Raw genomic sequence first — 461,373 nt, 5'->3', positions numbered from 1 at the left:
GATTTTTTCGCCTCTATACCTTGTGGATTTTGTGCGGCAGGAAGGCGGCAAGTCCTGAAATCTCCAGGAGCATAGTCAACTATGTGACTGGCGTTGAGGGACGCAGCCAACGCAACGGCAGCGCAAAAGACGCAGGTATAGCATCGCATAACAAATATGGAGCACAAAAATGGCGTGGAATCAGCCCGGTAATAACGGACAAGACCGCGACCCCTGGGGAAGCAGCAAACCTGGCGGCAACCCTGAGGGAAATGGAAACAAAGGTGGTCGCGAGCAGGGACCTCCCGATCTGGACGATATCTTCCGCAAACTGAGTAAAAAGCTCGGTGGTCTGGGTGGCGGTAAAGGTACTGGCTCTGGCGGCGGTAGTTCATCGCAAGGCCCGCGTCCGCAACTGGGCGGTCGAGTCTTTACTATCGCAGCGGCCGCTATCGTCATTATCTGGGCGGCCAGCGGTTTCTATACCATTAAAGAAGCGGAACGCGGCGTGGTGACACGCTTCGGTAAATTCAGCCATTTGGTTGAACCGGGTCTGAACTGGAAACCGACCTTTGTCGACGAAGTGACACCGGTCAACGTTGAAGCCGTGCGTGAACTTGCCGCATCCGGCGTCATGCTGACCTCTGACGAAAACGTCGTGCGCGTCGAAATGAACGTACAGTACCGCGTGACCGATCCGCAGCGTTACCTGTTTAGCGTAACCAGCGCGGATGACAGTCTGCGTCAGGCTACCGACAGTGCCCTGCGTGGGGTTATCGGTAAATACACCATGGACCGTATCCTGACCGAAGGTCGTACCGTTATTCGTAGCGATACCCAACGTGAACTGGAAGAAACGATCCGTCCGTACAACATGGGTATCACTCTGTTGGACGTCAACTTCCAGGCTGCACGTCCGCCGGAAGAAGTAAAAGCCGCGTTTGACGATGCTATCGCAGCACGTGAAAACGAACAGCAGTACATCCGTGAAGCGGAAGCGTACACCAACGAAGTTCAGCCGCGTGCAAACGGTCAGGCGCAGCGTATTCTGGAAGAAGCGCGTGCGTATAAGACTCAGACAATCCTGGAAGCACAGGGTGAAGTGGCTCGCTTCGCAAAAATTCTGCCGGAATATAAAGCCGCACCGCAAATTACCCGCGAGCGTCTGTATATCGAAACCATGGAAAAAGTGCTGAGCAATACCCGCAAAGTCCTGGTTAACGATAAAGGCAGCAATTTGATGGTTCTGCCGCTGGATCAAATGCTGAAAGGTGGTAGTGCGCCAGCAGCAAAGACTGACAGCAGTTCAAACCTGCTGCGTCTGCCGCCAGCAACGACTTCCAGCACTGGAGCAAGCAACACATCGTCCACCAGTCAGGGCGATATTATGGACCAACGCCGCGCGAATGCGCAGCGTAACGACTACCAGCGTCAGGGGGAATAACGATGCGTAAGTCAGTTATTGCGATTATCATCATCGTTCTGGTAGTTCTGTTCATGTCTGTCTTTGTGGTCAAAGAAGGCGAGCGCGGTATTACTCTGCGCTTTGGTAAAGTTCTGCGTGACGATGAAAACAAGCCGCTGGTCGTTGCACCAGGCCTGCACTTCAAGATTCCGTTTATTGAATCTGTGAAGATGCTGGATGCGCGTATTCAGACCATGGACAACCAGGCCGATCGCTTTGTTACCAAAGAGAAGAAAGACCTGATCGTTGACTCCTACATCAAGTGGCGCATCAGTGACTTTAGCCGTTACTACCTGGCAACGGGCGGTGGCGATGTTTCTCAGGCGGAAGTCCTGCTGAAACGTAAGTTCTCTGACCGTCTGCGTTCTGAAATTGGTCGTCTGGACGTGAAGGACATCGTTACCGATTCCCGCGGTCGTCTGACCCTGGAAGTTCGTGACGCGCTGAACTCCGGTTCTGCTGGCACGGAAGATGAAGTGGCGACTCCGGCAGCAGATAGCGCGATTGCCGAAGCGGCTGAACGTGTTCAGGCTGAAACGAACGGTAAAGTACCGGTCATCAACCCGAACAGTATGGCGGCATTGGGCATCGAAGTAGTTGACGTGCGTATTAAGCAAATCAACCTGCCTGCTGAAGTGTCCGAGGCTATCTACAACCGTATGCGCGCTGAGCGTGAAGCGGTAGCGCGTCGCCATCGTTCACAAGGCCAGGAAGAGGCGGAAAAACTGCGTGCAACGGCTGACTATGAAGTCACTAAAACGCTGGCAGAATCTGAGCGTCAGGGCCGTATTATGCGCGGTGAAGGTGATGCAGAAGCCGCTAAGCTGTTTGCCGATGCGTTCAGTCAGGATCCGGACTTCTACGCCTTCATCCGTAGCCTGCGTGCTTACGAGAAGAGCTTTGAAGGGAATCAGGACGTAATGGTCATGAGCCCGGACAGCGATTTCTTCCGCTACATGAAGACACCAAATACCGCGACACGCTAATCGCGTTCCAGCGGTTTTAAAGCAGCAAAACCACCGGCATCTCCAGGGATGCGGTGGTTTTCTTTTTATATAAGGGCGATGGATGAATTCAACAATTTTGCTGGCGCTCGCGCTGGTTTTGGTGCTGGAAGGGCTGGGTCCGATGCTTTATCCCAGCGCATGGAAGAAAATGATCTCTGCAATGGCGCAACTTCCCGAAAATATTTTGCGTCGTTTTGGTGGAGGTCTTGTGGTTGCGGGCGTTGTGGTCTACTACATGTTGAGGAAAACGATTGGCTGAACAATAAGTAGACTAATTTGCGGATTTTCGCATGCAAAAAGTGCTGTATATCTGAAAAAGCGGTGGTAGAATCCATTTTTAAGCAAACGGTGATTTTGAAAAATGGGTAACAACGTCGTCGTACTGGGCACCCAATGGGGTGACGAAGGTAAAGGGAAGATCGTCGATCTTCTGACTGAACGGGCTAAATATGTTGTGCGCTACCAGGGTGGTCACAACGCAGGCCATACTCTCGTAATCAACGGTGAAAAAACCGTCCTCCATCTTATTCCATCAGGCATTCTTCGCGAAAACGTAATCAGCATCATCGGTAACGGTGTTGTTCTGTCTCCGTCCGCGCTGATGAAAGAAATGAAAGGACTGGAAGATCGTGGTATCCCGGTTCGCGAGCGCCTGCTGCTGTCTGAAGCTTGTCCGCTGATCCTTGATTATCACGTTGCGTTGGATAACGCTCGTGAGAAAGCGCGTGGCGAGAAAGCGATCGGTACTACCGGTCGTGGTATCGGTCCGGCTTATGAAGACAAAGTAGCTCGTCGCGGTCTGCGTGTTGGCGATCTGTTTGATAAAGCAACTTTCGCTGAAAAACTGAAAGAAGTGATGGAATATCACAACTTCCAGCTGGTGAATTTCTATAAAGTTGAAGCAGTTGACTACCAGAAAGTGCTGGATGATGTGATGGCTATCGCCGACATCCTGACCTCAATGGTTGTTGATGTTTCCGATCTGCTGGACCAGGCGCGGAAGCGTGGCGATTTCGTCATGTTTGAAGGTGCGCAGGGTACGCTGCTGGATATCGACCACGGTACCTATCCGTACGTAACGTCCTCCAACACCACCGCAGGTGGCGTGGCAACCGGCTCCGGCCTGGGCCCACGTTATGTGGACTACGTTCTGGGTATCATCAAAGCTTACTCTACTCGTGTAGGTGCGGGTCCGTTCCCGACAGAGCTGTTTGATGACGTTGGCGAGTTCCTGTGCAAACAAGGTAACGAGTATGGCGCGACCACCGGTCGTCGTCGTCGTACCGGTTGGCTGGATTCCGTTGCTGTACGCCGTGCAGTACAGATTAACTCCCTGTCTGGCTTCTGCCTGACCAAACTGGACGTACTGGACGGTTTGAAAGAGGTGAAAATCTGTGTTGCTTACCGTATGCCGGATGGCCGCGAAGTAACGACTACTCCGCTGGCAGCTGACGACTGGAAAGGTATCGAGCCGATTTACGAAACCATGCCGGGTTGGTCTGAATCCACCTTCGGCGTGAAGGAACGTAGCGGTCTGCCGCAGGCAGCGCTGAACTACATCAAGCGTATTGAAGAACTGACCGGTGTGCCGATTGATATTATCTCAACTGGCCCAGACCGTACTGAAACCATGATCCTGCGCGACCCGTTCGACGCATAATTCTGGTTATAGCGTAGCGTCAAACGGCGCTGCGCTTGCACTAATTTAGGCCGGATAAGGTGCTTTGCATCAGAATCCGGCTTAAAATCACGTAAGTTCCTCGCTTTTTTCCTTCCCGAACTGAAATAAATTAGCGACCTGGCTGGTGGCTGGTTTATCATCAATGTAATTAATACTACCAGGTTTATCCGTTTTATCCCTTTTCCTGAGGTTGATGTGCAGTTAACAAGTTTCACCGATTACGGATTACGTGCGCTAATCTACATGGCGTCACTTCCCGAAGGACGTATGACCAGTATTTCTGAGGTGACAGAAGTCTACGGCGTGTCCCGTAATCATATGGTCAAAATAATCAATCAACTTAGCCGGGCGGGCTTTGTTACTGCTATTCGAGGAAAAAATGGCGGTATCCGCCTGGGTAAACCCGCTAAGGATATTGGTATTGGTGATGTGGTTCGCGAGCTGGAACCCTTATCGTTGGTCAACTGTAGCAGCGAGTTTTGCCACATTACCCCGGCCTGTAGACTCAAACAGGCGCTTTCTAAAGCAGTGCAAAGTTTTCTCACGGAACTGGACAACTACACACTTGCTGATTTGGTTGAAAAGAATCAACCGCTTTATAAATTATTGCTGGTGGAGTAACGACTCCCGCCAGCAGCGATGATGACGGAGGAACCGACATGTCACAAGATCCTTTCCAGGAACGCGAAGCAGAAAAATACGCGAATCCTATCCCGAGCCGGGAATTTATCCTCGAACATTTAACTAAACGTGAAAAGCCGGCCAACCGCGATGAGCTGGCCGCTGAACTCAATATTGAAGGTGAAGAGCAGCAAGAAGCGCTGCGTCGTCGCCTGCGCGCGATGGAGCGTGACGGACAACTGGTCTTCACCCGTCGTCAATGCTATGCGCTGCCGGAGCGTCTCGACCTGCTGAAAGGTACCGTTATTGGCCACCGTGATGGCTACGGCTTTCTGCGCGTTGAAGGCCGCAAAGATGACCTGTATCTGTCCAGCGAGCAGATGAAAACCTGTATTCATGGCGATCAGGTGTTGGCACAACCGCTGGGCGCGGACCGTAAAGGTCGCCGCGAAGCGCGAATTGTGCGCGTACTGGTGCCGAAAACCAGCCAGATTGTCGGTCGCTACTTCACCGACGCTGGTGTTGGGTTTGTCGTGCCTGACGACAGCCGCCTGAGCTTCGATATCCTGATCCCGCCGGAAGAGGTAATGGGCGCTCGTATGGGCTTTGTGGTCGTCGTTGAACTGACCCAGCGTCCGACTCGCCGCACCAAAGCGGTGGGCAAAATTGTTGAAGTGCTGGGCGATAACATGGGAACCAGCATGGCCGTGGATATGGCCCTGCGTACTCATGAAATCCCATATATCTGGCCTCAGGCGGTTGAGAAACAGGTCGCCGGACTGAAAGAAGAAGTGCCGGAAGAGGCGAAAGTAGGACGTGTCGATCTGCGCGATCTGCCGCTGGTGACTATCGATGGCGAAGATGCGCGCGACTTCGATGATGCGGTTTATTGCGAGAAGAAACGCGGCGGTGGTTGGCGTTTATGGGTGGCGATTGCTGACGTAAGCTATTACGTTCGCCCGCCGACTCCGCTGGACCAGGAAGCTCGTAGCCGTGGCACATCCGTTTACTTCCCGTCGCAGGTTGTTCCGATGCTGCCGGAAGTGCTGTCCAACGGATTGTGTTCACTCAATCCGCAGGTGGACAGGTTGTGTATGGTCTGTGAAATGACCATTTCGTCGAAAGGCCGTTTAACCGGCTTTAAATTCTACGAAGCGGTCATGAGTTCCCACGCACGTCTGACCTACACCAAGGTCTGGCACATGCTGCAGGGCGACCAGGAGCTGCGTGAGCAGTACGCACCGCTGGTTAAACACATTGAAGAGTTGCATAACCTCTACAAAGTGCTGGATAAAGCCCGTGAAGAGCGTGGCGGTATCTCGTTTGAAAGTGAAGAGGCGAAGTTTATCTTCAATGCTGAACGCCGTATTGAGCGTATCGAGCAGACTCAGCGTAACGACGCACACAAGCTGATTGAAGAGTGCATGATCATGGCGAACATCTCAGCGGCGCGATTCGTTGAGAAAGCCAAAGAGCCAGCGCTGTTCCGTATTCACGATAAGCCGACGACCGAAGCGATTAACTCGTTCCGTTCCGTCCTGGCAGAGCTGGGGCTGGAGCTACCTGGTGGCAACAAACCTGAGCCGCGTGATTACGCTGAACTGCTGGAGTCGATTGCTGACCGTCCTGACGCAGAAATGCTGCAAACCATGCTGCTGCGTTCGATGAAGCAGGCGATTTACGATCCGGAAAACCGTGGCCACTTTGGCCTGGCGCTGCAATCTTATGCACACTTTACTTCACCGATCCGTCGTTACCCGGATCTCTCCTTGCACCGGGCGATTAAGTATCTGCTGGCGCAGGAGCAGGGCCATAAGGGCAACACCACGGAAACCGGTGGCTACCATTATTCGATGGAAGAGATGCTGCAACTGGGTCAGCACTGTTCGATGGCCGAGCGCCGTGCTGATGAAGCCACGCGCGATGTCTCTGACTGGCTGAAGTGCGACTTCATGCTGGACCAGGTGGGTAATGTCTTCAAAGGCGTGATTGCCAGCGTGACCGGATTTGGTTTCTTTGTCCGTCTCGATGAACTGTTTATCGATGGTCTGGTGCATGTCTCCTCTCTGGATAACGACTACTATCGTTTCGACCAGGTTGGGCAGCGCCTGACGGGGGAATCCAGCGGCCAGATGTATCGCCTGGGCGATCGCGTGGAAGTTCGCGTGGAAGCAGTCAACATGGACGAGCGTAAGATCGACTTCAGCTTGATCTCCAGCGAACGTGCGCCGCGTAATGAAGGTAAAACCGCCCGCGAAAAAGCCAAAAAAGGCGATGCGGGTAAAAATACCGGTAAACGTCGTCAGATGGGCAAAAAGGTGAATTTCGAGCCGGACAGCGCTTTCCGCGGCGAGAAGAAAGGCAGAGCCAAACCTCAGGCGGATAAGAATGCGGCTGAGAAGAAAGGCGATAAAAAAGCGAAAAAGCCCTCGGCAAAAACGCTTAAAATTGCTGCCGCCACTAAAGCTAAACGTGCGGCGAAAAAGAAAGTCGCACAATAACAGCCATAGACTGTAAGTCGGGCAACCTTCGCGTTGCCCGGCGTTACGCATAAACTATTAACGAGTACATTCATGAGTGAAATGATTTACGGCATCCATGCGGTGCAGGCCCTGCTGGAACGTGCGCCTGAGCGCTTCCAGGACGTCTTTATTCTCAAAGGTCGTGAAGATAAACGCCTGCTGCCGCTGATCCACGCACTGGAAGCACAGGGTGTTGTCATTCAACTGGCTAACCGTCAGTTTCTGGATGAGAAAAGCGAGGGTGCGGTACATCAGGGGATTATTGCTCGCGTGAAGCCGGGCCGTCAGTATCAGGAAAACGATCTGCCGGATCTGATTGCTACGCTCGATCAGCCGTTCTTTTTGATCCTCGATGGCGTCACCGATCCGCATAACCTGGGCGCATGCCTGCGTAGCGCCGATGCCGCTGGCGTACATGCTGTAATCGTACCGAAGGATCGTTCCGCACAGTTGAATGCGACGGCGAAAAAAGTGGCCTGTGGTGCGGCAGAAAGCGTACCGCTGATCCGCGTCACCAACCTGGCGCGCACCATGCGTATGCTGCAGGAAGAGAATATCTGGATCGTCGGAACCGCAGGTGAAGCCGACCATACTCTCTATCAGAGCAAAATGACCGGTCGTCTGGCGCTGGTGATGGGCGCAGAGGGTGAAGGTATGCGCCGTCTGACCCGCGAACACTGTGACGAACTGATCAGCATCCCGATGGCAGGGAGCGTTTCGTCATTGAACGTTTCAGTTGCGACGGGTATCTGCCTGTTTGAAGCCGTCCGCCAGCGCGGCTAATTCATTCTCTATGTCTCTTAAGCCATCCCCCGGGATGGCTTTTTTGTGACCTGAATCCCAGGCACTCTCTTGTCTGGCTGACCATACTTAAAGCGACGGCCATTGAAGGAGGGAGACACAATGCACTGGCAAACGCATACCGTTTTTAACCAACCTGTACCGCTCAATAACAGTAACTTATATTTGTCCGATGGCGCGCTGTGCGAAGCGGTTATCCGCGAAGGCGCTGGCTGGGACAGCGATCTTCTCGCCAGTATTGGTCAGCAGCTAGGGACTGCCGAGTCGCTCGAACTGGGCCGTCTGGCCAATGCATTCCCGCCTGAACTGTTGCGCTACGACCCGCAGGGGCAGCGGCTGGATGATGTGCGTTTTCATCCTGCCTGGCATTTACTGATGCAGGGGTTGTGCGCCAACCGCGTACATAATCTGGCCTGGGAAGAAGATGCGAGGCAGGGAACATTTGTTGCCCGGGCGGCCCGTTTCATGCTGCATGCGCAGGTGGAAGCTGGCACGTTGTGTCCGGTGACCATGACTTTTGCCGCCACGCCGCTGTTACTTCAAATGTTACCCGTCCCCTTTCATGACTGGATAACGCCGCTGCTAAGCGACCGTTATGACTCGCATTTACTGCCAGGTGGGCAAAAGCGTGGGCTGCTTATCGGTATGGGCATGACCGAGAAGCAGGGTGGTTCAGATGTGCTGAGCAATACCACTCAGGCAGAACGTCTTGCTGATGGCTCGTATCGGCTGGTGGGACATAAGTGGTTTTTCTCCGTGCCGCAAAGCGATGCCCATTTAGTGCTGGCCCAGGCTAAGGGAGGATTATCCTGCTTTTTTGTGCCGCGATTTTTACCTGACGGGCAGCGTAATGCTATCCGTCTTGAGAGATTGAAAGATAAGTTAGGCAACCGCTCCAACGCCAGCTGCGAGGTTGAATTCCATGAAGCGATTGGCTGGCTATTGGGTGAAGAAGGGGAAGGTATACGCCATATCCTGAAAATGGGGGGGATGACGCGTTTTGACTGTGCGCTCGGCAGTCACGGTATGATGCGGCGTGCTTTTTCCGTCGCGATTTACCATGCGCACCAGCGGCAGGTCTTTGGCAAGCCATTGATTGAACAGCCGATGATGCGTCAAGTGTTAGGTCGGATGGCGCTCCAACTGGAAGGTCAAACGGCGTTACTGTTTCGACTGGCGCGGGCCTGGGGCCGCTGTGCTGATGCTAAAGAAGCGCTGTGGGCCAGGTTGTTCACGCCAGCGGCGAAATTCTCCGTTTGCAAAAGCGGTATACCATTTGTGGCAGAAGCGATGGAAGTGCTGGGTGGGATTGGCTATTGCGAGGAGAGCGAGCTGCCGCGTTTGTATCGTGAAATGCCGGTAAACAGTATCTGGGAAGGCTCTGGCAACATTATGTGCCTTGATGTATTGCGGGTACTGACCAAACAACCCGGCATGTACGATATGCTCAGCGAAGCCTTTGCGGAAGTCAAAGGGCAAGATCGACATTACGATCGAATGGTACGTCAGCTCCAGCAGCGTTTACGTAAACCCAGCGAGGAGATGGGAAGGGAGATTACACAGCAGCTTTTCCTGCTCGGTTGCGGGGCGCAGATGTTGCGTTATTCTTCTCCGCCAGTGGCGCAGGCCTGGTGCCAAATGATGCTTGATACGCGGGGGGGACTACGATTGTCTGAGCAGGTGCTGAACGATTTGCTTCTGCGGGCAACGGGGGGATTACGGTAATAATATGCCAGATGGCGACGCTTTCGCGTCTTATCATGTCTACAGTTCACTGTAGGTCAGATAAGTTTACGCCATCCGGCAATGTGTTAAGCATAGAGTATGGCCTGTACGCGCCAGTTGTCGGGCTGCTGATCTTCGTACATTTGAATGATCCGATACCATGAGGCACCTTGTTCATCCGCTTTTAACGCGACTATACGTTCTACATCCTGCGGATTTCCTGCAATGTTACTGACAGATATCTGGCCAATTTCGTTCAGGCCAGTAACACAGTCAGCACTGGCGAATTCGGCAGACTGTGCCGTAGTACCTACCAGTCCGGCAGAAAGCAGCAGTGAGGATAAGGCAAGTGATTGTTTCATCGTCAGCTCCATTATTCGTACCCCTACACACGGCAGGGCATTCCATCGCGATAATAAACCTCAAGCTTCCTGCTGTTGGTTTATTGTGCACAGGTAAACGCATAGGGGCGCAAAGCAATGTAAAGCTGACTAAATTTCAACCCAATGTTATTTACGATACAAAATAGCCTGTGAATACCATTGGCCTGTCACGATGGTTTCATCCACTAATAAAACCACGTAGTAATCAGCTTTAGCCGCGGCGGCTTTGGCACGGATCTCTGCCAGCGCATCATCCGGAGAGCCTCTTACCAGTGCGCTAACCGTCCCTAATCGCTGTAACCCATTACTTTGGTCACGGCGGATCTCCTGCGGGTGGTCGGCAACGGGCGGTGCGGGTTGTGGCGTTCCCTGTAGCACGCTACAGGCGCTTAAAAACATAACCAACAACAAAGAGGCAAACCGACGCATAACTCTATCTCGTTTCCTGATAGCCATAGTGTAGTGCCTTATTAATTTCCCTTTAGGGGAATGTTCCCGAATTGTTATCTCTCACGCGATTTTCGAATGAAAATGTTGCGAAAGCGTAACCCAGTTCTCAACATTATGAATCATTGCCGAACACATTCGCTTGCGTTAAGTATTGCTGCATGGCATACCAGAAAGAAAGAGGCGACAAATGATTGAAATTGAAACACGACGGCTAGCTGGTATCCCTGTCCTGCACGCCGTTCCGGCTGGCAAACGCGAATGTTCACTCCCTTGTATTATCTTCTATCACGGGTTTACCTCTTCAAGCCTGGTTTACAGCTATTTTGCCGTTGCGCTGGCTCAGGCCGGGTTCCGCGTCGTCATGCCAGATGCGCCTGACCACGGTGCCCGCTTCAAAGGTGATGCTCAGGGGCGAATGTTCCGCTTCTGGCATATTTTGCAGCAAAATATGCAGGAGTTTGCGACGTTACGTGCGGCGCTGGTGGCGGAAAATTGGCTTTCAGATGAGCGGCTTGCCGTCGGTGGGGCGTCGATGGGGGGAATGACAGCACTGGGCATAATGGCGCGCCATCCTGAGGTTAAATGTGTAGCCAGCCTGATGGGTTCTGGCTATTTTACCCGGCTTGCGCAGACGCTTTTTCCCCCTCTACTGATTCAGACCCCAGAGCAGCAGGCGGAATTTGATGCCGTTATCGCCCCGCTTGCCGAATGGGATGTTACGCATCAGTTACCACGCCTCGCTGACAGGCCGTTGCTGCTGTGGCATGGACAGGATGATGATGTTGTACCCGCTGTTGAAACCTTCCGCTTACAGCAAGCGCTGACTCAGGCAGGTTTGGACAACAATCTGACCTGCCTGTGGGAAGCGGGCGTACGACATCGCATCACGCCAGAAGCGTTGGCCGCAACAGTGACGTTTTTCCGCCAGCACCTTTAAACGCGCATAATGCTCACGCCCTGGGCTTCAAGCTGTTGCAGAATCTCAGGGTTTGCATTTTTGCCAGTAATCAGCATGTCGATTTGGTCGGCGCGACTGAACAGCATTCCCGCACGTTCACCGACTTTACTGCTATCGACCAGTACCACCAGTTTGCCCACCACGTTAAGCATCTTCTGCTCGGCCATCGCGGTCAGCATATCGGTTTTATACAGTCCGTCCGCGGTCAACCCTTTGCCACTGGTGAACATCCAGTGCCCGGCATACAGGCTATTTTCACTGCCTTGCGGGCTAAGCGTGATGGATTGGCTTTTGTTATATTGCCCTCCCATGATAATCACGCTGTCATGCTCCTGGTCGATCAGATAGTTCGCCAGCGGCAGATAATTAGTGATGATCTGCACCGGCTTGCCGCACATTTCGCGACCCAGTAGAAAGGCGGTCGATCCGCAGTTGATCACCACGCTTTCACCCGCATTCACAAGCTGGGATGCCGCCTTGGCAATACGAACTTTTTCATCGTGGTTCTGTGCCTGGTGCAGATTCATTGGCGTCCAGCGCGGTCGCTGCTGGGTAATAGCTTCTGCGCCGTTGCGGACTTTCTTGAGTTTGCCGCTTTCGTCGAGTTTGTTGATGTCCCGGCGTGCTGTGGCGGGTGAAATCCCCAGACGCTCAATCACGTTCTCAACGGTAACAAAGCCCAACTGCGCCAGCATATCCAGCAATATTTGATGTCTTTGTGCTTCAGTCATGAGCTATTCCGATACAAATTGATTTGAAAAGATGATATTTGAAATAGCCTGGAAATACTAAAGTAAATGGGAAAAAATGCCGGGATGGCCCGGCATTTTGTGTGGATCACAAGAACGATTTAAACGGTAAATCCGGTTCAATCGTGAAGCAGTCGTCAAAGCCGCGCGGATAGTGATATTCAAAGTTATCTTTGTCCAGCGGCCAGGTGAACTTGCCACCCACCTGCCAGATAAAAGGCTTAAAGCCATACTTCAGCCGATCTTTTTTCATCTCCCAAAGTACGCGGATCTCCTGAGGATCGGCCTGGAAGTTTGACCAGATATCGTGATGGAAAGGGATCACCACTTTTGTATTCAGGGCCTCCGCCATACGCAGCATGTCGGAACTGGTCATTTTGTCCGTAATTCCCCGTGGGTTCTCGCCGTAGGATCCGAGCGCGACGTCGATCTGGTGCTCATTGCCATGCTTTGCATAGTAGTTGGAGTAGTGTGAATCACCGCTGTGATAAAGCGTACCGCCCGGCGTTTTGAACAGATAGTTTACGGCGCGGGCATCCATACCATCCGGCAGCACGCCTGCCGCTTTTTGATCGGCAGGAAGCGTGATCAATGCCGTACGATCAAACGCATCAAGCGCATGAATTTCAATATCTTTCACTTTCACCACATCGCCAGGTTTTACCACGATGCAGCGCTCTTTTGGTACACCCCAACCGATCCACAGATCCACACAAGTCTGCGGTCCAATAAACGGCACGTCGTCGGCACAGTTCTGCATGACGGCTGCTGCAACATTTACGTCGATGTGATCGTTATGATCGTGCGTGGCCAGCACCGCATCGATCTGACGAATGGCAAACGGATCAAGAACAAACGGCGTGGTGCGCAGGTTTGGCTGCAGCTTCTTCACGCCCGCCATGCGTTGCATCTGGTGACCGGTTTTCATCAGCGGGTTACCGTGACTCTGTTTACCCGTACCGCACCAGAAATCGACGCAGACGTTAGTTCCGCCTTCAGACTTTAGCCAAATTCCAGTACAGCCAAGCCACCACATAGCGAAAGTGCCAGGTGCGACCTGTTCCTGCTCGATCTCTTCATTGAGCCAGCTTCCCCACTCCGGGAATGTGCTCAGAATCCATGATTCACGCGTGATGCTTTTTACTTTACTCATCGCAATTACCTTCATGTTTGTTCAAGTTGAATCAAATGATGATTTATTTTGATTGATACTGACATCATTTTATCAAGAAGGCAATGCGCTGATTTTTGGTGTTGAATGGGAAAATGTGAACAAATTACAACGTGACAAGAGGGTTTATATGAAATGTATTTTTGTATTTTATTGTTTTAAATGAATTTATTTTGACGTGTATGAATTTGAAGTAAATCCACTCTGCAAGTAAGAGAATTATTTGCGTACTTCATCACATTTAATCAAATTCAATCTTGTTGTGATTACTTTTGAAAATTAGAGTGAGGGCACAACATCCTGGGCATCTGTAATGAATGTTCAGCAACTTCGTCTACTGGAGATCGTTATGGAGATCCTCTACAACATCTTTACCGTCTTTTTTAATCAGGTCATGACCAATGCACCGTTGCTGTTGGGTATTGTGACCTGCCTCGGCTACATCCTGTTGCGTAAAAGTGTCAGCGTCATTATCAAAGGCACGATCAAAACGATTATCGGTTTTATGTTATTGCAGGCAGGGTCGGGCATTCTGACCAGCACGTTTAAACCGGTGGTGGCGAAGATGTCTGAGGTTTACGGTATCAATGGCGCGATCTCCGATACCTATGCCTCCATGATGGCAACCATCGAACGAATGGGTGATGCCTACAGTTGGGTAGGGTACGCCGTACTGTTAGCGCTGGCGCTGAACATTTGTTACGTACTGCTACGGCGTATTACCGGCATTCGAACCATCATGCTGACTGGGCACATCATGTTCCAGCAGGCGGGGCTGATTGCTGTCTCTTTATACATCTTTGGTTACCCGATGTGGACCACCATCATCTGTACCGCGGTGCTGGTGTCGCTCTACTGGGGCATTACCTCCAATATGATGTACAAACCGACGCAGGAAGTAACTGACGGCTGTGGTTTTTCCATCGGTCACCAGCAGCAGTTCGCCTCCTGGATTGCTTACAAAGTCGCGCCGTATCTGGGTAAGAAAGAGGAGAGCGTAGAAGATCTCAAGCTGCCAGGCTGGCTGAATATCTTCCATGACAACATCGTTTCCACCGCGATTGTGATGACCATCTTTTTCGGGGCGATCCTGCTCTCTTTCGGCATAGATGTGGTTCAGGCGATGGCGGGCAAAACCCACTGGACGGTCTATATCCTGCAAACCGGTTTTTCGTTTGCTGTCGCTATCTTCATCATCACCCAGGGCGTACGTATGTTCGTTGCTGAACTTTCAGAAGCGTTCAACGGTATCTCTCAACGTCTGATCCCCGGCGCGGTGTTGGCTATCGACTGCGCAGCGATTTACAGCTTTGCCCCCAACGCGGTGGTCTGGGGCTTTATGTGGGGCACCATCGGCCAACTGATTGCGGTAGGTATTCTGGTTGCCTGCGGCTCTTCCATCCTGATTATCCCAGGCTTTATCCCGATGTTCTTCTCGAACGCCACTATCGGCGTATTTGCTAACCACTTTGGCGGCTGGCGCGCGGCGCTCAAGATTTGCCTGGTGATGGGGATGATCGAAATCTTCGGCTGCGTCTGGGCGGTTAAGCTCACCGGTATGAGCGCCTGGATGGGCATGGCGGACTGGTCAATTCTGGCACCGCCGATGATGCAAGGCTTTGCCTCCATCGGCATCGTGTTTATGGCCGTCATTATTCTGATTGCACTGGCTTATATGTTTTTCGCAGGACGCACGTTGCGCGCTGAGGAAGACGCAGAAAAACAACTGGCAGAACACTCTGCTTAATAAGGAGTTCCGATTATGACCGTACGTATTCTGGCTGTGTGTGGCAATGGGCAGGGCAGTTCCATGATCATGAAAATGAAAGTGGACCAGTTTTTAACCCAGTCAAATATTGACCATACGGTGAACAGCTGCGCAGTGGGTGAGTACAAAAGTGAACTGAGCGGTGCGGATATCATCATCGCTTCTACGCATATCGCCGGTGAGATTACCGTTTCTGGCAATAAATATGTTGTTGGCGTACGCAACATGCTGTCGCCTGCCGATTTTGGGCCAAAACTGCTGGAAGTGATCAAAGCGCATTTCCCGCAGGACGTGAAGTAAGGGGCGGCATATGAAATTACGTGACTCGCTGGCAGACAATAATTCCATCCTTTTGCAAGCCGAGGCCAGTACCTGGCAGGAAGCGGTAAAGCTTGGTGTGGATCTGTTGGTTAAGGCCGATGTGGTTGAACCACGCTACTACCAGGCCATCCTTGATGGCGTTGAGCAGTTTGGCCCGTACTTTGTGATTGCGCCAGGCCTGGCAATGCCGCACGGCCGTCCGGAGGAAGGGGTTAAGAAAACCGGTTTTGCGCTGGTGACGCTGAAAACGCCGCTGGTGTTTAACCACGAAGATAACGACCCGGTCGATATTCTGATAACGATGGCGGCAGTTGACGCCAACACGCATCAGGAAGTGGGCATCATGCAGATCGTGAATCTCTTTGATGACGAAGCCAATTTTGACCGTTTACGCGCCTGCCGCACCGCGCAGGAAGTGTTGGATTTAATTGATAACGCCACTGCGGCGGCTGTTTAAAAGGATACCAAAATGTCATTACCTATGTTGCAGGTTGCGCTGGATAACCAATCAATGTCTTCCGCGTATGAAACGACGCGTTTGATTGCCGAAGAGGTCGATATCATTGAGGTGGGCACTATTCTTTGCGTGGCAGAGGGCGTGCGCGCCGTACGCGATCTGAAGGCGCTTTACCCGCATAAAATTGTGCTGGCGGACGCCAAAATTGCCGATGCGGGAAAAATCCTCTCCCGAATGTGTTTCGAAGCCAACGCTGACTGGGTCACCGTCATCTGCTGTGCGGATATCAACACCACCAAGGGGGCACTGGAGGTGGCGAAAGAATTTAACGGTGATGTACAGATTGAACTGACGGGTTACTGGACCTGGGAGCAGGCGCAAGAGTGGCGTGACGCGGGCATTGGGCAAGTTGTGTATCACCGCAGCCGTGATGCGCAGGCAGCGGGTGTGGCATGGGGAGAGGCGGATATCAGCGCGATCAAACGCCTGTCCGAGATGGGCTTTAAAGTCACAGTCACCGGCGGTCTGGCGTTGGAAGATCTGCCGCTGTTCCAGGGAATACCGATTCACGTCTTTATTGCCGGTCGCAGCATTCGCGATGCCGCCTCTCCGGTGGAAGCGGCCCGTCAGTTCAAACGTTCTATCGCCCAGCTGTGGGGATAAGGAGCGACTATGTTGTCGAAACAGGTCCCGCTCGGTATTTATGAAAAGGCACTCCCCGGCGGGGAGTGCTGGCTGGAGCGCTTGCAGTTGGCGAAGGAACTGGGCTTTGACTTTGTCGAAATGTCGGTTGATGAAACCGACGCTCGCCTGGCGCGTCTTGACTGGAACCGCGAGCAGCGACTGGCGCTGGTGGCCGCTATCGCCGAGACAGGGATACGGGTACCGTCCATGTGCCTGAGCGCTCATCGTCGTTTCCCGCTTGGCAGTGAAGATGATGCGGTGCGCGAACAGGGGCTGGAGATCATGCGTAAAGCCATTCAGTTTGCGCAGGATATCGGTATTCGCGTTATTCAACTGGCGGGTTACGACGTTTATTACCAGCAGGCCAATAACGAAACGCGTCGTCGGTTTCGCGATGGGCTGAAAGAAAGCGTAGAGATGGCGAGCCGTGCACAGGTGACGCTGGCGATGGAAATCATGGATTATCCACTGATGAATTCGATCAGTAAGGCGCTGGGATACGCTCACTATCTCAACAATCCGTGGTTCCAGTTGTATCCCGATATCGGCAATTTGTCGGCGTGGGACAACGATGTGCAGATGGAGCTGCAGGCGGGAATGGGCCATATCGTTGCCGTACACGTGAAAGATACCAAACCCGGCGTATTCAAAAATGTGCCGTTTGGTGAAGGGGTTGTCGATTTCGAACGTTGTTTTGCGACGCTCAAACAGAGTGGGTATTGCGGGCCATACCTGATTGAGATGTGGAGTGAAACGTCGGACGATCCGGCTCGTGAAGTGGCGAAGGCGCGCGACTGGGTGAAAGCGCGTATGGCCAGCGCCGGTCTGGTGGAGGCGGTGTAATGCAAAAACTCAAACAGCAGGTTTTTGAGGCTAATATGGATCTGCCGCGCTACGGGCTGGTGACGTTTACCTGGGGTAATGTCAGCGCCATCGACCGCGAACGCGGGATGGTGGTGATTAAGCCCAGCGGCGTCGACTACCAGACAATGACAGTGGACGACATGGTGGTTGTGGATCTGCACGGCAACGTGGTGGAAGGACGCTATCGTCCTTCTTCCGATACCGCCACCCATCTGGCGCTGTATCGTCGCTATTCCTCTCTTGGCGGCGTGGTGCATACCCACTCAACCCACGCGACGGCATGGGCGCAGGCAGGTCTGGCAATTCCTGCGCTAGGCACGACGCATGCGGACTACTTCTTTGGTGATATCCCCTGCACCCGGGCGTTAACTGAAGCGGAAGTTCAGGATGAGTATGAGCTGAACACGGGTAAAGTGATTGTTGAAACGCTGGGGGAGGTGGAACCTTTGCATACGCCAGGCGTAGTGGTGTACCAACATGGCCCGTTTGCCTGGGGCAAAGACGCTCATGACGCGGTACATAACGCGGTGGTGATGGAAGAGGTGGCAAAAATGGCATGGATTGCGCGTGGCATTAATCCGGCACTCAGCGCTATCGACAGTTATCTGATGAATAAGCACTTCATGCGTAAGCACGGCCCAAATGCCTATTACGGGCAGAAGTAGGAAAAAACGTTCCGGAGCCAACTCTTCATGGGGATGAGATCGGTCTGGCTTCGGGATTGTTTTGCAAAAAAAGCCCCCAGTGAAGGGGGCAAGTCAAACTGTGGCAATGTTCTCGTTGGTTATTTCTGGTGTTAACGATAAATATCTGCACTGGCGTGCATATTTCCGTTACTACCGGGTTCCCTGGTGAGGATCACGTGGTAGTAGGTTGCGCCTTGCGCATCGGTCTCTTCATTCAGGGCCTGAGTGGCTTCACTTTCAGTGGCGAAGTTATGATTTATGTAAATGACGCCTAAGCTCTGCACATCATCCATGTTCCTGGCCTGATGGTTATCAATTTTGATGGCTGCCGTTGCATTTGCACTGAGCAAAAGCACAGCCAGAAGGGTCAAAACACGGGCTCGCATATGTACCTCCTCGACTGCGGTCTCTGGTTGCCTCTCTCCTGTGAGTGATTAACTTCTGATGTAATTTTAACCGCTACCAGCGCAGTCGATAGCGACCATTTCTGATGCAGTTGTTCAAAAAATTACCGCATAACCATCTTTTCTTTAATTAACAGTCTGCTGGTGGATACCGCTGCGGTGAAAAAATACCTGCCTTTCGCGCATAAGCTCTTACCAAATAGTCAATTTAATCGGGTGAGTACGCCGTTTATAGTGAGCCGGATAATTAATATAACTTTATGATAATAAGGCAAAAACTTATGGATACTTCATTCATGGATTTCAGCTATTTCGTGGTTATGTTTATGGTCGCGCTGGTGGCTGGCTTTATTAACGTGGTGTCGGGTGGTGGTGGATTTCTCTCTATTGGCGCACTCTTAATTTCTGGTTTACCCCCGGCTAATGCGCTGGCAACCAATAAAATTCAGGCTCTGGGTAGCTCGCTGACCTCCGGAATTTACTTTTTACGCCGAGGACATATCAACGTGCAGGAGCACAAGTATGTGTTTTTATCTGCCTTTATCGGTTCTGCGCTGGGAACGACGCTTATCCAGTTCATTGAACCGGAACTGCTGAAGAAACTGCTCCCAATCCTGATTATCGCAGTCGCCATTTACTTTATTTTTGCGCCAAACCTTAGCGAACCGAAAAGAAAGCAGCAGGTATCCCTGTTTCTCTTCTCGTTGATCGGTGGGGGATGTATTGGTTTTTATGATGGCTTTCTCGGTGCTGGGGCAGGTTCCTTTTATACCCTCAGCTATATTCTGCTGTGGGGATACAGTATTGATAAAGCGCAAATCCACTCGAATTTTATTAACCTGGCGTCGAACATCGCCTCGATTTTGTTCTTCATTTTCGGCGGTAAAATGATCTGGTCGCTGGGTTTGGTGATGTTTGCAGGGCAATCCCTTGGCGCACGTCTTGGTGCGACAGTCGTACTGACGCGCGGTAAGAAAGTCATCCGACCCATGATTGTCATTGTCTCCATTTGTATCAGCATCAAAATGCTGCTGGATATGTATTAATGGCGACATGATAAATAATCGTACAAGCACCTTGAGTTTACCTGCTGACCCCAGTATTATGACGCGTCATTTTTCAGCCGACCTTTAACACGTTCCTTGCCTCCATGGGCCTCGGCTGACCCAGACAGGAGGCTGAATAATCCGTAAGGAGCAATTCGATGCGTCATTACGAAATCGTTTTTATGGTCCATCCTGACCAGAGCGAACAGGTTCCGGGTATGATCGAACGCTACACTGCTGCCATCACTGGTGCAGAAGGCACGATCCACCGTCTGGAAGACTGGGGCCGCCGTCAGCTGGCTTACCCGATCAACAAACTGCACAAAGCTCACTACGTTCTGATGAACGTTGAAGCGCCGCAGGAAGTGATCGATGAGCTGGAAACTACCTTCCGCTTCAACGATGCCGTTATCCGCAGCATGGTTATGCGTACTAAACACGCTGTTACCGAAGCATCTCCGATGGTTAAAGCGAAAGACGAGCGTCGTGAACGTCGCGATGATTTCGCTAACGAAACCGCAGATGATGCTGAAGCTGGGGATTCTGAAGAGTAATTTCTGATGACCAACCGTCTGGCGTTGTCCGGCACTGTGTGCAGGGCCCCCCTTCGAAAGGTCAGTCCATCAGGAATTCCTCATTGCCAGTTCGTGCTTGAGCATCGTTCTGTGCAGGAGGAAGCCGGGTTTCACCGGCAGGCGTGGTGCCAAATGCCCGTTATTATTAGCGGACACGAAAACCAGGCCATTACTCACAGTATAACGGTCGGTAGCGCAGTGACCGTTCAGGGGTTCATCTCTTGCCACAAGGCAAAGAACGGCCTGAGCAAAATGGTTCTGCATGCCGAGCAGATTGAATTGATAGATTCTGGAGACTAGCCATATGGCACGTTATTTCCGTCGTCGCAAGTTCTGCCGTTTCACCGCGGAAGGCGTTCAAGAGATCGACTATAAAGATATCGCTACGCTGAAAAACTACATCACCGAAAGCGGTAAGATTGTCCCAAGCCGTATCACCGGTACCCGTGCAAAATACCAGCGTCAGCTGGCTCGCGCTATCAAACGCGCTCGCTACCTGTCCCTGCTGCCGTACACTGATCGTCATCAGTAATCGGTCACGGTCCATTAATACGACTTTGAGAGGATAAGGTAATGCAAGTTATTCTGCTTGATAAAGTAGCAAACCTGGGTAGCCTGGGTGATCAGGTTAACGTTAAAGCGGGCTATGCTCGTAACTTCCTGGTACCACAGGGTAAAGCTGTTCCTGCTACCAAGAAAAACGTTGAATTTTTCGAAGCGCGTCGCGCTGAGCTGGAAGCTAAACTGGCTGACGTTCTGTCCGCTGCTGAAGCTCGTGCTGAGAAAATCAACGCACTGGAAACCGTAACCATCGCGTCTAAAGCTGGCGACGAAGGTAAACTGTTCGGTTCCATCGGTACTCGCGACATCGCTGACGCTGTAACTGCAGCTGGCGTTGAAGTAGCTAAGAGCGAAGTTCGTCTGCCGAACGGTGTTCTGCGTACCACTGGCGAGCACGAAGTGAGCTTCCAGGTTCACAGCGAAGTGTTTGCTAAGCTGACTGTAAACGTAGTTGCAGAATAAGTTTTTATTCTGATGACCGCGTAAAAGCGCCGGCCCTGTGCCGGCGTTTTGCTTTTCTGTTCCCCCGCTTTTCTCTCTGGCTATTCTTTATCCTTTTCGGGATAATCACAAAAATAAAACATTATTTCAAAGTGGTGATGGAATGGAACCAACGCACCAACCTCTGTTTGCGCGTAAAAATGTTGTCTACCTGAGCGCAGCGTTCTGCTGTCTGTTGTGGGGGAGCGCCTATCCGGCGATCAAAAGCGGATATGAGATCTTCCAGATTGCCACGGATGACATTCCCTCAAAGATTGTCTTTGCCGGATATCGCTTTCTGTTTGCGGGATTATTGCTGCTACTGCTGGCGGTAGCGCAGCGTAAACCGATTGGCCGGTTAAGTCCGCGTCAGTACGGCCAACTCACGCTGTTGGGGCTAACGCAAACCTCGCTGCAATACATCTTCTTCTACATTGGCCTGGCGTTCACGACGGGAGTGAAAGGGTCCATCATGAATGCGACCGGGACCTTCTTCAGCGTGCTGCTGGCCCATTTTATCTACCATAATGACAAACTGAGCTACAACAAAGCGCTGGGCTGTATTCTCGGCTTTGCCGGGGTGATGGTAGTGAACTTTAGCAGCGGACTGGATTTTAGCTTCAGCCTGTTAGGAGACGGCTCAGTAGTGATGGCGGCCTTTATTCTCTCTGCTGCCACGCTATATGGAAAACGTATTTCTCAGACGGTGGACCCGACGGTAATGACAGGGTACCAGTTGGGCGGTGGCGGCCTGGCGTTGGTTATCGGCGGCTACGCTTTTGGCGGCACGCTAACCGTACACGGTGCGTCTTCGGTGGCGATTCTCGGCTACCTGACGTTACTCTCTTCGGTCGCTTTCGCCTTGTGGAGTATTCTGCTCAAGCATAATCGCGTGGGGATGATTGCGCCGTTTAACTTCCTGATCCCGGTTTCGGGTGCAGTGCTGTCGGCAATATTCCTCGGTGAAAACATTCTCGAATGGAAATATGCGGTAGCGCTGGTGCTGGTGTGTTCGGGGATCTGGTGGGTGAACAAGGTGAAACGCTGACGTTTCACCTTGATGCCTGATGGCGCTATCTCTTATCAGGCTTGGAATCGCGGGGTCACAGTGCTTAACGGGCGCGGATAAAACTGCCGTTAGGCTGGCGGGTAAACAGTACCTGCTGACCATTCCCGGTATCAATGGTTAATCCCGTCACCACGCCATTGGCATTCTGCCTGATCTGTATCATCTGACCGTCTTTCAGATTGCTCAGTGGTTTTCCGGCGCCTTCAACCTGTGCCATCGCATACACATCGGTTGGCGGGAGGTTATGGTCACGGAATACCTGCGCCAGCGTTTTACCTGAGTCTACGCGGTAGGAGCGCCACTGCTGGTCAATTCCGCTATCCTGTTGGAAAGGTTGTGTCTGCGGCTGAGATTGCTGGACCTGAGGTTGTGCATCAGGTTCTCCTTCCTGGATTGGCTCTGGCGCAACCGGAGCGACCTGGCCGGGATCATTTTGCGGCGGGACAAGCTGTGCCTGCAGCTGAGCCTCGGTCGGTGGCTGCGACTGTGACTGTAAATCCAGCTGGGCAGTACGCGTCACCACAGGGGTATCGCTGGTGTCACTGGAAGGGAGCAGGAAACCTATCACCAACACAATAGCAGCAATAATAATGCCGCGGCGGTGCATAGGCGGTAGCGGGTCCATAATGCGAAAATTGTCCGGTGCATGCCAGATTTTCGCCAGGGTTGGTTTTAATTCAAAGCGCCCGGGCATGGCTTTCCTCCTGCTCCGCGTCTCGTTCCTCGATCATAGAGTATAGATGGCTAACGCTATGATGTTCGTCATATTACCCGCTTTCGTGACGTCAACGCGGGATATTCCTATTGTTTATGTTTCCTCGCGATTTGTCATCTGTTCCCGAGACAAAGTTTTACCGGATGCGGCATGGCTGATATGCTGCCCGCTACTTTACATCCGATGAAAGGAAATATGATGGCTAACCCGACTTTTGACACTATCGAAGCGCAAGCAAGCTACGGCATTGGTTTGCAGGTAGGACAACAGCTGAGCGAATCCGGACTGGAAGGACTGTTGCCTGAAGCGCTGGTAGCGGGTATCGCTGACGCGCTGGAAGGTAAGCACCCGGCAGTGCCGGTTGATGTTGTGCATCGCGCACTGCGTGAAATCCACGAACGTGCTGATGCAGTTCGTCGCGAGCGTTTCCAGGCTATGGCGGCTGATGGCGTCAAATATCTGGAAGAAAACCGTGAGAAAGACGGTGTGAACAGCACTGAATCTGGTTTGCAGTTCCGTGTTCTGACCCAGGGTGAAGGTGCTATTCCGGCACGTACTGACCGCGTTCGCGTGCACTACACCGGTAAGCTGATCGACGGTACCGTGTTTGACAGCTCTGTCGCACGTGGCGAACCGGCTGAATTCCCGGTTAACGGCGTAATCCCAGGCTGGATTGAAGCGCTGACCCTGATGCCGGTAGGTTCCAAATGGGAACTGACTATTCCTCAGGAACTGGCTTACGGCGAGCGTGGCGCTGGCGCGTCCATTCCTCCGTTCAGCACGCTGGTGTTCGAAGTTGAGCTGCTTGAGATCCTGTAAGCAGTGACTTCTGTTCCCCCCGAGGCCGGGGGGAGCAAAAAAATAGCGTGAAAAGCTATAGTTACGTCGTTGTCGATATTTTATCTTGCAAATGCCCCATCAGCATGTATTTTTGTGAGCTGATTCGCGCTATCAGAGTGATATGACACTCACTTTAAACATTAAATTAACATTATATCTAAATCTTAGTATTCATCCCGCCAATTCTTACCTAATATCGATGAGTCCTGATAACAGGATCGTCGTATCATAGACACACTAAAGGCCGTAGAGCCTGAACAACACAGACAGGTACAGGAAGAAAAAACATGGTAGATCAGGTAAAAGTCGACACCGCTGAAGAGGCGTCGTCTGAACAGTCGCTACGGCGCAATCTCACAAACCGTCATATTCAACTTATTGCTATTGGTGGCGCTATCGGTACTGGCCTGTTTATGGGCTCCGGTAAAACCATCAGTCTCGCCGGACCGTCGATCATCTTTGTGTATATGATCATCGGTTTTATGCTGTTTTTCGTGATGCGCGCAATGGGTGAATTGCTGCTCTCGAATCTGGAGTACAAATCGTTTAGTGATTTCGCCTCCGACCTGCTCGGGCCATGGGCCGGGTATTTTACCGGCTGGACCTACTGGTTCTGCTGGGTTGTTACCGGGATGGCAGACGTGGTCGCGATTACCGCGTATGCGCAATTCTGGTTCCCCGAACTGTCAGACTGGGTCGCCTCGCTGGCGGTGATTGTGCTGCTGCTGAGCCTCAACCTCGCCACCGTAAAAATGTTCGGTGAGATGGAGTTCTGGTTTGCGATGATCAAAATCGTTGCCATCATCGGCCTGATTGTCGTCGGTCTGGTGATGGTGCTGACGCACTTCCAGTCGCCAACCGGCGTTCAGGCATCGTTCACGCACTTGTGGAATGACGGTGGCTGGTTCCCGAAAGGTCTGAGTGGCTTCTTTGCCGGTTTCCAGATAGCCGTGTTTGCGTTTGTGGGTATTGAGCTGGTGGGTACGACCGCAGCGGAAACCAAGGATCCGGAGAAATCTCTGCCGCGCGCCATTAACTCGATTCCAATCCGTATCATCATGTTCTACGTGTTCGCGCTGATCGTGATTATGTCCGTTACGCCGTGGAGCTCGGTAGTGCCAACCAAGAGCCCATTCGTTGAACTGTTTGTGTTGGTTGGTCTGCCTGCTGCGGCGAGCCTGATCAACTTTGTGGTGCTGACTTCAGCTGCCTCTTCTGCAAACAGCGGCGTGTTCTCTACCAGCCGTATGCTGTTCGGTCTGGCGCAGGAAGGCGTTGCGCCTAAAGCGTTTGCCAAGCTGTCTAAACGCGCAGTTCCGGCGAAGGGTTTAACCTTCTCCTGTATCTGTCTGCTGGGCGGCGTGGTGATGCTGTACGTGAACCCGAGCGTGATTGGCGCCTTCACCATGATCACCACCGTATCGGCGATTCTGTTCATGTTCGTCTGGACCATCATTCTTTGCTCGTACCTGGTGTACCGCAAGCAGCGTCCTCACCTGCATGAAAAATCAATCTACAAGATGCCGTTAGGCAAGCTGATGTGCTGGGTATGTATGGCGTTTTTCGTCTTCGTACTGGTACTGCTGACGCTGGAAGATGATACCCGTCAGGCGCTGATCGTCACGCCGCTGTGGTTCATCGCGCTGGGTCTGGGCTGGTTGTTTATCGGTAAGAAACGTATGGCAGGCGTGCGTTAATCGCTAAGCAGTGAGATGTTGGCCGGATAAGGCGTTTACGCCGCATCCGGCACTATGCTGGCGGGATTGCCTGATGCGGCTTCACCTTATCAGGCCTACGTTCGAAGTCGTTGTAGGCCCGGTAAGCGCTAGCGCCACCGGGCTTTTTTATTCACCTGCGAGGGCACGCGGGAACAACACATTGTTTTCCAGGCTGATGTGTTCCATCAGGTCGTCAATCATCTCGTTAATGCCGTTATACATGGCTTTCCAGGTGGTGCAGGCCTCTGGTGGCGGCGTTACGTTATGGGTGATGTGTTTGATCACTTCTACCAGTTCACCCGCATCGTCATGTTCGCTTTCCATCACGCTGATTGGCCCCATCGCCTGGCTACCCATGCCCTGTTTAATCATCGGGAACAGGATCTGCTCTTCCTTCATCATGTGGCTGGACAGCTCTTCATGCAGCATGGTCAGGTTTTTCGCCAGACCGCGCGGTACGTTCGGTTTGTCTGCGTGAACGCGTTCAACTTTAGTAGCCTGCAGGATCAGCTCCGGCAGCTGTTCGCGGTGTCTGTCGTGATAACGCACGATGATATGGTCGATGATTTCAGCCAGAGCCACGGTACGCCAGTCTTTCTCCAGCGGCTGTTCAGCCAGCTGCGCGAGCTGCGCCTCAATAACGTCTAAATCCAGCTCTTTACGCGCGGCAGCGCGTGCCAGCGTTTGCTTACCGCCGCAGCAGTAATCCATATCGTATTTACGAAACAGGGCCGAAGCGCGAGGAATAGAGAGCGCCAGTTCACCTAAAGGTTGATCGCGATAAGACATTGCCGTTACCTCATTCTCAATAATATAAGATGTATTTTAAATGCAACTTATGGCGAAGGATATAACCCTTTCGGGGTGGGGTGTTTTGTGATGGGCGTCACGAAAATTTCTTATCTCGTTAAGATGCTGAATCTTATTGGAAAGGAGAAGTACGGCGAAAAAAGCCGCACGACAGGATTAAATAAGCGCACGCCGCTGCCGATAGTTAGACCTCAGACAATACCTGCATAATAAAAGGCTACAGATGTTCAAACGAATCAAAGTGATAACCTTACTTATCACCGTGTTACTCGCGCTGGGCGCAATGCAGCTCATCTCCGCGGGCGTCTTTATTGGCGCACTCAATAACGATAAGCAGAACTTTAACGTGTCTCAACTTTCCAGCCAGAACGTGGCCGAGTTTACCGATGCGTGGATTAGCCTGAACCAGGCTCGCGTCACGCTCAACCGGGGCATGCTGCGTTTACAGGGAACGATGGCCAGCGAGATTAACGGCGGTCAATTGAAGGAGCTGGTGAACACGGCAAATCGCCTGTTGGCCGAATCGAAAGAGCATTACGATAAATACTACGCTCTGCCGGAAACGCCGGGGCTGGATGAGCATCTGGCCGATCGACTGGAAGAGCAGTACGGCATCTATTCTGCGACGCTGGCAAAAATGAACGCGCTGCTGGCTGAAGGAAAGCTGGAAGAGATGTTCAAGCAGAATGCCGAGCAAAAGCAAACGGCCATGCAGGACGTTTATCGGGAATGGCGTAGCGCGCAAACGGCGCTGGCCGCTGCCGGAGTGCAGGACAATGAGAGTGATTACCAGAAGATAATCTGGCTGCTGTCCGCGGTGATGCTGATTGTCGTCACCGTGATTATCGCCAGTTGGCTGGCGATGCAGCGAGTGCTGCTCAAGCCGCTCCACGAGGTGATGGGACATATTCGCTACATTGCCGCAGGCGATTTGACGCACCCCATCAGCGCCGATGGCAGCAATGAAATGGCGCTGCTGGCAAGTAACGTCCGTGACATGCAGCAGGCGCTGGCGAATACGGTCAGCGTGGTGCGTGACGGGGCCGATACCATCTATACCGGTGCGGGTGAAATCGCCGCAGGCAGTAACGATCTCTCTTCACGTACCGAGCAGCAGGCCGCCTCTCTGGAAGAGACCGCAGCCAGCATGGAACAACTTACCGCAACCGTGAGACAGAACGCAGATAACGCGCGTCAGGCGACCAGTCTGGCAAAAAATGCTTCACAGACGGCGCAAAAAGGCGGAACCGTGGTTGATGGTGTGGTGCGTACGATGGATGAAATCGCCACCAGTTCCAGCAAAATCGCGCAAATTACCAATGTTATCGACGGCATTGCCTTCCAGACCAATATTCTGGCACTGAACGCGGCGGTTGAAGCGGCGCGTGCGGGCGAGCAGGGGCGCGGATTTGCCGTGGTCGCAGGCGAGGTTCGGACGCTGGCGCAGCGTAGCGCTCAGGCGGCGAAGGAGATCAAAGCGCTGATAGATGACTCAGGGAATCGGGTCAATGCCGGTACGGCGCTGGTGCATGAAGCGGGCGAAACGATGGCGGAAATAGTTAGCGCTGTGACCCGCGTGACCGACATCATGGGGGAGATTGCCTCAGCTTCTGATGAACAAAGTCGGGGTATCGATCAGGTAGGCCAGGCGGTTGCCGAAATGGATCGCGTCACGCAGCAAAACGCCTCGCTGGTAGAAGAGTCCGCTTCCGCCGCTGCCGCGCTTGAAGAGCAGGCCGCGCGGTTGAACCAGACGGTAGCGGTGTTTAAAGTGTCTCGCCGGATGGCAGCGTAAACGCCTTATCCGGCCTACATGAGATCGTACAGTCCTTGTAGGCCGGATAAGCAGTGCCATCCGGCACATTATGATTGTGAAACCACCACGACGCTCGGTTTCTGCGGCTTGGCTCTGACTGCTATCACCACCCCAACCATCAGTAGCGCAATACCGCTAACCGTCAGCAGAGGTGGAAATTCCTGACGCAGAATAAAGGTGTACAACAAACCGGCCAGCGTTTCGAAGACAATCAACGGGCCGAGGATCACCGTCGGCAATTTTTGGCTGGCGACGTTCCAGCACAGTGCGCCAACCCACGAACACAATACCGCAATGGCTATCATCAGACCGATAAACACGCCCGGACGCGGACCGAAGGGTAGAGCGAAGTCCGGTGTTTGCCCGTTCAGCCACAGGCAGGCGGCAATGTAACCGAGCAGAGAAACGGGCAACGTTACCAGAGCCTGGGCCGTCGCCCACATCATCGGGTGCTTATCGGGATTCTCGCGCAGCCAGCGGGCATTACGCAGCGCGTACCATGCCCAACACACCACCGAGACAAGCGCCAGCGCGATGCCGGAACCATAACGCCAGCCACTAAAGTCTGGTAACCCCTGATTCAGCTCCGAGATATTCACGCACAGCAGTCCTATACCAATCAATACCAGCGCAGGCGACAGACGCCACCATGATAATTTGCCGTCACGCTGGCTGTAGAGCAGGTTAGCGAAGACCGGGATCACCACCGGCAATGTACCAATAATCATCGTGGAGACCGGTGCGCCGGTGCGCTGGATGGCGCTTGCCAGGCAAACGTAATAAATCAGATTCCCCATCATTGTTAGCGTCAGCGCAGTTACCCAGTCTTTCCGCACGAGTTGACGCAGGCGCGCACGTCCCAGCCAGGCAATCGGCAATGCGATCAGCCCCAGCGCCAGATAACGCCCCATCGACTGCAATACCGCCGGGTATTCCGGTACGATCAGCGGTCCAACAAAAATTAATCCCCACATCAGCCCGGCCAACAGGGCATACAACACACCGCTAATCATTTTTGACATCCACATCGTTTAACAATGAGTCGAGTGTAAGCAGGAAAAATGCTGCCGTATTGTATGAGATTGCTGATCAACGCCGGACGACTTGTTTCTGATAACGCACCGGCGTAATGCCGTAGCGATGGGTAAACGCGCGGGTGAGATGCGACTGGTCGGTGAGGCCGGTTGCGGCGGCGACCTCTGCGGCGGGCATACCGTAAGTGAGAAAACCTTTGGCTCGCCACAGCCGGATCGCCATCAGCATCTGGTGCGGCGTGACGTGGAAATGAGACTTAAACTGGCGCTGAAAATGCCAGGGACTCAGCGATGCAACCCGCGCCAGCTCGTCGAGCGTGACCGGATGCATATAATTATCGTGCAGATACTCACGTACCCGTTCAAAGCGATGCGCCCCCTCCGTTAATACTGGCGCATGGCGGGCCAGCGGCTGGAACGTGTCGATCAGATCGAGTAGGAGTCCTTTTTGCGCCAGCGGATCCTCCGTGTTCCACAGGCCGTGGATCAGCGAGCAGATCTGGCGCGAGCGCAGCGGATCGTGACGCGTTACGTCATGAAACCACCAGTGGCGGATCCCGGTGACCTCTTCCAGAAGGTCGGGTTCAAGGTAAATCATCCGATAGCGCCAGCCGTCGGCGGTTTCGGCTTCGCCGGTATGCAGCTCATCGGGATTCATGGTGACGACGGAATGGGCGGGGGCAACATACTGCGTGCCGCGATAACGAAAACGTTCGGCTCCGGCTTCTATCGCGCCAATGCCAAACGCTTCATGGGTGTGCGGCTCGAAAGCGTAACGCGAGATGTGTGCATGATACAGCTCAACGCCCGGCACCTGCGCCAGATGGCGAAAGCGGGCGCTGTCTTTCTCATCAATAAACTGCTCAGGTACACCTTGCACGTTTTCTCTCCCCACGCATCATCCTGTCATTATCAGAGAGGATGCGCGGGGATGCCACCACAATTAACTAATTTTTAACACTTACACGATGCCTTTGACGCTGTCAGCCAACGAGGTGGTCGGGCGACCAATCAGTTTGCTCAGCGTATGGCTGTCGTCGAACAGACCACCTTTGGAGGCGCCAGTGTCTGAGTCAGCCAGCATGTCCGCCAGCCCGGCAGGCAGGCCTACACCTTTTAGCGCGGCGGCAAAATCTGCTTCGCTCAGGTTCTGATACACCACTTTTTTACCACTCTGTTTTGCCAGCTCGGCAGCCAACTGGCTCAGGGTCCAGCCTGCGTCGCCCGCCAGTTCATAAGTTTTACCGGCGTGACCGTCTTCACTGATGACGCGCGCGGCGGCAGCGGCATAGTCGGCGCGGGTCGCTGAGGCAATTTTGCCTTCACCTGCAGCCCCGATAAACACGCCGTGTTCCAGTGCAGCCGGTGCGCTGGCGAGATAGTTTTCGGTGTACCAGCCGTTACGCAGCAGCGCGTAGGCGATACCGGATTCAGCCAGCATCTTCTCGGTTGCCACATGCTCATCAGCCAGCCCCAGCGGGGAGGTGTCGGCGTGCAGCAGGCTGGTGTAGGCGATGAATTTCACGTGCGCGGCTTTCGCTGCGTTGATCACGTTGCGATGCTGCGGGGCGCGTTGTCCCACTTCGCTGGAGGAGATTAGCAGTAGCTTGTCGATACCCTGTAAGGCAGTTGTAAAGGCGGCTTCATCGCTGTAATCCGCCTGACGAACGGTAATGCCCTGCTGGCTAAGCGCCGTCGCTTTAGCGGGATTACGCACAATTGCCACAATCTGGCTGGCAGGAACGGTTTTCAGCAGAGATTCAATAACGTGTTGGCCCAGTTGGCCGGTGGCGCCGGTAATTGCGATCATGGAGTGACTCCTTGGTATTGGTCTTGTGTTTAATCACGCTAACACCTAAACTTACTTTTAGTAAGTACGCACAAAAAGGTTAGTATGAAAATGACAGCTTCGACGCTCTCTCAGCAGTTACGCGATGGCAACTTATTTGCCGAACAGTGTCCCTCCCGTGAGGTGTTAAAACACGTCACCAGCCGCTGGGGCGTGTTGATTCTGGTGGCGCTGCGCGACGGTACGCACCGTTTCAGCGATTTGCGCCGTAAGATGGGCGGGGTCAGTGAAAAGATGCTGGCGCAATCCCTGCAAGCGTTAGAGCATGACGGGTTTATCAATCGGGTGTCGTATCCGGTGGTGCCGCCGCACGTGGAGTATAGCCTGACGCCGCTGGGTGAGCAGGTGAGCGATAAAGTCGCCGCGCTGGCGGACTGGATAGAACTGAATTTGCCGCAGGTTTTAGCGCAGCGGGACGAACGGGCTGCGTAGTTTTGTAGGCCGGATAAGACGCTATTGCGCCGCATCCGGCACGAAAATTACTTACTTAAATCCAGCTGATAAATAGCAAAACCGATGTCATCGGTCGCGACTTTCTTCAGCGGATACTGGCCTTTCTCTTTAATAAATGCCGCGGCTTTATCAGACGGTGATGTTTCAAAGCGAATATCCAGTGGTGTATCGCTATGAATTGGCGCCAGACGCCAGTTGTTATCTGCCGCCGGGTGAATTTCACCGGCACGCTTCGTCTCAGCACCAATCCAGGCCGCCAGCACCGAGCGGTTTTCATCCGGAGAAGCAAACGCGATGTGGCTGTCGCCGGTTCCGGCAAACTTACCGCCGTAGGCGCGGTAGTTGTTGGTCGCGACGAGGAAGGTGGCATTCGGATCGATTGGTTTGCCGTTAAAGGTCAGATTTTTAATACGTTCCGCTTTCGGGTTAATGGTCTGACATTCACCGTCGTAGCGAGCAGGTTGTGAAACATCAATCTGATAATTCACGCCGTCAATCACGTCGAAATTATAGGTACGGAAGCCATCCCAGTTAATCAACGACTGTGGTTTGCTACTGTGGATATCAATCTGATTGAACTGCCCGGCGGAACATTCCAGCCACTCTTTCACCTCTTTGCCACTGGCTTTCACTACCACCAGAGTGTTGGGATAGAGATACAAATCAGCGGCGTTACGGAAGGTTAACTGACCTTTTTCGACTTCTACGAAGCTTGCCGGATCGTTCTTGCGTCCACCGACCTTAAACGGCGCGGCGGCGGAAAGTACCGGCAGTTTTGCCAGATCCGGATCGCCCTGAATAAAGTGTTCCACATAGGCTTTCTGCGCGTTGTTCACCACCTGTACGGTCGGGTCATCCTGTACCAGCGCCAGATAGCTGTACATGTTGTCGGCGGATTTACCGATCGGTTTGCTGACAAACTCACGCGTGGCGTCGTGATCGGCTTTCAGGATCTCAACGATTTTTTTGTCTTCTGCTGCCAGTGATTTTTTGGCTGCGGCGTCATAGATCGGGCGAGCCTCGGCTTTCGCCTGAGTGACCTGCCATTTACCGCTGTCGTTATTCAGCACTAAATCCACCACGCCCAGGTGATCGCCCCACATACCCGGCATCACCGCAGGAACCCCATTCAGCGTACCTTTTGTGATATCTGCGCCTTTTATATTGGCAAAGTCTTTACCTGGGAAGACGGCGTGAGCGTGACCAAACATAATGGCATCCACGCCCGGTACTTCGCTGAGGTAATAAACGGAGTTTTCCGCCATCGTTTGATATGGGTCGGCAGAAAGCCCGGAGTGAGCAACCACCACCACGACATCGGCGCCTTTTTCTCTCATTTCCGGAACGTATTTGCGTGCAGTTTCCGTAATGTCGTTCACCGTGACTTTGCCGCTGAGGTTGGCTTTATCCCAGGTCATAATCTGCGGTGGCACAAAGCCGATATAGCCAATCTTCAGCGTCTGCTTGTTCCCTTCCTTGTCGACCACCTCAGTGTCTTTGATCAAGTAAGGCGTAAACAGCGGCTTTTTGGTCTTCACGTCGATGATATTAGCGTTAACGTAAGGGAACTTCGCTCCGGCCAGCGCGTTGTGCAGATACTCCAGACCGTAGTTGAATTCATGGTTGCCGAGGTTACCCACCGCGTAATCTAGGGTATTCAGCGCCTTATATACCGGGTGAGTTTCGCCCGCTTTCAGCCCCTTGGCCGCCATGTAATCCCCGAGCGGGCTGCCCTGAATCAGATCGCCATTATCAACCAGCACGCTGTTTTTGACTTCACCACGCGCAGCGTTGATCAGACTTGCCGTACGTACCAGACCGAATTTTTCAGTCGGTGTATCTTTGTAATAATCGAAATCCATCATATTGCTATGCAAATCAGTGGTTTCCATTATACGCAGATCGACGGTCGCGGCATTGACGCTGGCTGCAATCAGCGTTGCCAGAAGCGTTGCACTAAACTTAATCATCAGGGGGCATCCTTTTAAGATCTAAGCCACAAAAGAAAATGTATATAAATCTTCTTGCTTACAGAACTGTGAATCATGACATGAATATAGCGTTTAAAACCGCAGACGCTATCACAGTTGGCGGATCCCCTGACGATCGGGTATAAGTAAAACAACGAGTTAACACCACTGACAGAAACGAGGTGGAGAATGCTAGAACATGTATGCCAGCTTGCACGGAACGCGGGCGATGCCATTATGCAGGTCTACAATGGAATCAAACCGATGGAGATTACCAGCAAGCAGGATGATTCTCCGGTCACGGCGGCAGATATCGCCGCGCATACGGTGATCCTCGAAGGATTACTGGCGCTGACGCCGGATATTCCGGTTCTGTCTGAAGAGGCGCCTCCTGGCTGGGATGTTCGCCAGCATTGGCAGCGCTACTGGCTGGTAGACCCGCTGGACGGGACCAAAGAGTTCATTAAGCGTAACGGTGAATTTACCGTCAATATTGCGCTGATCGAGAAAGGAAAGCCGGTTCTGGGCGTGGTTTACGCGCCGGTAATGAAAGTGATGTACAGCGCAGCAGAAGGTAAAGCGTGGAAAGAAGAGTGCGGCGTACGCAAACAAATTCAGGTTCGTGACGCGCGTCCGCCGCTGGTGGTCATTAGCCGCTCGCATGCCGACAATGAGTTAAAAGAATATCTGCAACAGTTGGGTGAGCACCAGACCACGTCGATTGGCTCATCGCTGAAGTTCTGCCTGGTGGCGGAAGGGCACGCACAGCTGTATCCGCGTTTTGGGCCAACCAACGTGTGGGACACCGCCGCTGGCCATGCCGTTGCCGCCGCAGCCGGAGCGCACGTTCACGACTGGCAGGGGAAACCTCTGGATTACACCCCACGTGAATCGTTCCTCAACCCCGGCTTCCGCGTCTCTATTTACTGAGTAATTTGTGCAGCAGGGCAATTACCTGCTGCACCTCTTCCTGCGTTAATGCGCCATCTTTTGCCCACTGCACGCGTCCGTCCTTGTCGAGTACGACGATAGCGGAGCTCTCTTCATCCAGTTGCCAGGCTTTACGCGCAATGCCATTGCTGTCGACAATGAATTGCGACCACGGGTAGAGCTTCTTATTGCTCTCCAGACTGCTGCGCACAAACATACCGGAGCCGGGAATGGCGTCATCCGTGTTGACAATAGTGGTGGTCTGGTATTTGTCGTGCGGCAGGTTGGCGGCTTTGATTGCCTCGATCAGCGTCGCATTTTTCTCTTTGGCGGAGGTGCGTCCGGCAATGTGTTGCACAATTCGCACTTTGCCTGGCAACTGCGCGCTATTCCAGCTTTTGTAGCTAAACTTATCGTTATCGAGAATCAGTTCGCCGCGATCGGCGATCCCCACCGGCGGTACGCGCTGGTCAGTCTCAAACTTATGTGCGGAGGCAATCATCGGCAGTAGCAGGCACGACAGCGCCAGCAGTTTTCGTAAGGTCATAGGTTTTCCTTCTTTCTTTTATTTTGCAGGTGATCCGACCACTTGGGTCTGGAATTTAATCATATGTGCGAATGATGCTTTTTCCCGCAAGCGCGATGCCAGTTTGCGGACGGGCGCACAAATCCTGCGAAAAATGAAGGCTTATACTGAAGACAGCGAAGCGTTGAAAAGATAATTCTGAATAATTGTAACTTGAAGGTAAATAAACTTATACACGCTGGAAACATCAACGAGATAGTCTATAGTCATAGGGCATTAAAATTTGCGCCTGAGGATTGTCGGACCGATTGTGGTACCGCAAAGGCGTAATGCTCAGCAGGAGACAACAATGAAAATTTTCCAACGATACAACCCGCTGCAGGTGGCGAAGTACGTGAAGATCCTGTTTCGTGGACGGTTATATATCAAGGATGTAGGCGCTTTTGAATTTGATAAGGGTAAGATTCTTATCCCAAAAGTGAAGGACAAACTGCATTTTTCCGTGATGTCCGAAGTTAACCGTCAGGTCTTGCGTCTGCAAACTGAGATGGCTTGATCAAAGTGCTATGCAGTAGTTAAAAAAACGGCTCCTGATGGGAGCCGTTGATGTTTCTGTAAGGCGTTAAGACGCCTTTGCCTCTTCTTTTGCATCTGGCAGTTTTGGTACCAGAACGGTAGGTTTACTGTCCAGACGCGTCACCAGCAGCTGATCGATCTTGTAGTTATCGATATCCACCACTTCAAATTTATAACCTGAATACTTCACCGAGTCGGTGCGTTTCGGGATTTTACGCAGCATGAACATCATAAAGCCGCCGATGGTTTCATAGTTGCCGGACTGCGGGAACTCGTCGATATCCAGGACGCGCATTACGTCATCAATCGGTGTACCGCCGTCGACTAACCATGAGTTTTCATCACGTGCCACAATCTGCTCTTCCAGACCCTGACCTACCAGATCGCCCATCAGCGTCGTCATAACGTCGTTGAGGGTGATAATCCCCACCACCAGCGCGTACTCGTTCATGATGACGGCAAAGTCTTCGCCTGCGGTTTTGAAGCTTTCCAGCGCTTCAGAGAGCGTCAGCGTGTCCGGGACGATCAGCGTATTGCGGATCTGTACGCCGCTGTTCAGCGCCATGCTTTGGTTCGCCAGTACGCGGTTGAGGAGATCCTTTGAATCGACATAGCCAATGATGTGGTCGATATCTTCGTTACACACCAGGAATTTGGAGTGCGGATGTTCCGCCACCTTGTTCTTCAGGCTTTGCTCATCTTCATGGAGATCGAACCAGATAATATTCTCGCGCGAGGTCATTGAAGACGGGACGGTACGGGATTCCAGTTCGAACACATTTTCAATCAGCTCATGCTCCTGCTTGCGCAGAACACCCGCCAGCGCACCCGCTTCGACCACGGCGTAAATGTCGTCCGAGGTGATGTCGTCTTTACGCACCATTGGGATCTTAAACAGACGGAAAATGTTGTTTGCCAGACCGTTAAAGAACCACACCAGCGGGCGGAAGACCAGCAGGCAGAAGCGCATCGGGTTGATGATACGCAAAGCCACAGCTTCTGGCGCAATCATACCGATGCGTTTCGGGGTTAAATCCGCGAACAGGATGAACAGGCCAGTAACCAGCGAGAACGACAGAATAAAGCTTAACTGTTCGGACAGCTCTGGAGTGAAGTACTTCGAGAAAAGGCTGTAAAACGCCGGGGAGAATGCTGCATCACCGACGATACCGCCGAGAATGGCGACCGCGTTAAGGCCAATTTGCACGACGGTAAAAAACATGCCGGGGTTTTCCTGCATCTTCAAAACACGTTGTGCGTTTACGTTGCCTTCATCGGCAAGCAGTTTAAGTTTTATTTTGCGTGATGCAGCAAGCGAGATCTCAGATATCGAGAAAAACGCACTCACGGCGATCAGGCAGAGAATGACTAAAATACTGTTTAACATATCTTATCCGACCGTTCGGGTCAGATCCTCGGAAGGGAGAAGTTGATACTCGTCGTCTTTCAAGCTGCAGGTGCGTTAGCTGCACTCATTCACCCCAGTCACATAGTTCTCTATGCTCCTGGGGATTCACGAGTTTGCCGCCTGCCTGCAACTCGAAATCCTTAGAGTATAAATCCAATGGAATATTCATTGAAAACCGGCTCGTGGAAGTGAGCCGGTAAATTCAGAAGCTAGTATAGCGTAAGGTACTGTAAAGTCGCCAGAGGGGGAAATTATCCTTGTGGCGGCAGGCAAACACCAATACCACCAATGCCACAATATCCGTAAGGATTTTTGTGCAGATACTGCTGGTGATCGTCCTCGGCATAATAGAACGGGGTTGCCGTAGTGATTTCCGTGGTAATGGTGCGCTCGTCGCCTGCGGCGGTCATTGCTGCCTGAAAACGTTCAAGGCTGGCCTGTGCGGCGGCGGTTTGTTCCGGCGTTAACGGGTAAATGGCGGAGCGATACTGCGTGCCCTGGTCGTTCCCCTGACGCATGCCTTGAGCCGGGTCGTGATTTTCCCAGAACACCTGCAGCAGTTGTTCGTAGCTGATAACATGCGGGTCATAGACGATGCGTACCGCTTCGGCATGCCCGGTATCGCCAGAACACACTTCACGATAGGTTGGGTTTGGGGTGTAGCCGCCGGTGTACCCGGCCGCCGTGCTGTAGACCCCTGGCAATGACCAAAATAAACGCTCAACGCCCCAGAAGCATCCCATGGCGAAATAAGCTATCTCCATACCGTCGGGCACGTTGGTCATCGAATGTTGGTTAACCGCATGCAGCGTTGCCACTGGCATCGGGGTGTTGCGTCCAGGTAGCGCATCTGCTTGAGTAACAAGATGCTTTCTATCAAATAAACTCATGGCCGTTCTCCCGAAATCAGTCATTTGGGTTAAGGTTGTAACGAGACGCGTCTTTGCCCACAATAAACGGCGTGAATACGTCTAGAGTTAAACATAAGAAATATTTGGGTTGTCGTCTGTTTTTCAACTCTTATTGTTGATTTTTTGTTAAGCCGAGGAACGGCATAGTATTTTTTTCCAGGGGTGGGAAAAAAGGATATTCAGGAGAAAATGTGCCACATATCCGTCAGTTATGTTGGGTGGGATTACTGTGCTTAAGTGGCTCCGCCGCCGCCGCGAATGTTCGCTTACAGGTCGAAGGATTATCAGGACCGCTGGAGAAAAACGTCCGTGCGCAGCTGTCCACGATTCAAAGTGATGAAGTCACTCCAGACCGACGCTTTCGTGCGCGCGTTGATGATGCCATCCGCGAAGGGCTAAAAGCGCTGGGCTACTTTGAGCCGACCATTGATTTTGAACTGCGTCCACCGCCGGCAAAAGGCCGCCAGGTGCTGATTGCCAAAGTGACCCCCGGCGAGCCGGTGCTGATTGGTGGCACTGAGGTGATTTTGCGCGGTGGCGCGCGTACGGATAAAGATTATCTGGATCTGCTGAAAACACGCCCGGCAATCGGCACCGTGCTGAATCAGGGGGACTATGACAACTTCAAAAAGTCACTCACCAGCGTGGCGCTGCGCAAAGGCTACTTCGATAGTGAATTTAATAAAAGCCAGCTCGGGATAGCGCTTGAGCGTCGCCAGGCGTTCTGGGATATCGATTACAACAGCGGCGAACGCTATCGCTTTGGGCATGTCACTTTTGAAGGCTCGCAAATTCGCGATGAGTATCTGCAAAATCTGGTGCCCTTTAAAGAAGGTGAAGAGTACGAGTCGAAAGATCTGGGCGAACTGAACCGTCGTCTGTCGGCGACCGGATGGTTTAATTCCGTGGTCGTCGCACCGGAGTTTGATAAAGCCCGCAAAACCAAGGTGCTACCCCTGAAAGGCGTGGTCTCACCGCGAACCGAAAACACCATCGAAACCGGGGTCGGTTATTCAACTGATGTCGGGCCACGGGTGAAGACCTCGTGGAAAAAGCCGTGGATGAACTCCTACGGTCACAGCTTGACGACCAGCGCCAGTATCTCGGCGCCAGAGCAGGTGCTTGATTTCAGCTATAAAATGCCGCTGTTAAAGAACCCGCTTGAGCAGTATTACCTGGTACAGGGCGGCTTTAAGCGTACCGATTTAAACGACACCGAGCAGGATTCCACAACGCTTGCGGTTTCCCGCTACTGGGACCTCTCCAGCGGCTGGCAGCGCGCGATTAACCTGCGCTGGAGCCTCGACCACTTTACCCAGGGTAACGTCACCAACACCACTATGCTGCTCTATCCGGGCGTGATGATCAGCCGGACGCGTTCACGCGGCGGCCTGATGCCTGTCTGGGGCGATTCCCAGCGCTACTCTATTGATTACTCGAACACCGCCTGGGGTTCAGATGTTGATTTCTCCGTCTTCCAGGCGCAAAACGTCTGGATCCGCACGCTGTACGACAGGCATCGTTTTGTGATGCGCGGTAATCTCGGCTGGATTGAAACCGGCGACTTCGACAAAGTGCCGCCGGACCTGCGTTTCTTTGCCGGGGGCGATCGCAGTATTCGCGGCTATAAATACAAATCTATTTCGCCGGAAGGCAGCGACGGCAAGCTGAAAGGGGCCTCCAAGCTGGCAACCGGCTCGCTGGAATACCAGTACAACGTGACCGGTAAATGGTGGGGGGCGATGTTTGTCGATAGCGGTGAAGCGGTCAGCGACATTCGCCGAAGCGATTTCAAAACCGGTGCCGGGGTCGGCGTACGCTGGCAATCGCCGGTTGGACCTATCAAGCTCGACTTTGCCGTCCCGGTCGGCGACAAAGATGAACATGGTTTACAGTTTTACATCGGTCTGGGGCCTGAATTATGAGTTTATGGAAGAAGATAAGCCTCGGCGTGCTGGTATTTATCCTGCTGTTGTTAGGCACGGTGGCGTTCCTCGTCGGTACCACCTCGGGCCTGCATCTGATCTTCAAAGCCGCTAATCGGTGGGTTCCGGGTCTGGAAATTGGTCAGGTCACCGGCGGCTGGCGGGATCTATCACTGAAAAATATTCGCTACGACCAGCCTGGCGTGGCGGTGAATGCTGGTGAAGTGCATTTGGCCGTGGGGCTTAACTGTCTGTGGGACAGCAGCCTGTGCGTCAACGATCTGGCGCTGAAAAACATCAACGTGGCGATCGACAGCAAAAAGATGCCGCCATCCGCGCCGGTAGAGGAAGAAGAGAGCGGTCCGCTTAATCTTTCCACGCCTTACCCCATCACGCTTTCGCGCGTGGCGCTGAACAACATCAATATCAAAATCGATGACACCACGGTTTCAGTGCTGGATTTTACCTCCGGCCTGAACTGGCAGGAAAAAACGCTGACGCTGAAGCCAACGTCATTACAGGGGCTGCTGATTGCTCTGCCTAAAGTGGCGGAAGTGGCACAGGAAGAGGTTGTCGAACCGAAGATTCAAAACCCGCAGCCGGATGAAAAGCCGCTCGGGGAAACGCTAAAAGATCTGTTCTCAAAGCCGGTACTGCCGGAAATGACCGATGTCCATCTGCCGCTCAATCTCAATATTGAAGAGTTTCGCGGCGAGCAGCTGCGCGTGACCGGGGATACGGATTTAACAGTACATAGTATGCTGCTGAAAGTGAGCAGCATAGACGGCAACATGAAGCTCGACGCGCTGGATATCGACTCGAATCAGGGAACGGTAAAAGCCAGCGGCACGGCGCAACTGACCGACACGTGGCCGGTTGATATTACGTTAAACAGCACGCTAAACATCCACCCGTTAAAAGGCGAAAAGGTGAAGCTGAAGGTCGGCGGTGCGCTGCGCGAACAGCTGGAAGTCGGCGTCAATCTGTCTGGTCCGGTAGATATGGACCTGCGTGCACAGACGCGCCTGGCAGAAGCCGGATTGCCGCTCAACATTGAGGTGGTAAGTAAGCAGGTTTACTGGCCGTTTACCGGTGAGAAACAGTTCCAGGCCGATGACATCAAGCTCAAACTGACCGGCAAGATGACCGACTATACGCTGTCGATGCGTACCGCCGTGAAAGGTCAGGATATTCCTCCGGCTACTATCACGCTGGACGCCAAAGGCAACGAGCAGCAGATCAATCTCGACAAACTCAGCGTTGCGGCGCTGGAAGGGAAAACCGAGCTGAAAGCGCTGGTGGACTGGCAGCAGGCGATCAGCTGGCGCGGGGAGCTAACGCTGGATGGTATCAATACCGCGAAAGCGATCCCGGACTGGCCGTCAAAACTGAATGGCCTGGTGAAAACGCGCGGCAGTCTGTACGGCGGAAGCTGGCAGATGGAGGTTCCGGAGCTGAAGCTGACCGGCAACGTGAAGCAGAACAAGGTCAATGTGAACGGTTCGCTGAAGGGGAACAGCTACCTGCAGTGGACGATTCCGGGCCTTCATCTGGAGCTGGGACGCAACAGTGCGGACGTAAAAGGCGAACTGGGGGTTAAAGACCTCAACCTCGACGCGACGATTGATGCCCCAAGCCTGGATAACGCGCTGCCGGGGCTGGGCGGTACGGCGAAAGGGCTGGTAAAAGTTCGCGGTACGGTTGAAGCACCACAGCTGCTGGCGGATATTACCGCCCGTGGTCTGCGCTGGCAGGAACTTTCCGTTGCTCAGGTGCGCGTCGAAGGCGATGTGAAATCGGCCGAGCAAATCGCCGGTAATCTCAACGTTCGCGTAGAGCGGATTGTACAACCTGACGTGAATATTGGTCTGGTGACGCTCAACGCCAAAGGCAGTGAAAAGCAGCATGAACTGCAGTTACGCATTCAGGGTGAGCCGGTTTCAGGGCAACTGGATCTTGCCGGGAGCTTTGATCGCAAAGAACAGCGCTGGAAAGGGGAGTTAAGCAATACCCGCTTCCAGACGCCGGTCGGTCCGTGGTCGCTCAACCGGGCTATCGCGCTGGATTATCGTAATCAAGAACAGAAAATTAGTATCGGGCCGCACTGCTGGAACAACCCGAATGCGGAGCTGTGCGTACCACAAACCATTGATGCCGGTGCAGAAGGTCGCGCGGTGGTGAATCTTAACCGCTTCGACCTGGCGATGCTAAAACCGTTTATGCCGGAGACAACCCAGGCCAGCGGTGTGTTCACTGGCAAAGCTGATGTGAGCTGGGATACCACCAAAGAGGGGCTGCCACAGGGGCAGGTCACCCTGAGCGGACGTAACGTGAAGGTCACGCAAAGCGTGAATGATGCCCCGCTCCCCGTGGCGTTTGAAACGCTGAATCTGACCGCCGACCTGCACAATAACCGTGCCGAGTTGGGCTGGCTAATTCGTCTGACCAACAACGGGCAGTTTGACGGACAGGTGCAGGTAACGGACCCGCAAGGGCGTCGTAATCTGGGCGGTAACGTCAATATTCGCAACTTCAATCTGGCGATGGTGAACCCTATCTTCTCGCGCGGTGAAAAAGCGGCAGGGATGATCAACGCCAACCTGCGGCTGGGCGGCGATGTGCAAAGCCCGCAGTTGCTCGGACAGCTGCAACTGAGTGGTCTGGATATTGACGGTAACTTCATGCCGTTTGACATGCAGCCAAGCCAGTTAGCCGTTAACTTCAATGGAACACGCTCAACGCTGGCGGGCGTGGTGCGTACGCAGCAGGGAGAAATTAACCTGAGCGGCGATGCCGACTGGAGTCAGATAGACAACTGGCGGGCGCGTGTTGCGGCTAAAGGCAGCAGGGTGCGTATTACCGTACCGCCGATGGTCCGCCTGGACGTATCGCCGGACGTGGTCTTTGAAGCCACGCCAAGCCTGTTTACCCTCGATGGCAACGTGGATGTGCCGTGGGCGCGTATCGTGGTACATGACCTGCCGGAAAGCGCGGTTGGGGTTTCCAGCGATATGGTCATGCTTAACAACAATCTGCAGCCGGAGAAACCGCAGACCGCCGGTATTCCGATCAACAGCAACCTGAATATCCACGTCGGTAACAACGTGCGTCTTGACGCCTTTGGTCTGAAAGCGCGTCTGACGGGCGATCTGAAAGTGGTGCAGGATAAGCAAGGTCTGGGACTTAACGGGCAAATTAATATCCCGAGCGGTCGCTTCCACGCCTATGGTCAGGATCTGATTGTGCGTAAGGGCGAGCTGTTGTTCTCCGGTCCGCCGGATCAGCCGTTGCTCAACATCGAAGCGATTCGTAACCCAGATGCCACCGAAGACGACGTGATCGCTGGCGTTCGCGTCACCGGTACCGCCGATGAACCGAAGGCGGAGATCTTCTCCGACCCGGCAATGTCGCAGCAAATGGCGCTTTCCTACCTGCTACGTGGACAAGGGCTGGATAGCGAACAGAGCGATAGCGCAGCGATGACTTCAATGCTTATTGGTCTGGGGGTTGCACAAAGTGGTCAGGTTGTGGGTAAAATCGGGGAGACATTTGGCGTAAGCAATCTGGCACTGGACACGCAAGGGGTGGGCGACTCATCTCAGGTGGTTGTCAGCGGATACGTACTGCCAGGTCTGCAGGTGAAATATGGTGTGGGTATATTTGACTCCTTAGCGACACTCACGCTACGTTATCGTCTGATGCCTAAGCTATATCTGGAAGCAGTGTCTGGCGTAGATCAGGCACTTGATTTGCTCTATCAGTTCGAGTTTTAGCAATGCGAATATTTGTCTACGGCAGTTTACGAACCAAACAAGGCAACAGCCACTGGATGACCAATGCCCTGTTGCTGGGAAATTTCAGTATCGATAACTACCAGTTGTACAGCCTGGGCCACTATCCAGGCGCGGTTCCGGGAAATGGAACAGTACACGGGGAAGTTTATCGTATTGATAACGCCACGCTGGCAGAGCTTGACGCTCTGCGTACCCGCGGCGGTGAATACGCACGCCAGTTAATTCAAACGCCGTACGGAAGTGCATGGATGTACGTGTACCAACGTCCGGTTGATGGCTTAACGCTGATTGAAAGCGGTAACTGGTTAGACAGAGACCAGTACTGATATATCGCCTACCAGAATAAACAACGCCGCCTTCGGGTGGCGTTGTTTATTAAAGGCTTAAAACTCCACGCGCGCGCCGAGGTTATAGCGGCGGCCTTCCACCTGCGCGGATTCATTCCATGCAGTCGTCAGTTTCGGATCTTCATCCAGCACGTTGTAGATCCCTGCCATCAGGTGCGTGTGCTTATTGAGCTTATAACGTACGCCTACGTCGACCATCGTGTAGTCATCGTACTTATAGTTATTGCCGCTGTTGCGGTTACTGCTGCGGTAATTCACCGTACTCCATACGTCCAGACTCTGCGTTGCCGCCCAGTTCAGCGACAGGTTCGCCATATGGCGCGGGTAATCGTTGAGCGCGTAGCCTTTATTTACGCCGCTTTTCTGTTCGCTATGGTTCCAGGTGTAGTTAGCGTTGGCTTTTACATCGGCGCTAATCTGCCAGTCGGCATTCAGTTCTATGCCGTACACGTCCGCCTTGCTGACGTTGAAGTATTTACTGACGGAGTCCGCCTTGTAGCCATTCACGGAGCACTGATTCGTCGATGTAGTTTCGCAAATGGTTTGTTCAGCAATTTTGTCTTTGAACTGCGTATAGAAGACGGTGCTATCCAGTGACAGCGCATTCCCCGTCCAGTAGAGGCCCAGCTCAGAGTTAACGCTTTGTTCTGGTTTCAGATCGTCGTTACCGACGGTCAGGAAGGGATAAGGTACGGTCGAGCCGTATGGGGTAACAAAGTCGCTGGATGTCGCACGCAGCTCAGGTTTTTTATAACCTGCGGAAACGCCGCCCTTCAGCGCCCAGTCATTGCTGAAGGCCCAGTTACCGTACATTTTCGGCGTAATATGTGTGCCAAAGTTATCATCCTGGTCCATACGCGCTGATGTGGTCAGGATGAAGTCGTCAATGCTCCAGCCGTCTTCAGCAAACAATGCCCAACCGTTACGGCTGATTTTTGTCACTGGCTCAGATCCGGGCAGTGTTTTGTTGGCCACATCAAAGCGGTCATTCAGCTCTTCGCGGGTGAAATTCGCCCCAACGGTCAGTTTATGGTTGTCGAGCGTGAAGGTGGTTTGCGAATTAGCGACGTAGTTCTCCATCTGCACATACTGCGGCGACTGGCCGTCATAAACGTACTTCGAACGGCCTTTTTCATAGTTTATGTAGTTGGTCGTTGCAATGGTGTCGTCGGCATACCAGCCGGTATGCGTCAGGGTGGCGGCGTTACGATCGAACAGCCATGACCACGGCGCGCCGCGCTTCTGGGTACGGTTTTTCTCCTGCTCACCGGTGACCACATTGAGGTCGAACAGGTTATTTTCGCTAGCGGCCAGGCCCAGCGTCATATCAACGGATTTACGGTTGTGTTTGCCGAAATAGTTATTGCGATCGTCATCGCGACGGTCGAGCCAGTCGGCCGCTACGCTAAGGCCGAGAACATCGGGCACAATCGGCCCCATGGAAAACAGATTCATCTGGCTGGTATTACCCAAATACTGGTGTTCCTGAAGCCAGGTATTGGCGGCAATTGCCGTCGTCCACTCTTTTGCGCCATACGGTTTTTTGGTAATCACGTTGACCACACCGCCGATGGCATCTGAGCCGTACAGCGAGGACATGGGCCCGCGGATAACTTCGATACGCTCAATGGCCTCCATCGGCGGTAAGAAGTTGGCTTCAGTACCGATGTCATGTCCGTAAGGGCGAGATTCACCGGTATTTTGTTTGACGCTGTTGACCATAAACGCGGTATAGGACGGGTCCATGCCGCGAATCATAATGCTGCCAGCGTTCATACCGCTGCTGTTGGTGACCGAGACGCCAGGAAGGTTTTTAATCGCTTCACCAATGCTACGGTCCGGCTGAATATCCAGCGTTTTACGATCGATAACGGAAATGGTGGCCGGCGCTTCGCGCTTTTGCTGCGAGAACCCGGATGCGGTGATCACCATTTCATCTTCGCTATTGCGTGAGGTTTCGGTGAGTTCTTCTGCCTGAGTGGGGAAAATAACACCGCCTGAGAATGCAACGATCCCTGTCAGCGTAATAAGTTGACGCGTTTTCATAATATAGACACCTGAAAAGTAAAAAATAAAAGCATCACCTTGCAGCCCAGAAAAGCTGCAAGGTGTCAGAAGCGTTTTTAATTATTAATATTTGGAGAGGTCGATTTTCAGCACGTAGTCGAGCTTCACACCGGTCATTTTTTCCGGCTGTTTGACGCTGACATACAGGGTGTTGGCATCAGACGAGAGCGCCAGGCTGTTAGGTAACGCATTGGTTTCAATGCTTTGTTTTACCTGATAAGTCTTGCTGTCCACAATGCTGATGCGCTTTGCATTACGGTGGGTGATATACACTTCCTGGCGCTTTTCGTTATATATCACTGCCAGCGAGTTGATAACCTTAATGGGGGCAATAACCTTACCGGTATTAATATCAACAACCAGTACATCCGCTAAATCAGGATCGGTCAGGAATGCGCGATTATTTTTTGCATCCAAAGCAATATTCAGGAAAAAATGTTTTTTGCCTGGCTCAATACTAAAGCGGTTAATAATTTGATGGTTAGTGGTATCCAGCGTAATAAGTTCGTTGCGGCCATTTACGACATACAGGCGGTTCTTATTGGCATCTACGGCCATGCCGGTCGGATACTGGCCCATGTTTTCAAGGGTGGCGATTTTCTCGCGCTTTTGCGTATCCACCACCCAGACAATACCCTTTTCAGCTACGCCGGAAACGTACAGGCGGTGATGCTGTTTATCGAGCACCATTTCGCGGGTATGGACAATTTCTTTCGGGTTTTTGGCTTCGCTCAGTTGCAGTATCGCCAGCTCTTTACCGCTGCGGGTATCAATGAGCGTGACCGAACCCTCCAGCGTGTTGCCGACATACAGCACCTGGTTTTCTGCATCCAGGGCAGTGGCAAAGGCACGACGGCTGGTTTCGATAACTTCAGTCGTGGTGAGTTTCTCCAGATCGAGTTTATAGATAAGCCCGCTGGTTTTATCTTTATCAAACGACGGCGACGAGGCAGCAAAAAGCGCATTCTGCTGGCTATCAACCGCCAGTTCATACACGCCGTTGCCAACGTCGCGGGTCAGAAAATCTTGCTCAGGTAGCGTCTGCGCCACGCTGGACAGGCTGGTAAATAACAGTGCTGTGGCGAGAGCCACGCAGGAATAGCGTTTCAGGGACTTCACATTGTGGAGGTTCATTGACTTTTATTCACATTTATTTACATGCTGAGAATGATAATGAGATCTAATCTCATTCGCAATTAAGATAAATGAAATGTGACTACCCAATCTGGTAGGTCAAAAAGAAAACAGCGAAGGGGAGGGGGAAAAGAAAGTAGAAATTAAAAAACCCTTACTAACCAGGGGCTGGCGTTCAGGGCTTTACGCTAACGCGAACTTACTTCTTCGCGCGCTCGAAGGAAGCAACGATTTCAGCTTTAGCAGCTTCAGCGTTGTCCCAACCGTCAACTTTCACCCATTTGCCCGCTTCGAGATCTTTGTAGTGTTCGAAGAAGTGGGTGATCTGCGCTTTCAGCAGTTCCGGCAGGTCGGTCACATCTTTGATGTGATCGTATTCTTTGCTCAGCTTGGTGTGCGGTACCGCAACCAGTTTCGCATCTTCACCGGATTCGTCGGTCATTTTCAGTACGCCAACCGGACGGCAGCGGATCACTGAACCTGGCTCCAGTGGGTACGGAGTCGGGACCAGAACGTCTACCGGGTCACCGTCCAGAGACAGGGTGTGGTTGATGTAACCGTAGTTGCACGGATAGAACATCGCGGTGGACATGAAGCGGTCAACGAACAGGGCGCCGCTCTCTTTGTCAACTTCGTATTTGATCGGATCTGCGTTCGCAGGGATCTCGATAACAACGTAGATATCTTCCGGCAGGTCTTTACCGGCAGGGACGTTGAGTAAGCTCATGTCTGTTTCCTTTAAATAAGCTATGGCAAACAAGTGGCGGGTATTATAGCCAACTCGCGCGGAATGTCTCCGCTTGTTTTCGCTTTCTCTGCGTGCATTTTCTTCTTTTTACCTCTCTCTCGTGACAGAAAAATCCATATCTTCAGCCACATTTTTCATAGCGAGATGAAAGCGATTACAAAGTTGTGATTAACGTTTTATTTACTTTTTTGAAGTGTGATGTAACGCAATCCGTTACATGCTCAATTGTCTATAGTTTTTTCGCAACGGTTAATTAACCAACAATAATCACCCTACGAGGACGCACTTATGTGGAAGCGCTTACTTTTAGTCACAGCAGTTTCGGCAGCCATGTCGTCTATGGCAATGGCAGCCCCTTTAACCGTAGGATTTTCGCAGGTTGGCTCTGAATCCGGCTGGCGCGCCGCAGAAACCAACGTCGCGAAAAGCGAGGCCGAAAAGCGGGGAATTACGCTGAAAATCGCTGATGGCCAGCAAAAGCAGGAAAACCAGATTAAAGCAGTCCGCTCATTTGTTGCGCAGGGCGTCGACGCCATCTTTATTGCGCCGGTCGTGGCAACGGGTTGGGAGCCGGTTTTAAAAGAAGCTAAAGATGCCGACATTCCAGTCTTTTTGCTCGATCGTTCCATCGATGTAAAAGACAAATCTCTCTATATGACCACCGTCACCGCCGACAACGTGTTGGAAGGTAAATTGATCGGCGACTGGCTGATTAAACAAGTGGACGGCAAGCCGTGTAACGTCGTTGAGCTGCAAGGGACCGTTGGGGCCAGCGTGGCGATCGATCGTAAGAAAGGCTTTGCTGAAGCTATCGCTAATGCGCCAAACATCAAAATTATTCGCTCTCAGTCCGGTGACTTCACCCGCAGTAAAGGGAAAGAAGTGATGGAGAGCTTTATCAAAGCGGAAAACAACGGCAAGAACATCTGCATGGTTTACGCCCACAACGATGACATGGTGATCGGTGCGATTCAGGCGATCAAAGAAGCGGGCCTGAAACCTGGCAAAGATATTCTCACCGGTTCTATCGATGGCGTACCGGATATCTACAAAGCGATGATTGATGGTGAAGCCAACGCCAGCGTCGAACTGACGCCGAATATGGCCGGCCCGGCATTCGACGCGCTGGAGAAATTCAAAAAAGACGGCACGATGCCTGAGAAGCTGACCATTACCAAGTCGATCCTCTATCTGCCGGATACGGCAAAAGAAGAGTTAGAGAAGAAGAAAAACATGGGCTACTAAGCCTTCATGAAAATGCCGGGGGCGCTGCGCTTGCCCGGCCTACATTACGCTCTTTTGTAGGCCGGATAAGCGTAGCGCCATCCGGCGTGATGCAGGGGGAACCATGACCACCGACCAACATCAGGAAATCCTCCGCACCGAAGGATTAAGCAAATTCTTTCCCGGCGTCAAAGCGTTGGATAACGTGGATTTCAGCTTGCGTCGTGGCGAGATTATGGCGCTGCTGGGAGAAAACGGAGCCGGCAAATCGACGCTCATCAAAGCGCTGACCGGCGTTTACCATGCCGATCGCGGCACTATCTGGCTCGAAGGCCAACCGATTTCCCCCAAAAACACCGCCCATGCCCAGCAACTGGGGATTGGCACCGTGTACCAGGAAGTGAACCTGCTGCCCAATATGTCGGTTGCCGATAACTTATTTATTGGCCGTGAGCCGCGGCGCTTTGGCCTGCTCCGGCGCAAGCAGATGGAAAAACGTGCGACGGAGCTGATGGCGTCATACGGTTTTTCCCTCGACGTGCGCGAGCCGCTGAACCGCTTTTCCGTGGCGATGCAACAAATCGTCGCCATCTGTCGGGCGATCGATCTCTCCGCGAAAGTGCTGATCCTCGATGAGCCGACCGCCAGCCTTGATACCCAGGAAGTTGAAATGCTGTTTGGCCTGATGCGACATCTGCGCGATCGGGGCGTCAGTCTGATCTTCGTCACCCACTTTCTCGATCAGGTTTATCAGGTCAGCGATCGCATTACCGTTCTGCGTAACGGCGGCTTCGTTGGCTGCCGTGAAACCCGAGAACTGCCACAGATCGAACTGGTCAAAATGATGCTGGGCCGTGAACTGGATACCCATGCGCTACAGCGTGCGGGCCGCACGTTGCTGAGTGATAAACCGGTGGCGGCATTCAGCGGCTTTGGCAAAAAAGGCACCATCGCGCCATTTGATCTACAGGTGCGTCCCGGTGAGATCGTCGGTCTCGCCGGACTACTGGGATCCGGGCGAACGGAAACGGCGGAGGTGATCTTCGGTATTAAACCCGCCGACAGCGGAAGTGCGCTGATCAAAGGCAAACCGCAGACTTTGCGCTCGCCACATCAGGCTTCGTGTCTGGGGATCGGTTTCTGTCCGGAGGATCGCAAAACGGATGGCATTATTGCCGCCGCTTCGGTGCGGGAAAACATCATTCTGGCAATGCAGGCACAGCGCGGCTGGCTGCGGCCTATCCCACGGAAAGAACAAAACGAGATTGCCGAGCGGTTTATCCGCCAGCTTGGTATTCGTACTCCGAACGCTGAGCAGCCGATCGAATTTCTCTCCGGCGGCAATCAGCAAAAAGTATTGCTCTCGCGTTGGTTACTGACCAAACCGCAGTTCCTGATCCTCGATGAACCCACGCGTGGGATCGACGTTGGCGCGCATGCGGAGATCATCCGTCTGATCGAAACGCTGTGCGCGGATGGTCTGGCGCTGCTGGTCATTTCATCCGAACTGGAAGAGTTAGTGGGCTATGCCGATCGGGTCATTATTATGCGCGATCGCAAACAGGTGGCCGAGATCCCCCTGGCTGAACTGTCCGTACCGGCGATCATGAACGCCATTGCGGCCTAAGGAGACTATGGTGATGCCTCAATCTCTCCCTCAATCCAATCCGTCTAAACGGCGGTTCCGTTGGCCAAAGGGGATGCCACAGCTGGTGGCGTTACTGCTGGTGCTGCTGGTGGATAGCCTGGTCGCTCCGCATTTCTACCAGGTGATTTTGCAGGATGGTCGGCTGTTCGGTAGCCCGATTGATATTCTCAACCGTGCCGCGCCCGTGGCGCTGTTGGCGATTGGTATGACGCTGGTGATTGCTACCGGCGGCATCGACCTTTCCGTGGGGGCCGTCATGGCTATTGCTGGCGCCACTACCGCGGCGATGACGGTAGCCGGGCACAGTCTGCCGGTAGTGCTGCTTGCCGCCTTAGGCTCCGGCATTCTGGCTGGGCTGTGGAATGGGATTCTGGTGGCCATCCTCAAGATCCAACCGTTTGTCGCCACGCTAATCCTGATGGTGGCCGGGCGCGGGGTGGCGCAGCTTATCACCTCCGGGCAGATCGTCACCTTTAACTCGCCAGAACTTTCATGGTTTGGCAGCGGCTCGCTCCTACTATTCCCCACGCCGGTAATTATTGCACTGCTCACGCTGGTGGTGTTCTGGCTGCTGACGCGGAAAACGGCGCTGGGTATGTTTATCGAAGCGGTGGGCATCAACATTCGTGCGGCAAAAAACGCCGGGGTGAACACCCGCATTATCGTGATGCTCACCTATGTGCTGAGCGGCCTGTGCGCGGCTATCGCTGGCATTATCGTCACAGCGGATATTCGCGGGGCAGATGCCAATAACGCCGGATTATGGCTGGAGCTGGATGCCATCCTGGCGGTGGTTATCGGCGGCGGGTCGCTGATGGGCGGGCGCTTTAACCTGCTGCTGTCGGTGGTAGGCGCATTGATTATTCAGGGCATGAACACCGGGATTCTGCTGTCGGGCTTCCAGCCGGAACTGAATCAGGTGGTCAAAGCCGTGGTGGTGTTGTGTGTGCTGGTCGTGCAGTCGCAACGCTTTATCAGCCTGATAAAAGGAGTGCGTGGTCATGATAAAACGTAATTTACCGCTGATGATCACCCTCGGCGTGTTTGTGCTGGGTTATCTCTACTGCCTGACGCAGTTTCCCGCTTTTGCTTCCACCCGGGTCATTTGCAATATCCTGACCGATAACGCCTTTCTGGGCATCATTGCCGTAGGCATGACCTTCGTAATCCTTTCTGGCGGGATCGACCTTTCCGTTGGCTCGGTGATCGCCTTTACCGGCGTATTTCTGGCAAAGGCCATTGGCTATTGGGGCATTTCCCCGCTGCTGGCGTTCCCTTTGGTTTTGCTGATGGGCTGCGCGTTTGGTGCGTTTATGGGGTTACTGATTGATGCGCTGAAGATCCCGGCATTTATTATCACCCTGGCGGGAATGTTCTTCCTGCGCGGCGTCAGCTATCTGATCTCAGAAGAATCCATCCCAATTAACCATCCGGTTTATGACACGCTCTCAAGCCTGGCATGGAAAATTCCCGGCGGTGGTCGCCTGAGCGCGATGGGATTGCTGATGCTGGCGGTTGTCGTCATCGGCATATTCCTGGCGCACCGTACGCGCTTTGGTAATCAGGTTTACGCGATTGGCGGCAACGCCACCTCTGCCAACCTGATGGGCATCTCAACCCGCAGCACCACCATCCGCATTTATATGCTGTCTACCGGGCTTGCGACGCTTGCCGGCATTGTCTTTTCCATTTACACCCAGGCGGGCTATGCGCTGGCGGGCGTTGGCGTCGAACTGGATGCGATAGCCTCAGTTGTGATTGGCGGAACGCTGCTCAGCGGTGGGGTCGGTACAGTGTTGGGGACGTTGTTTGGCGTCGCTATTCAGGGGCTGATCCAGACCTACATTAATTTTGACGGCACATTAAGTTCCTGGTGGACGAAGATCGCGATTGGCATTTTATTGTTTATTTTTATAGCGTTACAACGCGGTCTGACGGTGCTTTGGGAAAATCGTCAAAGCTCGCCGGTTACCCGAGTGGGTACGGCGGCAACACCAAAGTAACATCCTGATTTTGCACAAAACATTTAAATACCTAAACTTTTTCCGGTTGTAGTCGATAGGTTCTGTACAGGTCTGTTTTAACCCTACAACCGGAAATATAACGATGCCAAAATCCCTTTCAATTCGATCAAGTTTGTTGGTGTTATTGTCTCTGCTGACGTTCCTTCTGTTACTGACCGGTGGTATGGGGCTATATGCTTCTACCCGTGTCATTACCTCGTTGATTTATCACGGTATTATGAGCGCTGCGATGTTGGCTGCTATCGCATTGCTGGCGGCCATTTGGTTTATGCTGCGAAATAAGTTTCTCAAACCGTTGGATAACATGGTTGAGCAACTGGAACGTCTGGCAACGGGGGATTTGTCGCCGGTTACCGCGTTGTCGGCCAGCGCCGAATTCAACCGCCTGAATGCGGCAATGGATGACATGCGCCATGCGCTGGGCGACTCGGTACAGCGCGTACGCGATGCCAGCTCGCAAATTGATATTGGCAGTCGTGAACTGACGGCCGGTAACCAGCATCTGGCGCAACGCACTGAATCGACAGCCACTTCGCTGGAGCAGACCGCCGCCAGCATGGAAGAACTCACGGCTACGGTAAAACAGAATGCGCAGAACGCGGAACAGGCGCACCAGCTGGCAAAATCGGTGTCGGATACCGCCGATCGCGGTAGCGAAATGGTGTGCTATGTGATCGAGAAAATGCGCGATATTTCAGGTAGTTCCAGCCGAATCGCCGACATCCTCAGCGTGATTGATGGCATTGCTTTCCAGACCAATATTCTGGCGCTCAATGCTTCCGTTGAAGCGGCGCGAGCTGGTGAGCAGGGGCGGGGCTTTGCGGTTGTGGCAGGTGAAGTGCGTAATCTGGCCAGCCGCAGCGCCGAGGCGGCCAAAGAGATCCGTACGCTAATCAGCGATTCGCACACCCATGTGGGGGAAGGCAGTGAACTGGCGCAGCAGGCGGGCGAAACCATGGATGAAATCGCGACCGAGGTTATGCGTATGACCAAACTGATGCGTGAAATTGCCAGTGCGTCCCAGGAACAGAGTCGCGGCATAGAGCAGGTGAATATCGCGGTGATTCAGATGGATGAAACGGCGCAGCAAAACGCGGCGCTGGTACAGCAGTCTTCAGCGGCTACCCGCTCGCTGGAAGAGCAGTCTTCAGCGCTAATCGAAGCAATGGCCGTATTTAAGCTACAGAAAGCGTAACCGGACGATGGATTTTGTAGGCCGGATGGCAACGCTACGCGTTTTATCCGGCCTACGTCCGTGCGATGAATAATAATTACGCGTCCGGGAACTCGCGGATAAAGCGTTCTACATCTTCAACCATATGGTCGTTACCCACGAAGAAGGAGCGGCGCTGGTGCAGGCTTTCTGGGGTGATATCCAGAATGCGTTCTTTACCATCGCTGGCTTTGCCGCCCGCCTGCTCGGCCAGGAAGGCCATCGGGTTGCATTCATACAGCAGACGCAGTTTCCCTTGCGGGTGGCTGGCGGTGCTTGGGTACAGGTAGATCCCGCCTTTCAGCAGATTGCGATGGAAATCCGCAACCAGAGAGCCAATGTAGCGCGAGGTATACGGGCGCTGGGTTGGCTTATCTTCTTCCTGGCAGAATTTAATGTACTTCTTCACGCCGTTCGGGAATTTGATGTAGTTACCTTCGTTAATGGAGTACGTGCTGCCTTTCGCCGGGAAGCGCATACGTTCCTGGCTGAGGCAGAATACGCCCAGAGAAGGATCGTAGGTGAAGGCATGTACGCCACAGCCGGTGGTGTACACCAGCATGGTGGAAGAACCATAAACAACGTAACCTGCAGCAACCTGCTTGTTGCCCGGTTGCAGGAAATCCTCTTCCGTGACCGGTGTGCCGACTGGGGTTACGCGGCGGTAAATAGAGAAAATCGTACCGACAGAGACGTTAACATCGATGTTGGATGAGCCATCCAGCGGATCCATTAGCACAACGTATTTAGCGTGTTCACAGCCTTCAAAGACGACGATTTCATCTTCTTCTTCTGAGGCAATGCCCGCCACAATGTCGCGCGCCTTCAGTGCAGCTTTCAGTTTTTCGTTCGCGAACAGATCGAGTTTTTGCTGAACCTCTCCCTGCACGTTCTCAGCACCGCTGGCACCCAGGATATCGACCAGACCGGCCTTATTGATATCGCGGTGGATGATCTTGGCGCCCAGCTTTATTGCCGACAACAAAGCAGTGAGCTCACCGGTAGCATGAGAAAACTCGTGCTGCTTTTCGACAATAAATTCACCTAACGTTTTCATAACACTTTCCCTGCAATTTATGTGGAGTAAAGCGACCGCAACAATATTAACAAATATTTCCTTTGTTGCGCTTAGGTGAATCGCGCCAGCAAACTGCGGAATATCCTGAAATGCGTTTCTCACTTGCCGGACATGTGCGTAAAATGGCCCCCAGATTAAAAAAGGATAGTGACGTATGCGCATTCATATTTTGGGAATTTGTGGCACTTTCATGGGCGGTCTGGCGATGCTGGCGCGCTCGCTCGGTCATGAAGTAACCGGTTCGGACGCCAATGTGTATCCGCCGATGAGTACCTTACTTGAGAAGCAAGGCATTGATCTGATTCAGGGTTACGATGCCAGCCAGCTCGACCCACAGCCGGACCTGGTGATCATTGGCAATGCCATGACCCGTGGTAATCCGTGCGTGGAAGCGGTGCTGGAAAAGAACATTCCGTACATGTCAGGCCCGCAGTGGCTGCATGACTTTGTCTTGCGCGATCGCTGGGTACTGGCGGTTGCGGGTACGCACGGCAAAACCACTACCGCCGGAATGGCGACCTGGATCCTCGAAGCCTGCGGCTATAAACCTGGCTTTGTGATCGGCGGCGTTCCGGGCAACTTTGAGGTTTCCGCGCGCCTCGGCGAGAGCGACTTCTTCGTGATTGAAGCGGATGAGTACGACTGCGCGTTCTTCGACAAGCGTTCTAAATTCGTGCATTACTGCCCGCGCACGCTGATCCTCAATAACCTTGAGTTCGATCACGCGGACATCTTTGACGATCTGAAAGCTATTCAGAAACAGTTCCACCATCTGGTACGTATCGTGCCGGGCCAGGGACGCATCATCTACCCGGAAAATGACATCAATCTGAAACAGACGATGGCGATGGGCTGCTGGAGCGAACAAGAGCTGGTGGGCGAACAAGGTCACTGGCAGGCGAAAAAGCTGACCACCGATGCCTCCGAGTGGGAAGTGTGGCTGGACGGTGAAAAAGTCGGCGAAGTGAAGTGGGGCCTGGTGGGCGAGCACAACATGCACAACGGCCTGATGGCGATTGCAGCCGCGCGTCATGTTGGCGTCGTGCCTGCGGATGCGGCCAATGCATTGGGCTCGTTCATCAACGCCCGTCGCCGTCTTGAGCTGCGCGGTGAAGCCAATGGCGTGACGGTGTATGACGATTTTGCCCATCACCCGACGGCCATTCTGGCAACGCTTGCGGCACTGCGCGGTAAAGTGGGCGGCACGGCGCGCATCATCGCGGTGCTGGAACCTCGCTCGAACACCATGAAAATGGGCCTGTGCAAAGATGACCTGGCGCCGTCGTTAGGGCGTGCAGACGAAGTGTTCCTGCTGCAACCCCCGCACATTCCGTGGCAGGTAGCAGAAGTCGCTGAAGCCTGCGTTCAGCCGGCACACTGGAGCGGCGATGTGGATGCACTGGCAGATATGGTGGTGAAAACCGCACAGCCTGGCGATCACATTCTGGTGATGAGCAACGGCGGGTTTGGCGGTATTCATCAAAAACTGCTGGATGGTCTGGCGAAGAAAGCTCAGGCAGAAGAAGAGTAAAAAAATGCCCGGTGGCGCTACGCTTACCGGGCCTACAACGGATCGTAGGCCGGATAAGGTATTTGCACCGCCATCCGGCACTTTCGGCGGACGAAGAGGTTAGGCCTCGTTTTCCGCCAGTTCACGCAGATACTGGAAGATCTGGCGGGAAGATTTTGGCGGCTTGTTGCCCGCTTTTTCTTTCCTGGCGTTACGCACCAGCGAACGCAGTTGCTGACGGTCGGCGTCAGGCCACAGGTTCATCACTTCTTCGATAGCTTCATCGCTACCGTCAACCATACGGTCACGCAGTTGCTCCAGCTTATGGAAGACAACGACCTGTTGGTTGTGACGGTTTTTCAGCTTGTCCAGCGCCTGACGGATAGGATCAACATCGCGCTGGCGCAACATTTTGCCAATCAGCTGCAGCTGACGACGGCGACCTTCCATCTTAATACGCTGGGCCAGCTCAATCGCGGCACGTAAATCCGCATCGAGCGGGATTTTATCCAGCGCGTTTTTCCCCAGTTTTACCAGTTCCACACCCAGGTGTTTTAACTCCTCGGCGTCACGTTTTATTTCACTTTTACTGACCCAGATAATTTCATCGTCTTCGTCTTCGATGTCATCACCGGGAACGTCGTCGAGCCAGTCTTCGGGCTGCTTAGTCATGTCAGGCTCCTTAAAAAAAGAGGCTAATGTTACCAGTTAAGATGCGCACTGAAAAACGGTTCTCTGTTAGACTTCAGAGAAACTCTCTCTACATTATGGCATTTGCGATGAAAGTAATCTCACAAGTTGAAGCGCAGCGTAAGATTCTGGAAGAAGCAGTCTCGACGGCACTGGAATTAGCGTCAGGTAAGTCGGATGGCGCGGAAGTCGCTGTAAGCAAGACCACGGGTATTAGCGTCAGCACCCGTTATGGTGAAGTGGAGAACGTCGAATTCAATAGCGATGGTGCACTGGGGATTACGGTTTACCACCAGAACCGTAAGGGCAGCGCATCGTCCACCGATTTAAGCCCGCAGGCGATTGCACGCACCGTGCAGGCCGCGCTGGACATTGCACGTTACACTTCGCCGGACCCGTGCGCGGGCGTGGCAGATAAAGAACTGCTGGCCTTTGATGCGCCCGATCTGGACCTGTTCCACCCGGCGGAAGTTACCCCTGACGAAGCTATCGAACTGGCTGCCCGCGCTGAACAGGCGGCGTTGCAGGCCGACAAACGCATCACCAATACCGAAGGCGGCAGCTTTAACAGCCACTATGGCATCAAAGTGTTTGGCAACAGCTACGGTATGCTGCAGGGCTACTGCTCCACGCGCCATTCTCTTTCCAGCTGCGTAATCGCAGAAGAAAATGGTGATATGGAGCGTGATTACGCCTACACCATTGGTCGGGCGATGGGCGATCTGCAAACGCCGGAGTGGGTGGGGGCTGACTGTGCTCGCCGTACCTTATCACGCCTGTCTCCGCGTAAGCTTTCCACCATGAAAGCGCCGGTGATTTTCGCCAATGAAGTGGCGACCGGACTGTTCGGACACCTGGTTGGCGCCATTGCAGGCGGCTCGGTGTACCGCAAATCCACCTTCCTGCTCGACTCGCTGGGTAAGCAAATTCTGCCGGAATGGCTGACCATTGAAGAACATCCGCACCTGCTGAAAGGGCTGGCGTCTTCACCGTTCGACAGCGAAGGCGTACGGACCGAACGCCGCGACATTATTAAAGACGGTGTGCTGACTCAGTGGCTGCTGACCAATTATTCTGCACGTAAGCTGGGGCTTAAGAGCACCGGTCATGCAGGCGGGATCCACAACTGGCGAATTCCGGGACAGGGTCTAAGCTTCGAGCAGTTGCTCAAAGAGATGGGCACAGGTCTTGTGGTTACCGAGCTGATGGGACAGGGCGTAAGCGGCATTACCGGCGATTACTCGCGCGGCGCGGCGGGCTTCTGGGTCGAAAACGGCGAAATTCAGTACCCGGTGAGTGAAATTACCATCGCCGGTAACTTAAAAGAGATGTGGCGGAATATCGTCACCGTCGGCAACGATATTGAAACGCGCAGTAATATTCAGTGTGGTTCGGTCCTGTTGCCGGAGATGAAGATCGCCGGGCAATAATATCCGTCATACTTCAAGCTGTGGCGTGAATTATTGAGGGTATCTGGCGTTTGTTTATTTTTGAATAATAAAAAAGGAAGTGAGCAATGCGTAAACACCTGTTAGCGATCGTCGCAGCTTCAACGCTGGTTCTTGGTTCTTCTGCGTTTGCAGCCGATCTTGAAGACGATATGGGGATCCTCAACGACAACCTGAAAATCGTCGAAAAAACGGATAATGCGACTGAACTGAAAGATGCGTTAACCAAAATGCGTGCAGCTGCGCTGGACGCGCAAAAGGGAACGCCGCCGAAGCTGGAAAACAAATCCCCGGACAGCCCGGAGATGAAGGATTTCCGTCACGGTTTTGACACGCTGATCGGTCAGATCGACGGCGCGCTGAAGCTGGCGAACGAAGGTAAAGTTAAAGAGGCGAAAGCTGTTGCGGAAGAGCTGAAAACTACGCGCAACGAAAACCACAAGAAGTTCCGCTAATCTGCGCTATCCGGCCTGCATACCCGTAGGTCGGATAAAACCCCCCGCTACTGCACGTCCCATAAGTAAACGCTATCCCCATCACATTTTTTCATTTTTATCGCCCGTTCATTGTTCGCACTTCCTTCCATTTTTCTGCTCGCTATTGCGATCTCAATCACATTCTTCCAGTGATAAATCGTGGTTCCAGCTCTTTTTGCGGCACAGATCACTATCGCTGCACACCTTTCCACTTCGAAGTGGAAAACAACTCGCTACAAACTCATAACCTCCGTCGCTAATTTACCCTCAGAGACATTAACGGGGTAAGACGAGTGAATAACGGAGCTGTAATGAATGACATGGGGGAATCGGTGGAACTGGCCGACCGCATGCTGGCGCAGGTGTATGCCTTGCTGCGTGAACGCAACATTATTCCCAACGCCGTACAGGAACAGATGCTGACGTCGCATGTTCGCGCCATGGCGCACCGCTCGGTAACGGGTGAACCCTTACCAGAGGTCGATGCCAGCTTGTTTGATGAAATATCTGCCGAATCAATGGCGCTTGCCCGCGACGTGGTCGCCGAGTTTGGCAATCTTCCTGAGGAAGAGGCCTGGCTGCTGTCGGTGCACTTCGAAGTCGCGAAAGACAACCTTTAAGGAGCAAAAGATGGAACAGATTACCGTAGTGATTGGCGATCGTCTGGGTAAAGGCCAGAAAGTGGCGGCAGGCGTAGAGAAAGCGGGTGGCCGTGCCGTTGTGGTGCCGGGCGTTGCAGCAGATATGAAGCTGGGTGACGTGATGAAAGCGGAAAACGCCACCTTTGGTATCTCGTTTTGCGGCAGCGGTGGTGCGGGAGCGATTACAGCGCAGACCAAATACGGCTACAAGGCGAAATACGGCATGCGCTCGGTCGATGAAGGGGTAACCGCCATCAACGAAGGGTGCAACGTACTGGGATTCGGCTTTATGGACAAAGAAGAGCTCGGCGAGCGCCTGGTGCAGGCGTGGCAAAAGAAACACGGCGCTTAAGCATGAAAGAGCAATTCACCACCACGGTGAGAGTCACGGGTAAGGGCGAGACCAAAGCTCGCGCCTTTGCCGATGCCCTGAACCACGTTCAGGCTGCGGTGATGAAAGCGTCGCCGCATATCTTACTGCGTATTGAGCCACAGGATGTGCAGGTTGTTCAAGCGCGTGAATCGGTGCGTAAAGAGGCGTTTTTATTCCTCTTTTTGCGCCGGAAAAGACGCACTTTCAGCGTGGAGCTGGACGTGACCGTCAACGTGACTGCCATCAATCTCGACAAGGTGGATTTCGTTACGCAACGCTGATTTTTCTATTAAAAGGCATAATTATGTTCCTGATAATATTAATAAAATCGCTCATCATCGGCGCGTTGGTTGGCGTTGGTGTCGGCGCTGGGGCTGCACGCATGTTTCATGCGCCTACCACTCAAGGGATGGGCGCGTTTCGTACTCTGGGAGAACTGAATTCCTGCGAAGGGGATCCGGCTTCTCACTTCTCGTTCGGCCTGGGTTTCTTCTTTAACGCCTGGGCTTCCTCTGTTGCGGCGGGGGCGTTCACGCAGGACGTCGACCATCGCATCATCCCCAACTGGGGCGCCGCCGCGCTGATGATTAAAAATCGCAACGTCGGTGAAACGCTGCACGACCCCAAACGCATGGCAATTGCCTGCGGCGTTATCGGGATGATCGTGGTGACCTTCCTGAACCTCACCGCATCATCCGTACCGGAAGCGTTGCAGGTTACCGCCGTCAAGGTGCTGGTGCCCGCGGCTAACCTGCTGGTTAACACCGTGATGCCAGTAATCTTCTGGCTGGCGGCGATCGACGCCGGTAAGAAATCTGGCTTCTGGGCCACCGTTTTTGGCGGCGCGGCGCAGCTGATCATGGGTAACGCCGTTCCGGGTCTGGTTCTCGGCATTTTGATCGGCAAAGGTGTTGAAGAGAGCGGCTGGAACCACGTCACTAAAGTGATGATGGTGGCTATCGTCGCGCTGTTTGTCCTGAGCGGCTTCTTCCGTGGCTTCGACATGAAGATGATCGAATCCTTCCATCTGACCGTGCCTAACTGGCTCGAACTTATCCACAACTCGCTCAGCGGCAAATAACGGAGGTCATCATGGAACAGAATAAAGGTTTTTGGTTCGCTGACTGGTCGTTCCCGATCTTTGTGGGCCTGCTCTCCTCTGGCGTGTTTGCCGGAACACACATGTACTACCTGTACGGTATTGGCGCATTTAACGAAGTGGCTTTTGTGGCGATGCTGAAGGCGGGAATGGACACCGGCTCCTACGGGGCGGTGGCGGCATTTGGCGCAAGCTTCCTGTTTGCCCGCATCATTGAAGGTTCGCTGGTGGGGATTTTGGATATCGGCGGGGCGATTCAGACCGGGGTTGGGTTAGGTGTTCCGGCGCTGCTGCTGGGCGCGGGCATTATCTTCCCGGTCGCCAACTTCGCCGCCTCGCTGGTCACCGGTCTGGTGATTGGTCTGGCGATTGGCTACATCATCATTCTGGCGCGTAAGTTCACCATCAACCAGAGTGACTCGACCTACGGTGCGGACGTCATGATGGGGGCCGGTAACGCCTCCGGACGCTTCCTCGGACCGTTGATTATCCTCAGCGCGATGACGGCTTCTATTCCTATCGGAATCGGTTCTCTGGCAGGCGCGCTGCTGTTTTACCTGTGGCAAAAACCGATTACCGGCGGGGCGATCCTCGGCGCAATGATCCTCGGGTCTATTTTCCCGATTGCCATTAGTTGATGGTGTGTCGTTGTAGGCCGGATAAGGCGCAGCCGCCATCCGACAATGACGCCTGATGGCGCTGCGCTTATCAGGCCTACACGACCGCCCCCATTTCAACAGGAGAGAGACATGTTTGATTTACTCCTGCGCCGTGCGCGCCTCGTTGACGATACGGTGAGCGATATTGCGCTCAAAGACGGCAAGATCGCGGCGTTGGGTGACGTTGATGGCCCGGCGCTGAAAACCATCGAGCTGGGCGGTGAGTGCTACGTCAGCGCAGGCTGGATTGACTCCCACGTTCATTGCTACCCGAAATCCCCGATTTATCACGACCAGCCGGATAGCGTTGGTATTGCGACCGGCGTCACTACCGTAGTGGATGCGGGCAGCACCGGAGCGGATGACATCGACGATTTTTACACCCTGACCCGGGAAGCTGCCACCGAAGTGTACGCGTTGCTGAATATCTCCCGCGTTGGGCTTATTGCCCAGAACGAGCTGGCCAACATGGTCAATATTGACGCTGATGCGGTGCGAGAGGCGGTGAAACGCCACCCTGATTTTATCGTCGGTCTGAAGGCACGTATGAGCAGCAGCGTAGTCGGTGAAAATGGCATCACGCCGCTGGATCGCGCCAAAGCGATGCAAGCGCAGAACGGTGATCTGCCGCTGATGGTGCACATCGGCAACAACCCGCCGGACCTGGATGAGATCGCCGAGCGCCTGAGCGCAGGTGACATCATTACCCACTGTTACAACGGTAAGCCGAATCGCATTCTGACGCCGCAAGGCGAGCTGCGGGCGTCAGTGACGCGGGCGATTTCACGCGGCGTGCGTCTGGACGTTGGGCATGGCACCGCCAGCCTGAGCTTTGCGGTGGCAAAACGCGCTATCGAACTGGGTATTTTGCCGCACACCATCAGCTCCGATATTTACTGTCGTAACCGTATCAGCGGCCCGGTGCATTCCCTGGCGAATGTGATGTCGAAATTCCTCGCCATTGGGATGTCGCTTCCGCAGGTCATTGAATGCGTTACCGCCAATGCCGCCGATGGTCTGCGCCTGAAACAGAAGGGGAGGCTGCAGATCGGTCTGGATGCCGATTTAACCCTCTTTACGCTTAAGCGCCAGCCAACCGTGCTGGTAGATGCAGAAAACGACAGCCTGCAGGCTGAACAACTGCTGGTGCCGCTTGCCGCAATACGTGCGGGCAAGGGTTATATGACCGAACAAGGGAGCGCGGAACATGCCTTCGATTTTTGAGAAATACGATTTAAAACAGGTGATTAATACCTCCGGCCGCATGACGGCGCTCGGCGTTTCCACGCCGCGACCAGAAGTGGTTGAAGCCGCGATGGCGGGGATGAACCAATATTTCGAGATGAAAGACCTGGTCAATAAAACCGGCGACTACATCGCGAAATTACTGGAAGTGGAGGGGGCAACGGTTGTCTCTTGCGCATCGGCCGGGATCGCCCTGTCGGTGGCTGGCGTATTGGTTAAAGACAGCGACTGGCTGCTGGAGAACCTGCACGTCACGCCCATCGAGAACAACGAAATCGTGCTGCCCAGAGGTCACAACGTCAACTTTGGCGCACCGGTGGGCACCATGGTAGCGCTTGGCGGCGGCAAGTTAGTGGAAGCCGGTTATGCCAACGAATGTTCCGCGGCACAGCTGGCGGCGGCCATTACACCGCGTACGGCGGCCATTCTGTATATCAAATCTCACCACTGCGTCCAGAAAAGTATGCTCAGCGTGGAGCAGGCTGCGGTGGTGGCGCGTACGCATAATCTGCCGCTGATAGTGGACGCGGCGGCGGAAGAGGATTTGCAGTGCTACTACCGGGTTGGTGCAGATCTGGTGATTTATAGCGGCGCCAAGGCGATAGAAGGACCAACCAGCGGTCTGGTGATTGGTAAAACCCAATATGTTGAGTGGGTGAAGCGCCAGACGGCGGGGATTGGCCGGGCGATGAAGGTGGGCAAAGAGGGAATTCTTGGACTGACCTGCGCCATCGAACTGTATCTGAACGCGCAGAAAGAGAGCGGCGTGGAGATGGTCGAGAAAATGACGCCGTTCATTAATGCGTTGAACCAGCTTAACGGCGTGAGCGCCCGCGTGGTGTGGGATAGTGCAGGGCGCGACATCGCACGCACGGAAATTAAGTTTGATGAAGCGGTAACCGGGATCGCCACGGGGGAACTGGTCGACGCGCTGAAACAGGGGGAGTACGCGATTTACTTCCGTGGTTACAAAGCCAATGAAGGCATTATCGAAGCCGATGTGCGCAGCGTCGATCGCGCGCAGCTGGAGATTGTGGCCCGTCGAATTGGTGAAGTGATTTCGCAGGAGAAAAACGCATGAAACTGACCCCTAACTTTTATCGCGACCGCGTCTGCCTGAACGTACTGGCAGGCTCCAAAGAAAATGCCCGGGATATTTATGCGGCGGCGGAAGGACACGTGCTGGTTGGCGTGTTGTCAAAAAATTACCCGGATGTCGCAAGCGCGGTAGCGGATATGCGTGAATACGCGGCCCTTATCGACAATGCGCTCTCCGTGGGGCTGGGGGCGGGCGATCCTAACCAGTCGGCGATGGTCAGTGAAATCTCCCGTCAGGTGCAGCCACAGCATGTCAATCAGGTCTTTACCGGCGTGGCCACCAGTCGCGCGCTGCTGGGCCAGCAGGAGACAGTGGTCAATGGTCTGGTCTCGCCAACCGGCACGCCGGGCAGGGTGAAAATCTCCACTGGTCCGCTAAGCAGCCAGTCGCCGGACGGTATTGTGCCGGTAGAAACCGCGATTGCGCTGCTCAAAGACATGGGCGGTAGCTCAATTAAATACTTCCCGATGGGCGGCCTGAAATGCCGTGACGAGTACATTGCGGTCGCGCAGGCCTGCGCCCGTCATGACTTCTGGCTGGAGCCAACCGGCGGTATCGATCTGGATAATTTCACTGAAATCCTGCAAATTGCCCTCGATGCCGGAGTGAGTAAAATCATTCCTCACATCTATAGTTCGATTATTGATAAGGTGAGTGGTAACACTCGTCCGGACGACGTACGCCAGCTGATGGCGATGACCCGGGCCTGCGTAGGCTAACTGACTGATGAGGAAACTGACGTGCGATTCCCCAACCAACGTTTAGCACAGCTGTTTGACATGTTGCAAAACGAAGCGCTTCCACAGGACGAGCTGGCGCAGCGGTTGTCGGTTTCCACACGCACCGTACGGGCGGATATCACCGCGCTAAACACGCTGCTCACCCAGTACGGCGCACAGTTTGTCCTCAGCCGGGGTAATGGTTATCAGCTCAAAATTGACGACCCGGCAAGCTTTCACACCCTGCAAACGCAGCAGCCCAATACGTTGCTGCGCATCCCACGCACCAGCCAGGAACGGATACACTGGCTGGTGGTGCGTTTTCTGACGTCGGCTTTCTCGCTGAAGCTGGAAGATTTGGCTGATGAATGGTTTATCAGCCGCGCGACGCTGCAAAACGATATGGCTGAGGTGCGCGAGCATCTGCAACGTTATCATCTGACGCTGGAAACGCGTCCCCGTCACGGCATGAAGCTGTTCGGCAGCGAAATGGCGATCCGCGCCTGTTTGACCGATCTGATGTGGACGCTGGCGCAGCAGGATCCGCAGCATCCGTTAGTGACGCAAGAAGCGCTGAATGCGGGGCTTCCTGAACAGTTGCAACCCGTTTTGCAGGACATTTTTGCCCGTTTCCATATTCGTCTGACCGATGAGGGCGAGCTGTTTTTACGCTTGTACTGCGCGGTGGCGGTACGGCGGATTAGCGAAGGATATCCACTCCCGGATTTTGCCGCAGAAGAGGCCGATCAATCGGTGTGCCTGGCCACGCGGGAAATCGCGGCGGTACTGCACCGCCTGGCAGACAAACCGCTTTCCGTTTCCGAAGAAAACTGGCTACAGGTGCATATTGCTGCCCGCCAGGTTCAGGAGATCGCGCCCAGTGCTATCAATGCGGATGATGACGAAGCGTTGGTCAATTACATCCTGCGTTTTATCAACACCCAGTACAACTACAACCTGTTGAATGATAAACAGTTGCATGCTGACCTGCTGACGCATATTAAGACGATGATCACCCGGGTGCGTTACCAGATAATGATCCCCAATCCGCTGTTGGAAAATATTAAACAGCACTACCCCATGGCGTGGGACATGACGCTGGCCGCCGTCTCGGGATGGGGAAAATATACGCCGTACACCATCAGTGAAAATGAGATTGGCTTCCTCGTGCTGCATATTGGCGTCGGGCTGGAGCGTAGTTACAACATCGGTTACCAGAGACAGCCGAAGGTTCTGCTGGTATGCGATGCCGGAAATGCGATGGCGCGGATGATTGAAGCGGTACTGGCGCGTAAGTATCCGCAGATAGAGATCGTCGATACCGTAACGCTTCGCGACTACGAACAGCGGGAAAGCATCAGCGAAGATTTTGTCATCTCAACCGCGCGGATTGGTGAAAAAGATAAGCCGGTGGTGATGATTGCGCCGTTCCCTACCGATTATCAGCTGGAGCAGATTGGCAAACTGGTGCTGGTCGACAGAACCCGTCCGTGGATGTTGAACAAATTCTTCGATGCCGCCCATTTTCGTGTGATTGACGAGTCAATGGATCAACAAACGTTGTTCAAAACCTTATGCCGTCAGTTGCAGGATGAAGGTTTTGTCGACGCGGAGTTTCTTGATTCGGTGGTTGAGCGCGAGGCCATCGTCAGCACCATGCTGGGTGACAGCATTGCCTTGCCGCACGCCCTTGGTCTGCTGGCAAAGAAAACGGTGGTCTACACCATCCTCGCCCCGCAGGGTATCGCCTGGGGCGATGAAACGGCCCACGTGATCTTCTTGCTCGCCATCAGCAAGAGTGAATACGAAGAGGCGATGGCTATCTACGATATCTTCGTCACCTTCCTGCGCGAACGCGCGATGACGCGACTCTGCGCGTGCCGTCATTTCACCGAGTTCAAAGCGGTTGCGATGGAGTGTGTGAGCCGTTTTTGAGAGGCGTTATCCAGAATTCGATGTAATGCGAATGTAATGCTAAACTGCATTACACATTCGATTTTACTGGAGGCATAATGGCCACGCTGAACGTCCGTCTGGATGACAAACTCAAAAATGAGGCTTATGCCGTGCTGGAAAAACTGAATATTACTCCAACGGAAGCTGTGCGATTACTGTTTCAGTACGTCGCGGAAACGGGGCGCATGCCGGTGAAAACCGTCACCCTTAGCGACAGTGAAGATGCACTCATTCAGACAGTCCGGGAAAGGCTTGCCAGCCCGCAAAAGGGAATCAAGGTTAGTCTGGATGACTTATGAACTGGAATTCGACCCGAGAGCCTTAAAAGAGTGGCATAAACTGGGTGATACGGTGAAGACTCAGTTTAAGAAGAAGTTGGCCGACGTGTTGTTGAACCCCAGAATTGACTCTGCCCGTTTAAATGGTCTTCCTGACTGCTATAAAATTAAGCTTAAATCGTCCGGGTACCGTCTGGTGTACCAGGTTCGGGATGAGGTTGTGGTCGTGTTTGTTGTCGCGGTAGGTAAGCGAGAACATTCAGCCGTTTATCACGATGCAAACAAACGGCTTTAGCGATTAACGCAAATGATGTACAACCTGGTTGCTGCTACCGCGCCAGATCAGCGCCGGGTCTTTAAGATCCTGCACAAATTTACCATCGACCAGCACGTTGATGAGATCCACCACCTGCATTTGTGCGGCGTTGAGTTCATCAAGCTTGTAGCCGGTCCACACCCAGATATCTTTCCCCGGACACTCAGCGTGAATACGCTGTACCAGTTGCAGGATATCCGGCACGTTTTGCGGATGCAGCGGATCGCCGCCGGACAGCGAAATACCCTGGCGAGGGATTCGCGTGTCGTTCAGATCGGCAATGATCTTGTCTTCCATCTCTTTGGTAAACGGCTGGCCGGAATTGAGTCGCCAGGTGCTTTTGTTATAGCAGCCAGGGCATTCATGCACGCATCCCGACACAAACAGGGTGCAGCGAGTGCCGGGGCCGTTAACGATATCGACGGGATAGTATTGATGGTAGCGCATAGCGGGTGTCCAGAAAGCATGTAGGCCGGATAAGGTGCTTGCACCGCATCCGGCAACATTGTGATGCCTGATGGCGACGCGATTGCGTCTTATCAGGCCTACGGCCTTTGCAAACGGAAATTAACCTATCTGCCCATTACCTAAATGCTTAACGCGGCGCTTCACTTCTTCCTGCTTACCGGCGTTAAACGGACGAGCGTCCGGGCTGCCTAAATAACCGCATACGCGGCGGGTGACCGACACGCGCGCGGCGTCGTGGTTACCACATTTCGGGCAGGTAAAGCCTTTGCTGGTGCACTCGAACTCACCGGTAAAGCCGCACTCGTAGCATTCATCGATTGGCGTGTTGGTCCCGTAATACGGCACGTGCTGATAGCTGTAATCCCAGACGTCTTCCAGTGCTTTCAGGTTGTGCTGAATGTTCGGGTACTCGCCGTAGCAAATGAAGCCTCCGTTCGCCAGCGGCGGGTACGGCGCTTCGAAATCGATCTTGTCGTACGGGTTAACCTTTTTCTCCACGTCGAGGTGGAAGCTGTTGGTGTAGTAACCTTTGTCGGTAACACCCGGCACCACGCCAAACTCGGCGGTATCCAGACGGCAGAAACGATCGCACAGGTTTTCGCTTGGTGTACTGTACAGACTAAAGCCGTAGCCGGTTTCGTCTTTCCACTGATCGACTGCCTGACGCAGACGTTCCACAATGGCGATAGCTTTAGCGCGAAGCTGCTCGCTGTCGTACAAGTGTTTGTCGCCAAACAGCGCGTTGATGGTTTCGTGAATACCAATGTAACCCAGAGAAATCGACGCGCGGCCGTTTTTAAAGATTTCAGACACGTCATCATCTGCTTTCAGACGCACGCCGCAGGCCCCTTCCATATACAGGATCGGTGCAACGCGGGCCTTCACGCCTTCCAGACGCGCAATGCGGGTCATCAGCGCTTTACGCGCCAGGATCAGACGGTCGTCGAGCAGTTTCCAGAAGGTGGCTTCATCGCCATGAGCTTCCAGCGCGATACGCGGCAGGTTAAGGCTGATAACGCCGAGGTTGTTACGGCCATCGTGAACCTGTTCGCCGTTCTCGTTTTCCCATACGCCCAGGAAACTGCGGCAGCCCATCGGCGTTTTGAAGGAGCCGGTCACTTTAACCACCTGATCGTAGTTCAGGATATCCGGATACATACGCTTGCTCGCGCACTCCAGTGCCAGCTGCTTGATGTCATAGTTCGGATCGCCAAACTTGTGGTTCAGACCGTCACGAATCGCAAACACCAGTTTCGGGAACACGGCGGTTTTACGATTTTTACCCAGGCCGGCAATGCGGTTACGCAGAATGGACTGCTGGATCAAACGCGATTCCCAGCTGGTTCCCAGGCCGAAACCGAAGGTGACGAACGGCGTCTGACCGTTGGCGGTATGTAGGGTATTCACTTCATACTCAAGGGACTGGAATGCGTCGTAGCACTCTTTCTCGGTACGGGAATGCGCATAACCGTCGGCATCTGGGATCTGCCACTCTTCAGCGGTTTTGCGATGCTTATTAAAGCTCTCGGTCACGAACGGTGCGAGAACTTCGTCAATACGGTTAATGGTGGTACCGCCATAAATATGGCTGGCAACCTGCGCGATAATTTGCGCGGTGACGGCCGTCGCGGTTGAGATTGATTTTGGCGGCTCAATCTCCGCGTTACCCATCTTAAAGCCCTGCGTCAGCATACCTTTCAGGTCGATCAGCATGCAGTTAAACATTGGGAAGAACGGAGAGTAGTCGAGATCGTGATAGTGAATATCACCACGCTCGTGCGCCTGGACGACATCACGCGGCAGCAGGTGTTGACGCGCATAGTGTTTGGCGACGATACCGGCCAGCAGATCGCGCTGGGTCGGGATCACTTTGCTGTCTTTGTTGGCGTTTTCGTTCAGCAGAGCAGAGTTGGTTTGCTCAACCAGACCACGAATTTCCTGGTTCAGACGGCCACGTTTTTCACGCTGTATATCACGGTCGTGGCGATATTCGATGTACGCACGGGCGAGTTGCTTGTACGGACCAGACATCAGCTGGTTTTCTACCGCTGTCTGGATCTCGTTGATATCGACCTGGCTGCGCTCATTCATCTGGCTACTAACGACTTCTGCGACGGTGGCACAGTAATCTGCGTCATCGACTCCCGCTGCTTTAGCTGCACGCAGAATGGCTTCTTTGATGCGCTCTGATTTAAACGGCACTTTACAGCCATCTCGTTTCATCACATGCGGTGTCATGATCACTCCATATTTATAAGAACAGGTTATCCACAGAGGTTGGGGAAGCGGTCATGGCTTTATTCATCTCTATTGCCAATGACTTCCCGCAATCCTGACCCACTTTATCCACAATTCCACCGTTAAACGGTGCACTGTAGTTGTAGCAATTGTAGTCGATTAATACAACATATTGGGTCGGCGTGCATTTTAAGTTCTATATGTAGTGATTTGCATCAAGGATGTTTACGATTTATTTGATGTAGCGCAAAGTAAAAATCGGAGCGTACAGATGACGGGCAGTACAGCCGATTGTAAATTGTAGGCAGAAAATTCTGATTAATTATTCAGCAAAAACAGAAGGGTAAGCTAAGCGTATGTAGCAACGCCCGGTAGCGCTATGCGTACCGGGCCTGAACATAATTGCAAGCTATTTTTGCACCCACCAGACGGCCTCAAAAGGACGCAGTGTCATGTCCCCTGGTTGGCTGGCAACCTCGGCATAGTTGTGCATCAGCACCTGCCAGTTTCCGTCGGTCTGGGCTGGCTGCCAGCTCTGAAAGGTACCGCTCAGATTGGCAATGACCAGCAGCCGCTGCCCTTGCCACTCTCGTTGATAGCACCACAGATGCGGGCTGTCCGGTAGCAAATCCTGGTAGTCGCCCCAGGTGATAACCGGCTCCGCTTTGCGCAAGGCGATCAGCTTCTGATAGGTGTAGAACACCGAGTCGGTATCGTTCAGTGCTGCCGCCACGTTGATGTCTGCTGCGTTGTCACACAGATTGATCCATGGCTCGCCGCGGGTGAAGCCCGCGTGTTTGCTGCTATCCCATTGCATCGGTGTGCGGCTGTTATCGCGTGATTTACTGGCGAGGATCGCCAGCAGTTCTTGCGCATCGCGTCCCTGGCCGTTCAACTCGGCAAACATATTATGGCTTTCCACATCGCGATAATCGGTAATCTGGCGGAAATGCGGGTTGGTCATGCCAATCTCTTCACCCTGGTAGATGTAGGGGGTGCCCTGCATGCCATGCAGCACCATCGCCAGCATTTTGGCCGACGGAACGCGGTATTTACCTTCATCGCCAAAACGCGACACGATGCGCGGCTGATCGTGGTTACACCAGAACAGCGCGTTCCAGGCCTGATTGTGCATGCCCTGTTGCCAGTGGCGGAACAGGGTTTTTAGCGCCACATAATCGGGTTTTGCTAACGTCCACTTCTCACCGTTGGGGTAATCCACTTTCAGGTGGTGGAAGTTAAAGGTCATCGACAGTTCACTACCATCTTGTGCGGCGTACTGCTGGCAATGTTCCAGCGTAGTGGAAGACATTTCGCCGACCGTCATCAGGTTGCGTGGGGTAAAAACATCGCGGTTCATCTCACGCAAAAATTCATGCGCGTGCGGGCCGTCGGTATAAAAACGGCGTCCATCGCCGTCGGGATCGTTCGGGAAGTCCTGATCTTTAGAGATAAGATTCACCACGTCGAGGCGCAGTCCGTCCACGCCGCGATCGGCCCAGAACTCGCACACTTTCTTTAGCTCGGCGCGTACCGCCGGGTTTTCCCAGTTCAGGTCGGCTTGTTCCGGAGCAAAGAGGTGTAGATAGTACTGCTCGCTTTCGGCGTGCCAGCCCCAGGCGTTGCCGCCAAACTTGGAGCGCCAGTTATTTGGCGGGCAGTCTGGCGTGCCGTCGCGCCAGAAATAAAACTGACGATACGGGCTGTCTTTATCCAGCGCTTCACGAAACCAGGCGTGCTGGGTTGAGGTGTGGTTAAACACCATGTCGAGAATAATACGGATGCCGCGCGCTTTCGCCTGCGCCACCATTTCGTCAAAGTCTGCCAGAGTGCCGTAGGCCGGATCGACAGACGTGTAGTCTGCGACGTCGTAACCGTTATCAACCTGCGGTGAAATATAGAACGGCGTCAGCCAGATGGCATCAACGCCCAGCTTTTGCAGATAGTCAAGGCGCTGCGTCACGCCGCGTAAATCTCCGGTGCCGCTGCCGGTGGTGTCCTGAAAACTCTTGGGGTAAACCTGATAGATAACGCCGTTTTGCCACCAGTGGGGAATATTCATGGTTGTTTCCTGGAAATACGCTGGGGCGCAACTGCGCCCCGAAGAAAAGTTAGACAATCTGTAATGTGCCCAGACGGTGTTTACGCTGGTAAACGAATGAGGTCAGTACCATTGGGATGACAATCGCAATGACCATTGCCATGCCAAAGACCTGCCAGTAAGTCGGCTGGATGGAGAGGATGCCCGGCAAACCGCCGACGCCAATCCCGTTCGCCAGCACACCGTTCAGGCCGCACAGCAGTCCGGCGAGACCGGAGCCGATCATCGCGCACAGCATTGGGAAGCGGTATTTCAGGTTGATCCCGTACATCGCTGGTTCAGTTACCCCGAGATAGGCGGAGATCGCGGCAGGAACGGAAATTTCACGTTCGTTGTGTTTGCGACTGGAGATAATGATCCCGACCACCGCAGAGGCCTGAGCGATATTCGACAGTGCGATCAGTGGCCATACCGGCGTGCCGCCCATGCTCTGAATCATCTGCATGTCGATAGCCAGCGTGGTCTGATGCACACCGGTGATCACCAGCGGGGCGTACAGGAAGCCGAACAGCGCCGCGCCAATCGGAGCAAAACTGCCGGTCAGCAGATGACGGACCGCAAACGCGACACCGTCGCCAATCATGCGGCCAAATGGACCGATAAAGGCATGCGCAAGGAATACCGCAAGGATCAGCGAGCACACCGGGACGATCACCAGATACAGGTAATCCGGGACGATGCGCTTCATGCGTGTTTCAATAAACCCGAGCGCCAGCCCGGCCAACAGTGCCGGAATGACCTGCGCCTGGTAGCCCACTTTCTCAATACTGAACAGGCCGAAGTTCCACACGTCCGGCACCTGCTGACCGAGCAAATAGGCGTTCATCAGTTGCGGAGAAACCAGGGTCACGCCCAGCACAATACCGAGGATCGGCGTACCGCCCATTTTCTTCACCGCCGACCAACAAATCCCGACCGGCAAATAGAAGAAGATCGCTTCGCCAATCAGCCACAGGAAGTCATAGAGGGTTTTCAGCGAAGGATGCATCTGCGCCAGCGTCTGCCCGTTACTCATGGGCAGATCGCCGATCACGTTACGGAAACCTAAGATCAGGCCGCCGCTAATCAGCGCTGGCAGCAGCGGGAAGAAGATCTCCGCGAAGTGAGAAATCAGCTGCTCGTGCCACTTCATGTTCTGCCGCGCCGCTTTCTTTGCCTGCTCTTTGTCGGCACTGGCTTGTCCGGTGGTCGCCAACAGCGCTTTGTAGTAATCGCCCACCTCGGTGCCAATTACCACCTGAAACTGCCCGGCGTTGGTGAAGCAGCCTTTGACCATTGGCAACAATTCGATCTCTTTCGGTCTGGCGTTTGCAGGCTGATTCAGCACAAAACGCAGGCGAGTAATGCAGTGACTCACCGTAGCGATATTGTCGCGCCCGCCAACCAGCTCAATCAGCCGGTCGATGTCTGCTTGTTTTATTTTGCTCATGATGGTGTGTGTTCCCCGTAGACCGGAAAAGACGCTGTTGCGTCGTCATTCGGCAACTCTCTCGTTGTTGGCGCCAGAGTATATCTTCGATGAATATTTAAAAATGGGAACGTTCCCGAAACGCAGCGAAGATCACAAATTAATGCTCAGAAAGCGATCAGGAGAGGGTGGAAGGAATAACGATTTGTCGTGGTTCGCTGCGGCCGTTGATCTGTTCGATCAGCTGCGAGGCCGCTTGTCGCCCGGCTTCGGCGTATCCAGGATCGACGGTGATAATTTCCGGATGGAGGAATTTCATCAGCGGCGTGCTGCCCACGCTCGCCAGCTGCAGGTTCTCAATCCGCTGCTCCTGCAGGTATTTGCTGACGCCAAGGGCAAGGGTATCCGTCGCACAGACTAAAGCGGTGGTTTCCGGGGTGATGACGTTGGCGGCCTGCTCATAGCCCTGCTTCATGGCCAGACCCGGCAGCGCGGCCACAGGATGCAGTTTATGTTTTTTACAGAATGCCAGGTAAGCCTCATGGCGGCGTTTACCAGTGGTCACATCGCTATGCGGAACACCAAGAAAGCTAATATGGCGATGCTCGCGTTCGTATAAACGCTGCATCAGGGTACGAATGGCACCCTCATCGTCATAGCAGACGGAGGCAAAGCCTTTTGCATCTCTTGCCAGCAGCACCAGAGAATCTTGCCAGGAGGCGAGCATGGCTTCAGTAATGCCGGTAAAACCAAACAGCACCACGCCATCAATGTTGCGGCGTCTGAGCATGCCGAGATGTTCTTCAACCAGCTCGGGCGAGAACTGGCTTTCCATCATGATCGGATCGTAGCCCTGTTCATAAAAGGCGGGCAGCATGGTCTGCACGGCGAGATTTTCCGAAAGCGAGTCCAGACGCGTGACGATAATCGCCACCACCTTGTCGCTTTGTCCGCGCATGGCGCGTGCGGAGCGGGAAGGGGAAAAACCGTGCTGATTCATCACCGCCTCAACGCGTTCGCGGGTGCGTTCACTCACGCCGCTTTCATTGTTGAGCACACGGGAAACGGTTGATTTTCCCACACCGCTTAAGCGGGCGATGTCTTTAATGGTCAGCCGATTTTGCATCCTGTTTTCCCGTGTTGCGTGTGAAGTTATGCCAAATAGAGAATAACTTTACTCAAGCGCGGCGCAATGGGCAAAGTCTGGTATACGTTTGGTTTAGTTTCTATGGTTTATCATACCGCCATAAGTGCCACAAACCTTATGGTTTTCTGCGTATAATCCGCGGCGCAAATCATTCACTTACCGGAGGCTATATGGATCCCGATCCCACCCCTCTCCCGAGATGGAGAAACAACCCTTTCCGGTAAGCCTGTCTTTCACTGTCTTACCGGAACAGTAAGACAGTGACGTTCTGACGTCCCTGTTGTGATTTTAATATTGCCACCAGGCAAGGCTTTGCCACGCCTGAAGGATTTACTGCGCCTGTTTATACTGGTGCAGAGGGACTGCCTATGTTCAAAAATATGACTCGCCAGCTGTTTGCCCGGCTAAGCCGCCATTTACCACATCGTCTGGTGCATCGCGATCCGTTGCCGAATGCTCAGACCGTTGCCAGCACACCGATCCCGCCATCGCTGAGCGAACATTGCCTGAAAATGGCGCTGATGGACGAAGACGCGCTGTGGAAAACGTTCGGCGCTCATCCGGAAGGCTTAAACGCCGCAGAAGTCGAGAACGCCCGCGAAATACATGGCGAGAACCAGTTGCCGACGCAGAAGCCGTCACCCTGGTGGGTGCATCTGTGGGTCTGCTATCGCAACCCGTTTAATATACTGCTGACCATTCTCGGGGCGATTTCCTATGCCACCGAAGATCTGTTTGCCGCTGGTGTCATCGCCCTGATGGTCGTCATCTCTACGCTGCTGAATTTTGTGCAGGAGGCGCGCTCCACCAAAGCGGCTGATGCGCTGAAAGCGATGGTCAGCAACACCGCCACGGTGCTGCGCGTTATCAACGAGAAAGGGGAGAACGGCTGGGTTGAACTGCCGATCGACCAGTTGGTGCCCGGCGATGTCATCAAGCTGGCGGCAGGGGATATGATCCCAGCCGATCTGCGCGTGGTGCAGGCTCGTGACCTGTTCGTAGCCCAGGCTTCGCTGACCGGTGAATCGCTGCCGGTGGAGAAAGTGGCAACCAGTCGCGATCCGCAGCAAAGCAACCCTCTGGAATGCGATACCCTGTGCTTTATGGGCACCAACGTGGTGAGCGGCACGGCGCAGGCCATCGTGATTTCAACCGGAGCCAATACCTGGTTCGGGCAACTGGCCGGTCGCGTCAGCGAGCAGGAAAGCGAGCAGAATGCCTTCCAGAAAGGGATCAGCCGCGTCAGCATGCTGCTGATCCGCTTTATGCTGGTGATGGCGCCCATCGTGCTTATCATCAACGGCTACACCAAAGGAGACTGGTGGGAAGCGGCGCTGTTTGCCCTGTCTGTGGCGGTGGGACTGACACCGGAAATGCTGCCGATGATCGTCACCTCAACGCTGGCGCGTGGGGCGGTGAAGCTGTCAAAACAAAAGGTTATCGTTAAACACCTCGACGCTATCCAGAACTTTGGCGCAATGGATATTCTGTGCACCGATAAAACCGGCACCCTGACTCAGGATAAAATTGTACTTGAGAATCATACGGATATCTCTGGTAAACCCAGCGAACATGTCCTGCATTCTGCGTGGCTGAACAGCCATTATCAGACCGGGCTGAAGAATCTGCTGGATACGGCGGTGCTGGAAGGTGTGGACGAAGAATCAGCCCGCCAGCTCTCGACTCGCTGGCAGAAAATCGATGAGATCCCGTTTGATTTTGAACGTCGCCGCATGTCGGTAGTGGTGGCAGAAGAAACCGATGTGCACCAGCTGGTCTGTAAAGGGGCGCTACAGGAGATCCTCAGCGTATGTACCCAGGTGCGTCACAACGGTGAGATAGTCCCGTTAGATGACAACATGCTGCGTCGGGTGAAACGCGTTACGGACACGCTGAACCGCCAGGGGCTGCGTGTGGTGGCGGTGGCGACGAAATACCTGCCAGCGCGTGAAGGTGATTACCAGCGTATTGATGAATCAGATCTGATCCTCGAAGGCTATATTGCGTTCCTCGATCCGCCGAAAGAGACCACCGCACCTGCGCTTAAAGCGCTGAAAGCCAGCGGCATTACGGTGAAAATCCTCACTGGCGATAGCGAATTGGTGGCGGCAAAAGTGTGTCATGAAGTGGGCCTGGATGCGGGCGATGTGGTTATCGGTAGCAGCATTGAAGGGTTAAGCGATGATGAGCTGGCTCGGCTTGCTCAGCGCACCACGCTGTTTGCCCGTCTGACGCCAATGCACAAAGAGCGCATTGTCACGCTGCTCAAGCGCGAAGGCCATGTGGTCGGCTTTATGGGCGATGGTATAAACGATGCCCCGGCGCTGCGTGCGGCGGACATTGGTATCTCCGTTGACGGCGCGGTTGATATTGCGCGTGAAGCTGCGGATATCATCCTGCTGGAAAAGAGCCTGATGGTGCTGGAAGAAGGGGTGATTGAAGGACGCCGTACCTTCTCTAACATGCTGAAGTACATCAAAATGACGGCCAGTTCAAACTTTGGTAACGTATTTAGCGTGCTGGTGGCGAGCGCCTTCTTACCGTTCCTGCCGATGTTACCGCTGCACTTACTGATTCAGAACCTGCTGTACGATGTATCCCAGGTGGCGATTCCGTTTGATAACGTCGACGAAGAGCAGATCAAAAAGCCGCAGCGCTGGAATCCCAGCGAATTGGGCCGCTTTATGATCTTCTTTGGACCGATCAGCTCGATCTTCGACATTCTGACCTTTTGCCTGATGTGGTTCGTCTTCCATGCCAATACACCTGAACATCAGACGTTGTTCCAGTCTGGCTGGTTCGTGGTGGGCCTACTGTCGCAAACGTTGATTGTGCATATGATCCGTACCCGTCGTGTGCCGTTCATCCAGAGCCGCGCCGCGTGGCCGCTGATGTTGATGACGCTGGTGGTGATGGTCGTCGGCATTGCATTACCGTTCTCGCCTCTGGCCAGCTATCTGCAATTGCAGGCATTGCCGCTGAGCTACTTCCCGTGGCTGATTGCGATTCTGGCGGGTTACATGACATTGACTCAATTAGTGAAAGGTTTTTATAGCCGTCGCTACGGCTGGCAGTAAACATCAAACGCCTCAGCAGGATGGTGTTAATACCATCCTGCATTCCTCATTTTCATTCGAAGATATTACCTCACAACATTAGTGTTTTATTTTTATTGAAATGCTAACGGGTGTTATTAGTATCAAATCGCCTTCCTTGCGTTGTTTTTTTATCAATAAAACGATCTGCATTGCAAAAATGAAACAGTGTGCTAAAAATTTTAAGCATCTACGATTTTTTGTGAACGCAGTCATCGAAATAAATTGTTACACCAGTTAGTCTGCGCAGGTAACGTCGTTAAGAAAGTTTCTCGCTGCCCGTTTTTAATTCCGGCAGTCATTTGCTCTGCAAGCTATTCCTGTTAATGGATATTATGAACTTCTGGAGAAGGACAAATGAAACTGACAAAAAACCTGTTAAGTCTATGTATTGGCGCGTCTGTATTACTGATGAGTCATGCAACGCTGGCACAAACTTTTCGCGCCGCAGATGTGCATCCGGCTGATTACCCGAACGTTGTTGCTGTCAAACATATGGGGGAAAAACTTAGCGCCGCGACCGACGGTCGTCTGGAGATTAAAACATTTCCTGGTGGCGTGTTAGGCGATGAAAAACAGATGATTGAACAGGCGCAATTAGGCGCTATCGATATTATTCGTGTCTCAATGACGCCTGTTGCCGCCATTCTCCCTGAAATTAACGTGTTTACCCTGCCATATATTTTCCGCGATGAGGACCATCTGCATAAGGTTCTCGACGGCATGATTGGCCAGGAAATTGGCGACCGTCTGACGGCTAATACCAAATCGCGGCTGGTGTTTCTCGGCTGGATGGATGCCGGCACGCGTAACTTGATCACCAAAAATCCGGTGGTGAAACCGGAAGATTTACACGGTATGAAAATCCGCGTTCAAGGAAGTCCGATAGCGCTGGATACCCTGAAAGCGATGGGCGCTAACTCCGTTGTCATGGGCGTCAGTGAAGTATTTAGCGGCATGCAGACCGGCGTTATTGATGGCACGGAAAATAACCCGCCAACGTTTGTTGCGCATAACTATTTGCCGGTCGTGAAAAACTATACCTGGAGCAAACACTTTATTATTCCTGAGCTTTTTCTGTTTTCGAAAGCTAAATGGGATAAGTTGAAAAAAGAAGATCAGGATCTCATTATTAAACTCGCCAAGGAAGCACAGATAGAGCAACGAAAACTTTGGCAGGATTATAATGCGAAATCACTGGAGACCATGAAAGCCAACGGCGTTCAGTTCCACGATATTGATACGGACTATTTCTATAAAGCCACGCAGTCAGTGCGGGATAATTACGGTAAAGACCACCAGGATCTGATCAAACGTATTCAGGATGTGAAGTAATTCATCAGGTGGAGGATATCAACCCTCCGCCTGAATCTTTTGATTAATTCGAGGTGATAATTATGGGTGAATGCTATTCATCGGTAATGGATTTTCTTTATCGGGTGTCAATGTGGATTGCCGGTATCGCATTATTGGTCATGGTCGCCATTATCCCCATTGGTATATTCGCGCGTTATGTTCTGAATAACGCCCTGTCATGGCCTGAACCCGTCGCTATTCTCTGTATGGTGACATTCACCTTTATTGGCGCGGCGGTGAGCTATCGTGCAGGCTCGCATATCGCGGTGAGCATGGTGACTGACCGTCTGGGGGATGCTTCCCGCCGTTATTGCTCGGTAATCGCAGACGTTATGTTGGTGGCGATAAGCCTGTTTATCCTCTGGTACGGAACCAATCTCTGTCTTGAACTGTGGGACCAGCCCGTGGCGGAATTCCCGCTTTTAAGCGCCGGGCAAAACTATCTTCCGTTGCCGATTGGCTCTGCCATAACGCTGCTGTTTATCGCTGAAAAGATTTTCCGTGGTCCGCAGTACCAACGTCCCGTTGTCATGCTGGGATCGACCAGCTAGTTACCGCCCCCATTTTAGAAAGGAAAGCAGATGGATGCATTTATTCTCGTCTTTACGCTCGGCATTATGCTGGCGATTGGGGTACCGGTAGCGTACGCGGTTGGCATTAGCGCCATCATTGGGGCCTGGTATATTGATATTCCGCTGGAAGCGGTAATGATCCAACTGACCAGCGGGGTGAACAAATTCTCTCTGTTAGCGATCCCATTCTTTATTCTGGCCGGGGCTATTATGGCCGAAGGGGGAATTGCGCGGCGACTGGTGAACTTTGCCTATATTTTTGTTGGTTTTATCCGCGGCGGACTGTCGCTGGTAAACATTGTGGCATCAACCTTTTTTGGCGCCATTTCCGGATCGTCGGTGGCTGATACCGCGTCCATTGGTTCGGTAATGATCCCGGAGATGGATAAAAAAGGTTATCCGCGTGACTTTGCCGCAGCGGTAACGGCCAGCGGTTCGGTGCAAGCGATTCTTACGCCGCCCAGCCATAACTCGGTTATCTACTCGCTGGCAACCGGTGGCACGGTGTCGATTGCCGCGCTGTTCATCGCCGGGATCCTGCCGGGGCTGCTGTTAAGCTTCAGCCTGATGGTGATGTGCGTGGCTTTTGCGCACAAGCGCGGTTATCCAAAAGGAGAACGTGTACCGTTTCGCCAGGCGCTGAAGATTTTCGTTGATACGCTGTGGGGCCTGATGACCGTTGTGATCATCATGGGCGGTATCCTGTCAGGTATCTTTACCGCAACGGAGTCTGCGGCAATTGCCTGCCTGTGGGCCTTCTTTGTCACCATGTTTATCTATCGTGACTATAAATGGTCTGAGCTGCCGAAGCTGATGTTCCGCACGGTGAAAACGGTCACTATCGTCATGATCCTGATAGGCTTTGCCGCCGCGTTCGGTGCTGTCATGACTTATATGCAGTTGCCGATGCGTATCACTGAAGCCTTCACCAGCATCTCGGACAACAAATACGTCATCCTGATGTGTATTAACATCATGCTGCTGCTGATCGGTACGCTGATGGATATGGCACCGCTGATCCTTATTCTGACGCCGGTTCTGCTGCCGGTGACCAACGCGCTCGGCATTGATCCGGTTCATTTTGGCATGATCATGCTGGTGAACTTAGGGATCGGCCTGATTACGCCGCCGGTAGGGTCGGTGCTGTTTGTGGCCAGTGCGGTGAGTAAACAGAAAATAGAGCAGGTGGTGAAGGCGATGTTGCCATTCTACCTTGTGCTATTCCTGGTGCTGATGCTCGTGACGTACATTCCGGCGATTTCGCTGTTCCTGCCGAAACTGTTTGGTGTGATGTGATAAATGCCCGGTGGCGCTTACGCTTACCGGGCCTGTAAACGACCCGTGCATTGGCCGGACGAGGCGAAGCCGCCATCCGGCACAAGGAGACTTAGCGACGAACGGCGATCGCTTCAATCTCGATTTTCACGTCTTTCGGCAGACGGGCAACTTCTACGCAAGAACGCGCAGGGAAGGTCGCGTTGTGTTCGGTGAAGAACGCTTCGTAGGTCGCGTTTACGGTTGCGAAATCGTTCAGGTCTTTAACGAAAACGGTCGTTTTTACGATGTCGCCCACTTTCAGGCCTGCTGCTTCAACGATAGCTTTTACGTTTTCCAGCGACTGACGTGCCTGAGCGGACACGTCTTCCGCTACGGCACCGGTTTTCGGATCGACCGGGATCTGACCGGAAGTGATTACCATGCTACCCAGGTCAACGCCCTGAACGTATGGGCCGATTGCTGCTGGTGCATTTTCCGTCGCGATAGTCTTGCTCATGATTTCTCCTGAATTACAGCGGTAGTAGAATGTTCCCGCTCATTATAGGGAGCCGGGATCTCATAACCAACCCCAATTAGTTGGCCAGCACCACATAATGCGAAAACTCTTTTTCACAGTATTTGCATTTGAGTGCGATGTCATCGGCACGCTTTTTCACTGCAAAACTGGAGGAAACCGGCTCAGCATGGCTGATACAGTTGCTGTTCGGGCAAACCAGTACGTTGTCGATACGCTCTGGCAGGCTCGGACGTGATTTACCCACCACGTCGTAATCGTCAATGCGGTTTACCGTTGCCTGCGGGGCGTACAGGGATAGCTGGTTTACCTGCTCATCGGTCAGGAACGTGTTTTCAATTTTAATCAGGTCCTTACGGCCCATCTCGCCTGACGGCAGGTTCAGACCGATGGTGATACGCTGGTCGGTTTCCGTCAGTTTGAACAGCGTCAGCAGCTTAAAACCAACCTGTGCGGGAATATGGTCAATCACGGTGCCACGTTTGATGGCTTCAACCTGCAGTTTGTTATCGTGTGTCATCTCTTTTTCTCCCTTACAGTGCCAGTTCGCTATTCAGTACCAGTGCCAGTAACGCCTGGCGGGCGAAGATGCCGTTGCCAGCCTGCTGGAAATACCAGGCGTGCGGCGTCTTGTCGACGTCGGTGGTGATCTCATCGATACGCGGCAGCGGATGCAGTACCTTCATGTTTGCTCTGGCGCCGTTCAGATCGCTGGCGCGCAGAACAAACTGCGCTTTCACGTTGGCGTATTCGGACGGGTCCAGACGCTCTTTTTGTACGCGGGTCATATAGAGGATATCGACCTCCGCCATCACCTCTTCAATAGTGCCGTGCAGGCTCCAGGCGATACCTTTTTCATTCAACATATCCAGAATGTATTGCGGCATCGCCAACGCGTCCGGGGCGATGAAGTAGAAACGGTTACCTTCGAACTTCGCCAGCGCCTGGGTCAGGGAATGGACGGTGCGGCCATATTTCAGGTCACCCACCATGGCGATGTGCAGATTGTCCAGGCGACCCTGAGTTTCCTGAATGGTGAACAGATCCAGCAGCGTTTGGGTGGGATGTTGGTTGGAGCCGTCGCCTGCGTTCAGTACCGGAACGTTACCGGAGAACTCCGTAGCCAGACGCGCGGCGCCTTCCTGCGGATGGCGCATTACGATGGCGTCGACATAGGTGCTGATGACGGAAATAGTGTCGGCCAACGTTTCACCTTTTTTGCCCAGAGAGGTATTGCTGCTGTCAGAGAAACCCACCACGCTGGCGCCCAGGCGGTGCATGGAGGTTTCAAAGGATAAACGGGTGCGGGTTGAGGCTTCAAAGAAGCAGCTGGCGATAACCTTATGCTTTAACAGCTCCGGCTGTGGGTTAGCTTTTAATTTCGCCGCTGTTGCGAGGACCAGATTGAGGTCATCGCGGCTGAGGTCGTTTATGGAAATGATGTGTTTTTGATAGAGCGGGTTAGCCATGTTTATCTCCTGACGCCTGGGCAAAAAAAAAGCCCCTCAATTGAGGGGCTCGGAATGGGTGATCAACGGAAAGAAAAACGGCAGGCCAGCGTCCTTTTTCAGACGCGGTAAGACAAAATGTCGTACACACTGAACCATACATCCTCCCGGCAAATTGTCCGCGATTATACTCAGCTCCGTTATGGGATCAAGCGAAAAATGCACAAATTATTCATCGCAAACGATTCTCATGAATATTCATTCACCCTGAATGCCAAACAGCAACAATGAGATAAACATGCGTTGACGCAAAATATCGGCAAATAGCAGTAGTATGGCAGACCGTTTTTTCGTATAACAACTAAAATGAAACGATGTTTTAATTAAGGGGTTTGAGATGATTGTCGGCAATATTCACAACCTGGATGCCTGGCTGCCGGAAGAGCTGCGTCAGGCGATTGAACACATTAAAGCGCATGTGACGGATGAGACGGAAAAAGGTAAGCACGACATCGACGGCGATCGTCTGTTTTATCTGATTGCTGAAGATATGACGGAGCCGTTTGCACAGCGCCGCGCTGAGTATCACGCGCGCTATCTGGATATTCAGATCCTGCTCAAAGGTCAGGAAGGCATGACCTTCAGCACGCAGCCTGCGGGCGCGCCGGAAACTGACTGGCTGGCGGATAAAGATATCGCCTTCCTACCGGAAGGGGTACAGGAAAAAACGGTGGTGCTGAACGAAGGTGATTTCGTGGTGTTCTATCCGGGCGAAGTGCATAAACCGCTGTGCGCGGTCGGTGCACCAGCGCTGGTACGCAAAGCCGTGGTGAAAATGCGGGTGGCATAAGAGTATTTGCCGGGGGCGGCTTCGCCTTACCCGGCTTACGGGAGCGCGGTTGTAGGCCGGATAAGATGCTTAGCATCGCTATCCGGCATTCTTTTCATCCATGCTCTTACTTCGCCAGCGTCGCCACCATCACCGCTTTGATGGTGTGCATCCGGTTTTCTGCCTGATCAAATACAATACTGGCGGGGGATTCAAAGACCTCATCGGTCACTTCCATTCCACCGTGCAGACCATATTCCTGTGCCATTTGTTTGCCAAGCGTGGTTTGATCGTCATGAAACGCGGGCAGGCAGTGCAGGAATTTCACCTGCGGATTGCCGGTCAACGCCATCATCGCGCTATTAACCTGGTACTTACGCAGCAGCGCAATACGTTCGGCCCACTTCTCTTTTGCCTCGCCCATTGATACCCAGACGTCGGTATAGATGAAGTCCGCGCCTTTCACGCCCGTGGCGACATCTTCGGTCAGCGTAATATTGCCGCCGTTTTTCTGTGCCAGCGCTTTGCACTCCGCAACCAGACTTTCTTCCGGCCAGCAGGCCTGCGGTGCGATCAGACGCAGATCCAGCCCGGTTAACGCGGCGGCTTCCAGCATGGAATTACCCATATTGTTGCGGGCATCACCGGTGTAGACCAGCGTCATCTCATTAAACGCTTTACCCGGCAGGTGTTCCTGCATAGTTAACAGATCCGCCAGCAGTTGGGTGGGATGAAACTCGTTGGTTAATCCGTTCCACACCGGAACTCCGGCATATTCCGCCAGCGTCTCGACAATCTCCTGACCGTGGCCCCGATACTGAATACCGTCGTACATGCGGCCGAGCACGCGGGCGGTGTCTTTGATCGACTCTTTATGGCCAATCTGGCTGCCGCTTGGCCCGAGGTATGTCACGCGCGCGCCCTGATCGTATGCGGCAACTTCGAAAGAGCAACGGGTACGGGTTGAGTCTTTTTCGAAGATGAGCGCGATGTTTTTACCGGTGAGCTTTGCGACTTCAGTGCCGTTTTTCTTTTCTGCCTTCAGCTGTGCGGCGAGCTGAAGCAGTGACGTGAGTTCAGCAGAGGTGAAATCAAGCAGTTTCAAAAAATGTTTCTGATAAAACGCAGACATGGTTCCCTCACATGGCTTAGGCCATTTATTGAATTAAAATTCAATTTATATGGATGTTTATTCATTTGCAACCTTGTTTAACAAATCTTTCCTGGAAAGGTGGAGGCAATGACAGCGGTATGTGACAATAAGAGTATCGGCAGGACATTATGAGGAACGAGCCATGGCAAACCCGGAACTACTGGAAGAACAGCGTGAAGAAACACGCTTGATTATTGAAGAGTTACTCGAAGATGGCAGCGATCCAGACGCGCTGTACACCATCGAGCATCACCTTTCCGCGGATGACTTCGAAACCCTGGAAAAAGCGGCAGTAGAAGCCTTCAAGCTGGGTTATGAAGTGACTGAGCCGGAAGAGCTGGAAGTGGAAGAAGGCGACACGGTTATTTGCTGTGACATTCTGAGCGAATGTGCACTGAATGCGGAGTTGATCGATGCTCAGGTTGAGCAGCTGATGAACCTGGCTGAAAAATACGATGTGGAATACGACGGTTGGGGCACCTATTTTGAAGACCCGAACGGCGAAGAAGGTGAAGACGGCGACGATGAAGACCTCGTCGACGAAGATGATGACGGCGTGCGTCACTAAGTCATCAACTGACCTGCGGTAGCCCAGGCTGCCGCAGGCCAAGGACAACGTATGGATTACCTGCAAATACTCTCCCCGATCCACAACTTCCTGCACTGTAAAACGCCCCAGGCCTGGCTTGATAAAGCGCGAGACCCGGCGAATCTCCCACTGTTATTGACCGATCACCTCGTCTGTGAGCTGAAAGCGGCGCAAACGGCGATGCTGCTGGTGCGTAAGTATGTCGCAGATAAACAGGGATCGCAGGCGCTGCTGGACTGGCTGAAACCCTATGAAGCGTTTGCTTTCAGAGAAGGGGATGAGCCGGATTTTATCGCGCTGAATAAACAGATAAGCAAAAGCGTGATGCCGCAAACCGACGACCCGTGGGGACGCAAGCTTATCGACAGCATGGTTTTGCTGATCAAAGAAGAGCTGCATCACTTCTGGCAGGTGCGTGAGGCGATGATGAGCCGCAACATTCCCTATATTAAGATTACCGCCAGCCGTTACGCTAAAGGCATGCTCAAAGAGGTACGCACCCACGAGCCGCTGACGTTAATCGATAAACTGATTTGCGGGGCTTATATTGAGGCGCGTTCCTGTGAACGGTTCGCCGCGCTGGCACCGTATCTGGATGACGATTTGCAGGCGTTTTATCTGTCGCTGCTGCGATCCGAGGCGCGGCACTATCAGGATTACCTGGCGCTGGCGCAGCAGGTTTCAGCCGATGATATCAGTAGTCGGGTGCAGTTTTTTGGCGAAGTAGAAGCCGCGTTGATCACCTCTCCTGACAATGAATTCCGCTTCCACAGCGGTGTGCCAGCTTAATTCCTTTGTTTGACGCGTGGTATCCATCGCCGCGCGGATTAATCCTTCCTGTTTCTGATAGCAAAATCTGGTGGCTGGAAATCGCTCGCTGCTGCCGTAATAATCAAAACACGCGAAGGGGAAATATATCCCCGTAACAGAGATGATTTGGCATAAGGATGGTTAATGAACTGGGCACACGTTTTGTTGGCAGGTTATATCGGGGCGGTGATTGCTATCGTCGTCGGCATGTTTCGCAAAAAAGGCTGGCTGGGCAAGATCTCCGGCGCGGTGGTTTTTGTGGTGGCGATTATCGCGTGGAATCTGTTTGATGTGCACTACCTGATCCCACGCGAAAGCCCGGATTATGGTCTGACCGAAGAGCAGCAGTTTGAAAAGGCGATGCTCTCCAATCCGGCGTTTCAGGTGATTAAGGAGCAGGAACCTGAGCTGACACAAAATATTATCAGCCAGGCTGCGCAGATGAAGAAAGCAGGGAGTAGCGAACAGCAGGTTATCGACGCGATACAGCCGCAAATTCTTCAGTTGCAAATGGCGAGATTGCAGCAGGCGCCAGATGCCAATGTCATTGAATATATGAAAATTAACCTTGAGCAGATCGCTGCTGTGGCCAAAATCGGTGATGACGAATGCTTCCGCTTTCTGTTTCCGGCAGTGAAAGGGGGGATTAACCCGGCACGTCTGGTTCCGCATGAGATCATGAACCGTCGTATGGCGAGTGATATGAGTATGATGCGTGCTGCCTATGGTCCGAACAAACATACGGTCACGGCAGAAGAGAAACAGCTGGCGTTGCAGGATCTGCAAGCAATAAGCCCTGGGTTAGTACAGCGCTATGGGCCGGATATTCAGATCATGGCCGATCCGACTAAAGCGATCGGCAAAGAGAAGATTGCCTGTGAGATAGTGCAGGATCTCTGGTCACAGGTGCTGAAGCTGCCAACCGCCCGCGCGGCTGGCGTTATTCGACTGATGCTCTCAGCCGAGATGCAGTAACGCGGCTAAAGCCTCTCGGCGTAAGGTCAGAGGGGCTTTAACATCCGCACTTCACAATCTACGTGCCCGGTACAGCCCAGCGCTTCGCTGATATGCTCAAAGCCTAAATGCTCATACAGGCGGATTGCCTCAGTCAGAAACGCTGTGGTCTCCAGATAGCACTGTTTAAAACCCTGCTCGCGGGCATGTTCGAGCGCCATCAGCGCCAGTTTTTTCGCCAGCCCCTGACCGCGCGCGCTCGACAGGAAGTACATCTTTTGCAGCTCGCAAATGTCTGGTTCACTACATCCTAACGGTGCAACACCGCCGCCGCCCACGACTTCACCGTTTTGCTCAACCACCCAGTAGGCCGCGCCCGGCTGGCTGTAAACCTGGAACAGTTCGTCCAGATTAGGGTCGGCAACGGTATAGCCTTTATCGGCGGTAAGCCCGTATTCAGCGGAAACTTTGCGGATAACGCGGGCAATGGCGGCGTTATCATCGGCAGAAATTCGGCGCAGCGTTGCCGCGACGGAGGTAATGGCACTCATAGCGAACTCATGACATAAAAGTGAGACATATACAGTTAATACCACTGCGGCGAGGGGAAGCGCAAGCGAGGATAATTCAATAAAAAGCCTCTGAGCATATGCGTCAGAGGCTTTATCGTCTGTGGTGTCGGATGCGCTACACTTATCCGACCTACGATGACGGTGCCCGTTTGCCGGATAAGCGTAGCGCTATCCGGCATAGGCAATTACAGCGCGGCGATGACCGCCTGCTGTTCAATCAGCTTCGCTTTGGCTTCTGCGTAACCGTCCAGCTTCTCACGCTCTTTGGCGATAACTGCTTCCGGTGCGCGGGCAACGAAACCTTCGTTGGAAAGTTTGCCTTCGATACGGGCAATCTCGCCTTCGATTTTCGCCACTTCTTTCGCCAGACGTGCCAGCTCATCTTCTTTGTTGATGAGGCCAGCCATCGGGATCAGCAGCTCGGCGCCGTCGATGATTTTGGTCACGGAGACCGGACCTTTGTCATCGGCTGGCAGCACGGTAATGCTTTCCAGACGTGCCAGGTTCAGCAGGAAGCTGCGGTTGTCGTTCACACGACGCATCGCATCAGCGCTGCAACCACGCAGCAGCAGCTCCAGCGGTTTGCCCGGGGCGATGTTCATTTCCGCACGGATGTTACGTACGGCGACGATCGCCTGCTTCAGCCATTCGGTATCGGCCAGCGCCGCTTCATCAACCTGTGCGGCGTTATATTCCGGGAACGGCTGCAGCATGATGGTATCTGCAGTGTTGCCACAAATCACTTTCACTCGCTGCCAGATGGTTTCGGTGATGAACGGAATGATTGGGTGCGCCAGGCGCAGCAGACCTTCCAGCACGGTAACCAGCGTATTGCGAGTGCCGCGCAGTTCAGATTCGGAACCACCGTTCATGACCGGCTTGGTCAGCTCCAGATACCAGTCGCAGAACTGGTTCCAGGTGAACTCGTACAGAATGCCCGCGGCGATATCGAAGCGGAAGTTATCCAGCGCTTCGCGGTACGCTTTGATGGTCTGGTTGAATTCAGCGAGGATCCAGCGGTCCGCCAGAGACAGGGTCATTTCGCCGCCGTTGAAGCCGCAATCCTGATCTTCGGTGTTCATCAGCACGAAGCGGCTGGCGTTCCACAGCTTGTTACAGAAGTTACGGTAACCTTCCAGACGCTTCATGTCCCAGTTGATATCGCGACCGGTAGAGGCCAGCGCTGCCAGGGTGAAACGCAGGGCGTCGGTGCCGTGCGGCTCGATGCCGTCCGGGAACTGCTTCTCGGTACGTTTGGCAATTTTCTCAGCCAGCTGCGGCTGCATCATGTTGCCGGTACGTTTCTCCAGCAGTTCTGCCAGAGAGATACCATCGACCATATCCAGCGGGTCAATCACGTTACCCTTGGATTTGGACATCTTCTGGCCTTCGTCGTCACGAATCAGACCGGTCATGTAGACGGTCTTGAACGGAACCTGCGGCTTGCCGTTTTCATCTTTGATGAAGTGCATGGTCATCATGATCATGCGGGCAATCCAGAAGAAGATAATGTCGAAGCCGGAAACCATCACGCTGGTTGGGTGGAACTGACGCAGCGCGTCGGTATTTTCCGGCCAGCCCAGCGTAGAGAAGGTCCACAGTGCAGAAGAGAACCAGGTATCGAGAACGTCTTCGTCCTGACGCAGCGCAACGTCGGCGCCGAGGTTGTTTTCCTGACGCACTTCGTCTTCGGTGCGGCCAACGTAGACATTGCCGTCGTTGTCATACCATGCCGGGATACGGTGACCCCACCACAGCTGACGGGAAATACACCAGTCCTGAATATCACGCATCCAGGAGAAGTACATGTTTTCGTACTGCTTCGGTACGAACTGGATGTCGCCGTTCTCAACCGCTTCAACCGCCGGTTTTGCCAGCACGTCGGCACGGACGTACCACTGGTCGGTCAGCATCGGTTCGATAACCACGCCGCCACGGTCGCCGTAAGGTACGGTCAGGTCGTGCGGTTTAATTTCTTCCAGCAGGCCCTGCGCATCAACGGCGGCAACCACCGCTTTACGCGCAGCAAAACGTTCCAGCTTCTGGAACTCAGCCGGGATTTCATTGGAGTAAACGTCGGACTCTTCGCCTTTGGTGTCGTACACTTCCGCGGTTTCGCGGATGTCGCCGTCAAAGGTCAGAATGTTGATCATCGGCAGGCCGTGACGTTTCCCGACTTCGTAGTCGTTAAAGTCGTGCGCCGGGGTGATCTTCACGCAGCCGGTGCCTTTTTCCATGTCGGCGTGTTCATCACCGACGATCGGAATGCGGCGGTTAACCAGCGGCAGAACAACGAATTTGCCGATCAGATCTTTGTAGCGCGGATCTTCCGGGTTAACGGCTACGCCGGTATCACCCAGTACGGTTTCCGGACGGGTGGTGGCGACGACCAGGTAATCTTTACCGTCTGCGGTTTTCGCGCCGTCAGCCAGCGGATAGCGGATGTGCCACATGGAGCCTTTAGACTCGCGGTTTTCCACTTCCAGATCAGAAATAGCGGTGCGCAGTTTCGGGTCCCAGTTGACCAGACGCTTGCCACGGTAGATCAGATCTTCTTTGTACAGGCGAACAAAGACTTCTTTCACGGCATTGGAAAGACCTTCGTCCATAGTGAAGCGCTCGCGCTCCCAGTCAACGGAGTTGCCGAGACGGCGCATCTGACGGGTAATGGTGCCGCCGGATTCCGCTTTCCACTGCCAAATTTTGTCGATAAACGCTTCGCGACCGTAGTCGTGACGGGTTTTACCTTCTTCAGCGGCAATCTTACGCTCAACCACCATCTGGGTAGCGATACCCGCGTGGTCGGTACCGGCCTGCCACAGGGTGTTTTTACCCTGCATGCGCTGGTAGCGAATCATGGTATCCATGATGGTTTGCTGGAAAGCATGACCCATATGCAAACTGCCGGTGACGTTCGGCGGCGGGATCATGATGCAGAAGGACTCTTTGCTTTCATCGCCGTTAGGTTTGAAATAGCCCTGCTTTTCCCAGTGCTCGTAAAGCGGCTGTTCGATATCTTGTGGGTTGTATGTCTTTTCCATTATTTCCAGGTTGCCGTATTCAGGTTAAAACCAGCCACGCGGTAAGCTTTGTAGCGATCGCGTGCCGATTGTTTCAAAGAATCTTCGTAAGGAACGAAGTCTATCACTTCTGTGAAAGCGGTGGCAAAATCTGCAAAGCCAACGCGCAAACTGATGAGCAGGTCGCGCGGGCTGCTATTGCGTTTCTCCGGCCAGGCAATCTCTACCGGCGCGCCACCTCTGGGGCCTTCTCCCGCCAGATTATGCGGAACAAAACTTTCTGCCGGTCTCGCCCACAGAGCTTCATCCAGTCGAAGAGCCTGCTTTTCGTTTTCACAGGCGATCAGCACGCGCTTGCCAGCACGCCAACGTTCTGCGGCAATTTCACACACCAGTTGTTCAACGGCGCTTAAGCCATCGACGGTGTTGTCATTGTCCAGAATATAGAACGTTGCGTTTCTCATTATATGGGGCTTCTTGTTGTGGATTTAAATGCAAAGCCGGGTGGTGCTACGCTTACCCGGCCTACGGTTGAGTGATGTTGTAGGCCGGGTAAGGCGAAGCCGCCACCCGGCGTTTTACATCACTCTTCGCCGTTAAAACCGGCACGATTGAGCAGGAACTGCGACAGCAACGCGACCGGACGACCGGTTGCGCCTTTAGCTTTCCCTGAACGCCATGCAGTACCGGCGATATCCAGGTGCGCCCAGTTGTACTTACGGGTAAAGCGTGACAGGAAGCAGCCCGCGGTAATGGCACCGCCAGGACGTCCGCCGATGTTCGCCATATCCGCAAAGTTGGACTCTAACTGCTCCTGGTATTCATCACCCAGCGGCAAACGCCATGCGCGGTCACCAGCCTGCTCGGACGCACCGATCAGCTCATGCGCCAGCGGGTTGTGGTTCGACATCAGGCCGGTGATGTGATGGCCCAGCGCAATCACGCACGCGCCGGTCAGGGTCGCGACGTCAATCACCGCTTCTGGCTCAAAGCGCTCGACGTAGGTTAACACGTCGCACAGCACCAGACGGCCTTCGGCATCCGTATTGAGCACTTCAACGGTCTGTCCAGACATCGTGGTCAGCACGTCGCCTGGGCGATACGCACGGCCACCCGGCATGTTTTCACAGCCCGCCAGCACGCCGACAACGTTGATGGGGAGCTGAAGCTCGGCCACCATGCGCATCACGCCGTATACCGCTGCCGCGCCGCACATGTCGTATTTCATCTCATCCATGCCTTCGGCTGGTTTGATGGAGATACCGCCGGAGTCAAAGGTTAACCCTTTACCGACCAGCACGATCGGACGCGCGTCTTCGGACGGATTGCCTTTGTACTCGATGACCGACATCAGCGACTCGTTCTGCGAGCCGTGACCGACGGCCAGATAAGAGTGCATGCCCAGCTCTTTCATTTGCTGCTCGCCGATTACACGGGTCACAACATTTTTGCTGTAGCTGTCTGCCAGCTGGCGCGCCTGAGAGGCCAGGTAGGCGGCGTTACAGATGTTCGGCGGCATGTTGCCAAGATCTTTTGCCGCTTTAATGCCGGCGGCGATCGCCAGACCGTGTTGGATCGCACGCTCACCGCTGGTCAGTTCGCGGCGGGTCGGCACGTTGAAGACCATTTTACGCAGCGGGCGACGTGGCTCGCTTTTGTTGGTCTTCAGTTGATCAAAGCTGTACAGCGTTTCCTGTGCCGTCTCAACGGCCTGGCGCACTTTCCAGTAGTTATTGCGCCCTTTGACGTGCAGCTCAGTCAGAAAGCAGACGGCTTCCATTGAGCCTGTATCATTCAGGGTATTGATGGTTTTCTGAATGACCTGCTTGTACTGGCGCTCATCAAGTTCGCGCTCTTTGCCACAACCAATAAGGAGAATTCGCTCAGACAGAACGTTAGGAACATGGTGCAGCAACAGGGTTTGACCCGGTTTGCCTTCCAGTTCGCCGCGACGCAGCAGTGCGCTGATGTACCCGTCGCTGATCTTGTCGAGCTGCTCTGCAATCGGAGAGAGGCGGCGTGGTTCAAAGACACCCACGACGATGCACGCACTCCGCTGTTTCTCCGGGCTACCGCTTTTTACACTGAACTCCATGCACTACGCTCCTGAATCTTAAAGACAACGGCGGTGGCTACGGATAGAATTGCAAGCTTTCGTAACTCATACCCGCTGTTGCGGTGACTTCGTGTTAATCTTAACGTTATTACGGCATTGGCACGTCAGAACAATTTCTGAGAGGTGGATCCGTTGAGTATAATGATCTTAGCGACGATTTCGACGACTCAAGAGAATAAATGACGTTTAAGCCATGAAACAAGCTAAATTCCGGCAAAAGACGGGTTTTTACGGGCGTATTTAAAGTGATAATCATAAGATATCTGGTTCGGGAAACGCTCAAAAGCCAACTTGCGATCCTATTCATCCTGCTTTTGATCTTCTTTTGTCAAAAGTTGGTCAGGATCCTTGGTGCGGCGGTTGACGGTGATATCCCGGCAAATCTGGTGCTCTCGCTGCTGGGGCTGGGCGTGCCAGAAATGGCGCAACTTATCTTGCCCTTAAGCCTGTTCCTCGGGCTGTTGATGACGCTGGGCAAACTGTATACCGAAAGTGAAATTACGGTCATGCACGCCTGCGGGCTGAGCAAGGCAGTGCTCGTGAAAGCGGCGATGGTGCTGGCGCTGTTTACCAGTATTATTGCGGCAGTCAACGTGATGTGGGCCGGGCCGTGGTCCTCCAGACATCAGGACGAAGTCCTGGCGGAGGCGAAAGCGAACCCCGGTATGGCGGCGCTTGCTCAGGGGCAATTCCAGCAGGCGACCAACGGCAGTTCGGTGCTGTTTATCGAAAGCGTTGACGGCAGCAACTTCAAAGACGTGTTCCTCGCGCAAATCCGCCCGAAAGGCAACGCTCGTCCTTCGGTCGTCGTAGCCGATTCCGGACATCTTACCCAGATGCGTGATGGCTCTCAGGTCGTGACGCTGAACCAGGGGACGCGCTTTGAAGGTACCGCGCTGCTGCGCGATTTCCGCATTACCGACTTCCAGGATTATCAGGCGATTATCGGTCATCAGGCCGTGGCACTGGATCCAAACGATACCGACCAGATGAACATGCGTACGCTGTGGACGACCGACACCGATCGTGCCCGCGCGGAGCTGACCTGGCGTATCACGTTAGTATTCACCGTATTTATGATGGCGCTGATGGTTGTACCGCTGAGCGTGGTGAACCCGCGTCAGGGGCGCGTGCTGTCGATGCTGCCAGCAATGCTGCTCTATTTGCTGTTCTTCCTGGTTCAGACGTCGCTGAAGTCGAACGGCGGTAAAGGTAAGCTGGATCCGGTGTTCTGGATGTGGACGGTGAACCTGGCGTATCTGGCGCTGGCGATTGTGCTTAACCTCTGGGATACGGTGCCGATGCGCCGCTTGCGTGCCCGTTTTATGCGTAAAGGAGCGGTATAATGCAGCCTTTTGGTGTACTTGACCGCTATATCGGTAAAACCATTTTCACCACCATCATGATGACGCTGTTCATGCTGGTGTCGCTCTCCGGGATCATCAAGTTCGTTGACCAGCTGAAAAAAGCCGGGCAGGGGAGCTACGATGCGATGGGCGCCGGGCTGTATACCCTGCTCAGTGCGCCGAAAGATATCCAGATCTTCTTCCCGATGGCGGCACTGCTGGGGGCATTGCTGGGGCTGGGCATGCTGGCCCAGCGCAGTGAACTGGTGGTGATGCAGGCTTCCGGCTTTACCCGTATGCAGGTGGCGTTGTCGGTGATGAAAACCGCGATTCCGCTGGTGCTGCTGACGATGGCTATCGGCGAATGGGTTGCGCCACAAGGCGAACAGATGGCACGTAACTACCGTGCGCAGCAGATGTACGGCGGCTCGCTGCTCTCTACCCAGCAGGGTTTGTGGGCGAAAGACGGTGACAGCTTTGTCTACATCGAGCGGGTGAAAGGCGACGCCGAGTTAGGCGGGATTAGCATCTACTCGTTTAACGACAAGCGCCGTCTGCAGTCTGTACGCTACGCTGCGAGCGCGACGTTTGACCCGGAGCAGAAGGTCTGGCGTTTGTCGCAGGTGGATGAATCCAACCTGACCGATCCGAAGCAAATCACCGGCTCGCAAACGGTAAGCGGCACCTGGAAAACCAACCTGACACCCGACAAGCTCGGCGTTGTGGCGTTGGATCCTGATGCGCTGTCGATTAGCGGTCTGCATAACTACGTGAAGTACCTGAAGTCGAGCGGCCAGGATGCCGGACGCTATCAGCTCAATATGTGGAGCAAAGTCTTCCAGCCGCTGTCTGTAGCGGTCATGATGCTGATGGCGCTGTCGTTTATCTTTGGTCCGCTTCGTAGCGTCCCGATGGGCGTGCGCGTGGTGACAGGGATTAGCTTTGGCTTTGTGTTCTATGTGCTGGACCAAATCTTTGGCCCACTGACGTTGGTGTACGGCATTCCGCCGATTATCGGTGCGCTGCTGCCAAGCGCCAGCTTCTTCCTGATAAGCCTGTGGCTAATGCTACGTAAGTCGTAATCACAGTAATCGTAGGCCTGATAGCGTTGTGCTTTTCAGGCCTACTCCGGACCCGTAGGCCGGATAAGGCGTTTACGCCGCCATCCGGCAACGTAACACGGGGCTAGCGTTTTCTCCCGCCCATCAAACTCCCCAACATGCCGCGAATTATCTGATTGGTAACCTGTCGCGCCGCGCTTTTCGCCACGCTCTGCACTACGCCATCGCGCTTACCGCCGCGGGGGCCGGTGCTGCCAAACAGAATATCCTTCAACCCACCGAGAATACCGCCATCCACATCGACAGCTTTACCGTTGGCGGGAGGTGTATTTTGCTGCTCGGTACTGGCCTGCACGCCTTGCTGTAAACGTTCATAGGCGGACTCGCGGTCGATCTCTTCTTCATATTTGCCGTACAACGAAGAGTGATTAATCAGCCCGTTACGCTCGTCGTCCGTCACCGGTCCCATCCGTGAGCATGGCGCAATCACCATCGCCCGTTCAACCACGGACGGGCTGCCTTTGGCGTCCAGAAACGACACCAGCGCCTCACCGGTTCCCAGCTCCTGAATGGCTTTTTCGGTATCAAATGCCGGGTTGGCGCGCATGGTTTGCGCCGCGCTTTTCACCGCTTTCTGGTCTTTCGGGGTGAACGCGCGCAGGGCATGTTGCACACGGTTTCCCAACTGACCAAGCACGTTGTCCGGAATATCCGACGGGTTTTGCGAGACGAACCACACGCCGACCCCTTTCGAGCGGATCAGGCGGATCACCTGTTCGATTTTATCCAGCAGCACCTGCGGAGCATCGTTGAACAGCAGGTGCGCTTCATCGAAGAAGAACACCAGTTTTGGTTTTTCCAGATCGCCCGCTTCCGGCAGCTGTTCGTACAGCTCGGAGAGCATCCACAGCAGGCTGGCGGCGTACAGTTTGGGCATCTGGTAGAGCTTCTCGGCGCTGAGGATATTAATCATCCCTTTGCCGCTGGCGTCAGTACGCATCCAGTCTTTGATGTCCAGCATCGGTTCGCCAAAGAAGTGTGCCGCGCCCTGTTGCTCCAGCGACAGCAGCCCGCGCTGGATCGCCCCGACCGAGGCGCTACTGATATTGCCGTACTGATTCTGGAAGGATTTAGCGTTATCGCCAATGTACTGGGTGATGGCCCGCAGGTCTTTGAAATCGAGCAGCAACAGACCCTGGTCATCGGCAATACGGAAGATAATATCCAGCACGCCGGACTGCACGTCGTTGAGGTTCAGCAGACGGGCCAGCAGCAGCGGACCGAGGTCAGATACCGTGGCCCGCACGGGATGACCTTTTTCGCCGAAGATATCCCACACCGTGACCGGATTAGCATGCGGTTGCCAGTCGGTAATGCCGATATTTTTCAGGCGGGCGAGCAGCTTTTCAGAGGCTTGTCCTTCCTCGGCCACGCCGGTTAAGTCACCTTTCACATCGGCCATAAATACCGGCACGCCAATCTCGGACAGCGATTCGGCCAGCTTCTGTAGCGTGACGGTTTTACCGGTCCCGGTCGCGCCGGTAATCAGCCCGTGACGGTTGGCCATGCCTGGCAGTAAAAACAGTTCGGTGTCCGGCGTGCGGGCAATTAGCAGGGGTGCGCTCATTGAGATTTCCTCCATTTATCCTGCCTGGAGTATAGGCAACCGTGACGCACTCTTCACCGCTAAATTGCGGAGATTGTGAGGAGAATTTAACCTGTCTGGAATAGCGGGGAGAATAGCCGGGAAGCTTACGCCACCCGGCAAAGACGATCAGAAGTCGGCTTTAAGTACTACGCGGTAGCGGGCCTTACCGTCACGCACGTGCTGGATTGCTTCATTAATTTGCGACATCGGGTACAGTTCGGTGGTGGGCGACACCTTGCTGCGCCCGGCAAATTTCATCAGCTTGCGCAGCTCGAACGGCGTACCTGTTGCCGAACCGGAGATGCTGCGATCGCCGGCTATTAAGGTGAACGCCGGAACCGGCAGCGGCTTCAGCACCGCGCCGACGGTATGGAAGTTACCGCCGTAGGCCAGCGCTTCAAAATAGGGCTGCCAGTCGAGATCGACGTTAACCGTATTAATAATGAGATCGAACTGGCCCGCCAGCGCTTTTAGCGCATCCGGATCGCGGCTGTTGACGACTTTATCCGCCCCCATTGCCAGCACTTCCTGCTCTTTCGCCGGATTGGAGCTGAACGCGGTCACTTCGCAACCCATCGCGTGTAACAGCTTAATGGCGATATGCCCCAGGCCGCCGATGCCGATCACCCCGACGCGGCTGGTGGCGGTGATATGGTGCATCAGCAGCGGTTTGAACACCGTGATGCCGCCGCACAGTAATGGGCCAGCGGCCGCCAGATCGATACTCTCCGGAAGCGGGATCACCCACTGCCAGTCGGCCCGCAGCTTCTCAGCAAAACCACCGCGATTAAGAATTGTGGGAACAGACCCTTCAAGGCAGTTGATCTGATTACCGCTGATACAGGCATCGCAGTGCCCGCAACTGCGCGCCGTCCAGCCAACGCCGACACGCTGACCAACCTTCAGACCTTTATCCTGCGCCGCGCTGCCGAGCGCCGCCACGCGACCAATCACCTCATGCCCGGCAACCAGCGGATACTGAGAGAATCCCCATTCGTTGTCTATCATCGACAAATCAGAATGGCAGATACCGCAGTAATCGACCTGGACTTCGACATCTTCCGGCTTAAGCTCGCCCGCATCATATTCATAGAGTTCGAGTTCGCTGCCCGCCGCTTTTGCAGCGTAGCTTTTTATCATCGACATCGTATTTCCCTCAGTATGGTGTTGAACTGGAAGTGTAGAGCATGGGGAAACGGGACGCTTCGCAGAAGGGGGGATTAAGGAGGGGGCAAACTGTGATGAGGGTTACAGCTAAGAAAGGTAATGCTGAAATTTTCAACACTTAGCGAGCCAGACACACGCTGGCGCTTGCATGGTGGCGCATGACAGGTATAATCCACAACGTTTTCCGCATCCCTTCCGTGCCGGAGTGGCGAAATCGGTAGACGCAGTTGATTCAAAATCAACCGTAGAAATACGTGCCGGTTCGAGTCCGGCCTTCGGCACCAAAAACGATTGTGATAATCGGAAAATCTACAACAATCAGTACGTTGTACAATGAAGCTGGACGTTGACGGCAACTACAAAATGGCCGCATCTCCGGCTTTTTTTGTTTATAAAGCCTCGGGCCGGATCTTTTCACTCACTCCCTGTTTTGTCAATCTCTCTCCACGCAACTTCTGAGCATCTCGACATTGTGTTCAATATAGCTGAGCGTCACCTTAATATCGCGGTGGCCGAGTAGTTTCTGCGTGACATACAAATTTTGCTCCGGTTTCTGCATTAATTCTGTGGCAACGGTATGACGGTAGCGATGTGATGAAAAGCGGCTGTGGCAGGCATCGCTGAGTTTGGCAAAGAAATAACTCACCTGATTTTCTGTCATCGGTTTACCCTGGTGCAGCGTCCGCCGACTGAAACGATTGATGTTGAACAACTGATCGTCAGCCCGTACTCCCTTTGTTTTAGCTTCTTCAAGCAAATGCACCAGATAGGGCCGCAGCCGGGAGGCGATGGGAACGATATGTTCATCATGACTTTTGTTGCCTTCGCTCTGAATAAACAGCGTGTCATGGACCAGATCGATATCCCTGACCCGTAGGTGAATAAGCTGATTCAGGCGAATTGCGGTGTAGTTGAAGGTTTCAACCACGGTCAGCCAGAACCAGGCCGGATACAGCGGCGAACGATAGTTTTGTTGAGTACTTTCCAGTTCAATAAAATGGCCCAGCACTTTGCGTGACGCGAGGATCTGCTCGCGGGTCAGGGTTTTCTTTTTCTTACGAGATTCCCGCAGCGATGTTTTCTGGAATGGATTGATGAACTGCTCCAGTAATCCCTGTTCAATCGCGAAATTATACAAAGCCCGCATATGGCGCATATAGTGGTTCCAGCTTACTGGTTTGATACACCGCACATTTAACAGGTAATGACGCCACTCCAGCACCATATGCGGTGTGACTTCGGCGGGTAGTACGTTGCGCCAGTGGGTAAACTGATTTACCGCCGTGCAATAGCAGCTCTGAGTATCAGGGCGCAGCAGACGGGCAAAAAAATACTCTTCCAGGAGCTGTTCAAAATTCATGGGTGTCTTCTCCTTCACTGAGCAAGAGATGAGGGTTATTAAAGGGAACGTCATCTCCAAAAAGCGGCGTGGGATCGTCAAGCAGATATCCCTTCAGACGTGAACAACGGCGTGGGCCGACAACGGCGCAGTGCCAGATGTTGAGGCCGTTTTTTTGTTTTCGGTGAAGATTCAGGTTCTGGAACTTCTTCTGTACCTCCCGCCAGTATTCTTCTGGGACATTCTGACCGCAGGCGCTAAGCCAGAGTTTGAAAATACCGGGCGTTACCAGAAACACCGACCCGGCGACGGTATGGATCCGGGCGTTAGGTTCATTGACTTCCAGATGTTGAGCCTGAACATTACGAACCAGCCACTGCCAGAATGCTTCGCCTGAAAGTAGGGCATCGTTTTGTTCGGGTTGAGGGGATAGTTGTTCTACTACCGCGTCCGTTGCAATCACTGCTTCTGTCTTATTCAGGACACCCGCAATCGGCGTGACGGTTCCACTAAAGGTTGTGGGCCGCTGTTGTGGATCTTCCCAAATCAGCGAAGGAGAAAAGCGCAGTAACGTAAGTTCACTGCTCCAGCCGCCGCTGGCTTCAATCCGGCAATGCCAGATGGCTTTGTCCTCACAGGGGATGAGTAACTGGTGTGCTTGCATCTCGTCGAACAGCCGCACGTTATGTTGCGGCACGGCGTCAATTCCCTGGCGCAGCAGCCAGCCACGCACTGCATCAGCAGCGTTCTTACTGACTAACCAAAGTGCTTCTTCCGTTAACCAGCCGTCAGAACCACCGTTCGGGTTGTTGAGTCGGAACTCATGTGCCAGCAGGTCGCGCAGGGCGGCGATGATTTGCTGCGGTAGCGAGGATTGTGGGCGGTGGATAGCCTTGACCGGATCGCCGCCGAGATTAAACGCCACCGACGCCCGGTCGGCTTTCTGCACCAGTTCACCCGCCAGCCCGGCATACTGATATTGCCCGTTCAGGCAGTGAAGCAGGGTGGATAAGGCAACTGAATCAGCAGCGAGCCAGTCTAGGCTTTCCGGTGGGAGAAGTTGGGTAAGCAGAAGGGCTGCCGCAGCCGGATGGCGCAGATAATCACGTTGCGGCAGATAGCGAAACCGATAAGGCTGGGTTAGCGGGCCATGCCATGGAAACCAGCGTTGCCCGCTGGCATCTTCCACCTCAATATCGGTGATGAGTTTGCCTAGATCGTGCAGCAGCGCGGCGTAGATGATAACGGTGGTCCAGCGTTCGGACTGAGCAGCCTGATCTTCCGGCGCTGCATCAGGCGGAAAAAGATAACTCTGCCGCAGTCGTGCGGCATAGCAGGCGGCTTCGAGACTATGATCGAGCAGGCCACCTGCGTGGGAATGGTGGTGGTTTTCCGAGGCTGGGAACAACTGCGCCAGTTCTGCGAAGCGGTGGATTGGTATCAGCCAGAAGCGTTCAAACAGTGAGGCAGGGAGTGCGGTGCTCTGGCGAATAAACTGGATAAGCTGTTGGCGGGTCGTTTCAGCCAGTAGCGTTTGCGCGGATTCAGGATGCAGCCATCCCTCCGTGGCGCTCGGCTTGCCGTCGGATGGTGTGATTTCTGGTTTTTTGCGCGTCAGCCATATCCGCATAATGGCCCTTTCCCCTTTTTCGGGTAAGCCCGTTACCCCTTCACTCTCTTCCCCTTCACCCTTTGGATTTTGCCTTTTGGTGCCGTCAGATTTGGGGCTAAATTGTTTATTGGGTTGCGCAAATTTATTGGAGTGGAGAAAAACGGCAGAGCAGGATGTTCCGCCGTTGATATGAAGGTTATGCGCTCAGCGCTAACGGCTGCTGCGCCCGTTCAAGCAGATATTCACAGGCATTACGCGCTAATCCACTGGCGCGGAAAATCGCTTTTTTGTCTTGCTGTAACACCTTCAGCCACGATGCGATGTAACTGTCATGCTGTAGCTTCGACTGGATGCCGACATGAGCGCACAGGAAGGCGGCTCCCATTTCGGCGATGAGTTCCTCAAAACTGTACGTCGGATCGCCGAAGGTGTGGTTTCCTGCGGTGATGCCGTCCCGGTTCAGCCGTGAAGCGTGTCCGGTAGCGTGCGTCAGTTCATGCAATAGCGTGCCGTAATAGTCCTCACGCGAAGTGAACTGCTCAGGATGCGGCATGATGATGCAGTCGCGCCCCGGCGAGTAATACGCCCGATTCTGGCGTCGGTGAGTGATCACTACCGAGCTTTGCCGGGCAACCTGCTCGGCAGCGGCGATAGGGTCATCGACCATCACGACAGGTTGTGAAAACGCCTCCGGCAGATCTTCGCATTGCTGAATGTTGAACAGCCGGAACTCACGTACTACGGCGTAGGACGTCAATTTAGGGTTGCCGTCAGCATCAAGAACCGTGTTCCCGTTGCTGTCCACTACCTCGCGCTGCTGGGGCAGATAAAACACGGCCAGTGTAGATTTTTCGCCTTTGCGGATATTACCGCCCGCATTGCGAATTTGCGTGAAGGTCAGCCAGCGATCGCTTTCATATCCCTGTCGCTCTGCGCTGTTCCAGAGCAGAGGAATGTTGATGCCATGATAAAACCGCCCGGATAAGGCATTCATCGGCACCACCGGTTCCCCTTCCCGCCACGGGCGGACCCAGGGGATCACGCCTTTCTCCAGCGCGGCGATAATTTCATCGGTGACTTTCTGGTAAAGATCGTTGCTTCTGTTCATAAGCGTAACCTCATGATAAAGAAGCCGGGTACAGCGCTCCCGGTCGGGAGTCGCCCGGCACGGGGAGTGAAGGATGCTGAGGCAATCAGCAGGTGTGAAGGGCAGTAACCAACAGGTGGTTATCTTCAAGCGTTAAGCGCAGCGGCGTCATCAGCGGCACATTGCTGCTGCCGTCAGAAGGCAAACAGTACAGACCGAAATTAATACTCTTACGGTCCGGGCCAGCGCTTTTGAATGTCAGCACGGTGGCGACAATCAGGTTTTCGAGACGGTCGTCTTCCTGAGAGGGGTTGGGTGGAAAACGGACTACCTTTTCCCAGGCCTCAGATGAGACAGACAGCGATAAGGATTTTGCTTCAGGGCAAGATGAAGTTGGCATAGTGTTTCTCCTGTGATGAAAGCAGAGAAACACCGCCCGGCAGGGAGGGATTCCCTGCATGTTGGGGTAGAGGATGTATCAGGCGCTAAGCGCTGTCCGCGAGGATGATACGGAGCGGACGAAAAGGCGAGCCTCACCGGGTAGGGTGGCAACCTTAAGGCTCTGGTTGCGGGTTGAACTTCGTACAGATTAATACGGTATAAATAATAATCAAGAGCTTGGTTTCTCAGGGCGAGAGTTTGGACTCGTTATCCTGGAAGCCAGTCTATTGCGCAGGATTTATCTGCTATAGGGGTTAAAAGAAATTTATCCTCTAAAGGGGATAAAACAGATTGGGCAATGGATGATACCTGCGAGGCTCACGGTCTCAGGCTTTGAAGATCTGCTTACGATGCCAGCCGACGTATTGTTCAGTGGGTCACAGGTTTTCCAGTGCTTCAATACCAACCAGACCAACCAGCGCACCATGGAGATGGAGGTTGTAACATCAGAATGTACATTGGGAGTGGTAGAAAGTTGCTCGGAAAGGGGAGAGTCTAAAAACTGAGTCAAGTAATTGGATTTAAGAAAGAGGAATAGAATTATAAAACATCCAAGTAGCAGGGGAGGATATAACGATGGCTGAATTTAAATGATGGATATAATAATTCATGAATAAATTAAAAGCAGTTTTTATATTTAATATGTATTGCACTGTTATAAAATTAACTATCGGTAATATTTACGATATGATTTTCTTTGCATGGGAGTGATGATATCTTATTGAAATATTTGTACTGATAGGTTAGACTACGAAGTTAGGTCTTGTTTTTGGTGCGTTTATATGAATATAGTTCTGAACGATGAAGAATTAAGAATGGCGTTACGTCAATACCTTGCTCGGTTAGCTACGCCACCGCAAAAGATAGTTGAAGAGTTACATGTACATCATGGACAGGCTATAGCGGATGTCGTTGCTATTTATAATGAAGCTCACTGTTATGAAATTAAAGGTGATAACGATAATATAAGCAGGTTGAAAGTGCAGGGAAAATTCTATGATAAGGTCTTCAGGAAGACTACGCTCGTTACTACTACAAAGCATCGAGCGAATGCATTACGTACTGCTCCTGCTCATTGGGGAATATTGATCATAGAGTTTAGTAACGATAAACCTAAAATAAAATCTCTTAGAGGGGCTTCATCAAGTCCTTGTTTTGATAAAGAAAAAGCCGTGCAAACACTTTGGCGTAATGAAATGCTTGAGCTTATTAGTAAATATGATCTACCTGTCTCGACAAAGCTGAATAAAAGAGATTTGGCTACATCTATTGCATCTTCATTATCGATACCTGTCATTAGTAAAGATGTAGCCAAATTACTGACACTTCGAACATCTCCTATAGGTTGTTAATAATATAAGTAATGTGGGCATTTATAAGTGGTTTCAATATCGTGCTCGGGGAAGCATCTTTTCCTAGATTATTAGCTTTATCATCAATATATTGATCTCCCCATGAGTATGGTGCTCCACGATAAAATCTTTTTGATATAAGAACCTTGCATATGTCATTATATTGCTTGCTACCTCGAGGATGTCGGTCTATTGCACTTCCCCTTGCAACATAAATTTGGTCGGATAATGTATATACAATTTTGGGAGCCATGATACTTCGAAGTATCTCTTTTGGTAGGTCTACATCTGAATAAAGAGGACTTACTATGGTATAATCTCCGTAAATAATATTATCGAAGTGCTCCTTGATTAGATCATAAATAGCCTTTTCATTTCTGATGAAAATTCCTGATTTTCCTGGTTCAACAAGATCACGAATTGATGATGGGATAGTAGAACCAGTGTGAATAATAAAATCGAAACTAAAATATTTATGGATATTATTAAGCAAAGTCTCTATTTTCGAGCATCTTTCATTAGGATCAATATCATTACATACTCTATTGTCTAGAATAAGGTGGAATTTGTGAAAGCATTTTGAGCATTCAAACATTAGGTCATTGAAATCATTTTTAATAAGTGCCCACGATAGAAGATCTCCCTCGGAAAGCCTGATGGCAACAGTATCAGATTTTAAAATTCCATTATTATGAGAGTCTATGACTGTTTGAATACGCTCAGGGCTACGGTCTATCCCGACAACAGGAATGAATTTTGAGTTGGTGAATTTTTTTATTATATATTTATAATTATCGCTTCCGTCTATTTTTATACAATCATCAATATCAAAATTATCTAAATAAAAATGTTTAAGTGATGTAAGGTGCAGCTCATATTTTCTATATGCAGCATCTATCCTTTTTTTTAATTTTTGTTCGGTAAGGTCTTCTTGTCTAGGGATGTCAAAAAAAGGTGTGAGCGATGACTTAATAGCATCATCTAGCGTTTTAATAGCAGACACTTCATTGGTTTTGAACTTCAAAAAAGGTACGTATTTCATACGCCAAAGTACTCCCTAACATTAAACTTATAAATTAATTCATTGAATAAATGATAATTGCTGCTTTCTTTCCTGTATCTTCCAGCTACAATTGACGGATGAATCCCTAAATCCTTTGCATACTTTATGACTGTATTGTCATCTCTGTTATATTTCAATGGAGATGTTCTCCATTTGTGTTTTGGAATCATTAAATTGCTGGCGAGTGAGTCTGCTTCTATTTCAATCTCATGATCAGTATCCTCTTCAAGGTCATCAATTATAGGCGTTGACAATAAATGGCTATGCAGATGTAAGTGTGCTAGCTCATGGATAAGCGTAAACCAAAAGTTATCTAGCCGATTATGTCGCAGACTCATAGCAAGTACAGCTACTCCATTTTGAAGTTTAAATACGGCTCCATCTAATTTAAGGCCTGGAATTGATGGCCGAATTATAAATATAATTCCTTTGTTCCTTAATTTATAATCCAATTCTCTGAGATTTGCAGTATCAATGCTTGATGAAATTATATCCGATATAAACTCAGTCGATATCATTTCGAATTCTGGTACTTTTGCTAGACTACAATACGTGTAACTCATTGCTCTTACCTCTGAAAGCCAATGAGTTATTAATGGGTTCTCATTATCACCGGTTTTCCGATACAGCATAGTATTATTTTTTTGCCTAAAATACTCACGGAAAAACTCAACTTCATTAACATGATGAATTTTTTTTCTAACTTTATCTAAAGCAAGTTTGTATTCATCAAAGTGCGCCAAATAGCAATTTAAAGAGTTACCTTCATTATGCACGACATGAAATTCGTCCTGTTCATATTTATTATATTTCATCATGCCCCCAAGAAATCAATTGCAACACTTTCTGGCATTTCAAAAAAAGCCAAGTTTGGTTTGTCGTAAGCAGGAATAGGTAGCATTCCTATCTTCTTATAAAATTTTTGTGCTTTATTTAGAGAGTGCAATGAACATCCTGGTTTAAGTTTCAAAATATTATGACTGTAGCACATAACATCTGAAATCATCTGAGTCCCAACTCCGAGGAATATTCTGTCAGCTATAGGGTTCATTCTGTTCCAAGGGGCAACAGCTAAATATTCAATGTAGAAAATATCATCACCAGATAATAAGCTTTCTTTTGGGAAATAAATTAAGCACGCAGCTTGAGGCTTTTTATCTGCATATAAAAAGAACCATTTATATTCATCAGTATTGTATTTGGCGCTTTTAAAAAGCCAGTTCCAATGGTCATCATCAAGCTGAACCATTTCATTTATGGCGATTAGCTCATCTTTTGAATAATTCCGCTTAGAAATTTTATCAATGAGATCTATATTAAACTTCCCCCATTGGATGTCACACTCATTAGCTCTGGCAATGTTCCAGCCGATGTATGTTTGATATGTCACCGATGAACCATCAGGACGATTGAGTTTCCCTTCACAATCGGCAGTTCCAGTAGCTAACATATGACTAAATTTTTGAGTGATATCCTGCCGTAACGCATCAATGTCTGCGGGCGTCATTTCAATGCTCTCTCCCTCAAGTTTCAGATTCAAGTTTTAGTATATGAACACTAGAGTCAAACAGTCTCCATGAATTATTTTACGTAATGATAACTCGGTAGCAAAATTTATTTAATTATTTGAAAAATAAACATTTTACAAAATTTATGTTGTAGAATGCAATATGGCATTTACCGTATCAGCACCTGACCAATTGGCCTATTCCGGTATCCGAGATACGCTTCGCATTGGATATCCTTCAGATGACAGCTGAGCCGGATGATGTAAAGCAAGAAAGGCTAAGATTGTAATGTATATGTTTCAACAAATGACGTTTAAACGGTGTATGGTCTTCCCTGCATGTTGGACCTTTTATCTAAGGAATAAGATATTTTCTGGTTTTCTCCAACAGGACTATACATCCTTATTTATGAAAGATAACCATTTTGTAAATTAGCTTCCAATCATCCTCCCAGCCTTCCCCCCACTATCCTGCGCCACCTTAACCCCTCCTACCAGCGCGCCATTCACCGCCACGCCAACCCTCACTCCAGCCCACGTCATCGCTCCCAGCCAGAAAGTCGGCAGTACCAGAAACATCGACCCCATCACCAGATTAATAATCACGTCATCCTGCGTATTCTGGATCCCGGCCAGATTCCAGCTACTGTGGGTATCGCTGTTGTAGAGCACATCCAGCAGCCAGCTATCTAGCCACCGCGCCAGTTCCCACCAGAAGGTAAGGAAGAACAGCGCAAACTGCACAAAAGTCAGCGTCATCACCACCTTCACATCCCATGCCGAGCAAATTGTTATCAGCGGAATACAGATCACCAGTGCCATTTGCAGCAACGCCTGCACCATTGGTAGCGCCTGACGAAGGCTGTCGAATGCCGGGAACGCCGCTATGCTGCCGAGAATATTTCCGGTACTGGATGCCAGCCGGGTGGCGGCATTGGCTATGGTGCCATCGACATTACCGCCATAGCCTGGATAAACGCGCCCGTTCTGCGATACCTGCATATTGCGTTCACTCACCAGCGAGCGCAGCACGGCCTCTTCATATACCGCCTGCGACTGGCCGATTTTCTGAAATGCTGTCCAGATATCCGGGGCCGGGAGTTGCAGTAGCCGGGCCTTCAGACCAACAGTATCGTCGGCCCACCACTGTTTACAGGTGGGATAGCCGCCCGCGCCGGTATCGGCCAGCCCGGCATCGCGTGGTGCGCTGTACGGCCAGGCGCTGTGTGGTGAAAGCGCGTGGTCGGTATCGTAGTAACCAGCCGTGTTGAGAAAATACGATGATCCCACCCAGGCCGTATCGTCACTGGTGTCATCGTCCAGTTCTCCGGCGCGGAATTTCAGACGGGCGCGAGAAGGGGCATAACACTCCTCGACAAAATCCCGCAGTTCCTGAACCAGTGCTGGATCCTTAATGCGGGTGTGCTGCACCTCAAAGCGGATCTGACGCAGATCCGGCTGGCAGGGGAGGGTAGCAACCGTTGCGCTGGTGATACCTTTGCTGATCACGTGAACAAAGTACCACCAGACCGGGACGGCGGCGGTTTTGCCGCCCAGCGAGTTAATAATTGGCTGATAGCCGGTATCGGCGGGTTGTGGTACCGACATCCCACATTGCTTTGAACGTGTGGTGTCATATTTGATGGTATCGAGATCGATGTTCAACATTGGCACACAGGTGAACATAATGACCAGCAACGAGGTGTACATCAGGTGCTCGACCCATACCAGAGACAGCGCGGCTTTGTTGCCTTCATCGGCCCCCTGACTTCTGGCCTGTAGCCACAGCGCCAGCAGCTTAATCAGCAGCGGCAGGGCGAATAACCCGGTGGCGCTGATCGCATTCCACAACCCGTTATTGATCACCCAGCCGAGCAGCGTCAGAAAGTATTCCAGATAGCTGTTGGTTGTCACCGGAACATCTCCGGCATGATTTCGTTGAGCACCATCAGTACGATAAACCACAGCGCGATGCGGCGGATGGTCGGGCGATACGGTGGGAAGCGATCGTACAGACGCCAGCCCACACCGGACATTGCAGCGTACAGCGTTATGCGCCAGAGCAGCAGATCGCTGCGGTTAATCTGCGGTGCGTTACCTGATGATAGATAAAACATCACTGCTATGCAGATTAGCAGCAGGGTGCCGGAGAGCATCAGCCGCTTCATTGCGTCTCTCCACCTGTAGGTTTGCTGAGATCGTCCACCCGTTTGTCAGTGTCGTCTTCTACGCCGACAGCCTGGCCTTTGGTCTTCGCCCGCATTGTCTGGCGCTCAAGAATGGTGAGTGCGGCGTTATCTGCCAGCGCCTGGCGCATATCCAGTTCCAGCTTGAGCTGCGACAATTCCTGGTCGAGCTGGGCGGTGGTCTGAGTCAGCGCGGTTTGCGCCTCTTTCTCACCGGAGATATTGGGTTCGCGCATTCCCGCCAGCAGCGTGCGCCGGGCCATCAGCGCCTGTTCCATCACGCGGGAGAGCGCCAGCTCGCCGGAGAGCCGCTGGATAAGTACCGCTGCATCAGGATCGTCGCGTAGCGCCTCGATAACGCCGCGCGTCAGATGCAGCTCGCCACCGCTGGCCTGCGCCAGTGTGTTATCGTTAACGGGCTGGCTGTGGTTCACCATATCGATAATCAGCGGCTGGATCTTATCCTGCTCTTCCTGAATCAGCGGCGTCAGCCCGACGCCGGACTGTGCGCCGCTTTGCTGGCTCGTTTCGCTGGATTGATCGTTATCCGGGGCGACGTTAATGGTCTGTTCGCCAACTACACGCGTCAGCCATTGTGCGGCGTCATCGGGTTTGCTCCATACCTGGCAAAGTTCACCCTGACAGTCGTTGCTGGATACCGAACTGGTGCTGGCCGCGCTGCGATTATTGAGGATGTTGTAGCCTGCAACCGTCGTATCGCGAACCAGTTTGATGGGCGGTTGACCTTTGCCGCCGCGATGCTCGCCGCCCACCCAGCGCTTGCCTTTCTCCGCCGCTTCTTCGGCAGCTCTCTGGTCAGCGCGAACGGCGTCTTTTTCGCTGGCCGCAATGCCCTGATAGTTCTCGGCCTGGGCGCTCTGCGTCCATGCCGGACCGAGCGCATAATCGGTCATCTTGCCTGCCATCTTCTGGCAGCTTAACAATGACTTATCGAAGTCGAGCCGTCCCTGAAGCACGCCGTTGGTCAGCAGATCGTAGAGCTGGGGATTGGCACGTTGGATCACCATTGCGGGCAGGCTGGCGACCGCGCTGGTCGCGCTTTCGATAACCTCTCCCATCAGTTGCTGGAAGCCGTCCGTCACACCGTTGAGCTGGTTGCGCACCGTGGTATCAATATCGAAATTGCCGCACATCATGTCGCTGTTCCAGCTTACACCTGCCGTCAGCGGGAAGGTGTTACGCCGGGTTGGCGGTGGAGAGATGGCCGCGCCGCCCCCGATGCGATAATACATCCAGTCGCTGATCGCCCCTTGTTGCTTGTATTGATATTTGTCGGCAGCCGGGGTGAGAAAGGCGACGAACAGAAAACACCAGGCTGAGCGCATAGTTAACCTCCGCTGCTGCCAAGAAAGGTCTGCCCACGACGCGGGCAGCATTTATAGGGCCGCCACAGCGTCCAGACATATGCGCCATCCTCCGCCAGTTTATCGGCGTAAGAATCGGTGGAGGAGCCATCCGGGAAGATGGCGCAGGAGGCGGATTTTTTCGGAACTAGCATTTGCCACCGGTGGTTATTGCTGTCGCCTTCCGTAACAGGGTCTGGAGGCCAGTAGCCGTCATGTGAACTGGCAGCCAGCGGAATATAAACATGCGGCTGACCATTGCGCGTTACCAGATCGGCAGCGCGTTGGGCGATGACCGCCCCGGCCTTATAGTCATGCGTCTGGCTGAGTGCCCCGGCTCGTGGGTAGACATTGCCCCACGTATCGCCGTCTTTACTCACCTCACGCAGTCCTGGCGTTAATGCCTCCGGGTAAAACATTTCCGGTACGCCGCTGCGCCAGGCGAGCGCATCCAGGGTGCTGAGAAAGTAGGGGAGAAGAGGCTGTGACGATGGAGCGCAGACGTAGCCAAACTGGGCGAAGAAGTTCGCCAGCGCATCACCGGCAGGGAAGCCAATCGCATCAGCGTTTTTAAACCGGATTTTGCTGTGCTGCCCGACAGCGCGGGGATTGGTATCGCCACCGGCTTCGGCGATACCGGGCAACGGAGAGCTTAACGGCGACATCTCAGCCCACGGGTTTTGCTCGGTCACGCTGTAGGCTGATACCACCAGATCCGGGCGGAAATGGAGTACTTTTACCGAGGTACGCACTGAGCAGCCAAACGGCGAACAGAACAGCCAGTAGCAGACGCCCACGATCTGGTATTGCACACATTCCGGCGACAATGCGGAGGCGGCGATTTCCGGCGTGGTGATAGCCTGTGCGGCAGGCACAGCTAGTGAGATTAATGAAGACAGGACAACGTGACGAACAGGCATATGGCTCTCCGGGTGAGACGGATGCCGTGGGTTTATCGCACTCTCTGAAGATTTTCCCGAAGAAACTGAATATCAGGATATGAAGATTAACGGCGGCAGGGGGTGCCGCCGTGGAGAATTATTTAAAGCGGGTGGTGGCGTTAATCTGTGTGCCGATTTCAATTTCGCTCAACGCGTAACTTTCCGGCGCGGTATTGATGACGATGCGGGCGTGTTGATTCTGCTGCAATGGTGTATCCAGCGTGATTTTCAGCCCTTCGGCAATGCCCGGATCATCTGTCTGCCAATCAAGATCGAAATCAGGCTTCACAACCGTCCAGTCGCCGTAGCCGTCGGCGGAAACCTCAATACGGATATTCTGCGGGGCGGTTGACTGCGCCTGTGTGGCATAAAGGACCAGTGTGTCGAAATCCACTGGCTGTTGCCACTCTATGTAGATATAGCGGAACTGGTCGTTGTACCAGCGCTCATTTTCCTCCTCGGTGCCGCTGCCTTTAGGATAGGTATCTGCCACGCTGAAGTGATCGCCGTCGTTCAGCTTGCCTTCCCGCGAGGTGGAGTTATCGCCGTCATAGCCATAGATATTAATAAAGGCGCGCTCGGCGATGTTATAGCCGGGCAACAGCGGGTTTTGATAATTCGGCCACGGGTCGGCGGGCGTATCCGCTTTTTTAAATACCCGGTAATAGTCGATGGTAAATGTCTCATCGTTCGGCAGCGGTGGATCGTTATCGTAGATATTGCCCACTTCGGCGTTATTAGTTTCATGGTGATTAAGGGAGATCAGCGGGAACATGCGGTAATCAATCGCCGCATCAATGGTTGAAACCAGTTGCCCGTCGATATAGAGCTTCAGATATTCCGGATCCCATTCCATGCCGTAAATATGATAGCCGTCTTCCAGATCCGGGAGTTCAGTACCCTCGCCATAAGGCGTCGGAATGGAGACTTGTTGCATTCCCTGTCGCGGCAGCAGATTAAATTTTACGACGTTTTCGAGAGTGAAGACTTCCGGTGAATCGACCTCCATATTTTCGGTGTACGCCGCATCCTGCATTCCCAGGAACCAGAAGGCCGGGGCCAGCCCGCTGCCGCTCAGAAAGCGGGTGCGGATTTCAAAATAGCCGTAGCGGGTGGCAAAGGCATCGTAATATGGCATATGGTTGGTGATAGGAAAACCGCCGCTCGGCCACTGATTCATATAGTCCCGCGTGCCGCCGGTGATGCCCGCGACCTTGTAGGTGTTGTTGCTGGCCCGCCACGGCTGCCAGTATCCCTGCCCGGCATTATCGACATACAGTTCCAGGCTGACGGTGCCATTGGATTCGGTAATAAAGCGGTAGCGGGCGCGGGAAGCATCCAGATCGCCCCAGCTTGCCTGATAATACGGGCACCAGCGCGGGTCAAGGTCCGGACCGTTAAATTCGTCGCTGAGATCGGGTTGATAGATCCAATCTGCGTTATCGGGCAGGAACGGTAATTTTGGTGTACTCATGATGGTAATCCTCTTCAGAAGCTATAGATAAAACCGAGGCCGGTTTTGTGGAACTTCACAACAGGCTTATCGCCGGGAGATAAATCGTGCCGGGCCTGCACTTCATAGGCGTAATCCAGCGTCATGGAGAGATGCGGCGACAGCTTTTGCTCGATAAAGATGCCGGTACGGGTTTCCGTGGTGTGCATCCGTTGGTTACGCGACTTATTTTGCGACCAGACATCCAGCGTCCAGCGCCCGTAAGGCGTGATAGTGGTGGGACCTGCGTCAAACAGTGAGAAGGTGATTGGGATATACGGGCGCAACTGCGAGCGACAGAACTCACCGGTCTGGTCGTCGCTGTTGGTATTCCAGCCCCGGTCGATAAAGTAATTCAGTCGCACCGCAATGGTCGGGTTGAAGCGATATTCGAAGCCGCCTTCACCTTTTAATTCCCGGTTCGCCAGACCGTTTTCATGCAGATTGTTGTACCAGTTGTAGACCGTCACCCAGCCGGTGGATTTGAATTTATCGGTGAAATTAATTCGCCAGTCGGGCTGGAACGACCAGCGCTGGGAGTTATAGCCGCCGGACTGCGTTTTTTCCGGGTTATCCTGATAGATGAAGGTGTAATTTCGGAAGTGGAAGGTCATGCCCAGCGCCAGATCTTTTTGGTCTACCATCAGATAGCGGGCGTCAAATTCGTATTGGTTAAACCAGTTGTCGCGGCTGAATCCATCGCTGTAATTGGTGCCGTGCGTTTCCTGATAATAGGAACCGTAAAACGTCCAGCGATCGCGGGAGAAATCCATCCACAATGTGGGTTCGAAAAAGCCGTCTTTATCGAACGACTGACCTTCTTTGTTTTCGGTCTCAATCAGCAGGCCCGCGCGAACTTTCCAGGGCTTTGATGCCGGAGTCTGGTCGAGGCCGGTATCTACTTTTTGCTGAATATCATCGGTATCAATATCCGCCGCCATCACGGGCAGGCCGATGCCGGAAGCCAGTAGCGGCAGGGCGCAGAGCAGGGTATTTCTGTTCATAAGCTTTCTCGCAGAAAGGGAGAATGCCGCAGAACAGGCATTCTCTTAGGGTTCAGGATGGGGTTATTGCGCTGCCGCCAGCACGCGGACTTCCGCCAGTTGTGGCTTCAGATCTGGGCGCAGTTTGAAATCGGCACCGGTCAGCGTGACCCTGACTTTCTGCGCTTCGCCCTTGTACGGCACTGCATTGACGACCTGCTTTTGCGAGAAGTCTTTTGATTTATCCTGAATGGTGCGCCAGTTACCCTGTGCGTCCTGAATTTCTACCGTCCAGCCGGAGACCACCGGGTTACGCATATCCTCCGCTGTCTGCTCAAACTCCAGCTCGATACCGTCTACCTTCTGCACGCCCTGAAGGTCGATAATCAGATCCGCAGGCCAGGTTTTATTGCCCCAAAGCGTTGAGGGCTGTCCGTCCACCACACGCTCGATCGAGAATTCGGCGTTGATAATATCGCCGTGGGTAAAGACCGGCTTGTTCAGCGCCAGATTGCGCTTATCCTTACTTTCCCGGTACGGGCGTAAGTCTTCGCTGGTAACGGAGAACTCCGCCAGCGCCTGCTGCGCCAGTTGGCGGATATCCCGCCCGGAAGGCTGAGTTGGATAGCCGTTACCGGTCTGATTAACCCAGCGGTATTCCTGCGGGAACCAGTTAACCTTGATGGCATCCTGCTTTTGTCCGCTCGCCGCTGCGCTTTTCAGCGCCTGAATCCAGGTTGCCCAGCGCTGGTAGTAAAAATCACCGGTGAGGCCCTGCCACTGGCGGTTGGAGTAATCGCGCAGCCCGGCATCAGCGGCCTGTTCGGTTCCCCAGGTGGTGACCATCGCCCGGGCGTTAAACTCGAACTGGTCGCGAGTCCAGTCGTCCATACCATCCAGCATCGTGCGGGCGCTGTTGAGCCAGGTGCCGAGCATAAATTCCGGGCGGGTACTCAGTACTTTGTCCTGAAGTTTGATAAGACGCAGGAACTTGCCGGAAAGCTGATTGAAGGCGTTGTAATCCTTCGACATCCACGCATCTTCAAAGGCGCGGTAATATTCATAGGAAGCGTTAGCCAACACCTGACGGGTGATATCCACCAGATCGTGCTGATACGCCGGGTTATCCCTGAAGCGGTCGTAAACGCTCAGGTAGAGCGGCAGGATTTTTTCAAACTCGGCCTTGTCGTAGTCGATAAGCGCGGTGTAGTAGGTGCAGGCGCGAGTGACGCCAAAGCCGGGCTTGGCGTCGATGATAGAGTCTTCCGCCCGCTGGCGGTCTTTGCGGCGGTGATACGCGGTTTTCACCATAATATCCCACGCCTGCTCAATCTCCGGCGACTGCGCACCGTAGCGGCTGGTTAGCCAGCTGTGGATATACGCCGTCGAAGAGATCGGCGATTTTTCCCACGCCATGTCGTAGAGCATTTCGTATAGCATCGGGTTGGTGCCGAGCGATTCAGCGGTGACGCCCACGCCTTTCATGTACTTCGATTCCGCCAGCAATTGCGGGATCTCTTGTGCCAGCACTTCCGGCATCCCGGAGAAGCCCATGCGGCCACCGAAGGCGTGAAGCATGTTCCAGATCCACGGCGTGTTGCTGAACTCGTGGCGAATAGCATGGTTGGGCTTGTTATCGGCGTAGAGATCGAGGATCAGCGCGTGATCCTTTTTCAGGCCGTTAAGGAAGGCGTCGGTGGGGTTCTCCTGCCAGTTCTGGATAATCCATACCGCGTCTTTATCGTGCTCCAGCATCTTGTTTTGCACAGTTTTCGCCACTTTCACCATATCCAGATCGGCGCGGTTGCCGCCTTCATGGAACGGATCGACGGCGTAATAGTGGCTGATATCGCCGAAGGTGGTTTTCAGCGTCTGGTAATAAACGTCGGCGACTTTGCTGAAATAGTCCTCGCCCTGCTTAACGTAGGTGCGCAGCATCGGCGGACGAACAAAGCCAACCCAGTCGCCCTGATCGATAACCTGCGCCTGCGGGTTTTTGGCGGTGAAAGTGTCCGGCACCTGCCCGGCAAAGCCGGGGAAGACCGGCGTGATGCCGTACACTTCCATTCTGTCGTGTATTTTACGCGCCAGCTCGGTACGCTGAGCAAACCAGCTCTGCGGCAGCGGGCCGCCGAAGCTCTGCATATTCGCCATGTAGAACCAGCCGAAGTAAGCTGGGCCGGGCAGATACTGGCGCACATCATTATCGCTGTAGCCGAACTGGTGCAGTATCCGCCGCTGAACCTCTTCCTGACCGACAACATCCAGCATCAGGTTGACGCCGTTCATTGCTGCCCAGTCGAGGAATTTCTCGTAATCGTGCCAGCGCCAGAACGCCATGGTGTAGGACGGCGTGCAGAAGTTCAGGGCGTATTTGTACTGATATGGCGTCGTTTTTTCTGTTACTTCTTTCGGCATCGGCCAGTTTGTCGGTAGGGTCAGATTGGACACATTCAGCGGATCATAATTGACGTGCAGATAATTTTTCAGATACCAGTTCAGCCCGGAGGCCAGTGAAATACCGTTTGGTCCGCTGATGCTGATTTTGCCGTCGGCTTCCTTCACGGTGAAGCTGTCTTTGCCAGTGGTGGAGGGCGCAACTGCGAAGATAAAGCGATTCTGGTGCTGTGCGCCGAGCACCCGCTCAACCAGTGCCTGTGCTTCGCTGATGACTTCCTGCTGGCGATACGCTGAGTTCTGGCGGCGCTCATGGCGTTTTGCCCACTCGGTGGTTGCGTAATCGGCGACCTGAATCATGGGCGGCGTCGGCGCGGTATCACTGATTTTATCCCCCGTCAGGGAGACATCGTTAACCACGCCCTTTGTACCCGCCGAATAGTCGGTAATATTGATGCGCAGACGGCTGGTGCGAACGTTAAGCGGCAGTCGCTCGTTCGATTTACTGGTCTTTGCGGAGGCGACTTTGCGGTAAGTCACGCCATCCTCGCTACTGTAGACGTCGAAGCGCGTTAGCGTGTTGAGTGGGGTAGTGAGCTGTAGCTCGCTAAGCTGGTACGTGCCTTTTAAGTCCATCTCCAGCCAGCGGTTGTAATCCAGCTTCGACTGCCATTGGGTTGCCGGATTATTGTCCAGCAGAGGCTGACTGACGTTGTTGCCTTGTGCATCCATCACGCGAATTGCCGACGCAGATAAGCGGCTGCTTGCTGCCGCCTGGTGGCAGACCAGAGAAATTGACAGCGCCAGTAAAGAGAGCCATCCGGTTGTTTTTTTCATACTTGCCATCCTGTTTGTTGAAATTAAAAAAACGATGACAGGAAGCCAATGGGTAGTTTATGACCATCATCATAAGTGACCGCCCATTATTTATGATCCGCTTCACTTCATTTGTTCCATGCGGAAAAAGAGTTTGCCGCTGCGAATAAATAAATCAGCCATAAACTGTGTATCCGTTCACGCTAATTTCCTGTGGCGTTATGACAACGGTTATAAGCAGGTTTTTAGGTGCTCTTTATTCTGAATCTGATGAAATTCCGACTCTGAGGGCATTATGGCTATTCAACGCGATACAAAATGGAATGTGATCCTCTGGGGATTCTTTTTCCTGTTCTATTACTACAACTGGTCTTCCTGTTTTTTGTTTTTACCCATGTGGCTGACCCGGATGGTGGGGCTGGATAAAACACATATTGGTATGGTGTTCTCCTCCTTTGCCGTGGCGGCTATCTGCCTGCAACCGCTGCTGGGTTGGGTAACGGATAAGCTGGGGCCGAGAAAACACCTGCTGTGGCTGATCGTTATCCTGATGGTGCTCTTCGCGCCGTTCTTTATCTACGTGTATACCCCGCTGCTGCAAAGCCATTTTGCGATTGGGCTGGTGGTGGGTGGGCTGTATCTGGGATTTATCTTCCACGCGGGCTATGGCGCGGTGGAGGCGTTTGTCGAGAAAGTCAGCCGTAACCGGGGCTTTGAGTACGGACGTCCACGGCTGTTTGGCTGTTTTGGATCGGCAGCCTGCGCAACTATTTCTGGCATTCTGTATGGTTTCGATCCGACATGGATTTACTGGATTGGTTCGGCGCTGGCTTTGCTGCTGGTGGTGATCCTGCTGGTTGCACGTTCTGAGCCATTGCCGGGCATTGAAGCGGAACAAGTCCGCCAGCAGAAGGTCAGCGTGTGGGAGTTGTTTAAACTCCGCCAGTTCTGGTATTTCACATTATATGTATTAGGCGTGGCCTGTATTTATGATGTCTTCGACCAGCAGTTTATTAATTTCTTCACTCGTTTCTTTGACCATCAGGAACAGGCGGCGAGAGCGTTCGGATATATCACTACAGCTGGGAATCTCGGCGATGCCGCCGTAATGTTTTTTATTCCCCTGCTGATTAATAAATATATTGGTAGCAAGAATGCATTATTAATTACCGGTACTATTATGACGATTCGGATCGTTGGTTCATCCTTTGCCACCGGACCGATCGAAGTGCTCTTTTTACGGATGCTGCATAATTTTGAAGTCCCTTTCCTGCTGATTGGTATTTTCAAATATATTGCTGACGTTTTTGATACTCGCCTGTCAGGGACTATCTATCTGGTGGGCGTGATGTTTATCAAGCAATCCGCCGCCATTGTTTTATCTACCGTCGCAGGCCATCTGTACGACACCATCGGCTTCCATAGCACCTATCTGATCCTTGGCAGTATCACTGCCGCGTTCACTCTGTTGTCCGCTTTCCTGCTGACTTCGACCCCACGCCAGAAAACGGCAGATGTCTGTGCACCTGCCACACTCTAATGGAGATAACATGATGCAACCGAATATTCTGGTCTTTTTCACCGATCAACAGCGCTGGGACACGGTGGGCTGCTACAACCCAGCCGTCAGTACCACACCTGTTCTGGACCAGCTTGCCAGCGAGGGCGTGAAGTTCGAAAACACCTTTACCGTCCAGCCGGTCTGCGGCCCGGCACGTTCCTGCCTGCAAACCGGGCGTTATCCTACGCAGAACGGCTGTTACCGCAATAATATCGCCATGCGGCAGGATGAGGTGACGCTGGCGAAGCTGTTCAATCAGGCGGGGTACGACACGGCCTATATCGGTAAGTGGCACCTGGCGGATCTCGATGAAAAACCGGTGCCGGAAGCACTGCGCGGCGGCTGGCAATACTGGCTGGCGGCAGATGCGCTGGAACATACATCGCACCCTTACGGCGGTCACTTTTTTGATAACGATAACCAGCCTGTGCATTTCGATGGCTACCGGGTGGATGACCAGACCTCGTTCGCGCTCGATTACCTGCAAAATCGCCAGCGGGATAATCCATTCCTGCTGTTTCTCTCCTATCTGGAGCCGCACTTCCAGAACGATATGGCGCGTTTTGTCGCTCCGGATGGCTACGCCGAACGCTTCCAGACCGCATCGGTGCCGCCGGACCTGATTAACCGCCCCGGCGACTGGCCGCAGAACCTGCCGGATTATTACGGCATGTGCCAGAACCTGGATGAAAATCTCGGGCGGATTGTCGATTACCTTAAATCCAGCGGTGAGTACGACAACACCATTATCCTGTTCTTTAGCGATCACGGCTGTCACTTCCGCACCCGTAACGATGAATACAAACGCTCTTGCCATGAGTCCAGTATTCGTATTCCCTGCGTGGCGCGGGGCGGGCCGTTCAGCGGCGGCAGGACGGTGGAGCATCTGGTGACGCTGCTGGATATTCCGGTCACGATGTTAAGCGCCGCAGGCATCAAGGTACCGGATGCCATAGTAGGACGTGATTTGCAAACTGCACTGGATGCTGAGCATTGGGACGAGGAAGTGCTGATCCAGATTAGCGAGTCGGAGGTCGGGCGGGCGCTGCGCACCACTCGCTGGAAATATGAGATTGTCGCGCCCGGCAGCGATCCGTGGAATGAGTCTGCCGCGAAGATTTACGTGGAGAGCCAGCTTTATGATCTGCTGAATGACCCATGGGAGCGCCAGAACCTGATTGCCAGCCCGGAACATGCGAGGATCCGCGATAAATTACGTCAGGATATTGGCCGCAAAATGACGGCAATTGGTGAAGAGCTGCCCGTCATTGTTCCGGTGGAGTAAGTGATGACGGCATGGATGATTGCCGCACTCTGCGGCTGTGGTATGGCAACCAGTTTGCTCTCGGCGCTGTTTGGCGTCGGGGGCAGTATCCTGCTCGTACCTGTGCTGCATCTGTTATTTCCACAATGCGCTGTGCAGGTGCTGGCCGCGACGTCCCTGATGGTGGTGATGCTGAGTGCGTTGATTAACGTCTGCGCCTTCTGGCGTCAGGGTATCCGGTTAAATACGCGGCTGCTGGTGCTCTGGTCGCTGGGGATGGCGGCGGGAATGCAGGCGGGTGTGTACGCCAGCTTTTTGTTGTCGGATAAGGTGCTGCTGATGTTGTTTGCGCTGGTTCTCGTGGGGCTGGCATTACGCTCTGGATTTTCGCCCCCGACAACTCAGCAAAACGTACAACCAGATAACCGGACGCGCAGCGCCGGGATGTTGTTGTGCACCGCTGGTGGTGCAGTGGCCGGGTTAACCGGGCTGGGCGGTGGTTCCGTGCTCGCGCCGCTGATGTCGCAGCTCTCCGGGATCCCGCGCCAGCATATCGCTGTGTACTGCAACTGGATGATGCTGTTCGGCAGCGCCGGAACGGTGGTCAGCTATCTGTATCGCACGGCACCGTATATCGGCGCATTGCCACCGGCGATGCAGTTTGGTTACGTCAATATGGCTATTGTGGCCGTGATTTTTCTCTGCACGCTGGTGTTCCAGCCGGTCAGCATGAGGCTGCGCACTCTGCTGCCGGAATGCTGGTTACAGCGCGTTTTCTCTGGGGTATTGCTGATGATTGCCGCTTTGATTCTGGTGACGCTATGAAACACGCTTTTCATCTGATGGCGAAGCCTGCGGGCTGGCACTGTAATCTGGCCTGTGATTACTGTTTTTACCTGGCAAAAGGGCAGCGTGTGCTGCGTGATACTTGTGGGCAGCGACATATGTCCGATAAGGTGCTGGAAGCGTATGTTCGTCAGTACATCGCTGCATCACCAGACCCGGAGGTGAACTTTACCTGGCAGGGCGGCGAACCGACGCTGGCCGGACTGGATTTTTATCGCCGGGCCGTGGCGCTTCAGCAGCGCTATGCCGGGGATAAACGTATTACCAACAGCCTCCAGACCAACGGCGTACTGATTAACGACGAATGGGCGGCATTTCTGGCACAGCATCGGTTTCTGGTGGGCATATCGCTGGATGGCCCGGCGCATCTGCATAATCATTACCGCAGGACGGGCAGCGGTAAGCCCGTGTTTGATCAGGTGATGGCGGCGCTGGACATCCTGAAAAATCATCGTGTGGACGTGAATATTTTGACCGTGGTGAACAATGTGACGGCGCAGGCCCCGCTGGATATTTACCGCTTCCTGACGCGCGAGGTGGGGGCTGAATTTCTCCAGTTTATTCCGGTGGTGGAGTATGACGCCGAATGCGGGTTGTTGCCCTGGTCAGTGACGGGGGAAGATTATGGGCGATTTATGATCGCCATCTTCGATGAGTGGGTGCGCCATGATGTCGGGCGGGTATTCGTTCAGCTTTTTGATAACACACTGGCGGCGTGGCTGGGCGAACGCCCTTCGCTATGCGTGATGCAACCCACCTGTGGACGTGGGCTGGTGGTTGAGCAGAATGGTGATATCTACAGTTGCGACCACTATGTGGATGCGGAACACCGACTCGGTAATCTGTTACAGCAGCCGCTGGAAAAACTAGTGGTGGGTAAAGCACAACGGCGGTTCGGCCAGCAGAAAGCGCAGCTACCGGATGATTGCCATCGCTGCCCGTGGCGCTTTGCCTGCCAGGGCGGTTGTCCGAAGCATCGACTACACGAGAGGTTGAATCATCTTTGTGCCGGGTATCGCATGATCTTCAGCCATATGGATCCGTATATGACCTATATGGCGCAGCAGATTCGTGTGCAGCAGTCTCCGGCTGGGGTGATGTCGGTGGTGGATAGTCTGAAGCAGTAATATCTTATTTTTTAACACAAAACTGCATATTCAGAGAGGCGGAGCTGTGGCAGGATAACCCTGTATAAATCGGCGATATTTTTACAGCGAGGAAGTGATGATGTCGGGGCTACATTCATGGCTTTTAGATAAGTCAACCAGTGACACCTATATGTTCATCAAGCGCCTGTCAGCCAACGATACCGGTGCGACGGGCGGGCATCAGGTTGGCATTTACATACCTTCTGGCATTGTTGAGCATCTTTTCCCTTCCATTAATCATACAAGGGATCTTAACCCGTCTGTGACGTTGAATGCGCATACCTCCTCGCACAGTTGCCCGGACACCGAGGCCAGGGCCGTTTATTACAATGGTCGTTTCTTTGGTAAGACCAGAAATGAAAAGCGTATTACCCGATGGGGCGGAGGAAAAAATCCTCTGCAAGACCCTGAGAACACGGGGGCACTGGCGTTACTGGCGTTTGACCATCGGCAGGGGGCAGATAGTCATTTTGTCGATATCTGGGTGTGTTATGACGCTGAAGAAGAAGATATTGTTGAGTCTTCACTCGGAGAGATTGTTCCCGGTTCGTTAGTCTATGGCCCCGCAAATGAGATTCTGGGCGGCCTGGCTTTAAAAGAACCGGTCTCCAGTGGATATCGTCTTCCGGAAGAGTGGAGAACAAATTTCCCTTCTGGTAAGGAGATTATCGAGTATGCAGCAGCTCATTATTCCCCAAATGTCGTTGGCCCGGATAAGCAACTGATTGAACGTCGTCGTGTTGAGTACGAAATTTTCCTGCTGGTGGAAGAAATGCACGTTCTGGGTATGGTTCAGTCCGGGTTTGGTTCAGTAAATGAATTTATTGCACTGGCGAACTCCGTGAGTAACAGACGAAAATCACGAGCCGGGAAATCACTAGAGCTGCATCTTGAACAGCTTTTTAATGAGCATGGACTGGCAACCTTTGAGACTCAGGCCGTCACGGAAGGAAATAAGAAGCCAGATTTTTTATTCCCCTCTGCACAAGCTTATCACGATGAAACTTTCCCTGAGCAGAAGCTTCGTATGTTAGCAGTGAAAACGACCTGTAAAGATCGCTGGCGGCAAATATTAAATGAGGCAGACAGGATTCAGGACATTTACCTCTTTACCCTTCAGGAAGGTGTTTCCGTTGCGCAATTTCAGGAGATGCAGCAGGAAAGGGTCAGGTTGGTTGTGCCCAGTAGTCTTCATGATAAGTACCCGAAAACTATCCGGGAATATCTTATTTCGTTAGAAACGTTTATCGATGAAACTAAAGCATTGTATGTCGATTAAATAATTTCATTCTGTTATCCCCCGGATAAATTCCGGGGGATCTGTTTATTTTATTTTTTGGTCGCTTTGGTTGCAGCGGCTTTCATAATATAAGGCTGAAGCAGTTTTGCCACGGCTTCAAAAACGGGAACGACCACTGAGTTCCCAAACTGGCGATAGGCCTGGGTATCGGAAACGGGGATCCGGAATGGTTTGCCACCTGGTTGCTCAAAACCCATCAGTCTGGCGCATTCATGAGGCGTGAGTCTTCTTGGCCTCTGTTCCTGATTTTCTGGGTTAGAGAAATCGATTTCGCCGAGTTCTTTATCCCATCCTCTGTCGATGAGAATTTCAGAACCATCTTTATGATAACGAGCGGATAATGTTCTCGCGACGCTGTTTTCATTATTCGGATCAACCAGACCAAAACCGAACCCATTACCTTTAGCAGCATGCTTTTTAGCATAGTTATAGAGATATTCCCATAACTTAGGACTCAGGATATATTTACTGTCAACCGCAGGGTCCAGAAGCTGACCAAATGTTGGCCTTTTCTCTGGGTAGAATTTATGAATATTCTTTAATGTGAATCCCTGATGGATATTAAGGTCACGGCGGAATCCGACCAGAACAATACGCTCACGATGCTGTGGCAGGAAATTTTTACCATCAATAATTTTAGGATCATCTTTCCCTGTGATACTGGCATCAGCAACTTCATAGCCCAATTCATCAAGGGTATCCATAATGACTTTAAACGTTTTACCCTTATCATGACTCTTAAGGTTCTTAACGTTTTCCAGCACAAAAATGGCTGGCTGCTTAGCCTTGATTATGCGGGCAACATCGAAAAATAGAGTCCCCTGCGCTTCACATTCGAACCCATGTGCGCGTCCAAGCGAGTTTTTCTTACTCACCCCAGCCAGACTGAATGGCTGGCAGGGAAAACCGGCCAGCAGGACATCATGATCCGGGATATGTTGATCGATATGAGCGTAGGCCTTCTCTTCAGAGATGCCTTCTTCTCCACTCAGTGTGACTTCCCTGATATCCAGATTGAATGTGTGTGCGTCTTCATCGTTGTACCAGTTTGCTTTGTAGGTACGTACCGCTTCTTTATTCCATTCGCTGGTAAAAACGCATTGTCCGCCGATGGCCTCGAATCCTTTACGGATACCACCAATACCGGCAAACAGGTCAATAAAGCGGAAATCATAGTCAGGATGATGAGCGGGTTGCTCCGGCAGCATTTTCCGTAACAGCGCTTCTTCAGCCATGGTAAGTGATTTTGGCTCACACTTGCCATTTATCCAGCGGTTAAGGGTTTCGCGGCTCCACTCATTTTTACCTATTTTTCTTAGCAGTTCTGCGACATACTTCTGGTCGTAAATTTCAAGTACCCGATCAATCAGCTTCCTGTCGCGCTCTTGTTGTTGTTTTTCTTCAGCTTCTGCTTTTTCGAGCAGTTCCTGCGCAAATAAATCGAATTCAGACATAACGCCTCCTCGGGGTTTATGGGTGAAAATATATCACTCATTTGACCCAGATGAAACGATTTGTTCTGGATATTTGATCAGTATATGGAGCCAACAAGATGTACTAACTATGGGTATTAGCCAATAACGTTGCCAGTTTTTCTGGATGAGGAACATGCAGACGGCGCTGTGAGTCATCCAGTATTCCGGCCTGTCTTAATTCCTTACTGAACCGCAACGCAGTTTCTGTCTCACACCCGGCAAACTCTGCCACTTCACGCCACGTCCAGTCATAACCGGGAAAATAACTCGTTAGATACCAGAGGCTGCTCAGTACCCGGTGGCGGGTGCGGTAACGAGCGATCCAGGTCATGCGATGCTCTGAATCAGACAGACTTGCCACCACCTGATTTAACAGAAATTGGGCGAACTGCGGGTGATGATGCAGGAAATCGCTGTTGGAGTGAGGAATGACGTGGCACAGCGATGCTGTCTGCAAAACGCAGGCATGACAGTGATAGAACCCCGAGCCAAATAACCCCAGATAGCCAAACCAGTCGCCCTGTTGGCAGGCGCGGACCAGTAGCTCTTTGCCATTTTCCAGCGTGTGGTGTAAACCGACGACGCCATGGTTGAGATACCAAAAACCGCAGATGGGTTCTTCCTGTAGATAGATTTTGCTTCCTGTTTCACGAGCGATAGGGCGTAGCAGGGCGTGGCGGGAAAAGTGGGCGTAGTGGAAAGGGGTATGGTTGCGCTCCGGGGCTGTGAGAAACGGCATTTCCGCTGGCGGTGGTATGGCGGCCTGCTGAACCTGAGCTGGCGTAGAGATACTGTGGGGGCTGGCGTCGGAAATCATCATAACCTGCACCTGACGGGGAGCGGATTTTTTGGTTGCCGCAGTTCGCCTTCTTCCTCATAACGGCCAGGCCAGATTTCCGCAGGGTGAACGTTGAGTGCGCGAGCAATCAACCACTCGCCTTTCGGCCAGGGGCGTGAAAGCGCATTCGCCAGCGTGGAGGAGGCCAGCCCCGCTTCCCGCGAAACCGCTGCCATACTGGTGCCGCGCTTATGCAGTGCGGCGATAATGTCGGCTGGGTGCCAGTCTTGCTTAGTCATTCCTGTTACCTCACAAACTTGCGTATTTAACAAATTATCCCGTTTTGGGATTATTTTGTAAATCACTGATATTCGATTTTGGGATTAAAATCGAGTATCACAAATGTCATCTATTTATTCTGAACAGTATCAGCAGGTTATAAGACTGTTGCGTTCGGCGAGACAGGATAGAGGTCTGACGCAAGCACAACTTGCAAAAGCATTAGGTCGTCCGCAGTCATTTGTTGCCAAAGTTGAAAATGGTGAGCGTCGTCTGGACATCATCGAATTTGCCCATATTGCTCATTTGCTATCTTTGGATCCTGCTGCCGTACTGAAAATGGTTTTGCCTCAGAAGTGACGTTTTCTCAGCTCATTGTTGTTGGGTTTGATCGTAAATATCCCACTTTGGGATATTTAGGTGGTGACATGATAGTCGGGCCTTAACTTATTGTTGAGGCTGACGAAATGACTTCTGTCTACTCCATTGAATACCAGATGGTTATAAAGGCATTACGTGAAGCGCGGGTTGCTGGCCACATCACCCAAGAAGAGCTAGGCAAGGCGCTGGGAAGACCACAATCTTTCATCGCAAAAGTAGAAAACGGAGAGCGGCGGTTAGATATCGTCGAGTTTGTTCATCTATGCCGATTAGTTGGTATTGATCCTGCCAGTATCATTAATAAGCTATAGTACTAATATTCACTTCGAGAACATGAGGTTACTAAGTAAAGGATGTTCACAATATAGCCCTCAAAAAGTGATTTCGTTCAATCTATTACCCGTTAGATTCTTTGATAATATTTCCCGCAAAGGGAGAATGCCATGTCAGAGAGCCTGCAATCTAATACAACTCAAACGTTACCTGACGACAGGGAAAAGCTTTACCAGCTTGTCTGGCGAGAGCCTGCGGAGCGAATCACTTCCCTCTATAGCATCAGCAAAGAGCAACTGGAAAAACGATGCGCTGAATTACGGATACCGAGACCGCTTACTGGTTACTGGAAAGCGCTGGCGAAAGGGACTGCACCTGCGGTGCCACCTTTGCCTGATTTGAAAAAAGGCAAAACAACAAAAACCCCCAAGGAAGCTGGCGTAACTGCATCTCCACCCACAGTCGCATCAACAAAGCCATTACCTTCAGCAGCGCGAAAGCAAGCTACTATTACAGGTAACGGCTATGCGTTAATCAATGACCTCAAAACGTATCTCCCGAAATCCAGTGTGACTGAAGATGGTTACTACAAGCCTGCGAAAAAGAAGCTACTGGATCTCAACGTTTCGGATACGGGGTTTGATAGCGCAATAGATTTTCTTAGTCGGTTCTTTGATGCCCTGGGGAAACAGGGCTATCGGGTAACACTGGATGTTCCGGGAGAAAGGCTATCTCGTGCGGAAATTGATATTAAGGAAGATCCCAAAGGAGAAGGGTATCGCTGGGATAATTTATGGCGGCCTTATACTCCAAGCATCATTTGCATTGGCAATATGCATTTTGCGTTCAATCTTGCCGAAATGACGGAATATGTCCCTGCAAAGAAAGTCAAAAATCGCTATGTACGTGACGAGCAAATGGGGCGGTGGATTCGCGGAAAAAACAGTATGCCTTTTCATCATATCTCGAAGCATACGTTGCCTACCGGACGGTTCCTTTTACAGCTCTATTCGCCTTATGAGTCAGCGGATTGGCGAGTGCAGTTCCGGCAGACAAAACAATGTGGTTTGATTAGCCAGATCCCGAAGATGATTGCAGTGATGCTGGAAGCCATTCCTATCATTACCAGACAACTAGAAGAAGCTCGAATCAAAGCCGAGGAACGGCGAATTAAATACGAGCGGGAACATGCTATCTGGCTCGAAAAGGAACGAATCCGCCGAGAAGAAGAAGCACACAAAGCCAGTATTACTGAGCTAAAATCGATTATGGCCCAGTGGGCCGAAGACAAACGCGTGGAGCAGTTTTTCCGTGATGCTGAGTTAGATGCCGCTGGTCTTGATGAGCAGCAAAAAGTACAGATTATGGAACGCCTACAACTAGCCCGACAGTTCTTGTCAGAGGATACAGCGGTTGAGCGGTTGCTTAAGTGGAAAACGCCGCAGGAACGGTTAGGTAATGCCTAATGCTAATAATCTGTAGGTGTAAAGAAATAATATTTTCTTTTCCACCTACTGTAGTTCTATAAATTATGTGTTGAATTCTATTTTGGGTTGTGCTGAGTTTATCAATCTAATGTCATTTATATATTCTGATTTGTCTACGCCTGACATTATTAATCCTGGCTTAATATATGACACTGAAAATAAACCCATATCTGTAACTGTACCAATTCTGTGTATTGGGATAGTGTGTTGTGTTTTATTTTCTATTGATGATGCACTACCAAGTATACGTACAACACCAGGTTTTACTTGACCTATGTATTTTGTTTTATGAATCTTGTGACATGCGAGATTTTTTGGTGAAGTTTTAATGTCAGATTCATCTGGTGAAGTATTGTCAGAGGTAATGTAGAAATCTACAGCAGAACTGAAAAAACCTTCCATCATTTTTGAGAAACCAATATAGGTTATGATTCCCCCTCCTGTTGGTATGTTTAAATAAGACCCTGCTATTTGTCGCCAGATACGAACTAGTTCAGCGTAGGCCTGTTGAACATCTTGAAATGATAGCTTGGCGTGAGGAAGTTGAGCATTTGGAAACTTGGCGTGTTGTAATTTGCACCGTATATTTTTATATTGCGATGTAATAATATAAGAAATAGGATCCTCATCTCCATTTGGCGTTGATGAAATAAGTGACACCTTTTTATTTACAAGTGTTAATGCTCGTTTTAACCAATTACCTTCACCCTCATTATTTTTCTTTTTACAAATGAAATTTAACAATGCTTCAAATGATAAAAATAAGTTTCTGTATGCCTCGAATAAATCATGTGAGGACTGCGAAAGTCGATAGTATCTAAAACATTCATTCCATACAGGTTCAGATGGATTTTGTAAGGCTATTTTATTTCCAAATGAATCTGCTGTTGTAATTTCTAGTTTTAAATTCATCGGAAAATCAAGTAGATTATAATGTGATGAAATTATACTTTCCCCTCTTGTGAAAACACTTGTGTGTGCTTTAGTTGGATCATCTAAACATATGGAGCCATAACCTTTAATAGATAATATATCCAGAGCTTCCTGTATGACAGTAAAACCATTTTCTAGAACATCTTCATAACCCAAGCTATTAGTGGTTCTGGCTACCACAAAAGATTGTCCTTTTAAAAGCTCGACTTGCCAGTCTTGTAGAGTAGCTTTATAGGTAAATGAGACAGGGGATTCATTCGATAGCTCAAAAGAGATCCCACACTTATAGATTCCATTGTATTGTTCTTTACCTGCAATAAATAAATCACCTATGCAAACCATACAATATCACCCTCAGTTAGTTTAAAGGTAAATATAATAAAGCATTTTATACTGTTTGCAATGTTATTAAGATAGCTGTTGATGTCTAATGTTTTAATTCTCTATAGAAATTATATAATGTTTTTTTACTTGATATATTGTTTTAAAACTGGAACATTTTTGCTATACATATCGCCGCCTCCAGCTCACTACACCCAAACTCCCGCATAATTCGCATCCGCTCAGCCTTCTCATGCTTCTCCGTCATCCCCAACGCCAAACACAGGGCAGGGGAGACCACGCGGAACAGCGCTTCCACACGCGGTGAAAGCACCACGCCTTCGGTATATTTCCCCGGCGCTTTAGTCGCGCTGAGCAGGAGCTGGCGCTGTTCCGGTGTCAGAGATTTGAAGCGACTGACCTGTTCCACCTCCTCGGGCGGCATCACCAGTAGCTCCCACCACTCAATCATATTGAGCAGCTTCTTCGCATCGTCTGGGAAGTCGCTCAGGTTCTGCGTTGCCAGCCACAGCCAGATCCCCAGCTTGCGCCACATCTTCGAACCTTTGGTCAGAAACCGCGCCAGCAGCGGGTTGACGGTGATGATATGTGCCTCGTCGGTAATATTGACGATGGGCCGGGCCAGATGCTGGTCGCGTTCGCCGAGGTTGTTGATATGGTTAATCAGAGAGATATAGGCGATCGCCAGTTGTGCTTCGTAGCCTTCGCGGGCAAACATCGCCAGATCCACCAGGGTGATATCCGCCTCCGGCCATGCTTCGCCTTCGAGGTTAAACAGCTCCCCCTCAAACCCGGAGCAGAACATATTCATCGCTTCGCCCATCTCCCATAGCCGGTTATGGCGGGATTCCGGTAGCGCCGCATCCTGTGCCAGTGTGAACAGGGCATCGCGGATATCCTGCGTCAGCGTCTGTCTTTTCTCGCGAGCGGTGAGCCGGGCAGCGTGCAGAATCGCTTCGCGAATTAATGCCCGGTCAGAGCGTGTCAGGCGGGCGTCTTCTTTCAGCTCGCCGCCGGTGATCATCAGGCGGGCTGTGATCTCCATTTCGCCCAGCAGATCGCGCTGTTCGTTATCGGCGTCTTCGGGATCGTCATCATCCGGTTCTGTTGAAGGCGCGTCGCTTTCCGCCAGTTTCCACGCATCGGCAAACAGCGGCAGCGTGATGCCGGAGCCGGGTTTCAGGCTGATTTTATTCACCGTCAGGCCATGTTCGCGGGCATAGTCAGCCATCAGCCCGAACGAGTTGCCCGCCTCGACGATAAACAGACGCGGACGGTGCAGCGCCATCAGTTGCGCGATTTTGGCGTTCAGGGTGGCGGATTTGCCCGCGCCGGTCGGGCCGAGCAGCAACAGGTGGCCGTTCTGGGCGCGGTCCTCGCGGTTAAGCGGGTCCCAGCACAGCATCCCGCCGCCACGGTTAAAGTAGCTGACGCCCGGATGCCCGGTGCCGCTCTCGCGGCCAAACAGCGGCAGCAGGTTGGCGAGATGCTGCACAAAGCTGAAGCGGGTATAGAGCTGGCGCTTATCCCGCGCCGGGTCGAAGCACATCGGCAGCCAGCGTAGCCATGAGCTGAGTGGAGCGAGTTCGTCATTCTCCTGTACCGGAACCATACCCGCATTCAGCAGCAGGCTGTTCAGGCTGCGCACGCGCTTGGTCAGTTCGCTGTTATCCGGGGCGGAGAGGTAAAACGCCAGCGCGCTGCGGTAGAGTTTGTGGCCGTCCTTCAGCCAGTGGCGCACCTCCTGACAGTCTTTTTTGGTGTACTCCGATTCGACGTTCTCGCCGATGGCGCGGTCATTGAGGCGGCTTAAGTGTTCTTCCAGCCGGTCCTGCGGCCAGACGACGATGGTCAGCGCCATAATCACCTCCTCCGGCAGCAGATCGAACAGCGCGTTAATGCCGTCGCCGCGTGCGGATTCTCCGGTCATATGGCCGACGGTGGGCGGTTTACGCAGCCGGTCCAGCACAATGACTTTATGCGGACGCTGATCGAACAGCCATGTGCCCTGCGCGGCCTGTGAGCGGGGTTCGCTACACAGCAGGCTCTCGGCAAAGTCGTACAGCTCCGGCGTGTCATCCTGCTGCGCCATCTGTTGCCAGAACTGCCGGGGTGAGTCGGCTATCAGTGGGGCGGGATTAAACCAGCGCAGTAGCCAGTGGCGAATGGCCTCACACTCCAGCCTGCGGGCGTGAATACCCGCGCCCGCCAGCGCGGAGACCATCCGTTCACAAACTGTGTTCAGCGCCTCTTCCGGCGAGTCTTCCAGCGGATCGTGGGATTTATTGGGTAGCCAGCGGTAGATCACCATCCGGGTGTGACGCTGCTGAGCTCGCCAGCGGGTATGACTGACGGCATCGTCCAGGAAGTAGCCCTCCGGGCGGGAAACTGCGTGCAGGTGGCGCTCCATCTCGTTCAGCCAGACGCGGGTGAAATCAGAGTTCTGTGCTTCCGGTACGGCGTAGTCGTGCAGTGCGGCCAGCCAGCCTGCGGTGTCGTCTTCGTCCTGGCAGTAAAACTGCACCACCCACGGATGGCGGTCGTATTCCGTGAAGCTGTCCTGAAGCGCATCCTTCAGAATATCGCGTAATTCTTCCAGCCGTGCCGGAGAACGCCCTTCGGTGCCGAACGGCGTGATGTCATACACCGCGCCGACCGAGCGCCCGTCATCCAGCAGCAGCGTTTTGCTTTCCGGCTGATACTCCACCCACGGCAGAAAATCGACGAACGACGTGCCTTTCTGGTACAGGCTGTCCACCGTCTGTTCGGTCAGGGTGCCACTGCGCATCATCACAGCGGATCGGTCCGCTCGCCGGGCAGGGCGTACTGCACCCGGTTATAAAAGGGGAAGACGGTGGTATAGCCCGGCACCGGGACGCCTTCGCTGCCCGCCAGATGGGGAAAAATATACATCTCCAGATCCGGATTAGGCAGTCGCCGGAACAGCGCCTGCGTGGCATTGTCGTCGCTGCGTGTGGTCTGCTGTTGTTGCGCGGTCATCGTGGTGTCATCCAGCGGGCGACGCAGCACCGATCGTGCGTCGTACAGCGCCTGCGCATCGTTATTCTGTCTGCCCCAGATGTTCAGCATGGTGGTGTTTTCATCTACTGGCAGCAGCGTTTTCTGGTCGGTGCTACAGGCGCTTAGAAGCAGCGATAACAGCAAAATCAGGGTACGCATCAGTCCAGATCTCCAGTGCGATCGCCCGCTGTGCGGTAGTTCACCCGCCGTCCGTTGGGATCGTAGTCAATGGCGAGTTGGCGGGTGATGTGTATGGCAACAGCCTGACCGGGTGGCACGTAGATGGCGTCGAACATCTGACCGTAGCGTTGTTTGAACCAGTCGGCGCTTTCCTTCAGGCCGCCGCCCAGCGCCTGGCCGAGTACATACTGTCCGCTGTTGCCCGTTAGCGCGGTGGTGATGGAGCCGTCCTCCACGGTGGAAGTGGTCTGGTTGTTCGCCAGCGCCTGCGCGGCAGCGGAGGATCCGGCCAGCAGGAATTGCGAGCCGATATATTCGGCGGCGTTGGATTTACGCTCGCCGGGGATGCAGGGCAGGCCGTGAGGGTCGGACAGCCAGCCGATATTGCCTTCCGCGCCGCTTCCGGTTTTGTCGCCTTCGGCGGGGAGCGTGCGCACCGTGCCGTCACGGAAGACAAAGGTGATTGACGTTAAGCTGCCGCGCACGCAGGAGAGCGTCCAGTCGCCAGTGGCACTACCGGAGATCACTGCGCCTTCAATGTCGGGCAACTCGATGCCGTTGGCGGTGAGGTTATCGCGGCCAATCAGCACTTTGAACGGGTAGGGATCGGTGACGCTGCCGTTAAGCGGAATACGTCCCAACAATGCGGTCATCGCCACCGAGCCGATTAACGTGCTGTTCTGCGGCAGAGTGTAGACCGGTTTGACGGCGGCAGGTGGCGGTGTTTCTGGTTGTGGCGCGGTGTTCTGCATCATGGAGGGAAAGGCCAGTGCAGGTTGCAGCGGGCGACCGTTTTTATCGGTTGGCAGGGCGTCGGCGGGCGCTATCCAGCGCAGTTGCTCGCCGGAGGCTGCTTCCGGTTCATCAATCCCCAGCCCGGCCAGCGAGTCATCCGTTGTTCTGTTGCCCTTAAGCTGCTGGATCTGCGTTTGTAGCGAGCTGAGCAATTCGTTTTGCTGCTGTGAGGTGCTGGTTTGCTGGCGGTTAATGGCCTCACTAATGCGGCTGTCGGTATTCTGCTCGCGCTCACGCAGGCGCTGATTTTCCTGCACCAGTGCGGCATTACTGGCCTTTACCGTTTCCAGTTCCTTGCGCCAGAGTTTCATCTGGCCGACCAGCGTGGCAACGGTATCGGCGGGCGTGTCGCCCTCAATCCCCAGCGCTTTCAGCTCGTCGTGGCTGAGGGGCGTTGCAGGCGCAGAGGATTTTGACGGGGTGGCTTTGCGATCCTGACAGGCATGAAACAGCAGGACGCTACCCGCCAACAGGATGAGCGGCGTCAGAACCCGCAGCAGGATATTGGCCTGGAGCTTCATTTTTTCTTCTCCGGCGCAGGCTCCGGCAGGATCGCCTGCTCAGGACGCTGATTGCGGGTGATGAGATAGAGCATGGTGGTGTCTTCGGCGCTGCCCGCAGGCCCCAGCCAGCGGTGCTGGAAGGAGGCGGCGTAAAACTGCCCCTGAAGCTGGCGCGGATCGAGTTCCAGACGGGTGGCGCTTTTATTCTGTAGTCGGATCGCCGCCAGGTGATAAGGATCGAGCCGCCAGCCGCCGATCGGTATGGCGCTGACCGGTCGCGCGGGTAGCAGGGTGGTGATGGCTTTTGCCAGCCGCACGCCTTCAGGCTGAACGCCCGGCAAAGGCTCTACGGTGCGTAACGGGGCATACAGCATTTGCGCGGCGTAGCGGGTGAGCGCGACCGGAAGCGGCGTGGAGGGTAAGGGTTCTGGAACTGCATCAGGCTTCGCGTCAGTCGCTTTTTTCTCTTCGCGGACAATGCGTATCGGCTCCCGGATGTGCTCGCCCCTGCTGGCGGAGACGTCCAGCAAAATCAGCTCGCCGTTTTCTGTGTCCTGAAGCTGTAGCCGGGTGGCGGCGAACGGCTGGCTGGCGAGTAAATATAGCGTACCGTTGCTGCTCTGGATGCGCAGCTTACCTTCCAGTGCGGCGGGATAACCCACCCGGACATTGCGATCGACAAAGACGATCCGCTCCTGCCCGATGTTCAGCACTACCGGCAGCGGGATGCGTTCCCATTTCACCTGCTCGACGGCGTGCAGGGGCAGGGCAACCAGCAGGATCGGCAGCGGGCGGATATTCATGGTTTAGCCGCCTCCAGCTTTTGCGGTGGCGATGAGAAGCAGTCCAGCGCCAGCCCCCACGGATTTTTCTGCTGATCGATGTTGTAGCGCAGCACTTTGATGGGGTAACGGACCATCGCCCGCTTGACGGGTTCGGAGTGGAAATACTCATCGACGGTCAGATCCAGCATCACAATCCAGTTATCGCGGTCGAGGATCTGCACCTGCTTATCGCTGAATCCCCGACCGGGGATTTCATACACGCCGCGTACCCGGCCGCGCAGCTCGCCGTTTTGCAGGCGCTGGCGAAATTCCCGGTCAATCTGGCTGTAGCAGCCGGGAGTGAGGTAAGCCCGCAGGGCGCTGAGGTTGCGGGGATAATCGGCCTCGCCGTTGGTCGGCCAGCGGTTAATTTGCTGAAACACTGAAAACGCGAAGGCGTACACCGTGGCGGGCGGCACTTCCCACCACGGACGCTGACTGGCCGCGCGGAGATCCGGTGGCAGGTACACCGTGAGCTGGCGTGGGGCGCTGTACCAGCCGAAGCCCATCCCTGATGCCAGCAGGAATAACGCAAACAGCGCAATATGCAGGGTGCGGATATGCGCATCCCGCGCGGCCAGCGCGTGCTTAAAGGCGCTCATCGTCGGCTCCGGCGAATGGCCCAGACGCCATCGTGCAGAACAAAACGTTGTGTGCCAATGCCGATGCGGGCCAGTTTCAGCTCCAGCGCCCGATACAGCCAGCTCTCCGGACGCCCTCGCTTCAGCCGCGCCAGCCAGCGTCCGCCGCAGAGGATCGCCAGCGCACCGCCGGGCAGGGCGCTGCCGGGTATAAGACTCCAGTTGCGCCACAGTATCGCCGGAATGGTTCCGGCAATTGCGCCAGCAGCCAGCCCGACCAGCAGCGCTATCAGCAGCTCGCTGACCGTCAGGCCGCGAAACACCGCTGGCTCGCGGTTCAGCCGCTCCGGGAGAAAGGGTATGGTGCTCATGACTTACAGGATGTCCGAGGCCTGGTTGAGCAACCAGATGGTGATCACCAGCAGAACCGCGCCGACGCCCGCCATTGCCCCTAAATCTTTCCACTGCTTACGACCGCCCTGAATTTCGGAGTAGGTGGCGATGCAGTTGTTGGCGACCACCAGAAAACCCACGGCACAGATGCCCAGCGTCATCAGGATCACGATGTCATAGCCGTAGTTTTGCAACGTCTCCATGATGCCGTCACCCTGACCGCGAGAGGGATCTTCCATCTCTGGTAGATCGGCATATGCAGGCAGGGCCGGTAACCATAGCAGCCATCTGAAGATGCGTTTTTTCATTTTGCCTCCTGAAATCCGCTAGCTCAGTACCAGCCAGAAGCTGACCAGCAGCAGTAAGATGGTTCGTCCGCCGATGCTGCCCAGCGCTCGCCAGCTTACCCGCGCGGTCGCCACGCCCCGGTAGGCATCATTCAGCACCCAGACCACCCACAGCAGCAGAAAGGCGCTGAACAGGCCGAGCATCACCAGGCTGACGGCATCGGGCTTTATCAGGCTGGCGGCCTGGAAGGCGCTGATTTGTTCAGGGGTCATGGCGTGGTTTTCTCCTCACGGTATTGCCCGACCAGTGTCGCCGTATCTCGCGGCTGAGCGCGAGCGGGGGTGAGGTAATGTTCAATCCCGCTACGCAGGGTGGTGATATCGCTGTGGATGCGTGGGTAGTCGAAGTAGTAGCGCTCGTTGATGCCGGTTCTGGCGCTTTGCTGAGCGCGGTGGAGCGAGGCTTCTATTTGTCTGAGCTGGTTGAGGGACAGGGTTAGCTCTTCGCGCTCGGTGAGAGGGGCGGCGAGAGCGGAACTGGTTATAAACAGGCTGATGACAATTGTCGTGATGGTATGCATAAACAGCTTTTCTTCAGTTCTGGTTTATTGAGTACCATGCAACGATCCGCAAGAAGATTTCAGCAAGAAATTGAAAATTCGATTACCAGGTTTATGTTGTGATGTTTTATCCTCATATACGATTTCATTTTTTTTGGAATAGGTTATGGATAAAATATTGGATATCGTGAATGGATGGATCACTGCAGCTGTGTCAAGCGGAGCATTGCAGATGAAGCAGGTTCTTCTCTTTATTTTTATTGCGGGGCCGATGGCTCTTGTTATCTGGAAAATACGAGGGATTATCGCATTTGTTAATGAGGTCAGGAACTCTAAATTAAATGAGTTGCAGCGTCTTCTGGATAGCCACGAGCTATCGGATGAGGTTAGAATCTGCATCAAAGAGGATATCAAGAGAATAACTAGCTATCGCATGACCGGAATTTCTGATGTCGCTAGTCAAAAAATTATTCTGCGTCTATTTGTAGAAAATAGAGATTCAATATCTGTCGGTTTCTTCAAGAAATTTAGAACGTTTTTGCTGACTAAAGATGGAGTTCTTGTGTTCAAGAAAGGATTTTCTTTCTGGTTCGAGAACGGTATGTATGCTTTTTTCTCGCTTCATTTTCTGTTGATCGCTGCCTTATCACTAATATTATCTATTTACAGGCATGAACAAATCCCTGTTTGGGGGCATTTAATTTTATATTCAGTTGCTATAGTTATGTTCCTGTTCTTTATTGCTTTTGGGAAAATGATACCTCGGCCTGAAGAATGTGATTTACTGAATAAGATACTACAGACCCAATATAATGATTCATCTGAATGATTTATCGATGATAGGGCGATCAAATATGCTTTTGAACGCCCGCTTCTGATAAAGTTCATGGTTTAGCTGAGTGGGGAGTTTTTTGCACTGCCTAATGCTGCAGCCTCTGCCAGCCAATTCAACCCTTCATCGTTTATGCGCTTCATGATTTCTTCTAATTTTGCACTATCAGGATTTTCGAATGCTTGTAGCATCATGGAGTAAAGCTGTGCAGAGCATAGAAGGCACATCCTACTTAACTCTGATGCAAGATTAATAATCTTGAAGGATTCATCTTCAGTGCGAAATTGTTCTCCATGTACCAAAGTCGAACGAGTTTTGTATAGTTCTAGAGCTTGAGAATAAACATGATGCCCTTCATCACAACTGAATGCTTTCAACACATCCCTAACCCGACCGGCAAACAATTTTGTACGCCCTGCTTCGAATTTACCGAAGAACAACCGCTCAATTGCAGAAACGTATTTCACTATACTCGAATGTGCATTTGGATCTGTAACCGCGTCCCCAAACCAATTGATAGCGTCAATAAGGCGTTGGTGAAGGTGAGTAGTTTCTACTGGATTGACTATGGGTATCAAAGCAGAACCGAGGATGTCTAATTCTAAATCTGCCCTTATCAATGCTTCATGCCAGTTTATTACACCAACCGGTTCTAAAGAATCAGCGCAGAGACTTGCGTGAATCACACCATGTACATCAGCGTGCAAATGTGCCGAGCGCAGAGCTCCGCTTCGTGACCATGCTAGCCTAATTTTCCGTGTCGGTTTAGCTCCCAAGAGGATACGGATGATGTGAAGCGCCATCTCTGTAGCTTGGATCGCTCGTTCTTTAGAGATTGCTTCATCACAATCACTCACTTTCACACAAGCAATCCATGTGTAGTCTTTGTAGGTTTTGACTGCTCGGGATTGTAATTCTCGCACTAGTTGTCTTGATTCATCTTTAGTGTGCGTGCGTTCTTGTGGGAAACCTTGAGCAATCGCTGCCTCTACGCACTCAATATGCGCCTTCGTGTTAACATAAATACTATGTTTTAGTACTGATTTTTTATCATCGAAGAACTTGGAGCGACGGATGAATGTGACAGGGCCAACGCTGAATTCAGTAGGTGTATCCCCAGGGAAAAGCACACACGGTAGGTAGTGTTCGATAACTACAAGCTTTTCTCTCAAAATCGTTAAAGCGTCTTTAAGAAGCAGCATTGCGGTTTCCTGATCAACTCCACGTGCCTCCTGTAATACTCTTTTAACAAAAGCATTTATTACGGCTTCCTTTGCGAGTCTGCGGCCCACTCGTCGCCCAAGACCGTGATCCAATTCAATAGTGAGGTCTGCAAGCTCATTCAGCTTGTTCCAGGCAAGAGAACCACAATGGATATGTCCATTTCCTTTTGGATGGGGAATATCACAAAAGGCATCTTTTGGATTCTTTCGTAAGTAAGCCATAAGCTCAATGGGGGGCATTTTTGCAAATCGCGAGAGCTGTCGACAAATAAACTCAATGGCTTTCAGTGCTCGTTTAGCTATTTTTTCCTCAGGTAAGCTCATTTTATGAATATCCACTCCACTGAAAATAATTTGAGTAACTTATTAGATAAAAACGAACAGGCATTATATCTTTTTAGGAGTAAAATTCTGTTGATTTTACTACAAAAACAAGTGTGTAAATTAACCGATTTTTCACAAAAAAACAGTTATCAACGCCCAGTGCTTTGGTAATATCAGTCTTGAATTTCATGGGGGGGTGAATAAGTACGATCTAAATTGCATTACAAATGCTTTTTGAATGCTCCCGTCGCTACTGAACCCGCGAAGCCAATCAGCATCACCCCAGGTATTACAATATATCTTGGTTCCAGAAAAACTGGCACCGTCAACCACACCAATCCCGTTCCCGCCAGGCTAGAGCCGATCATACGCCTGGCGTGGTGATAAACAAACCCGGACTCATGGCCTGCGCCGAATCGCCGTAAGTCGCGTCTTACCAGACCGTCAATAAGCCCGACGACGATAATCAGCGTAAATAGCGGTAGCGCCTGTAACAGAATCGCCAGCCGCAGCAAAAAGGTAAGGGTGATATTTTCCGAAGACAGCAATGCGCAACGGATTATCGTCGTGACCGTCTCTGTCCAGAACAACCCGCTTTGCCCATTGAGCGAAGCAATCAGCGCAGCGCTCCCTTTCTGCAACATATCGCTGACAAGCGCCAGAGCTTCTACTAACCACACCGGTGCGCCAGCGGAACTCTGCCACCACTGCCATGTGGCTTGCAATACCTGTTCACTGTGGCTGGCGCAGCCGTTCCGCCAGAAAAAAGTATCGCCCAGCCACTCCAGCGCTATTGCCAGCATCCATGCGCCGAGGCAAAAGCCAACCAGCACGCCGGGCAGCAATGTGATCCAGCCGAGTAGTCCGGGACGGCGTGCAGGCGACGGGGGCGCATGGTCGGGCATCAGTGCAGAGGTAGCGTAATGTAGCGGCAGAGGAATCGCGCCTCGTGAGCCTCATCCAGCCGTACCTGAAAAATATCGTGTTCATCCTGCGGCGATGCAGGTTCGCGCCATGCCTGAAAACCTTGTAAATTCATCCGGGCGATAATCTGATCAGGCGTCTCTCCCTGCGTCAACGCATCTACCGCCTGTTGCAGGGGAAGAGGCAGCGTTTGCGCAGGCCACATCACTTCAACGCTCACGAGCTGGCGGTGTGTCCGGGGTATCATCGGTATGTTTCTCCGTGGTTTCGCTGTCGTTCAGCCATAAAATAGGGTCGTTTTTCTCCGTTACAACTGCCTCCGGGCGGTTCCACCATACGGGCGCGCTGTCGTATTGTTTTTCCATATCACGGGCGATTTGCGCGATGTTTTCCGGCATCAGCGGATCGTGCGCTGCGTCCGGTAACGGGATACGTAATTTCCAGAGCTGGCCGCCTTCCAGCAGAGCAAACGCCTGACCTTTGGGGAGCTGTACCAGTGAGGCGGGTTCCAGTAACGGCACTTGTACGCTGCTCACGCGATCCTGGGTGTTGCTGGAAAACCCGATATTACCCTGAGCGTCAGTGCTGTCGGTGACGCCGGAACTGACGCTGTTGCTGAGCACATCCACCTGTGGCAGTTGCTTCGTCAACAATTCGGCGGTGGCTGTCTCCCGCACCCGCATCATGATCAGGCTGTTGAAGTTGCCGACCACCTGTCCCGCTTTGGCGCGGTCGCCGATGCGGGCCTCGATGTCGGAGAGCGTCTGGGTGTAGGCCGTGACCTGCACGCCCGCGCCGCCGCCTTTATTTATTAGCGGAATAAATTCATCGCCCATCAGCTCGCTGAACTCATCGCAGTGCAGGTTGATGGCTGCTTTTTCTTCCGTCTGCGGCAGGCCGTCCATCACGCCGTGCTTGTAGATATGCCCGGCGACGCTGACCAGATCGGCAAACATCGAGTTACCCACGGCGGCGGCAATCTCCGCATCGGATAACGCATCCAGCCCGACATAGACAATCGCCCGCTGGCGAATCGCTTGCTGCCAGTCAAACACCGGGCGTGGGTCATTGAGGTCGCCGTAGTCCGGGGCCAGCAGTTGCGCGATTTTCCCGGTAGTCAGCTTTTCCAGCAGCGGTAGCAGCGAGGCGACGATCTTATCGAAATAGGTTTTGTCGTAGCGCACGGCAGAACGCAGGCCGTCGAGGATCGGGTCATGTAATCGGGTGGTGGAAAGGTACTGCTCCAGTGCGACGACGTAGCTATCCCGCCCCTGAAGATTACGTGGCGTGTTTTTCTCGGTGATGCCACCGGCAATCCGTACTACGTTGTCCCATGCCTGTCGGTCGTGACCGGGTAGAAAGACACGGGCGTAGTCGATAAACAGCTCGTCGATATTGATAACGTGACGGGCGATGCGGGCGTAGTCCGGTCGCTGGCCCAGCGCCACCAGGGCACGGGTGATGATGTTGACGAAGCGCCACGCGAACTCGCGGAAGGCGGCGGAGTTGCCCTCGGTGGAAAGCTGCCCGGCGATGCGGCTGGCAACCTCCGAGATACGGCCAAAGCGTCCGACGGCGTTGTAGCGGGCGGAGATCTCCGGCCAGCCGAGATGGAACAGCCAGAAGACGCTTTCTCGCCCGGCTCGATGCGCCTCCGCCCACACGCGACGCAGCAGGTCGGCGTCACCTTTCGGATCGAAAACAATCACCGTGTCGCCACGGCAGATATCCTGAGCAATCAGCAGTTCTGCCAGCCGGGTTTTGCCGACGCGGGTGGTGCCGAGGACCAGCGTATGACCCGGTCGGTCGTGCAGCGGTAGCGTGACGCGGCCTTCGCGCAGCTCCACGCCGTGCAGCAGCGGATCGCCGCCGCTGGCGTGCAGCCAGTGCTCGCATTGCGGCAGGCGACACAGATACAGCCGCTGGGTATGCGTGGGCAGCCAGCGAAAGCCGCGTCCGAGAAACAGGGCGTCGGGTAACAGCGGGATACGGCTGACGGAGAGCGTCCAGAGCGGCAGATGATGCACGCGGCGGCGAAAGCGCAGGATGCGCACTCCCTGTCTTAGCCGCAGGACAGACAATGCAAGCAAGGCCAGCGCCAGCAGCCAGCCGGAATAGGGCGTCAGCAGCAGCGTTTGCGGAGCCGTCACGCACCATATCGCCCCCAGCAGGGCCGCGCTGGCACTGTAAAGCTCCACCGCTGGGCGCAGGATAAAATCGAGCCTCACTGTGCCAGCCCCTTGTCGGTGATGAGCACCGGATAAGCGGTGATGGGCAGGTGTTTTGCCATATCGTCGGCGCTGACGGGCAGCAGTGTTAACGCTGGGGCGATGGCCCTCAGGGCATTCAACCGCGCCAGCGTGGTGACGTTCACGACCAGCCCGGTGGCGTGCAGGGTTTTTAATGCGTCGTGGTGCTGGCGCAGCCATTCTGTGGACTGCGGATCGTCACCGATTAAAAACAGTGGCGTCATTCCTGGCAGGCTGAGCGCCAGACGCTGTTGCTGACCGGGATGCAGATTATGGGTGACGACTGGCAGTAACCGGGCCTCATCCAGCGCCTGCATGGGAACGGCAGGTCCGGCAATCGCGGCGGCAGTAAACAGCAGCATGACTGGAATAAGGTGTTTCATGGCGGCGTCCCTGATGCGGAGAGCAGCCGTATTTGCTGGCTGATCTTCTGGCGGTAGACGGCGGCAGGCTTGCCTCCGGCGGGATGGTGGTAGCGGGCGGCGGCGTCCAGCCAGCTTCCGGGAGATGCGTCGTAGTGCTGACGCAGTAGCAGGGCGGTGACGGTAAGATTGTCCTCCGGATCAACGCTGGCGCACAGCGAGGCAAACCACTGACCGTTCCAGCCGAGATTAATCTGTCCCAGTCCGGCGTCGATACGTTTCAGGCTGCGGGTACGGGCGAAGCCCAGCAATGCCCGGCAGGCTGAAGAACGGCTGGGGTAACGGTAGCCGGTTCCGGCAATATTCAGCGTCCACGGCCACGGATGCAGCCCCTGCGCGAGTCGGGTGCCGCTTTCTGCGCGGGCCACCGCGTAGAGCAGTTCAGCCGGAACCTGCTGCTGGCGGGCGATTTGCGCATACAGCGGCGGCACGGCACAGGCGTGAGCGCTGATGAGCAGGCCGACTGTCAGGGTGCAGAGACGGGACGCCATTGCTCCCCCTGTTGCTCCAGCAATAACGGTAACTTTCCGCCGCCGAGGCGCTGCCAGCGACCATTATCGTGATTAAGCGTTATCTGCCCGCGTTCGACCTTGCGCATATCAATATGCAGGCGCTGCACCCAGCGTTGCAGGCTGGCATCGTCGTTATGGCTGTTGACCAGCCAGATGTCCAGAGGGCGGTCATCGTTGATAAGCTTCTGCGCCAGCGTCTCGCAGGCCGGGCATTTTTCGCTGACGAATAGCGCCAGACGTGGCTGGACGACGCTGCGGATGGGCGTCAGCGTTGGGTAAAGCCGCTTCCATGCCTGGTCGTAGGCACGCTGGAACGCCAGCTCTTTCTCCACCCGTTGATGCTCTTTACGGGCCAGCAACTCGGCGAAGCGCTGACGTTCGGCGTCGCTGTTGGCCTCCACGCCGAGGGTGGTAAGAGGATCGAGCCCCGGCGACCAGATGCCGCGCTCGCCCTGACGCAATTGCTGGTAGTGCTGCCATTCGCTGTCGGTTAATCCCCACTGCTGTGCCTGCGTGTGAGTGATGGCCTGTTCTTCAATGCGGGTTTGCTGCGGACTGGCAAACGGCGGCAGTAGCAAAAGGCATAGCAACAGGTATCTGCGCATTGCTGGTTATCCTCCGGCGTTCAGCGTCAGCCGCTGCCCGCTTTTACTGAAGATGGCGTGGTTGCTGTCCAGTTGCAGCAGTTGCCAGCCCTGCACGTTGTCGCCGGGGGCAACAAGCTGAAGCTGTGAGAGCGAGCGATAGCCGGATGGCGCGATGACGGCGAACTGCCGCCCGGCGCGAAACTCGCTGCTGATAAGAGAAAAAGGGGCCTTTGCGGCCCAAAGCGGAGATGAGACGGGGCGTTTTGCCTTTGCGCGGCTGCGCGTGGCGGTTTGTTGTTGCCGGTGTTGATAATTGGCGTTCAGGGTCTGGATTTGTCTCTCCAGTACCCTGAGCTGTTCGTTAATAGGTTGAAGCTGTTCGGCCTGAGCGCGGGGGGCATCGTTAAGTTGCCGGGTAAGGGCTTCCGTGCGATCGGTGATGTTTTTTACGGCAGCCTGTAGCTGCTGATAATCGCTGTCTGGCTGCGGCTGGTCACGCCATTGCGCTATCTGGCGTTGTGTCTGTTGCTGCGCCAGCGCCAGGGCATTCAGGCGGTTGAAACACCAGAACACCGCCGCTGCCAGCAGCAGGAGAGCTGCACCGGTAGCCAGGTAAGCCAGACGTTTAAGCATGATGGTCTCCTGTTCCCGGCGTGTTCAGGTGAAAACAGACTTCGCGGTTCAGTACATCGGTCTGCATCAGCCAGCCCAGTCCGGCCAACGTTTTCAGCGCATCTTCCAGCCGCATCGGGCCGAGCCGGTATTGCGAAAGCGGCAGCGGTTTGCCTGCCAGAAACTGCGTGGGATGGTCATCGGCGCACAGGCTGTAGCCGCTCTGTTTCAGCAGCCAGGTAAAGGCGTCGCCAACGGTAAGCTTCAGGTTCAGCGGCAGGTTGATGTTGACGATTTGGTGCAGCGGGTTGCGCTGGGCTTCGTCGGGGCGGGTGTTGATCAGCAGGTAACGGTCATAGCGCACCACTTCAGGTGCGGGCGGCGTTGCGGGTTTTGGCGCAGGCACTGGAGGCTGTTGCGGCGCAGTGCAGCCGCCCAGCATCAGTAGTGTGATAACCCATCCCGTTGTTCGCGTCATTGTCTCTCTGAATCTGGTGAGGAATAGCCAGAGGGTGCGCAATGATGAGAAGACAGACAACGGGAAATTGTTTTTTGGTGATGAAAAAAAGACGCCCGGAGTGGGCGTCACGATAAAGATTCAGGCTGCATCAGCTTCCGCCTCTGCTTCCTGATTTCCGGCCTGCCAGACGACTTCACCGTCGATTTTGACAAGGCCAATATAGAGCAGTCGGGCTTTCAGGCTGACGCCCGTTTCGCCTTTACGCTCGCCTTTGCTGTAGGTGAACATATCGACGTATAAGTCGCCCAAACGGAAGTGGATCAGCACCTTGCGCTTTTCATTGACCGCCTGCTCGCAGCGGGCAATCAGCTTACGCGCTTCGCTACCGGTGACTTTGCAGTCAAAGCGGACATAGTCCACATCATCGGCAGCCCCGCTTAATGCGGCAATGTCACAGCATAAAAAAGGCTCGCCGCGTTTTGGGGTGACGGTGCGGACACGGTTAACGTAACCCAGACCGCTGGTGTACAGATTGAAGTAAGTTTTCTCGTTCATAGGATCCTCCCGCGTGGCTGAACGCGGCGCTTAGTGATATGCAGAGTGCATCGGGTGAAAGGGATGCGCCTGTGTGATGCTGCGCAATTAAAAGGCGATGGAACCACGCCTAACGGCGGGTAGCGTGTAGGTTCCGGCTACCAGATAAGCAAGGGGATTTAAACGAGGGGGAAGGGAAATTGCGAGGCGATATTCTGTTTGCTGCACCTTAAATATCGTGTTCCGCACGGAAGCTGTTAAGGTGCAGCGGGCTGAAGGGGTCACTGCCCGCGTAGGGTTACGCGCGATTTCTGTCAGCAGTGTAAATCGCAATAACTGGCGCTTGCGCACAAACGGATCCCGTTGTTATCCGGTGGGCGCCGGAAAAATGCAGGAGGTCCGGGCGGATAGCGAGACGGCTGTCGCCTGGCTATCCGTCCGGAATGATACTGAACAGGAGCGTAAAGGGTGTTTTGCGCGACGGGAGCGTCACGAGCGCGAACAGGCAAAACAAGTCGCGCTGTTGGGTATGGCGTTAGGGTAATCGCGTAGCCGCCTGGTGTCGCGCTGCAACTCATGTTCTGCGTCAGCTATTTTGCCGCCCCTGATATAGCTTTTCCGCCTGCCCCATCTTTTCCTGACACTCCCGCGCCTGGCGGATAATGAAGGTCAGTACCGACATCTGCATATTGAACACGATGCGGTCCCGCTCGATTTCCAGCAGGGCATCTCTGGCGCGCTGCGGAATTTTGGGATCGCCAATCAGATTGCTGAATGCCGGGGTGCCGGATTTGTTGTTCTGCTGGTTCCGCCAGCGCAGGAAGTTCGCGCCGGAGGGGGCCGGGCCGATGGTGAATATCAGCGGAAGCTGGCGCACGGGGTAGCGTCTGGCGCTTTGAATCAGGCGCTGCATTAACGGCTCCATCATCTCTCGCACGCTTCGGGCGTTGCTCTCCAGCAGCTCCAGCTCCCCCTTACTCTTAAAAGGCTTTAAAAGGCCTTTTAGCGAGGAGACGTAAGCCAGCATTTTATAGTCTTCATCAGCCAGCGACTGATAGCCAGTTATGGGGTTATTCATCATCGACGGCTCCGGAATTTTCGGTCTTGCCAGGCAACGGTGATGAAAACGATGAGCGTAATTTGCCGCTCAGTATCGCTTCCGGTAACGGGCCTAAACGCTCAATAGCGGCTCTGGCCTGAGGCGTGTCGTCGATAAAGTCCTGACGGGTCAGACCGGAACCGTGATATTTCTGCGCCAGACCGAAGGCGCTGCGGATAACGGTTGCGCCGTTATTCAACCGGTTGTGCATTTCCCTACGTGAGATGACGGCGATATGTGAGGCCAGCAGAAGCTGGCGTGCGAGCTGGTCGAAATCGGTCAGCAGATAAACGCCCTGATAGGCCAATGGAGCGTTGATAAACAGCGGAAAGCGGGCGGGTTGCACGTTGAAACAGTTTTCAATATCGATGCCTTCCGGCAATTCGCTGAACATGGCTTTTGCCTGATCCAGCATCACTTGCATCAACTTACGCGACTGCACCAGTTTCTCTTCCATACGCAGCATCCACAGATCGGCGTAAGGATCGTTATGCTCTGCGGCAATGCGCATCTGGTTGAGAATTTCGATAAAGCGCGGCATGCCGATGATTGGCGCAGGGCCGTTCTCAGTTGCCCGCCGCCCGGTCCACAGCCGGGTGGCGTTGTGAGTGTGAAGCTGAATATGGATCGCACTACGCAGGGGACCCATGTTGAAGGTGTAGTCCGACATATCTGTTTCCTGTTGCGGGTGGGTGTCAGCGCAGAGTGATGGCGTGAGGGGTTGTGAGCAATGGGAAAACGAAAACGCAGGCGGGAAGATTGTTTGTCGGAAATTTTGATGCCACTGGCATCACCCTTTTGCCTATTGGTTTGTTTAGATTGATAGGTACTGGTGTGATGCCAGTGGCATCAATCCCCATAACATTTTGCTGATTTATCAGAGGCAGTTTTTGTTCCGGGTTTTGCTTAGACCTTGGAATATCCTATAAAATGTTTTCTGGTCGTTTTCCGTTCAACTTCTGATGGGAGTTTGTTACCTGTTTTATAAGCAAGTGATTGAGAAAAAGAGTCTGTCTAACTTGACCTGGTTAATTACCTTTCAACGGAGCTATTATTTCTTTGAACCTGATCACTTCATCGAACTGATAAAATTCATTTTGTCGAAGCCTAAAGTGAAATTGGAGATAGGGTAGCTGGACGAATTTTAGTTTATGTGACGAGGCATGGGGTGTTGATATCCAGCATGTCTTCTGATACGTCAGGAAAAGAGGCTAGCAGGCGTTGAGTGAATCTGCCCGGGCTGTTGGGAAAATGCTTTATCAGCAAATATTTTTTGTCTAATAATGTTATTTTTCAATTGGTTACTTTAAATATCAAAGGGTAATATCTACATTGATAACAGTCCCTGCTATCTTTACATTTAATGATGAAGATCACCTAAAATGATAGGTTGTTTTTATACAGTACCAAATTCAATTTTCTCCCTATAAGATAGATTGCATTTCCGCGGATGTAGTTTACAAGGGAAAGACGGTCAACATGCATCGCACTATTTCTGAGTTTTATCGCATTCCCCCTTTACTTATTCGGGCGCTAAAAAGCGGAATTTCCTCCGTGGTGGAGTTTCATCTCAACAGGGGATTACCCAAAGATTCACGAGATTCTCTGGGAAACAGCCCATTGATGATTGCGGCCCAGTATGGACATTTCGCTATTTGCGAAATGTTGTTGAGTGCGGGTGTTGATGTTGAACATCAAAACAACCTCGGGCTTCGCGCTAGTGACCTTGCGCAGGAGCAAAAATTGCGTGATCTGTTGGCCCGTTATCGTCAGCCTCTTTCACTTGCCGAACTGGAACGCTCTGTGGTTTCAGTCGAGGACTCAGAAACAGAGGCAGAATTACCCAGCGCTGAAATCCCGATGGATTTTATGCTGTGGGATGCAGAAGTTGAATTGAAGCCCGCCGAAGATAATCTGACGTTAAGACATGCTTCCGCTGAAGCCCAGCAATTATTATCACGCTATCGCCCGAAAGATCACTCTGCTGAGTGGAGCGATATCGAACTCACGCTCCCTGAACCACTGACGCCAGTTTCTCACTCTCCGCAAAATTACCCTCATCTCTCAACGTTGCTCATTGGCGCACTGGATACGGGGCGTATCTCTTTGCGTGACATCTGGCATGCCGGGGAAGAGGATTTCGGTATGCAGTGGCCTGAATTCCGGCTCAGCGTAGAGGCATTGATCAGGGACTTACCGCTGATTGTGGATGACGATGATATTATTCCGCCTGACGCTGCTCCGGCGACATTATCGGTGAGTGAACCTCTTGAACCCTGGTTTGATGCTTTCAATGCATTGCGGCAGTTCGGCATCGTTGAAAACTATCTCGTGGATATCCGCCAGTGGGATGTCGTGGATAAAACAAAAGAAGAACGACTCGGCCAGCGCATGGATACGGCGCTAATTAATCTGATAAGAATCCTGGCGGGTTTATCCGAAGCGGAATATATGCAGTTGCTGCAGCCCAATTACCTTCCGGAGCCAGCGCCTGAGATTTCTGAAGAGGAAGACGTCGCAGAAGAAGCGGATGAGGAAATGCCTCCCGTATCCGATGACGATGACGATGACACTATCAGCTTTATCGAGCTTCTTGTTCTGCTGAGAAGTGGGAAAGCAGGCGAATATCAGGATAATCATATCCCCCGCCCGGAGTATGCCGACCTGCAACAGATAGTTGAGCGCGCCCGAACGCTCATCCCTGATGAAGGTCATAAAATAAGTCTGTATGTCAGCAGTTACAGAGAGGCTTGGGAGGGGCTGATCCACGCCAACTTGCGTCTGGTCGTCACCATCGCGAATAAATATCGCGGGCGGGGATTAGATGTCGAGGACCTGATCCAGGAAGGTAATCTGGGTTTGATCAAGGCCGTTGAAAAATTCGACTATCGACGCGGATTTAAATTCTCCACGTATGCCACCTGGTGGATCCGCCAGAAGATCAGCCGCGCGATTGCCGATCAGGCGCAGCTCATCCGTTTACCCGTTCACTTCTATGAGCAATTCAGGCGCTGGCGAAACAGTCGGGATCAATTGCTGTATCGGCAGGGGATAACGCCCACGATCAAACGGCTGCAAGCATTGACTGACCTTCCAGAAAATCAACTCAAGCGGATGGCAAAATATGAAGAACAGACGGTGTTGATTGGCGATTTTCATGATGACGCCCAGGACAGCGAAGCGGCGCTGTCGGGAGACGCGATCCTGACCGGAAAGGATTTCACCAGTGCTCCCGTTCAGTCTCTCGAGCTAAGAGAATGTGTTTCATTGGTGCTGGAAACGTTGTTGCCACGCGAAAAACAGATCATAAAAATGCGTTTTGGCATCGGTATGACGCAAGATTTCACGCTGGAAGAGGTGGGTAAACAGTTTGATGTCACGCGAGAAAGGATACGTCAGATAGAAGCCAAAGCGCTCCGTAAGCTCCGCTATCACAGCCGGGCGTCGAAATTAGGCGGCTTCGTCGAACAGTGGGAAACCGCGTTGAGCGAGATGCAGGAAGAAGAAGAATGACGACCATGCGCCATGCGCCACCGAATGCAGCCATTATGATCGAAGCGCTGCGAGGGCTCGGTTACAACACTGCCACCGCACTGGCTGACATCATCGACAACAGCATTAGTGCCGGTGCCCGTAAGGTCGATCTGACCTTTCACTGGCGTGAGTCGGATAGCTATATCGTGGTTCGGGATAATGGTTGCGGCATGTCGGCCGCTGAACTGGATGTTGCGATGCGGCTGGGGGTCAAAAACCCGCTGACAAAGCGTTCAGGACACGATCTGGGCCGCTTCGGTCTGGGACTCAAAACCGCCTCCTTTTCGCAATGTCGCCGTCTGACGGTCGCCTCCAAAAAAGAGGAGATAACGACCATCCTGCGGTGGGATCTGGACATTCTCGCCGCCAGTACGGACGACGGTTGGTATTTGCTTGAAGGCGCTGACCCAGGAAGTCAGGAGGCGTTAGCAAATGAGGAACCTGACTCCCACGGTACGGTGGTGCTGTGGGACGTTTTAGACCGAATTGTCACCCCCGGCTACGGTGAGAAAGATTTCCTCAATCTGATGGATGGCGTTGAACAACATCTGGCGATGGTATTTCACCGATTCCTTGAGGGGAACGCTCCCCGACTCACTCTCACCCTCAATGGTCGCAAAATTAAAGCTTGGGATCCCTTTCTCAGCGGGCATCCTTCCAAGCCCTGGCATTCGCCTTCGGCAATGGCGCCAGGCGCTCCTGCCGTGAAGGTGGAGTGTCATGTTCTGCCGCATCAGGATCACCTGACGACGCAGGAGTATCAACAGGCTCAAGGACCGGCAGGCTGGACGGCCCAGCAAGGATTTTATGTATACCGGAATGAGCGATTGCTGGTGGCGGGCAACTGGCTTGGACTCGGAAGCCCCCGGGCCTGGACGAAAGATGAAACCCACCGCCTTGCGCGAATCCGTCTGGATATCCCTAATGATGCCGACATAGACTGGAAGATTGATATTCGTAAGTCGATGGCCCGCCCACCGGTTTCGCTGCGGCCTTGGTTAACCCAACTGGCGCAATCAACGCGTGATCGTGCGGTACGGACATTTGCAAAACGCGGGAAAATGAATAAGCGCAAGCCCGGCGAGGAACTTGTTCAGCTCTGGCAAGCGCAGAAGACGCCATCCGGTGTTCGTTATCAGATTTCGTTACAACATCCTGTTATCAGCAATGTCCTTTCGCAGGCCGGTGAGTTATCTCCACAAATTCAGGCCATGCTAAGACTGATTGAGGAAACCGTTCCAGTTCAGCAAATCTGGCTTGATACGGCTGAGACAAAAGAGACGCCGCGGACAGGTTTTGAAACTGCACCGCCCGCAGAGGTGTTGTCCGTATTGCAGGTGATGTACCAGACTATGGTTGGACAGCAGGCGATGTCACCGGCGCTGGCGAAACAGCACCTGCAAAATATGGAACCCTTCGATAATTATCCCGAATTAATTGCACTACTCCCCGACGATCAACATGAGAAATCGCTATGAGTCTTAATCCCTTGGATGACACGCAACTGAGTGTATTGCAGATTGTGCAAACGTTCCTGCAAAGTCAGGATAAAAGCACGATCACGCCCGGTATTCTGCGCCAACATATTGATATGGTTTGTCAGATGAAACCTGAGTGGAGCCGCCTTGATAGTCGGGAGATCCTGGTCGAAGAGTTGATCCGCCGTTACAGCATCTGGATGGGAGAAGATTCTTCTCTGAGTAATGACGAAGGGCATCAACCCTGGCTGACCGCTGATGCGAAACGCGAGTGGCGCTACTGGCATCGATATCGCCAGTGGCTTGGCAAAACGATGCCTTGGGGAGTCCTGGATACCCTTGACCGTTCAACGGATCGTGTTCTGGGATTACTTGAGCAACCGGGGCGGGAAGGGCGTTGGGACCGACGTGGGCTGGTGGTCGGCCATGTTCAGTCGGGGAAGACCAGCCACTATACCGGTCTAATCTGTAAAGCCGCGGATGCGGGATATAAGATAATCATTGTGCTCGCTGGTTTGCATAACAACCTCCGCTCGCAGACCCAAATGCGTCTTGATGAAGGATTTCTTGGTTACGAGACGAGCCCACTCAGAGAAAAAGTGACCATCATTGGGGTGGGCGCTATTGATAGCGATCCTGTCATTCGTCCCAACTACGTCACTAACCGATCTGAAAAGGGCGACTTCAGCGCCGGAGTGGCTAAGAATCTGGGGATCAGCCCCGAGCAACGGCCCTGGCTGTTCGTAGTAAAGAAAAATAAGTCTATTTTGAAGCGCCTGCATACCTGGATTGAGAACCATGTTGCCACCAGCGTTGACCCCATCACCGGAAAGCGTTTTGTTTCGGAATTACCGCTGCTGATGATTGATGATGAAGCGGATAACGCCTCAGTTGATACTGGGGAAATCGTCTACGATGACGATGGAAAACCGGATGCTGAACATCAGCCAACGGCAATAAATAGTCTGATTCGTAAGCTGTTGATGCAGTTTAGCCGTAAGGCGTATGTCGGATATACCGCTACGCCCTTTGCCAATATTTTTATTCACGAGAGCAATGAAACACGTGACGAAGGTCCGGATTTGTTCCCTTCCGCCTTTATCATTAATCTCGGCGCACCCTCTAACTACATCGGCCCTGCGAGGGTATTTGGGCGGGCCACCGCGGAAGGCCGGAGCGGAGAGTTGCCTTTGATTAGGCGAGTGAGTGATCACTGTAGCGATGACGGAAAAAGGGGGTGGATGCCGGTTTCTCATAAGAGTTCGCACTATCCCACACTGGATACGCTAACTCATTTCCCGGACTCGTTAAAACACGCTATCGACAGTTTTTTACTAGCATGCTGTGTCAGAGAATTACGCGGTCAGGGAGAGAAACACAGTTCGATGCTGGTCCATGTGACTCGCTTCAATAAGGTGCAATCGGTTGTTTATGAAAATATTGATGCCTACATTCAGGACGTGAGGCAGCGACTGACGCGAAGGATTGGACACGAACCTTTTTTACATCAGCTTGAGTCACTCTGGCAGGCCGATTTTTTGCCGACGAATCAGGCGATCCGCGAAGTTATGCCGCAGCAGGTTCCGGACGACGCCTTCGAATGGCAGGAGATCGTCGACAAGCTGTATACCGTGATAGAAAACGTGTCGGTACGAATGATAAACGGAACGGCGAAGGATGCGCTTGATTATTCGGACAGTGCGACAGGCTTAAAAGTCATTGCGATTGGCGGAGACAAACTGGCTCGAGGGCTAACGCTTGAGGGATTATGCACTAGTTATTTTTTACGCGCCTCCCGCATGTATGACACGTTAATGCAGATGGGGCGTTGGTTTGGTTATCGCCAGGGATATCTGGATGTATGCCGGCTTTATACCACCGATGAGCTGATTGAATGGTTTGAGCACATTGCGGATGCGTCAGAAGAGCTGCGGGAAGAGTTTGACAATATGGTCGCCAGCGGCGGCACCCCACGTGATTTCGGGCTAAAAGTGAAATCACACCCTGTGTTAATGGTGACCTCGCCCTTAAAAATGCGTAGCGCGCGTTCACTATGGCTCTCTTTCAGCGGCACAGTGGTCGAAACGATTTCGTTGTTTAAAGAACAGGAGTATCACAAGCGTAACTACGTGGCTTTCCAGCGTCTAACCGGGCGCGTCGGTGCTGGCGCGCCGATACCTGGGAGACGACGCGGAGATAAGATTGAAAAATGGAATGGGGTCATTTGGCAAAATATCTCCCCTGAGCCGATCATCGATTTCTTAACGGAATATGAGACCCATGCTCAGGCCAGAAAAGCTAACAGCAAACTACTGGCGGATTTTGTTACGCGGATGAATCGCGTTGATGAACTCACCCAATGGACGGTGGCGGTGATAGGGGGTGGCATCGATCGCCATCACGATGTTTGCGGCTTTTCCGTACCGCTTATGATGCGTAAAGCGTCTGAAGGGGTCACTGACCGTTATTCCATTGGCCGTTTACTTTCCCCACGCGATGAAGGGATTGACTGTGATGAATCAACTTGGCTTGCTGCGCTGGAAGAAACGCAGCGTATTTTTCATGCCGATCCCGGACGCAATGAAGGGCGAGAGGAGCCCGTCGTTCCAGGTGGCGTGGTACTGCGTCGGATTAAAGGATTTGGCATTAACGACATTCCAGCACAGCGTCAAAAAGGTTTATTGCTCATTTACTTACTGGACCCGCAGCAGGCATTGTCGGCAGCGGAATATCAGGAAGATGCCTTACCTGTGGTGGCTTTTGGCATCAGTTTTCCGGGAAGCCGCAGTGGAGTAACGGTGGAGTACAAAGTGAACAACGTACTATGGGAGCAAGAGTATGGTGCGGCTGAGTAAAGACGATCTGCTGGCGGCCTGGAAAGCCTTAGATCGATCTCAGATAGACGAACTGCCTGGCGCTCAGGGCTGGCGCGGGATTCGGCTTTTTACGCACCAGGGCTGTAGCTTTCATGCCGGGCGTCGTCAGCCTGATAATGAAGAAATGCTGATTGCCGTGTTTCCTCATCCTCTTTCGCCTGGGTCGGCGGCGCTGCCATCTTGTAAAGGATTCCGCGTTGAGATGGCCGGAACAGAGGAGGGGGGGCAGAACGGTTTGATGATCCGTCGCCAGCAAACAGGGAATGTGGATGTCTTTACGACGATGATTCTGGATATTCTCCATTCGCTCCTGAACGTTTCGAAACCGCGCCTGTTTGAAACTCTGCTTCGTCGGATTCGTTTATGGCAGGCGTTTATGGAGCGCGATACCCGTCCACTCAGTCAAGAAGAAGAAGTTGGGTTAATCGGCGAATTGACGTGTCTGGAGCGGTTGATCGAGAGCGGTCTTGCTCCGTCAACGGCAGTCGAAGCATGGATAGGACCGCAGCATGGGCTACAGGATTTTGCACTCGATGAACGCGCCATTGAGATAAAAAGCACTACGGCAGCGAAGGGTTTTTGCATAACTATCCACTCTCTTGAACAACTGGACTGGCAGCGGGCAGGATCGCTTGTATTGTGTGGTTTGCGCTTCAGTGAGCATCCCACCGGCGCAACCCTGAATGACATCATTAGCCGTCTTCGTCAACGGTTTGAGGGAAACGCTACGGCGGCTTGTATTTTTGAGGGATCACTTTGTCATGTCGGATATTTCACTGAACATGCTGAATTCTATACACGTCATTTCTTGCTGACAGAGGCGTTCGCACTCCCCATTGAAGCGGATTTTCCCTCTTTGACGCATGCCAATGTCCCGTTGCCGGTGGTGAGTGCGCGCTATCAACTCGAACTCCAGACACTTATTCCTCAGGCCCAAGATTTTAACCATTGCTTGTCAGACTTTGCAGGATTACCGCATGGAAATTATTGATTTTTTACGTCAAACCCAGAATGAGATTCGCAAGGAATATCAGGATCAAATGGCTCAGCCAGGGGTTGAGTCGCCTTTTCCGGAGCTGATTTTTACCGATATTGTTATGCGTCATATGGCCGATATCGGCATGACATTCGATGATGCCGAGACGTGTCACTTTATGGCGAAAGTCAGTGGACACAATGTGCGTCTCAGCGGTTATGCCTTCTCAGAAGATGGCGATCAACTTGACCTTTTTGTCAGTATTTATCACGGTAGCGACGAGCTCTGTCACGTCCCGGATGCTGAGACAAAAGCGATTGCCGGCCACTGCATTCAATTTTTGCAGAAGTGCGTTGACGGTAAATTATCATCCACGCTCGATCAATCCAATGATGCCTGGCAACTGGTGACGACCATCGAACAGTCCTATGCGGAACTGGAGCAAATCAGAATTTATGTACTGACCGATGGTCAGGTGAAAACCCGCTGGTATCAGTCACGGGACGTGGCCGGTAAAACCATTAAATTAGAGGTTATGGACATTGTCCGTTTGTTTAACCACTGGCAGGAAGGTAAGCCACGCGATGAACTGCAGGTTAATTTTGATGAGGTGGCTGGGGGGGCGCTTCCCTGTGTCTGGATCCCGGATGAAATGGGTGAGTACGATTATGCGCTGACGGTGGTTCCGGGAGAGACACTGCGATTTATCTATGAAAAATATGGCAACCGGATTCTGGAAGCGAACGTTCGCTCGTTTCTGAGTCAGACGGGGAAAGTCAACAAGGGGATTCGTGACACTTTACGTGAGCAGCCTGAGCGTTTTATGGCTTATAACAACGGCATTGTGATTGTTGCCGATCAGGTCAGGCTTGGTGAAGCACCGGGAGGTGGCCCTGGTATTGCGTGGATGCAGGGGATGCAGATCGTCAACGGTGGGCAGACGACGGCTTCCATGTTTTTCACCAAAAAGAAATTTCCGGCAACCAATCTGCGTAACGTGCGTGTACCCGCAAAAGTAATTGTGCTGAAACAGACGAATAATGCACAAGAAGAGATGTTAATTGCGGATATTTCGCGCTTCTCAAATAGCCAGAATAAAGTCAATATTTCCGATCTGTCAGCCAATCGACCAGTACATGTACAGCTGGAAAAAATGGCAAACACGGTGTATTGCCCGGACGGATACAGTCGTTGGTTTTACGAGCGAGCAAATGGCAGTTATAAGGTTATGCTGGAACGAGAAGGTAAAACACCGGCGGGCATTAAACGGTTAAAAGACGCAATTCCTCCATCCCGTCGGATAACGAAAACGGATTTCGCAAAATATCACTGTGCCTGGCTCCAGCGTCCGGATTTAGTCAGCCTCGGTGGGCAGAAAAACTTTGCCGCATTAATGACGATGATTGACAAGGATACTGAGCGTTATGGGGATGAACTGAACATTGAAACTTTTAAAAATTACATTGCACAGGCTATTATTTATAAAAAAGCCTATAAGTTGATTAATTCACTTTTCCCCGCATTTAAGGCGAATATCGCCGCCTATACTGTTGCCGCCTATTCACATCTTTATGGTAACAAAACGGATCTGGCAGAGATCTGGAATCAACAGGGTATCGAGGAAACTATGGGGAATCGTCTTGTCAGCTTGGCTCACCGAGTAAATAGCCTTCTGACTGAATCGGCAAATGGCAGGATGATTTCTGAATGGGCGAAAAAGCCGGAGTGCTGGGACTACGTGCGCAGTAAAATCTATTTCTCCACACAGGGAAAAAAGGATGACTTCTCGCATGGTGAAATTGCATGATGAGTTCAGTATCAACATGATATGTGAGTATTACTGACGTATGGCAGCGGTTGTTTTGTATGGATGTGCTATGGCATCGCATCAATATACAATTAACAGCTGTATTTTAAATCCAGCATTAATTATGCACAGAACCTCGCTTTAGCGAGGTTTTTTTTGTGATGCCTTGCTTATAAATAATTCATTGCACAAGCATTTAAAGGTAAGACAGTATGAGTTTGAGTGCATTACCAGTGTTGACTGCTAGGTGTTTAGTAGAGTGATATATTGCTGATTCACTATTTTGGGAAGCTTAGGCTAACGTCAAGTGAAAAATTCACCAGTATATTACGGGGCTAATTTAGAAGGGGTAGTTGAACCACTGCCATAACAATGGGCCTATTTGTTCCATTAACAGAGCGTATATCGATACTAAGACCTTTTTATGGAACAATGTGGTGTTTTTCGCTGAAGTTTTACGGTGTTATTAGAAGCGGTAGCTTAAACCCGCATTCCCGGTCCACGGCGATTCCATCCCATCACCTTTCTCGTAATTTATGTTGGCGTAAATATGCGTGTGCGGCGTGAGAGTGGCGCTGATGCCAGCCCGGTAGCTTCCTCGTGTTCCGGCGCTATCGTTATTGAAATTATCGTCATTAACCCTGACCGGGTTGTTATGCACAAACTCCTGCTCCAGCGCGATTTTCAGCCACGGAATGAACTGCATACCACTGTGAGTAGTAATATTCTGGTGCAGCCGAAACCCGACTTGCTCCAGCGCAGATTTAGCCGTACAAGGATGTGCCTGCATTCCGTTCGATAGCCAGTAATCATCACTTTGCGAGATGAAGCCCGTGAAACTGACAAAGGGAGAAAGTGTGGTATTGGCGAATCTGGCGTTATACCCGGAAACTAGGCTGCCACCTAAGCCGGGGATGGTGTAACTTCCGTCGGCATGGCCGCCGGAACTCATGCGGGCATTCAGGTGCTGGTTAAACAGATTGCCTTTCAGCATCCCATCCAGGCTGGGGAACCGTTTTTATGAAGTGGCATCATCGTGGTTTCCATATCGATGTCGTGTACTTGGATAGTTTAAATTATTTCGTTTTTAGGTACTAAAAGTACCTGTATTGTCATTTTTTTTAACTATGCAGCTGAAAAGCATGAAGGCATCGGCTTTTACAGCTTGTAGGCTGTAATGTCTAAAAACAGCCTACAAGCTGTAAAAACATCAAAAATGGAGTACTGCTTATCCATTAATTCATACAGACAACGCCGGACAACCCAAATTAACCATCTGTAAATACGTCGATAAAATGTATTTTTTTAAACATATGACCGAAATATGTTTATGCCATCGACACGTTCCGACCATATGTCGATAAAAACGGTTTTTATAAACATGTGAGCAGGAATCTCTAAAGCCGTCACAACATCAGCCACTCCCCAAACACTGCGCCCGAATCTCCGCAACCAACTTACTGATATCCCGTTTTTGACGCGGCCTTGCTGGTATGTCTGGCTCTGAAACCACAGGTTGCACAAACTCCGGCACTGTCGCTTTGCCGCGCCGATACTGATTAAACTCACCGCCCTGAGCCTTGCGTAGTGTCGCCAGCAGATAGGCGAGCGGGTTTTGTATGCCGCCACGGGCAACGCGTTGAGCTGCGTCATTGAGCACTTCCTGGCGCAGCGGAGGCGGCAGATTCTGCATGGCCTGTAAAACAATCTGTTTTTCAGGACGGGTTAATGGAATTTCCAGCGGCCAGTTCGGCGGCGAGTTGTTCGCGCGCGCGGTAGTACTATTACAAATATCTGTAGATACAGTACGTACAGAATCCCGGTCCTGATTTGAGACTAAGCCGCCAGGCCCCGGTTTCCGGCTTAGTCCCGATTCGGTACTCGGTGAAATTTTGCTTGGTACCGTATTGAGACCGGACGTTTCTGGCTTAGTCTCCTCAGGAGACTGGCGCTGCTGCCAGCGGGCGCGTTCTTCCAGCAACTCTATACGCGAGGATAGATAGCGCAGACTGGTGTCCTGGCGAATGTCGTACAAAATACCTTGCGCAGTGGCGCGGATGGACTTGTTTTCATGTCGCGAGCACTGCTCCAGCAAATGAAGATAGCTGGCATCAAAGCGCACGGCGTCCAGCACGCTCAGCGGTTCATCGTGCAGGGCATAGATATTCCCGAGGATGCGCCCGGATACCCGATCCCGCGCCTTATGGCACAGGCTGAGCCAGCGCGTCAGGCGTAGCATCAGCAATGCCCGGCTGACGGTACTGCGCGAGGCTTTTTCATCCTGCGGGCGGTTAGATAGCTGCACCTGCAATTCGCTGTAAGAGGGGAACACCGCGCCACCGTTGTCCTGCGCCTGCATTCGGATCACCTGCCAGGCAAATTTATCTCTGGGCGATAACAGCGGATCTTGCAACAGACGACGCGGAACCGTGTCATGTTGATTGCCCATAAACAGCAGGCTATCGGAAGCGGATGTCGGATCCTTCTGTATCCGTTGCTGGAGTTTATCGCCGGTCATGTTGATCAGCGCCTGGATATACGGTGTCATGATCTTCCCCTCAGTCACTCAGCTTTTTTCCCACTGTCGGATCAGATTCCAGACCACGGTCAGTGAGAGCGAACGTTCCTGTGCCAGCAGCATCATGGCTTCCAGCGCTGGGATGGAGTCGATGTTATCGACTTTGATCTCCTGCCAACGGTTCCAGAGCGCGGCTTCCTCTTCTTCGCCGGGAACCTGGTTGCGCCCCTGACGAACGTGGATCCCCATCAGCCGACGGCGGGCGCTGATTTCAGCAGTCGATATCCCGAAGTAGTGGCTGATTAACGCTATTGAACCGCCAAGCTGTACCGCCTGGCCGACCAGTTGCTGGAATTTCTGCTCCTGACGCACCTGAACCAGCATTTTGCGCAGCACGTCATGGTTGATGGTGATTTTCAGGAACTGCGCCGAGGTGTTGCCCATGTGCATTAGCTCTTCAAAGGTCAGGGCGTTCAGTTCGTTCAGCTCCTCGCGGTCAAAGCCCAGCGCTTCGCAATAGCGCACATTGCCGTCCTTCAGGGCCTGTATCACCTGTGACAAAACGGCCTGATTAATCGTCGGCAGCATGTTGTGCCTCCTGCTGGAACTCTTTGATCCGGCGGACAATACGGATCAGCCGGAATGCTTTAATAAGAAATTCATCGCTGAAGAAGAAGCCGTCTGCATTACGTTGAAAAAAGAGCCCAGGCGTCAGTGCAGAGGCTAGATCTTCCGTTAGCGGGATCTCATTGAGCGCCGCTAGCAGCGCCCAACAGGCGCGTGACTGTGGCCGGGTGAACATGGGGTGATCTGATGCGAATGGCATCACATGAAAGCCAATGCCATTTACATCGGCATCTGAAATTATCCGGTCGTCGATGGCGTAATGCTCAGCCAGATCCCACGCCAGGCGATCGCTGACCGAGCGTAAGGACTCCGTGGTATCCCACAGTTGTGGGATGCGCCAGATATCTGTGACGGGTTCGGTCCCTTCACACAATAGCGATGGTGCTTCCTCTGGTTCAGGCAGAGGAGCAGGCGCGCCAACGTCCTCTTCATCTGTTTCAGGTTTACGCCTGCGCGTTATCGGGCGTGGTTCGGGTTCTTCCGGTGGAACATAAGGCGGTGGTTCCGGCGTAGGGCCGAGCACGGCCTGACGTTTTTGCTCTGAGGGATCGACGTCTAGCAACAGCAGATTGTAGTCAACGTTCAGCTTTTGGCTCATCAGCCCCAGCAGCTCATCCTGCACCCGTTCGATGGCGAAGTCTTCGGGCTGGTCGTTGAACAGCGACAGCGCGGAGGAAAAGAGATTATCAAAGGAACAGGCATCTCCATCAGCGTGGCGCTGCCAGAGGTGTAATGATGCCGCCCGTAATGACAGCAGTTTTTCCACCTGCGAGCGGCCCATCCCGGCGTAGAGTACTTCGGGGATGCAGGGCAGCAGGTATTCCAGCGCTTGTTCCATCCGGCTGATATGCGACTGATTAATGGGGTAACCGTCGTTCTTCAGATGCTCCGCCAGTTCTCGTTGCGAAAGCTGGCACTTTTCCACCTGCTGGTACAGTTCCCGCGCCTTGTTGATCCCCAGCGCCCGCTCGATGAAGCTGAGTTTGCCATGCATATCGTTTTCCGCCAGATGGCCGATCAGGCAGCGCAGTTCGCCCAGCATGGGTTGATCGGAGGTACCGGCCCATGGCTTGTACAGACACTGAATGCGCCAGAACCGCTCGTCATGCGTTTCGCGCCACAGTTCGTTGAGGATCGACAGGCGGGTATTGCCGCCGTTGGCGATGATGAACCACTCCTGATCGGGACGACGGGTGATCGGCGGCGGCGTGTCCAGTCCACGACGACGGATCGATTCCTTGATGTCGTCATAGCTGGGGTTACGCATCAGTCGCGGATTGAGATCGTAAGGGCGAAGCTGTTCCAGCGTGACGATCATCGAGGTTTCCATCAGTGGATCGGCAAATCGCTCATCGGGCGATCTTCCCCGATCAAAATTGCCCTGTAGCAGGCGGGACTGGAGTTCCATCGAAGTCAGTTTGTTGTTCATGACCCGGCTCCCTGCTGGCTGAGCGATTCGAAGCGGGTTTGATCGCTGATAAAGCGGGTTCGCACCGTGCCTATTGGGCCGTTTCGCTGTTTACTGACAATCACTTCGGCGATGCCGCGATCCAACGTGTTGGGATCGTACAGCTCGTCGCGATAGAGGAATAAGATCACGTCGGCATCTTGCTCGATAGAGCCGGAATCGCGCAGATCGGCATTGCAGGGGCGCTTGTTCAGGCGTGACTCCAGCGCCCGGTTAAGCTGTGACAGCGCCAGCACAGGGCAGCTGAGTTCCTTCGCCAGCGCTTTCAGCGAGCGGGAGATCGTCGAGATTTCCTGATTGCGATTCTCCGCGCTGCCGCTGCGCATCAGTTGCAGATAATCAACCACGATCAGCGAGGGAATCCCATGCTGGCGCAGCGATCGTCTGGCCCGACTGCGTAACAGGGACGGTGTGAGGATCCCGGAGTCGTCGAGCAACAGGCGATCTTTCCATTCTGTCATCAGAACGTTGGCGCTGATGCCGATCTGCTGCCAGTCGTTATCACTCAGATCGCCACTGCGTAGCCGGGTTTGCGAGATGCGGCCAATCAGAGAAACCAGCCGCAGCAGTAGCTGTTCCGCCGACATCTCCATGCTGTAGATTTGCACCGGCTGGGTGGGGCGCAGCATTAGCGCGTTTACGCACAGCGTCAGGGCGAAGGCTGTTTTGCCAACCGAAGGACGTGCGGCGGCGATAATCAGGTCGGCAGGCTGGAAACCGCAGGTCAGGGCGTCGAGCTGCTCCAGCCCGGACGGCGTGCCGCTGAGACTGCCTCGTTCAGCCTCATAACGCTGGGCGATAGCTGTCAGCACATTATCAAAGCAGGCGCTGATATCGGTCAGGCCGCCGTCCTGATGCGACTGCGCAATGGCAAATAGCTTTTGTTCGGCAAAGTTCAGTACGTCGGCAATATTGCTGCGCGGCTGGCCTGCCATATCGCTCAGTTCATTGCCTAATAACAGAAGCTGGCGCAGTTCACCGTAGCTGGCGATGTATTGCGCATAGGGAATGATATTGGCGGCGCTGGGCGTGTTTTTGGAAAGCTCCGCCAGGTAGGCGAAGCCGCCCACCTGTTCGAGCTGCTCCTGCTGTTCCAGCGATTCGCTTAGGGTGATCAGGTCGATGGGGTTTCCATGTTCGACCAGGGTCTGCATATGGCTATAGATAGTGCGGTGCGCGGAGATAAAGAAATCCTGCGCGGAAATCTGTGTGGCAACGTCATCCCAGCGATCGTTATCCAGCATCAGCCCGCCGAGCACCGATTGTTCCGCTTCGACGGAGTGGGGCGGTTGTGGGCGTTTACGCTTACTCATCCCGATTACCCTCCTGACAGGCCAGAAAGGCTTCCCACAGTCGGGTCTGTTGATGCGGCGGCAGAAGTAATAGCGGTAAATCGCTGGAATAAAGCGGCTTATTGTTGGACCAGCCGATTTCAAACAACGGCCAGTCTCTGGGGGACGTCAGTGAACCGGACGTATCCCGTAACTCGTTCTCATCCTCCAGGTTGTAGCAGTCCACTTTTTCCGGCGGGATATGCCATAGCAGCGACATTAATACCGGCAGCGTTTCCCGCGCTTCTTCACGATCGGCGGCTTCAAAGAACACGATCACTTCATCGTCTTTCTCGAAGGGATGCTGGGCGTAATAAGAGCAAAATGCCCGCCAGATTTTCCGTTTCATGCGATGCCCTCCATCTGTTGATGGGGCAGGGCGAGAAACTGCGGGAACAGTTCTTTCGCCAGCATCTGCATGGTTTCAGCCGCACAGGGCGTTGTGCGTCCTTTCGGTCTGGCAGCATCCAGTCGATGCACCGGCATTCCCAGCGATGCCGCCCGGCGATAGGCCACGCTGGCATAAACTGGCGTCATCAGGATTTCGGTGGGTACCAGCAGCTCCTGCTCTTTTTGTTTGTGCTGGAGAACCTGAAGCAGGTTGTGGTGAATTTCGCGAGCGTCGTTGGTGTGGTCGAGTTTGTTGATCACCGCTTTCAGAGGCGGCAGCGGAATGCCGTAGCGGGTAAAGGGCTGGAGATCCCGGTACATTTGCAGCGTGCCGCGCAGAAACTCGCGTGCGGAGAGCATTTCCGGCAGTACCGGGGAGATAATAAGATCGCTGGCTAACAGCACCATTTCCAGTGCGATGGTGCGTGCGCCAATAGTGTCGATCAGAATGACGTCATAGCCGGTTATCTGGCGTACCAGATGGCGCAGGCGGATTACTCCGTCGGGTGCCGCCTGAAGCAGGCTCATTAGTTCGCCACGCGGATCGTTGGAGATGATGATATCCAGTCCAGGAATGGAGGTATGCGAGATGATGATGGCTGGATCCAGCTCGTTCTGCGCGATAAGCTCGTAGATCCCGCCGGGGGCTTCATTATCGAGAGGATAATAGCTGCTGAGCGTCGGCTGGCGGATATCAGCGTCAATCATCAGGACTTTTAGCCCTTGATCGGCCAGGTAGCCGCCGAGGTTCGCCGTATCGGTGGTTTTCGCCACGCCACCTTTGGTGGAGAGGATGGCGGAAATTAGTGTAGGTAAATCAAGTGCATATGCGTTTTTCATAACCAGTGCCTTTTTCGTTGTCTGAAAAGGACTTCACTGTAAAAACGCTGATTTGTTAGTAGGTTAAGTTACCCGATCGCTTTGATTCAAAATCAACCGTAGAAATACGTGCCGGTTCGAGTCCGGCCTTCGCACTCACCCCCTAAACACCTCCTTTCTGTGCCATTCCAAAAATCCTTCTTTTGGATAATTCTCGCGCATCATCGGCAGCGCTATCGATTTACCGTCGAAATCCCAGAACAGTCTGCCCACGATGCCGCTGCCATTTACTGCGGGTGACACCTGAACTCGCATACTCTCATCCAGCCCAATTGATCCTTTATCAAAGGCTTTATGGTGGATTGCACACAGCGCCAGGCCGTTTGAAATCTCGCACGGGCCGCCGTGCTGTTTCCATTTAATATGGGCGGCCTCTAGGGCAACCGAAGTGCTGTCGTGACGCATATTGAAGCCACAAATGGCACATTCATAGTTATAGGCTCGTAGAACCTGCTGGCGGAACAACGGGTCCCGCTGTTTGCGGATTTGCAGGATATCAAATCCCAGTTCATCTGCGATCTCTTCCTGGATGCTTTCGGTGAAGTGAGCCTCGAGAATTTGCTGTGCCAGGGTGTTAATGAGACTGTTGCTCTTTTTCAGCAGGGCAAAATGTTGTTCATCAAAGCCTCCGGCAACGTTATGCGCCACCAGTTCTCCGGCAGGGGGCTGTTTGCTGCTGCCGGATGTTGAGCAATGCTCGGCGTTTTGGAGCTCCCAGAATCCATCGCCCTGTAAGCGCCAGAAGGGCATATCCGGGCGGTACTGCGCGCGCTGTGGTCCAAATCGCTCCAGCAGGCTATGCAAGGGGTCGCGAACTTCTGAACCGTAGTCAAACAGGCGACCGTGACCCTGCTGATAACTCGCCAGCACGTGAAGCAGCAGCAGAGGCTTGTGCGGCGCACGCTGTTCGCCTTTACGCCAGATGGTGATGTCGGCAATTGCCTGCTGCAGGGATTTACTGGAAGTCATTGATTTCATTTTTTGGTAAATAATTGCGATGATGCTCGCAAAATATCACTTAATCAAGCGTTGCTGTATCTATTACAGCTAACACTAAAACGATATTCCTTATCGAATCCCCAGATTAAATAGAACACTTTTATCGCTATGTTGTTTTTAAGCTATTCATGCTTATTTATACCGGTCTATTTATAAAAATTAACCTTTATTTTATTAATGTTATTTTAGCTAACTATACGAAAAAATAAAGGTTATTCCCTGGGTTGTTATGCTGGTTACTGTTTATTAATAAAATCGATATCGGTAAGTTGAAATATTGGTTTTATCATATTTTAAGCATGCATTACATTCTTTTTACATTTTTGAGATTTTGCAGAAATAGGATACTCGGTTCCCAATGCACAGAGCGAAATAGATATGGATGAAGATAAAAAATTATTCCCTTTAAGGAAGGCGCTATTACTCACATTGTCGATGTTTTTTTCTGTCAATGTGCTGGCGGCAGGACTGCAATGTGAAAATAAGGATTTCACTTTGCAAACGCTGGGTACCGGTGGGCCAATTACAGACGATCAGCGGGCATCATCGGGAGAGGTTATTTGGTTAAATGGGAAATCGGCAATTCTTATTGATGCGGGCGGGGGAATTTTTTTACGCTTTGGTCAATCAGGTGCCCGGCTGGAGGATTTGAAACTTATCGCCATCAGCCATTTCCACACGGATCATGTCTCAGATTTGGCACCAATTTTAAAAGGGGGATATTTCCTGAAGGATAAGGAGAGTATTAATCTCGCGGGCCCACAGGGCGGTGGCGCATTCCCCTCCATGACGCAATATTTTGACGCGCTGTTTAAAAAAGAAAAGGGGGCCTACGCCTATCTGAACGGTCTATATAACGCAACCGATGGCTTACAGCTGGCGATGAATATTAAGGACATTAATTACACCGCTTCTGAACCACAGTTGGTATATCAGGACGATGAAATGAAAGTGATCGCTTTGGGAATCCCTCATGGCGATGTTCCTTGCCTGGCATTTCGTATTGATACGGCGAAAGGCACGATTGTTGTTTCCGCCGATCAGAATGGCAGTAATAGCGCATTTATTCATTTCGCCAAAGGCGCGGATATGCTGGTGATGCCGTTAGCCATTGATGAAGACACGGATGACACCTCGAAATTTATTCATGCTGCGCCGGACGTCGTGGGCAAGGTGGCTGCGCAAATCAATCCCAAAGTACTGGTGTTGAATCATTTTATGGGCAAAGGACTACGCCTTAAAGATCAATCGATTGATATTGTGAAGCAGTATTACCACGGTCCGGTCTATAGCAGCCGCGATCTCTCCTGTTTCCCCATTTCATTAGCTAATACGAAGGAATAAGCGATGAAAAAAGATATCGTACTTTCAATCGTCGTGGGTTCCCTTGTAGCCGCAGGAATGGTCAACACCGCCTGCGCAGCAGAGGCAAGCGGCAAGGCCAGTCAGGTTCAGAGTAAAGGGCCAACCAGTAGCGGTAAATGTGCCAGTGGTAAATGTGGAACAGAGAAGATCTACAGCCAGGCGACCCTTCAACATGATCCTCAGGATCAACTGGTGCGTGCCAGAGATGGGAAATGTGGTCTGACAGGGGCCGGTATCGCTAAAAATGAAGCCTCTCAGCCGCTGAATGCTGAAAAGTGTGTCAGTGGCGTATGCGGGAAATAAGTGCAGACGGAGCGGGCATTGGCTTGCGTAGCGAGCATATCGCAACGCTGTTGCAGCAGCCCTGCCGCCAGGATATCGATTTTCTCGAACTGGCCCCGGATAACTGGATGAACCTTGGCGGAGCGAAGCGGGAACAGTTAACCGATATCAGGAAAAAATATCCGTTACTGGCGCATGGACTGAGTTTATCCATTGGAGATACGTGTCCCTTAAACGAAGAATATATGCATGATATTCGGCGTTTTCTTGATGAGTACCATATTGATATTTACAGCGATCATTTGTGTTTCTCACGGGATGCTCAGGGGTATTTCCATGACCTGCTTCCGATCCCCGGTTTTCGTGCGGTGTTGCCTTACCTGGCGGCACGTATCGAGCAGGTACAAAACATAGTGGGGCGGCAGTTGGTTCTTGAAAATATCTCTTCTTATCATCGCTACGCCGGTGAAATGCCGGAGGCGGAGTTTTGGGGAGAACTCCTTCATCTGAGCGGTTGCGGCATGCTGCTGGATATTAATAACGTCTATGTGAATGCCTGTAATCACGGATTTGATGCCTTTGACTATATCCGCAGCATTCCTTCGTCATCGGTTGTTTATTACCACATCGCTGGTCACCTGGAGTATGGCGAATTCAGGCTCGACACGCATGGTATGCCGGTCATAGAAGAGGTATTAGCGCTGGCAAAACAAACGGTTGAGTTTCATGGTGCCCGACCGTTGCTGCTGGAGCGAGATAACAACGTTCCACCGCTGGACGCGCTCTGTGCCGAATTAACGCAAATCAGGGAGTATCTTTCACAAGGGAGCACCCATGGCGACAAATACTGTAGTACCTGCGTTGTTAGTTGAAATGGAAGCTGAATTTTCCGCTCAACTACGAGCCAGAACACCAATAGGTGGGACATGCTCATCCGGTATGTCGCTGTACAGGAAAATCATCAGAGACAATATTGGCGGGGTGTTGCGCAGTGTCTTTCCATTATTTTGTCGATGTCTCAATGAGGCTGAAATACGGGAACTGGTGGAGGTTTATTTCTCCCGACATTCGGCCAGCCAGCCGGAATTTCATCAGGTGGCGACGGAATTGCTGCTTTTTATGCGGCAACACTATCCGATCTCGCCTCACGATCTGGCGCTGCTCGAATATGAATGGTTGATGTATGCCGTGGAAATTGACGATAGCAACGTTCCATTTCCGCAGAAAATATCGCTGCCGTTGGGAAAGGCTGCTGAGGTTGATGTGGCGTGCAATCCTACATTGAAGATGGTGGCTCTGCCCTTTCTGATTCAGGAAGGGGAACCCTGTTATGAGGATGGTGAACAGTTGAACTATTACGCACTGTATCGCAAACATAATAATACGCTGTACCAGAAGCAACTCAGCCAGTTAGATGTGCAGCTGTTATCGGCAATTCACGAACAGATTATTTCAGCAGAGCAAATGCTAATTAACGCGGCACTTTCTTTAGCGGATATATCTTTACGCTCGTGGCTGGAAACCAACAATAACGACGAAATCTTGTCTTTAAAATATATAGGGTGATGCTATGTTGATAACCGTAATGTCGTGGTACAAGCTCGTGGTATCAAAATTAATGCAAGCAGACTTTATTCCGCTGCTTTTGATTCGCCTTTTTTTAATTCCAGTGATTTTTGCAGGTGCGCACTCAAAGGTTATGGGGTTTAGCGGAACGGTGGCCTGGTTTTCACAACCTACCGCAGAGGGGGGACTGGGATTACCTTTTCCCTGGCTGTTGGCGTTTCTGGCAACGTCGACCGAAGTACTGGGATTGATTTGTATTACGCTGGGACTTTTCACACGCATTATAGCCATTCCCATGATGATAGTTATGAGCGTTGCCAGCCTGATGGTGCACTGGTCGCACGGTTGGCTGGCGATTGCCAGTAACAGTATGGAATCCAGCCAACGTATGTCTGCGTTTCTTCAGTGGTTAATGGAGAATTTCCCGGGGCGTTATAATTATATTACGCAGTTGGGTGACCCGATTATCCTGAATAACGGCATTGAATTCTCTGCGACCTATTTCATCATGCTGTTGGTGTTGCTGATCTACGGTGGCGGCAGGTATGTCAGCGTCGATTATTGGTTAAAAAAAGCGACACTCGCCTGGCGCTATCAGTAACGCGATATCGCTCCGCTCAAATTCGGTCCACGACGAAACGGTCTACGGATACACCACATCAAAAAAGGCGCCAGTGGGCGCCTTTATACCTGACCATCACCCCTCTGGTTTTGCGAGATGGATAAGCGTGTCGACACGCGCGGGGGAGAGCGGTTCGCGCGGCTGCGGCAGCGGCCAGCCGTACAGCCAGCGGGCGCTGGTGGCGCAGACTTTCCCCTGGCAGGCCCCCATTCCACAGCGTGAGGCGAGCTTTGCCGTTTGCCAGCTTTCGGCGTTTTGCACGTCGCCACAACGAATATCCTCACAACGGCAGAGTAGCGTATCCGCGGTGGTCGCGGCTTTTAGCGACTCCGGCAGCGCAAATGTCGTATGCAACGCTTGGGCAAAACGCTGCCAGCGGGCGCGCGCGGAGATGGCGCTTTGGGCCTTTTGCGGACAATTTGCGGCGGCATAGCCGGCAATTTCTCCCTCGGCTAACGCCAGCTCGCTGCCGCCAAAGCCGGTGCATTCTCCTGCCGCATAGATGTCCTGCACACTGGTGCGTTGATCCGCATCGACCCAAATAGCCTGATTTTCTGTTTTGCAGCCAAAGATTGCGCCAGGTTCTATATTCGGTACCAGCCCATAGCCAATGGCCAGCCTGTCGCAAGCAATCTCGCGGGTTTGCCCCTGGTGGCGCACGGTCACTGACTGCAGACAGGTATCACCCTGCGCTTGGATGACCTGGCTTGCCGGATGATATCGGGCTGGAAAGAGCTCGCCGAACTGACGCAATTTTTCAGGCCAGCGCCATAGCCCGGTTGCGAAACGGGCCAGTGCGGTCATCGGGGCCTGTTCGATGATGGCGACGATATTCCCGCCAGCGCGTTTCACCGTACTGGCGACCGCTAGCAGAAGAGGACCGCTGCCTGCAATGACCACGCGTTCCCCCTTGAGTTGTAGGCCGTGTTTTATCTGCGCCTGCAGGCCTCCGGCCCCCGTCACATTGGGTAGCGTCCAGCCGGGAAAAGGTAGCGAGAGTTCTCTGGCGCCGCAGCATAAAATCAGCCGCTGCCAGCGGATTTCGCCGCAGTCATCTGCGGTTTCGAAGACTACGGAATGTGGGTTGGGGCGGGCAATCAGCCGGGCACCGCTCAGCAGCGTAATGTGGGGATGTTCAGCTACCGCCTGACGAAGCCGTCTGGCGTCCCGGGGGAGTGAGACCTGCGGCCCGTCGCGCCAGATTTGCCCGCCGGGGCGAGGATTGTCATCAAGGATTATCACTGATTTTCCACAGCGTGCGGCAGCCAGTGCCGCCGACAACCCGGCTGGCCCTGCGCCAAGGATCAGGATCTCACAGTCAACGCTTTGCATGATGGCTCCTTTCAATCACCATTTCGGGCTGGCATTCCGTCTGGCAGGCCAGCACCCGGTGTCCGTTCACTGTGACGCGGCACTCCTGGCAAACGCCCATTCCGCAGAAGGGCGCGCGCAGTTGACCACTCACCGAACGACGGGTTACGCCGTTGCCCACCAGGGCCAGTGCTGCTGCAATACTCATTCCGACGGGAACCTCACAGGTCTGGCCGTCGATAATTACGTTCAGGGTTGTCATGCGATGGCCTCCTGCTTGTGCAGGCGAGCGGGAAGCCAGGCATCCGGGGACACCGCCGGGCGCTCGCCAAGGATCTGGGCGCAAAGTAACTCGGCGGTTGCTGGCGCGGTTGTGACGCCGAGTCCTTCATGTCCCAGCGCCAGCCAGATACCCGGACGCGCAGGATGTGGGCCAATCAGCGGGTTACCGTCAGCCGATGCCGCGCGAAAACCGCTCCAGCAACGGATGATATTTAGCGTCTCCAGAGAGGGTAAAAAATGGCGCGCGCGCGCCAGCATCTGTGCCAGCAGGGGGAGGTCAACCTCGCGGTCGGTGTTATCAAACTGGCGGGAGGAGCCAATCAGCAACTGTCCGGTGGGGCGTGGCTGAATGTTAAATGCCACTGAGGTGCCGCCTGCATGGGCGCTGGCACCGTATCCCAGCTCTACCAGCTGGTGACTGAGCAAGGGGCCGTAGCGGTCGGTGATCGCCAACTGGCCTTTTTTGGGTCTGAGCCAGTTTTCGTCCAGCAGCATATTGGCCCCCAGACCGCTGGCGATGACGATGGCGCGTGCGCGCAGTCGTTTGCCGCTGTGTAGAGTGACGTAAGGGGCATCAACAGAGAGGGCGCTATCCCGAAGGTGCGTTAAATCGGCATCGTTAATAAACCAGCGGGCGACGTTTGGGGCGTAAACTATCCCGTCGCCGGGGACCCACAGCCCGCCAGCGAGTCCGGCGGTGAGCAGCGGTTCGCGCGCGGCAAGCCGATCGCGGGTCTGCATTTCGCTGACAACCTGGTAATGTGCCATTCGTTGTTTCTTTTCTTCTGCCAGCGCAAGCTCTTGCGCCGTTTCCGCCAGCCACAGCGTGCCGCATCCGCGCCAGGCACAGCTTTCCGGCATCCGGGGCGTCAGTTTGCGCCAGCTCTCCAGAGACCAGGCGGAGAGTGCGAGCTCCGCAGGATCGTCATCCATGCACACCAGGTGACCCATACCTGCCGCCGTCGCGCCCGCATTGCCGTCATCGACCAGCGTGACTCGCTGCCCGCGAGCGGCCAGTTGCCAGGCGCAGGCGGCCCCGATAATCCCGGCACCGATGACGATGACGTCACTTTCGATCACAGCGAGATCCCCCAGCAGAACGGATCTTCAGGATTGAGGATCAGCTTGTTATCACCACAGACCCATGCCTCTCCGCGGATCGTCGGAACGATCTTGTCGCCATGTGGCACGAAATGCGCCGTAAATTCGCTGCCGATGATGCTCGCCTGCCGCCATGATTCTCCGGATTTGAGTTTTCCGTCCTCTGCCAGACAGGCCAGTTTGGCGCTGGTGCCGGTGCCGCAGGGCGATCGATCCCAGGCTTTACCGGGGCAGAGTACAAAGCTGCGGCTGTCCGCGCGATCATCTTCTGCAAACAGTTCGATGTGATCGATAATGCCGTCATGTTCGCCACGGATGCCTGCACGATCTAACCCTTCACGGATTGCCCATGCGTACTCCGTCAATTCAGGGATCTTTTCCGGCGAGACCGCGAACGGATGATCGTTGACAAGGAAGAACCAGTTGCCGCCCCAGGCGATATCACCCGTTACCGTACCGTGGATGGTTTCAACCTGTACCTGCTTACGCCAGCGGTAGGCCGGCACGTTTTCGACCGAGACGCTGCCGTCTTCGTGCAGCGTGGCGGTCACATCGCCCACCGGCGTTTCAATCAGATGTTTACCGGGTTGAATGCGCCCAAGCCATGCCAGCGAGGCAATCAGCCCGATGGTGCCGTGACCGCACATGTTCAAAAAGCCGCAGTTATTAAAGAAGATGACTCCCGCCGTGGCCTGTGGCGAAACTGGCTCACAGAGCAATGCACCGACCAGAACGTCGTTACCGCGTGGCTCAAGAATAATGGCTTTACGCCAGTCGTCGTAGTCGCGGGAAAAGCGCTCCCGACGCTCGCTCATGTTCCCCGCTCCCAGATCCGGAAAGCCGTCGATGACCAGGCGAGTGGGTTCACCGCCGGTGTGAGAATCAATCACTCTCAGTTCACTGTACTGTGCTGTCATAGGATCTCCGGAAAGTTAATGTTTTGTTGCTAAATGCTGGCGCAAGCTTTGCGTCCCGGCTTGATCGCTTTCGTCACCGTAAATGACGAAATCAGCATAATGGCCGCTGTCATCGTCAAGGCGATATCATATTTATTTGTTATTAATCATTTTGTTAGTGGTGTGGTAAACCAAAAAAGGCAACCGCGCCAGTGGCTGGAAAAGGGGAAATTATAAATCTACGGCAGGATCGCAAAACGCAGTAAGGATGCTTGCTGAGTTAACAAAAAGTTAATAAATATTCAGATCACTAATCGGGAGGAAGCGTGATGTCCTGTGTGATTGATGATGTGCGGGCCCCGTCGCCGGTGCCGGAAGTGGCTGAACTTAGCCAGATATGTGAAGGGCTGGCGCGCCAGCGTCCGGACAATATCCAGACGTTGCTCCATGCGATGGCATTAATTGCGCCGCTGCTTAATGCCATTCCGAATGTGGTTTTTTTTATCAAAGATGTGCAGGCCCGCTATTTGATGGTCAATATGACTCTGGCACGTCGCTGCGGGTTTAAGACCGTGGTTTCTCTGCTGGGGAAAACCTCTGCCGATGTTTTCCCTTCAGCGCTTGGGCTGGGCTATACCGAGCAGGATATGCGGGTGCTGCGCGAAGGGGTAACGCTGCGCGATCAGCTGGAAATGCATCTCTACAACGGTCGTGAACGCGGCTGGTGTTTGACCCAGAAGCTGGCGCTGCGGGATGCGCAGGGCCAGGTCATCGGTATGGCGGGGATTTCACACGATCTGCAGGAAGCGCAGGCGCGTCACCCGGCGTGGCAACGGCTGGCGATCGTCGACGATCATATCCGCAACCATTATCACCGTCCCATCGCGATGGAAGAACTAACCGCCCTGAGTGGCATGTCGGTGGCGCAAATTGAGCGCTACTGTAAGCGTATTTTTCATCTCACTCCGCGCCAGATGATCCACAAAGTTCGGCTGGAAAAAGCCACCGAACTGCTGGCGGGCGATACGCCGATTACCGATATTGCGTTGCAGTGCGGTTATACCGATCACAGCGCGTTTAGCCGCCAGTTTAAGGCGATGACGGGCTCTACGCCGCGTGATTTTCGCATTACGCTTGCCGGGTAAGACACACTCACTGTGCTAATTTCGTCATCAAAGAGGAAGAAAACCACCAAGCAGTCGGTCGCCTGAAACGTCAATCTGTCAGTGAATATTCACCATTCATTCACTTTAAATTAACAAATTGACGACAAGGAACCGAACATGAGCAAGAAAGCCATTCACTGGAGCGGTGTATTCCCGGCAGTCAGCACCCAGTTTCGTAGCGATTATTCCCTGGATCTGGATGCCACCCATACGGTGATGAAAAACCTGGTCAAGGATGGTGTTTCTGGCCTGGTGGTGTGCGGCAGCGTGGGGGAGAACACCTCTCTGACCACGCAGGAAAAGCTGCAGATCATCGAAGTAGCGAAAGATGCAGCGGGCGGTCAGATCCCGGTTATTGCGGGGGTGGCCGAATTCACTACCGCGTTTGCACAGAAGATGGCGAAAGAGGCAGAGCGCGTGGGCGTCGACGGTATTATGGTGATGCCTGCGCTGGTGTATTCCTCAAAACCGCATGAAACAGCGGCCCACTTCCGCAGTGTGGCTACGGCTACCGACCTGCCCATCATGGTGTACAACAACCCGCCGATTTACAAAAACGACGTGACGCCGGATATCCTGGCGACGCTTGCCGACTGCGACAACATCGTCTGTTTCAAAGACTCCTCCGGCGATACCCGCCGTTTTATCGACCTGCGTAACTCTGTTGGCGACCGCTTTGTGCTGTTCGCTGGGCTGGATGATGTGGTGGTCGAGAGCATTGCCGTTGGGGCGGAAGGCTGGATCTCCGGAATGTCGAACGCCTTCCCGCGTGAAGGGGAGACGTTGTTCCGCCTGGCGAAACAACAGCGTTATGAGGAAGCGATGGCGCTTTACCGCTGGTTTATGCCGTTGCTGCATCTGGATGCGCGCCCGGATCTGGTGCAGTGCATCAAGCTCTGTGAAGAATTGCTGGGGCGTGGCAGCGCCATTACCCGTCCACCGCGTCTGGCGCTGGAAGGGGATACCCGTGCGCAAGTGGTGGCGATTGTTGAGAAGGCGCTGGCGACCCGTCCACAGCTGCCGGATGTCGGCCTTTAAGTAAAGGAGTGATGATGACGCTACCTCTCTCTGTTTCGGGTCAGCAGTTTATCGCCGGACGCCGCGTGGCAAGCGGTGAGGCGACGCTGCCAAGCCTGCGTGCCGCTGACGGCAAGCTGACCGGATACCATTTTTACCCGGCCTCTCGTGAGGAGGCCGCCGCCGCGGCGGAGGCGGCTGACCAGGCGTTTCCTGTCTATTCACAGACCGCGCCGGACGTGCGTGCCCGCTTTCTCGACACCCTTGCCGACGAGCTGGATTTGCTCGGCGAGGATTTTTTCGCCATAGCCCACCTGGAAACGGCACTGCCGCTGGCGCGATTACAGGGAGAGCGCACCCGTACCAGTAATCAGCTGCGCATGTTTGCCGGGGTGCTGCGTCGGGGCGATGCCTTTGGCGTACGCATTGACACCGCACTCCCTGACCGCCAGCCGCTGCCGCGCCCGGACCTGCGTCAGTATCTGACCGCGCTTGGCCCGGTGGCGGTGTTCGGGGCCAGCAATTTTCCGCTGGCCTTTTCTACGGCGGGAGGCGATACCGCATCCGCGCTGGCGGCGGGTTGTCCGGTGGTGGTGAAAGCCCATCCCGGACATATGGCGACGGCGGAATTTACTGCCCAGGCGATTGTGCGTGCGGTCGCGGCATCTGGCCTGCCTGCGGGCGTTTTTAACATGATTTTCGGCACCGATATTGGCGCGGATCTGGTTCGCCATCCGGCGATTCAGGCGGTGGGTTTTACCGGTTCGCTGCGCGGCGGTAAGGCGCTCTGGCAGCTGGCGCAGCAGCGTCCGCAGCCGATCCCCGTCTTTGCGGAAATGTCGGCCATTAATCCGCTGATTATTCTGCCGCAGGCCGTCGCCACGCGGGCAGAAACGCTGGCCAATGAGCTGGTGTCCTCTTTCACTTTGGGATGTGGGCAGTTTTGTACCAAGCCGGGGCTGATCCTTGTCTTACGCGGCGAGGGTATGTCCCGCTTCACGCAGGCGCTGAAGGTCGCGGTTGATCAGGCCCCGGTACAGATCATGCTGAATGCCCCGACGCTCGCCCATTATGAAGAGGGGGTCAGCGCGCTTGAGGCTCATCCGCATATTCAGCGCTTGGCAGGGGCTGATGAATCGGTTATCGGCCGCGCGCAGGCCCGGTTGTATCAGGCTCCGGCTTCGCTGCTGCTGGCACAGGATCCACTGCTACAGCAGGAAGTGTTTGGCCCGCTGGCGGTGTTGGTCGAGGTGGCCGATGAGGCGGAGTTGCAGTCCATTTTGCGCGTGATTCCGGGCCAACTGACGGCAACCGTGCACGCCGAATCTGATGATGGGCCGCTGGCGCAGCGCCTGCTGCCAGCCCTCACTGAAAAAGCGGGACGCGTTTTGTTTAACGGTTATCCAACCGGTGTCGAGGTTTGTGATGCCATGGTGCACGGTGGTCCGTGGCCTGCCACCACCGATGCTCGCGGTACCTCGGTAGGGACGCAATCCATCGACCGTTTTTTACGCCCGGTATGCCTGCAAAATGTGCCTGCCGCGCTGCTTCCGCCTGCTGTCCAGGATGACAACCCTCTGAACCTGCTGCGCCTGATTAACGGGCAGTGGACCCGGGAAGCCATTTCCCCCTCTGTTGACTGAAGGGCATGACCATGACGATTCACTCTACGCACCAAACACAGGCCCGCGTTGCTGAGGTGGGTAAATTTAAAAAGCAGCTAACGCTAACCGACCTGACGTTTATTGGGCTTGGGGCTATCTTTGGTTCCGGCTGGCTGTTTGCCGCAAGCCATGTGGCATCGATTGCCGGACCTGCGGGCATTGCCTCGTGGGTCATCGGTGGGATTGCCGTTCTGCTGTTAGGGATTGTCTATTGTGAGCTGGGCGCGGCACTGCCTCGTGCCGGGGGGATTATCCGTTATCCGGTCTTTTCCCACGGTGAGTTGATGGGGTATCTGCTTGGATTTATTACGCTGATTGCGTTTTCAAGCCTCATTTCCATAGAGATTGTTGCTGCGCGGCAGTATGCGGCAGCATGGTTCCCGATGCTGACTCAAACTGGCTCAAGCGACCCAACGCTGCTGGGATGGGTGGTGCAGTTTTTGCTGCTGTGTTTGTTCTTCGGGCTGAATTACTACAGCGTAAAAACGTTTGCCCGTTCCAATAACATCATCAGTATTCTGAAATTTTTGGTGCCGTTGGCGGTCGTTGTGACGCTATTTACCTTTTTCAAACCTGAGAACCTGCACGTTCAGGGGATTGCACCCTTTGGTATGTCGGGCGTTGAGGCTGCGATTAGCGCCGGTGGGATCATCTTCGCCTACCTGGGGTTGACGCCAATTATTTCTGTGGCGAGTGAAGTAAAGAATCCACAGCGTACCATCCCGGTGGCGCTGATTTTATCCGTGGTGCTGTCGACGATTATTTACGTGCTGTTGCAGCTGGCATTTCTTGGCAGTATTCCGACCGAAATGCTGGGTGGCGGCTGGGCGGAGATCAGCAAGCAATTTTCGCTGCCGTACCGGGATATCGCCATTACGCTCGGTATGGGCTGGCTGGCGTTTATGGTGGTGTGCGACGCGATTGTCTCCCCAAGTGGTACCGGCAATATCTACATGAACGCCACGCCGCGCGTGATTTATGGTTGGGCGAAAGCAGGCACCTTCTTTAAGACGTTTACTCACATCGATAAAGAGTCTGGCATTCCGCGTCCGGCGCTGTGGCTGACCTTTGCATTGTCTATCTTCTGGACATTACCGTTCCCGTCATGGGAACAGCTGATAAGCGTGGTGTCGGCGGCGCTGGTACTGAGCTACGCCATTGCCCCGGTCACGGCGGCGGGGCTACGCCGTAATGCGCCGGATTTGCCGCGCCCATTCCGCGTGCGTGCCTTCGGGATTATCGGTCCGGTGTCGTTTGTGATTTCGGCGCTGATTGTATTCTGGTCTGGCTGGGGCACGCTGTCATGGCTGCTGGGACTGCAGATTGTGATGTTTGTCGTCTATGTGCTTTGCAAATCAAAAGTGCCGGTACACACCGTAAGTCTGGCACAGCAGGTGAAATCGTCTCTGTGGCTTATCGCCTTCTACGCGCTGATTATGCTCTTCTCCTGGCTGGGCAGTTTTGGGGGCACAGGGGTGATTGGTCATCCGTGGGATACGGTGGTGGTAGCGGTGATGTCGCTGGGAATTTACTACTGGGGTGAGCGAACCTGTCTGCCGCGGGCTAACTTTACCGGTGATGAAGAAGAGTAAAGGAGTCGGTCATGGAGATGGTAAACCTCTCGTTAACAGAGGCTTATGCGCTGGCATATAAGGTGCTGCGCGGGAACGGATTCAGTGAAGCGCATGCCGTGGCGATCGCGACAAACGTGACCCACGGTGAGCGTGATGGCTGTGCCTCGCATGGTTTGTGGCGGTTGCTGGGGATTGTGGAGACGCGACGTAAAGGAACGGTGTCACCTGACGCTGAGCCGGTTATCACCGATACCGCGCCGGCCATTGTGAAGGTGGACGCCGGTGGGGCATTTTCCCTGCTGGCATTCGAGCGCGCGCTTCCACTGCTGATAGAAAAGGCGCGCCACAGCGGTATTGCAGCCCTGGCGATTAACCGCTGTGTGCACTTTTCGGCGCTGTTTGCCGACGTTGAGCCGCTCACGGAGGCGGGGCTGGTGGCGCTGGCGACGACGCCCAGCCATGCGTGGGTTGCTCCCGCAGGCGGGACGCAGCCGCTTTTTGGCACTAACCCGATAGCATTTGGCTGGCCGCGTGAAGAAAAACCCCCGTTTATCTTCGACATGGCCACCAGTGCGGCGGCACGGGGAGAGATCCAACTCCATCAACGGGCGGGAAAAGCGGTGCCGGAAGGGTGGGGGATTGACGGTGACGGTCAGGCCACCACCGACGCGCAGGCGATCCTCGACGGTGCGATGTTGACGTTTGGCGGGCATAAAGGGTCGGCACTGGCGGCAATGGTGGAACTGCTTGCCGGACCGCTCATCGGCGATATGACCAGTGCGGAATCGCTGGCGTGGGATAAGGGGGCTGGCGGATTGCCCTATGGTGGCGAGCTGATTCTGACCCTGGACCCGGCCCGCTTTCTGGGACGGGAGGCTCCGCAGCATCTGGCACGTGCCGAGAGACTCTTTGCCGATATGCAGCGGCAAGGAGCGCGTTTGCCGGGCGAGCGTCGCTATCATTCCCGCTCGCGTACAACTCGTGACGGTGTAGAAATAACCCATTCGCTGTTCAAGGAAATATCCGCGTTAGTGAAATAATTATCGCGAGAACAGGAGGGATGATGTCCCTCCTGTTATACGTTTATATAAATAGTTACTGTGATTAGCGATGCGCAGGTGTTGGCGCACCTTCGTATCGCGCTAATAAAACCCCTGTAAATTCCCCCAGTGATCTTCGGTAAGCCCAGATGTAAATAAGATGAAATAAGCGCGAATAGCACGCTTTCGGAATAAATAGAAAACGCCTTCATCCCAATAAATCCGGTATTATTCATCGCATTTATTCATTATCTTTCACGCGCCTGAATATCCCCATGCTCCAGAAAACAACGCCTGTCGGCATCAGGCCAAAAATGCGATCTAACTCACTGAAGCAAATAGCAAACTCTGAAACAACGCTTAATTGTACACTTTGCTTTACACTTTTAGTGATGTGAATCACAAATATAAACCCGTGAAGTGATCCGACTCTCACAAATTGGGGTGTACTCATTGAGCAATACATTATGAGCACAGCCTGGAAAGTTAAGTTTTCAGTATTTTCCCTCTCCAGTGACATGCAACGGTGAAGGGCAAATCAACACGCAAAAAAAACTCGTTGAATATGAACGGGTAAAAAAATGACGTGTGATTTGCATCACTCACATTTACAGCTTTTTAAATTATTGCCAGTGATTAATGTTGACTGGGCTATTTCCATAATCAATCAAATCTTGCATAGTGCCTCCACATTATTTCTCCCCCTGGCTCAGGAGGCGAATAGTTATATTTCATCAGACTTTATTGATGAACCAGGTATGCTTTACTTCACATTAATACGTACATGACCACTGTTACTGGAGAAACAAAATGAATTATCCGGCAGAACCCTTCCGTATTAAAAGCGTTGAAACTGTATCTATGATCCCGCGTGATGAGCGCCTTAAGAAAATGCAGGAAGCGGGTTACAATACTTTCCTGTTAAATTCGAAAGATATTTATATTGACCTGCTGACCGACAGTGGCACCAACGCAATGAGCGACAAGCAGTGGGCCGGAATGATGATGGGTGATGAAGCTTACGCGGGCAGCGAAAACTTCTATCATCTGGAAAGAACCGTGCAGGAACTGTTCGGCTTTAAACATATTGTTCCGACTCACCAGGGCCGCGGCGCAGAAAACTTATTATCACAACTGGCTATTAAACCAGGGCAATATGTTGCTGGTAATATGTATTTCACTACTACCCGTTATCACCAGGAAAAAAATGGTGCGGTGTTTGTCGATATCGTTCGTGACGAAGCGCACGATGCCGGTCTGAATATTGCGTTTAAAGGTGATATCGATCTTAAAAAATTACAAAAACTGATTGATGAAAAAGGCGCAGAGAATATTGCGTATATCTGCCTGGCGGTGACGGTTAACCTCGCGGGCGGACAGCCGGTCTCGATGGCGAACATGCGTGCGGTGCGTGAACTGACGGCAGCACACGGCATTAAAGTGTTCTACGACGCTACCCGCTGCGTGGAAAACGCCTACTTTATCAAAGAGCAAGAGCAGGGCTTTGAGAACAAGAGCATCGCCGAGATCGTGCATGAGATGTTCAGCTACGCCGACGGTTGTACCATGAGTGGTAAAAAAGACTGTCTGGTGAACATCGGTGGCTTCCTGTGCATGAACGATGACGAAATGTTCTCTTCTGCCAAAGAGTTAGTCGTGGTTTACGAAGGTATGCCATCTTACGGCGGCCTGGCCGGACGCGACATGGAAGCCATGGCGATTGGCCTGCGCGAAGCCATGCAGTACGAGTACATCGAGCACCGCGTGAAGCAGGTTCGCTACCTGGGCGATAAGCTGAAAGCCGCTGGCGTACCGATTGTTGAACCGGTAGGTGGTCACGCGGTATTCCTCGATGCGCGTCGCTTCTGCGAGCATCTGACGCAGGACGAGTTCCCGGCACAAAGTCTGGCCGCCAGCATCTATGTGGAAACCGGCGTACGTAGTATGGAACGTGGAATTATCTCTGCGGGCCGTAATAACGTGACCGGTGAACACCACAGACCGAAACTGGAAACCGTGCGTCTGACTATTCCACGCCGTGTTTATACCTATGCACATATGGATGTCGTGGCTGACGGTATTATTAAACTTTACCAGCACAAAGAAGATATTCGCGGGCTGAAGTTTATTTACGAGCCGAAGCAGTTGCGTTTCTTTACTGCACGCTTTGATTACATCTAAAAAATAGTTATGGCCCCATCACGTGATGGGGCTTTTTTGTATTCCTTTTCCATGAACAGGAAGCCTTTGCGGTGCCCGTTACCGTGACATAACTAAAAAAAGTAAACCCTGACTCCGACATTTTTATTATCCGCATGATGTACAAATGACAGCTGTAATTATAACGAATAGTCTACAGGAACATTTATCATGGATATTAATGCCATTGAGCGACAGAGTAGTACCCCCGGACTGATTAGCGGAACCATGTTGGTTATCGCGACCGTAGTGGGTGGCGGGATGTTCTCCCTGCCGATTGCGATGGCCGGCGTATGGTTCCCCGGTGCGTCTGTTATTCTTCTGTTTATCGCCATCATGATGTTATTAACCGGTCTGATGCTGGTTGAAGTCAACCTGCATTATGGCGCCGGTGCCAGTTTTAATACCTTTACTCAGGATTTATTAGGCCGTAAATGGAATATCGTTGTCGGTATCGCTTTCGGCTTTGTGCTGTATATTCTGACCTATGCCTATATTTCCGGATCGTCAGCGGTGATGGCGCAAACCGTGTTCAAATACAGCGGCGTGCGTTTTCCGGCGAATATCTCGGTGGTGATCGTCAGTATGCTGGTCGGCGCGATTGCCTGGTACAGCTCCTTGCTGGTCGGACGCATCACTACCGTGTTGATTATCGGTAAGTTTATCGCGTTCTTTGCTACTTTCTCCGGGCTGGTTGGTCATATTGAAGTGGCGAAACTTGTCGACAGCGTGGCGGTGGCGCTGCCCAACTCACAGTACCTGCCTTACATTCTGATGACGCTGCCGTTCTGTATTATCTCGTTTGGTTTTCACGGTAACGTGCCGAGCCTGGTCAAGCTGTATGGCAAGAGTGGGGTCTCGAATATCACGCGTTCGATTATCATCGGTACGCTGTTTGCCCTGCTGCTGTACATCTTCTGGCTGGGCGTCACGATGGGTAACATCAGCCGTTCCGCGTTCCCGCCAATTATCGCCAAAGGCGGCAATATCGACGTGTTTGTTGAAGCCATCAGCGAGCTGTTCACCAGCCGGTATATGGATCTGATCCTGACCTTCTTCGGCAACTTCGCAGTAGCCAGTTCACTGCTGGCGGCGACGCTTGGCTTGTTCGATTACATCGCCGACCTGTTTCACTTCCCGGATGACGGCATGGGCCGCCTGAAAACCGCGCTGGTGACCTACTTCCCGCCAGCCGCAGTATGCTTCTTCTTCCCGAACGGTTTTGTGCACGCGATTGGCTACGCCGGTCTGGCCTTTACCATCTGGAGCGTGATCCTGCCGCCGTTCCTGGTGAAAGCCGCGCGGAAACGTTTTCCGACCGCCAGCTATACCGCGCCCTGTAATAACACCGTGCTTAACCTGGTGATTGTCTGTGGAGCGGTTGTCTATCTGACGGTTGTTCTGGACGTATTTGGTCTGTTGCCAACGTTTCGTTAGACGGAGTCAAAATGAAAAACGTGTTGTCTGTTCAGTCGTCAGTCGTTTATGGCTATGCCGGAAATAAAGCCGCTGTGCTGCCGATGCAGCTTTCGGGGATCGATGTCTGGCCGTTTTACACCGTACAGTTTTCCAACCACACCCAGTACGGGATGTGGCAGGGCATGGCGATGCCGCACGGCGAGCTGAGCGCCATCATCAGCGGGCTGGATGACCTGCAAAAGCTGGCGCAATGCGACGCTGTGCTGTCCGGGTATCTTGGAGATAAACGTCATTGTGAAGAGGTGATGCACGCGGTCACCACCATTCGTCAGCGTAATCCGCAGGCGCTCTATTTTTGCGATCCGGTGATGGGCGACCCGCAAAAAGGCTGCATTGTCGCGCAGGGCGTAGAGTCCTTTTTTGTCGATGATGCCATTCAACTGGCCGACATCATGGGACCGAATCTCTATGAGCTGGGCGTGCTGACGGGCAGACAACTGCGTGGTTTTGACGAGGTGGTGGAAGCTGCGCAGCAGCTGGTGTCGTGGGGTGTGAAGAAGGTGCTGGTGAAGCATCTCGGCGACTGTTCGCGGGACAAACAGGCGTTTGAAATGCTGCTGGTGACGCCGGAACAGACGTTACACATTGCCCGGCCGCTGTATACCTTTGCCAAAATGCCGGTGGGCGTTGGGGATCTGATTTGCAGCGTGATGCTGGCCTCACTGCTCAATGGTTATGAGGACAAGCAGGCGCTGGAGCGGACCACCAGTGTCGTCGATGCGGTGATGCGACTGACGAAAGAGCATGATTCGTATGAACTGCGACTGATAGATGCGCGTCACCAGATAATGGATCCGCAAATTCGCTATCGGGCAGCGGTACTGTAGCGCCACGAGGGGGCTCTATGTTTCTGACATTGCTGCGGCTTCAGCATCCTCTGGTCTACCGTTTCGCGTGGCTTCGTCTGTGGGTGGCGGTGTTAAGAGCATGCGGTCTGCGTAAGAGGAAGGGGTGAGTATTTTACGCTGCTGTTGCTGCCGGATGCGGCTCGCGCCTTATCCGGCCTACAAATGAGCGTGAAACGCAGGCCTACAAATGAGTGTGAAATGTAGGCCTGATAAGCGAAGCGCCATCAGGCATAAGTGCCTGGTATTACACGCGGAAGTAGCGTGGTGGAATCAACGCGGAAAAGGCGTCGAACTTCTTCACCATCTTTTTCCAGAACAACATAACAACAATCCTCGATTTGAAACATCGGCGCTATTTTAGTCAGCGCCGACAAATCGTAAAGCCTGTCGCCTTGTTCCGTTCCTGGGACGGTGTAAACCTTTTTGGTCACTGTGTCGTCAAATACGATTGCCGCGAATTTGACGGGGTTGACAATGGCTTACGCCATAAACCAGTAATAAAAGAGACCGACTTTCAGGCCGAGGATCACAATGTAGGCGCAGCAGTATTTCATGGTGCCAGACATAATCTGGTTGGCCTGACCGTCCATTTTGGTGGCAGAAACCGCGATGGCGATGCTTTGCGGCGAAATCATTTTCCCCCCCGTAGCGCCAGAGGTATTGGCCGCCGCCAGCCAGTTAGGATCGATATGCAACTTGCTGGCAGCAATGGTTTGCAGCTTGCCGAACAGAATGTTCGAGTTAGTATCGCTGCCGGTAACGAACGTGCCCAGCGCGCCAATCACCGGGGCGAGGAAGACGTACGAACTGCCGGTCAGATCGACAATCGACTGCGCCAGCGTGGAGATAATCCCGCTGAGGTCCATCACCGTGGCCAGCGCGACGATCGCCATAATTGCGACGATAGAGTTTTTAAGCTGGAAAATGGTTTTGATAAATACTTCCAGCATCCCGCGTGCGGACGCCCCCTGAATAAAACCGCCGATAATGGTCGCAAAGATGATCAGCATCCCTGGTGTGGTCACCCATTCAACTTTCAGTGCCATCGTTTTACCGTCAGCCAACGTGAAATGCAGCACCGAAGCCAGTTGGGACGCCGCGCCTTTTATTGTCGGGAACAGCGGCGAACACAGCAGGATAAACACAAAAATAAACAGATAGATAGAGCCAACCCGGAACAGCACTTTTGCCGAGCGCGGCGTGGTTTCGCGGGTATGGCTGACCTCAATGCGCCACTCTGGATCGGTTTTCCCTTTGCGCAGGCGACTGACCATCGCCACGGCAAACAGGCTGACCAGGCTACCGGCAAAAGCGGGTAATTCCGCGCCAAGATGGATGGCGACAAAATATTGCGGAACCAGCGTGGTGATGCCGCAAATCAACGTGATCAGAAATACGCCACGAATGGCTTTCAGGCCGCCGCCAATAATGCAGACAATCACAAACGGCAGCAGGATATTAAACAGCGCGAGCTGCAAAATAATGGTTCCGCCTAAGGTATAAACCGGCAGATTCACCTGTTCAGCCAGAATAGAAACCGGGATCCCGACCGCGCCGAATGCGGTGGGAACGGTATTCGCCACGAGAGAAGCAATCGCTGCTTTCAGCGGGTTGAATCCCAGCGCAATAAGAATGCCGATCGGAATAGCGACCGCCGTACCATAACCCGCTGCGGCTTCAAGAAATCCACCAAAGCACCATGAAATCAGCAACACCTGAATACGCTTATCTTCGCTAATGCTGGCGAGAATATCGCGCAAAATATCCAGCGCTTTGGTCGCCTGCATGACGTTATAACTGAAGATAGCGCCGAGGATCACAATCACAATCGGCCATAACCCCTTCAGTGCGCCATAGCCTATCGCGGCTTTCAGATTTTGTACGGGCATTTCCCAGAATATTGCCGATAATGCAGCGGTGAATACCAAAGAAATCAGTACGGAATAATGGATGGGCATTTTTAATTTCAGTATTAAAAATACCATAAGTAGTAAAGGAGAGAGTGCCAGGGCAAACATAAAATATTCGTTCATTGCTATTCCTGATTGGTTCATTAAACCTGATTTATATTTATGGCGGGAAGGCTACATTGCTGTGTAAATAAAATATGTAAACTGAATCGCTTCAGTGAATAAAGTAATTATGATTTATGGTTTTGTAACTATTGTAATCTTTTAATTAAAATTCAATGCCAGATAAATATACTTAAGAGCAAGGTAAATACCCATAAGTGGTTATTTAATAACATTTTTAATAATGGTAGTGACGAAGGTAGTAATCATTCGAAACTATTTTATAAGGTGTTAATAACACTGTTGTTTTCAATATAAAAATGTGAGCAAGTCCGAAATAAATAAACATGGGTATTGCATATGCATGTTGATTAGGGGATTATTTGATTTTGTCATACAAATGAAAATACAGACATTTGCGATTGTCCTGATATAAGAAGAGGAGAGTCGCTATCAAAGGAAAACGATCCGTGCATCATAATGAACCCAGACATTAGTAAAACAAGCAAATACAAAAACTGGGCGTGAAATACAGCTGAATCTTTGCTTGATATCGCGATATCAAGCGCAATAAACAGAAATGAAGCAATGGAGTAGTTATTGTGAATGTAAATTTCTTTGTTACCTGCATTGGTGACGCACTGAAATCACGGATGGCACGAGACTCCGTATTGCTGCTGGAAAAACTGGGTTGTCGCGTGAATTTCCCCGAGAAGCAAGGGTGTTGCGGTCAGCCAGCCATCAACAGCGGATACATCAAGGAGGCGATCCCCGGGATGAAAAACCTGATCGCCGCGCTGGAAGACAACGACGATCCGATTATCTCCCCGGCGGGCTCCTGCACCTACGCGGTAAAAAGCTACCCGACGTATCTGGCCGATGAACCGGAATGGGCGCTGCGTGCTGAGAAAGTTTCCGCGCGTATGCAGGATCTCACCTCCTTTATCGTCAACAAACTGGGCGTGGTGGACGTTGGTGCCAGCCTGCAGGGGCGCGCTGTGTATCATCCTTCCTGTAGCTTGACCCGCAAACTGGGAGTGAAGGAAGAGCCGCTTACGCTGCTGAAAAATGTGCGCGGACTGGAGCTGTTGACGTTTGCCGATCAGGATACCTGCTGCGGCTTTGGCGGGACGTTCTCGGTCAAGATGGCCGAGATATCCGGTGAGATGGTGAAAGAGAAAGTCTTACATCTGATGGATGCAAAACCGGAATTTTTGATTGGCGCAGACGTTAGCTGCCTGCTGAACATTGGCGGCCGACTGCAACGGGAAGGCCAGCCGGTCAAAGTGATGCATATTGCTGAAGTGCTGATGAGCCGCTGAGGGGAAAGAGATGTCGATAAAAACCAGCGATGTAGAATTTAAACTGCGTATTCGTCAGCAGATAGAAGATCCGATCATGCGCAAAGCCGTGGCTAATGCGCAGGAGCGTATTGGCGCGAATCGGCAAAAAATGGTCGATGAGTTAGGCCACTGGGAAGACTGGCGCGATCGTGCCAGCCAGATCCGCGATCACGTTCTGAGCAACCTCGACGCTTACCTGTACCAACTCTCCGAGAAAGTGACGGAAAACGGCGGACACGTCTATTTCGCCAAAACCAAAGAAGACGCCACTCGCTACATTTTGCAGGTCGCGCAGAGTAAAAATGCGAAGAAGGTGGTGAAGTCCAAGTCGATGGTGACCGAAGAAATCGGCGTCAACCATGTGCTGCAGGATGCCGGAATCCAGGTGATCGAAACCGATCTCGGGGAATATATCCTGCAGTTGGATCAGGATCCGCCTTCGCACGTCGTGGTCCCGGCGATTCATAAAGATCGCTACCAGATCCGCCGCGTGCTGAACGAACGTCTGGGGTACGACGGCCCGGAAACCCCGGAAGCTATGACTTTGTTCATTCGTCAGAAGATCCGCGAGGATTTCCTCAGTGCCGAAATCGGTATTACTGGCTGTAACTTTGCCGTGGCGGAAACCGGCTCGGTGTGTCTGGTGACTAACGAAGGCAACGCGCGCATGTGCACCACGCTGCCGAAAACGCACATTGCGGTGATGGGCATGGAGCGTATCGCGCCGACCTTTGCCGAGGTGGATGTGCTGATCACCATGCTGGCGCGCAGCGCCGTGGGCGCACGTCTGACGGGCTACAACACCTGGCTGACCGGCCCGCGTGAGGCGGATAACGTTGACGGACCGGAAGAGTTCCATCTGGTGATTGTCGATAACGGTCGCTCGCAGGTGCTGGGCTCAGAGTTTCGCGATGTGCTGCGCTGCATCCGCTGCGGAGCCTGTATGAACACCTGTCCGGCGTACCGCCACATCGGCGGACACGGCTATGGCTCTATCTATCCTGGACCTATCGGCGCGGTGATTTCTCCGCTGCTCGGTGGCTATAAAGATTTTAAAGACCTGCCGTACGCTTGTTCTTTATGCACGGCCTGTGACAGCGTCTGCCCGGTGCGTATTCCGCTTTCAAAACTGATCCTGCGTCATCGCCGGGTGATGGCCGAGGAGGGCATTACGCCGAAAGCCGAGCGACGGGCGATCAAAATGTTCGCCTATGCCAATAGCCATCCGGGGCTGTGGAAAGTCGGGATGATGGCGGGCGCGCATGCGGCGAGCTGGTTTATCAATGACGGCAAAACCCCGCTCAAGGTTGGCGCGATTGGTGACTGGATGGAGGCGCGCGATCTGCCTGATGCTGACGGCGAGAGCTTCCGTAGCTGGTTTAAGAAACATCAGGCGCAGGAGAAAAAGAATGGGTAACCGTACCGCGTTTTTAAACACCATCGCCCAGGCGCTGGGTCGCCCGCTGCGCTTCGAGCCGCAAGCAGATGCCGCGCCGGTTAACAACTATGCCAACGAGCGCCTGACCGAGCTTAGCCCCGAGCAGCGCTGCTCTGCGTTTATCCTGTTTGCCAGCGAAGTGATGCTGGCCCGCTGCGAACTGACCAGCGAGGACCAGGCCGCAGACGCGGCGCTGCGCCTGTGTAAAGAATTGGGTCAGCAGCCTGTGGTGCTGAGCGGCGACAGTCGGCTGGTGGATCTGGGTATCACCGAACGCTTACAGCAGGAATGCCACGCTGTGGTCTGGGACCCAGCGCGTGGTAGCGAAAATATTACTCAGGCCGAGCAGGCGAAAGTGGGCGTGGTGTATGCCGAGTATGGCCTGACCGAGTCCGGCGGCGTGGTACTGTTTTCCGCACCAGAGCGCGGGCGCTCCCTGAGCCTGTTGCCGGAGTCCTCGATTTTCGTGCTGCGTAAAAGCACCATCCTGCCGCGCGTGGCGCAACTGGCAGAAAAGCTGCATCAGAAAGCACAGGCCGGTGAGCGTATGCCATCATGCATTAATATCATCAGTGGACCCAGCTCGACGGCGGATATTGAGCTTATCAAGGTGGTTGGGGTGCATGGCCCGGTGAAAGCGGTGTATCTGATTATTGAGGATTGTTGAGGCAGGATGGAAAACCGCTCTGGCACTATAGGCCAGAGCGGTATCGACGTTATGCAATCATGCTGATGATCAACACGATAATCAGGCCAACCACGGAGTTTACCAGCTCCAGCAGACCCCAGGTTTTCAGCGTATCCTTCACCGACAGGTCAAAGTAGCCTTTGAACAGCCAGAACGAAGCATCGTTGATATGGGTCAGGGTGTTGGAGCCGGCCGCTGTTGCCAGCACCAGCAATGCCGGGTCGACGCCCACCAGTTGACCGGTTGCCGGGTCGAGGATCGCTGCGCTAATAATCCCCGCCGCCGTCATGGCTGAGACCACGCCCTGACCCGTTGCCAGACGAATCAGCACGGTTATCAACCATGCCATGATGTAGGGAGAAATATTGCCGTGCGACATCAGCATGCCGATGGTATCGCCGATGCCGGTATCGATAATGGTTTGCTTCAGTACGCCGCCCGCGCCGATGATCAGGATCACCATGGCGATGCTTTTCACCGCGTTTTCAAAGGCGTTCATTACCCACTGCATGTCGTGACCGCGCGCGGTACCAAACAGTACGAAGGCGACAACCATGGCGATAAACATCGCAATCGGCGAGGAGCCTAAGAAGTTGACCACTTCCCACGCCTGCGTCCCTTTCACCAGCCAGATGTTGGCGATGGTGGTGGAGATCATGATGATCGCCGGGATCAGCGGTACCAGGATAGACACGCCGAAGGACGGCAGGTTGTTCTGGTCAACCGGTACGTCGGCCTTCATGAATGACGGCGTTGGACGATCGAGGTTGCCGAGGAATTTCGGCAGGATAAGTCCGGCGCAGATCACGCTCGGAATGGTCACCAGGATACCGTAGATGTAAACCATGCCCATGTCAGCGCCGTAGGCGTTAACCAGCGCGACCGGACCCGGCTGCGGTGGGAACAGTGAGTGGGCGGTGGTGGCGGCGGCAACCGCAGGAATCGCCAGCTTAAGGAACGGGATCTTCGCTTCCGCGGCAATGACGATCACCAGTGGTGCCAGCATAATAAACGCCACTTCATAGAACATCGCCAGGCCGAAGATCAGACCAATAATGATCACCGACAGCTGCACGTAACGTAGACCGAGTCGCGCCAGCAGCGTATGGGCAATCTGATGCGCCGCCCCGGAATCAACCATCAGCTTACCGATGACGGCCCCGAATACCACGATAATCGCCAGCTCACCCAGCGTGCTGCCAAAGCCGGATTTCATGGTATGCAGCAGTTCCATTAAATCCATTCCCGCCAGCATACCGACCGAGAGTGCCGCCAGCAGCAGGGCGACCATCGAGTTTATTTTGAATCTTAAATTGAGCACCAGCATCAGGCCGATGCCGAATACAACCCACAGAATATTGAGAACGTGCATATAACGTCTACCTTACTTTGGTTGAACTATTATGATTTTGGTTGAGATGTTACATATATTGGTCAACCTATGATGCGATGGATGTCACATTGCGTTACATGTTTACATTAATACTGGGTTGTATGGCCGTTAATTAGCGGTATGGTCAGCAGATATCGTGATTTGGTAAACCAATTCATCGCTTCAGGTTGACATGTAATACCAAAAGGAGGAATTTATGTGCCATATCGTCGAGTCCATAACGTAAACGAGGAATAAAACATGGAACAGACATGGCGCTGGTATGGTCCTAACGATCCGGTCACCTTAGCGGATGTGCGTCAGGCGGGTGCAACGGGCGTTGTCACTGCCTTGCACCATATCCCGAACGGGGAAGTGTGGACGGTTGATGAGATCCTGAAACGCAAAGCCATTATTGAGCAGGCGGGCCTGGTATGGTCGGTCGTCGAAAGCGTACCGATCCACGAAGACATTAAAACCCGTTCCGGCAACTATCAGCAGTGGATTGCCAACTACCAGCAAAGCCTGCGTAACCTGGCCGAGTGCGGCATTCGTACCGTGTGCTACAACTTTATGCCGGTTCTCGACTGGACCCGTACCGACCTGGAATACGTCCTGCCGGACGGCTCCAAAGCGCTGCGTTTCGATCAAATTGAATTTGCCGCCTTTGAGCTGCATATCCTCAAACGCCCTGGCGCGGAAGCGGACTACACCGCCGAAGAGATTGCGCAGGCGAATGAACGCTTCACCACCATGAGCGAAGAAGACAAAGCACGTCTGACCCGCAATATCATCGCCGGTTTGCCGGGCGCGGAAGAGGGCTACACGCTCGACCAGTTCCGCCAGCATCTTGAACGCTATAAGGATATCGATAAAGCTGCGCTGCGTGAGAATTTTGCCGTCTTCCTGAAGGCGATTATTCCGGTAGCAGAAGAGGTCGGTGTGCGTATGGCGGTACATCCTGACGATCCGCCGCGCCCAATCCTTGGCCTGCCACGCATTGTTTCCACCGTGGAAGACATGCAGTGGATGGTCGATACGGTCAACAGCATGGCGAACGGTTTCACCATGTGTACCGGCTCCTACGGCGTTCGTGCGGATAACGACCTGGTCGACATGATCAAACAGTTTGGCCCGCGCATTTACTTCACCCATTTGCGCTCCACGCTGCGTGAAGATAACCCGAAAACCTTCCATGAAGCGGCGCATCTAAATGGCGACGTTGACATGTACGAAGTGGTGAAAGCGATCGTTGAGGAAGAACAGCGCCGTAAAGCCGAGGGCAAAGAAGATCTGATCCCTATGCGCCCGGACCACGGTCACCAGATGCTTGACGACCTGAAAAAGAAAACCAACCCAGGTTACTCCGCGATTGGTCGCCTGAAAGGCCTGGCGGAAGTGCGTGGCGTTGAGATGGCTATCCAGCGCGCTTTCTTTAGCCGCTAAAGCAGTGTTGCCGGTCGCCTGTCTGGCCGGCTTTTTTCTTTTCTCACCGTTGGTCTTTCCGACGGGATCTGGAGTTCACGATGACAACGACAATTGCCAATAGCAACCTGCCGGTTGCGCGCCCCGCATGGGACAGCTCTCGTCTGCAATCCCGCATTGTTCACCTGGGATGCGGCGCTTTTCACCGCGCGCATCAGGCGCTGTACACCCACCATCTTCTGGAAACCACCGACAGCGACTGGGGTATCTGTGAAGTTAACCTGATGCCGGGTAATGACTGCATACTGATTGAAAACCTGCGCAAGCAGCAATTGCTGTATACCGTGGCGGAAAAAGGCGCGGACAACACCGTGCTGAAAGTGATTGGCTCAATGAAAGAAGCCCTGCACCCGGAGCTTGACGGCTGTGATGGTATTTTACAGGCCATGGCACGCCCGCAGACGGCAATTGTCTCGCTGACGGTCACGGAAAAAGGCTACTGCACCGATGCTGCCAGCGGCCAGTTAGATCTCAATAACCCGCTGATTAAACACGATCTGGCAAATCCAGCCGCGCCGAAATCGGCGATTGGTTACATCGTACAGGCGCTGCATCTGCGTCGTGAGCAGGGGCTGGCGGCCTTTACCGTGATGTCCTGCGATAACGTGCGTGAAAATGGGCATGTGGCGAAAGTCGCGGTGCTGGGCCTGGCGCAGGCGCGTGACCCGCAGCTGGCGCAGTGGATTGAAGCAAACGCCACTTTCCCGTGCACCATGGTAGACCGCATTGTTCCGGCGGCAACGCCAGAAACGTTGCAGGAGATTGCCGACCAGTTGGGCGTTTACGATCCGTGCGCTATCGCCTGCGAACCGTTCCGCCAGTGGGTGATTGAAGACAACTTTGTTAACGGTCGCCCTGACTGGGACAAAGTCGGCGCACAGTTTGTTGCCGACGTAGTACCGTTTGAAATGATGAAACTGCGCATGCTCAACGGCAGCCACTCTTTCCTCGCTTATCTGGGCTATCTTGGCGGTTATGAAACCATCGCTGACACCATGACCAATCCAGCGTACCGCAAAGCGGCGTTTGCGCTGATGATGCAGGAGCAAGCGCCGACGCTGTCGATGCCGGAAGGTACCGATCTCAACGCCTACGCGACGCTGCTGATCGAGCGTTTCAGCAACCCATCTCTGCGCCACCGTACCTGGCAGATTGCGATGGACGGCAGCCAGAAACTGCCGCAGCGCCTGCTGGATCCGGTGCGTCTGCATCTGCAAAACGGCAGCGGCTGGCGTCATCTGGCACTGGGCATCGCGGGCTGGATGCGCTACACCCACGGTGTGGATGAACAGGGGCAGGTCATTGATGTTGTCGACCCAATGCAGGCCGAATTCCAGCGCATTAACCAACAGTTCCAGGGAGCCGAACGCGTGACGGCTCTGCTGGGGTTGAGCGGCATTTTTGGTCATGATCTGGCGGAAAACGCCGACTTTGTTGCGACGGTTACCGCGGCGTATCAACAGCTGTGTGAACACGGCGCACGCGAGTGCGTTGCAGCGTTAAGCGCTGACGCATAACCTCCCAGGTATGACGGGTCAATCAAAATACTAATTTGGTTGACCCGTTTTCTGTTTTTGGCTTCCCGCAAATGCTATAGTTCAGGCGAAAAAACGTTATTGGTAGGCCGGATAAGGTGTGCGCAGTCATCCAGCCTCCGGATTCTGAATTGACGCATCTGACGGACATAACACGATGAAATCAAACACTTCTCAGCAAAGACCCTATCAGGAAGTGGGTGCAATGATCCGCGATCTGATTGTCCAGACGCCGTACCTGCCTGGTGAGCGCTTGCCGCCGGAGCGTGAAATCGCCGAGAGACTCAATGTCACTCGCACGGTGGTGCGCGAAGCGTTAATCATGCTGGAAATTAAAGGTCTGGTGGACGTGCGTCGTGGCGCCGGGATCTACGTGCTCGACAATGTAGAAGCTCAGACCATCGACAGTTCGGATGTGAATCATTGCAATGATGCAGGCCCGTTTGAGCTGCTCCAGGCGCGACAGCTGCTGGAAAGCAACATCGCCGAATTTGCCGCGCTGCAGGCCACCCGCGAAGATATCGTCAAAATGCGCCAGGCGTTGCAACTGGAAGAGCGGGAGCTGGCCTCCAGCGAACCGAACGGTTCTGAAAGCGGTGACATGCAGTTCCATCTCGCTATCGCCGAGGCCACGCATAACAGCATGCTGGTGGAGCTGTTCCGCCAGTCATGGCAGTGGCGCGAGAACAACCCGATGTGGATCCAGCTTCATAGCCATCTCGATGATACCCACTATCGTAAAGAGTGGATGGGTGACCACAAACAGATCCTGGCAGCGTTAATCAAAAAGGATGCCCGCGCGGCCAAGCTGGCGATGTGGCAGCATCTGGAAAACGTCAAACAGCGCCTGCTGGAGTTTTCAAATGTTGATGACATCGACTTCGATGGCTATCTGTTTGACTCCTGGCCGCTGGATAAAGTTAACGCCTGATTTTACCACCTCTCATGCGGGCTGTTCCGGCCCGCTCGGCATTGCATAGCAACCTTTCTTTTTACGTCTTAAACCTTATGTAAAAAATGGTTTCCATAGTCTTCAGTGATCATTTTTTTCGCCGCCCTGTGTAATGTAAATTGATTTTCATCAATTAAAAACAACTTATTTTTGCTTGCGAAAAAATGCGCTATTTACCTTATTTTTACCTTTTCGTGCGTATTTTTAGACAAAACTGGTCTGTATTAAGTGAGAATCAAAGTGATTTCCGCTGCGGTTAGGGCAGGGCCGCCTGGCATAGCAGCGCATAAAAACACGTGGTTTGCGTAAAAGTAGACATTAATAACTACATGTAACCTATTGGCTGTAATGATGTTTTGACTGTATATCATTATCCATGTGAATGATTCATGCTTTTTTAATCAAATGAATAAAAACGAATATATGTAAAGTTAAAATTACACATTATTCTATAAACAAGTTATCTTTCACTTGAAATATCGTTCCATTTTTCCGCTGTTTATTAACAGTTTTATTACGATTGTGAATGTTTTTTACCGTTGACATGTTTTTACACTGACTGCATATTTCATCGCCATAAGCGTCTTATTGCGTTCAGGAGATGATGACGATGCCCTCTCGAGATTACCCTGATATCCGAAAAGCCAGGGGAACCCGATCAAAAGATATGGTTCTATTAAGTGCCCGTGTCGATACTTCTCTATGGGAATATGTTCGGACGCTGGCATTTGAAACCCGTAAAAGTAAACAAGATATTATCGCTGAGGCGTTAATGTTACATCGCTCTATTAATGAGAGCACAAGCGAAGAATCTAAGTAATTACTCTCTGTTCGGGTTTTCTTTAAAACCCAAAATTGAAATAGGTCTTGCCACTTCATTATTGCCTTTATTGGTATATTTTTTCGGTGTGTTATTGGTGTTTCCCCTTATCTGGAGGGGACTTTTTTATGTGGGCATTCCGCCTTCATAACAAAGTTGATAGCAAAATTCACAATTAAAAGTGAGTAATAACATGAAAAAGTCAGTAGTGGCATTAGCTGTAATGGCATTAGGGGTAACCTCCGTTCATGCAGCGGAAATTTATAATAAAGATGGCAACAAACTGGATCTGTACGGCAAAGTCAAAGCGGTCCACTCCTGGACTGACGGCACCGATGCTGACGGCACCTACGCACGTCTGGGTTTTCGCGGTGAGACTCAAATCAACGATCAACTGACTGGCTATGGTCAGTTTGAAAGTCAGTTTGATGCCGCTAAAGCAGAAGGTTCTCAGAATGGTGTTAATACACGTCTGGCGTTTGCTGGTCTGGATTATGGCCATGACGTTAGCTTTGACTACGGTCGTAACTACGGTATCGCTTACGACGTGGGAGCTTACACTGACACTCTCTCAGAGTTCGGCGGTGACTCCTATGAAAATACTGACCGCTTCCTTACTACACGCACTTCTGGCGTTGCAACACTCCGCACCAAAAATCTGTTTGGTGCCGTTGATGGCTTGAGCCTGGGCGCGCAATATCAGGGTCAGGATGATTCAGATAAGGATCCGACGAAACAGCACGGCAATGGCTACGGCTTCTCCCTGGGCTACGACAATATCGCTGATTCCGGCGTATCTGCCATTGCAGCCTACACCAACAGTTCTGTGACTGCTCAGCAGAAACAAAATGGTTGGGATGGCGAAAACGCAGAATTCTGGGGTGCTGGCCTGAAATATGATGCAAACGCTATCTACGTTGCGACCATGTACGGCGAATCCCACAACCTGATTCAGGATGCGGACAAAGCGCAGCACTTTGAAGCGATGGCGGCCTATGTGTTTGATTTTGGTCTGCGTCCGAACGTGGCATACGTTCATGCACGTGACAACAACAACACTGATCTGACCGAATACGTTGCGCTGGGCACAGACTACTACTTCAACAAAAACATGGTTGCTGATGTGGGTTACAAAATTAACCTGCTCGATGGCAAAGACGGCGACAATCAGGTTGTTGCGGGTCTGACCTATCAGTTCTAAGTAGTTATACTAGTACGAAAAAGGCGTCTTGGTTAAGACGCCTTTTTTACATCTGTTGGAGTTTAAACCGGCTGACTCTCTTTCATCTGTACACCGCTAAACAGCCATTGCCAGATGCCCACTTTTACCCATGCGACCACGCAGAGGATCAGATAAAAAAGCGGATTATGGGTAATGGTAACGCGCATGACTTCCATTAAATCCACATGCAAATTTCCGGCAATTGCCATATTGATAACAAAAATAGAGGCTACCGCGCTGGCCAGTAAAATAAGTATGGCATGTAACTTTGTTATCTCTGGTAACTTGCCAGAGGCCCATTGCCATAAGAATGTTGTTGATAACAGGAAGATAATAAACAATCCCAGTGCGCCAAACAGGCCAAAGTCTTTATAATCCTTTAGCGTGCCAATTAAACCCGCCAAAATAATTAACCCCAGTAGTATTTTTTTAAACCACGACATGTGCCTTTCCCGAAGATGGTGTTGATGTTGAATTAATATGTCCATTTTTACGCATTTTAAATTGAGTTTATAAATGAACAGCCGGGAATTATAAATTGTCTGACGGATAATTGCCGATTATTTGCGGTTTATTAAATGCTGACATTTAATTGCGGACTAATCCGAATATATCTTCTTTAGACGTTAGCCGGTTATACCCTTTTGGGCGAGACGAAACGCTGTTTGTATAATTGCGTGAGGCTGATAAGTGCCGCAATTAACAACGCGACCGCGCCGCACACCGTGGCGTTAACGATCGCCTGTGCGCCGCTTCCCAGCAGGCTGGTTAATAGCGGACCAAGTATTTGCCCAATGCCGTAAGTCAGAGTGACCAGGCCCAGCAAATTAATATTGCGCGGTACGCTTAGTTGACGGGCAAGCGGCATCACCAGTGAGGTGGTTCCCATAAACGTTGCGCCAAACCCCATGCTGCTTATCACCAGCAGCGGCAAGGAGCCGCTGGCGAGCGTCATGACCACGCAGGCGCTTTGAATCAGCAAATTCGCCGTCAGGCATTGCAATACTCCCCAGCGTCGGGCGGCCCACAGCCAGGCGAAACACCCCGGAATTATCGATATGCCGACCAGCGACCAGAGATGGGCAGTCAACAGCGGCGAACCGGCACTTTTCGCCATTAGCGGCAGGTAGGTGGCGACAATGATGTAGCCAAATCCGGCCAGCCCGTACAGTAGAGCCAGCAGCCACCAGGACATAGGCTGATGCTCTGTTTTTACCGGGGCCGCAGCGGGGAGCACGTGATCGCGAGATGGCAGGAGTATAACCAGTAGCACAAAGAACAGAGCCGAGGCTGCCGCTGCGCCCAGCCAGAGCGTGTGCGATGAAAGCGCAAAATGCAGACCGCTAATGACATATTCATTGCCCAGCAAAATACCTGCACCAACGCCGGAGAACAACGCCGCGATCACGAAGGGATGCCGGGTATGATGCAGAACGATCATTGAGCCAAAGATCATCATACCGGCACTGGCGACGCCCGCCAGAAAGCGGATCAGCATCACCAGCGCGGGCTGCGTTAAGCTTGCCATCGCCAGAATCAGCCCTGCGGTAGCGAGCGCGGACGTTAGCAACATCGGGCGTAAGCGAGAGGGAAGATGGAAGAGCCCGAAGGAGAAGAGCAGGCTTCCCGCCAGATACCCGGCGTAGTTGGCGCTGGCAATCCAGGAGAGTTGGTCAAATGTAAATTGACCTTCCGACAGCAGCACCGGCAGCATTGGCGTATACAGAAAGCGCCCAATTCCCATACCCAGTGTTAAGACCAGCATGCCAAAAAGCGCGACGCTGATGGCATGACGATTTGAATCTGGGCTTCCCTGGGACATACGGACTCTCATTTCGCGCTGTTAGTTGATAATTGTTATATTACATGCGTAAATGATAATGAAAAGTAAAATAGCGCAAGGCCTAATGCTGTCAAAGATTACGGCTGTAGACCCGTGAGACTTCCCCCCACGGATGATAGCCCGGCCCGTCAAAGTAAAATCCCGCTTTCTCGTATAAGCCTTCCAGGTCAGTACACAAATGAAGCCGCATAAAGCCTAACTGTCTGGCCTGCTGCGCAATATGTTCAATCAGGCGAAACGCCAGACCGTGACCACGATAGCGAGGATCGATATAGAGCGCGCATAGCCACGGCCACAGTTCGCCGCGACTGATAAAATCATTGGTGATCAATCCGGCGCAGCCAACAATGCTGTCGCCGTCCTGCATCCAGTACCACTGCGGTAGCGGGTTCTTTGCGCCAATACAACGATGCAGTGCATCCTCGTAAACTCTCATGGAGTCTTCTGAGGCCCATTGTTGCTGAAAGTAAGCGGTGACCTCGTGCAGTTTTTCCGGTGTTTCGCGCAGGGAAAAAATGCGGATGTTCATCGTCATTGAATTTTTCTCCTTAAAAATTCGCCAGCGTCAGCAGGGAAGGAATTTGCGACAACAGATATAACACCAGCCCAATAGAACCGCCAACCAACGTGCCGTTGACGCGGATAAACTGCAAATCTTTACCGATGTTCAGCTCGATTTGCTGCGACATATCGCGTGCATCCCAGCTTTTCACCGTGTCGCTAATGTGGCGCGTCAGGAAGGTGGCGAACTCTGGCGCTACTTTATGTGCGGCCTGCTCCAGATGCCCATTCAGTGAGGCGCGCAGGGCGCTGTCGGCTACCAGCGTTTCGCCGAACCACTGCCCGGCGCTGGCGATGCGCTGCTTCACGCGGGAATCATCGGCGTTAATGTCGGTTTTCACCCACTGACGCAGATCTGCCCACAGCTCGCCAAGATAACGGTTGAAGGCTTCATCTTCCTTCAGATAGCTTTTCAGGCTTTCGGCCCGCACGGCCATCTCCGGATCGTGTTTGAGCTTATCGATGAGCTTAAACGTGGCGCGATCGAAGGCATGGCGGATCTGATGTGCGCGATCGTGGCTGATGTCATCCAGCAAGGAGTTAACGGCATCAGACACCAGCTCGGCGCTGTGCTCGCCCAGCCATTCGGTTGGCAGGATCTTCGCTTTCAGCGGATGTTCGGTTTCCAGCCAGTGCACGACCTGTCTGGCGATAAACGCTCGCGAGCTGTCGCGCTGGAGCAGGGCGATCAGTTGGGCGATCAGCGTGTCGAGCAGCACCTGATGGCGATTGTTTTTGGTCATGCTTTCCAGCATTAGCGCGCTGGTACCGGAGAGATCGACCTTGTCGATGGCCTTGTGCACCGCCCGCTTGATCAGCCGTTGAATGCGCGAGTCGTCGGTCAGTTCGAGAAAACCACTCATGATCTGCAGCAGATGCTGGCCAATACGCTGGGCGTTTTCCGGCTGGCTGAACCAGTTGCCGATCAACAGCGCCGGTTCATGGCGGCGGATCAGCGCGACCAGCGACTGGGTATCGAGAAATTTTTCCTGGACAAATTGCCCGAGATTTTCGCCGATCCGATCCTTATTGCGCGGGATAATCGCCGTGTGCTGCGAGATAAACGGGATCGGCACCCGGCGAAAAAGCGCCACCACCGCAAACCAGTCCGCCAGCGCGCCCACCATCGCCGCTTCGGCGATCGCTTTGATCCCCAGTACCCAAAAGTTAGGCGGCAGAAACAGCGTGATGACGAAGGTGGCAGCGGCAATCAGCAGCAATGAGAGCGCCAGTCGCTTGGCGCGTTTGAGTTCAGCAATTTTATTCATAGGCTTAAGGATAGAGCCAGACGGGGGGATCGCGCAAAAAATGTGGAGCGCCTCCCATTTTCAGGTGGGCTGGGCTTACTCCGGGATCCAGTTGTCCCAGGCGGGCAAGGGGCCGAGTTCCGCCACCAGAAAATCGATAAACGATCGCACCTTAGGATTGCTGTACTTGCTGGGAAAGTACAGCGCATACAGGGCGTGAGTTTCACAGGTGATAGTGCCGTCAAGCATCAGCGGCGTTATCTCTTCTTTTTGAATATGATCGCCAATCAGATAGGTGGGCAAATACGCCACTCCCTGATCTTCTAACACTGACTTCAGCAATACCAGACTGCTGTTGGCCTGGATCGGCATATGCAGTTTCAACTGATGCAGACGATCCTGTTCATCCGCCACCTTGAGCACCGGTGTGAGGCCGGGATAAACCAGACAATCATGATCCACCAGATCGCTTCGACGCTGGGGCATGCCTTTTTTGGCGAGGTAGCCGGGTGAGGCACAGTACGCCCAGCGAACAGGCACCAGCTTGCGCATCGCATAGTTTTGCGGCGGTGCGGTGGAGATGCGCAGGGCGATGTCGAAATCTGTTTCGTTCAGATTCACAAAGTTATCGTTGAGATCGATATACAGATTTACATCCGGGAACTGGGAGCGATATTTATCCACCAGGTTCACCAGCCGGGAATAACCAAACGCAATTGAGCAGGTTATGCGTAATTCACCCTGCGGGCTGTGGTAATAACCGGAAGTGGTATTCAGCGTTTCATCGAATTCTTTCAAAAGCTTATTAGCGCGGTTGAAGAGATATTGCCCGGCGTCGGTCAGGGTAATACTGCGGGTGGTGCGTTTAATTAATGTCGTGCCCAGCGTGTCTTCCATCGCAGCCAGACTTTTGCTGACCGCAGACGGCGATACGTTGAGCTGCGCCGCGGCTTCTGACAATCCTCCGCAGTCGACGATTTTAGTAAAAAACTCCAGATGCTTGAGTGAAATCGGCGTACTCATAGTTTCCTTTAATTCACAAGTGATTTGCAAAAACGGTACGAATAGGCCGTTACATTCGCGTTTTAAACATGCAACTATTGAATCACAGGAAACAACTTGCTGGCAAAATGAAAAAATAACAACTTAGGTGAGTTACGTCACAAAATAAAAGGAGGCGAAACGGAAACTCATCACATTGTGAATTTAATCTCATTAATTATTATTCTAAAGGTACCGATTATGTGGTCACGACTCGAACCCTACAAATCGTCGATTATTTTATTAGTTGCTCTGGTGATTGGTGGCTTATTAGGTATTTATGCCCCATCGTTTGCAAGTAAACTCCAGCCAATAGGTCAGATATTCTTAAACCTGCTATTTATGATTATTGTGCCGCTGGTGGGTATCAGCGTTATGTCTTCGATCGCCAGTATGACCGACCTGAAAAGGCTGGGACGCATTATGGCGATTATCTTTATTGTTTCGATCGCCATGGCCTTTATTCCAGCCGCCGGGATCGTCGCGCTGGCGCTCTGGTATAACCCGGCGCAGGGCGTCACTATCGATCTCTCGCAGTCGGTGCAGGCGGGCAGCGGTAAGATGGATTTTGTCAGTATGATCACCACCAGCGACTTTATCGGACTGTTTTCTAAGTCCAATATTCTGGCGCTGATCGTAATGGCGATCATCGCCGGTGTCGCAATTGGCCAGTCGGATCAGGCCGGTAAACGTATTGCGTCGCTGCTGGAAGACGCCAATACCGTGATCATGAAGATCGTTTCGATCATTATGAAGGTCGCGCCGATTGGTCTGGGCTGCTACTTCGCCGCCACCATGGCCAGTCAGGACTCTGCACTACTGTTAACCTTTGCCCGCGCCATCGGCCTGTTTATGGTTGCCACGCTGGTCTACTTTGTCTTTGGCTCGATTCTCTATTCGTATATTGGCGGCGGTATTCCGGCGGTCAAAGCCTTCTGGCGTAACGCGATTGAACCGTCTGTGACCGCGCTGGGTACCTGCTCTTCACTGGGGACGCTCCCGGTGACGCTGCGTGCCGGTAAGGCGATGGGGATCAACCCGGAAATCGTTGATGTCTCCATTCCGCTGCTGGTTAACCTCAACAAGGGCGGCGTGGCGATGATTGCCGCGCTAAAAATTGTCTTTATCTATTCCGTATTGGGCATGGAATTCACCACCGAAACCTTCTTCCTGACGATGCTGATTGCGGTGCTCTCCGCCATTATCGTTGGTGGCGTGCCGGGCGGGGCGTTCCTCGGTGAAATCTTTATCGTCACCACGCTGGGCCTGCCGATGGAAGCAATCCCTATGCTGGTGGTGCTGGGCACCATTACCGATGCGCCGGCCACACTGATTAACGTTATCCATGATTTGAATGCGGCGCAGATTGTTGAACGGTTCGCTGGAAAAAAGCAGACCAACACTGAAATAAACTCTACTGCTGCGGTGGTATAGGTTTCACACGGATTAAGAACAGGAGATGTTATGAAAGACGCAATGAAGCTTGAAACGCACCTGGTTGTTGCTGGTCGCGACAAACGCTATACCCAGGGAGCGGTGAATCCGGTTATCCAACGCGCCTCTTCACTGGTATTTGATACCGTGAAGGACAAGAAATTTGCCACCGCCAATCGCGCGAACGGCGAGCTGTTTTATGGTCGTCGCGGAACCTATACCCACTTTGCCTTCCAGAAGGCAATGAGCGAACTGGAGGGCGGCGTTGGCTGCGCGCTGTACCCATGTGGTGCTGCGGCGGTGACCAATGCGATTCTGGCGTTTGTTCAGGGTGGCGATCATATTCTGATGACGGGTGCGGCCTATGAACCAACCCAGGATTTTTGCAATAAGATCCTGAGTAAATTCAACGTGGAAACAACGTATTACGATCCGCTGATTGGTGCAGGTATCGTCGATCTTCTGCGTCCGGAAACAAAGGTTGTATTCCTTGAGTCACCAAGTTCTATCACCATGGAAGTCCAGGACGTGCCGGGGATGGTGAAGGCTATCCGCGCGGTGAATCCGGAGATTGTCATTATGATCGACAACACCTGGGCGGCGGGCGTGCTGTTCAAAGCGCTGGATTATGGCGTGGATATTTCCATTCAGGCGGGAACGAAGTACACCATCGGCCATTCGGACGCCATGCTGGGCACGGCGGTGTCGAACGCCCGTTGTTGGGATCGTTTACGCGAAAACTCCTATCTGATGGGGCAAACGCTGGATGCCGATACGGCCTACAACGGCAGCCGCGGATTGCGCACCCTGGCGGTACGCCTTAAGCAGCATCAGGAGAGCAGCATCCATATTGCCCGCTGGCTGTCGGCAAGGCCGGAAGTGGCACGGGTGAATCATCCGGCATTACCGGAATGTCCGGGCCATGAGTATTTTCAGCGTGATTTTATCGGAAGCTCAGGCCTGTTCTCGTTTGTGCTGAAAAAGAGACTGACCGACGAACAGATGGCGAATTTCCTCGATAACTTCTCGCTGTTCCATATGGCCTATTCGTGGGGCGGATTTGAGTCGCTCATTCTGGCGAACCAGCCGGAAGAGCTGAACAGCATTCGTCCGGCTGGAGAGGTAGATTTCAGCGGCACGCTGGTCAGGGTGCATATCGGCCTTGAGGATATCGACGACCTGATTGCCGATCTGGACGCGGGATTTGCACGCATTGCGTAAGGTGAGGTGACCGTAGCCGGAAGCGGCGCTAGCGCCTTATCCGGCCTACATAGTTGTCGTAGGCCGGATAAGCGGGCAGGTTAGTTTTCAGTGGCTAACGTCGTTGCCTCATGCTGGCGTACCCGTTTGAGTAAGCCTGCCAGCGTGAACACGACAGCTATCCCTGCCGCAACCGCCAGCAGATGAAACGAAATCCTGCCGCCGTTAAACCATAGCCAGCGTCCAATTTCGACAGAAACCGCCATCACCGTCAGGATCACCATATTCAGCGACGCCGAGACCGTTCCTTTAGGTAAATTGTTGGAAAACAGCGTAAAGCGGAACAGCGTCGGGAAGATCATCCCAATACCAAACGCATACAGGCTGGTCCCCAGCACCGACCACAGCCAGACGTGCGGCCACAGTAAATTGCCGACAATCAGCACCGCCAGCCCGCTCAGCTGTATAGGTGCGGCCCGCCAGATGAAGCGCGGTCGGGTCGGATCTTTCACGAAACGAACCACCACCATATTGGCGACGATCACTGCGCCGAACACCGGGGCCTGTGCCCAGGCAAACTCCGATGTGGTCATGCCGCCAGCATCGATCAGAATAACCGGTGAGACCGCCACCCAGCTCATCATCGGGATATAGCTTAACGACAGCGTGGCTGCGCCAAACAGGAACACCCGGTTACGGAAAACGTCGCGGAAATCACGCACTACGCCGCGGGCACTGAACGGCACCGCGCCGCGCTGGACGGTTTCCGGCATGGCTAACATTAACCCAATCAGGGCGATAAACCCCATGACGGCAATGATGGCAAACAGGATCTTCCAGTGTACAAAGTGCATCAGCGCGGCCCCGGAGAGCGGGCCGATAACCGGTGCAACCAACACAATGGAAGTGATGATCGCCATTAACTTAATGGCCTTCGTTTGCCCAAACGCCTCCTGCACCGTGACATAGCCAACGGTCGCGATAAAGCAGATGCTGGTACCCTGCACAAATCGGGCTACCAGAAACTGCGTCATTGAGGTAGTGAACAGCGTGGCAGCACAGGCGAGGGTAAAGATTAACGCCCCCGCTATCAGCACGGGTCGACGGCCAATTCGGTCGGAAAGCGGCCCCAGCAGCCATTGCAGCGCCATGCCGCCCGCCAGATAGAGGCTCACCGCAGCGGGTGCCAGGCTAACATCGGCGTTGAAATCACGCACCACATTGATGATGCCTGGCTGGATTAGGTCCGTCGACAGATAGGCGGCGAAGTCATATAAAATCAATGCGACAGGAAAAAATAGCGTTGTGGCGCGTTGGGAGAAAAACGCGAGAATCCGTTGCATAAAACAGCTCCTTGTCGGGAGAAAACCCTCAACGGGAATAGCGAAATTCAATACCGTCTTTGAGACGTCAGACCGATGACAGAAAAAAAGCAGACTGCAAATGTACTGAATTTCATGTAATCAAAAACGCTGTCTGCGCGAAGCGCAAACAGAAGATACGCTCACTGACGCGGGGTCAGAAAACGTAACGATTACAGGTAACAATCAGCACATCGCACCTCAGGAAGAGTAAGTTGAACGGGTATTAACCATCCGCAGTTTAATGCGGATTGGATATTAATTAAACGAGTTTATCCGGTTTATGTGCAGAAAATCGCCCTGCAAATCAGACTACGATGCTCTGCAAAAACCGCAGAGCGATGGCACAACCGAAGATAATCAATACACCGCCAGCGATACGTTCTACCCATAATATCCCTCTGGATAACCGTCGCTGGATCTGCGGTAAACCGATGAACATCACGATCAGCAGATCCCAGCACAGCACTATGCTGGTCATCCAGATCCCGCTCATGGTTTGTTGCAGCAGCGTCACCGACGGGCCGAGCAGGGCGGTCATTAGCGCCAGATAGAACAGCGCATTTTTTGGGTTGAGCAGTGACGAACCCAATCCCAGTAGTATCTGTTTGCCAAATCCTGGACAGGTAGACTGGGCGTCTGTTCCGGTCAGCGTTTGCGGGCGGCTGCGTACCAGCAGGCTGCCAATCCACAATAAATAGAGCACGCCCAGCAGCTCAATAACCGTAAACAACAGGGGAAGCTGGCGCAGGATCCCCCAACCGATAATTGCCAGCAGGACATACAGCCCGTTGCCGAAAGCGATCCCCACGCACAACCCGGCGCTGCCGCGCATCCGGTATCGTGCGGCGTAACCGACCAGTAAAAAGAAGTCCGGCCCGGGGCTAAGCAATGCGACGAAATGCGCCAGCGCCAGCGCGGGAAAAGCAGAAGGAAAAAGTACAGAAAGCAGCGACATAGCGACCTCAGAGAATGAATCTGAGATCACCGTACGCCTGACGCAGCGCTAATTATTGTCTGATATTGATCGTCCCAACGCGTACTGGCGCGGTGTGGCGGCGGTGTAGCGAACAAAGGTGCGATGGAAATGGCTCTGGTCGGCAAACCCGCTCTGGTAGCCGACATCGGCAATTTCGTCTCCGGCCCGCAGCCGCTGGCGAGCATAGTCAATCCGTATGATGTTCAGATAACTTCCTGGCGTCAGCCCGGTGTCCTGCTTAAAGGTACGGATCAGCGTCTCTTTACGCATATGACACTCATGTGCCAGCTCATCGAGTGAGGGCGGCGCGAGCAGGCTGGACTGCAACCGTTCGCGCAGATACTGGCTGGTGGCGCTTAGGTTTTCTGGTGTGACCGACTGCAACGGCAGCGTGTGCAGCAATGCTTGTGCGGCATCCGTTATTTGCGCGGTTTGGCGTTGCGGCATGAGCGCCACAAGGTGCATATAACGCTGGAATAATTGCGCATCGCGGATAACGGGGGCAGGCGTGCAAAGCCGCTTATTGGTGTTCTGTGCAGGCAGATTAGCAAGACACCACTGGGTATCAAGATAAAGCATATGATAGCTGCGAAACTGTCCGTTAACAGGATTACAGCTGTGAGGTGCCAGCGGCGGTATCACAATCAGATCGCCCACCTGCAGATGGTATTCCTCGCCATCGCACAGACAGCACGTTTCCCCCTTGAGAATTGCCCCAATCGAGAGCTGAGAGTGGTGATGCCGCTTATAGGCCTGCTGGCTCTGCCAGGTGCTGCGCAGTTCCAGCCACGGCAACTGCTCATCACGCCAGAACGATTGTGGAATATCTCGGGTATGCGTCACATCGTGTCCTCCATGAAAGTGATGATTTGTTATAGCACAGGCCGGGCGGTGATAAAGTGGGAATGCGCATTGAGATGGCGATTCTGCGTGACGTGTTCCAGACAAATGCAGACGTTACATAAGGGCGTTGTTATCCCGGAAATCGCCTCGCAAAGAGAGAAAGTTGCAGGTGAGGATGTGGTTTTCCGGCGCTACAGTCATGGCATCTTATTTTCAGGTGAAGGATCGCCATGAACAAAGCTTCCACTTCAACACCGCATGATGCGGTTTTTAAAACATTTTTACGTCACCCTGAGACTGCACGGGATTTTCTGCAAATACATCTTCCCGCTTCGCTGCGCGAGCTTTGCGATCTTCAGACGCTTAAACTCGAGTCAGACAGTTTTATCGAAGAGAATTTACGTGCGTACTATTCCGATGTGCTGTGGTCGGTGAAAACGACGGATGGGGATGGATATATTTATGTAGTGATTGAACACCAAAGCACACCGGATGCGCATATGGCATTCAGACTGATGCGCTATGCGGTAGCGGCCATGCAGAAACATTTAGATGCCGGGCATCAGCAGTTGCCGCTGGTAGTGCCGATGCTGTTTTATCACGGCGCTAAAAGCCCGTACCCTTATTCGCTGTGCTGGCTGGATGAGTTTGCCAACCCGAAGCTGGCTCGTCAGCTGTATGCTGCGGCGTTTCCATTGGTGGATATTACGGTTATTCCGGATGACGAAATTGTGCAGCATCGACGTATGGCGCTGCTGGAGTTAATCCAAAAACATATCCGTCAACGCGATCTTATGGGATTGGTCGAGCAAATTGTTTCCCTGCTACTTACCGGACTGACTAATGACAGCCAGATAAAGACGCTGTTTAATTATATTTTACGAACTGGCGATGCACCTCGATTCAGTGAGTTTATTCGCGGGGTTGCCGAACGTTCACCGCAGCACAAGGAGCAATTGATGACGATCGCGGACAGATTACATGAGGCAGGACTACAAAAAGGCAGGCTGGAAGGGCTTCGAGAGGGGCGACGTGATGAGGCACTGCGTATTGCCCGCACCATGCTGGCAGATGGCATCGATATCAGCACGGTACAAAAAATCACCCGACTTTCCGCTGAAGATATTCAGGGTTTAAGCCATTAGATATAGCTTAAACTGCCTAATTGCCTGCCCGGAAGCGCCGGGCAGCTCGATCTACTCTATTGCCGTTTTTACCGCCTCTCCGAGCTTCTGCATTACTTCCCGATGCTTGTCGTTTGGCGGCAATGCGCAGTTGATGCGCACACAGTTGCGATACTTCCCCGATGCGGAGAACAGAGAACCCGGTGCAACCTGGATTTTGAGGCGACAGAGCTGCTTAGCGACACAGACCATATCGACCTGGAGCGGCAGCTCGACCCACAGCATAAAGCCGCCTTTCGGTCGGGTGACGCAGATCCCGCAGGGGAAGTATTCCCGTACCCAGCAGGTGTAGATCTCCATATTGCGCTGATAAATCTGGCGCATACGCCGGATATGCCGATGATAATGACCTTCGCGCACAAAGGTCGCCGCCGCCAGTTGCGTAGCGGGAACGTTAGTGCCGATGACGGCGTACTTCATGTGCAGCAGTTTGTTGTAATAACGACCGGGCACCACCCAACCCACGCGCAGACCGGGGGCGACGGATTTGGTAAACGAACTGCAGAGTATTACGCGGCCGTCGCTGTCCCAGGAGTGGATCGTGCGCGGGCGCGGGTACTCTGTGGCCAGCTCGCCATACACATCGTCTTCAAAAATGACGATGTCGTGACGCTGGGCGAGGGCGAGCACCGCCCGTTTACGCGCATCCGGCATAATGAATCCGAGCGGGTTGTTGCAGTTGGGAACCAGCAGCACACCTTTGATCGGCCACTGATCCAGCGCCAGCTCCAGCGCTTCAATGCTGATCCCGGTATCCGGATCGGTTGGGATCTCAATCACCTTGATCCCTAGGCCGCGCAGTAGCTGCATCGTGCCGTAGTAGGCCGGTGATTCAACGGCGACAATATCTCCGGGCTGACAGACCGTCAGCAGCGCCAGCGACATTCCGCTCTGACTGCCGCTGGTGATCACAATATCATCTGCATTAACCACCGAACCGCCGTCCAGCATCAGCCGTGCAATCTGTTGACGCAATTCCAGGCAGCCAGGTAATTCATCGTAACCCAGCACCGCCTTGAGATTATGCTGTGCCACGCGGCTTAGCTCGCGCCACAGCGGCTTCAGGCTGGGTTGATTAATATCGGGCACGCCGCTGCTAAACGGGATTATCGATTTGTCCGCATGACCTGCCAGCATATCCAGCACCTGATTCCACTGGGTTATTTCGACCGGACGCTGTACCGGACGCGACATCGGTGGCACGGGTGGCTGCGCTTTTTGTGGCGCGACAAAATAACCAGAACGTGGTTGGGGCGTGATCAGCTGGCGCTGTTCCAGCGTCTGATACGCCTGCTGGACGGTGCTGATGCTGACCCCATGCTCCTGGCTCAGGCTGCGTACCGAGGGCAGTTTTTCGCCATGGCGATACAGCCCCTGCTCAATGCGTTCGGCCAGCAGATTGGCCAGATGTTGGTAACGCGTCATGCTGTATCCCTCATGGGTACCATACAGATTAAAAAATCAGTACAGATTGGCGTGAAAAAAGCGATGCAGAACTCTTTTTAACCAATCTGTATGTTAAATAAAAGTACTTTGTGAGTCTGTATTGTTTTAGGCCAGATCCGTGAAGATAAAGCCTCTGGCAAGGTGGGGAGGCAAGGTATGGAATTTCACGAGAATAAAGCAAAACAGCCGTTTATTGGGTTTGTACTGATCTGGCGGGCATACAAGGCGTGGCGGCTGCGAGCGCAAACACGGCGCCTATTGCAACAGATGAGCGATGAGCGGCTGCGGGACGTCGGGCTGCGACGCGATCAGGTGGAGTGATTTTCTTTCATCGACAGAGGCTGGGGGTTATCGCCCCGCCTCTTTTACATTCACGATATTTATCAATTCATGCTTCTGGTTAGTCTGTTTCTTGATACTTATCCTGATAAGTATTATTTTCTCTTCAGCGATGAGAGGAAAGTAAGATGACTGAAGATGAACTGTTTGCCCGCCGCCCGATGGGGATGCGCATGGCAATGGTGGTGCGCCAGTGGCGGGCCATTATTGATGCTGCCATCACCGATACTGGCCTGACGCAGTCCAGCTGGACGGTACTGATGCAACTGTATCAACTGGGAGACAACGTCTCAGTCAGTGAACTGGCACAAATGCAGGGCATCGAACTGCCGCCGCTGATGCGCACCCTCTCGCAGCTGGAAAAGCAGGGCTATCTGCTGCGTTCCACATCGCCTTATGACAAACGCATCCGCCTGCTGGCGCTGACCGCGCAAGGCCGCGCAAGGCTGGACGAACTCAACCGGGTGATAGAGACATACCAACATCGCGTCACCTGCACCATCCCTGAGGCGGAACTCGCTTCCTTCAGCGCCACGCTCAATCAAATCGCCTGCAATCTGCGGACAATCCGCGAAGAAGATAACAAGATCTAAAAAACTATGATGACCCCAGAACAAAAATTTGCCCGTTGGGTAAGGGTGAGTATTGCCGCTTTCCTGGTAATATTCGCCTGGTTTATCGTTGCCGATATCTGGATCCCGCTGACGCCGGACTCCACGGTGATGCGCGTGGTAACGCCTGTTTCCTCACGCGTTTCCGGCTACGTCTCGCAGGTGCATGTACACAATAATAGCCAGGTGAAGAAGGGCGATTTGCTGTACGAACTGGATCCGACGCCATTTATCAATAAGGTCGAGGCTGCGCAAATTGCCCTTGAGCAGGCGAAGCTGAGTAACCAACAGCTGGATGCGCAGATCGCCTCTGCCCGCGCCAACCTGCGCACCGCGCAATTCAACGCCCGCAACGATAAGACCACCTTAGACCGCTATCAGCGCCTGAGCGCCATGCAGAATGTGTCGCAATCCGATCTCGACAAGGTGCGTACTGCCTGGCAAACCAGCGAGCAGTCGGTGGCGGCGCTGAATGCCAGTATTCAGAACCTGCTGATCCAGCGCGGAGAGCGCGATGACAAACGTAACGTAACGCTGCAAAAATACCGTAACACACTGGAAGAGGCGCAGCTGAACCTCGGCTGGAGCAAAGTATATGCCCAGACCGACGGCACGGTGAGTAACCTCCAGCTTAGCCCAGGACTTTACGCCACTGCCGCCACGCCGCTACTGGCGCTGGTCAGCCATCAGACCGATATCGTGGCCGACTTTCGCGAGAAAAGCCTGCGCCACACTCGCGTGAATACCGATGCTGCCGTGGTGTTCGATGCCTTGCCGGGCAAGGTTTTCTCTGCCCGCGTCACCAGCAGCGATGCCGGTATTCTGGCGGGCCAGGAACAGGTTAATGGCCAGTTGTCGCAACCGGAACAGTCCACCCGTTGGGTGCGCGATGCCCAGCGTATGCGTATTCACGTCGCGCTGAACGAACCGCTCGACACGCCGTTACCGACCGGGGCGCGCGCTACGGTACAGCTGTATAACAGCGAGGGGATGTTCGCCCGCACCTTTGCCGGGGCGCAGATCCATCTCGTTAGCTGGCTGCATTATGTCTATTAACACGCTGGCCCACGTCTTTACGCCGCACGGGAATATTGTCTACACCGCCAATGATTTTCGCCAGACCCTGCGTATCTCCGTTGCCGGGACAATCGCGCTGAGTATCTCGACCTTCTACAACGTGCAGTACGGCGTGTTCTTTGTGGTTTATCCGCTGATGCTGCTGTCGCTGGTACCGGTATTCAACCGCCATGTGGCAACACAGTTCGTGTTCAGCGCGGCGGTGAACTGTGTCGAAATGGTGCTGATTGTAGGCTATCTTTCACAGTGGCCGCTGGTTATGACACTGGTGGTGTTCGGCCTGTATGTGATGCGTTTTCGTTTTATGAGCAAAGGACCGTTGTTTCTGCTCGGTTCGATGGGCGTGGTGTGCCAGAGTACGATGCTCAACTTTATGAGCTATCCCACCACCAACTGGCATACGCTGATGTTCTCCAATATGGAAGCCTGCGTCATGGCGGTGGCGCTGAGCGCGCTGCTGCATTATCTGATCCCGGACGTGGAACCCCGCCAGCCACCACCGCGCATTGAGAAAGATGCCGCCCGGGTGCGCCATGAATCGCTGCTTTCCGGCACGGTGGCGACGATGATTTTTGTGGTCTTCCAGATCTGCGATTTGAGTGATTCGCTGTCGGCGCTGATGGCCGGCATTTTGATCCTGTTTCCGATGCACTACCGCGGCGCGGTGATCAGCTCGATTTGGCGCGTGGTCGGCGTGGTGCTGGCCTGCCTGTATATTCTGCTGGTACAGCTGCTTATCTATGATTTCAGCAACCATATGGTGCTGATGATGCCGCTGATTGGCCTCGGGCTGGCGTTCAGCGCCCGCCTGCACGTAATGGAAAAAGTCGGGGCAGGCGTGGGGTTTGCCAGTATCACTACCATCGGCATTATGTTTGGCCAGAACCTGCACCCGGATCAGGACCTGGTATTCAGCGATCTGTACCGTATCACCTCCGTCACCGTCGCGCTGGTGGTAACGCTCACCATGGTATTTCTGGTGCACCGGGTTTTGAACTGCTTTGCCGCGACGCGGTTTGTGATTACCGAGTGAGTGGGGGCAAGTGCCGGATGGCGGCTGCGCCTTATCCGGCCTACGGGAAAGTGCCATTTGTAGGCCCGGTAAGCGTAGCGCCACCGGGCATCAGAACAATATTGCCTGTGTCCGAGGCTTGGCCTATCTGGTGAAAACGGGCGTTCAATGTGGCGATGTATTGGGTAAAGTCGTTTAATTTTCCTGATATGCTTTCTCAACCAAAAGCTTAGCTTTATCAAGATCGTATTCATTACGAATGATGAGTTCCACATCACCAGTTCCCCAATGACCAATATTGGTCACATCCCGACTAAATCCCTCTTCAAACTGGACATGTTGCGGGCTTATCTTCAGCCATAGGCGAAGGTGGGGATCGGTTATTGGGTAAACCGCAACGCACAGGAAGTTACGGATACGACGGAAGGCATCGTAGAGTTTTAACTCTTTATATTGGACTTCATCGCCAAGCGACAGCACATAGCTTTTTAGGTGCTCGTGGAGTGAAAGTAGTGCTGGAGAAGCAGAAGATAGCTGTTCGCGCTGTGTGCGGGTATGACGCTTCCCATTGCTGCTGGCTGGGATGTCCTGCACGTCGTGCTGAGGGCTATTTTCTACTACGGCATTCACCAGTTCCAGCATCAACAGGTCGCTGGAAAATAGCTTGTAGCGAATCAGACTGATATTACGGTTAATTTGCTGAACAGCATGTTCATCGTATTTATTGAAATCAGCAGCAATACAGATTAATCGCGTGCCTGACCAATCGATGGCTTCGGCCGTAGTTTTACCCATTTTCTCCATCACCCGCCAGCGAAATTCCGCTTTGTGGTCGAGTAGCCAGTCGAGATAAAATAGGCCCTGATTGATCACGTTTTCATTGCTATGTCGTTTATATTCGATAATAACCGGACAGCTATTTTCATCGAGACCTAATGTATCAATCCGGCCACGGTGTGTTTTACCCGTACTGTATTCAGTGTCGAGAAACCTAACGCCAAGAAAGGTTTCCATATGTGATTCAATCAGCCTTTGCAGATCTTTTTCGACAGCCGCGGCCTTGCCCGGTAGTTCTTGTACTCTTCCGGCGCAGTGGCGGAACAGTTGTATATCGCTCATGGATCCTTCCTGTTATTTTCCTGCATATGCTATCGCTTACTCGCGAACGGCTTGCACATTATAAACACCTTATGCAGGCAACGCGAAATGACCCGCCGCCATATCAAACATCAGGCGGGCAAAGCCCTTAGCGCACAGCGGGTTCGATAAATACTGCAGCATAAATTCTTGTCGCGCTTCGTCGCTGTCCATCACCGCGTCGTCCACCGCTTTGAAAAAATCGCCTAATATCGCCTGTTCGGGACTGTTATTCCTGATTTGTTTCATCACGGTTTCATTCTCAGTGATTTTATTAAACACGGTCATTGCGCTGCTGAGCATATCTTTATCCGTCAGATGGTCGGTGATAAACAGCTCATTCATGCGCGACAAAATATGCGACAGAAATTCCTCTTTCTTGTCTTTTGGTTTTGCCGTACCCACGTCGTTGCTGGGATCGAGCGTATATTCCGCAGCATCTTCCTGTAGCTTCAAATGCTGTTCGTGGATCTTCGATAAGCGGTAGTGGCTCATCTCCACGTTACTGAGATCGATCTCGTCTTCCTCCAGCCGCTGTTCGTGCAACAAAGGTCGTAGATGGCGGGCGAATAGGCTGAGTTTTTCCAGATCTTTATCATCGTATTCGACGATCTGCGACATAAACTCGTAAAAACGCACAAAACTGCCGAGATCCTTCTTGAAAATTTCCAGCCGATCTTTTTCCTGCTTACAGGCTTTAAAGCTGTTTTCGGCATTGGTGATCAGCACCACATCACCGGTTTTTTTGGTTCTTTCGAACATCTCTTTGGCGGTCAGATATGCGTCGATAGCGAGGGCGTAGCGCTTCTGCCAGCGCTCAACGGCCGGGCGGCAGATATTACTGATGGCGGCGTTGGATTTGTTTTTCGTAAAAAACGCGTCGCAGAACTGATCCACCTCGTTCCACTGGAAAATCTGGCTGGCACGTAGTTTCTCAAACAGATCAAATACCTGCTGGGGGTCGCTGACGTCGGTCAGCTCGGCGGTCTGATAGTAGGGCTGGAAAGCATCCAGAATATCCTGCGGATCGTTATAAAAATCGAGCACAAAAGTGCCGGACTCCGCTTTGCCCGGATAGGTACGATTCAGGCGCGAAAGCGTCTGCACGCACTCGACGCCACCGAGCGCTTTATCGACATACATGGCGCACAGCTTAGGCTGGTCAAAACCGGTCTGGAACTTATTGGCGACCAGCATTACCTGGTAATCATCGCTGTCGAACGCTTTACGCATATCCCGGCCTTTCAGCCCCGGATTCATGTTTGCTTCTGTGAACTTCTGGTTCAGTAATGCTTCGCTGTTATGGTCGCTCTCCTGAAACTCGACTTCGCCGGAAAACGCCACCATGGCGCTGATTTTTGCATAACGGTTTTCGGCGATGTATTTATCAAATGCCAGCTTGTAGCGTACCGCTGCTTTGCGTGAACTGGTGACCACCATTGCTTTCGCCTGCCCGCCGAGCAGATTCATCACATGCTTGCGAAAGTGCTCGACGATCACTTTCACCTTCTGCGAGACGTTGTAATCGTGCAGCGTCACCCATTGGTTTAGCCTGACCTTGGCCCGGTTGCTGTCCACTTCGCGGTCTTTATCTTCCAGCTTTTGCAGCAGCTGATACGCCACTTTATAGCTGGTGTAGTTTTTCAGTACATCGAGAATAAAGCCTTCCTCGATGGCCTGACGCATGGTGTATACGTGGAATGCCGCTGGTTTGTTGGTGGCCGATGCCGGTTCGCCTGGGTGCGGGAGGCGACCAAAAAGCTCCAGCGTTTTGGCCTTCGGCGTAGCGGTGAACGCGTAATAGTTCAGATTGCCGCTGTTGCGACGCGCGACAAGGGTGGCGTTGAGGCTGTCTTCTGACGACAGCACCGTGTCGTCATCCCGCTCTTCGCTCATCAGCACTTCTTTTAGCTGCCGTGCCGTGGATCCACTTTGCGACGAGTGGGCTTCATCGGCAATCACCGCGTATTTACGCTGCTTCAGGCTGACGCTGTTTTCAATCGCTTTCAGCACGAACGGGAAGGTCTGGATGGTGACGATAATAATCGGCTGCGAGTGTTCCAGCGCGCTGGCCAGCTTTTCCGACTTGGAGCCATCACCCTCTTTATTATTGATGCGCCCGACCACGCCGTCGGCATGTTCAAACTGGTAAATGGTGTCCTGCAGCTGATCGTCGAGCACCGTGCGATCGGTAACCACAATGACCGAGTGAAACAGCTTCTCGCCGCTGTCATCATACAGGCGAGAAAGCTGGTGCGCAGTCCAGGCAATGGAGTTCGATTTGCCGGAACCGGCGCTGTGCTGGATCAGATATTTGTTGCCGGTCCCCTCGAACGACGCGGCCTGTAGCAGTTTGTTGACCACATCCCACTGGTGATAGCGCGGGAAGATCAGACTCTCTTTTTTGTACTTCTGCCCGTTCCAGTCCTCTTTCTCTTCGATTTGCAGATGTACGAAGTTGGCAAGGATTTTCAGCAGGTTATCCGGCTGCAGCACTTCGTTCCACAGATAGTCGGTCGCATAGCGGCCCGCGTCTTCCGGGATGTCATTGCCCGCGCCGCCTACTTTGGTGCCTTTGTTGAACGGCAGGAAGAAGGTGTCGTCGCCCGCGAGTTTGGTCGCCATATAGACGTCGAACTGGCTGACGGCGAAGTGCACCAGCGCCCCGCGCTTAAAGGTCAGCAGCGGCTCTGGCTTATTGGTGAGCGGATCTTTCGGCAGCCGGGTTTTCTTATACTGCGTGATGGCGTTCTGCACCGCCTGCTTAAACTCGGATTTCAATTCCAGCGTGGCAACCGGCAGACCGTTGATAAATAGCACCAGATCGATACGCCAGCGTTTGGCCTTCAGATCGTTTTCTTGGGTCGCACTGGCGTATGGACTGTAGACCAGCTCCGGCACGATCCGGCAGAGATTCTGCCGATAGCGCGCGAGAGTGTCCGGGTTGAGCGTATGTTCCGGTTTAAACTGGCAGAGAAAAAAGCGCGCGTTGCGTATCTTCAGACCATGACGCAGTACGCCGAGCGTACCCCAGCTGCGCGAGAGCATATCGGTGGCGTTGATGTCGGCTTTTTGCAGTTGAGTGACCAGGTTATCGAGAAAATGACGTTCGGTGTCGTTGGGGTAAACCTTCGCAAACTTTTCCCACTCCTGCGGCTGGGTGGTTTGCACGAATTGCAGCGTGTCCTGAACGTAGAGCGCACGTTCGCGATCGTAGCCGTCGCTTTTGCCGACAACCCAGCCGTTAGCGGCCATCTGGTTGATGATGTCGTTTTGCAGGTTTATCTCGCGAGTGATGTCGGGAGTCATACGGCGACCTCCGCTTCGGCTGCGGTTTGCTCGTCTGGAGCGCGCCAGTTGCGGACGTCGATTTTACCGGTGACGGCGGCGGAGATAAGGGCGGTGCGGCGTTCTTTGAGGAGGGCGATTTGCTGGAGTTGTTTTTCGATTAGGATGTCGATTTTGATGATTCTTTTATCAATGAAAGTGACGATACTCTCTTGTTCTATTTTCGATGGTATTAGCAGTGGTAATCTACGAAAATCTTCAAATTTCATTGATTGTCTCAGGCCTCCGCCCATGCCATAAAACACTTTAAAAATATCATAGGTATGAAGTAGGTAATATGAAAATGATGGTGTTATAGCGTGTTTTACGCTAAGCTTTAAATAAGCCGGTGTAATAATTCCACTCTGGGTCACTAGTCCAACCCGTAAACTATTTTTATCATTTTGTAAGTCAGTTAGCCTTAGTATTATATCTCCATCTTTTACTATCTGATAAGTGTTAAATGAGTCAGGTAATAATCCGAAATTTGTATCAGTTTTTCTTTTTATAATATTGCCATAACTTAATGAAAGTACATTATTTTCTAAACCATCAGTGTTTTTTTCGGTAGAAGCTGAACATATGGCATACGTTGGTTTAACTTCCCATGACGAGGGGATAGAATCCAACCACTCAATACCTGAATCTTTCATCGGCACATCAGGATTTAGCCCTTTGGTTACAGCATGGCTAATCACTGCCTGACGTTTTTCTTTTAATAGTTCAATAAGCTGTTGTTGTTTCTCTATAAGGTTATCGATTTTTGCAGTTTCATGATTGAGAAAACTCGCAATTTGTTCGCTTTCAAGAAATTGAATTTCTGGGAGTAGTATATTTTTCATTTCTGAAGAGTTAGTACTCCACAAATCTGCAACGATCCCTTTCCCGTAACGATAAAATTCCTCTTGAAACTGACGACTCCTGAGTAGGTAATGTGCGAATCTTGGGTTAATACTCTTTGGGCGCATGACAATACTAATTAAGGATACCGAGCCGTTAAATCGGGATATACCAGCTGACCCCTTTCTGTCAGAACGGCTATTTATCACAAAGTCATCTTTTAAAACTAATTTACGGTTATCTCCAGCTTCAGTTTTCGCAGCTGTATCTAGTTGAGGAACTATACCTTGCATAGTAACCGATAAAGCAGGGTAATCTTTATCACTAACCTTTACTCTTCGTTCTTCAAAGAACTGACCCAAACGTTTAATATTCCAATGAGCTGGTATTTCCCCTAACCACTCCACCCCAGAATTCCTATACTCCGAATACGCCTTATACTTAGCCATCAGGAGTGTACCTCCCGCAGCAGCTGCATAATCTCGGCACTTACCGCATCTAAATCAGCATCAATTTCCTCCAGCGATCGCGGCGGCGTATACACATAAAAATGACGATTAAACGGGATCTCATAGCCGACAATGCCGATCTCGCCGTCAATCGCATCGCGCTTATCGGCGTTGATCCACGCGTCGGGGACATGCGGCAACACTTCCGCTTTAACGTAGCCCTCGATCAAATCGCTGGTGGAAACGGCGGGGTAGAGCGGTACGTTCTCGTTATCACGCAGCTCGCCGTCCTGCTCAAACTCCACCACCTGCCCGCGATAGGCAAACGCGCCGTACAGCGGCTGGGCGTCTTCTTTTAATACCTTCTTCACCACCGGCGCGGCGTCCGGGTTTTTGCGGGTTACCGCGTCGATAAACTGCTTGTTCTCTTTGGCATCCAGCTTCACGCCAGCGGTTTTAAGCGCGCTTTTTAAGTCAATCTGGAACTGATTGAAGTCATCGCTGATATGGGAAATACCGCCGAGTCTGTCGCCAAATGCTGCCTGGATATGCCGGGCTTTTTCCATCAACTCGCGCTGGGCCAGCCACAGCTTGCCGTCGAGCAGATCTTTGATTTGTTTCTCTTTCAGCTCGGCAAACTCGGCTTTGATTATGGCGCGGGCTTCGGCTTCTAACGCAGAGAAATCACCGTAACTATCTGTCTGCCAGTGGGCGGCAAATGCGTCAAACAGGCATTCCATCGGCGCGTTAAACGGCTTCGGCGCAAAGCGTAATGCGGCAATGGCCTCATCGGTAATTTGTGCCGACAGGCGCAGCGGGCGCTCAATGGTCAGGCGGCGATAGCCAAAATCGGTGCTGTTGAAGATCTTACTGGCGAAGGTTTTCGGCGCTTCGCTTTTCGCGGTTGCAGACTGACGACCGCGGCTGGATTTTTGCTCCGGCGCTTTCTCCAGCCCCAGTGCTTCCAGCGTGGTGGTCTCTATTGCTTCAAAATCGCCAAAGGTTTGGGTGATGAGCCGGATATCGTCTTCCCCCATCAGGTTACGCTTTGAACCCAGCGACTTGCGCATTTTGCCGCACAGGTTGCTGCCATCAATGAGCTGGACTTTGCCTTTGCGCTCTGGCGCTTTCTTGTTGGAGAGGATCCACACGTAGGTGGCGATGCCGGTGTTGTAGAACATATCCGTTGGCAGGGCGATGATGCCTTCCAGCAGATCGGCTTCGAGGATGTAACGGCGGATTTCGCTTTCGCCGCTGCCCGCGCCGCCGGTAAACAGTGGGGAGCCGTTGAGGATGATGCCGATGCGCCCGCCGCCGCTATGGGCGTCGCGCATTTTGCTGATCAAATGCAGCAGGAACAGCAACGATCCATCGGAGACGCGCGGCAGGCCGGGGCCAAAGCGTCCGTCAAAACCTTTCTGTGCGTGCTCGTCGCCGATCTCGCCTTCGATCTTTTTCCAGTCCACGCCGAACGGTGGGTTGGAGAGCATGTAATCGAATTTCTCGGCGGGCAACTGATCGTTTGAAAGCGTATTGCCGAGTTTGATGCGGCTGACATCCTGGCCTTTAATCAGCATGTCTGCTTTACAGATGGCGTATGACTCCGGGTTTAGCTCCTGGCCAAAAGCGCGCATCACCGCATTAGGGTTCAGCTCGTGCAGATATTCCATCCCGGAGGAGAGAAAGCCGCCAGTGCCCGCCGTTGGGTCGTAGATGGTGCGAATAATACCGTCTTTGGTGAGCGCGTCGTCGTCGCCGATGAATACCAGCGAAGTGGTCAGGCGTACGATATCACGTGGGGTAAAGTGCTCACCGGCTGTCTCATTCGAACCTTCCGCAAAACGGCGGATTAACTCTTCAAACACCAGTCCCATATCATGGTTGGAAATGGCGCTCGGGCTTAAATCTGCATTCGAGAACTTTTGTACCACTTTATACAGCAGGTTGGCCTCTTCCAGTTGACCCACAAACTCGTTGAACTTGAAGTGGTCGAAAATCTCACGGGCATCGGTTGAAAAGGATTGAACGTACTTTTCCAGGTTGGCTTTGATGCCGTTTTGCCCCATCTTGCTGAGATCCATCGGTGAGGTGTTAAAGAACGTCAGGCCATCTGCGGCGCGCAGGAGCATCTTCTCTTGCGCTTCTTCCGGCAAATTGAGTGCTTTAATTTTTTCTGCCTGAGCAAGTACGGCCTCTTTGCTGTCTTCGAGTACACACTCCAGTCGGCGCAGCAGGGTAAAGGGGAGAATAATGCGGCCATACTGTGATTGTTTAAAATCGCCGCGCAGCAGGTCGGCGACCGACCAAAGAAAAGCGGCCGTCTGGGTGAAATTTCCTGATGTCATAAATACTTTCCTGGCCTCTGTGATGAGGCTTACTTTTTCTTCGGGTAGATAGTCTCCTTTTTACCAGAAATTTGTAAGTTGATCATTTATAACGAGTTTTTATAATTTCTAGTGATCATTTATCACTAAAGATCATTTTAATGAATGTTTATAGGAGAGAGGAAAAACAGCATTCTCGCTCTGCAAGAATGCGATAAATGATTGAGGAAAGATGCCGGATGGCGGCTGTGCCTTATCCGGCCTACGAAATTCAATCACTGATCGTCTAATTGTGAAGCTATTTCCAACAACCGAGGTATAATCGTAAGATAATTGTATATACGTTTTTGTATATACAATTAGGGATGAAATACATGCCAATGGAGTTTGAATGGGGTGCAAACAAGGCACAAAGTAACCACCGTAAACATGGTGTTCGCTTTGAGGACGCAGTATTGGTTTTCGACGATCCACGGCATATGTCCAGACAGGATCGTTATGAGAACGGTGAGTATCGGTGGCAGACCATCGGTATTGTTCATTGCATTGTGGTTATTTTGGTTGCCCATAGCGTTAGGTTTGAAAGTGGCGTTGAAGTCATTCGTATCATCAGTGCCAGAAAGGCAGACAGTAAAGAGAGGAATCGTTATGAGCATGGTTAAACATAAACGCGGCAGCGTATCCGCGCTGAGTGCTCAGCATGAGGCTGAACTGAAGGCGCTGGCGAATAAACCGGATGATGATATTGATTACAGCGACATTCCCGTGACCGAAGATGAGCAGTGGTCAGAGGCTAATCGCAGTAAGTTTTTCCGTCCGTTGAAAACGCAAGCATCGGTGCGCATTGATGCCGATGTGATGGAGTGGCTAAAACGCCCCGGGAAGGGTTACCAGACGCGGCTGAATGCCATTTTGCGCGAAGCGATGCTGCGCGAGCAAAATAAGAAATAGTCAGAATATACCGGGGCTGTGAGTGCCGGATGGCGGCTGCGCCTTATCCGGCCTACGGGGAAGTGCTATTTCCAGGCCCGGTAAGCGTAGCGCCACCGGGCAATTCAGCAGGGGATTACTTCTTCAATCCCGCAAACGCAGCTCTGATCTCGTCTTCCGGCAGGTTAATGCCGATAAACACCAGCAGGCTGTGCGGTGTTTCGTCGCCCCACGGGCGGTCCCAGTCGGCGCTGTACAGGCGCTGGACGCCCTGGAACAGCAGGCGGTTTGGCTCGCCTTCAATCCACAGCATACCTTTGTAGCGCAGCAGCTTCTCGGCGGATTCCAGCAGCAGGTTTTCCATCACTCGCGACACGTCGCTGATGTTTACCGGGTAATCCAGCTCGACGACGATCGAGGAGATATCGTTTTGCTTGTCGGCGATAAAGTGGAAGCGCGGTTTGGCGCTGACTACGTTCTCTTCCAGCATAAAACCGTTGGTATCGAACAGCAGGGAGAGGTCGATATCACCATGTGTCACGGTGTAAATCGGCGCACGGGCGTTGATGCGCGCCAGGCGCTCACGCAGTTTTTCGCTTTCACCTGCGACGTCGGTTTTGGTCAGCAGGATCCGGTCTGCGTAGCCTACCTGCGACTGGGCGATGGTGAACTGGTTCATCTGATCGTCGGCATGTACCGCGTCAACCAGCGCAATTACGCCGTCCAGCAGGTAGCGTTCGCAAATCACTTCATGGGAGAAAAAGGTCTGAATAATCGGGCCGGGGTCGGCCATGCCGGTGCACTCGATCACCAGACGGTCGAAATTGATAGTGCCTTTGTCGTGGTTGTCGAGCAGGTCTAACAATGCGTCTTCCAGTTCACTGGAGCGGGTACAGCAAATACAGCCGTTGGTCAGGGTTTTGATCTGCGTGGCGCGATCGCCAATCAGCTGATCGTCCACCGAGACTTCGCCGAATTCGTTTTCGATAACGGCAATCTTGTAACCGTGCTGCTCGTTGAGAATATGGCGCAGCAGGGTGGTTTTACCCGCGCCAAGAAAACCGGTGAGTAGGGTAACTGCAATCGGGGTCATTCACTTCTCCTTCTAACAGCAACTGCTTCCGCCGCTACCGTAGCGGGCTTCCTGGCGCTCGCGGAAGAATTCTTCGTAGGTCATGTACGGCTTATCGGGATGGTTGGTCTTCATGTGCTCGACATAGTTGTCGTAGTCCGGAATGCCAATCAGCATCTTCGCCGCCTGACCGAGATATTTTTTAGCTTGCCCTAAAGTACCAAACATAAACAATCCTGATAAGCGAAAAGCCCCGCCGGAGCGGGGCTGAATACATCTTAGTGGTGTGAAGAGGTCTTCACGCCGCCTTCCGGCACCGGTACATACGGCGTCTCTTTATCAGAGCGACCGTTGATGGCGCGGGCTTTCTGCCAGGTACGGAACCCGTAGAAAATGATGCTGTACACCACCACCAGGAACAGAATACTCAGACCTGCGTTGGTGTAGTTGTTGACGACGATGTGGTTCATGTTGGCAATCTGCTGAGCGGTCAGTTCGCCGCCGTTAGCAATCTTCTCTTTGTACTGATTCGCCATGAAGAAGAAGCCTTCCATCTGCGGGTTGGTGCTGAACAGTTTCAGACCCAGCGCCCAGGTGGTGCAGATAAGCAGCCATACAGCCGGAACAACGGTAACCCAGATGTATTTGGTGCGCTGCATTTTAACCAGTACCACGGTGCCCAGAACCAGTGCCACGGCAGCCAGCATCTGGTTAGAGATACCGAACAGCGGCCACAGGCTCTTAACGCCGCCCAGCGGGTCAACAACGCCTTGATACAGCAGGTAACCCCACAGGCCTACGCAGCCCGCAGTACCGATGATACCCGCAACCAGGGAGTCGGTTTTCTTCAGGAACGGCACGAAGTTACCCAGTAAATCCTGCAGCATAAAGCGGCCAGAACGGGTACCGGCATCCAGTGCGGTCAGGATGAACAGCGCTTCGAACAGAATACCGAAGTGGTACCAGAAGCCCATATCAGCCATCGGCAGCACTTTGTGGAACACGTGAGCGATACCAACAGCCAGCGTCGGTGCGCCACCTGCGCGGTTCAGAACGGACGGTTCACCGATGTCTTTCGCGGTTTGCAGGATCTGCTCAGGCGAAATGACGAAGCCCCAGGAGCTGACGGTCGCTGCCGCATGTGCGGTGACGTCTTTCAACTGCGCCATAATCAGCGGTGCGTTTTCGCCGCTCATTTCATGCAGGTTCGGCATGGTGATGCCAAGGCCCGCAGGCGGGGTGTTCATCGCGAAGTACAGACCTGGTTCGATGATAGACGCGGCAACCAGCGCCATAATTGCGACGAAGGATTCCATCAGCATTGCGCCGTAACCGATAAAGCGCGCGTCGGTTTCACAGGCCAGCAGCTTCGGTGTGGTACCGGAAGCAATCAGCGCGTGGAAGCCAGATACCGCACCACACGCGATGGTGATGAACAGGAACGGGAACAGAGCGCCTTTCCACAGCGGGCCAGTACCATCAACGTACTGCGTCATTGCCGGCATTTTCAGTTCCGGGTTGAGGATAACAATCCCCACCGCCAGACCGACGATAACGCCGATTTTCAGGAAGGTAGCCAGATAGTCGCGCGGGGCGAGGATCAGCCATACCGGCAGCAGCGCAGAGATAAATGCGTAGCCGATCAGGGTAAAGGTAATGGTGGTGTCTTTAAAGGTCAGCGCCGGGCCCCAGTATGGGTCGTGCGCAATCACGCCGCCGAAGTAGATAGAAGCAACCAGCAGCACAATACCAATCACCGACACTTCGCCCACGCGTCCCGGTCGCAGGAATCGCATGTAGATCCCCATGAACAACGCGATAGGTACGGTTGAGCAGACGGTGAACACACCCCACGGGCTTTCCGCCAGCGCTTTTACCACGATCAACGCCAGTACTGCGAGGATGATGATCATGATTAAGAAGCAGCCGAACAGCGCAATGGTTCCCGGTATCGGGCCCATCTCTTCTTTGATCATCTCACCCAGAGATGCACCGTTACGGCGGGAAGAGATAAACAGTACCATGAAGTCCTGCACCGCACCGGCCAGCACGACGCCTGCCAGCAGCCACAGCGTACCAGGCAGGTAGCCCATCTGCGCAGCCAGTACCGGCCCAACCAGCGGACCAGCACCTGCGATAGCGGCAAAGTGGTGACCAAACAAGACGTTACGGTTGGTTGGAACGTAGTTCAGACCGTCATTGTTGATGACCGCCGGCGTGGCACGCGTTGGGTCAAGTTTCATCACCTTTTGGGCGATGTACAGGCTGTAGTAACGATAGGCCACCAGATAAACAGAAACTGAGGCGACAACGATCCACAGGGCACTAATGTGCTCACCCCGACGTAATGCCACTACCGAGAGGCAGAATGCACCGATGATTCCGAGAATCACCCAGGGTATGTGCTTGAATATCTTTTTCGTATCCATAGTAAAACCTGGTATCTAATTAATAATTGGCCGAAGCCGCGTGGGTTTGATCTTGTGTTTGAGGAGGTAAATTGACTGCTATGTTGGGGGGATCTTGCCAGAGAATTACGCGCGTAAAGTAAGGTAAATAAGTGAGCGGTTGTATGTCAGCTTAAGCGGTCCCAAGTGTCAGTGAGCGGTAAGCAGTAGGGGTTAACGGGGATATTTATGTGATTGAGATCACGGCATTATAGCGTTTGCCTGTCTACATGCCGTGTTTTCCCACTGACAAAGCACCTCACTGAGAGACTCAGATTACGATATAACAATAAGGCGTATGTTCGATGTCTCTGAGCAACACATGTTTCTTACGTGATTTAGTCAGGTAATATTTTTCATCCAGATAGTAGTCAATGAGTTCATCGAGGCGCTCTTTATCTATGCGGGGCGTTACCCCCAGCGTCCAGAAGCTACGCAGCTCTAATTCCGAACGTTTGATTTTTGCGCTTTTAACCAAATCAGCAATCATATTTCTGACGCAGCTTGTCGGATCCTGGTTCTGTTTGAGTTCAAGCGCAATGTAGCTATCCTGCGTCCAGCCTTTTTTCCGCAACAAGAAATCTGCACGTACAGACAAACGCTGTGGATTTTTCCGGAGATCGCAAGCAAGAGTTTGCTCACGCCACCATTCATGACCCGTCGAAGCTAGCAGATTGGCAAATTCTATCTGCATCCAGACTTCCCAACCGGAGATGTTGTACTGATCGATGATATTGAGCTTTTGGCGAATATCTTCACGTTCAAAAAAGTGGTGTGCGAGGGTGGATAGGTGATCAAAATCGCGATTTAACATAGAAGCATCCTTTCCTTCAAAAAACGGAATCCTACACCTAAGACGTAATGGAACGACTAATTTTTTGCGTAATTTGTCATAGGGAACGGTATTTAATGTGAAAACGATAATTCTGTGGTAATTGCTGGCACCATAAAGTTTTCTCTTTCCAGGCCGAAAACCAGAGTATCTGTCTAGCGGAAAGAGAAAACATGTTAAAACGAATGAAGATTGTTACCAGCTTACTGCTGGTATTGGCGCTATTTGGCCTTTTACAGCTCGCCTCTGGCGGCTTGTTTTTTAACTCACTTAAGAATGACAAAGAGAACTTTACCGTTCTGCAAACCATTCGCCAGCAACAGTCTGCGCTGAACGCCACCTGGGTTGAGCTGCTGCAAACGCGTAACACCCTGAACCGGGCAGGCATTCGCTACATGATGGATCAGAGCAATATCGGCAGCGGCGCGACTGTTGCCGAGCTGATGCAGGTGGCGAGTACGGCGCTGAAGCTGACGGAAAAAAACTGGGCGATTTACGAGTCGCTCCCACGCGATCCGCGTCAAAGCGAAGCCGCGTTCCAGGAGATCAATCGCACCTATGACATCTACCACGGCGCGCTGGCGGAGCTGATCCAGTTACTGGGTGACGGGAAGATCAACGCGTTCTTTGATCAACCGACGCAGAGCTATCAGGATGGCTTTGAGAAGCAGTACATGAGTTACATGCAGCAGAATGATCGCTTGTATGACATCGCGGTGGAAGATAACAACAGCTCTTACAGCCAGGCGATGTGGGTGCTGATCTGCGTGCTGATTACCGTACTGGCGGCGATTATTGCGGTCTGGTTTGGTATCAAACTGACCCTTATCTCCCCAATGAACCGTCTGATCGACAGCATTCGTCATATCGCCAGCGGTGATTTGGTGAAGCGTATTGAGGTGGAAGGTTCCAACGAGATTGGACAGCTGGCGGAAAGTCTGCGCCATATGCAGGGTGAGCTGATGAACACCGTGGGTGATGTGCGTAACGGCGCCAACGCGATTTACAGCGGGGCCAGCGAGATTGCGATGGGCAATAACGATCTCTCCTCCCGTACCGAGCAGCAGGCTGCATCTCTGGAAGAAACCGCAGCCAGCATGGAACAGCTGACGGCGACCGTGAAGCAGAACGCCGAAAACGCGCGTCAGGCCAGCCATCTGGCGCTGAGTGCTTCTGAAACCGCGCAGAAAGGCGGCAAAGTGGTGGATAACGTGGTGCAAACCATGCGTGACATCGCGTCCAGTTCGCAGAAAATCGCCGACATTATCAGCGTCATAGACGGCATTGCCTTCCAGACTAACATTCTGGCGCTCAACGCCGCGGTAGAAGCAGCACGTGCGGGTGAGCAGGGCCGTGGATTTGCGGTGGTTGCGGGTGAAGTGCGTAACCTGGCCCAGCGTAGTGCGCAGGCCGCGCGCGAGATTAAGAGCCTGATTGAAGACTCGGTCAGCCGCGTGGATGTTGGTTCAACGCTGGTAGAAAGTGCCGGTGAAACCATGGATGAGATCGTCAATGCGGTAACCCGCGTGACCGATATCATGGGTGAAATCGCCTCTGCTTCTGATGAACAGAGCCGCGGTATTGACCAGGTGGGTCTGGCCGTTGCCGAGATGGATCGCGTGACGCAGCAAAACGCCTCGCTGGTGGAAGAATCCGCCGCCGCCGCTGCGGCGCTGGAAGAGCAGGCCAGCCGCCTGACTCAGGCCGTTGCCGTGTTCCGTATCCAGCATGACCAACAGCGTGCGCGTGACGTTGCGGCCGCTAAACCGGTTTCAACGGTCCAGCCGCGCAAAGCCGCGGTAACGGATGCCGGGGATAACTGGGAAACGTTCTAAGCCTGTGATGCCGGATGGCGCTATCGCTTATCCGGCCTACGGGAAAGTTACGTGGTTGCCGGATGGCGCTGTCGCTTATCCGGCCTACGGGAAAGTTACGTGGTTGCCGGATGGTGCTGCCGCTTATCCGGCCTACGGGAAAGTTACGTGGTTGCCGGATGGCGCTGCCGCTTATCAGGCTTACCGGAAATGTTACGTAGGCCCGATAAGGCGTAGCCGCCATCGGGCAATTAGCGCAACATCAGGCGCATGGCGCAGCGCGATTCAAATGCCAGTCCATGCGCCGCTTCCTCTTCTCTTTTCTGGCGCAACTTTGCAGGCAGCGTCTCGTCAGCCAGCATTTCAAATCCCAGTCGCGCGTACCATGGCGCATTCCACGGCACATCGCGGAAGGTGGTCAGCGTGAGCGACGTGTAACCTTTCTTGCGCGCGTGTTCGGCAACATACTCAATCAATCTGCGGCCAATTCCTTTTCCCTGCCACTCCAGATGCAGCGACAGTTCAGCAATAAACAGCGATGACCCCAGCGTTTCGGCAACCAAAAAACCGACCGGAAGCGCATCGACCTGCGCCAGCCAGCTCATGCCAGCGGCGGCAAAAGCCTGATGCTGAACAGCCGATAAAATCTGGTCTTCAGCAATCCACGCCAGTTCGGGGATGCGTAAAAAACGTTGCCCCGCAGATCGTTCGATGGCGGGAAGAGCGGCAGTGTCTGCCAGAGTAGTAGCGCGCAAGGTGATGTTCATACGAGGAGCATAACATGCCCGATAAACGCGGTGTTATCGGGCATCTGGAGGATTAATCTTTACGCGGATCGCTGATGGGTTGGCGAACCAGGAAGATGTAGGCGAGGGCACCCACCATGGTGACGCAGCCGCAGATGATCAGCGCCAGGCGGAAAGAGTTGGTGGTATCAACAATAAAACCGGTGACGATCGGTGCGAACGAGGCGCAGATAAAGCTGGCAAAGTTCTGGATACTGCCCACGGAAGCGGTCATACGTGAGGCGACGGCGACGTGGATCAGACCCCAGCACGAGGTACCTGCGAAGTGGATACAGAACAGCGCCATACCGATCAGTAACACGGCGGCCATTGACGTTGTGGCCTGCGGCACGACGAAGGTGAAGGCTGCGGAGCAGAACATCCCGGCGATAATACAAATCTTACGGCTCTTGATCGGCGCCATACCGCCTTTCACCAGCCAGTCGGTGACAAAACCGTTAATCAGCATGCCGGCTGCGCCAAACAGGAATGGGATCGCCGCCATTAATCCGGTGCTTTTTAAATCCAGGTTGTAGGAGGTTTGCAGGTAGCCCGGCAGCCAGGCCAGGTATAACCATGCAGTGTAGTTGATGCCGCTAAAGCCCAGCATCATGCCCCACATGGTACGGTTGCGGAACAGGCTGCGCCATTCGGCAAAGCTCAGCGGATCGCGGCGGGCATTGACGCTACCGGCGTTCAGGTACGCTTGTTCCGTGGCGCTCAGCTCAATTTGCTCGCGGTTGCGATACAGCATGTACCAGCCGATGGCGAGGAAAATACCCAGCACGCCAATGGTGATGAACATCCAGCGCCAGCCCATTACCAGCATCATGGCAGCCAGAATCGGCGGGCTAATGGCAACCCCGATGGTGGAGGCGGCGTTGAATAATCCCATCGGGCGGCCGCGCTCTTTGATGTTAAACCAGTCGTTGATGACCTTTACGCCGCACGGGTTCATTGGCGCTTCGCCGATCCCCATCCCGATACGCACCAACACAAACTGGGTGAAGCTGTGCACCATGCCGGACATCGCCTGAAACAGCGACCAGAAGAACATCCCCAATCCCAGCATAATGCGCGGACCTTTGCGGTCCAGCAGCGGACCGCAGGGCAGTTGCGCAATACCGTAAGCGAGAGAGAATACCGACAGCAGCACGCCGATTTGCGTGGCGCTCAGCCCCAGTTCTTCACGAATCGTTAAGTTGGCGACAGACAGTGAGCTGCGGTCGAGGTAATTAATCACCGCAGCAAAAAATAATAAAATCATTGCTGTGGTCTGGATACGTTTAATTCGGCTACTGCGTTGCACCATGCCCTCAGGCGGAACATTAATATCCGCAGATGACGACGTGCCAAACGAAGAACTTGGGTCGAGGGTAATATTATTTTTTTCCACGCCGGACTCCTGAACCTCAATAATTTATTTTTCACACAGCAGGACTGTGCAGTATTGAAAAAAACCAGTGATGAATCAATTTGCTCATCACCGCTCACAAAAGTTTTTAATGCAGTCGACTTAGCGTGAGCATAGGCAAGAGGTATTTTTCAGGCGTTTTTATTTTTATAAAATCGTGCTCCCGGTAATGATTTGCTGTTTTTTATCGGTACTTAATGAGCGACGTTACAACCCTGGTTGATGGAGCGAATCATCGATTGTTTGGCTGAATTCAAATGGTTACAGAGCGCTAGGGTGGCATCCAGGTCGCTGCGACATATCAGCGCGCTGAGGATGGTCATATGCTCATCAATGGCAATGATGTTACGCTGCTTGAGGTCGCTCTCATCCCACTGATAGTGGAAGTGGAAAATCACGGAGATGATTTCAAGTGATTGATTAAAAAATACATTATCGGCAGCAGAGAGTAGCAAAGCATGGAACTCACGATCTAACTGCGAGAACATGCGAAAGCTGCTGCCAATGCTGTCGCGCAGGATCCGATGGCGCTCCAGTAGCGTTTTAGCCTGCAACCAACGCGGGTCATCGTCAGGCAGATTGAGGAAATGCTGCAGAGAATGCGTTTCCAGCATCTCTCTGAGTTCAAACAGCTGTTCAGCATAGGCCTGATCGAACTGCTTCATGCTCCACTGACCGCGTTTTTCGTTTTTAATCAGGTTGTAACGTTCGAATTTTAAAAGATATTCCCGCACTACCACCGGGCTGACGCCTGCGGCTCTGGCAAGCTGCAGTTCGGAGAAGCTCTCGCCTGCGCGCAGCTGTCGCTGGTTGATCATGGTGAAAAACGCCTGCTCAAAAATCCGGTTTTGCTCGGTCATGGAGGCGGTGGTGCAGGCAAAACCGTCGTCATGGTCGGGTTTTCGCACGATGACATAGTGGCTGCCGACCTGGGTCAGCACGCCGCACTCGCCTAAGTGGCTCAGCATATGGCGCACGGTGGTGCGGCTGATGTTGTACATCTCCGCCAGTGCGCTTTGTGAGGGGAGTGGGGAAGGGATATGACCACGCGCCATATCATCGATTATCTGGTTAATCACATTGTGGCGTAAGTTCTGCGAACGGCTCATGGCTTCTCCTTTTTATCTATTAAAACCCGATTTAAAACATTTTTATGCGCTGGAATTCACAGATTGTGTTTCTGCTTTCTCCGTCCTTTTTATTTTCGTTGATATCTGAGGCAACAAAAAAACAGGAGAGCAGAATCATGTCTACGATGAATACGTTGATTTGCCAGGAACCTAAAAAATTAGTCTGGAAAGAGCGCGAAATACCTATTCCGGGTGAGGGTGAAGCATTAATTAAAATTAAGTCGGTAGGAATTTGTGGTACTGATATTCATGCCTGGGGTGGCAATCAACCTTTTTTCAGCTACCCGCGTGTATTAGGGCATGAAATATGTGGGGAAATTGTCGGTCTGGGTAAGAATATACAGAATCTGAAAAATGGTCAGCAGGTGGCGGTTATTCCTTACGTGGCCTGCCAGCAGTGTCCGGCATGCCTGAGCGGGCGCACCAACTGCTGCGAGAAGATTTCAGTGATTGGCGTGCACCAGGATGGCGGTTTCAGTGAATATCTGTCCGTTCCGGTGACCAACCTGTTGGACGCGCAGGGGATTGACCCGCAGGCGGCGGCGCTGATTGAGCCTTACGCCATCAGCGCGCATGCGGTACGCCGGGCGGCGGTGGCTCCGGGTGAGCAGGTGCTGGTGGTCGGCGCGGGTCCGATTGGTCTGGGGGCGGCAGCGATTGCCAAAGCCGATGGCGCACAGGTGGTGGTCGCCGATACCAGTCCAGCACGCCGGGAGCACGTGTCTTCCCGGTTGGGACTCCCGGTTATCGACCCATCCGCTGAAGATTTTGATACGCAGCTGCGCGCTCAGTTTGGCGGTTCGTTGGCGCAAAAGGTTATTGATGCCACGGGGAATCAGCATGCGATGAACAACACGGTGAATCTGATTCGTCATGGCGGCAGCATCGTTTTCGTTGGGCTGTTCAAAGGCGATTTGCAGTTCTCTGACCCTGAGTTCCACAAGAAAGAGACCACCATGATGGGCAGCCGCAACGCCACGCCGGAAGATTTCGCCAAAGTGGGCCGTTTGATGTCGGAAGGCAAACTTACCGCCGACATGATGCTCACGCACCGTTACGCGTTTGCCACACTGGCAGAAATCTACGAACGGGATGTGATTAACAATCGTGAACTGATTAAAGGCGTGATCACGTTCTGAGAGGGGAAATGCGATGAACACATTGAATCGACGTGATTTTCCGGGGGCCAGCTACCCAACGCGCGTGATCCAGTTTGGTGAAGGTAACTTCCTGCGGGCGTTTGTTGACTGGCAACTGGATATCCTCAACGAGCAAACCGATCTGAACGCTGGCGTGACCATCGTTCGCCCGATCAATACCGATTTTCCGCCGTCGCTGAATACCCAGGACGGGCTGTATACCACGCTTATTCGCGGGCTAAACGAGCAGGGTGAGGCAGTGAGTGAGGCACGGCTTATCCGTTCGGTGAATAACGAAATCAACCCGTATCAGGATTTCGCGGCGTATCTGGCGCTGGCGCACAATGCGGACATCCGTTTTGTGTTTTCGAATACCACCGAAGCCGGAATTAGCTATCACGCAGCTGACCGTGTGGATGATGAGCCGCCGGTGAGTTTTCCGGCCAAGCTGACACGCCTGCTGCTGGAGCGTTTTAACCACTTTGCGGGCGCGGTGGATAAGGGCTGGGTAATTATCCCCTGCGAGCTTATCGACTATAACGGTGAGGCGCTCAAAACTCTGGTGCTGCGCTATGCGCAGGAGTGGCAGCTTCCTCCGGCATTTGCCGACTGGGTGGAGACGGCAAACACGTTCTGTTCCACGCTGGTCGACCGTATTGTCACCGGCTACCCGCGCGAAGAAGCCGCTACGCTGGAGGCTACGCTTGGCTACCACGATGCGTTTCTCGATACCGCTGAGCATTTTTACCTGTTTGTGATCCAGGGGCCGCAGTGGCTGGCAGAGGAGCTGAAGCTGGTGCAGTGTCCGCTGAACATCCGGGTGGTGAGCGATATCAAACCGTACAAAGAGCGCAAGGTCGCCATTCTCAATGGTGCGCATACGGCTCTGGTGCCGGTCGCGTGGCTGTGCGGGCTGGAGACCGTTGGCGAGGCGATGCAGGATGCTGATGTCCGCCGCTTTGTCGAGCGGGCGATTAGTGAGGAGATTATTCCGGTGTTGGATCTCCCGGCGGACGAATTGCGTGAATTTGCCGATGCGGTGAGCGGGCGTTTTCAGAACCCCTACATTCGCCACCAGTTGCTTTCCATTGCGCTTAACGGGATGACCAAATTCCGCACCCGAATTTTGCCGCAACTGCTGGCGGGTCAGCACAATGGGCGCTGGCCCGTGCGGTTAACGTTTGCCCTCGCTGCGCTGCTGGCGTTTTATCGTGCAGAGCGCGACGGGGAACGCTATCCGATACAGGATGATGAGCAGTGGGTAAGCCTGTATGCCAGCCTGTGGCCGCGAGTAGGCAATGATTTAACGCTGCGTGAACTGGTGGATGCCGTGCTTGGCGATGCGGCGCACTGGGGAGAGGATTTGACGTTGCTACCTGGCCTTGCCGGGCAGGTGACGGCCAATCTGGAGATGATTCTGGTACAGGGTATGCGCCAGACGGTGAACGGTCTGGAATAAGGTTGCCATGCAGCGCCCGGTGTGGTGTTGGGCGCTGTTTTTTTTCAGACAATACATTCGGTTCACGATAGGCCTGATAAGCAAAGCGCTATCAGGCCTTTCATGTTACGAACCCTGAGCCACTACTTTGATTTCAACCATCCCGATCCCCAGCTTACGCGGTGAGTGACCGAGAATATTGCCCTCGTTGGTGGCGACCGGATCGGGTGGAACAATTACCAGCGTATCGGCATCCGCCGGGTTATCAAAATGTAAGGTGGTGGTGCTGACATCATGGCCTAACACCAGCGTCTGCTCCTCGTTGCCAACGCGCACGGGGATCGGACGATTGGCATTGTCACCGAAGGCTTTCGCGGTAATGACCAGATCGAATTTCTTCGGTAGCGGGGCTTTGTACTCAATCGTTACTTCTTCGCTGAGCTGCGCATTGGACCAGCGTCCCCAGGATTCGGGGCGTGAAATGCCGCTAAACTGTTTGACTTCTTCCGGCGCGCCCGCCACGTTGAAAACGAAGCTATCTGCTTTGTAGCGAATGTCGTTATCGACAATTTTCAGCGTATCGACGTTACCTTTATAGCGCTCCATGTCGATCACCGTGTCTTTAAATACGGTTTTACTTTTCCACTTGGCTTTATCGACGTGCTGTACGATTTGCTGTCCGCCCAGCTGCCCCTGTGATACGCACCAATCGGTAGAAAGTGCCAGCTCCGGCGCCCACAGTTGCGCCATTTTGTAGCAGCGATCGACCCAGACGAAGTTATCGCGTGGGGCGAAATCTGCCAGCTGGAAGCGCAGCGGGGCCGAGTATTCGCTTTCCGGCAGCGGCTCGACGCGTTTGTCCGATACGCGCAGCAGCAGCGGCAGGCGGAAATGACTGCCGGAGAAAGAGATCATATTTTTGTCCTGGTCGACGGTGAACTCTTTCATCTCTTTCGGGAAATTCCACAGGCGAATGATATCGGGCTTCCACGCCAGCATTTTTTCTTTGATGTTCAGGAACACTTCCGAGACGGATTCGCTCGACAAGCTGCTGCGGCCAAGGCCGATAAAGTTATCGCCGCCGAGAATATCCAGTACCGTTGCACCGTTATCCATCGTGTTACGCTTTACCGCCAGCGTGTCCTGTTGCGGTTGATCGCCGCGCAGTACGAAGAACAGGTTGTTGCGGTCCTGCTTGTTCAGATACTTCCATGCGGTGTTGTTCATCGCCAGATGATCGGAAGACACCACGATAACGGTATCTTTAAACCACGGCGATGCTTTGATTTTATTGATAAATTCGGCAATGTTTTCTTGGCTGCAGCTGACCGCGCTGAACGATTGGTTGGCCTTCCCGTCGATGTCATAACGTTTACGGTTGCAGCTACGGGAGATAAATCCATCCGGATGATGGGTATCCACGGTCAGGGTAAACAGTGAAAAACGCTGGCCCGTGCGCGAAAGCTCTTCGAATTTTTTCCACGCTTCGTCCAGCACGGTATCGTCGTAGAAGCCCCAGTCGTTACGATAGTTCGGATCCGCCACCACGCTTTTTAACTCTTCCGCACCATACAGATGGTCAAAGCCGTGAGATTTCAGGAACACGTCTTTGCCAGCAAAGCGCAGGTTGGCACCCTGCACAAAGTAGTTCTGATAGCCGGAGTTTTTCAGGATATCGCCCAGACAAATATTGTTAGGGAAGAAACTTGAAACCGACGCAGAGGCGTTGCCTTCAAACGGCGCAAACAGCGGAATACCGCACTGGGAGGCGACCATGCCCGCGATGGTGTAATCCGTACCCGGCAGCTGCATGGTGTTGCTGAAATCCAGACCTTCGTTTTTCAACGCGCCGAGTTCCGGGGTCAGATCCGGGAACGCGTCGTTATTAAAATAGGTGCGTTCGAGGCTCTCACCGTAGATATACACCAGGTTCAGCTTCGGATTGGGAATGGTTTTCGATGGCTCTTTATAATACGTCGGGAAATCCGGGTCGCCATCGCGTGACTGCGACTTCACCAGTTCGGTTATCTGGTGAAATGCCGGGCTAGCGTCAACGGAGGCCAGCGCCAGCAGCAGGGCCAGCAGACTGTAACCCACATGATGTGGATGATGGCGACGGCGGCGTAGGATCCAGCCGAGAGCGACAAAAACGGTCGTCAGCGCTAGCGCGATCCCAACGCCCGGCAGAATATATTTGCCGATGCCTGCGCCGGTCAGGCTGTTGGTCAGCGTATAGAGAACCGCGTCATTGATCCCGTCGCCGGTGAAATAGTCACTGGCGTACAGCGTGATATTCAAGACAATAAAAATCCCCAGCACCGTTAACGTGGCGGCAAACCACCAGGTGTTGCGACCCGCTTTCCAGGCATAAATCAGCACTGAAGCGAGAAACAGAGTGATGGAGACTAATTCTGACAACGGTCGATCCTCAGTAAACCGGGCAATTGCCTGGCAGGCTAATCATTTGGTGAGAGAACAATGTAATAGCGTTGTTACATTGCTGCAATTGTAGTGACATTAAATTACGTTGTTATTCAGAATTGGTTTAGATATGCGCGTTTTTGTGGGGAAATACTGTTTATTTGGAATGTGAATGTATTGTCGAAAATAAATAGATGCCGCGCAGGTTATACGCGGCATGTCGTGCGTCAGGAAATGAAGTTCATGCCCTGTTTTAACACCAGATCGCAGGCCTTGGTTTTTACCTGCTGTGCCAGTGAGCTGTTACCGATCGTGCTCAGGTTCAGCTGTTGACCATCTTTGGCGTTGAGCAGCCCCTGAATCCCGTCCATATAGTTGGTATCTTGTTTCTGCTCTGGCGCGCTGAGTCCCAGTTTATCCAGCACCTGGTTTTTGACGTTTTGCGCGTCGGTGACCGAGGCCAGTTTCTGTTTAGCGCAATATTCCAGGATCCCGGCGGCGTTATTCATGCTGCTGGAGGTCAACGACTGATTGCTGCCATTCAGCAGGCTGGTCAGGGAAGAGAGCGACGAGCTGCTTTGCGAGCCGGAGCTTTGTTTGCTCAGCTCACTGGCCGCGCTGGAGAGCGAATCCTGCCAGGAGGCGGCGAAAACGCTGGTGGAGATGAGCGTGCTGGCGGCAAGCGCACAGCACAGCAGACGTTTGGTAGTTTTCATCATTATATGCAACTCGTGTTATGCCTTTTCAGCGCAGTATAGCGCTGGCAGTCTTAGGAGTGGTCCTAATACGTTAATACTCTTTCCCGGTTACCCGACTACGGTAGCTTTCCCAGTTAAAAATGACCCACAGACTGTTGCCAAGGCGCATACGATCCATCACGCGCTCACCCAGCAGCTTGTTCATTTCATCCATATTGCTGTTAGTTAACATACCGGTCGGACGTTTTGAGGACGAACGGCGATCGACAATCTGATTAATGATCACTTTTTCATAGCGGGATTCGGTCTGCATGCCGATCTCGTCGATCACCAGCAGATCCACATTGCTCAGATCGTTGAGCAGCTGTTCTTCGCTGGTTTCACGATTACTGAACGTTTCTTTCATCGCTGACATGATATCGGCCACGGTAATGATCAATACCGACTTGCCGCGCAGCAGCAGTTCGTTGCAGATGGCGGCGGCTAAATGGTTTTTGCCGGTGCCGGGTTTACCGGAGAAGATAAAGCTGGCGATGTTGCCGTCAAACTCTTCAACATACTGGCGGGCTTTGCTCAGGGCGTTCATCTGACCTTCGCACTCTACCCGATAGTTTTCGAACGAACAGTTCTGATGCAGCGGACGGATACCGGAGCGGTTGAATGTGCGCTGCATTTTCATAGCCCGGTTTTCGCGGGCCAGCGCTGCGGCACGAATTTCACCTTGCTCTTTTTGCCATGCCAGCAGCTCTTCGCCCGTTTTAAAGGCGGGCTCGACATTAGGTGGCATCATTTTTTGCAGACGTTTCATCAGGTCGCCAACGTTTTTCATCGTTATCCTCTAAAACCCGGTGGAATGTGGCTGTCAGGTTCACTGACGCTGTTCACATCGCGCTTTGGCATTCCGCCATTGCTGGCCCGTCCAATCTGAATGCTGCGCGCCAGTTTTTGCTGCCACTGAATATGGTGAAAGACTTTTCCTTCAGCCTGCCAGTAGGCAACAAATGAGGCCAGCTCTTCAGCAGTAACCGGCTCTCTCAACGCTACGCCCCATAAAGCAGCCTGACGCTGAAAGTCGGCATCAGGCTGCCAGGCAGCGTACATAGCAAATTTCCCCATTGGCACGGCAACGGGAGCGGCTTGCGGCTCTTCATAAAATTGATCATCTAATGTCACATCGCTTCCCGGGCGTGACAGTTTTTCCTCAAGCGCCAACAGCTCAGCCAGTCTCGCAGGCGTCACCGCGTAAAACGCTGGCGCATTGTTAGCGAATACGGCTACGGCGCCACCCGCAGACTTGGCCAGCACGGCGTGGTGATCGTGTAGTAAGGCGTCAATGCTAGTGACGTCTGGCGTCAAAATTTTGCAGGGCATAATGTTTCTCAATACTGAACAACAACCGAGAAGGGGACTGCTTTTATAGTAACACAGAGAAGAAGGAGAGCAGCAGATGAGGGGGGAGATTCCCCTCTCTGCATGGTATTAAAGAAAGTGCACCGTCAAACGCGTGGGCGTTTGCGATACAGCCATAACCCTGGTACGGATAGTCCGATGGAGAGCGCGCCGACGATCGATGAGGCTTTCAGGAAATTGGTCAGCAGGGTGATCATCAGCGCTTCGCTGTAGCCAAAATGACCGATTTTTACCGCCGAGATCATGGCGGTGTAAGCGGAGATCCCAGGGAACATCGGGATCACTGCCGCAACGGTAAAGACTTTCGGATGTGCCAGATACCAACGCGACCACTGGATCCCAATGCAGCCGACCAGCAGCGATGCCATAAAGGTCGACCATTCGATATTAAACCCTGCGCTCATCATTACCATTCGCGAACCGTGGCCGAGCGCGCCGAGTAACGCACACCAGGGGAGCGCCCGATGAGGGACATTAAATACCATGGCAAAGCCTACCGCCGGGATCGCCGACAGGATCATGTCCTGCATTAACGCCAATATGAAATCGATCACGCCCATCCGCGCAGCCCCCATAAGGTCATCGACATGACCACGCCAATGCAGGTCGCCAGTGTAAGCAAACTGGCAATTGCCCAGCGGGCGAGCCCGGTATTAATGTGTCCCTTAAACATATCCGCGACGGAGTTGATCAGCGGAAAGCCCGGAACCAGTAGCAGCACGCTGGCGGCCATGGCGATGGTTGGGGTGTGGCTAAACGTCGGTAGCGTCAGCAGCAGACCAGAAATCGTTGTCGCCACAAACGCGGTGATGCAAAAGTTAATTTGTGGGTGCAAATGCCGGGATGCCAGAATCTGACGGATATACATTGCCACCATGCTGGCGAAAAAGGTGATCACCGCACCATCCCATCCGCCGTTATTGAGTTTACAAAAGCAGGCGCAGGACAAACCGACCATGAAGGCGACCAGCCATCTTGGATAGCGTAGCGGCTTAATCTGGCTAAAGCGTTTCTCTACCCCTTTAATATCCAGCAGTTTATGTTCCGCCAAAATGACAATGTGCTGCACTTCCGTCACGACGTGCATATTAATGCCGCGATCCTGATTTTTTCGCGTTGATGTCAGGCATTGCCCGTCTTTAATGGTGGTCAGGACGATAGCGTTAGAGGAGATGGCGCTTTCTACGCTATCCATGCCAAGTGCCAGCCCGAGTCGGGTGGATAACTCGTCAACCAGAGCGCTTTCTGCCCCATGCTGAAGTAAAAAAAGTCCGCATTGAATACATAACCGTGTAACCGTTCGCTGTGACGACTGCTCTGTTTGCATGGCTCGCTCTGACTGAAAAGGATCTCTTTGAGTGACGAATGTCTTCTTTTTATCATGAAGCATGAGCCCGCTGGCTCTGGCTAAGATCAATCTTTGTGTCGAAAAAAGACACAGGTGATACGGTTGTGGCATCTTAACGCTCCCGTTCGCTAAGGCACGAGAGGGAGACATGATTGAAATGTAGCGCTATTTTCCCGGATGGCAAATACGTAAGCCATGCTAACGATCTATTGTAGTTATTATAATTGTACAGATAATGTATTTATACGTAATTGTGCAATAATAGCTTAGAATTTGGCGCTATTTGGATGGTGCCGTCAATACTTTTTGAAATAAATACCAAGGATAACAATTCACCCCGCTTATTGTTCGGAGTATTTTCCTGTGAGTTAAGATTATTAATCCACCCGGGAGAATTTAATTAAGTACGATTGCGGACTGGTGAGTGTGGAGGGGATATGTTGCCAGGACGCTGCAAAAACGCAATTATTATTAGTAAATCACCGATTATACAAGCTGGGCTTAAAGGTATAATGCAGGGAAAGTTCTCCGATTACGAACTTACCTACTGTCGTTCTGTTGAAGAACTGACGTTATTACAGCTACGGTGTGCTGATTTGGTAATTGCTGATTTAACCGGAGACTGCAATCATCCACGTGCAGTTTGCGAACAATATTATTCTTTATTATCTCAATACCGTGATATTCACTGGGTATTTCTTGTATCTCGTATCTTTTATCCTCTGGCGGTTGAACTACTGATGTGTCCTGTCAGCTCGCTGCTCTCTGACGCCGAGCCGATTGAAAGTTTAGTGAATGTTATTCACGCGGGAAATACACGAGCAGAGAGAATAAGTAAGGCGCTGCTCTCTCCGCCTGCTATGCCGCAATTGTTAGACCATAGCGCACGATCTATCGTTCTCACTCTCTCTGAAAGAAAAGTATTGCGCCTCCTTGGGAAAGGATGGGGGATTAACCAGATTGCGGCGTTGCTGAAAAAAAGCAATAAAACAATCAGTGCCCAAAAGAATAGCGCTATGCGTCGCTTGTCGATAAATAGCAATGCAGAAATGTATGCCTGGATAAATAGTTCTCAAGGATCGCGAGAACTTAATTTACCTTCAGTTTATGGAGAAACCACGGAATGGAAAGCAGAATCATCAAAAGAAACGTTGCACTGGTAGAAAAGTGCACGATGAGCAGCGTGGGTATTAAGAGTTTATTTAATACCATGCCGGATGACCAATATAAACTTCATCTCTTTTCAAACCAGCCCGCTTTTAGCCAGGCAATGTTAAATATGTCGTTTTCGGCAGTTATTTTTTCCCTCTCTGCAATCAGAACCGATCGAAGAGCAGGGTTGACCTATTTAACGGAGCTGGCGATAAATTATCCGCGGATTCGCCGTGTGGTGATTGCCGATGATGACGCTGAAGCGCGTTTAATTGGTTCCCTATCCCCCTTGCCGTTAGATGGCGTTGTGAGTAAAGCTTCTTCGTTAACGGTGTTGCAGGACGCGTTATTTACGGCGTTAAGCAGCCTTGGTCGGGGAACCGAAGGCACGAAAAACCATTGGTATATTAATCAAAGCCGTATGCTCAGCCCGACAGAACGAGAAATACTGCGCTTTATGTCGAATGGTTATTCGATGCCACAGATTGCTGTTCAGCTTGAACGGAACATCAAAACCATTCGGGCACACAAATTCAATGTGATGTCCAAACTGGGGGTCAGCTCGGATGCCGGGTTACTGGATGCCGCCGACATCCTGCTGTATCTGCGTGCTGGCGAGCCAGCGCCTTTTATGCAGGCGGTTTCGTGACGGGCAACGTTGACGTGTTTCTTGCCGGGCTTGGCCGCCGGTTTAGCGCGTGAAACATTACTGACACACGTCAACCCAGGTGGCAGAAGTCAGTTCAGCCATCCTTTCAGGCGTGATGCGAACCGCGCTGTGGATGGCACCTGCGGCAGGCAGCACTTCAGCGTAGTGCTTCAGAGAAACATCACAGTACACTGATATCGGTGTTTCTAATCCGAAGGGGCAAACGCCGCCAACTGGGTGCCCCGTCGCGTTCACGACCTCATCACTACTTAACATTCGGGCTTTGGCTCCGAACGTACTCTTTAGCTTTTTATTATCCAGTCGGGCATCGCCTTTTGCCACGACCAGGATGATATCGTTCTTCACCTTTAGTGAAAGTGTTTTAGCTATTTGGCCAGGTTCAACGTTATGGGCTTTTGCTGCCAGATCAACGGTTGCTGTGCTCTGGTTTAATTCGATGATCTCGATATCTGGTGCATGTTGCGCCAGGAATTGGCGTACTGATTGCAAACTCATTCTTCTCTCCCTATCGCTTACAGATAGCCCTGCACAGCAGAAAACTGCAGGATGTAATTTGTCATAGGGGCAACCACACTGTAAATATTTTATTGTAACAACATAGCAACATTAGCAGTTTTTCGATCGTCTTCACAATCAAAGAAACCGGTTACAGTAACCGGTTGCAGAATGCTGAAATGACGATTAATACTGAAGTTGTCACTTCCTCTGTATCACATAATAAGAGCCATCTATGAAACTTAACTCGAAAAGCGGTAGCGCTGGTGTTCCTCCCGGCACGGTTGCGAAAAGTGGTAATGGGCTTTACGTGGTGGCGGTGTTGATGCCAGCACGGTTGCAGGGTTTTGCACAACGGGAGAACGGCTATGTCTACTAACCATGCTGTGTTTAACGTGATTTTCCACTTTGTTGAAAATTACGTCAGCCCTGTTGCCGGGCGCATCTCTTCGCAACGACATGTAATGGCCATTCGCGACGGTTTTATTTCGGCGATGCCTTTTATGATTGTAGGCTCTTTTCTGCTGGTTTTTGCCTACCCGCCTTTTTCTCCGGATACCACCTGGGGATTTGCCCGCGCTTGGCTGGATCTGGCAAAACAGTTTGAAGGCCAAATCCTCACTCCGTTTGATATGACGATGGGGATTATGTCGGTCTACATATGTGCGGCTATTGCTTATAACCTGGGCAAGCACTATGTGAAGTCGCATCAGTTAGATCCGTTTATGTGTGCGATGCTATCAATCATGGCTTTTTTGCTGATTGCCGCGCCAAAAACCAAAGGCACAATGCCGGTTGATAGCCTGGGAGGAACGGGGATTTTCACCGCCATCCTGGTGGCCATTTACTGTGTTGAAATGATGCGCTTCCTGAAAGCGCACAACATCGGCATCCGTTTACCCGATCAGGTGCCGCCGATGATCAAAAACTCTTTCGATCTGCTGATCCCGGTGCTGGTGGTAGTACTGACGCTGTACCCGCTGAGTCTGGTGATACAGTCGCAGTTTGACATGCTGATCCCGCAGGCCATTATGGCCATCTTTAAACCACTGGTGTCGGCTGCAGATTCTCTGCCGGCGATACTTCTGGCGGTATTGATTGGCCATCTATTGTGGTTTGCGGGTATTCACGGCGCGGCAATTGTGTCGGGGATGCTGCAAATGTTCTGGCTAACTAATCTTGGGATGAACCAGTCGGCGCTGGCGCAGGGCGCGCCGTTACCGCATATCTTTATGGAAGCGTTCTGGACGTTCTTTATTGTGGTCGGAGGGTCAGGCGCAACGATGGGGTTGGTGATTTGCTATCTGCGTAGTCGTTCGGCTCATCTACGCTCGATTGGGCGTCTGAGCGTAGTCCCCAGCATTTTTAATATTAACGAACCGGTGATTTTTGGTACGCCGATTGTCATGAACCCGGTGTTTTTTATCCCTTTCCTGCTGGCCCCAATGGTGAATGCGGTACTGGCCTGGGCGGCGATGAAACTGGATTTAATTGGGCGGGTCATTTCAGTGGTTCCCTGGACCGCACCGGCACCGGTTGGCGCGGCATGGGCATTAGGCTGGGATTATCGTGCAGCTATTCTGGTGGTGCTGTTGGCGCTGGTGTCGGCTGTTATCTACTTCCCGTTCTTTAAAGTCTACGAAAAGCAGCTATTGGCGCAGGAAAAAGAAGAGGCGCAGCGTATGGAAGAGGAAAACCAGCAGGTTGCATAAATATCTGGCGAGGGGCTACGGCTCCTCGCTTACTTCAGCGTGCAGTCTCCGCATTGCTGAACGTCAGGCAGGCGATAGCGTTGGCAGCAGGTTCTGCGTACTAACAGCCCCTCACGCGGAACAACGGTTCGCCATAGAGGGTTATCCTGACCGCAGGAGAGTTGTTTCTCAAAAAAGCAGGTCTGGCGCAGCGTGGCCAGCAGTTCCTCACCTAGCAACGGCTTCATTTCCGTTAAATACCAGTGAATTAAATATCCGGTGTTGCTCCAGATAAGCTTCGCGTTGATCTCGCCAGTTGCTTCCAACGCCTGCACAACCGGCGTCAGCGCTGAGAGAATCAGCGTTTCCATGCGTTGTTGAGGAGACAGGGCTGTAGCCTGGTGATCCTGATGGACGTCGATCCAGAAGCAGGCCGCACGGCCTGTTTCGTGAAACTCTACGCGCATATGTTCAGGAGATACGTCGATAGCCTCTTTTTGCGTCAGTAGGGCCACCATTAACGGAGGCATCATCAGGCCGATATACCATTGCGCCCAAAGAGAAATCAGGGGCTTATTTTCGCGGGGTAGCGTGGGCTGGTTGCGATAGATATGGTCTGAATAAACGGCCAGCAGCGAGCTAAGCGTCGCCGGTTGCGTCCATTCATGCAGCGTCATTGCACCTGGCACAGGCGTTTCGTCAAGACGAATGAAGTCCAGCAGGTGCTCGCGAGTTTTGGCTATCGTTGCGCGTACGGCAGCAGCCAGCGAGGGCATCTCTGAGGGGAGATGGCTACGCCAGATGACATCTTCAACGATCGGTGCGGAACGATAAGCCATGTCGATATAAGGATGTTAATCTTAATGATAATGATTGCTAATCCTATAATTGACATTAAGCGATGGCAAGATCTTTGTTGCCATCCCGAGCGGCAGCGCACAGAAAGCTCAGGTAGAAGGGCAGTTTACCCGCAGCTCATCGCTGACCAGGGTATTGTTACGCCCAAGATTCTTGGCCTCGTAAAGGGCTTTATCCGCTTTGGCGATAGCAGCATCAATATCCTGTTCTACCAGAGGTGCAATGCCGATACTGACGGTTACGTTGGTTGCCACGCTCTCATTAAACATGTGAGGGATTTTAAGGTCGTACACTTTCTGGCGGATACGTTCGGCGGCAGCCTGGGCTTGCTGTGGATCGACCGCGGTCAGCAAAATCATAAACTCTTCACCGCCAAAACGCGCCACCACATCCCGGGAGCGTACGGAGTCTCGGATGGCGGCAGAAACACGGATCAACGCCTGGTCGCCCATCATATGTCCGTAATGATCGTTATAGGATTTGAAATGGTCGATATCCAGCAGCAGAACGAAGTGCCTCGAATTACTCAGAGCCAACAGCGTATCGAGCCGGTGTTGCAGCCCCCGGCGATTATACAAACCGGTTAGCGGGTCGAGCATGCTGAGCCCGTTCAGGGTTTCCCTTTCCTCCAGCAGTTTGTACATCAGTTGCTGAGCGAATCCATCGTAGCGCTTTTGTATCACATGCTGGATGGCGATACCGGCCATAGGCAGCGCCATAAAATAGAAAATCCGCAAACCATGTTCGCTGCCGTTAAGCCATAAACAAACGGCGACGGAGGGGAGTGAGTGGAGCGTAAACGCGATGATATTATTGGCAAAAGCGATAGAGCCAATAAACAGTACGCTGAGCAGCGCTATTAACAGGAAATAATAATCATTCTGACCTAGAGCGTTATATTTCAAGAATATATGTAACGCCCATAACAAGCCAAAAACGATTGAAATAAAAGGGAGATTAATTCTTTTATCCGCGTATTTCCCATGCCATACCAGCAGCAGTGTACTCATCACCAGCATCAGCAACGCCGGTACTGATAAGGCTTTGACCGCAAACAGTGGGAAAAAAAGCGTAAACAGCGCGGAGACTGCGTTGAGCAGTAGAAACAGTCGTAAAGAGAGTTGGTATTTTTTTGTGCGCAGAGTTCGCCAGGATTGTACTGTCATAGGTAAATATTGTTAGTTATCTGCAATGTACGAAGGTGTGTTGGTAAATAAAACAAATAACGAACGGGGTATCATTCGCAGAGGTTTTTATTGTTTTTAGTTGAAGAGCAAACCGCTGAGCAATTTATCACCTTGGATTATTCATGTCATCAATCGTTAAGTAAAACTCATATAATTGATAGTGCTTCACGGCTGACAAATGAGAAATTTTATCATATGATATTGGTTATCATTATCAATGTCATAGGTGAAATCATGTTGCAACGTACGCTGGGCAGTGGATGGGGTGTTCTGCTGCCGGGAATGCTGATTGCCGGGATGGCATATAGCGACCTGTCGGTCTACGTATGGAAGGTGATGATTGTATTAGGATTACTGCTGACTTCGCTCATGCTGTACCACAAACGTTTACGGCACTTTGTTTTGTTACCTTCATGCGCGGCACTGATTGGCGGCATTGTTTTGGTAATGATGAACTGGAATCAGGGATGAACAAAACAGAGAAGGAAATCGAGAGGGAAATAAGATAATTGGTGCGAGGGGGGGGACTCGAACCCCCACATCCTAAGGACACTAACACCTGAAGCTAGCGCGTCTACCAATTCCGCCACCTTCGCACAGTCATCTTATTTTTTTGATATCGCCTCGTTGGTGCGAGGGGGGGGACTCGAACCCCCACATCCTAAGGACACTAACACCTGAAGCTAGCGCGTCTACCAATTCCGCCACCTTCGCCCAGTGCGAGCAATATCAACGTGGATTATGGTGCGAGGGGGGGGACTTGAACCCCCACGTCCGAAAGGACACTAACACCTGAAGCTAGCGCGTCTACCAATTCCGCCACCTTCGCATACCATCGACACTCAAAAAGTATCGTTACCACGGGGGCGAATTCTAGAGATTTTATGCAGGGCGTCAACAGTTAATTTTCGAACTTAACGTGATTGCCGAAAAAAAAGGCGTTTCTTCGGTTTTTGGCGTTTTATGCAGGCCGGATAAGCGATAGCGCCATCCGGCGTTGCTCGGTGTCACGCCGAATGGCGGCGTAAACGCCTTATCTGACCTACAGCCGTTAGGCTTTTTTCGCCTGGCGCGTCATCACTGTGCGATAGACCTTGAAACGTCCGGTCTGCGCGATAACTTCATGGAAGCCAAACACTTCATCCAGTACCTTCGGATAAGGCAGGAAGGCGTTCGCCACAATACGCAGTTCACCACCGCTGTTGAGATGACGCACTGCGCCACGAATCAGCGTTTGTGCAGCATCAAGGCTGGTCTGCATACCGTCGTGGAACGGCGGGTTGGAGATGATCATATCAAAACGACCCGTCACGTCAGAAAAGACGTTACTGGCGATGACGTCACCTTCAATGCCGTTGGCTGCAAGCGTTGCGCGGCTGGCTTCAACGGCGGCGGCGCTAACATCGCACAGGGTTAAGCGCACTTTCGGCGAGTGACTGGCTAAGGCGACGGAGAGAACGCCTGCGCCACAGCCGACATCCAGCACTTTGCCTTTGGTGTGCGGCGTCAGCGTGGAGAGCAGCAGTTGGCTGCCAACATCCAGACCGTCACGGCTGAAGACGCCCGGCAGCGTTTTGATGGTCAGATTTTCTGTCTGGTATTCATCCCAGTATTTTTCTGCATCAAAGACCGGCTGTTTTTCCAGACGACCGTGGTACAGGCCACAGCGACGTGCGCTGTCGACTTTGTTTAACGGTGCGTATTCGGCCAGCATCTGCTCTGCGCTACGTACACCGCTGCGATTCTCACCGACAACAAAAATATCGGTGCCCACCGGTAACAGCGACAGAATGTTCATCAACTGGAACTGGGCTTCCGGCTTATTCTTCGGCCAGTAGTAGATCAGCGTATCGCTATCGGCAACGTCATCGGCCTGCGCGACGAGGCTGAAGCGGACGTTGTCGCCCATCTGGCGGTTAAGCACCTGCCAGTGGTGAAGTTGCTGGGTGTGCGCACGGCTTGCGGCGCTTTCAAAATGGGCAGGCAGGTCATCCTGCAAATCACCGGCAAACAGAATACGGCTTTGTTCGAAATCATCACTGTGGCGCAGCAAGACTTCACTTGCCGGGGTAAAAGCAGACATGGAATGCTCCTTAAATTGTACAGCGGGGGATTATAGTTGTTTGATGGCACGGATTCGACAAATTTGCTATATTTGCGCCCCTGATAGACAGGAGTGTTTCGCTATGACATCCCGACGAGACTGGCAGTTACAGCAACTGGGCATTACGCAGTGGTCGTTGCGTCGTCCTGGCGCACTGCAGGGCGAGATCGCGATTTCCATTCCTGCGCATGTCCGTTTGGTGATGGTTGCTGCACAGTTACCCGCGCTAACCGAACCGTTGATCAGCGATATTTTACGCGCATTAACCGTTAGCCCGGATCAGGTTTTACAACTGACGCCTGACCGTGTCGCCATGCTGCCGCAAGGCAGTCGCTGTAATAGCTGGCGGCTGGGAACCGAAGAGCCGCTGCTGCTGGAGGGCGCTCAGGTCGAGAGTCCTGCGTTTAATGAATTACGGGAAAACCCAGCGGCACGCGCCGCGTTATGGCAACAAATCTGCGCATATGAACACGATTTCTTCCCTCGAGCCGACTGATTTACCCGCAGCATTTCAGATTGAAAAACGCGCCCACGCTTTTCCGTGGAGTGAAAAAACATTTGCCAGCAACCAGGGCGATCGCTACCTCAATTTTCAGTTGAGGGTTGACGACGTGATGGCCGCCTTTGCAATTACGCAGGTCGTACTGGATGAAGCGACGTTGTTCAATATCGCCGTCGATCCTGACTTTCAGCACCGGGGCCTGGGGCGTGAGCTGCTGGAGCACCTGATCGATGAGCTGGAAAAGCGTGGCATTTTGACCCTGTGGCTTGAAGTGCGCGCCTCGAATGCGGCCGCTATCGCGCTGTACGAAAGCTTAGGCTTTAACGAGGCGACGATCCGTCGCAACTACTATCCAACGGCCGATGGTCACGAAGACGCCATCATCATGGCGTTGCCAATCAGCATGTAAGACAAGGTGTAATGATGAAGAAGTGGGACTGGATTTTCTTTGATGCCGACGAAACGCTGTTTACGTTTGACTCGTTTACCGGCTTACAGCGGATGTTTCTCGACTATAGCATTACCTTTACCGCTGAAGATTTTCAGGACTACCAGGCCGTGAATAAACCGCTGTGGGTGGATTACCAAAACGGCGCGATTACCTCATTACAACTGCAGCATGCCCGTTTTCAGAGCTGGGCCGAACGCCTGAAGGTTGAACCGGGCCAGCTTAATGACGCATTCATCAATGCGATGGCGGAGATCTGCTCACCGTTGCCGGGGGCAGTTTCTCTGCTCAATGCGATTCGCGATAAAACGAAAATCGGCATCATTACTAACGGCTTTACCGCGTTGCAGCAAATCCGCCTTGAACGGACGGGGCTGCGCGACTATTTCGACCTGCTGGTGATTTCTGAGCAGGTTGGGGTGGCAAAACCCGACCCCCGTATTTTTGACCATGCGCTGGAGCAGGCGGGTAATCCTGACCGTTCTCGCGTGCTGATGGTGGGTGACACCGCAGAGTCCGATATTCTTGGCGGCATTAACGCCGGGCTATCCACCTGCTGGCTAAATACGCACCACCGCGAGCAGCCAGCGGGCATTCAGCCGACCTGGACCGTAGCGTCATTAAGCGAACTGGAGCAGCTCCTGTGTAAACACTGATTGCCTCCCCCCCGTTGATGGGTAAAATAGCCGCAATTTTTCGTATTCAACTTGCCCGGCCCGTTGCCGTGCTTACCTAAGAAGATTTGACTATGACGTTGTCTCCTTATTTGCAAGAGGTGGCCAAACGCCGCACTTTTGCCATTATTTCTCACCCGGATGCCGGTAAAACGACAATTACTGAAAAGGTACTGTTATTCGGACAGGCCATTCAGACCGCCGGTACGGTAAAAGGCCGTGGCTCCAGCCAGCATGCAAAATCTGACTGGATGGAAATGGAAAAGCAGCGTGGTATCTCCATTACCACCTCTGTGATGCAGTTTCCGTATCATGACTGCCTGGTGAACCTGCTGGACACCCCGGGGCACGAAGACTTCTCCGAAGATACCTATCGTACTCTGACGGCGGTGGACTGCTGCCTGATGGTTATCGATGCCGCAAAAGGCGTCGAGGATCGTACCCGTAAGCTGATGGAAGTTACCCGTCTGCGCGATACGCCGATCCTGACCTTTATGAACAAACTCGACCGTGACATCCGCGATCCGATGGAGCTGCTGGATGAAGTCGAGAACGAACTGAAAATCGGCTGTGCGCCAATCACCTGGCCGATTGGCTGCGGTAAGTTGTTCAAAGGTGTCTATCACCTTTATAAAGATGAAACTTACCTGTATCAGACCGGTAAAGGCCATACCATTCAGGAAGTGCGTGTTGTTAAAGGTCTGAACAACCCGGAACTTGATGCTGCCGTGGGTGAAGACCTGGCACAGCAGCTGCGCGACGAGCTGGAGCTGGTGCAGGGCGCGTCCAACGAGTTCGACCATGAGCTGTTCCTCGCGGGCGAAATCACCCCAGTCTTCTTCGGTACCGCGCTGGGTAACTTCGGCGTTGACCATATGCTGGACGGCCTAGTGGAGTGGGCGCCTGCGCCGATGCCGCGTAAAACCGACACCCGCGTCGTCGAAGCCTCAGAAGAGAAGTTCACCGGTTTCGTGTTTAAAATTCAGGCCAACATGGACCCGAAACACCGTGACCGCGTGGCGTTCATGCGTGTGGTATCCGGCAAGTATGAGAAAGGCATGAAAATGCGCCAGGTGCGCATTGGTAAAGACGTGGTGATCTCCGACGCACTCACCTTTATGGCCGGTGACCGTTCTCATGTGGAAGAAGCGTATCCGGGCGATATTCTCGGTCTGCATAACCACGGCACTATCCAGATCGGCGATACCTTTACCCAGGGCGAAATGATGAAGTTCACCGGTATTCCGAACTTCGCACCGGAGCTGTTCCGTCGTATTCGCCTGAAGGATCCATTGAAGCAGAAACAGCTGCTGAAAGGGCTGGTTCAGCTGTCAGAAGAGGGCGCAGTGCAGGTATTCCGTCCGATCGCCAATAACGATTTGATCGTGGGCGCTGTCGGTGTGCTGCAGTTTGACGTGGTGGTTTCACGTCTGAAGAGCGAGTACAACGTTGAAGCGATTTATGAATCTGTCAACGTGGCGACTGCGCGCTGGGTAGAATGTTCTGACGTGAAGAAATTCGAAGAATTTAAGCGTAAGAACGAAATTCAGCTGGCGCTGGATGGCGGCGATAACCTCACCTATATCGCACCAACCATGGTTAACCTGAATCTCACCCAGGAACGTTACCCGGACGTTCAGTTCCGTAAAACACGCGAACACTAATCGACCTTCCAGGGCACGGTATCCGCCGTGTCCTGCAACTTTTCCTGTCTTTTAAATCCCTTGCGGAATGTTCTTAAAACCTCGCGTTTTTCTTTTGTTTGCCTGTTTTTTAATCAATTCTGACTGCGATCACGAAATCGTGAACTATATTTAACAATGTGATGACATAAATATCGGCGTTAAATGCTTTTTAGGCTGCCTGTTGCAGCGTCTATTGCTGATATTTATTCCACTTACAAGATTAGTTGCTGGTTCAGGCCGTGTAACGGCAGAGCATAGCTTTTAGCAAAACATACAGGAATACATCGATGACAATGACAGGACTTAAGATTTCTAAAACGCTGCTGGCCGTGATGCTGACCTCCGCTGTTGCAACGGGTTCTGCTTATGCAGAAAACGCCACGATGGATAAAGCGCAATCCGGCGTCGAAAGTGCGGGGCAGAAAGTCGATAGCTCTATGAACAAAGTCGGTAATTTCATGGATGACAGCACCATCACCGCGAAAGTAAAAGCCGCGCTGGTGGACCACGAAAGTATTAAGAGCACCGATATTTCCGTCAAAACAGATCAAAAGGTGGTGACACTAAGCGGGTTTGTTGAAAGCCAGGCACAGGCCGAAGAAGCGGTGAAAGTGGCGAAAGGCGTTGAGGGTGTGACCTCCGTTAGCGACAAACTGCACGTGCGCGATAGCAAAGACACCTCTGTAAAAGGTTATGCGGGCGATACGGCAATCACCAGTGAGGTAAAAGCCAAGCTGCTGGCCGATGATATCGTCCCTTCCCGCAAGGTGAAAGTTGAGACCACCGATGGCGTTGTGCAACTTTCAGGCACCGTCGATTCACAGGCTCAAAGCGATCGTGCTGAGAGCATCGCCAAAGCGATTGATGGCGTGAAAAGCGTCAAAAACGATCTCAAAACTCAGTAATTAGACTTAATTCGTCCTCCTGACGTTTGTCGGGAGGCGTGTTGTGCACCACACTGAAAATATCGCCGATGGGCAGCCTGAGCGCTCATATCAAGCGGTGAAATTAACTATGGTAAAGGAGAAGCATATGTTTCGATGGGGCATCATATTTCTGGTTATCGCGTTAATTGCCGCTGCACTGGGTTTTGGTGGACTGGCGGGTACCGCAGCCGGCGCTGCGAAAATTGTGTTTGTGGTGGGGATCATTCTGTTTTTGGTCAGCCTGTTTACCGGGCGTAAACGACCCTAGCCCATAGCCGTAAAGAAAAATTGCTACTAAGCCAGTCCATTGGACTGGCTTTTACGGTTTTAGCGTCAGGCAATTTGCGTTACTTTGTTGCTCTATTACAAAAACAACAGGAAGGCAGAGGTGGGGCAGAGAATACCCGTCACGCTCGGTAATATTGCGCCGTTATCGTTACGTCCGTTTCAACCAGGCAATATGGCGCTGGTGTGCGAGGGTGGGGGACAAAGAGGTATCTTTACCGCTGGCGTACTGGATGAATTCATGCGCGCGCAGTTTAATCCTTTTGAGCTCTTCTACGGGACGTCCGCTGGCGCGCAAAACCTTTCAGCCTATCTCTGTAACCAGCCCGGTTACGGCCGCAAAGTTATTATGCGATACACTACCCGACGCGAATTTTTTGACCCGGTGCGCTTTGTGCGCGGGGGAAACTTAATCGATCTCGACTGGCTGGTGGATTCGACTGCGTCCCAGATGCCGCTGGCAATGGATAACGCCGAGCGCCTGTTTGCCGCAGGGAAAGCGTTTTATATGTGCGCCTGTCGGGGCGATGATTACACGCCCGGCTATTTTCCGCCGAACCGGCAAAACTGGCTCGACCTCATTCGAGCCTCCAGCGCGATTCCCGGGTTCTACCGCACAGGGGTTGTATTGGACGGCGTGAACTATCTGGATGGAGGAGTTAGTGATGCCATACCTGTGCAGGAGGCAGCGAAGCAGGGGGCAAAAACGTTGGTAGTGATTCGCACTGTGCCTTCGCAAATGTACTACACCCCGCAGTGGTTCAAACGTATGGAGCGCTGGTTGGGTGAAAGTAGCCTGCAACCGTTTCTGAATCTGGTGCAGCATCATGAGACCAGCTATCGTGCTATCCAGAGTTTTATTGAGAAGCCGCCGGGCAAGCTGCGTATTTTTGAGATCTATCCGCCAAAACCACTCCATAGCATGGCGTTGGGCAGCCGTATTCCGGCACTGAGGGAAGATTACAAAACCGGACGCCTGTGCGGTCGTTACTTTCTGGCGACAGTCGGCAAACTGCTGGCGAAAAATGCGCCGCTGCCTCGTCAGACGCCGAAGATTGTGGTGCCGGGGCCGGTGGTAGTTCCTCCCGCGCCGGTGGCCAACGATGCCCATGTGCCAGTGGTGACCGATGCGCCTCAGGCGAACGACACGACGTTTGATAATGAGGATTTGGCGTGAGTTATCGTTTTATCGATACACATTGTCACTTTGATTTCCCGCCGTTTACCGGCGATGAATCTGCCAGCATTCAGCGCGCGGTGGAGGTTGGTGTACAGAGCATTATCGTTCCGGCCACCCAGGCGGCGAATTTTCCCCGCGTACTGGCGTTAGCGGAAAATTATCCTCCATTGTTTGCCGCGCTTGGTCTGCATCCCATTGTTATTGAACAACATAGCGATGACTGCCTGGACCAGTTGCAACAGGAACTGGATAAGCGCCCACAAAAGCTGGTGGCGGTAGGCGAGATTGGATTGGATCTGTATCGGGACGATCCGCAATTCGATAAGCAAGAGCGGGTGCTGGAAGCGCAGCTAAAGCTGGCGAAGCGGTATGAAATGCCGGTGATCCTGCATTCGCGGCGCACCCATGACAAGCTGGCGATGCACCTGAAACGTCATGCTTTGCCGCGAACTGGCGTGGTGCATGGTTTTTCCGGGAGCGTGCAGCAGGCAGAGCGCTTTGTGCAACTGGGATACAAAATTGGCGTGGGAGGCACCATTACCTATCCGCGCGCCAGTAAAACCCGCGAGGTAATAGCGCAACTGCCGCTGGAATCGCTGTTGCTGGAAACCGACGCGCCGGATATGCCGCTCAACGGCTTTCAGGGGCAGCCTAACCGCCCGGAGCAGGTAGTCAGAGTCTTCGACGTCTTATGCGAACTGCACCCGGAACCTGCGGACGTGATCGCTGACGTGCTGTATCGTAATACCACGGCGCTGTTTAACATGTGATTGGATGGCGTAGCCAGCCGACAAAAGTGTCCGCTTCGTAGGCCTGATAAGCGAAGCGCATCAGGCATAACTTCGCCGGATCGCGGCTGCGCCTTATCCGGCCTACAAAAGTATGCGCTCCGTAGGCCTGATAAGCGAAGCGCATCAGGCATAACTTCGCCGGATCGCGGCTGCGCCTTATCCGGCCTACAAAAGTGTGCGCTTCGTAGGCCTGATAAGCGAAGCGCATCAGGCATATCTTTGCCGGATGGCGGCTGCGCCTTATCCGGCCTACAAAAGTATGCGCTCCGTAGGCCTGATAAGCGAAGCGCATCAGGCATAACTTCGCCGGATGGCGGCTGCGCCTTATCCGGCCTACAAAAGCGTGTGCTTCGTAGGCCTGATAAGCAAAGCGCATCAGGCATAACTTCGCCGGATCGCGGCTGTGTTTTTTCCGGCCTGCAAATGATGTAGCCGCATCCGGCAATCACAGGTACAGCGCCGGGAAGATCAAATTATCCACTCTGCGCTCGCGCAATCTTTGCGCCAGGTGTTCCACATCCTTCGGCGTGGCGCTCGGCCAGTCCTTCGCTTCGCCATACACCCCGTGCGCATGAAAGGCATTCAGCCGTACCGGTACGTCACCGGTGCGTTTGATAAACGCCGCCAGCGCATCGATATGCTGTAGATAATCTTCCTGACCAGGAATTACCAGTAGGCGGAGTTCCGCCAGTTTTCTCTGCCCGGACAAAAAGGTAATGCTTTGTTTAATCAGCGTGTTATCGCGGCCGGTAAGCTGCCGATGACACGTGCTGTCCCAAGCTTTTAAATCCAGCATTACGCCGTCGCACACCGGCAGCAGCTTCTGCCAGCCGGTTTCGCTCAGCATGCCGTTGCTGTCGGCCATGCAGGTCAGGTGTTGCAACTGCGGATCGGTTTTAATCGCGGTAAATAGCGCCACAATAAACGGCAGCTGGGTAGTCGCTTCACCGCCACTAACGGTTATCCCTTCGATAAACAGCACTGCCTTGCGAATATGTTGCAGCACTTCATCAACGCTCATACTCTGCGCCATCGGCGTGGCCTGCTGGGGGCACATATGCAGGCAGGTGTCACACTGCTGACACACATCGGACTGCCACCACACTTTCCCTGCGCTCAGGCTCAGCGCCTCATGCGGGCAATGCAGCACACACTCCCCGCAGTCGTTGCAGCGTCCCATCGTCCACGGATTGTGGCAATTTTTACAGCGCAGATTACATCCTTGCAGAAACAGAGCCAGGCGACTGCCCGGCCCGTCGACGCAGGAGAAAGGAATCAGCCTACTGACTAAAGCGCATCTGCTGTTCATGGCTAATCACGCGAGGTTGTCGTTCCAGAATGCGCGTATTGCGCGCGGCTTCTTCGCCAAGCCAGGTGGTGTTGGTTCGTGACCCTTCGGCGCGATACTTTTCCAGATCCGACAGGCGCACCATATACCCGGTGACACGGACCAGATCGTTGCCGCTCACGTTGGCGGTAAACTCGCGCATTCCGGCTTTAAACGCCCCGAGGCACAACTGCACCAGCGCCTGAGGATTACGCTTGATGGTTTCATCCAGCGTGAGAATGTCGCTGATCCCGGCGTGATAAAACGCGTGATGTGGCGCGACGGTTTGCAGATGGGTGATCGGGTCCGGCTCATCGCCGTAAGGCAGGCGTGCACCTGGCGTGGTGCCGATGTCAGAACTGATCCCCGACTGTGCATGCAGCATCGCGCGCTGCTTCCAGCCATATTTCACCGGGGTATTTTCGACAAACTCCGCCAGGTAGGCGCTAATACGATAGCCGAGCTGATTGGCGAACTCATCTTTCCCATAGCGCGCATTCTGTCCCGCCTTATCGCACAGCAGGTTCACCGCCTCCGCCAGACCATACATCCCGAACATAGGCACAAAACGTTCGGGATCAATCAACCCTTCCTGCACGAGGAAGCTATTCTCAAAGAAATGTGATTTCTCATAGAGAAATTCACATCGTGAATCAATGATGGCGATTTGCTGCTGGCAGTAGTGCGGTAGGGTGCGCGTAAAGAAGTCATCGACAGAGGTGCTGCGCTCTGCGATGGCTTTCAGATTAAGCCTGACCAGTGTGCTTCCACCCCCGGCGAGCGGCAAAGAGTTGTAACAACTGACGACGCCATACTGACCTTTTGTGAAAATTTTATCATTTTCAGGGCCGTTGGAAATATGCGGCTTACTGCACTCGCAGATATTTTGCGCCACGTTGAGCAGCAGATCGTCAGGTGTGATTTGCGGGTCATAAATGAATGTCAGATTAGGCGAAACCTGCTTTAACTCTGCATCTGCGCGTAAAATTGCACGGGTGACTGGTGTATCGGCCGGGCCGATATTGGCATGCATAAACGCGTCTGGCAGGGTTCTGTCGAGATAACGCCAGAAACGTTTTATTCGAATATCGATCTCGTCTTGTGTTAGAATTCTAACATACGGTTGCAGCAGGGCATCGAGCTGACCGAGATAAACCGGCATCGACGTCACTGACGGAACATGGTGGTAAAGAATAGTGAGTAAGGATAACGCGTCATCAAGATCCCTGGCGCCTTCCAGCTCCAGCCACGATGAGCCATTGGCCAGAAAACGCGCGTAATCGGGTAAAACATAGCGCGGTTTGAACGGGGCATGACCTTCGTACATATCGCAGATTACCCCATCATCCAGCGCCTGACGTGCCTGTGCAGGCAGTTGCGGGTAAGGCAGCGCGTTTTCAGCTTCCAGCGCCAGAAAGTGGCGTTTCTGCTCAGGGCTGAGCACTGGGCTGGTCACGATTTGTTGGCAACGCTGTTGCAGCGCGAGTTCGCTTGAAGTGGGCATCGTTGATTCCTTTTTATCCCGAAGGTGTAACGCCATTGTAGAAAGCAACGCCGCCGCAACCTTTGATCCGGATGCGCCTGATGCCACCGCATCCCTTTAGAAAAGGTGATTTATTTGAAGTAGATCTCATTAGAGTAATGCAAATCTGTATGTGGTTTTCATTAACTGTGATGTATATCGAAGTGTAATAGCGAGCGGATGTTAGAATACTAACAAACTCGCAAGGTGAAATTTTATACGGCGATGCCGTTGGAGAATGTTATGACCGATTTAACAGCAAGCAGCCTGCGTGCACTGAAACTGATGGACCTGACCACCCTGAATGACGACGACACCAATGAAAAAGTGATCGCGCTGTGTCATCAGGCGAAGACTCCGGTTGGCAACACTGCCGCAATCTGTATCTATCCGCGTTTCATCCCTATTGCGCGTAAGACCCTGAAAGAGCAGGGCACGCCGGACATCCGCATTGCAACCGTAACCAACTTCCCGCATGGCAACGACGACATCGAGATTGCGCTGGCTGAAACCCGCGCGGCGATTGCTTACGGCGCAGATGAAGTTGACGTGGTGTTCCCGTACCGTGCGCTGATCGCCGGTAACGAGCAGATTGGTTTCGATCTGGTTAAAGCCTGCAAAGACGCGTGTGCGGCGGCAAACGTGCTGCTGAAAGTCATCATCGAAACCGGTGAGTTGAAAGAAGAAGCACTGATTCGCAAAGCGTCTGAAATCTCCATCAAAGCCGGTGCTGATTTCATCAAAACCTCTACCGGTAAAGTGCCGGTCAATGCGACGCCGGAAAGCGCACGCATCATGATGGAAGTGATCCGCGACATGGGTGTTTCTAAAACTGTAGGTTTCAAACCGGCTGGTGGCGTGCGCACTGCAGAAGATGCACAGCAGTTCCTGGCGATTGCCGATGAACTGTTTGGCGCTGACTGGGCTGATTCTCGTCACTACCGTTTTGGCGCATCCAGCCTGCTGGCGAGCCTGCTGAAAGCGCTGGGTCACGGCGACGGCAAGAGCGCAAGCAGCTACTAAGCCTTATATTGCCGGAGCTGTAGCGACGTAGGCCGGATAAGGCGTAGCCGCCATCCGGCATTAAGACGACTGCCGGGTGGCGCGTTGCTTACCCGGCCTACAACGGCCTTCTACTCTTTTCCCCTGGGGGTTACCGTGTTTCTCGCACAAGAAATTATTCGTAAAAAACGTGATGGTCATGCGCTGAGCGATGAAGAAATTCGTTTCTTTATCAATGGTATTCGCGACAACACCATCTCTGAAGGGCAAATCGCCGCCCTGGCGATGACCATTTTCTTCCACGATATGACAATGCCTGAGCGAGTTTCGCTGACCATGGCAATGCGTGATTCAGGAACCGTGCTGGACTGGAAAAGCCTGCAGCTGAACGGCCCGATTGTGGATAAACACTCTACCGGCGGTGTAGGTGACGTAACGTCACTGATGTTAGGCCCGATGGTCGCAGCGTGCGGCGGCTATATTCCGATGATCTCCGGGCGTGGCCTGGGGCATACCGGCGGTACGCTCGATAAACTGGAAGCGATTCCTGGATTTGACATCTTCCCGGACGACGCGCGCTTCCGTGAAATTATTAAAGACGTGGGTGTGGCGATTATTGGGCAAACCAGCTCGCTCGCACCGGCGGATAAACGTTTTTATGCCACCCGCGATATTACCGCGACGGTGGATTCCATCCCGCTGATTACCGGTTCCATTCTGGCGAAAAAACTGGCGGAAGGGCTGGATGCGCTAGTGATGGATGTGAAAGTGGGCAGCGGCGCCTTTATGCCGACCTACGAGCTTTCTGAAGCTCTTGCTGAAGCGATTGTCGGTGTGGCAAACGGTGCGGGTGTACGTACCACCGCGCTGTTAACCGATATGAATCAGGTGCTGGCCTCCAGCGCAGGTAACGCGGTCGAAGTTCGCGAAGCGGTGCAGTTCCTGACCGGTGAATACCGCAATCCACGTCTGTTAGACGTCACCATGGCGCTGTGCGTGGAAATGCTGATCTCCGGCAATCTGGCGAAAGATGACGCCGAAGCCCGTGCGAAATTGCAGGCGGTGCTGGACAACGGTAAAGCGGCAGAGATTTTTGGTCGCATGGTTGCGGCGCAAAAAGGCCCGACCGATTTCGTCGAAAATTATGCGAAGTATCTGCCGACGGCAATGCTCAGCAAAGCGGTATATGCTGATACCGAAGGCTTTGTCAGCGCGATGGATACCCGCGCGCTGGGGATGGCGGTCGTTTCCATGGGTGGCGGTCGTCGTCAGGCTTCGGACACCATTGATTACAGCGTTGGCTTTAGCGATATGGCGCGTCTGGGCGACAGCGTAGACGGACAACGCCCGCTGGCGGTGATCCACGCGAAAGACGAAGCCAGCTGGCAGGAAGCGGCGAAAGCGGTCAAAGCGGCAATTAGCCTTGACGATAAAGCGCCAGAAATTACACCGACAGTCTATCGTCGTATTACCGAATAACTGTATACTGATCTGATCGCTTTTTTGCGGCGCAGATGTATGGAGAACAAGATGAAACGTGCATTTATTATGGTGCTGGACTCCTTTGGTATTGGTGCGACTGAAGATGCGGATCGCTTTGGCGACGTAGGTTCAGACACTATGGGACACATTGCAGAAGCCTGTGCGAAAGGTGAGGCTGACAATGGTCGCAAAGGTCCACTGAATCTGCCTAACCTGACCCGTCTGGGCCTGGTGAAAGCTCACGAAGGTTCTACCGGTAAAATTGCTGCTGGTATGGACGGTAACGCGGAAGTGATTGGTGCCTACGCATGGGCGCATGAACTTTCTTCCGGAAAAGACACGCCGTCTGGCCACTGGGAAATCGCGGGTGTCCCGGTTCTCTTTGATTGGGGTTATTTCTCCGATCATGAAAACAGCTTCCCGCAGGAACTGCTGGATAAACTGGTAAAACGTGCCAACCTGCCAGGCTACCTCGGCAACTGCCACTCTTCCGGTACCGTGATCCTGGATCAACTGGGTGAAGAGCATATGAAAACCGGCAAGCCGATTTTCTATACCTCCGCTGACTCCGTGTTCCAGATTGCCTGCCACGAAGAGACGTTTGGCCTGGATAAACTCTACGAGCTGTGCGAAATCGCACGTGAAGAGCTGACCGAAGGTGGTTACAACATCGGTCGTGTTATCGCACGTCCGTTCATCGGTGATAAAGCCGGTAACTTCCAGCGTACCGGTAACCGTCACGACCTGGCCGTTGAGCCGCCAGCACCGACCGTGCTGCAGAAACTGGTCGACGAAAAAGACGGTCACGTGGTTTCCGTCGGTAAAATTGCGGATATCTACGCTAACTGCGGCATCACCAAAAAAGTGAAAGCCACCGGTCTGGACGCGCTGTTCGACGCCACCATCAAAGAGATGAAAGAAGCAGGTGATAAGACCATCGTCTTCACCAACTTCGTTGATTTCGACTCTTCCTGGGGACATCGTCGCGATATCGCCGGTTATGCTGCGGGCCTGGAACTGTTCGACCGCCGTCTGCCTGAGCTGATGGAGCTGGTGGGTGAAGATGACATTCTGATCCTGACCGCTGACCACGGCTGCGACCCAAGCTGGACCGGCACTGACCACACCCGTGAGCACATCCCGGTACTGGTCTACGGCCCGAAAGTGAAACCAGGTTCTTTAGGTCACCGTGAAACCTTCGCGGATATCGGTCAGACGCTGGCGAGCTACTTTGGTACGTCACCGATGGACTACGGTAAAAACATGCTGTAATACCCGTTGTCTTTCGCGCTGTAGATGCGTTGACTTCATTCGCTCACCCCGGTCACATAGTGAATCTATGCTCCCGGGGATTCACGAATTCGTCGCCTTCCTACAACGCGAAATCCTTAGGGTATTTCACTGTTTTACATACGTTTTGTAGGCCTGATAAGGCGTAGCCGCCATCAGGCAATAACAACGAAATAAGGACAAAAAATGGCAACTCCACATATTAATGCAGAAATGGGTGATTTCGCTGACGTCGTATTGATGCCGGGCGACCCGCTGCGTGCAAAGCATATTGCTGAAACTTTCCTCGAAGATGTTCGTGAAGTGAACAACGTTCGCGGCATGTTAGGTTTTACCGGTACTTACAAAGGCCGTAAGATCTCCGTTATGGGTCACGGTATGGGTATCCCGTCCTGCTCCATCTACACCAAAGAGCTGATCACCGATTTCGGCGTGAAGAAAATCATTCGCGTAGGCTCCTGCGGCGCTGTGCGTATGGACGTTAAACTGCGTGACGTGGTTATCGGTATGGGCGCCTGCACCGACTCCAAAGTTAACCGTATCCGTTTTAAAGATCATGACTTCGCTGCTATCGCTGACTTCGACATGGTGCGTAACGCGGTTGATGCGGCAAAAGCACTGGGTGTAGACGCGCGCGTGGGCAACCTGTTCTCTGCTGACCTGTTCTACTCTCCGGACGGTGAAATGTTCGACGTGATGGAAAAATACGGCGTGCTGGGCGTGGAAATGGAAGCGGCGGGCATCTACGGTGTTGCTGCGGAATTTGGTGCAAAAGCGCTGACCATCTGCACCGTTTCCGACCATATCCGTACTCACGAGCAGACCACTGCCGCTGAACGTCAGACGACCTTCAACGACATGATCAAAATCGCGCTGGAATCCGTTCTGCTGGGCGATAAAGAGTAAGGGTTGTTGTGGCCCGGTGGCGCTTCGCTTACCGGGCCTACGGGAATGCCGCTATTAATGCCTGATGGCGCTTCGCTTGTCAGGCCTACAGGAGCGGTCTTGTAGGCCGGATAAGGCGTAGCCGCCATCCGGCAATTCGCCACTAATCGCTTAACGCACGGCCTTCGCCACCCACGCCGCCAGTTCACGCAGCTCGCTTTCCTGATCCGGATATTCCGTAACCAGCGCTTCGCAAGTCTGCTGTAAAACATCGGCGCGATACTGGCAGCCCTGTAGCCGCTCCGCCAGCGCTTCTAACGGCGCGGGATTGAGACTGTCGGTAAACACCTGTGAGCGCGTGATATGACCTTTTTCGACGTCGAAATGCAGCTCAACGCCACCCCAGGTGAAACGCTCGTCCAGCAGATGCGAGAAAGCAGGTGCCTGACCAAAATTCCATTCCCAACTGCTCTGGCGGGCAAAGGTTTCGGCAAAATTTGGCAGGTCCGGCGTTTTATCTGGTGAGATCACTTCCGCTTCAACGCGTTCGCCATAATGAGCAAAAAAGGCTTCCGTGATGGCCTGACAGACCTGTTCATGGGTGATGCCCGGTAACAGTTCCGTCAAATTCGCCACCCGTGAGCGGACAGAGGTGATCCCCTTTGCCGCGAGTTTCTTTTTGTCGGGATTGAGATAATTTGCCAGGCGGCTGAGATCGGCATTTAGCAGCAGCGTGCCGTGGTGGAATCCGCGATCTTTCGTTTCCCGATAAGCAGAGCCTGAAACCTTGCGATCGCCGTCTGGCGTTTTCACAACCAGATCGTTACGCCCGGAGGCATCAGCCGTCACACCCAGAGAATTCAATGCGTTGAGGACAATCGCGGTGGAAATGGTTTTGTCGTACTCCGGTTTACCGGCCATAAAGGTAAAGCAGGTATTACCTAAGTCATGGAACACCGCGCCGCCGCCGCTGCTACGGCGGGCGAGCCGCACGTTGTCTTCCTCCATACGGCGGGTATTACACTCTTTCCACGGGTTTTGCGCCCGGCCAATCACCACCGTATCGGCGTTACGCCACAAGAACAGGACGCGCTGCGTGGCGGGCATCTGGCGAAAAATGCACTCTTCGACCGCGAGGTTAAACCACGGATCATAAGAGTCTGAGATAAGCAGGCGTAGTGTAGTCATGGTTGATTTCCCTTCTGTTTTACAGTTTTTACTGCTTTTACTCTTTTTTCTCGTTGTCTTCTTCCTGCACCGGTTTGTTGGCGGTCAACAGGAAAGGGGATTGCTGCCAGCGGGTACGCTTGCCTTGCAATAAGGTACGGGTGAGCACGACGCCAATCGCCAGCGCCAGCAGCAGCATCAGGCGTAAGATATTGGTGGTGTTATCTACCTGCTTCGCCTCGGTGGCGAGGGTGTGGGTATCCAGCGTCAGACGCAAATAGCCCAGCGGACCATTTTTCCCCTGAATGGGTTCGACAATCTGCTGGTTAAAATAACCCCCGGCTTTTTTGCCGTCGAGCGCCAGTCGGTCACGAACGTTGACGCTCTCGCCGGTGCGCGTAATCAGGTCTCCCTGTTCATCGTATACGCCAGCGTCCAGAATACGGCTACTTTCCGTCAGCTGTGTGAGTACCGCTTTGATGCGTTTTTCATCCGGCGTTTCGGTACGCATTAGCGGAGCAACATTTAGCGCCACCTGGCGGGCCAGCGTACGGGCCAGCTCTTCGAGCTGCGGATTACGCTGCTGCTGGTGACTTTGACTAAACCAGGATGCGCCCTGCATCAGGGCGACGAGCAGCGCAAGACAGAACAATACAATCACTGCACGATGAAGTCGGAATTTCAGTTTTGCGCGAGCCATATTCCACCTGCTGAAAATTTGAGACTTAATGTTGCCAGAAGCGCTGGTTACAGGGTAGCCTCATGCGTTATTTTCCCCTGATGATTCCGACCCGAACGATTTTACAGGAGCTTTAATGCCTAACATAACCTGGTGCGATCTACCTGAAGATGTTTCTCTGTGGCCAGGTCTGCCTCTCTCTTTAAGTGGCGATGAAGTCATGCCGCTGGACTACCACGCGGGCCGCAGTGGCTGGCTGCTGTACGGTCGTGGTCTGGATAAACAACGTTTAACGCAATACCAGAGCAAACTGGGTGCAGCGATGGTGATTGTTGCTGCCTGGTGCGTCGAGGATTATCAGGTGATTCGCCTGGCGGGTTCGTTAACGCCGCGCGCGGCAAAACTGGCGCATGATGCCAAACTGGATGTTGCCCCGTTAGGCAAAATTCCGCATCTGCGCACACCGGGTTTACTGGTGATGGACATGGACTCAACGGCAATCCAGATCGAATGCATTGATGAAATTGCTAAACTGGCTGGAACCGGTGAGATGGTTGCGGAAGTCACGGAACGCGCAATGCGCGGCGAACTGGACTTTACCGCCAGCCTGCGTAGTCGCGTGGCGACGCTGAAGGGTGCTGATGCCAATATTCTGCACCAGGTGCGCGAAACGCTACCGCTGATGCCAGGCCTGACACAGCTGGTGTTAAAACTGGAGACGCTCGGCTGGAAAGTGGCTATTGCCTCTGGCGGCTTTACCTTCTTTGCCGATTACCTGCGTAATAAACTGCGTCTGACGGCGGCTGTGGCAAACGAGCTGGAGATCATGGACGGTAAATTTACCGGCAACGTGATCGGCGATATCGTCGATGCCCAGTACAAAGCCAATACCCTGACCCGCCTGGCACAAGAATATGAGATCCCGATGGCGCAGACGGTGGCGATCGGCGACGGTGCTAACGATCTGCCGATGATCAAAACGGCCGGGCTGGGTATTGCGTATCATGCTAAACCGAAAGTGAATGAAAAGACGGAGATTACTATCCGCCACGCTGACCTGATGGGCGTGTTCTGCATTCTCTCCGGCAGCATGAACCAGAAATGATTAAATTGCCTGATGGCAGGGTGTCCGTAGGCCGGATAAGCGCCTGCTCCATCCGGCAAAAGCGTTAACGAAAGAGGTAAAACGTGGCCAAAGCTCCAAAACGCGCCTTTGTTTGTAATGAATGCGGGGCCGATTACCCGCGCTGGCAGGGGCAATGCAGCGCCTGTCAGGCCTGGAATACCATTACCGAGGTGCGCCTTGCCGCATCGCCAACGGTGGCGCGTAACGAGCGGCTCAGTGGCTATGCCGGGAATGCGGGCGTGGCAAAAGTGCAGAAGCTGTCTGACATCAGCCTTGAAGAACTGCCGCGTTTTTCCACTGGATTTAAAGAATTTGACCGCGTGCTGGGCGGCGGTGTGGTACCCGGCAGCGCTATTCTGATTGGCGGTAACCCCGGCGCGGGGAAATCAACGCTGCTGCTGCAAACGCTGTGCAAGCTCGCTGAGCAGATGAAAACTCTGTACGTCACCGGTGAAGAGTCACTGCAGCAGGTGGCGATGCGTGCGCACCGGCTCGGTTTGCCGACAGCGAATCTGAATATGCTGTCGGAAACCAGTATCGAACAAATTTGCCTGATTGCCGAAGAAGAACAGCCGAAGCTGATGGTGATCGACTCCATTCAGGTAATGCACATGGCGGATATTCAGTCTTCGCCGGGCAGCGTGGCGCAGGTGCGTGAAACGGCGGCTTACCTGACGCGCTTTGCCAAAACGCGCGGCGTGGCGATTGTGATGGTCGGCCACGTCACCAAAGACGGCTCGCTGGCCGGGCCGAAGGTGCTCGAACACTGTATTGACTGTTCGGTACTGCTCGACGGTGACGCCGATTCCCGTTTCCGTACTCTGCGTAGCCATAAAAACCGCTTTGGCGCGGTGAACGAACTGGGCGTCTTTGCCATGACCGAACAGGGCCTGCGTGAAGTCAGCAACCCTTCCGCTATCTTCTTAAGCCGTGGCGACGAGGTCACCTCCGGCAGTTCGGTGATGGTGGTCTGGGAAGGTACGCGCCCGCTGCTGGTAGAGATTCAGGCGCTGGTCGATCACTCAATGATGGCGAACCCGCGTCGCGTGGCGGTCGGTCTGGAACAGAACCGTCTGGCGATTCTGCTGGCGGTGCTGCATCGTCACGGTGGCTTGCAGATGGCGGATCAGGACGTGTTTGTTAACGTAGTCGGCGGCGTAAAAGTCACTGAAACCAGCGCCGACCTGGCGTTGCTGCTGGCAATGGTCTCCAGCCTGCGTGACAGACCGCTGCCACAGGATTTAGTGGTCTTTGGCGAAGTGGGGTTGGCGGGCGAAATCCGTCCGGTACCCAGCGGACAGGAGCGTATTTCGGAAGCGGCGAAGCACGGCTTTCGCCGGGCGATTGTCCCTGCCGCTAACGTACCGAAAAAAGTACCGGAAGGCATGCAGGTCTTTGGCGTTAAGAAGCTTGCGGATGCGTTAAGCGTGTTTGACGACCTATAATCAAATACCCGTACATACTGATTTTGTAGGCCTGATAAGCGAAGCGCCATCAGGCAGTGTTACGCGATTTTTCCAGCAGGAGGCTCTTGTGTCATTTGAATATCTGAAAACCGCCATAAAGCAAAAGGGCTGTACCCTGCAACAGGTGGCGGATGCCAGTGGCATGACCAAGGGATACCTAAGCCAACTGCTGAATGCCAAAATCAAAAGCCCCAGCGCGCAGAAGCTGGAGGCGTTGCACCGCTTTCTCGGTCTGGAGTTTCCGCGCCAGCAGAAAAATATCGGTGTGGTATTCGGCAAGTTTTATCCGCTGCACACCGGCCATATCTATCTTATCCAGCGCGCCTGTAGTCAGGTCGATGAACTGCATATCATCATGGGTTATGACGACACGCGCGATCGCAGCCTGTTTGAAGACAGTGCCATGTCGCAACAGCCTACGGTGCCCGATCGTTTACGCTGGCTGCTGCAAACCTTTAAGTATCAGAAAAATATCCGTATTCATGCCTTCAACGAAGAAGGCATGGAGCCGTATCCGCACGGCTGGGACGTGTGGAGCAACGGGATCAAAACGTTTATGCAGGAGAAAGGGATCCAGCCAAACTGGATCTACACCTCTGAAGAATCAGATGCCCCGCAGTATCTCGAACATCTGGGGATCGAAACCGTGCTGGTGGATCCTAAGCGGACGTTCATGAGCATCAGCGGCGGGCAAATCCGTGAAAACCCGTTTCGCTACTGGGAGTATATTCCGACCGAAGTGAAGCCGTTTTTCGTGCGCACCGTGGCGATCCTCGGCGGGGAGTCGAGCGGTAAATCGACGCTGGTGAACAAGCTCGCCAATATTTTTAATACCACCAGTGCGTGGGAATACGGGCGTGATTATGTCTTCTCCCATTTGGGCGGCGATGAGATGGCGTTGCAGTATTCTGACTACGATAAAATCGCCTTAGGACAAGCGCAATACATTGATTTTGCTGTTAAATACGCCAATAAAGTGGCGTTCATCGACACCGATTTCGTGACCACTCAGGCCTTCTGTAAAAAGTATGAAGGGCGTGAACACCCGTTTGTGCAAGCGCTTATTGATGAGTATCGCTTTGACCTGGTGATCCTGCTGGAAAACAACACCCCGTGGGTGGCGGATGGCTTACGCAGCCTTGGAAGCTCAGTTGACAGAAAAGCGTTTCAGACGCTGCTGGTCGAGATGCTGCAGGAAAACAATATCAATTTTGTGCACGTTCAGGAGCCTGACTACGACGGCCGCTTCCTGCGCTGTGTGGAGCTGGTGAAAGAGTTGATGGGCGAGCAGAGGTAGGTTTTAATGCCGGATGCGCTGCGCTTATCCGGCCTACAAGTCGCACTAACCTCGTAGACAGGATGGCGCTGCGCTTATCCGGCCTACAAGTCGCACTAACCTCATAGACAGGATGGCGCTGCGCTTATCCGGCCTACAAGTCGCACTAACATCATAGACAGGATGGCGCTGCGCTTATTCGACCTACAAGTCACACTAACCTCGTAGGCCGGATAAGGCGTAACGCCGCCATCCGGCACTTAACGCTAATTACTTAGAAATACGCTTGTACTTAATACGTTTCGGCTCCAGCGCATCGGCGCCCAGCGTACGTTTCTTGTACTCTTCGTATTCGGTAAAGTTACCTTCGAAGAACTCAACCTTACCTTCATCCTGGTAATCCAGAATGTGGGTGGCGATACGGTCGAGGAACCAACGGTCGTGCGAGATAACCATCGCGCAGCCCGGGAATTCCAGCAGGGCGTTTTCCAGCGCGCGCAGGGTTTCGATATCCAGGTCGTTGGTTGGTTCATCGAGCAGCAGCATGTTGCCGCCAACCTGCAGCAGCTTCGCCAGGTGCAGACGACCACGCTCACCACCGGACAGCTCGCCGACGCGTTTGCCCTGATCCACACCTTTGAAGTTGAAGCGGCCCACGTAGGCACGGCTTGGCATCTCGGTGTTGCCGATTCGCATGATATCCAGCCCGCCGGAAACTTCTTCCCACACGGTTTTGCTGTTGTCCATGGCGTCACGGAACTGGTCAACGGAGGCCAGTTTGACGGTTTCACCCAGCGTGATGGTGCCGCTGTCAGGCTGTTCCTGACCGGACATCATACGGAACAGGGTAGATTTACCCGCGCCGTTCGGACCGATGATGCCGACAATTGCGCCTTTCGGTACGGAGAAACTCAGATCGTCGATCAGAACGCGATCGCCGTAGGATTTACGCAGATTGGTGACTTCAACGACTTTATCGCCCAGACGTGCCCCAGGTGGAATAAACAGTTCGTTGGTTTCGTTACGTTTCTGGTATTCGGTGTTGTTCAGCTCTTCAAAGCGTGCCAGACGGGCTTTACCCTTAGACTGACGACCTTTAGCGCCCTGACGCACCCACTCCAGCTCTTTCTCAATGGATTTACGGCGAGCCGCTTCCTGAGAAGCTTCCTGGGCCAGACGCTGATCTTTCTGTTCCAGCCAGGAAGAGTAGTTACCTTCCCACGGAATACCTTCACCACGGTCCAGCTCCAGGATCCAGCCCGCAACGTTGTCGAGGAAGTAACGGTCGTGGGTAATCGCCACTACGGTGCCTTCGAAGTCGTGCAGGAAGCGTTCCAGCCACGCGACGGATTCCGCATCCAGGTGGTTGGTCGGTTCGTCGAGCAGCAGCATGTCTGGTTTTTCCAGCAACAGGCGGCACAGCGCAACGCGGCGGCGTTCACCACCGGAGAGATTCTCAATTTTAGCGTCCCAGTCCGGCAGACGCAGGGCGTCAGCGGCACGCTCAAGCTGCACGTTCAGGTTATGGCCGTCGTGCGCCTGGATAATTTCTTCAAACTTGCCCTGTTGTGCGGCCAGTTTATCGAAGTCGGCGTCCGGCTCGGCGTACTTGGCGTAAACTTCATCCAGACCTTTCAGTGCACTAACCACTTCGGCAACCGCTTCTTCAACGGATTCACGAACGGTATGTTCTGGGTTCAGTTTTGGTTCCTGCGGCAGGTAACCGATTTTAATGCCTGGCTGTGGGCGAGCTTCACCTTCGATATCGGTATCAATACCGGCCATGATGCGCAGCAGGGTAGATTTACCCGCACCGTTCAGACCGAGAACACCGATTTTGGCGCCAGGGAAGAAGCTCAGTGAGATGTTTTTAAGAATATGACGTTTCGGCGGAACGACTTTGCCGACACGATGCATGGTATAAACGAATTGAGCCACGTGGACTTCGCCTCTTTTATAGTGATGAATAGAGTTTTCAAAGGCGAAGTGTAGCCTTTTTCATTGCTCAATCCCAGCCAGCAGATCTCACTCGCAACAAAAGTAAAAAAGTGTCCGTGACGTGGCGCATTCTGCAATGTCTGGTTAGCATGAATTAATTAAGCGGCATGATGCTGCACAGACGTAACATGAGAAGAGGAAGAGCTTGTGGACAAAGCCAATCAATTTACCTGGCGCCTGCTGGCAGCCAGCGTATGTCTGCTGACGGTCAGTCAGGTGGCGCGAGCCGACTCCCTGGATGAGCAGCGCAATCGTTATGCGCAAATCAAGCAAGCCTGGGACAACCGACAGATGGATGTCGTAGAGCAGATGATGCCCGGCCTGAAGAACTATCCTCTGTACCCGTATCTGGAATATCGTCAGATCACTGACGATCTGATGAATCAGCCCACCATTACCGTTACCAATTTTGTGCGTGCCAATCCGACACTGCCCCCTGCGCGTACGCTGCAATCGCGTTTCGTGAATGAACTGGCGCGCCGCGAAGACTGGCGTGGACTGCTGGCGTTCAGCCCGGAAAAACCGGGTACCACGGAAGCGCAATGTAACTATTACTTCGCGAAATGGAGTACCGGGCAAACCGAAGAAGCCTGGCAGGGCGCGAAAGAGCTATGGTTGACCGGGAAAAGTCAGCCGAACGCCTGTGACAAATTATTTGGCGTATGGCGCGCCTCAGGCACTCAGGATCCGCTGGCGTATCTGGAGCGTATTCGTCTGGCGATGAAAGCCGGGAATACCGGTCTGGTGACGGCGCTGGCCGGACAGATGCCCGCGCAATACCAAACCATTGCCTCTGCGATCATCTCGCTGGCCAACGATCCGAATTCGGTGATGACTTTTGCTCGCACCACTGGTGCCACGGATTTCACCCGACAGATGGCGGCGGTCGCCTTTGCCAGCGTGGCGCGTCAGGATGTGGAAAACGCCCGCCTGATGATCCCGTCCCTGGTACAGGCGCAACAGCTTAATGACGAGCAAACCCAGGAGCTACGCGATATTGTTGCCTGGCGTCTGATGGGCAATGACGTCACCGACGAGCAGGCCAAATGGCGTGATGATGCGATTATGCGCTCCAATTCCACCTCGCTTGTGGAGCGTCGCGTGCGCATGGCGCTGGGAACCGGCGATCGTCGTGGCCTGAATACGTGGCTGGCACGTCTGCCAATGGAAGCAAAAGAAAAAGACGAGTGGCGCTACTGGCAGGCTGATCTGCTGCTGGAGCGCGGACGTGATGCGGAAGCCAAAGAGATCCTGCACCAGCTTATGCAGCAGCGTGGTTTCTATCCGATGGTGGCGGCACAGCGCCTGGGCGAAGAGTATGAGTTGAAAGTGGATAAAGCCCCAGCCAACGTTGACTCTGCGTTAACTCAGGGCCCGGAAATGGCGCGCGTACGCGAGCTGATGTACTGGAACATGGACAATACCGCACGCAGTGAATGGGCGAATCTGGTCACCAGCCGCACCAAGTCTGAGCAGGCTCAACTGGCGCGTTACGCGTTCAATAATCACTGGTGGGATCTGAGCGTGCAGGCGACGATCGCCGGTAAGCTGTGGGATCATCTGGAAGAGCGCTTCCCATTGGCCTATAAAGATCTGTTTACCCGTTACACCAGCGGCAAGGATATTCAGCCAAGTTATGCGATGGCGATAGCGCGTCAGGAAAGCGCCTGGAACCCGAAAGTGAAATCACCGGTCGGCGCCAGCGGGCTGATGCAGATTATGCCGGGCACGGCGACGCATACGGTGAAAATGTTCTCGATTCCAGGTTACAGCAGTCCAAGCCAGCTACTGGATCCTGATACCAACATCAACATTGGTACCAGCTATTTGCAGTACGTATATCAGCAATTCGGCAATAACCGCATCTTTGCGTCGGCAGCCTATAACGCCGGTCCGGGACGCGTTCGCACCTGGCTTGGCAATAGCGCTGGCCGCATTGATGCTGTGGCGTTTGTCGAAAGTATTCCATTCTCAGAGACGCGTGGTTACGTGAAGAATGTGCTGGCTTATGATGCGTACTATCGCTATTTCCTCGGCGATAAACCGGAGTTGATGAGCGACGCAGAATGGCAACGTCGTTACTGATCGTGTCGATTGTGTTATGCTATCGTACTCGTTAAAGAGTACAAAAGGGGGAAGCAAGCACGCTTCCCCCGCAACGATGGCGATATCTTATGACTCAGCAATCACCCTATTCAGCAGAGATGGCAGAACAACGTCACCAGGAGTGGTTACGTTTTGTCGATCTACTTAAACACGCCTACGAACAAGATTTACACCTGCCACTGCTCAATTTGATGTTAACGCCGGATGAGCGTGAAGCGTTGGGCACGCGTGTGCGTATTATTGAAGAGCTGCTGCGCGGCGAGATGAGCCAGCGTGAGCTTAAAAACGAGCTCGGGGCGGGGATTGCCACTATTACGCGGGGGTCGAACAGCCTCAAATCCGCACCGGTGGATTTGCGTCAGTGGCTGGAGCAGGTGTTGCTCGGGAAAAATTGATCCGCCGGATGCGGCTTTGCCTTATCCGGCCTACGATTGAACATCCGGCACAATGCTATAAATACACCGCGTTATGAAACGGGCTGAGCGCCAGAATCACCGCCTGGTGATAGACGCTTGAGCGCGTCAGCTTGCCCGCGGTAAAAACGCCGATTGCGCCTTCTTTACGGCCAATTTCATCAATACCCGTATAGTCCGACATCACCGGGCCGAGTGCTTCACCTTTGCGGACTCTGTCGAGAATGACAGTCGGCAATGGCAGCGTGGCTGAACGGGCTTCACCGCGCTGAATGCCGTTATCAATCACCACCCAACTAAAGGTGGCATCGTCGTCAATTCCTGCTTCAATGGCGACCCAGAAATCAGCCTGCGGGTGCAGGCGGCGAGCGTTATCAACGCGATTTCGTGCGCCAGTGCGCGTTTCCTGGTTTCCGAAAGGTTGTTCCGGCACGCCACTCTCGACGGCGACGGGTTCAATATGGCAGGATCCTTCCCCGAAAATCTCTTCAAATGCCCGCAGAATTGCCTGAATTTTGGCAGGATTGGTGGTCGCAGAGATAACCTTGTGCATAATTAAGCTCAGTTTGAAAATTCATCGCAGAGTCTACTCAAAGTATGACGAGTATATAACGGAAAAAAAGCATGTTACAGGTATACCTTGTTCGCCATGGCGAAACGCAGTGGAACGCCGAGCGACGTATTCAAGGCCAGTCAGACAGCCCACTAACCGCTAAAGGTGAACAACAAGCCATGCAGGTGGGAGAACGCGCCCGCTCGTTTGGTATTACGCATGTCATCAGTAGCGATCTTGGTCGTACACGACGCACCGCAGAAATCATCGCCCAGGCCTGCGGCTGTGATATCACCTATGATTCTCGTCTGCGTGAGCTGAATATGGGGGTGCTGGAAAAACGTCACATCGATACGCTGACGCCAGAGGAAGAGGGCTGGCGTCGCCAGTTGGTGAACGGCACGGTGGATGGTCGTATTCCGGAAGGGGAATCGATGCAGGAGCTGAGCGATCGCGTCAATGCGGCGCTGGCATCCTGTCTGGAGCTGCCGCCGGGAAGTCGTCCACTGCTGGTCAGCCACGGTATCGCGCTGGGTTGCCTGGTGAGCACAATTCTGGGATTACCGGCATGGGCTGAACGTCGCTTGCGTCTGCGCAACTGTTCAATTTCTCGCGTTGATTACCAGGAAAGCTTATGGCTGGCGCCGGGATGGGTCGTTGAAACGGCAGGGGACATCTCACATCTGGACGCCCCTGCGTTGGATGAACTACAGCGCTAGCGGCGAATCGGAATCAGGAATTCGCAGCGCAGGTTGATCGGGCGATCTCCCGCTTTGGCATCTTCTGCCGGGTAGTATCGCTCGATATCCTGTCCTTTACGGCGCGTCAGGTTCAGCATCGGCATGCATGTGCCGTAAACCGTCAGGATAAACTCTTGCACGCCGGTTCCCAGCCCTTCGTAGGTAAACATCACGTACTCGCCACCCTGTAACAGGATAGGCTGCGCCGACGGCACATAGCCATTGGCCTGTTCCGGCGTCAGTGCTGTGGTGTAAAACACTTCCTGTTCGTCGTCTTTTTCAATGCTCGGACGCGTTTCGTTAAGCCCGTACAGCACTGGCGGGATCGCCGGAGCCTGAGCAAGGAAGTCGCGCCAGAACTGAATACGCATTTCATGACGGAAATCTGAAATCTGTTCCAGCGAGCAGGAATAGCTTTGCGTGGTGCCGAGCAGTTGCGTATCTTCCAGGGTGACAAACTCGTGCGCAGGCATCGTAAATTCACCCAGTCGCATTGGCGGGCGAATACCGAATGCGCTCCATTCCGGTGAACGGCGATACAGCGCTGGTGTCTGCGAAAATTGTTTCTTGAATGCGCGAGTAAAAGTTTGTTGAGAGTCGAAGCGATATTGCAGCGCAATATCCAAAATTGGACGCGCAGTCAGGCGCAGCGCCACTGCGGATTTCGATAAACGACGGGCGCGGATATAGGCGCCAATAGCATGGCCCGTCACGTCCTTAAACATTCTCTGCAGGTGCCACTTGGAATAGCCCGCTTTTGCCGCCACATTGTCAAGCGACAAAGGCTGATCCAGATGACCTTCCAGCCAGATTAATAGGTCGCGAATAATGCCAGCCTGATCCATAAAATATCCTCATCCTTTCAACAACGAGTACCTGACGTCAGGTATGAGGATAATAGCATTTTTTGCTGTTTTAGCATTCAGTGTTTTTTTTGCTCATAAGTGCTTTTTTCGGACATACGAAAGCGTGATTATTGTAATCCTGTGATCTGTATACATTTTATCTTAGAATGTTTAATAATTACGCAGAACAACTTTTAAGAATGGTAACAATATGAAATATAAGAGCTTAGTCATTTCCTCAATTCTGCTGATGTTGGCGCAGGTCGCCCATGCGGAGCAGATTGGATCTGTCGATACGGTGTTCAAAATGTTTGGGCCGGATCATAAAATTGTGGTCGAAGCGTTTGACGATCCGGATGTTACCAATGTGACCTGTTACGTGAGTCGTGCGAAGACCGGCGGCATCAAAGGTGGACTGGGGCTGGCGGAAGATACCTCCGATGCCGCCATCTCTTGCCAGCAGGTTGGGCCGGTAGAACTGAGCGACAGAATCAAGAACGGTAAAGCTCAGGGCGAAGTGGTATTTAAGAAACGTACCTCGCTGGTGTTTAAATCTTTACAGGTCGTGCGTTTTTACGATGCGAAACGTAATGCGCTGGCCTATCTGGCCTATTCAGATAAAGTGGTCGATGGATCGCCCAAAAATGCCATTAGCGCGGTACCCATCATGCCGTGGCGGCAATAACAAGGAAGCACAATGCAACAGCCGTTGATCTGGTTGGTTGAGGATGAGCAGGGAATCGCTGATACGCTTATCTACATGCTGCAACAGGAAGGGTTTAGTGTAGAGGCGTTTGAGCGCGGATTTCCCGTGCTGGAGAAATCTCGCCAGCAATGCCCTGATGCCATCATTCTGGATGTCGGGCTACCGGATATCAGTGGTTTTGAACTGTGCCGACGTTTACTGGAACGCCACCCGGCGTTGCCGATCCTCTTTCTGACCGCGCGCAGCGATGAAGTGGATCGCCTGTTGGGGCTGGAAATTGGCGCAGATGACTATGTTGCCAAGCCTTTCTCGCCGCGTGAGGTGTGCGCTCGTGTGCGTACGCTGCTGCGGCGGGTGCAAAAATTCTCCACGCCTTCATCGACGACGCGCTGTGGGGATTTTGAACTTAATGAGCTGGCCGCGCAGATTACCTGGTTCGGCATGCCGTTGAACCTGACGCGCTATGAATTCCTGCTGCTGAAAACATTGCTGATGTCGCCGGGACGTATTTACTCTCGCCAGCAGCTGATGGATTTAGTCTGGGCAGACGCGCAGGATACCTTTGACAGAACGGTTGATACTCACATCAAAACGCTGCGTGCCAAGCTGCGGGCTATCAATCCGGAGCTTTCCCCCATCAATACACATCGCGGTATGGGATACAGCCTGAGGAATTGCTGATGCGCATTGGCATGCGTTTGCTGCTCGGCTATTTTCTGATTGTCGCGGTCGCCGCCTGGTTTGTTCTGTCGATCTTTGTGCAGGAAATTAAGCCAGGCGTTCGTCGGGCGACCGAAGGTACTCTAATTGATACCGCCACGCTGCTGGCTGCACTGGCGCGTGATGACGTGCTCTCTGACTCACCGGCTAACGGCAAGCTGGCGCAGGCATTTGCGCAGCTGCATAACCGCCCATTTAACGCCAACATCAGCGGCATTAACAAAGTGCGTAATGAATACCATGTCTACATGACGGACGCGCAGGGCAAGGTGTTGTTTGATTCAGCTAACCAGGCCGTCGGTCAGGACTACTCCCGCTGGAACGATGTGTGGTTAACGCTGCGTGGGCAGTATGGCGCCCGCAGCACGCCGCAAAACCCGAACGATCCGGAAAGCTCGGTGATGTACGTTGCCGCGCCGATCGTAGACGGTGGGCGTATTATCGGCGTGCTCAGTGTCGGCAAACCAAATGCGGCGATGGCACCGGTGATTAAACGCAGTGAACGGCGAATGCTGTGGGCCAGCGCCGTATTGCTGGGCATTGCCCTGGTGATTGGCTTCGGGATGGTATGGTGGATAAACCGATCCATTGCCCGGCTGGCGCGTTATGCCGACTCCGTTACCGAGAATCGCCCCGTCCCACTGCCTGATTTAGGCAGCCGCGAGTTACGCAAACTGGCGCAGGCGCTGGAAAGTATGCGTCTGAAGCTCGAAGGCAAGAACTACATTGAGCAATATGTCTACGCGTTAACGCATGAGCTGAAAAGTCCGCTGGCGGCCATTCGTGGCGCGGCAGAGATATTGCGCGAAGGCCCGCCGCCAAACGTGGTAGCGCGTTTTACCGATAATATTCTGACGCAAAATGCGCGCATGCAGGCGCTGGTCGAAACTTTGCTGCGCCAGGCGCGACTGGAGAATCGACAGGACATTACGTTGACGGCGGTGGAGGTAGATACGCTTTTTGCTCAGCTCAAAGAGGCGCGTAGCGTGCAGCTGGCGGCAAAAAACATTACGCTGACCATTCTGCCTTCATCGCTTAGCGTCGCTGCCGATCCCGCGTTACTGGAGCAGGCATTGGGGAACTTGCTCGACAACGCTATCGACTTCACGCCACAGGGCGGGACGATTACGTTGAGCGCGCATCAGCAGGAGGAGCTGGTCACATTGCAGGTTACCGACAGCGGTAGCGGGATCCCTGATTTTGCGTTGCCGCGTATTTTTGAGCGCTTCTACTCGCTGCCCCGCGAGAATGGACACAAGAGCAGCGGTTTGGGGCTGGCGTTTGTCAATGAAGTTGCACGACTGCATGAAGGTACGGTGACATTATCTAACCGACCAGAGGGCGGCGCCCAGGCCTCGTTTACGCTTCACCGTCACTTCACATAACTTCAAATTCTCCGCACATAGCTGTTCTACCTTGCTGATATTGCAAAGGAGAACGCTATGTTTAAATCACCCCTGTTTTGGAAAATCGTCACCTTAGGCGGCGCCATATTATTGCTGTTAATACCACTGACGATGGTCAGGCAGATAATCGTTGAGCGATCGGATTATCGCGATGAAGTCGAAGATGCTATCCGTCAGAGCACCAGCGGGCCGCAAAAGATGGTCGGGCCGCTGATAGCCATTCCGGTGACAGAGCTTTACACCTCGCTGGAGGATGGCAAAGAGATCCAGCGTAAGCGCAGCTATATCCATTTCTGGCTGCCGGAGTCGCTGGTGGTTGAGGGGAATCAGAACGTTGAAGCGCGTAAAATCGGTATTTACGAAGGCCAGGTCTGGCACAATGACCTCTCGGTGAAGGCTGAGTTTAACGCCGAACGCTTGCGCGATTTAAACCATCCCAATGTCAGCGTCGGCAAACCGTTTATCGTGGTTGGCGTGGGGGATGCGCGCGGGATTGGTGTGGTGCAAGCGCCGCAGGTCAATGGGGAATCGCTGGCCGTTGAGCCAGGGACGGGGCTGGATGGGGGAGCTCAAGGGATCCACATACCGCTACCTGACGCGAGCTGGGCGGAGCAAAACCTGAGCATGGTGCTGTCGTTGAATTTGAGCGGAACCGGAGATTTCTCCGTTGTTCCGGTTGGCCGTAACAGTGAAATGACTTTAACCAGCAACTGGCCGCATCCCAACTTTCTGGGGGATTTCCTCCCGGCGAAGCGCGAAATCAGCGAGTCAGGATTTAAGGCCCAGTGGCAAAGCAGCTGGTTCGCGAATAACCTCGGCGAACGCTTTGATGGCGAAAAGATTGGCTGGAAGGGAATGCCTGCATTTAGCGTTGCCGTCGCCACGCCAGCGGATCAGTATCAGTTAACGGACAGGGCTACCAAGTATGCCATCCTGCTGATTGTACTGACCTTTATGTCTTTCTTCGTGCTTGAAAGTATGACCAGCCTGCGTCTGCACCCGATGCAGTATCTGCTGGTGGGGCTATCGCTGGTGATGTTTTATCTGCTGCTGCTGGCATTGTCTGAGCACATTGGGTTTACGGCGGCGTGGATTACAGCAAGCCTGGTAGGCGCGTTAATGAACGGGGTGTATCTGCAGGCGATATTACAGAGTTGGCGGAACAGTATTTTATTCACCGTGGCGCTGCTGGGGTTGGATGGGGTGATGTGGGTGCTGCTACGTTCACAGGACAGCTCTTTACTGCTGGGAACCGGCGTGCTGTTGGTCGCGTTGTGTGGCGTGATGTTCCTGACGCGTCATCTTGACTGGCACTCGCTGGCACAGCCAAAACCAAAACCGACAGAAATTCCGGAGCCTCTGCCTGCGCAGAGTGACGAGTTTCGCTTATGGAAATAGGGCGGAGGGGAAATGAAAAACGGCGCATAATGCGCCGTTTTTTTACCTGTGAGGATTGAATTAATCCTGCAGGTCGCCGCAGAAACGGTAGCCTTCACCGTGAATGGTGGCGATGATTTCTGGCGTATCCGGCGTAGATTCGAAATGTTTACGAATGCGGCGGATAGTCACGTCAACGGTACGGTCATGCGGCTTCAGTTCGCGACCGGTCATTTTTTTCAGCAGTTCTGCGCGAGACTGGATTTTGCCCGGATTCTCACAGAAGTGAAGCATTGCACGGAATTCGCTGCGTGGCAGTTTATACTGCTCGCCGTCAGGACCAATCAGAGAGCGGCTGTTGATGTCCAGCTCCCAGCCGTTGAACTTGTAGCTTTCGACGCTACGGCGTTCTTCGCTGACAGTACCCAGGTTCATGGTACGGGACAGCAGGTTACGAGCACGGATAGTCAGTTCGCGCGGGTTAAACGGCTTGGTGATGTAATCGTCTGCGCCGATTTCGAGGCCGAGAATTTTATCGACTTCGTTATCACGGCCCGTCAGGAACATCAGCGCAACGTTAGCTTGTTCGCGAAGTTCGCGCGCTAACAGGAGGCCATTTTTCCCAGGCAGATTGATATCCATAATCACAAGGTTGATGTCATATTCAGAGAGAATCTGATGCATTTCCGCGCCATCTGTCGCTTCGAATACATCATAGCCTTCTGCTTCGAAAATGCTTTTCAACGTGTTGCGTGTTACTAACTCGTCTTCAACGATAAGAATGTGCGGGGTCTGCATGTTTGCTACCTAAATTGCCAACTAAATCGAAACAGGAAGTACAAAAGTCCCTGACCTGCCTGATGCATGCCGTAAATTAACATGATCGGCGTAACATGACTAAAGTACGTAATTGCGTTCTTGATGCACTTTCCATCAACGTCAACAACATCATTAGCTTGGTCGTGGGTAGTTTCCCTCTGGACCCGACAGTGTCAAAAACGGCTGTCATCCTAACCATTTTAACAGCAACATAACAGGCTAAGACATGCCGGACACCCAATAAAACTACGCTTCGTTGACATATATCAAGTTCAATTGTAGCACGTTAACAGTTTGATGAAATCAACGTATCCAAATGTTTGCTTTCATCACAAAATTGCAATATTACAACTAGTTGCACGAGCTAATTAATAAATGTAATGAATCCAACCAATGCGATCCATTTTAAAATAAATTATCATGGATAAACAGAGGGATATACAACTTTTGTTAACATAAAAAGCAATAGTACAGTTTGGAAATAGTTTAGCATTTTTTACCGGATGCGAAATCCTTTTTCAGTGACTTCTGTTAAAAAAATGTAAATTTGCGCTGCGTAATATGTTGACGTGCGTCACATTATTACTTGCAGACTGACCAAAAAGAGTATCGAAATGCGTTTAACAATTATTCTGGTTGCCCCTGCCAGAGCGGAAAATATTGGTGCGGCTGCCCGTGCGATGAAGACCATGGGATTCACTCAATTACGTATCGTTGACAGCGAGGCGCACCTGGAACCCGCCACGCGATGGGTCGCGCATGGATCGGGCGACATTATTGATAATATTAACGTTTTTCCAACGTTAGCCGATGCGCTTCACGACGTTGATTTTACCGTTGCGACCACCGCGCGTAGCCGGGCGAAGTTCCATTATTACGCCACCCCGGTCGAACTGGTTCCCCTGTTACAGGAGAAATCCACGTGGATGGAACATGCAGCGCTGGTGTTTGGTCGTGAAGATTCGGGGCTGACCAATGAAGAATTAGCGCTGGCAGATGTACTCACCGGTGTACCGATGGTCGCTGACTATCCTTCACTCAATTTGGGGCAGGCGGTGATGGTGTATTGCTATCAATTAGCAGGTTTAATACAACAACCGGCCAAAAACGTTGAGGTGACGGATGAGCTTCAGCTGCAGGCATTGCGCGCACGCGTTTTGCGTTTATTAGCCACGCTGAACGTTTCTGACGACATCAAGCTGACGGACTGGTTGCAACAGCGAATGGGCCTGTTAGGGCAGCGAGACACGGCAATGTTGCACCGTTTTTTACATGATATAGAAAAAAACATCACAAAATAAAATTTCGATCAGTTTTTGTTACGTGGTTTTTTATTCTGGCTTCAAGTGGGGGGAACATGCTGTTTTGGTTGAAAGTAAAAGGGCAAGCAGTCGCTCGTGAACAAGTTTCGGAATGTGATCAATTTAAAAATTTATTGACTTAGGTCAGCAGATACTTTAACCCTAAAAGAATACAGCACAGACAGATAATAATTACAGAGCACACAACATCATGAAACGCATCAGCATCACTATTACCACAACCATCACCATTACCACAGGTAACGGTGCGGGCTGACGCGTACAGGAAACACAAGAAAAAGCCCGCACCTAAACAGTGCGGGCTTTTTTTTCGACCAAAGGCAATGAGGTAAACCATGCGAGTGTTGAAGTTCGGCGGTACATCAGTGGCAAATGCAGAGCGCTTTCTGCGGGTTGCCGATATTCTGGAAAGCAATGCCAGACAGGGGCAGGTCGCGACCGTTCTCTCTGCCCCCGCAAAAATTACCAACCATCTGGTGGCAATGATTGAGAAGACCATCGGTGGTCAGGATGCTTTAGCTAATATCAGCGACGCCGAACGCATTTTCTCTGAACTGCTGGTGGGTCTGGCCGCCGCACAGCCGGGTTTCCCCCTGGCTCCGCTCAAAGCCTTTGTTGAACAAGAATTTGCCCAGATTAAGCACGTCCTGCACGGTATCAGCCTGCTGGGACAGTGCCCGGATAGTATCAATGCCGCGCTTATCTGCCGTGGTGAAAAAATGTCGATCGCCATCATGGCAGGCCTGCTGGAAGCGCGCGGGCACAACGTGACGGTCATTGACCCGGTGGAGAAATTGCTGGCAGTAGGCCATTACCTCGAATCTACCGTTGATATCGCCGAATCTACGCGCCGCATCGCCGCCAGCCGTATTCCTGCGGACCACATGATTCTGATGGCAGGGTTTACCGCTGGAAATGAAAAAGGTGAGTTAGTGGTGTTGGGGCGTAATGGCTCTGACTACTCTGCCGCCGTACTGGCCGCCTGTTTGCGTGCCGATTGTTGTGAAATCTGGACCGATGTCGACGGTGTATATACTTGCGATCCGCGTCAGGTACCCGACGCCCGACTGCTTAAGTCGATGTCTTATCAGGAAGCGATGGAGCTTTCTTACTTCGGCGCTAAAGTGCTGCACCCGCGCACCATTACCCCTATTGCCCAGTTCCAGATCCCGTGCCTGATTAAAAATACCGGCAATCCGCAAGCGCCCGGTACGCTGATCGGTGCCAGCAGTGATGACGATGATTTGCCGGTAAAAGGTATTTCTAACCTCAATAACATGGCGATGTTTAGCGTTTCTGGCCCTGGAATGAAAGGCATGGTGGGCATGGCGGCGCGCGTTTTTGCCGCAATGTCGCGTGCGGGCATCTCGGTAGTGCTGATCACCCAATCCTCTTCTGAATACAGCATCAGTTTCTGCGTCCCGCAGGGCGACTGCGCGCGTGCGCAACGCGCCATGCAGGATGAATTCTACCTCGAGCTGAAAGAAGGCCTGCTGGAGCCGTTGGCGGTGACTGAGCGTCTGGCCATCATCTCTGTTGTTGGCGATGGTATGCGCACCCTGCGCGGCATCTCGGCGAAGTTCTTTGCCGCGCTGGCTCGTGCGAACATCAATATTGTAGCGATCGCCCAGGGCTCGTCTGAGCGTTCTATTTCGGTGGTGGTGAATAACGATGACGCGACCACCGGCGTACGCGTGACCCATCAAATGCTGTTCAACACCGACCAGGTGATTGAAGTGTTTGTGATTGGCGTAGGCGGCGTGGGCGGTGCGCTGCTGGAGCAGCTTAAACGTCAGCAAACCTGGCTCAAAAAGAAGCATATCGATCTGCGCGTGTGTGGCGTGGCGAACTCGAAGGCCCTGCTGACCAACGTCCACGGTCTGAATCTGGAAAACTGGCAGTCGGAGCTGGAGAGCGCGAAAGAGCCTTTCAACCTTGGGCGCTTAATTCGTCTGGTGAAAGAATACCATCTGCTCAATCCGGTGATTGTCGACTGTACGTCAAGCCAGGCGGTAGCGGATCAATATGCCGACTTCTTGCGTGAAGGCTTCCACGTGGTTACGCCGAACAAAAAGGCCAACACGTCGTCGATGGATTACTATCATCAGCTGCGTTTTGCCGCCGCGAAGTCTCGTCGTAAATTCCTGTACGACACCAACGTGGGCGCGGGCTTGCCGGTTATTGAAAACCTGCAAAATCTGCTCAGCGCAGGTGATGAACTGCAACGTTTTTCAGGCATCCTTTCTGGCTCACTGTCGTTTATTTTCGGCAAGCTGGATGAAGGCATGAGCTTCTCGCAGGCCACCACCCTGGCGCGTGAGATGGGCTATACCGAACCCGATCCGCGTGACGATCTTTCCGGTACGGACGTGGCGCGTAAGCTGCTGATCCTGGCCCGTGAAACTGGTCGTGAGCTGGAGCTTTCTGACATTGTCATTGAGCCGGTCCTGCCAAAAGAGTTTGATGACTCCGGTGATGTTTCCGCGTTTATGGCGAAATTGTCGCAGCTGGATGACGTCTTTGCCGCGCGCGTGGCGAAAGCCCGTGATGAGGGAAAAGTATTGCGCTATGTTGGCAATATCGAAGAGGACGGCGTTTGTCGCGTGAAAATTGATGCAGTAGACGGCAACGATCCGCTGTTTAAAGTGAAAAACGGTGAAAACGCGCTGGCGTTCTATAGCCACTATTATCAGCCGTTACCGTTGGTTCTGCGCGGATATGGCGCAGGTAACAATGTGACGGCGGCGGGCGTCTTTGCCGACCTGCTACGCACCCTTTCATGGAAGTTAGGAGTCTGACATGGTGAGAGTTTATGCCCCGGCTTCCAGTGCCAATATGAGCGTCGGGTTTGATGTACTCGGTGCGGCGGTAACTCCGGTGGACGGTTCGCTGTTGGGTGATGTGGTGTCCGTTGAGGCGGCTGACCAGTTCAGCCTGAACAACCTTGGGCGCTTTGCCAACAAACTGCCGTCCGAGCCACGTGAAAATATTGTCTACCAGTGTTGGGAGCGATTCTGCCAGGAGCTGGGTAAAACCGTTCCGGTGGCGATGACGCTGGAAAAAAATATGCCGATTGGCTCCGGGTTAGGCTCCAGCGCCTGTTCCGTCGTGGCGGCGTTAGTCGCTATGAACGAACATTGCGGTAAGCCGCTCAACGATACGCGCCTGTTAGCGATAATGGGCGAACTTGAAGGGCGTATCTCCGGCAGTATTCATTACGATAACGTCGCCCCGTGCTTTTTGGGCGGTATGCAGTTAATGATTGAAGAAAACGGCATTATTAGCCAGCAGGTGCCAGGCTTTGATGAGTGGCTGTGGGTACTGGCGTATCCAGGGATTAAAGTGTCGACGGCAGAAGCGCGGGCGATTCTCCCAGCGCAGTATCGCCGTCAGGACTGTATCGCTCACGGGCGGCATCTGGCGGGATTCATCCATGCCTGCTATTCCCGTCAGCCTCTTCTGGCCGCGAAGCTGATGAAAGATGTCATTGCTGAGCCGTATCGTACCCGCTTGCTGCCAGGCTTTAGCCAGGCGCGTCAGGCGGTCGCAGAAATTGGCGCACTGGCCAGCGGTATATCTGGGTCTGGGCCGACGCTGTTCGCTTTGTGCGATAAGCCGGATACGGCACAGCGCGTAGCAGATTGGCTGGGTAAAAATTACCTGCAAAATCAGGAAGGCTTTGTTCATATTTGCCGGCTGGACACGGCGGGCGCACGGGTACTGGGATAATCAATGAAACTGTATAATCTGAAAGATCACAACGAACAGGTCAGCTTTGCACAGGCTGTTACGCAAGGACTAGGCAAGAATCAGGGATTGTTTTTTCCGCACGATCTACCGGAATTCAATCTGACAGAAGTGGATGAGATGCTGAACCAGGACTTCGTTAGCCGCAGCGCGAAGATCCTGTCCGCATTTATTGGTGATGAGATCCCTCAGGAAATTCTGGAAGAGCGCGTGCGTGCGGCATTTGCCTTTCCGGCTCCGGTTGCCCAGGTTGCCGCGGATGTCGGCTGTCTGGAACTGTTCCACGGCCCTACGCTTGCATTTAAAGACTTTGGCGGGCGCTTTATGGCGCAGATGCTGACGCACATCAGTGGCGACAAACCGGTAACGATTCTGACGGCGACCTCCGGAGACACCGGGGCGGCGGTTGCACATGCCTTTTATGGCCTGAAAAATGTGCGCGTGGTGATCCTCTACCCGAACGGCAAGATCAGCCCATTACAGGAAAAGCTGTTCTGTACGCTGGGGGGTAACATTGAAACTGTGGCGATTGATGGCGATTTTGATGCTTGCCAGGCGCTGGTGAAACAGGCGTTTGATGACGAAGAGCTGAAGGTGGCTCTGGGGCTGAACTCGGCTAACTCAATTAACATCAGCCGTCTGTTGGCGCAAATCTGTTACTACTTTGAGGCTGTGGCCCAACTGCCGCAAGAGGCGCGTAATCAACTGGTGATTTCCGTTCCCAGCGGTAACTTTGGCGATCTGACCGCCGGGCTGCTGGCGAAATCACTGGGCTTGCCGGTGAAGCGTTTTATCGCGGCGACTAACGTTAACGATACGGTTCCGCGTTTCCTTGCAGAAGGTGAGTGGGCGCCGAAAGCGACCCAGGCAACGTTGTCGAATGCGATGGATGTCAGCCAGCCGAACAACTGGCCGCGCGTGGAAGAACTGTTCCGCCGTAAAATCTGGCGTCTGAATGAGCTGGGTTATGCCGCTGTTGACGATGCGACGACTCAGGACACGATGCGTGAGTTACATGAGATAGGCTACACCTCAGAACCGCATGCGGCGGTGGCTTACCGAGCGCTGCGTGACCAACTGAATCCTGGCGAGTACGGCCTGTTCCTTGGTACTGCGCATCCGGCGAAGTTTAAAGAAAGCGTTGAAGAGATTCTTGACCTGACGCTGGCGTTGCCAAAAGAACTGGCGGAACGCGCGGACCTGCCGCTGCTTTCTCATCACCTGCCAGCTGATTTTGCTGAACTGCGCAAGCTGATGATGACCCGCGGTTAACGGTTGCGCCCGCTGGCGCTTTGCATAGCGGGCCGACAAAACCTGTAGGCCGGATAAGGCGTTAGCCGTCATCCGGCCTTTTTACTATTGCTCGTGGCGTTTAAACACCAGTTCTCCGTTTCCTGATGCTTCTTCATCAAAGAAGTAGCCTTCGCTGTTAAATGCGGTCAGCTGTTCCGGTTGCGTTAAGCGGTTCTCAATAATGTAGCGACTCATCAGGCCGCGCGCTTTTTTGGCATAGAAGCTGATGACTTTAAACTTGCCGTTCTTCTCGTCGAGGAAGACCGGTTTGATAAGCTCAGCGTTGAGTTTTTTCGGCTTCACGGATTTAAAATACTCATCCGAGGCGAGGTTGATCACCACGCTGTCGCCTTGCGCTTCCAGCGCTTCGTTAAGTTTATCGGTGATGGTATCTCCCCAGAACTGGTAGAGATCTTTACCCTTCGCATTGGCCAGACGAATGCCCATCTCCAGACGGTAAGGCTGCATCAAATCCAGCGGACGCAAAACGCCGTACAACCCGGACAGCATCCGTAAATGCTGTTGAGCGAAGTCGAAATCCGCCTCGCTGAAGGTTTCAGCCTGCAACCCTGTATAGACGTCGCCTTTAAACGCCAGAATGGCCTGACGTGCATTGTCCGGTGTGAAGTCAGGCTGCCAGTCATGGAAACGGGTGGCGTTCAGATCCGCCAGCTTGTCGCTAATCCCCATCAGCTTGCCAATCTGCGGTGCAGAGAGCTGGCGTGCCACGTGAATAAGCTGCTGAGAGTGATCCAGCAACTCGGGCAGCGTATGACGTGTCGTTGCCAGCGGGCTTTGGTAGTCGAGCGTTTTTGCAGGTGAAATCAGAATCAGCATATCCAGTCCTTGCAGGAAATTTACTGCGACTTTAGCAAAAAAAACGACTGAATTGATCGATGGTTGCGATTGCCGCGCTATTCGCGCGGCGTTTCATCCCAGCTATCGGGTGCAAGCTGTTGTCTGATATCAGGATAACGGCGCGGATCGAATTCCGGGCGCACCCCGAGTTTTCGCTGGCGCAGATAGTCGCTGGCGATGGTATGTACAACCGGAGAAAGCAGCAGAATCGCCGTCAGGTTAGTAATGGCCATACAGGCCATGATGATGTCGGCAAGTTGCCAGACCAGCGGAAAACTGATTAACGTACCGCCAATGACGGTGCAAACGGTGGCAATACGTAATAACCAGATAACCCGGATGTTGTCCAGTTTCAGGAAAATGAGGTTGTTTTCCGCATAAATGTAGTTGGCGACGATAGAGCTAAAGGCAAACAGAATCACTATTAAGGCAACGAATCCGGCCCCCCATTCACCCGTCAGCGAGACCATGGCTCGTTGCAGCAACTGGATGCCTTCCATTGGCACATAAGTGGTGCCATTACCCGCCAGTAAAATGATCATTGCGCTGGCCGTACAAAGAATTAGCGTATCGCCCAATACACCAATCATTTGCACAATGCCTTGTGCGGCAGGGTGTGGCGGCCAGGATGCTGCCGAGGCAGCTGCGTTCGGAGTTGAGCCCATTCCGGCTTCATTAGAGAACATACCGCGCTGAAAACCGCTGGCAATGGCCTGGCTTAGCGTATACCCGGCTGCACCGGCCGCGGCTTCCTGCCAGCCAAAGGCGCTTTTTATGATGGTCATGATAATGCCGGGGAGCTGTCCGAAATGCCAAAGGCAGATGACGAGGCTACAACCGATCCACAGCAGCGCCATCATCGGAACAAACCATTGCATCAGGCGGGCAACGCCTTTAATGCCGCCGACAATGACCAGTAATGACACTATCGCCAGTGCGATACCGGAGAAGAGGGGAGGAATGTCAAAAGCAAAGGTCAACGCACGAGAGACTGAGTTTGCCTGCACGCTGTTAAAAATCAGGCCATAGGCAATGAGTAAAAAGATGGCAAACAGCACGCCCATCCAGCGCATGCCCAATCCACGGGCCATATACCATGCAGGACCGCCGCGAAACTGTCCCTTGCTGTCGCGCTCTTTATACAGCTGGGCAAGGGAACATTCGGCGAATGAGGTTGCCATACCAATGACCGCCGAGACCCACATCCAGAAAATGGCTCCCGCGCCGCCGGCGGCGATCGCCAACGCCACACCCGCCAGATTTCCGCTACCGACGCGCGCGGCAAGACTGGTGCACAGAGCCTGAAAAGAAGTTAAACCGCCCGGCTGCGGGCTGATGCTGTTTTTAAGACTTTTGCCAAACTGGCGAATATAGCGGAACTGCACGAACCCTGTACGCCAGGTGAACCAACATCCTGCGCCAAGCAGGAGGTAGATCATCACCGATCCCCAGAGTATTTCATTAATAAATGAGAAAAAATCAGGCATTAACATCCCTCTTGTTGATGCCGGTAAGCGCGAATAATCCCGTGTAAGCGCTACCAATTATCGACCAGTATATACCTTATAAGGTGATTGATTGCGGGAGTTTACCATAACAATAGGTATATCCTTAATTGCGCATCACGAGCTGTGAGATGCGTAATCAGGGCTGAGCGGCGGGTCGGACAATCCAGGCGGTTGCGCTGAGAGTGCGTCGTGCTATCATCAGGGAAGATCGGTTACATCCCCCTAACAAGCTGTTTAAAGAGAATCGCTATCATGACGGACAAATTGACCTCCCTTCGTCAGTTCACCACAGTAGTGGCCGACACCGGAGACATCGCGGCAATGAAGCTGTATCAGCCTCAGGATGCCACAACTAACCCTTCTCTCATTCTTAACGCAGCGCAGATCCCAGAATACCGCAAGCTGATTGATGACGCTGTAGCCTGGGCTAAGCAGCAGAGCAACGACCGCGCACAGCAGATCGTCGACGCGACCGACAAACTGGCAGTAAATATCGGTCTGGAGATCCTGAAACTGGTTCCGGGTCGTATTTCTACTGAAGTTGACGCTCGTCTGTCCTACGACACCGACGCGTCCATCGCGAAAGCAAAACGTCTGATCAAAATGTACAACGATGCTGGCATCAGCAACGATCGCATTCTGATCAAACTGGCTTCAACCTGGCAGGGCATCCGTGCCGCTGAGCAGCTGGAAAAAGAAGGTATCAACTGTAACCTGACTCTGCTGTTCTCCTTCGCTCAGGCGCGCGCATGTGCAGAAGCTGGCGTATATCTGATTTCTCCGTTTGTTGGTCGTATTCTGGACTGGTACAAAGCCAACACTGACAAGAAAGAGTATGCACCGGCAGAAGATCCGGGTGTGGTTTCCGTAACGGAAATCTATGAGTACTACAAACAGCACGGTTACGAAACCGTGGTGATGGGTGCGAGCTTCCGTAACGTCGGCGAAATCATTGAGCTGGCAGGCTGCGATCGTCTGACTATTGCTCCGGCACTGCTGAAAGAACTGGCGGAAAGCGAAGGCACTATCGAACGTAAACTGTCCTTCTCTGGTGAAGTGAAAGCGCGTCCTGCACGCATCACCGAAGCTGAGTTCCTGTGGCAGCACAACCAGGATCCGATGGCTGTAGACAAACTGGCGGACGGTATCCGTAAGTTTGCTGTAGACCAGGGTAAACTGGAAAAAATGATCGGCGATCTGCTGTAATCATTAATGCGTGGCCCTGATATGGGTCACGCTACCTCTTCTGAAACCTGTCTGTCCTTCCCTTCGCAGTGTATCATTCTGTTTAACGAGACTGTTTAAACGGAATAATCATGAATACTTTACGCATTGGCCTGGTTTCCATTTCTGACCGTGCTTCCAGCGGCGTTTACCAGGATAAAGGTATCCCGGCCCTTGAAGAGTGGCTGGCATCTGCCCTTACCACCCCTTTTGAGCTGCAAACGCGACTGATCCCGGATGAACAGGCGATCATCGAACAGACCTTATGTGAGCTGGTGGATGAAATGAGCTGTCATCTGGTGCTGACTACCGGCGGAACGGGTCCGGCCCGCCGCGATGTAACGCCTGATGCCACGCTGGCCGTAGCCGACCGCCAGATGCCGGGCTTTGGCGAGCAGATGCGCCAGATAAGCCTGCACTTTGTGCCAACGGCTATTCTCTCCCGCCAGGTTGGTGTGATTCGCAAACAGGCGTTGATTCTGAATCTGCCAGGGCAGCCGAAATCGATCAAAGAAACGCTGGAAGGCGTGAAAGATGCCGACGGTAAGGTTATCGTGCCGGGTATTTTTGCAAGTGTACCGTATTGTATACAGTTACTGGATGGGCCGTATGTGGAAACCGCACCGACTGTTGTAGCATCTTTTCGTCCTAAAAGCGCAATCCGCGATACAAACGCCTGAAAGTAGCCCGATCGTGACATAAGTGCCAATGACAGTGGAGTATTGAATTGTTTACGATATAGTAATTTTTGCTTTACATATATCGACAGACAGATTCAATAACTCCACTGACTCATGGTTTGCTATGTCACAACACACTCGACCGCTGAATCGCCAGGATTATAAAACTCTTACGCTTGCTGCCCTCGGCGGTGCGCTTGAGTTTTATGATTTCATTATCTTCGTCTTCTTTGCCGCTGTTGTTGGCGAACTCTTCTTCCCGGCAGACATTCCTGAATGGCTACGTCAGGTGCAAACCTTCGGCATTTTTGCCGCCGGATATCTGGCGCGTCCGCTGGGGGGCATCATCATGGCGCACTTTGGCGATCTGGTCGGGCGTAAGAAAATGTTCACCCTGAGCATTTTGCTGATGGCGATACCGACGCTGGCGATTGGTCTTTTGCCTACCTACGCCTCAATGGGGATCCTCGCGCCTCTGCTGTTACTCCTGATGCGCATTTTGCAAGGTGCTGCCATCGGCGGAGAAGTGCCGGGCGCGTGGGTGTTCGTGGCAGAGCACGTACCGGAGCGCCGCATCGGCATTGCCTGTGGCACGCTGACCGCCGGGCTGACGGTGGGAATTCTGCTGGGATCGGTGGTTGCGACGCTGGTGAATACCAGTCTGACGCAGCAGGCGGTGCATGACTACGGCTGGCGTATCCCGTTCCTGCTGGGGGGCGTGTTTGGGCTGGTGGCGATGTACCTGCGTCGCTGGTTGCAGGAAACGCCTATCTTCCTCGAAATGCAGCAGCGTAAAGCGCTGGCGCAAGAGCTACCGGTGAAGTCGGTGGTGAGCAAACATAAAAAAGCGGTGGTTATTTCCATGCTGCTGACCTGGCTGTTATCGGCCGGGATTGTGGTGGTGATCCTGATGTCGCCAGTCTGGTTGCAGAAGCAGTATGGTTTTGCACCGGCGTTGACGTTACAAGCCAACAGTGTCGCGACCATTATGCTGTGCGTCGGCTGTCTGCTGGCCGGGTTTATTGTCGACCGGGTCGGCGCCAGCAAAACCTTTATTGTCGGCAGCCTGCTGCTGGCCTGTTCAAGCTGGTTTTTCTATCATCTGACCGGCAGCCATCCTCAGCATTTGTTTTTGCTATACGGGCTGGTAGGGTTGTGCGTTGGCGTGGTGGGGGCTGTGCCTTATGTGATGGTGCGGGCGTTTCCGGCGGAGGTCCGCTTTACCGGAATCTCCTTTTCTTACAACGTGTCGTACGCCATTTTTGGTGGTCTGACGCCAATCGCCGTGACGATGTTAATGAGCGTGTCGCCAATGGCTCCGGCCTGGTATGTGCTGGCGTTATCGCTGGTGGGGTTAGGTCTGGGGATTTGGCTGCGACAGGATATTTATCATCGCGATACAAGCGTGCAGGGAGAGTTACAGCGCTTGTAAGGAATATCCCCCCGTTCGGGGGGATAGCGTCAGATTAGTGCGCTTCACCGATCGGCAGGATGGTACGGCCAAACTGTTCGTTCAGCACTTCACCTATCGCCAGGTAAATGGCGCTTGCGCCACACACTAAGCCAATCCAGCCAGCAACGTGAATGATCGCTTCGTTACCTGCAATGTTGCCGACCGCCAGCAGTGCGAACAGCACTGTCAGGCTCAGGAAGACAAACTGCAACGCGCGGTTAGCTTTCAGCGTGCCGAAGAACATGAACAGTGTGAACACGCCCCACAGACCCAGGTATACGCCCAGGAACTGACCATTGGTTGCATCCGCCAGGCCCATTTTCGGCATGATCAGGATTGCAACCAGCGTCAGCCAGAACGAACCGTAGGAGGTAAAGGCGGTTAAACCGAAGGTGTTGCCTTTTTTATATTCCAGCAGACCGGCAAATATTTGCGCGATACCGCCGTAGAAAATGCCCATCGCCAGAATAATAACGTCAAAGGCGAAGAAACCCGCGTTGTGCAGGTTAAGCAGAATGGTGGTCATGCCAAAGCCCATCAGGCCCAGCGGTGCCGGATTAGCCAACTTAGTGTTGCCCATAATTCCTCAAAATCATCATTGATTGAATGGTGAAATAGTTTCCCCAAATAACGATCACTGTCTTCGGGGCGCGGCATGATAATCAGGGGAGAGGGCACTGTCTATGATCTAACGAAGGGAAAATGAATTATTTTCCCTGTGATGGACATCACGCTTACGCGTGGTTGATCATTTTGCTAAGACAGACGATTTGAAGTGCCGCCGGGATCTGAGAGATTTGGTGGACGATCTGGTGAGAAATACCCATCGCCAGATGGCGCTGCGTCATGGGCGCGGCAGTGGTTATTCCAGTTCAATGGCTTTCACATCAACCGCGTGTCTGCCCCGCATGTTTTCTATGGCTTCTGAATCAAAATGTGCGGAATTAATCGTCGCCAATAACTTTCAGCGTTGCCATGTCAGAGGAGTTTACTGACTGGCCTGAGAAGGTGATTTTAGACACGCAGCGTTTATTGTCGTTGTCGCTATTAATAGTGATCCAGTTGGTCGTTTGTCCCTCTTTAATGGATGACGGGACGTTCAGGCTTTGGCTGGAAGTGCGTACTGCTTTGAAGTAGACGGATGCGCCGTTAAGTTTAATATCGCCGCGATCGGCGGTGAGCTGAATGCGCTTCACTACCCGGCAAACGGGAATTCTCAGCGTGAGATCGTTGGTTGCGTTGCGGGGCATCGCAATCATACCCAGAACTTTATGATCGTTAGCGTGCGCGGCGCTGCTCAGCAGCAGGCCCATAAGCAGGCTGGTGGAAAGGGTTAACACGGATTTCATGGAATTTCTCTTTGACGGCTGTAAAAGTGTGTGACATCAGACCATCTTACCGCCGACGGGAAACCGTTTCATGGTCGTAATCTTTTCTTTTTATTACAATTTTCACATGAATGACCGTGCTGGTTTTGATTTGTTTTGTGAATTGATTTTGATTGGAAACTATTCGTTTTTTTGCCTTTCTGCCTTTTTACCTTAATTTTATCGCCACTGTGCTAAAAAAAATTTTCATGCCCCCCTTGATGACGTGGGTTACGACCCCATCTTGTAGACAACCGCAGTGGTGAGTCTGAAAAAAAACGATTCAGGGTAGTTGAAACCGCACGTTTCGCCCTTATTACAGATTCACAACCACATGATGACCGAATTTTTAGTGGAGACGTTTAGATGGGTAAAATTATTGGTATCGACCTGGGTACTACCAACTCTTGTGTAGCGATTATGGATGGCACTACTGCACGTGTGCTGGAGAACGCCGAGGGCGATCGCACCACGCCTTCTATCATTGCTTATACCCAGGATGGTGAAACTCTGGTTGGTCAGCCGGCTAAACGTCAGGCAGTGACAAACCCGCAAAACACCCTGTTTGCGATTAAACGCCTGATTGGCCGCCGCTTCCAGGACGAAGAAGTACAGCGTGATGAAGCCATCATGCCGTACAAAATCATCGGTGCTGACAACGGTGATGCATGGATTGACGTAAAAGGTCAGAAAATGGCACCGCCGCAGATTTCTGCTGAAGTGCTGAAAAAAATGAAGAAAACGGCTGAAGATTACCTGGGCGAACCGGTAACTGAAGCGGTTATCACCGTACCTGCATACTTCAACGATGCTCAGCGTCAGGCAACCAAAGATGCTGGCCGTATCGCAGGTCTGGAAGTAAAACGTATCATCAACGAACCGACCGCAGCGGCACTGGCTTACGGTCTGGATAAAGAAGTCGGCAACCGTACTATCGCGGTTTATGACCTCGGTGGTGGTACTTTCGATATCTCTATTATCGAAATCGACGAAGTTGACGGCGAAAAAACCTTCGAAGTTCTGGCAACCAACGGTGATACCCACCTGGGTGGTGAAGACTTCGACAGCCGTATGATCAACTACCTGGTTGACGAATTTAAGAAAGATCAGGGTATCGATCTGCGTAATGACCCGCTGGCGATGCAGCGTCTGAAAGAAGCCGCTGAGAAAGCGAAGATCGAACTGTCTTCCGCTCAGCAGACCGACGTGAACCTGCCGTACATTACTGCAGACGCGACTGGTCCGAAACACATGAACATCAAAGTGACCCGTGCGAAACTGGAAAGCCTGGTTGAAGACCTGGTTAACCGTTCTATCGAGCCGCTGAAAGTTGCTCTGCAGGATGCTGGTCTGTCTGTTTCCGACGTTCAGGACGTTATCCTGGTCGGTGGTCAGACTCGTATGCCGATGGTACAGAAGAAAGTTGCTGAGTTCTTCGGTAAAGAGCCGCGTAAAGACGTTAACCCGGACGAAGCTGTGGCAATCGGTGCTGCCGTTCAGGGTGGTGTATTGACCGGTGATGTGAAAGACGTGCTGCTGCTGGACGTTACCCCGCTGTCTCTGGGTATCGAAACCATGGGTGGCGTGATGACTCCACTGATCGCGAAAAACACCACTATCCCGACCAAGCACAGCCAGGTGTTCTCTACCGCTGAAGACAACCAGTCTGCGGTAACCATCCACGTGCTGCAGGGTGAACGTAAACGCGCCGCTGATAACAAAGATCTGGGTCAATTTAACCTGGATGGTATCAGCCCGGCTCCGCGCGGTATGCCGCAGATCGAAGTTACTTTTGACATCGATGCCGACGGTATCCTGCACGTTTCCGCGAAAGACAAAAACAGCGGTAAAGAGCAGAAGATCACCATCAAGGCTTCTTCTGGTCTGAACGAAGAAGAAATTCAGAAAATGGTTCGCGAAGCAGAAGCGAACGCAGAATCTGACCGTAAGTTTGAAGAGCTGGTTCAGACTCGTAACCAGGGTGACCATCTGCTGCACAGCACTCGTAAGCAGGTTGAAGAAGCAGGCGACAAACTGCCAGCTGACGACAAAACTGCCATCGAGTCTGCACTGACAGCGCTGGAAACTTCTCTGAAAGGCGAAGACAAAGCGGATATCGAAGCGAAAATGCAGGCGCTGGCACAGGTTTCCCAGAAACTGATGGAAATCGCTCAGCAGCAGCACGCACAGCAGCAGGCTGGTGCAGCAGGCGCTGATGCTTCTGCAAACAACGCGAAAGATGACGACGTTGTCGACGCCGAGTTTGAAGAAGTGAAAGACAAAAAATAATCGCCCTTTGAACGGGTAATTACTGGCACGGGCGAAGAGGTTTCCTCTCCGCCCGTGCACGCATGTTAGGGGCAGATAAAAAGAGATGGCTAAGCAAGACTATTACGAGATTTTAGGCGTTTCCAAGTCAGCGGAAGAGCGTGAAATCAAAAAGGCCTACAAGCGCCTGGCCATGAAATTTCACCCGGACCGCAACCAGGGTGATAAAGAGGCCGAAGCCAAGTTTAAAGAGATCAAAGAAGCGTACGAAATCCTGACCGATGCGCAAAAACGTGCGGCTTACGATCAGTACGGTCATGCTGCGTTTGAGCAAGGCGGCATGGGCGGCGGCGGCGGTTTTGGCGGCGGGGCTGACTTCAGCGATATCTTTGGTGACGTGTTTGGCGATATCTTTGGCGGCGGTCGTGGTCGTCAGCGCGCCTCACGTGGTGCTGATTTACGTTACAACATGGATCTCACTCTGGAAGAAGCCGTGCGTGGCGTCACCAAAGAGATCCGTATTCCGACTCTGGAAGAGTGTGACGTCTGCCACGGTAGCGGTGCGAAGGCAGGTACTCAGCCACAGACCTGTCCAACCTGTCACGGTTCTGGTCAGGTACAGATGCGTCAGGGCTTTTTTGCCGTACAGCAGACCTGTCCACACTGTCAGGGCCGCGGTACGCTGATCAAAGATCCGTGCAACAAATGCCACGGTCATGGTCGTGTTGAGAAAAGCAAAACGCTGTCCGTTAAGATCCCGGCAGGGGTTGATACCGGCGACCGCATTCGTTTAGCGGGCGAAGGTGAAGCCGGTGAACATGGTGCGCCAGCTGGTGATTTGTACGTTCAGGTGCAGGTAAAACAGCACCCAATTTTCGAACGTGAAGGCAATAACCTGTACTGCGAAGTACCGATTAACTTTGCGATGGCTGCGCTGGGCGGCGAGATTGAAGTCCCAACGCTGGACGGTCGCGTGAAGCTAAAAATTCCGGGCGAAACGCAAACTGGCAAACTTTTCCGCATGCGTGGAAAGGGCGTCAAGTCTGTACGCGGTGGCGCTCAGGGCGACCTGCTGTGCCGCGTGGTGGTTGAAACCCCAGTGGGCCTGAACGACAAGCAGAAGCAACTGCTCAAAGATCTGCAGGACAGCTTTGGCGGCCCGACCGGCGAACAAAACAGTCCGCGCTCCAAAAGTTTCTTCGACGGTGTGAAGAAGTTCTTTGACGATCTGACTCGCTAATTCGCAGTTTTATCTCGAATAAAAAGCCTGGGACTGAAAAGTCTCAGGCTTTTTTATTTCTGTTTTCCGCTCGGAAAATCTTTATCGACTTACTCTGTATAGATCGTAAAAACCGATTTATTCATCATGAATAATCTAATTTTAACGAGCTTTTTGAGGGTGTAAGATAGTATTTACGAAGTATTCACCCAATAGAGAGAATAAAAGTGAAACATCTGCATCGTTTTTTTAGTAGTGACGCCTCGGGGGGCATCATTCTGATCATCGCAGCCGTGGTCGCTATGCTGATGGCAAATATCGGGGTTACCAGTGGATGGTACCACGCCTTTTTGGAAACGCCCGTTCAACTGCGGGTTGGCGCGCTTGAGATCAACAAAAATATGCTGCTGTGGATCAACGACGCGTTGATGGCGGTGTTCTTCCTGTTGATTGGTCTGGAAGTAAAGCGCGAGTTAATGCAAGGTTCGCTGGCCAGTCTGCGTCAGGCGGCGTTCCCGATCATTGCTGCTATCGGGGGCATGATTGTCCCGGCGCTGCTGTACCTGGCATTCAACTATGCCGATCCCATCACCCGTGAAGGGTGGGCGATCCCGGCGGCAACGGATATTGCTTTTGCGTTAGGTGTGCTGGCGTTGTTGGGCAGTCGTGTACCACTGGCGTTGAAAATCTTCCTGATGGCGCTGGCGATTATTGATGACCTCGGTGCTATCGTAATCATCGCACTGTTCTATACCAGCGACCTCTCGCTGCTGTCGCTGGGCGTTGCCGCGTGCGCAATCCTTGTTTTGGCAGGATTGAATCTGTGCGGAGTGAGACGCACCGGTATTTATATTCTGGTCGGCGTGGTGCTGTGGACTGCCGTACTGAAGTCTGGCGTGCATGCAACGCTGGCGGGCGTGATCGTGGGCTTCTTCATTCCATTGAAGGAAAAACACGGGCGTTCACCGGCGAAGCGACTGGAGCATGTTCTGCATCCATGGGTGGCATACCTGATCCTGCCACTGTTTGCCTTCGCTAACGCAGGCGTTTCACTGCAGGGCGTCACTATTGATGGACTGACCTCGGTGTTACCGCTGGGGATCATTGCGGGTTTGTTGATCGGTAAGCCGTTGGGTATCAGTCTGTTTTGCTGGCTGGCGTTACGCCTCAAGGTGGCGCAATTGCCGGAAGGAACGAATTTCCAGCAGATTATGGCGGTCGGTATTCTTTGCGGTATTGGCTTTACGATGTCGATTTTTATTGCCAGCCTGGCGTTTGGCAACGTCGATCCTGAGCTGATTAACTGGGCAAAACTGGGGATCCTGATCGGCTCCTTGTTGTCGGCAGTGATAGGTTACTGCTGGTTACGTGCCCGGTTGAACGCATCAGCCTGACGGGATAACCCTTTCGTGACAATTTTCAGGGAGAGAGTATGTCTCATATAAATTACAACCATCTGTACTACTTTTGGCATGTCTATAAAGAAGGGTCAGTGGTTGGTGCAGCAGAAGCGCTTTATCTGACACCGCAGACCATTACCGGGCAGATTAAAGCGCTTGAGGAACGCTTACAGGGAAAATTGTTTAAGCGGAAGGGGCGTGGGCTGGAGCCCAGTGAGTTAGGCGAATTGGTTTTTCGTTACGCGGATAAGATGTTCACCTTAAGCCAGGAAATGCTGGATATCGTGAACTACCGCAAAGAGTCTAATTTGCTGTTCGATGTCGGCGTGGCGGATGCGCTATCGAAGCAGTTGGTCAGCAGCGTACTGGATGCCGCTGTGGTTGAAGATGAACAAATCCATCTGCGTTGTTTTGAGTCAACGCACGAGATGCTGTTGGATCAACTCAGCCAGCATAAGCTGGATATGATTATCTCCGACTGTCCGATTGATTCTACGCAGCAGGAAGGGTTGTTCTCAGTGCGGATAGGCGAATGCAGCGTAAGTTTTTGGTGCACCAAACCGCTGCCTGAAAAACCATTCCCGGCCTGCCTTGAGGAGCGTCGGTTGCTGATCCCAGGACGTCGTTCGATGCTCGGACGTAAGCTGCTGAACTGGATCAACTCACAAGGATTGAATGTTGAAATCCTCGGTGAGTTTGATGACGCTGCGCTGATGAAAGCGTTTGGGGCAACGCATAATGCTATTTTTGTTGCACCTACTTTGTATTCGCACAATTTCTATGCCGATGATTCTATTGTTGAAATTGGACGCGTAGAAAATGTGATGGAAGAGTATCACGCCATATTTGCGGAAAGAATGATCCAGCATCCGGCGGTGCAGCGTATTTGCAATGCGGACTACTCGGCATTGTTCAAGCCACAGTAGACATACTTACCGTAATACTTCCGGCTGCGGTACTCACCCGCAGCCGGTTTCATGCTATAGCCTCAATAAGCTACGATACTGCCCACCTTCGCGGATAAATACCGGAATTTTGTTCAATGGCGCGGCATAGTGCAACGTTTGCCCTCCCGAATAACTCTCGCCGGTCGTAAGATCCGTCCATGTTTCCCCTTCCGGTAGCCAGATATCACGTTCGCGCATACCTTCATGCATTACGGGGGCAATCAGCAGGTCAGGACCAAAACAGTACTGGTCGGTGATTGCCCAACTTGTTTCCTGTTCGGGGAAATCAAAAAACAGGGGGCGCATCACTGGCGTATTGTGCTTATGGGTTTCCTCCATCAGCGCTTTGATATAGGGCTTCAGTTTCTCTCGCAACGCCAGGCAACCCGTCAGTACGTCGCACACGTCCTCACCGTAGCTCCAGATTTCGTTCGGTGCACCGGTAGGACACTGGGCGATACCATCCCGGTACGGTTGTTCCGGTAAAATCTGCGGATCGCGGTTGCCGTGCAGACGCATCACCGGGCTAAATACGCCCCACTGGAACCAGCGGATCAGCAGTTCATGGAAATGTGGGTCGTGAATATTACCGCCATGAAAACCACCGATATCCGTCGTCCACCACGGTATCCCCGCGATTCCCATATTGAGTCCGGCGGCAAACTGGTTGCGTAGCGATCTAAACGAGGAGTGAATATCACCTGACCAGACCAGTGCGCCATACTTTTGACTGCCGGCCCAGGCGCAGCGTAGCAGGTTGATAACCTTGTCTTCACCATCGGCTTTCATGCCATCAAAAAAGGTTTTGGCGTACATTCGCGGGTAGATATTGCCCACTTCCAGTACCGGCCCGGCATGGTAGCGATAGTTGTCATAGTCATAAACGCTGAACTCAGGTTCGGCTTCGTCTAACCAGAATAGCTTCACGCCCTTATCATAATAGTTGCGTTTGGCTTTGCCCCAGACGTAGTCCCGCGCACCCGGATGGGTAGCATCAAAGAAAGTGGTGTTGCCGAGGAAATCCATATTGATCGGCAAGCCACGTTCCGTCTGTACCAGCCAGCCGTTTTCGCGCATCTCCCGATAGCTTTCGGTGCGGTTATCCACCGTCGGCCAGACGGAGACCATCAGCTCAATTCCCAGCGATTTCAGCTCGGCAATCATGGCATCAGGGTCGGGCCAGTCGCGCGCATCGAACATCCAGTCACCCTGATTCGGCCAGTGAAAGAAGTCGATAACGATCACCGAGATAGGCAGATTGCGGCGCTTATATTCGCGGGCAACCTCCAGCAGCTCTGCCTGCGTACGATAGCGGAGTTTGCACTGCCAGAAGCCCATGGCGTAGTCCGGCATCATCGGCGGTGTGCCGGTAGCCAGCGCATATGCCCGGCTAATTTCTGCCGGGGTATCGCCAGCCGTGATCCAGTAGTCCAGCTGTTCGCTGACCTGTGCTTCCCATTCGGTAACGTTGTGGGCAAAGGTTACGCGCCCGACTGCCGGGTTGTTCCATAAAAATCCGTAGCCCAGACTGGAGAGCATAAACGGTACTGAGGCCTGGGAGTTACGTTGCGCCAGCTCAAGAACGCATCCTTTGAGATCCAGGTTAGCCTGTTGATACTGCCCCATACCATAAATTTTTTCCCCTTCAGTGGCTTCGAAGCGGGCTTTAAGTGAATATTTTCCACCCTGAATAGGGCGGAATTCGCGCCCTTCAAGGTTGAGTGCGCTGACGTACTGGCCGTGAGAAGATTCATCCTCGCCAATTTCGCCCCGCAGGCGCCAGAACTCCTGCAACAGAGGTTTGTGTGGATGGCGGTAAAAGGTAACTTGTCCTTTTTGATTGACGATAGCGATAATTTTGCCGTTGGTCAGCGTCGCCTGGTGGTGTTCATAAACAATATGGCAGTGGCTTTCTGCGACTGGCTCAGTCAATGCCCAGTCTTCATTTCTCATTACCGGCAGATGACGGCCACTGCGTACGCGCAGGCTGTTCTCGCCCCAGGGTTCAATCCATAAATAGCGATCGTTTTGCTGCCAGACCAGGCGACGCGGGTCATGTTGCATAAATGGCATGGTGGTGCCTCCCATATTTCGAGGGTGAAGGTAAAGATCGTTTTTAGTTGATGGTTTCCAGATCGTGGCGAATCTTCTCTTCCATCGCTTCGTATTTACGAAAGAAAAGTAGTGGGATCGCTGCGAGCGCGAAGAGTAGGGCGGGTGCCCAGATAAAGGCCCAGGTAATTCCCTCCAGACCCGCAGCACTCTGGGCATGGTTGGGGACATAGCCAAAACTGTTCATGATCCAGGCAGCGAAAGCGGTACCGAGGCCACTACCCATCTTGATGCAGAAGGTGCTGCCGAAGGCGATAAGAATGCCGGTAGCCTTAATACCCGTCTTCCATGCGCCGAAATCGACGGCGAAGCCCAGCATGGCAAACGGCATTGAGCAGGCGATACCGCTGCCGATATTGCCGAGTACCCAGGCGGCGATGAGAAAAGGAATGTTGTTCGCTGCCAGCCACATCATGATGCCGCCAAGCGTGGCGACCAGCAGACCGCCTACCCATATCCACGTTTTAGCCAGGTATTTGCTAAAGAAGGGGATAGCGATGATAAACAGGATCTGAATTGTCGCCAGGCTGTTAATCAGCGGAACCAGATCTTTGCGGTCGAGGTTGTAGGTCAGATAGTAGACAATCGTTGTGGAGCGTTGTTGTAGGGCAATCCAGAAGATCAGGTTTGCCAGCACCATCAGGATCCATGGCCAGTTGCCTTTCATTGCCGCAAAACTCTTTTTCATCGGCAATTTAGGTTCTTGTTGAATTTTATCCGTATTCATTTCTCGGATATTTTTAAAGGCGAAAAGCGTTAGCGAACAGGATATTACGGCAAATATAATCGCCGTATAAATAAAACCCGCATGATCATTTCCGTTACCTAAAAAAGAAACTAACGGCAGTGCGGTCGCATTCATTAATAAAACCCCAATTTGCCCACCGGTCATTCGCCAGGAATTTAAAACCAGTCTTTCCTTAGGAGATAAGGTCATCAGGGGTAATATTGCACTGAGCGGTGTATTAAGTCCGGTAAATAGAATGCTGGCAATCATATAAGATATTGCTGCATAGATAGCTTTTCCGGTCATACTGATATCAGGAGACCAAAATGACAGGGCGCTGAATACGGCAAAAGGTAATGGCAACCATAAAAACCAGGGGCGGCATTTACCGTAACGCGAACGCGTTTTATCGATGATGATCCCCCATATGGGGGCGTCTATGCCATCGACAATACGTGCCAGCAGCAGGATGACGCCTGCTACGGCGAGGCTAATACCTGCAACGTCTGTGTAGAAATATAAAATGTAAGTTGAACCGAAACAATACAGCAGATTACCCGCCACATCCAAAGAGCCGTAGCTAATACGCTGTAGTAAAGATAATGATGTTGACCCGCATGACTGGGTATCCTCAATAACAGAACTCATAATAATAACTCCGATACTGGAACGATACGCCCAGAAAAACAGCTTCTACTTTCCAAGCAAGTTTTAAATATTATTTTTTATGTCGTTACTGAATTTAACCTCAGATTAAAATGAGTGAGTAAGGTGTACATGAAAAGTAGTTAACCCTACCGCAGCAATCAATTATCAAATCTTACATCAGGATTGCGTTTATTCGTTTTTGAATGAACGATGTTTCTATTTGCTAAGGTGGTCACAGTTTTTTTAATAATGAAATAAAAAAAGGAAAACAGTGAAAGAAAATAACTTTCACGTATTACGCGACGCGACTGAGGAAGGGATAGCTGAAAAAACAGGCTGGTCAGGAAGAGTGTGAACGAGCGAGAACAACATCAGTGGCTAAAGAGAAAAACGTCAGATAGCAGGCATAAAAAAACCCGCTTGCGCGGGTTTTTTCACAAAGCGACAACAAGCAGGCGATTAAGCCAGTTTGTTGATCTGTGCAGTCAGGTTTGCTTTATGACGTGCAGCTTTGTTTTTGTGGATCAGACCTTTAGCAGCCTGACGGTCCACGATTGGTTGCATTTCGTTAAATGCTTTCAGTGCAGTAGCTTTGTCGCCAGCTTCGATAGCTGCGTATACTTTCTTGATGAAAGTACGCATCATAGAGCGACGGCTAGCGTTGTGCTTGCGGGCCTTTTCAGACTGAACGGCGCGCTTCTTAGCTGATTTGATATTAGCCAAGGTCCAACTCCCAAATGTGTTCTATATGGACAATTCAAAGGCCGAGGAATATGCCCTTTTAGCCTTCTTTTGTCAATGGATTTGTGCAAATAAGCGCCGTTTAAATTGCAGCACTCGTTGCGTAGTGATGGCGCAGGATTCTACCAGCTTGCGTGCCGTGAATACAGCTTTTCCACGAGAAAAATTGCATTGGCGTGCCCGTGAAGGTCTGCAATTTGTTTCATAACAATGAAAACAATCCTCTTTCTGTTTCGTAGAAACAATCGCCGGTTAACGTTGACCGCGGTACAGGGTATACTTTCACGATTTTCACTGTTTTGAGCCAGACATGAAGCTGATACGAGGCATACATAATCTCAGTCAGGCCCCGCATGGGTGTGTGCTGACTATTGGTAATTTCGACGGCGTGCACCGTGGTCACCGTGCGTTGCTGCAGGGTTTACGGGAAGAAGGGCGCAAACGCAATTTACCGGTGATGGTGATGATTTTCGAGCCGCAGCCGCTGGAGCTGTTTGCGACCGACAAGTCACCTGCGCGCCTCACTCGCCTGCGCGAAAAACTGCGTTATCTGGCGGAATGCGGCGTGGACTACGTGCTGTGCGTGCGTTTTGACAGGCGCTTTGCGGCATTAACGGCGCAGACCTTCATCAGCGATCTGCTGGTTAAGCGCCTTGGTGTACAATTTCTTGCCGTTGGTGATGATTTCCGCTTTGGCGCTAGCCGTGCGGGCGATTTCTTGTTATTACAGGAAGCGGGCGCTGAGTATGGTTTTGATATCACCAGCACCCAAACCTTCTGCGAAGGCGGTGTGCGCATTAGCAGCACCGCGGTACGTCAGGCGCTGGCAGAAGATAACCTGCAACTGGCCGAAAGCCTGCTTGGGCATCCTTTTACTATCTCAGGACGTGTCGTTCACGGTGATGAATTAGGGCGCACCATCGGTTTTCCGACGGCAAACTTACCGCTGCGTCGCCAGGTTTCTCCGGTGAAAGGGGTTTATGCAGTTGAAGTGATGGGACTGGGCGATAAACCGTTGCCCGGCGTCGCCAACATCGGCACCCGCCCGACGGTAGCAGGCGTACGCCAACAGTTGGAAGTGCATCTATTGGACGTTGTAATGGACCTGTATGGTCGCCATATAGATGTAGTACTGCGTAAAAAAATACGCAGCGAACAGCGATTTGCCTCGCTGGATGAACTAAAAGCGCAGATTGCGCGTGATGAGTTGACTGCCCGTGAATTTTTTGGGCTAACAAAACCGGCTTAATGCCTATACGAGTTTTAAATACGGAACCGAGAATCTGATGAGTGACTATAAATCAACCCTGAATTTGCCGGAAACAGGGTTCCCGATGCGCGGCGATCTCGCCAAGCGCGAACCGGGAATGCTGGCGCGTTGGACTGATGATGACCTGTACGGCATCATTCGTGCGGCCAAAAAAGGCAAAAAAACCTTCATTCTGCATGATGGCCCTCCTTATGCGAATGGCAGCATTCATATTGGTCACTCGGTTAACAAGATTCTGAAAGACATTATCGTGAAGTCCAAAGGACTCACGGGTTATGACTCGCCTTACGTTCCGGGCTGGGACTGCCACGGTCTGCCGATCGAGCTGAAAGTAGAGCAGGAATACGGCAAACCGGGCGAGAAGTTTACCGCCGCTGAGTTCCGTGCCAAGTGCCGCGAATACGCAGCGACCCAGGTTGACGGTCAGCGTAAAGACTTTATCCGTCTTGGCGTACTGGGCGACTGGTCGCATCCGTACCTGACCATGGACTTCAAAACCGAAGCCAACATCATTCGTGCGCTGGGTAAAATCATCGGTAACGGTCACCTGCACAAAGGTGCGAAGCCGGTGCACTGGTGCGTTGACTGCCGTTCCGCGCTGGCGGAAGCGGAAGTTGAGTATTATGACAAAACCTCCCCGTCCATCGACGTGGCGTTCCACGCCGCCGATCAGGATGCGGTGAAAGCGAAATTTGGCGTTTCTGACGTCAACGGCCCGATCTCTCTGGTTATCTGGACCACTACCCCGTGGACGTTACCGGCGAACCGCGCAATCTCTCTGGCACCTGATTTTGACTATGCGCTGGTGCAGATTGACGGCCAGGCTGTGATTCTGGCGAAAGATCTGGTTGAAAGCGTCATGCAGCGTATTGGCGCGGCTGAATACACCATTCTCGGCACCGTTAAAGGCGCTGAGCTGGAACTGCTGCGCTTTACCCATCCGTTTATGGGCTTCGATGTACCGGCTATTCTTGGCGATCACGTTACGCTGGATGCGGGTACCGGTGCGGTTCATACCGCTGGCGGTCACGGTCCGGATGACTACGTCATCAGCCAGAAATACGGTCTGGAAATCGCTAACCCGGTTGGCCCGGACGGCGCATACCTGGCGGGTACCTATCCGGATCTGGACGGCGTGAACGTCTTTAAAGCCAACGACAAAATCGTTGCGCTGCTGAGCGAAAAAGGTGCGCTGCTGCACGTTGAGAAGATGCAGCACAGCTACCCATGCTGCTGGCGTCACAAGTCACCGATCATCTTCCGCGCGACCCCACAGTGGTTCGTCAGCATGGACCAGAAAGGCCTGCGTGCGCAGTCGCTGAAAGAGATCAAAGGCGTGCAGTGGATCCCGGACTGGGGCCAGGCGCGTATTGAATCGATGGTTGCCAACCGTCCTGACTGGTGTATCTCCCGTCAGCGTACGTGGGGTGTGCCGATGTCTCTGTTTGTTCACAAAGACACCGAAGAGCTGCATCCGCGCGCTATCGAACTGATGGAAGAAGTGGCTAAACGCGTTGAAGTTGACGGCATCCAGGCGTGGTGGGATCTCGATCCGAAAGATATCCTCGGTGACGAAGCTGACCAGTATGTCAAAGTCCCGGATACGCTGGACGTGTGGTTCGACTCTGGTTCAACCCACTCCTCCGTCGTGGACGTGCGTCCTGAGTTTGCAGGCCATGCGGCCGATATGTATCTGGAAGGCTCTGACCAGCACCGTGGCTGGTTCATGTCATCTCTGATGATCTCCACCGCCATGAAAGGCAAAGCACCTTATCGCCAGGTACTGACTCACGGTTTCACCGTTGATGGTCAGGGCCGTAAGATGTCCAAGTCTATCGGTAACACCGTTTCTCCGCAGGATGTGATGAACAAACTGGGCGCGGATATTCTGCGTCTGTGGGTGGCTTCAACCGACTATACCGGTGAAATGGCCGTTTCTGACGAAATTCTGAAACGTGCTGCCGACAGCTATCGTCGTATCCGTAACACCGCGCGCTTCCTGCTGGCGAACCTGAATGGGTTCGATCCGGTTAAAGACATGGTGAAACCGGAAGAGATGGTGGTGCTGGACAGGTGGGCGGTAGGTTGTGCGCAAGCGGCGCAGGACGAAATCCTGAAAGCCTATGAAGCCTATGACTTCCACGAAGTGGTACAGCGCCTGATGCGCTTCTGCTCCGTCGAAATGGGTTCGTTCTACCTCGACATCATCAAAGACCGTCAGTACACCGCGAAAGCGGATAGCGTGGCGCGTCGTAGCTGCCAGACAGCGCTGTTCCATATCGCTGAAGCGCTGGTTCGTTGGATGGCGCCGATCATGTCCTTCACCGCCGATGAAATCTGGGGCTACCTGCCGGGCGATCGTGAGAAGTATGTCTTTACCGGTGAATGGTACGAAGGTCTGTTTGGCTTAGGCGAAACCGAAGCGATGAACGATGCCTTCTGGGACGAGCTGTTGAAAGTGCGTGGTGAAGTGAACAAAGTCATCGAACAGGCGCGTGCGGATAAGAAAGTCGGTGGTTCTCTGGAGGCTGCAGTGACCCTGTACGCTGAACCTGAGCTGGCGGCGAAACTGACCGCGCTGGGCGAAGAGTTGCGTTTTGTACTGCTGACCTCTGGTGCGACGGTTGCGGATTATGCAGCGGCTCCTGCTGATGCTCAGCAGAGCGAACTGCTCAAAGGTCTGAAAATCGTACTGAGCAAAGCCGAAGGTGAGAAATGCCCGCGCTGCTGGCATTACACTACCGACGTCGGCCAGGTGGCGGAACATGCAGATATCTGCGGACGCTGTGTCAGCAACATCGCCGGTGATGGCGAACAACGTAAGTTTGCCTGATGAGTAAGCCTCTTTGTTCAACAGGACTACGCTGGCTGTGGCTGGTGGTAGTCGTGCTGATTATCGATTTAGGCAGCAAATACCTGATCCTCCAGAACTTTGCTCTGGGGGATACGGTGTCGCTGTTTCCGTCGCTTAATATGCACTACGCGCGTAACTATGGTGCGGCGTTTAGCTTCTTAGCCGACAGCGGCGGCTGGCAACGTTGGTTCTTTGCCGGAATCGCCATCGGTATTTGCGTCATCCTGATGGTGATGATGTATCGCTCGAAGGCGACCCAGAAGCTGAACAACATCGCGTATGCGTTAATCATTGGCGGTGCACTGGGCAACTTGTTCGACCGCCTGTGGCACGGATTCGTGGTTGATATGATTGACTTTTACGTCGGCGACTGGCATTTCGCGACCTTCAATCTGGCCGATACTGCTATCTGTATCGGCGCGGCATTGATTGTTCTCGAAGGCTTCCTGCCGTCGAAAGAGAAAAAAGCCGCATAAAAAAATGCCGGATGGCGCTATGCTAATCCAGCCTACAATATACTGCGATCCTTGTTGGCCCGGTAAGCGTACCGCCACCGGGCAAACAGGCGGCAGCAATTTTAAAGAGCAACCTGCATGTCTAAATCAGTACAGAGTAACAGTGCGGTGCTGGTGCACTTCACCCTTAAGCTCGACGATGGCTCAACCGCAGAGTCAACCCGCAATAACGGCAAGCCTGCGCTGTTTCGCCTAGGCGACGGTTCTCTGTCTGAAGGACTGGAACAACACCTGCTGGGGCTAAAAGAAGGTGATAAAACCACTTTTGCTCTGGAACCGGATGCCGCCTTTGGCGTGTCAAGTCCGGACTTAATTCAGTATTTCTCGCGTCGGGAGTTTATGGACGCGGGCGAGCCAGAAATTGGCGCTATCATGCTCTTTACCGCAATGGACGGCAGTGAGATGCCTGGCGTGATCCGCGAAATTAACGGTGACTCGATCACGGTTGATTTCAACCATCCGCTGGCCGGGCATACCGTTCATTTTGATATTGAAGTGCTGGAAGTCGAACCGGCACTGGAGGCGTAAAATGCAGATCCTGTTGGCCAACCCGCGCGGTTTTTGCGCTGGTGTAGACCGCGCTATCAGCATTGTGGAAAACGCGCTGGCTATTTACGGCGCGCCGATTTATGTCCGTCACGAGGTGGTGCATAACCGCTATGTGGTGGATAGCCTGCGCGAGCGCGGCGCTATTTTTATCGAGCAAATCAGCGAAGTGCCGGATGGCGCGATCCTGATTTTCTCCGCTCATGGCGTATCTCAGGCGGTGCGTAACGAAGCCAAAGGCCGTGACCTCACGGTTTTTGATGCGACCTGCCCGCTGGTAACGAAGGTGCATATGGAAGTTGCCCGTGCCAGTCGTCGTGGCGAAGAATCCATTCTGATTGGTCACGCCGGGCACCCGGAAGTCGAAGGCACGATGGGCCAGTACAGCAACCCGCAAGGGGGAATGTATCTGGTTGAATCACCGGATGATGTGCTGAAACTGAATGTGAAAAATGAAGGAAAATTATCCTTCATGACGCAGACAACGCTTTCCGTCGACGACACTTCTGACGTTATTGATGCGCTGCGCCAACGCTTCCCGAAAATTGTCGGGCCGCGCAAAGACGATATCTGTTATGCCACCACCAACCGTCAGGAAGCGGTTCGCGCGCTGGCGGAACAGGCTGATGTTGTGCTGGTGGTCGGCTCGAAGAACTCCTCTAACTCAAACCGTCTGGCTGAACTGGCCCAGCGAATGGGGAAAGCGGCGTATTTGATTGACGATGCGACCGACATCCAGGAAGCGTGGGTGAAAGAGGCGAAGTGCGTAGGCGTGACGGCCGGAGCCTCGGCGCCGGATATCCTGGTGCAAAACGTGATTGCTCGCCTGCAGGAGCTTGGCGGTGGGGAAGCTATTCCGCTGGAAGGCCGCGAAGAGAACATCGTTTTCGAAGTGCCGAAAGAGCTGCGTGTGGATGTTCGTGAAGTAGAGTAAGTCTTTCCGGTTACGATTATGAGAAGATGCCAGACTTAACGTCTGGCATTTTTTTATGGAGAAACCATGCGCTTACCGATCATTCTTGATACCGATCCCGGCATTGATGATGCCGCCGCCATTGCTGCTGCGCTGTTTGCCCCTGAGCTGGATCTGCAACTGATGACCACGGTAGCAGGCAATGTGTCGGTGGAAAAAACCACTCGCAATGCGTTGCAACTGCTGCACTTCTGGAATGCGGATGTTCCACTGGCGCAGGGAGCATCAATGCCGCTGGTGCGGCCGCTGCGTGATGCCGCTTCCGTGCACGGCGAGTCCGGTATGGAAGGGTATGAATTTGTCGAACACGACCGCCAGGCGATGGCAAAACCCGCCTTTCAGGCGATTCGCGATGCGCTGATGCATGCCCCGCAGCCCGTGACGCTGGTGGCAATTGGCCCGCTGACCAACATTGCGCTGCTGCTGACCCATTATCCTGAATGCGTATTCAACATTCAGCGTCTGGTGATTATGGGCGGCTCTGCCGGACGCGGGAACTTCACACCCAACGCCGAGTTTAATATTGCTATCGATCCCGAGGCCGCCGCGAAAGTCTTCCAGAGTGGGCTGGAGATTGTGATGTGTGGGCTGGATGTCACTAATCAGGCTATGCTTGCCCCGGACTATCTGGCGACACTCCCCCAACTTAACCAGACGGGAAAAATGCTGCATGCGCTGTTTAGCCATTACCGTAGCGGCAGTATGAATACGGGGCTGCGAATGCACGATCTGTGCGCCATTGCCTGGCTGGTGCGCCCGGAACTGTTTACCCTGCAGCCGTGTTTCGTGGCGGTTGAAACCCAGGGCGAATATACCTCGGGTACGACGGTGGTGGATATCGAAGGACGTTTGGGGCATCCGGCAAATGCGCAGGTTGCGCTGGGCCTGAACGTGGAAGGTTTCCAGCAGTGGGTAGCAGAGGTGCTGGCACTGGCCCCTTGAGGCTGTGATCCGGCCCGCAATATGCAGACAGAATTAGCAGGTTAATCGATTAATCTGCTAATCTGATCCTGTTGTTCTCCTCGGGCCGGAGACACATATGAACCTTTCTTTTATCCAGCCACCGCAGGTGGCGTGGGCAAGCGGCGCTTTGGCCGATGGCCCGTTATTGCGCAAATCTACCCGTATTCAGGATCTTACTGACGTTTTTGCCGATGAAAACGCCCGTCAGCAATTGGCTGGCGAGCAGGTCGTGTATGACGTTGAGATGCTGGATACGTCTTCCGCTGAAGGTGAACTCTACACCGGCGTTACCCATCTTTATCCTGGCCGGGTCGGCTGCGAGTATTTTATGACCCGCGGGCATTTCCATGCGCGCCGCGAACAGGGGGAAGTCTATTTTGGTCTGCGTGGCACCGGTTTGCTGTTGTTGCAAACCGAACAGGGCGACGCGAGGCTGGAAAAAGTATTCGCCGGATCCGTCCACATTATCCCCGGCTTTACCGCGCACCGGTTAATCAATACCGGGGAAGAGGTGCTGTCGGCGCTCGCCGTTTGGCCGGGGATTGCGGGACATGATTATGCGGCGCTCACCAGGGGCTTCAGGATCAGAGTCTTTGAGGAAAATAAGAGGGTTCAGGCGAAGGAGGTACAGAATGGCTGACTTAGCGCATTCTTACGGCCTCAATATGACGGTTCATCATCACCCGCTTGGTTTTAGCTATGGGGATGAGGTTACCGGGCCGATGCCGGAAATTCGTCAACTCGATGACATCCGCGCCTCGCTGCGCGATCCGCACTGTGAAGGGCCGCAAGAGGTGTATGCCATTGCGATGGATGTGGCGCGAATGCAGGATCGCGAAGAGTTGAAAAAGCGGATGCTGTTATTTGGCGTGGTGACCTATGCGGCGGGACGGTTGGGGGAAGAGCCGGTGCGTAGTCAGGGACATATTCATCGTATCAGCCAGCACAGCGGCTGGTCCCCGCCGGAGCTATACGAAATCTGGCAGGGAAAAGCGATAATCTATATGCAGGAGTATGTTGAGGACGACCCGGGCCGCTGTTTCGCGGTAATCGCCGGACCCGGTGAGAAAGTGTTGGTACCACCCGGCTGGGGGCATGCGACCATATCCGCAGATCCGGATGTCCCGTTAACTTTTGGCGCGTGGTGCGATCGTGAATATGGTTTTGAGTACGAGGCCGTGCGTGCGCATAAAGGGTTGGCGTGGTACCCGTTACTGCAGGGAAACAACGTTATCTGGCAGCATAATCCGCGTTACATTCCCGGACGACTGCAGGCCATTACGCCCCGACAATATACGGAGTTCTCGATTACTTCCGCACCTGTTTACCAGCAGTTCATCGAGGACCCGGCGCGATTTCAATTTATATCGCGCCCGGACAAGCATCCCGAGCTGTGGCAAAACTTTCACCCATAAAGAGCCGGGGCATAGCCCCGGTACTGACTTTGTCTGGCCTACAAACTGAAAAACGCGGCACAGTACAGTAGGCCGGATAAGCGTACGCGCCATCCGGCAAATGACAGGCACTACCCCGCAAACAGGCCCGTGGCGACGCCGAGGGCGGCCAGTATCAACAGTAAAATCATCGCTTTCACTGGCGACACACCACGCTTGGCCATCAGATACCAGGTGCCAAGTACCACAATCAGCGGCAGTAACTGCGGGAAGATACCGTCCAGCATTTGTTGAACATGGATATTCACCCCATCTTTGGTAATAAATTCCAGCCCGGTGCCAAGCTTAACGTAACTTGCCGCCACGCCACCCATGACAAACACGCCCAGCAGCGATAACGCTTCACGCAGACGGGCAGACTTGCTGCTCACCAGCATTTCCACCGAGCCGGAACCCATCTTGTAGCCTTTCAGGAACAGGAACCACGAGCCGGGAATGATGATGGCCAACCAGGCAACGGTATAAAACAGCGGCCCCAGAATATTACCGCCGGCCGCCAGGGCCATACCGATGCTGAGCAGGATAGGGATCAGCATGCCAGGGATCATTGAATCGCCGATCCCGGCAATAGGGCCCATCAGACCAACTTTCAGGGTGTTGATGGTCTCCCCATCGATCGGCTCACCGTTCGCTTTTTTCTCTTCCAGCCCCAGTACCATGCCATTTACGATCGCGCCTATCTGGGGTTCCGTATTATAAAACGAGGCGTGGCGGCGCAGCATTTCAGTACGTTGGGCTGCGTCGGGATAGAGCTTTTTCGCCACCGGAAGCATGCTCAGGCAAAAGCCAAAAGATTCCAGACGTTCAAAGCTCATCGATGACAAGTTGTGCATCATCCATGCGCGCCAACAGCGGCGAAGATCTTTACGCGTAAGTGTACGTTCTTCCATCAGAATTCATCCTCATCATCATCGGCTACCGACTTTGCATTCGCGGCCTGCGGCGGTTCCGGTTTGTAGTTGTAATGGATCAACGCCAGCAGTGAACCGACGATCACCAGCGCGACCATGTTGAGTTTTAAAAAGACGATGCAGACAAAACCGACGAGGAAGTAGATCAACATGGTGTAGTTTTTGATGATCTGCTTGAGCAAAATCGCGATCCCGACGGCGGGTAAAATGCCGCCCAGTACGTTCATCGTCGACAGAACAATTTTCGGCAAACTGTCCATAAAGCCGCTGATGTATTGCGCCCCGAAGTAGACCGCAACAAAGGTCGGAACAAAACGCAGGACAAAGTTTGTCACCTGTGGCCAGACGGCGCTGTTCAGGTAAATACCGCGTTCATCGCCCCGTTCCAGCGCCACATCTGCCCGGTGATTCCAGAAAGAGTTCAGTACCATCATCGCGTTAAACAAAATGGTTCCGGCGATACCGATTGTGGCCGCCAGCGCGACCGCGACTTCAGGGCCTTTTCCGGAAAGGATCCCTAAAGCAATTGCCGGGTAAGCGACAAAGTTGAGGTCGGCGGGCATTGAACCGCCGGGCGTGACCATCGCGATATACACCGCCTGAACCGCAACACCAATCATAATCCCGGTTTTAATGTCGCCGAGAATAATCCCGACCAGCATTCCGGAAATCAGCGGGCGGGTGATCAGGTACCAGCCGCCGGTCAGTCCCAGCAGCCAGGGGCTGCTGAGGGCGCCGAGATAGCAAAGTATGCCAATCAACGTAGCTTCGATAATCATCGTGCGTTCCTTATTTCAGCTTCTGACGTGCGTCCTGCCAGCTGTAGCAACTGGCATCAGGCACCAGGCGAAACTCAACCAGGTGCCCATGCTGCGTTAGCCAGTCAAAAGCGGCAATTTCATCCCCGTTGACCGACTGATTTGGGCCGATGGTGGTGGTATCAGCACGAGCACTCATTGGACCCACATTAATCTTGCCGTTGGCATTTTTCAGGCTGATACCCGCTTCTTCAATGCGTTTGAGCGTCACGGGGGATTTACCAATGACAAAATAACGCTTCTCGCTGGCAATGACTTTTGGCAGTTTTTCAATCGCGGTGGCCGTATCAAACAACCAGACTTTGGTGTCCTGTACAGCGCCTTTCATCACCGAAGAGAGCAGAGGGTCGGCCGCGACGGCGTCGTCTATAGCGACAATTCCGTCACAGGGCAGCTCTTTGGCCCAACGTGTCACGAGCTGCCCATGGATTACGCGGTCATCGATACGTACAAAAGAAATACTCATAGTGGTTTCCTTTAAAAATCGTCGGACTGAACGGATAAAACCGGGGCGGCTTTAATCAGCGTGGGTACCGTCAACGCCAGCAGCTCGACGGCTGCGGCATGAACGTCCGTTAAATGGCAGATCTCTTCGCTTTGTAACAACATTGGGAAATTGACTCCCGCCACAACGGCAACGGGAGGAACCGTTTGTGCAGAAAACGCATGATGGCAGGCGACATTCCACGGCGTACCGCTTTGCATGTCACACAACACCAGAACGCCGTCAGCGTTTTTCCCGGCACTTGCGAGAACCTGAGAGAACGTCTGTTTAAACCCTTCGATACCTGCCTGTTCACTCAGCGTGACGGGATAAACATGCGGTAATTCTCCGTAAACCATACGACCGCTGGCGAGAAGCGCTTCCGCCAGGGGACCATGGGTGGCAACAATAACGTTAATCATGCGCTTATCCTCTGACCCAGGCTTTAATCGTGGCGAGCTGTTGACCGATGCCTTTGCCAAACGGCGAAATGCGGTACTCCCCAACGGCGGCTGGAATGATAAAGGTCTCTGCATAGTTGACGACAAACGGGGCAAACGCGCCGCTCGGGCTTTCAACAACGGCCTGAGCTCCTTCGACCAGGTTCAGGACGTTTACGCCGCCATGGGTATGGTGAGTGACCGGTGCCGTAAACCAGTGGCGACGCGTTTCGATAAACTCGCGTTCGTGCATTCCGGTTCTTTCTTCTCGCCAACCTTCTCCTTCAGCGATAGGTTCAATACGGTTGACCAGGTTGTCGTGCACCCATTGCGTGTCACGCTGCCAGTCAATAACCTGCTGACCGTGATCCAGATGCACCGGACGCGGTAAGCCGTCTAACCCTAAGCGACCCCAGTCCCACAGTTTGAAGGTGAAAATATACGGCGTTGCGCTGATCTCCAGCACCATGGTGCCAGCTCCCGAACAGTGGACGGTTCCGGCGGGGATCAGGAAGTGATCGTGTTTATGCGCAGGGATCTGATTCACGAATCGTTCATCATCAAACGTTTTTTCACCACGCCCTGCGGCCCGGAGATCGTCGAGCATATCCTGCGGCGCGATCCCGGTTTTGGTGCCGAGATACACTACGGCGTCCGGCTCGGCTTCGAGAATGTAATAGCTCTCATCCTGGGTATAGTGCATGCCAAACTGCTGCTGAATGTATTCGGTGAGCGGATGAACCTGAAAGCTCAAATTCTGGCCGCCAATAGTGTCGAGGAAATCAAAACGGATCGGGAATTCCGCGCCAAAGCGCGCGTGAACTTTTTCGCCCAGCAGGGGACGGGGACAGGTCAGCACCAGATCCTGAGATGGGATCTCGATCCGCACGTTGCCAAAACGCAGTAACAGGCTGTTTTCCTCGGGCACGCAATCAAAACACCACGCGTAATTGGGGGCTGAGGGATCGAGATCGAAGTGTTGTTTCATCCATTGCCCGCCCCAGACGCCTGGGTCAAAGAAAGGGGCAACGCGAAACGGTTGTTGGGTGGTTTGTTGCAGACCGGCGCGTAGCGCGTCGCCGCTGACCATCGCGGGACTATTTTCTACCGTGGTATCGAGCAAATAATCGGCGCGTTTGAGTAACGGCGTTTTGTGTTTGTCGAATACCCGCCATTCAATGAAAAAAGCACGTTTGTAACGACGAAGAATATCTTCATCCTGGTTTTCCGCTCCCCAGTTACCCAGCCCGTCATGGCGCATGCGCTGCTGAATTTCCCAGCGCGGAAGGTCAGCATATACCAGTACGTCACCTGGGTGCGCCAATGCAGCGCCAGAGCCGTATACCACGACCAGCCCTTCACTAACGGCATCAATCTGTTGGCGGAGCAGGCTGAGTTTGTCGCTATCAAAAAATTCATCCAGGTGATGACAGGAAAGCACGCCGAATACGCGATCGTCGGTCAGGTTACGCGCCAGTAAATCATGCAGGGCCTGCTCATCGCGGCGGGCGGATTCAATATTCAACACCAGTGCGGCATCTAATGTCGTCACGAGCTGTTGCTCCAACTCTTCAAGCCGCACGCCCGGATAGCAATCCACGATCAATACGGTTTTGGTTGCGCCAGAAATCCTGGTGTTAATCACTGAATGGATCGACGACCAACCCTGCCAGGCGTGGTTGTCATAGCCCTGAACGTTAACCTCAGGGAATTTATTATAGGTTGTATGCATTTTCTGTCTCCGTGTTGGCTTATTTAAGATTAATCGATTAACCTTATTTTCATAGAGTGGTTAACGCGATTAACCCGCCATAATCAGAATCCCGTGCGGTGAAAAGCGCGTTAGCGTGATGTGAATCACACGTAAAAAGACAAGATTTCGGTTATTCGATTAACCTTCGTAATAAATCAGGAGAAGTCATGACAACAGTCACGTTGGCGCAGGTAGCGGAACGCGCGGGAGTCTCCACGGCAACCGTTTCAATGGTATTGCGTAACCGGGGGCGTATTTCTCAGGCCACGCGTGACCGCGTGCTCAAAGCGCTGGACGATGCCGGCTACGTTTATAATCAAACCGCCGCCAACCTGCGTAACCGGAGCAGTAATCAGGTCGGATTGTTGTTACACGATATCACTAACCCTTTTTACGGTGAGATGACGGCAGGGCTGAGCCATGAGATGGAGCGGCATGACCTGCTGCTGTTTCTGGCAAACAGCGAAGAATCAGGAGAACGGCAGCAAAAATTTGTCGACTCGTTGATGCGCAATAATGCCTGCGGCATGGTGCTCTGCGCGGCGCGCGAAACGCCGACCTCCTTCTTTGAAGCGCTGAAAAGGCGCAATATTCCCGCCATCATGGTGGTTCGTCCCCTTAGCGATCCTGATTTTGATTTTGTGGGCACTGATAACTTTCTCGGTACGCAAATGGCCACTACCCATTTAGTCAAAATGGGGCACAAGAATATTGCGTTTATTGGGGGGAGCCCAAGTTCCGGGAGCCGGGCGCAGCGTATCGGTGGATTCACCAGCACGTTGCTGGAGTACGGAATATCGCCGAATCCGGAATGGATAGTGGCGACGCAGGCCAGCCAAATTGACGGCGCAAAAGTGGCGGAGTCGCTTCTTCTGCGCTTCCCGCAAATTACCGCCGCCGTTTGTTACCAGGATATCGTGGCGCTTGGGGTCATGCAGGCATTACGTAAAATGGGGCGCGAACCTGGGCATGATTTTGCGCTGGTCGGGTTCGACGACATCACTGAAGCGGCGCTGGTTCAACCTGCGCTCACCACCGTGTCGGTGGCGGCAAAAGAGATAGGTCGCAAGGCCGGGGAACTGCTTTATAGTCGCATTCAGGGAAATGACGAACCACCGAAACGTATTATTCTGCCGCCTGCGCTGGTGGTCAGAGAATCATGTGGTTTTAGCTGATCGTCATGCCTTTTACTGATATCTCTGCCTGTTTATCATTAAATTCTAATTATCGACGTTTTCGGCTGGCGGCGCAGCGTTGTGCTGGTTAATCTGAAAACGATTTACGTAAAATTAACAAAAGAGAATAGCTATGCATGAAGCACAAATCCGCGTTGCCATCGCGGGAGCCGGAGGACGCATGGGGCGTCAGTTGATTCAGGCCACTCTCGGCATGGAAGGCGTACAGCTCGGTGCCGCGTTAGAGCGCGAAGGCTCGTCCTTACTGGGAAGCGATGCCGGAGAATTAGCGGGGGCTGGAAAAACGGGCGTTACCGTGCAAAGCAGCATTGACGCGGTGAAAGATGATTTCGATGTTTTCATCGATTTTACCCGCCCGGAAGGCACGCTGGCGCATCTGGCGTTTTGCCGCCAGCACGGTAAAGGGATGGTGATTGGCACCACCGGCTTTGACGATGCCGGTAAACAGGCTATTCGTGATGCCGCGCAGGAGATTGCGATTGTTTTCGCCGCGAACTTTAGCGTCGGCGTGAACGTTATGCTTAAGCTGCTGGAGAAGGCGGCGAAAGTGATGGGCGATTACACCGATATTGAGATTATTGAAGCTCACCACCGCCATAAAGTTGATGCGCCGTCAGGCACTGCGCTGGCGATGGGCGAGGCGATTGCCGGGGCGCTGGATAAGGATTTAAAAGAGTGTGCCGTCTATTCGCGTGAAGGTTACACCGGCGAGCGCGTACCGGGCACGATCGGTTTTGCCACGGTGCGGGCGGGGGATATCGTCGGTGAGCATACCGCGATGTTTGCTGATATTGGCGAGCGTATTGAGATCACGCATAAAGCGTCCAGCCGCATGACTTTTGCCAATGGCGCAGTGCGTTCGGCAATTTGGCTAAAATCAAAGTCAAATGGTCTTTTTGACATGAAAGATGTGCTTGATTTACGCAGTTTATAGCTTTCATTACCCTTCGTGATGTGGTTATTGTAATCATAATTATTTGATTACATAGGGCAATATTTTATTGCCCTTTTATTTTTGGCTTCTGAATGTGTTTTTTCTTTTAATTGGTTATTTGTCTATGTTTTGTTGGGTAATTCTGTTATCTCAATGTAAATTTTGACCAAATGGTCCACTTTTTTCTCTCCCGCATTCTGTTTTTACACTCTTTGTCTGCCGCAAGCGTTTTCCACCCTGAGTTAGCTGATCTTTTTGCCTGTTAAATCGTGTGTTTTATCCCAGTGGCGCAAAATAATAATAAAAAAAGCCCTTTTGGGTAGACTTTTGTGTGAGCTATCTCTAGAATGCCGCCGTTTGCCAGAAATCCATAGGTAAGCAAATTTGCATTGATTCATGAGGTGTTAATGAATTAATATGCAAATAAAGTGAGTGAATATTCTCTGGAGGGTGTTTTGATTAAGTCAGCGCTATTGGTTCTGGAAGACGGAACCCAGTTTCACGGTCGGGCCATAGGGGCAACAGGTTCGGCGGTTGGGGAAGTCGTTTTCAATACTTCAATGACCGGTTATCAAGAAATCCTCACTGATCCTTCCTATTCCCGCCAAATCGTCACTCTTACTTATCCTCATATCGGTAATGTCGGCACCAATGAAGCCGATGCAGAATCTTCTCAGGTACATGCGCAAGGCCTGGTCATCCGCGACCTGCCGCTGATTGCCAGCAACTTCCGCGATACTGAAGACCTCTCTTCTTACCTCAAGCGCCATAACATTGTGGCGATTGCTGATATCGATACCCGTAAGCTGACGCGTTTGCTGCGTGAAAAGGGCGCACAGAACGGCTGCATCATCGCGGGCGATAACCCGGATGCGGCGCTGGCACTGGAAAAAGCAAAAGCTTTCCCAGGCCTGAACGGTATGGATCTGGCGAAAGAAGTGACCACCGCGGAGCCTTATAGTTGGACGCAGGGGAGCTGGACGCTAGCCGGTGACCTGCCGGAAGCGAAATCTGCCGATGAAATGCCGTTCCACGTTGTGGCTTACGATTTCGGCGCCAAACGTAACATTCTGCGTATGTTAGCGGACCGCGGCTGCCGCCTGACGGTTGTACCGGCGAAAACCTCAGCAGAAGACGTTCTGAAGATGAATCCGGACGGTATTTTCCTGTCCAACGGCCCTGGCGACCCGGCGCCGTGCGACTACGCAATTACCGCGATTCAGAAATTCCTCGAAACCGATATTCCGGTATTTGGCATCTGCCTCGGCCATCAGCTGCTGGCGCTGGCGAGCGGTGCGAAGACCATTAAGATGAAGTTTGGCCACCACGGCGGTAACCATCCGGTAAAAGATATTGATAACAATACCGTGATGATCACCGCACAGAACCACGGTTTTGCCGTAGATGAAGCCTCCATGCCTGCCAACCTGCGCGTGACCCACAAGTCACTGTTCGACGGCACCTTGCAGGGGATTCATCGTACCGACAAACCGGCGTTCAGCTTCCAGGGGCACCCTGAAGCGAGTCCGGGTCCGCACGACGCTGCACCGTTGTTCGACCACTTTATCGAGTTAATTGAGCAATACCGTCAGTCCGCGAAATAATCAGGAGTAAAAGAGCCATGCCAAAACGTACAGACATAAAAAGTATCCTGATTCTGGGCGCGGGTCCGATTGTTATCGGTCAGGCGTGTGAGTTTGACTATTCCGGCGCGCAGGCGTGTAAAGCCCTGCGTGAAGAGGGTTACCGCGTTATTCTGGTGAACTCCAACCCGGCAACCATCATGACCGACCCGGAAATGGCCGATGCCACTTACATCGAGCCGATTCACTGGGAAGTGGTACGCAAAATTATTGAGAAAGAACGCCCGGATGCAGTGCTGCCAACCATGGGCGGTCAGACAGCGCTGAACTGTGCGCTGGAACTGGAACGCCAGGGCGTACTGGCTGAGTTCGGCGTGACCATGATTGGCGCAACGGCGGATGCCATTGATAAAGCGGAAGACCGTCGTCGCTTCGATATCGCGATGAAGAAGATTGGTCTCGACACCGCACGTTCAGGCATCGCTCACACCATGGAAGAAGCGCTGGCGGTTGCCGCTGACGTTGGCTTCCCGTGCATTATCCGCCCTAGCTTCACCATGGGCGGCACCGGTGGCGGTATCGCCTACAACCGCGAAGAGTTCGAAGAAATCTGCGAACGCGGTCTGGATCTTTCCCCAACCAACGAGCTGCTGATTGATGAATCACTGATTGGCTGGAAAGAGTACGAGATGGAAGTGGTGCGTGATAAAAACGACAACTGCATCATCGTCTGCTCCATCGAAAACTTCGACGCGATGGGCATCCATACCGGTGACTCCATCACCGTAGCACCTGCCCAGACGCTGACCGACAAAGAATATCAAATCATGCGTAACGCCTCGATGGCGGTACTGCGTGAAATCGGCGTAGAAACCGGCGGCTCTAACGTCCAGTTTGCGGTAAACCCGAAAAACGGTCGCCTGATTGTCATCGAGATGAACCCGCGTGTGTCCCGCTCCTCGGCGCTGGCGTCCAAAGCTACCGGCTTCCCGATTGCGAAAGTTGCCGCCAAGCTGGCCGTAGGTTACACCCTCGACGAACTGATGAACGACATCACCGGTGGCCGTACTCCGGCCTCGTTTGAACCGTCCATCGACTACGTTGTGACGAAAATACCACGCTTCAACTTCGAGAAATTCGTTGGTGCTAATGACCGCCTGACCACGCAGATGAAATCTGTCGGTGAAGTGATGGCGATTGGCCGTACCCAGCAGGAATCGCTGCAGAAAGCGCTGCGCGGTCTGGAAGTGGGCGCGACCGGCTTCGACCCGAAAGTAAGCCTGGACGACCCGGAAGCACTGACTAAAATCCGTCGCGAGCTGAAAGACGCTGGCGCTGAGCGTATCTGGTACATCGCCGATGCCTTCCGTGCTGGCCTGTCCGTCGATGGCGTGTTCAACCTGACCAACATCGACCGCTGGTTCCTGGTGCAGATTGAAGAGCTGGTACGTCTGGAAGAAAAAGTCACCGACCTTGGCATCAACGGCCTCGACGCTGACTTCCTGCGCGTACTGAAGCGCAAAGGCTTCGCCGATGCGCGTCTGGCGAAACTGGCCGGCGTTCGCGAAGCGGAAATCCGCAAACTGCGCGACCAGTACAATCTGCATCCGGTCTACAAGCGCGTGGATACCTGTGCGGCAGAATTTGCCACCGACACCGCTTACATGTACTCCACCTATGAAGATGAGTGCGAAGCGAACCCGTCCGTTGACCGCGATAAAATCATGGTGCTGGGCGGTGGTCCAAACCGTATCGGTCAGGGGATTGAGTTTGACTACTGCTGCGTACACGCCTCGCTGGCGCTGCGCGAAGACGGTTACGAGACCATCATGGTCAACTGTAACCCGGAAACCGTTTCAACTGATTACGACACCTCTGACCGCCTGTACTTCGAACCGGTCACGCTGGAAGACGTACTGGAAATCGTTCGTATCGAGAAGCCGAAAGGCGTCATCGTACAGTACGGCGGACAGACCCCGCTGAAGCTGGCGCGTGCGCTGGAAGCGGCAGGTGTACCGGTTATCGGTACCAGCCCGGATGCCATCGACCGCGCGGAAGACCGCGAGCGTTTCCAGCAGGCGGTTGACCGTCTGAAGCTGAAACAACCGGCGAACGCTACCGTAACGGCTATCGAACAGGCTGTTGAGAAGGCGAAAGAGATTGGCTACCCGCTGGTAGTGCGTCCGTCGTATGTTCTCGGTGGTCGCGCGATGGAAATCGTCTACGACGAAGCCGACCTGCGTCGCTACTTCCAGACCGCAGTCAGCGTTTCTAACGATGCGCCGGTACTGCTGGACCGTTTCCTTGATGACGCGGTTGAAGTGGACGTGGACGCTATCTGCGACGGTGAAATGGTGCTGATTGGCGGCATCATGGAGCATATCGAACAGGCGGGCGTGCACTCCGGTGACTCCGCATGTTCTCTGCCTGCTTACACCCTGAGTCAGGAAATTCAGGATGTGATGCGCCAACAGGTGCAGAAACTGGCCTTCGAACTGCAGGTTCGCGGTCTGATGAACGTCCAGTTTGCGGTGAAGAATAACGAAGTTTACCTGATTGAAGTGAACCCGCGTGCGGCACGTACCGTTCCGTTCGTCTCCAAGGCAACTGGTGTACCGCTGGCGAAAGTCGCGGCGCGCGTGATGGCCGGGAAAACGCTGGCACAGCAGGGCGTAACCAAAGAAGTAATCCCTCCGTACTACTCGGTAAAAGAAGTGGTGCTGCCGTTCAACAAATTCCCGGGCGTTGACCCGCTGTTAGGGCCAGAAATGCGCTCTACCGGGGAAGTGATGGGTGTGGGCCGTACCTTCGCGGAAGCGTTCGCCAAGGCACAGCTGGGCAGTAGCTCCACCATGAAAAAACAGGGTCGTGCACTGCTCTCCGTTCGCGAAGGCGATAAAGAGCGCGTGGTTGACCTGGCAGCGAAACTGCTGAAGTTTGGCTTCGAGCTGGATGCGACGCACGGGACCGCGATTGTTCTGGGTGAAGCGGGTATCAATCCACGTCTGGTGAACAAGGTGCATGAAGGTCGTCCGCACATTCAGGACCGTATCAAGAATGGCGAGTACACCTATATCATCAACACCACCGAAGGTCGTCAGGCGATTGAAGACTCCAAGCTTATTCGCCGCAGCGCGCTGCAGTACAAAGTGCATTATGACACTACGCTGAACGGCGGTTTCGCCACAGCGATGGCGTTGAATGCCGATGCCACCGAGAAGGTAACCTCGGTGCAGGAAATGCACGCGCAGATCAAAAAGTAATAAACAAAAGGTCCGGTGAATATTGCTCTAACCGGATCTGTAATATAATTTTGAAAGGGTTTCTGTAAAGAAACCCTTTTTTTGTCTTGCGTAAGGTCATTCCTGGACAAGTCCGTTTCCGTAACCACATTTTCAATGTAATAAGCACGATATTGCTCACACTAATCAACATTCAAGTCGCATACTATCCTTTATATCCACAATTTTAATATGGCTTAGTTTTTATTAATTTGGACAGGCCGTAGCCAGATTTTTAATTTGTGAAAATGGTGTGCTTATGTGTGAAAAATATGTTGAAAGACCGCTTTATTTGTTAATTGCTGACTGGATGATGGCCGAGGATCGTTGGATCACCGCAAAGGAAATTTCCCGCCATTTTGATATCGAGCACTGCAAAGCAATTAATACGCTCTCTTATATTCTGTCGGAAGTGGGAGAAATTGTTTGTGAAGTTAAGATGATCCCTAATCAGATTGCCGGTCGGGGTTGTCAGTGCCAGCGTCTGGTGAAAGTCGTGAGTATTGACTCTCATCTCTATAGCCGACTGAATCACAATTTGCAGGAGAAAAAGGTGAGCATGGCGAAAACGCCACGCCTGTCTGCCGTTCCTCCAACAGAGCTCAACCGTGAGCAGAAATGGCAGATGATGCTCTCCAAGAGTATGCGTCGCTAATAATCAGTTTGCCTGATGGCGGCATAAACGGTGATTGACGCGTAGGCCGGATAAGCGTGAGCGCATCCGGCATCAATTACTGTGCTGATTTGGGTTTTACGTCCGTTGTGCCTTTCAGGCGTGGCCGGTTTTCTTCGACCCGCGTTAAGGGCAGCGTTTCGTGTAGACCTGTGTGGCAGCGAGTTGCAAGATCCTGATACTCTTTGGTGTTTAGTCGTTTCCAGTGCAGTTCCTGGTCCGTGACTTCACGCAATACGCGAGCGGGTGAGCCAACCAGCATCTGCCTTGCCTCTCCCTGAAATCCGGCTTTGACAAAGCTCATGGCGGCGACAATGCTCTCTTCGCCAATCACTGCGCCGTCCATAATGACGCTGTTCATGCCGATCAGCGCATCTCTGCCCACCACGCAACCGTGCAGGATTGCGCCATGGCCGATGTGTCCGTTCTCATGCACGATGGTATCGGTGTCACAGTAGCCGTGCATGATGCAGCCATCCTGCAAATTAGATCCTGCCTCCAGGATCAAGCGACCATAGTCACCGCGTAATGACGCGTGCGGACCAATATAAACTCCGGCACCCACAATGACATCGCCAATCAGTACGGCGCTGGGATGGACAAAGGCATCTGGATGTACCACCGGAATCAGGCCCTCAAAGGCGTAGTAGCTCATCGTTTTATCTCGGTTTTATTGCCGGATAAGCGAATCGCTATCCGGCATCAACTTATTAACGACCTTTCCACACCGGGTCGCGTTTTTCGGCAAACGCCTGCGGACCTTCAAGCGCATCTTCCGAATGCAGTACAGATGGATAGTGCTTCAGCACGCCGCTGCGGATGTAGCGGTAGCCTTCTTCCACCGGCATTTCGCTGGTGGTGCGATAGATCTCTTTCAGTGCGGCGATAGCCAGCGGGGCGCTATTGACCAACTGCTGCGCCAGTTCACGCGCGCTATCCATCAGTTCGCCCTGGCTGGCAACGCGGTTGACGATGCCCCAACGCAGCGCTTCTTCGGCGCTCATTCGTCTGCCGGTCATCACCATTTCGTTGACGATTGCCGGTGGCAGCAGCTTAGGCAGACGCAGTACGCCGCCGCTGTCAGGCACGATCCCGAGCTTGGCTTCCGGCAGTGCGAAGCTGGCATTTTCCGCGCAGACAATAAAATCCGCCGCCAGCGCCAGCTCAAAACCACCGCCAAACGCATAGCCGTTTACCGCAGCGATGACCGGCTTATCGAGGTCGAAAATTTCGGTTAAACCGGCGAAGCCGCCTGGGCCAAAATCGGCATCTGGCGCTTCACCTTCAGCTGCCGCTTTTAAGTCCCAGCCCGCAGAAAAGAATTTCTCACCGCCGCCGGTGATAATCGCTACGCGTAATTCCGGGTCGTCACGAAAATTAAGAAACGCTTCACCCATGGCAAAGCTGGTTTTGGCGTCAATGGCATTGGCTTTAGGCCGGTCGAGGGTAATTTCCAGGATCGGGCCGTTACGGGTCAGATGTAATGAATCACTCATAGTTCATCTCCAGATAAATAGATTTCCCGGCAGGAGGAGTTCCTGTCGGAAGGGTTATTTCAGATTTTTTTTGATTATTTTTCCTGAACAATTGCGCGGCAGGTCGGTTCTTATCTCCATAAAAGAGGGAACCTTGAATTTCGCCATATTGTTTTCGCAGAAGCTGAAGAACTCGGCTTCGCTTAATGTTTCACCTTCATTAAGGACGATAAACGCTTTAATAGCTTCATCACGGATCGAATCTTTAATACCGACAACCACAATGTCCTGAATTTTGGGATGCGCAGAAATAATATTTTCCAGCTCGACGCAGGAGACATTTTCCCCGCCGCGTTTAATCATGTTGCAGCGCCTGTCGACGAAATAAAAATAGCCATCCTCATCCTGATAGCCCGAATCACCGGTATGTAACCAGCCCTCAGGTTCCAGCGCTTTGGCGGTAGCCTCCGGCTGCGCGTAGTACTCTTTGAAGATTGTTTTGCCCGGCACGCCTTTAATACAGATTTCGCCAATTTCTCCGGCGGGCAGGGGACGGTTGTGATCGTCACGGATTTCGGCTTCATAGCTAAATCCCACGCGGCCAATGGAGGGCCAGCGTCGTTTGTCACCGGGACGGTCGCCGATAATACCGACGATGGTTTCAGTCATACCGTAGGAGGTCAGCAGCCTGACGCCAAAGCGTTCGGTAAAATCGTCTTTTTCCTGCTCGGATAAATTGAGGTAGAACATCACTTCGCGCAGGTGATGCTGTCTGTCGGTTGGTGCAGCGGGCTGCACCATTAGCGTTCTGATCATCATCGGAATGCATTCGGTAACCGTCGCCTTATATCTATGCACCTGATTCCAGAACGCCCTGGCACTGTACTTCTCTAGCAGCACAAAGGTGCTGCCAGCGGAGAATGCGGGCATTGCGGCGGTACACTGACAGTCGATATGAAACGCGGGCATCACCGTCATGTAGACGTCATCATCGCGCAGGGCGATTTGCCAGGCAGAGTAGTAGCCTGCAAAACGCAGGTTGTAGTGGGTAATTACCACCCCTTTAGGCCGCGAGGTGGTGCCTGAGGTAAACAGAATTTCCGCCGTATCGTCAGTGGATAACGCGGGCGTATAGCACAGCGTGGTGGACTGGCGGGATTGCAGTTGGGTAAAGTGACTCACACCGTCGTCAGCCGGAAGCTGTTCGCCAATCAGACAGATATGATTAAGCGGGGTGCTATTTTCCAGTCGTATCTGGCGGTACATAGGATAAAACTGGGCGCTGGTGACCAGCAGACTTACCTGGCTGTTTTGCAGGATCCAGGCACTTTCTTCACCCAGCAAGCGGGCATTAATCGGTACCATGATGGCGCCAATTTTTGCCAGCCCAAACCAGCAAAAAATGAATTCCGGACAGTTATCCAGATGCAATGCGACCTTATCGCCCTTGCGGATCCCTAAGGAATGGAACAGGTTTGCCGTGCGGTTAATCTCTTCATTGAGCGAGGCATAGCTAAACTGCCGAACGATTCCTTCGCAGGATTCGAAAATTAACGCCGTTTTATCTCCGTACACCCCGGCCAGGTCGTCCCACATCTGACGTAAGTTTTGTCCGCCAACGATATCCATATTGCTTTATCCACTGAAATCAGGCGTGAGCGCTAACCATCGAGGGGTTAGCGCGTCGCGTTTATTCCTCAACTCTGGCCAGGCCTTTGCCGACCAGCTCATTTATGTCTGCTTCGCTATAACCAATATTTTTCAGAATGGCGGCAGTATCCATGCCATGTGACGGCATGCCACGCCAGATTTTCCCCGGGTTGTTTTTAAATTTCGGCATGATGTTTGGCCCTTTGCAGGTGCGGCCATCCATTGTTTGCCACTGAGTAATAGATTCACGGGCAACGTACTGCGGGTTGCCTTCCAGTTCAGGAATAGTCAGCACCTTCGCGCAGGCGATGTTCAGCTCAGCAAAGCGCGCCTGGACTTCGGCGATGGTGTGCGTTGCCAGCCAGGCGTCCAGTTTCTCTTCCACAAGCGGGCCGTAAGGGCATTCCACACGATGGATAAGCTGGGTGCCTTCCGGGACTTCCGGTGTGCCAAGAATGTGGGCGAGGCCAATATCCTTGAAGCATTCGTTGATTTGCGTGATGCCGACCAGCTCCATAACGATATAGCCATCGGCGCATTTATACAGGCCGCAGCCAGCGTAATACGGGTCTTTGCCTTTGGTCATGCGTGGGCAAATTTCGCCGCCGTTGAAGTAATCCATCATGAAATACTGACCCATGCGCAGCATCACTTCGTACATAGCGATATCGATGCTTTCACCTTTACCCGTTTCGCGCACTTTGTGCAGGGCCGCCAGCGCTGCTGTCGTTGCGGTCATCCCGGAGAAGTAATCGGCGGTGTACGGGAAGGCGGGCATTGGCTGATCCACGTCGCCGTTTTGGATCAGATAGCCGCTGAACGCTTGCGCGATGGTGTTATACGCCGGAAGATTGGTGTACTCCTCGGTACCAAACTGGCCGAAGCCGGAAAGGTGGGCGATAACCAGTTTCGGGTTATGTTCCCACAGCACTTCATCGGTAATACCTCGGCGGGCAAAGGCCGGACCTTTACTGGCTTCAATGAAAATATCGGTGGTTTCCATCAGCTTCAGAAACGCTTCCCGGCCTTCATCTTTGAAAATATTCAGCGACAGGGCGTGCAGGTTACGGCGTGAGAGCTGCGGATAGTTAGGCTGCACGCGGATGGTATCGGCCCATGCGACGTTTTCAATCCAGATAACCTCAGCGCCCCATTCGGCGAACATCTGTCCGGCGAACGGACCGGCAATTTCGATCCCTGAAAAGACAACGCGTACCCCGGAAAGCGGGCCGAAGGCTGGCATTGGTAAATGATTCATCATTTTTCTCCTGGCATTTATGGGTGTCCATGTAGGCCGGATAAGGCGCTCGCGCCGCCATCCGGCATTGATTGCCTGATGGTGACGCTAAGGCGTCTTATCAGGCCTACAGGTTGCGTCGTTCTATCGGTATTGCTTGAGTACCGCACGACCCAACGTCAGGATCTGCATTTCGTCAGAACCACCAGAAACACGGTCAACGCGCAGGTCACGCCAGAAACGCGTGATGCGGTGGTTGCCCGCGATACCAACACCTCCCAGTACCTGCATGGCGGTGTCTACCACCTCGAACGCGGCGTTGGCGCAGAAGTATTTGCACATTGCCGCGTCACCCGAAGTAATGATGCCGTTATCCGCTTTCCATGCCGCTTCCAACAGCATGTTTTTCATGGAATTCAGTTTGATCGCCATGTGCGCGAACTTCTCCTGGATCAGCTGGAAACGGCCGATCGTTTCGCCAAACTGTACGCGTTGGTTGGCGTAACGCGCGGAGTCTTCAAAAGCGCACATTGCCGTACCGTAGTTGGTCAGCGCGACGAGGAAGCGTTCATGGTCAAACTCTTCTTTCACACGGTTGAAGCCATTACCTTCCCGACCGAACATGTCTTTCTCGTCCAGTTCAACGTCATCAAAGGTGATTTCACAGCAGCTATCCATGCGCAGACCGAGTTTCTCCAGTTTGTTGACCTTGATACCCGCTTTGCTCATGTCAACAAACCACTCGGTATAAACAGGTTTATCCGGCGATGCACCATCTCTCGCCATCACTACGATGTACGGGGTATAGGCGCTACTGGTGATAAAGCACTTACTGCCATTAAGATAAACCTTACCATTTTTGCGTGTATAAGTGGTTTTCAGACTGCCAACATCCGATCCCGCTCCCGGTTCGGTGATAGCAGAGTTCCACATCTGCTTACCGGTGCCCTGGAACGCCATGATTTTATCGATTTGCTCTTGGGTACCTTCACGCAGAAAAGTGTTAAAACCGCCTGGTAATTGGTACAACACGTAAGTCGGTGCGCCAAGACGTCCGAGTTCCATCCAGACGGCGGCAACGGTGACAAAACCGGCTTCCAGCCCGCCGTGTTCTTCCGGGATCAACAGGCTATCGATGCCCATATCCGCCAGCGCTTTTACAAAACGCTCAGGGTAGACGCTGTCGCGATCGCACTCGGCAAAATAAGCTTCCCAGTTCTCACTGGCCATCAGTTCACGAATACCGGCGACAAACAGTTCCTGCTCGTCATTTAAGTTGAAATCCATCTTTCAGCCTCTTGATCAATTGGGTTAATAAGAATTACTTGTCTTTCCAGTGCACTTTGGCGTCTTTAATAAAGGACAGCGTCACCATGATGTTGACGAAGAACAGCGGACATCCCCCGGCGATAATTGCGGTCTGAATGGGCTTCAGCCCACCCAGCGCCAGCAGAACGATACCGATGACGCCGACCAGAACGGACCAACCGATACGCACCAACAGCGGCGGTTCTTCACCATCACGAACTTCGCGACAGGTGGACATCGCCAGGGTGTAGGAGCAGGCGTTAATCAGCGTGACGGTGGCAATAAAGCAGAGGATAAAGAATCCCCACATGGTGGCGGTACTGAGCGGTAAAGCAGCCCAGGTTTCGATAATGGCGCGCGCCACGCCGTGTTGTTCAATCAGCTGCGGGATGTTGAGAATGTTTTTATCCATCAGCAGCAGCGTGTTGCTGCCAAGGACGGTCCACAGGATCCAGGTGGAAGCGGTCAGGCCCAGTACCATCCCGAAACACAGTTCACGTACGGTACGACCGCGAGAAATACGTGCCAGGAAGATACTCATCTGGATAGCGTAAATAACCCACCACGCCCAGTAGAAAACAGTCCAGCCCTGCGGGAAGCCGCCTTTGCCGATGGCATCGGTATAGAACAGCATGCGCGGCAGATGCATCAGCAGCATGCCGACCGAGTCGGTGAAGTAGTTCATGATGAAGCTGGCGCCGCTGACGATAAACACCCAGCCGAGCATCAGGAAGCTCAGATAACTACGTACGTCGCTGGCGATCTTGACCCCTTTTTGCAGGCCGCAGGCCACGCAAATGGCGTTCAATATGATCCAGCAGGTAATGATGATGGCGTCGAGTTGCAGCGTATGTGGAATACCGAACAGCCATTGCATACACTCGGTTACCAGCGGGGTAGCGAGACCGAGGCTGGTGCCCATCGCGAAGATCAGCGCCACCAGATAGAAGTTATCGACGATGGTGCCGAACAAGCCCTTAGCATGCTTCTCGCCAACTAACGGTACCAGCGTGGAACTAGGGCGGATAACGTCCATTTTGCGTACAAAGAAGAAGTAGGCGAACGCGACTGAAAGGAAGCTGTAGGTCGCCCACGGCAGCGGTCCCCAGTGGAACAAGCTGTACGCCAGACCTATCTCTTTCGCGCCTGTGGAATTTGGTTCCAGACCGAACGGCGGTGTGGAAATATAGTAGTAGATCTCAATAGAGCCCCAGAACAGAACTGCAGCGGATGTACAGGAGGCGAACATCATAAAAATCCAGCTGGCGGTACTAAACTCAGGTTTTTCGTCGCCTAATTTCTTTTTCGAATACGGGCCAAAGACCAACCAGAACCAGCCGAAGAGCATGACGACCATATACCATTCGAATGCCCAACCCCAGACGTTGGTGACATAACTGAATACCGCATTAATAACGACGTTAGCGGCATCAAGATCTCTTACTGTTAACCAACAAAGTATCCCAACAATTATTAATGGCGGAAAAAAAACCTTCGGTTCAATTCCCGATTTTCTCTTTTCATTTTTCATAAGTGAATTCCAGTGTGAAAACGAAATTTATTTAGCGTGCCCGTATGTGATCGTTTGTTTATTTGTTATTAATGATTTGTTGATAACTTTTTAACCTCTGGGCGCCTCAGTGAGTAACTCATAATGGGTATTCATTTCCGGCTATTCTGTTATCTGTGTCACACTTTCTTATGCTGGTTATTTTGTCTGAAAATACAAATAATTATCTTATTAATCATGGTGTTAATGTTGCTTTTTTAACTTTTTTAAGTGACTGGCGTTCAATATTGTTGAACCAGCAAACAATATTGAAAATTTTCGTATTTGACATGTTTCTTTCAATATTGGTGAGGTGCATAACACTATTGAAAGTTACGAATATCAATGTGTGACATTTTCAATATTGGTGATTAATGTTTTATTTCCGAATTAAAGAGCGTGATATCTGTATTTAACACCGCCGATATAAATACGTTTCCTTCATGATTTCTGGAGATGCAATGAAGATAATTACTTGCTACAAATGCGTACCTGATGAGCAGGATATTGCGATTAATAATGCTGATGGAACACTCGATTTCAGCAAAGCAGATGGCAAAATCAGCCAATATGATCTGAATGCGATCGAAGCGGCTTGCCAGTTAAAACAGCAGGTGGGAGAGGCTCAGGTTGTGGCCATGAGCGTCGGCGGCAAAGCGCTGACCAATGCAAAAGGGCGCAAAGATGTGCTCTCCCGTGGCCCTGATGAACTGATTGTTGTCATTGACGATCAATTTGAACAGACGCTGCCGCAACAAACCGCCACTGCGCTGGCTGCCGCCGCACAAAAATCAGGTTTTGATCTGCTTATTTGCGGCGACGGTTCTTCCGATCTTTATGCTCAGCAGGTTGGTCTGCTGGTGGGCGAAATGCTGAACGTGCCGGCGATTAACGGCGTGAGTAAAATCCTCTCTCTTACCGACAGCACGCTGACGGTAGAGCGTGAACTGGAAGATGAAGTTGAAACCCTGAGTATCCCGCTTCCGGCGGTGATCGCGGTCTCTACCGACATCAACACCCCTCAAATCCCTTCCATGAAAGCCATTCTTGGTGCAGCGAAAAAACCGGTCCAGGTCTGGTCGTCTGCGGACATTGGGCTGAACGGCGCGCAAGCGTATTCCGAACAACAGGTTGCCGCACCGAAGCAGCGCGAGCGTCAGCGCGTTGTGATTGAAGGTGACGGTGAAGAACAGATTGCCGCGTTTGTCGAGAATCTTCGCAAAATCATTTAATTATCAGGGGATGTTATGAACAAATTTTCCAGTGTCTGGGTATTCAGCGATACCCCTTCTCGTCTGCCGGAACTGATGAATGGTGCGCAGGCTTTAGGTGAAAACGTTAACACGTTTGTGCTCAGCGATGAGGACAGCGCGGCGGCATGCCATTTAGGCGCAGATCATGTCTGGCTGCTCAGCGGCAAACCAGAAGACCGTATGGTTGAAGACTACGCCGATGCGATGGCCGAAACCATTCGTCAGCACAGCGAGGGCGGCGCGGTGCTGCTGCCGAATACGCGTCGGGGCAAGCTGTTAGCGGCAAAGCTGGGCTTTCGCTTGTCGGCTGCGGTCTCAAACGACGCCAGCGCAGTCGCGGTGCAGGACGGAAAAGCGGCGGTCAAACATATGGTCTACGGCGGCCTGGCGATGGGAGCAGAAACAATCGCTTCACCGTTTGCCGTGATCACTCTCAGCAGCGGAACGTTTGACGCGCAGCAACCGGATACCGCTCACAGCGGCGAGGTGCACACCGTCCAGTGGCAGGCTCCGACTATCGCTGTGACCCGTACGGCAACGCAGGCGCGTCAGAGCAACAGCGTCGATCTCGACAAAGCCCGTCTGGTGGTCAGCGTGGGACGCGGTATTGGTAGCAAAGAAAATATCTCGCTGGCCGAAGCGCTGTGCCAGACGATTGGCGCTGAGCTGGCCTGTTCACGTCCGGTAGCGGAAAACGAGAAGTGGATGGAGCACGAACGCTACGTCGGTATTTCCAACCTGATGCTCAAGCCAGAACTGTACCTGGCCGTGGGGATCTCCGGGCAGATCCAACATATGGTCGGCGCCAACGGCGCGCAGACGATTTTCGCCATCAACAAAGATAAAAATGCGCCGATCTTCCAGTACGCAGATTTTGGCATCGTTGGCGATGCGCTGAAGATCCTGCCTGCGCTGACGGCTGCTCTGGCGCGTTAAACCATTCGGGCAGGGTGCGAAAGTATCCTGCCACTGACAGGAGTACGTATGTCCGAAGATATCTTTGATGCCATCATCGTGGGTGCAGGTCTGGCCGGTTCGGTTGCGGCGCTGGTGCTGGCTCGGGAAGGTGCACAGGTGCTGGTCATCGAGCGCGGCAATTCTGCTGGCGCGAAGAATGTCACCGGTGGGCGCATGTATGCCCATAGCCTGGAACGCATCATTCCCGGCTTTGCTGAGCAGGCCCCCATTGAACGCATAATCACCCACGAAAAACTCGCCTTTATGACCGATAAAGGGGCGATGACCATCGACTATTGCAATGGTGAAGAGGCTGCATCGTCGCAGGTTTCTTATTCCGTCTTACGCAGCAAATTTGACGCCTGGCTGATGGAGCAGGCCGAGGAGGCGGGAGCCCAGCTTATCACCGGTATTCGGGTGGATAACGTTGTGCAGCGCGAAGGCAAAGTCGTGGGCGTGGAAGCCGACGGCGATATTCTGGAAGCCAAAGTGGTGATCCTCGCTGACGGGGTGAATTCTTTGTTGGCAGAAAAACTGGGCATGGCAAAGCGCGTTGAGGCATCGCATGTTGCCGTTGGCGTAAAAGAGCTGATCGAATTGCCAAAATCGGTGATTGAAGATCGTTTCCAGTTACAGGGGAACGAAGGTGCAGCTTGCCTGTTTGCCGGTTCTCCAACTGATGGGTTGATGGGCGGGGGCTTCCTCTATACTAATGAAACGACCCTTTCTCTGGGGCTGGTCTGCGGTCTTCATCATCTGAAAGATGCTAAAAAATCGGTCCCACAAATGCTGGAAGATTTCAAACAGCATCCGGTGGTTGCCCCATTGATCGCCGGTGGCAAGCTGGTGGAATATGCCGCGCACGTCGTACCGGAGGCCGGTATGAATATGCAGCCTGAACTGGTGGGTGACGGTGTGCTGATTGCCGGTGATGCTGCCGGAATGTGTATGAACCTCGGCTTTACCATCCGCGGTATGGATCTCGCCATATCCGCAGGCGAAGCGGCCGCGAAAACGGTGCTTTCCGCGATGAAGCGCGACGACTTCAGCAAGCAGTCGCTGGGCGAATACCGTCAGCATCTCGATGATGGTCCAATGCGCGATATGCGCATGTATCAGAAGCTTCCCGCTTTCCTAGATAACCCACGCATGTTTACCGCCTATCCCGAAATGGCGGTCAGCATCGCGCGCGACCTGTTCACCGTAGATGGCTCTGCTCCGGTGCCAATGCGCAAAAAAATCCTGCGTCATGCGAAGAAAGTGGGCTTCATCAACCTGATGAAAGATGGCCTGAAAGGAGTGACCGTATTATGACATCTCCCGTCAATGTGGACGTCAAACTGGGCGTCAATAAGTTCAATGTGGATGAAGACAGCCCGCACATCATTCTCAAAACCGATCCTGATAAACAGGCGCTGGAAGTACTGATTAAGGCCTGTCCGGCCGGACTGTATAAAAAACAGGACGACGGCAGCGTCCGTTTTGATTACGCCGGATGCCTGGAGTGCGGAACGTGCCGCATTCTCGGACTTGATACAGCGTTGGAAAAATGGGAATACCCGCGCGGGACATTTGGCGTGGAGTTTCGCTACGGCTAATAAGTACGAGGTTGTGCACCCGTAGGTCGGATAAGACGTGGTAGCGTCGCCATCCGGCAATCATGTGGCGCCAATGCCGGATGGCGGCCTAAACGCCTTATCCGGCCTACAGATGACGCTTTGCCCGTGTTGAAACAGGAAGTCGCTATGCAGCAGCCCAGAAACTTTGATGACATCAAATTTACCTCTATTCACCGCCGGATAATGCTGTGGGGAAGCGGTGGGCCATTTCTGGATGGTTATGTGCTGGTGATGATTGGCGTGGCGCTGGAACAACTCACGCCAGCGTTGAAACTGGACGCTCAGTGGATTGGTCTGCTGGGGGCCGGCACGCTCGCCGGTCTGTTTGTGGGGACGTCGCTGTTTGGCTACATTTCCGATAAGGTCGGGCGGCGAAAAATGTTTATCATCGATATTATTGCCATTGGCGTGATATCGGCGGCAACCATGTTTGTTTCCTCACCCATTGAGCTGTTGGTAATGCGTGTGCTGATCGGCATTGTGATTGGTGCCGATTATCCGATTGCTACCTCGATGATTACCGAGTTCTCCAATACCCGCCAGCGCGCTTTCTCCATCGGTTTTATCGCCGCGATGTGGTATGTCGGCGCCACCTGTGCCGATCTGGTCGGTTACTGGCTGTATGATGTTGAGGGAGGATGGCGCTGGATGCTGGGCAGCGCGGTGATCCCCTGTATTTTGATCCTGATTGGGCGCTTCGATCTTCCTGAATCGCCGCGCTGGCTGCTGCGTAAAGGTCGGGTGAAAGAGTGTGAAGCGATGATGATCAAGCTGTTCGGCGAACCGGTGGTGTTCGACGAAGAGGCGCCGCAGGAGACGCGCTTCCTGCAGCTGTTTAACCGCCGTCATTTCCCGTTTGTCCTGTTTGTCGCCGCTATCTGGACCTGTCAGGTGATCCCGATGTTCGCCATTTATACCTTTGGTCCGCAGATTGTTGGACTGTTGGGGCTTGGTGCCGGGAAAAGCGCGGCGTTGGGCAATGTGGTGATAAGCCTGTGCTTTATGCTGGGGTGCATTCCGCCCATGTTCTGGCTCAATAGCGCGGGCCGTCGGCCATTGTTAATTGGCAGCTTTATTATGATGACGCTGGCGCTGGCCGTGCTGGGGTTAATTCCTGATATGGGAGCGTGGCTGGTGGTGCTGGCGTTTGCCGTGTACGCCTTTTTCTCGGGGGGACCGGGAAATCTTCAGTGGCTGTACCCAAATGAACTGTTCCCTACCGACATTCGCGCATCTGCTGTCGGGGTGATTATGTCCTTAAGCCGCATCGGCACCATTGTTTCAACATGGGCGCTGCCGGTGTTCATTACCAAATACGGGATCAGCAATGTCATGCTGATGGGCGCAGGAATTTCGCTGATTGGCCTGCTTGTGTCCATCGCTTTCGCCCCGGAAACGCGAGGTCTGACGCTGGCGCAAACCAGTCAAATGACGATTCGCAGTAAGCCCGTGACCAGGGCGAGTTATTAGGAGTGTTCTGTATTTTCCCTGCAACTCAGTCAGTTAGCCTACAGTTAACTGGGTATATCACTGAAAACAACTGAAAAGCAGGGAGAACACCATGCAAAAACATATCCTGATCACCTCAATTTTTACCGCAGCAGCACTGTTTACCGTGGCCGGTTGTTCCTCAAACCAGGCGGTTAAAACCACCGATGGCAAAACAATCGTCACTGACGGCAAACCGCAAGTCGATGATGATACTGGCCTGGTGTCGTATAAAAATGCGCAAACGGGTAAGACGGAACAGATTAACCGCGATCAGGTTAAAGATATGAGTGAACTGGATAACTAGTTCAGTTTTCTCCATTCAGCCACTCAATAATATTGACTGTTAGCCTGTGGATTAAGTGACTAAACTCACTGTTATTACAATAATGCAGTGAAACAGGCTAATCATGATCCTCATCATTTATGCGCATCCCTATCCGCAGCACTCGCATGCGAATAAGCGGATGCTTGAACAGGCAAGGACGCTAGAGGGCGTGGAGATCCGCTCGCTCTACCAGCTCTACCCCGACTTCAATATCGATATTGCCGCTGAACAGGATGCGCTGGCACGCGCTGATTTGATCATCTGGCAGCATCCGATGCAGTGGTACAGCACACCTCCATTACTCAAGCTGTGGATGGATAAAGTCCTTTCGCACGGCTGGGCGTATGGCCATGGCGGTACTGCGCTGCACGGTAAACATCTGCTGTGGGCGGTGACGACCGGCGGCGGTGAAAACCACTTCGATATTGGCTCCCATCCCGGATTTGATGTGCTTTCTCAACCCTTACAGGCGACGGCACTTTATTGTGGCCTCAAATGGCTACCGCCGTTTGCGATGCACTGTACGTTTATCTGTGATGATGAAACCCTGCAAGCGCAGGCGCGTCACTACAAACAGCGTCTGATGGAATGGCAGGAGGCACACCATGGATAGCCATACGCTGATACAGGCGCTGATTTATCTCGGATCGGCGGCACTGATTGTCCCCATCGCCGTACGGCTGGGACTCGGGTCGGTACTGGGGTATCTCATCGCCGGATGCATTATCGGCCCATGGGGCCTGAGGCTGGTGACGGACGCTGAATCCATCCTGCATTTTGCGGAGATCGGTGTGGTGCTGATGCTGTTTGTCATTGGTCTGGAGCTGGATCCGCAACGTTTGTGGAAACTGCGAGCTTCGGTGTTCGGCGGCGGCGCATTGCAAATGGTGGTCTGCGGAGGCCTGATTGGTGTGTTCTGTATGTTCCTCGGCCTGCGCTGGCAGGTAGCGGAGCTGATCGGCATGACGCTGGCGCTTTCCTCTACGGCCATCGCTATGCAGGCAATGAATGAACGCAACCTGATGGTTTCGCAAATGGGCCGCAGCGCGTTTGCCGTGCTGCTGTTCCAGGACATCGCTGCTATTCCACTGGTGGCGATGATCCCATTATTGGCAGCGAGTGGCGCATCAACAACGCTTGGGGCGTTTGCATTGTCTGCCCTTAAGGTAGCGGGCGCACTGGTGCTGGTGGTGCTGTTAGGTCGTTATGTCACACGTCCTGCCTTGCGTTTTGTCGCCCGTTCGGGCCTGCGGGAAGTGTTCAGTGCCGTTGCGCTGTTCCTCGTGTTTGGCTTCGGTCTGCTGTTGGAAGAGGTAGGATTGTCGATGGCGATGGGGGCATTCCTGGCCGGGGTGCTGCTGGCAAGCTCTGAGTATCGTCACGCGTTGGAAAGCGACATTGAGCCATTTAAAGGACTGCTGCTGGGGCTGTTCTTTATCGGTGTAGGGATGTCTATCGACTTTGGTACGCTGATTGATAATCCCTTGCGCATTATCATTCTACTGGTCGGTTTCCTGGTTATCAAAACCGTCATGCTGTGGTTGATAGCGAAACCGTTGCAGGTGCCGAACAAGCAGCGTCGCTGGTTTGCCGTATTATTAGGGCAGGGCAGTGAGTTTGCCTTTGTGGTGTTTGGCGCGGCGCAAATGGCAAATGTGCTCGATCCTGACTGGGCGAAATCGCTGACGCTGGCGGTGGCGTTGTCGATGGCGGCTACACCGATTTTGCTGGTGATTTTGACGCGTCTGGAAAAATCGGCGACTGAGGAAGAGCGCGAAGCCGATGAAATCGATGAGGAGCAACCGCGGGTGATCATCGCCGGGTTTGGGCGATTTGGCCAGATAACCGGTCGTTTGCTGTTGTCGAGCGGGGTCAAAATGGTGGTTCTTGATCATGACCCGGACCATATCGAAACGCTGCGTAAATTCGGGATGAAGGTTTTCTATGGCGACGCGACCCGGATGGATCTGCTGGAGTCTGCCGGGGCGGCGAAAGCTGAAGTCATTATTAATGCCATTGACGATCCGCAAACCAGTCTGCAATTAACCGAAATGGTGAAAGAGCATTTCCCGCATCTGCAAATTATTGCTCGTGCGCGCGACGTGGATCATTACATCCGCCTGCGCCAGGCGGGCGTGGATATGCCGGAACGTGAAACCTTTGAAGGTGCACTGAAGACCGGACGTCTGGCGCTGGAAGGTCTCGGGCTTGGGCGCTATGAGGCACGTGAGCGGGCTGACGTATTCCGCCGATTCAATACCATGATGGTAGAGGAGATGGTGAAAGGGGAAAATGACGCGACTTCCCGCGCGGCCGTTTATAAACGCACCAGCGCAATGCTGAGTGAAATTATTGCGGAAGATCGTCAGCACTTATCGTTAATTCAGCGCCATGGCTGGCAAGGCACGGATGAAGGTAAGCATACGGGCGACGTCGCCGATGAGCCGGAAGTGAAACCGTCAGCATAGGGTAAAAAATGTGATGTTCTGCAAACTTTACTGCTAATTGGCTGTTTTTGAACTACTGTAATGCTGGCGTACCACCTTAAATAGGTCGGTTCGCCAGCAGAACGGAAAATTTTCCTGTTCATCCTCTTTCCGCCAGTCGACGAAAGATTGCGCTTTCCGTATAGTGGCGACAATTTTTTTGTATCCGGGAAATATTCAATGATCAGTCTGATTGCGGCGTTAGCGGTAGATCGCGTCATCGGTATGGAGAACGCCATGCCGTGGAACCTCCCTGCCGATCTCGCCTGGTTTAAACGTAATACCTTAAACAAGCCGGTTATCATGGGACGCCATACCTGGGAATCCATCGGGCGACCGTTACCTGGGCGTAAAAATATCGTCATCAGCAGTAAGCCTGGCACCGACGATCGCGTGCAGTGGGTGAAGTCTGTGGATGAAGCAATTGCGGCCTGCGGCGATGAACCTGAAATTATGGTAATTGGCGGTGGGCGTGTGTATGAGCAGTTCCTGCCAAAAGCACAGAAACTGTATCTGACGCACATTGATGCGGAAGTGGAAGGGGATACGCATTTCCCGGACTACGAACCGGATGACTGGGAATCGGTGTTCAGTGAATTCCACGATGCCGACGCGCAAAACTCTCACAGCTACTGCTTCGAGATTCTGGAACGTCGTTAATACTGTAAGTGCCGGATGGCGGCGAAACGCCTTATCATCCAGCTAATGTAGGCCGGATAAGGTGCGAGCACCGCATCCGGCAAACGACTATCAGGCGTTGACCGCTTCGCCAGGATCCAGATTCAGATGGCGATTTGACGGCTGCACGAAGTACTGTTTGTCTTCCCAGCGCAGACAGGTGAGATCGCCTCCCCAGCAACACCCCGTATCCAGCGCGTAAATGCCTTCTGGCGTGCCTTTACCCTCCAGCGATGCCCAGTGCCCGAATGCAATGCTGTATGCTTCACTGACAGGTCCAGGAATGGCAAACCACGGCTTCAGCGGGGCAGGTGCGTCTTCTGGTGACTCTTTGCTGTACATATCCAACTGACCGTTAGGGAAGCAGTAACGCATGCGGGTAAAGGCGTTGGTAATAAAACGCAGGCGCGCCAGCCCGGTCAGTTCCGGGGTCCAGTTATTGGGCATGTCGCCGTACATCGCATCAAGGAAGAAGGGATACGAGTCGCTCGACAGCACGGCTTCAACATCGCGAGCACAGTCTTTTGCTGTCTGCAGGTCCCACTGTGGGGTGATACCGGCATGCGCCATCACCAGCTTCTTCTCTTCGTCTACCTGCAACAGCGGTTGACGGCGGAGCCAGTTAAGTAATTCGTCGGCATCCGGTGCTTCGAGCAGCGATGTGACCCTGTCTTTAGGTTTATTACGACTGATACCAGCAAATACGGCCAGCAGGTGTAAATCGTGATTACCCAATACTAACCGCACGCTGTCGCCCAGTGATTTCACGTAGCGCAAAACGTCCAGCGAGCCCGGTCCACGAGCGACCAGATCGCCGGTGAGCCATAGGGTGTCTTTTTCGGAATTAAAGTCTACCTGATGCAGCAAGGCTACCAGTTCATCGTAACAACCGTGAACGTCGCCAATAAGGTATGTCGCCATAGTTATTGTTTTAATGAATGAGTGTTGGAACGGCGAGTCGGAATACGGGAATATCGATGGTAAAGGCGATGCCTTGTTCATCGATCATTTCGTAATGACCCTGCATGGTGCCCAGCGGTGTTTCAATCACCGCACCGCTGGTGTACTGGTACTCTTCGCCGGGTTCGATGTGGGGCTGGACGCCAACCACGCCTTCACCCTGAACTTCGGTTTCGCGGCCATGACCATTAGTGATCAACCAATAACGCCCCAACAGCTGCACAGGCGCTCGCCCCAAATTGCGGATAGTTACGGTGTAAGCAAAAACGTAACGTTCATCATCAGGTGAGGATTGCGCCTCAATGTAGACGCTTTGTACCTGAATGCACACTCGGGGCGAATTGATCATGTTTAACTCTCCTTCGATGGCGCGTTTTCTGACAGATAGTTAGCCATCCGGCAGTATTGCGCGACAGAGATATTTTCCGCTCGCATCGCCGGATCAATGCCCAGCTCTGTCAGTACTTCAACGCTAAACAGGTTGCCGAGACTGTTACGTACCGTTTTACGGCGCTGATTAAACGCTTCGGTGGTAATACGGCTCAGCACACGAACATCTTTAACCGGGTACGGCATCGTCGTATGAGGGACCAGACGCACAACGGCTGAATCAACTTTAGGCGCTGGCGTAAATGCGGAAGGCGGTACTTCAAGTACCGGGATCACATTGCAGTAATACTGCGCCATGACGCTTAATCGACCATACGCTTTACTGTTTGGCCCTGCAACCAGACGATTCACCACCTCTTTTTGCAACATGAAATGCATGTCGGCAATGGCATCAGTATAGGAAAAAAGATGGAACATGAGCGGCGTGGAGATGTTGTACGGCAGGTTGCCGAATACGCGCAGCGGCTGCCCCATCGTTTGTGCCAGTTCGCCGAAGTTCATGGTCATGGCATCTTGCTGATAAATCGTCAGCTTAGGCCCTAAAAACGGGTGTGTCTGTAGGCGTGCTGCCAGATCGCGGTCGAGTTCAATGACCGTGAGCTTGTCCAGACGTTCGCCTACTGGTTCGGTCAATGCCGCCAGGCCCGGGCCGATTTCGACCATAGCCTGACCTTTCTGCGGGTTGATAGCAGAGACAATACTTTCGATCACAAACTGATCGTTGAGGAAGTTCTGCCCGAAACGTTTACGGGCTAAATGGCCCTGATGGACTCGATTATTCATTGGTATTAACAATCATTTTGATGGCGAGATTAAGCGCCGTAATAAAACTGCCGACATCTGCTTGCCCACGGCCCGCAAGTTCAAGTGCGGTGCCGTGATCGACGGATGTGCGAATAAAGGGCAGGCCCAGCGTGATATTCACACCGCGACCAAATCCCTGGTATTTTAGCACGGGGAGACCCTGATCGTGGTACATTGCCAGCACGGCATCCGCGTGGTCGAGATATTTGGGCTGAAACAGCGTATCTGCGGGCAGCGGACCGTTTAATTTCATTCCCTGCGCACGCAGTTCATCGAGTACCGGAATGATGGTGTCTATCTCTTCCGTTCCCATATGTCCGCCTTCACCAGCATGCGGGTTAAGACCGCACACCAGAATATGCGGATCGGCAATGCCGAATTTGGTGCGTAAATCATGATGCAAAATGCCGATCACTTCCTGAAGCAGGGCGGGCGTAATGGCGTCGGCAACGGCTCTGAGCGGCAAATGCGTGGTTGCCAGGGCAACGCGCAGCTCTTCGGTCGCCAGCATCATAACAACTTTCTTTGCCTGTGAACGCTCTTCAAAAAACTCGGTATGTCCGGTAAACGGGACGCCAGCGTCATTGATAACGCCCTTGTGAACCGGGCCGGTGATCAGCGCCGCAAACTCACCTTGCAGACAGCCATCGCAGGCGCGAGCCAGCGTATCCACCACATATTGCCCGTTTTCTACCGCCAACTGACCCGCGACAGCTGGTGCCCGCAGCGCAATCGGTAACAGCGTCAATGTGCCTGCTGATTGCGGTTTGGCTGGGGTATCTGGAGAGTAGGGGAGGAGTGAAAGTGGTAAACCGAGCATCGCTGCCCGGTCATTGAGGAGTGCTGCATCCGCACAGACAACAAGTTCTACAGGCCAATCGCGCTGGGCGAGCTGAACCACCAGGTCCGGGCCAATCCCGGCGGGTTCGCCGGGAGTGATAACAACGCGTTGAGCACGAGTCATTAGTTGCTCAGAACTTTAACGTAAGCGCTGGCGCGCTGTTCCTGCATCCAGGTTGCTGCTTCTTCCGAGAATTTACGGTTCATCAGCATACGGTAAGCTCTGTCTTTCTGCGCTGCGTCAGTTTTATCAACGTTACGTGTATCCAGCAGTTCGATCAGATGCCAACCGAAAGAGGAGTGCACCGGGGCGCTCATCTGGCCTTTGTTAAGTTTGGTCAGCGCATCGCGGAAAGCAGGGTCGAAAATATCCGCTGCAGCCCAGCCCAGATCGCCGCCCTGGTTGGCAGAGCCTGGATCCTGAGAAAACTCTTTAGCGGCTGCCGCGAAGGTCGTTTTACCGCTCTTAATATCTGCCGCGATTTGTTCCAGCTTCAGACGCGCCTGCTGATCGGTCATGATCGGCGACGGCTTAAGCAGAATGTGGCGAGCATGAACTTCAGTCACGGAGATGCTCTGGCTTTGGCCACGCATATCGTTGACTTTCAGGATGTGGAAGCCGACACCGGAACGAATTGGGCCAATGATATCGCCTTTTTTCGCAGTGCTTAACGCCTGGGCAAAGATACCCGGCAGCTCCTGAATACGTCCCCAACCCATCTGACCGCCTTTCAGCGCCTGCTGGTCAGCGGAATAAGTAATAGCCAGTTTGCCGAAATCACTACCGTTACGCGCTTCATCAACAACAGAGCGCGCCTGGCTTTCAGCCGCGTTAACCTGGTCGGATGTTGGGTTTTCCGGTAATGGGATCAGAATGTGGCTCAGGTTCAGCTCGGTGCTGGCATCGTTTTGGTTGCCTACCTGCTGCGCCAGGGCATCCACTTCCTGAGGCAGGATAGTGACGCGACGGCGAACTTCGTTGTTACGCACTTCGGAGATGGTCATCTCTTTGCGGATCTGGCTACGATAGGTTGAATAGCTTAAGCCATCCTGTGCCAGGCGGCTGCGCATCTGATCCAGCGTCATGTTGTTCTGCTTGGCGATGTTGGCAATAGCCTGATCCAACTGCTCGTCAGAGATTTTCACCCCCATCTTCTGACCCATTTGCAGGAGGATTTGATCCATGATCAAACGTTCCAGGATCTGATGACGCAGTGTAGCGTCATCCGGTAATTGCTGACCTGCCTGACCTGCATTCAGTTTTACTGACTGCATTAAGCCATCGACGTCGCTTTCCAGAACGACGCCGTTATTGACGACGGCTGCAACTTTATCGACTACCTGTGGGGCAGCGAAACTGGTATTCGCGATCATGGCGATACCGAGAAGCAGCGTTTTCCAGTTCTTCATACTTTTTCCATTATTAATTAACCGCAATGCGGATTACGTTGTATACCCTTCGTCTTTCAAGCCGCATTTTTGTTGGCTGCTGAGTTACTCGTCTCATCCATGAGACTCGCCCTTATGGGCCGTCGCTGTGCGACGTTCAAATCTGTTCCTGACAGATTTGTCACTCACCCCAGTCACTTACTTATGTAAGCTCTTGGGGATTCTCTCAGTTGCCGCCTCAATACAGCTCGAAATCCATTGGGTATCAATAAATCAGATCATAAAGAGCTTTGATACGGCAAAATGTTCGAACGCAGCATTTGGTTGGTGCCGAGACCGTAGTTGGAGCTCAGACCGCGCAGTTCGATATTAAAGCCGATCGTGTTGTCATAAATCGCGTGTTGCTGGGTATTATCCCAACCGTTCAGCTTACGCTCGTAGCCGAAGCGAATGGCGTAACAGCAGGAGTTGTACTGTAAGCCCAGCATTGAATCTGCTTCTTTGTTCACCTTGGTATCGAAGTAGTAAGCACCAACAATCGACCAACGCTCAGCAATCGGGAAGCTTGCCACCGCGCCCACCTGCGAAATCCCGTTTTCATACTGGGCGTTAGTTACATCACGTGAAGGTACAGCGGCCTTAATATACTCTGGGCTGGCATAACGGTAGTTCAATTGCAGCATACGGTTTTCGTCGCGGCGGTATTCGATACTGCTATTGCTGGTTGCGATGCTATCCAGACGCGTGTCGTACTGGATCCCACTGCGTAAACCCCAGCGATCGGAGATGCGCCAGTAGGTATCGCCAGCCCATACCAGTGAGCCCGTTTTGTCGTCATTCTCCCATTCTGTATGGTCATCGCCAGTGCGAGACTCGGTGAAATAGTAGATTTGACCCACAGAAATATTAAAACGTTCAACGGCCGCGTCATCATAAACGCGAGATGTGACCCCGGTCGTTACCTGGTTGGCGGACGCAATACGGTCCAGGCCGCCATAAGAGCGGTCACGGAACAGGCCACTGTAGTCAGATTGCAGCAGGGATGAGTCATAGTTATAGATATGACTTTGGTCGCGGTATGGGACGTACAGGTACTGCGCGCGCGGCTCCAGCGTCTGGGTATATCCCGGCGCCAGCATTTGCATGTCACGCTCGAATACCATCTTGCCGTCGACTTTAAACTGCGGCATGACGCGGTTGGCGGAATCATCCAGCTTGGTATTTTTCGGGTTACTGTTGTACCAATCCAGGTTGGTCTGCTGATAGTGCGTTGCCAGCAGCTTCGCTTCGGTATTGATACTGCCCCAGTTATTCGACAACGGCAGATTGATCGTCGGTTCCAGGTGAACACGCGTTGCTTCCGGCATGTTGTCATTGGTATTGACGAAATGGACCGCCTGGCCATAAATACGGGTATCAAACGGACCGACGTCATTTTGGTAGTAGTTGACGTCTAACTGCGGCTGCGCAGAGTAGCTGTTACTGTTTGCGGCATCGAAGACCTGGAACTGCTTGGTCGAGACCGTGGCGTCAAAGTTCTGTACCGCATAGCCAACGCTGAATTTTTGCGTGGCATAGCCGTCGGTACTGGAACCGTATTTATTATCGAAATCATTGAAGTAGCTGGTGTCGCTGACCTTGGTGTAGTCGATGTTGAAACGCCACACCTGGTCCATGACGCCAGCGTGCCGCCAGTAAAACAGCCAGCGGCGTGAGTTGTCATCCTTCGGGTTATCATCCTCGTACACTTTATCGGAGTTCAGATAGTCGAACTCCATCAGGCCTGCGCCCGCCTGGGTAAGATAGCGGAATTCGTTCTCCCACATGATGCCGCCACGACGGTGCATATAATGCGGCGTGATGGTGGCGTCCATATTGGGCGCAATGTTCCAGTAATACGGGAGATAGAACTCAAAATAGTTATTGGTGGAATATTTTGCGTTCGGGATCAGGAAACCGGAACGGCGCTTATCGCCGACGGGTAACTGTAAATAAGGACTATAAAAGACCGGAACCGGACCCAGTTTAAAACGGGCGTTCCAGATCTCCGCGACCTGTTCCTCACGGTCGTGGATAACTTCGCTACCGACGACGCTCCAGGTATCTGAACCTGGCAGACAGGAGGTAAAGCTACCGTTTTCCAGAATGGTATAACGGTTTTCCCCACGCTGTTTCATCAGGTCGGCTTTCCCGCGCCCCTGACGGCCGACCATCTGGTAATCACCTTCCCAGATGTTGGTATCTTTGGTATTCAGATTGGACCAGCCCTTCGGTCCCTTCAGAATAACCTGATTGTCGTCATAATGGACATTGCCCAACGCATCGACGGTACGTACTGGCTCCGGCTGGCCTTCAGCCTGCTTCTGATGAAGCTGTACTTCGTCGGCCTGCAGGCGGCTGTTACCCTGTGCGATATCCACGTTGCCGGTAAACACAGCGTCATCGGGATAATTCCCTTTTGCGTTGTCGGCATTGATGGTGACGGGTAACTCATTAGTCTCGCCCTGTACCAGAGGACGGTCATAGCTCGGCACGCCCAGCATACACTGTGAGGCGAGATCGGCTGCCAGGCCCTGATGGCTATAGAGGGCGCTGGCAATCATGGTGGCCAGAAGAGTGGGAATACGTTTTTTCATACGTTGTATTTATTGTTCCATCATCAGTAGCGTCGCGCGTGACAAACGGTCACAGCCTAACTTATCTCATCTTCACTTCGCTAGTATTAATCCTGCCCATTTTATACCCGCCACCTTTCAAGCTGCATCTTCGTTGTCTTCCTCGTTCACCCCAGTCACTTACATGGGTAAGCTCCAGGGGACTCACTACGTTGCCGCCTTGCTGCAACTCGAAATCCAACGGGTATAGCGTTTGTGGTGTTAGGCACGGCATTGAATGACAGGTATGATAATGCAAATTATAGGCGATGTCCCACAATTGACCGCAGCCGTAAATCGGTAAAAGCACCTTATATTGTGGGACATAGCCTTGCTGAGAGCGGAAAGATTTGGGGAGTCTATGCAGTATTGGGGAAAGATAATTGGTGTAGCCGTGGCCTTAATGATGGGCGGCGGCTTCTGGGGTGTGGTTCTGGGGCTGTTAGTTGGCCACATGTTCGACAAAGCCCGCATGCGCAAAATGGCGTGGTTTGCCAACCAACGTGAACGCCAGGCGCTGTTTTTTGCCACCACTTTTGAGGTGATGGGACATCTGACCAAATCCAAAGGTCGCGTCACGGAAGCCGATATACATATCGCCAGCCAGTTGATGGATCGGATGAATTTGCACGGTGACTCGCGAACGGCTGCACAACATGCCTTCCGGGTAGGAAAATCGGATAATTACCCATTACGTGAAAAGATGCGTCAGTTTCGCAGCGTCTGTTTTGGTCGATTCGATCTGATCCGCATGTTTCTGGAGATTCAGATCCAGGCGGCATTTGCTGATGGGTCGTTGCATCCTAACGAACGTGAAGTGCTGTATGTGATTGCTGAAGAGTTGGGGATCTCACGCACCCAATTTGATCAGTTCCTGCGCATGATGCAGGGCGGCGCACAGTTTGGCGGCGGATATCAGCAGCAGTCTGGCGGCGGTGGCTGGCAGCAGGCGCAACGCGGCCCGACGCTGGAAGACGCCTGTAATGTGCTGGGTGTGAAAACGACCGACGATGCGACCACCATCAAGCGGGCTTACCGTAAGCTGATGAGCGAGCACCATCCGGACAAACTGGTTGCGAAAGGTCTGCCGCCAGAGATGATGGAAATGGCGAAGCAAAAAGCGCAGGAAATCCAAAAAGCTTACGAGCTGATTAAGGATCAAAAAGGATTCAAGTGATTGAATTGCCGGATGCGGCTAGCGCCTTATCCGGCCTACATTCATTAACGTAGGCCGGGCAAGCGAAGCGCCCCCGGCATAAATTGGCTCAGAATTTAAAAATCTGCCGGGACTTTAAACGTCATACTGTTGCCGTATTCGGGATGCGTGATGGTTAACATCTCTGCATGCAGCAACAGGCGCGGCGCTAACGCCAGAGCTTCCGGCGGAGCATAGAAGCGGTCGCCCAGGATAGGATGCCCTAAAGCCAGCATATGCACACGCAGCTGGTGGGAGCGTCCGGTAATGGGTTTGAGCACGACCCGGGCGGTGTTATCCGCCGCGAACTCCACAACTTCATACTCGGTCTGCGCCGATTTCCCGGTCTCATAACATACTTTTTGCTTTGGCCTGTTTGGCCAGTCGCAAATCAGCGGTAAATCAACCAGACCCTCGGCCGGAGCAGGATGCCCCCAGACGCGTGCGACATACTGTTTTTTCGGTTCGCGCTCGCGAAACTGGCGTTTTAGCTCGCGCTCTGCCGCTTTGGTTAGCGCGACTACAATCACGCCGCTGGTTGCCATATCCAGACGATGCACGGATTCAGCCTGCGGATAATCGCGCTGAATACGTGTCATCACGCTGTCTTTGTGCTCATCCAGACGACCTGGCACAGACAACAAGCCACTCGGCTTGTTGACCACCATAATGTGCTCATCCTGATACAGGATGACCAGCCAGGGTTCCTGCGGCGGATTGTAGTTTTCCATCCCCATGTATGGCTCCGTTACTGATGCGTCACGACGATCAGGCGCAGGGCATCGAGACGCCAGCCCGCCTGATCCAGGCTTTCCATCACCTGCTGACGGTTGCTTTCAATTGCGCTAAGTTCGTCATCACGGATGTTCGGGTTAACGGCACGCAGCGCTTCGAGACGGGAAAGTTCTGCCGTCAGCTTCTCGTCAGCTTCTTTACGCGCTGCGTCGATCAGCGCGCGGGCAGATTTTTCCACCTGCGCTTCACCGAGTTGCAGAATGGCATGAACATCCTGCTGCACGGCGTTGACCAGTTTGCTGCCGGTGTGGCGGTTAACGGCGCTGAGCTGACGGTTAAAGGTTTCGAACTCAACCTGTGCAGCAAGGTTATTGCCGTTTTTATCCAGCAGCATGCGTACCGGCGTTGGTGGCAGGAAGCGGTTTAGCTGCAGTTGTTTCGGCGCTTGCGCTTCAACAACATAGACCAGCTCAACCAGCAGTGTACCAACAGGTAATGCTTTGTTTTTCAACAACGAAATAGTGCTGCTTCCGGTGTCGCCGGAGAGGATCAGATCCAGACCATTGCGGATCAGCGGATGCTCCCAGGTAATAAACTGGGCATCTTCACGCGACAGGGCGACATCGCGCTCGAACGTAATGGTGCAGCCATCTTCCGGCAGCCCAGGGAAATCCGGCACCAGCATATGATCGGACGGCGTCAGCACGATTAAATTGTCGCCACGGTCATCCTGATTAATACCGACGATATCAAACAGGTTCATGGCGAAGGCGATCAGGCTGGTATCGTCGTCCTGTTCTTCAATACTCTCAGCCAGCGCCAGTGCTTTTTCGCCGCCGTTAGAGTGGATCTCCAGCAGGCGATCGCGACCTTGCTCTAGCTGTGCTTTCAGCGCGTCATGCTGTTCGCGGCAGGTTTTGATCAGATCGTCAAAGCCCTCGGTATTTTCTGGTTCAGCCAGGTAGCCGATCAGATTGTTATAGACCGTGTCATAGATAGTACGGCCGGTCGGACAGGTGTGTTCGAACGCATCCAGACCTTCGTGGTACCAGCGCACCAGCACAGATTGCGCGGTTTTTTCCAGGTACGGAACGTGAATCTGAATATCATGCGCCTGACCAATACGGTCCAGACGGCCAATACGCTGTTCCAGCAGATCCGGGTTGAACGGCAGGTCAAACATCACCAGATTGCTGGCGAACTGGAAGTTACGCCCTTCGGAGCCGATTTCAGAACACAGCATTACCTGGGCGCCGCTATCTTCTTCGCTAAACCATGCTGCGGCGCGGTCACGCTCAATGATCGACATCCCTTCATGGAATACGGCAGCGCGGATACCTTCGCGCTCGCGCAGAACCTGCTCCAGCTGAAGCGCGGTGGTGGCTTTTGCACAGATAACTAATACTTTTTGCGAGCGGTGGCTGGTCAGGTAGCCCATCAGCCATTCCACGCGCGGGTCAAAGTTCCACCAGGTGCCGGTGTCACCTTCGAATTCCTGATAAATCTGTTCCGGGTAGAGCATGTCGCGCGCCCGGTCTTCTGCACTTTTACGCGCGCCCATAATGCCGGAGACTTTAATCGCCGTCTGGTATTGGGTCGGCAGCGGCAGCTTGATGGTATGCAGCTCGCGTTTCGGGAAGCCTTTTACACCGTTACGGGTGTTACGGAACAGCACACGGCTGGTGCCATGGCGGTCCATCAGCATCGAAACCAGCTCCTGACGCGCGCTCTGGGCGTCTTCGCTGTCGCTGTTTGCCGCCTGCAATAGCGGCTCAATGTCCTGCTCGCCAATCATGTCGCCTAACATGTTCAGCTCATTGTTACTCAGCTTGTTACCTGCCAGCAACATGGCGACGGCGTCGGCGACCGGACGATAATTTTTTTGCTCTTCAACAAACTGGGCGAAATCGTGGAAACGGCTCGGGTCCAGCAGGCGCAGGCGTGCAAAGTGACTTTCCATGCCCAGCTGCTCCGGTGTAGCGGTTAGCAGCAGGATGCCCGGCACACGTTCTGCCAGTTGTTCAATGGCCATATATTCGCGGCTGGGCGCGTCTTCGCTCCACACCAGGTGATGGGCTTCATCGACAATCAGCAGATCCCACTCGGCGTCACACAGGTGCTCCAGACGCTGTTTATTGCGACGGGCAAAGTCCAGCGAGCAGATGACCAGTTGTTCGGTTTCAAACGGGTTGTAGGCGTCGTGCTGCGCTTCTGCATAACGCTCATCATCAAACAGCGCAAAACGCAGGTTGAAACGGCGCAGCATTTCGACCAGCCACTGGTGCTGTAATGTCTCCGGGACGATGATCAGCACGCGCTCTGCGGCGCCGGACAGCAGTTGTTGATGCAGGATCATCCCGGCTTCAATGGTTTTACCTAAACCCACTTCATCTGCCAGTAAAACGCGAGGAGCATGACGACGGCCAACATCATGGGCAATGTTCAGCTGGTGAGGAATCAGGCTGGTACGTTGACCACGCAACCCACTCCACGGCATACGGTATTGTTCGCTCTGAAATTTACGGGCGCGATAGCGCAGAGCAAAGCGATCCATGCGGTCAATCTGGCCGGCAAACAGGCGATCTTGTGGTTTGCTGAATACCAGTTTGCTGTCGAGCAGTACTTCACGCAGCATGACTCCGGTTTCTTCGGTATCCAGGCGGGTTCCGATATAGGCAAGCAGGCCGTTTTCTTCTTTTACTTCATCGACATGCAGTTGCCAGCCTTCATGGCTTGTTATCGTATCGCCAGGATTGAACATCACGCGGGTCACGGGGGAATCACTGCGCGCATACAGACGGTTTTCGCCCGTCGATGAGAAAAGTAAAGTGACGGTTCGCGCATCCATGGCGACAACAGTACCAAGTCCCAATTCGCTTTCTGTATCGCTGATCCAGCGTTGACCAAGTGTAAAAGGCATATATGTTCGGCTCTATATCTTTAATTGCAGGCAATACTCGTCATTTTCCGGGCTAATCCCCGTTATTGAGAGCATACGACCCCGCTACCAGGCTAATAAATCAGTGGTAGTGGTGTTAAATGGGTCCAGGAATGGAAAGGGCGCTATGGTACTGGATGGCGGCGGTTTCGTCACGCGTCAAAATAACCCCAGTTGTCCTGTGAGTAGTGTAGCAAAATTATCGTCAATAAAGGGAAGAATTCCCTCAGCAACGGGTTGGATCTGGCGGGTCAGATAATGCTCGTAATCGAGCGCAGATAGCTGATAATCAACAGGTTCTGGGCCATTGACCGTCCAGACATATTTTATGGTTCCGCGATTCTGATACTGCGGTGGACGCCCCAGCTTTACATTCTGCTCATCGGCGAGTCGCGCGGCACGAACGTGTGGTGGAACATTTCGCTGGTATTCGCTTAACGGGCGGCGCAGGCGCTTGCGGTACACCAGTTGTTCATCCATTTCACCAGCCATCAGACGGTCAATAGTCTCACGAACAAACTCCTGATAAGGTTCGTTACGAAAAATTCGTAGGTATAGCTCCTGCTGAAACTGTTGGGCTAGCGGCGTCCAGTCGGTTCGTACCGTTTCCAGTCCCTTAAACACCATACGTTGCTCAGCACCGTCCTGAATCATCCCCGCATAGCGTTTTTTACTGCCGGTATCTGCACCGCGAATGGTCGGCATCAGAAAGCGACAAAAATGGGTTTCAAATTCCAGCTCCAGCGCGCTGGTCAGATTTTGTTGCTTCAGCGATTGCGCCCACCAGGTGTTGACATAGCTCACCAGTTCCCGACCAATTCGGGCTGCATCGTCCTCTGAGTGCGCCTTTTTCAGCCAGACAAAGGTGGAATCGGTATCGCCATAAATGACATCGTAACCCTGAGCCTCAATTAACGCTTTGGTCTGGCGCATGATCGCATGGCCGCGCATGGTAATGGACGAGGCCAGTCTCGGGTCGAAAAAGCGACAGGCGGTGGTGCCCAGCACGCCGTAAAATGCGTTCATGATGATTTTCAACGCCTGCGAGAGTGGCTTATTGCCGCGGCGTTTTGCTTCTTCGCGCCCGTGCCAGATCTGAGTAACGATTTCAGGCAGGCAGTGCTTTTCGCGTGAAAACCAGGCGTCAAGGAAACCTTCGGTGCTGTGTTCCGGATCCGGCTGCGCCATCCCTTCGATAAGCCCCACCGGGTCGATTAAAAAAGTACGAATTATTGAGGGATACAGGCTTTTGTAATCCAGCACCAGTACGGAGTCGTACAATCCCGGGCGCGAGTCCATCACGTAGCCGCCGGGACTGGCGTGCGCGGGGACTTCACCCAGATTCGGCGCCACATAACCCGCCCGGTGCATTCGTGGCAGGTAGAGATGTCCGAAGGCGGCAACTGAACCACCGTGCCGGTCGACCGGCAGACCGTTGACCGTCGATCGTTCCAGCAGAAATGGCATGATCTCGGTTTTGTGAAAAATGCGCGTGACCAGCTCACAGTCTTTGAGATTGTAGGTGGCAAGCGCGGGCTTATCCTGGGCAAATCGACGGTCGATTTCGTCCATTCTGTCCCACGGATTATCAATCGACTTCCCTTCGCCAAGCAGCTCTTGCGATACCGTTTCCAGTGAAAATGACGAGAAATTCCAGAACGCGGATTTTAGCGCCTCAATACCGTCGATAATCAGGCGCCCCTTAGCCTGAGCGAAGAATACGCCGTTCTTGAAGCCATGCTCGCGCCACTCAAGCTCGCTGCTATCACGGCCAAAACGCAGGGGAATGCGGTAACGTTCGGCGTGCTTTTGCAGGACGCGTAAATCGAATTGCACGACGTTCCAGCCGATTATCACATCAGGATCGTGACGGGCAATCCAGTCATTGAGTTTTTCCAGCAACTGCGGGCGGCTTGCAACGTACTCAAGTTCAAAATCAAGCGTAGAGGCGTCGCCGTTTGCCGGGCCGAGCATGTAGACAATACGTTGCCCGCAGCCTTCAAGACCGATGCAATAGAGTTCGCCGTGGCGCGTGGTTTCGATATCCAGCGATACCCATTTTAGCGGTGGTCGATAGTCAGGGTTCGGCTTCAGGCGGGCATTCACCAGCATGTCATTATGTCTGTCGCCTTCGACCCAAACAGGGGAGGTGATAAAGCGCTCCATCAGATACCGCTCAGGTGGGCGTACGTCGCCCTCATAGACGGTGACTGCGTTTTCGCGCAGCAGTTTTTCCAATCGCATGAGCTGGCGATGTGAGCGGCAATACAGTCCGGAAACAGGCTGGCGGTGGAAGTCTTGCAATTGCAGCGATTTCAGGCGATAGCCGTTTTCAGTGCGTAATAATGACATTACGCGAGGAACCTGACTGGTGGGAATAAACGCGACCGACTCCTGAGGCGCGAGCGTGACCTGCAGCGGCCCATCGTCTGTAGCCAGCCAGAATGAGACCTCAGTTCCCTGCGGGGTGTCCCGCCAGTGCCGGGTTAAAATAAAACCTGCTTGCGCCACGCTGCGTATCCGTCAAAAAACCAGGCATTATTATAGCCTGGTTCTGATAGATTAGCTGTGATTTTATACAGTTGTAATGCTCAGAAGAGGTTACTGCCCGAAATACGCTTTCCTGAGTAAAATAATTATTCCTACCTGACAATGTTATCTTCATATGCAATATATGAATCAAATAGCTTTGATAGGCTACAGATAGATATGTTATAGCTGGTATTTGTACATTAGTTTCCATTAATTACGTTGTTTATGTTTTAATTGTTAATTACAAGTTCGTTTTCATACTTTTTCTGTTTTTTAGGAATAGTGCTCATTTGATTTTGCTACATATTTCTCGGATTAGTAAAAAAATTATATTTTTATTTGTTTTTATTAGCTGTTAGTGTAAAACTTTCATTCGAAATGTTTGGGCCATCATCTTAAATATAATATATTTAAATGGGGTTGTTATTGCTCTAAATAAGCAGTTTCAATTCAATTTCGTCGGGAAATTCTCTGTGAATATAATTTTATTTTTTCGATGGCTTGTGCATTTTTTTGTCCTTTTGATATTGATTTTGAAAAAATGGAGTTTTTATGAACGTTCTTTCCAAACATCAGCTTGGCATTAAATATCAGAACTATATGTTTGTTAACACAATGATTTCTAATCCAGCCATTAAAACTGTGAGCAAGTATATTTTATATAAAACATGGGACGGTAAGTTGTGGAATGCTGAAATTATTGAAAATGGTAGCGCTTTTTTTCACTGGCAGGGTAATGACAAAAGTAAGGGGCACAAAGATACAGTGATTAATTATCTGCTGAACGGGCAGAAGTGGCAGGCGACCATTACAGATTATGTCTTTTTCCATTGTCTGGAAGGAAATAAGGCTCATGGACACTATGATAATGTAATTGATTATATCTGTTCAAATGATTGTGTATACCAAGGTTCATTCGCCGAATATTATAGCGAATAACTATAAAGGAGCGCGTAGATTATCTGCGCGCTTATTTTTTTACTGCCCGTAATACGCTTTTGCACCGTGTTTGCGCAGGTAGTGTTTATCTAGCAGGGTTTGCTGCATATCCGGTAACTGCGGCGCGAGCTGGCGACAGAAGATCCCCATATAGGCGACTTCTTCCAGCACGATGGCGTTATGCACCGCATCTTCGGCATTTTTTCCCCAGGCAAATGGACCGTGAGAGTGCACCAGCACGCCAGGCATCTGTGCGGCGTCAATACCTTGTTTTTCAAAGGTTTCAACGATTACGTTACCGGTTTCCCATTCATATTCGCCGTTGATTTCTTCGTCGGTCATTTTGCGTGTGCAGGGAATCGAACCGTAGAAATAGTCCGCATGGGTGGTCCCCGTTGCCGGAATCGACTGACCCGCCTGTGCCCAGATGGTTGCATGGCGCGAATGGGTGTGAACAATGCCGCCAATGGTCGGGAACGCCTGATACAGCAAACGGTGTGTTGGGGTATCTGAGGAAGGTTTCTTCGTACCTTCAACAACTTCACCCGTGGCGATACTGACTACCACCATATCGTCGGCGGTCATTACGCTGTAATCGACTCCCGAAGGTTTAATCACAAACACGCCGCGCTCGCGATCGACGGCGCTGACGTTCCCCCAGGTCAGGGTGACCAGATTGTGCTTAGGCAACGCCAGATTGGCTTCCAGTACCTGACGTTTGAGATCTTCAAACATGATGCTCTCCGATGAATCTTGCCGGATGGCGCTACGCTTATCCGGCCTACAAATCGCACATTCTTGTAGGCCGGATAAGGTGTTTACGCCGTCATCCGGCAGTTGTTAACGTTTGAAGCCGTAATACACTTCGTTCCAGCGCAGCGCGTCCTTAAAGGCCGGCAGGCGGGTATCGTTATCGATCACTGCGATCTCGATATCATGCATTTCAGCGAACTGGCGCATATCGTTCAGATCCAGCGCGTGGCTGAACACGGTGTGGTGCGCGCCACCGGCAAGGATCCAGGCTTCAGAAGCGGTTGGCAGATCCGGTTGAGCTTTCCACAGTGCGTTAGCGACAGGCAGTTTTGGCAGGGAGTGCGGCGTTTGTACCGTGTCGATGCAGTTAACTAGCAGGCGATAGCGATCGCCGAGATCGATCAGGCTGGCAACCACTGCCGGGCCGGTTTTGGTGTTGAAGATCAGACGGGCAGGATCGTCTTTACCACCAATGCCGAGGTGCTGTACGTCGAGGATCGGTTTCTCTTCCACCGCGATGGACGGGCACACTTCCAGCATGTGCGAGCCGAGCACCAGATCGTTGCCTTTCTCGAAGTGGTAGGTGTAATCCTCCATAAATGAGGTGCCGCCCTGCAGACCGGTTGACATCACCTTCATGATGCGAAGCAGAGCGGCGGTTTTCCAGTCGCCTTCGCCCGCAAAGCCGTAGCCTTGCTGCATCAGACGCTGTACGGCCAGACCAGGGAGCTGTTTCAGTCCGTGTAAATCTTCAAATGTGGTGGTGAAGGCGTGGAATCCGCCCTGTTCCAGGAAGCGCTTCACCCCCAGTTCAATACGGGCCGCTTCCAGGACGTTCTGACGTTTTTCGCCGTGGACTTGCGTCGCCGCCGTCATGGTGTAGGTGCTTTCGTACTCATCGATTAGCGCGTTGATTTCACCGTCGCTAATTGCGTTCACTACCTGCACCAGATCGCCCACGGCCCAGGTGTTTACCGAGAAGCCGAACTTGATCTGCGCAGCGACTTTATCGCCATCGGTGACCGCAACTTCACGCATGTTGTCGCCAAAACGGCAGACTTTCAGGTGGCGGGTATCTTGTTTGGACACGGCCTGGCGCATCCAGGAGCCAATGCGTTCGTGCGCTTGTTTATCCTGCCAGTGACCGGTGACCACGGCATGCTGCTGACGCATACGCGCGCCGATGAAGCCGAACTCACGACCGCCGTGCGCAGTCTGGTTCAGGTTCATAAAGTCCATATCAATGCTGTCCCACGGCAGTGCGGCATTGAACTGGGTGTGGAACTGCATCAGCGGTTTGTTGAGGATAGTCAGACCGTTAATCCACATTTTGGCTGGGGAGAAGGTATGCAGCCAGACCACCATCCCTGCACAGCGATCGTCGTAATTCGCGTCACGACAGATAGCGGTAATCTCGTCAGGGGAAGTGCCCAGCGGTTTTAATACCAGCTTGCAGGGCAGTTTGGCTTCAGTATTCAGTGCGTTAACGACGTGCTCGGCATGTTGGGTTACCTGACGCAGGGTTTCAGGGCCATACAGATGCTGGCTACCAATCACAAACCACACTTCATAGTTATCAAAAATCGTCATTGTCGTGTCCTTAATGTGTCAGGGTTGCCAGGTCTACCGGGGCTTGTTGCGCCGGAGCGGCAGTCGGAAGGTATTGCTGTTCAGCGCTTATCGCCCATTGCTGATAGCGGCGGTAAAGCTGTTCAAAACGTTGAGCCTGCTCTGGGCGAGGTTGCAGCGTGTTTTCCACGGCGCTTGCCATCTGCTGCTGAGCGGCAGGGATATCGGCGTGTACTTTCGCGGCAACGGCGGCGAAGATAGCTGCACCGAGTGCGCAGCACTGGTCTGAAGCGACAATCTGTAGCGGACGGTTCAGCACGTCACAGCAGGCCTGCATGATGACCGGGTTCTTGCGCGCGATACCGCCAAGCGCCATCACGTTGTTAACCGCAATGCCTTGTTCGGTGAAGCATTCCATGATGGCGCGTGCGCCAAAGGCCGTGGCGGCAATCAGACCACCGAACAGCGCTGGCGCATCGGTTGCCAGATTCAGGTCGGTAATGACGCCTTTCAAACGCTGGTTGGCATTCGGCGTACGACGACCATTGAACCAGTCGAGCACCACCGGCAGGTGATCCAGCGACGGATTTTTCGCCCATGCTTCGGTGAGTGCAGGCAGCAGCTGTTTTTGGCTGGCTTTAATCTGTGTTTTCAGTTCCGGGTGCTGCGCGGCAAGCTGTTCCAGCGGCCAGCTCAATACACGGCTAAACCAGGCATAGATATCGCCGAAAGCAGATTGCCCCGCTTCCAGACCGATAAAATGCGGCACCACGCTGCCATCAACCTGGCCGCAAATGCCTTTCACCGCACGCTCGCCAACGCTTTGCTTGTCGGCAATCAGAATGTCGCAGGTTGACGTGCCGATGACTTTCACCAGCGTGTTAGGCTGTGCACCTGCGCCGACCGCGCCCATATGGCAGTCAAAAGCACCGCCTGCAATCACCACACTCTCCGGTAGCCCCAGACGCTGTGCCCACTCGGCGCACAGGGTGCCAACCGGCAGATCCGCGGTGAAGGTATCGGTAAACATTGGGTATTGCAGATGGCGGTTGAGGATGGGGTCGAGTTCGTCAAAGAAACTGGCTGGCGGCAGACCCCCCCAGCTTTCATGCCACAGGGATTTATGCCCGGCGCTGCAGCGACCGCGGCGAATATCCTGTGGGCGTACGGTGTTGGAGAGCAGGGCTGGAACCCAGTCGCATAGCTCAATCCACGAAACCGCAGCTTCGGCAACTGCGTGGTCCTGACGAGTTACATGCAGGATTTTGGCCCAGAACCATTCGCTGGAATAAATGCCACCGATATAGCGGGAGTAATCGATCTTGCCCGGTGTATGGCACAGGCGGGTGATTTCTTCGGCTTCTTCTACTGAGGTGTGATCTTTCCACAGGACAAACATCGCATTCGGGTTTTCCGCGAACTCCGGACGCAGCGCCAGTACATTACCGTCTGCATCGATGGGTGCCGGGGTTGAGCCGGTACTGTCAACGCCAATCCCGACCACTTCCGCGCGTTGCTCAGCGCTCAGTTCGGCCAGGACGGTTTTCAGCGCCGCTTCCATGGATTCAATGTAGTCGCGCGGATGATGGCGAAACTGGTTGTTTGGGCCATCGCAATACTGCCCTTCCTGCCAACGTGGGTACCACTCAACGCTGGTGGCGATCTCTTCGCCGGTGGCACATTCCACCGCCAAAGCGCGTACTGAATCACTACCAAAATCGAGGCCAATTGCAATCGCCATCGTCTTACTCCATCCAAAAATACGGGTATGGATAAACAGTAGTGAGTAGCGATAAAAACCGTCAGGCAGGATCCGCTAATCTTATGGACTAAAATGCTGTGACATCACAAAGTGTGACGCTGTGCAAATAATCAATGTGGACATTTCTGCCGTAGTTATAGACACTTTTGTTAGCCGATTTTGACGTTGGCGTAGTACATGTTTTTTACAAAGAGCTTTTCACAAGCGGGGTTGGTGGTCCATTGCCGCAAATACAGCGGCCCGCAGGGGCGACAGCGATGATGTCTGGCGTAATATGGACAAATTGTTTCTTGGCAGGACATAGGGAGTATTGAAATTATGGCTGAAACGCAAAACGATCCCCTGTTGCCAGGTTATTCGTTTAACGCGCATTTGGTGGCCGGATTAACCCCCATTGAGGCGAACGGATACCTGGATTTTTTTATCGACAGGCCGCTGGGTATGAAGGGTTATATCCTCAATCTCACCATCCGTGGCGAAGGGGTTATCAATAATCAGGGCAAGCAGTTTGTCTGCCGGCCTGGCGATATTCTGTTGTTTCCACCCGGAGAAATTCACCACTACGGGCGCCATCCTGATGCCAGCGAGTGGTATCACCAGTGGGTTTACTTTCGCCCGCGCGCCTACTGGCAGGAGTGGCTGACCTGGCCGGCCATTTTTGGCCAGACCGGTTTTTTCCGCCCGGATGAAGCACATCAGCCGCATTTTAACGAGCTGTTTGGGCAAATAATTAACGCCGGGCAGGGAGAAGGTCGTTATTCTGAACTGCTGGCGATTAATTTACTGGAGCAGTTGTTGCTCCGACGTATGGAAGCCATCAATGAATCGCTACACCCGCCCATGGACAACCGCGTTCGCGATGCCTGCCAGTACATCAGCGATCACCTGGCGGACAGCAATTTTGATATCGCCAGCGTCGCGCAGCACGTCTGCCTGTCGCCTTCCCGTTTGTCGCATCTGTTCCGTCAGCAGTTGGGGATCAGCGTATTAAGCTGGCGCGAGGACCAGCGCATCAGCCAGGCGAAGCTACTGCTGAGTACCACACGTATGCCTATCGCCACCGTAGGTCGCAATGTTGGTTTTGACGACCAGCTCTATTTCTCTCGTGTTTTCAAAAAATGTACCGGTGCCAGTCCGAGCGAGTTTCGCGCTGGATGTGAATAAAAAGTGAATGATGTATCCTGAAAGTTGTCATAACTCGCAATCTATTCAGACAATTGATGGCTTGACGAAGTTGAGAGGGGTTATCAAAATCCCTGCTTCGTAAATTTGACGGACACATTATGCAAGCATTGCTGGAACACTTTATTCTCCAGTCCGCCCTGTACTCTCTGATCGCCGTACTTCTGGTGGCTTTTTTGGAGTCGCTGGCGCTGGTTGGTCTGATTCTGCCCGGGACCGTGATGATGGCGGGGTTGGGCGCGCTGATTGGCAGCGGCGAACTGAACTTCTGGCATGCCTGGCTTGCGGGCATTGTCGGCTGCCTGTTGGGGGACTGGATCTCCTTCTGGTTGGGCTGGCGCTTTAAAAAGCCATTGCACCGTTGGTCGTTCATGAAAAAGAACAAGGCGTTGCTGGATAAAACCGAGCACGCCCTGCATCAACACAGCATGTTTACCATTCTGGTAGGCCGTTTTGTCGGACCGACGCGCCCGCTGGTGCCGATGGTAGCAGGCATGCTGGATCTGCCTGTCGCTAAATTTATCGTCCCGAATATTATTGGCTGCGTGCTGTGGCCACCGTTCTACTTCCTGCCGGGGATCCTGGCGGGAGCGGCAATTGATATCCCTTCTGATATGCAGAGCGGGGATTTTAAATGGTTGCTGCTGGCGACGGCGGTGTTGCTCTGGGTGGGCGGCTGGTTTTGCTGGCGGCTATGGCGTAGTGGCAAAGCGGCTGTCGATCGCTTAACGGTGTATTTCCCCCGCAGCCGTTTGCTGTATCTGGCGCCGTTAACGCTCGGGATCGGCGTGGTCGCGCTGGTGGCGTTACTGCGCCATCCGCTGATGCCGGTGTATATCGACATTCTGCGTAAGGTTGTAGGTTACTGACGATACCTTTGCCGGATGGCGGCTTCGCCTTATCCGGCCTACAAAATGTGCGACCTACAGGCCGGATAAGGCGTTCACGCCGTCATCCGGCAACGCATTATGCTTTAATGCCCAATAGCGCCGAGGCGCTGGCGTTGCCGCTTAACAGATCGTCCGTTTTGCCCTGCCACGCGATGCGCCCGTCGGCGACCACAATCGAGCGGGACGCAATTCGCGCGGCATCTTCTACGCTGTGAGAAACCATCAGCAACGTCAGCTGCTTCTCGCGACAGACTTCGGCGACCAGCGTTAGCATCTCCTGGCGCAGCGCGGGATCGAGCGCTGAGAACGGTTCATCAAGCAGTAAAATAGGTTGTTCTCGCACCAGACAACGCGCCAGCGCCACGCGCTGCCGCTGCCCGCCGGAAAGCTCACCGGGGAGGCGTTCCAGCAGAGAGTCGAGTCCCATTTGTTGAGCGATGTGGTGCATTTTCTCCCGCTGCGATGTGTTCAGCTTCAATCCCGGATTCAGGCCCAGGCCGATGTTTTGCTGTACGCTCAGATGGCTGAACAGGTTATTTTCCTGAAACAACATGGAAACGGGACGGCGTGAGGGTGGCGTGGTGGTGTGATCTTCACCGTCAATCATCATGGTACCGCTGGCAGGCGTGAGAAAGCCGGCAATCAGATTCAGCAGCGTACTTTTCCCGGCGCCGCTGGGCCCGAGTACAGCTATTTGCTCACCGCGCGTGACCGACAGCGTAAAGCGCATGGGCAAATGGTGATAAAGCCATGTGATATCAATCAGTTTTAACATTTCGACCCGGCAATTTCTCAATAACGGTAAACAGCGTAAAGCACAGGATCAGCAGCAATAACGCCGTAACCGCGCCATCCTGACTGCGATAAGAGCCAATCTGCTGATATAAATAAAACGGCAGGGTGCGGAAATCCTCATTGCCAAATAACGCCACCACGCCAAAGTCGCCAATCGACAGTACACAGGCAAACGCCATCGCCTGCGCCAGCGGGCGTTTCAGTGCCCGTAGTTCAACCACTTTCAGGCGCGACCATCCCTCAATTCCCAACGACTGGCACAACATACTGTAGCGTGCGGTCACGTCACGCATTGGGTTTTCCAGTACCTTCAGCGCGTAAGGGATCGCCATCAGCGCATTGGTGAAAATCACAATGCCGTCGGCAGATGTGGGGAGTCCAACGGTGTTATTGAGCAGCAGAAAGAAGCCGGTAGCTAACACGATACCCGGCATGGCGAGGATCATCATGCCGCTAAGCTCCAGCATCTGGCCTGCCAGCACCTGCTGTCGGGCGCGCAGTTCACGACTGCTCCATAACAGCATCATGGTGAGTATCACGCATAACGCTCCTGCTGCTAATGCGATGCGCAGCGAGGTTCCCAGCGCCTGCCACAGCACTGGCTGCATCAGTACATCCAGAACATGGCGGTTTAAGCCATCGACAATCACCGCCAGCAACGGCGGCAGTAACAGCAACAGGGCAAGAATAATCAGGATTGCGTCAGCCAGTCGGCTGTGCAGGCGATCGTCGGGATCGCGCCAGCCTTGTAACAGGGTAGCACCGGGAGCAATCGCCCGGCTCAGACGTTGGCTGAGGAGCACCAGCGCCAAACAACAAACCATCTGGATCAACGCCAGCATGGCTGCGCGGGCAGGATCGTAATCAAAATTCAGCGCCTGATAGATAGCCAGCTCGATGGTGGTGGCCTGTGGCCCGCCGCCAAGCGACAGAACGGTGGCGAAGCTGGCGAAGCACAGCATAAAGATGAGTGCCGCGACGGGCAGGATCTGACGACGCAGCCACGGCCATTCAACAAAACGGAAGAAATGCCAGCCACGCATACCCAACTGAGCGGCTAACTGCCGCTGTTCGCCGGGAATATTCTCCAGCGACTGTAACAGCAGGCGGCTGGCCATCGGCAGATTGAAAAAGACATGCGCCAGCAGAATGCCCTGCAAACCATATGGCGAAAACGTCCACTCCAGCCCGAATGTATGCCAGAGCGAGGCCAGCCAACCCTGGCGGCCGTAGACGCTAAGAATACCGAATACCGCGACCAGCACTGGCAGGATTAACGTCATTGCGCACAGACGCAGCAGCGCCAGACGTCCTGGAAAACGACGACGATAGAGCGCTCTGGCAAGGAAAATCGCCGGGACAACCGACAACACTGCGGATAAAAAAGCCTGCCAGAAAGAAAAGCGCACCACGTGCCACAGGTAGTCATCTTGCCACAGCGAGAGCCACTCTCCCTGCGGGGCGTTAAACCACAGTGCCAAAAATGCGGCCAGGGCAACGGCCACCATTAGCGTGGCGGCGGTAAGCCCTGGAACCAGCCAGCCGGGGATTAACGGCTGACGGCGCGTTGCCATTCGCTAATCCATGCCTGACGTTGAGCCGCAACCTGCTGCGGCGTAAATTCCAGCGCGGTGGCCGGTTTATTCAGTTGCTCGAATCCTGGCGGTAGGGCGACTTGCGTCACGGGATACATCCAGTTGCCGGTCGGAATCGCATTCTGGAATGCCGGGGATACCATAAACTTCAGGAATTTCTCGGCCAGTTCCGGCTGCTTGCTGGCCGCGGTACGGGCGGCGACTTCCACCTGCAAATAGTGGCCTTCGCTAAAGTTGGCCGCGGCGTAGTTGTCTTTTTTATCGGCGATGATGTGATAGGCCGGAGAGGTGGTGTAACTGAGCACCAGATCGCTTTCACCTTTCAGGAACAGGCCGTAGGCTTCGCTCCAGCCCTTGGTGACGGTGACGGTTTTGGCTGCCAGTTTCTGCCACGCCTCTGGCGCTTTATCGCCATAGACTTTCTGCATCCATAGCAGCAGACCCAATCCCGGCGTGCTGGTGCGCGGATCCTGATAAATGACGCGCCATTTTTGGTCGCTCTCTACCAGTTCTTTCAGGCTTTTGGGCGGATTTTTCAGCTTGTTTTTATCATAAACGAAGGCGAAATAGCCGTAATCAAACGGAACGAAGGTATCGTTTTTCCAGCCGCCGGGTACGTTAACGGCGTCGTTTGCAACACCACTTTTGGCAAACAGTTTGGTTTGTGTAGCGGCTTCCAGAAGGTTGTTATCCAGACCCAGTACGACGTCGGCTTTGCTGTTTTTTCCTTCCATGCGCAAGCGGTTAAGCAGCGAAACGCCATCTTCCAGCGCGACCAGTTTTAGCTCGCAGTTGCAGTCAGCTTCAAAGGCTTTTTTGATTGTCGGGCCCGGGCCCCAGTCAGCTGCGAACGAGTCGTAGGTATAGACGGTCAGTACAGGTTTAGCGAAAGCAGGCGCTGCGCACAGCAGTAAAAGCGGAAGACATTTTTTAAACACTTTGCACCTCAAGAGTTGGGTGGCAAAGGACTTGAGATAAGCCTCAAATCCCTTCGCCGGCATTATCCGGATCAGGTTCGACGGGTATCTCTCAGCCCATACACTTCATCATTCACGCTGCCTCTGTGTTGGCAGCGCTCGCTCACCCCAGTCACATAGTTATCTATGCTCCTGGGGACTCACTCGCTTGCCGCCTTGATGCATCATGAATGATCTTGTGTATGTTTTTTATTTAGCACCCCGTTGAGAACGGCGTTAGTGTAGTGATTTTGTTGCCGGGCAGCAATTAAGAGCTGGCTCTTATGGATCCGGCGGAGCAAACCACGCCGATTTAAAATCAAACCAGCCGAGGGTATTCATGCGCAGCCCGCGCATACTGCGCTGTCCCTGAATGATCAGCCAGTGGTGGATTAATGGCACAATGGCCTTTGTGGCGAGCAACTGTTGGCACCATGCTGCCAGGCTCATTTCGCCCGTTCGCCAGCGAGCCGCATCGTTTTCCCAGTCACGCGAGATACAGTTTTGCAGCAAAGGGACTTCGCACAAATGGGCGAACAGTGAGAAGTCCAGCGGGAGGGTAAAGTTGGCGCTGTTGAGCCAGATATCGCTGACGATTTCACCTGCATGCCATTGATCGTAGTCGATCTCCTGAATATTCAACTGTACCTGATGCTGCGCCAGCAACGTTTTCATGATCTGCGCGATAATCCGGTGTTCGATATGATCGCGATAGTAGGTGATCGTCAGCGTTTCCAGCCCGGCGGGTTTTTCACCATGACCTGGTTTGGCGTGATGCCAGCGGGGAAGCAAACCGTAGGCGGGAAACCACAACCGCTGGTACTGTTCATCGGCGTGGCAGATTAAATTTGTTGGCGAGAGAACGCGGCTTGCCCACTCGCGAACCTCCTGGTTCGCGCCACGGTGGCTACGCGCATCAAACAACAGGTAGTAGCAACCTTCTTCGAGGCGGCTTTCGATCGCCTTTTCATCCTCTGTTGGACCTTTTAGCGTCAACCCGCCGCCAGGCTCTTCTCCGATGTCTGGTAATACCCAAACGTTAACTTCGTCAATCAGCGCCCGGTAGCCAAAGTAATCATCAAATGCATGAATTTTCAGTTGGTTATTGGTATTGCGCATTACCGCATACGGACCGGTACCAATCGGGTGGCTGGAAAAGTTGTTTAGCGTTTCCCATTCTCGCGGCAGGATCATGGCCGGGACCTGCCCCAATAGCCAGGGAAGCCAGCGATCTGGCTGGGCCAGATGGATATCCAGCGTCCAGGCCGTGGGAGAGACGATCTGCGTGATGTGTGAGTACAGTGGTAGGGCGTTAATGCGCCTCAGCGAGGCGATAACATCTTCCATTTCCAGCTCGCGGCCATGATGAAAATGGATCCCCGGGCGCAGGAAGAATCGCCAATGCAAAGGTGAAATTTGCTGCCAGTGATGGGCAATGTCCGCTTCCAGTTCCCCATTTTCCTCATTTACCCGAATTAAGGCACTGAAAATTTGGCGGGCGATATGGGTTTCGGAGCGGCGTAATGCTGTACCGGGGAGCAGGTTGTGCATCGGGCGATAATAGAGAACGCGCATGATATGCCGACCCTGGCGAAAGCTGCGGCCCAAGTGGGAGACCAGCATTTGCCGGACGGCCGTTTTGTCACCGACAAGCTGCACTAGTTGATCGATGCGATCCTGTTCCAGTAGGTCTTCCGCGCGCTGCTGCTGGAGCGCCAGCCCAGTATAGAGGAATGTCAGTCGCGAGCGTTTGCCTCGTCCAACTTCAGCTTCCCACGTTAACCAGCCACGATCCTGCATGGTATTAAGCAGCGTACGCATATGGCGGCGCGAGCAGCTCAGCAGATCCGCCAGCTCGTTGAGCGTCGTTTCTTGCGTCTTGCCGTCACAGCATTGCCACAGACGGATGAACTGTTGTTGCAAACGACCAGAAGACATAAAAGGGGAACTCCTGCGGAAAACTCAGCAATTTTATAATCCCTATATTAAGCCAATAATAGATTCCGATGAAGCGATGAGACAACGAAGGGGTCATCTATGCGTCAGTTCTGGTTGAAGTACTTTACCGCGACAGAAAAATCGTCCTGGTTGGCTTGCCTGAGTGCCCCGCAGCGCTTAAAGATGCTCGAAGAGCTGATGCAGTGGGAGATGACATCTGACTCCTGAATTGGAAATTGCAGACATCATGTGTGACTGAGTATTGGTGTTAATCGCCGCGCCAGCAGGTATCATCTGCTGGCTTTTTTCGTTTCAGCTGCGCTTAAAAGGAAAGATATGCTCTGGATTATGACCATGGGACGGCGCCTCAACGGCGTTTACGCAGCATTTATGCTGGTCGCTTTTATGATGGGCGTGGCGGGGGCATTGCAGGCACCCACGCTGAGTCTGTTCCTGAGCCGTGAAGTCGGGGCGCAGCCATTTTGGGGCGGGCTGTTTTACACCGTCAATGCGATTGTCGGGATCGTCGTCAGCCTTGGCCTCGCGAAACGATCCGACAGCCAGGGCGATCGACGTAAGTTGATCATGTTCTGCTGCCTGATGGCAATTGGCAATGCGTTGCTGTTTGCCTTTAATCGTCACTATCTTACGCTGATCACCTGTGGTGTGCTGCTGGCCTCGTTGGCGAACACCGCCATGCCGCAGCTGTTTGCGCTGGCGCGGGAATATGCTGATAACTCCGCGCGTGAAGTGGTGATGTTTAGCTCGGTGATGCGTGCGCAGCTTTCACTGGCCTGGGTAATTGGCCCACCGCTGGCTTTTATGCTGGCGCTGAATTACGGCTTTACGGCGATGTTTTCCATTGCCGCAGGGATTTTTGCCATTAGCCTGGTGCTGATTGCGCTGATACTGCCGTCAGTTGCTCGGGTGGAGCAGCCTGTAGACGTGCCGCTGGAACAGACCGGTGGTTGGCAGGACAAAAATGTGCGTATGTTGTTTATTGCCTCCACGCTGATGTGGACCTGCAACACCATGTACATCATCGATATGCCGCTGTGGATAAGCCTCGAACTGGGCTTGCCGGACAAGCTGGCCGGGATTCTAATGGGGACGGCGGCTGGGCTGGAAATTCCGGCGATGATTCTGGCGGGCTATTACGTGAAACGCTTTGGCAAACGGCGAATGATGATCGCCGCCGTAGCAGCAGGCGTGCTGTTTTATCTTGGTTTGATCTTCTTTCACAGCCGTACGGCGTTGCTGGTGCTGCAACTGTTTAACGCGGTATTTATCGGTATTATCGCCGGGATAGGCATGCTGTGGTTTCAGGATCTGATGCCCGGACGTGCGGGATCAGCGACCACATTATTTACCAACAGTATTTCAACGGGAGTCATTCTGGCAGGGGTGATTCAGGGGGCTGTTGCGCAAAGCTACGGTCACTATGCCGTCTATTGGGTGATTGCGGTGATTTCGGTGGTGACGCTGTGGATGACCGGGCGGGTGAAGGATGTTTAGTCCGGTGCAGTCCCGGCGTTGCAGTGCTCGACCGGACGACATTTCGTATTCGCTTTTGTCGTTTTTGTAGGCCGGATAAGGCGTTTACGCCGCCATCCGGCAACCTGTCCTTACGGCCTGATCGCGTTACGCTTATCAGGCCAATCCCTCTTTTTTTCATCTTGCACGTAAATGCAATGTTGATCACATAACGATCATTTTCCTCTTCCTGGATCTTCTTTTTTCTACTGTTACGCGTATACAGTTACGCATAACAGTTATTAAAAAAGGAGTTTTATATGAAGAACCTATTCGACCTGACCGGTAAACGCGCGCTGATTACCGGTTCCGCTCAGGGCATTGGTAACCTGCTGGCCAACGGTCTGGCGGCGCACGGTGCTGAGATTGTGATTAACGATATTACCCAGCAGCGCGCTCAGGCGGCGGCGGACAAACTGGTTGCCGAAGGCTATCGCGCCGTTGGCTATGGATTTGATGTCACCAACGGGGAAGAGGTTGCGCGCGCCATCGCGCAAATCGAAAAGGAAGTTGGGGCCATTGATATTTTAATTAACAACGCCGGAATTCAGCGTCGTTTTCCCTTCACAGAATTCCCGGAGGCTGAATGGGACAAAGTGATTGATGTAAACCAGAAATCGGTCTTTCTGGTGTCGCAGCAGGTTTCCCGCTACATGGTGCAACGCCGCCGCGGGAAGATTATTAATATCTGCTCAATGCAAAGCGAATTAGGTCGTAAAACCATTACTCCATACGCGGCGTCAAAAGGCGCGGTCAAAATGTTAACCCGTGGCATGTGCGTGGAGCTGGCGGAATACAATATTCAGGTCAATGGCATTGCTCCCGGCTATTTCGCTACCGACATGACCACCGCGCTGGTCAACGATGAAGCATTCTCCGCCTGGCTGTTCCAGCGAACGCCCGCCGCCCGCTGGGGTAAGCCGGAAGAGTTGATTGGCGCGGCGGTCTATCTTGCCGCGCCGGCCTCTGACTTTGTTAATGGACATCTTCTGTTTGTGGACGGCGGCATGCTGGCCGCGGTCTGATCAATAATGGGCCGCTACGCGCGGCCTGAGCGATAAAACAATAATCCAAGGAGTGAGTATGAATATGCTCGCAAAACTGCCGGCGCGTCGCTGGTGGTATTTAATGCCGATTATTTTTATTACCTACAGCTTAGCTTATCTCGACCGCGCCAATTACGGCTTTGCCGCTGCCGCCGGTATAGAACATGATTTAGGAATTACTCAGGGAACCGCATCGTTAATTGGCGCGCTGTTCTTCCTGGGCTATTTCTTCTTCCAGGTGCCGGGCGCGATGTATGCCGTTAAGCATAGCGTGCGCAAAATGATCTTTTGCAGCCTGATCCTTTGGGGACTCTGCGCCGCGGCGACCGGCTTTGTGAGTAACATTCCCACGCTGATGGCTATTCGCTTTATTCTTGGGATCGTTGAGGCGGCGGTGATGCCCGCGATGCTGATTTATATCAGCAACTGGTTTACCAAAACTGAACGCTCGCGCGCCAACACCTTTTTAATTCTCGGTAACCCGGTCACAGTGCTGTGGATGTCGATTGTCTCCGGCTACCTGATTGAAGCCTGGGGCTGGCGCGAAATGTTTATTATCGAAGGTATCCCGGCGGTGATCTGGGCGTTCTGCTGGGTGATTCTGGTACGCGACAAACCGGCGGATGCGGGCTGGTTGAGCGAGCAGGAGAAACAGGCATTACAGCAGGCGATGGATCGCGAGCAGCGCGACATCAAACCGATGCGTAACTACGGTGAAGCGATGCGTTCACGCAGCGTCATTATGCTTTGCGCGGTGCATGCGCTGTGGAGCATCGGGGTGTATGGCTTCATGATGTGGATGCCGTCAATCCTCAAAAATGCGGCGCAGATGGACATCGTGGCGGTGGGCTGGCTGGCAGCGGTACCGTATCTGGCGGCGATCTGCCTGATGCTGACCGTCTCCTGGCTGTCCGATAAGTTCCAGAACCGTAAGCTGTTTATCTGGCCGCTGCTGTTGATTGCCGCCATCGCGTTCTTTGCCTCGTGGCTGTTGGGCAACCAGTCCTTCTGGCTCTCCTACGCGCTGCTGGTTGTGGCCGCCGCCTGTATGTATGCGCCTTACGGGCCGTTCTTTGCGCTGATCCCCGAACTGCTACCGCGCAACGTCTCCGGCGTGTCCATGGGGATGATCAACAGTTTTGGCGCGTTAGGGGCATTCCTCGGCGCGTGGCTGGTGGGTTACCTCAACGGCGTGACCGGCGGGCCGGGCGTCTCCTACACCTTCATGGCGATTGCTCTGCTGGCGTCGGTGGTGCTGATGTACTGCGTTCGTGCGCAAAATGAAACCACGTCGCCGTCGGCTGAGATGGCTACGCGTTAAGGTTGAGCGAGGAGTGCAGTCGCTAACCGGCTGTGATAAGGTTCTCTGCGAGCATAATGGGCTGTTGGTCGTAGAGAACCTCATGAAAAACAATCGGATGACATTACAGGATATCGCTAATCTGGCCGGGCTGAATAAGATGACGGTCAGCCGTTATCTGCGTGACCCGAATCAGGTGTCGCAACGCAGCCGCGAATTGATTTCGAAAGTGATGGAAGAGAACAACTACATCCCCAACCGCGCCCCGGAAATTCTGCTCAACGCACGCAGCAAAACCATTGGTGTGCTGATCCCCTCGTTTCGTAATCAGATCTTTGCCGACGTGCTGGCAGGGATTGAATCCGTCACCTCGGCCTGCCAGTACCAGACGCTGATCGCCAACTACGAATATGATGCCGAGCGTGAAGAACGCGAGGTGCTGAACCTGCTCTCTTACAATATCGACGGCCTGATCCTCACGGGAAAGCTGCATACCGAGCGGATGATCCAGTACGTGCGCGCCAGCGGCGTACCGGTGGCGGAACTGATGGATATTAGCGGCCAGTATCTTGATATACAGGTTGGGTTTGATAACGAAAAAGCCGCGTTTGAAATGACGCAGGCTTTTATCGACAGCGGTAAACGCAGCATTGCTTTCTTTGGCTCGATGGATGACCCCCGAGACCTTAGCCGTTTTCGCGGCACCGAGAAAGCGCTGGCGGCGCAGGGACTGGAAGCGTACCACCTGGCGCCAAAAACTATTTCGTCGGTGGCGCTGGGCCGCAAGATGTTCCAGCAGGCGATGGCGGAAAAGCCGGATATTGACGCTATTTTCTGTACCAACGATGACCTGGCGGTTGGCGCGCTGCTGGAGTGTCAGGCACAGCAGTACGATGTGCCGGGAAAAATGGCGATTGCCGGTTTCCACGGGCTGGAAATTGGCCGTGCGCGGCTGCAAAAAATCGCCAGCGTGATTACGCCACGCTTTGAGATTGGCAAAACGGCGGCGGATATTCTGATTAAGCGTTTGAACGGGAAAGATGCGCCGGGCAGCGTCAATCTTGGCTACCAAATCTATTACGGCGATACGCTTTAGGCGAAGAGAAAGGGCTGGCCACCGTGCGGTGACCAGCGGAAGAGATTACTGCATAAACGCTGGCTGTTTGTCTTCGTACTCGGTGATGGCCGCTTCATGCTGCAGCGTCAGCCCGATGCTGTCCAGACCGTTGAGCATGCAGTGGCGGCGGAAGTCGTCGATTTTAAAGCTGTAGGACTTATCGCCTGCTTTCACCACCTGCGCTTCCAGATCCACTTCAAATTTAATGCCCGGATTGGCTTTCACCAGCGCGAACATTTCATCAACCTGCGCGTCGCTCAGGGTCACCGGCAACAGTTGGTTATTGAAACTGTTGCCGTAGAAGATGTCGGCGAAGCTTGGTGCGATCACCACTTTAAAGCCGTAATCGGTCAGTGCCCACGGCGCATGTTCGCGTGAAGAGCCGCAGCCAAAGTTTTCCCGTGCGAGCAGAATTGATGCCCCTTTATATTCCGGGAAGTTTAAAACGAACTCAGGATTCGGCTGTTGGCCCTTTTCGTCCAGGAAACGCCAGTCGTTAAACAGATGGGCGCCAAAACCGGTGCGCGTAACCTTCTGCAAAAACTGTTTAGGGATAATTGCGTCGGTATCAACGTTGGCGGCATCCAGTGGGACAACCAGGCCGGTATGCTGGGTAAATTTCTCTGCCATGGTAGTTTCCTTATTTGATGCTGCGAATGTCGGCAAAATGACCGGTAACGGCGGCAGCGGCGGCCATGGCCGGGCTGACTAAATGCGTGCGACCACCGCGGCCCTGACGACCTTCAAAATTACGGTTGCTGGTGGATGCGCAGCGTTCGCCTGGGTTCAGGCGGTCATTGTTCATCGCCAGGCACATGGAACAGCCCGGTAAACGCCATTCAAAACCGGCTTCGATAAAGATCTTATCCAGACCTTCTGCTTCCGCCTGCGCTTTCACCGGACCAGAGCCCGGCACCACCAGTGCCTGCACGCCCGGCGCAACTTTGCGCCCTTTGGCGATTTCTGCCGCGGCGCGTAAATCTTCAATACGCGAGTTGGTGCAGGAACCGATGAACACTTTATCGATAGCCACTTCCGTTAACGGAATACCCGGTTTCAGCCCCATATACGCCAGCGCTTTTTCAGCTGATGCACGCTCAACGGGATCGGTAAATGACGCCGGGTCGGGAATATTATCGTTCACCGAGATGACCTGACCTGGGTTTGTTCCCCAGGTGACCTGCGGAGCGATCTCTTCTGCCTGCAGGGTAACGACGGTATCAAACGTCGCGTTGTCGTCGGTTTTCAGGGTTTTCCAGTATGTAACCGCGTGGTCAAAATCCTCGCCCTTCGGTGCGTGTAAACGACCCTGAACATAGTTAAAGGTCGTTTCATCCGGTGCGACCAGACCCGCTTTGGCGCCCATTTCAATGGCCATGTTGCACAGGGTCATCCGGCCTTCCATGCTCAATGCACGGATGGCTTCGCCACAAAACTCAACGACGTGTCCGGTACCGCCTGCGCTACCGGTTTTACCGATAATCGCCAGCACGATATCTTTTGCGGTAATGCCAGCGGCTGCTTTACCGTTGACTTCAATCTTCATGGTTTTGGCGCGCCCCTGTTTCAGGGTCTGCGTCGCCAGAACGTGTTCAACTTCAGAGGTGCCAATGCCAAATGCCAGTGCGCCGAACGCGCCGTGTGTAGCGGTGTGGGAATCGCCGCAGACGATGGTCATACCCGGCAACGTCACGCCTTGTTCTGGCCCCATCACGTGAACGATACCCTGATACGGATGGTTCAGGTCGTACAGCTCGACGCCAAATTCGTTACAGTTCTTAATCAGCTCCTGCATCTGGATGCGCGCCATCTCACCCGACGCGTTGATGTCTTTGGTTTGGGTCGAGACGTTGTGATCCATGGTGGCAAAGGTTTTAGCTGGCTGGCGCACCTGACGGCCATGCGCGCGCAGACCATCAAACGCCTGCGGAGAGGTCACTTCATGCACCAGATGCCTGTCGATGTACAACAGTGGGGTTTCGTTTTGCGCCTCAAAGACGACGTGCGCATCAAACAATTTTTCGTACAACGTTTTGGCCATGATTACACCCCTTCTGCGACGTAACGGGCAATGATGTCGCCCATTTCATCGGTACTGACTGCGGCAGCGCCACGGGCTAAGTCACCGGTGCGAATGCCTTCTTCTAATGCGCGGTTGATGGCGCTCTCAATTGCGGTTGCCGCATCATTGGCATCCAGGCTGTAGCGCAGCAGCAGCGCCAACGACAGGATCTGGGCGATAGGGTTGGCAATGTTTTTCCCTGCGATGTCCGGAGCGGAGCCGCCAGCAGGCTCGTACAAACCGAAGCCCTGCTCATTCAGGCTGGCGGACGGTAACATGCCCATTGAACCGGTGATCATGGCGCACTCATCAGACAGAATGTCACCAAACAGGTTAGAGCACAGCAACACGTCGAACTGGGATGGATCTTTAATTAATTGCATAGTCGCGTTGTCGATGTACATATGCGCCAGTTCAACGTCCGGGTATTCATTAGCAATTTCATTGACAATTTCGCGCCACAGAATAGACGTTTGCAGTACGTTAGCTTTATCAATCGACGTAACTTTACGGCGACGTTTGCGAGCGGATTCAAACGCGATACGCGCAATACGTTCGATCTCGAAACGGTGATAAACCTCGGTATCAAAGGCTTTTTCATGTTGTCCGCTGCCTTCGCGGCCTTTTGGTTGACCGAAGTAAATCCCGCCAGTCAGTTCGCGTACGCACAGGATGTCGAAACCGTTCGCGGCAATATCTGCGCGCAGAGGGCAAAACGCTTCCAGCCCCTGGTAGAGCTTAGCCGGGCGCAGGTTGCTGAATAATTTGAAGTGCTTACGCAATGGCAGCAGTGCGCCACGCTCTGGCTGCTGGTTTGGCGGTAAGTTTTCCCATTTCGGGCCGCCAACGGAGCCAAACAGAATGGCGTCAGCTTGTTCACAGCCTTCAACCGTTGCAGGTGGCAGCGGCTGACCGTGGTTATCGATAGCGGCACCACCCACGTCGTAGTGGCTGGTGGTAATGCGCATATTAAAGCGGTTGCGGATTGCGTCCAGTACCTTCAGGGCTTGCGCCATTACTTCCGGGCCAATACCGTCACCCGGCAAAACAGCAATATGATAATTCTTCGACATCACACGGTTTCCTTGTTGTTCTCGTTGTTCTGAGCTTTGCGTTGCAATTCTTTTTCGACTTCTTCGGCGCGCCAGATGTTGTTCAGCACATGCACCATCGCTTTAGCAGAAGATTCGACGATATCTGTCGCCAGACCGACGCCGTGGAAACGACGACCGTTATAGTTGGCAACGATATCCACCTGACCCAGCGCATCTTTACCGTGCCCTTTGGCGGTCAGGCTGTATTTCACCAGTTCGATGTTGTACTCAGTTACACGGTTGATGGCCTGATAAATAGCATCGACCGGACCGTTACCGTTCGCCGCTTCGGCTTTGACTTCGTCACCGCAGGCCAGCTTGACGGAGGCGGTGGCGATGTCGTTTGAGCCGGACTGCACGCTGAAGTAATCCAGACGGAAATGCTCTGGTTCTTCCTGCTGTTTATTAATGAAGGCCAGCGCTTCCAGGTCGTAATCAAATACCTGACCTTTTTTATCCGCCAGTTTCAGGAATGCGTCATACAGGTTGTCCAGGCTGTATTCATTTTCTTTATATCCCATCTCATCCATACGGTGTTTCACCGCGGCGCGTCCGGAACGGGAGGTCAGGTTCAGCTGTACCTGGTTCAGACCAATTGATTCAGGCGTCATGATTTCGTAGTTTTCACGGTTTTTCAGTACGCCGTCCTGATGGATGCCGGAGGAGTGGGCAAAGGCACCGCTGCCGACAATGGCTTTGTTTGCCGGAATGGGCATGTTGCAGATTTGGCTGACTAACTGGCTGGTACGCCAGATCTCCTGGTGATTGATGCGGGTCTGTACATTCAGGATATCTTTACGCACCTTGATCGCCATGATCACTTCTTCCAGTGAGCAGTTACCGGCGCGTTCGCCGATACCGTTCATCGCGCCTTCCACCTGACGCGCTCCGGCGTGAACGGCTGCCAGCGCGTTGCCGACGCCCAAACCTAAATCATCATGGGTGTGTACGGAGATGATGGCTTTATCGATATTTGGTACGCGTTCATACAGGCCAGAAATGATTGCCCCAAATTCGAAAGGCATGGTGTAACCGACGGTATCGGGGATGTTAATGGTTTTGGCACCCGCGTTAATAGCAGCTTCAACAACGCGAGCCAGATCGGCGATAGGGGTACGGCCTGCATCTTCGCAGGAGAACTCCACGTCATCGGTATAATTACGCGCACGCTTAACCATGTAGACCGCGCGCTCAATGACCTCATCCAGCGTACTGCGTAATTTCGTCGCGATGTGCATCGGCGAGGTGGCGATAAACGTATGAATACGGAAAGCTTCAGCGACTTTCAGCGATTCTGCTGCGACGTCGATATCTTTTTCTACGCAGCGTGCTAAGGCGCAAACGCGGCTGTTTTTAACCTGACGAGCAATGGTCTGAACTGACTCAAAGTCGCCCGGTGAAGAAACGGGGAAACCTACTTCCATCACGTCAACGCCCATACGCTCAAGGGCCAGCGCAATCTGCAGTTTTTCTTTCACACTCAGGCTTGCCTGTAACGCCTGTTCACCATCGCGTAAGGTGGTATCGAAAATAATGACTTGCTGGCTCATGGTTTAGGTCCTTGGTTTCTTAGGGCGCCTTGCTTCGAGCATAAAAAAACCCGCGCAACGGCGCGGGTTTTTGTCTTAACTGGAGCTGACTTAATGCTGAATGTCGTCCACCAGTCTACCGCGCAATGAAGATGCGTTTAGTAGTAGTAGACCGTTAAAACGAGCAATGTAAGTCATCAATTAAGCTCCAGGCGAATGCGATATGCTTTTAGTGGTACTGGATATGAAGACTGATGTCAACCCTCACCCCAGCAAATGCCTTACTTAAGGGGAGAAGTTTCTGCAAAACTTAAGCGAATTGTGCTGAATTTTTCGGAGTACATAAAATTAATCAGTTGATGGTTGTACATACTTTTCATGGTTTGACATATTTGAGCATAATTATTTGCATTTATTGTAACGGCGAACTGAAGAAAAGGTCGCTCTTGGGATTTCATATCTTTATGATTTATCTGTTTTTATAGTAATCGTGAATGGCTATGGACAGTGTAACACCACATAATTGATAAATTAATGTTAACTTTTAATGTATTAATAATATAAACATTTAATTAAAACTTAAATACGTATTCACGATACGTATGATTGTATATTCGCCATGCTTATGGTTATATTGTTTTTGAAATTTAAACATATGAATCACCGTGCAGTGACACCTGCCACACTGCGCTCGCATTGGTTTTTTGTTCATTTAGGTTTGTGCCTTTATGTTTTCCTAATTTTAATGTTTTTTCTTTTTCTCATCTTATATGTATGGTAAATCATATTAACGGAGATTATTTCTTCACTCCGTCTGGGAAAAGGGAGTTTAGAGTGACAGTGGAGTTAAATATGCCAGAAGTAAAAATAATAGATAAAACAAATATTATAGATATGGGGAAGCCACAGCTTCGCATGGTTGATCTTAATTTATTAACCGTCTTTGATGCGGTGATGCAAGAACAAAACATTACCCGTGCCGCACATACTTTGGGGATGTCCCAACCCGCTGTCAGTAATGCGGTCGCGCGCCTGAAAGTGATGTTTAATGATGAGCTTTTTGTTCGTTATGGACGCGGTATCCAGCCGACAGCAAGAGCTTTCCAGCTATTTGGTTCTGTTCGCCAGGCATTGCAATTAGTGCAAAATGAACTGCCTGGATCGGGTTTTGAGCCAGCCAGCAGCGAGCGCGTATTCAATCTTTGCGTATGCAGCCCATTGGATAATATTCTGACGTCGTTGATTTATAATCGGGTTGAGCAAGTTGCACCAAACATTCATGTCGTATTTAAATCTTCACTCAATCAAAATACAGAGCATCAATTACGTTACCAGGAAACAGAATTCGTTATTAGCTATGAAGAATTCCGTCGTCCTGAATTTACCAGTATTCCGTTATTCAATGACGAAATGGTGTTAGTCGCAAGTAAAAAGCATCCGCGCATTAGTGGTCCGTTACTGGAAAGCGATGTCTATAATGAACAGCATGCGGTGGTGTCACTTGATCGCTTCGCATCATTCAGCCAACCGTGGTATGACACACCGGATAAACAATCCTGCGTAGCTTATCAGGGCATGGCATTAATTAGCGTTCTTAATATTGTGTCGCAAACGCATTTGGTCTCTATTGCGCCGCGTTGGTTAGCAGAAGAATTTGCCGATTCTTTAGAACTACAGATCTTACCTTTACCGTTAAAATTGAACAGCCGCACATGCTATCTTTCCTGGCATGAAGCCGCGGGCCGGGATAAAGGACATCAATGGATGGAAGAGCTGTTAGTCTCCGTTTGTAAGCAGTAGCACTTGGCAGAGTAAACCGGACAATACATCCTGTTTATTCTGCTTTTGTCTTTATAACTGAAATTTTATGCTGAACTCTATTTTTTACGTCTGTCCAAAAGTGTCAAAAAATAGAGTAATTGCTGTAAGTTCCCATTTTTAAGCGATTATTTATCATACTGATTGCTTATGCTGGTTTAATTCTCCGTTTATTCGCGTCTTTCCTCCTTTTTATTCTTATTTACTCCAGTGACACCCCTTCGGAGTCAATTGCCATGCGTCATCGTCAGCGGTTAATGTGTTGTTAAACCGTAATTCATTATAAGAGTGAGGCAAGCCATGGAGATGTTGTCTGGAGCCGAGATGGTCGTCCGATCGCTCATCGATCAGGGTGTGAAGCAGGTATTCGGTTATCCCGGGGGGGCCGTTCTCGATATTTATGATGCGCTGCATACGGTCGGCGGTATTGATCATGTGCTGGTTCGCCATGAACAAGCGGCGGTACATATGGCTGATGGCCTGGCGCGTGCCACGGGAGAAGTGGGGGTCGTATTAGTTACCTCCGGACCGGGGGCGACCAACGCGATTACCGGAATCGCAACGGCTTACATGGATTCCATTCCGCTGGTGATCCTCTCCGGACAGGTCGCAACGTCGCTGATTGGCTACGATGCCTTCCAGGAGTGCGACATGGTAGGTATATCCCGCCCGGTGGTAAAACACAGCTTCCTGGTCAAACAAACGGAAGATATCCCACAGGTGCTGAAAAAAGCCTTCTGGCTGGCAGCAAGCGGTCGTCCTGGGCCGGTGGTGGTGGATTTGCCGAAGGATATTCTGAATCCGGCGAAGAAACTGCCTTATAGCTGGCCGGACTCGGTAAGTATGCGCTCGTATAATCCGACGACGACGGGGCATAAAGGACAGATCAAACGGGCGCTACAGACGCTGGTTGCGGCGAAGAAACCGGTTGTCTATGTGGGCGGTGGCGCGGTCAATGCTGCTTGCCATGAGCAGTTAGCTCAGATTGCTGAAGAGCTGAATCTGCCGGTTGTCTCCTCGCTAATGGGGTTGGGCGCGTTTCCGGCCACGCATCGTCAGGCGCTGGGCATGTTAGGGATGCACGGTACCTACGAAGCGAATATGACCATGCATCATTCCGATGTGATTTTTGCTGTCGGCGTTCGCTTTGACGATCGAACGACGAATAACCTGGCAAAATATTGTCCGAATGCGACCGTGCTGCATATCGACATCGATCCGACCTCTATTTCTAAAACCGTTACTGCGGATATTCCGATTGTGGGTGATGCCCGTCTGGTGCTGGATCAAATGCTCGAACTGCTGGAGCAAGAGAAATCACAGCAGCCACTGGATGATAACCGTGACTGGTGGCAACAGATTGAGCACTGGCGCGCCCGTCAGTGTCTGAAATACGACACGCAAAGCGAAAGCATTAAGCCGCAGGCGGTGATTGAAACCATCTGGCGTCTGACGAAAGGGGAGGCGTATGTGACCTCTGACGTTGGCCAGCATCAGATGTTTGCCGCACTTTATTATCCGTTCGATAAACCGCGTCGCTGGATTAACTCAGGCGGCCTCGGCACGATGGGATTCGGTTTACCTGCGGCGTTAGGGGTGAAAATGGCGTTGCCGGATGAAACGGTAGTGTGCGTCACCGGGGATGGCAGCATTCAGATGAACATCCAGGAGCTGTCGACGGCGCTGCAGTATGAACTGCCGGTGCTGGTGCTCAACCTTAACAACCGTTATCTCGGCATGGTCAAACAATGGCAGGACATGATCTACTCCGGGCGTCACTCCCAGTCTTACATGCAGTCGCTGCCCGATTTTGTGCGCCTTGCTGAGGCTTATGGGCATATCGGTATCCAGATTAATCATCCAGATGAACTGGAGAGCAAGCTGGGTGAAGCGCTGGAGCATGTGCGTAACCATCGCCTGGTGTTTGTCGACGTCACCGTCGACGGCAGTGAGCATGTCTACCCGATGCAGATTCGTGGGGGCGGGATGGATGAAATGTGGCTAAGCAAAACGGAGAGGACCTGATTATGCGCCGGATATTATCAGTATTGCTGGAAAATGAGTCGGGTGCATTGTCGCGGGTGATTGGCCTCTTCGCCCAGCGTGGATACAACATTGAAAGCCTGACCGTCGCGCCGACCGACGACCCCACCTTATCGCGGATGACGATTCAGACGGTAGGGGATGAGAAAGTCCTTGAGCAGATCGAAAAGCAGCTCCACAAACTGGTGGATGTTCTGCGCGTTAGCGAGCTGGGGCAGGGTGCCCATGTTGAACGAGAAATCATGCTGGTGAAAATCCAGGCCAGCGGTTATGGCCGGGAGGAGGTGAAACGCAACACGGAGATTTTCCGCGGGCAAATCATCGACGTGACGCCGTCTATCTACACCGTACAACTGGCGGGCACCAGCGACAAGCTGGATGCGTTTCTGGCAACCTTGCGTGAAGTCGCCAAAATTGTGGAAGTTGCTCGTTCCGGTGTGGTGGGACTCTCCCGTGGCGATAAAATTATGCGCTAATCGTCAACCGTAGGCCTGGTAAGCAAAGCGCTATCAGGCCTCATCGTGGAGGTCATGCCGGATAGCGGCATAAACGCCTTATCCTGCCTGCAGGTAACGAACCCGCTTTCGCTGATGCTACCTGCTGCGCTTTTTTTTGCGAAATCAGCAGTAACCAGAGACAAAAGCGGTTGCCGCAGTCATTATTCTGCGCTTAGATGTTAAGAAGTTTAACCCATGCCATCTAAAAGGTTATGGTTTGTACATTTTACGCAAGGGGCAATTGTGAAACTGGATGAAATCGCTCGGTTGGCCGGCGTTTCGCGAACGACTGCAAGCTACGTTATTAATGGCAAAGCAAAGCAATATCGCGTAAGCGACAAAACGGTTGAAAAAGTCATGGCGGTGGTGCGTGAGCATAATTACCACCCGAATGCCGTGGCGGCTGGGCTGCGTGCTGGACGCACACGTTCTATCGGGCTGGTGATCCCGGATCTTGAGAACACAAGCTATACCCGGATCGCAAACTATCTGGAACGCCAGGCGCGTCAGCGTGGGTATCAGCTGTTGATTGCCTGCTCTGAAGATCAGCCGGATAACGAAATGCGCTGTATTGAGCATCTTTTACAGCGCCAGGTCGATGCCATTATTGTGTCGACTTCATTGCCGCCTGAGCATCCGTTCTACCAACGCTGGGCAAACAGTTCATTCCCGATTGTGGCGCTGGACCGTGCACTGGACCGCGAACATTTTACCAGCGTTGTGGGTGCGGATCAGGATGATGCCGAAATGCTGGCAGAGGAGTTACGCAAATTCCCTGCTGAAACCGTCCTCTATCTGGGCGCGCTTCCTGAATTATCCGTCAGTTTCCTGCGCGAGCAGGGTTTTCGTACCGCGTGGAAGGACGATCCGCGTGAAGTCCATTTCCTGTACGCCAACAGCTATGAGCGGGAAGCGGCTGCGCAGCTGTTTGATAAATGGCTGGAAACGCACCCAATGCCTCAGGCGTTGTTTACCACGTCGTTTGCCCTGTTGCAGGGCGTGATGGATGTGACCCTGCGTCGTGATGGGCAACTGCCGTCTGATTTAGCGATTGCGACTTTTGGCGATCACGAACTGCTCGACTTCCTGCAGTGCCCGGTACTGGCAGTGGCACAGCGCCATCGCGATGTCGCAGAACGCGTGCTGGAGATTGTACTGGCAAGTCTGGACGAACCGCGTAAACCAAAACCAGGTTTAACGCGTATACGGCGTAATCTGTACCGTCGCGGTATTCTCAGCCGTAACTAAGTTTCCTCAATTGATGACGTCGGCGGGATAAGCCTCTGACGTCTTCAATTTTTCTATTCTCAGAAATAACCGCATTATATTTAAGAATATTCTTTAGAATTATCTGAAATCATTCTTGAAATACCCCGAATTAAAAATGCAACTATCCATTTTTAGGTTATTGATACGTAACGACGCGTTACGCTTGTATTATTTTGTTACATGCTTGTATGGATTTGCCGAATTAACAAACACTTTGCTCTCGTATTGCGGCCATCTGGTGCTTTCCTCGGCTCTGCGCGGCGTACAGACCGATTAACTGGTACTGTTAACTCGCTGCATATTGTCCTAAAATGCCGCTCGCGTCGCAAACTGACACTTTATATTTTCTTTGGATGATATTCAGTTGTTTTAAACAATGATGAGTTGTTGGATTTTTTTCTTACAAATATTCATGACGTTAATTTGCTTCGTTTGCTGTACGGAATTTGTTCAACGCTGATATTAGCCGTAAACAATGGGTTTTTTGCTCCGCTAAGCGCCGCGACTTGCTTGACAAGGTTTTCCTCCGCTCCGTAAACTCCTTTAAGTGGGAATTTGTGGGATAAAGTGGTAATTGGGGGTGAGACTGGCATGTTCCGGGGAGCAACGTTAGTTAATCTCGACAGTAAAGGGCGCTTATCCGTGCCTACCCGTTATCGGGATCAACTGATTGAGAGCGCTACCGGTCAAATGGTTTGCACCATTGACATCCATCACCCGTGCCTGCTGCTGTACCCCCTGCCTGAATGGGAAATAATCGAGCAGAAGCTATCGCGTCTGTCGAGCATGAATCCAGTTGAGCGCCGCGTACAGCGCTTATTGTTGGGTCATGCCAGCGAATGTCAGATGGATAACGCTGGTCGATTACTGATAGCACCCATTCTGCGGCAACACGCAGGGCTAACGAAAGAAGTGATGCTGGTTGGGCAGTTCAATAAGTTTGAGCTGTGGGATGAAACGACCTGGTATCAACAGGTCAAGGAAGATATCGACGCTGAGCAGTCTGTTACTGGCGCGTTGTCGGAACGATTGCAGGATTTGTCTCTATAAAATGACGGAAAATTATAAACATACAACGGTGTTGCTGGATGAAGCCGTAAACGGCCTGAATATTCGTCCAGACGGCATCTACATTGACGGGACATTTGGTCGCGGTGGTCACTCACGTCTGATCCTCTCCCAGCTTGGCGAAGAGGGACGTTTACTGGCAATCGATCGCGATCCGCAGGCTATTGCCGTTGCAAAAACGATTACTGATCCCCGTTTCTCCATCGTACATGGACCTTTCTCTGCGCTGGCTGACTATGTCGCCGAGCGTGGACTGACCGGTAAGATCGACGGGATTCTTCTCGATCTCGGCGTTTCTTCACCGCAGCTCGATGATGCAGAGCGCGGTTTCTCGTTTATGCGTGACGGTCCGTTAGATATGCGTATGGACCCAACACGCGGTCAGTCAGCGGCCGAATGGCTGCAAACCGCCGATGAAGCAGACATTGCCTGGGTGATTAAAACCTTTGGCGAAGAGCGCTTCGGCAAACGCATTGCGCGCGCCATCGTGGAGCGCAACCGCATCGAACCGATGACCCGCACCAAAGAGCTGGCGGAAGTTATTGCAGCGGCAATGCCGGTGAAAGACAAATTCAAACATCCCGCGACCCGTACCTTCCAGGCGGTGCGCATTTGGGTGAACAGTGAACTGGAGGAGATAGAGCAGGCGCTAAAAAGCTCGCTCAGCGTGCTGGCTCCAGGTGGTCGCCTTTCGATCATCAGTTTCCATTCGCTTGAAGACCGCATTGTGAAACGCTTTATGCGTGAACAAAGCCGTGGTCCTCAGGTACCGGCTGGAATACCGATGACCGAAGCGCAGATCAAAAAGCTGGGCGGCCGTGAGTTAAGAGCACTAGGCAAGATGATGCCGGGTGAAGAAGAGGTAGCTGAGAATCCTCGTGCCCGTAGTTCAGTTCTGCGTATTGCAGAGAGGACGAACGCATGATCAGCAGAGTGACAGAAGCCCTCAGCAAAGTTAAAGGATCGATAGGAAGCAACGAGCGCCATGCCTTGCCTGGCGTGATCGGTGACGATCTTTTGCGGTTTGGGAAGCTGCCACTCTGCCTGTTCATTTGCATTATTTTGACGGCGGTTACCGTCGTGACAACAGCACACCATACGCGGTTACTGACTGCGCAGCGTGAGCAGCTGGTTCTGGAGCGAGATGCGCTGGATATCGAATGGCGCAACTTGATCCTTGAGGAGAACGCGCTCGGCGACCATAGCCGTGTTGAACGGATCGCAACGGAAAAGCTGCAAATGCAGCATGTCGATCCCTCACAAGAAAATATCGTAGTACAAAAATAAGGATAAACGCGACGCATGAAAGCAGCGGCAAAAACGCACAAACCAAAACGCCAGGAAGAACAAGCCAACTTTATCAGTTGGCGTTTTGCGTTACTGTGCGGCTGTATTTTGCTGGCACTGGGTTTTCTGCTGGGGCGCGTTGCCTGGCTGCAAATCATCGCGCCGGACATGCTGGTGCGTCAGGGTGATATGCGCTCTCTACGCGTCCAGGAAGTGTCTACATCACGCGGAATGATTACCGACCGCTCTGGTCGCCCGCTGGCGGTGAGCGTTCCGGTTAAAGCGATATGGGCCGACCCGAAAGAAGTACATGATGCAGGCGGCGTGAGCGTTGGTGAACGCTGGAGAGCGCTGTCGACTGCGCTGAATCTCCCGCTCGACCAGCTGGCTTCCCGCATTAACGCCAACCCGAAAGGGCGCTTCATCTATCTGGCGCGTCAGGTAAACCCTGACATGGCCGACTACATCAAGAAACTGAAGCTGCCAGGTATCCACCTGCGCGAAGAATCCCGCCGTTACTATCCTTCCGGAGAAGTGACTGCTCACCTCATCGGCTTTACTAACGTCGACAGCCAGGGGATTGAAGGCGTAGAGAAGAGCTTCGACAAGTGGCTCACCGGACAACCGGGCGAACGTATTGTACGTAAAGACCGTTATGGCCGCGTCATTGAAGATATCTCCTCTACCGACAGCCAGGCGGCGCATAACCTCGCGTTGAGCATTGATGAGCGTTTACAGGCACTGGTCTACCGTGAACTGAATAACGCCGTGGCGTTCAACAAGGCGGAGTCAGGCAGTGCGGTACTGGTGGATGTAAACACCGGTGAAGTGCTGGCCATGGCCAACAGTCCGTCCTACAACCCGAACAATCTCACCGGTACGCCAAAAGACGCGATGCGTAACCGTACTATCACCGACGTGTTTGAACCGGGTTCTACCGTTAAACCGATGGTGGTGATGACCGCGCTGCAGCGTGGCGTGGTACGCGAAAATACCGTCCTCAACACTATCCCTTACCGAATTAATGGTCACGAAATCAAAGACGTGGCGCGTTATAGCGAATTAACCCTCACCGGGGTTTTGCAGAAGTCGAGTAACGTCGGTGTTTCCAAGCTGGCGTTAGCGATGCCGTCCTCAGCGTTAGTAGATACTTACTCACGTTTTGGGCTGGGAAAAGCGACCAATTTGGGGTTGGTCGGAGAACGCAGTGGCTTATATCCTCAAAAACAACGGTGGTCTGACATAGAGAGGGCCACCTTCTCTTTCGGCTACGGGCTAATGGTAACGCCGTTACAGTTAGCGCGAGTCTATGCAACGATCGGCAGCTACGGCGTTTATCGTCCACTGTCGATTACCAAAGTTGACCCTCCTGTTCCGGGTGAGCGTATCTTCCCGGAAGATACCGTGCGTACCGTCGTGCATATGATGGAAAGCGTGGCGCTGCCGGGCGGCGGCGGCGTGAAGGCGGCGATTAAAGGCTATCGCATCGCTATTAAAACCGGTACAGCGAAAAAAGTAGGGCCGGATGGCCGCTACATCAACAAATACATTGCTTATACCGCAGGCGTTGCGCCTGCGAGTCAGCCGCGCTTCGCGCTGGTTGTTGTTATCAACGATCCGCAGGCGGGTAAATACTACGGTGGCGCCGTTTCCGCGCCGGTCTTTGGTGCCATCATGGGCGGCGTACTGCGCACCATGAACATCGAGCCGGATGCGCTGACAACGGGCGATAAAAATGAATTTGTGAATAATCAAGGCGAGGCAACAGGTGGCAGATCGTAATTTGCGCGACCTTCTTGCTCCATGGGTGCCGGGTGCACCGGAGCGAGCACTGCGGGAGATGACGCTTGACAGCCGTGTGGCTGCATCAGGCGATCTCTTTGTCGCAGTATTGGGTCATCAGGCGGACGGGCGTCGGTATATCCCGCAGGCGATAGCGCAAGGTGTGGCTGCCATTATTGCAGAAGCAAAAGATGAAGCTACTGATGGTGAAATCCGTGAAATGCATGGCGTTCCGGTCATCTATCTCAGTCAGCTTAACGAACGTTTATCTGCACTGGCGGGCCGTTTTTACCACGAGCCTTCTGAGAAAATGCGTCTGGTCGGCGTAACCGGGACTAACGGTAAAACCACCACCGCCCAATTGCTGGCCCAGTGGAGCCAACTGCTTGGCGAAACCAGCGCGGTAATGGGAACAGTAGGCAATGGCCTGCTGGGCAAAGTGATCCCGACGGAAAATACCACCGGTTCAGCCGTTGATGTCCAGCATGTGCTGGCGGGGCTGGCTGCGCAGGGCGCAACGGTTGGCGCGATGGAAGTCTCTTCACACGGCCTGGTTCAGCATCGCGTGGCGGCGCTGAAGTTTGCCGCATCAGTATTTACTAACTTAAGCCGTGACCATCTCGACTACCACGGCGACATGGAACATTACGAAGCCGCGAAATGGCTGCTGTATTCCACGCACCATTGCGGCCAGGCCATCGTCAATGCGGATGATGAGGTCGGCCGTCGCTGGCTGGCGAAACTCCCGGATGCGGTTGCCGTTTCGATGGAAGACCACATCAACCCGAACTGTCATGGTCGTTGGTTAAAAGCGGTTGACGTGAAGTATCACGACAGTGGGGCAACGATTCGTTTTACCTCCTCATGGGGCGACGGCGAAATTGAAAGCCGCCTGATGGGGGCGTTTAACGTCAGCAATCTTTTGCTGGCGTTGGCAACGCTGTTGGCACTGGGCTATCCGTTAGCTGATTTACTGAAAACGGCGACACAATTGCAGCCGGTTTGCGGACGTATGGAAGTGTTCAGCGCGCCGGGTAAAACCACCGTGGTGGTTGATTACGCTCATACGCCAGATGCGCTGGAAAAAGCGCTGCAGGCGGCACGTCTGCACTGTACTGGCAAACTGTGGTGCGTCTTTGGCTGCGGCGGCGATCGCGATAAAGGCAAACGTCCGTTGATGGGCGCAATCGCCGAGCAGTTTGCAGATGTTGTCGTGGTGACTGATGACAACCCGCGTACCGAAGAGCCGCGCGCCATTATTAACGACATTCTGGCGGGTATGCTGGATGCCGGACAGGCGAAGGTGATGGAAGGGCGCGCAGAAGCCGTGACAAACGCCATTATGCAGGCGAAAGAAAACGACGTGGTGCTGGTGGCCGGGAAAGGTCACGAAGATTACCAGATCGTCGGCTCGCAGCGTCTCGACTATTCTGACCGCGTGACCGCAGCGCGTCTGCTGGGGGTTATCGCATGATTAGCGTAACGCTCAGCCAACTGGCGGAGATCCTCCGTGGCGAACTGAAAGGGGCCGATCTGACCCTTGATGCCGTAACAACCGATACGCGTAAAGTGACGCCGGGCTGCCTGTTTGTGGCGCTGAAAGGCGAACGCTTTGATGCCCATGATTTTGCAGACAAAGCGCAAGAGAGCGGGGCGGGTGCGCTGCTGGTCAGCCGCCCGTTGGACACCAACCTGCCGCAACTGATTGTTAAAGATACGCGTCTGGCGTTTGGTGAACTGGCGGCGTGGGTTCGCGCTCAGGTTCCGGCGCGCGTTGTCGCGCTGACCGGCTCATCCGGTAAAACGTCCGTCAAAGAGATGACGGCTGCCATTCTGAGCCAGTGTGGTAACACCCTATATACCGCGGGCAATCTGAATAACGACATCGGCGTACCGATGACGCTGCTGCGCTTAACTAACGATTACGACTATGCCGTGATTGAGCTCGGCGCCAACCATCAGGGCGAAATCGCCTGGACCGTCGGCCTGACGCGTCCGGAAGCGGCGCTGGTGAACAATCTGGCCGCCGCGCACCTGGAAGGTTTCGGTTCTCTGGCGGGCGTTGCGAAGGCAAAAGGTGAGATTTTTACCGGCCTGTCTGAGAATGGTATCGCCATTATGAATGCCGACAACAACGACTGGTTGAACTGGCAAAGCATCATCGGCGAACGCAAAGTCTGGCGCTTCTCCCCGAATGCGGCCAACAGCGACTTTTCTGCTACCAACGTTCATGTGACCTCGCATGGCACAGAATTTTCTCTGCAAACGCCGACCGGAAGCATTGATGTCCTGCTGCCGTTGCCGGGTCGCCACAATATCGCTAACGCCCTTGCGGCGGCGGCGCTTTCTATGGCGGTAGGCGCGACGCACGAGGCGATCAAAGCGGGTTTGAAGGATCTGCAAGCGGTACCGGGACGTCTGTTCCCGATTCAACTCGCAGAAAATCAGTTGCTGCTGGACGACTCCTATAACGCGAACGTCGGTTCGATGACCGCAGCGGTGCAGGTGCTGTCTGAAATGCCGGGCTATCGCGTACTGGTCGTTGGCGATATGGCAGAGCTTGGCGCAGAAAGTGAAGCATGCCATGTACAGGTAGGTGTTGCTGCGAAAGCAGCAGGTATCGACCGTGTACTGAGTACAGGAAAACTGAGTAAGGCAATTAGCGACGCCAGCGGCGTTGGCGAACATTTTGCGGATAAAAGCGCGCTGGCCGCGCATCTTAAAGCATTGATTGCAGAACATCAGGTCATGACGATTTTAGTGAAGGGTTCACGTAGTGCCGCCATGGAAGAGGTAGTACGCGCATTACAGGAGAATGGGACATGTTAGTTTGGCTGGCCGAACATTTGGTCAAATATTATTCCGGCTTTAACGTCTTTTCCTATCTGACGTTTCGCGCCATCGTCAGCCTGCTGACCGCGCTGTTCATCTCTTTGTGGATGGGCCCGCGCATGATTGCCCGCTTGCAAAAAATGTCCTTTGGACAGGTTGTACGTAACGACGGTCCGGAATCGCACTTTAGTAAACGTGGTACGCCAACCATGGGCGGGATCATGATCCTCACCGCGATTGTTATCTCCGTTCTGTTGTGGGCATATCCGTCGAACCCGTATGTATGGTGCGTGCTGGTGGTATTGATTGGCTACGGCATTATCGGTTTTGTCGATGACTACCGCAAAGTGGTGCGCAAAGATACCAAGGGGCTGATTGCCCGCTGGAAGTACTTCTGGATGTCGGTGATTGCGCTGGGTGTAGCCTTTGCGCTGTACCTCGCCGGTAAAGATACCCCGGCTACCGAGCTGGTGGTGCCGTTCTTTAAAGATGTCATGCCGCAATTGGGGCTGTTCTACGTGCTGCTGGCGTACTTCGTGATTGTGGGCACTGGCAACGCGGTAAACCTCACCGATGGCCTGGATGGTCTGGCGATTATGCCGACCGTGTTCGTGGCCGCGGGTTTTGCGCTGGTGGCATGGGCGACAGGTAACATGAACTTTGCCAACTATCTGCACATTCCGTATTTACGCCATGCCGGCGAACTGGTGATCGTCTGTACGGCGATTGTCGGTGCGGGGTTAGGCTTCCTGTGGTTTAACACCTATCCGGCGCAGGTCTTTATGGGCGACGTCGGTTCTCTGGCGCTGGGCGGCGCGCTGGGCATTATTGCCGTGCTGCTGCGTCAGGAATTCCTGCTGGTAATTATGGGCGGCGTATTTGTTGTGGAAACGCTGTCGGTCATTCTGCAGGTTGGCTCCTTTAAGCTGCGCGGACAGCGTATCTTCCGTATGGCGCCGATTCACCATCACTATGAACTGAAAGGCTGGCCGGAACCGCGCGTAATTGTGCGCTTCTGGATTATTTCGCTGATGCTGGTGCTGATTGGCCTGGCAACGCTGAAGGTACGTTAATCATGGCTGATTACCAGGGTAAAAAAGTCGTCATTATCGGTCTGGGATTGACCGGGCTGTCCTGCGTGGATTTCTTTCTGGCGCGTGGCGTGACGCCGCGTGTGATGGATACCCGCGCGACGCCACCTGGCCTGGATAAATTGCCGGAAGCGGTTGAGCGTCATGTTGGCAGCCTGAATGATGATTGGCTGCTGGCCGCCGATCTCATCGTCGCCAGCCCTGGTATTGCCCTGGCGCATCCTTCTCTGAGCGCCGCTGCTGATGCAGGGATCGAAATTGTCGGTGACATCGAGCTGTTCTGTCGTGAAGCGCAGGCGCCGATCGTCGCGATCACCGGTTCCAACGGGAAAAGCACCGTCACCACGTTGGTGGGAGAAATGGCGAAAGCGGCTGGTGTGAACGTGGGTGTTGGCGGAAATATCGGCCTACCCGCGCTGATGCTGCTGGATGACGAACGTGAGCTGTATGTACTGGAGCTGTCGAGCTTCCAGCTGGAGACAACCTCCAGCTTACAGGCCGTAGCCGCCACCATTTTGAACGTCACTGAAGATCATATGGACAGGTATCCGTTTGGCTTGCAGCAGTACCGTGCGGCCAAACTGCGCGTCTATGAGAATGCGAAAGTGTGTGTGGTTAATGCCGATGATGCGCTGACCATGCCGATTCGCGGGGCGGATGAGCGCTGCGTGAGCTTTGGCATCAACATGGGTGACTATCATCTCAATCGTCAGCAGGGTGAAACCTGGCTGCGGGTGAAGGGTGAAAAAGTCCTGAACGTGAAAGAGATGACGCTTACCGGCCAGCATAACTATACCAACGCCCTGGCGGCGCTGGCGCTGGCGGATGCTGCGGGTCTGCCGCGGGCATCCAGCCTGAAAGCGCTGACTACCTTTACCGGTCTGGCGCATCGTTTCCAGTTGGTACTGAATCATAACGGTGTGCGTTGGATCAACGATTCAAAAGCCACCAACGTTGGCAGCACCGAAGCGGCGCTGAATGGTCTGCACGTTGACGGTACGTTGCACCTGCTGCTGGGCGGTGATGGGAAATCCGCCGACTTTATGCCGCTGCAACGCTACCTGACTGGCGACAACATTCGTCTGTACTGCTTTGGTCGCGATGGCGCGCAGCTTGCCGCTCTGCGTCCTGAGGTTGCGGAACACACTGAAACCATGGAGCAGGCAATGCGTCTGCTCGCACCGCGTGTGAAGTCGGGCGATATGGTGCTGCTGTCGCCAGCCTGCGCCAGCCTTGACCAGTTCAAGAACTTTGAGCAACGCGGTGATGTCTTTACCCGTTTAGCGAAGGAGTTGGGTTGATGCGATTCTCTCTCCCTCGTCTGAAAATGCCGCGCGTATCGGGACTGGGTGTCCTGGCGTGGATCTTCGCGGCACTTAAAGGCTGGGTGATGGCTTCGCGTGATAAAGACGCGGACAGCCTGATCATGTATGACCGCATGCTGCTGTGGCTGACTTTTGGTCTGGCAGCGATCGGTTTTGTGATGGTGACATCGGCATCGATGCCCGTAGGGCAACGCCTGGCAGGCGATCCTTTCCTGTTTGCTAAGCGTGACGCGCTGTATATCTTCCTCGCGTTCTGTCTGGCGATGGTGACGCTGCGTCTGCCGATGGAGTTCTGGCAAAAGTACAGCACGACGATGCTGATCGCCTCGATCATCATGTTGTTGATCGTGCTGGTAGTGGGAAGCTCCGTTAACGGGGCATCGCGCTGGATCGCGCTGGGTCCACTGCGTATTCAGCCTGCGGAATTTACCAAGCTGTCGCTGTTCTGTTATCTCGCTAACTACCTGGTGCGTAAAGTCGATGAAGTGCGTAACAACCTGCGCGGCTTCTTAAAACCGATGGGCGTGATTCTGGTGCTGGCAGTCTTACTGCTGGCGCAGCCTGACCTTGGTACGGTGGTGGTGCTGTTTGTCACGACGCTGGCGATGCTGTTTCTCGCTGGTGCGAAACTGTGGCAGTTCATTGCCATTATCGGCATGGGGATTTCGGCGGTGGTGCTGCTGATCCTTGCCGAACCGTATCGTATTCGCCGCGTAACCTCTTTCTGGAACCCATGGGAAGATCCGTTTGGCAGCGGCTATCAGTTAACGCAATCGCTGATGGCTTTTGGTCGCGGTGAGGTTTGGGGTCAGGGGTTAGGTAATTCAGTGCAAAAACTGGAGTATTTACCGGAAGCGCACACCGACTTCATCTTCGCCATCATTGGGGAAGAGCTGGGTTATATCGGTGTGGTATTGGCGCTTTTAATGGTATTCTTCGTCGCTTTTCGCGCGATGTCGATCGGTCGCAAAGCTCTGGAAATTGACCACCGTTTTTCAGGCTTTCTAGCCTGCTCCATCGGGATTTGGTTTAGCTTCCAGGCCCTGGTAAACGTCGGCGCGGCAGCAGGTATGCTGCCAACAAAAGGTCTGACGTTACCGCTGATCAGTTATGGTGGTTCCAGTTTGTTGATTATGTCGACGGCCATCATGTTTTTGTTACGTATTGATTATGAAACGCGTCTGGAAAAAGCCCAGGCGTTTACACGAGGTGCACGATGAGTGGTCAACCGAAGCGGTTAATGGTGATGGCAGGCGGTACCGGCGGGCATGTGTTCCCGGGGCTGGCGGTCGCGCACCATTTAATGGCCCAGGGCTGGCAGGTTCGTTGGCTGGGCACCGCCGATCGTATGGAAGCGGACTTAGTGCCGAAGCATGGCATTGAAATTGACTTTATTCGCATCTCCGGTTTGCGTGGCAAAGGTGTCAACGCGCTGCTTGCCGCCCCCGTGCGTATTTTTAATGCCTGGCGTCAGGCGCGCGCCATCATGAAGCAGTTTAAGCCTGATGTGGTGCTGGGGATGGGCGGCTACGTGTCCGGCCCAGGCGGTCTGGCTGCCTGGTCATTAGGCATTCCGGTTGTCCTGCATGAGCAAAACGGCATTGCGGGATTAACCAACAAGTGGCTGGCGAAGATTGCAACGAAGGTTATGCAGGCTTTCCCAGGCGCTTTCCCGAATGCTGAAGTGGTCGGGAACCCGGTACGCACGGACGTGCTGGCGCTGCCGTTACCCGCAGCGCGTCTGGCTGGACGTGAAGGCCCGGTTCGCGTGCTGGTCGTCGGGGGGTCTCAGGGCGCACGCGTATTGAACCAGACGATGCCGCAGGTTGCCGCAAAGCTTGGTGACGCGGTGACTATCTGGCACCAGAGTGGCAAAGGCGCGCAGCAAACCGTTGAACAGGCGTATGCCGACGCGGGACAACCGCAGCACAAGGTCACTGAGTTTATTGATGATATGGCAGCAGCCTACGCGTGGGCGGATGTCGTAGTTTGTCGCTCCGGCGCGCTGACGGTAAGCGAAATTGCCGCCGCAGGTTTGCCTGCGCTGTTTGTGCCTTTTCAGCATAAAGACCGACAGCAGTACTGGAATGCGCTGCCGCTGGAGAAAGCGGGCGCCGCCAAAATTCTTGAGCAGCCGCAGTTTACTGTGGATGCCGTCGCTAACACCCTTTCCGGGTGGTCGCGAGAAACCTTATTAACCATGGCAGAACGTGCGCGCGCCGCTTCCATTCCGGATGCTACAGAGCGCGTTGCTAATGAAGTGAGCCGGGCTGCCCGGGCGTAATTGTGGTGATGCCTTTTGCATCGCATGAACTAAGAAGTTAATGGCTAAAGAATGAATACACAACAACTGGCAAAACTGCGTTCCATCGTGCCCGAAATGCGTCGCGTTCGGCACATTCACTTTGTCGGCATCGGTGGTGCTGGTATGGGCGGTATTGCCGAAGTTTTGGCCAACGAAGGTTATCAGATCAGCGGTTCTGACTTAGCGCCGAACCCGGTGACGCAGCAGTTGACGAATCTGGGCGCCACGATTTTCTTCAACCATCGCCCGGAAAACGTGCGCGATGCGAGCGTGGTGGTGGTATCCAGCGCCATTTCTGCGGATAACCCGGAAATTGTTGCGGCGCATGAAGCGCGCATTCCGGTGATCCGTCGTGCTGAAATGCTGGCGGAGTTAATGCGTTTTCGTCACGGTATCGCCATTGCCGGGACGCACGGTAAAACCACGACCACAGCGATGGTCTCCAGTATCTACGCGGAAGCGGGGCTGGATCCGACGTTTGTCAACGGCGGTCTGGTGAAGGCCGCAGGCGTCCATGCGCGTCTGGGTCATAGCCGTTATTTAATTGCGGAGGCGGATGAGAGCGATGCGTCGTTCCTGCATTTGCAGCCGATGGTAGCGATTGTTACCAATATCGAAGCCGATCATATGGATACCTACCATGGCGACTTCGAAAATTTAAAGCAGACGTTTATTAATTTCCTGCATAACTTGCCGTTTTATGGTCGTGCGGTGATGTGCGTTGACGACCCAGTGATCCGCGAGTTGTTGCCGCGAGTTGGTCGTCAAACCACAACCTATGGTTTCAGCGATGATGCTGATGTGCGCGTCGAAGATTACCAGCAGATTGGTCCACAAGGACACTTCACGCTGCTGCGTCAGGGGATGGCCGATTTACGCGTGACGTTGAACGCACCGGGCCGTCACAATGCGCTGAACGCGGCGGCGGCGGTAGCAGTTGCAACAGAAGAAGGCATTGAAGACGACGCAATTCTGCGCGCGCTGGAAAGTTTCCAGGGCACCGGACGACGTTTTGACTTCCTCGGCGAATTCCCACTTGAGCCGGTAAACGGTAAAGCCGGGACGGCGATGCTGGTGGATGATTATGGTCATCACCCTACGGAAGTGGATGCCACGATTAAAGCTGCACGCGCGGGCTGGCCGGACAAAAATTTGGTGATGCTGTTCCAGCCGCACCGCTTTACGCGTACTCGCGATCTGTATGACGACTTTGCCAACGTGCTGACTCAGGTCGATGCACTGTTGATGCTGGATGTGTACGCCGCGGGTGAAGCCGCGATTCCAGGAGCCGACAGTCGCTCGCTGTGCCGTACGATCCGTGGTCGCGGTAAGATCGACCCGATTCTGGTATCCGATCCGGCTCAGGTGGCAGACATGCTGGCGCCGGTATTAACCGGCAACGATCTGATTTTGGTGCAGGGCGCTGGAAATATCGGCAAAATCGCGCGTTCCTTAGCTGAAATCAAACTGAAGCCGCAAAACCCGGAGGAAGAACAACATGGCTGATAAAATCGCGGTCCTGTTAGGGGGAACCTCCGCAGAGCGTGACGTTTCGCTGAATTCCGGCGCGGCCGTACTGGCAGGGTTACGCGAAGGTGGTGTGGATGCTCATCCAATTGACCCAAAAGAGGTCGATGTCACGCTTTTGAAATCGATGGGTTTTCAAAAGGTGTTTATTGCGCTGCACGGTCGTGGTGGTGAAGATGGCACGTTGCAGGGCATGCTGGAGCTGATTGGTCTGCCGTACACCGGTAGTGGCGTCATGGCTTCTGCGATTTCGATGGACAAACTGCGCAGCAAACTGTTGTGGCAGGGGGCTGGTTTACCGGTCGCGCCTTGGGTCGCATTGACCCGCGCTGAGTTCGAAAAAGGCCTTAATGATGAGGTGGTTACGGAGATTTCTGCGCTAGGTTTGCCGCTGATTGTGAAGCCCAGCCGTGAAGGCTCAAGCGTAGGGATGTCAAAAGTTGAAGAAGAAAATGCTTTGCATGGTGCATTAGCATTGGCTTTTCAGCATGATGAAGAAGTACTGATCGAAAAATGGCTCAGTGGCCCGGAATTTACAGTTGCGATACTTGGTGAAGAAATTTTACCGTCAATACGTATCCAACCCGCGGGAACCTTCTATGATTATGAGGCGAAGTATCTCTCTGATGAGACACAATATTTCTGCCCTGCCGGTCTGGAAGTCGAACAAGAGGCCCGTTTACAGGAATTAGTTCTGAAAGCGTGGACCACATTGGGCTGTAAAGGTTGGGGTCGCATTGACGTCATGCTGGACAGCGATGGCCAGTTTTATCTGCTGGAAGCGAATACCTCTCCGGGTATGACCAGCCACAGTCTGGTGCCGATGGCGGCGCGTCAGGCGGGCCTGAGCTTCTCGCAGTTGGTGGTAAGAATTCTGGAGTTGGCGGACTGATATGTCGCAGGCTGCGCTGAACACGCGAAACGGTGATGAAGAAGAAGTAAACTCCTCACGCCGCAATAATGGAACGCGTCTTGCAGGAATATTGTTCCTGCTGACAGTGCTGTGCACCGTGTTTGTCAGCGGCTGGGTAGTGTTGGGATGGATGGAAGATGCGCAACGTTTGCCTTTATCGAAACTGGTGTTAACCGGCGAACGGCATTACACGCGCAATGACGATATTCGTCAGTCCATTTTGGCACTGGGCGCTCCGGGAACCTTTATGACTCAGGATGTGAACATCATCCAGAGTCAAATTGAACGCCTCCCCTGGATTAAACAGGCGAGCGTCAGAAAGCAATGGCCCGATGAATTGAAGATTCATCTGGTTGAATATGTGCCCATTGCGCGTTGGAATGACCAACATATGGTGGATGCTGAAGGAAATACGTTCAGTGTTCCAACCGGTCGGGCCAATAAGCAGGTATTACCCATGTTGTATGGACCGGAAGGCAGCGCAAGTGAAGTGTTGCAAGGGTTCCGCGATATGGGGCAGGTGCTGGCTAAGGATAGATTCACCCTGAAGGAAGCGGCGATGACCGCTCGTCGTTCCTGGCAGTTGACGCTGAATAACGATATTAAGCTGAATCTGGGCAGGGGCGATACGATAAAACGTTTGGCTCGCTTTGTGGAACTCTACCCGGTTTTACAGCAGCAGGCGCAAACCGATGGCAAACGGATTAGCTACGTTGATTTGCGTTATGACTCAGGAGCGGCAGTAGGCTGGGTTCCCTTGCCTCCTGAGGAATCTAATCAGCAACAGAATCAGGCACAGGCAGAACAACAATGATCAAGGCGACGGACAGAAAACTGGTAGTTGGACTGGAGATTGGCACCGCGAAGGTAGCCGCTTTAGTAGGGGAAGTTCTGCCCGACGGTATGGTCAATATCATTGGCGTGGGCAGTTGCCCATCGCGAGGTATGGATAAAGGCGGGGTGAATGACCTTGAGTCAGTGGTGAAGTGCGTACAGCGCGCCATTGACCAGGCTGAACTGATGGCAGATTGCCAGATTTCCTCGGTGTATCTGGCACTTTCCGGTAAACATATTAGCTGTCAAAATGAAATTGGTATGGTGCCCATTTCCGAAGAGGAAGTGACGCAGGAAGATGTGGAAAACGTAGTACATACGGCAAAATCCGTACGCGTTCGCGATGAACATCGTGTTCTGCACGTTATTCCGCAGGAATACGCCATCGACTACCAGGAAGGCATTAAAAATCCGGTCGGTCTTTCCGGCGTGCGTATGCAGGCAAAAGTCCATCTTATTACCTGCCACAACGACATGGCGAAGAACATTGTCAAAGCCGTTGAACGTTGTGGTCTGAAAGTTGACCAACTGATTTTTGCCGGGTTGGCAGCCAGTTATTCCGTGTTGACGGAAGATGAACGTGAGCTGGGTGTCTGCGTGGTGGATATTGGTGGTGGTACAATGGACATCGCCGTTTATACTGGCGGGGCGTTGCGCCACACTAAAGTTATCCCTTATGCAGGGAATGTAGTGACCAGCGATATCGCGTATGCCTTTGGTACGCCGCCGAGCGATGCTGAAGCCATCAAAGTGCGTCATGGTTGCGCGCTGGGCTCCATCGTGGGTAAAGACGAAAGCGTTGAAGTGCCAAGCGTAGGTGGTCGTCCACCGCGTAGCCTGCAACGTCAGACCCTGGCAGAGGTCATTGAGCCGCGTTATACCGAGCTGCTCAACCTGGTCAACGAAGAAATTTTGCAATTACAAGAACAGCTTCGCCAGCAGGGTGTGAAACATCATCTGGCGGCGGGGATTGTGTTAACCGGTGGCGCTGCGCAAATTGAAGGTCTTGCGGCCTGCGCACAGCGCGTGTTCCATACGCAAGTACGTATTGGCGCACCGCTGAATATCACTGGTCTGACGGATTATGCCCAGGAGCCGTATTATTCAACGGCAGTGGGGCTGCTTCACTACGGGAAAGAATCCCATTTGAGTGGTGAGGCTGAAGTTGAAAAACGCGTTACGGCATCAGTTGGCTCGTGGATCAAACGACTCAATAGCTGGCTGCGAAAAGAGTTTTAATTTTTAAAGAGACCAACGCACATTAACGGTCTCAGGCGACAGGCACAACGGAGAGAGAAACTATGTTTGAACCTATGGAACTTACCAATGACGCGGTGATTAAAGTCATCGGCGTCGGCGGCGGCGGCGGTAATGCCGTTGAACACATGGTGCGCGAGCGCATCGAAGGTGTTGAATTCTTCGCGGTGAATACCGACGCTCAGGCGTTGCGTAAAACGGCGGTTGGACAGACCATTCAGATTGGTAGCGGCATCACCAAAGGTCTGGGCGCGGGTGCAAACCCGGAAGTAGGCCGTAATGCAGCAGACGAAGATCGTGAAGCTCTGCGTGCAGCGCTTGACGGCGCAGACATGGTGTTTATCGCAGCTGGCATGGGCGGCGGTACCGGTACCGGTGCAGCGCCAGTGGTTGCTGAAGTAGCAAAAGATTTAGGTATTCTGACCGTTGCTGTCGTGACTAAGCCTTTCAACTTTGAAGGTAAGAAGCGTATGGCATTCGCGGAGCAGGGTATCACCGAGCTGTCCAAACATGTGGACTCTCTGATCACTATTCCGAATGACAAACTGCTGAAAGTGCTGGGTCGCGGTATCTCCCTGCTGGATGCGTTTGGCGCAGCGAACGACGTGCTGAAAGGCGCAGTACAGGGTATCGCTGAACTGATTACTCGTCCGGGCCTGATGAACGTCGACTTTGCAGACGTGCGCACCGTGATGTCCGAAATGGGCTACGCGATGATGGGTTCAGGCGTGGCAAGCGGTGAAGACCGTGCAGAAGAAGCGGCTGAAATGGCTATCTCTTCTCCGCTGCTGGAAGACATCGATCTGTCTGGTGCGCGCGGCGTGCTGGTCAACATTACTGCGGGCTTCGACCTGCGTCTGGATGAGTTCGAAACCGTCGGTAACACGATTCGTGCCTTTGCATCGGATAATGCGACCGTGGTTATCGGTACCTCCCTGGACCCGGATATGAACGACGAACTGCGCGTGACCGTTGTTGCAACTGGAATTGGTATGGACAAACGTCCTGAAATCACTCTGGTGACCAACAAGCAGGTACAGCAGCCGGTAATGGATCGTTACCAGCAGCACGGCATGGCGCCGTTGACGCAAGAGCAGAAACCGGTAGCGAAAGTGGTTAATGACAATACGCCGCAAACCACCAAAGAGCCGGATTATCTGGATATCCCAGCATTCCTGCGTAAGCAAGCTGATTAAGAATTAGCTGGAATTTGGGAATTGTGGCTCTTTGTGCTAAACTGGCCCACCGAATGTATAGTACACTTCGGTTGGATAGGTAATTTGGCGAGATTATACGATGATCAAACAAAGGACTCTTAAACGTATCGTTCAGGCGACTGGCGTCGGTTTGCATACCGGCAAAAAAGTCACCCTGACATTACGCCCTGCGCCGGCCAACACCGGGGTCATCTATCGTCGCACCGACTTGAATCCTCCGGTAGATTTCCCGGCCGATGCCAAATCTGTGCGTGATACCATGCTCTGTACGTGTCTGGTCAATGAGCATGATGTACGGATTTCAACCGTAGAGCACCTTAATGCTGCTCTGGCGGGTTTAGGTATCGATAACATCGTTATTGAAGTTAACGCACCGGAAATCCCGATCATGGATGGCAGTGCCGCTCCGTTCGTTTATCTGCTGCTTGATGCAGGTATTGAAGAACTGAGCAGCGCCAAAAAATTTGTTCGCATCAAAGAGACCGTTCGTGTCGAAGATGGCGATAAGTGGGCTGAGTTTAAGCCGTATAATGGTTTTACGTTGGATTTCACCATCGACTTTAACCATCCGGCGATCGACTCCAGCACGCAGCGCTACGCGATGAACTTCTCTGCGGATGCGTTCATGCGTCAGATCAGCCGTGCGCGTACTTTCGGCTTCATGCGTGATATCGAATATCTGCAGTCCCGCGGCCTGTGCCTGGGCGGCAGCTTCGATTGTGCCATCGTTGTTGACGATTATCGCGTATTGAACGAAGACGGCCTGCGTTTTGAAGATGAATTCGTTCGTCACAAAATGCTCGACGCGATCGGTGACTTGTTCATGTGTGGTCACAACATTATTGGTGCATTTACCGCGTATAAATCTGGTCATGCATTGAATAACAAACTGTTGCAGGCGGTCCTGGCAAAACAGGAAGCCTGGGAATATGTGACCTTCCAGGACGATGCAGAACTGCCGTTGGCGTTCAAAGCACCATCGACCGTACTGGCATAACGACATACGCTGTCGCATAAATTCGACTGGTAAATCTGGCACTCTCTCCGGCCAGGTGAGCCAGTCGTTTTTTTATCTTCCGAGTGCAAACCATCTTATCTGAAGCGACTTTTTCCCCACAGGTAGATTAAAATACCGTTCGATCGCTGCTTTCTTAAGCATATTTACCCGCGACTTGCTGTCATTACTGCTGTGGTGCGAACGCATTAATGGTAAGATTTGTGCGCAAAAAATGGTTTTGCATTTGTAACCCCAAACGCAGGGTATATCAGGTGGCAATAACGTGAGTGGAATACTGACGCGCTGGCGACAGTTAGGCAGACGGTACTTCTGGCCGCATCTCCTGTTGGGGATGGTCGCGGCTAGTTTTGGCCTGCCCGCGCTCGGTAATGCTGCTGAACCTAATACCCCCGCGAAGGCGACCGCCAGCAATCACGATCAAGGTGCTAAAGTTAACTTTAGCCAGCTTGCTTTGCTGGAAGCGACTAATCGCCGCCCAAATTTTACCGTCGATTACTGGCATCAACATGCCATTCGTACGGTTATCCGCCATCTTTCTTTTGCCATGGCACCTCAGGCGTTGCCCGTTGCCGAAGAGCCATTGCCAATCCAGGCGCACCATCTTGCGTTACTGAATACGCTCAGCGCGATGCTGACGCAGGAAGGCACTCCGCCCGCGACAGTAAGTCGCGTGACATACGCACACTTTACCTCTCAGGCCGCGTTTAGCGTTCCGGTCTGGATCAGCCAGCTGCAGGGTATCCGCGCTGGTCCTCAACGCCTCAGCTAAAAAAGAACCTTCCAACTTATAATTTTTGACTCCGCACCGCGGGGCGTTTGAGATTTTATTATGCTAATCAAATTATTAACGAAAGTATTCGGTAGCCGTAACGAGCGTACGCTGCGTCGTATGCGTAAAGTGGTCAATGTCATCAACGCGATGGAACCGGAGATGGAAAAACTCTCCGATGATGAACTGAAAGCGAAGACCGCTGAATTCCGCGCCCGTCTGGAAAAAGGTGCCAGCGTTGAGAGCCTGATCCCGGAAGCGTTCGCAGTAGTGCGTGAAGCGAGTAAGCGTGTGTTCGGTATGCGTCACTTCGACGTTCAGCTGCTGGGCGGTATGGTGCTTAACGATCGCTGCATCGCGGAAATGCGTACTGGTGAAGGTAAAACTCTTACCGCGACGCTGCCAGCCTACCTGAACGCATTAAGCGGGAAGGGCGTACACGTGGTTACCGTGAACGACTATCTGGCTCAGCGTGATGCCGAAAATAACCGCCCGCTGTTTGAATTCCTCGGCATGACCGTTGGTATCAACATGTCTGGCCTGCCTGCGCCAGCCAAGCGTGAAGCCTACAACGCCGATATTACTTACGGTACCAACAACGAATACGGCTTTGACTACCTGCGTGACAACATGGCGTTTAGTCCGGAAGAGCGTGTTCAACGTAAACTGCACTATGCGCTGGTCGATGAAGTCGACTCCATCCTGATCGATGAAGCGCGTACGCCGCTGATCATTTCCGGCCCGGCTGAAGACAGCTCGGAAATGTACAAAAAAGTGAATAAAATCATCCCGCACCTGATCCGTCAGGAGAAGGAAGATTCCGACACGTTCCAGGGCGAAGGCCACTTCTCTGTTGATGAGAAAGCGCGCCAGGTTAACCTGACCGAACGTGGTCTGGTACTGATTGAAGAGCTGCTGGTTAACGAAGGCATTATGGACGAGGGCGAGTCACTGTACTCTCCAGGCAACATTATGCTGATGCACCACGTGACTGCCGCACTGCGTGCGCACGTGCTGTTTACCCGCGACGTAGACTACATCGTGAAAGACGGCGAAGTTATCATCGTCGATGAACACACCGGTCGTACCATGCAGGGGCGTCGCTGGTCCGATGGTCTGCACCAGGCTGTTGAAGCTAAAGAAGGCGTAGAGATCCAGAACGAGAACCAGACGCTGGCATCTATTACCTTCCAGAACTACTTCCGTTTGTACGAAAAACTGGCCGGTATGACCGGTACAGCCGACACTGAAGCGTTTGAATTTAGCTCCATCTACAAACTGGATACCGTGGTTGTGCCGACCAACCGTCCGATGATCCGTAAGGATTTACCGGATCTGGTGTACATGACCGAAGCGGAAAAAATTCAGGCGATCATTGAAGATATTAAAGAACGTACTGCAAATGGCCAGCCGGTGCTGGTAGGTACTATCTCCATTGAAAAATCGGAAGTAGTGTCTAACGAGCTGAGCAAAGCGGGTATCAAACACAATGTTCTGAACGCCAAGTTCCACGCCAACGAAGCTGCAATCGTCGCCCAGGCGGGTTACCCGTCAGCCGTGACTATCGCGACGAACATGGCCGGTCGTGGTACCGATATCGTACTGGGCGGTAGCTGGCAGGCGGAAGTTGCCGAGCTGGAAAACCCAACTCCTGATCAAATCGCGCAGATTAAAGCCGATTGGCAGGTTCGCCATGACGCGGTATTAGCTGCCGGTGGCTTGCATATTATCGGTACCGAGCGTCACGAATCTCGCCGTATCGATAACCAGCTGCGTGGTCGTTCGGGTCGTCAGGGTGATGCGGGCTCTTCCCGTTTCTATCTGTCGATGGAAGATGCGCTGATGCGTATTTTTGCCTCTGACCGCGTGTCAGGCATGATGCGTAAACTGGGTATGAAGCCTGGCGAAGCCATTGAACACCCATGGGTGACCAAAGCAATTGCTAACGCGCAGCGTAAAGTGGAAAGCCGCAACTTCGATATTCGTAAGCAGCTGCTGGAATATGATGACGTTGCCAACGATCAGCGTCGTGCTATCTACACCCAGCGTAACGAACTGCTGGACGTAACTGACGTTAGCGAAACCATCAACAGCATCCGTGAAGATGTCTTCAAAGCAACTATTGATGCCTATATTCCGCCGCAGTCTCTGGAAGAAATGTGGGATATCCCGGGTCTGCAGGAACGTCTGAAAAACGACTTCGATCTTGAGATGCCGATTTCAGAGTGGCTGGATAAAGAGCCTGAGCTGCACGAAGAAACGCTGCGTGAACGTATCTTGGCAAACGCCATCGAAGTTTATCAGCGTAAAGAAGAAGTTGTGGGCGCGGAGATGATGCGTCACTTCGAAAAAGGCGTGATGCTGCAAACTCTCGACTCTCTGTGGAAAGAGCACCTTGCTGCGATGGACTATCTGCGTCAGGGTATCCACCTGCGTGGTTATGCGCAAAAAGATCCGAAGCAGGAATACAAGCGTGAATCCTTCTCTATGTTTGCGTCAATGCTGGAATCACTGAAATACGAAGTGATCAGCACCCTGAGCAAAGTTCAGGTGCGTATGCCTGAAGAAGTCGAAGCCATGGAGCAGCAGCGTCGTGAAGAAGCTGAGCGCTTAGCGCAGATGCAGCAGTTGAGTCATAAAGGCGACGATTCTGCCGCAGCAGAAGAGCTGGCAGCACAAACCGGCGATCGTAAAGTGGGTCGTAACGATCCGTGTCCTTGCGGCTCCGGCAAAAAATACAAACAGTGCCACGGCCGTCTGAGCTAAGAAAATAACTTACTGAAAAGGCGCAGAATTCTGCGCCTTTTTTATGGACGATAAAGATGAAAATACTGCAAATCGCCGTCGGGATTATTCGTAATCAGCAACATGAAATTTTTATCACCCAGCGTGCGGCTGATGCCCACATGGCAAATAAGCTGGAATTCCCCGGCGGGAAAATTGAAGCGGGCGAAACGCCGGAGCAGGCGCTGATTCGCGAGCTACAGGAAGAAGTGGGGATCACGCCGACTCAAAGCTCATTGTTCGAAAAGCTGGAGTATCAGTTTCCGGACAGGCATATCACTCTGTGGTTCTGGCTGGTTGAAAGCTGGGAAGGCGAGCCGTGGGGAAAAGAGGGGCAACCGGCGCAGTGGATTGCGCAAGATGCTCTGAATGCGCAGGATTTCCCGCCCGCGAATGCACCAGTCATTGAAAAGCTGATAGCTGGCTAATGGTGCTGTAGGCCGGATAAGGCAACGCCGCATCCGGCAAATTATGGCGGGGCGCTACGCTTGCCCGCCCTACGTTTTAGTTCGTAGGCCTGATAAGCGCAGCGCCATCAGGCAAAACAACATAAAATGCCGGGTGCGGCGTTGCCTAATCCGACCCACCGTTTTAGCAGAATTACTTCTGTTCTTCACTCCAGTCGTCGCTTTCTGACAGATCACCAGAGCTTGGGATGCGTTTCTCTTCTGCGGCCCACTCTCCCAGATCGATTAACTGGCAGCGCTTGCTGCAGAATGGGCGAAACGGACTGACCTCAGCCCATACTACAGGCTTGCCACAGGTTGGGCAGTTGACGATGGTTTGTTCAGACATGTTGACTCCTTAACAGCACGCCAGTTCAAAATCGAGGCGCTCAGGCACCTGACCATTCTCGCTATCCAGCGGCATAAAGCGGATGGCAAAACGGCTCTTATGACCAGAGATTTGCGGATAAAGCAGCGAATCAAGCGGCAGTTGCAAGCGTAGCAGATCTGCATCTTCGCCGTTGTCCTGATAAAAACCATTCAGGCTGGTTTGCTTACGAAACGGTGCTGAGTTGCGAATTAAATCCAGTACCAGCGACAGCGCCTGGTTGAGCGGATTCAGGCTGGCAAGCCAGGTTTCAACCTGCGCGTCACGATGCGACTGTGCCAGGTGTAACCAGATATGCAGAGTCGGCAGATCGAAACTGCAGCACCCGCCAGGAATACTTAAACGCTGACGTACGAGACCAATCAGACGATCTTCGCGCAGCGTCTGTCCAATACGCGGGGCAGAAATCAGAATGCTGCCTGCACTTTTTAGCTGCTGACGCAAAGAGTCGATTCTGCTTTGATCGACGCCGGGAACTTCGACCCAGGCCTGGAGTTTACGCTGCTGTCGCTCCAGTTCTTTGAGGAGTTCGGTACGGACTTCGCCGCGTTCAAATACATCCAGTAAATCTCCGATATTGCGGAAAAAATGCAGAGCGCCGGCATGGTCAGTAATGGGCAAATTAACGGAGAGCTGTTGGATTAAAAACTCAATGCGCAGCCATGTACGCATCTTCTCATTGAGAGGGTGTTCAAAAAGGACTTGGGTGTGCATTACGGTTTTTCCTGTGAGACAAACTGCGACGCGCATTGCAAATAGAGCGCGTGCAGGCGGGCGACATCCGAGGCGATGGCTTCCGGTGCGCCATTATTATCAATAACATCGTCTGCCACGGCCAGCCGCGCTTCACGCGTTGCCTGGGCAGCAAGAATTTGTTCAACATGCTCACGCGTGACGTCATCACGCTGCATGGTGCGTCTGAGCTGGGTTTCGGGGGTGACATCCACCACGAGTACGCGGTCGGCTTTTTTATACAGCGAATTTTCCACCAGCAAAGGGACAACCCATAGCAAATAAGGAGAGGTTGCTTGCTGAAACTGACGCTGGGTTTCCTGCTGAATAAGCGGATGAAGCAGGGCATTCAGCCAGCTTTTCTCCTCAGGATTGGAAAAAATGCGTTCGCGTAAAATGCGTCGCTGCAACGATCCGTCTGCGGCTATAACGTCGGAACCAAAATGTTCTTCGATCGCCTTAAGAGCAGGTGTGCCGGGTTCAACCACCTGGCGCGCAATAATATCTGCATCAATGACGTTTATTCCGAGGTCAGCGAACGCATTTGCAACGGTGCTTTTACCACTGCCAATGCCGCCGGTTAAGGCTACCGTATACCTCATAGATGCCGATCCTGGAGTTTAAGTTTGATTATCAAACAGTTAAAAGTTATGCGTGCGAAGGCGAGGCTGCTGCAGGATTAACCTACTATTCGCCAGGTAAATTTATGGGATTGTAGCGTAAAAAAAGAGAATTTCGCAGTCTTGCGCGGCATTGATTAGTGCGTATGATAGCGTCACTGGAGTTGTGAGTTTCGATTTTTCGCCATTAACCCCAGGAATCCGCACATGCGTATCGAAGAAGATCTGAAGTTAGGTTTCAAAGACGTTCTTATCCGCCCTAAGCGTTCTACTCTCAAAAGCCGTTCCGATGTTGAGCTGGAACGTCAATTTACCTTTAAGCATTCAGGTCAGACCTGGTCCGGCGTACCTATTATTGCCGCGAACATGGACACTGTCGGGACGTTTGCCATGGCAACGGCACTGGCTTCCTTCGACATCCTGACCGCTGTGCACAAACACTATTCTGTTGAAGACTGGGCCGCCTTCATCGCAGAGAGCTCTGCCGATGTGCTCAAACACGTAATGGTTTCAACCGGTACGTCTGATGCAGATTTCGAAAAAACTAAACAGATTCTGGCGCTCAACCCCGCGCTGAACTTTATCTGCATTGATGTGGCCAATGGCTACTCAGAGCATTTTGTTCAGTTCGTGTCGAAAGCGCGTGAAGCATGGCCGACTAAAACGATCTGTGCGGGCAATGTGGTCACCGGTGAAATGTGTGAAGAGCTGGTGCTCTCCGGTGCTGATATTGTCAAAGTCGGCATTGGCCCAGGTTCTGTATGTACCACGCGTGTAAAAACCGGCGTTGGCTATCCACAGCTTTCTGCGGTTATTGAATGCGCCGATGCAGCCCACGGTCTGGGTGGCATGATTGTCAGCGACGGCGGCTGCACCATGCCGGGTGATGTGGCAAAAGCGTTCGGTGGCGGCGCAGACTTCGTGATGCTCGGCGGCATGCTGGCTGGTCATGAAGAAAGTGGCGGCAAAATTGTTGAAGAGAACGGTGAGAAATTCATGCTGTTCTACGGTATGAGCTCTGAATCTGCCATGACGCGTCACGTAGGTGGTGTTGCACAGTACCGCGCTGCAGAAGGTAAAACCGTCAAGCTGCCACTGCGCGGCCCGGTTGATAATACCGCTCGCGATATCCTCGGCGGTTTGCGTTCTGCTTGTACCTATGTGGGCGCATCCCGTCTGAAAGAGCTGACCAAACGTACAACGTTTATTCGTGTACAGGAACAAGAAAACCGTGTTTTCAATAGCCTGTAAGAACAGCTAGTTCTGTGAAATGCCTGATGGCGTTACGCCGTCATCAGGCATTTGAATCTATCCCACCCCGCTCATCGCATCTCCCAAATGGAAAATCGGTAAATACATCGCGACGACCAGTGTACCGATGATAAGCCCTGTAATGACCAGCAACGCAGGCTCAAGTAATGCAGCCAAATTCTCAGCCTGAGACAGGGTTTTCTCGCCATGGTGATGAGCAAGATTGCGCAGCATTGCATCCAGCGAGCCGGAAGCTTCACCAGTTCTGACCAGCTGTATACACAATGGGCTGAATTCACCACTATTTTTAAGCGCTAACCAGATCGGTTTTCCAGAGCTGATGTCCTGCTGAACCAGTGCTAAACGTTGCGACCAGAAAGGGTTAGCCAGCGTTTCGGTAACGCTCTCAAGACCCTGCAAAAAGGGAATGCCTGCATTTTGCGTTAACGCCAGAACAGTGAATATCTGCGTGAGTTTTTGCCCTCTCACCATCGACCCTATGACCGGGAGGCTGAGCAGCAATTGCTGGCGCAGAATGAGCCAGTACGGTTTCTGCTTTATCAATTGATGTGTGGCAACTGCTACCAGGCCAAGCGCTACCGCCAGCCATCCCCATTGGCTACTACAGTGTGCGATGGTAATAATCCACTGAGTGAGCGCCGGTAGCGGGGTGTTGAACGTCTGGTAGATAGCGGCAAACTCAGGGAGTACAAACTGCAGCATCGCAAATACGACCATCACCGCCATTGTTATGATGATGATCGGATAGCGCAGGGCTTTTTTAACTTTATCAGCAAGTTGCTGTTGTTTCTTTTGCTGGTAGGCGAGTTCAAAACAGCAGTCGTCCAGCTTACCCGTAAGTTCTCCGGTACGGATCATTGCCTGGTAAAGGGGCGGAAAAACGTGTTGCCATTGTGATAACGAGGCGGAGAGGGTTATGCCCTGTTCCATATCGTAAGCCAGCGTACGCAGTAGCGCCTGCCATTGAGTGCTGGGATGCTGTTCAGCAAGCAGAGCTAGCCCTGTTGAGAGCGTTAACCCTGCTTTTAGCAATGTCGCCAACTGGTGTATGGTTTCGGCACTTCTTGTACGGCTCCAGTGCGAGATTTTGACACGCATACGTTTAATGCGCAGCGGCGTAATCTGTTGTTCCTCAAGAGCCAGCATCAATGACGGTCGGGTATCGGCCCATAGTGTGCCTTCCAGCGATTTACCTTCGTTGTTAATGCCTTGCCAGCGCCAAAGCTGTTTAGCGGACATGAGGCATGCCCAGTACACGAATCAGCTCTTCAAATGTCGTTAACCCTTGCTCGACGGCCTGACAGCCATTCTCGAAAAGCGTTCTCATTCCTGATTGCTGAGCATCAGATTCCACTTCGTCTACGGATGTGCCACTGGCAATACTCTGACGTAATGCCGGAGTAACAGGGAGCACTTCAAACAATGCCGTACGGCCATAAAATCCGTGATAACAATGTTTGCAGCCAGGGGCCTGCCAATTCGGTAGTGGTGTAGGCCAGACAGTTTTCGGGAGCGTGATAGGTGTACTCTGACGTTGTCGGCAATGGGGGCACAACTTTCTGACCAACCGCTGTGCAATAACGAGCGTCAGCGCGGAGGCGATCATCCAGCGTGCGACACCCATTTGTTGCAGGCGCACCAGCGTTTCACTGGTGGAATTGGTATGCAGCGTAGAAAGAACCAGATGACCTGTTTGTGCGGCTTTAAGGGCTATTTCTGCCGTTTCGCCATCGCGGATTTCACCCACCATGATAATGTCGGGATCCTGGCGCAGCAGCGCGCGCAATACGCCCTGAAAAGTCAAACCGGCGCGTGGGTGAATTTGCGTCTGGTTGAGACCTGCGATCGGGATCTCTACCGGATCCTCCACGCTACAAAGATTCACATCCGGGGTGTTTCGGGTTTGCAGCGCACTGTACAGCGTGACCGTTTTGCCGCTTCCGGTAGGCCCGGTGACCAGAATCAACCCCTGAGGCTGCTGCAAGGCTTGCGAAAATGCGGCCAGCTGCGCGTCTTGCATTCCCAGCGCCGCGATCTCCAGTGACTGATCGACCTGATGAAGTAGCCGTAACACGACTTTTTCGCCGTAGCGACAGGGCAGGGTGGCGATGCGAAACGAGACCGGCTCTCCTGAAATCTCAACGGTAAATTGTCCGTCTTGTGGAAGCCGATGCTCGGCGATATCCAGGCTGCCTAATACTTTTAACCTTGCGGTGATGGCTATGCCCATCTCGGTCGTGACTTCCGGTAACGCGTGAAGCACGCCATCTACGCGTAATCTGATTCGATAGTGATTTTCCTCGGGTTCAAAATGAATATCAGAAGCCCGTTGCGTCAGAGCGGAATGAAACGTCTGATTCAGCAAGTCTGCTGCGCTGGCGCTGCTTTTCGTGACCACTGCCGGGAGCATTTTCTGCGGTGTATGCGTGTGGCCTTCCATTTGCTGACGTGTCCAGCAGACAATGTCGATGTGTCGGGTGGTGGCAAAATGCAGCGCATCCAGCAGCTCGTGTGATGGGGCGTCTACGACGGCGATATGCACCACTTCATTGTCTGCATCCAGTAATATTGCCTGATAACGTTGGCATAGTGCCGTAAGTTGGGTGGTGTTCATCTCTGTTCCTTAGTGGGTATCGAAGCGGAAAACGTCTTCACAGGCCTGCTGCAATGCGCTGTCGTTCTGGATGACGCAGTTTCGGTTCCAACCGGTAATGCCGTTGGCATTGTCCCAACCTGGCGTCATGGTGATGCTTAGCCCGCTCAGGCTTTCCTGCCCACTAAGGCTGACAACTCCCTTTTCAACGCTCATGGCTGAGACGTAACGGGTAGTTGTTGGAGAGGGAATACCATTCGTTCCGGCATCGCAGGTATCTGTTCCGCCATGCTCCAGTGCACAGAGCTCAACCGCCGTGCGATAGGGGACAAAGGTTTGCAGCATGTCTGTCAGCGCGGCTTTGCGCAGATAGTTTTGATATGCCGGAATGCCGATGGCGCTAAGGATGGCAATAATGCCAATCACCACCATGAGTTCGATAAGCGTAAAGCCTCGTTGCTTGTTCATCGTTCGCTCCTTGAGTTTGCTGGCGCTACTTTGGCAAACCGACGGGAGGACGGCGAGAGACAAAAAACAAAACGGGAAAGCGGGTTCAGAGGATTTTTACGAAATTACAGAGTCAGACAATGTATTTGCGAAGAGACTCGAAGAAACTGCCGGGTGGTGGTGTAAATGCCGTATTCGGCTTACGGAATAAACCTGTGTAGTAGGCCCGATAAGCGAAGCGTCATCGGGCAATACAATCAGCAATTAGCGAAATCGCATGGAGAGATCGAGTGCGCGAACATGTTTGGTCAGCGCGCCAACGGAGATAAAGTCCACACCGGTTTCGGCAAATTCGCGCAGCGTTTCATGGGTGACGTTGCCCGACACTTCCAGACGCGCCTGGCCGTTGGTGCGTTTTACCGCTTCGCGCATTTGGTCAGTTTCGAAGTTATCGAGCATGATGATATCGGCCCCGGCTTTCAGCGCGTCGTCCAGTTCATCCAGGCTTTCTACTTCGACTTCAACCGGCACATCCGGGTGCAACCAGAAGGCTTTTTCGACGGCCTGACGTACCGAGCCGGAAGCAATAATGTGGTTTTCTTTAATCAGGAAGGCGTCGGACAGCCCCAAACGATGATTCGCGCCGCCGCCGCACAATACGGCGTATTTTAGCGCGGTACGCAGTCCCGGCAGGGTTTTGCGCGTATCCAGCAGTTGGGTCTTGGTTCCCGCTAACAGGTCGACGTATTTACGCACTTCACTCGCTACACCTGAAAGCGTCTGCACAAAATTCAGCGCAGTACGTTCACCGGTCAGTAAAACGCGGGAAGGGCCGTCCAGTTCAAACAGCGGCTGATTGGCCTTTATGCTGTCGCCATCTTCGACATGCCAGGTGATGTTGACATCATCGCCAGCCAGCTGAATAAAGACCTCTTCCACCCAACGTTTTCCACAAAAAACGCCATCTTCGCGGGTGATTACGGTGGCATGGGAGCGCATGTCTTCGGGTAAAAGCTGTGCGGTGATATCGTTATTGGCATCAACTTCTCCGCCTAAATCTTCACGCAGCGCCTGAGCTACAGCGGCAGGGATATCCAGATTTATGCGTTCCAACAGCGCGTCACGTCGGTAGTCAGGGTTATAGCGGCGAGGCGGCATGATAAAACTCCAAATTGCTAACGAATCATAAGGTGGAAACATGCTACCCTGAACCTGATATGAGCACCACCAATAAGGAGATTCTGCATGTTGTTAGACGAGGGCTGGCTGGCAGAGGCGCGACGCGTCCCCTCTCCGCATTACGATTGCCGCCCGGATGACGAAAACCCTTCTCTGCTGGTGGTGCATAATATCAGCCTGCCGCCCGGCGAGTTTGGCGGCCCGTGGATAGACGCTCTGTTTACGGGCACGATTGATCCCAACGCCCATCCTTATTTTGCCGGGATCGCCCATCTGCGTGTTTCGGCCCATTGTTTGATTCGCCGTGACGGTGAAATCGTGCAATATGTGCCTTTTGATAAACGCGCCTGGCATGCGGGTGTGTCGAGCTATCAAGGGCGAGAACGCTGTAATGATTTTTCAATTGGTATTGAGTTGGAAGGGACGGATACGCTGGCCTATACCGATGCGCAGTATCAGCAACTGGCTGCCGTGACGAATACTCTGATTACGCGTTATCCGGCCATTGCTAACAACATGACAGGACATTGCAATATTGCGCCCGAGCGTAAGACCGATCCCGGGCCGTCCTTTGACTGGGCAAGGTTCCGCGCCCTGGTCACCCCCTCGTCGCACAAGGAGATGACATGACGCTGTTTACAACATTATTGGTGTTGATTGTTGAACGCCTGTTTAAGCTGGGTGAGCACTGGCAGCTTGATCACCGGATTGAAGCTTTTTTCCGCCGGATTAAGCATTTTTCGATGATGCGTACGGTAGGCATGACTCTGATTGCGATGGGAGTGACATTTCTGCTACTGCGCGCACTTCATGGGCTGTTGTTTAATGTTCCGTTGCTGGTGGCGTGGATCTTAATTGGCTTGCTGTGCATCGGTGCTGGCAAGGCGCGCCTTCACTATCACGCTTACCTGAACGCGGCTGCTCGCGATGATGCTCACGCCCGTGATGCGATGGCCAGCGAGCTGACGCTTATCCATGGGGTTCCGCCGGACTGCGATGAGCGTGAATTCTTGCGCGAACTGCAGAACGCGCTGTTATGGAACAACTTCCGTTTTTATCTGGCGCCGTTATTTTGGCTGATTGTCGGTGGTCCGTGGGGACCTGTGACGCTGGTTGGTTATGCTTTTTTACGCGCCTGGCAGTCCTGGCTGGCGCGCTATCAGACACCGCACCAGCGTCTGCAATCAGGCATTGATGCGATCCTGCATGTGCTGGATTGGATCCCGGTGCGTCTGGCGGGCGTGGTCTATGCGCTGTTGGGACATGGTGAGAAAGCGCTGCCGGCCTGGTTTGCCTCGCTTGCGGATCTGCACACGTCGCAATATCAGGTGCTTACGCGTCTGGCGCAGTTCTCGCTGGCGCGTGAACCGCACACCGATAAAGTCGAAACGCCAAAAGCCGCCGTTTCGCTGGCGAAGAAAACCTCGTTTGTGGTGGTGGTGGTTATTGCGGTGCTCACCATTTATGGGGCATTAGTATAGCGTTGTGCCGGATGGCGCTAATGCTTATCCGGCCTACAATGAAAAAGCGTGTAGGCCCGGTAAGCGCTAGCGCCACCGGGCAGTGCAACGGTTTAGTTCGTATCAGCAGGCTGCACGCCAAAATCTGGCATGCCGTTTTCGTCCCAACGCACGAGCTTCAGACGAGTGTGGCGGTTTGGGTCGTACAGCGGATCGCCCTCGATTTCGGTGTAGTTTCTCGCGTGATACACCAGTACATCTTCACCTTCCGGCGTTTGTGTAAAGCTGTTGTGTCCTGGCCCAAACTGGCGGTTTTCATAACTGGTGGTAAAGACCGGGCGCGGTGATTTGTGCCAGTTCTGCGGTTTGAGCGGATCGGCGTTGAGGTCAATCCACAATAATCCCATACAGTAGTTCTCATCGGTGGCGCTGGCGGAATAGCTGATAAACAGCTTATCGCCATGAACCATGACGGCAGGACCTTCATTGACCCAAAAACCCCGGCATTCCCAGTCATACTCAGGATGACTTAGCATGACCGGCTCGCCTTTAATCGTCCATGGATTTTCCAGCTCAGCGAGATAGATATTGGAGTTTCCGGCGATATCGGGCGACTTCTGCGCCCAGAGGTACCACTGTTTTCCCTGATGGTTAAAGGTGGTGGCATCAAGCGCAAAGGTATCAAACTGCGTTTTAATCTGACCTTTCTCCGTCCACTGCCCGGTCAACGGATCGGCGTCGGCACATTCGAGCGCAAACATGCGATGCTGGAACATCCCCAGCTTGTCGAGCGACTGTGTGTGGGTGGCAGCAAAATAGATGTACCACTTGCCTGCCAGATGATGGATTTCGGGTGCCCAGATGAGTTGGCTCATGGGGCCGCTTTCTGGTTTGCGCCAGACGACAACCGGGGCGGCGGTGCGCAACCCCTCCAGCGAGTCGGCCCGGCGTATCTCCAGTCGGTCATATTCGGGTACTGAAGCAATGAAATAATAGTGGCTACCGTCACGTAAGATAAACGGATCGGCACGCTGTTCAATAAAGGGATTTGGCCACTGATTCATTAGGCTTTCCTTACGGTTTCAGTCGTTTTTATATCGTGGTATTCATTCAGTTCACGGTAGTTGGCGCGGCGCTTTTCTAAATCTGTCTGGATTTGCTGCATAAACTCGCGGTCAACTTTCAGCAGACGAACCACGCCTGCGGTAATCAGGTAGCCTACGCCCGGTATGATGGTAAACAGCAGCATAATACCGTTAATGGCAGAGTCGCTTTGCGCTTTCGCCCCAGCGTCGTAGCCGTACCAGGAGAGCAGGAAGCCGACCATCGCTCCGGCAATTGCCAGGCCCAGTTTCAGGAAGAACAGGTTACCGGAGAAGCTGATTCCGGTTATGCGTTTACCGGTTTTCCACTCGCCATAGTCATCGACATCCGCCATCAGCGACCAGTGCAGCGGAGAAGGGATTTGGTGCAGGATGTTGAGCAGGAAGTAGAGCACCATAATCATCATGGTGGCTTTCGGATCGAAGAAGTAAAACGCGGCAGAGAAAATCGCCAGGATAATATTGGTCCAGAAGAAGACTTTCAGTTTGCACCAGCGATCGGTTAATACCTTCGCCAACATACTGCCGATCATCATTCCGACCACACCAAGACTGATAAACAGCGTTGCGAACTGCGTGCTTTGCTGCATAACCCATGTCACGTAGTACATGGTGGCAGCCATGCGAATAAAGCCCGGACAGACGTTGCACAGTGTTAACAGCAAAATTTTTACCCACTGATCGTTCTTCCACACGTCTTTCAGATCGGCTTTTAAATCGTCATTGGTCTGGACAGCAGGGCGCACGCGTTCACGGACCGTAGCGAAGCAAAACAGGAACATACACATGCCGATGAAAGCCAGAACCGCCATCGCCATCTGATACCCTTTGGCTTTGTCTTCCCCGCCGAACCAGTCGGCCATTGGCAGCAAGGTGAGGGACAGCAGCAGGGTTGCAATGCCTACCAACACAAAGCGATATGACTGGCAGGCGACGCGTTCCTTCGGATCGTTGGTGATGACGCTGCCGAGCGAGCAGTAGGGAATGTTGATCGCTGTATAAGTAATAGATAGCAGGAAGTAGGTAACGAACGCATAGATAACTTTGCTGTTATAGGTCCACTCTGGAGTGGTAAACATCAGTACGCTGAATAACGCGTACGGGAAAGCCATCCATAGAAGCCATGGACGAAATCGACCATATTTACTACGGGTGCGGTCGGCCATCGCGCCCATTATAGGGTCGGTAACGGCGTCGATAACGCGTACTGAGAGCAGTAATACGCCGACCAGTGCAGGTGCCAGACCAAAAATGTCTGTGTAAAAATAGTTAACAAACAACATGATGGCGCCAAAGATGATGTTGCATCCGGCGTCGCCCATTCCATAGCCGATCTTTTCTTTCACCGTGAGCTTACTGGTTTCCATCAACTGCACTCCATTAATGAGATATGGAGAGAATTATTGTCCGGCACCGGTGTTTTTGCGTTGCAGGATAACGCCGCTGATATGGACTAAACAGTCGTGAGTGGGAAAGTGTGAGGCAGGTAACAACCCCCACCTGACGCAGGTGGGGGGAGGGGGGGATTAATGCGCTTTAACCGCGCCGGCCGTTTTTTGTTTACACAGGTAGCCGATGCCAAGAATGGCAATCCATACAGGGATTAAGTACACCGAGATCGCCATACCCGGCGTCATCAGCATAATCACCAGTACTGCAGCCATGAAAATCAGGCACACCCAGTTACCCAGCGGATAGAGCAGCGCCGGGAAGCGGGTGGTAACACCCTGCTGCTGTTTGGCTTTGCGGAACTTCATGTGTGCCAGGCTAATCATTGCCCAGTTGATCACCAGTGCGGAAACCACCAGCGCCATCAGCAGGCCAAAGGCGGATTCCGGTGCCAGGTAGTTGATCAGCACACACAGAGCCGTCACCAGTGCGGAAACCAGAATGGTGTTCACCGGTACACCGCGTTTGTCGACGTTCATCAGCGCTTTGGGCGCATTGCCCTGCTGTGCCAGACCGAACAGCATACGGCTGTTGCAGTATACGCAGCTGTTATAGACAGAAAGGGCGGCAGTCAGCACTACGATGTTCAGGGCATTAGCAACAAAGGTGTCGCCCAGTTCGTGGAAAATAAGGACAAACGGGCTGGTATCCGCCGTGACACGCGTCCACGGCATCAGGGAAAGCAGAACCGCCAGCGAACCCACATAGAAAATCAGGATACGGTAGATAACCTGGTTGGTCGCTTTGGGAATGCTTTGCTCTGGGTTATCCGCTTCTGCTGCGGTGATCCCGACCAGCTCCAGCCCACCGAAAGAGAACATAATAATAGCCATCATCATCACCAGACCGGTGAAGCCATGCGGCAGGAAGCCTCCCTGGTCCCACAGGTTGCTGACGCTGGCCTGCGGGCCGCCGTTACCGCTAAACAGTAACCAGCCGCCGAACAGGATCATCGCTACGACGGCAATGACTTTAATAATGGCGAACCAGAACTCCATCTCACCAAACACTTTCACGTTGGTCAGGTTGATGGCGTTGATCAGCACAAAGAAGGCAGCCGCAGACACCCATGTTGGGATCTCCGGGTACCAGAACTGGATGTATTTACCCACGGCAGTTAGCTCAGCCATGGCAACCAGCACGTACAGCACCCAATAGTTCCAGCCGGAAGAGAACCCCGCGAAACCGCCCCAGTATTTATAAGCAAAGTGACTAAATGAGCCTGCAACGGGCTCTTCAACCACCATTTCACCTAACTGACGCATAATCAAAAAGGCGATAAAGCCGGCAATAGCGTAACCCAGAATAATACCCGGTCCTGCAGACTGGATAACGGATGCGCTACCGAGGAATAACCCGGTACCAATCGCGCCACCCAGTGCGATTAGCTGTATATGGCGGTTCTTAAGGCCGCGCTTGAGCTGATCGCCATGCTGTTGACTTTCCATCATGAAACCTCGTGTGTGGTTTTACTCTTCATATTTCGAGTGCTTATTTTTTGAACTACGCAGCAATGCGTGTGTAAGTTTTCAATTCCGTTTGTTGTATTAATTTGTTTACAGATGCTTTTGATAAAATGTTGCCTTAATACTTTTGTCTTGATCAGAATAATGATATGCGAGCGCGAATGCACCTGCTTTATGCGGGGAAGATGACGAGTTGAATAAAAAGAAACCATTTGTAAATGCGAGTTTATCTACCACAAAATTTCCATTTTGAATTTCTATTCATTAATAGTGGTTGATATATCGATAAATAAGCAGGTGAATCGGTTCAGATGAGATAATTTTTCGTTTCAATTCCGTTAAAACTACCCCGGGGTGGGTAAATTTAACATTTGTGCATAGTTACATGTTTGAAACGTTATTTCTGTAATGTTGTTAAAATATGCCTCCTTTACTGATTTCAATCAAAACCTGTATGGACAGAAGGTGAATACTTTGTTACTTTAGCGTCAAGAACATGAAATTGGTAAGACCAATTGACTCCGGGCAAATGGCTTAAGACAGGAAATCATGGCCTACAGCAAAATCCGCCAACCAAAACTCTCCGATGTGATTGAGCAGCAGCTGGAGTTTTTAATTCTTGAGGGGACACTTCGCCCCGGAGAAAAACTCCCACCGGAACGCGAGCTGGCAAAACAGTTCGACGTCTCCCGCCCCTCCTTACGCGAGGCGATCCAACGCCTTGAAGCGAAGGGCTTACTGCTTCGTCGTCAGGGCGGTGGCACTTTTGTTCAGAGCAGCCTGTGGCAGAGCTTTAGCGACCCACTGGTAGAGCTGCTCTCCGACCATCCTGAATCCCAGTTTGACCTGCTTGAGACGCGCCATGCGCTGGAAGGTATTGCGGCTTATTACGCTGCACTGCGCAGCACGGATGAAGACAAAACGCGTATCCGTGAACTCCACCATGCGATCGAGCTTGCTCAACAGTCCGGCGATCTTGACGGCGAATCTGATGCGGTACTCCAGTATCAAATTGCTGTCACCGAAGCGGCACACAATGTGGTGCTGCTCCATTTGCTAAGGTGTATGGAGCCGATGCTGGCCCAGAACGTTCGGCAAAACTTCGAATTGCTGTATGCGCGTCGTGAAATGCTGCCACTGGTTAGCAGTCACCGTACCCGTATTTTTGAAGCAATTATTGCCGGGAAGCCGGAAGAGGCGCGTGAAGCGTCCCACCGTCACCTGGCGTTTATCGAAGAGATCCTGCTGGACAGAAGCCGTGAGGAAAGCCGTCGTGAACGCGCCTTACGCCGTCTGGAGCAACGAAAGAATTAGTGATTTTTCTGGTAGAACGTTAACCAGAAGATGTTGTAAATCAAGCGCCATATAAAGTGCGCGGCAACTAAACGCAGAACCTGTCTTATTACGCTCTCTGGCGAGAACGTAATGGGACAGGTTCCAGATAACTCAACGTATTAGATAGATAAGGAATACCCCCATGTCAGAACGTTTCCCAAATGACGTGGATCCGATCGAAACTCGCGACTGGCTACAGGCGATCGAATCGGTCATCCGTGAAGAAGGTGTTGAGCGTGCTCAGTATCTGATCGACCAACTGCTTTCAGAAGCTCGCAAAGGCGGCGTGAAAGTAGCGGCAGGTGCAGGGGCCAGCAATTATGTAAACACTATTGCCGTTGAAGATGAACCGGAATACCCGGGCAATCTGGAGCTGGAACGTCGTATTCGTTCTGCTATCCGCTGGAACGCCATTATGACCGTACTGCGCGCGTCTAAAAAGGACCTCGAGCTGGGTGGCCACATGGCATCCTTCCAGTCCTCCGCAACGGTATATGATGTTTGCTTCAACCACTTCTTCCGTGCACGCAACGAGCAAGATGGCGGCGATCTGGTGTACTTCCAGGGTCACATCTCTCCGGGCATCTACGCACGCGCATTCCTGGAAGGTCGTCTGACTGAAGAGCAGATGAACAACTTCCGTCAGGAAGTACATGGCAAAGGCCTGTCTTCCTACCCGCACCCGAAACTGATGCCAGAATTCTGGCAGTTCCCGACCGTATCTATGGGTCTGGGCCCAATCGGTGCTATCTACCAGGCTAAATTCCTGAAATATCTGGAACACCGTGGCCTGAAAGATACCTCTAAACAGACCGTTTACGCCTTCCTGGGCGACGGCGAGATGGATGAGCCAGAATCTAAAGGTGCGATCACCATCGCGACCCGTGAAAAACTGGACAACCTGGTCTTTGTTATCAACTGTAACCTGCAGCGTCTTGACGGCCCGGTAACCGGTAACGGCAAGATTGTTAACGAACTGGAAGGCATCTTCGCGGGCGCTGGCTGGAACGTTATCAAAGTCATGTGGGGCGGTCGTTGGGATGAGCTGCTGCGTAAAGACACCAGCGGTAAACTGATCCAGCTGATGAACGAAACCGTTGACGGCGACTACCAGACCTTCAAATCCAAAGATGGCGCATACGTACGTGAGCACTTCTTCGGTAAATACCCGGAAACCGCAGCACTGGTTGCTGACTGGACTGACGAGCAGATTTGGGCTCTGAACCGTGGTGGTCACGATCCGAAGAAAGTCTACGCTGCACTGAAAAAAGCGCAGGAAACCAAAGGCAGAGCAACTGTAATCCTGGCCCATACCATCAAAGGTTACGGCATGGGTGACACTGCTGAAGGTAAAAACATCGCTCACCAGGTTAAGAAAATGAACATGGACGGCGTGCGTTATATCCGCGACCGTTTCAACGTTCCTGTGACCGATGAGCAGGTTGAAAACCTGTCTTACATCACCTTCCCGGAAGGTTCTGAAGAGCACACTTATCTGCACGCTCAGCGTCAGAAACTGCATGGCTACCTGCCAGCTCGTCAGCCGAACTTCACCGAGAAGCTGGAACTGCCGGCTCTGGAAGACTTCGGTGCGCTGCTGGAAGAGCAGAACAAAGAAATCTCCACCACTATCGCTTTCGTTCGTGCCCTGAACGTGATGCTGAAGAACAAGTCGATCAAAGATCGTCTGGTTCCGATCATCGCTGACGAAGCGCGTACTTTCGGTATGGAAGGTCTGTTCCGTCAGATTGGTATCTACAGCCCGAACGGTCAGCAGTACACCCCGCAGGACCGTGAGCAGGTTGCTTACTACAAAGAAGACGAGAAAGGTCAGATCCTGCAGGAAGGTATCAACGAACTGGGTGCAGGCGCATCCTGGCTGGCTGCTGCGACTTCTTACAGCACCAACGATCTGCCGATGATCCCGTTCTACATCTACTACTCCATGTTCGGGTTCCAGCGTATTGGTGACCTGTGCTGGCAGGCAGGCGACCAACAGGCTCGTGGCTTCCTGATTGGTGGTACTTCCGGTCGTACGACGCTGAACGGTGAAGGTCTGCAGCACGAAGATGGTCACAGCCATATTCAGTCTCTGACTATCCCGAACTGTATCTCTTACGATCCGTCTTACGCGTACGAAGTTGCGGTCATCATGCACGATGGTCTGGAGCGTATGTACGGTGAGAAACAAGAGAACGTTTACTACTACATCACCACGCTGAACGAAAACTACCACATGCCGGCAATGCCAGCAGGTGCCGAGGAAGGTATCCGTAAAGGTATCTACAAACTCGAAACCCTCGAAGGTAAGAAAGGTAAAGTTCAGCTGCTGGGCTCCGGTTCTATCCTGCGTCACGTGCGTGAAGCAGCACAGATCCTGGCGAACGACTACGGTGTAGGATCTGACGTTTACAGCGTAACCTCCTTCACTGAACTGGCGCGTGATGGCCAGGATTGTGAGCGCTGGAACATGCTGCACCCGCTGGAAACTCCGCGCGTTCCGTACATCGCTCAGGTGATGAACGACGCTCCGGCAGTGGCATCTACTGACTATATGAAACTGTTTGCCGAACAGGTTCGTACTTATGTACCGGCTGATGATTATCGCGTACTGGGTACTGACGGTTTCGGTCGCTCTGACAGCCGTGAAAACCTGCGTCACCACTTCGAAGTTGATGCTTCCTACGTGGTTGTAGCGGCCCTGGGCGAACTGGCTAAACGTGGCGAAATCGATAAGAAAGTGGTTGCTGACGCAATCATCAAATTCAACATCGATGCAGATAAAGTTAACCCGCGTCTGGCGTAAGAGGTAAAAGAATAATGGCTATCGAAATCAATGTACCGGACATCGGGGCTGATGAAGTTGAAATCACCGAGATCCTGGTCAAAGTAGGCGACAAAGTTGAAGCTGAACAGTCGCTGATCACCGTAGAAGGCGACAAAGCCTCTATGGAAGTTCCGTCCCCTCAGGCGGGTATCGTTAAAGAGATCAAAGTCTCTGTTGGCGACAAAACTGAGACCGGCAAACTGATCATGATTTTCGATTCCGCCGACGGTGCAGCAGCAGCTGCACCTGTTCAGGCAGAAGAGAAGAAAGAAGCAGCTCCGGCAGCAGCACCTGCTGCCTCTGCGGCGAAAGACGTACACGTACCTGACATCGGCGGCGACGAAGTAGAAGTTACCGAGATCATGGTTAAAGTGGGCGACACCGTTGCGGCTGAACAGTCTCTGATCACCGTTGAAGGTGACAAAGCCTCTATGGAAGTTCCGGCGCCGTTCGCCGGTACCGTTAAAGAGATCAAAATCAACACGGGTGACAAAGTGTCTACCGGTTCCCTGATTATGGTCTTCGAAGTGGCGGGCGCAGCGCCTGCTGCTGCACCGGCTCAGGCTGCTGCTCCAGCAGCAGCGGCGGCTCCGGCTGCTTCCGGCTCGAAAGAAGTTAACGTACCGGATATCGGTGGTGACGAAGTTGAAGTCACTGAAGTGATGGTTAAAGTGGGCGATAAAATTGCCGCTGAGCAGTCACTGATCACCGTTGAAGGCGATAAAGCGTCGATGGAAGTTCCGGCACCGTTCGCGGGTACCGTGAAAGAAATCAAAATCAGCACCGGCGACAAAGTTAAAACCGGTTCTCTGATTATGGTCTTCGAAGTCGAAGGCGCAGCACCTGCAGCCGCTCCTGCACAAGCAGCAGCTCCGGCTCCGGCCGCTGCACCAGCGCCAGCGCAAGCCGCAGCTCCGGCCGCAAAAGCGGAAGGCAAATCTGAGTTTGCTGAAAACGACGCTTACGTTCATGCAACGCCGCTGATTCGTCGCCTGGCGCGCGAATTCGGTGTGAACCTGGCGAAAGTGAAAGGTTCTGGCCGTAAAGGTCGTATCCTGCGTGAAGACGTTCAGGCTTACGTGAAAGACGCTATCAAGCGTGCTGAAGCGGCTCCGGCAGCAGCAGGTGGCGGTATCCCGGGCATGCTGCCTTGGCCGAAAGTGGACTTCAGCAAGTTTGGTGAAATCGAAGAAGTGGAACTGGGCCGTATCCAGAAAATCTCAGGTGCTAACCTGAGCCGTAACTGGGTGATGATCCCGCACGTTACTCACTTCGATAAGACCGATATCACCGATCTGGAAGCGTTCCGTAAACAGCAGAACGCCGAAGCTGAAAAACGTAAACTGGACGTGAAATTCACCCCAGTAGTCTTCATCATGAAAGCCGTTGCCGCAGCTCTGGAACAGATGCCGCGCTTCAACAGCTCCCTGTCTGAAGACGGTCAGCGCCTGACCCTGAAGAAATACATCAACATCGGTGTAGCGGTTGATACTCCGAATGGTCTGGTTGTTCCGGTCTTCAAAGACGTGAACAAGAAGAGCATTACCGAGCTGTCTCGTGAACTGACCGTGATCTCCAAGAAAGCGCGTGATGGCAAGCTGACCGCTGGCGAAATGCAGGGCGGTTGCTTCACCATCTCCAGCATCGGTGGCCTGGGTACTACCCACTTCGCGCCGATTGTGAACGCGCCGGAAGTGGCTATCCTCGGTGTCTCCAAGTCCTCTATGGAGCCAGTGTGGAACGGTAAAGAGTTTATGCCGCGTCTGATGATGCCGATTTCGCTCTCCTTCGACCACCGTGTAATTGACGGTGCGGATGGTGCGCGCTTTATCACCATCATCAACAACATGCTGTCTGACATTCGCCGCCTGGTGATGTAAGCGAAAAAGCCGGCCCGACGGCCGGCTTTTTTCTGGTAATCTCATGAAGTCAGTGAGGTTATTGTGCGAAAGACAAATCGGTTGCCGTTTGTTGTTTCAAAATTGTTAACAATTTTGTAAAATACGGGCGGATAGAACGACCCGCTGGACGACGGGTATAAATTAAGAGGTCATGATGAGCACTGAAATCAAAACTCAGGTCGTGGTACTTGGGGCAGGCCCTGCAGGTTACTCTGCTGCCTTCCGTTGCGCAGATTTAGGTCTGGAGACCGTCATCGTAGAACGTTACAGCACCCTTGGCGGTGTTTGTCTGAACGTCGGCTGTATCCCTTCTAAAGCGCTGCTGCACGTAGCAAAAGTTATCGAAGAAGCCAAAGCGCTGGCTGAACACGGTATCGTTTTTGGCGAGCCGAAAACCGATATCGACAAGATTCGTACCTGGAAAGAAAAAGTTATCACTCAACTGACCGGCGGTCTGGCGGGTATGGCCAAAGGCCGTAAAGTGAAAGTGGTTAACGGTCTGGGTAAATTTACCGGGGCAAACACCTTGGAAGTTGAAGGCGAAAACGGCAAAACCGTGATCAACTTCGACAACGCAATCATCGCGGCGGGTTCCCGTCCGATCGAACTGCCGTTTATTCCGCATGAAGATCCGCGCGTGTGGGATTCCACCGATGCACTGGAACTGAAAACTGTTCCTAAGCGCCTGCTGGTAATGGGCGGCGGTATCATCGGTCTGGAAATGGGTACCGTGTACCATGCGCTGGGTTCAGAGATCGACGTGGTTGAAATGTTCGACCAGGTTATCCCGGCTGCCGACAAAGACGTGGTTAAAGTCTTCACCAAGCGTATCAGCAAGAAATTCAACCTGATGCTGGAAACCAAAGTAACCGCCGTTGAAGCGAAAGAAGACGGTATCTACGTTTCCATGGAAGGCAAAAAAGCCCCTGCCGAAGCTCAGCGTTACGATGCTGTGCTGGTCGCTATCGGTCGTGTACCGAACGGTAAAAACCTTGACGCGGGCAAAGCTGGCGTGGAAGTTGACGACCGTGGCTTCATCCGCGTTGACAAACAACTGCGCACCAACGTACCGCACATCTTTGCTATCGGCGATATCGTCGGTCAGCCGATGCTGGCACACAAAGGTGTTCATGAAGGTCACGTTGCCGCTGAAGTTATCGCCGGCAAGAAACACTACTTCGATCCGAAAGTTATCCCATCCATTGCATACACTGAACCAGAAGTTGCATGGGTTGGTCTGACCGAGAAAGAAGCGAAAGAAAAAGGCATTAGCTACGAAACCGCCACCTTCCCGTGGGCTGCTTCTGGCCGTGCTATCGCTTCCGATTGCGCAGACGGTATGACCAAACTGATTTTCGACAAAGAATCTCACCGTGTTATCGGTGGTGCGATTGTCGGTACCAACGGCGGCGAGCTGCTGGGTGAAATCGGTCTGGCGATCGAAATGGGTTGTGACGCAGAAGATATCGCGCTGACCATCCACGCGCACCCGACTCTGCACGAGTCCGTGGGCCTAGCGGCAGAAATCTTTGAAGGTAGCATTACCGACCTGCCAAACCCGAAAGCGAAGAAAAAGTAATCTTCCCGCTTTTGTGAAAACGCCTCTTCGGAGGCGTTTTTTTTGCCTGAAAACTACCAGTTTTAGTAGTCATCTCATTGATATTTCCACTAAAAAAAATTGCGCAACTGCCGATACTTTTTTCGCCATTGTGTGGCTACTGGCCGCACGGAGAAGAGGCTCTGGACTCTCTATTACACGAAAAAGGAAAATACATGTCTTTAAAAAAAATCGCGGTTGTTGGCATGGTTGTCGCGACAATGACGCTGACCGGTTGTGGTGCGATGACCACAGCCGTTAAAAAACGTAACCTTGAAGTGAAAACGCAGATGAGTGAAACCATCTGGCTGGAGCCTTCCAGCGAGAAGACCGTCTACATTCAGGTAAAAAACACCTCTGACAAAGACATGAGTAACCTGCAAACCCTGCTGGCAAATGACCTGTCAGCGAAGGGGTATAAAGTGACCAGTTCGCCAGACAGCGCTTATTACTGGGTGCAGGCGAACGTGTTGAAAGCGGACAAAATGGATCTGCGTGAAGCTCAAGGCTTCCTGAAAACGGGTTACGAAGGTGCCGCGATGGGCGCAGCGCTGGGCGCGGGGATTACCGCTTATAACAGCAACTCCTCTGGTGCGGCGCTGGGTGTTGGTATCGCGGCGGGGCTGATCGGCATGGCCGCGGATGCGATGGTGGAAGACGTTAACTACACCATGGTTACTGACCTGCAAATCTCTGAACGCAGCAAAGCGAAAGTGACAACGGATAATGTTGCTGCATTGCGTCAAGGGACATCTGGCATCAAGCTGCAAACCAGCAGCGCGCAAGGCGATCGCGCAAAATACCAGACCCGCGTTGTGTCTAATGCTAACAAAGTGAATCTGAAGTTCGAAGAAGCGAAGCCGGTGTTGGAAGCTCAATTGGCGAAATCTGTCGCTAACATCCTGTAATTTGTTGCGGGTTGCCGGGGGGCGGCTATGCCTTACCCGGCCTACTAACCTTCCGACTCGGTATCAGGGCGCTACAGGTTGCCAGTTTTTATCCGGATGGAATGTGGTTAACGCTTGTGCTTTCTGCTGTGATTCAACACCGAGATCGGCCTGGTAGACTTTGTCTTCACCGTTAATCATAAAACTCATCACGCCGGAGTGATCGTAGCTAACGGGCCAGGCTACCATGGCAAAACCGCTGGTTTTATCGGGAAGGATCCGGAAGCGATAGCCGTGATAGCCCATGCCCGGCTCCTGTGGACTGAAGGCTGGGCCAAGCGGGCTTGGCGCTTCGCCCGGCGAAACAGGCCAGTACAGACCATCCTTTTTCCCTTCAGAACTGACAATCTTTTGCGCGTATTTCTGGTTCATCGCAAAATAGCTCTGCTGAGCATCCACATAGGCGTGCAACGCCTCGATGGCAGCAAGTTCGTTGCGTCCAATCTCACGGGTCAGGATCTCTTCGGCCGCTTCCTTGATATCAAATTGCCAGCCTGAAGCGTTTTTGACGACCGGGATTGGCAGTTGCCAGTCGCTGTCCCCAACCACAAGATGCGCCGTATTGCCGTCGATGACAGTGCTATGGCGTACCTTCCAGTCACGCAGGAAGCGATCAACCGCATCAGGATCGACGCCTTCTGGCGGCAGAAAATCACGCCAGTTTTCCCCGAGCAGGTTGCTCATTGCACTTTCATTTTGCTCACTGATAGCGTTTGCCAGCGCATCTGTTGCCTGGTCTGGTGTGCTGAAGGATTGTTGTGCCATCGCGGTGGCCGAAACCATGAACAACACCATTCCACTGAGTAGTTTATTTTTCATGTCGGTTCCCTTAACGATGACGGAATTCACGGTGTTCAGCACGCCCGCCAGAAGGCTGGCGTGATGGCTGATTACGGGCGACCTGCCGGCTCTGGGCACCTCGCTGTTGCTGTGCCTGCCAGTTGGCGGAGCGACTGTCGTTACCGCTCAGCGCATTGGCGCGTGGCTGGCTGGTTCGCTGTTGAAGATTGCGCTGTTGCACATTGCGTTGTTGTGCCGGTTGCGTGACCCGTTTCTCCTGTCGCTGGGCGACTGCCTGGCGATTCTCACGCTGCTGAGTGCTCGTCCGCTTCGCGGTTTGCGGTTTGGTATCGTAACCGCGGTAGTTATTACGTTGGGAGATTTGCTTCAGCTGTTGATTCGATGCCTGACGCTGGGCGTCTTTCGTGCCCGAGCGTGCCGTCTGCGGGAATGTTTTCCCCGTCGATTTTTCCATTTGGCTCATCGCGGCCTGGCGCTGGTTATCACGGTTGACCGGTCTTTGCTGGGTCGAACTTAACCCGGTTGCCGTGTTAGTGGAGTGGAAGCGGTTATTGAGCTGGCTATTTGGGTAAGGCACACCCTCACGGTAGGCTGGGTTATGCTGCCAGGTACGGTTGGCATCTGTCAGGCGCTGACCACTGATTTTATTGAAGTTATCAACGTTAATGTTGATGTTGTTATCACCGTTGCGGTTATAGCCGCCATGGTTATCCCAGTCATCATTATGATGGTGGTCGTCGTCGTCATCCCAGTCGATGTTGCTGAAGATGGCATAGGTTGTGGCGACACCAAGGCTGAAGCCTAAACCATTGACGAAGCTGTTACCAAATTGCTCACCGGGCGTTGGTGGCAGATAGGTTGGCGGATAGGCGGTATTCGGCCAGGTACCGTAAACCGTGTTCGGGTTATAGGTTGGAACGTACACCACCTGCGGATCGGCGGATTCAATCTTGATGACAGTAGGGCTTGTCGTGGTGGTAGTGCTGGTCGTCGACGTGCTGGTGGCGGTTTTCGCCGGTGCCGCTTTGGTCACGGTGGTGACGGTCTGTTGAGGTGTTGATTGCAGCGCGCCGGTTTGTTGCGCCAGTACACGCAGACGTTGAACGGAATCCATGACGTCCTTCGGCTGTGCGAGGAAAGCATCGCCCAGGCTTTGTACCCACGGCGGATTTTCACCCATCAGCGACATCAACTGAGGAAAAGCGACCAGCGATTTCACGCTGGGATCCCAGGGCTGGCTGGCAACGGCCTGAATGGCAGCATCGCCCTGCATTTTGGGATTGTCTTTTGACCACTGTGCGGCCTGGATGACATTAGCCGGATAGGTTGAGGCCATCAAAATTTGCGACAACAGCGAGTCTGGATAGAGCGCGATGGGTGCAACCCACTGATCGATCTGTGCTGCCGAGTAGGTTGGTGCCACGGCGGGCGCTGTTTGGTCGGCCGGGGTAGGGGCCGCTACGGGAGCTGGGGCCGGTGTTGACGGTTGCTGCGCAACGGGGGCCGGAGCAGCAGGCTCCGTTGTGCGACTTTTAACAAACATCACGCCAGAGGCGGCAAACAGCCCGGCACTGCACAAAAGGACAAGCAGATGTGGCTTAAGGGGCAACTTCATAAAATGACTCCAACGAGACGAGCGCTGTGCCGTGAGGCGTTCCTGTTGCCGCGAGTATTATTCACCCGTGTTAGACAGTTTTGACTTTTATGGTTGATTCACCAGATACGTCCGGAAAAAGAGTGTGAGTATTTATTACACAATTATATGTGATGGCGGAAAAATCGCTGGAATATTCAGCCGATCGCGCTTGAAAATTAACCGTTTATGGGCGGTTTTAAGCTGACTTAATTTCGCCTCACCTTGTCGCTATACCATTCTTAACGATTCAGCCAATTTTTTATGTTGCTTTTTTGTAAACGGATTAACACTTAATGAAAATCCTGTTATTGTGCCTTATGCGGTACCGGGCATTTACCCTACTAACTACTGTCTCACAGGAGCGTGAAGAGAATCGCCCATCTACAAAAGCGCCGCATTATGACAATGAGAGCGAGGAGATATCGTCGTGCTAGAAGAATACCGTAAGCACGTAGCTGAGCGTGCTGCCCAGGGGATTGTGCCAAAACCTTTAGACGCAACCCAAATGGCTGCACTTGTCGAGCTGCTGAAGACCCCGCCTGTGGGCGAAGAAGAATTCCTGTTAGACCTGTTGATCAACCGTGTTCCTCCTGGCGTAGATGAAGCCGCTTATGTTAAAGCTGGTTTTCTCGCCGCTGTCGCAAAAGGCGACACCACCTCCCCGCTGGTTACCCCAGAAAAAGCCATTGAACTGCTGGGCACCATGCAGGGTGGTTACAACATTCATCCGTTGATCGACGCGCTGGACGATGCAAAACTGGCACCGATTGCCGCCAAAGCGCTCTCTTCAACGCTGCTGATGTTCGATAACTTCTACGATGTAGAAGAAAAAGCCAAAGCGGGCAACGAATATGCGAAGCAGGTAATGCAATCCTGGGCTGATGCCGAATGGTTCCTGAACCGTCCAGCTCTGGCTGAAAAAATCACCGTTACCGTCTTTAAAGTGACGGGTGAAACCAACACCGATGACCTTTCTCCGGCACCGGATGCATGGTCTCGCCCGGATATCCCTCTGCACGCCCTTGCGATGCTGAAAAACGCCCGTGAAGGTATCGAACCGGATCAGCCGGGCGTGGTTGGCCCGATCAAACAGATCGAAGAATTGCAGAAAAAAGGTTACCCGCTGGCTTATGTGGGTGATGTTGTCGGTACCGGTTCTTCGCGTAAATCCGCAACCAACTCCGTGCTGTGGTTCATGGGTGACGACATTCCTCATGTGCCGAACAAGCGCGGCGGCGGCCTGTGCCTCGGCGGCAAAATTGCACCTATCTTCTTCAACACCATGGAAGATGCGGGCGCACTGCCGATTGAAGTGGACGTGTCGAACATGAACATGGGCGACGTGATTGACGTTTACCCGTTCAAAGGCGAAGTACGCAACCACGAAACCGGCGAACTGCTGGCAAGCTTTGAGCTGAAAACCGAAGTCCTGATCGACGAAGTACGCGCCGGTGGCCGTATCCCGCTGATCATCGGTCGTGGCCTGACTACCAAGGCGCGCGAAGCGCTGGGTCTGCCGCACAGTGACGTATTCCGTCAGGCGAAAGACGTGGCGGAAAGCAGCCGTGGCTTCTCCCTGGCACAAAAAATGGTTGGCCGTGCCTGCGGCGTGAAAGGCATCCGTCCGGGCGCGTACTGCGAACCGAAGATGACCTCCGTCGGTTCTCAGGATACTACTGGCCCTATGACCCGTGACGAACTGAAAGACCTGGCGTGCCTGGGCTTCTCGTCTGACCTGGTGATGCAGTCCTTCTGCCACACTGCGGCGTATCCGAAGCCGGTTGACGTGAACACGCATCACACGCTGCCAGACTTCATCATGAACCGCGGCGGTGTGTCGCTGCGTCCGGGCGACGGCGTTATTCACTCCTGGCTGAACCGCATGCTGCTGCCGGATACCGTAGGTACCGGTGGTGACTCCCATACCCGTTTCCCTATCGGGATTTCCTTCCCGGCAGGTTCTGGTCTGGTGGCGTTTGCTGCGGCGACCGGCGTGATGCCGCTGGATATGCCGGAATCCGTTCTGGTGCGTTTCAAAGGCAAAATGCAGCCGGGTATCACCCTGCGCGATCTGGTACACGCCATCCCGCTGTACGCGATCAAACAGGGTCTGCTGACCGTTGAGAAGAAAGGTAAGAAGAACATCTTCTCTGGTCGCATTCTTGAAATCGAAGGTCTGCCGGATCTCAAAGTGGAGCAGGCGTTCGAATTAACCGACGCCTCCGCTGAACGTTCTGCTGCCGGTTGTACCATTAAGCTGAACAAAGAGCCGATCGTTGAGTATCTGAGCTCTAACATCGTTCTGCTGAAGTGGATGATCGCAGAAGGTTACGGCGATCGCCGTACGCTGGAACGTCGTGTGCAGGGCATGGAAAAATGGCTGGCGGATCCGCAGTTGCTGGAAGCCGACGCTGACGCAGAATACGCGGCAGTGATCGACATCGATCTGGCGGATATCAAAGAGCCAATCCTGTGTGCACCGAACGATCCGGACGATGCGCGTCTGCTGTCTGACGTACAGGGCGAGAAGATCGACGAAGTGTTCATCGGCTCCTGCATGACTAACATCGGCCACTTCCGTGCCGCTGGTAAGCTGCTGGATGCGCACAAAGGCCAACTGCCAACGCGTCTGTGGGTGGCTCCGCCAACCCGTATGGATGCGGCACAGCTGACCGAAGAAGGTTATTACAGCGTGTTCGGTAAGAGCGGTGCGCGTATCGAAATTCCAGGCTGCTCTCTGTGCATGGGTAACCAGGCGCGTGTAGCCGACGGCGCAACGGTGGTGTCGACCTCTACCCGTAACTTCCCGAACCGTTTAGGTACCGGAGCGAACGTCTACCTGGCTTCTGCGGAGCTGGCGGCGGTTGCGGCGCTGATCGGCAAACTGCCGACGGCGGAAGAGTACCAGACCTATGTGGCGCAGGTAGATAAAACGGCCGTAGATACTTACCGTTATCTGAACTTCGACCAACTGTCTCAGTACACCGAGAAAGCCGATGGTGTGATTTTCCAGACCGCGGTGTAATGCCCTAAAGCATTTTGTGTAAAAACGCATCAATGCCCGGAGAAGTCTGCTTCTCCGGGCATTTTTATTTCTATTCCTTATACCCACTACGCTTTTTTTCTGCCGCGCTGCTGCGATAATTACAGCAAGGCGCAATGCGGTATTGGCGCATTGCCGGGAGTAGAGGAAGACATTATGGATTACGAATTTCTGCGCGATATTACCGGGGTGGTAAAAGTGCGTATGTCCATGGGCCACGAGGTGGTGGGGCACTGGTTTAATGAGGAAGTGAAAGAAAACCTGGCCTTACTTGATGAAGTGGAACAGGCAGCGCGTGCGGTTAAGGGCAGTGAGCGCTCCTGGCAGCGAGCAGGGCATGAATACACGCTCTGGCTGGATGGCGAAGAAGTGATGGTTCGCGCTAATCAGCTGGAGTTCTCTGGCGATGAGATGGAAGAGGGGATGAGCTACTACGACGAAGAAAGTTTTTCGCTCTGTGGTGTAGAGGACTTTCTTCAGGTTGTGGCGGCATACCGCGAATTTGTGCATCAATCCTGAGATATTTCAGATATCAATGAAGCCGGGTGAGACAAACCCGGCTTTTTTTTCGTCCGAATGATTATTTGATTTTTATTAATCATTCAAAAACTGTGATCTGCCGCGTTTGTGATCTGATTTTGATTGAATATAATCGTTGTGATTTTATTTAATCACAACATAACAACAGGCGGGAAGACCATGAACATCAAGAAGGCAATAGAACGCGTACCCGGCGGCATGATGGTTGTGCCGTTGGTTATCGGTGCCATTATCAACACTTTTGCCCCGCAGGCGTTGCAGATCGGTGGATTCACCACGGCTTTATTTAAAAATGGCGCGGCTCCCTTGATTGGCGCGTTCCTGCTCTGTATGGGGGCGGGAATTAGCGTAAAGGCGGCGCCGCAAGCTTTGCTACAAGGCGGCACGATTACGCTGACCAAGTTACTGGTCGCGATTGCAATTGGTCTCGGGGTTGAACACCTGTTTGGCGCGGAGGGCATCTTTGGCTTAAGCGGTGTTGCCATTATTGCGGCAATGAGTAACTCCAATGGCGGGCTTTACGCGGCGCTGGTTGGCGAGTTTGGCAATGAACGTGATGTCGGTGCGATCTCCATTTTGTCTCTGAATGACGGACCTTTCTTTACCATGATCGCGCTGGGCGCGGCGGGTATGGCAAATATTCCTATCATGGCGCTGGTGGCGGTTCTTGTTCCGCTGGTGGTTGGCATGATCCTCGGTAACCTCGACGCTAATATGCGTGACTTCCTGACCAAAGGCGGTCCACTGCTCATTCCTTTCTTTGCATTTGCACTTGGAGCCGGTATTAACCTGGAAATGCTGCTGCAAGGCGGTCTGGCGGGCATTCTGCTGGGCGTGCTGACCACCTTTGTGGGCGGTTTCTTTAACATTCGTGCCGATCGTCTGGTTGGCGGGAGTGGTATTGCTGGTGCTGCGGCATCCAGTACGGCGGGGAACGCCGTCGCGACGCCACTGGCTATAGCACAGGCCGATCCCTCGCTGGCAGAGGTTGCCGCTGCGGCAGCGCCGCTGATCGCTGCGTCAGTCATTACAACCGCCATTCTGACGCCAATTCTTACGTCGTGGGTCGCGAAAAGGCAGTCTCGTCAGGCCGTGCAGGAGAAGAAAGCATGAAAATGATCGTTATCGCCGATGACTTTACGGGCTCTAACGATACCGGCGTACAGCTGGCGAAAAAAGGGGCGCGTACCGAAGTAATGCTGACCCCAGCGCAGAAACCGTCGCGCCGCGCCGATGTTCTGGTCATCAATACGGAAAGCCGGGCGATGCCGGCAACGCAGGCCGCCGCGGCTGTACAACAAGCGTTAGCGCCATGGTGTGAGGGCGAAGCAATACCGCTGGTATACAAAAAAATAGACTCGACATTTCGTGGCAATGTGGGGGCTGAAGTCACTGCAGCCATGCGTACAGCCGATCGGACGCTGGCCGTGATTGCGGCGGCAATTCCTGCTGCCGGGCGCACCACGCAGGATGGCTTGTGCCTGGTCCATGGTGTGCCGCTGCTGGAAACGGAATTCGCCAGCGATCCAAAAACGCCTATTCACTCTTCGCGTATTGCTGAACTGGTCGCGCTGCAAAGCGATGTCCCTGTACATGAGGTGTCGCTGGTGGATGTGCGTCGGGGAAGTTTGAGTGCGCTGCTGAGCGCTTTTGCAAAAGCCGGCGAATGTATGGTGGTGGTGGATGCCGTGGAAGAGCGAGATCTCGCGCTCATTGCGCAGGCGGTTTGTGAGCAAAAACAGATGCCGCTACTCGTAGGGGCTGCGGGGCTTGCCAATGCGCTACCGGCCGCAACGTTTATGCAAGAAAAGCAGGAATTACCGGTGTTGGTTGTGGCTGGCTCAATGAGTGAGGCAACGCGACGTCAGGTGGAAAAAGCAGTGTGTCAGGGGCGGGCAAAAGTCGTTGATATCGATGCCGCGCGGTTGGTTGCATCGTCATTTGCACCGGAAATGGACTCTGTTATTGAACAGGCTTGCGCGCAACTGAGCCAGCAGCAGCACACGATCTTACGCACCAGTCGATGGGCAGAAGACCGGGACATGATCGACACGCTGTGTTTCAACGTGGGGATGAGTCGCCAGCAGTTGGGAGAACTGCTGAGTCAGCGTCTAGGGGAGATAACGCTGCGCATTATTGAACAAGCACGTATCGGCGGATTGTTCCTGACCGGAGGCGATATTGCTACGGCGGTCGCCAGTGCGTTGGGTGCTGAAGGGTATCGCATCCACAGTGAGGTCGCCCCCTGTATTCCGTGCGGAACGTTTGTGAATAGCGAGATTGACGACTTGCCGGTTATTACCAAAGCGGGTGGATTCGGTTCTGATACGACCCTTTGCGATGCGCTGTATTTTATTGAGGAGATGTACCGTGGTAACTAAAACAATTGCGATTACGATGGGAGATCCGGCGGGGATTGGTCCGGAAATTATTGTTAAAGCGCTACGCGAAGATGAACTTAATGGTGCACCGCTGGTGGTGGTTGGGTGCCTAAAAACGCTGCAGCGGTTACAGGCTCAGGGGCTGGCTGACGGAGTAACATTTCGCGCTATTGAACAGGTCGCCGATGCCAGATTCACGCCAGATACGATTCATGTGATTGATGAACCGCTGGCGAAACCTGACGAACTGGTCCCTGGTACAGTGCAGGCGCAGGCGGGCGATCTGGCCTATCGCTGTGTGAAGCGGGCGACTGAACTGGCGATGAAGGGGGATGTACATGCCATCGCGACCGCGCCGTTGAACAAAGAAGCGCTGCATCTCGGCGGACACAATTATCCTGGGCATACCGAACTGCTGGCAACGCTAACCGAAAGCCGCGACTATGCGATGGTGCTGTACACCGATAAGCTGAAAGTTATCCATGTTTCGACGCATATCGCTCTGCGCAAATTCCTTGATACGCTCAATGGGCAACGAGTCGAAACGGTGATTGGTATCGCGGATACCTTCCTGAAGCGCGTAGGCTTTGCACACCCGCGTATTGCCGTTGCGGGGGTAAATCCACATGCCGGAGAGAATGGCCTGTTTGGCGATGAGGAAATTCGTATTGTCGGACCCGCGATTGAGAATATGAAAGCGAAGGGGATGGATGTTTACGGTCCGTGCCCGCCGGATACCGTGTTTTTACAGGCTTATGAAGGTCAGTATGACATGGTGGTGGCGATGTACCACGATCAGGGGCATATCCCGCTGAAATTGCTGGGTTTCTATGATGGTGTAAATATCACAGCAGGTTTACCGTTTATTCGTACCTCTGCCGATCACGGTACGGCATTTGATATCGCCTGGACGGGAAAAGCAAAATCTGAGAGCATGGCCGTATCGATCAAACTGGCAATGCAACTGGCGTAATTTACTGTTATGAAAGGGCAACACCGTCTGGATAAGATTGTGGCGTATTTGAAAAATCATACGCTGGTTACCGTGGAACAGTTGGTTGACGCGGTTGACGCCTCTCCAGCAACGATCAGGCGCGATCTCATCAAGCTGGATGAACAGGGTGTGATCAGCCGCAGCCACGGCGGTGTTGCGTTACGACGCTTTGAAGCGGCGCAGCCAACCACAAACGAAAAGCAACTGCGATCGCCTGCTGAGAAACGGGCGATTGCGCGTTTTGCCGCCTCAATGGTGCGTGCGGGCGATGCCGTGGTGCTTGATGCCGGTACCACAATGCTGGAGCTGGCAAAATGTCTGACGCATTTGCCGCTGCGAGTGATTACCGTTGATCTGCATATTGCCCTGTTTTTGTCAGAATTCCGTCAGATAGAGGTGACGATCGTCGGTGGACGCATCGATGACAGCAGCCAGTCCTGTATTGGTGAGTTTGGCCGGAAAATGTTGCGCAGCGTCTATCCTGATATTGCTTTTATGAGCTGTAACACCTGGAGTATGGAAAAGGGTGTAACCACGCCAACGGAAGACAAAGCGGGATTAAAGCAGGAAATTATTGCGAATGCCCAGCGGAAGGTATTGCTGGCGGATAGCAGTAAGTACGGCGCACATTCGTTATTTAACGTCGCGCCGCTTAGTTGCTTTACCGATGTTGTTACCGATGTGAATCTACCGCCAAACGCGCAGGCTGAATTAAAAGCGCAATCCGTTGCCCTGACGCTGGTACAGCCAGAGTAACTGCACTCTCAACCCTGATTGCGCCGGAGATTATTTAACGTAGGCCAGCAGGCTCAGAGAGTCACGCGCCAGCGCTTTGCATTTCTTTGCTGTTGGGATGCCGATACCGCTGAGATCGCGGTAGCTGTCTTCACCCAACGCTTTCATATTGAAGGTGTCGTAATTACTCAGGTCCCACTGGTTTTGCTGGGCAAAAAAGACCAGTGCGCGACGAATCTGCCCATTAGGCAAATTCTGGTATCCACAGTCATTTTTCAGAAAAACAAAAACTGCCGTTAAATCGGCCATATCTTCGGCTTCGGACTCGCTGAGCGCGTAGCTATTTGCGCATACGGCCATCAGGGTGCCGAACAAAACTGTTCTGAAAAACGTCTTCATTGCTTCTACCACTGCATCACGGAATTTAAACGTTAGCATACTGCGAGCGAAGCGACGACCTTTATTATTAGCCGTTCACTTGACCTTCCCGTAAGGGGAAGGCTTATGCTTAAAAGATAGCCTGCTTAAGCTGCTGAATATAAGGAAGTGATTATGCAACGTCGTGACTTTTTAAAGTACTCCGTGGCGCTGGGCGTCGCGTCAGCGTTACCTCTGTGGAGCCGGAGCGTATTTGCCGCAGACCGCCCTGCATTGCCCATTCCTGACCTGTTAACCGCGGATGCCTCAAACCGTATGCAATTGGTGGTGCAAGCCGGAAAATCGAGCTTTGCTGGTAAAACAGCGACGACCTGGGGATATAACGGCAATTTACTCGGACCTGCGGTCAAGCTGAACAAAGGGCAGTCGGTGACCGTGGATATCCATAACCAGCTTGCCGAAGAGACGACGTTGCACTGGCACGGTCTGGAAATCCCCGGTGAAGTCGACGGTGGGCCGCAAGGCATTATCCCGGCGGGCGGGAAACGTTCAGTGACCTTCACGCCGGATCAGCGGGCGGCGACCTGCTGGTTCCACCCGCATCAGCATGGAAAGACCGGCCGTCAGGTAGCTATGGGACTGGCCGGACTGGTGCTGATTGAAGATGAAGAGATTCGCAAGCTGATGCTGCCTAAGCAGTGGGGCATTGATGATGTGCCGGTGATTATTCAGGATAAACAGTTCTCTGCTGATGGGCAGGTTGATTATCAACTGGACATCATGACCGCCGCCGTCGGCTGGTTTGGCGATACGCTGCTGACCAACGGGGCGATTTATCCTCAGCATGCCGCACCGCGTGGCTGGTTGCGTCTACGCCTGTTGAATGGTTGTAACGCACGCTCACTGAACATTGCGGCCAGCGACAATCGTCCTTTGTACGTCATTGCCAGCGACGGTGGACTGTTGGCTGAACCGGTAAAAGTGACCGAGCTTCCTATGCTGATGGGCGAGCGCTTTGAAGTGCTGGTGGATGTCAGTGACGGCAAAGCTTTTGATCTGGTCACTCTACCAGTCAGTCAGATGGGGATGGCGATTGCGCCATTCGATAAGCCGCACCCGGTGATGCGCGTTCAACCGTTGCTGATTACCGCTTCCGGCACGCTGCCAGATTCGCTGACATCCATGCCATCGCTGCCATCACTGGAAGGTCTGACGGTGCGCAAGCTGCAGCTGTCGATGGATCCGATGCTCGATATGATGGGCATGCAAATGCTGATGAAGAAATACGGCGGTCAGGCCATGGCGGGTATGGATCATGGGAAGATGATGGGCCATATGAATAATGACAATATGGGCCACGGCAATATGAATCATGGCAATATGAATCACGGTGAGATGGGGAATATGCAGCATGGCGACATGGGCAACATGAAGCATGGAACATTCGACTTCCATAATGCCAACCGGATTAATGGCCAGGCATTTGATATGAATAAACCGATGTTTGCCGCGGCGAAAGGTCAGCACGAACGCTGGGTGATTTCCGGCCAGGGCGACATGATGCTGCATCCGTTCCACATTCACGGCACGCAGTTCCGCATTCTGTCTGAGAATGGCAAAGCGCCTGCCGCACACCGCGCGGGATGGAAGGACACTGTGCGGGTAGAAGGCGGCGTGAGCGAGGTGTTAGTGAAGTTTGACCACGACGCGCCAAAAGAGCATGCCTATATGGCGCACTGCCATCTGTTAGAGCATGAAGATACCGGGATGATGCTCGGCTTCACCGTCTAAAAAATTACGCTGTGCTTATCCGGCCTGCAGAAATCTCTCGTAGGCCGGATAAGACACAGTCTCTTTACAGCGTTTCACCGCACGACTCCCTCCTCCTGCAAATTCTGCTATTGCACATAAAGTAATCGCCTTTGAAGCCGATAATCATTGGGTACCCAATGTGAATTCAATGGATGAAATACTATGATTAAAAATGTGCGTGTTATTACCGGCATTCTTCTGGTTCTCGCCATTTTCTGTTTGCTACAGGTCGTGACAGGAAGCTTTTTTTATTCTGCGGTAAACAATGATCGCCATAATTTCCAGAACTCAGGCACCCTGAATGCCCAACAGGAAAATCTGAGTGATAGCGTCAATACGCTGATTAAAACCCGAGTAACGGTAACCCGCGTAGCAATACGTTTCTTAAAGAATCAACGCGATCCAGCCTCACTGGCGGCCATTGATACTTTGCTAAAAACGGCGAGTGAGTCGATGAAGAAGGCTGAGGGATACTTCGCGCATTATCAGTCATTGCCGCAGGTGTCGGGGCAGAATCCGCAAATTGCATCTGAAATGGAAAAACAGTATCGGCAGATGCACGACGTGATGGCGTTATCGATAGAGTATCTGCGCGCGAATAACTATCAGGCCTATGGCGATCTTGATGCTCAGAAGGCGCAGGATGAAATGGAAGCCAGCTATGACCAGTGGCGTAACGAAAACAACGCGTTGCTGCAGCACGCGGCGGCGGAGAATCAGCACAGCTTTACCCGCATGCAATGGACGTTAGGGGCAATTGTCGTCGCTGTGCTCATCGTTCTGGGCATGATCTGGAGTGGGTTGCAGCATATGCTGCTTAAACCCCTGGCGCAGATCATGGAGCATATCCGTATTATCACCCGTGGTGATCTGACCCATCAACTCGACGTCCAGGGACGTAATGAAATGGGACGTTTGGCGACGGGCTTAGATGAAATGCGACAGTCGCTGATTTCGACAGTCACGTCGGTGCGTAACAGCTCAGAAACGATTCATAGCGGCGCAACGGAAATCTCATCAGGTAACAACGATCTGTCTTCGCGTACTGAGCAGCAGGCTGCTTCACTTGAAGAGACAGCCGCCAGCATGGAACAGCTTACCGCGACCGTGAAGCAAAATACGGACAATGCGAAACAGGCGACTCAACTGGCTAAGAATGCGTCTGATACTGCCGCACGTGGTGGACGGGTTGTTGATACTGTCGTGCACACGATGAGTGAAATTGCCGGTAGTTCACAGCAAATTGCGCAGATCACCAGCGTCATCGACAGTATTGCTTTCCAGACCAATATCCTGGCGCTCAACGCGGCGGTTGAGGCTGCCAGAGCAGGAGAGCAGGGACGCGGATTTGCTGTTGTGGCGGGTGAAGTCCGTACCCTGGCAAGCCGTAGCGCTCAGGCAGCCAAAGAGATCAAAGCGTTGATTGATAACTCAACCCACAGCGTGGGGATGGGATCTCAGCAGGTGTCGGACGCGGGTAAAACGATGAAAGAGATTGTCGCAGCGGTCACCCGTGTGACGGACATCATGGGGGAAATCGCCTCAGCCTCGGAGGAACAGAGTCGGGGGATTGAGCAGGTGAGTCTCGCGGTCTCGCAGATGGACAGTGTCACACAACAAAACGCCGCGCTGGTAGAGGAGTCTGCCGCCGCAGCCGCTTCGTTGGAACAACAAGCTGAACAGTTACGCCTGGCCGTGGCGGCATTTCGCATCACTCGCGATGCCTCCAACAGTGAGCATCGAAAACCACCTAAGGATACTCCACGAGCGACCTCTGCGGGGAGTTCGCCACAAGATCCGCACTGGGAAACGTTTTAGCCACAGACTGCCGTGCACTCCTGGTTTTGATTAATAAGCGTACAAAAAACGACGCAAACGGGTTCTCCTGTGAACTATCAGAGGAACCCGCTCTCTTTACTGGTATACTTCATCAACTGAATTGTTTGTATGCTGTCGCAAGTTTTGTGGTTAGAGCGGGTCGCCGTCTGTCAGTCGGTGTATCAACGTAAGCGCTTTCTTTCGATCTGCATGATGTGTCAACTGATAAAAATCAGTGAGTTATAGGGTTTATGAAACATACTGTTGAAGTGATGATCCCGGAAGCGGAGATCAAAGCGCGTATTGCTGAACTGGGGCGCCAGATTAACGAACGTTACAAGGACAGCGGCAGCGATATGGTGCTGGTTGGTCTGTTACGTGGCTCATTTATGTTTATGGCGGATCTGTGCCGTGAAGTGCATGTCTCTCACGAAGTCGATTTCATGACGGCATCCAGCTACGGTAGCGGAATGTCTACCACGCGTGATGTTAAAATCCTGAAAGACCTGGATGAAGACATTCGTGGCAAGGACGTGCTGATTGTCGAAGACATCATCGACTCCGGCAATACGCTGTCCAAAGTGCGTGAAATTCTGAGCCTGCGCGAGCCGAAATCCCTGGCTATTTGTACGCTGCTGGACAAACCTTCTCGTCGTGAAGTGAATGTTCCGGTCGAGTTTATCGGCTTCTCAATTCCTGATGAGTTTGTGGTCGGTTACGGCATTGACTATGCCCAGCGTTATCGCCATCTGCCGTATGTTGGCAAAGTGGTGCTGCTGGACGAGTAACTGGCTGGAGCGCCTGATGGCGCAGGTTTGTAGGCCGGGTAAGGCGTCGCCGCCTCCCGGCAATGTCACATTATTTATGGTTACTGTGTTTCTGACTCAGGTTAGACAACCCCTGGCGATAGCGCTGTTCCAGCGTTTCGCGGCTGGTGGCGGTGACGTCGAGATCGCGCAGCAGGCCATCATGAATACCGTAAGCCCAGCCGTGAATGGTCACTTTCTGACCGCGCTTCCAGGCTGAACGCATAATGGTTGAGTGGCCCAGGTTATAGACCTGTTCCATGACATTCAGTTCGCACAGGGTGTCCATACGACGTTCCTGCGGCATTTCGCCCAGCAGTGAGCTGTGTTTGAACCAGATATCGCGGATGTGCAGTAACCAGTTATCAATCAGCCCCTGTTCTTTATTTTCAATCGCCGCCTGGACGCCGCCGCATCCATAGTGGCCGCATATAATAATATGTTCCACTTCCAGCACATCCACCGCATACTGAACCACTGAGAGACAGTTCAGGTCGGTGTGAATAACCAGATTGGCAACATTGCGGTGAACAAATAATTCGCCCGGTTCAAGACCGGTTAATCGTTCAGCGGGAACGCGGCTATCGGAACATCCAATCCATAGAAAACGCGGATTCTGGGCATGTGTCAGCGTTTCAAAAAATCCGGGATCTTCTTCTATCAGCATCTTTGACCATAGTGCATTGTTGCTGATGAGTGTATCTATGTCTTTCATGGAGTAGCACGACCCGAAGCCAGATAAATTCGATGGGCTAATATAGGGTAACTCCATCATTATTTAAACTATATATAAAATGTCAGAACGTAAGGTAAGTATAAAAACATGACCATTGCTCTGGAACTTCAACAACTTAAAAAAACTTACCCCGGTGGCGTTCAGGCGTTACGCGGGATAGATTTGCAAGTCGAAGCGGGTGATTTTTATGCGCTTTTGGGACCGAATGGCGCAGGAAAATCCACCACCATTGGAATAATCAGCTCGCTGGTGAATAAAACCTCCGGGCGGGTGAGCGTCTTCGGATACGATCTTGAAAAAGATACGGTTAATGCTAAACGCCAGCTTGGCCTGGTACCGCAGGAGTTTAACTTTAACCCGTTTGAAACCGTGCAGCAGATCGTGGTCAACCAGGCGGGTTACTACGGTGTTGAGCATAAAGAAGCGGTCAAACGCAGCGAACTATATTTAAAGCAGCTCGATTTATGGGAAAAACGTAACGAGCGCGCGCGCATGCTGTCTGGTGGGATGAAACGTCGTCTGATGATTGCCCGTGCGCTGATGCACGAGCCGAAATTACTCATTCTGGATGAACCAACGGCGGGCGTTGACATTGAGCTGCGTCGTTCAATGTGGGGCTTTTTAAAGGATTTAAACGACAAAGGCACCACCATTATTCTGACCACTCACTATCTCGAAGAAGCGGAAATGCTGTGTCGTAATATCGGCATTATTCAGCACGGCGAGCTGGTGGAAAACACCTCGATGAAGAGTCTGCTCTCCAAGCTGAAATCTGAGACCTTTATCCTCGATCTGGCACCAAAAAGTCCGCTGCCGAAACTGGAAGGTTATCAGTACCGACTGGTCGACACTTCCACGCTGGAAGTGGAGGTTCTGCGTGAACAAGGGGTCAACAGCGTCTTCTCTCAGCTGAGCGCGCAGGGCATTCAGGTATTGAGTATGCGTAACAAAGCGAACCGACTGGAAGAACTGTTTGTTTCTCTGGTGCATGAAAAACAAGGAGATCGCGCATGATGCAGCTTTACTGGGTTGCGCTGAAAAGCATCTGGGCGAAAGAGATCCACCGCTTTATGCGTATCTGGGTCCAGACTTTGGTGCCTCCCGTCATCACCATGACGCTCTATTTTATTATCTTTGGTAACCTGATCGGCTCGCGTATCGGCGAAATGCATGGCTTTAGCTACATGCAATTTATTGTGCCGGGGCTGATTATGATGGCGGTGATCACCAACTCGTACGCGAACGTGGCATCGTCATTCTTTAGCGCCAAGTTTCAGCGCAATATCGAAGAGCTGCTGGTCGCCCCGGTGCCGACGCACGTGATTATCGCCGGTTTCGTCGGCGGCGGCGTGGCGCGTGGCCTGTGCGTAGGCATTCTGGTCACGGCTATTTCACTGTTCTTCGTACCGTTCCAGGTGCATTCCTGGGTCTTTGTGGCGCTCACGCTGGTGTTAACGGCGGTACTGTTCTCGCTAGCCGGTTTGCTGAACGCAGTCTTTGCTAAAACCTTTGACGATATCAGCCTGATCCCCACCTTTGTGCTGACGCCGCTGACCTATCTGGGTGGCGTGTTCTATTCGTTAACGCTGCTGCCGCCGTTCTGGCAGGGACTGTCGCATCTGAACCCAATTGTCTACATGATTAGTGGCTTCCGCTACGGCTTCCTGGGTATTCATGATGTTCCGCTGGTCACCACGTTTGGCGTGCTGGTGGTGTTCATTGCGGCGTTTTACTTGCTGTGCTGGTACCTGATTCAGCGCGGACGCGGCCTGCGTAGCTAATTCTTTCTTCCTCTCCTGACTCGGGAGAGGAAGACTTTTGATGCTTATCACCATTACCGATTTATCACCCTGATAAACTACTTGCCTGCTAAGGAGGTAGGCGATGTTAGGTTGGGTAATTACCTGTCATGACGATAAGGCACAGGATATGCTGCATCGTCTGGAGAAAAAGTACGGTCCGTTGGAGCAATGTCAGGCGGTAAGTTTCTGGCGTGGGCTCAGCTCGAATATGTTAAGCCGCATGATGTGCCATGCCCTGCATGCTACAGATTCAGGTGAAGGGGTAGTATTCCTGACGGATATGGCCGGGGCTGCGCCATACCGTGTAGCCTCGTTAATGAGTCATAAACATCCCCAGTGCGAAGTGATTTCAGGTATCAGCTATCCATTGCTTGAACGAATGCTTTCGTCGCGGGAATTACTGAGCAGTTCTGCGTTTCGCGATTGCATCGTCGCGCTTGGCGGCCCCGAAGTCTCCAGCCTCTGGCATCAACAACAAAAAAATCCCCCCTTCGTGTTGAAGCATGATTTGTATGAGTATTAATCATTGGTATTGATGATGCTTTTGCTACAATAACCGAGGTTTCTCGCCTCGGTTATCTCATATGGTTATGCGCGTTCTGTTTGTTTTGTTGCTCCTGTTCTCTGGTGGCGTAGGTGCGGCCTTGCCCGCTCGCTATATGCAAACCACGGAAGATGCGGTGATTTGGGCGCATGTTGGCAATAAGACTGAGACTGTCGGTAATTTACGCGCGGGACAGATTATTGCCGTTGAACCGGATGCAAAGGATTACTACACCTTCAACTTCGGTTTTGGCAAAGGCTACATCGACAAAGGGCACCTGGAACCTGTGCAGGGGCGTCAGCGTGTGGAAGACGGCCTGGGTGACTTAAATAAACCGTTGAGTAACCAGAACCTGATTACCTGGAAAGATACCCCGGTCTATAACGCGCCGGACGTAGGCAGTGCGCCGTTTGGTACGCTGGCAGAGAATCTACGTTATCCGGTGCTCAGTCGGCTGAAAGACAGACTGAATCAGACCTGGTATCAGATTCGCATCGGCGAGCGGCTGGCCTATATCAGCGCGCTGGATGCTCAGCAGGATAACGGTATCCCGATTCTGACTTACCATCATATTCTGCGCGATGAAGAGAACACGCGTTTTCGTCATACCTCCACCACCACATCAGTGCGCGCGTTCAGTAACCAGATGACCTGGCTGCGAGATATGGGCTATACCACGCTGACGATGTATCAGTTAGAAGACTACCTCAATAATCGCGCAAACCTTCCGGCGCGTTCGGTCGTTATTACGTTCGATGATGGCCTGAAGTCCGTTAGCCGCTATGCGCATCCCGTCCTCAAGCAGTATGGCTTTAAGGCGACGGCGTTTATCATTAGCTCACGTATCAAGCGCCACCCACAGAAGTGGGATCCGAAATCGCTGCAGTTTATGAGTATTTCCGAGCTGGAAGGGATTAAAGATGTTTTCGACTTCCAGTCGCACACCCATTTCTTGCATCGGGTGGATGGCCAGCGACGACCAATTTTACTCAGCCGTAACTATCACAATATTCTGTTTGATTTTGAACACTCCCGTCGGGCGCTCGGGCAGTTTAATCCGCATGTGCTCTATCTTTCCTACCCGTTTGGCGGCTATAACGCGACGGCGGTGAAAGCGGCGCATGATGCCGGTTTTCATTTGGCGGTGACGACGGTGAAAGGGAAGGTGAAGCCTGGCGATAACCCGATGTTGCTAAAGCGGCTGTATATCCTGCGGACGGATTCGCTGGAAACAATGTCGCGGCTGATAGTCAATCAGCCGCAGGGGTAAGGGCTGTCAGGCGACCTGTACCGGAATGGCTTTTGCAGTGCGTTTCATTTCGTTGTCGCCTTCAAAATAGGCCACTTTCGGACGCCATGTACGGGCTTCTTCGTCAGACATGGTGACGAAGCTGGCGATAATCACAATGTCGCCAACTTCAGCACAGTGCGCCGCTGCACCGTTCACCGAGATGATTCTGGAGCCGCGTTCAGCCGCAATAGCATAGGTTGAGAAACGTTTACCATTGGTCACGTTCCAGATATCAATAGCTTCGTTTTCCAGAATACCTGAGGCATCGAGGAAATCCTGGTCGATGGCGCAGGAGCCTTCGTAATGCAGGTCCGCCTGCGTGACTTTTACGCGGTGGAGCTTGCCTTGCAGCATGGTGCGAATCATAACTTCTATACCCTGTCGTTTACCTTGGCTAAGCAGGCGCGACTGGCCTGCTTTGAGAAATCTTCAGGCAGTATTGCCCGATTTTTAACCCCTGTCTACTGGGCTAATGTAACGCTTTGATTATCGATCAGACGAGCCTGACCCAGCCATGCTGCGGCCAGAATCACCGCGCGTTTACTGGTTTCAGTCAACTCCAGCAGCGTGTCGGCATCACGAATTTGAATATCGTCGGCGCGGAAGCCTTTTTCATTCAGTTCTTGTTCGGCAATGGTAATAATTTCTTGAAGCTCACGATTACCCGCAATCAGCTTTTCAGCGATACCGTTCATCACGTTGTGCAGGCCTGGCGCAATTTTACGCTGTTCTGCCGTTAGATAACCGTTACGTGAGCTGAGGGCCAGACCGTCTTTGGCGCGAATAATCGGTACGCCAACGATCTCAATGTCATAACCCATGTCCGCTACCATTTTGCGGATCAGCGCCAGCTGTTGGAAATCTTTTTCACCAAAGCAGGCGATATCGGGTTGGATCAGGTTAAACAACTTGCTGACGATAGTGGAAACACCGCGGAAGTGGCCTGGACGGCTGGCGCCTTCCAGCATGGTAGAGAGGCCGGGAACATCAACGAAAGTCTGGCCTTCCAGACCCTGCGGGTAGATCTCTTCAACGGCCGGAGCAAAGACATAATCGACTTTACGCTTGTTCAGCTTTTCGCAATCTTCCTGCAGGGTACGCGGATAGCGCACCAGATCGTCCGGTCGGTCAAACTGCATCGGGTTAACGAAAATGCTGACGAACACCACATCAGCCCGCGCTTTTGCTTCATCGACCAGTTTCATATGGCCGTCGTGCAGGTTGCCCATGGTGGGAACCAGTGCGACGCGTTTGCCTTCCTGACGCAGACGACGAATATGCTGGCGCAGCAGCGGCAGGGTTTCAATGATTAACACGACAAGACTCCTTGAGTTGCCTGAGGTACCGTAGGCCGGATAAGACGCGTAGCGTCGTCATCCGGCACGGTCAGAAAATTAGTGGAAGCTGTGCTCTTCACCCGGATAAACGCCGGACTCCACTTCAGCCATATACTGCCGCACTGCGGCGCGCATGTCGCCTGCTTCATTGAGGAAATTCTTCGCAAATTTCGGAATATGGCCGCCGGTAATACCAAAGGCATCATGCATGACGAGGATTTGCCCGTCGGTGACGTTGCCGGCACCGATACCAATCACCGGGATCGACAGCGCTTCAGTGACGCGCTTCGCCAGCTCAACCGGCACGCACTCCAGCACCAGCAACTGAGCGCCAGCGGCTTCTAAGGCCAGCGCATCATCCAGCAGTACCTGCCCGGCGTCGCCGCGGCCCTGAATTTTATAGCCGCCAAAGATATTCACCGACTGGGGTGTTAATCCCAGATGGCCGCAAACCGGCACCGCGCGTTCGGTGAGCATTTTCACCGTATCCGTAAGCCAGGCGCCACCTTCGATTTTGACCATATTAGCGCCCGCGCGCATGACCACCGCAGCGTTTTCAAACGCCTGCTCCGGAGTGGCATAAGCCATAAACGGTAGGTCGGAGAGCAGCAGACAATTCGGTGCGCCGCGACGCACGGCTCGGGTGTGGTAAGCAATGTCTTCAACGGTGACGGGCAGGGTGGAGTCGTGCCCCTGTACCGTCATGCCCAGTGAATCACCGACCAGCATCACGTTGATGCCTTCATCGGCAAACAGCTTAGCGAAGCTGTAGTCGTAGGCGGTGATAGTCGCGAAGCGCTTTTTCTCTTGTTTGCATTTCTGCAACACAGCGATAGTGGTGGGTTTGCTCATAACCTCTCCGGCCATAATATTGATGAATATAATGGCCGCATTGTAGGGGAATGAAGCAGAAAAGCGTTAGCCCTTTGTGTGTATTCCCGGCAGCGAAAGCCGCCGGATTAACGCGCTTAGGGATAGTCGATAGTGAAGCTGCCCGTCGCTTTGAACTCGCCGGGTTTGATGGTGTTGCTACCGTCTTGTTTCAGCGTTGCTCTGAAATTCAGAATCTGATCGGGGTTACCGATATTGCTATAGGTATAGTCTTCCATATTCGTAAACTTATAAACGGAGCTGGAGTTGTTTGGCATGATCGTCATCCAGTCGCTGATGCTTGCTGGGTTCTTCTCGCCGGCAACCGTCACGCCAATACCGCTGGCGGCACCAGATGTTAAAGTATTACCCAATAATGCGTTGTCACTGCTGCCTGTTATTGTTGATCCTAACTTCACTTCGACATTTTTAATGTAGGTACAGTTACTTAATTTTATTGAAAAGTCTTTTGTCACACCATCGCCTTTCAGTTCTTCTGCGTTGCGACTGCCAAAAGGCACGGTAGATCCTGAAACACCTTCACCTGTAACGGCAGTGGCAGTACATGTTGGGTAGTGAATCGTTATTGAACCTGGACTGATGACGTAATCAAGGTAGTGGTTGCCACCACCGATACTGGTGTCTGAAAGCTTAAATCGGAAGTTGTATCCGGTACTTGTTGGAAAGGTAACGTTAACTGCTGATGTGGTTGGCTTAAATGTATCATCAGCATAAAGATGGAATTTAATCCACAGAACAATTCCCCCCATTTCAAAATAACCTTTCTTCCATGCGATTGAATCACAGAAAGTGGAGAAATCTGCATAAGAGGTACTAATGAAATTCAGATCAAAGGACTTATAATCCGTACCACCGCCGTTCCAGTCAACCCAAAATGAACTCCCTGGATAATAGGCGGTGCCAAAGTTAATCTTGGTAATTTCCATACCAAGATACAAACCCGTAGTATTTGTTTTCCATAATGGATTGCCGCTATCATTTTTAATACCCGCACTTTGAAAACCATGATAAAGGTTTACACTATGAACATCGTGGTTATAGTTACAATTAAGCCCATGCTTGGGATCAAATTCTGTCGCATTAGAAACAGCAAGTTCGCGTAATCCTGATTCTGTATGGGCGGCAACTGAAGGGAGCAGGTTCCATGAGAATGGAACTGAGTAGTCTTGTACATCTGCATATTCTGCACCTCCTTGATACGAGGTCGCTTGCCCAATATAGACAGACCATGCATAAGCGTTGCTGGCTCCTAACCATAAAAATAGAGATGATATTAAAAGGAGTATGTTTTTTTTCATGGCTAATTTCCCTATTAATGGTCGTTCCGAATTTTATTGGTAGGTGACATTGACAAGTACATGGCTACTTAATTGACCTGGCGTCACCGTGCCGCTATCAAGGATTTTTTGCATTCTGGAATAAAAGGTCCAGCTGGTATCGCTGTAGGACGTTGCACTAAAGGTTGCTCGCGATGTACCATCAGTATTCAACACATTCTTACGCGGGACGTCCGTGGTAAATATCACCACGCCGACGTTTTCTGCCCCACCTGCGCTCTGGGTGAGCTCGTTGGCAAACACCTGTTGATTGCCGATGGCAAACTGCCCGCTTTGCGGCGTGAACTCAAACGTCACCTTGGTTATTTCGTTATCACTGACAGGACAGCTTAACAGTTTGATGGAAAATATTTCACCACCTTCGTAATCAGATTCAGAGGTTATGCCAGGTACAAAATAACCGAGCCCTACTGTACGAAAAGTAACAGTACCGCCGTCACTAACCTCAATATTACACGTATTGTTAATAATGTTAGCTGTAAGATCTAACTCTATACTGGGGTGACAGGATAGCGAAAAAAGGGCTGCTGTCAGCCCTAAGTATAAAGATAAATAGAAATTTCTATGCAATGACATATTTACCCCAATATATTTTTTGGTAAATAGTTGTTCTATTTATATCAACTATTATTGATATGTAATTGTCAAAGTCGTTGGCGATGTGAATGTACCAGCACCTATTTTACCCGAACCACTAACATCAAACAATCGAGCGCTTAGTTTATAGTCGAAGTTCGTATTTCCTTTCGCTGTAGATACATCAACTACCTGTGCGTTGGGTGTGTTACAAAGCAATTGCACGCTATCTGCACCAGATGGTTGTTCTGTTGTCCATAGCTCAAGTCCTATACTGGATGATGTTCCTCCAATATTTCGAAACCCTGGCCCGTTACTACCTGCGCAGGAGGTTCCAGACTTGCGGTCAAATTTGATAGTTGCTTTACTCTCTGGCAAACCAGCACAATTACTGAATCGAATTTTAAACGGTTTGGTATATGTTTTTGCTATAACTTGCGATGAAGTTACATCTCCCAGAGCGATGGTGTTGGTAGCAATATCACCATCCATAACCTGAGCAGAACATGTTCCCAATGTGACGGTCGTTTTTACTTTTAGCTCAAGGCTGCTGGTTTCAGCAGCATGCACTGTACCTATTGTTAATAGTGTGCTAAACAAGAGTGTGTTAGTTAGTTTTAGGCTCATGCTATTCGTCCTTGTTAATTATAGGTAAAGCTAAAAGTTGCTGAGGATTCAAAGTCACCAGGAGTCCCTTGTCCTTGCGTGATTTCACGTAATGCAACGGTCATGTCTAAGCCATTTGCAATATTATTGGCGTCCCATGTCACACTACTTGAACCATCTGGAGTAATAAACTCTGAATCCTCTGTATTAACAAGTTTAAATCCCATGCCAAGATTTTCTGCAGCGGTCGTATCGGTGAGCGTGTTTTTAATTAACTTACCGGAAATAGTCGTCCCCGTTATTTTGGTCACAATACTATTAAGGCCAGCACTGCATTCCGTCGCGACTAATTTAAAATCGGCTTGCGCAGCAGTCGTTGCATTTTCAATTTTATCCAGGCCGACATTAGGGATTGTTAAAGTGTATTTATCCCCACCATTGTCTGTAACACTCGAACCATTGAGTGCTGTTAATTTAATGTTACAGGTTGATGCTATTACCGTAGCAGTAAAGTCGACGTTGATAGATTCTGCGTGACTGGCTAGCGGAAATATCATCGCAAGTACGGAGGCAGCTAAAAAGCGCTTATTCCTTTTCATTGGGGATTCCATTTGTATTGTGGTTAATGACACGACACGTAATGTTGTCTAACAGTAGGGTCTGGCTGGTGCCGACCGTTTGTTGCGTTGCTGGCAACAGGAAAGTTGCCGTACAGGTTGCGGGTTGGTTATTTTCAAACCAGCGCACCGTAAGTTCGCCGTTATCGCTAATACCGCGGACAAAAGCCTGGCCGCCCTGGCCCATATTGCCGATCTGTACATTGTTCTCATAAACTTCGGCGCCGAATGGGATCGTCTGGTGATCGCTGCGCGTCATGTTGAGAATGGCTGAACGTCCTTCATCGGTTTCGAAACTGGCGAAAACGACCGCGCCATCGCGTGGTACCAGTGTGGTACTGGTGCTCTTCAGCTCAACGTCGTTATCCATCGTATCGATGTCGAGGTTGACCTGGTTTTCCCGGTAGGCCGTCAGTGAGTTCGTTGCGCCATAACCCCAACGATCAATTGTGCTGCTTCCACCGTTAATCCGAGCGCCTTTAGCGCCAGGCGCTTTCACCAGCACAATGGCATCGCTGTTGCCAAAGTTGTCGTTGGTAAACGTTAAGCCACCGCTGTGCAACACAAAACCGCCGTCAGTGGAGAGCGAATACTGACGGTTACTGTCGTTATTCGCCGAGGCGGATGCTGAAAGATCTCCCCATGGGGACTGATAGCTGGTATATCCACCAATATCGGAGATGTTTTTCCCCTCTTTTTGCATGGTGTAGCCTGTATTCACGCTGTAGTTCAGCTTATTGTCTTCGCTGCTGCCGCTACTGTTCATGCTGAGCTGGTGCCCACCGTTAAAATCGGTACGCATCTGGGTGCTCAAGTTGCTGAATCCTGAGCGGCGACGTTCACCACCCAGCAGGTTCTCCAGCGGAATATTGAAGTTGATATAAAGCGAATCATCCTTATCGCCTTCTTCATCCCAGGTGCGCTGCAGGTTGATACTCATGCTGCCCCAGGAAAATCCTTTGCCATAACCCAGGCTGTAATCGCTGCGGCTCTCGTTGCTTGCCCAGTAGTCTGTCCAGGTGGCTGACAGATAAAATGAACCGTAATCAACCTCAGCGGACTGCAAAGGTTGGTTCATGCTGACGGTGACCTGATTCTTCATACGCGAGAAGTTATTCATGGTATTGCGTTCAGCGTCAGTACCTTTGAATTTGGCATCGTCGATTAGCTCTAGCGCGTCATTCAGGCCCAGGTAGTCTCGCGTCGAGTAGCGATAGGCCGCGACGTTGAACGACGTATCGGTCGCCTCAATCAGTTTATTCCAGGTCAAGCGATAGCTTTGGCCTTGATAGGTATTGTCGTCAGGGATATCTGCGCGTGAATGGGTAACGTCAACCGCCAGTGCGCCAAAGGGTGTATTCAGACCCAGACCGAGGAGTCCAGCGAAATAGTCGTTGTCCGTTGCCTGAATACCGGTGTAGGCCGTCAGAACGTTGTTCAGACCGTAGTAGTATGAGCCCTGCGCCAGGTTTGGTTTGTCATGAAGTTCGTCGTTATTGACTTCCCCGACGCTCACGTCCCAGCGTCCGACGCCCGGGCGCTGCATCTGCATGACCGAAGAAAACGGCTGGGAGAAAGTACGTTTACTGCCATCAGCTTCTTCGATGGTGACGATCAGGTCGCTACCGTAGCCGGAAGGGCTGATATCGTTGATCTCGAAAGGTCCCGGCGGAACGGTCGCTTCATAAATCTTATAACTGCCCTGAGTCACGGTCACTTTGGCGTTAGTGTTGGCGACGCCGCGGATAATAGGCGCATAGTTAGCCAACTGTGAAGGCAGCATACGCGTGTCGCTATACAGACGTGCCCCGCGGATGTTCACCGAGTCAAAGGTTTCGCCAGTGGTATAGGCTTCGCCGACAATCAGCTGTGAGCGTAGTGCCGGGAGGTCGCGCTGCAGATAACGGTTCTGGTATTCGAAATTGCTGCCGCCGTCCTTCGCCCAGTTGTAGTTACCACTGGCACGAAGACGCCATGCACCGAGATTGATGCCCGTATTAAATGCAGCATACAAGCTATCGCTGTCAGTATCGTGGTTGGTGCTGTGGTAGCCGTTAAGGGTATAGGAAAACAGGGCTGCCGGGATGCCGCTTTCCCACAAGGAGGGCTCGACATAGCCAGAATAACCTTTAATGAGCCACGCCTGAGGAACGGAGATATCCAGGCGCTGCTCACCCATATCAAAGCTTACGTTTGACTGCTCGATAAGTGCAGGTAGGTTTAAGCAGTCATCCCCATCTTCATCACCTTTTTTCAGAATAGCGTGTTCGTTGCCGATCTCAGGCTGCTTAATGTGCAGCTGTGCCAGATTCTTCGACGTCAGGCAGGCTTGCGCGCTATTTTTACCAACATCAACAAAGGGAAGGGTCAGGCTTGCTACTGATTTCTCGTTGACGAAAACTTTCACACTGTAGGTTCCCGCTGGCGTAGGGTTGCCGTCGGAATATTTACTGATATCGATACTAGCCGCGCTACTTCCCATTAAAAATGAGCTGTCGTACTCGACGTTTTCTGCGGCAAAACCGGGCTGGCTGTAAAGCAGTGCACAGCACATCGCCAGTAGCGTTTTTTTCGGCATCGATTCGGTATAAGGAAAGTTTTGCACCGTCTTTTGCATCCTGCGTTTTGATTAATCGATTACAGTGAAACAGAGCCTTCGATCATGCCGCCATAATCGTTAATGGCGTGGTAGTCCAGTTTGCCTGATACGGTATTTTGTAGACCTTTGACGTTAAAAGAGGCATTGCTCAAAGGCGCAACCATGGTGGCATCAACGGTATAGCGCTTCCCGCCAACCGTAACGACAGCATCATTAAATGAAACGTAGTAAGGTGTTGGGTTATTAACCTTTAGCGTCGTATGGCCTTGTTCATTCCCCATCTGCCACTTCAACTGTTTGGTGGCTTCTGCAGGCGAACCCTGTAAACCGGCAGGGCGGTAAAACAGTTTGATACGAGTGCGGAAAGCTAACTGCAGCAAACTTTTGTTTTCTTCTTTGTTGGCGTCTGCTTTTGGCGGTACTTCCAGCACGTTAAACCAGAACACGCTTTCACGGTCTTTTGGCAATGCTGTGGTTTGGGTAAACATAACTTTCACGGATTGACCGTGCTTTGGTTCTATACGTGAAACGGGAGGAGTGGAGACGAATGGGGCCTTAATACTGCCAGGATCGGCATTATCATTCCCGAGATCAATCCAGTTTTGCACCAGCAGCGGTCGGGTACCTTTATTTTCCAGGCGGATACTGACATCTTTTTTATTTTCATCATAAATGATGCGCGTGCCGGAAATGATAATATCGGCATGACTGGTATTACTCAATAAGCTTCCTGCTAGTACCAATGTGGTAAGCGTTTTCTTAAAATTCAACATGAGCATTCCTTGCCAGTGGATGATTTGGTGTTCTTAATTTAAGAAACGAGGTGCGATAGTAATCGTAATTCTCACCTCGTTATTACAAGCTGTGTTAATGACAAACGGTGTAATAATTCCGGTTAATGCTATTAACGCGCTTTTTTGTATACTTATTTCATCAGTAAAGCGTTAATGCTTACTGATAAGTAAAGGTATACATTGCGTTAGTGGTAACGTGACCTGGGGTTACGTCATCACTCAGTACTGCTTTCACATAGGAAGCTACAAAGTGGTAGGTAGCGATTTTGCTGGCATCGAAGGTGGCTTCGTGAACGTCTGCACCGTCAACTTTCATCAGCGTTTTGGTGTCTGCATCGTGAATCGCGATGTTTACGTTCTTCGCAGCAGCCATGCCGGCGGCAGTCAGGTTGGTGTCGTTATCCAGCGTGCCTTTGGTGTTACCAAAAGAAGAGACCATTGACAGACTGGCCTTAGTTCCGGTGGTCACTTCGGATGCATCTTTACAGTTCAGAACGATGGAGAAAGGTTCTGCTTTTGCGCCGTAAGTAGCATCAGCGACTTCAGTGGTGATATCCGCCGGGGTTGCGGTTTCCAGATAGATATTGCCATCAGTGGATTCATCACCACGGCTGGTGGAAACGACTTTAGAACAGGTTGTAGCACTGACTAAACCGTGAAAATTAAGCTGACCGCCTTCTGCATCCGCTGCCATTGCTGAAGTTGAGCCCATTGCCATAACCATAGCTACTGCCAAAATTGCTTTTTTCATTACTGTATCCTTACAGGATTTGAAATATTAGATAATTACTACTTTGCTATATTAAATAGCAGGGGCATATTCTAGCGGTTAGTAATGTTTTGTAAAATAACTTGGGTCTATGATTTTTATAAAATCATTTTATTTTAAAATTATTGTAGGAGGGCTTTCTTTGTTTTTTGAAATATATTTTTATGGGATATAGGTTTGTGTGATAAAGCGCAAGGAACAAACAACTACTGGTCTTTAATAATAATTGTTTTGCATGGATGATGTCTGAGTAGTATGTGTTAATTAGATTTACTGAAAGGAAAATGTAGTTTAATTAATTTGAGTGAGGCTTTTCATAATTAATTTATTATATAACGCGGTTACCATTGCGCCGGACGAGGAGTGGTTTGCTGGATGAAAAACGCAAGTGGTTGTTTATCGTCTGGAAAGATAAGCTCAGGGGCAATTTCGAATAACGGCCACAGCATAAAACCACGGTTTTTCATGTCGTAGTGCGGTACGGTCAAACGTTCGGTGTTAATCACTTCATCGCCAAACAGCATAATGTCGAGGTCCAGCGTTCGTGGTCCCCAGCGTTCGGCTTTGCGCACCCGGCCCTGCTGTAACTCAATGCGTTGGGTGTGATTGAGTAATTCTTCCGGCGCGAGGGTGGTTTCCAGTGCGACGGCGGCGTTCAGGTAATCGGGTTGATCCTGTGGGCCTAATGGTGGCGTACGGTAAAATGAGGAGACAGCCACGATTCGACTGTCAGGGATTTCACCGATCGCTTTCACGGCAGCATTAACCTGCTCCAGAGGGGAGGCTAAATTACTGCCGAGGGCGATATATACCCGTCGTTTTTCAAGCTGCATCTGTGTCACCACCTTGATGCGACTCGAAATTTGTTGGGTATACGTGATAGGTCATGCGGAGCCTTCACGGCGTGGCGCGCGTTTACGCGGGCGACGATGGCGACGACGTGTGTCTGGCTCTTCATCCAGCTCGTTCAGCATGCCTTTTTGTTCTGGCGGCGCAGAAACCTGGAATTCACCCCACCATTTCGCCAGTCGCTGCAATTCCGCGTTGTGTTCGACTTCAGCACGCAGCGCTAACAGGTCGTAAGCTGCGCGGAACTTTGGATGCTCCATCAGCTTCCAGGCGCGTTTGCCCTGGCGACGGGACATACGTAACTGCAACTGCCAGATATCGCGGGTCAGTGAGGTCAGACGTTTCGGGATCGCCAGCGAGCGGCAGGCTTCGTCCAGCACGTCGTTCATTGCCAGCGCGAAAGCGTCGTAATAGGCCAGACCGCTTTCTTGCGCAATTTTCTGTGCGGCTTCCAGTAACGGATACCAGAACATGGCAGCAAACAAGAACGCCGGGTTAACGCGCATATCATTGTGAATGCGGTTATCGGTATTCTTCAGTACCTGGGCAATGATGCGTTCCATTGGGCTGTCACCGTCTTCGGTGAAGTAGCGCGTAATGGTTGGGAACAGCGGTTGGAACAGGCTGTACTCACGCAGTTTTTTATAGGTTTCGTACCCATAGCCCGCCTGTAACAGCTTGAGCGCTTCTTCAAACAGGCGTGCAGGAGGAATATCGTTAAGCAAGGTTGCCAGACGTGGGATCGGCTCTGCGGTTTCCGGGCTGATACGCATGTCGAGCTTGGCGGCAAAGCGTACGGCGCGCAGCATACGCACGGGATCTTCGCGATAGCGCGTTTCCGGATTACCGATCAGGCGAATGATGCCCTCTTCGAGATCCTGCATTCCCCCGACGTAATCACGTACGGTGAAATCGGCCACGCTGTAATACAGGCTGTTAATCGTGAAGTCGCGACGCTGGGCATCTTCTTCGATGGAGCCGAAGATGTTGTCACGCAGCAGCATACCGTTTTGCCCGCGCTGCGATGTTGTGCGATCGGATTCGCTGCCTTCATGATGGCCGCGGAACGTCGCCACTTCGATAATTTCAGGGCCGAACATGACATGGGCCAGACGGAAACGGCGACCGACCAGGCGACAGTTACGAAACAGTTTGCGCACCTGATCCGGCGTTGCGTTAGTGGTGACATCAAAATCTTTCGGTTTTTTGCCCAGCAAAAGATCGCGTACACCACCGCCAACCAGCCATGCCTCGTATCCGGCCTTATTGAGCCTGTACATTACCTTCAGGGCATTTTCACTGATATCTTTGCGGGAGATAGAGTGCTGCTCACGCGGAATTACCGTCATATGTGGACGGGCGACGGCGAGCTCAGCCTCGCGCTCCTCGCGGCTTAGCACCTTGCGGCAAAAATTAGCGACTCGGGTAAAAATAGTGCACCTCGGTAGTGTCAAACTTCAATCAGAACAAGTGTTGCTGTGTAAAAATAGCGGCTAATCATAGCTCAGCATGATGCATTTGAGAATGCCGGATTTAAGATCGCCGATTCAGGCACCGCTGTCAGACGCCAATTCTCAACGGCAAACTCCAGGATCTGATCAACCTGCATATCCTGCCACGGGATATCGGCACGCTGGCCGAGAAAGCGCAGCGCGGCAATAATCACCGGACGCGGATCGCCTTGCGGCAGCGCAGGTGCATGATTTTGTTTTGAAAGTTTAGCGCCTTGTTCGTTGAGCGCCAGCGGAAGATGAATATAGTCAGGCGCTTGCCAGCCAAACTGCTGATACAAAGAGATTTGCCGCACCGTGGGTTCGATAAGATCGGCGCCGCGTACAATCTCTGTTACGCCCTGAAAGTGGTCATCAACCACCACGGCGAGGTTATAGGCAAAGAGCCCGTCGCGACGGTGAATGATAAAATCTTCGCCTGCAAGCTGTGGGTCTGCCTGAATTTCACCGCGCAGTTGGTCAGTAAACTGCATCACCGGGTGACGTTGCTTTATGCGGACAGCCGCCTGCTCTGGTCCGAGGCGTAACTCACGGCAGTGGCCGTCATAAATACCGCCGACGCTTTGAATACGCGCCCGCGTACAGGTGCAGTAATAGCTCAGATCCTGTTGATGTAACCAGGCGAGCGCCTCGCGGTAGGCGTCATGACGTTGGGATTGCCATAAAATATCGCCATCCCAGTGCAGTCCGTAATGTTCCAGCTGACGCAGAATCGTATCTGCAGCACCGGGAACTTCACGAGGGGGGTCAATATCTTCAATGCGCACTCGCCAGATTCCGCGCTGTGCGCGGGCCTGCAGGTAACTCCCGAGGGCGGCAATTAGTGAACCGAAATGCAGTTCGCCAGAAGGGGAAGGGGCGAAGCGGCCTATATAGTGTGAATCGCTCATTTTGCGGACTAACAAATAATAAGGCGGGAGAAGCTCCCGCCTGTAGTAAACGTGGTAAAAATGACCGGAATTAACCTGCCATTTGTTTTTCGCGGATTTCTGCCAGCGTTTTACAGTCGATGCACAGATCGGCTGTCGGACGCGCTTCCAGACGGCGAATACCAATTTCTACGCCGCATGATTCGCAGTAGCCGAAATCTTCGTCTTCTACTTTCTTCAGCGTCTTCTCGATCTTTTTGATCAGTTTGCGCTCACGGTCACGGTTACGCAGCTCAAGGCTGAATTCTTCTTCCTGTGCGGCGCGGTCCACCGGATCAGGGAAGTTAGCCGCTTCGTCTTGCATATGAGTTACGGTGCGATCGACTTCATCCCTAAGTTGATTGCGCCATGCCTCAAGAATACGCCTGAAGTGCGACAGCTGGGCTTCGTTCATATACTCTTCGCCCGGTTTCTCCTGGTACGGCTCCACCCCAGCGATGGCGAGAATACTCAGGGACGATGTTTTACGGTTTTGCCCTTCTTGCATGTTGCTTCTCCTTAACACGCACTATCGATCCCCATGTTCGGGGGAAAAATCAGGTCGCTATAAATAGCAGATGCTTTTCCGGATAGCAATTATCTAAACGTAACACTTGACAACCCTGTGAGGAAAAGCGTATTTGCCCACGCGCCCAGAATACTAATTGACCAGATATTTACACCATTACAAGGTAATGGGCAACGGCTCTTTAAGAGTCATACCGTGGGCAGAAAGTTCCGCTTTATAAACCAGAATTTCAACCCCCTTAAGCTGTGCTTCAACTAATAATTGCGCATATTTTGCATCGATATGGCGCGCGGGTGAAAACCGTGTAATGGCTGAATGTAGCACGGCGAAAAATATCACTGCCCGCTTGCCTTCAGCCGCTACGCTCATCAATTCCCGAAGATGCTTCTGACCTCGTTCAGTGATGGCATCGGGAAAATAACCCTGCTCTTTTTCCGCCAACGTGACTGATTTCACTTCAATATAGCAGTCAGGTCGGGAATCTGCCTGTAACAAAAAGTCGATGCGGCTCCCTTCGGCGCCGTATTTTACTTCACTTTTCAAAGTACTGTAGCCTGAAACTTCCGAAATTAACGCCTGCTGAATCGCCTCTTTCGTTAATCTGTTGGCCCACAGCGTGTTAACACAAATAAATTCACCGGATTGGGTTTGCGTTAATTCCCAGGTATGTGGATATTTGCGTTTAGTATTTTCTGATGTCGAATACCAAACGGTGTCACCTGGTATTGCGCATCCGGTCATCGCACCGGTATTTGGGCAGTGTAGCGTTAACTCAGTGCCATCGGGTGTGATCACATCCGCTAAAAAGCGCTTATAGCGCTGAATGAGCGTTGCAGGTTGTAAAGGTGGAGAAAATTGCAGAAGCAGTCCCTTTAATTATTCAGTCAGCGTCCAGCGTTGCAGCGGCGTATAACGCGTGCGTCCTCGTGAAAATGAGGAGGAGTAAAGTGCGAACTCCGTTACCGGAAATGACCAGCCAAAGCCCGGTGGAGGGATTGGAACCGCGTGACCGGCATTGCGCAGCAGCGTGATATGCGGGTGAAACGGCTGCGGGCTTTGATAGCACCCGCTACGCGCTGCCTGCGCCCGTAGCATATTCGCCAGTTGCAGCAACTCGCGCGGCGGCTGACGCATACCCAGCCACACGACCCTGGAGCGCAGCCATTGCCCGGCATCATCGAATTTGAGCGTGAAACCTGGCTGGCGAATACGCCCCGCGAGCTGCGACAGCGCCTGTTGCTTCTCAGCGCTGACGTCGCCTAAAAAGGCCAGCGTCAGATGCAGATTATCAGCCGCGACGGGGCGACCCGCTTCAGGGGGGAACTGCGCGGCCCGCCAGTGGATTAGCTGCTCCCGAACCCCGGCTGGCAATTCAATCGCAAAGAACAGCCTTTTTGGCTCAGACATGATGGATACTCGGTTATGAATTAACGCGATGCTACAATGCAGCGCGAAGAATGTTAACCCTCTGGAGCCATTTGTGACGTTGTTGCCCGTTGCTGCCGTAGTGCCTGAACTGCTTACCGCCCTTGATGCCTCGCCGCAGGTTCTGCTGACGGCGCCGACCGGTGCCGGGAAATCGACCTGGCTGCCGTTGCGACTTCTTGAGCATTGCGGTATCACGGGGCGGATTATTTTGCTGGAGCCGCGCCGCCTGGCAGCGCGCAATGTGGCGCAACGATTAGCGGAATTGCTGAACGAAAAGCCTGGTGAAACTGTGGGCTATCGCATGCGCGCACAAAGTTGCGTAGGGCCGCAGACCCGGCTGGAAGTGGTAACAGAGGGCGTCCTGACGCGGATGATCCAACGCGATCCTGAACTGACAGGCGTCGGGCTGGTGATCCTCGACGAATTTCACGAACGGAGTTTACAGGCTGATCTGGCGCTGGCGCTATTGCTGGATGTGCAGCAAGGGCTGCGGGACGATCTGAAACTGTTGATTATGTCCGCCACTCTGGATAACGGGCGTTTGCAGCAGATGTTGCCCGATGCGCCGACGATCGTTTCTGAAGGCCGCGCATTTCCCGTTGAGCGGCGGTATCAGCCGTTGGCGGCGCATTTGCGTTTTGATGAAGCGGTGGCGATAGCGACGGCGGAGCTATTGCGCCATGAAAGCGGGTCACTGCTGCTATTTTTACCGGGTGTGGGCGAAATCCTGCGTGTACAGGAGCAGCTGGCTACGCGTGTAGGCAGCGATGTTGTGCTGTGTCCACTGTACGGTGCGTTAACGCTTGCCGAGCAGCGTCAGGCGATTGTGCCCGCGCCACAAGGTAAACGCAAAGTGGTGCTGGCCACCAATATTGCTGAAACCAGCTTGACGATCGAAGGCATCCGACTGGTGGTGGACTGCGCCCAGGAACGCGTGGCACGCTATGACGTGCGTACCGGTCTGACGCGACTGATTACCCAGCGCATCAGCCAGGCTTCGATGACTCAGCGCGCGGGACGTGCGGGTCGTCTGGAGCCCGGTATTTGCCTGCATCTGCTTGCCAAAGAGCAGGCAGAAAGAGCGGCAGCGCAGGGGGAAGCGGAGATATTGCAGAGCGATCTGTCCGGGCTACTGATGGAGTTGCTGCAATGGGGATGTACCGAACCTGAGCAACTGAACTGGCTGGATACGCCGCCCGCCATCAACCTGCAGGCGGCAAAACGGCTGTTGCAGATGCTGGGCGCGCTTGAGGGCGACAGGTTCAGTGCCCGCGGGCAGAAAATGGCGGCATTGGGTAACGATCCTCGTTTAGCGGCGATGCTGGTCGGTGCCAAAAATAATACCGAAGTGGCTACGGCGGCAAAACTGGCCGCGATTCTGGAAGAGCCGCCGCGCGGTGGAAGTACCGATCTGACCGTGGCGTTTTCACGAAATCAGCCCGCCTGGCAGCAGCGCAGTCAACAGTTGCTGAAACGGCTTAACGTTAGCAGCGGGCAGCCCGACAGCACGCTGCTCCCCTCATTGCTGGCGCGGGCGTTTGCCGATCGGATAGCGCGTCGACGCGGGCAGGAAGGGCGCTATCAACTGGCGAATGGCATGGGCGCCATGCTGGATGCCGATGATGCCTCAGGACGCCATGAATGGCTGATAGCGCCACTTTTGTTGCAGGGCAGCGCTTCGCCAGACGCGCGTATCTTGCTGGCTCTGCCGCTGGATATCGAGTCGCTGATGCAGGCATGTCCTGAGCTGCTACAACAGTCCGACACCATCGAATGGGATGAAACCCAGGGAACGTTAAAGGCATTGCGTCGGTCGCGCATTGGTCAGCTCACGGTAAAAGTACAGCCATTGGCCAAACCCTCGGAAGAGGAGTTGCATCAGGCGATGTTGAATGGCATTCGCGATAAAGGGCTAAGTGTGCTCAACTGGACGCCGGAAGCTGAGCAGTTTCGACTGCGTCTGCAATGTGCGGCAAACTGGTTGCCAGAATACGACTGGCCCGCGGTAGATGAGGATTCTCTGCTGGCGTCGCTGGAGACCTGGCTGCTGCCGCACATGAGCGGTGTGCACTCGTTACGCGCATTAAAAGCACTCAATGTGGGACAGGCGTTGCGCGGTTTACTGGACTGGTCAATGTTGCAACGTCTGGATAGTGAGCTGCCTGCGCATTACACTGTGCCGACGGGAAGCCGGATTGCCATTCGCTATCATGAGGATA

Annotated in this window: 421 protein-coding genes, 4 tRNA genes, 1 pseudogene, 1 riboswitch and 1 other annotated feature (1 of these 428 cut by a window edge); of the genes and pseudogenes, 227 read left to right on the top strand and 199 right to left on the bottom strand. The window is 52.9% G+C overall.

Going from position 1 to position 461,373, the window contains the following annotated elements:
- Positions 1-169: 169 nt before the first annotated feature.
- The 8 genes from hflK to GHC22_RS21055 all read left to right on the top strand — a co-directional run bounded on the left by hflK (position 170) and on the right by GHC22_RS21055 (position 9,801).
- Positions 170-1,423: an FtsH protease activity modulator HflK gene (gene hflK, locus GHC22_RS21090; protein ID WP_008786005.1), complete on the top strand. Its 1,254-nt coding sequence runs from the start codon at positions 170-172 to the stop codon at positions 1,421-1,423.
- Positions 1,424-1,425: 2 nt separating this feature from the next.
- Positions 1,426-2,430 carry a protease modulator HflC gene (gene hflC, locus GHC22_RS21085; RefSeq protein WP_003830491.1) on the top strand — a complete coding sequence of 335 codons (1,005 nt, stop codon included), beginning with the start codon at positions 1,426-1,428 and terminating at the stop codon, positions 2,428-2,430.
- Between the two features lie 82 nt (positions 2,431-2,512).
- Positions 2,513-2,710: a DUF2065 family protein gene (locus tag GHC22_RS21080; RefSeq protein WP_003025602.1), complete on the top strand. Its 198-nt coding sequence runs from the start codon at positions 2,513-2,515 to the stop codon at positions 2,708-2,710.
- A gap of 102 nt (positions 2,711-2,812) precedes the next feature.
- Entirely contained in the window at positions 2,813-4,111 is a 1,299-nt protein-coding gene (gene purA, locus GHC22_RS21075; protein ID WP_003025606.1) for an adenylosuccinate synthase, read from the top strand.
- A 216-nt stretch (positions 4,112-4,327) separates the two neighbouring features.
- Positions 4,328-4,753 carry a nitric oxide-sensing transcriptional repressor NsrR gene (gene nsrR / locus GHC22_RS21070; RefSeq protein ID WP_003830485.1) on the top strand — a complete coding sequence of 142 codons (426 nt, stop codon included), beginning with the start codon at positions 4,328-4,330 and terminating at the stop codon, positions 4,751-4,753.
- Between the two features lie 38 nt (positions 4,754-4,791).
- Positions 4,792-7,254, top strand: coding sequence for a ribonuclease R (gene rnr / locus GHC22_RS21065; RefSeq protein WP_063941659.1), 2,463 nt, complete (start codon positions 4,792-4,794; stop codon positions 7,252-7,254).
- Between the two features lie 72 nt (positions 7,255-7,326).
- Entirely contained in the window at positions 7,327-8,058 is a 732-nt protein-coding gene (rlmB, locus tag GHC22_RS21060; protein WP_003830482.1) for a 23S rRNA (guanosine(2251)-2'-O)-methyltransferase RlmB, read from the top strand.
- A 120-nt stretch (positions 8,059-8,178) separates the two neighbouring features.
- Complete coding sequence (locus GHC22_RS21055; protein WP_153753863.1) at positions 8,179-9,801, top strand: isovaleryl-CoA dehydrogenase; 1,623 nt, start codon at positions 8,179-8,181, stop codon at positions 9,799-9,801.
- 86 nt (positions 9,802-9,887) lie between these two features.
- On the opposite strand, the gene yjfN is transcribed toward GHC22_RS21055, so the two are convergent.
- Both yjfN and bsmA read right to left on the bottom strand, forming a co-directional pair.
- On the bottom strand, positions 9,888-10,163 hold the full coding sequence (gene yjfN / locus GHC22_RS21050; RefSeq protein ID WP_020996263.1) for a DUF1471 family protease activator YjfN: 276 nt from the start codon (positions 10,161-10,163) through the stop codon (positions 9,888-9,890).
- A gap of 147 nt (positions 10,164-10,310) precedes the next feature.
- A complete protein-coding gene (gene bsmA, locus GHC22_RS21045) occupies positions 10,311-10,640 on the bottom strand; it encodes a biofilm peroxide resistance protein BsmA (protein ID WP_057066585.1) in 330 nt (109 codons plus the stop codon).
- Positions 10,641-10,821: 181 nt separating this feature from the next.
- Here bsmA and yjfP point away from each other — a divergent pair, with 181 nt between their 5' ends.
- Complete coding sequence (yjfP, locus tag GHC22_RS21040) at positions 10,822-11,571, top strand: esterase (protein WP_153753862.1); 750 nt, start codon at positions 10,822-10,824, stop codon at positions 11,569-11,571.
- Here yjfP and ulaR read toward each other — a convergent pair.
- Together ulaR and ulaG are read right to left on the bottom strand one after the other, a co-directional pair.
- The gene (gene ulaR / locus GHC22_RS21035; protein ID WP_003025646.1) at positions 11,568-12,323 is read right to left on the bottom strand and encodes an HTH-type transcriptional regulator UlaR; all 756 of its coding nucleotides are present in this window, start codon (positions 12,321-12,323) and stop codon (positions 11,568-11,570) included. The two genes, yjfP and ulaR, sit on opposite strands and share 4 nt — an antisense overlap.
- A 106-nt stretch (positions 12,324-12,429) precedes the next feature.
- Positions 12,430-13,494, bottom strand: a complete 1,065-nt coding sequence (ulaG, locus tag GHC22_RS21030; protein WP_003025649.1) for an L-ascorbate 6-phosphate lactonase — start codon at positions 13,492-13,494, stop codon at positions 12,430-12,432.
- 367 nt (positions 13,495-13,861) lie between these two features.
- Here ulaG and ulaA point away from each other — a divergent pair, with 367 nt between their 5' ends.
- Genes ulaA through GHC22_RS21000 form a run of 6 tightly spaced genes read left to right on the top strand, consistent with a single transcriptional unit; the run spans position 13,862 to position 18,271 of the window.
- A complete protein-coding gene (gene ulaA, locus GHC22_RS21025; protein WP_153754007.1) occupies positions 13,862-15,259 on the top strand; it encodes a PTS ascorbate transporter subunit IIC in 1,398 nt (465 codons plus the stop codon).
- A 15-nt stretch (positions 15,260-15,274) separates the two neighbouring features.
- On the top strand, positions 15,275-15,580 hold the full coding sequence (ulaB, locus tag GHC22_RS21020) for a PTS ascorbate transporter subunit IIB (RefSeq protein ID WP_003025655.1): 306 nt from the start codon (positions 15,275-15,277) through the stop codon (positions 15,578-15,580).
- A gap of 10 nt (positions 15,581-15,590) precedes the next feature.
- Entirely contained in the window at positions 15,591-16,058 is a 468-nt protein-coding gene (gene ulaC / locus GHC22_RS21015) for a PTS ascorbate transporter subunit IIA (RefSeq protein WP_006686330.1), read from the top strand.
- Positions 16,059-16,070: 12 nt separating this feature from the next.
- Positions 16,071-16,721, top strand: coding sequence for a 3-keto-L-gulonate-6-phosphate decarboxylase UlaD (ulaD, locus tag GHC22_RS21010; RefSeq protein WP_003025660.1), 651 nt, complete (start codon positions 16,071-16,073; stop codon positions 16,719-16,721).
- Positions 16,722-16,730: 9 nt separating this feature from the next.
- Positions 16,731-17,585 carry an L-ribulose-5-phosphate 3-epimerase gene (locus tag GHC22_RS21005; RefSeq protein WP_008786014.1) on the top strand — a complete coding sequence of 285 codons (855 nt, stop codon included), beginning with the start codon at positions 16,731-16,733 and terminating at the stop codon, positions 17,583-17,585.
- Positions 17,585-18,271 carry an L-ribulose-5-phosphate 4-epimerase gene (locus GHC22_RS21000; protein WP_153753861.1) on the top strand — a complete coding sequence of 229 codons (687 nt, stop codon included), beginning with the start codon at positions 17,585-17,587 and terminating at the stop codon, positions 18,269-18,271. The genes GHC22_RS21005 and GHC22_RS21000 overlap by 1 nt, the downstream gene beginning before the upstream one ends.
- Positions 18,272-18,402: 131 nt before the next feature.
- Here GHC22_RS21000 and yjfY read toward each other — a convergent pair whose 3' ends face one another.
- On the bottom strand, positions 18,403-18,678 hold the full coding sequence (gene yjfY / locus GHC22_RS20995) for a DUF1471 family protein YjfY (RefSeq protein ID WP_003025668.1): 276 nt from the start codon (positions 18,676-18,678) through the stop codon (positions 18,403-18,405).
- Positions 18,679-18,977: 299 nt separating this feature from the next.
- On the opposite strand from yjfY, the gene GHC22_RS20990 reads away from it, so the two are divergent.
- The 6 genes from GHC22_RS20990 to GHC22_RS20965 all read left to right on the top strand — a co-directional run bounded on the left by GHC22_RS20990 (position 18,978) and on the right by GHC22_RS20965 (position 22,406).
- Positions 18,978-19,742: a TSUP family transporter gene (locus tag GHC22_RS20990; RefSeq protein ID WP_003830447.1), complete on the top strand. Its 765-nt coding sequence runs from the start codon at positions 18,978-18,980 to the stop codon at positions 19,740-19,742.
- A gap of 158 nt (positions 19,743-19,900) precedes the next feature.
- On the top strand, positions 19,901-20,296 hold the full coding sequence (rpsF, locus tag GHC22_RS20985) for a 30S ribosomal protein S6 (RefSeq protein ID WP_003025672.1): 396 nt from the start codon (positions 19,901-19,903) through the stop codon (positions 20,294-20,296).
- 6 nt (positions 20,297-20,302) lie between these two features.
- The gene (gene priB, locus GHC22_RS20980) at positions 20,303-20,617 is read left to right on the top strand and encodes a primosomal replication protein N (RefSeq protein ID WP_003025674.1); all 315 of its coding nucleotides are present in this window, start codon (positions 20,303-20,305) and stop codon (positions 20,615-20,617) included.
- 4 nt (positions 20,618-20,621) lie between these two features.
- Positions 20,622-20,849, top strand: a complete 228-nt coding sequence (gene rpsR, locus GHC22_RS20975; RefSeq protein WP_000135199.1) for a 30S ribosomal protein S18 — start codon at positions 20,622-20,624, stop codon at positions 20,847-20,849.
- Positions 20,850-20,890: 41 nt separating this feature from the next.
- Entirely contained in the window at positions 20,891-21,340 is a 450-nt protein-coding gene (gene rplI, locus GHC22_RS20970) for a 50S ribosomal protein L9 (RefSeq protein WP_003025676.1), read from the top strand.
- Positions 21,341-21,482: 142 nt separating this feature from the next.
- A complete protein-coding gene (locus tag GHC22_RS20965; RefSeq protein WP_079934473.1) occupies positions 21,483-22,406 on the top strand; it encodes a DMT family transporter in 924 nt (307 codons plus the stop codon).
- 64 nt (positions 22,407-22,470) lie between these two features.
- On the opposite strand, the gene GHC22_RS20960 is transcribed toward GHC22_RS20965, so the two are convergent.
- A complete protein-coding gene (locus GHC22_RS20960; RefSeq protein ID WP_032942177.1) occupies positions 22,471-23,121 on the bottom strand; it encodes a LysM-like peptidoglycan-binding domain-containing protein in 651 nt (216 codons plus the stop codon).
- 219 nt (positions 23,122-23,340) lie between these two features.
- On the opposite strand from GHC22_RS20960, the gene fklB reads away from it, so the two are divergent.
- A complete protein-coding gene (fklB, locus tag GHC22_RS20955) occupies positions 23,341-23,961 on the top strand; it encodes an FKBP-type peptidyl-prolyl cis-trans isomerase (protein ID WP_032934269.1) in 621 nt (206 codons plus the stop codon).
- A gap of 308 nt (positions 23,962-24,269) precedes the next feature.
- Entirely contained in the window at positions 24,270-25,679 is a 1,410-nt protein-coding gene (gene cycA, locus GHC22_RS20950) for a D-serine/D-alanine/glycine transporter (protein ID WP_008786019.1), read from the top strand.
- 147 nt (positions 25,680-25,826) lie between these two features.
- On the opposite strand, the gene ytfE is transcribed toward cycA, so the two are convergent.
- On the bottom strand, positions 25,827-26,489 hold the full coding sequence (gene ytfE / locus GHC22_RS20945) for an iron-sulfur cluster repair protein YtfE (RefSeq protein WP_003025690.1): 663 nt from the start codon (positions 26,487-26,489) through the stop codon (positions 25,827-25,829).
- A gap of 244 nt (positions 26,490-26,733) precedes the next feature.
- On the opposite strand from ytfE, the gene GHC22_RS20940 reads away from it, so the two are divergent.
- Positions 26,734-28,305 carry a methyl-accepting chemotaxis protein gene (locus GHC22_RS20940; RefSeq protein WP_032942179.1) on the top strand — a complete coding sequence of 524 codons (1,572 nt, stop codon included), beginning with the start codon at positions 26,734-26,736 and terminating at the stop codon, positions 28,303-28,305.
- Positions 28,306-28,373: 68 nt separating this feature from the next.
- Here the strand turns inward: GHC22_RS20940 and GHC22_RS20935 are convergent, their stop codons facing one another.
- From GHC22_RS20935 to GHC22_RS20925, 3 genes are all read right to left on the bottom strand, one after another.
- Positions 28,374-29,339 carry a DMT family transporter gene (locus tag GHC22_RS20935; protein WP_048236274.1) on the bottom strand — a complete coding sequence of 322 codons (966 nt, stop codon included), beginning with the start codon at positions 29,337-29,339 and terminating at the stop codon, positions 28,374-28,376.
- A 76-nt stretch (positions 29,340-29,415) separates the two neighbouring features.
- Positions 29,416-30,240 (bottom strand): AraC family transcriptional regulator, encoded by an 825-nt coding sequence (locus GHC22_RS20930; RefSeq protein WP_020996259.1) that lies wholly within the window; start codon positions 30,238-30,240, stop codon positions 29,416-29,418.
- 81 nt (positions 30,241-30,321) lie between these two features.
- Positions 30,322-31,170 (bottom strand): SDR family oxidoreductase, encoded by an 849-nt coding sequence (locus GHC22_RS20925; RefSeq protein ID WP_060682842.1) that lies wholly within the window; start codon positions 31,168-31,170, stop codon positions 30,322-30,324.
- A 90-nt stretch (positions 31,171-31,260) separates the two neighbouring features.
- Between GHC22_RS20925 and GHC22_RS20920 the strand changes: the two genes are divergently transcribed.
- Complete coding sequence (locus tag GHC22_RS20920) at positions 31,261-31,641, top strand: helix-turn-helix domain-containing protein (protein ID WP_032934267.1); 381 nt, start codon at positions 31,261-31,263, stop codon at positions 31,639-31,641.
- A gap of 47 nt (positions 31,642-31,688) precedes the next feature.
- Here the strand turns inward: GHC22_RS20920 and cpdB are convergent, their stop codons facing one another.
- Positions 31,689-33,632: a 2',3'-cyclic-nucleotide 2'-phosphodiesterase gene (cpdB, locus tag GHC22_RS20915; protein ID WP_103285846.1), complete on the bottom strand. Its 1,944-nt coding sequence runs from the start codon at positions 33,630-33,632 to the stop codon at positions 31,689-31,691.
- A 189-nt stretch (positions 33,633-33,821) separates the two neighbouring features.
- On the opposite strand from cpdB, the gene cysQ reads away from it, so the two are divergent.
- Complete coding sequence (cysQ, locus tag GHC22_RS20910) at positions 33,822-34,562, top strand: 3'(2'),5'-bisphosphate nucleotidase CysQ (protein ID WP_153753860.1); 741 nt, start codon at positions 33,822-33,824, stop codon at positions 34,560-34,562.
- Here cysQ and GHC22_RS20905 read toward each other — a convergent pair.
- Positions 34,552-35,109 carry a YtfJ family protein gene (locus tag GHC22_RS20905; RefSeq protein ID WP_003830421.1) on the bottom strand — a complete coding sequence of 186 codons (558 nt, stop codon included), beginning with the start codon at positions 35,107-35,109 and terminating at the stop codon, positions 34,552-34,554. The genes cysQ and GHC22_RS20905 overlap by 11 nt on opposite strands.
- Before the next feature lie 328 nt (positions 35,110-35,437).
- Between GHC22_RS20905 and GHC22_RS20900 the strand changes: the two genes are divergently transcribed.
- Positions 35,438-35,644: a DUF1107 domain-containing protein gene (locus GHC22_RS20900; protein ID WP_003025710.1), complete on the top strand. Its 207-nt coding sequence runs from the start codon at positions 35,438-35,440 to the stop codon at positions 35,642-35,644.
- A gap of 66 nt (positions 35,645-35,710) precedes the next feature.
- On the opposite strand, the gene GHC22_RS20895 is transcribed toward GHC22_RS20900, so the two are convergent.
- Both GHC22_RS20895 and msrA read right to left on the bottom strand, forming a co-directional pair.
- Complete coding sequence (locus GHC22_RS20895) at positions 35,711-37,051, bottom strand: hemolysin family protein (RefSeq protein WP_003830418.1); 1,341 nt, start codon at positions 37,049-37,051, stop codon at positions 35,711-35,713.
- A gap of 272 nt (positions 37,052-37,323) precedes the next feature.
- Positions 37,324-37,962: a peptide-methionine (S)-S-oxide reductase MsrA gene (gene msrA, locus GHC22_RS20890; RefSeq protein ID WP_003830412.1), complete on the bottom strand. Its 639-nt coding sequence runs from the start codon at positions 37,960-37,962 to the stop codon at positions 37,324-37,326.
- A 212-nt stretch (positions 37,963-38,174) separates the two neighbouring features.
- Here msrA and tamA point away from each other — a divergent pair, with 212 nt between their 5' ends.
- The 3 genes from tamA to GHC22_RS20875 are packed head-to-tail and all read left to right on the top strand — an operon-like array spanning position 38,175 to position 44,028.
- Positions 38,175-39,908: an autotransporter assembly complex protein TamA gene (gene tamA / locus GHC22_RS20885; RefSeq protein WP_003025718.1), complete on the top strand. Its 1,734-nt coding sequence runs from the start codon at positions 38,175-38,177 to the stop codon at positions 39,906-39,908.
- Positions 39,905-43,681 (top strand): autotransporter assembly complex protein TamB, encoded by a 3,777-nt coding sequence (tamB, locus tag GHC22_RS20880; RefSeq protein WP_153753859.1) that lies wholly within the window; start codon positions 39,905-39,907, stop codon positions 43,679-43,681. The genes tamA and tamB overlap by 4 nt, the downstream gene beginning before the upstream one ends.
- A 2-nt stretch (positions 43,682-43,683) precedes the next feature.
- Positions 43,684-44,028, top strand: a complete 345-nt coding sequence (locus GHC22_RS20875) for a gamma-glutamylcyclotransferase (RefSeq protein ID WP_003025723.1) — start codon at positions 43,684-43,686, stop codon at positions 44,026-44,028.
- Positions 44,029-44,085: 57 nt separating this feature from the next.
- Here GHC22_RS20875 and GHC22_RS20870 read toward each other — a convergent pair whose 3' ends face one another.
- The 3 genes from GHC22_RS20870 to ppa form a co-directional block, all read right to left on the bottom strand.
- Positions 44,086-46,095, bottom strand: a complete 2,010-nt coding sequence (locus GHC22_RS20870) for a TonB-dependent receptor domain-containing protein (protein ID WP_153753858.1) — start codon at positions 46,093-46,095, stop codon at positions 44,086-44,088.
- An 84-nt stretch (positions 46,096-46,179) separates the two neighbouring features.
- Positions 46,180-47,250 carry a YncE family protein gene (locus GHC22_RS20865; protein ID WP_153753857.1) on the bottom strand — a complete coding sequence of 357 codons (1,071 nt, stop codon included), beginning with the start codon at positions 47,248-47,250 and terminating at the stop codon, positions 46,180-46,182.
- Between the two features lie 199 nt (positions 47,251-47,449).
- Complete coding sequence (gene ppa / locus GHC22_RS20860) at positions 47,450-47,977, bottom strand: inorganic diphosphatase (protein ID WP_003025726.1); 528 nt, start codon at positions 47,975-47,977, stop codon at positions 47,450-47,452.
- 309 nt (positions 47,978-48,286) lie between these two features.
- Between ppa and ytfQ the strand changes: the two genes are divergently transcribed.
- The 5 genes from ytfQ (at position 48,287) to GHC22_RS20835 (ending at position 54,089) form a co-directional block, all read left to right on the top strand.
- Positions 48,287-49,243 carry a galactofuranose ABC transporter substrate-binding protein YtfQ gene (ytfQ, locus tag GHC22_RS20855; protein ID WP_008786033.1) on the top strand — a complete coding sequence of 319 codons (957 nt, stop codon included), beginning with the start codon at positions 48,287-48,289 and terminating at the stop codon, positions 49,241-49,243.
- 103 nt (positions 49,244-49,346) lie between these two features.
- The gene (ytfR, locus tag GHC22_RS20850) at positions 49,347-50,849 is read left to right on the top strand and encodes a galactofuranose ABC transporter, ATP-binding protein YtfR (protein WP_153753856.1); all 1,503 of its coding nucleotides are present in this window, start codon (positions 49,347-49,349) and stop codon (positions 50,847-50,849) included.
- 13 nt (positions 50,850-50,862) lie between these two features.
- Positions 50,863-51,885, top strand: a complete 1,023-nt coding sequence (gene ytfT / locus GHC22_RS20845; protein ID WP_003830397.1) for a galactofuranose ABC transporter, ATP-binding protein YtfT — start codon at positions 50,863-50,865, stop codon at positions 51,883-51,885.
- Positions 51,872-52,873, top strand: coding sequence for a galactofuranose ABC transporter, permease protein YjfF (gene yjfF, locus GHC22_RS20840; protein WP_153753855.1), 1,002 nt, complete (start codon positions 51,872-51,874; stop codon positions 52,871-52,873). Before ytfT ends, yjfF begins: the two co-directional genes overlap by 14 nt.
- Before the next feature lie 103 nt (positions 52,874-52,976).
- On the top strand, positions 52,977-54,089 hold the full coding sequence (locus GHC22_RS20835; RefSeq protein ID WP_153753854.1) for a methyl-accepting chemotaxis protein: 1,113 nt from the start codon (positions 52,977-52,979) through the stop codon (positions 54,087-54,089).
- Positions 54,090-54,165: 76 nt separating this feature from the next.
- Here GHC22_RS20835 and fbp read toward each other — a convergent pair whose 3' ends face one another.
- Entirely contained in the window at positions 54,166-55,164 is a 999-nt protein-coding gene (fbp, locus tag GHC22_RS20830; RefSeq protein WP_003830390.1) for a class 1 fructose-bisphosphatase, read from the bottom strand.
- 175 nt (positions 55,165-55,339) lie between these two features.
- On the opposite strand from fbp, the gene mpl reads away from it, so the two are divergent.
- Positions 55,340-56,716 (top strand): UDP-N-acetylmuramate:L-alanyl-gamma-D-glutamyl-meso-diaminopimelate ligase, encoded by a 1,377-nt coding sequence (gene mpl, locus GHC22_RS20825; RefSeq protein ID WP_003830388.1) that lies wholly within the window; start codon positions 55,340-55,342, stop codon positions 56,714-56,716.
- Between the two features lie 99 nt (positions 56,717-56,815).
- On the opposite strand, the gene yjgA is transcribed toward mpl, so the two are convergent.
- Positions 56,816-57,367 (bottom strand): ribosome biogenesis factor YjgA, encoded by a 552-nt coding sequence (gene yjgA / locus GHC22_RS20820; RefSeq protein WP_008786039.1) that lies wholly within the window; start codon positions 57,365-57,367, stop codon positions 56,816-56,818.
- Between the two features lie 95 nt (positions 57,368-57,462).
- On the opposite strand from yjgA, the gene pmbA reads away from it, so the two are divergent.
- The 13 genes from pmbA to GHC22_RS20755 all read left to right on the top strand — a co-directional run bounded on the left by pmbA (position 57,463) and on the right by GHC22_RS20755 (position 67,673).
- Positions 57,463-58,815 (top strand): metalloprotease PmbA, encoded by a 1,353-nt coding sequence (gene pmbA, locus GHC22_RS20815; RefSeq protein WP_153753853.1) that lies wholly within the window; start codon positions 57,463-57,465, stop codon positions 58,813-58,815.
- Between the two features lie 86 nt (positions 58,816-58,901).
- Positions 58,902-59,288 (top strand): cytochrome b562, encoded by a 387-nt coding sequence (gene cybC / locus GHC22_RS20810; protein WP_003025756.1) that lies wholly within the window; start codon positions 58,902-58,904, stop codon positions 59,286-59,288.
- Positions 59,289-59,620: 332 nt separating this feature from the next.
- On the top strand, positions 59,621-59,929 hold the full coding sequence (locus GHC22_RS20805) for a glycine dehydrogenase (protein WP_003025758.1): 309 nt from the start codon (positions 59,621-59,623) through the stop codon (positions 59,927-59,929).
- 10 nt (positions 59,930-59,939) lie between these two features.
- Positions 59,940-60,302 (top strand): SFCGS family glycine-rich protein, encoded by a 363-nt coding sequence (locus tag GHC22_RS20800; RefSeq protein ID WP_003830384.1) that lies wholly within the window; start codon positions 59,940-59,942, stop codon positions 60,300-60,302.
- A gap of 2 nt (positions 60,303-60,304) precedes the next feature.
- Positions 60,305-60,604: a DUF4312 family protein gene (locus GHC22_RS20795; RefSeq protein ID WP_153753852.1), complete on the top strand. Its 300-nt coding sequence runs from the start codon at positions 60,305-60,307 to the stop codon at positions 60,602-60,604.
- 23 nt (positions 60,605-60,627) lie between these two features.
- Complete coding sequence (locus tag GHC22_RS20790; protein WP_003025764.1) at positions 60,628-61,404, top strand: DUF4311 domain-containing protein; 777 nt, start codon at positions 60,628-60,630, stop codon at positions 61,402-61,404.
- Positions 61,405-61,415: 11 nt separating this feature from the next.
- The gene (locus tag GHC22_RS20785; RefSeq protein ID WP_003830379.1) at positions 61,416-62,060 is read left to right on the top strand and encodes a DUF4310 family protein; all 645 of its coding nucleotides are present in this window, start codon (positions 61,416-61,418) and stop codon (positions 62,058-62,060) included.
- A gap of 111 nt (positions 62,061-62,171) precedes the next feature.
- Complete coding sequence (locus tag GHC22_RS20780; RefSeq protein ID WP_008786044.1) at positions 62,172-63,305, top strand: amidohydrolase/deacetylase family metallohydrolase; 1,134 nt, start codon at positions 62,172-62,174, stop codon at positions 63,303-63,305.
- Positions 63,289-64,407 carry a DgaE family pyridoxal phosphate-dependent ammonia lyase gene (locus tag GHC22_RS20775; RefSeq protein WP_153753851.1) on the top strand — a complete coding sequence of 373 codons (1,119 nt, stop codon included), beginning with the start codon at positions 63,289-63,291 and terminating at the stop codon, positions 64,405-64,407. The genes GHC22_RS20780 and GHC22_RS20775 overlap by 17 nt, the downstream gene beginning before the upstream one ends.
- Positions 64,404-65,144 (top strand): KDGP aldolase family protein, encoded by a 741-nt coding sequence (locus GHC22_RS20770; protein WP_071446755.1) that lies wholly within the window; start codon positions 64,404-64,406, stop codon positions 65,142-65,144. Before GHC22_RS20775 ends, GHC22_RS20770 begins: the two co-directional genes overlap by 4 nt.
- 21 nt (positions 65,145-65,165) lie before the next feature.
- Positions 65,166-67,079 (top strand): BglG family transcription antiterminator, encoded by a 1,914-nt coding sequence (locus tag GHC22_RS20765; protein WP_153753850.1) that lies wholly within the window; start codon positions 65,166-65,168, stop codon positions 67,077-67,079.
- 77 nt (positions 67,080-67,156) lie between these two features.
- A complete protein-coding gene (locus GHC22_RS20760) occupies positions 67,157-67,399 on the top strand; it encodes a type II toxin-antitoxin system RelB/DinJ family antitoxin (RefSeq protein WP_003830370.1) in 243 nt (80 codons plus the stop codon).
- Complete coding sequence (locus GHC22_RS20755; RefSeq protein WP_048227188.1) at positions 67,389-67,673, top strand: type II toxin-antitoxin system RelE/ParE family toxin; 285 nt, start codon at positions 67,389-67,391, stop codon at positions 67,671-67,673. Before GHC22_RS20760 ends, GHC22_RS20755 begins: the two co-directional genes overlap by 11 nt.
- A gap of 3 nt (positions 67,674-67,676) precedes the next feature.
- On the opposite strand, the gene nrdG is transcribed toward GHC22_RS20755, so the two are convergent.
- From nrdG to treR, 5 genes are all read right to left on the bottom strand, one after another.
- Complete coding sequence (nrdG, locus tag GHC22_RS20750) at positions 67,677-68,141, bottom strand: anaerobic ribonucleoside-triphosphate reductase-activating protein (protein ID WP_048227187.1); 465 nt, start codon at positions 68,139-68,141, stop codon at positions 67,677-67,679.
- A 120-nt stretch (positions 68,142-68,261) separates the two neighbouring features.
- Complete coding sequence (nrdD, locus tag GHC22_RS20745; RefSeq protein WP_003830363.1) at positions 68,262-70,400, bottom strand: anaerobic ribonucleoside-triphosphate reductase; 2,139 nt, start codon at positions 70,398-70,400, stop codon at positions 68,262-68,264.
- 409 nt (positions 70,401-70,809) lie between these two features.
- A complete protein-coding gene (treC, locus tag GHC22_RS20740; RefSeq protein ID WP_153753849.1) occupies positions 70,810-72,462 on the bottom strand; it encodes an alpha,alpha-phosphotrehalase in 1,653 nt (550 codons plus the stop codon).
- A 49-nt stretch (positions 72,463-72,511) separates the two neighbouring features.
- Positions 72,512-73,930, bottom strand: coding sequence for a PTS trehalose transporter subunit IIBC (gene treB, locus GHC22_RS20735; protein ID WP_048215055.1), 1,419 nt, complete (start codon positions 73,928-73,930; stop codon positions 72,512-72,514).
- Positions 73,931-74,087: 157 nt separating this feature from the next.
- Positions 74,088-75,035 (bottom strand): trehalose operon repressor TreR, encoded by a 948-nt coding sequence (gene treR / locus GHC22_RS20730; RefSeq protein ID WP_032942194.1) that lies wholly within the window; start codon positions 75,033-75,035, stop codon positions 74,088-74,090.
- A 191-nt stretch (positions 75,036-75,226) separates the two neighbouring features.
- On the opposite strand from treR, the gene mgtL reads away from it, so the two are divergent.
- The 5 genes from mgtL (at position 75,227) to GHC22_RS20710 (ending at position 81,375) form a co-directional block, all read left to right on the top strand.
- Entirely contained in the window at positions 75,227-75,280 is a 54-nt protein-coding gene (mgtL, locus tag GHC22_RS24915; RefSeq protein ID WP_223240846.1) for a mgtA regulatory leader peptide MgtL, read from the top strand.
- Positions 75,281-75,424: 144 nt separating this feature from the next.
- Complete coding sequence (mgtA, locus tag GHC22_RS20725; protein ID WP_153753848.1) at positions 75,425-78,133, top strand: magnesium-translocating P-type ATPase; 2,709 nt, start codon at positions 75,425-75,427, stop codon at positions 78,131-78,133.
- Between the two features lie 375 nt (positions 78,134-78,508).
- The gene (locus tag GHC22_RS20720; protein ID WP_008786055.1) at positions 78,509-79,486 is read left to right on the top strand and encodes a TRAP transporter substrate-binding protein; all 978 of its coding nucleotides are present in this window, start codon (positions 78,509-78,511) and stop codon (positions 79,484-79,486) included.
- Between the two features lie 62 nt (positions 79,487-79,548).
- On the top strand, positions 79,549-80,058 hold the full coding sequence (locus GHC22_RS20715; RefSeq protein ID WP_043018240.1) for a TRAP transporter small permease: 510 nt from the start codon (positions 79,549-79,551) through the stop codon (positions 80,056-80,058).
- A 30-nt stretch (positions 80,059-80,088) separates the two neighbouring features.
- On the top strand, positions 80,089-81,375 hold the full coding sequence (locus tag GHC22_RS20710; RefSeq protein ID WP_003839607.1) for a TRAP transporter large permease: 1,287 nt from the start codon (positions 80,089-80,091) through the stop codon (positions 81,373-81,375).
- 91 nt (positions 81,376-81,466) lie between these two features.
- Here GHC22_RS20710 and ridA read toward each other — a convergent pair whose 3' ends face one another.
- The 4 genes from ridA to pyrL all read right to left on the bottom strand — a co-directional run bounded on the left by ridA (position 81,467) and on the right by pyrL (position 83,478).
- Positions 81,467-81,853 carry a 2-iminobutanoate/2-iminopropanoate deaminase gene (gene ridA, locus GHC22_RS20705; RefSeq protein ID WP_000047544.1) on the bottom strand — a complete coding sequence of 129 codons (387 nt, stop codon included), beginning with the start codon at positions 81,851-81,853 and terminating at the stop codon, positions 81,467-81,469.
- Between the two features lie 76 nt (positions 81,854-81,929).
- Entirely contained in the window at positions 81,930-82,391 is a 462-nt protein-coding gene (gene pyrI, locus GHC22_RS20700) for an aspartate carbamoyltransferase regulatory subunit (RefSeq protein WP_003025816.1), read from the bottom strand.
- Between the two features lie 13 nt (positions 82,392-82,404).
- Positions 82,405-83,340: an aspartate carbamoyltransferase gene (gene pyrB / locus GHC22_RS20695; RefSeq protein ID WP_003025818.1), complete on the bottom strand. Its 936-nt coding sequence runs from the start codon at positions 83,338-83,340 to the stop codon at positions 82,405-82,407.
- Between the two features lie 36 nt (positions 83,341-83,376).
- On the bottom strand, positions 83,377-83,478 hold the full coding sequence (gene pyrL / locus GHC22_RS20685; RefSeq protein WP_003025819.1) for a pyr operon leader peptide: 102 nt from the start codon (positions 83,476-83,478) through the stop codon (positions 83,377-83,379).
- A gap of 238 nt (positions 83,479-83,716) precedes the next feature.
- On the opposite strand from pyrL, the gene GHC22_RS20680 reads away from it, so the two are divergent.
- Positions 83,717-84,169: a YhcH/YjgK/YiaL family protein gene (locus GHC22_RS20680; protein WP_048215052.1), complete on the top strand. Its 453-nt coding sequence runs from the start codon at positions 83,717-83,719 to the stop codon at positions 84,167-84,169.
- Between the two features lie 106 nt (positions 84,170-84,275).
- Here the strand turns inward: GHC22_RS20680 and argF are convergent, their stop codons facing one another.
- The gene (gene argF, locus GHC22_RS20675; RefSeq protein ID WP_060682822.1) at positions 84,276-85,280 is read right to left on the bottom strand and encodes an ornithine carbamoyltransferase; all 1,005 of its coding nucleotides are present in this window, start codon (positions 85,278-85,280) and stop codon (positions 84,276-84,278) included.
- Between the two features lie 163 nt (positions 85,281-85,443).
- Between argF and rraB the strand changes: the two genes are divergently transcribed.
- The 3 genes from rraB to GHC22_RS20660 all read left to right on the top strand — a co-directional run bounded on the left by rraB (position 85,444) and on the right by GHC22_RS20660 (position 87,675).
- Positions 85,444-85,869 carry a ribonuclease E inhibitor RraB gene (gene rraB / locus GHC22_RS20670; RefSeq protein ID WP_003025845.1) on the top strand — a complete coding sequence of 142 codons (426 nt, stop codon included), beginning with the start codon at positions 85,444-85,446 and terminating at the stop codon, positions 85,867-85,869.
- A 51-nt stretch (positions 85,870-85,920) separates the two neighbouring features.
- Positions 85,921-86,679, top strand: coding sequence for a tRNA isopentenyl-2-thiomethyl-A-37 hydroxylase MiaE (gene miaE / locus GHC22_RS20665; RefSeq protein WP_153753847.1), 759 nt, complete (start codon positions 85,921-85,923; stop codon positions 86,677-86,679).
- 165 nt (positions 86,680-86,844) lie between these two features.
- Positions 86,845-87,675 carry a topoisomerase II gene (locus tag GHC22_RS20660; protein ID WP_153753846.1) on the top strand — a complete coding sequence of 277 codons (831 nt, stop codon included), beginning with the start codon at positions 86,845-86,847 and terminating at the stop codon, positions 87,673-87,675.
- 26 nt (positions 87,676-87,701) lie between these two features.
- Here GHC22_RS20660 and GHC22_RS20655 read toward each other — a convergent pair whose 3' ends face one another.
- The 4 genes from GHC22_RS20655 to pepA all read right to left on the bottom strand — a co-directional run bounded on the left by GHC22_RS20655 (position 87,702) and on the right by pepA (position 93,341).
- Positions 87,702-88,205 carry a GNAT family N-acetyltransferase gene (locus tag GHC22_RS20655; RefSeq protein ID WP_003025856.1) on the bottom strand — a complete coding sequence of 168 codons (504 nt, stop codon included), beginning with the start codon at positions 88,203-88,205 and terminating at the stop codon, positions 87,702-87,704.
- Positions 88,206-88,411: 206 nt separating this feature from the next.
- A complete protein-coding gene (locus tag GHC22_RS20650) occupies positions 88,412-91,267 on the bottom strand; it encodes a valine--tRNA ligase (protein ID WP_153753845.1) in 2,856 nt (951 codons plus the stop codon).
- Positions 91,267-91,710, bottom strand: a complete 444-nt coding sequence (gene holC, locus GHC22_RS20645) for a DNA polymerase III subunit chi (RefSeq protein WP_003830256.1) — start codon at positions 91,708-91,710, stop codon at positions 91,267-91,269. The genes GHC22_RS20650 and holC overlap by 1 nt, the downstream gene beginning before the upstream one ends.
- A 119-nt stretch (positions 91,711-91,829) precedes the next feature.
- A complete protein-coding gene (pepA, locus tag GHC22_RS20640; protein WP_003025870.1) occupies positions 91,830-93,341 on the bottom strand; it encodes a leucyl aminopeptidase in 1,512 nt (503 codons plus the stop codon).
- 153 nt (positions 93,342-93,494) lie between these two features.
- Here pepA and GHC22_RS24730 point away from each other — a divergent pair, with 153 nt between their 5' ends.
- The 3 genes from GHC22_RS24730 to lptG all read left to right on the top strand — a co-directional run bounded on the left by GHC22_RS24730 (position 93,495) and on the right by lptG (position 95,790).
- A complete protein-coding gene (locus GHC22_RS24730) occupies positions 93,495-93,545 on the top strand; it encodes a hypothetical protein (protein ID WP_212723231.1) in 51 nt (16 codons plus the stop codon).
- Positions 93,546-93,607: 62 nt separating this feature from the next.
- Positions 93,608-94,708, top strand: a complete 1,101-nt coding sequence (gene lptF / locus GHC22_RS20635) for an LPS export ABC transporter permease LptF (RefSeq protein ID WP_032942200.1) — start codon at positions 93,608-93,610, stop codon at positions 94,706-94,708.
- Positions 94,708-95,790 (top strand): LPS export ABC transporter permease LptG, encoded by a 1,083-nt coding sequence (lptG, locus tag GHC22_RS20630; protein ID WP_008786067.1) that lies wholly within the window; start codon positions 94,708-94,710, stop codon positions 95,788-95,790. The genes lptF and lptG overlap by 1 nt, the downstream gene beginning before the upstream one ends.
- A gap of 103 nt (positions 95,791-95,893) precedes the next feature.
- On the opposite strand, the gene GHC22_RS20625 is transcribed toward lptG, so the two are convergent.
- Together GHC22_RS20625 and GHC22_RS20620 are read right to left on the bottom strand one after the other, a co-directional pair.
- Positions 95,894-97,396: a helicase HerA-like C-terminal domain-containing protein gene (locus GHC22_RS20625; RefSeq protein WP_048227236.1), complete on the bottom strand. Its 1,503-nt coding sequence runs from the start codon at positions 97,394-97,396 to the stop codon at positions 95,894-95,896.
- 147 nt (positions 97,397-97,543) lie between these two features.
- Positions 97,544-98,563, bottom strand: coding sequence for an NAD(P)-dependent alcohol dehydrogenase (locus tag GHC22_RS20620; protein ID WP_048236253.1), 1,020 nt, complete (start codon positions 98,561-98,563; stop codon positions 97,544-97,546).
- 220 nt (positions 98,564-98,783) lie between these two features.
- Here GHC22_RS20620 and GHC22_RS20615 point away from each other — a divergent pair.
- A tRNA-Leu gene (locus GHC22_RS20615) sits at positions 98,784-98,868 on the top strand.
- A 149-nt stretch (positions 98,869-99,017) separates the two neighbouring features.
- Here GHC22_RS20615 and GHC22_RS20610 read toward each other — a convergent pair.
- The 4 genes from GHC22_RS20610 to GHC22_RS20595 all read right to left on the bottom strand — a co-directional run bounded on the left by GHC22_RS20610 (position 99,018) and on the right by GHC22_RS20595 (position 103,022).
- A complete protein-coding gene (locus GHC22_RS20610) occupies positions 99,018-99,944 on the bottom strand; it encodes a site-specific integrase (RefSeq protein ID WP_153753844.1) in 927 nt (308 codons plus the stop codon).
- The gene (mobH, locus tag GHC22_RS20605) at positions 99,934-101,553 is read right to left on the bottom strand and encodes a MobH family relaxase (RefSeq protein WP_153753843.1); all 1,620 of its coding nucleotides are present in this window, start codon (positions 101,551-101,553) and stop codon (positions 99,934-99,936) included. Before mobH ends, GHC22_RS20610 begins: the two co-directional genes overlap by 11 nt.
- 178 nt (positions 101,554-101,731) lie before the next feature.
- Positions 101,732-102,643, bottom strand: a complete 912-nt coding sequence (locus tag GHC22_RS20600; protein ID WP_153753842.1) for an ArdC family protein — start codon at positions 102,641-102,643, stop codon at positions 101,732-101,734.
- 85 nt (positions 102,644-102,728) lie between these two features.
- A complete protein-coding gene (locus GHC22_RS20595) occupies positions 102,729-103,022 on the bottom strand; it encodes a hypothetical protein (protein ID WP_153753841.1) in 294 nt (97 codons plus the stop codon).
- A gap of 823 nt (positions 103,023-103,845) precedes the next feature.
- Between GHC22_RS20595 and GHC22_RS20590 the strand changes: the two genes are divergently transcribed.
- A complete protein-coding gene (locus tag GHC22_RS20590) occupies positions 103,846-104,415 on the top strand; it encodes a sce7726 family protein (protein ID WP_153753840.1) in 570 nt (189 codons plus the stop codon).
- On the opposite strand, the gene GHC22_RS20585 is transcribed toward GHC22_RS20590, so the two are convergent.
- The 10 genes from GHC22_RS20585 to GHC22_RS20540 all read right to left on the bottom strand — a co-directional run bounded on the left by GHC22_RS20585 (position 104,402) and on the right by GHC22_RS20540 (position 117,185).
- Positions 104,402-105,457, bottom strand: a complete 1,056-nt coding sequence (locus GHC22_RS20585; RefSeq protein ID WP_153753839.1) for a beta family protein — start codon at positions 105,455-105,457, stop codon at positions 104,402-104,404. The two genes, GHC22_RS20590 and GHC22_RS20585, sit on opposite strands and share 14 nt — an antisense overlap.
- Positions 105,454-106,296, bottom strand: a complete 843-nt coding sequence (locus GHC22_RS20580; RefSeq protein WP_153753838.1) for an ImmA/IrrE family metallo-endopeptidase — start codon at positions 106,294-106,296, stop codon at positions 105,454-105,456. Before GHC22_RS20580 ends, GHC22_RS20585 begins: the two co-directional genes overlap by 4 nt.
- Positions 106,293-106,985 carry an N-acetyltransferase gene (locus GHC22_RS20575; RefSeq protein ID WP_153753837.1) on the bottom strand — a complete coding sequence of 231 codons (693 nt, stop codon included), beginning with the start codon at positions 106,983-106,985 and terminating at the stop codon, positions 106,293-106,295. Before GHC22_RS20575 ends, GHC22_RS20580 begins: the two co-directional genes overlap by 4 nt.
- A gap of 432 nt (positions 106,986-107,417) precedes the next feature.
- Positions 107,418-108,899, bottom strand: coding sequence for a conjugal transfer protein TraG N-terminal domain-containing protein (locus tag GHC22_RS20570; protein ID WP_153753836.1), 1,482 nt, complete (start codon positions 108,897-108,899; stop codon positions 107,418-107,420).
- Positions 108,896-109,153: a hypothetical protein gene (locus GHC22_RS20565; protein ID WP_153753835.1), complete on the bottom strand. Its 258-nt coding sequence runs from the start codon at positions 109,151-109,153 to the stop codon at positions 108,896-108,898. The genes GHC22_RS20570 and GHC22_RS20565 overlap by 4 nt, the downstream gene beginning before the upstream one ends.
- Complete coding sequence (locus GHC22_RS20560; protein WP_153753834.1) at positions 109,150-110,517, bottom strand: integrating conjugative element protein; 1,368 nt, start codon at positions 110,515-110,517, stop codon at positions 109,150-109,152. The genes GHC22_RS20565 and GHC22_RS20560 overlap by 4 nt, the downstream gene beginning before the upstream one ends.
- 2 nt (positions 110,518-110,519) lie before the next feature.
- The gene (locus GHC22_RS20555; RefSeq protein ID WP_153753833.1) at positions 110,520-111,455 is read right to left on the bottom strand and encodes a TIGR03756 family integrating conjugative element protein; all 936 of its coding nucleotides are present in this window, start codon (positions 111,453-111,455) and stop codon (positions 110,520-110,522) included.
- Positions 111,456-111,573: 118 nt separating this feature from the next.
- The gene (locus GHC22_RS20550) at positions 111,574-112,950 is read right to left on the bottom strand and encodes a glycoside hydrolase family 16 protein (protein ID WP_153753832.1); all 1,377 of its coding nucleotides are present in this window, start codon (positions 112,948-112,950) and stop codon (positions 111,574-111,576) included.
- 14 nt (positions 112,951-112,964) lie between these two features.
- A complete protein-coding gene (locus GHC22_RS20545) occupies positions 112,965-113,972 on the bottom strand; it encodes an OmpG family monomeric porin (protein WP_153753831.1) in 1,008 nt (335 codons plus the stop codon).
- A gap of 63 nt (positions 113,973-114,035) precedes the next feature.
- Entirely contained in the window at positions 114,036-117,185 is a 3,150-nt protein-coding gene (locus tag GHC22_RS20540) for an alpha-N-acetylglucosaminidase TIM-barrel domain-containing protein (RefSeq protein ID WP_153753830.1), read from the bottom strand.
- Between the two features lie 274 nt (positions 117,186-117,459).
- Here GHC22_RS20540 and GHC22_RS20535 point away from each other — a divergent pair, with 274 nt between their 5' ends.
- The 5 genes from GHC22_RS20535 to GHC22_RS20515 all read left to right on the top strand — a co-directional run bounded on the left by GHC22_RS20535 (position 117,460) and on the right by GHC22_RS20515 (position 123,262).
- Entirely contained in the window at positions 117,460-118,704 is a 1,245-nt protein-coding gene (locus GHC22_RS20535) for an oligosaccharide MFS transporter (protein ID WP_153753829.1), read from the top strand.
- A gap of 13 nt (positions 118,705-118,717) precedes the next feature.
- A complete protein-coding gene (locus tag GHC22_RS20530; protein WP_153754006.1) occupies positions 118,718-120,010 on the top strand; it encodes a sulfatase-like hydrolase/transferase in 1,293 nt (430 codons plus the stop codon).
- Between the two features lie 3 nt (positions 120,011-120,013).
- Positions 120,014-120,814, top strand: a complete 801-nt coding sequence (locus tag GHC22_RS20525; RefSeq protein WP_153753828.1) for a sulfite exporter TauE/SafE family protein — start codon at positions 120,014-120,016, stop codon at positions 120,812-120,814.
- Positions 120,811-121,962: an anaerobic sulfatase maturase gene (locus GHC22_RS20520; protein ID WP_153753827.1), complete on the top strand. Its 1,152-nt coding sequence runs from the start codon at positions 120,811-120,813 to the stop codon at positions 121,960-121,962. The genes GHC22_RS20525 and GHC22_RS20520 overlap by 4 nt, the downstream gene beginning before the upstream one ends.
- Before the next feature lie 100 nt (positions 121,963-122,062).
- Complete coding sequence (locus GHC22_RS20515) at positions 122,063-123,262, top strand: type II restriction endonuclease (RefSeq protein WP_153754005.1); 1,200 nt, start codon at positions 122,063-122,065, stop codon at positions 123,260-123,262.
- Between the two features lie 50 nt (positions 123,263-123,312).
- On the opposite strand, the gene GHC22_RS20510 is transcribed toward GHC22_RS20515, so the two are convergent.
- The 3 genes from GHC22_RS20510 to GHC22_RS20500 form a co-directional block, all read right to left on the bottom strand.
- Positions 123,313-124,737 (bottom strand): DNA cytosine methyltransferase, encoded by a 1,425-nt coding sequence (locus GHC22_RS20510; protein WP_142466860.1) that lies wholly within the window; start codon positions 124,735-124,737, stop codon positions 123,313-123,315.
- Between the two features lie 103 nt (positions 124,738-124,840).
- Positions 124,841-125,578 carry a Crp/Fnr family transcriptional regulator gene (locus GHC22_RS20505; protein ID WP_153753826.1) on the bottom strand — a complete coding sequence of 246 codons (738 nt, stop codon included), beginning with the start codon at positions 125,576-125,578 and terminating at the stop codon, positions 124,841-124,843.
- The gene (locus GHC22_RS20500) at positions 125,575-125,835 is read right to left on the bottom strand and encodes a helix-turn-helix transcriptional regulator (RefSeq protein WP_003830191.1); all 261 of its coding nucleotides are present in this window, start codon (positions 125,833-125,835) and stop codon (positions 125,575-125,577) included. The genes GHC22_RS20505 and GHC22_RS20500 overlap by 4 nt, the downstream gene beginning before the upstream one ends.
- 103 nt (positions 125,836-125,938) lie before the next feature.
- Here GHC22_RS20500 and GHC22_RS20495 point away from each other — a divergent pair, with 103 nt between their 5' ends.
- The 3 genes from GHC22_RS20495 (at position 125,939) to GHC22_RS20485 (ending at position 127,935) form a co-directional block, all read left to right on the top strand.
- On the top strand, positions 125,939-126,175 hold the full coding sequence (locus GHC22_RS20495) for a helix-turn-helix domain-containing protein (RefSeq protein ID WP_000095375.1): 237 nt from the start codon (positions 125,939-125,941) through the stop codon (positions 126,173-126,175).
- A 107-nt stretch (positions 126,176-126,282) separates the two neighbouring features.
- Positions 126,283-126,507: a helix-turn-helix domain-containing protein gene (locus GHC22_RS20490; RefSeq protein ID WP_064546334.1), complete on the top strand. Its 225-nt coding sequence runs from the start codon at positions 126,283-126,285 to the stop codon at positions 126,505-126,507.
- Between the two features lie 132 nt (positions 126,508-126,639).
- Complete coding sequence (locus GHC22_RS20485) at positions 126,640-127,935, top strand: hypothetical protein (protein ID WP_153753825.1); 1,296 nt, start codon at positions 126,640-126,642, stop codon at positions 127,933-127,935.
- Positions 127,936-127,998: 63 nt separating this feature from the next.
- Here GHC22_RS20485 and GHC22_RS20480 read toward each other — a convergent pair whose 3' ends face one another.
- From GHC22_RS20480 to GHC22_RS20435, 10 genes are all read right to left on the bottom strand, one after another.
- The gene (locus tag GHC22_RS20480) at positions 127,999-129,231 is read right to left on the bottom strand and encodes a hypothetical protein (RefSeq protein WP_153753824.1); all 1,233 of its coding nucleotides are present in this window, start codon (positions 129,229-129,231) and stop codon (positions 127,999-128,001) included.
- A gap of 142 nt (positions 129,232-129,373) precedes the next feature.
- Positions 129,374-132,022, bottom strand: coding sequence for a conjugative transfer ATPase (locus tag GHC22_RS20475; RefSeq protein ID WP_153754004.1), 2,649 nt, complete (start codon positions 132,020-132,022; stop codon positions 129,374-129,376).
- The gene (locus tag GHC22_RS20470) at positions 132,022-132,411 is read right to left on the bottom strand and encodes a TIGR03751 family conjugal transfer lipoprotein (RefSeq protein ID WP_142467535.1); all 390 of its coding nucleotides are present in this window, start codon (positions 132,409-132,411) and stop codon (positions 132,022-132,024) included. Before GHC22_RS20470 ends, GHC22_RS20475 begins: the two co-directional genes overlap by 1 nt.
- Positions 132,411-133,748: a TIGR03752 family integrating conjugative element protein gene (locus GHC22_RS20465; protein WP_153753823.1), complete on the bottom strand. Its 1,338-nt coding sequence runs from the start codon at positions 133,746-133,748 to the stop codon at positions 132,411-132,413. The genes GHC22_RS20470 and GHC22_RS20465 overlap by 1 nt, the downstream gene beginning before the upstream one ends.
- Entirely contained in the window at positions 133,745-134,533 is a 789-nt protein-coding gene (locus tag GHC22_RS20460) for a TIGR03749 family integrating conjugative element protein (protein WP_153753822.1), read from the bottom strand. Before GHC22_RS20460 ends, GHC22_RS20465 begins: the two co-directional genes overlap by 4 nt.
- Positions 134,530-135,156, bottom strand: coding sequence for a PFL_4703 family integrating conjugative element protein (locus tag GHC22_RS20455; protein WP_153753821.1), 627 nt, complete (start codon positions 135,154-135,156; stop codon positions 134,530-134,532). The genes GHC22_RS20460 and GHC22_RS20455 overlap by 4 nt, the downstream gene beginning before the upstream one ends.
- The gene (locus GHC22_RS20450; RefSeq protein WP_153753820.1) at positions 135,153-135,506 is read right to left on the bottom strand and encodes a TIGR03750 family conjugal transfer protein; all 354 of its coding nucleotides are present in this window, start codon (positions 135,504-135,506) and stop codon (positions 135,153-135,155) included. Before GHC22_RS20450 ends, GHC22_RS20455 begins: the two co-directional genes overlap by 4 nt.
- Before the next feature lie 3 nt (positions 135,507-135,509).
- The gene (locus GHC22_RS20445) at positions 135,510-135,836 is read right to left on the bottom strand and encodes a TIGR03745 family integrating conjugative element membrane protein (RefSeq protein ID WP_063133653.1); all 327 of its coding nucleotides are present in this window, start codon (positions 135,834-135,836) and stop codon (positions 135,510-135,512) included.
- Positions 135,837-135,854: 18 nt separating this feature from the next.
- Positions 135,855-136,088, bottom strand: coding sequence for a TIGR03758 family integrating conjugative element protein (locus tag GHC22_RS20440; RefSeq protein WP_103687467.1), 234 nt, complete (start codon positions 136,086-136,088; stop codon positions 135,855-135,857).
- Positions 136,085-136,396, bottom strand: a complete 312-nt coding sequence (locus GHC22_RS20435) for an RAQPRD family integrative conjugative element protein (RefSeq protein ID WP_153753819.1) — start codon at positions 136,394-136,396, stop codon at positions 136,085-136,087. The genes GHC22_RS20440 and GHC22_RS20435 overlap by 4 nt, the downstream gene beginning before the upstream one ends.
- Before the next feature lie 145 nt (positions 136,397-136,541).
- Between GHC22_RS20435 and GHC22_RS20430 the strand changes: the two genes are divergently transcribed.
- Entirely contained in the window at positions 136,542-137,204 is a 663-nt protein-coding gene (locus GHC22_RS20430) for a hypothetical protein (protein ID WP_194841951.1), read from the top strand.
- A gap of 62 nt (positions 137,205-137,266) precedes the next feature.
- Here GHC22_RS20430 and GHC22_RS20425 read toward each other — a convergent pair whose 3' ends face one another.
- From GHC22_RS20425 to GHC22_RS20380, 10 genes are all read right to left on the bottom strand, one after another.
- The gene (locus GHC22_RS20425) at positions 137,267-138,754 is read right to left on the bottom strand and encodes a HEPN domain-containing protein (RefSeq protein ID WP_153753818.1); all 1,488 of its coding nucleotides are present in this window, start codon (positions 138,752-138,754) and stop codon (positions 137,267-137,269) included.
- Between the two features lie 221 nt (positions 138,755-138,975).
- The gene (locus GHC22_RS20420; protein WP_079805233.1) at positions 138,976-139,659 is read right to left on the bottom strand and encodes a TIGR03747 family integrating conjugative element membrane protein; all 684 of its coding nucleotides are present in this window, start codon (positions 139,657-139,659) and stop codon (positions 138,976-138,978) included.
- Positions 139,659-139,925, bottom strand: coding sequence for a hypothetical protein (locus GHC22_RS20415; RefSeq protein WP_079805232.1), 267 nt, complete (start codon positions 139,923-139,925; stop codon positions 139,659-139,661). Before GHC22_RS20415 ends, GHC22_RS20420 begins: the two co-directional genes overlap by 1 nt.
- Complete coding sequence (traD, locus tag GHC22_RS20410; RefSeq protein WP_153753817.1) at positions 139,888-141,906, bottom strand: type IV conjugative transfer system coupling protein TraD; 2,019 nt, start codon at positions 141,904-141,906, stop codon at positions 139,888-139,890. Before traD ends, GHC22_RS20415 begins: the two co-directional genes overlap by 38 nt.
- Complete coding sequence (locus GHC22_RS20405) at positions 141,903-142,310, bottom strand: integrating conjugative element protein (protein ID WP_153753816.1); 408 nt, start codon at positions 142,308-142,310, stop codon at positions 141,903-141,905. Before GHC22_RS20405 ends, traD begins: the two co-directional genes overlap by 4 nt.
- The gene (locus GHC22_RS20400; RefSeq protein WP_153753815.1) at positions 142,307-142,840 is read right to left on the bottom strand and encodes a transglycosylase; all 534 of its coding nucleotides are present in this window, start codon (positions 142,838-142,840) and stop codon (positions 142,307-142,309) included. Before GHC22_RS20400 ends, GHC22_RS20405 begins: the two co-directional genes overlap by 4 nt.
- On the bottom strand, positions 142,816-143,466 hold the full coding sequence (locus GHC22_RS20395) for a TIGR03759 family integrating conjugative element protein (RefSeq protein WP_153753814.1): 651 nt from the start codon (positions 143,464-143,466) through the stop codon (positions 142,816-142,818). The genes GHC22_RS20400 and GHC22_RS20395 overlap by 25 nt, the downstream gene beginning before the upstream one ends.
- A 6-nt stretch (positions 143,467-143,472) precedes the next feature.
- Positions 143,473-144,081 (bottom strand): hypothetical protein, encoded by a 609-nt coding sequence (locus GHC22_RS20390; RefSeq protein ID WP_153753813.1) that lies wholly within the window; start codon positions 144,079-144,081, stop codon positions 143,473-143,475.
- Entirely contained in the window at positions 144,074-144,538 is a 465-nt protein-coding gene (locus GHC22_RS20385; protein WP_153753812.1) for a response regulator, read from the bottom strand. The genes GHC22_RS20390 and GHC22_RS20385 overlap by 8 nt, the downstream gene beginning before the upstream one ends.
- 120 nt (positions 144,539-144,658) lie before the next feature.
- Positions 144,659-145,075: an STY4534 family ICE replication protein gene (locus tag GHC22_RS20380; protein ID WP_023202284.1), complete on the bottom strand. Its 417-nt coding sequence runs from the start codon at positions 145,073-145,075 to the stop codon at positions 144,659-144,661.
- A 241-nt stretch (positions 145,076-145,316) separates the two neighbouring features.
- On the opposite strand from GHC22_RS20380, the gene GHC22_RS20375 reads away from it, so the two are divergent.
- Positions 145,317-145,598, top strand: a complete 282-nt coding sequence (locus GHC22_RS20375) for a hypothetical protein (protein WP_153753811.1) — start codon at positions 145,317-145,319, stop codon at positions 145,596-145,598.
- Positions 145,599-145,640: 42 nt separating this feature from the next.
- Here the strand turns inward: GHC22_RS20375 and GHC22_RS20370 are convergent, their stop codons facing one another.
- Complete coding sequence (locus tag GHC22_RS20370) at positions 145,641-146,135, bottom strand: DUF3158 family protein (protein WP_153753810.1); 495 nt, start codon at positions 146,133-146,135, stop codon at positions 145,641-145,643.
- A complete protein-coding gene (locus GHC22_RS20365; protein ID WP_153753809.1) occupies positions 146,125-146,823 on the bottom strand; it encodes a PFL_4669 family integrating conjugative element protein in 699 nt (232 codons plus the stop codon). The genes GHC22_RS20370 and GHC22_RS20365 overlap by 11 nt, the downstream gene beginning before the upstream one ends.
- Before the next feature lie 809 nt (positions 146,824-147,632).
- On the opposite strand from GHC22_RS20365, the gene GHC22_RS20360 reads away from it, so the two are divergent.
- Genes GHC22_RS20360 through mzaE form a run of 5 tightly spaced genes read left to right on the top strand, consistent with a single transcriptional unit; the run spans position 147,633 to position 156,824 of the window.
- Positions 147,633-149,666, top strand: a complete 2,034-nt coding sequence (locus GHC22_RS20360; protein ID WP_153753808.1) for a sigma-70 family RNA polymerase sigma factor — start codon at positions 147,633-147,635, stop codon at positions 149,664-149,666.
- Entirely contained in the window at positions 149,663-151,165 is a 1,503-nt protein-coding gene (gene mzaB, locus GHC22_RS20355; protein ID WP_023221012.1) for an MZA anti-phage system associated ATPase MzaB, read from the top strand. Before GHC22_RS20360 ends, mzaB begins: the two co-directional genes overlap by 4 nt.
- Positions 151,162-154,020: an MZA anti-phage system associated Z1 domain-containing protein MzaC gene (gene mzaC, locus GHC22_RS20350; RefSeq protein WP_153753807.1), complete on the top strand. Its 2,859-nt coding sequence runs from the start codon at positions 151,162-151,164 to the stop codon at positions 154,018-154,020. Before mzaB ends, mzaC begins: the two co-directional genes overlap by 4 nt.
- Positions 154,004-155,032 (top strand): MZA anti-phage system associated PD-(D/E)XK motif protein MzaD, encoded by a 1,029-nt coding sequence (gene mzaD / locus GHC22_RS20345; protein ID WP_001748814.1) that lies wholly within the window; start codon positions 154,004-154,006, stop codon positions 155,030-155,032. Before mzaC ends, mzaD begins: the two co-directional genes overlap by 17 nt.
- Positions 155,019-156,824: an MZA anti-phage system associated AIPR family protein MzaE gene (gene mzaE / locus GHC22_RS20340; RefSeq protein ID WP_153753806.1), complete on the top strand. Its 1,806-nt coding sequence runs from the start codon at positions 155,019-155,021 to the stop codon at positions 156,822-156,824. The genes mzaD and mzaE overlap by 14 nt, the downstream gene beginning before the upstream one ends.
- Positions 156,825-157,290: 466 nt before the next feature.
- Here mzaE and GHC22_RS20335 read toward each other — a convergent pair whose 3' ends face one another.
- The 8 genes from GHC22_RS20335 to GHC22_RS20300 all read right to left on the bottom strand — a co-directional run bounded on the left by GHC22_RS20335 (position 157,291) and on the right by GHC22_RS20300 (position 165,006).
- Complete coding sequence (locus GHC22_RS20335) at positions 157,291-157,818, bottom strand: autotransporter outer membrane beta-barrel domain-containing protein (protein ID WP_153753805.1); 528 nt, start codon at positions 157,816-157,818, stop codon at positions 157,291-157,293.
- Between the two features lie 420 nt (positions 157,819-158,238).
- Positions 158,239-159,372: an STY4528 family pathogenicity island replication protein gene (locus tag GHC22_RS20330; RefSeq protein WP_153753804.1), complete on the bottom strand. Its 1,134-nt coding sequence runs from the start codon at positions 159,370-159,372 to the stop codon at positions 158,239-158,241.
- 18 nt (positions 159,373-159,390) lie between these two features.
- The gene (locus tag GHC22_RS20325; RefSeq protein WP_000938043.1) at positions 159,391-159,930 is read right to left on the bottom strand and encodes a DUF2857 domain-containing protein; all 540 of its coding nucleotides are present in this window, start codon (positions 159,928-159,930) and stop codon (positions 159,391-159,393) included.
- Entirely contained in the window at positions 159,914-161,398 is a 1,485-nt protein-coding gene (locus GHC22_RS20320; RefSeq protein ID WP_153753803.1) for a ParB family protein, read from the bottom strand. The genes GHC22_RS20325 and GHC22_RS20320 overlap by 17 nt, the downstream gene beginning before the upstream one ends.
- Entirely contained in the window at positions 161,395-162,750 is a 1,356-nt protein-coding gene (dnaB, locus tag GHC22_RS20315; protein WP_153753802.1) for a replicative DNA helicase, read from the bottom strand. Before dnaB ends, GHC22_RS20320 begins: the two co-directional genes overlap by 4 nt.
- A complete protein-coding gene (locus GHC22_RS20310; RefSeq protein ID WP_000823396.1) occupies positions 162,743-163,117 on the bottom strand; it encodes a hypothetical protein in 375 nt (124 codons plus the stop codon). The genes dnaB and GHC22_RS20310 overlap by 8 nt, the downstream gene beginning before the upstream one ends.
- The gene (locus GHC22_RS20305) at positions 163,114-163,998 is read right to left on the bottom strand and encodes a ParA family protein (RefSeq protein ID WP_153753801.1); all 885 of its coding nucleotides are present in this window, start codon (positions 163,996-163,998) and stop codon (positions 163,114-163,116) included. The genes GHC22_RS20310 and GHC22_RS20305 overlap by 4 nt, the downstream gene beginning before the upstream one ends.
- A gap of 135 nt (positions 163,999-164,133) precedes the next feature.
- Positions 164,134-165,006 carry a phosphorothioated DNA-binding restriction endonuclease gene (locus GHC22_RS20300; protein WP_153753800.1) on the bottom strand — a complete coding sequence of 291 codons (873 nt, stop codon included), beginning with the start codon at positions 165,004-165,006 and terminating at the stop codon, positions 164,134-164,136.
- A 408-nt stretch (positions 165,007-165,414) separates the two neighbouring features.
- Between GHC22_RS20300 and GHC22_RS20295 the strand changes: the two genes are divergently transcribed.
- The 5 genes from GHC22_RS20295 to GHC22_RS20275 are packed head-to-tail and all read left to right on the top strand — an operon-like array spanning position 165,415 to position 168,850.
- Positions 165,415-166,380, top strand: coding sequence for an MBL fold metallo-hydrolase (locus GHC22_RS20295; RefSeq protein ID WP_153753799.1), 966 nt, complete (start codon positions 165,415-165,417; stop codon positions 166,378-166,380).
- 3 nt (positions 166,381-166,383) lie between these two features.
- Positions 166,384-166,704, top strand: coding sequence for a hypothetical protein (locus GHC22_RS20290; protein ID WP_153753798.1), 321 nt, complete (start codon positions 166,384-166,386; stop codon positions 166,702-166,704).
- Entirely contained in the window at positions 166,692-167,555 is an 864-nt protein-coding gene (locus GHC22_RS20285; protein WP_057068542.1) for a DUF692 domain-containing protein, read from the top strand. Before GHC22_RS20290 ends, GHC22_RS20285 begins: the two co-directional genes overlap by 13 nt.
- Positions 167,518-168,249: a putative DNA-binding domain-containing protein gene (locus tag GHC22_RS20280; protein WP_153753797.1), complete on the top strand. Its 732-nt coding sequence runs from the start codon at positions 167,518-167,520 to the stop codon at positions 168,247-168,249. Before GHC22_RS20285 ends, GHC22_RS20280 begins: the two co-directional genes overlap by 38 nt.
- Positions 168,250-168,253: 4 nt before the next feature.
- Positions 168,254-168,850 carry a DoxX family protein gene (locus tag GHC22_RS20275; RefSeq protein WP_057068537.1) on the top strand — a complete coding sequence of 199 codons (597 nt, stop codon included), beginning with the start codon at positions 168,254-168,256 and terminating at the stop codon, positions 168,848-168,850.
- 96 nt (positions 168,851-168,946) lie between these two features.
- Here the strand turns inward: GHC22_RS20275 and GHC22_RS20270 are convergent, their stop codons facing one another.
- From GHC22_RS20270 to GHC22_RS20255, 4 genes are read right to left on the bottom strand one after another with little or no spacing between them, the layout of a single operon-like run.
- Complete coding sequence (locus tag GHC22_RS20270) at positions 168,947-170,203, bottom strand: FAD/NAD(P)-binding oxidoreductase (protein ID WP_153753796.1); 1,257 nt, start codon at positions 170,201-170,203, stop codon at positions 168,947-168,949.
- The gene (locus GHC22_RS20265) at positions 170,190-170,444 is read right to left on the bottom strand and encodes a (2Fe-2S)-binding protein (protein WP_057068533.1); all 255 of its coding nucleotides are present in this window, start codon (positions 170,442-170,444) and stop codon (positions 170,190-170,192) included. The genes GHC22_RS20270 and GHC22_RS20265 overlap by 14 nt, the downstream gene beginning before the upstream one ends.
- A complete protein-coding gene (locus tag GHC22_RS20260; RefSeq protein WP_153753795.1) occupies positions 170,441-171,544 on the bottom strand; it encodes an FAD-binding oxidoreductase in 1,104 nt (367 codons plus the stop codon). Before GHC22_RS20260 ends, GHC22_RS20265 begins: the two co-directional genes overlap by 4 nt.
- Positions 171,541-172,482, bottom strand: coding sequence for a 4-hydroxyproline epimerase (locus GHC22_RS20255; protein WP_048236210.1), 942 nt, complete (start codon positions 172,480-172,482; stop codon positions 171,541-171,543). The genes GHC22_RS20260 and GHC22_RS20255 overlap by 4 nt, the downstream gene beginning before the upstream one ends.
- A 308-nt stretch (positions 172,483-172,790) precedes the next feature.
- Here GHC22_RS20255 and GHC22_RS20250 point away from each other — a divergent pair, with 308 nt between their 5' ends.
- From GHC22_RS20250 to pdxY, 8 genes are all read left to right on the top strand, one after another.
- On the top strand, positions 172,791-173,606 hold the full coding sequence (locus tag GHC22_RS20250; protein ID WP_153687663.1) for an AraC family transcriptional regulator: 816 nt from the start codon (positions 172,791-172,793) through the stop codon (positions 173,604-173,606).
- Positions 173,607-173,744: 138 nt separating this feature from the next.
- Positions 173,745-174,665 carry a dihydrodipicolinate synthase family protein gene (locus tag GHC22_RS20245; protein WP_003830108.1) on the top strand — a complete coding sequence of 307 codons (921 nt, stop codon included), beginning with the start codon at positions 173,745-173,747 and terminating at the stop codon, positions 174,663-174,665.
- Between the two features lie 14 nt (positions 174,666-174,679).
- Positions 174,680-176,287: an aldehyde dehydrogenase (NADP(+)) gene (locus GHC22_RS20240; protein ID WP_153754002.1), complete on the top strand. Its 1,608-nt coding sequence runs from the start codon at positions 174,680-174,682 to the stop codon at positions 176,285-176,287.
- A gap of 11 nt (positions 176,288-176,298) precedes the next feature.
- Positions 176,299-177,900 carry an APC family permease gene (locus GHC22_RS20235; RefSeq protein WP_079934443.1) on the top strand — a complete coding sequence of 534 codons (1,602 nt, stop codon included), beginning with the start codon at positions 176,299-176,301 and terminating at the stop codon, positions 177,898-177,900.
- 11 nt (positions 177,901-177,911) lie between these two features.
- A complete protein-coding gene (locus GHC22_RS20230) occupies positions 177,912-178,922 on the top strand; it encodes an Ldh family oxidoreductase (RefSeq protein ID WP_153753794.1) in 1,011 nt (336 codons plus the stop codon).
- Between the two features lie 810 nt (positions 178,923-179,732).
- Positions 179,733-181,103, top strand: a complete 1,371-nt coding sequence (locus GHC22_RS20225; protein WP_016155590.1) for a tyrosine phenol-lyase — start codon at positions 179,733-179,735, stop codon at positions 181,101-181,103.
- A 189-nt stretch (positions 181,104-181,292) separates the two neighbouring features.
- Entirely contained in the window at positions 181,293-182,558 is a 1,266-nt protein-coding gene (locus tag GHC22_RS20220) for an aromatic amino acid transporter (protein ID WP_032942280.1), read from the top strand.
- Positions 182,559-182,569: 11 nt separating this feature from the next.
- A complete protein-coding gene (gene pdxY, locus GHC22_RS20215) occupies positions 182,570-183,427 on the top strand; it encodes a pyridoxal kinase PdxY (RefSeq protein ID WP_071446775.1) in 858 nt (285 codons plus the stop codon).
- A 500-nt stretch (positions 183,428-183,927) separates the two neighbouring features.
- On the opposite strand, the gene GHC22_RS20210 is transcribed toward pdxY, so the two are convergent.
- Positions 183,928-185,481, bottom strand: a complete 1,554-nt coding sequence (locus GHC22_RS20210; protein WP_008786084.1) for an L-lactate permease — start codon at positions 185,479-185,481, stop codon at positions 183,928-183,930.
- Between the two features lie 581 nt (positions 185,482-186,062).
- Here GHC22_RS20210 and GHC22_RS20205 point away from each other — a divergent pair.
- Genes GHC22_RS20205 through GHC22_RS20195 form a run of 3 tightly spaced genes read left to right on the top strand, consistent with a single transcriptional unit; the run spans position 186,063 to position 188,908 of the window.
- The gene (locus tag GHC22_RS20205; RefSeq protein WP_001102105.1) at positions 186,063-186,782 is read left to right on the top strand and encodes a (Fe-S)-binding protein; all 720 of its coding nucleotides are present in this window, start codon (positions 186,063-186,065) and stop codon (positions 186,780-186,782) included.
- Positions 186,783-186,792: 10 nt separating this feature from the next.
- The gene (locus GHC22_RS20200; RefSeq protein WP_153753793.1) at positions 186,793-188,220 is read left to right on the top strand and encodes a LutB/LldF family L-lactate oxidation iron-sulfur protein; all 1,428 of its coding nucleotides are present in this window, start codon (positions 186,793-186,795) and stop codon (positions 188,218-188,220) included.
- Complete coding sequence (locus GHC22_RS20195) at positions 188,213-188,908, top strand: lactate utilization protein C (RefSeq protein ID WP_153753792.1); 696 nt, start codon at positions 188,213-188,215, stop codon at positions 188,906-188,908. The genes GHC22_RS20200 and GHC22_RS20195 overlap by 8 nt, the downstream gene beginning before the upstream one ends.
- Positions 188,909-188,957: 49 nt before the next feature.
- Here the strand turns inward: GHC22_RS20195 and gntP are convergent, their stop codons facing one another.
- A complete protein-coding gene (gene gntP / locus GHC22_RS20190; protein WP_003033260.1) occupies positions 188,958-190,301 on the bottom strand; it encodes a gluconate permease GntP in 1,344 nt (447 codons plus the stop codon).
- 261 nt (positions 190,302-190,562) lie between these two features.
- Between gntP and uxuA the strand changes: the two genes are divergently transcribed.
- The 4 genes from uxuA (at position 190,563) to GHC22_RS20165 (ending at position 196,294) form a co-directional block, all read left to right on the top strand.
- On the top strand, positions 190,563-191,747 hold the full coding sequence (gene uxuA, locus GHC22_RS20185) for a mannonate dehydratase (protein ID WP_032942283.1): 1,185 nt from the start codon (positions 190,563-190,565) through the stop codon (positions 191,745-191,747).
- Between the two features lie 80 nt (positions 191,748-191,827).
- Positions 191,828-193,303 carry a fructuronate reductase gene (locus tag GHC22_RS20180; protein ID WP_048236203.1) on the top strand — a complete coding sequence of 492 codons (1,476 nt, stop codon included), beginning with the start codon at positions 191,828-191,830 and terminating at the stop codon, positions 193,301-193,303.
- A 175-nt stretch (positions 193,304-193,478) separates the two neighbouring features.
- Positions 193,479-194,252, top strand: coding sequence for a Uxu operon transcriptional regulator (gene uxuR, locus GHC22_RS20175; protein WP_048236202.1), 774 nt, complete (start codon positions 193,479-193,481; stop codon positions 194,250-194,252).
- Positions 194,253-195,286: 1,034 nt separating this feature from the next.
- Positions 195,287-196,294 (top strand): porin, encoded by a 1,008-nt coding sequence (locus GHC22_RS20165; protein ID WP_111466172.1) that lies wholly within the window; start codon positions 195,287-195,289, stop codon positions 196,292-196,294.
- Between the two features lie 62 nt (positions 196,295-196,356).
- Here the strand turns inward: GHC22_RS20165 and GHC22_RS20160 are convergent, their stop codons facing one another.
- The 5 genes from GHC22_RS20160 to GHC22_RS20140 all read right to left on the bottom strand — a co-directional run bounded on the left by GHC22_RS20160 (position 196,357) and on the right by GHC22_RS20140 (position 200,989).
- Positions 196,357-196,758, bottom strand: a complete 402-nt coding sequence (locus GHC22_RS20160) for a hypothetical protein (protein ID WP_032942287.1) — start codon at positions 196,756-196,758, stop codon at positions 196,357-196,359.
- A gap of 191 nt (positions 196,759-196,949) precedes the next feature.
- The gene (locus tag GHC22_RS20155; protein ID WP_153753791.1) at positions 196,950-198,137 is read right to left on the bottom strand and encodes an MFS transporter; all 1,188 of its coding nucleotides are present in this window, start codon (positions 198,135-198,137) and stop codon (positions 196,950-196,952) included.
- Positions 198,138-198,228: 91 nt separating this feature from the next.
- On the bottom strand, positions 198,229-198,693 hold the full coding sequence (locus GHC22_RS20150; RefSeq protein ID WP_020996242.1) for a GNAT family N-acetyltransferase: 465 nt from the start codon (positions 198,691-198,693) through the stop codon (positions 198,229-198,231).
- Between the two features lie 13 nt (positions 198,694-198,706).
- Positions 198,707-199,987, bottom strand: coding sequence for a DUF445 domain-containing protein (locus GHC22_RS20145; protein WP_003830070.1), 1,281 nt, complete (start codon positions 199,985-199,987; stop codon positions 198,707-198,709).
- 75 nt (positions 199,988-200,062) lie between these two features.
- Complete coding sequence (locus tag GHC22_RS20140) at positions 200,063-200,989, bottom strand: LysR family transcriptional regulator (RefSeq protein WP_003845596.1); 927 nt, start codon at positions 200,987-200,989, stop codon at positions 200,063-200,065.
- 219 nt (positions 200,990-201,208) lie between these two features.
- Here GHC22_RS20140 and GHC22_RS20135 point away from each other — a divergent pair, with 219 nt between their 5' ends.
- Together GHC22_RS20135 and metC are read left to right on the top strand one after the other, a co-directional pair.
- Positions 201,209-202,441, top strand: a complete 1,233-nt coding sequence (locus tag GHC22_RS20135; protein ID WP_153753790.1) for a dicarboxylate/amino acid:cation symporter — start codon at positions 201,209-201,211, stop codon at positions 202,439-202,441.
- Positions 202,442-202,471: 30 nt separating this feature from the next.
- Complete coding sequence (gene metC, locus GHC22_RS20130; RefSeq protein WP_032942294.1) at positions 202,472-203,662, top strand: cystathionine beta-lyase; 1,191 nt, start codon at positions 202,472-202,474, stop codon at positions 203,660-203,662.
- Between the two features lie 80 nt (positions 203,663-203,742).
- Here the strand turns inward: metC and mdtM are convergent, their stop codons facing one another.
- From mdtM to GHC22_RS20115, 3 genes are all read right to left on the bottom strand, one after another.
- Complete coding sequence (mdtM, locus tag GHC22_RS20125; RefSeq protein ID WP_060682797.1) at positions 203,743-204,984, bottom strand: multidrug efflux MFS transporter MdtM; 1,242 nt, start codon at positions 204,982-204,984, stop codon at positions 203,743-203,745.
- 325 nt (positions 204,985-205,309) lie between these two features.
- On the bottom strand, positions 205,310-205,960 hold the full coding sequence (locus tag GHC22_RS20120) for a LysE family translocator (RefSeq protein WP_153753789.1): 651 nt from the start codon (positions 205,958-205,960) through the stop codon (positions 205,310-205,312).
- 48 nt (positions 205,961-206,008) lie between these two features.
- A complete protein-coding gene (locus GHC22_RS20115) occupies positions 206,009-206,824 on the bottom strand; it encodes an AraC family transcriptional regulator (RefSeq protein ID WP_153753788.1) in 816 nt (271 codons plus the stop codon).
- Between the two features lie 230 nt (positions 206,825-207,054).
- Between GHC22_RS20115 and GHC22_RS20110 the strand changes: the two genes are divergently transcribed.
- Entirely contained in the window at positions 207,055-207,969 is a 915-nt protein-coding gene (locus GHC22_RS20110) for an Rpn family recombination-promoting nuclease/putative transposase (RefSeq protein ID WP_153753787.1), read from the top strand.
- 51 nt (positions 207,970-208,020) lie between these two features.
- Here the strand turns inward: GHC22_RS20110 and GHC22_RS20105 are convergent, their stop codons facing one another.
- Positions 208,021-209,433 carry a PLP-dependent aminotransferase family protein gene (locus GHC22_RS20105; protein ID WP_057067041.1) on the bottom strand — a complete coding sequence of 471 codons (1,413 nt, stop codon included), beginning with the start codon at positions 209,431-209,433 and terminating at the stop codon, positions 208,021-208,023.
- Between the two features lie 177 nt (positions 209,434-209,610).
- Here GHC22_RS20105 and GHC22_RS20100 point away from each other — a divergent pair, with 177 nt between their 5' ends.
- The 4 genes from GHC22_RS20100 (at position 209,611) to GHC22_RS20085 (ending at position 212,514) form a co-directional block, all read left to right on the top strand.
- Complete coding sequence (locus GHC22_RS20100; protein WP_003019180.1) at positions 209,611-209,775, top strand: DUF1127 domain-containing protein; 165 nt, start codon at positions 209,611-209,613, stop codon at positions 209,773-209,775.
- Positions 209,776-209,921: 146 nt separating this feature from the next.
- Positions 209,922-210,386, top strand: a complete 465-nt coding sequence (locus GHC22_RS20095; RefSeq protein ID WP_008786106.1) for a MarR family winged helix-turn-helix transcriptional regulator — start codon at positions 209,922-209,924, stop codon at positions 210,384-210,386.
- 6 nt (positions 210,387-210,392) lie between these two features.
- Positions 210,393-211,460 carry an HlyD family secretion protein gene (locus GHC22_RS20090; protein WP_060682793.1) on the top strand — a complete coding sequence of 356 codons (1,068 nt, stop codon included), beginning with the start codon at positions 210,393-210,395 and terminating at the stop codon, positions 211,458-211,460.
- On the top strand, positions 211,450-212,514 hold the full coding sequence (locus GHC22_RS20085; RefSeq protein ID WP_153753786.1) for a DUF2955 domain-containing protein: 1,065 nt from the start codon (positions 211,450-211,452) through the stop codon (positions 212,512-212,514). Before GHC22_RS20090 ends, GHC22_RS20085 begins: the two co-directional genes overlap by 11 nt.
- 174 nt (positions 212,515-212,688) lie before the next feature.
- Here GHC22_RS20085 and GHC22_RS20080 read toward each other — a convergent pair whose 3' ends face one another.
- The 4 genes from GHC22_RS20080 to GHC22_RS20065 form a co-directional block, all read right to left on the bottom strand.
- Entirely contained in the window at positions 212,689-213,612 is a 924-nt protein-coding gene (locus GHC22_RS20080) for a DUF5655 domain-containing protein (protein ID WP_153753785.1), read from the bottom strand.
- A gap of 69 nt (positions 213,613-213,681) precedes the next feature.
- Positions 213,682-216,939 (bottom strand): type I restriction endonuclease subunit R, encoded by a 3,258-nt coding sequence (locus GHC22_RS20075; protein WP_153753784.1) that lies wholly within the window; start codon positions 216,937-216,939, stop codon positions 213,682-213,684.
- Positions 216,936-218,246: a restriction endonuclease subunit S gene (locus GHC22_RS20070; protein ID WP_153753783.1), complete on the bottom strand. Its 1,311-nt coding sequence runs from the start codon at positions 218,244-218,246 to the stop codon at positions 216,936-216,938. Before GHC22_RS20070 ends, GHC22_RS20075 begins: the two co-directional genes overlap by 4 nt.
- Positions 218,246-220,591, bottom strand: coding sequence for a class I SAM-dependent DNA methyltransferase (locus GHC22_RS20065; RefSeq protein ID WP_153753782.1), 2,346 nt, complete (start codon positions 220,589-220,591; stop codon positions 218,246-218,248). The genes GHC22_RS20070 and GHC22_RS20065 overlap by 1 nt, the downstream gene beginning before the upstream one ends.
- Before the next feature lie 353 nt (positions 220,592-220,944).
- Between GHC22_RS20065 and GHC22_RS20060 the strand changes: the two genes are divergently transcribed.
- Both GHC22_RS20060 and GHC22_RS20055 read left to right on the top strand, forming a co-directional pair.
- Positions 220,945-221,232 (top strand): BrnT family toxin, encoded by a 288-nt coding sequence (locus tag GHC22_RS20060; protein ID WP_153753781.1) that lies wholly within the window; start codon positions 220,945-220,947, stop codon positions 221,230-221,232.
- A complete protein-coding gene (locus GHC22_RS20055) occupies positions 221,219-221,521 on the top strand; it encodes a BrnA antitoxin family protein (RefSeq protein ID WP_153753780.1) in 303 nt (100 codons plus the stop codon). Before GHC22_RS20060 ends, GHC22_RS20055 begins: the two co-directional genes overlap by 14 nt.
- A 115-nt stretch (positions 221,522-221,636) precedes the next feature.
- On the opposite strand, the gene yjiA is transcribed toward GHC22_RS20055, so the two are convergent.
- The 4 genes from yjiA to GHC22_RS20035 all read right to left on the bottom strand — a co-directional run bounded on the left by yjiA (position 221,637) and on the right by GHC22_RS20035 (position 225,833).
- The gene (gene yjiA / locus GHC22_RS20050) at positions 221,637-222,593 is read right to left on the bottom strand and encodes a GTPase (RefSeq protein WP_153753779.1); all 957 of its coding nucleotides are present in this window, start codon (positions 222,591-222,593) and stop codon (positions 221,637-221,639) included.
- Between the two features lie 12 nt (positions 222,594-222,605).
- Complete coding sequence (locus GHC22_RS20045) at positions 222,606-222,800, bottom strand: YbdD/YjiX family protein (protein WP_003830038.1); 195 nt, start codon at positions 222,798-222,800, stop codon at positions 222,606-222,608.
- Between the two features lie 50 nt (positions 222,801-222,850).
- Positions 222,851-225,001, bottom strand: coding sequence for a pyruvate/proton symporter BtsT (gene btsT / locus GHC22_RS20040; RefSeq protein WP_003830033.1), 2,151 nt, complete (start codon positions 224,999-225,001; stop codon positions 222,851-222,853).
- 289 nt (positions 225,002-225,290) lie between these two features.
- Complete coding sequence (locus GHC22_RS20035) at positions 225,291-225,833, bottom strand: hypothetical protein (RefSeq protein WP_003830032.1); 543 nt, start codon at positions 225,831-225,833, stop codon at positions 225,291-225,293.
- 191 nt (positions 225,834-226,024) lie between these two features.
- Between GHC22_RS20035 and tsr the strand changes: the two genes are divergently transcribed.
- Entirely contained in the window at positions 226,025-227,686 is a 1,662-nt protein-coding gene (gene tsr, locus GHC22_RS20030; RefSeq protein ID WP_048227144.1) for a methyl-accepting chemotaxis protein, read from the top strand.
- Positions 227,687-227,916: 230 nt separating this feature from the next.
- Here tsr and GHC22_RS20025 read toward each other — a convergent pair whose 3' ends face one another.
- The 3 genes from GHC22_RS20025 to GHC22_RS20015 form a co-directional block, all read right to left on the bottom strand.
- Positions 227,917-228,432, bottom strand: coding sequence for a GNAT family N-acetyltransferase (locus GHC22_RS20025; RefSeq protein ID WP_153753778.1), 516 nt, complete (start codon positions 228,430-228,432; stop codon positions 227,917-227,919).
- Between the two features lie 52 nt (positions 228,433-228,484).
- A complete protein-coding gene (locus GHC22_RS20020; RefSeq protein ID WP_003845612.1) occupies positions 228,485-229,846 on the bottom strand; it encodes an MFS transporter in 1,362 nt (453 codons plus the stop codon).
- Between the two features lie 212 nt (positions 229,847-230,058).
- Positions 230,059-230,973 (bottom strand): GntR family transcriptional regulator, encoded by a 915-nt coding sequence (locus tag GHC22_RS20015; RefSeq protein ID WP_003830023.1) that lies wholly within the window; start codon positions 230,971-230,973, stop codon positions 230,059-230,061.
- A 137-nt stretch (positions 230,974-231,110) separates the two neighbouring features.
- On the opposite strand from GHC22_RS20015, the gene GHC22_RS20010 reads away from it, so the two are divergent.
- Together GHC22_RS20010 and GHC22_RS20005 are read left to right on the top strand one after the other, a co-directional pair.
- On the top strand, positions 231,111-232,133 hold the full coding sequence (locus GHC22_RS20010; RefSeq protein WP_153753777.1) for a zinc-binding alcohol dehydrogenase family protein: 1,023 nt from the start codon (positions 231,111-231,113) through the stop codon (positions 232,131-232,133).
- Positions 232,134-232,146: 13 nt separating this feature from the next.
- Positions 232,147-233,592 carry a tagaturonate reductase gene (locus GHC22_RS20005; RefSeq protein WP_153753776.1) on the top strand — a complete coding sequence of 482 codons (1,446 nt, stop codon included), beginning with the start codon at positions 232,147-232,149 and terminating at the stop codon, positions 233,590-233,592.
- A gap of 105 nt (positions 233,593-233,697) precedes the next feature.
- Here the strand turns inward: GHC22_RS20005 and opgB are convergent, their stop codons facing one another.
- The 6 genes from opgB to GHC22_RS19975 form a co-directional block, all read right to left on the bottom strand.
- The gene (gene opgB / locus GHC22_RS20000; protein ID WP_153753775.1) at positions 233,698-235,989 is read right to left on the bottom strand and encodes a phosphatidylglycerol--membrane-oligosaccharide glycerophosphotransferase; all 2,292 of its coding nucleotides are present in this window, start codon (positions 235,987-235,989) and stop codon (positions 233,698-233,700) included.
- 230 nt (positions 235,990-236,219) lie between these two features.
- Positions 236,220-236,711, bottom strand: coding sequence for a DUF2501 domain-containing protein (locus GHC22_RS19995; protein ID WP_100271548.1), 492 nt, complete (start codon positions 236,709-236,711; stop codon positions 236,220-236,222).
- A gap of 70 nt (positions 236,712-236,781) precedes the next feature.
- Entirely contained in the window at positions 236,782-237,519 is a 738-nt protein-coding gene (dnaC, locus tag GHC22_RS19990) for a DNA replication protein DnaC (protein ID WP_003019133.1), read from the bottom strand.
- A 2-nt stretch (positions 237,520-237,521) separates the two neighbouring features.
- On the bottom strand, positions 237,522-238,061 hold the full coding sequence (dnaT, locus tag GHC22_RS19985) for a primosomal protein DnaT (protein WP_008786116.1): 540 nt from the start codon (positions 238,059-238,061) through the stop codon (positions 237,522-237,524).
- 125 nt (positions 238,062-238,186) lie between these two features.
- Positions 238,187-238,660, bottom strand: coding sequence for a threonine/serine exporter (locus GHC22_RS19980; RefSeq protein ID WP_020996241.1), 474 nt, complete (start codon positions 238,658-238,660; stop codon positions 238,187-238,189).
- Complete coding sequence (locus tag GHC22_RS19975) at positions 238,651-239,427, bottom strand: threonine/serine exporter ThrE family protein (RefSeq protein WP_032942309.1); 777 nt, start codon at positions 239,425-239,427, stop codon at positions 238,651-238,653. Before GHC22_RS19975 ends, GHC22_RS19980 begins: the two co-directional genes overlap by 10 nt.
- Before the next feature lie 458 nt (positions 239,428-239,885).
- Here GHC22_RS19975 and GHC22_RS19970 point away from each other — a divergent pair, with 458 nt between their 5' ends.
- Both GHC22_RS19970 and bglJ read left to right on the top strand, forming a co-directional pair.
- Positions 239,886-240,611, top strand: coding sequence for a response regulator transcription factor (locus tag GHC22_RS19970; RefSeq protein ID WP_153753774.1), 726 nt, complete (start codon positions 239,886-239,888; stop codon positions 240,609-240,611).
- Entirely contained in the window at positions 240,572-241,249 is a 678-nt protein-coding gene (bglJ, locus tag GHC22_RS19965) for a DNA-binding transcriptional activator BglJ (protein ID WP_153753773.1), read from the top strand. The genes GHC22_RS19970 and bglJ overlap by 40 nt, the downstream gene beginning before the upstream one ends.
- Before the next feature lie 57 nt (positions 241,250-241,306).
- On the opposite strand, the gene GHC22_RS19960 is transcribed toward bglJ, so the two are convergent.
- Positions 241,307-241,765, bottom strand: coding sequence for a YbaK/EbsC family protein (locus GHC22_RS19960; protein ID WP_003830001.1), 459 nt, complete (start codon positions 241,763-241,765; stop codon positions 241,307-241,309).
- A 235-nt stretch (positions 241,766-242,000) separates the two neighbouring features.
- Here GHC22_RS19960 and GHC22_RS24595 point away from each other — a divergent pair, with 235 nt between their 5' ends.
- Positions 242,001-242,144, top strand: coding sequence for a hypothetical protein (locus GHC22_RS24595; protein WP_020996240.1), 144 nt, complete (start codon positions 242,001-242,003; stop codon positions 242,142-242,144).
- Positions 242,134-243,477, top strand: coding sequence for a PTS sugar transporter subunit IIC (locus GHC22_RS19955; protein ID WP_153753772.1), 1,344 nt, complete (start codon positions 242,134-242,136; stop codon positions 243,475-243,477). The genes GHC22_RS24595 and GHC22_RS19955 overlap by 11 nt, the downstream gene beginning before the upstream one ends.
- Positions 243,478-243,506: 29 nt before the next feature.
- Here the strand turns inward: GHC22_RS19955 and fhuF are convergent, their stop codons facing one another.
- Both fhuF and GHC22_RS19945 read right to left on the bottom strand, forming a co-directional pair.
- A complete protein-coding gene (fhuF, locus tag GHC22_RS19950) occupies positions 243,507-244,295 on the bottom strand; it encodes a siderophore-iron reductase FhuF (RefSeq protein WP_153753771.1) in 789 nt (262 codons plus the stop codon).
- Positions 244,296-244,403: 108 nt separating this feature from the next.
- Positions 244,404-245,480, bottom strand: coding sequence for a diguanylate cyclase (locus GHC22_RS19945; protein WP_003829994.1), 1,077 nt, complete (start codon positions 245,478-245,480; stop codon positions 244,404-244,406).
- A 255-nt stretch (positions 245,481-245,735) separates the two neighbouring features.
- Between GHC22_RS19945 and GHC22_RS19940 the strand changes: the two genes are divergently transcribed.
- On the top strand, positions 245,736-245,972 hold the full coding sequence (locus GHC22_RS19940) for a DUF1435 domain-containing protein (RefSeq protein ID WP_003019100.1): 237 nt from the start codon (positions 245,736-245,738) through the stop codon (positions 245,970-245,972).
- 39 nt (positions 245,973-246,011) lie between these two features.
- Here GHC22_RS19940 and GHC22_RS19935 read toward each other — a convergent pair.
- From GHC22_RS19935 to rsmC, 4 genes are all read right to left on the bottom strand, one after another.
- A tRNA-Leu gene (locus GHC22_RS19935) sits at positions 246,012-246,097 on the bottom strand.
- A 32-nt stretch (positions 246,098-246,129) separates the two neighbouring features.
- Positions 246,130-246,215 (bottom strand) — tRNA-Leu (locus tag GHC22_RS19930).
- 28 nt (positions 246,216-246,243) lie between these two features.
- Positions 246,244-246,330 (bottom strand) — tRNA-Leu (locus tag GHC22_RS19925).
- A gap of 222 nt (positions 246,331-246,552) precedes the next feature.
- Positions 246,553-247,584, bottom strand: a complete 1,032-nt coding sequence (gene rsmC, locus GHC22_RS19920; protein WP_008786123.1) for a 16S rRNA (guanine(1207)-N(2))-methyltransferase RsmC — start codon at positions 247,582-247,584, stop codon at positions 246,553-246,555.
- 103 nt (positions 247,585-247,687) lie between these two features.
- Between rsmC and holD the strand changes: the two genes are divergently transcribed.
- The 8 genes from holD to GHC22_RS19880 all read left to right on the top strand — a co-directional run bounded on the left by holD (position 247,688) and on the right by GHC22_RS19880 (position 254,075).
- Positions 247,688-248,101, top strand: a complete 414-nt coding sequence (gene holD / locus GHC22_RS19915) for a DNA polymerase III subunit psi (protein WP_003829988.1) — start codon at positions 247,688-247,690, stop codon at positions 248,099-248,101.
- On the top strand, positions 248,070-248,516 hold the full coding sequence (gene rimI / locus GHC22_RS19910; protein WP_153753770.1) for a ribosomal protein S18-alanine N-acetyltransferase: 447 nt from the start codon (positions 248,070-248,072) through the stop codon (positions 248,514-248,516). Before holD ends, rimI begins: the two co-directional genes overlap by 32 nt.
- A gap of 14 nt (positions 248,517-248,530) precedes the next feature.
- Positions 248,531-249,211 (top strand): pyrimidine 5'-nucleotidase, encoded by a 681-nt coding sequence (gene yjjG, locus GHC22_RS19905; RefSeq protein ID WP_008786125.1) that lies wholly within the window; start codon positions 248,531-248,533, stop codon positions 249,209-249,211.
- Positions 249,212-249,303: 92 nt separating this feature from the next.
- Positions 249,304-250,893, top strand: coding sequence for a peptide chain release factor 3 (gene prfC, locus GHC22_RS19900; protein ID WP_003829982.1), 1,590 nt, complete (start codon positions 249,304-249,306; stop codon positions 250,891-250,893).
- 308 nt (positions 250,894-251,201) lie between these two features.
- Positions 251,202-251,819 (top strand): molecular chaperone OsmY, encoded by a 618-nt coding sequence (osmY, locus tag GHC22_RS19895; protein WP_071446017.1) that lies wholly within the window; start codon positions 251,202-251,204, stop codon positions 251,817-251,819.
- A 127-nt stretch (positions 251,820-251,946) separates the two neighbouring features.
- Positions 251,947-252,108: a DUF1328 domain-containing protein gene (locus GHC22_RS19890; protein WP_003019081.1), complete on the top strand. Its 162-nt coding sequence runs from the start codon at positions 251,947-251,949 to the stop codon at positions 252,106-252,108.
- A gap of 120 nt (positions 252,109-252,228) precedes the next feature.
- On the top strand, positions 252,229-253,302 hold the full coding sequence (locus GHC22_RS19885; protein WP_153753769.1) for a patatin family protein: 1,074 nt from the start codon (positions 252,229-252,231) through the stop codon (positions 253,300-253,302).
- On the top strand, positions 253,299-254,075 hold the full coding sequence (locus GHC22_RS19880) for a metal-dependent hydrolase (RefSeq protein WP_153753768.1): 777 nt from the start codon (positions 253,299-253,301) through the stop codon (positions 254,073-254,075). Before GHC22_RS19885 ends, GHC22_RS19880 begins: the two co-directional genes overlap by 4 nt.
- Here the strand turns inward: GHC22_RS19880 and GHC22_RS19875 are convergent.
- The 3 genes from GHC22_RS19875 to GHC22_RS19865 form a co-directional block, all read right to left on the bottom strand.
- Entirely contained in the window at positions 254,065-254,472 is a 408-nt protein-coding gene (locus GHC22_RS19875; protein WP_153753767.1) for a hypothetical protein, read from the bottom strand. The genes GHC22_RS19880 and GHC22_RS19875 overlap by 11 nt on opposite strands.
- Before the next feature lie 69 nt (positions 254,473-254,541).
- Entirely contained in the window at positions 254,542-255,405 is an 864-nt protein-coding gene (locus GHC22_RS19870) for a YjjW family glycine radical enzyme activase (protein WP_153753766.1), read from the bottom strand.
- Positions 255,377-256,927: a YjjI family glycine radical enzyme gene (locus GHC22_RS19865; protein WP_111466148.1), complete on the bottom strand. Its 1,551-nt coding sequence runs from the start codon at positions 256,925-256,927 to the stop codon at positions 255,377-255,379. The genes GHC22_RS19870 and GHC22_RS19865 overlap by 29 nt, the downstream gene beginning before the upstream one ends.
- A gap of 261 nt (positions 256,928-257,188) precedes the next feature.
- On the opposite strand from GHC22_RS19865, the gene deoC reads away from it, so the two are divergent.
- From deoC to deoD, 4 genes are all read left to right on the top strand, one after another.
- The gene (gene deoC / locus GHC22_RS19860; protein ID WP_003019042.1) at positions 257,189-257,968 is read left to right on the top strand and encodes a deoxyribose-phosphate aldolase; all 780 of its coding nucleotides are present in this window, start codon (positions 257,189-257,191) and stop codon (positions 257,966-257,968) included.
- A gap of 135 nt (positions 257,969-258,103) precedes the next feature.
- Positions 258,104-259,426: a thymidine phosphorylase gene (gene deoA / locus GHC22_RS19855; protein ID WP_016151609.1), complete on the top strand. Its 1,323-nt coding sequence runs from the start codon at positions 258,104-258,106 to the stop codon at positions 259,424-259,426.
- Between the two features lie 51 nt (positions 259,427-259,477).
- A complete protein-coding gene (gene deoB, locus GHC22_RS19850; protein ID WP_003019037.1) occupies positions 259,478-260,701 on the top strand; it encodes a phosphopentomutase in 1,224 nt (407 codons plus the stop codon).
- A gap of 204 nt (positions 260,702-260,905) precedes the next feature.
- Positions 260,906-261,625: a purine-nucleoside phosphorylase gene (gene deoD / locus GHC22_RS19845; protein WP_000224864.1), complete on the top strand. Its 720-nt coding sequence runs from the start codon at positions 260,906-260,908 to the stop codon at positions 261,623-261,625.
- A 150-nt stretch (positions 261,626-261,775) separates the two neighbouring features.
- Here deoD and lplA read toward each other — a convergent pair whose 3' ends face one another.
- Complete coding sequence (gene lplA / locus GHC22_RS19840) at positions 261,776-262,792, bottom strand: lipoate--protein ligase LplA (RefSeq protein ID WP_153753765.1); 1,017 nt, start codon at positions 262,790-262,792, stop codon at positions 261,776-261,778.
- A gap of 37 nt (positions 262,793-262,829) precedes the next feature.
- Positions 262,830-263,471: a YtjB family periplasmic protein gene (locus GHC22_RS19835; RefSeq protein WP_003829948.1), complete on the bottom strand. Its 642-nt coding sequence runs from the start codon at positions 263,469-263,471 to the stop codon at positions 262,830-262,832.
- Between the two features lie 115 nt (positions 263,472-263,586).
- Here GHC22_RS19835 and serB point away from each other — a divergent pair, with 115 nt between their 5' ends.
- The 3 genes from serB (at position 263,587) to nadR (ending at position 267,339) form a co-directional block, all read left to right on the top strand.
- The gene (gene serB / locus GHC22_RS19830; RefSeq protein WP_003829946.1) at positions 263,587-264,555 is read left to right on the top strand and encodes a phosphoserine phosphatase; all 969 of its coding nucleotides are present in this window, start codon (positions 263,587-263,589) and stop codon (positions 264,553-264,555) included.
- Between the two features lie 83 nt (positions 264,556-264,638).
- Positions 264,639-266,021 (top strand): DNA repair protein RadA, encoded by a 1,383-nt coding sequence (gene radA / locus GHC22_RS19825; protein WP_003829944.1) that lies wholly within the window; start codon positions 264,639-264,641, stop codon positions 266,019-266,021.
- Positions 266,022-266,109: 88 nt separating this feature from the next.
- On the top strand, positions 266,110-267,339 hold the full coding sequence (gene nadR / locus GHC22_RS19820; protein ID WP_003829942.1) for a multifunctional transcriptional regulator/nicotinamide-nucleotide adenylyltransferase/ribosylnicotinamide kinase NadR: 1,230 nt from the start codon (positions 266,110-266,112) through the stop codon (positions 267,337-267,339).
- Between the two features lie 249 nt (positions 267,340-267,588).
- Here the strand turns inward: nadR and ettA are convergent, their stop codons facing one another.
- Positions 267,589-269,256: an energy-dependent translational throttle protein EttA gene (gene ettA, locus GHC22_RS19815; RefSeq protein WP_003829940.1), complete on the bottom strand. Its 1,668-nt coding sequence runs from the start codon at positions 269,254-269,256 to the stop codon at positions 267,589-267,591.
- A 207-nt stretch (positions 269,257-269,463) separates the two neighbouring features.
- Here ettA and sltY point away from each other — a divergent pair, with 207 nt between their 5' ends.
- Both sltY and trpR read left to right on the top strand, forming a co-directional pair.
- The gene (gene sltY / locus GHC22_RS19810) at positions 269,464-271,401 is read left to right on the top strand and encodes a murein transglycosylase (protein WP_057067007.1); all 1,938 of its coding nucleotides are present in this window, start codon (positions 269,464-269,466) and stop codon (positions 271,399-271,401) included.
- Between the two features lie 89 nt (positions 271,402-271,490).
- The gene (trpR, locus tag GHC22_RS19805) at positions 271,491-271,817 is read left to right on the top strand and encodes a trp operon repressor (protein ID WP_003837292.1); all 327 of its coding nucleotides are present in this window, start codon (positions 271,491-271,493) and stop codon (positions 271,815-271,817) included.
- 55 nt (positions 271,818-271,872) lie between these two features.
- Here trpR and yjjX read toward each other — a convergent pair whose 3' ends face one another.
- Positions 271,873-272,388: an inosine/xanthosine triphosphatase gene (gene yjjX / locus GHC22_RS19800; protein ID WP_008786139.1), complete on the bottom strand. Its 516-nt coding sequence runs from the start codon at positions 272,386-272,388 to the stop codon at positions 271,873-271,875.
- Positions 272,389-272,459: 71 nt separating this feature from the next.
- On the opposite strand from yjjX, the gene gpmB reads away from it, so the two are divergent.
- Positions 272,460-273,107 (top strand): 2,3-diphosphoglycerate-dependent phosphoglycerate mutase GpmB, encoded by a 648-nt coding sequence (gpmB, locus tag GHC22_RS19795; protein ID WP_003019006.1) that lies wholly within the window; start codon positions 272,460-272,462, stop codon positions 273,105-273,107.
- Here gpmB and robA read toward each other — a convergent pair.
- Complete coding sequence (robA, locus tag GHC22_RS19790; protein ID WP_003829933.1) at positions 273,104-273,973, bottom strand: MDR efflux pump AcrAB transcriptional activator RobA; 870 nt, start codon at positions 273,971-273,973, stop codon at positions 273,104-273,106. The genes gpmB and robA overlap by 4 nt on opposite strands.
- 211 nt (positions 273,974-274,184) lie before the next feature.
- Here robA and creA point away from each other — a divergent pair, with 211 nt between their 5' ends.
- The 4 genes from creA to creD are packed head-to-tail and all read left to right on the top strand — an operon-like array spanning position 274,185 to position 278,203.
- Complete coding sequence (gene creA / locus GHC22_RS19785) at positions 274,185-274,658, top strand: protein CreA (RefSeq protein WP_003018998.1); 474 nt, start codon at positions 274,185-274,187, stop codon at positions 274,656-274,658.
- 12 nt (positions 274,659-274,670) lie between these two features.
- Entirely contained in the window at positions 274,671-275,360 is a 690-nt protein-coding gene (gene creB / locus GHC22_RS19780; RefSeq protein ID WP_153753764.1) for a two-component system response regulator CreB, read from the top strand.
- Positions 275,360-276,784, top strand: coding sequence for a two-component system sensor histidine kinase CreC (gene creC / locus GHC22_RS19775; protein ID WP_153753763.1), 1,425 nt, complete (start codon positions 275,360-275,362; stop codon positions 276,782-276,784). Before creB ends, creC begins: the two co-directional genes overlap by 1 nt.
- 57 nt (positions 276,785-276,841) lie before the next feature.
- Positions 276,842-278,203 (top strand): cell envelope integrity protein CreD, encoded by a 1,362-nt coding sequence (creD, locus tag GHC22_RS19770; RefSeq protein ID WP_060682779.1) that lies wholly within the window; start codon positions 276,842-276,844, stop codon positions 278,201-278,203.
- 60 nt (positions 278,204-278,263) lie between these two features.
- Here the strand turns inward: creD and arcA are convergent, their stop codons facing one another.
- Complete coding sequence (gene arcA / locus GHC22_RS19765; protein ID WP_001194359.1) at positions 278,264-278,980, bottom strand: two-component system response regulator ArcA; 717 nt, start codon at positions 278,978-278,980, stop codon at positions 278,264-278,266.
- A 95-nt stretch (positions 278,981-279,075) separates the two neighbouring features.
- On the opposite strand from arcA, the gene yjjY reads away from it, so the two are divergent.
- From yjjY to thrC, 6 genes are all read left to right on the top strand, one after another.
- Complete coding sequence (gene yjjY, locus GHC22_RS19760; protein WP_042998021.1) at positions 279,076-279,216, top strand: protein YjjY; 141 nt, start codon at positions 279,076-279,078, stop codon at positions 279,214-279,216.
- 399 nt (positions 279,217-279,615) lie between these two features.
- Positions 279,616-280,302: a tRNA/rRNA methyltransferase gene (locus GHC22_RS19755; RefSeq protein ID WP_003829762.1), complete on the top strand. Its 687-nt coding sequence runs from the start codon at positions 279,616-279,618 to the stop codon at positions 280,300-280,302.
- A 206-nt stretch (positions 280,303-280,508) separates the two neighbouring features.
- Positions 280,509-280,635 (top strand) — a sequence feature (Thr leader region).
- A complete protein-coding gene (thrL, locus tag GHC22_RS19750; RefSeq protein WP_032337689.1) occupies positions 280,514-280,579 on the top strand; it encodes a thr operon leader peptide in 66 nt (21 codons plus the stop codon). It overlaps the preceding feature by 66 nt.
- Before the next feature lie 23 nt (positions 280,636-280,658).
- Complete coding sequence (gene thrA, locus GHC22_RS19745) at positions 280,659-283,121, top strand: bifunctional aspartate kinase/homoserine dehydrogenase I (RefSeq protein ID WP_153753762.1); 2,463 nt, start codon at positions 280,659-280,661, stop codon at positions 283,119-283,121.
- 1 nt (position 283,122) lies between these two features.
- Entirely contained in the window at positions 283,123-284,052 is a 930-nt protein-coding gene (gene thrB / locus GHC22_RS19740) for a homoserine kinase (RefSeq protein WP_008786144.1), read from the top strand.
- Positions 284,053-284,055: 3 nt separating this feature from the next.
- Entirely contained in the window at positions 284,056-285,342 is a 1,287-nt protein-coding gene (thrC, locus tag GHC22_RS19735; protein WP_008786145.1) for a threonine synthase, read from the top strand.
- Between the two features lie 84 nt (positions 285,343-285,426).
- On the opposite strand, the gene yaaA is transcribed toward thrC, so the two are convergent.
- Positions 285,427-286,200 carry a peroxide stress protein YaaA gene (yaaA, locus tag GHC22_RS19730; RefSeq protein WP_032942329.1) on the bottom strand — a complete coding sequence of 258 codons (774 nt, stop codon included), beginning with the start codon at positions 286,198-286,200 and terminating at the stop codon, positions 285,427-285,429.
- A 77-nt stretch (positions 286,201-286,277) separates the two neighbouring features.
- Positions 286,278-287,708, bottom strand: coding sequence for a sodium:alanine symporter family protein (locus tag GHC22_RS19725; RefSeq protein WP_020996236.1), 1,431 nt, complete (start codon positions 287,706-287,708; stop codon positions 286,278-286,280).
- Between the two features lie 273 nt (positions 287,709-287,981).
- Here GHC22_RS19725 and tal point away from each other — a divergent pair, with 273 nt between their 5' ends.
- The 3 genes from tal (at position 287,982) to GHC22_RS19710 (ending at position 291,065) form a co-directional block, all read left to right on the top strand.
- A complete protein-coding gene (tal, locus tag GHC22_RS19720; RefSeq protein WP_003829752.1) occupies positions 287,982-288,935 on the top strand; it encodes a transaldolase in 954 nt (317 codons plus the stop codon).
- Positions 288,936-289,045: 110 nt separating this feature from the next.
- The gene (gene mog, locus GHC22_RS19715) at positions 289,046-289,633 is read left to right on the top strand and encodes a molybdopterin adenylyltransferase (protein ID WP_131380590.1); all 588 of its coding nucleotides are present in this window, start codon (positions 289,046-289,048) and stop codon (positions 289,631-289,633) included.
- Positions 289,634-289,757: 124 nt separating this feature from the next.
- Complete coding sequence (locus tag GHC22_RS19710; protein WP_003829746.1) at positions 289,758-291,065, top strand: MFS transporter; 1,308 nt, start codon at positions 289,758-289,760, stop codon at positions 291,063-291,065.
- Between the two features lie 34 nt (positions 291,066-291,099).
- Here the strand turns inward: GHC22_RS19710 and satP are convergent, their stop codons facing one another.
- The gene (gene satP / locus GHC22_RS19705) at positions 291,100-291,666 is read right to left on the bottom strand and encodes an acetate uptake transporter (protein ID WP_153753761.1); all 567 of its coding nucleotides are present in this window, start codon (positions 291,664-291,666) and stop codon (positions 291,100-291,102) included.
- Positions 291,667-292,030: 364 nt separating this feature from the next.
- Positions 292,031-292,435 carry a DUF2541 family protein gene (locus GHC22_RS19700; RefSeq protein ID WP_057066993.1) on the bottom strand — a complete coding sequence of 135 codons (405 nt, stop codon included), beginning with the start codon at positions 292,433-292,435 and terminating at the stop codon, positions 292,031-292,033.
- A gap of 384 nt (positions 292,436-292,819) precedes the next feature.
- Here GHC22_RS19700 and dnaK point away from each other — a divergent pair, with 384 nt between their 5' ends.
- The 4 genes from dnaK (at position 292,820) to nhaR (ending at position 298,266) form a co-directional block, all read left to right on the top strand.
- On the top strand, positions 292,820-294,742 hold the full coding sequence (dnaK, locus tag GHC22_RS19695) for a molecular chaperone DnaK (protein WP_003829739.1): 1,923 nt from the start codon (positions 292,820-292,822) through the stop codon (positions 294,740-294,742).
- Between the two features lie 85 nt (positions 294,743-294,827).
- Positions 294,828-295,961: a molecular chaperone DnaJ gene (gene dnaJ, locus GHC22_RS19690; RefSeq protein WP_003829737.1), complete on the top strand. Its 1,134-nt coding sequence runs from the start codon at positions 294,828-294,830 to the stop codon at positions 295,959-295,961.
- Between the two features lie 206 nt (positions 295,962-296,167).
- Positions 296,168-297,334 carry a Na+/H+ antiporter NhaA gene (nhaA, locus tag GHC22_RS19685; RefSeq protein ID WP_137378059.1) on the top strand — a complete coding sequence of 389 codons (1,167 nt, stop codon included), beginning with the start codon at positions 296,168-296,170 and terminating at the stop codon, positions 297,332-297,334.
- A 38-nt stretch (positions 297,335-297,372) separates the two neighbouring features.
- Entirely contained in the window at positions 297,373-298,266 is an 894-nt protein-coding gene (gene nhaR, locus GHC22_RS19680) for a transcriptional activator NhaR (RefSeq protein WP_032942332.1), read from the top strand.
- Positions 298,267-298,320: 54 nt separating this feature from the next.
- On the opposite strand, the gene GHC22_RS19675 is transcribed toward nhaR, so the two are convergent.
- From GHC22_RS19675 to rpsT, 3 genes are all read right to left on the bottom strand, one after another.
- The gene (locus tag GHC22_RS19675) at positions 298,321-300,360 is read right to left on the bottom strand and encodes a TIM-barrel domain-containing protein (RefSeq protein WP_153753760.1); all 2,040 of its coding nucleotides are present in this window, start codon (positions 300,358-300,360) and stop codon (positions 298,321-298,323) included.
- A gap of 43 nt (positions 300,361-300,403) precedes the next feature.
- Positions 300,404-301,774 (bottom strand): MFS transporter, encoded by a 1,371-nt coding sequence (locus GHC22_RS19670; protein WP_153753759.1) that lies wholly within the window; start codon positions 301,772-301,774, stop codon positions 300,404-300,406.
- A gap of 459 nt (positions 301,775-302,233) precedes the next feature.
- On the bottom strand, positions 302,234-302,497 hold the full coding sequence (rpsT, locus tag GHC22_RS19665; RefSeq protein ID WP_003018940.1) for a 30S ribosomal protein S20: 264 nt from the start codon (positions 302,495-302,497) through the stop codon (positions 302,234-302,236).
- Between the two features lie 105 nt (positions 302,498-302,602).
- On the opposite strand from rpsT, the pseudogene GHC22_RS24725 reads away from it, so the two are divergent.
- The 9 genes and pseudogenes from GHC22_RS24725 to GHC22_RS19620 all read left to right on the top strand — a co-directional run bounded on the left by GHC22_RS24725 (position 302,603) and on the right by GHC22_RS19620 (position 311,051).
- A pseudogene (locus tag GHC22_RS24725) lies at positions 302,603-302,818 on the top strand (DUF2575 domain-containing protein).
- Between the two features lie 7 nt (positions 302,819-302,825).
- The gene (gene ribF / locus GHC22_RS19655; RefSeq protein ID WP_003829725.1) at positions 302,826-303,764 is read left to right on the top strand and encodes a bifunctional riboflavin kinase/FAD synthetase; all 939 of its coding nucleotides are present in this window, start codon (positions 302,826-302,828) and stop codon (positions 303,762-303,764) included.
- 37 nt (positions 303,765-303,801) lie between these two features.
- Positions 303,802-306,618 carry an isoleucine--tRNA ligase gene (ileS, locus tag GHC22_RS19650; RefSeq protein WP_003829724.1) on the top strand — a complete coding sequence of 939 codons (2,817 nt, stop codon included), beginning with the start codon at positions 303,802-303,804 and terminating at the stop codon, positions 306,616-306,618.
- Positions 306,618-307,115 carry a signal peptidase II gene (gene lspA, locus GHC22_RS19645; RefSeq protein WP_153753758.1) on the top strand — a complete coding sequence of 166 codons (498 nt, stop codon included), beginning with the start codon at positions 306,618-306,620 and terminating at the stop codon, positions 307,113-307,115. The genes ileS and lspA overlap by 1 nt, the downstream gene beginning before the upstream one ends.
- 117 nt (positions 307,116-307,232) lie before the next feature.
- Entirely contained in the window at positions 307,233-307,682 is a 450-nt protein-coding gene (gene fkpB, locus GHC22_RS19640; protein ID WP_003018929.1) for an FKBP-type peptidyl-prolyl cis-trans isomerase, read from the top strand.
- Between the two features lies 1 nt (position 307,683).
- The gene (gene ispH, locus GHC22_RS19635) at positions 307,684-308,634 is read left to right on the top strand and encodes a 4-hydroxy-3-methylbut-2-enyl diphosphate reductase (RefSeq protein ID WP_003018925.1); all 951 of its coding nucleotides are present in this window, start codon (positions 307,684-307,686) and stop codon (positions 308,632-308,634) included.
- Between the two features lie 66 nt (positions 308,635-308,700).
- A complete protein-coding gene (rihC, locus tag GHC22_RS19630) occupies positions 308,701-309,615 on the top strand; it encodes a ribonucleoside hydrolase RihC (protein ID WP_153753757.1) in 915 nt (304 codons plus the stop codon).
- Positions 309,616-309,712: 97 nt separating this feature from the next.
- Positions 309,713-310,276, top strand: coding sequence for a glucose-6-phosphate isomerase family protein (locus GHC22_RS19625; protein WP_153753756.1), 564 nt, complete (start codon positions 309,713-309,715; stop codon positions 310,274-310,276).
- Complete coding sequence (locus GHC22_RS19620) at positions 310,269-311,051, top strand: glucose-6-phosphate isomerase family protein (RefSeq protein WP_153753755.1); 783 nt, start codon at positions 310,269-310,271, stop codon at positions 311,049-311,051. The genes GHC22_RS19625 and GHC22_RS19620 overlap by 8 nt, the downstream gene beginning before the upstream one ends.
- Before the next feature lie 110 nt (positions 311,052-311,161).
- Here the strand turns inward: GHC22_RS19620 and GHC22_RS19615 are convergent, their stop codons facing one another.
- The 5 genes from GHC22_RS19615 to GHC22_RS19595 are packed head-to-tail and all read right to left on the bottom strand — an operon-like array spanning position 311,162 to position 315,475.
- Positions 311,162-311,980 carry a PTS system mannose/fructose/sorbose family transporter subunit IID gene (locus GHC22_RS19615; protein ID WP_016151643.1) on the bottom strand — a complete coding sequence of 273 codons (819 nt, stop codon included), beginning with the start codon at positions 311,978-311,980 and terminating at the stop codon, positions 311,162-311,164.
- Entirely contained in the window at positions 311,980-312,780 is an 801-nt protein-coding gene (locus tag GHC22_RS19610) for a PTS sugar transporter subunit IIC (RefSeq protein WP_048236158.1), read from the bottom strand. The genes GHC22_RS19615 and GHC22_RS19610 overlap by 1 nt, the downstream gene beginning before the upstream one ends.
- Before the next feature lie 10 nt (positions 312,781-312,790).
- Positions 312,791-313,285, bottom strand: coding sequence for a PTS sugar transporter subunit IIB (locus GHC22_RS19605; protein WP_003837349.1), 495 nt, complete (start codon positions 313,283-313,285; stop codon positions 312,791-312,793).
- Between the two features lie 11 nt (positions 313,286-313,296).
- Positions 313,297-313,725, bottom strand: coding sequence for a PTS sugar transporter subunit IIA (locus tag GHC22_RS19600; RefSeq protein ID WP_153753754.1), 429 nt, complete (start codon positions 313,723-313,725; stop codon positions 313,297-313,299).
- Positions 313,726-313,729: 4 nt separating this feature from the next.
- A complete protein-coding gene (locus tag GHC22_RS19595; protein ID WP_048227119.1) occupies positions 313,730-315,475 on the bottom strand; it encodes a class I mannose-6-phosphate isomerase in 1,746 nt (581 codons plus the stop codon).
- A gap of 188 nt (positions 315,476-315,663) precedes the next feature.
- Here GHC22_RS19595 and GHC22_RS19590 point away from each other — a divergent pair, with 188 nt between their 5' ends.
- The 5 genes from GHC22_RS19590 to caiF all read left to right on the top strand — a co-directional run bounded on the left by GHC22_RS19590 (position 315,664) and on the right by caiF (position 323,145).
- On the top strand, positions 315,664-316,671 hold the full coding sequence (locus tag GHC22_RS19590; RefSeq protein ID WP_048214968.1) for a LacI family DNA-binding transcriptional regulator: 1,008 nt from the start codon (positions 315,664-315,666) through the stop codon (positions 316,669-316,671).
- Positions 316,672-316,804: 133 nt separating this feature from the next.
- Complete coding sequence (gene dapB, locus GHC22_RS19585; RefSeq protein ID WP_153753753.1) at positions 316,805-317,626, top strand: 4-hydroxy-tetrahydrodipicolinate reductase; 822 nt, start codon at positions 316,805-316,807, stop codon at positions 317,624-317,626.
- A 455-nt stretch (positions 317,627-318,081) separates the two neighbouring features.
- Positions 318,082-319,230, top strand: coding sequence for a glutamine-hydrolyzing carbamoyl-phosphate synthase small subunit (carA, locus tag GHC22_RS19580; protein WP_003829709.1), 1,149 nt, complete (start codon positions 318,082-318,084; stop codon positions 319,228-319,230).
- 17 nt (positions 319,231-319,247) lie between these two features.
- Positions 319,248-322,472: a carbamoyl-phosphate synthase large subunit gene (carB, locus tag GHC22_RS19575; RefSeq protein WP_003829707.1), complete on the top strand. Its 3,225-nt coding sequence runs from the start codon at positions 319,248-319,250 to the stop codon at positions 322,470-322,472.
- Positions 322,473-322,749: 277 nt separating this feature from the next.
- Positions 322,750-323,145, top strand: coding sequence for a carnitine metabolism transcriptional regulator CaiF (gene caiF, locus GHC22_RS19570; protein WP_003829705.1), 396 nt, complete (start codon positions 322,750-322,752; stop codon positions 323,143-323,145).
- 76 nt (positions 323,146-323,221) lie between these two features.
- Here the strand turns inward: caiF and caiE are convergent, their stop codons facing one another.
- From caiE to caiT, 6 genes are all read right to left on the bottom strand, one after another.
- Positions 323,222-323,818: a carnitine operon protein CaiE gene (gene caiE, locus GHC22_RS19565; RefSeq protein WP_103285785.1), complete on the bottom strand. Its 597-nt coding sequence runs from the start codon at positions 323,816-323,818 to the stop codon at positions 323,222-323,224.
- A gap of 55 nt (positions 323,819-323,873) precedes the next feature.
- On the bottom strand, positions 323,874-324,659 hold the full coding sequence (gene caiD / locus GHC22_RS19560; RefSeq protein WP_153753752.1) for a crotonobetainyl-CoA hydratase: 786 nt from the start codon (positions 324,657-324,659) through the stop codon (positions 323,874-323,876).
- A 54-nt stretch (positions 324,660-324,713) separates the two neighbouring features.
- Positions 324,714-326,267: a crotonobetaine/carnitine-CoA ligase gene (gene caiC / locus GHC22_RS19555; protein WP_060682769.1), complete on the bottom strand. Its 1,554-nt coding sequence runs from the start codon at positions 326,265-326,267 to the stop codon at positions 324,714-324,716.
- A gap of 61 nt (positions 326,268-326,328) precedes the next feature.
- Positions 326,329-327,546: an L-carnitine CoA-transferase gene (gene caiB / locus GHC22_RS19550; protein WP_003018901.1), complete on the bottom strand. Its 1,218-nt coding sequence runs from the start codon at positions 327,544-327,546 to the stop codon at positions 326,329-326,331.
- Positions 327,547-327,669: 123 nt separating this feature from the next.
- Entirely contained in the window at positions 327,670-328,812 is a 1,143-nt protein-coding gene (gene caiA / locus GHC22_RS19545; RefSeq protein ID WP_153753751.1) for a crotonobetainyl-CoA dehydrogenase, read from the bottom strand.
- 34 nt (positions 328,813-328,846) lie between these two features.
- Positions 328,847-330,364, bottom strand: a complete 1,518-nt coding sequence (gene caiT, locus GHC22_RS19540) for an L-carnitine/gamma-butyrobetaine antiporter (RefSeq protein WP_153753750.1) — start codon at positions 330,362-330,364, stop codon at positions 328,847-328,849.
- Positions 330,365-330,843: 479 nt separating this feature from the next.
- Between caiT and GHC22_RS19535 the strand changes: the two genes are divergently transcribed.
- The 9 genes from GHC22_RS19535 to folA all read left to right on the top strand — a co-directional run bounded on the left by GHC22_RS19535 (position 330,844) and on the right by folA (position 339,173).
- Positions 330,844-331,614, top strand: a complete 771-nt coding sequence (locus GHC22_RS19535) for an electron transfer flavoprotein FixA (RefSeq protein WP_048214962.1) — start codon at positions 330,844-330,846, stop codon at positions 331,612-331,614.
- A gap of 15 nt (positions 331,615-331,629) precedes the next feature.
- Entirely contained in the window at positions 331,630-332,571 is a 942-nt protein-coding gene (locus GHC22_RS19530; RefSeq protein ID WP_103014404.1) for an electron transfer flavoprotein subunit alpha/FixB family protein, read from the top strand.
- A gap of 48 nt (positions 332,572-332,619) precedes the next feature.
- Positions 332,620-333,906, top strand: coding sequence for an FAD-dependent oxidoreductase (locus GHC22_RS19525; protein WP_153753749.1), 1,287 nt, complete (start codon positions 332,620-332,622; stop codon positions 333,904-333,906).
- The gene (fixX, locus tag GHC22_RS19520) at positions 333,903-334,190 is read left to right on the top strand and encodes a ferredoxin-like protein FixX (protein ID WP_000203736.1); all 288 of its coding nucleotides are present in this window, start codon (positions 333,903-333,905) and stop codon (positions 334,188-334,190) included. Before GHC22_RS19525 ends, fixX begins: the two co-directional genes overlap by 4 nt.
- Before the next feature lie 147 nt (positions 334,191-334,337).
- The gene (locus GHC22_RS19515) at positions 334,338-335,681 is read left to right on the top strand and encodes an MFS transporter (protein WP_020996234.1); all 1,344 of its coding nucleotides are present in this window, start codon (positions 334,338-334,340) and stop codon (positions 335,679-335,681) included.
- A 91-nt stretch (positions 335,682-335,772) separates the two neighbouring features.
- Positions 335,773-336,006, top strand: a complete 234-nt coding sequence (locus GHC22_RS19510) for a YgdI/YgdR family lipoprotein (protein WP_003018880.1) — start codon at positions 335,773-335,775, stop codon at positions 336,004-336,006.
- Positions 336,007-336,109: 103 nt separating this feature from the next.
- Complete coding sequence (gene kefF, locus GHC22_RS19505; RefSeq protein WP_003829618.1) at positions 336,110-336,640, top strand: glutathione-regulated potassium-efflux system oxidoreductase KefF; 531 nt, start codon at positions 336,110-336,112, stop codon at positions 336,638-336,640.
- Positions 336,633-338,495, top strand: a complete 1,863-nt coding sequence (gene kefC, locus GHC22_RS19500; RefSeq protein ID WP_003829616.1) for a glutathione-regulated potassium-efflux system protein KefC — start codon at positions 336,633-336,635, stop codon at positions 338,493-338,495. Before kefF ends, kefC begins: the two co-directional genes overlap by 8 nt.
- 198 nt (positions 338,496-338,693) lie before the next feature.
- Entirely contained in the window at positions 338,694-339,173 is a 480-nt protein-coding gene (gene folA, locus GHC22_RS19495) for a type 3 dihydrofolate reductase (RefSeq protein WP_153753748.1), read from the top strand.
- Between the two features lie 90 nt (positions 339,174-339,263).
- On the opposite strand, the gene apaH is transcribed toward folA, so the two are convergent.
- The 6 genes from apaH to lptD all read right to left on the bottom strand — a co-directional run bounded on the left by apaH (position 339,264) and on the right by lptD (position 346,210).
- Positions 339,264-340,112 carry a bis(5'-nucleosyl)-tetraphosphatase (symmetrical) ApaH gene (gene apaH / locus GHC22_RS19490; RefSeq protein WP_003829612.1) on the bottom strand — a complete coding sequence of 283 codons (849 nt, stop codon included), beginning with the start codon at positions 340,110-340,112 and terminating at the stop codon, positions 339,264-339,266.
- A gap of 10 nt (positions 340,113-340,122) precedes the next feature.
- Entirely contained in the window at positions 340,123-340,500 is a 378-nt protein-coding gene (gene apaG / locus GHC22_RS19485) for a Co2+/Mg2+ efflux protein ApaG (protein ID WP_003018867.1), read from the bottom strand.
- Between the two features lie 2 nt (positions 340,501-340,502).
- Entirely contained in the window at positions 340,503-341,324 is an 822-nt protein-coding gene (gene rsmA / locus GHC22_RS19480) for a 16S rRNA (adenine(1518)-N(6)/adenine(1519)-N(6))-dimethyltransferase RsmA (protein ID WP_003829609.1), read from the bottom strand.
- A complete protein-coding gene (gene pdxA / locus GHC22_RS19475; protein ID WP_153753747.1) occupies positions 341,317-342,309 on the bottom strand; it encodes a 4-hydroxythreonine-4-phosphate dehydrogenase PdxA in 993 nt (330 codons plus the stop codon). The genes rsmA and pdxA overlap by 8 nt, the downstream gene beginning before the upstream one ends.
- Complete coding sequence (surA, locus tag GHC22_RS19470; RefSeq protein ID WP_003829603.1) at positions 342,309-343,595, bottom strand: peptidylprolyl isomerase SurA; 1,287 nt, start codon at positions 343,593-343,595, stop codon at positions 342,309-342,311. The genes pdxA and surA overlap by 1 nt, the downstream gene beginning before the upstream one ends.
- Positions 343,596-343,852: 257 nt before the next feature.
- Positions 343,853-346,210: an LPS assembly protein LptD gene (lptD, locus tag GHC22_RS19465; protein WP_153753746.1), complete on the bottom strand. Its 2,358-nt coding sequence runs from the start codon at positions 346,208-346,210 to the stop codon at positions 343,853-343,855.
- 379 nt (positions 346,211-346,589) lie between these two features.
- Between lptD and djlA the strand changes: the two genes are divergently transcribed.
- A complete protein-coding gene (gene djlA / locus GHC22_RS19460; protein WP_008786173.1) occupies positions 346,590-347,405 on the top strand; it encodes a co-chaperone DjlA in 816 nt (271 codons plus the stop codon).
- Positions 347,406-347,500: 95 nt separating this feature from the next.
- On the opposite strand, the gene rluA is transcribed toward djlA, so the two are convergent.
- From rluA to polB, 3 genes are all read right to left on the bottom strand, one after another.
- Positions 347,501-348,160, bottom strand: coding sequence for a bifunctional tRNA pseudouridine(32) synthase/23S rRNA pseudouridine(746) synthase RluA (gene rluA, locus GHC22_RS19455; protein WP_003018849.1), 660 nt, complete (start codon positions 348,158-348,160; stop codon positions 347,501-347,503).
- A gap of 11 nt (positions 348,161-348,171) precedes the next feature.
- On the bottom strand, positions 348,172-351,078 hold the full coding sequence (gene rapA, locus GHC22_RS19450; RefSeq protein ID WP_048236149.1) for an RNA polymerase-associated protein RapA: 2,907 nt from the start codon (positions 351,076-351,078) through the stop codon (positions 348,172-348,174).
- 177 nt (positions 351,079-351,255) lie between these two features.
- The gene (polB, locus tag GHC22_RS19445) at positions 351,256-353,607 is read right to left on the bottom strand and encodes a DNA polymerase II (protein WP_153753745.1); all 2,352 of its coding nucleotides are present in this window, start codon (positions 353,605-353,607) and stop codon (positions 351,256-351,258) included.
- A gap of 573 nt (positions 353,608-354,180) precedes the next feature.
- Here polB and GHC22_RS19440 point away from each other — a divergent pair.
- Entirely contained in the window at positions 354,181-354,567 is a 387-nt protein-coding gene (locus GHC22_RS19440) for a DUF4751 family protein (protein ID WP_048236147.1), read from the top strand.
- Positions 354,568-354,606: 39 nt separating this feature from the next.
- Here the strand turns inward: GHC22_RS19440 and araD are convergent, their stop codons facing one another.
- The 3 genes from araD to araB form a co-directional block, all read right to left on the bottom strand.
- A complete protein-coding gene (araD, locus tag GHC22_RS19435) occupies positions 354,607-355,302 on the bottom strand; it encodes an L-ribulose-5-phosphate 4-epimerase (RefSeq protein WP_153753744.1) in 696 nt (231 codons plus the stop codon).
- A gap of 105 nt (positions 355,303-355,407) precedes the next feature.
- Entirely contained in the window at positions 355,408-356,910 is a 1,503-nt protein-coding gene (araA, locus tag GHC22_RS19430; RefSeq protein WP_153753743.1) for an L-arabinose isomerase, read from the bottom strand.
- A 10-nt stretch (positions 356,911-356,920) separates the two neighbouring features.
- Positions 356,921-358,630, bottom strand: coding sequence for a ribulokinase (gene araB, locus GHC22_RS19425; protein ID WP_153753742.1), 1,710 nt, complete (start codon positions 358,628-358,630; stop codon positions 356,921-356,923).
- 339 nt (positions 358,631-358,969) lie between these two features.
- On the opposite strand from araB, the gene araC reads away from it, so the two are divergent.
- On the top strand, positions 358,970-359,815 hold the full coding sequence (gene araC, locus GHC22_RS19420; RefSeq protein WP_003829586.1) for an arabinose operon transcriptional regulator AraC: 846 nt from the start codon (positions 358,970-358,972) through the stop codon (positions 359,813-359,815).
- Positions 359,816-359,934: 119 nt separating this feature from the next.
- Entirely contained in the window at positions 359,935-360,702 is a 768-nt protein-coding gene (locus GHC22_RS19415; protein ID WP_153753741.1) for a DedA family protein, read from the top strand.
- Between the two features lie 97 nt (positions 360,703-360,799).
- Here the strand turns inward: GHC22_RS19415 and thiQ are convergent, their stop codons facing one another.
- The 4 genes from thiQ to sgrR form a co-directional block, all read right to left on the bottom strand.
- Positions 360,800-361,498, bottom strand: a complete 699-nt coding sequence (gene thiQ, locus GHC22_RS19410) for a thiamine ABC transporter ATP-binding protein ThiQ (protein WP_032942352.1) — start codon at positions 361,496-361,498, stop codon at positions 360,800-360,802.
- Complete coding sequence (thiP, locus tag GHC22_RS19405; protein WP_153753740.1) at positions 361,482-363,092, bottom strand: thiamine/thiamine pyrophosphate ABC transporter permease ThiP; 1,611 nt, start codon at positions 363,090-363,092, stop codon at positions 361,482-361,484. Before thiP ends, thiQ begins: the two co-directional genes overlap by 17 nt.
- Positions 363,068-364,051: a thiamine ABC transporter substrate binding subunit gene (gene thiB, locus GHC22_RS19400; protein WP_153753739.1), complete on the bottom strand. Its 984-nt coding sequence runs from the start codon at positions 364,049-364,051 to the stop codon at positions 363,068-363,070. Before thiB ends, thiP begins: the two co-directional genes overlap by 25 nt.
- 30 nt (positions 364,052-364,081) lie before the next feature.
- Positions 364,082-364,304, bottom strand: a riboswitch (TPP riboswitch).
- A gap of 47 nt (positions 364,305-364,351) precedes the next feature.
- Complete coding sequence (gene sgrR / locus GHC22_RS19395; protein ID WP_057067388.1) at positions 364,352-366,007, bottom strand: HTH-type transcriptional regulator SgrR; 1,656 nt, start codon at positions 366,005-366,007, stop codon at positions 364,352-364,354.
- A gap of 99 nt (positions 366,008-366,106) precedes the next feature.
- On the opposite strand from sgrR, the gene sgrT reads away from it, so the two are divergent.
- The 5 genes from sgrT (at position 366,107) to GHC22_RS19370 (ending at position 370,982) form a co-directional block, all read left to right on the top strand.
- Positions 366,107-366,235, top strand: a complete 129-nt coding sequence (gene sgrT / locus GHC22_RS19390; protein ID WP_020996233.1) for a glucose uptake inhibitor SgrT — start codon at positions 366,107-366,109, stop codon at positions 366,233-366,235.
- Between the two features lie 108 nt (positions 366,236-366,343).
- A complete protein-coding gene (locus GHC22_RS19385; RefSeq protein WP_153753738.1) occupies positions 366,344-367,522 on the top strand; it encodes a sugar efflux transporter in 1,179 nt (392 codons plus the stop codon).
- Between the two features lie 278 nt (positions 367,523-367,800).
- Positions 367,801-368,565, top strand: coding sequence for a gluconate 5-dehydrogenase (idnO, locus tag GHC22_RS19380; RefSeq protein ID WP_153753737.1), 765 nt, complete (start codon positions 367,801-367,803; stop codon positions 368,563-368,565).
- A gap of 58 nt (positions 368,566-368,623) precedes the next feature.
- Positions 368,624-369,907 carry an MFS transporter gene (locus tag GHC22_RS19375; RefSeq protein WP_153753736.1) on the top strand — a complete coding sequence of 428 codons (1,284 nt, stop codon included), beginning with the start codon at positions 368,624-368,626 and terminating at the stop codon, positions 369,905-369,907.
- 82 nt (positions 369,908-369,989) lie between these two features.
- On the top strand, positions 369,990-370,982 hold the full coding sequence (locus GHC22_RS19370; RefSeq protein WP_032944294.1) for a LacI family DNA-binding transcriptional regulator: 993 nt from the start codon (positions 369,990-369,992) through the stop codon (positions 370,980-370,982).
- 45 nt (positions 370,983-371,027) lie between these two features.
- Here GHC22_RS19370 and leuD read toward each other — a convergent pair whose 3' ends face one another.
- The 5 genes from leuD to leuL form a co-directional block, all read right to left on the bottom strand.
- On the bottom strand, positions 371,028-371,633 hold the full coding sequence (gene leuD, locus GHC22_RS19365) for a 3-isopropylmalate dehydratase small subunit (RefSeq protein ID WP_003829572.1): 606 nt from the start codon (positions 371,631-371,633) through the stop codon (positions 371,028-371,030).
- A 10-nt stretch (positions 371,634-371,643) separates the two neighbouring features.
- Positions 371,644-373,044, bottom strand: a complete 1,401-nt coding sequence (leuC, locus tag GHC22_RS19360; protein WP_008786189.1) for a 3-isopropylmalate dehydratase large subunit — start codon at positions 373,042-373,044, stop codon at positions 371,644-371,646.
- A gap of 2 nt (positions 373,045-373,046) precedes the next feature.
- Positions 373,047-374,138, bottom strand: coding sequence for a 3-isopropylmalate dehydrogenase (leuB, locus tag GHC22_RS19355; protein WP_003829570.1), 1,092 nt, complete (start codon positions 374,136-374,138; stop codon positions 373,047-373,049).
- Positions 374,138-375,709, bottom strand: coding sequence for a 2-isopropylmalate synthase (leuA, locus tag GHC22_RS19350; RefSeq protein WP_008786191.1), 1,572 nt, complete (start codon positions 375,707-375,709; stop codon positions 374,138-374,140). The genes leuB and leuA overlap by 1 nt, the downstream gene beginning before the upstream one ends.
- 90 nt (positions 375,710-375,799) lie before the next feature.
- A complete protein-coding gene (leuL, locus tag GHC22_RS19345) occupies positions 375,800-375,886 on the bottom strand; it encodes a leu operon leader peptide (protein ID WP_048998978.1) in 87 nt (28 codons plus the stop codon).
- A 654-nt stretch (positions 375,887-376,540) separates the two neighbouring features.
- On the opposite strand from leuL, the gene leuO reads away from it, so the two are divergent.
- The 23 genes from leuO to mutT all read left to right on the top strand — a co-directional run bounded on the left by leuO (position 376,541) and on the right by mutT (position 403,752).
- Positions 376,541-377,488, top strand: coding sequence for a transcriptional regulator LeuO (gene leuO, locus GHC22_RS19340; protein WP_020996231.1), 948 nt, complete (start codon positions 376,541-376,543; stop codon positions 377,486-377,488).
- Between the two features lie 318 nt (positions 377,489-377,806).
- Positions 377,807-379,531, top strand: coding sequence for an acetolactate synthase 3 large subunit (ilvI, locus tag GHC22_RS19335; protein WP_125362738.1), 1,725 nt, complete (start codon positions 377,807-377,809; stop codon positions 379,529-379,531).
- Between the two features lie 2 nt (positions 379,532-379,533).
- Positions 379,534-380,025: an acetolactate synthase small subunit gene (gene ilvN / locus GHC22_RS19330; protein WP_003829566.1), complete on the top strand. Its 492-nt coding sequence runs from the start codon at positions 379,534-379,536 to the stop codon at positions 380,023-380,025.
- Positions 380,026-380,289: 264 nt separating this feature from the next.
- Entirely contained in the window at positions 380,290-381,294 is a 1,005-nt protein-coding gene (gene cra, locus GHC22_RS19325) for a catabolite repressor/activator (RefSeq protein ID WP_003018794.1), read from the top strand.
- Between the two features lie 612 nt (positions 381,295-381,906).
- Positions 381,907-382,365, top strand: a complete 459-nt coding sequence (gene mraZ, locus GHC22_RS19320) for a division/cell wall cluster transcriptional repressor MraZ (RefSeq protein ID WP_057067430.1) — start codon at positions 381,907-381,909, stop codon at positions 382,363-382,365.
- Position 382,366: 1 nt separating this feature from the next.
- A complete protein-coding gene (gene rsmH / locus GHC22_RS19315) occupies positions 382,367-383,308 on the top strand; it encodes a 16S rRNA (cytosine(1402)-N(4))-methyltransferase RsmH (RefSeq protein ID WP_003018789.1) in 942 nt (313 codons plus the stop codon).
- Positions 383,305-383,670, top strand: coding sequence for a cell division protein FtsL (gene ftsL / locus GHC22_RS19310; protein ID WP_000625651.1), 366 nt, complete (start codon positions 383,305-383,307; stop codon positions 383,668-383,670). The genes rsmH and ftsL overlap by 4 nt, the downstream gene beginning before the upstream one ends.
- A 15-nt stretch (positions 383,671-383,685) precedes the next feature.
- Positions 383,686-385,452 carry a peptidoglycan glycosyltransferase FtsI gene (gene ftsI, locus GHC22_RS19305; RefSeq protein ID WP_003829538.1) on the top strand — a complete coding sequence of 589 codons (1,767 nt, stop codon included), beginning with the start codon at positions 383,686-383,688 and terminating at the stop codon, positions 385,450-385,452.
- Positions 385,439-386,926, top strand: a complete 1,488-nt coding sequence (gene murE / locus GHC22_RS19300; protein ID WP_153753735.1) for a UDP-N-acetylmuramoyl-L-alanyl-D-glutamate--2,6-diaminopimelate ligase — start codon at positions 385,439-385,441, stop codon at positions 386,924-386,926. The genes ftsI and murE overlap by 14 nt, the downstream gene beginning before the upstream one ends.
- Entirely contained in the window at positions 386,923-388,281 is a 1,359-nt protein-coding gene (gene murF / locus GHC22_RS19295) for a UDP-N-acetylmuramoyl-tripeptide--D-alanyl-D-alanine ligase (RefSeq protein WP_079935000.1), read from the top strand. The genes murE and murF overlap by 4 nt, the downstream gene beginning before the upstream one ends.
- Complete coding sequence (gene mraY, locus GHC22_RS19290) at positions 388,275-389,357, top strand: phospho-N-acetylmuramoyl-pentapeptide-transferase (RefSeq protein ID WP_003018774.1); 1,083 nt, start codon at positions 388,275-388,277, stop codon at positions 389,355-389,357. Before murF ends, mraY begins: the two co-directional genes overlap by 7 nt.
- A 2-nt stretch (positions 389,358-389,359) precedes the next feature.
- On the top strand, positions 389,360-390,676 hold the full coding sequence (gene murD, locus GHC22_RS19285; protein WP_032942364.1) for a UDP-N-acetylmuramoyl-L-alanine--D-glutamate ligase: 1,317 nt from the start codon (positions 389,360-389,362) through the stop codon (positions 390,674-390,676).
- On the top strand, positions 390,676-391,920 hold the full coding sequence (ftsW, locus tag GHC22_RS19280; protein WP_153753734.1) for a cell division protein FtsW: 1,245 nt from the start codon (positions 390,676-390,678) through the stop codon (positions 391,918-391,920). Before murD ends, ftsW begins: the two co-directional genes overlap by 1 nt.
- Positions 391,917-392,984, top strand: a complete 1,068-nt coding sequence (gene murG, locus GHC22_RS19275) for an undecaprenyldiphospho-muramoylpentapeptide beta-N-acetylglucosaminyltransferase (RefSeq protein ID WP_153753733.1) — start codon at positions 391,917-391,919, stop codon at positions 392,982-392,984. Before ftsW ends, murG begins: the two co-directional genes overlap by 4 nt.
- 51 nt (positions 392,985-393,035) lie before the next feature.
- On the top strand, positions 393,036-394,511 hold the full coding sequence (gene murC, locus GHC22_RS19270) for a UDP-N-acetylmuramate--L-alanine ligase (protein ID WP_003018763.1): 1,476 nt from the start codon (positions 393,036-393,038) through the stop codon (positions 394,509-394,511).
- The gene (locus tag GHC22_RS19265) at positions 394,504-395,424 is read left to right on the top strand and encodes a D-alanine--D-alanine ligase (protein ID WP_032942366.1); all 921 of its coding nucleotides are present in this window, start codon (positions 394,504-394,506) and stop codon (positions 395,422-395,424) included. Before murC ends, GHC22_RS19265 begins: the two co-directional genes overlap by 8 nt.
- A gap of 1 nt (position 395,425) precedes the next feature.
- The gene (ftsQ, locus tag GHC22_RS19260) at positions 395,426-396,259 is read left to right on the top strand and encodes a cell division protein FtsQ (RefSeq protein ID WP_003018758.1); all 834 of its coding nucleotides are present in this window, start codon (positions 395,426-395,428) and stop codon (positions 396,257-396,259) included.
- On the top strand, positions 396,256-397,518 hold the full coding sequence (gene ftsA, locus GHC22_RS19255; protein ID WP_003018755.1) for a cell division protein FtsA: 1,263 nt from the start codon (positions 396,256-396,258) through the stop codon (positions 397,516-397,518). The genes ftsQ and ftsA overlap by 4 nt, the downstream gene beginning before the upstream one ends.
- Positions 397,519-397,580: 62 nt before the next feature.
- Entirely contained in the window at positions 397,581-398,732 is a 1,152-nt protein-coding gene (gene ftsZ, locus GHC22_RS19250) for a cell division protein FtsZ (protein ID WP_003018753.1), read from the top strand.
- A gap of 100 nt (positions 398,733-398,832) precedes the next feature.
- Positions 398,833-399,750 (top strand): UDP-3-O-acyl-N-acetylglucosamine deacetylase, encoded by a 918-nt coding sequence (gene lpxC, locus GHC22_RS19245; protein ID WP_006686706.1) that lies wholly within the window; start codon positions 398,833-398,835, stop codon positions 399,748-399,750.
- Positions 399,751-400,033: 283 nt separating this feature from the next.
- Entirely contained in the window at positions 400,034-400,540 is a 507-nt protein-coding gene (secM, locus tag GHC22_RS19240; protein WP_003829520.1) for a secA translation cis-regulator SecM, read from the top strand.
- A gap of 60 nt (positions 400,541-400,600) precedes the next feature.
- A complete protein-coding gene (gene secA, locus GHC22_RS19235; protein ID WP_153753732.1) occupies positions 400,601-403,306 on the top strand; it encodes a preprotein translocase subunit SecA in 2,706 nt (901 codons plus the stop codon).
- Positions 403,307-403,362: 56 nt separating this feature from the next.
- Positions 403,363-403,752: an 8-oxo-dGTP diphosphatase MutT gene (gene mutT, locus GHC22_RS19230; RefSeq protein ID WP_008786200.1), complete on the top strand. Its 390-nt coding sequence runs from the start codon at positions 403,363-403,365 to the stop codon at positions 403,750-403,752.
- Positions 403,753-403,924: 172 nt separating this feature from the next.
- On the opposite strand, the gene yacG is transcribed toward mutT, so the two are convergent.
- Genes yacG through coaE form a run of 3 tightly spaced genes read right to left on the bottom strand, consistent with a single transcriptional unit; the run spans position 403,925 to position 405,492 of the window.
- A complete protein-coding gene (yacG, locus tag GHC22_RS19225; RefSeq protein ID WP_003018740.1) occupies positions 403,925-404,119 on the bottom strand; it encodes a DNA gyrase inhibitor YacG in 195 nt (64 codons plus the stop codon).
- Positions 404,120-404,128: 9 nt separating this feature from the next.
- Entirely contained in the window at positions 404,129-404,872 is a 744-nt protein-coding gene (gene zapD, locus GHC22_RS19220; protein ID WP_008786201.1) for a cell division protein ZapD, read from the bottom strand.
- Positions 404,872-405,492, bottom strand: coding sequence for a dephospho-CoA kinase (gene coaE, locus GHC22_RS19215; protein WP_003829511.1), 621 nt, complete (start codon positions 405,490-405,492; stop codon positions 404,872-404,874). The genes zapD and coaE overlap by 1 nt, the downstream gene beginning before the upstream one ends.
- Before the next feature lie 225 nt (positions 405,493-405,717).
- On the opposite strand from coaE, the gene GHC22_RS19210 reads away from it, so the two are divergent.
- Complete coding sequence (locus tag GHC22_RS19210; protein ID WP_003829510.1) at positions 405,718-406,761, top strand: GMP reductase; 1,044 nt, start codon at positions 405,718-405,720, stop codon at positions 406,759-406,761.
- Positions 406,762-406,818: 57 nt separating this feature from the next.
- Here the strand turns inward: GHC22_RS19210 and hofC are convergent, their stop codons facing one another.
- The 4 genes from hofC to nadC all read right to left on the bottom strand — a co-directional run bounded on the left by hofC (position 406,819) and on the right by nadC (position 410,980).
- Positions 406,819-408,021, bottom strand: coding sequence for a protein transport protein HofC (gene hofC / locus GHC22_RS19205; RefSeq protein ID WP_153753731.1), 1,203 nt, complete (start codon positions 408,019-408,021; stop codon positions 406,819-406,821).
- Positions 408,011-409,396, bottom strand: coding sequence for a type II secretion system protein GspE (gene gspE / locus GHC22_RS19200; RefSeq protein ID WP_103285763.1), 1,386 nt, complete (start codon positions 409,394-409,396; stop codon positions 408,011-408,013). Before gspE ends, hofC begins: the two co-directional genes overlap by 11 nt.
- Before the next feature lie 9 nt (positions 409,397-409,405).
- Positions 409,406-409,843 (bottom strand): prepilin peptidase-dependent pilin, encoded by a 438-nt coding sequence (gene ppdD, locus GHC22_RS19195; RefSeq protein ID WP_008786205.1) that lies wholly within the window; start codon positions 409,841-409,843, stop codon positions 409,406-409,408.
- A 243-nt stretch (positions 409,844-410,086) separates the two neighbouring features.
- On the bottom strand, positions 410,087-410,980 hold the full coding sequence (gene nadC / locus GHC22_RS19190) for a carboxylating nicotinate-nucleotide diphosphorylase (protein ID WP_003837454.1): 894 nt from the start codon (positions 410,978-410,980) through the stop codon (positions 410,087-410,089).
- A gap of 87 nt (positions 410,981-411,067) precedes the next feature.
- Between nadC and ampD the strand changes: the two genes are divergently transcribed.
- The gene (gene ampD / locus GHC22_RS19185) at positions 411,068-411,631 is read left to right on the top strand and encodes a 1,6-anhydro-N-acetylmuramyl-L-alanine amidase AmpD (RefSeq protein WP_008786207.1); all 564 of its coding nucleotides are present in this window, start codon (positions 411,068-411,070) and stop codon (positions 411,629-411,631) included.
- A complete protein-coding gene (gene ampE / locus GHC22_RS19180; protein WP_003829498.1) occupies positions 411,628-412,482 on the top strand; it encodes a beta-lactamase regulator AmpE in 855 nt (284 codons plus the stop codon). Before ampD ends, ampE begins: the two co-directional genes overlap by 4 nt.
- A gap of 92 nt (positions 412,483-412,574) precedes the next feature.
- Here the strand turns inward: ampE and GHC22_RS19175 are convergent, their stop codons facing one another.
- The 3 genes from GHC22_RS19175 to aroP all read right to left on the bottom strand — a co-directional run bounded on the left by GHC22_RS19175 (position 412,575) and on the right by aroP (position 416,464).
- Positions 412,575-413,525 carry a family 43 glycosylhydrolase gene (locus GHC22_RS19175; RefSeq protein WP_153753730.1) on the bottom strand — a complete coding sequence of 317 codons (951 nt, stop codon included), beginning with the start codon at positions 413,523-413,525 and terminating at the stop codon, positions 412,575-412,577.
- On the bottom strand, positions 413,525-414,931 hold the full coding sequence (locus GHC22_RS19170; RefSeq protein WP_003829494.1) for a glycoside-pentoside-hexuronide (GPH):cation symporter: 1,407 nt from the start codon (positions 414,929-414,931) through the stop codon (positions 413,525-413,527). The genes GHC22_RS19175 and GHC22_RS19170 overlap by 1 nt, the downstream gene beginning before the upstream one ends.
- Before the next feature lie 159 nt (positions 414,932-415,090).
- Positions 415,091-416,464, bottom strand: a complete 1,374-nt coding sequence (gene aroP / locus GHC22_RS19165) for an aromatic amino acid transporter AroP (protein WP_008786209.1) — start codon at positions 416,462-416,464, stop codon at positions 415,091-415,093.
- Positions 416,465-417,028: 564 nt separating this feature from the next.
- On the opposite strand from aroP, the gene pdhR reads away from it, so the two are divergent.
- The 5 genes from pdhR to traT all read left to right on the top strand — a co-directional run bounded on the left by pdhR (position 417,029) and on the right by traT (position 425,047).
- Positions 417,029-417,793, top strand: coding sequence for a pyruvate dehydrogenase complex transcriptional repressor PdhR (pdhR, locus tag GHC22_RS19160; RefSeq protein WP_003018699.1), 765 nt, complete (start codon positions 417,029-417,031; stop codon positions 417,791-417,793).
- 163 nt (positions 417,794-417,956) lie between these two features.
- Positions 417,957-420,620 (top strand): pyruvate dehydrogenase (acetyl-transferring), homodimeric type, encoded by a 2,664-nt coding sequence (aceE, locus tag GHC22_RS19155; RefSeq protein ID WP_048236129.1) that lies wholly within the window; start codon positions 417,957-417,959, stop codon positions 420,618-420,620.
- A gap of 14 nt (positions 420,621-420,634) precedes the next feature.
- Positions 420,635-422,521, top strand: a complete 1,887-nt coding sequence (gene aceF, locus GHC22_RS19150; protein WP_153753729.1) for a pyruvate dehydrogenase complex dihydrolipoyllysine-residue acetyltransferase — start codon at positions 420,635-420,637, stop codon at positions 422,519-422,521.
- Between the two features lie 175 nt (positions 422,522-422,696).
- Positions 422,697-424,121 (top strand): dihydrolipoyl dehydrogenase, encoded by a 1,425-nt coding sequence (gene lpdA, locus GHC22_RS19145; RefSeq protein ID WP_003829486.1) that lies wholly within the window; start codon positions 422,697-422,699, stop codon positions 424,119-424,121.
- A 194-nt stretch (positions 424,122-424,315) separates the two neighbouring features.
- Entirely contained in the window at positions 424,316-425,047 is a 732-nt protein-coding gene (gene traT / locus GHC22_RS19140; RefSeq protein WP_048236127.1) for a conjugal transfer complement resistance protein TraT, read from the top strand.
- Positions 425,048-425,110: 63 nt separating this feature from the next.
- On the opposite strand, the gene GHC22_RS19135 is transcribed toward traT, so the two are convergent.
- Together GHC22_RS19135 and GHC22_RS19130 are read right to left on the bottom strand one after the other, a co-directional pair.
- Entirely contained in the window at positions 425,111-425,905 is a 795-nt protein-coding gene (locus GHC22_RS19135; RefSeq protein ID WP_153753728.1) for a DUF2950 family protein, read from the bottom strand.
- 10 nt (positions 425,906-425,915) lie between these two features.
- Positions 425,916-427,502 (bottom strand): DUF3300 domain-containing protein, encoded by a 1,587-nt coding sequence (locus tag GHC22_RS19130; RefSeq protein WP_153753727.1) that lies wholly within the window; start codon positions 427,500-427,502, stop codon positions 425,916-425,918.
- A gap of 448 nt (positions 427,503-427,950) precedes the next feature.
- On the opposite strand from GHC22_RS19130, the gene acnB reads away from it, so the two are divergent.
- The 6 genes from acnB to GHC22_RS19100 all read left to right on the top strand — a co-directional run bounded on the left by acnB (position 427,951) and on the right by GHC22_RS19100 (position 435,237).
- A complete protein-coding gene (gene acnB / locus GHC22_RS19125) occupies positions 427,951-430,548 on the top strand; it encodes a bifunctional aconitate hydratase 2/2-methylisocitrate dehydratase (RefSeq protein WP_008786215.1) in 2,598 nt (865 codons plus the stop codon).
- A gap of 174 nt (positions 430,549-430,722) precedes the next feature.
- On the top strand, positions 430,723-431,085 hold the full coding sequence (yacL, locus tag GHC22_RS19120) for a protein YacL (protein WP_020996227.1): 363 nt from the start codon (positions 430,723-430,725) through the stop codon (positions 431,083-431,085).
- Positions 431,086-431,265: 180 nt separating this feature from the next.
- Positions 431,266-432,219 (top strand): 2-keto-3-deoxygluconate permease 1, encoded by a 954-nt coding sequence (locus GHC22_RS19115; RefSeq protein WP_008786218.1) that lies wholly within the window; start codon positions 431,266-431,268, stop codon positions 432,217-432,219.
- Positions 432,216-433,487, top strand: a complete 1,272-nt coding sequence (locus GHC22_RS19110) for a D-threonate kinase (protein ID WP_153753726.1) — start codon at positions 432,216-432,218, stop codon at positions 433,485-433,487. The genes GHC22_RS19115 and GHC22_RS19110 overlap by 4 nt, the downstream gene beginning before the upstream one ends.
- Positions 433,477-434,460, top strand: coding sequence for a D-threonate 4-phosphate dehydrogenase (locus GHC22_RS19105; RefSeq protein ID WP_008786220.1), 984 nt, complete (start codon positions 433,477-433,479; stop codon positions 434,458-434,460). Before GHC22_RS19110 ends, GHC22_RS19105 begins: the two co-directional genes overlap by 11 nt.
- Positions 434,461-434,469: 9 nt before the next feature.
- A complete protein-coding gene (locus GHC22_RS19100; protein ID WP_032942381.1) occupies positions 434,470-435,237 on the top strand; it encodes a DeoR/GlpR family DNA-binding transcription regulator in 768 nt (255 codons plus the stop codon).
- Positions 435,238-435,267: 30 nt separating this feature from the next.
- On the opposite strand, the gene GHC22_RS19095 is transcribed toward GHC22_RS19100, so the two are convergent.
- Positions 435,268-435,615, bottom strand: a complete 348-nt coding sequence (locus GHC22_RS19095; RefSeq protein WP_032941691.1) for a YacC family pilotin-like protein — start codon at positions 435,613-435,615, stop codon at positions 435,268-435,270.
- 153 nt (positions 435,616-435,768) lie between these two features.
- Between GHC22_RS19095 and cueO the strand changes: the two genes are divergently transcribed.
- The 3 genes from cueO (at position 435,769) to hpt (ending at position 440,012) form a co-directional block, all read left to right on the top strand.
- Positions 435,769-437,385: a multicopper oxidase CueO gene (gene cueO / locus GHC22_RS19090; protein WP_057067420.1), complete on the top strand. Its 1,617-nt coding sequence runs from the start codon at positions 435,769-435,771 to the stop codon at positions 437,383-437,385.
- 183 nt (positions 437,386-437,568) lie between these two features.
- Positions 437,569-439,224, top strand: a complete 1,656-nt coding sequence (locus GHC22_RS19085; protein WP_048236121.1) for a methyl-accepting chemotaxis protein — start codon at positions 437,569-437,571, stop codon at positions 439,222-439,224.
- A gap of 251 nt (positions 439,225-439,475) precedes the next feature.
- Positions 439,476-440,012 carry a hypoxanthine phosphoribosyltransferase gene (hpt, locus tag GHC22_RS19080; RefSeq protein WP_003018658.1) on the top strand — a complete coding sequence of 179 codons (537 nt, stop codon included), beginning with the start codon at positions 439,476-439,478 and terminating at the stop codon, positions 440,010-440,012.
- Positions 440,013-440,082: 70 nt separating this feature from the next.
- Here hpt and can read toward each other — a convergent pair whose 3' ends face one another.
- Positions 440,083-440,745 carry a carbonate dehydratase gene (gene can, locus GHC22_RS19075; protein ID WP_008786227.1) on the bottom strand — a complete coding sequence of 221 codons (663 nt, stop codon included), beginning with the start codon at positions 440,743-440,745 and terminating at the stop codon, positions 440,083-440,085.
- A 108-nt stretch (positions 440,746-440,853) separates the two neighbouring features.
- Between can and GHC22_RS19070 the strand changes: the two genes are divergently transcribed.
- The 4 genes from GHC22_RS19070 (at position 440,854) to GHC22_RS19055 (ending at position 444,382) form a co-directional block, all read left to right on the top strand.
- Positions 440,854-441,780 carry an ABC transporter ATP-binding protein gene (locus GHC22_RS19070; protein WP_003829469.1) on the top strand — a complete coding sequence of 309 codons (927 nt, stop codon included), beginning with the start codon at positions 440,854-440,856 and terminating at the stop codon, positions 441,778-441,780.
- On the top strand, positions 441,777-442,547 hold the full coding sequence (locus tag GHC22_RS19065; RefSeq protein WP_003829467.1) for an ABC transporter permease: 771 nt from the start codon (positions 441,777-441,779) through the stop codon (positions 442,545-442,547). Before GHC22_RS19070 ends, GHC22_RS19065 begins: the two co-directional genes overlap by 4 nt.
- A 103-nt stretch (positions 442,548-442,650) precedes the next feature.
- Positions 442,651-443,091, top strand: coding sequence for a PTS sugar transporter subunit IIA (locus GHC22_RS19060; protein WP_048214923.1), 441 nt, complete (start codon positions 442,651-442,653; stop codon positions 443,089-443,091).
- Between the two features lie 61 nt (positions 443,092-443,152).
- Positions 443,153-444,382 carry a polysaccharide deacetylase family protein gene (locus tag GHC22_RS19055; protein WP_153753725.1) on the top strand — a complete coding sequence of 410 codons (1,230 nt, stop codon included), beginning with the start codon at positions 443,153-443,155 and terminating at the stop codon, positions 444,380-444,382.
- Positions 444,383-444,388: 6 nt separating this feature from the next.
- On the opposite strand, the gene panD is transcribed toward GHC22_RS19055, so the two are convergent.
- The 16 genes from panD to thpR all read right to left on the bottom strand — a co-directional run bounded on the left by panD (position 444,389) and on the right by thpR (position 459,133).
- Complete coding sequence (gene panD, locus GHC22_RS19050) at positions 444,389-444,769, bottom strand: aspartate 1-decarboxylase (RefSeq protein WP_000621526.1); 381 nt, start codon at positions 444,767-444,769, stop codon at positions 444,389-444,391.
- Between the two features lie 95 nt (positions 444,770-444,864).
- Complete coding sequence (gene panC, locus GHC22_RS19045) at positions 444,865-445,719, bottom strand: pantoate--beta-alanine ligase (protein ID WP_008786233.1); 855 nt, start codon at positions 445,717-445,719, stop codon at positions 444,865-444,867.
- Between the two features lie 78 nt (positions 445,720-445,797).
- Positions 445,798-446,592: a 3-methyl-2-oxobutanoate hydroxymethyltransferase gene (gene panB / locus GHC22_RS19040; protein WP_008786234.1), complete on the bottom strand. Its 795-nt coding sequence runs from the start codon at positions 446,590-446,592 to the stop codon at positions 445,798-445,800.
- Positions 446,593-446,708: 116 nt separating this feature from the next.
- Positions 446,709-447,929 (bottom strand): fimbrial protein, encoded by a 1,221-nt coding sequence (locus tag GHC22_RS19035; protein ID WP_153753724.1) that lies wholly within the window; start codon positions 447,927-447,929, stop codon positions 446,709-446,711.
- A gap of 33 nt (positions 447,930-447,962) precedes the next feature.
- The gene (locus GHC22_RS19030) at positions 447,963-448,544 is read right to left on the bottom strand and encodes a fimbrial-like protein (RefSeq protein ID WP_071446611.1); all 582 of its coding nucleotides are present in this window, start codon (positions 448,542-448,544) and stop codon (positions 447,963-447,965) included.
- Positions 448,545-448,595: 51 nt separating this feature from the next.
- Positions 448,596-449,171, bottom strand: coding sequence for a hypothetical protein (locus tag GHC22_RS19025; protein WP_008786237.1), 576 nt, complete (start codon positions 449,169-449,171; stop codon positions 448,596-448,598).
- A 14-nt stretch (positions 449,172-449,185) separates the two neighbouring features.
- Entirely contained in the window at positions 449,186-449,749 is a 564-nt protein-coding gene (locus tag GHC22_RS19020) for a fimbrial protein (RefSeq protein WP_008786238.1), read from the bottom strand.
- On the bottom strand, positions 449,736-452,345 hold the full coding sequence (locus tag GHC22_RS19015) for an outer membrane usher protein (RefSeq protein WP_153754001.1): 2,610 nt from the start codon (positions 452,343-452,345) through the stop codon (positions 449,736-449,738). Before GHC22_RS19015 ends, GHC22_RS19020 begins: the two co-directional genes overlap by 14 nt.
- A gap of 59 nt (positions 452,346-452,404) precedes the next feature.
- Positions 452,405-453,139: a fimbrial chaperone gene (locus GHC22_RS19010; protein ID WP_008786240.1), complete on the bottom strand. Its 735-nt coding sequence runs from the start codon at positions 453,137-453,139 to the stop codon at positions 452,405-452,407.
- A gap of 178 nt (positions 453,140-453,317) precedes the next feature.
- Positions 453,318-453,911, bottom strand: a complete 594-nt coding sequence (locus GHC22_RS19005; RefSeq protein ID WP_048236113.1) for a fimbrial protein — start codon at positions 453,909-453,911, stop codon at positions 453,318-453,320.
- A gap of 359 nt (positions 453,912-454,270) precedes the next feature.
- Positions 454,271-454,762, bottom strand: coding sequence for a 2-amino-4-hydroxy-6-hydroxymethyldihydropteridine diphosphokinase (folK, locus tag GHC22_RS19000; RefSeq protein WP_153753723.1), 492 nt, complete (start codon positions 454,760-454,762; stop codon positions 454,271-454,273).
- 51 nt (positions 454,763-454,813) lie between these two features.
- Positions 454,814-456,211 (bottom strand): polynucleotide adenylyltransferase PcnB, encoded by a 1,398-nt coding sequence (gene pcnB / locus GHC22_RS18995; RefSeq protein ID WP_204354956.1) that lies wholly within the window; start codon positions 456,209-456,211, stop codon positions 454,814-454,816.
- 71 nt (positions 456,212-456,282) lie between these two features.
- Positions 456,283-457,179, bottom strand: a complete 897-nt coding sequence (gene gluQRS, locus GHC22_RS18990; protein ID WP_032942389.1) for a tRNA glutamyl-Q(34) synthetase GluQRS — start codon at positions 457,177-457,179, stop codon at positions 456,283-456,285.
- 70 nt (positions 457,180-457,249) lie between these two features.
- A complete protein-coding gene (dksA, locus tag GHC22_RS18985; protein WP_003829221.1) occupies positions 457,250-457,705 on the bottom strand; it encodes an RNA polymerase-binding protein DksA in 456 nt (151 codons plus the stop codon).
- Positions 457,706-457,882: 177 nt separating this feature from the next.
- On the bottom strand, positions 457,883-458,587 hold the full coding sequence (gene sfsA / locus GHC22_RS18980) for a DNA/RNA nuclease SfsA (RefSeq protein WP_153753722.1): 705 nt from the start codon (positions 458,585-458,587) through the stop codon (positions 457,883-457,885).
- Positions 458,588-458,602: 15 nt separating this feature from the next.
- Positions 458,603-459,133 carry an RNA 2',3'-cyclic phosphodiesterase gene (gene thpR / locus GHC22_RS18975; protein WP_153753721.1) on the bottom strand — a complete coding sequence of 177 codons (531 nt, stop codon included), beginning with the start codon at positions 459,131-459,133 and terminating at the stop codon, positions 458,603-458,605.
- Between the two features lie 73 nt (positions 459,134-459,206).
- Between thpR and hrpB the strand changes: the two genes are divergently transcribed.
- Positions 459,207-461,373 carry the 5' portion of an ATP-dependent helicase HrpB gene (hrpB, locus tag GHC22_RS18970; RefSeq protein ID WP_194841950.1) on the top strand. It continues 263 nt past the right edge of the window, so the window shows 2,167 of its 2,430 coding nt (coding positions 1-2,167); it begins with the start codon at positions 459,207-459,209; its stop codon lies off the right edge, out of view.

It is taken from the genome of Citrobacter sp. H12-3-2 (assembly GCF_009649895.1).
GTDB lineage: Bacteria > Pseudomonadota > Gammaproteobacteria > Enterobacterales > Enterobacteriaceae > Citrobacter > Citrobacter portucalensis.
This window is presented reverse-complemented; position numbering and strand designations above follow the sequence as displayed.

Coding starts and splice junctions, on each gene's coding strand:
- hflK (WP_008786005.1), top strand. CDS start 170: ATGGCGTGGAATCAGCCCGGTAATAACGGACAAGACCGCGACCCCTGG.
- hflC (WP_003830491.1), top strand. CDS start 1,426: ATGCGTAAGTCAGTTATTGCGATTATCATCATCGTTCTGGTAGTTCTG.
- GHC22_RS21080 (WP_003025602.1), top strand. CDS start 2,513: ATGAATTCAACAATTTTGCTGGCGCTCGCGCTGGTTTTGGTGCTGGAA.
- purA (WP_003025606.1), top strand. CDS start 2,813: ATGGGTAACAACGTCGTCGTACTGGGCACCCAATGGGGTGACGAAGGT.
- rnr (WP_063941659.1), top strand. CDS start 4,792: ATGTCACAAGATCCTTTCCAGGAACGCGAAGCAGAAAAATACGCGAAT.
- rlmB (WP_003830482.1), top strand. CDS start 7,327: ATGAGTGAAATGATTTACGGCATCCATGCGGTGCAGGCCCTGCTGGAA.
- GHC22_RS21055 (WP_153753863.1), top strand. CDS start 8,179: ATGCACTGGCAAACGCATACCGTTTTTAACCAACCTGTACCGCTCAAT.
- yjfN (WP_020996263.1), bottom strand. CDS start 10,163: ATGAAACAATCACTTGCCTTATCCTCACTGCTGCTTTCTGCCGGACTG.
- bsmA (WP_057066585.1), bottom strand. CDS start 10,640: ATGGCTATCAGGAAACGAGATAGAGTTATGCGTCGGTTTGCCTCTTTG.
- yjfP (WP_153753862.1), top strand. CDS start 10,822: ATGATTGAAATTGAAACACGACGGCTAGCTGGTATCCCTGTCCTGCAC.
- ulaR (WP_003025646.1), bottom strand. CDS start 12,323: ATGACTGAAGCACAAAGACATCAAATATTGCTGGATATGCTGGCGCAG.
- ulaG (WP_003025649.1), bottom strand. CDS start 13,494: ATGAGTAAAGTAAAAAGCATCACGCGTGAATCATGGATTCTGAGCACA.
- ulaA (WP_153754007.1), top strand. CDS start 13,862: ATGGAGATCCTCTACAACATCTTTACCGTCTTTTTTAATCAGGTCATG.
- ulaB (WP_003025655.1), top strand. CDS start 15,275: ATGACCGTACGTATTCTGGCTGTGTGTGGCAATGGGCAGGGCAGTTCC.
- ulaC (WP_006686330.1), top strand. CDS start 15,591: ATGAAATTACGTGACTCGCTGGCAGACAATAATTCCATCCTTTTGCAA.
- ulaD (WP_003025660.1), top strand. CDS start 16,071: ATGTCATTACCTATGTTGCAGGTTGCGCTGGATAACCAATCAATGTCT.
- GHC22_RS21005 (WP_008786014.1), top strand. CDS start 16,731: ATGTTGTCGAAACAGGTCCCGCTCGGTATTTATGAAAAGGCACTCCCC.
- GHC22_RS21000 (WP_153753861.1), top strand. CDS start 17,585: ATGCAAAAACTCAAACAGCAGGTTTTTGAGGCTAATATGGATCTGCCG.
- yjfY (WP_003025668.1), bottom strand. CDS start 18,678: ATGCGAGCCCGTGTTTTGACCCTTCTGGCTGTGCTTTTGCTCAGTGCA.
- GHC22_RS20990 (WP_003830447.1), top strand. CDS start 18,978: ATGGATACTTCATTCATGGATTTCAGCTATTTCGTGGTTATGTTTATG.
- rpsF (WP_003025672.1), top strand. CDS start 19,901: ATGCGTCATTACGAAATCGTTTTTATGGTCCATCCTGACCAGAGCGAA.
- priB (WP_003025674.1), top strand. CDS start 20,303: ATGACCAACCGTCTGGCGTTGTCCGGCACTGTGTGCAGGGCCCCCCTT.
- rpsR (WP_000135199.1), top strand. CDS start 20,622: ATGGCACGTTATTTCCGTCGTCGCAAGTTCTGCCGTTTCACCGCGGAA.
- rplI (WP_003025676.1), top strand. CDS start 20,891: ATGCAAGTTATTCTGCTTGATAAAGTAGCAAACCTGGGTAGCCTGGGT.
- GHC22_RS20965 (WP_079934473.1), top strand. CDS start 21,483: ATGGAACCAACGCACCAACCTCTGTTTGCGCGTAAAAATGTTGTCTAC.
- GHC22_RS20960 (WP_032942177.1), bottom strand. CDS start 23,121: ATGCCCGGGCGCTTTGAATTAAAACCAACCCTGGCGAAAATCTGGCAT.
- fklB (WP_032934269.1), top strand. CDS start 23,341: ATGGCTAACCCGACTTTTGACACTATCGAAGCGCAAGCAAGCTACGGC.
- cycA (WP_008786019.1), top strand. CDS start 24,270: ATGGTAGATCAGGTAAAAGTCGACACCGCTGAAGAGGCGTCGTCTGAA.
- ytfE (WP_003025690.1), bottom strand. CDS start 26,489: ATGTCTTATCGCGATCAACCTTTAGGTGAACTGGCGCTCTCTATTCCT.
- GHC22_RS20940 (WP_032942179.1), top strand. CDS start 26,734: ATGTTCAAACGAATCAAAGTGATAACCTTACTTATCACCGTGTTACTC.
- GHC22_RS20935 (WP_048236274.1), bottom strand. CDS start 29,339: ATGATTAGCGGTGTGTTGTATGCCCTGTTGGCCGGGCTGATGTGGGGA.
- GHC22_RS20925 (WP_060682842.1), bottom strand. CDS start 31,170: ATGATCGCAATTACCGGCGCCACCGGCCAACTGGGCCAACACGTTATT.
- GHC22_RS20920 (WP_032934267.1), top strand. CDS start 31,261: ATGACAGCTTCGACGCTCTCTCAGCAGTTACGCGATGGCAACTTATTT.
- cpdB (WP_103285846.1), bottom strand. CDS start 33,632: ATGATTAAGTTTAGTGCAACGCTTCTGGCAACGCTGATTGCAGCCAGC.
- cysQ (WP_153753860.1), top strand. CDS start 33,822: ATGCTAGAACATGTATGCCAGCTTGCACGGAACGCGGGCGATGCCATT.
- GHC22_RS20905 (WP_003830421.1), bottom strand. CDS start 35,109: ATGACCTTACGAAAACTGCTGGCGCTGTCGTGCCTGCTACTGCCGATG.
- GHC22_RS20900 (WP_003025710.1), top strand. CDS start 35,438: ATGAAAATTTTCCAACGATACAACCCGCTGCAGGTGGCGAAGTACGTG.
- GHC22_RS20895 (WP_003830418.1), bottom strand. CDS start 37,051: ATGTTAAACAGTATTTTAGTCATTCTCTGCCTGATCGCCGTGAGTGCG.
- msrA (WP_003830412.1), bottom strand. CDS start 37,962: ATGAGTTTATTTGATAGAAAGCATCTTGTTACTCAAGCAGATGCGCTA.
- tamB (WP_153753859.1), top strand. CDS start 39,905: ATGAGTTTATGGAAGAAGATAAGCCTCGGCGTGCTGGTATTTATCCTG.
- GHC22_RS20875 (WP_003025723.1), top strand. CDS start 43,684: ATGCGAATATTTGTCTACGGCAGTTTACGAACCAAACAAGGCAACAGC.
- GHC22_RS20870 (WP_153753858.1), bottom strand. CDS start 46,095: ATGAAAACGCGTCAACTTATTACGCTGACAGGGATCGTTGCATTCTCA.
- GHC22_RS20865 (WP_153753857.1), bottom strand. CDS start 47,250: ATGAACCTCCACAATGTGAAGTCCCTGAAACGCTATTCCTGCGTGGCT.
- ppa (WP_003025726.1), bottom strand. CDS start 47,977: ATGAGCTTACTCAACGTCCCTGCCGGTAAAGACCTGCCGGAAGATATC.
- ytfQ (WP_008786033.1), top strand. CDS start 48,287: ATGTGGAAGCGCTTACTTTTAGTCACAGCAGTTTCGGCAGCCATGTCG.
- ytfR (WP_153753856.1), top strand. CDS start 49,347: ATGACCACCGACCAACATCAGGAAATCCTCCGCACCGAAGGATTAAGC.
- ytfT (WP_003830397.1), top strand. CDS start 50,863: ATGCCTCAATCTCTCCCTCAATCCAATCCGTCTAAACGGCGGTTCCGT.
- yjfF (WP_153753855.1), top strand. CDS start 51,872: ATGATAAAACGTAATTTACCGCTGATGATCACCCTCGGCGTGTTTGTG.
- GHC22_RS20835 (WP_153753854.1), top strand. CDS start 52,977: ATGCCAAAATCCCTTTCAATTCGATCAAGTTTGTTGGTGTTATTGTCT.
- fbp (WP_003830390.1), bottom strand. CDS start 55,164: ATGAAAACGTTAGGTGAATTTATTGTCGAAAAGCAGCACGAGTTTTCT.
- mpl (WP_003830388.1), top strand. CDS start 55,340: ATGCGCATTCATATTTTGGGAATTTGTGGCACTTTCATGGGCGGTCTG.
- yjgA (WP_008786039.1), bottom strand. CDS start 57,367: ATGACTAAGCAGCCCGAAGACTGGCTCGACGACGTTCCCGGTGATGAC.
- pmbA (WP_153753853.1), top strand. CDS start 57,463: ATGGCATTTGCGATGAAAGTAATCTCACAAGTTGAAGCGCAGCGTAAG.
- cybC (WP_003025756.1), top strand. CDS start 58,902: ATGCGTAAACACCTGTTAGCGATCGTCGCAGCTTCAACGCTGGTTCTT.
- GHC22_RS20805 (WP_003025758.1), top strand. CDS start 59,621: ATGAATGACATGGGGGAATCGGTGGAACTGGCCGACCGCATGCTGGCG.
- GHC22_RS20800 (WP_003830384.1), top strand. CDS start 59,940: ATGGAACAGATTACCGTAGTGATTGGCGATCGTCTGGGTAAAGGCCAG.
- GHC22_RS20795 (WP_153753852.1), top strand. CDS start 60,305: ATGAAAGAGCAATTCACCACCACGGTGAGAGTCACGGGTAAGGGCGAG.
- GHC22_RS20790 (WP_003025764.1), top strand. CDS start 60,628: ATGTTCCTGATAATATTAATAAAATCGCTCATCATCGGCGCGTTGGTT.
- GHC22_RS20785 (WP_003830379.1), top strand. CDS start 61,416: ATGGAACAGAATAAAGGTTTTTGGTTCGCTGACTGGTCGTTCCCGATC.
- GHC22_RS20780 (WP_008786044.1), top strand. CDS start 62,172: ATGTTTGATTTACTCCTGCGCCGTGCGCGCCTCGTTGACGATACGGTG.
- GHC22_RS20775 (WP_153753851.1), top strand. CDS start 63,289: ATGCCTTCGATTTTTGAGAAATACGATTTAAAACAGGTGATTAATACC.
- GHC22_RS20770 (WP_071446755.1), top strand. CDS start 64,404: ATGAAACTGACCCCTAACTTTTATCGCGACCGCGTCTGCCTGAACGTA.
- GHC22_RS20760 (WP_003830370.1), top strand. CDS start 67,157: ATGGCCACGCTGAACGTCCGTCTGGATGACAAACTCAAAAATGAGGCT.
- GHC22_RS20755 (WP_048227188.1), top strand. CDS start 67,389: ATGACTTATGAACTGGAATTCGACCCGAGAGCCTTAAAAGAGTGGCAT.
- nrdG (WP_048227187.1), bottom strand. CDS start 68,141: ATGCGCTACCATCAATACTATCCCGTCGATATCGTTAACGGCCCCGGC.
- nrdD (WP_003830363.1), bottom strand. CDS start 70,400: ATGACACCGCATGTGATGAAACGAGATGGCTGTAAAGTGCCGTTTAAA.
- treC (WP_153753849.1), bottom strand. CDS start 72,462: ATGAATATTCCCCACTGGTGGCAAAACGGCGTTATCTATCAGGTTTAC.
- treB (WP_048215055.1), bottom strand. CDS start 73,930: ATGAGCAAAATAAAACAAGCAGACATCGACCGGCTGATTGAGCTGGTT.
- treR (WP_032942194.1), bottom strand. CDS start 75,035: ATGCAAAATCGGCTGACCATTAAAGACATCGCCCGCTTAAGCGGTGTG.
- mgtA (WP_153753848.1), top strand. CDS start 75,425: ATGTTCAAAAATATGACTCGCCAGCTGTTTGCCCGGCTAAGCCGCCAT.
- GHC22_RS20720 (WP_008786055.1), top strand. CDS start 78,509: ATGAAACTGACAAAAAACCTGTTAAGTCTATGTATTGGCGCGTCTGTA.
- GHC22_RS20715 (WP_043018240.1), top strand. CDS start 79,549: ATGGGTGAATGCTATTCATCGGTAATGGATTTTCTTTATCGGGTGTCA.
- GHC22_RS20710 (WP_003839607.1), top strand. CDS start 80,089: ATGGATGCATTTATTCTCGTCTTTACGCTCGGCATTATGCTGGCGATT.
- ridA (WP_000047544.1), bottom strand. CDS start 81,853: ATGAGCAAGACTATCGCGACGGAAAATGCACCAGCAGCAATCGGCCCA.
- pyrI (WP_003025816.1), bottom strand. CDS start 82,391: ATGACACACGATAACAAACTGCAGGTTGAAGCCATCAAACGTGGCACC.
- pyrB (WP_003025818.1), bottom strand. CDS start 83,340: ATGGCTAACCCGCTCTATCAAAAACACATCATTTCCATAAACGACCTC.
- pyrL (WP_003025819.1), bottom strand. CDS start 83,478: ATGGTTCAGTGTGTACGACATTTTGTCTTACCGCGTCTGAAAAAGGAC.
- GHC22_RS20680 (WP_048215052.1), top strand. CDS start 83,717: ATGATTGTCGGCAATATTCACAACCTGGATGCCTGGCTGCCGGAAGAG.
- argF (WP_060682822.1), bottom strand. CDS start 85,280: ATGTCTGCGTTTTATCAGAAACATTTTTTGAAACTGCTTGATTTCACC.
- rraB (WP_003025845.1), top strand. CDS start 85,444: ATGGCAAACCCGGAACTACTGGAAGAACAGCGTGAAGAAACACGCTTG.
- miaE (WP_153753847.1), top strand. CDS start 85,921: ATGGATTACCTGCAAATACTCTCCCCGATCCACAACTTCCTGCACTGT.
- GHC22_RS20660 (WP_153753846.1), top strand. CDS start 86,845: ATGAACTGGGCACACGTTTTGTTGGCAGGTTATATCGGGGCGGTGATT.
- GHC22_RS20655 (WP_003025856.1), bottom strand. CDS start 88,205: ATGAGTGCCATTACCTCCGTCGCGGCAACGCTGCGCCGAATTTCTGCC.
- GHC22_RS20650 (WP_153753845.1), bottom strand. CDS start 91,267: ATGGAAAAGACATACAACCCACAAGATATCGAACAGCCGCTTTACGAG.
- holC (WP_003830256.1), bottom strand. CDS start 91,710: ATGAGAAACGCAACGTTCTATATTCTGGACAATGACAACACCGTCGAT.
- pepA (WP_003025870.1), bottom strand. CDS start 93,341: ATGGAGTTCAGTGTAAAAAGCGGTAGCCCGGAGAAACAGCGGAGTGCG.
- lptG (WP_008786067.1), top strand. CDS start 94,708: ATGCAGCCTTTTGGTGTACTTGACCGCTATATCGGTAAAACCATTTTC.
- GHC22_RS20625 (WP_048227236.1), bottom strand. CDS start 97,396: ATGAGCGCACCCCTGCTAATTGCCCGCACGCCGGACACCGAACTGTTT.
- GHC22_RS20620 (WP_048236253.1), bottom strand. CDS start 98,563: ATGTCGATGATAAAAAGCTACGCTGCAAAAGCGGCGGGCAGCGAACTC.
- GHC22_RS20610 (WP_153753844.1), bottom strand. CDS start 99,944: ATGAATTTTGAACAGCTCCTGGAAGAGTATTTTTTTGCCCGTCTGCTG.
- mobH (WP_153753843.1), bottom strand. CDS start 101,553: ATGCGGATATGGCTGACGCGCAAAAAACCAGAAATCACACCATCCGAC.
- GHC22_RS20600 (WP_153753842.1), bottom strand. CDS start 102,643: ATGAACAGAAGCAACGATCTTTACCAGAAAGTCACCGATGAAATTATC.
- GHC22_RS20595 (WP_153753841.1), bottom strand. CDS start 103,022: ATGCCAACTTCATCTTGCCCTGAAGCAAAATCCTTATCGCTGTCTGTC.
- GHC22_RS20590 (WP_153753840.1), top strand. CDS start 103,846: ATGAATATAGTTCTGAACGATGAAGAATTAAGAATGGCGTTACGTCAA.
- GHC22_RS20585 (WP_153753839.1), bottom strand. CDS start 105,457: ATGAAATACGTACCTTTTTTGAAGTTCAAAACCAATGAAGTGTCTGCT.
- GHC22_RS20580 (WP_153753838.1), bottom strand. CDS start 106,296: ATGATGAAATATAATAAATATGAACAGGACGAATTTCATGTCGTGCAT.
- GHC22_RS20575 (WP_153753837.1), bottom strand. CDS start 106,985: ATGACGCCCGCAGACATTGATGCGTTACGGCAGGATATCACTCAAAAA.
- GHC22_RS20565 (WP_153753835.1), bottom strand. CDS start 109,153: ATGAAGCGGCTGATGCTCTCCGGCACCCTGCTGCTAATCTGCATAGCA.
- GHC22_RS20560 (WP_153753834.1), bottom strand. CDS start 110,517: ATGCGCTCAGCCTGGTGTTTTCTGTTCGTCGCCTTTCTCACCCCGGCT.
- GHC22_RS20555 (WP_153753833.1), bottom strand. CDS start 111,455: ATGCCTGTTCGTCACGTTGTCCTGTCTTCATTAATCTCACTAGCTGTG.
- GHC22_RS20550 (WP_153753832.1), bottom strand. CDS start 112,950: ATGAGTACACCAAAATTACCGTTCCTGCCCGATAACGCAGATTGGATC.
- GHC22_RS20545 (WP_153753831.1), bottom strand. CDS start 113,972: ATGAACAGAAATACCCTGCTCTGCGCCCTGCCGCTACTGGCTTCCGGC.
- GHC22_RS20540 (WP_153753830.1), bottom strand. CDS start 117,185: ATGAAAAAAACAACCGGATGGCTCTCTTTACTGGCGCTGTCAATTTCT.
- GHC22_RS20535 (WP_153753829.1), top strand. CDS start 117,460: ATGGCTATTCAACGCGATACAAAATGGAATGTGATCCTCTGGGGATTC.
- GHC22_RS20530 (WP_153754006.1), top strand. CDS start 118,718: ATGCAACCGAATATTCTGGTCTTTTTCACCGATCAACAGCGCTGGGAC.
- GHC22_RS20525 (WP_153753828.1), top strand. CDS start 120,014: ATGACGGCATGGATGATTGCCGCACTCTGCGGCTGTGGTATGGCAACC.
- GHC22_RS20520 (WP_153753827.1), top strand. CDS start 120,811: ATGAAACACGCTTTTCATCTGATGGCGAAGCCTGCGGGCTGGCACTGT.
- GHC22_RS20515 (WP_153754005.1), top strand. CDS start 122,063: ATGTCGGGGCTACATTCATGGCTTTTAGATAAGTCAACCAGTGACACC.
- GHC22_RS20510 (WP_142466860.1), bottom strand. CDS start 124,737: ATGTCTGAATTCGATTTATTTGCGCAGGAACTGCTCGAAAAAGCAGAA.
- GHC22_RS20505 (WP_153753826.1), bottom strand. CDS start 125,578: ATGATGATTTCCGACGCCAGCCCCCACAGTATCTCTACGCCAGCTCAG.
- GHC22_RS20500 (WP_003830191.1), bottom strand. CDS start 125,835: ATGACTAAGCAAGACTGGCACCCAGCCGACATTATCGCCGCACTGCAT.
- GHC22_RS20495 (WP_000095375.1), top strand. CDS start 125,939: ATGTCATCTATTTATTCTGAACAGTATCAGCAGGTTATAAGACTGTTG.
- GHC22_RS20490 (WP_064546334.1), top strand. CDS start 126,283: ATGACTTCTGTCTACTCCATTGAATACCAGATGGTTATAAAGGCATTA.
- GHC22_RS20485 (WP_153753825.1), top strand. CDS start 126,640: ATGTCAGAGAGCCTGCAATCTAATACAACTCAAACGTTACCTGACGAC.
- GHC22_RS20480 (WP_153753824.1), bottom strand. CDS start 129,231: ATGGTTTGCATAGGTGATTTATTTATTGCAGGTAAAGAACAATACAAT.
- GHC22_RS20475 (WP_153754004.1), bottom strand. CDS start 132,022: ATGATGCGCAGTGGCACCCTGACCGAACAGACGGTGGACAGCCTGTAC.
- GHC22_RS20470 (WP_142467535.1), bottom strand. CDS start 132,411: ATGCGTACCCTGATTTTGCTGTTATCGCTGCTTCTAAGCGCCTGTAGC.
- GHC22_RS20465 (WP_153753823.1), bottom strand. CDS start 133,748: ATGAAGCTCCAGGCCAATATCCTGCTGCGGGTTCTGACGCCGCTCATC.
- GHC22_RS20460 (WP_153753822.1), bottom strand. CDS start 134,533: ATGAATATCCGCCCGCTGCCGATCCTGCTGGTTGCCCTGCCCCTGCAC.
- GHC22_RS20455 (WP_153753821.1), bottom strand. CDS start 135,156: ATGAGCGCCTTTAAGCACGCGCTGGCCGCGCGGGATGCGCATATCCGC.
- GHC22_RS20450 (WP_153753820.1), bottom strand. CDS start 135,506: ATGAGCACCATACCCTTTCTCCCGGAGCGGCTGAACCGCGAGCCAGCG.
- GHC22_RS20445 (WP_063133653.1), bottom strand. CDS start 135,836: ATGAAAAAACGCATCTTCAGATGGCTGCTATGGTTACCGGCCCTGCCT.
- GHC22_RS20440 (WP_103687467.1), bottom strand. CDS start 136,088: ATGACCCCTGAACAAATCAGCGCCTTCCAGGCCGCCAGCCTGATAAAG.
- GHC22_RS20435 (WP_153753819.1), bottom strand. CDS start 136,396: ATGCATACCATCACGACAATTGTCATCAGCCTGTTTATAACCAGTTCC.
- GHC22_RS20430 (WP_194841951.1), top strand. CDS start 136,542: ATGGATAAAATATTGGATATCGTGAATGGATGGATCACTGCAGCTGTG.
- GHC22_RS20425 (WP_153753818.1), bottom strand. CDS start 138,754: ATGAGCTTACCTGAGGAAAAAATAGCTAAACGAGCACTGAAAGCCATT.
- GHC22_RS20420 (WP_079805233.1), bottom strand. CDS start 139,659: ATGCCCGACCATGCGCCCCCGTCGCCTGCACGCCGTCCCGGACTACTC.
- GHC22_RS20415 (WP_079805232.1), bottom strand. CDS start 139,925: ATGATACCCCGGACACACCGCCAGCTCGTGAGCGTTGAAGTGATGTGG.
- GHC22_RS20405 (WP_153753816.1), bottom strand. CDS start 142,310: ATGAAACACCTTATTCCAGTCATGCTGCTGTTTACTGCCGCCGCGATT.
- GHC22_RS20400 (WP_153753815.1), bottom strand. CDS start 142,840: ATGGCGTCCCGTCTCTGCACCCTGACAGTCGGCCTGCTCATCAGCGCT.
- GHC22_RS20395 (WP_153753814.1), bottom strand. CDS start 143,466: ATGCGCAGATACCTGTTGCTATGCCTTTTGCTACTGCCGCCGTTTGCC.
- GHC22_RS20390 (WP_153753813.1), bottom strand. CDS start 144,081: ATGCTTAAACGTCTGGCTTACCTGGCTACCGGTGCAGCTCTCCTGCTG.
- GHC22_RS20385 (WP_153753812.1), bottom strand. CDS start 144,538: ATGACGCGAACAACGGGATGGGTTATCACACTACTGATGCTGGGCGGC.
- GHC22_RS20380 (WP_023202284.1), bottom strand. CDS start 145,075: ATGAACGAGAAAACTTACTTCAATCTGTACACCAGCGGTCTGGGTTAC.
- GHC22_RS20370 (WP_153753810.1), bottom strand. CDS start 146,135: ATGATGAATAACCCCATAACTGGCTATCAGTCGCTGGCTGATGAAGAC.
- GHC22_RS20365 (WP_153753809.1), bottom strand. CDS start 146,823: ATGTCGGACTACACCTTCAACATGGGTCCCCTGCGTAGTGCGATCCAT.
- GHC22_RS20360 (WP_153753808.1), top strand. CDS start 147,633: ATGCATCGCACTATTTCTGAGTTTTATCGCATTCCCCCTTTACTTATT.
- mzaB (WP_023221012.1), top strand. CDS start 149,663: ATGACGACCATGCGCCATGCGCCACCGAATGCAGCCATTATGATCGAA.
- mzaC (WP_153753807.1), top strand. CDS start 151,162: ATGAGTCTTAATCCCTTGGATGACACGCAACTGAGTGTATTGCAGATT.
- mzaD (WP_001748814.1), top strand. CDS start 154,004: ATGGTGCGGCTGAGTAAAGACGATCTGCTGGCGGCCTGGAAAGCCTTA.
- mzaE (WP_153753806.1), top strand. CDS start 155,019: ATGGAAATTATTGATTTTTTACGTCAAACCCAGAATGAGATTCGCAAG.
- GHC22_RS20335 (WP_153753805.1), bottom strand. CDS start 157,818: ATGCTGAAAGGCAATCTGTTTAACCAGCACCTGAATGCCCGCATGAGT.
- GHC22_RS20330 (WP_153753804.1), bottom strand. CDS start 159,372: ATGACACCGTATATCCAGGCGCTGATCAACATGACCGGCGATAAACTC.
- GHC22_RS20325 (WP_000938043.1), bottom strand. CDS start 159,930: ATGCTGCCGACGATTAATCAGGCCGTTTTGTCACAGGTGATACAGGCC.
- GHC22_RS20320 (WP_153753803.1), bottom strand. CDS start 161,398: ATGAACAACAAACTGACTTCGATGGAACTCCAGTCCCGCCTGCTACAG.
- dnaB (WP_153753802.1), bottom strand. CDS start 162,750: ATGAGTAAGCGTAAACGCCCACAACCGCCCCACTCCGTCGAAGCGGAA.
- GHC22_RS20310 (WP_000823396.1), bottom strand. CDS start 163,117: ATGAAACGGAAAATCTGGCGGGCATTTTGCTCTTATTACGCCCAGCAT.
- GHC22_RS20305 (WP_153753801.1), bottom strand. CDS start 163,998: ATGAAAAACGCATATGCACTTGATTTACCTACACTAATTTCCGCCATC.
- GHC22_RS20300 (WP_153753800.1), bottom strand. CDS start 165,006: ATGACTTCCAGTAAATCCCTGCAGCAGGCAATTGCCGACATCACCATC.
- GHC22_RS20295 (WP_153753799.1), top strand. CDS start 165,415: ATGGATGAAGATAAAAAATTATTCCCTTTAAGGAAGGCGCTATTACTC.
- GHC22_RS20290 (WP_153753798.1), top strand. CDS start 166,384: ATGAAAAAAGATATCGTACTTTCAATCGTCGTGGGTTCCCTTGTAGCC.
- GHC22_RS20285 (WP_057068542.1), top strand. CDS start 166,692: ATGCGGGAAATAAGTGCAGACGGAGCGGGCATTGGCTTGCGTAGCGAG.
- GHC22_RS20280 (WP_153753797.1), top strand. CDS start 167,518: ATGGCGACAAATACTGTAGTACCTGCGTTGTTAGTTGAAATGGAAGCT.
- GHC22_RS20275 (WP_057068537.1), top strand. CDS start 168,254: ATGTTGATAACCGTAATGTCGTGGTACAAGCTCGTGGTATCAAAATTA.
- GHC22_RS20270 (WP_153753796.1), bottom strand. CDS start 170,203: ATGCAAAGCGTTGACTGTGAGATCCTGATCCTTGGCGCAGGGCCAGCC.
- GHC22_RS20265 (WP_057068533.1), bottom strand. CDS start 170,444: ATGACAACCCTGAACGTAATTATCGACGGCCAGACCTGTGAGGTTCCC.
- GHC22_RS20255 (WP_048236210.1), bottom strand. CDS start 172,482: ATGACAGCACAGTACAGTGAACTGAGAGTGATTGATTCTCACACCGGC.
- GHC22_RS20250 (WP_153687663.1), top strand. CDS start 172,791: ATGTCCTGTGTGATTGATGATGTGCGGGCCCCGTCGCCGGTGCCGGAA.
- GHC22_RS20245 (WP_003830108.1), top strand. CDS start 173,745: ATGAGCAAGAAAGCCATTCACTGGAGCGGTGTATTCCCGGCAGTCAGC.
- GHC22_RS20240 (WP_153754002.1), top strand. CDS start 174,680: ATGACGCTACCTCTCTCTGTTTCGGGTCAGCAGTTTATCGCCGGACGC.
- GHC22_RS20235 (WP_079934443.1), top strand. CDS start 176,299: ATGACGATTCACTCTACGCACCAAACACAGGCCCGCGTTGCTGAGGTG.
- GHC22_RS20230 (WP_153753794.1), top strand. CDS start 177,912: ATGGAGATGGTAAACCTCTCGTTAACAGAGGCTTATGCGCTGGCATAT.
- GHC22_RS20225 (WP_016155590.1), top strand. CDS start 179,733: ATGAATTATCCGGCAGAACCCTTCCGTATTAAAAGCGTTGAAACTGTA.
- GHC22_RS20220 (WP_032942280.1), top strand. CDS start 181,293: ATGGATATTAATGCCATTGAGCGACAGAGTAGTACCCCCGGACTGATT.
- pdxY (WP_071446775.1), top strand. CDS start 182,570: ATGAAAAACGTGTTGTCTGTTCAGTCGTCAGTCGTTTATGGCTATGCC.
- GHC22_RS20210 (WP_008786084.1), bottom strand. CDS start 185,481: ATGAACGAATATTTTATGTTTGCCCTGGCACTCTCTCCTTTACTACTT.
- GHC22_RS20200 (WP_153753793.1), top strand. CDS start 186,793: ATGTCGATAAAAACCAGCGATGTAGAATTTAAACTGCGTATTCGTCAG.
- GHC22_RS20195 (WP_153753792.1), top strand. CDS start 188,213: ATGGGTAACCGTACCGCGTTTTTAAACACCATCGCCCAGGCGCTGGGT.
- gntP (WP_003033260.1), bottom strand. CDS start 190,301: ATGCACGTTCTCAATATTCTGTGGGTTGTATTCGGCATCGGCCTGATG.
- uxuA (WP_032942283.1), top strand. CDS start 190,563: ATGGAACAGACATGGCGCTGGTATGGTCCTAACGATCCGGTCACCTTA.
- GHC22_RS20180 (WP_048236203.1), top strand. CDS start 191,828: ATGACAACGACAATTGCCAATAGCAACCTGCCGGTTGCGCGCCCCGCA.
- uxuR (WP_048236202.1), top strand. CDS start 193,479: ATGAAATCAAACACTTCTCAGCAAAGACCCTATCAGGAAGTGGGTGCA.
- GHC22_RS20165 (WP_111466172.1), top strand. CDS start 195,287: ATGAAAAAGTCAGTAGTGGCATTAGCTGTAATGGCATTAGGGGTAACC.
- GHC22_RS20160 (WP_032942287.1), bottom strand. CDS start 196,758: ATGTCGTGGTTTAAAAAAATACTACTGGGGTTAATTATTTTGGCGGGT.
- GHC22_RS20155 (WP_153753791.1), bottom strand. CDS start 198,137: ATGTCCCAGGGAAGCCCAGATTCAAATCGTCATGCCATCAGCGTCGCG.
- GHC22_RS20150 (WP_020996242.1), bottom strand. CDS start 198,693: ATGACGATGAACATCCGCATTTTTTCCCTGCGCGAAACACCGGAAAAA.
- GHC22_RS20145 (WP_003830070.1), bottom strand. CDS start 199,987: ATGAATAAAATTGCTGAACTCAAACGCGCCAAGCGACTGGCGCTCTCA.
- GHC22_RS20140 (WP_003845596.1), bottom strand. CDS start 200,989: ATGAGTACGCCGATTTCACTCAAGCATCTGGAGTTTTTTACTAAAATC.
- GHC22_RS20135 (WP_153753790.1), top strand. CDS start 201,209: ATGTGGTCACGACTCGAACCCTACAAATCGTCGATTATTTTATTAGTT.
- metC (WP_032942294.1), top strand. CDS start 202,472: ATGAAAGACGCAATGAAGCTTGAAACGCACCTGGTTGTTGCTGGTCGC.
- mdtM (WP_060682797.1), bottom strand. CDS start 204,984: ATGCAACGGATTCTCGCGTTTTTCTCCCAACGCGCCACAACGCTATTT.
- GHC22_RS20120 (WP_153753789.1), bottom strand. CDS start 205,960: ATGTCGCTGCTTTCTGTACTTTTTCCTTCTGCTTTTCCCGCGCTGGCG.
- GHC22_RS20110 (WP_153753787.1), top strand. CDS start 207,055: ATGAACAAAGCTTCCACTTCAACACCGCATGATGCGGTTTTTAAAACA.
- GHC22_RS20105 (WP_057067041.1), bottom strand. CDS start 209,433: ATGACGCGTTACCAACATCTGGCCAATCTGCTGGCCGAACGCATTGAG.
- GHC22_RS20100 (WP_003019180.1), top strand. CDS start 209,611: ATGGAATTTCACGAGAATAAAGCAAAACAGCCGTTTATTGGGTTTGTA.
- GHC22_RS20095 (WP_008786106.1), top strand. CDS start 209,922: ATGACTGAAGATGAACTGTTTGCCCGCCGCCCGATGGGGATGCGCATG.
- GHC22_RS20090 (WP_060682793.1), top strand. CDS start 210,393: ATGATGACCCCAGAACAAAAATTTGCCCGTTGGGTAAGGGTGAGTATT.
- GHC22_RS20085 (WP_153753786.1), top strand. CDS start 211,450: ATGTCTATTAACACGCTGGCCCACGTCTTTACGCCGCACGGGAATATT.
- GHC22_RS20080 (WP_153753785.1), bottom strand. CDS start 213,612: ATGAGCGATATACAACTGTTCCGCCACTGCGCCGGAAGAGTACAAGAA.
- GHC22_RS20075 (WP_153753784.1), bottom strand. CDS start 216,939: ATGACTCCCGACATCACTCGCGAGATAAACCTGCAAAACGACATCATC.
- GHC22_RS20070 (WP_153753783.1), bottom strand. CDS start 218,246: ATGGCTAAGTATAAGGCGTATTCGGAGTATAGGAATTCTGGGGTGGAG.
- GHC22_RS20065 (WP_153753782.1), bottom strand. CDS start 220,591: ATGACATCAGGAAATTTCACCCAGACGGCCGCTTTTCTTTGGTCGGTC.
- GHC22_RS20060 (WP_153753781.1), top strand. CDS start 220,945: ATGCCAATGGAGTTTGAATGGGGTGCAAACAAGGCACAAAGTAACCAC.
- GHC22_RS20055 (WP_153753780.1), top strand. CDS start 221,219: ATGAGCATGGTTAAACATAAACGCGGCAGCGTATCCGCGCTGAGTGCT.
- yjiA (WP_153753779.1), bottom strand. CDS start 222,593: ATGACCCCGATTGCAGTTACCCTACTCACCGGTTTTCTTGGCGCGGGT.
- GHC22_RS20045 (WP_003830038.1), bottom strand. CDS start 222,800: ATGTTTGGTACTTTAGGGCAAGCTAAAAAATATCTCGGTCAGGCGGCG.
- btsT (WP_003830033.1), bottom strand. CDS start 225,001: ATGGATACGAAAAAGATATTCAAGCACATACCCTGGGTGATTCTCGGA.
- GHC22_RS20035 (WP_003830032.1), bottom strand. CDS start 225,833: ATGTTAAATCGCGATTTTGATCACCTATCCACCCTCGCACACCACTTT.
- tsr (WP_048227144.1), top strand. CDS start 226,025: ATGTTAAAACGAATGAAGATTGTTACCAGCTTACTGCTGGTATTGGCG.
- GHC22_RS20025 (WP_153753778.1), bottom strand. CDS start 228,432: ATGAACATCACCTTGCGCGCTACTACTCTGGCAGACACTGCCGCTCTT.
- GHC22_RS20015 (WP_003830023.1), bottom strand. CDS start 230,973: ATGAGCCGTTCGCAGAACTTACGCCACAATGTGATTAACCAGATAATC.
- GHC22_RS20010 (WP_153753777.1), top strand. CDS start 231,111: ATGTCTACGATGAATACGTTGATTTGCCAGGAACCTAAAAAATTAGTC.
- GHC22_RS20005 (WP_153753776.1), top strand. CDS start 232,147: ATGAACACATTGAATCGACGTGATTTTCCGGGGGCCAGCTACCCAACG.
- GHC22_RS19995 (WP_100271548.1), bottom strand. CDS start 236,711: ATGATGAAAACTACCAAACGTCTGCTGTGCTGTGCGCTTGCCGCCAGC.
- dnaC (WP_003019133.1), bottom strand. CDS start 237,519: ATGAAAAACGTTGGCGACCTGATGAAACGTCTGCAAAAAATGATGCCA.
- dnaT (WP_008786116.1), bottom strand. CDS start 238,061: ATGCCCTGCAAAATTTTGACGCCAGACGTCACTAGCATTGACGCCTTA.
- GHC22_RS19980 (WP_020996241.1), bottom strand. CDS start 238,660: ATGGGCGTGATCGATTTCATATTGGCGTTAATGCAGGACATGATCCTG.
- GHC22_RS19975 (WP_032942309.1), bottom strand. CDS start 239,427: ATGCAAACAGAGCAGTCGTCACAGCGAACGGTTACACGGTTATGTATT.
- GHC22_RS19970 (WP_153753774.1), top strand. CDS start 239,886: ATGTTGCCAGGACGCTGCAAAAACGCAATTATTATTAGTAAATCACCG.
- bglJ (WP_153753773.1), top strand. CDS start 240,572: ATGGAAAGCAGAATCATCAAAAGAAACGTTGCACTGGTAGAAAAGTGC.
- GHC22_RS19960 (WP_003830001.1), bottom strand. CDS start 241,765: ATGAGTTTGCAATCAGTACGCCAATTCCTGGCGCAACATGCACCAGAT.
- GHC22_RS24595 (WP_020996240.1), top strand. CDS start 242,001: ATGAAACTTAACTCGAAAAGCGGTAGCGCTGGTGTTCCTCCCGGCACG.
- GHC22_RS19955 (WP_153753772.1), top strand. CDS start 242,134: ATGTCTACTAACCATGCTGTGTTTAACGTGATTTTCCACTTTGTTGAA.
- fhuF (WP_153753771.1), bottom strand. CDS start 244,295: ATGGCTTATCGTTCCGCACCGATCGTTGAAGATGTCATCTGGCGTAGC.
- GHC22_RS19945 (WP_003829994.1), bottom strand. CDS start 245,480: ATGACAGTACAATCCTGGCGAACTCTGCGCACAAAAAAATACCAACTC.
- GHC22_RS19940 (WP_003019100.1), top strand. CDS start 245,736: ATGTTGCAACGTACGCTGGGCAGTGGATGGGGTGTTCTGCTGCCGGGA.
- rsmC (WP_008786123.1), bottom strand. CDS start 247,584: ATGTCTGCTTTTACCCCGGCAAGTGAAGTCTTGCTGCGCCACAGTGAT.
- holD (WP_003829988.1), top strand. CDS start 247,688: ATGACATCCCGACGAGACTGGCAGTTACAGCAACTGGGCATTACGCAG.
- rimI (WP_153753770.1), top strand. CDS start 248,070: ATGAACACGATTTCTTCCCTCGAGCCGACTGATTTACCCGCAGCATTT.
- yjjG (WP_008786125.1), top strand. CDS start 248,531: ATGAAGAAGTGGGACTGGATTTTCTTTGATGCCGACGAAACGCTGTTT.
- prfC (WP_003829982.1), top strand. CDS start 249,304: ATGACGTTGTCTCCTTATTTGCAAGAGGTGGCCAAACGCCGCACTTTT.
- osmY (WP_071446017.1), top strand. CDS start 251,202: ATGACAATGACAGGACTTAAGATTTCTAAAACGCTGCTGGCCGTGATG.
- GHC22_RS19890 (WP_003019081.1), top strand. CDS start 251,947: ATGTTTCGATGGGGCATCATATTTCTGGTTATCGCGTTAATTGCCGCT.
- GHC22_RS19875 (WP_153753767.1), bottom strand. CDS start 254,472: ATGCGCTTTGCTTATCAGGCCTACGAAGCACACGCTTTTGTAGGCCGG.
- GHC22_RS19870 (WP_153753766.1), bottom strand. CDS start 255,405: ATGAACAGCAGATGCGCTTTAGTCAGTAGGCTGATTCCTTTCTCCTGC.
- GHC22_RS19865 (WP_111466148.1), bottom strand. CDS start 256,927: ATGCCCACTTCAAGCGAACTCGCGCTGCAACAGCGTTGCCAACAAATC.
- deoC (WP_003019042.1), top strand. CDS start 257,189: ATGACCGATTTAACAGCAAGCAGCCTGCGTGCACTGAAACTGATGGAC.
- deoB (WP_003019037.1), top strand. CDS start 259,478: ATGAAACGTGCATTTATTATGGTGCTGGACTCCTTTGGTATTGGTGCG.
- deoD (WP_000224864.1), top strand. CDS start 260,906: ATGGCAACTCCACATATTAATGCAGAAATGGGTGATTTCGCTGACGTC.
- lplA (WP_153753765.1), bottom strand. CDS start 262,792: ATGACTACACTACGCCTGCTTATCTCAGACTCTTATGATCCGTGGTTT.
- GHC22_RS19835 (WP_003829948.1), bottom strand. CDS start 263,471: ATGGCTCGCGCAAAACTGAAATTCCGACTTCATCGTGCAGTGATTGTA.
- serB (WP_003829946.1), top strand. CDS start 263,587: ATGCCTAACATAACCTGGTGCGATCTACCTGAAGATGTTTCTCTGTGG.
- trpR (WP_003837292.1), top strand. CDS start 271,491: ATGACTCAGCAATCACCCTATTCAGCAGAGATGGCAGAACAACGTCAC.
- yjjX (WP_008786139.1), bottom strand. CDS start 272,388: ATGCACAAGGTTATCTCTGCGACCACCAATCCTGCCAAAATTCAGGCA.
- gpmB (WP_003019006.1), top strand. CDS start 272,460: ATGTTACAGGTATACCTTGTTCGCCATGGCGAAACGCAGTGGAACGCC.
- robA (WP_003829933.1), bottom strand. CDS start 273,973: ATGGATCAGGCTGGCATTATTCGCGACCTATTAATCTGGCTGGAAGGT.
- creA (WP_003018998.1), top strand. CDS start 274,185: ATGAAATATAAGAGCTTAGTCATTTCCTCAATTCTGCTGATGTTGGCG.
- creB (WP_153753764.1), top strand. CDS start 274,671: ATGCAACAGCCGTTGATCTGGTTGGTTGAGGATGAGCAGGGAATCGCT.
- creC (WP_153753763.1), top strand. CDS start 275,360: ATGCGCATTGGCATGCGTTTGCTGCTCGGCTATTTTCTGATTGTCGCG.
- creD (WP_060682779.1), top strand. CDS start 276,842: ATGTTTAAATCACCCCTGTTTTGGAAAATCGTCACCTTAGGCGGCGCC.
- arcA (WP_001194359.1), bottom strand. CDS start 278,980: ATGCAGACCCCGCACATTCTTATCGTTGAAGACGAGTTAGTAACACGC.
- yjjY (WP_042998021.1), top strand. CDS start 279,076: ATGACTAAAGTACGTAATTGCGTTCTTGATGCACTTTCCATCAACGTC.
- GHC22_RS19755 (WP_003829762.1), top strand. CDS start 279,616: ATGCGTTTAACAATTATTCTGGTTGCCCCTGCCAGAGCGGAAAATATT.
- thrA (WP_153753762.1), top strand. CDS start 280,659: ATGCGAGTGTTGAAGTTCGGCGGTACATCAGTGGCAAATGCAGAGCGC.
- thrB (WP_008786144.1), top strand. CDS start 283,123: ATGGTGAGAGTTTATGCCCCGGCTTCCAGTGCCAATATGAGCGTCGGG.
- thrC (WP_008786145.1), top strand. CDS start 284,056: ATGAAACTGTATAATCTGAAAGATCACAACGAACAGGTCAGCTTTGCA.
- yaaA (WP_032942329.1), bottom strand. CDS start 286,200: ATGCTGATTCTGATTTCACCTGCAAAAACGCTCGACTACCAAAGCCCG.
- GHC22_RS19725 (WP_020996236.1), bottom strand. CDS start 287,708: ATGCCTGATTTTTTCTCATTTATTAATGAAATACTCTGGGGATCGGTG.
- tal (WP_003829752.1), top strand. CDS start 287,982: ATGACGGACAAATTGACCTCCCTTCGTCAGTTCACCACAGTAGTGGCC.
- mog (WP_131380590.1), top strand. CDS start 289,046: ATGAATACTTTACGCATTGGCCTGGTTTCCATTTCTGACCGTGCTTCC.
- GHC22_RS19710 (WP_003829746.1), top strand. CDS start 289,758: ATGTCACAACACACTCGACCGCTGAATCGCCAGGATTATAAAACTCTT.
- satP (WP_153753761.1), bottom strand. CDS start 291,666: ATGGGCAACACTAAGTTGGCTAATCCGGCACCGCTGGGCCTGATGGGC.
- GHC22_RS19700 (WP_057066993.1), bottom strand. CDS start 292,435: ATGAAATCCGTGTTAACCCTTTCCACCAGCCTGCTTATGGGCCTGCTG.
- dnaK (WP_003829739.1), top strand. CDS start 292,820: ATGGGTAAAATTATTGGTATCGACCTGGGTACTACCAACTCTTGTGTA.
- dnaJ (WP_003829737.1), top strand. CDS start 294,828: ATGGCTAAGCAAGACTATTACGAGATTTTAGGCGTTTCCAAGTCAGCG.
- nhaR (WP_032942332.1), top strand. CDS start 297,373: ATGTCTCATATAAATTACAACCATCTGTACTACTTTTGGCATGTCTAT.
- GHC22_RS19675 (WP_153753760.1), bottom strand. CDS start 300,360: ATGCCATTTATGCAACATGACCCGCGTCGCCTGGTCTGGCAGCAAAAC.
- GHC22_RS19670 (WP_153753759.1), bottom strand. CDS start 301,774: ATGAGTTCTGTTATTGAGGATACCCAGTCATGCGGGTCAACATCATTA.
- ribF (WP_003829725.1), top strand. CDS start 302,826: ATGAAGCTGATACGAGGCATACATAATCTCAGTCAGGCCCCGCATGGG.
- ileS (WP_003829724.1), top strand. CDS start 303,802: ATGAGTGACTATAAATCAACCCTGAATTTGCCGGAAACAGGGTTCCCG.
- lspA (WP_153753758.1), top strand. CDS start 306,618: ATGAGTAAGCCTCTTTGTTCAACAGGACTACGCTGGCTGTGGCTGGTG.
- fkpB (WP_003018929.1), top strand. CDS start 307,233: ATGTCTAAATCAGTACAGAGTAACAGTGCGGTGCTGGTGCACTTCACC.
- ispH (WP_003018925.1), top strand. CDS start 307,684: ATGCAGATCCTGTTGGCCAACCCGCGCGGTTTTTGCGCTGGTGTAGAC.
- rihC (WP_153753757.1), top strand. CDS start 308,701: ATGCGCTTACCGATCATTCTTGATACCGATCCCGGCATTGATGATGCC.
- GHC22_RS19625 (WP_153753756.1), top strand. CDS start 309,713: ATGAACCTTTCTTTTATCCAGCCACCGCAGGTGGCGTGGGCAAGCGGC.
- GHC22_RS19620 (WP_153753755.1), top strand. CDS start 310,269: ATGGCTGACTTAGCGCATTCTTACGGCCTCAATATGACGGTTCATCAT.
- GHC22_RS19615 (WP_016151643.1), bottom strand. CDS start 311,980: ATGGAAGAACGTACACTTACGCGTAAAGATCTTCGCCGCTGTTGGCGC.
- GHC22_RS19610 (WP_048236158.1), bottom strand. CDS start 312,780: ATGATTATCGAAGCTACGTTGATTGGCATACTTTGCTATCTCGGCGCC.
- GHC22_RS19605 (WP_003837349.1), bottom strand. CDS start 313,285: ATGAGTATTTCTTTTGTACGTATCGATGACCGCGTAATCCATGGGCAG.
- GHC22_RS19600 (WP_153753754.1), bottom strand. CDS start 313,725: ATGATTAACGTTATTGTTGCCACCCATGGTCCCCTGGCGGAAGCGCTT.
- GHC22_RS19595 (WP_048227119.1), bottom strand. CDS start 315,475: ATGCATACAACCTATAATAAATTCCCTGAGGTTAACGTTCAGGGCTAT.
- GHC22_RS19590 (WP_048214968.1), top strand. CDS start 315,664: ATGACAACAGTCACGTTGGCGCAGGTAGCGGAACGCGCGGGAGTCTCC.
- dapB (WP_153753753.1), top strand. CDS start 316,805: ATGCATGAAGCACAAATCCGCGTTGCCATCGCGGGAGCCGGAGGACGC.
- carB (WP_003829707.1), top strand. CDS start 319,248: ATGCCAAAACGTACAGACATAAAAAGTATCCTGATTCTGGGCGCGGGT.
- caiF (WP_003829705.1), top strand. CDS start 322,750: ATGTGTGAAAAATATGTTGAAAGACCGCTTTATTTGTTAATTGCTGAC.
- caiE (WP_103285785.1), bottom strand. CDS start 323,818: ATGAGCTACTACGCCTTTGAGGGCCTGATTCCGGTGGTACATCCAGAT.
- caiD (WP_153753752.1), bottom strand. CDS start 324,659: ATGAGTGATTCATTACATCTGACCCGTAACGGCCCGATCCTGGAAATT.
- caiC (WP_060682769.1), bottom strand. CDS start 326,267: ATGGATATCGTTGGCGGACAAAACTTACGTCAGATGTGGGACGACCTG.
- caiB (WP_003018901.1), bottom strand. CDS start 327,546: ATGAATCATTTACCAATGCCAGCCTTCGGCCCGCTTTCCGGGGTACGC.
- caiA (WP_153753751.1), bottom strand. CDS start 328,812: ATGGATTTCAACTTAAATGACGAGCAGGAACTGTTTGTCGCCGGTATT.
- caiT (WP_153753750.1), bottom strand. CDS start 330,364: ATGAAAAATGAAAAGAGAAAATCGGGAATTGAACCGAAGGTTTTTTTT.
- GHC22_RS19535 (WP_048214962.1), top strand. CDS start 330,844: ATGAAGATAATTACTTGCTACAAATGCGTACCTGATGAGCAGGATATT.
- GHC22_RS19530 (WP_103014404.1), top strand. CDS start 331,630: ATGAACAAATTTTCCAGTGTCTGGGTATTCAGCGATACCCCTTCTCGT.
- GHC22_RS19525 (WP_153753749.1), top strand. CDS start 332,620: ATGTCCGAAGATATCTTTGATGCCATCATCGTGGGTGCAGGTCTGGCC.
- fixX (WP_000203736.1), top strand. CDS start 333,903: ATGACATCTCCCGTCAATGTGGACGTCAAACTGGGCGTCAATAAGTTC.
- GHC22_RS19515 (WP_020996234.1), top strand. CDS start 334,338: ATGCAGCAGCCCAGAAACTTTGATGACATCAAATTTACCTCTATTCAC.
- GHC22_RS19510 (WP_003018880.1), top strand. CDS start 335,773: ATGCAAAAACATATCCTGATCACCTCAATTTTTACCGCAGCAGCACTG.
- kefF (WP_003829618.1), top strand. CDS start 336,110: ATGATCCTCATCATTTATGCGCATCCCTATCCGCAGCACTCGCATGCG.
- kefC (WP_003829616.1), top strand. CDS start 336,633: ATGGATAGCCATACGCTGATACAGGCGCTGATTTATCTCGGATCGGCG.
- folA (WP_153753748.1), top strand. CDS start 338,694: ATGATCAGTCTGATTGCGGCGTTAGCGGTAGATCGCGTCATCGGTATG.
- apaH (WP_003829612.1), bottom strand. CDS start 340,112: ATGGCGACATACCTTATTGGCGACGTTCACGGTTGTTACGATGAACTG.
- apaG (WP_003018867.1), bottom strand. CDS start 340,500: ATGATCAATTCGCCCCGAGTGTGCATTCAGGTACAAAGCGTCTACATT.
- rsmA (WP_003829609.1), bottom strand. CDS start 341,324: ATGAATAATCGAGTCCATCAGGGCCATTTAGCCCGTAAACGTTTCGGG.
- pdxA (WP_153753747.1), bottom strand. CDS start 342,309: ATGACTCGTGCTCAACGCGTTGTTATCACTCCCGGCGAACCCGCCGGG.
- surA (WP_003829603.1), bottom strand. CDS start 343,595: ATGAAGAACTGGAAAACGCTGCTTCTCGGTATCGCCATGATCGCGAAT.
- lptD (WP_153753746.1), bottom strand. CDS start 346,210: ATGAAAAAACGTATTCCCACTCTTCTGGCCACCATGATTGCCAGCGCC.
- djlA (WP_008786173.1), top strand. CDS start 346,590: ATGCAGTATTGGGGAAAGATAATTGGTGTAGCCGTGGCCTTAATGATG.
- rluA (WP_003018849.1), bottom strand. CDS start 348,160: ATGGGGATGGAAAACTACAATCCGCCGCAGGAACCCTGGCTGGTCATC.
- rapA (WP_048236149.1), bottom strand. CDS start 351,078: ATGCCTTTTACACTTGGTCAACGCTGGATCAGCGATACAGAAAGCGAA.
- GHC22_RS19440 (WP_048236147.1), top strand. CDS start 354,181: ATGAACGTTCTTTCCAAACATCAGCTTGGCATTAAATATCAGAACTAT.
- araD (WP_153753744.1), bottom strand. CDS start 355,302: ATGTTTGAAGATCTCAAACGTCAGGTACTGGAAGCCAATCTGGCGTTG.
- araA (WP_153753743.1), bottom strand. CDS start 356,910: ATGACGATTTTTGATAACTATGAAGTGTGGTTTGTGATTGGTAGCCAG.
- araB (WP_153753742.1), bottom strand. CDS start 358,630: ATGGCGATTGCAATTGGCCTCGATTTTGGTAGTGATTCAGTACGCGCT.
- araC (WP_003829586.1), top strand. CDS start 358,970: ATGGCTGAAACGCAAAACGATCCCCTGTTGCCAGGTTATTCGTTTAAC.
- GHC22_RS19415 (WP_153753741.1), top strand. CDS start 359,935: ATGCAAGCATTGCTGGAACACTTTATTCTCCAGTCCGCCCTGTACTCT.
- thiQ (WP_032942352.1), bottom strand. CDS start 361,498: ATGTTAAAACTGATTGATATCACATGGCTTTATCACCATTTGCCCATG.
- thiP (WP_153753740.1), bottom strand. CDS start 363,092: ATGGCAACGCGCCGTCAGCCGTTAATCCCCGGCTGGCTGGTTCCAGGG.
- sgrR (WP_057067388.1), bottom strand. CDS start 366,007: ATGTCTTCTGGTCGTTTGCAACAACAGTTCATCCGTCTGTGGCAATGC.
- sgrT (WP_020996233.1), top strand. CDS start 366,107: ATGCGTCAGTTCTGGTTGAAGTACTTTACCGCGACAGAAAAATCGTCC.
- GHC22_RS19385 (WP_153753738.1), top strand. CDS start 366,344: ATGCTCTGGATTATGACCATGGGACGGCGCCTCAACGGCGTTTACGCA.
- idnO (WP_153753737.1), top strand. CDS start 367,801: ATGAAGAACCTATTCGACCTGACCGGTAAACGCGCGCTGATTACCGGT.
- GHC22_RS19375 (WP_153753736.1), top strand. CDS start 368,624: ATGAATATGCTCGCAAAACTGCCGGCGCGTCGCTGGTGGTATTTAATG.
- GHC22_RS19370 (WP_032944294.1), top strand. CDS start 369,990: ATGAAAAACAATCGGATGACATTACAGGATATCGCTAATCTGGCCGGG.
- leuD (WP_003829572.1), bottom strand. CDS start 371,633: ATGGCAGAGAAATTTACCCAGCATACCGGCCTGGTTGTCCCACTGGAT.
- leuC (WP_008786189.1), bottom strand. CDS start 373,044: ATGGCCAAAACGTTGTACGAAAAATTGTTTGATGCGCACGTCGTCTTT.
- leuB (WP_003829570.1), bottom strand. CDS start 374,138: ATGTCGAAGAATTATCATATTGCTGTTTTGCCGGGTGACGGTATTGGC.
- leuA (WP_008786191.1), bottom strand. CDS start 375,709: ATGAGCCAGCAAGTCATTATTTTCGATACCACCTTACGCGATGGTGAA.
- leuL (WP_048998978.1), bottom strand. CDS start 375,886: ATGACTTACATTGCTCGTTTTAACGGTCTACTACTACTAAACGCATCT.
- leuO (WP_020996231.1), top strand. CDS start 376,541: ATGCCAGAAGTAAAAATAATAGATAAAACAAATATTATAGATATGGGG.
- ilvI (WP_125362738.1), top strand. CDS start 377,807: ATGGAGATGTTGTCTGGAGCCGAGATGGTCGTCCGATCGCTCATCGAT.
- ilvN (WP_003829566.1), top strand. CDS start 379,534: ATGCGCCGGATATTATCAGTATTGCTGGAAAATGAGTCGGGTGCATTG.
- mraZ (WP_057067430.1), top strand. CDS start 381,907: ATGTTCCGGGGAGCAACGTTAGTTAATCTCGACAGTAAAGGGCGCTTA.
- rsmH (WP_003018789.1), top strand. CDS start 382,367: ATGACGGAAAATTATAAACATACAACGGTGTTGCTGGATGAAGCCGTA.
- ftsL (WP_000625651.1), top strand. CDS start 383,305: ATGATCAGCAGAGTGACAGAAGCCCTCAGCAAAGTTAAAGGATCGATA.
- ftsI (WP_003829538.1), top strand. CDS start 383,686: ATGAAAGCAGCGGCAAAAACGCACAAACCAAAACGCCAGGAAGAACAA.
- murF (WP_079935000.1), top strand. CDS start 386,923: ATGATTAGCGTAACGCTCAGCCAACTGGCGGAGATCCTCCGTGGCGAA.
- mraY (WP_003018774.1), top strand. CDS start 388,275: ATGTTAGTTTGGCTGGCCGAACATTTGGTCAAATATTATTCCGGCTTT.
- murD (WP_032942364.1), top strand. CDS start 389,360: ATGGCTGATTACCAGGGTAAAAAAGTCGTCATTATCGGTCTGGGATTG.
- ftsW (WP_153753734.1), top strand. CDS start 390,676: ATGCGATTCTCTCTCCCTCGTCTGAAAATGCCGCGCGTATCGGGACTG.
- murG (WP_153753733.1), top strand. CDS start 391,917: ATGAGTGGTCAACCGAAGCGGTTAATGGTGATGGCAGGCGGTACCGGC.
- murC (WP_003018763.1), top strand. CDS start 393,036: ATGAATACACAACAACTGGCAAAACTGCGTTCCATCGTGCCCGAAATG.
- GHC22_RS19265 (WP_032942366.1), top strand. CDS start 394,504: ATGGCTGATAAAATCGCGGTCCTGTTAGGGGGAACCTCCGCAGAGCGT.
- ftsQ (WP_003018758.1), top strand. CDS start 395,426: ATGTCGCAGGCTGCGCTGAACACGCGAAACGGTGATGAAGAAGAAGTA.
- ftsA (WP_003018755.1), top strand. CDS start 396,256: ATGATCAAGGCGACGGACAGAAAACTGGTAGTTGGACTGGAGATTGGC.
- ftsZ (WP_003018753.1), top strand. CDS start 397,581: ATGTTTGAACCTATGGAACTTACCAATGACGCGGTGATTAAAGTCATC.
- lpxC (WP_006686706.1), top strand. CDS start 398,833: ATGATCAAACAAAGGACTCTTAAACGTATCGTTCAGGCGACTGGCGTC.
- secA (WP_153753732.1), top strand. CDS start 400,601: ATGCTAATCAAATTATTAACGAAAGTATTCGGTAGCCGTAACGAGCGT.
- mutT (WP_008786200.1), top strand. CDS start 403,363: ATGAAAATACTGCAAATCGCCGTCGGGATTATTCGTAATCAGCAACAT.
- yacG (WP_003018740.1), bottom strand. CDS start 404,119: ATGTCTGAACAAACCATCGTCAACTGCCCAACCTGTGGCAAGCCTGTA.
- zapD (WP_008786201.1), bottom strand. CDS start 404,872: ATGCACACCCAAGTCCTTTTTGAACACCCTCTCAATGAGAAGATGCGT.
- coaE (WP_003829511.1), bottom strand. CDS start 405,492: ATGAGGTATACGGTAGCCTTAACCGGCGGCATTGGCAGTGGTAAAAGC.
- GHC22_RS19210 (WP_003829510.1), top strand. CDS start 405,718: ATGCGTATCGAAGAAGATCTGAAGTTAGGTTTCAAAGACGTTCTTATC.
- hofC (WP_153753731.1), bottom strand. CDS start 408,021: ATGTCCGCTAAACAGCTTTGGCGCTGGCAAGGCATTAACAACGAAGGT.
- gspE (WP_103285763.1), bottom strand. CDS start 409,396: ATGAACACCACCCAACTTACGGCACTATGCCAACGTTATCAGGCAATA.
- ppdD (WP_008786205.1), bottom strand. CDS start 409,843: ATGAACAAGCAACGAGGCTTTACGCTTATCGAACTCATGGTGGTGATT.
- nadC (WP_003837454.1), bottom strand. CDS start 410,980: ATGCCGCCTCGCCGCTATAACCCTGACTACCGACGTGACGCGCTGTTG.
- ampD (WP_008786207.1), top strand. CDS start 411,068: ATGTTGTTAGACGAGGGCTGGCTGGCAGAGGCGCGACGCGTCCCCTCT.
- ampE (WP_003829498.1), top strand. CDS start 411,628: ATGACGCTGTTTACAACATTATTGGTGTTGATTGTTGAACGCCTGTTT.
- GHC22_RS19175 (WP_153753730.1), bottom strand. CDS start 413,525: ATGAATCAGTGGCCAAATCCCTTTATTGAACAGCGTGCCGATCCGTTT.
- GHC22_RS19170 (WP_003829494.1), bottom strand. CDS start 414,931: ATGGAAACCAGTAAGCTCACGGTGAAAGAAAAGATCGGCTATGGAATG.
- aroP (WP_008786209.1), bottom strand. CDS start 416,464: ATGATGGAAAGTCAACAGCATGGCGATCAGCTCAAGCGCGGCCTTAAG.
- pdhR (WP_003018699.1), top strand. CDS start 417,029: ATGGCCTACAGCAAAATCCGCCAACCAAAACTCTCCGATGTGATTGAG.
- aceE (WP_048236129.1), top strand. CDS start 417,957: ATGTCAGAACGTTTCCCAAATGACGTGGATCCGATCGAAACTCGCGAC.
- aceF (WP_153753729.1), top strand. CDS start 420,635: ATGGCTATCGAAATCAATGTACCGGACATCGGGGCTGATGAAGTTGAA.
- lpdA (WP_003829486.1), top strand. CDS start 422,697: ATGAGCACTGAAATCAAAACTCAGGTCGTGGTACTTGGGGCAGGCCCT.
- traT (WP_048236127.1), top strand. CDS start 424,316: ATGTCTTTAAAAAAAATCGCGGTTGTTGGCATGGTTGTCGCGACAATG.
- GHC22_RS19135 (WP_153753728.1), bottom strand. CDS start 425,905: ATGAAAAATAAACTACTCAGTGGAATGGTGTTGTTCATGGTTTCGGCC.
- GHC22_RS19130 (WP_153753727.1), bottom strand. CDS start 427,502: ATGAAGTTGCCCCTTAAGCCACATCTGCTTGTCCTTTTGTGCAGTGCC.
- yacL (WP_020996227.1), top strand. CDS start 430,723: ATGGATTACGAATTTCTGCGCGATATTACCGGGGTGGTAAAAGTGCGT.
- GHC22_RS19115 (WP_008786218.1), top strand. CDS start 431,266: ATGAACATCAAGAAGGCAATAGAACGCGTACCCGGCGGCATGATGGTT.
- GHC22_RS19110 (WP_153753726.1), top strand. CDS start 432,216: ATGAAAATGATCGTTATCGCCGATGACTTTACGGGCTCTAACGATACC.
- GHC22_RS19100 (WP_032942381.1), top strand. CDS start 434,470: ATGAAAGGGCAACACCGTCTGGATAAGATTGTGGCGTATTTGAAAAAT.
- GHC22_RS19095 (WP_032941691.1), bottom strand. CDS start 435,615: ATGAAGACGTTTTTCAGAACAGTTTTGTTCGGCACCCTGATGGCCGTA.
- cueO (WP_057067420.1), top strand. CDS start 435,769: ATGCAACGTCGTGACTTTTTAAAGTACTCCGTGGCGCTGGGCGTCGCG.
- GHC22_RS19085 (WP_048236121.1), top strand. CDS start 437,569: ATGATTAAAAATGTGCGTGTTATTACCGGCATTCTTCTGGTTCTCGCC.
- hpt (WP_003018658.1), top strand. CDS start 439,476: ATGAAACATACTGTTGAAGTGATGATCCCGGAAGCGGAGATCAAAGCG.
- can (WP_008786227.1), bottom strand. CDS start 440,745: ATGAAAGACATAGATACACTCATCAGCAACAATGCACTATGGTCAAAG.
- GHC22_RS19070 (WP_003829469.1), top strand. CDS start 440,854: ATGACCATTGCTCTGGAACTTCAACAACTTAAAAAAACTTACCCCGGT.
- GHC22_RS19065 (WP_003829467.1), top strand. CDS start 441,777: ATGATGCAGCTTTACTGGGTTGCGCTGAAAAGCATCTGGGCGAAAGAG.
- GHC22_RS19060 (WP_048214923.1), top strand. CDS start 442,651: ATGTTAGGTTGGGTAATTACCTGTCATGACGATAAGGCACAGGATATG.
- GHC22_RS19055 (WP_153753725.1), top strand. CDS start 443,153: ATGGTTATGCGCGTTCTGTTTGTTTTGTTGCTCCTGTTCTCTGGTGGC.
- panD (WP_000621526.1), bottom strand. CDS start 444,769: ATGATTCGCACCATGCTGCAAGGCAAGCTCCACCGCGTAAAAGTCACG.
- panB (WP_008786234.1), bottom strand. CDS start 446,592: ATGAGCAAACCCACCACTATCGCTGTGTTGCAGAAATGCAAACAAGAG.
- GHC22_RS19035 (WP_153753724.1), bottom strand. CDS start 447,929: ATGAAAAAAAACATACTCCTTTTAATATCATCTCTATTTTTATGGTTA.
- GHC22_RS19030 (WP_071446611.1), bottom strand. CDS start 448,544: ATGTCATTGCATAGAAATTTCTATTTATCTTTATACTTAGGGCTGACA.
- GHC22_RS19025 (WP_008786237.1), bottom strand. CDS start 449,171: ATGAGCCTAAAACTAACTAACACACTCTTGTTTAGCACACTATTAACA.
- GHC22_RS19020 (WP_008786238.1), bottom strand. CDS start 449,749: ATGAAAAGGAATAAGCGCTTTTTAGCTGCCTCCGTACTTGCGATGATA.
- GHC22_RS19015 (WP_153754001.1), bottom strand. CDS start 452,345: ATGCCGAAAAAAACGCTACTGGCGATGTGCTGTGCACTGCTTTACAGC.
- GHC22_RS19010 (WP_008786240.1), bottom strand. CDS start 453,139: ATGTTGAATTTTAAGAAAACGCTTACCACATTGGTACTAGCAGGAAGC.
- GHC22_RS19005 (WP_048236113.1), bottom strand. CDS start 453,911: ATGAAAAAAGCAATTTTGGCAGTAGCTATGGTTATGGCAATGGGCTCA.
- folK (WP_153753723.1), bottom strand. CDS start 454,762: ATGCAGCTTGAAAAACGACGGGTATATATCGCCCTCGGCAGTAATTTA.
- gluQRS (WP_032942389.1), bottom strand. CDS start 457,179: ATGAGCGATTCACACTATATAGGCCGCTTCGCCCCTTCCCCTTCTGGC.
- dksA (WP_003829221.1), bottom strand. CDS start 457,705: ATGCAAGAAGGGCAAAACCGTAAAACATCGTCCCTGAGTATTCTCGCC.
- thpR (WP_153753721.1), bottom strand. CDS start 459,133: ATGTCTGAGCCAAAAAGGCTGTTCTTTGCGATTGAATTGCCAGCCGGG.